General features: G+C 62.0%; 399 protein-coding genes, 4 tRNA genes and 8 pseudogenes (1 of these 411 running past the window's edge). 209 read left to right on the top strand and 202 right to left on the bottom strand.

Going from position 1 to position 405311, the window contains the following annotated elements; translation table 11 throughout:
* Positions 1 to 168 precede the first annotated feature (168 nt).
* Entirely contained in the window at positions 169 to 408 is a 240-nt protein-coding gene (locus ATY77_RS16970) for an ankyrin repeat domain-containing protein (protein WP_245314350.1), read from the top strand.
* A gap of 35 nt (positions 409 to 443) precedes the next feature.
* Here ATY77_RS16970 and ATY77_RS16965 read toward each other — a convergent pair whose 3' ends face one another.
* On the bottom strand, positions 444 to 833 hold the full coding sequence (locus ATY77_RS16965; RefSeq protein WP_088688224.1) for a hypothetical protein: 390 nt from the start codon (positions 831 to 833) through the stop codon (positions 444 to 446).
* 218 nt (positions 834 to 1051) lie between these two features.
* Here ATY77_RS16965 and ATY77_RS16960 point away from each other — a divergent pair, with 218 nt between their 5' ends.
* Positions 1052 to 1960: a DUF1499 domain-containing protein gene (locus ATY77_RS16960; RefSeq protein ID WP_088688223.1), complete on the top strand. Its 909-nt coding sequence runs from the start codon at positions 1052 to 1054 to the stop codon at positions 1958 to 1960.
* Positions 1961 to 2115: 155 nt separating this feature from the next.
* On the opposite strand, the gene ATY77_RS16955 is transcribed toward ATY77_RS16960, so the two are convergent.
* Positions 2116 to 2796 (bottom strand): redoxin domain-containing protein, encoded by a 681-nt coding sequence (locus ATY77_RS16955; RefSeq protein ID WP_088688222.1) that lies wholly within the window; start codon positions 2794 to 2796, stop codon positions 2116 to 2118.
* Between the two features lie 176 nt (positions 2797 to 2972).
* On the opposite strand from ATY77_RS16955, the gene ATY77_RS16950 reads away from it, so the two are divergent.
* A complete protein-coding gene (locus ATY77_RS16950) occupies positions 2973 to 3395 on the top strand; it encodes a hypothetical protein (RefSeq protein ID WP_088688221.1) in 423 nt (140 codons plus the stop codon).
* A gap of 141 nt (positions 3396 to 3536) precedes the next feature.
* Here the strand turns inward: ATY77_RS16950 and ATY77_RS16945 are convergent, their stop codons facing one another.
* Genes ATY77_RS16945 through ATY77_RS16935 form a run of 3 tightly spaced genes read right to left on the bottom strand, consistent with a single transcriptional unit; the run spans position 3537 to position 6634 of the window.
* Complete coding sequence (locus ATY77_RS16945) at positions 3537 to 5258, bottom strand: DUF4166 domain-containing protein (protein ID WP_088688220.1); 1722 nt, start codon at positions 5256 to 5258, stop codon at positions 3537 to 3539.
* The gene (locus tag ATY77_RS16940) at positions 5255 to 5704 is read right to left on the bottom strand and encodes a DCC1-like thiol-disulfide oxidoreductase family protein (protein WP_088688219.1); all 450 of its coding nucleotides are present in this window, start codon (positions 5702 to 5704) and stop codon (positions 5255 to 5257) included. The genes ATY77_RS16945 and ATY77_RS16940 overlap by 4 nt, the downstream gene beginning before the upstream one ends.
* Positions 5705 to 5725: 21 nt before the next feature.
* On the bottom strand, positions 5726 to 6634 hold the full coding sequence (locus tag ATY77_RS16935; RefSeq protein ID WP_088688254.1) for an MBL fold metallo-hydrolase: 909 nt from the start codon (positions 6632 to 6634) through the stop codon (positions 5726 to 5728).
* A 165-nt stretch (positions 6635 to 6799) separates the two neighbouring features.
* Here ATY77_RS16935 and ATY77_RS16930 point away from each other — a divergent pair.
* Positions 6800 to 6874 (top strand) — tRNA-Gln (locus ATY77_RS16930).
* Between the two features lie 244 nt (positions 6875 to 7118).
* Here the strand turns inward: ATY77_RS16930 and ATY77_RS16925 are convergent.
* Both ATY77_RS16925 and ATY77_RS16920 read right to left on the bottom strand, forming a co-directional pair.
* Positions 7119 to 7898, bottom strand: coding sequence for an SDR family NAD(P)-dependent oxidoreductase (locus tag ATY77_RS16925; RefSeq protein WP_088688218.1), 780 nt, complete (start codon positions 7896 to 7898; stop codon positions 7119 to 7121).
* Between the two features lie 121 nt (positions 7899 to 8019).
* Positions 8020 to 8637, bottom strand: a complete 618-nt coding sequence (locus ATY77_RS16920; protein ID WP_088688217.1) for a TetR-like C-terminal domain-containing protein — start codon at positions 8635 to 8637, stop codon at positions 8020 to 8022.
* A 111-nt stretch (positions 8638 to 8748) separates the two neighbouring features.
* Between ATY77_RS16920 and ATY77_RS16915 the strand changes: the two genes are divergently transcribed.
* The 3 genes from ATY77_RS16915 to ATY77_RS16905 all read left to right on the top strand — a co-directional run bounded on the left by ATY77_RS16915 (position 8749) and on the right by ATY77_RS16905 (position 13250).
* The gene (locus tag ATY77_RS16915; protein WP_088688216.1) at positions 8749 to 9435 is read left to right on the top strand and encodes a PspA/IM30 family protein; all 687 of its coding nucleotides are present in this window, start codon (positions 8749 to 8751) and stop codon (positions 9433 to 9435) included.
* A gap of 43 nt (positions 9436 to 9478) precedes the next feature.
* A complete protein-coding gene (locus ATY77_RS16910) occupies positions 9479 to 9760 on the top strand; it encodes a YiaA/YiaB family inner membrane protein (protein WP_071087443.1) in 282 nt (93 codons plus the stop codon).
* 94 nt (positions 9761 to 9854) lie between these two features.
* Positions 9855 to 13250 carry an acyl-[ACP]--phospholipid O-acyltransferase gene (locus ATY77_RS16905; RefSeq protein WP_088688215.1) on the top strand — a complete coding sequence of 1132 codons (3396 nt, stop codon included), beginning with the start codon at positions 9855 to 9857 and terminating at the stop codon, positions 13248 to 13250.
* A gap of 81 nt (positions 13251 to 13331) precedes the next feature.
* Here ATY77_RS16905 and ATY77_RS16900 read toward each other — a convergent pair whose 3' ends face one another.
* Positions 13332 to 13739: a hypothetical protein gene (locus tag ATY77_RS16900; protein ID WP_088678388.1), complete on the bottom strand. Its 408-nt coding sequence runs from the start codon at positions 13737 to 13739 to the stop codon at positions 13332 to 13334.
* A gap of 263 nt (positions 13740 to 14002) precedes the next feature.
* Between ATY77_RS16900 and ATY77_RS16895 the strand changes: the two genes are divergently transcribed.
* Together ATY77_RS16895 and ATY77_RS16890 are read left to right on the top strand one after the other, a co-directional pair.
* Positions 14003 to 14079: transfer RNA gene (locus tag ATY77_RS16895), tRNA-Pro, on the top strand.
* A 201-nt stretch (positions 14080 to 14280) separates the two neighbouring features.
* Positions 14281 to 14466, top strand: a complete 186-nt coding sequence (locus ATY77_RS16890) for a hypothetical protein (protein ID WP_088678387.1) — start codon at positions 14281 to 14283, stop codon at positions 14464 to 14466.
* A 222-nt stretch (positions 14467 to 14688) separates the two neighbouring features.
* Here the strand turns inward: ATY77_RS16890 and ATY77_RS16885 are convergent, their stop codons facing one another.
* The gene (locus tag ATY77_RS16885) at positions 14689 to 14889 is read right to left on the bottom strand and encodes a hypothetical protein (RefSeq protein ID WP_088688214.1); all 201 of its coding nucleotides are present in this window, start codon (positions 14887 to 14889) and stop codon (positions 14689 to 14691) included.
* 425 nt (positions 14890 to 15314) lie between these two features.
* Positions 15315 to 16817, bottom strand: a complete 1503-nt coding sequence (locus ATY77_RS16880; RefSeq protein WP_088688213.1) for a DegQ family serine endoprotease — start codon at positions 16815 to 16817, stop codon at positions 15315 to 15317.
* Between the two features lie 552 nt (positions 16818 to 17369).
* On the opposite strand from ATY77_RS16880, the gene ATY77_RS16875 reads away from it, so the two are divergent.
* Both ATY77_RS16875 and ATY77_RS16870 read left to right on the top strand, forming a co-directional pair.
* The gene (locus ATY77_RS16875) at positions 17370 to 18407 is read left to right on the top strand and encodes a LacI family DNA-binding transcriptional regulator (RefSeq protein ID WP_088688212.1); all 1038 of its coding nucleotides are present in this window, start codon (positions 17370 to 17372) and stop codon (positions 18405 to 18407) included.
* A 102-nt stretch (positions 18408 to 18509) separates the two neighbouring features.
* Entirely contained in the window at positions 18510 to 19430 is a 921-nt protein-coding gene (locus tag ATY77_RS16870; protein ID WP_088688211.1) for a LysR family transcriptional regulator, read from the top strand.
* A 39-nt stretch (positions 19431 to 19469) separates the two neighbouring features.
* Here the strand turns inward: ATY77_RS16870 and ATY77_RS16865 are convergent, their stop codons facing one another.
* The 6 genes from ATY77_RS16865 to ATY77_RS16840 all read right to left on the bottom strand — a co-directional run bounded on the left by ATY77_RS16865 (position 19470) and on the right by ATY77_RS16840 (position 27369).
* Positions 19470 to 20423 carry an NmrA/HSCARG family protein gene (locus ATY77_RS16865; RefSeq protein ID WP_088688253.1) on the bottom strand — a complete coding sequence of 318 codons (954 nt, stop codon included), beginning with the start codon at positions 20421 to 20423 and terminating at the stop codon, positions 19470 to 19472.
* Between the two features lie 321 nt (positions 20424 to 20744).
* Positions 20745 to 23042 (bottom strand): PBP1A family penicillin-binding protein, encoded by a 2298-nt coding sequence (locus ATY77_RS16860; RefSeq protein ID WP_088688210.1) that lies wholly within the window; start codon positions 23040 to 23042, stop codon positions 20745 to 20747.
* A 103-nt stretch (positions 23043 to 23145) separates the two neighbouring features.
* Positions 23146 to 23787: a peroxiredoxin-like family protein gene (locus tag ATY77_RS16855; RefSeq protein ID WP_088688209.1), complete on the bottom strand. Its 642-nt coding sequence runs from the start codon at positions 23785 to 23787 to the stop codon at positions 23146 to 23148.
* A gap of 381 nt (positions 23788 to 24168) precedes the next feature.
* Positions 24169 to 25653 carry a sulfate adenylyltransferase subunit CysN gene (cysN, locus tag ATY77_RS16850; protein ID WP_088688208.1) on the bottom strand — a complete coding sequence of 495 codons (1485 nt, stop codon included), beginning with the start codon at positions 25651 to 25653 and terminating at the stop codon, positions 24169 to 24171.
* A 1-nt stretch (position 25654) separates the two neighbouring features.
* Positions 25655 to 26608, bottom strand: a complete 954-nt coding sequence (cysD, locus tag ATY77_RS16845) for a sulfate adenylyltransferase subunit CysD (protein WP_088688207.1) — start codon at positions 26606 to 26608, stop codon at positions 25655 to 25657.
* A gap of 17 nt (positions 26609 to 26625) precedes the next feature.
* On the bottom strand, positions 26626 to 27369 hold the full coding sequence (locus tag ATY77_RS16840) for a phosphoadenylyl-sulfate reductase (protein ID WP_088678378.1): 744 nt from the start codon (positions 27367 to 27369) through the stop codon (positions 26626 to 26628).
* A gap of 419 nt (positions 27370 to 27788) precedes the next feature.
* Between ATY77_RS16840 and ATY77_RS16835 the strand changes: the two genes are divergently transcribed.
* The 3 genes from ATY77_RS16835 (at position 27789) to ATY77_RS16825 (ending at position 29202) form a co-directional block, all read left to right on the top strand.
* Positions 27789 to 28235 carry an Rrf2 family transcriptional regulator gene (locus ATY77_RS16835; RefSeq protein WP_088678377.1) on the top strand — a complete coding sequence of 149 codons (447 nt, stop codon included), beginning with the start codon at positions 27789 to 27791 and terminating at the stop codon, positions 28233 to 28235.
* Positions 28236 to 28335: 100 nt separating this feature from the next.
* On the top strand, positions 28336 to 28722 hold the full coding sequence (locus ATY77_RS16830) for a DUF6152 family protein (protein ID WP_088688206.1): 387 nt from the start codon (positions 28336 to 28338) through the stop codon (positions 28720 to 28722).
* A 9-nt stretch (positions 28723 to 28731) separates the two neighbouring features.
* On the top strand, positions 28732 to 29202 hold the full coding sequence (locus ATY77_RS16825) for a DUF6644 family protein (RefSeq protein ID WP_088688205.1): 471 nt from the start codon (positions 28732 to 28734) through the stop codon (positions 29200 to 29202).
* Positions 29203 to 29214: 12 nt separating this feature from the next.
* On the opposite strand, the gene betA is transcribed toward ATY77_RS16825, so the two are convergent.
* The 3 genes from betA to betI form a co-directional block, all read right to left on the bottom strand.
* Complete coding sequence (gene betA, locus ATY77_RS16820) at positions 29215 to 30864, bottom strand: choline dehydrogenase (RefSeq protein ID WP_088688252.1); 1650 nt, start codon at positions 30862 to 30864, stop codon at positions 29215 to 29217.
* Between the two features lie 212 nt (positions 30865 to 31076).
* Positions 31077 to 32540, bottom strand: a complete 1464-nt coding sequence (betB, locus tag ATY77_RS16815; RefSeq protein ID WP_088688204.1) for a betaine-aldehyde dehydrogenase — start codon at positions 32538 to 32540, stop codon at positions 31077 to 31079.
* The gene (gene betI / locus ATY77_RS16810; RefSeq protein ID WP_088688203.1) at positions 32537 to 33163 is read right to left on the bottom strand and encodes a transcriptional regulator BetI; all 627 of its coding nucleotides are present in this window, start codon (positions 33161 to 33163) and stop codon (positions 32537 to 32539) included. The genes betB and betI overlap by 4 nt, the downstream gene beginning before the upstream one ends.
* 155 nt (positions 33164 to 33318) lie before the next feature.
* Here betI and ATY77_RS16805 point away from each other — a divergent pair, with 155 nt between their 5' ends.
* The 4 genes from ATY77_RS16805 (at position 33319) to ATY77_RS16790 (ending at position 37380) form a co-directional block, all read left to right on the top strand.
* A complete protein-coding gene (locus ATY77_RS16805; RefSeq protein WP_088688202.1) occupies positions 33319 to 33867 on the top strand; it encodes an HdeD family acid-resistance protein in 549 nt (182 codons plus the stop codon).
* 222 nt (positions 33868 to 34089) lie between these two features.
* Positions 34090 to 34332 (top strand): type II toxin-antitoxin system ParD family antitoxin, encoded by a 243-nt coding sequence (locus ATY77_RS16800; RefSeq protein ID WP_088688201.1) that lies wholly within the window; start codon positions 34090 to 34092, stop codon positions 34330 to 34332.
* Between the two features lie 112 nt (positions 34333 to 34444).
* Positions 34445 to 36304, top strand: coding sequence for an EAL domain-containing protein (locus ATY77_RS16795; RefSeq protein ID WP_141103938.1), 1860 nt, complete (start codon positions 34445 to 34447; stop codon positions 36302 to 36304).
* A 77-nt stretch (positions 36305 to 36381) separates the two neighbouring features.
* The gene (locus ATY77_RS16790) at positions 36382 to 37380 is read left to right on the top strand and encodes an NAD(P)H-quinone oxidoreductase (protein WP_088688199.1); all 999 of its coding nucleotides are present in this window, start codon (positions 36382 to 36384) and stop codon (positions 37378 to 37380) included.
* 43 nt (positions 37381 to 37423) lie between these two features.
* Here the strand turns inward: ATY77_RS16790 and ATY77_RS16785 are convergent, their stop codons facing one another.
* Entirely contained in the window at positions 37424 to 38848 is a 1425-nt protein-coding gene (locus ATY77_RS16785; protein WP_088688198.1) for an MFS transporter, read from the bottom strand.
* 101 nt (positions 38849 to 38949) lie between these two features.
* On the opposite strand from ATY77_RS16785, the gene ATY77_RS16780 reads away from it, so the two are divergent.
* Positions 38950 to 39573, top strand: coding sequence for a MarR family transcriptional regulator (locus ATY77_RS16780; RefSeq protein WP_088688197.1), 624 nt, complete (start codon positions 38950 to 38952; stop codon positions 39571 to 39573).
* Between the two features lie 29 nt (positions 39574 to 39602).
* On the opposite strand, the gene ATY77_RS16775 is transcribed toward ATY77_RS16780, so the two are convergent.
* Positions 39603 to 40814, bottom strand: coding sequence for an MFS transporter (locus ATY77_RS16775; protein ID WP_088688196.1), 1212 nt, complete (start codon positions 40812 to 40814; stop codon positions 39603 to 39605).
* Positions 40815 to 40911: 97 nt separating this feature from the next.
* Positions 40912 to 41211, bottom strand: a complete 300-nt coding sequence (locus ATY77_RS16770) for a hypothetical protein (protein ID WP_245314348.1) — start codon at positions 41209 to 41211, stop codon at positions 40912 to 40914.
* 128 nt (positions 41212 to 41339) lie between these two features.
* Here ATY77_RS16770 and ATY77_RS16765 point away from each other — a divergent pair, with 128 nt between their 5' ends.
* Positions 41340 to 42347 (top strand): asparaginase, encoded by a 1008-nt coding sequence (locus ATY77_RS16765; protein ID WP_088688195.1) that lies wholly within the window; start codon positions 41340 to 41342, stop codon positions 42345 to 42347.
* Here ATY77_RS16765 and ATY77_RS16760 read toward each other — a convergent pair whose 3' ends face one another.
* Positions 42348 to 43103: a DeoR/GlpR family DNA-binding transcription regulator gene (locus tag ATY77_RS16760; protein ID WP_088688194.1), complete on the bottom strand. Its 756-nt coding sequence runs from the start codon at positions 43101 to 43103 to the stop codon at positions 42348 to 42350.
* Between the two features lie 128 nt (positions 43104 to 43231).
* On the opposite strand from ATY77_RS16760, the gene ATY77_RS16755 reads away from it, so the two are divergent.
* Together ATY77_RS16755 and ATY77_RS16750 are read left to right on the top strand one after the other, a co-directional pair.
* Positions 43232 to 43588 (top strand): DUF4406 domain-containing protein, encoded by a 357-nt coding sequence (locus ATY77_RS16755; protein ID WP_088688250.1) that lies wholly within the window; start codon positions 43232 to 43234, stop codon positions 43586 to 43588.
* Between the two features lie 182 nt (positions 43589 to 43770).
* Entirely contained in the window at positions 43771 to 44391 is a 621-nt protein-coding gene (locus tag ATY77_RS16750; protein ID WP_088688193.1) for a glutathione S-transferase family protein, read from the top strand.
* On the opposite strand, the pseudogene ATY77_RS16745 reads toward ATY77_RS16750, so the two are convergent.
* Positions 44382 to 44740, bottom strand: a pseudogene (locus tag ATY77_RS16745) (hypothetical protein). The gene ATY77_RS16750 and the pseudogene ATY77_RS16745 sit on opposite strands and share 10 nt — an antisense overlap.
* A 39-nt stretch (positions 44741 to 44779) precedes the next feature.
* Positions 44780 to 44977, bottom strand: a complete 198-nt coding sequence (locus ATY77_RS16740; protein ID WP_088688192.1) for a hypothetical protein — start codon at positions 44975 to 44977, stop codon at positions 44780 to 44782.
* Positions 44978 to 45109: 132 nt separating this feature from the next.
* Here ATY77_RS16740 and ATY77_RS16735 point away from each other — a divergent pair, with 132 nt between their 5' ends.
* On the top strand, positions 45110 to 46006 hold the full coding sequence (locus ATY77_RS16735) for a LysR substrate-binding domain-containing protein (protein ID WP_088688191.1): 897 nt from the start codon (positions 45110 to 45112) through the stop codon (positions 46004 to 46006).
* Position 46007: 1 nt separating this feature from the next.
* Here the strand turns inward: ATY77_RS16735 and ATY77_RS16730 are convergent, their stop codons facing one another.
* On the bottom strand, positions 46008 to 46673 hold the full coding sequence (locus ATY77_RS16730; RefSeq protein WP_088688190.1) for a glutathione S-transferase family protein: 666 nt from the start codon (positions 46671 to 46673) through the stop codon (positions 46008 to 46010).
* Positions 46674 to 46887: 214 nt separating this feature from the next.
* Here ATY77_RS16730 and ATY77_RS16725 point away from each other — a divergent pair, with 214 nt between their 5' ends.
* Positions 46888 to 47127 carry a hypothetical protein gene (locus ATY77_RS16725; RefSeq protein ID WP_088688189.1) on the top strand — a complete coding sequence of 80 codons (240 nt, stop codon included), beginning with the start codon at positions 46888 to 46890 and terminating at the stop codon, positions 47125 to 47127.
* Between the two features lie 38 nt (positions 47128 to 47165).
* Here the strand turns inward: ATY77_RS16725 and ATY77_RS16720 are convergent, their stop codons facing one another.
* Positions 47166 to 48536, bottom strand: a complete 1371-nt coding sequence (locus ATY77_RS16720) for a TIGR03808 family TAT-translocated repetitive protein (RefSeq protein ID WP_088688249.1) — start codon at positions 48534 to 48536, stop codon at positions 47166 to 47168.
* On the opposite strand from ATY77_RS16720, the gene ATY77_RS32895 reads away from it, so the two are divergent.
* Both ATY77_RS32895 and ATY77_RS16715 read left to right on the top strand, forming a co-directional pair.
* Positions 48517 to 48792, top strand: a complete 276-nt coding sequence (locus ATY77_RS32895) for a hypothetical protein (RefSeq protein WP_190237645.1) — start codon at positions 48517 to 48519, stop codon at positions 48790 to 48792. The genes ATY77_RS16720 and ATY77_RS32895 overlap by 20 nt on opposite strands.
* On the top strand, positions 48785 to 51085 hold the full coding sequence (locus tag ATY77_RS16715; RefSeq protein ID WP_088688188.1) for an EAL domain-containing protein: 2301 nt from the start codon (positions 48785 to 48787) through the stop codon (positions 51083 to 51085). The genes ATY77_RS32895 and ATY77_RS16715 overlap by 8 nt, the downstream gene beginning before the upstream one ends.
* A 3-nt stretch (positions 51086 to 51088) precedes the next feature.
* Here ATY77_RS16715 and ATY77_RS16710 read toward each other — a convergent pair whose 3' ends face one another.
* Positions 51089 to 52060 (bottom strand): glycerophosphodiester phosphodiesterase family protein, encoded by a 972-nt coding sequence (locus tag ATY77_RS16710; protein ID WP_088688187.1) that lies wholly within the window; start codon positions 52058 to 52060, stop codon positions 51089 to 51091.
* Between the two features lie 121 nt (positions 52061 to 52181).
* On the opposite strand from ATY77_RS16710, the gene ATY77_RS16705 reads away from it, so the two are divergent.
* The 10 genes from ATY77_RS16705 to ATY77_RS16660 all read left to right on the top strand — a co-directional run bounded on the left by ATY77_RS16705 (position 52182) and on the right by ATY77_RS16660 (position 60506).
* Entirely contained in the window at positions 52182 to 52988 is an 807-nt protein-coding gene (locus ATY77_RS16705; protein WP_088688186.1) for an alpha/beta hydrolase, read from the top strand.
* Between the two features lie 46 nt (positions 52989 to 53034).
* Entirely contained in the window at positions 53035 to 54045 is a 1011-nt protein-coding gene (locus ATY77_RS16700) for a ligase-associated DNA damage response exonuclease (RefSeq protein WP_088688185.1), read from the top strand.
* Between the two features lie 201 nt (positions 54046 to 54246).
* On the top strand, positions 54247 to 55872 hold the full coding sequence (locus tag ATY77_RS16695) for a cisplatin damage response ATP-dependent DNA ligase (RefSeq protein WP_088688184.1): 1626 nt from the start codon (positions 54247 to 54249) through the stop codon (positions 55870 to 55872).
* Between the two features lie 119 nt (positions 55873 to 55991).
* Positions 55992 to 56918: an alpha/beta fold hydrolase gene (locus ATY77_RS16690; RefSeq protein WP_088688183.1), complete on the top strand. Its 927-nt coding sequence runs from the start codon at positions 55992 to 55994 to the stop codon at positions 56916 to 56918.
* Between the two features lie 163 nt (positions 56919 to 57081).
* Positions 57082 to 57888 (top strand): L,D-transpeptidase, encoded by an 807-nt coding sequence (locus tag ATY77_RS16685; RefSeq protein WP_088688248.1) that lies wholly within the window; start codon positions 57082 to 57084, stop codon positions 57886 to 57888.
* Positions 57889 to 58063: 175 nt separating this feature from the next.
* Complete coding sequence (locus ATY77_RS16680; RefSeq protein WP_088688182.1) at positions 58064 to 58798, top strand: L,D-transpeptidase; 735 nt, start codon at positions 58064 to 58066, stop codon at positions 58796 to 58798.
* 241 nt (positions 58799 to 59039) lie between these two features.
* Positions 59040 to 59249 carry a cold-shock protein gene (locus tag ATY77_RS16675; RefSeq protein WP_011424508.1) on the top strand — a complete coding sequence of 70 codons (210 nt, stop codon included), beginning with the start codon at positions 59040 to 59042 and terminating at the stop codon, positions 59247 to 59249.
* A 226-nt stretch (positions 59250 to 59475) separates the two neighbouring features.
* A complete protein-coding gene (locus ATY77_RS16670) occupies positions 59476 to 59763 on the top strand; it encodes a cold-shock protein (protein WP_088674399.1) in 288 nt (95 codons plus the stop codon).
* Positions 59764 to 59818: 55 nt separating this feature from the next.
* Positions 59819 to 60055 (top strand): 30S ribosomal protein S21, encoded by a 237-nt coding sequence (gene rpsU / locus ATY77_RS16665; protein WP_088674400.1) that lies wholly within the window; start codon positions 59819 to 59821, stop codon positions 60053 to 60055.
* 217 nt (positions 60056 to 60272) lie between these two features.
* Positions 60273 to 60506 (top strand): hypothetical protein, encoded by a 234-nt coding sequence (locus ATY77_RS16660; protein WP_088688181.1) that lies wholly within the window; start codon positions 60273 to 60275, stop codon positions 60504 to 60506.
* A 31-nt stretch (positions 60507 to 60537) separates the two neighbouring features.
* Here ATY77_RS16660 and ATY77_RS16655 read toward each other — a convergent pair whose 3' ends face one another.
* Positions 60538 to 61029, bottom strand: coding sequence for a MarR family transcriptional regulator (locus tag ATY77_RS16655; RefSeq protein WP_088688180.1), 492 nt, complete (start codon positions 61027 to 61029; stop codon positions 60538 to 60540).
* Positions 61030 to 61154: 125 nt separating this feature from the next.
* Between ATY77_RS16655 and ATY77_RS16650 the strand changes: the two genes are divergently transcribed.
* Positions 61155 to 61577 carry an organic hydroperoxide resistance protein gene (locus tag ATY77_RS16650; RefSeq protein WP_088688179.1) on the top strand — a complete coding sequence of 141 codons (423 nt, stop codon included), beginning with the start codon at positions 61155 to 61157 and terminating at the stop codon, positions 61575 to 61577.
* Positions 61578 to 61852: 275 nt separating this feature from the next.
* Here ATY77_RS16650 and ATY77_RS16645 read toward each other — a convergent pair whose 3' ends face one another.
* The gene (locus tag ATY77_RS16645; RefSeq protein ID WP_088688247.1) at positions 61853 to 62359 is read right to left on the bottom strand and encodes a MarR family transcriptional regulator; all 507 of its coding nucleotides are present in this window, start codon (positions 62357 to 62359) and stop codon (positions 61853 to 61855) included.
* Between the two features lie 86 nt (positions 62360 to 62445).
* Between ATY77_RS16645 and ATY77_RS16640 the strand changes: the two genes are divergently transcribed.
* From ATY77_RS16640 to ATY77_RS16630, 3 genes are all read left to right on the top strand, one after another.
* On the top strand, positions 62446 to 63174 hold the full coding sequence (locus ATY77_RS16640; RefSeq protein WP_088688178.1) for a thioredoxin family protein: 729 nt from the start codon (positions 62446 to 62448) through the stop codon (positions 63172 to 63174).
* Between the two features lie 92 nt (positions 63175 to 63266).
* Positions 63267 to 63734, top strand: a complete 468-nt coding sequence (locus ATY77_RS16635) for a DUF1579 domain-containing protein (protein ID WP_088688177.1) — start codon at positions 63267 to 63269, stop codon at positions 63732 to 63734.
* Between the two features lie 36 nt (positions 63735 to 63770).
* Complete coding sequence (locus ATY77_RS16630) at positions 63771 to 64550, top strand: VOC family protein (protein WP_088688176.1); 780 nt, start codon at positions 63771 to 63773, stop codon at positions 64548 to 64550.
* Positions 64551 to 64730: 180 nt separating this feature from the next.
* On the opposite strand, the gene ATY77_RS16625 is transcribed toward ATY77_RS16630, so the two are convergent.
* The gene (locus ATY77_RS16625; protein WP_088688175.1) at positions 64731 to 66251 is read right to left on the bottom strand and encodes an ABC-F family ATP-binding cassette domain-containing protein; all 1521 of its coding nucleotides are present in this window, start codon (positions 66249 to 66251) and stop codon (positions 64731 to 64733) included.
* Positions 66252 to 66632: 381 nt separating this feature from the next.
* On the opposite strand from ATY77_RS16625, the gene ATY77_RS16620 reads away from it, so the two are divergent.
* Positions 66633 to 67130 carry a metal-dependent hydrolase gene (locus ATY77_RS16620; protein ID WP_088688174.1) on the top strand — a complete coding sequence of 166 codons (498 nt, stop codon included), beginning with the start codon at positions 66633 to 66635 and terminating at the stop codon, positions 67128 to 67130.
* A gap of 7 nt (positions 67131 to 67137) precedes the next feature.
* On the opposite strand, the gene ATY77_RS16615 is transcribed toward ATY77_RS16620, so the two are convergent.
* From ATY77_RS16615 to ATY77_RS16600, 4 genes are all read right to left on the bottom strand, one after another.
* Positions 67138 to 68733 carry an ABC-F family ATP-binding cassette domain-containing protein gene (locus ATY77_RS16615; RefSeq protein ID WP_088688173.1) on the bottom strand — a complete coding sequence of 532 codons (1596 nt, stop codon included), beginning with the start codon at positions 68731 to 68733 and terminating at the stop codon, positions 67138 to 67140.
* Between the two features lie 206 nt (positions 68734 to 68939).
* Positions 68940 to 69269 carry an XRE family transcriptional regulator gene (locus ATY77_RS16610; RefSeq protein WP_088688172.1) on the bottom strand — a complete coding sequence of 110 codons (330 nt, stop codon included), beginning with the start codon at positions 69267 to 69269 and terminating at the stop codon, positions 68940 to 68942.
* A gap of 35 nt (positions 69270 to 69304) precedes the next feature.
* Positions 69305 to 69607: a type II toxin-antitoxin system RelE/ParE family toxin gene (locus ATY77_RS16605; protein ID WP_245314347.1), complete on the bottom strand. Its 303-nt coding sequence runs from the start codon at positions 69605 to 69607 to the stop codon at positions 69305 to 69307.
* Between the two features lie 145 nt (positions 69608 to 69752).
* Complete coding sequence (locus ATY77_RS16600) at positions 69753 to 71318, bottom strand: helicase HerA-like C-terminal domain-containing protein (protein WP_088688171.1); 1566 nt, start codon at positions 71316 to 71318, stop codon at positions 69753 to 69755.
* A 226-nt stretch (positions 71319 to 71544) separates the two neighbouring features.
* Between ATY77_RS16600 and ATY77_RS16595 the strand changes: the two genes are divergently transcribed.
* The 3 genes from ATY77_RS16595 (at position 71545) to ATY77_RS16585 (ending at position 73001) form a co-directional block, all read left to right on the top strand.
* Positions 71545 to 71937 (top strand): hypothetical protein, encoded by a 393-nt coding sequence (locus ATY77_RS16595; protein ID WP_088674413.1) that lies wholly within the window; start codon positions 71545 to 71547, stop codon positions 71935 to 71937.
* 153 nt (positions 71938 to 72090) lie between these two features.
* Positions 72091 to 72546 (top strand): NUDIX domain-containing protein, encoded by a 456-nt coding sequence (locus ATY77_RS16590; protein WP_088688170.1) that lies wholly within the window; start codon positions 72091 to 72093, stop codon positions 72544 to 72546.
* Between the two features lie 131 nt (positions 72547 to 72677).
* On the top strand, positions 72678 to 73001 hold the full coding sequence (locus tag ATY77_RS16585; protein WP_088688169.1) for a hypothetical protein: 324 nt from the start codon (positions 72678 to 72680) through the stop codon (positions 72999 to 73001).
* A 22-nt stretch (positions 73002 to 73023) separates the two neighbouring features.
* Here the strand turns inward: ATY77_RS16585 and zwf are convergent, their stop codons facing one another.
* The 5 genes from zwf to ATY77_RS16560 all read right to left on the bottom strand — a co-directional run bounded on the left by zwf (position 73024) and on the right by ATY77_RS16560 (position 78757).
* Positions 73024 to 74541 carry a glucose-6-phosphate dehydrogenase gene (gene zwf, locus ATY77_RS16580; RefSeq protein ID WP_088688168.1) on the bottom strand — a complete coding sequence of 506 codons (1518 nt, stop codon included), beginning with the start codon at positions 74539 to 74541 and terminating at the stop codon, positions 73024 to 73026.
* Between the two features lie 114 nt (positions 74542 to 74655).
* Positions 74656 to 75426: a trans-aconitate 2-methyltransferase gene (gene tam / locus ATY77_RS16575; protein ID WP_088688167.1), complete on the bottom strand. Its 771-nt coding sequence runs from the start codon at positions 75424 to 75426 to the stop codon at positions 74656 to 74658.
* A 103-nt stretch (positions 75427 to 75529) separates the two neighbouring features.
* On the bottom strand, positions 75530 to 76804 hold the full coding sequence (locus ATY77_RS16570; protein ID WP_088674420.1) for a hemolysin family protein: 1275 nt from the start codon (positions 76802 to 76804) through the stop codon (positions 75530 to 75532).
* A gap of 177 nt (positions 76805 to 76981) precedes the next feature.
* Positions 76982 to 77461: a cupin domain-containing protein gene (locus ATY77_RS16565; RefSeq protein WP_088688166.1), complete on the bottom strand. Its 480-nt coding sequence runs from the start codon at positions 77459 to 77461 to the stop codon at positions 76982 to 76984.
* A gap of 252 nt (positions 77462 to 77713) precedes the next feature.
* Complete coding sequence (locus tag ATY77_RS16560; RefSeq protein WP_088688165.1) at positions 77714 to 78757, bottom strand: zinc-dependent alcohol dehydrogenase family protein; 1044 nt, start codon at positions 78755 to 78757, stop codon at positions 77714 to 77716.
* Positions 78758 to 79007: 250 nt separating this feature from the next.
* On the opposite strand from ATY77_RS16560, the gene ATY77_RS16555 reads away from it, so the two are divergent.
* Positions 79008 to 79895, top strand: coding sequence for a branched-chain amino acid aminotransferase (locus tag ATY77_RS16555; RefSeq protein ID WP_088688246.1), 888 nt, complete (start codon positions 79008 to 79010; stop codon positions 79893 to 79895).
* Between the two features lie 260 nt (positions 79896 to 80155).
* Here ATY77_RS16555 and ATY77_RS16550 read toward each other — a convergent pair whose 3' ends face one another.
* On the bottom strand, positions 80156 to 81058 hold the full coding sequence (locus tag ATY77_RS16550; protein ID WP_088688164.1) for a LysR family transcriptional regulator: 903 nt from the start codon (positions 81056 to 81058) through the stop codon (positions 80156 to 80158).
* Positions 81059 to 81193: 135 nt separating this feature from the next.
* Here ATY77_RS16550 and ATY77_RS16545 point away from each other — a divergent pair, with 135 nt between their 5' ends.
* From ATY77_RS16545 to nadE, 4 genes are all read left to right on the top strand, one after another.
* Entirely contained in the window at positions 81194 to 82384 is a 1191-nt protein-coding gene (locus tag ATY77_RS16545; RefSeq protein WP_088688163.1) for an HlyD family secretion protein, read from the top strand.
* 75 nt (positions 82385 to 82459) lie between these two features.
* Positions 82460 to 84076, top strand: a complete 1617-nt coding sequence (locus tag ATY77_RS16540) for an MDR family MFS transporter (RefSeq protein WP_088688162.1) — start codon at positions 82460 to 82462, stop codon at positions 84074 to 84076.
* Between the two features lie 27 nt (positions 84077 to 84103).
* Positions 84104 to 85309 carry an adenylate/guanylate cyclase domain-containing protein gene (locus tag ATY77_RS16535; protein ID WP_088688161.1) on the top strand — a complete coding sequence of 402 codons (1206 nt, stop codon included), beginning with the start codon at positions 84104 to 84106 and terminating at the stop codon, positions 85307 to 85309.
* A gap of 125 nt (positions 85310 to 85434) precedes the next feature.
* Positions 85435 to 86268: an ammonia-dependent NAD(+) synthetase gene (nadE, locus tag ATY77_RS16530; protein WP_088688160.1), complete on the top strand. Its 834-nt coding sequence runs from the start codon at positions 85435 to 85437 to the stop codon at positions 86266 to 86268.
* Positions 86269 to 86280: 12 nt separating this feature from the next.
* Here nadE and ATY77_RS16525 read toward each other — a convergent pair whose 3' ends face one another.
* Complete coding sequence (locus ATY77_RS16525; RefSeq protein ID WP_088674564.1) at positions 86281 to 86964, bottom strand: glutathione binding-like protein; 684 nt, start codon at positions 86962 to 86964, stop codon at positions 86281 to 86283.
* Positions 86965 to 87080: 116 nt separating this feature from the next.
* Between ATY77_RS16525 and ATY77_RS16520 the strand changes: the two genes are divergently transcribed.
* Complete coding sequence (locus ATY77_RS16520; protein WP_088688159.1) at positions 87081 to 87701, top strand: TetR/AcrR family transcriptional regulator; 621 nt, start codon at positions 87081 to 87083, stop codon at positions 87699 to 87701.
* Between the two features lie 13 nt (positions 87702 to 87714).
* On the opposite strand, the gene ATY77_RS16515 is transcribed toward ATY77_RS16520, so the two are convergent.
* Positions 87715 to 88947 carry a multidrug efflux MFS transporter gene (locus tag ATY77_RS16515; protein WP_088688158.1) on the bottom strand — a complete coding sequence of 411 codons (1233 nt, stop codon included), beginning with the start codon at positions 88945 to 88947 and terminating at the stop codon, positions 87715 to 87717.
* Positions 88948 to 89064: 117 nt separating this feature from the next.
* Between ATY77_RS16515 and ATY77_RS16510 the strand changes: the two genes are divergently transcribed.
* A complete protein-coding gene (locus ATY77_RS16510) occupies positions 89065 to 89409 on the top strand; it encodes a nuclear transport factor 2 family protein (protein ID WP_088688157.1) in 345 nt (114 codons plus the stop codon).
* Positions 89410 to 89430: 21 nt separating this feature from the next.
* On the opposite strand, the gene ATY77_RS16505 is transcribed toward ATY77_RS16510, so the two are convergent.
* The 3 genes from ATY77_RS16505 to ATY77_RS16495 form a co-directional block, all read right to left on the bottom strand.
* Complete coding sequence (locus ATY77_RS16505; RefSeq protein WP_088688156.1) at positions 89431 to 90162, bottom strand: sulfite exporter TauE/SafE family protein; 732 nt, start codon at positions 90160 to 90162, stop codon at positions 89431 to 89433.
* Positions 90163 to 90223: 61 nt separating this feature from the next.
* Positions 90224 to 90877: a class I SAM-dependent methyltransferase gene (locus tag ATY77_RS16500; protein ID WP_088688155.1), complete on the bottom strand. Its 654-nt coding sequence runs from the start codon at positions 90875 to 90877 to the stop codon at positions 90224 to 90226.
* A gap of 197 nt (positions 90878 to 91074) precedes the next feature.
* Complete coding sequence (locus ATY77_RS16495) at positions 91075 to 91401, bottom strand: hypothetical protein (protein WP_088688154.1); 327 nt, start codon at positions 91399 to 91401, stop codon at positions 91075 to 91077.
* Between the two features lie 210 nt (positions 91402 to 91611).
* Here ATY77_RS16495 and ATY77_RS16490 point away from each other — a divergent pair, with 210 nt between their 5' ends.
* Entirely contained in the window at positions 91612 to 92214 is a 603-nt protein-coding gene (locus ATY77_RS16490; protein WP_003569477.1) for a superoxide dismutase, read from the top strand.
* 106 nt (positions 92215 to 92320) lie between these two features.
* Complete coding sequence (locus ATY77_RS16485; RefSeq protein ID WP_088688153.1) at positions 92321 to 93166, top strand: metallophosphoesterase; 846 nt, start codon at positions 92321 to 92323, stop codon at positions 93164 to 93166.
* Between the two features lie 109 nt (positions 93167 to 93275).
* Here ATY77_RS16485 and ATY77_RS16480 read toward each other — a convergent pair whose 3' ends face one another.
* Positions 93276 to 93971, bottom strand: coding sequence for a YafY family protein (locus tag ATY77_RS16480; RefSeq protein ID WP_088688152.1), 696 nt, complete (start codon positions 93969 to 93971; stop codon positions 93276 to 93278).
* 129 nt (positions 93972 to 94100) lie between these two features.
* Between ATY77_RS16480 and ATY77_RS16475 the strand changes: the two genes are divergently transcribed.
* The 3 genes from ATY77_RS16475 to ATY77_RS16465 all read left to right on the top strand — a co-directional run bounded on the left by ATY77_RS16475 (position 94101) and on the right by ATY77_RS16465 (position 96423).
* Positions 94101 to 94736 (top strand): LysE family translocator, encoded by a 636-nt coding sequence (locus tag ATY77_RS16475; protein WP_088688151.1) that lies wholly within the window; start codon positions 94101 to 94103, stop codon positions 94734 to 94736.
* Between the two features lie 186 nt (positions 94737 to 94922).
* Positions 94923 to 95363: a cytochrome c gene (locus ATY77_RS16470; RefSeq protein WP_088688150.1), complete on the top strand. Its 441-nt coding sequence runs from the start codon at positions 94923 to 94925 to the stop codon at positions 95361 to 95363.
* A gap of 145 nt (positions 95364 to 95508) precedes the next feature.
* Entirely contained in the window at positions 95509 to 96423 is a 915-nt protein-coding gene (locus ATY77_RS16465; RefSeq protein WP_088688149.1) for a cytochrome c, read from the top strand.
* Positions 96424 to 96491: 68 nt separating this feature from the next.
* On the opposite strand, the gene ATY77_RS16460 is transcribed toward ATY77_RS16465, so the two are convergent.
* Together ATY77_RS16460 and ATY77_RS16455 are read right to left on the bottom strand one after the other, a co-directional pair.
* Entirely contained in the window at positions 96492 to 97121 is a 630-nt protein-coding gene (locus ATY77_RS16460; protein WP_088688148.1) for a glutathione S-transferase family protein, read from the bottom strand.
* Between the two features lie 168 nt (positions 97122 to 97289).
* Positions 97290 to 97784 carry a GNAT family N-acetyltransferase gene (locus tag ATY77_RS16455; RefSeq protein WP_088688147.1) on the bottom strand — a complete coding sequence of 165 codons (495 nt, stop codon included), beginning with the start codon at positions 97782 to 97784 and terminating at the stop codon, positions 97290 to 97292.
* Between the two features lie 262 nt (positions 97785 to 98046).
* Between ATY77_RS16455 and dmeR the strand changes: the two genes are divergently transcribed.
* The 3 genes from dmeR (at position 98047) to bla (ending at position 100338) form a co-directional block, all read left to right on the top strand.
* Positions 98047 to 98319 carry a Ni(II)/Co(II)-sensing transcriptional repressor DmeR gene (dmeR, locus tag ATY77_RS16450; RefSeq protein WP_088688146.1) on the top strand — a complete coding sequence of 91 codons (273 nt, stop codon included), beginning with the start codon at positions 98047 to 98049 and terminating at the stop codon, positions 98317 to 98319.
* A 25-nt stretch (positions 98320 to 98344) separates the two neighbouring features.
* The gene (dmeF, locus tag ATY77_RS16445) at positions 98345 to 99337 is read left to right on the top strand and encodes a CDF family Co(II)/Ni(II) efflux transporter DmeF (RefSeq protein WP_088688145.1); all 993 of its coding nucleotides are present in this window, start codon (positions 98345 to 98347) and stop codon (positions 99335 to 99337) included.
* A gap of 110 nt (positions 99338 to 99447) precedes the next feature.
* Positions 99448 to 100338, top strand: coding sequence for a class A beta-lactamase (bla, locus tag ATY77_RS16440; protein ID WP_088688144.1), 891 nt, complete (start codon positions 99448 to 99450; stop codon positions 100336 to 100338).
* A 58-nt stretch (positions 100339 to 100396) separates the two neighbouring features.
* Here the strand turns inward: bla and ATY77_RS16435 are convergent, their stop codons facing one another.
* The 3 genes from ATY77_RS16435 to ATY77_RS16425 all read right to left on the bottom strand — a co-directional run bounded on the left by ATY77_RS16435 (position 100397) and on the right by ATY77_RS16425 (position 104913).
* Positions 100397 to 100861, bottom strand: coding sequence for a hypothetical protein (locus ATY77_RS16435; protein ID WP_088674446.1), 465 nt, complete (start codon positions 100859 to 100861; stop codon positions 100397 to 100399).
* Positions 100862 to 100928: 67 nt separating this feature from the next.
* Positions 100929 to 103268, bottom strand: a complete 2340-nt coding sequence (locus tag ATY77_RS16430) for a glucose/quinate/shikimate family membrane-bound PQQ-dependent dehydrogenase (RefSeq protein WP_088688143.1) — start codon at positions 103266 to 103268, stop codon at positions 100929 to 100931.
* 142 nt (positions 103269 to 103410) lie between these two features.
* The gene (locus tag ATY77_RS16425) at positions 103411 to 104913 is read right to left on the bottom strand and encodes a protein adenylyltransferase SelO (RefSeq protein WP_088688142.1); all 1503 of its coding nucleotides are present in this window, start codon (positions 104911 to 104913) and stop codon (positions 103411 to 103413) included.
* Between the two features lie 255 nt (positions 104914 to 105168).
* Here ATY77_RS16425 and ATY77_RS16420 point away from each other — a divergent pair, with 255 nt between their 5' ends.
* Positions 105169 to 106623 (top strand): MFS transporter, encoded by a 1455-nt coding sequence (locus tag ATY77_RS16420; protein ID WP_088688141.1) that lies wholly within the window; start codon positions 105169 to 105171, stop codon positions 106621 to 106623.
* Positions 106624 to 106640: 17 nt separating this feature from the next.
* On the opposite strand, the gene ATY77_RS16415 is transcribed toward ATY77_RS16420, so the two are convergent.
* Entirely contained in the window at positions 106641 to 106865 is a 225-nt protein-coding gene (locus ATY77_RS16415) for a hypothetical protein (protein WP_088688140.1), read from the bottom strand.
* 22 nt (positions 106866 to 106887) lie between these two features.
* Positions 106888 to 107835, bottom strand: coding sequence for a homocysteine S-methyltransferase family protein (locus ATY77_RS16410; protein WP_088688139.1), 948 nt, complete (start codon positions 107833 to 107835; stop codon positions 106888 to 106890).
* 216 nt (positions 107836 to 108051) lie between these two features.
* Between ATY77_RS16410 and ATY77_RS16405 the strand changes: the two genes are divergently transcribed.
* Positions 108052 to 108729, top strand: a complete 678-nt coding sequence (locus ATY77_RS16405) for a TetR/AcrR family transcriptional regulator (RefSeq protein ID WP_088688138.1) — start codon at positions 108052 to 108054, stop codon at positions 108727 to 108729.
* Here ATY77_RS16405 and ATY77_RS16400 read toward each other — a convergent pair.
* Together ATY77_RS16400 and ATY77_RS16395 are read right to left on the bottom strand one after the other, a co-directional pair.
* On the bottom strand, positions 108726 to 109247 hold the full coding sequence (locus ATY77_RS16400) for a DUF1697 domain-containing protein (RefSeq protein WP_088688137.1): 522 nt from the start codon (positions 109245 to 109247) through the stop codon (positions 108726 to 108728). The two genes, ATY77_RS16405 and ATY77_RS16400, sit on opposite strands and share 4 nt — an antisense overlap.
* A 45-nt stretch (positions 109248 to 109292) precedes the next feature.
* On the bottom strand, positions 109293 to 111401 hold the full coding sequence (locus ATY77_RS16395; protein ID WP_088688136.1) for a S9 family peptidase: 2109 nt from the start codon (positions 111399 to 111401) through the stop codon (positions 109293 to 109295).
* Between the two features lie 252 nt (positions 111402 to 111653).
* On the opposite strand from ATY77_RS16395, the gene ATY77_RS16390 reads away from it, so the two are divergent.
* Complete coding sequence (locus ATY77_RS16390) at positions 111654 to 112043, top strand: DUF930 domain-containing protein (RefSeq protein WP_088674454.1); 390 nt, start codon at positions 111654 to 111656, stop codon at positions 112041 to 112043.
* A gap of 97 nt (positions 112044 to 112140) precedes the next feature.
* On the top strand, positions 112141 to 112938 hold the full coding sequence (locus ATY77_RS16385; protein WP_088688135.1) for a polysaccharide deacetylase family protein: 798 nt from the start codon (positions 112141 to 112143) through the stop codon (positions 112936 to 112938).
* Positions 112939 to 112982: 44 nt separating this feature from the next.
* Here ATY77_RS16385 and ATY77_RS16380 read toward each other — a convergent pair whose 3' ends face one another.
* From ATY77_RS16380 to ATY77_RS16370, 3 genes are all read right to left on the bottom strand, one after another.
* Positions 112983 to 114275, bottom strand: a complete 1293-nt coding sequence (locus ATY77_RS16380) for an FAD-dependent oxidoreductase (protein WP_088688134.1) — start codon at positions 114273 to 114275, stop codon at positions 112983 to 112985.
* 18 nt (positions 114276 to 114293) lie between these two features.
* Positions 114294 to 115460: an AI-2E family transporter gene (locus ATY77_RS16375; RefSeq protein ID WP_088688133.1), complete on the bottom strand. Its 1167-nt coding sequence runs from the start codon at positions 115458 to 115460 to the stop codon at positions 114294 to 114296.
* Positions 115461 to 115603: 143 nt separating this feature from the next.
* Positions 115604 to 116464 (bottom strand): VOC family protein, encoded by an 861-nt coding sequence (locus ATY77_RS16370; protein ID WP_088688132.1) that lies wholly within the window; start codon positions 116462 to 116464, stop codon positions 115604 to 115606.
* Positions 116465 to 116758: 294 nt separating this feature from the next.
* On the opposite strand from ATY77_RS16370, the gene ATY77_RS16365 reads away from it, so the two are divergent.
* The 4 genes from ATY77_RS16365 to ATY77_RS16350 all read left to right on the top strand — a co-directional run bounded on the left by ATY77_RS16365 (position 116759) and on the right by ATY77_RS16350 (position 119490).
* Positions 116759 to 117178, top strand: coding sequence for a universal stress protein (locus tag ATY77_RS16365; protein ID WP_088674459.1), 420 nt, complete (start codon positions 116759 to 116761; stop codon positions 117176 to 117178).
* 172 nt (positions 117179 to 117350) lie between these two features.
* Positions 117351 to 118019 carry a hemolysin III family protein gene (locus ATY77_RS16360; RefSeq protein WP_088688131.1) on the top strand — a complete coding sequence of 223 codons (669 nt, stop codon included), beginning with the start codon at positions 117351 to 117353 and terminating at the stop codon, positions 118017 to 118019.
* A gap of 80 nt (positions 118020 to 118099) precedes the next feature.
* The gene (locus ATY77_RS16355; RefSeq protein ID WP_088688130.1) at positions 118100 to 118615 is read left to right on the top strand and encodes a GNAT family N-acetyltransferase; all 516 of its coding nucleotides are present in this window, start codon (positions 118100 to 118102) and stop codon (positions 118613 to 118615) included.
* A 173-nt stretch (positions 118616 to 118788) separates the two neighbouring features.
* Complete coding sequence (locus ATY77_RS16350) at positions 118789 to 119490, top strand: pentapeptide repeat-containing protein (protein ID WP_088688245.1); 702 nt, start codon at positions 118789 to 118791, stop codon at positions 119488 to 119490.
* Between the two features lie 61 nt (positions 119491 to 119551).
* Here ATY77_RS16350 and msrB read toward each other — a convergent pair whose 3' ends face one another.
* Complete coding sequence (gene msrB, locus ATY77_RS16345; RefSeq protein ID WP_088688129.1) at positions 119552 to 119965, bottom strand: peptide-methionine (R)-S-oxide reductase MsrB; 414 nt, start codon at positions 119963 to 119965, stop codon at positions 119552 to 119554.
* 189 nt (positions 119966 to 120154) lie between these two features.
* On the opposite strand from msrB, the gene ATY77_RS16340 reads away from it, so the two are divergent.
* From ATY77_RS16340 to ATY77_RS16300, 9 genes are all read left to right on the top strand, one after another.
* Positions 120155 to 120370 (top strand): hypothetical protein, encoded by a 216-nt coding sequence (locus tag ATY77_RS16340; protein ID WP_088688128.1) that lies wholly within the window; start codon positions 120155 to 120157, stop codon positions 120368 to 120370.
* 128 nt (positions 120371 to 120498) lie between these two features.
* A complete protein-coding gene (locus ATY77_RS16335; protein WP_088688127.1) occupies positions 120499 to 122865 on the top strand; it encodes a putative monovalent cation/H+ antiporter subunit A in 2367 nt (788 codons plus the stop codon).
* Between the two features lie 4 nt (positions 122866 to 122869).
* The gene (locus ATY77_RS16330) at positions 122870 to 123289 is read left to right on the top strand and encodes a Na(+)/H(+) antiporter subunit B (RefSeq protein ID WP_088688126.1); all 420 of its coding nucleotides are present in this window, start codon (positions 122870 to 122872) and stop codon (positions 123287 to 123289) included.
* Complete coding sequence (locus ATY77_RS16325; protein ID WP_088674467.1) at positions 123289 to 123666, top strand: Na+/H+ antiporter subunit C; 378 nt, start codon at positions 123289 to 123291, stop codon at positions 123664 to 123666. The genes ATY77_RS16330 and ATY77_RS16325 overlap by 1 nt, the downstream gene beginning before the upstream one ends.
* A gap of 156 nt (positions 123667 to 123822) precedes the next feature.
* Positions 123823 to 125376: a Na+/H+ antiporter subunit D gene (locus ATY77_RS16320; protein ID WP_088688125.1), complete on the top strand. Its 1554-nt coding sequence runs from the start codon at positions 123823 to 123825 to the stop codon at positions 125374 to 125376.
* Positions 125373 to 125846, top strand: coding sequence for a Na+/H+ antiporter subunit E (locus ATY77_RS16315; protein ID WP_088688124.1), 474 nt, complete (start codon positions 125373 to 125375; stop codon positions 125844 to 125846). Before ATY77_RS16320 ends, ATY77_RS16315 begins: the two co-directional genes overlap by 4 nt.
* On the top strand, positions 125843 to 126196 hold the full coding sequence (locus ATY77_RS16310; RefSeq protein WP_088688123.1) for a cation:proton antiporter: 354 nt from the start codon (positions 125843 to 125845) through the stop codon (positions 126194 to 126196). Before ATY77_RS16315 ends, ATY77_RS16310 begins: the two co-directional genes overlap by 4 nt.
* Entirely contained in the window at positions 126193 to 126528 is a 336-nt protein-coding gene (gene mnhG / locus ATY77_RS16305; protein WP_088674471.1) for a monovalent cation/H(+) antiporter subunit G, read from the top strand. Before ATY77_RS16310 ends, mnhG begins: the two co-directional genes overlap by 4 nt.
* Before the next feature lie 440 nt (positions 126529 to 126968).
* The gene (locus ATY77_RS16300; RefSeq protein WP_008528845.1) at positions 126969 to 127400 is read left to right on the top strand and encodes a MucR family transcriptional regulator; all 432 of its coding nucleotides are present in this window, start codon (positions 126969 to 126971) and stop codon (positions 127398 to 127400) included.
* A gap of 269 nt (positions 127401 to 127669) precedes the next feature.
* On the opposite strand, the gene ATY77_RS16295 is transcribed toward ATY77_RS16300, so the two are convergent.
* Positions 127670 to 128092 (bottom strand): SufE family protein, encoded by a 423-nt coding sequence (locus ATY77_RS16295; RefSeq protein WP_088674472.1) that lies wholly within the window; start codon positions 128090 to 128092, stop codon positions 127670 to 127672.
* A 265-nt stretch (positions 128093 to 128357) separates the two neighbouring features.
* Complete coding sequence (locus tag ATY77_RS16290; protein WP_088688122.1) at positions 128358 to 128846, bottom strand: DUF5330 domain-containing protein; 489 nt, start codon at positions 128844 to 128846, stop codon at positions 128358 to 128360.
* Between the two features lie 452 nt (positions 128847 to 129298).
* On the opposite strand from ATY77_RS16290, the gene ATY77_RS16285 reads away from it, so the two are divergent.
* From ATY77_RS16285 to ATY77_RS16270, 4 genes are all read left to right on the top strand, one after another.
* Entirely contained in the window at positions 129299 to 130834 is a 1536-nt protein-coding gene (locus tag ATY77_RS16285; protein ID WP_088688121.1) for a HAMP domain-containing sensor histidine kinase, read from the top strand.
* Positions 130806 to 131726, top strand: a complete 921-nt coding sequence (locus ATY77_RS16280; protein WP_088688120.1) for a peptidoglycan-binding domain-containing protein — start codon at positions 130806 to 130808, stop codon at positions 131724 to 131726. The genes ATY77_RS16285 and ATY77_RS16280 overlap by 29 nt, the downstream gene beginning before the upstream one ends.
* Positions 131727 to 131849: 123 nt before the next feature.
* Positions 131850 to 133298: a methyl-accepting chemotaxis protein gene (locus ATY77_RS16275; RefSeq protein ID WP_088688119.1), complete on the top strand. Its 1449-nt coding sequence runs from the start codon at positions 131850 to 131852 to the stop codon at positions 133296 to 133298.
* A gap of 62 nt (positions 133299 to 133360) precedes the next feature.
* On the top strand, positions 133361 to 133708 hold the full coding sequence (locus ATY77_RS16270; protein WP_088688244.1) for a DUF1491 family protein: 348 nt from the start codon (positions 133361 to 133363) through the stop codon (positions 133706 to 133708).
* Positions 133709 to 133729: 21 nt separating this feature from the next.
* Here ATY77_RS16270 and ATY77_RS16265 read toward each other — a convergent pair whose 3' ends face one another.
* The 5 genes from ATY77_RS16265 to ATY77_RS16245 all read right to left on the bottom strand — a co-directional run bounded on the left by ATY77_RS16265 (position 133730) and on the right by ATY77_RS16245 (position 139428).
* Positions 133730 to 134779 (bottom strand): hypothetical protein, encoded by a 1050-nt coding sequence (locus ATY77_RS16265; RefSeq protein WP_088688118.1) that lies wholly within the window; start codon positions 134777 to 134779, stop codon positions 133730 to 133732.
* A 248-nt stretch (positions 134780 to 135027) separates the two neighbouring features.
* Positions 135028 to 135234: a hypothetical protein gene (locus ATY77_RS16260; protein ID WP_088688117.1), complete on the bottom strand. Its 207-nt coding sequence runs from the start codon at positions 135232 to 135234 to the stop codon at positions 135028 to 135030.
* Positions 135235 to 135952: 718 nt separating this feature from the next.
* Positions 135953 to 136501 (bottom strand): DUF1254 domain-containing protein, encoded by a 549-nt coding sequence (locus tag ATY77_RS16255; protein WP_088688116.1) that lies wholly within the window; start codon positions 136499 to 136501, stop codon positions 135953 to 135955.
* Positions 136494 to 137081, bottom strand: a complete 588-nt coding sequence (locus ATY77_RS16250) for a DUF1214 domain-containing protein (protein WP_088688115.1) — start codon at positions 137079 to 137081, stop codon at positions 136494 to 136496. The genes ATY77_RS16255 and ATY77_RS16250 overlap by 8 nt, the downstream gene beginning before the upstream one ends.
* A 172-nt stretch (positions 137082 to 137253) precedes the next feature.
* Positions 137254 to 139428, bottom strand: a complete 2175-nt coding sequence (locus tag ATY77_RS16245; RefSeq protein WP_190237643.1) for a transglycosylase domain-containing protein — start codon at positions 139426 to 139428, stop codon at positions 137254 to 137256.
* A gap of 205 nt (positions 139429 to 139633) precedes the next feature.
* Here ATY77_RS16245 and ATY77_RS16240 point away from each other — a divergent pair, with 205 nt between their 5' ends.
* The 4 genes from ATY77_RS16240 (at position 139634) to ATY77_RS16225 (ending at position 142329) form a co-directional block, all read left to right on the top strand.
* Complete coding sequence (locus ATY77_RS16240) at positions 139634 to 140113, top strand: YcgN family cysteine cluster protein (protein WP_088688114.1); 480 nt, start codon at positions 139634 to 139636, stop codon at positions 140111 to 140113.
* Positions 140114 to 140348: 235 nt separating this feature from the next.
* Positions 140349 to 141344: a TerC family protein gene (locus ATY77_RS16235; RefSeq protein ID WP_088688113.1), complete on the top strand. Its 996-nt coding sequence runs from the start codon at positions 140349 to 140351 to the stop codon at positions 141342 to 141344.
* Between the two features lie 29 nt (positions 141345 to 141373).
* Complete coding sequence (locus ATY77_RS16230) at positions 141374 to 141676, top strand: hypothetical protein (RefSeq protein WP_088688112.1); 303 nt, start codon at positions 141374 to 141376, stop codon at positions 141674 to 141676.
* 65 nt (positions 141677 to 141741) lie between these two features.
* Positions 141742 to 142329 (top strand): exopolysaccharide biosynthesis protein, encoded by a 588-nt coding sequence (locus tag ATY77_RS16225; protein ID WP_245314346.1) that lies wholly within the window; start codon positions 141742 to 141744, stop codon positions 142327 to 142329.
* 15 nt (positions 142330 to 142344) lie between these two features.
* Here the strand turns inward: ATY77_RS16225 and ATY77_RS16220 are convergent, their stop codons facing one another.
* Complete coding sequence (locus ATY77_RS16220) at positions 142345 to 142905, bottom strand: TetR family transcriptional regulator (protein WP_088688110.1); 561 nt, start codon at positions 142903 to 142905, stop codon at positions 142345 to 142347.
* Between the two features lie 107 nt (positions 142906 to 143012).
* On the opposite strand from ATY77_RS16220, the gene ATY77_RS16215 reads away from it, so the two are divergent.
* Positions 143013 to 143927 carry an SDR family oxidoreductase gene (locus tag ATY77_RS16215; protein WP_088688109.1) on the top strand — a complete coding sequence of 305 codons (915 nt, stop codon included), beginning with the start codon at positions 143013 to 143015 and terminating at the stop codon, positions 143925 to 143927.
* 94 nt (positions 143928 to 144021) lie between these two features.
* Here ATY77_RS16215 and ATY77_RS32890 read toward each other — a convergent pair whose 3' ends face one another.
* The 3 genes and pseudogenes from ATY77_RS32890 to ATY77_RS16205 form a co-directional block, all read right to left on the bottom strand.
* The gene (locus ATY77_RS32890; RefSeq protein ID WP_190233623.1) at positions 144022 to 144168 is read right to left on the bottom strand and encodes a hypothetical protein; all 147 of its coding nucleotides are present in this window, start codon (positions 144166 to 144168) and stop codon (positions 144022 to 144024) included.
* 183 nt (positions 144169 to 144351) lie between these two features.
* A pseudogene (locus ATY77_RS16210) lies at positions 144352 to 144727 on the bottom strand (hypothetical protein).
* A gap of 94 nt (positions 144728 to 144821) precedes the next feature.
* Positions 144822 to 146222, bottom strand: coding sequence for an MFS transporter (locus ATY77_RS16205; RefSeq protein WP_088688107.1), 1401 nt, complete (start codon positions 146220 to 146222; stop codon positions 144822 to 144824).
* Positions 146223 to 146346: 124 nt separating this feature from the next.
* On the opposite strand from ATY77_RS16205, the gene ATY77_RS16200 reads away from it, so the two are divergent.
* On the top strand, positions 146347 to 147309 hold the full coding sequence (locus ATY77_RS16200; protein ID WP_088688106.1) for a LysR family transcriptional regulator: 963 nt from the start codon (positions 146347 to 146349) through the stop codon (positions 147307 to 147309).
* A 7-nt stretch (positions 147310 to 147316) separates the two neighbouring features.
* On the opposite strand, the gene ATY77_RS16195 is transcribed toward ATY77_RS16200, so the two are convergent.
* A complete protein-coding gene (locus tag ATY77_RS16195) occupies positions 147317 to 147697 on the bottom strand; it encodes a VOC family protein (protein WP_088688105.1) in 381 nt (126 codons plus the stop codon).
* Here ATY77_RS16195 and ATY77_RS16190 point away from each other — a divergent pair.
* Positions 147696 to 147944: a hypothetical protein gene (locus ATY77_RS16190; protein ID WP_088688104.1), complete on the top strand. Its 249-nt coding sequence runs from the start codon at positions 147696 to 147698 to the stop codon at positions 147942 to 147944. The genes ATY77_RS16195 and ATY77_RS16190 overlap by 2 nt on opposite strands.
* A 29-nt stretch (positions 147945 to 147973) precedes the next feature.
* Here ATY77_RS16190 and ATY77_RS16185 read toward each other — a convergent pair whose 3' ends face one another.
* Positions 147974 to 148879 (bottom strand): S1C family serine protease, encoded by a 906-nt coding sequence (locus ATY77_RS16185; protein ID WP_088674489.1) that lies wholly within the window; start codon positions 148877 to 148879, stop codon positions 147974 to 147976.
* Between the two features lie 200 nt (positions 148880 to 149079).
* On the opposite strand from ATY77_RS16185, the gene ATY77_RS16180 reads away from it, so the two are divergent.
* Both ATY77_RS16180 and ATY77_RS16175 read left to right on the top strand, forming a co-directional pair.
* Positions 149080 to 150483, top strand: coding sequence for a PLP-dependent aminotransferase family protein (locus tag ATY77_RS16180; protein ID WP_088688103.1), 1404 nt, complete (start codon positions 149080 to 149082; stop codon positions 150481 to 150483).
* A 219-nt stretch (positions 150484 to 150702) separates the two neighbouring features.
* Positions 150703 to 151071 (top strand): DUF983 domain-containing protein, encoded by a 369-nt coding sequence (locus ATY77_RS16175; RefSeq protein WP_088674491.1) that lies wholly within the window; start codon positions 150703 to 150705, stop codon positions 151069 to 151071.
* A 2-nt stretch (positions 151072 to 151073) separates the two neighbouring features.
* Here ATY77_RS16175 and ATY77_RS16170 read toward each other — a convergent pair whose 3' ends face one another.
* Complete coding sequence (locus ATY77_RS16170; RefSeq protein ID WP_088688102.1) at positions 151074 to 151967, bottom strand: LysR family transcriptional regulator; 894 nt, start codon at positions 151965 to 151967, stop codon at positions 151074 to 151076.
* Positions 151968 to 152105: 138 nt separating this feature from the next.
* Here ATY77_RS16170 and ATY77_RS16165 point away from each other — a divergent pair, with 138 nt between their 5' ends.
* From ATY77_RS16165 to ATY77_RS16150, 4 genes are all read left to right on the top strand, one after another.
* The gene (locus ATY77_RS16165; RefSeq protein WP_088688101.1) at positions 152106 to 152717 is read left to right on the top strand and encodes a glutathione S-transferase; all 612 of its coding nucleotides are present in this window, start codon (positions 152106 to 152108) and stop codon (positions 152715 to 152717) included.
* 53 nt (positions 152718 to 152770) lie between these two features.
* Positions 152771 to 153700, top strand: a complete 930-nt coding sequence (locus ATY77_RS16160; RefSeq protein ID WP_088688242.1) for a pyridoxamine 5'-phosphate oxidase family protein — start codon at positions 152771 to 152773, stop codon at positions 153698 to 153700.
* A 74-nt stretch (positions 153701 to 153774) separates the two neighbouring features.
* The gene (locus ATY77_RS16155; RefSeq protein ID WP_088688100.1) at positions 153775 to 154236 is read left to right on the top strand and encodes a nuclear transport factor 2 family protein; all 462 of its coding nucleotides are present in this window, start codon (positions 153775 to 153777) and stop codon (positions 154234 to 154236) included.
* Positions 154237 to 154247: 11 nt separating this feature from the next.
* Positions 154248 to 154808: a TetR/AcrR family transcriptional regulator gene (locus tag ATY77_RS16150; protein ID WP_088688099.1), complete on the top strand. Its 561-nt coding sequence runs from the start codon at positions 154248 to 154250 to the stop codon at positions 154806 to 154808.
* 163 nt (positions 154809 to 154971) lie between these two features.
* On the opposite strand, the gene ATY77_RS32885 is transcribed toward ATY77_RS16150, so the two are convergent.
* On the bottom strand, positions 154972 to 155112 hold the full coding sequence (locus ATY77_RS32885; protein ID WP_190237642.1) for a hypothetical protein: 141 nt from the start codon (positions 155110 to 155112) through the stop codon (positions 154972 to 154974).
* 157 nt (positions 155113 to 155269) lie between these two features.
* On the opposite strand from ATY77_RS32885, the pseudogene ATY77_RS16145 reads away from it, so the two are divergent.
* Both ATY77_RS16145 and ATY77_RS16140 read left to right on the top strand, forming a co-directional pair.
* Positions 155270 to 155961, top strand: a pseudogene (locus ATY77_RS16145) (hypothetical protein).
* Between the two features lie 13 nt (positions 155962 to 155974).
* Positions 155975 to 156280: a Dabb family protein gene (locus ATY77_RS16140; protein WP_088688098.1), complete on the top strand. Its 306-nt coding sequence runs from the start codon at positions 155975 to 155977 to the stop codon at positions 156278 to 156280.
* A gap of 155 nt (positions 156281 to 156435) precedes the next feature.
* Here ATY77_RS16140 and ATY77_RS16135 read toward each other — a convergent pair whose 3' ends face one another.
* Positions 156436 to 157668, bottom strand: a complete 1233-nt coding sequence (locus ATY77_RS16135) for an MFS transporter (protein WP_088688097.1) — start codon at positions 157666 to 157668, stop codon at positions 156436 to 156438.
* A gap of 501 nt (positions 157669 to 158169) precedes the next feature.
* Here ATY77_RS16135 and ATY77_RS16130 point away from each other — a divergent pair.
* The 12 genes and pseudogenes from ATY77_RS16130 to ATY77_RS16075 all read left to right on the top strand — a co-directional run bounded on the left by ATY77_RS16130 (position 158170) and on the right by ATY77_RS16075 (position 172331).
* Positions 158170 to 158418 carry a hypothetical protein gene (locus tag ATY77_RS16130; RefSeq protein WP_088674499.1) on the top strand — a complete coding sequence of 83 codons (249 nt, stop codon included), beginning with the start codon at positions 158170 to 158172 and terminating at the stop codon, positions 158416 to 158418.
* Positions 158419 to 158472: 54 nt separating this feature from the next.
* Positions 158473 to 159144, top strand: a complete 672-nt coding sequence (locus ATY77_RS16125) for a response regulator transcription factor (RefSeq protein WP_088688096.1) — start codon at positions 158473 to 158475, stop codon at positions 159142 to 159144.
* Entirely contained in the window at positions 159134 to 160537 is a 1404-nt protein-coding gene (locus ATY77_RS16120) for a HAMP domain-containing sensor histidine kinase (protein ID WP_088688095.1), read from the top strand. The genes ATY77_RS16125 and ATY77_RS16120 overlap by 11 nt, the downstream gene beginning before the upstream one ends.
* A 118-nt stretch (positions 160538 to 160655) precedes the next feature.
* Positions 160656 to 161081 carry a hypothetical protein gene (locus tag ATY77_RS16115; RefSeq protein ID WP_088688094.1) on the top strand — a complete coding sequence of 142 codons (426 nt, stop codon included), beginning with the start codon at positions 160656 to 160658 and terminating at the stop codon, positions 161079 to 161081.
* Positions 161082 to 161148: 67 nt separating this feature from the next.
* A pseudogene (ccmI, locus tag ATY77_RS16110) lies at positions 161149 to 162313 on the top strand (c-type cytochrome biogenesis protein CcmI).
* The gene (ccmE, locus tag ATY77_RS16105) at positions 162310 to 162792 is read left to right on the top strand and encodes a cytochrome c maturation protein CcmE (RefSeq protein ID WP_088688092.1); all 483 of its coding nucleotides are present in this window, start codon (positions 162310 to 162312) and stop codon (positions 162790 to 162792) included. The pseudogene ccmI and the gene ccmE overlap by 4 nt, the downstream one beginning before the upstream one ends.
* Positions 162789 to 164783, top strand: coding sequence for a heme lyase CcmF/NrfE family subunit (locus tag ATY77_RS16100; RefSeq protein WP_088688091.1), 1995 nt, complete (start codon positions 162789 to 162791; stop codon positions 164781 to 164783). The genes ccmE and ATY77_RS16100 overlap by 4 nt, the downstream gene beginning before the upstream one ends.
* A complete protein-coding gene (locus ATY77_RS16095; RefSeq protein WP_088688090.1) occupies positions 164780 to 165250 on the top strand; it encodes a cytochrome c-type biogenesis protein in 471 nt (156 codons plus the stop codon). The genes ATY77_RS16100 and ATY77_RS16095 overlap by 4 nt, the downstream gene beginning before the upstream one ends.
* 176 nt (positions 165251 to 165426) lie before the next feature.
* Complete coding sequence (locus ATY77_RS16090; protein WP_088688089.1) at positions 165427 to 167004, top strand: Do family serine endopeptidase; 1578 nt, start codon at positions 165427 to 165429, stop codon at positions 167002 to 167004.
* A gap of 76 nt (positions 167005 to 167080) precedes the next feature.
* Positions 167081 to 167827, top strand: a complete 747-nt coding sequence (locus ATY77_RS16085) for a response regulator transcription factor (protein WP_088688088.1) — start codon at positions 167081 to 167083, stop codon at positions 167825 to 167827.
* Positions 167824 to 169236: a HAMP domain-containing sensor histidine kinase gene (locus ATY77_RS16080; protein ID WP_088688087.1), complete on the top strand. Its 1413-nt coding sequence runs from the start codon at positions 167824 to 167826 to the stop codon at positions 169234 to 169236. Before ATY77_RS16085 ends, ATY77_RS16080 begins: the two co-directional genes overlap by 4 nt.
* Positions 169237 to 169373: 137 nt before the next feature.
* Entirely contained in the window at positions 169374 to 172331 is a 2958-nt protein-coding gene (locus tag ATY77_RS16075) for a bifunctional [glutamine synthetase] adenylyltransferase/[glutamine synthetase]-adenylyl-L-tyrosine phosphorylase (protein ID WP_088688086.1), read from the top strand.
* On the opposite strand, the gene ATY77_RS16070 is transcribed toward ATY77_RS16075, so the two are convergent.
* From ATY77_RS16070 to ATY77_RS33385, 3 genes are all read right to left on the bottom strand, one after another.
* Entirely contained in the window at positions 172328 to 174637 is a 2310-nt protein-coding gene (locus ATY77_RS16070) for an ATP-binding protein (protein WP_088674510.1), read from the bottom strand. The two genes, ATY77_RS16075 and ATY77_RS16070, sit on opposite strands and share 4 nt — an antisense overlap.
* Before the next feature lie 192 nt (positions 174638 to 174829).
* A complete protein-coding gene (gene pepN, locus ATY77_RS16065) occupies positions 174830 to 177478 on the bottom strand; it encodes an aminopeptidase N (protein ID WP_088688085.1) in 2649 nt (882 codons plus the stop codon).
* 186 nt (positions 177479 to 177664) lie between these two features.
* Positions 177665 to 178771: a methyl-accepting chemotaxis protein gene (locus ATY77_RS33385; RefSeq protein WP_088688084.1), complete on the bottom strand. Its 1107-nt coding sequence runs from the start codon at positions 178769 to 178771 to the stop codon at positions 177665 to 177667.
* A gap of 331 nt (positions 178772 to 179102) precedes the next feature.
* Here ATY77_RS33385 and ATY77_RS16055 point away from each other — a divergent pair, with 331 nt between their 5' ends.
* Both ATY77_RS16055 and ATY77_RS16050 read left to right on the top strand, forming a co-directional pair.
* Positions 179103 to 180041, top strand: a complete 939-nt coding sequence (locus ATY77_RS16055; RefSeq protein WP_088688083.1) for a DMT family transporter — start codon at positions 179103 to 179105, stop codon at positions 180039 to 180041.
* Between the two features lie 247 nt (positions 180042 to 180288).
* Positions 180289 to 181188: a hypothetical protein gene (locus ATY77_RS16050; protein ID WP_088688082.1), complete on the top strand. Its 900-nt coding sequence runs from the start codon at positions 180289 to 180291 to the stop codon at positions 181186 to 181188.
* A gap of 31 nt (positions 181189 to 181219) precedes the next feature.
* Here the strand turns inward: ATY77_RS16050 and ATY77_RS32880 are convergent, their stop codons facing one another.
* The 6 genes from ATY77_RS32880 to ATY77_RS16025 all read right to left on the bottom strand — a co-directional run bounded on the left by ATY77_RS32880 (position 181220) and on the right by ATY77_RS16025 (position 188607).
* Complete coding sequence (locus tag ATY77_RS32880) at positions 181220 to 181360, bottom strand: hypothetical protein (protein ID WP_190237641.1); 141 nt, start codon at positions 181358 to 181360, stop codon at positions 181220 to 181222.
* Between the two features lie 44 nt (positions 181361 to 181404).
* Positions 181405 to 181596 carry a hypothetical protein gene (locus ATY77_RS16045; protein WP_088674515.1) on the bottom strand — a complete coding sequence of 64 codons (192 nt, stop codon included), beginning with the start codon at positions 181594 to 181596 and terminating at the stop codon, positions 181405 to 181407.
* A gap of 132 nt (positions 181597 to 181728) precedes the next feature.
* Complete coding sequence (locus ATY77_RS16040) at positions 181729 to 182622, bottom strand: uracil-DNA glycosylase (RefSeq protein ID WP_088688081.1); 894 nt, start codon at positions 182620 to 182622, stop codon at positions 181729 to 181731.
* Between the two features lie 68 nt (positions 182623 to 182690).
* Positions 182691 to 183983: an Hsp70 family protein gene (locus ATY77_RS16035; protein WP_088688080.1), complete on the bottom strand. Its 1293-nt coding sequence runs from the start codon at positions 183981 to 183983 to the stop codon at positions 182691 to 182693.
* 221 nt (positions 183984 to 184204) lie between these two features.
* Positions 184205 to 187321, bottom strand: coding sequence for an efflux RND transporter permease subunit (locus ATY77_RS16030; protein WP_088688079.1), 3117 nt, complete (start codon positions 187319 to 187321; stop codon positions 184205 to 184207).
* On the bottom strand, positions 187318 to 188607 hold the full coding sequence (locus ATY77_RS16025; protein WP_088688078.1) for an efflux RND transporter periplasmic adaptor subunit: 1290 nt from the start codon (positions 188605 to 188607) through the stop codon (positions 187318 to 187320). The genes ATY77_RS16030 and ATY77_RS16025 overlap by 4 nt, the downstream gene beginning before the upstream one ends.
* A gap of 277 nt (positions 188608 to 188884) precedes the next feature.
* On the opposite strand from ATY77_RS16025, the gene ATY77_RS16020 reads away from it, so the two are divergent.
* Entirely contained in the window at positions 188885 to 189763 is an 879-nt protein-coding gene (locus ATY77_RS16020; protein WP_088688077.1) for an aminoglycoside phosphotransferase family protein, read from the top strand.
* A gap of 8 nt (positions 189764 to 189771) precedes the next feature.
* Here ATY77_RS16020 and ATY77_RS16015 read toward each other — a convergent pair whose 3' ends face one another.
* Positions 189772 to 190560: an SDR family oxidoreductase gene (locus tag ATY77_RS16015; RefSeq protein WP_088688076.1), complete on the bottom strand. Its 789-nt coding sequence runs from the start codon at positions 190558 to 190560 to the stop codon at positions 189772 to 189774.
* A 247-nt stretch (positions 190561 to 190807) separates the two neighbouring features.
* Between ATY77_RS16015 and ATY77_RS16010 the strand changes: the two genes are divergently transcribed.
* Both ATY77_RS16010 and ATY77_RS16005 read left to right on the top strand, forming a co-directional pair.
* Complete coding sequence (locus tag ATY77_RS16010; RefSeq protein WP_088688075.1) at positions 190808 to 192472, top strand: electron transfer flavoprotein-ubiquinone oxidoreductase; 1665 nt, start codon at positions 190808 to 190810, stop codon at positions 192470 to 192472.
* 135 nt (positions 192473 to 192607) lie between these two features.
* Positions 192608 to 193222 (top strand): L,D-transpeptidase, encoded by a 615-nt coding sequence (locus ATY77_RS16005; protein WP_088688074.1) that lies wholly within the window; start codon positions 192608 to 192610, stop codon positions 193220 to 193222.
* 79 nt (positions 193223 to 193301) lie between these two features.
* Here ATY77_RS16005 and ATY77_RS16000 read toward each other — a convergent pair whose 3' ends face one another.
* Positions 193302 to 194207, bottom strand: coding sequence for a DMT family transporter (locus tag ATY77_RS16000; protein ID WP_088688073.1), 906 nt, complete (start codon positions 194205 to 194207; stop codon positions 193302 to 193304).
* 97 nt (positions 194208 to 194304) lie between these two features.
* On the opposite strand from ATY77_RS16000, the gene ATY77_RS15995 reads away from it, so the two are divergent.
* Positions 194305 to 194826, top strand: a complete 522-nt coding sequence (locus ATY77_RS15995; protein WP_190237640.1) for an Lrp/AsnC family transcriptional regulator — start codon at positions 194305 to 194307, stop codon at positions 194824 to 194826.
* A 164-nt stretch (positions 194827 to 194990) separates the two neighbouring features.
* Here ATY77_RS15995 and mgtE read toward each other — a convergent pair whose 3' ends face one another.
* Both mgtE and ATY77_RS15985 read right to left on the bottom strand, forming a co-directional pair.
* A complete protein-coding gene (gene mgtE / locus ATY77_RS15990; protein WP_088688072.1) occupies positions 194991 to 196364 on the bottom strand; it encodes a magnesium transporter in 1374 nt (457 codons plus the stop codon).
* A gap of 253 nt (positions 196365 to 196617) precedes the next feature.
* Positions 196618 to 197853: an MFS transporter gene (locus ATY77_RS15985; RefSeq protein WP_088688071.1), complete on the bottom strand. Its 1236-nt coding sequence runs from the start codon at positions 197851 to 197853 to the stop codon at positions 196618 to 196620.
* A gap of 300 nt (positions 197854 to 198153) precedes the next feature.
* On the opposite strand from ATY77_RS15985, the gene ATY77_RS15980 reads away from it, so the two are divergent.
* Complete coding sequence (locus ATY77_RS15980) at positions 198154 to 199098, top strand: diacylglycerol kinase family protein (RefSeq protein ID WP_088674527.1); 945 nt, start codon at positions 198154 to 198156, stop codon at positions 199096 to 199098.
* Between the two features lie 3 nt (positions 199099 to 199101).
* On the opposite strand, the gene ATY77_RS15975 is transcribed toward ATY77_RS15980, so the two are convergent.
* Entirely contained in the window at positions 199102 to 200454 is a 1353-nt protein-coding gene (locus ATY77_RS15975; RefSeq protein ID WP_088688070.1) for a glutamine synthetase family protein, read from the bottom strand.
* Between the two features lie 83 nt (positions 200455 to 200537).
* Between ATY77_RS15975 and ATY77_RS15970 the strand changes: the two genes are divergently transcribed.
* Positions 200538 to 201905, top strand: a complete 1368-nt coding sequence (locus tag ATY77_RS15970) for an aspartate aminotransferase family protein (RefSeq protein WP_088688069.1) — start codon at positions 200538 to 200540, stop codon at positions 201903 to 201905.
* Positions 201906 to 201911: 6 nt separating this feature from the next.
* Here ATY77_RS15970 and ATY77_RS15965 read toward each other — a convergent pair whose 3' ends face one another.
* From ATY77_RS15965 to ATY77_RS15950, 4 genes are all read right to left on the bottom strand, one after another.
* Entirely contained in the window at positions 201912 to 203399 is a 1488-nt protein-coding gene (locus ATY77_RS15965) for a glycosyltransferase family 39 protein (protein WP_088688068.1), read from the bottom strand.
* Positions 203396 to 204898, bottom strand: a complete 1503-nt coding sequence (locus ATY77_RS15960) for a glycosyltransferase family 39 protein (protein WP_088688067.1) — start codon at positions 204896 to 204898, stop codon at positions 203396 to 203398. The genes ATY77_RS15965 and ATY77_RS15960 overlap by 4 nt, the downstream gene beginning before the upstream one ends.
* Before the next feature lie 12 nt (positions 204899 to 204910).
* Positions 204911 to 205927 carry a glycosyltransferase family 2 protein gene (locus tag ATY77_RS15955; RefSeq protein ID WP_088688066.1) on the bottom strand — a complete coding sequence of 339 codons (1017 nt, stop codon included), beginning with the start codon at positions 205925 to 205927 and terminating at the stop codon, positions 204911 to 204913.
* Between the two features lie 138 nt (positions 205928 to 206065).
* Positions 206066 to 207559 carry a glycosyltransferase family 39 protein gene (locus ATY77_RS15950; protein ID WP_088688065.1) on the bottom strand — a complete coding sequence of 498 codons (1494 nt, stop codon included), beginning with the start codon at positions 207557 to 207559 and terminating at the stop codon, positions 206066 to 206068.
* Positions 207560 to 207742: 183 nt separating this feature from the next.
* On the opposite strand from ATY77_RS15950, the gene ATY77_RS15945 reads away from it, so the two are divergent.
* Entirely contained in the window at positions 207743 to 208705 is a 963-nt protein-coding gene (locus ATY77_RS15945) for a lysylphosphatidylglycerol synthase domain-containing protein (RefSeq protein WP_088688064.1), read from the top strand.
* On the opposite strand, the gene ATY77_RS15940 is transcribed toward ATY77_RS15945, so the two are convergent.
* From ATY77_RS15940 to ATY77_RS15925, 4 genes are read right to left on the bottom strand one after another with little or no spacing between them, the layout of a single operon-like run.
* Positions 208673 to 209914, bottom strand: a complete 1242-nt coding sequence (locus ATY77_RS15940) for an RNA polymerase sigma factor (RefSeq protein ID WP_088688063.1) — start codon at positions 209912 to 209914, stop codon at positions 208673 to 208675. The two genes, ATY77_RS15945 and ATY77_RS15940, sit on opposite strands and share 33 nt — an antisense overlap.
* A gap of 10 nt (positions 209915 to 209924) precedes the next feature.
* Positions 209925 to 210284 carry a YciI family protein gene (locus ATY77_RS15935; protein ID WP_088688062.1) on the bottom strand — a complete coding sequence of 120 codons (360 nt, stop codon included), beginning with the start codon at positions 210282 to 210284 and terminating at the stop codon, positions 209925 to 209927.
* 2 nt (positions 210285 to 210286) lie between these two features.
* Positions 210287 to 210646 (bottom strand): YciI family protein, encoded by a 360-nt coding sequence (locus tag ATY77_RS15930; protein ID WP_088688061.1) that lies wholly within the window; start codon positions 210644 to 210646, stop codon positions 210287 to 210289.
* A gap of 10 nt (positions 210647 to 210656) precedes the next feature.
* Positions 210657 to 211013: a YciI family protein gene (locus tag ATY77_RS15925; RefSeq protein WP_088688060.1), complete on the bottom strand. Its 357-nt coding sequence runs from the start codon at positions 211011 to 211013 to the stop codon at positions 210657 to 210659.
* A gap of 155 nt (positions 211014 to 211168) precedes the next feature.
* On the opposite strand from ATY77_RS15925, the gene ATY77_RS15920 reads away from it, so the two are divergent.
* Entirely contained in the window at positions 211169 to 211384 is a 216-nt protein-coding gene (locus tag ATY77_RS15920) for a hypothetical protein (protein WP_088688059.1), read from the top strand.
* 9 nt (positions 211385 to 211393) lie between these two features.
* Here the strand turns inward: ATY77_RS15920 and ATY77_RS15915 are convergent, their stop codons facing one another.
* From ATY77_RS15915 to ATY77_RS15905, 3 genes are all read right to left on the bottom strand, one after another.
* Positions 211394 to 212896: an AMP nucleosidase gene (locus ATY77_RS15915; protein ID WP_088688058.1), complete on the bottom strand. Its 1503-nt coding sequence runs from the start codon at positions 212894 to 212896 to the stop codon at positions 211394 to 211396.
* Positions 212897 to 212984: 88 nt separating this feature from the next.
* Positions 212985 to 213164, bottom strand: a complete 180-nt coding sequence (locus tag ATY77_RS15910) for a hypothetical protein (RefSeq protein ID WP_088674541.1) — start codon at positions 213162 to 213164, stop codon at positions 212985 to 212987.
* Between the two features lie 215 nt (positions 213165 to 213379).
* Complete coding sequence (locus tag ATY77_RS15905) at positions 213380 to 213718, bottom strand: DUF2147 domain-containing protein (protein WP_088688057.1); 339 nt, start codon at positions 213716 to 213718, stop codon at positions 213380 to 213382.
* A gap of 441 nt (positions 213719 to 214159) precedes the next feature.
* Here ATY77_RS15905 and ATY77_RS15900 point away from each other — a divergent pair, with 441 nt between their 5' ends.
* Entirely contained in the window at positions 214160 to 214429 is a 270-nt protein-coding gene (locus ATY77_RS15900) for a sel1 repeat family protein (protein WP_088674545.1), read from the top strand.
* Between the two features lie 178 nt (positions 214430 to 214607).
* On the opposite strand, the gene ATY77_RS15895 is transcribed toward ATY77_RS15900, so the two are convergent.
* From ATY77_RS15895 to ATY77_RS15885, 3 genes are all read right to left on the bottom strand, one after another.
* Positions 214608 to 215723, bottom strand: coding sequence for a pyridoxal phosphate-dependent aminotransferase (locus ATY77_RS15895; RefSeq protein WP_088688056.1), 1116 nt, complete (start codon positions 215721 to 215723; stop codon positions 214608 to 214610).
* A gap of 72 nt (positions 215724 to 215795) precedes the next feature.
* Complete coding sequence (locus tag ATY77_RS15890) at positions 215796 to 216227, bottom strand: pilus assembly protein PilZ (RefSeq protein WP_088674547.1); 432 nt, start codon at positions 216225 to 216227, stop codon at positions 215796 to 215798.
* 234 nt (positions 216228 to 216461) lie between these two features.
* Positions 216462 to 216863, bottom strand: a complete 402-nt coding sequence (locus ATY77_RS15885; protein WP_088688055.1) for a DUF2177 family protein — start codon at positions 216861 to 216863, stop codon at positions 216462 to 216464.
* 162 nt (positions 216864 to 217025) lie between these two features.
* On the opposite strand from ATY77_RS15885, the gene ATY77_RS15880 reads away from it, so the two are divergent.
* Positions 217026 to 217472, top strand: a complete 447-nt coding sequence (locus tag ATY77_RS15880) for a host attachment family protein (protein ID WP_088688054.1) — start codon at positions 217026 to 217028, stop codon at positions 217470 to 217472.
* Between the two features lie 62 nt (positions 217473 to 217534).
* Here the strand turns inward: ATY77_RS15880 and ATY77_RS15875 are convergent, their stop codons facing one another.
* Positions 217535 to 218401 (bottom strand): LysR family transcriptional regulator, encoded by an 867-nt coding sequence (locus ATY77_RS15875; protein WP_088688053.1) that lies wholly within the window; start codon positions 218399 to 218401, stop codon positions 217535 to 217537.
* Between the two features lie 91 nt (positions 218402 to 218492).
* On the opposite strand from ATY77_RS15875, the gene ATY77_RS33185 reads away from it, so the two are divergent.
* Positions 218493 to 218744 (top strand): hypothetical protein, encoded by a 252-nt coding sequence (locus tag ATY77_RS33185; RefSeq protein WP_088688052.1) that lies wholly within the window; start codon positions 218493 to 218495, stop codon positions 218742 to 218744.
* Here ATY77_RS33185 and ATY77_RS15865 read toward each other — a convergent pair.
* Complete coding sequence (locus ATY77_RS15865) at positions 218695 to 219027, bottom strand: hypothetical protein (RefSeq protein WP_088674552.1); 333 nt, start codon at positions 219025 to 219027, stop codon at positions 218695 to 218697. The genes ATY77_RS33185 and ATY77_RS15865 overlap by 50 nt on opposite strands.
* A gap of 352 nt (positions 219028 to 219379) precedes the next feature.
* Between ATY77_RS15865 and ATY77_RS15860 the strand changes: the two genes are divergently transcribed.
* Entirely contained in the window at positions 219380 to 219820 is a 441-nt protein-coding gene (locus ATY77_RS15860; protein ID WP_088688051.1) for a glyoxalase superfamily protein, read from the top strand.
* A gap of 278 nt (positions 219821 to 220098) precedes the next feature.
* Here ATY77_RS15860 and iolB read toward each other — a convergent pair whose 3' ends face one another.
* From iolB to ATY77_RS15835, 5 genes are all read right to left on the bottom strand, one after another.
* The gene (gene iolB, locus ATY77_RS15855; RefSeq protein ID WP_088688050.1) at positions 220099 to 220896 is read right to left on the bottom strand and encodes a 5-deoxy-glucuronate isomerase; all 798 of its coding nucleotides are present in this window, start codon (positions 220894 to 220896) and stop codon (positions 220099 to 220101) included.
* Positions 220897 to 221090: 194 nt separating this feature from the next.
* On the bottom strand, positions 221091 to 222008 hold the full coding sequence (iolE, locus tag ATY77_RS15850) for a myo-inosose-2 dehydratase (protein WP_008522567.1): 918 nt from the start codon (positions 222006 to 222008) through the stop codon (positions 221091 to 221093).
* A 67-nt stretch (positions 222009 to 222075) separates the two neighbouring features.
* Complete coding sequence (gene iolD, locus ATY77_RS15845; RefSeq protein WP_088688049.1) at positions 222076 to 223926, bottom strand: 3D-(3,5/4)-trihydroxycyclohexane-1,2-dione acylhydrolase (decyclizing); 1851 nt, start codon at positions 223924 to 223926, stop codon at positions 222076 to 222078.
* A gap of 199 nt (positions 223927 to 224125) precedes the next feature.
* Positions 224126 to 226060, bottom strand: coding sequence for a 5-dehydro-2-deoxygluconokinase (gene iolC / locus ATY77_RS15840; RefSeq protein ID WP_088688048.1), 1935 nt, complete (start codon positions 226058 to 226060; stop codon positions 224126 to 224128).
* 94 nt (positions 226061 to 226154) lie between these two features.
* Complete coding sequence (locus ATY77_RS15835; RefSeq protein WP_088688047.1) at positions 226155 to 227030, bottom strand: MurR/RpiR family transcriptional regulator; 876 nt, start codon at positions 227028 to 227030, stop codon at positions 226155 to 226157.
* A gap of 208 nt (positions 227031 to 227238) precedes the next feature.
* On the opposite strand from ATY77_RS15835, the gene ATY77_RS15830 reads away from it, so the two are divergent.
* From ATY77_RS15830 to ATY77_RS15815, 4 genes are all read left to right on the top strand, one after another.
* A complete protein-coding gene (locus ATY77_RS15830; protein WP_088688046.1) occupies positions 227239 to 228354 on the top strand; it encodes a Gfo/Idh/MocA family oxidoreductase in 1116 nt (371 codons plus the stop codon).
* A gap of 87 nt (positions 228355 to 228441) precedes the next feature.
* A complete protein-coding gene (locus tag ATY77_RS15825) occupies positions 228442 to 229659 on the top strand; it encodes an FAD-dependent oxidoreductase (RefSeq protein ID WP_088688045.1) in 1218 nt (405 codons plus the stop codon).
* 108 nt (positions 229660 to 229767) lie between these two features.
* A tRNA-Ser gene (locus ATY77_RS15820) sits at positions 229768 to 229858 on the top strand.
* Positions 229859 to 230424: 566 nt separating this feature from the next.
* The gene (locus tag ATY77_RS15815; protein ID WP_088688044.1) at positions 230425 to 231447 is read left to right on the top strand and encodes a porin; all 1023 of its coding nucleotides are present in this window, start codon (positions 230425 to 230427) and stop codon (positions 231445 to 231447) included.
* A gap of 100 nt (positions 231448 to 231547) precedes the next feature.
* Here ATY77_RS15815 and ATY77_RS15810 read toward each other — a convergent pair whose 3' ends face one another.
* Together ATY77_RS15810 and ATY77_RS15805 are read right to left on the bottom strand one after the other, a co-directional pair.
* The gene (locus tag ATY77_RS15810; protein ID WP_088688043.1) at positions 231548 to 232444 is read right to left on the bottom strand and encodes an alpha/beta hydrolase; all 897 of its coding nucleotides are present in this window, start codon (positions 232442 to 232444) and stop codon (positions 231548 to 231550) included.
* Positions 232445 to 232507: 63 nt separating this feature from the next.
* Positions 232508 to 234583, bottom strand: a complete 2076-nt coding sequence (locus ATY77_RS15805; RefSeq protein WP_088688042.1) for a lytic transglycosylase domain-containing protein — start codon at positions 234581 to 234583, stop codon at positions 232508 to 232510.
* A gap of 214 nt (positions 234584 to 234797) precedes the next feature.
* On the opposite strand from ATY77_RS15805, the gene dapA reads away from it, so the two are divergent.
* Both dapA and smpB read left to right on the top strand, forming a co-directional pair.
* The gene (gene dapA / locus ATY77_RS15800) at positions 234798 to 235682 is read left to right on the top strand and encodes a 4-hydroxy-tetrahydrodipicolinate synthase (RefSeq protein ID WP_088688041.1); all 885 of its coding nucleotides are present in this window, start codon (positions 234798 to 234800) and stop codon (positions 235680 to 235682) included.
* Between the two features lie 97 nt (positions 235683 to 235779).
* A complete protein-coding gene (smpB, locus tag ATY77_RS15795; RefSeq protein ID WP_064706753.1) occupies positions 235780 to 236259 on the top strand; it encodes an SsrA-binding protein SmpB in 480 nt (159 codons plus the stop codon).
* Between the two features lie 39 nt (positions 236260 to 236298).
* Here the strand turns inward: smpB and ATY77_RS15790 are convergent, their stop codons facing one another.
* The gene (locus ATY77_RS15790; RefSeq protein ID WP_003546927.1) at positions 236299 to 236880 is read right to left on the bottom strand and encodes an NYN domain-containing protein; all 582 of its coding nucleotides are present in this window, start codon (positions 236878 to 236880) and stop codon (positions 236299 to 236301) included.
* A gap of 298 nt (positions 236881 to 237178) precedes the next feature.
* Here ATY77_RS15790 and rpoZ point away from each other — a divergent pair, with 298 nt between their 5' ends.
* From rpoZ to ATY77_RS15730, 12 genes and pseudogenes are all read left to right on the top strand, one after another.
* Entirely contained in the window at positions 237179 to 237583 is a 405-nt protein-coding gene (gene rpoZ / locus ATY77_RS15785) for a DNA-directed RNA polymerase subunit omega (protein ID WP_088676305.1), read from the top strand.
* 124 nt (positions 237584 to 237707) lie between these two features.
* Positions 237708 to 239942 carry a bifunctional (p)ppGpp synthetase/guanosine-3',5'-bis(diphosphate) 3'-pyrophosphohydrolase gene (locus ATY77_RS15780; RefSeq protein WP_088688040.1) on the top strand — a complete coding sequence of 745 codons (2235 nt, stop codon included), beginning with the start codon at positions 237708 to 237710 and terminating at the stop codon, positions 239940 to 239942.
* Positions 239943 to 240136: 194 nt separating this feature from the next.
* On the top strand, positions 240137 to 240286 hold the full coding sequence (locus ATY77_RS15775; protein WP_088676307.1) for a DUF3563 family protein: 150 nt from the start codon (positions 240137 to 240139) through the stop codon (positions 240284 to 240286).
* Positions 240287 to 240445: 159 nt separating this feature from the next.
* A complete protein-coding gene (locus tag ATY77_RS15770) occupies positions 240446 to 241036 on the top strand; it encodes a DUF2062 domain-containing protein (protein ID WP_088688039.1) in 591 nt (196 codons plus the stop codon).
* A 38-nt stretch (positions 241037 to 241074) separates the two neighbouring features.
* Complete coding sequence (acpS, locus tag ATY77_RS15765) at positions 241075 to 241479, top strand: holo-ACP synthase (protein WP_088676309.1); 405 nt, start codon at positions 241075 to 241077, stop codon at positions 241477 to 241479.
* Positions 241480 to 241591: 112 nt separating this feature from the next.
* Positions 241592 to 242335, top strand: coding sequence for a signal peptidase I (gene lepB / locus ATY77_RS15760; RefSeq protein ID WP_088688038.1), 744 nt, complete (start codon positions 241592 to 241594; stop codon positions 242333 to 242335).
* Positions 242332 to 243051, top strand: a complete 720-nt coding sequence (gene rnc / locus ATY77_RS15755) for a ribonuclease III (protein ID WP_088676311.1) — start codon at positions 242332 to 242334, stop codon at positions 243049 to 243051. Before lepB ends, rnc begins: the two co-directional genes overlap by 4 nt.
* A gap of 7 nt (positions 243052 to 243058) precedes the next feature.
* The gene (era, locus tag ATY77_RS15750) at positions 243059 to 244000 is read left to right on the top strand and encodes a GTPase Era (protein ID WP_088676312.1); all 942 of its coding nucleotides are present in this window, start codon (positions 243059 to 243061) and stop codon (positions 243998 to 244000) included.
* A 150-nt stretch (positions 244001 to 244150) separates the two neighbouring features.
* The gene (locus ATY77_RS15745) at positions 244151 to 244903 is read left to right on the top strand and encodes a Crp/Fnr family transcriptional regulator (protein WP_088688037.1); all 753 of its coding nucleotides are present in this window, start codon (positions 244151 to 244153) and stop codon (positions 244901 to 244903) included.
* Positions 244904 to 245115: 212 nt separating this feature from the next.
* Positions 245116 to 245582 (top strand): annotated as a pseudogene (locus ATY77_RS15740) (hypothetical protein).
* Positions 245583 to 245647: 65 nt separating this feature from the next.
* Positions 245648 to 246418, top strand: coding sequence for a DNA repair protein RecO (recO, locus tag ATY77_RS15735; protein WP_088688036.1), 771 nt, complete (start codon positions 245648 to 245650; stop codon positions 246416 to 246418).
* A 98-nt stretch (positions 246419 to 246516) separates the two neighbouring features.
* The gene (locus ATY77_RS15730; RefSeq protein ID WP_088688035.1) at positions 246517 to 247512 is read left to right on the top strand and encodes an aldo/keto reductase; all 996 of its coding nucleotides are present in this window, start codon (positions 246517 to 246519) and stop codon (positions 247510 to 247512) included.
* Positions 247513 to 247515: 3 nt separating this feature from the next.
* Here the strand turns inward: ATY77_RS15730 and ATY77_RS15725 are convergent, their stop codons facing one another.
* The 3 genes from ATY77_RS15725 to ATY77_RS15715 all read right to left on the bottom strand — a co-directional run bounded on the left by ATY77_RS15725 (position 247516) and on the right by ATY77_RS15715 (position 251076).
* Positions 247516 to 248373: an MOSC domain-containing protein gene (locus ATY77_RS15725; RefSeq protein ID WP_088688034.1), complete on the bottom strand. Its 858-nt coding sequence runs from the start codon at positions 248371 to 248373 to the stop codon at positions 247516 to 247518.
* Between the two features lie 23 nt (positions 248374 to 248396).
* Positions 248397 to 249041, bottom strand: a complete 645-nt coding sequence (locus tag ATY77_RS15720; protein ID WP_088688033.1) for an HD domain-containing protein — start codon at positions 249039 to 249041, stop codon at positions 248397 to 248399.
* A 160-nt stretch (positions 249042 to 249201) separates the two neighbouring features.
* Entirely contained in the window at positions 249202 to 251076 is a 1875-nt protein-coding gene (locus ATY77_RS15715) for an EAL domain-containing protein (protein WP_088688032.1), read from the bottom strand.
* Positions 251077 to 251513: 437 nt separating this feature from the next.
* Here ATY77_RS15715 and ATY77_RS15710 point away from each other — a divergent pair, with 437 nt between their 5' ends.
* Together ATY77_RS15710 and ATY77_RS15705 are read left to right on the top strand one after the other, a co-directional pair.
* Positions 251514 to 251867: a hypothetical protein gene (locus ATY77_RS15710; protein ID WP_190237638.1), complete on the top strand. Its 354-nt coding sequence runs from the start codon at positions 251514 to 251516 to the stop codon at positions 251865 to 251867.
* Positions 251868 to 251993: 126 nt separating this feature from the next.
* Positions 251994 to 252509: a superoxide dismutase family protein gene (locus ATY77_RS15705; RefSeq protein WP_088688030.1), complete on the top strand. Its 516-nt coding sequence runs from the start codon at positions 251994 to 251996 to the stop codon at positions 252507 to 252509.
* Between the two features lie 31 nt (positions 252510 to 252540).
* Here ATY77_RS15705 and ATY77_RS15700 read toward each other — a convergent pair whose 3' ends face one another.
* From ATY77_RS15700 to ATY77_RS15665, 8 genes are all read right to left on the bottom strand, one after another.
* Positions 252541 to 253419 carry a mechanosensitive ion channel domain-containing protein gene (locus ATY77_RS15700; RefSeq protein WP_088688029.1) on the bottom strand — a complete coding sequence of 293 codons (879 nt, stop codon included), beginning with the start codon at positions 253417 to 253419 and terminating at the stop codon, positions 252541 to 252543.
* Positions 253420 to 253477: 58 nt separating this feature from the next.
* Positions 253478 to 254008, bottom strand: coding sequence for a tyrosine phosphatase family protein (locus ATY77_RS15695; RefSeq protein WP_088688028.1), 531 nt, complete (start codon positions 254006 to 254008; stop codon positions 253478 to 253480).
* Entirely contained in the window at positions 254005 to 254613 is a 609-nt protein-coding gene (locus tag ATY77_RS15690; protein ID WP_088688027.1) for an HD family hydrolase, read from the bottom strand. Before ATY77_RS15690 ends, ATY77_RS15695 begins: the two co-directional genes overlap by 4 nt.
* The gene (locus ATY77_RS15685; protein WP_088688026.1) at positions 254610 to 255473 is read right to left on the bottom strand and encodes a folate-binding protein YgfZ; all 864 of its coding nucleotides are present in this window, start codon (positions 255471 to 255473) and stop codon (positions 254610 to 254612) included. The genes ATY77_RS15690 and ATY77_RS15685 overlap by 4 nt, the downstream gene beginning before the upstream one ends.
* 96 nt (positions 255474 to 255569) lie before the next feature.
* A complete protein-coding gene (locus ATY77_RS15680; protein ID WP_088688025.1) occupies positions 255570 to 256325 on the bottom strand; it encodes a hypothetical protein in 756 nt (251 codons plus the stop codon).
* An 18-nt stretch (positions 256326 to 256343) separates the two neighbouring features.
* On the bottom strand, positions 256344 to 256601 hold the full coding sequence (locus ATY77_RS15675) for a hypothetical protein (protein ID WP_003578293.1): 258 nt from the start codon (positions 256599 to 256601) through the stop codon (positions 256344 to 256346).
* 103 nt (positions 256602 to 256704) lie between these two features.
* Positions 256705 to 257154 carry a TIGR02301 family protein gene (locus tag ATY77_RS15670; protein ID WP_190237647.1) on the bottom strand — a complete coding sequence of 150 codons (450 nt, stop codon included), beginning with the start codon at positions 257152 to 257154 and terminating at the stop codon, positions 256705 to 256707.
* Positions 257155 to 257278: 124 nt separating this feature from the next.
* A complete protein-coding gene (locus tag ATY77_RS15665; protein ID WP_088688239.1) occupies positions 257279 to 257713 on the bottom strand; it encodes an NUDIX domain-containing protein in 435 nt (144 codons plus the stop codon).
* A 116-nt stretch (positions 257714 to 257829) separates the two neighbouring features.
* Between ATY77_RS15665 and ATY77_RS15660 the strand changes: the two genes are divergently transcribed.
* Together ATY77_RS15660 and ATY77_RS15655 are read left to right on the top strand one after the other, a co-directional pair.
* The gene (locus ATY77_RS15660) at positions 257830 to 258150 is read left to right on the top strand and encodes a YnfA family protein (RefSeq protein WP_088688024.1); all 321 of its coding nucleotides are present in this window, start codon (positions 257830 to 257832) and stop codon (positions 258148 to 258150) included.
* 71 nt (positions 258151 to 258221) lie between these two features.
* Positions 258222 to 258985 (top strand): annotated as a pseudogene (locus ATY77_RS15655) (SOS response-associated peptidase).
* A gap of 94 nt (positions 258986 to 259079) precedes the next feature.
* On the opposite strand, the gene ATY77_RS32875 reads toward ATY77_RS15655, so the two are convergent.
* From ATY77_RS32875 to ATY77_RS15635, 5 genes are all read right to left on the bottom strand, one after another.
* Positions 259080 to 259226 (bottom strand): hypothetical protein, encoded by a 147-nt coding sequence (locus ATY77_RS32875; RefSeq protein ID WP_190233715.1) that lies wholly within the window; start codon positions 259224 to 259226, stop codon positions 259080 to 259082.
* Between the two features lie 277 nt (positions 259227 to 259503).
* A complete protein-coding gene (gene pssA / locus ATY77_RS15650) occupies positions 259504 to 260349 on the bottom strand; it encodes a CDP-diacylglycerol--serine O-phosphatidyltransferase (RefSeq protein WP_088677002.1) in 846 nt (281 codons plus the stop codon).
* Between the two features lie 17 nt (positions 260350 to 260366).
* Positions 260367 to 261065, bottom strand: coding sequence for a phosphatidylserine decarboxylase (locus ATY77_RS15645; RefSeq protein ID WP_088688023.1), 699 nt, complete (start codon positions 261063 to 261065; stop codon positions 260367 to 260369).
* Positions 261066 to 261202: 137 nt separating this feature from the next.
* The gene (locus ATY77_RS15640; protein ID WP_088688022.1) at positions 261203 to 263080 is read right to left on the bottom strand and encodes an ABC transporter ATP-binding protein/permease; all 1878 of its coding nucleotides are present in this window, start codon (positions 263078 to 263080) and stop codon (positions 261203 to 261205) included.
* Positions 263081 to 263292: 212 nt separating this feature from the next.
* Entirely contained in the window at positions 263293 to 265329 is a 2037-nt protein-coding gene (locus ATY77_RS15635) for a LysM peptidoglycan-binding domain-containing protein (protein WP_088688021.1), read from the bottom strand.
* Between the two features lie 155 nt (positions 265330 to 265484).
* On the opposite strand from ATY77_RS15635, the gene ATY77_RS15630 reads away from it, so the two are divergent.
* Positions 265485 to 266108 carry a TIGR00730 family Rossman fold protein gene (locus ATY77_RS15630; RefSeq protein WP_088677006.1) on the top strand — a complete coding sequence of 208 codons (624 nt, stop codon included), beginning with the start codon at positions 265485 to 265487 and terminating at the stop codon, positions 266106 to 266108.
* A gap of 43 nt (positions 266109 to 266151) precedes the next feature.
* Here ATY77_RS15630 and ATY77_RS15625 read toward each other — a convergent pair whose 3' ends face one another.
* On the bottom strand, positions 266152 to 267087 hold the full coding sequence (locus ATY77_RS15625) for a LysR family transcriptional regulator (RefSeq protein WP_088688020.1): 936 nt from the start codon (positions 267085 to 267087) through the stop codon (positions 266152 to 266154).
* Positions 267088 to 267174: 87 nt separating this feature from the next.
* Between ATY77_RS15625 and ATY77_RS15620 the strand changes: the two genes are divergently transcribed.
* The 3 genes from ATY77_RS15620 to ATY77_RS15610 all read left to right on the top strand — a co-directional run bounded on the left by ATY77_RS15620 (position 267175) and on the right by ATY77_RS15610 (position 270095).
* A complete protein-coding gene (locus ATY77_RS15620; RefSeq protein ID WP_088688019.1) occupies positions 267175 to 268068 on the top strand; it encodes an MBL fold metallo-hydrolase in 894 nt (297 codons plus the stop codon).
* Positions 268061 to 269068: an alpha/beta hydrolase gene (locus ATY77_RS15615; RefSeq protein ID WP_088688018.1), complete on the top strand. Its 1008-nt coding sequence runs from the start codon at positions 268061 to 268063 to the stop codon at positions 269066 to 269068. Before ATY77_RS15620 ends, ATY77_RS15615 begins: the two co-directional genes overlap by 8 nt.
* A 94-nt stretch (positions 269069 to 269162) precedes the next feature.
* Positions 269163 to 270095: a hypothetical protein gene (locus ATY77_RS15610; RefSeq protein WP_088688017.1), complete on the top strand. Its 933-nt coding sequence runs from the start codon at positions 269163 to 269165 to the stop codon at positions 270093 to 270095.
* Positions 270096 to 270128: 33 nt separating this feature from the next.
* On the opposite strand, the gene rarD is transcribed toward ATY77_RS15610, so the two are convergent.
* From rarD to cysS, 8 genes are all read right to left on the bottom strand, one after another.
* Entirely contained in the window at positions 270129 to 271046 is a 918-nt protein-coding gene (gene rarD, locus ATY77_RS15605; protein WP_088688016.1) for an EamA family transporter RarD, read from the bottom strand.
* Between the two features lie 181 nt (positions 271047 to 271227).
* On the bottom strand, positions 271228 to 272841 hold the full coding sequence (gene cimA, locus ATY77_RS15600) for a citramalate synthase (protein WP_088688015.1): 1614 nt from the start codon (positions 272839 to 272841) through the stop codon (positions 271228 to 271230).
* 166 nt (positions 272842 to 273007) lie between these two features.
* The gene (gene pip, locus ATY77_RS15595; RefSeq protein WP_088688014.1) at positions 273008 to 273967 is read right to left on the bottom strand and encodes a prolyl aminopeptidase; all 960 of its coding nucleotides are present in this window, start codon (positions 273965 to 273967) and stop codon (positions 273008 to 273010) included.
* Positions 273964 to 274440, bottom strand: coding sequence for a GFA family protein (locus ATY77_RS15590; protein ID WP_088688013.1), 477 nt, complete (start codon positions 274438 to 274440; stop codon positions 273964 to 273966). The genes pip and ATY77_RS15590 overlap by 4 nt, the downstream gene beginning before the upstream one ends.
* Positions 274437 to 274925 (bottom strand): GFA family protein, encoded by a 489-nt coding sequence (locus ATY77_RS15585; protein ID WP_088688012.1) that lies wholly within the window; start codon positions 274923 to 274925, stop codon positions 274437 to 274439. Before ATY77_RS15585 ends, ATY77_RS15590 begins: the two co-directional genes overlap by 4 nt.
* Positions 274922 to 275398: a GFA family protein gene (locus ATY77_RS15580; RefSeq protein WP_088688011.1), complete on the bottom strand. Its 477-nt coding sequence runs from the start codon at positions 275396 to 275398 to the stop codon at positions 274922 to 274924. The genes ATY77_RS15585 and ATY77_RS15580 overlap by 4 nt, the downstream gene beginning before the upstream one ends.
* Positions 275395 to 275763, bottom strand: a complete 369-nt coding sequence (locus ATY77_RS15575) for a DUF559 domain-containing protein (protein ID WP_081284230.1) — start codon at positions 275761 to 275763, stop codon at positions 275395 to 275397. Before ATY77_RS15575 ends, ATY77_RS15580 begins: the two co-directional genes overlap by 4 nt.
* A gap of 231 nt (positions 275764 to 275994) precedes the next feature.
* Positions 275995 to 277386, bottom strand: coding sequence for a cysteine--tRNA ligase (cysS, locus tag ATY77_RS15565; RefSeq protein ID WP_088688010.1), 1392 nt, complete (start codon positions 277384 to 277386; stop codon positions 275995 to 275997).
* A gap of 216 nt (positions 277387 to 277602) precedes the next feature.
* On the opposite strand from cysS, the pseudogene ATY77_RS15560 reads away from it, so the two are divergent.
* Positions 277603 to 277746: pseudogene (locus ATY77_RS15560) on the top strand (glycosyl hydrolase); the annotation flags it as partial.
* 9 nt (positions 277747 to 277755) lie between these two features.
* Here the strand turns inward: ATY77_RS15560 and ATY77_RS15555 are convergent.
* The 4 genes from ATY77_RS15555 to radA form a co-directional block, all read right to left on the bottom strand.
* A complete protein-coding gene (locus tag ATY77_RS15555; RefSeq protein ID WP_088688009.1) occupies positions 277756 to 278496 on the bottom strand; it encodes an SDR family NAD(P)-dependent oxidoreductase in 741 nt (246 codons plus the stop codon).
* Between the two features lie 78 nt (positions 278497 to 278574).
* Complete coding sequence (gene purF / locus ATY77_RS15550; protein ID WP_088688008.1) at positions 278575 to 280065, bottom strand: amidophosphoribosyltransferase; 1491 nt, start codon at positions 280063 to 280065, stop codon at positions 278575 to 278577.
* 232 nt (positions 280066 to 280297) lie between these two features.
* The gene (locus tag ATY77_RS15545) at positions 280298 to 280924 is read right to left on the bottom strand and encodes a CvpA family protein (protein WP_088688007.1); all 627 of its coding nucleotides are present in this window, start codon (positions 280922 to 280924) and stop codon (positions 280298 to 280300) included.
* 90 nt (positions 280925 to 281014) lie between these two features.
* On the bottom strand, positions 281015 to 282415 hold the full coding sequence (radA, locus tag ATY77_RS15540; RefSeq protein WP_088688006.1) for a DNA repair protein RadA: 1401 nt from the start codon (positions 282413 to 282415) through the stop codon (positions 281015 to 281017).
* A 164-nt stretch (positions 282416 to 282579) separates the two neighbouring features.
* Here radA and ATY77_RS15535 point away from each other — a divergent pair, with 164 nt between their 5' ends.
* Positions 282580 to 283215: a LysE family translocator gene (locus ATY77_RS15535; RefSeq protein WP_088688005.1), complete on the top strand. Its 636-nt coding sequence runs from the start codon at positions 282580 to 282582 to the stop codon at positions 283213 to 283215.
* A 9-nt stretch (positions 283216 to 283224) separates the two neighbouring features.
* Here the strand turns inward: ATY77_RS15535 and alr are convergent, their stop codons facing one another.
* Positions 283225 to 284388: an alanine racemase gene (gene alr, locus ATY77_RS15530; RefSeq protein ID WP_088688004.1), complete on the bottom strand. Its 1164-nt coding sequence runs from the start codon at positions 284386 to 284388 to the stop codon at positions 283225 to 283227.
* Between the two features lie 194 nt (positions 284389 to 284582).
* On the opposite strand from alr, the gene ATY77_RS15525 reads away from it, so the two are divergent.
* The 3 genes from ATY77_RS15525 to ATY77_RS15515 all read left to right on the top strand — a co-directional run bounded on the left by ATY77_RS15525 (position 284583) and on the right by ATY77_RS15515 (position 286475).
* Complete coding sequence (locus ATY77_RS15525) at positions 284583 to 285404, top strand: AraC family transcriptional regulator (RefSeq protein ID WP_088677355.1); 822 nt, start codon at positions 284583 to 284585, stop codon at positions 285402 to 285404.
* Between the two features lie 67 nt (positions 285405 to 285471).
* On the top strand, positions 285472 to 286176 hold the full coding sequence (locus ATY77_RS15520) for an AzlC family ABC transporter permease (RefSeq protein WP_088688003.1): 705 nt from the start codon (positions 285472 to 285474) through the stop codon (positions 286174 to 286176).
* Positions 286173 to 286475: an AzlD domain-containing protein gene (locus tag ATY77_RS15515; protein WP_088688002.1), complete on the top strand. Its 303-nt coding sequence runs from the start codon at positions 286173 to 286175 to the stop codon at positions 286473 to 286475. Before ATY77_RS15520 ends, ATY77_RS15515 begins: the two co-directional genes overlap by 4 nt.
* Before the next feature lie 22 nt (positions 286476 to 286497).
* Here the strand turns inward: ATY77_RS15515 and ATY77_RS15510 are convergent, their stop codons facing one another.
* From ATY77_RS15510 to ATY77_RS15485, 6 genes are all read right to left on the bottom strand, one after another.
* On the bottom strand, positions 286498 to 287994 hold the full coding sequence (locus ATY77_RS15510; protein WP_064692681.1) for a replicative DNA helicase: 1497 nt from the start codon (positions 287992 to 287994) through the stop codon (positions 286498 to 286500).
* A 383-nt stretch (positions 287995 to 288377) separates the two neighbouring features.
* A complete protein-coding gene (rplI, locus tag ATY77_RS15505) occupies positions 288378 to 288956 on the bottom strand; it encodes a 50S ribosomal protein L9 (protein ID WP_088677025.1) in 579 nt (192 codons plus the stop codon).
* A 21-nt stretch (positions 288957 to 288977) separates the two neighbouring features.
* Positions 288978 to 289964: a DUF2232 domain-containing protein gene (locus tag ATY77_RS15500; protein ID WP_088688001.1), complete on the bottom strand. Its 987-nt coding sequence runs from the start codon at positions 289962 to 289964 to the stop codon at positions 288978 to 288980.
* Between the two features lie 155 nt (positions 289965 to 290119).
* Positions 290120 to 290368, bottom strand: a complete 249-nt coding sequence (gene rpsR, locus ATY77_RS15495) for a 30S ribosomal protein S18 (RefSeq protein ID WP_004680498.1) — start codon at positions 290366 to 290368, stop codon at positions 290120 to 290122.
* Positions 290369 to 290380: 12 nt separating this feature from the next.
* Positions 290381 to 290839 carry a 30S ribosomal protein S6 gene (gene rpsF / locus ATY77_RS15490; protein ID WP_011424774.1) on the bottom strand — a complete coding sequence of 153 codons (459 nt, stop codon included), beginning with the start codon at positions 290837 to 290839 and terminating at the stop codon, positions 290381 to 290383.
* A gap of 304 nt (positions 290840 to 291143) precedes the next feature.
* Entirely contained in the window at positions 291144 to 292187 is a 1044-nt protein-coding gene (locus ATY77_RS15485) for an aldo/keto reductase (RefSeq protein WP_088688000.1), read from the bottom strand.
* A 208-nt stretch (positions 292188 to 292395) separates the two neighbouring features.
* On the opposite strand from ATY77_RS15485, the gene fabD reads away from it, so the two are divergent.
* From fabD to gmk, 7 genes are all read left to right on the top strand, one after another.
* Positions 292396 to 293340 carry an ACP S-malonyltransferase gene (fabD, locus tag ATY77_RS15480; protein WP_088687999.1) on the top strand — a complete coding sequence of 315 codons (945 nt, stop codon included), beginning with the start codon at positions 292396 to 292398 and terminating at the stop codon, positions 293338 to 293340.
* A 31-nt stretch (positions 293341 to 293371) separates the two neighbouring features.
* Positions 293372 to 294109 carry a 3-oxoacyl-[acyl-carrier-protein] reductase gene (fabG, locus tag ATY77_RS15475; protein WP_088687998.1) on the top strand — a complete coding sequence of 246 codons (738 nt, stop codon included), beginning with the start codon at positions 293372 to 293374 and terminating at the stop codon, positions 294107 to 294109.
* 285 nt (positions 294110 to 294394) lie between these two features.
* A complete protein-coding gene (locus tag ATY77_RS15470; RefSeq protein WP_003547058.1) occupies positions 294395 to 294631 on the top strand; it encodes an acyl carrier protein in 237 nt (78 codons plus the stop codon).
* A 93-nt stretch (positions 294632 to 294724) separates the two neighbouring features.
* Positions 294725 to 295984, top strand: coding sequence for a beta-ketoacyl-ACP synthase II (gene fabF, locus ATY77_RS15465; RefSeq protein ID WP_088687997.1), 1260 nt, complete (start codon positions 294725 to 294727; stop codon positions 295982 to 295984).
* A 168-nt stretch (positions 295985 to 296152) separates the two neighbouring features.
* The gene (mltG, locus tag ATY77_RS15460; protein WP_088688238.1) at positions 296153 to 297391 is read left to right on the top strand and encodes an endolytic transglycosylase MltG; all 1239 of its coding nucleotides are present in this window, start codon (positions 296153 to 296155) and stop codon (positions 297389 to 297391) included.
* 19 nt (positions 297392 to 297410) lie between these two features.
* Entirely contained in the window at positions 297411 to 298298 is an 888-nt protein-coding gene (locus ATY77_RS15455; protein WP_088677031.1) for a YicC/YloC family endoribonuclease, read from the top strand.
* Positions 298299 to 298301: 3 nt separating this feature from the next.
* A complete protein-coding gene (gene gmk / locus ATY77_RS15450; RefSeq protein ID WP_064682104.1) occupies positions 298302 to 298964 on the top strand; it encodes a guanylate kinase in 663 nt (220 codons plus the stop codon).
* On the opposite strand, the gene rsmA is transcribed toward gmk, so the two are convergent.
* From rsmA to ATY77_RS15415, 7 genes are all read right to left on the bottom strand, one after another.
* Entirely contained in the window at positions 298961 to 299788 is an 828-nt protein-coding gene (gene rsmA / locus ATY77_RS15445) for a 16S rRNA (adenine(1518)-N(6)/adenine(1519)-N(6))-dimethyltransferase RsmA (protein WP_088687996.1), read from the bottom strand. The genes gmk and rsmA overlap by 4 nt on opposite strands.
* Positions 299788 to 300816, bottom strand: coding sequence for a 4-hydroxythreonine-4-phosphate dehydrogenase PdxA (gene pdxA / locus ATY77_RS15440; protein ID WP_088687995.1), 1029 nt, complete (start codon positions 300814 to 300816; stop codon positions 299788 to 299790). Before pdxA ends, rsmA begins: the two co-directional genes overlap by 1 nt.
* Positions 300817 to 300822: 6 nt before the next feature.
* Entirely contained in the window at positions 300823 to 301764 is a 942-nt protein-coding gene (locus ATY77_RS15435) for a peptidylprolyl isomerase (protein ID WP_088677034.1), read from the bottom strand.
* 176 nt (positions 301765 to 301940) lie between these two features.
* Positions 301941 to 304268, bottom strand: coding sequence for an LPS-assembly protein LptD (locus ATY77_RS15430; RefSeq protein WP_088687994.1), 2328 nt, complete (start codon positions 304266 to 304268; stop codon positions 301941 to 301943).
* The gene (gene lptG / locus ATY77_RS15425) at positions 304268 to 305356 is read right to left on the bottom strand and encodes an LPS export ABC transporter permease LptG (RefSeq protein ID WP_088687993.1); all 1089 of its coding nucleotides are present in this window, start codon (positions 305354 to 305356) and stop codon (positions 304268 to 304270) included. Before lptG ends, ATY77_RS15430 begins: the two co-directional genes overlap by 1 nt.
* Positions 305353 to 306534 (bottom strand): LPS export ABC transporter permease LptF, encoded by a 1182-nt coding sequence (gene lptF / locus ATY77_RS15420; protein ID WP_088687992.1) that lies wholly within the window; start codon positions 306532 to 306534, stop codon positions 305353 to 305355. The genes lptG and lptF overlap by 4 nt, the downstream gene beginning before the upstream one ends.
* 100 nt (positions 306535 to 306634) lie before the next feature.
* A complete protein-coding gene (locus ATY77_RS15415) occupies positions 306635 to 307408 on the bottom strand; it encodes a phosphatase PAP2 family protein (RefSeq protein ID WP_088687991.1) in 774 nt (257 codons plus the stop codon).
* 144 nt (positions 307409 to 307552) lie between these two features.
* Between ATY77_RS15415 and ATY77_RS15410 the strand changes: the two genes are divergently transcribed.
* Together ATY77_RS15410 and ATY77_RS15405 are read left to right on the top strand one after the other, a co-directional pair.
* On the top strand, positions 307553 to 309043 hold the full coding sequence (locus tag ATY77_RS15410; protein WP_088687990.1) for a leucyl aminopeptidase: 1491 nt from the start codon (positions 307553 to 307555) through the stop codon (positions 309041 to 309043).
* On the top strand, positions 309043 to 309492 hold the full coding sequence (locus ATY77_RS15405) for a DNA polymerase III subunit chi (RefSeq protein WP_088677039.1): 450 nt from the start codon (positions 309043 to 309045) through the stop codon (positions 309490 to 309492). Before ATY77_RS15410 ends, ATY77_RS15405 begins: the two co-directional genes overlap by 1 nt.
* Positions 309493 to 309548: 56 nt before the next feature.
* Here the strand turns inward: ATY77_RS15405 and ATY77_RS15400 are convergent, their stop codons facing one another.
* The 6 genes from ATY77_RS15400 to ATY77_RS15375 all read right to left on the bottom strand — a co-directional run bounded on the left by ATY77_RS15400 (position 309549) and on the right by ATY77_RS15375 (position 317502).
* The gene (locus ATY77_RS15400; RefSeq protein WP_088687989.1) at positions 309549 to 310472 is read right to left on the bottom strand and encodes a Gfo/Idh/MocA family oxidoreductase; all 924 of its coding nucleotides are present in this window, start codon (positions 310470 to 310472) and stop codon (positions 309549 to 309551) included.
* 200 nt (positions 310473 to 310672) lie between these two features.
* Positions 310673 to 312712: a prolyl oligopeptidase family serine peptidase gene (locus ATY77_RS15395; RefSeq protein ID WP_088688237.1), complete on the bottom strand. Its 2040-nt coding sequence runs from the start codon at positions 312710 to 312712 to the stop codon at positions 310673 to 310675.
* 188 nt (positions 312713 to 312900) lie between these two features.
* The gene (locus ATY77_RS15390; RefSeq protein WP_088687988.1) at positions 312901 to 313749 is read right to left on the bottom strand and encodes a polysaccharide deacetylase family protein; all 849 of its coding nucleotides are present in this window, start codon (positions 313747 to 313749) and stop codon (positions 312901 to 312903) included.
* A gap of 126 nt (positions 313750 to 313875) precedes the next feature.
* Positions 313876 to 315759: an ABC-F family ATP-binding cassette domain-containing protein gene (locus tag ATY77_RS15385; RefSeq protein ID WP_088687987.1), complete on the bottom strand. Its 1884-nt coding sequence runs from the start codon at positions 315757 to 315759 to the stop codon at positions 313876 to 313878.
* A 43-nt stretch (positions 315760 to 315802) separates the two neighbouring features.
* The gene (locus ATY77_RS15380; protein WP_088687986.1) at positions 315803 to 316852 is read right to left on the bottom strand and encodes a GGDEF domain-containing protein; all 1050 of its coding nucleotides are present in this window, start codon (positions 316850 to 316852) and stop codon (positions 315803 to 315805) included.
* Between the two features lie 140 nt (positions 316853 to 316992).
* Positions 316993 to 317502: a DinB family protein gene (locus ATY77_RS15375; protein ID WP_088687985.1), complete on the bottom strand. Its 510-nt coding sequence runs from the start codon at positions 317500 to 317502 to the stop codon at positions 316993 to 316995.
* Positions 317503 to 317641: 139 nt separating this feature from the next.
* Here ATY77_RS15375 and ATY77_RS15370 point away from each other — a divergent pair, with 139 nt between their 5' ends.
* Entirely contained in the window at positions 317642 to 318331 is a 690-nt protein-coding gene (locus ATY77_RS15370) for a glutathione S-transferase family protein (protein ID WP_088687984.1), read from the top strand.
* Positions 318332 to 318412: 81 nt separating this feature from the next.
* Positions 318413 to 318835, top strand: coding sequence for a nucleoside-diphosphate kinase (gene ndk / locus ATY77_RS15365; protein WP_004680549.1), 423 nt, complete (start codon positions 318413 to 318415; stop codon positions 318833 to 318835).
* A gap of 72 nt (positions 318836 to 318907) precedes the next feature.
* Here ndk and ATY77_RS15360 read toward each other — a convergent pair whose 3' ends face one another.
* Positions 318908 to 319411: a hypothetical protein gene (locus ATY77_RS15360; RefSeq protein WP_088687983.1), complete on the bottom strand. Its 504-nt coding sequence runs from the start codon at positions 319409 to 319411 to the stop codon at positions 318908 to 318910.
* Entirely contained in the window at positions 319408 to 319953 is a 546-nt protein-coding gene (locus ATY77_RS15355) for a CGNR zinc finger domain-containing protein (protein ID WP_088687982.1), read from the bottom strand. Before ATY77_RS15355 ends, ATY77_RS15360 begins: the two co-directional genes overlap by 4 nt.
* Positions 319954 to 320018: 65 nt before the next feature.
* Between ATY77_RS15355 and ATY77_RS15350 the strand changes: the two genes are divergently transcribed.
* On the top strand, positions 320019 to 320915 hold the full coding sequence (locus ATY77_RS15350; protein ID WP_088687981.1) for a branched-chain amino acid ABC transporter permease: 897 nt from the start codon (positions 320019 to 320021) through the stop codon (positions 320913 to 320915).
* A 10-nt stretch (positions 320916 to 320925) separates the two neighbouring features.
* Here the strand turns inward: ATY77_RS15350 and ATY77_RS15345 are convergent, their stop codons facing one another.
* The 5 genes from ATY77_RS15345 to ATY77_RS15325 all read right to left on the bottom strand — a co-directional run bounded on the left by ATY77_RS15345 (position 320926) and on the right by ATY77_RS15325 (position 325438).
* Complete coding sequence (locus ATY77_RS15345; RefSeq protein ID WP_088688236.1) at positions 320926 to 321387, bottom strand: molybdenum cofactor biosynthesis protein MoaE; 462 nt, start codon at positions 321385 to 321387, stop codon at positions 320926 to 320928.
* 242 nt (positions 321388 to 321629) lie between these two features.
* Complete coding sequence (gene moaD, locus ATY77_RS15340; protein WP_088687980.1) at positions 321630 to 321884, bottom strand: molybdopterin converting factor subunit 1; 255 nt, start codon at positions 321882 to 321884, stop codon at positions 321630 to 321632.
* Complete coding sequence (gene pgsA, locus ATY77_RS15335) at positions 321881 to 322471, bottom strand: CDP-diacylglycerol--glycerol-3-phosphate 3-phosphatidyltransferase (protein ID WP_088687979.1); 591 nt, start codon at positions 322469 to 322471, stop codon at positions 321881 to 321883. Before pgsA ends, moaD begins: the two co-directional genes overlap by 4 nt.
* 163 nt (positions 322472 to 322634) lie before the next feature.
* On the bottom strand, positions 322635 to 324674 hold the full coding sequence (uvrC, locus tag ATY77_RS15330) for an excinuclease ABC subunit UvrC (protein WP_088687978.1): 2040 nt from the start codon (positions 324672 to 324674) through the stop codon (positions 322635 to 322637).
* Positions 324671 to 325438 (bottom strand): SDR family oxidoreductase, encoded by a 768-nt coding sequence (locus ATY77_RS15325; RefSeq protein WP_088687977.1) that lies wholly within the window; start codon positions 325436 to 325438, stop codon positions 324671 to 324673. The genes uvrC and ATY77_RS15325 overlap by 4 nt, the downstream gene beginning before the upstream one ends.
* Before the next feature lie 365 nt (positions 325439 to 325803).
* On the opposite strand from ATY77_RS15325, the gene ATY77_RS15320 reads away from it, so the two are divergent.
* On the top strand, positions 325804 to 326439 hold the full coding sequence (locus tag ATY77_RS15320; RefSeq protein WP_088677055.1) for an outer membrane protein: 636 nt from the start codon (positions 325804 to 325806) through the stop codon (positions 326437 to 326439).
* Between the two features lie 95 nt (positions 326440 to 326534).
* Here the strand turns inward: ATY77_RS15320 and ATY77_RS15315 are convergent, their stop codons facing one another.
* Both ATY77_RS15315 and ATY77_RS15310 read right to left on the bottom strand, forming a co-directional pair.
* Complete coding sequence (locus ATY77_RS15315) at positions 326535 to 327131, bottom strand: glutathione S-transferase (protein ID WP_088687976.1); 597 nt, start codon at positions 327129 to 327131, stop codon at positions 326535 to 326537.
* An 89-nt stretch (positions 327132 to 327220) separates the two neighbouring features.
* On the bottom strand, positions 327221 to 328090 hold the full coding sequence (locus ATY77_RS15310; protein ID WP_088687975.1) for a 23S rRNA (adenine(2030)-N(6))-methyltransferase RlmJ: 870 nt from the start codon (positions 328088 to 328090) through the stop codon (positions 327221 to 327223).
* Between the two features lie 16 nt (positions 328091 to 328106).
* Here ATY77_RS15310 and ATY77_RS15305 point away from each other — a divergent pair, with 16 nt between their 5' ends.
* The 5 genes from ATY77_RS15305 (at position 328107) to ATY77_RS32870 (ending at position 333826) form a co-directional block, all read left to right on the top strand.
* Positions 328107 to 330311 carry a molybdopterin oxidoreductase family protein gene (locus tag ATY77_RS15305; protein ID WP_088687974.1) on the top strand — a complete coding sequence of 735 codons (2205 nt, stop codon included), beginning with the start codon at positions 328107 to 328109 and terminating at the stop codon, positions 330309 to 330311.
* Positions 330308 to 330898, top strand: a complete 591-nt coding sequence (locus ATY77_RS15300; RefSeq protein WP_088687973.1) for an NUDIX domain-containing protein — start codon at positions 330308 to 330310, stop codon at positions 330896 to 330898. Before ATY77_RS15305 ends, ATY77_RS15300 begins: the two co-directional genes overlap by 4 nt.
* Before the next feature lie 150 nt (positions 330899 to 331048).
* The gene (locus ATY77_RS15295; protein WP_088687972.1) at positions 331049 to 332218 is read left to right on the top strand and encodes an alpha-D-ribose 1-methylphosphonate 5-triphosphate diphosphatase; all 1170 of its coding nucleotides are present in this window, start codon (positions 331049 to 331051) and stop codon (positions 332216 to 332218) included.
* 247 nt (positions 332219 to 332465) lie between these two features.
* On the top strand, positions 332466 to 333182 hold the full coding sequence (locus ATY77_RS15290; RefSeq protein ID WP_088687971.1) for a hypothetical protein: 717 nt from the start codon (positions 332466 to 332468) through the stop codon (positions 333180 to 333182).
* A 179-nt stretch (positions 333183 to 333361) separates the two neighbouring features.
* Positions 333362 to 333826, top strand: a complete 465-nt coding sequence (locus ATY77_RS32870; protein ID WP_190237637.1) for a hypothetical protein — start codon at positions 333362 to 333364, stop codon at positions 333824 to 333826.
* Between the two features lie 354 nt (positions 333827 to 334180).
* Here ATY77_RS32870 and purN read toward each other — a convergent pair whose 3' ends face one another.
* Positions 334181 to 334852 carry a phosphoribosylglycinamide formyltransferase gene (purN, locus tag ATY77_RS15280; RefSeq protein WP_088687970.1) on the bottom strand — a complete coding sequence of 224 codons (672 nt, stop codon included), beginning with the start codon at positions 334850 to 334852 and terminating at the stop codon, positions 334181 to 334183.
* Complete coding sequence (gene purM / locus ATY77_RS15275; protein ID WP_088687969.1) at positions 334849 to 335922, bottom strand: phosphoribosylformylglycinamidine cyclo-ligase; 1074 nt, start codon at positions 335920 to 335922, stop codon at positions 334849 to 334851. The genes purN and purM overlap by 4 nt, the downstream gene beginning before the upstream one ends.
* A 246-nt stretch (positions 335923 to 336168) precedes the next feature.
* Between purM and ATY77_RS15270 the strand changes: the two genes are divergently transcribed.
* The 4 genes from ATY77_RS15270 (at position 336169) to ppx (ending at position 341802) form a co-directional block, all read left to right on the top strand.
* The gene (locus tag ATY77_RS15270) at positions 336169 to 337293 is read left to right on the top strand and encodes an AI-2E family transporter (protein WP_088677064.1); all 1125 of its coding nucleotides are present in this window, start codon (positions 336169 to 336171) and stop codon (positions 337291 to 337293) included.
* Positions 337286 to 337999 (top strand): DnaA regulatory inactivator HdaA, encoded by a 714-nt coding sequence (gene hdaA / locus ATY77_RS15265; RefSeq protein ID WP_088687968.1) that lies wholly within the window; start codon positions 337286 to 337288, stop codon positions 337997 to 337999. Before ATY77_RS15270 ends, hdaA begins: the two co-directional genes overlap by 8 nt.
* A 65-nt stretch (positions 338000 to 338064) precedes the next feature.
* Positions 338065 to 340269, top strand: coding sequence for an RNA degradosome polyphosphate kinase (locus ATY77_RS15260; protein ID WP_088677066.1), 2205 nt, complete (start codon positions 338065 to 338067; stop codon positions 340267 to 340269).
* Positions 340270 to 340281: 12 nt separating this feature from the next.
* Entirely contained in the window at positions 340282 to 341802 is a 1521-nt protein-coding gene (ppx, locus tag ATY77_RS15255) for an exopolyphosphatase (RefSeq protein WP_088687967.1), read from the top strand.
* A gap of 110 nt (positions 341803 to 341912) precedes the next feature.
* On the opposite strand, the gene ATY77_RS15250 is transcribed toward ppx, so the two are convergent.
* From ATY77_RS15250 to ATY77_RS15235, 4 genes are all read right to left on the bottom strand, one after another.
* Positions 341913 to 343271 carry an esterase-like activity of phytase family protein gene (locus ATY77_RS15250; protein WP_088687966.1) on the bottom strand — a complete coding sequence of 453 codons (1359 nt, stop codon included), beginning with the start codon at positions 343269 to 343271 and terminating at the stop codon, positions 341913 to 341915.
* A 105-nt stretch (positions 343272 to 343376) separates the two neighbouring features.
* Entirely contained in the window at positions 343377 to 344438 is a 1062-nt protein-coding gene (locus tag ATY77_RS15245; protein ID WP_088687965.1) for an adenylate/guanylate cyclase domain-containing protein, read from the bottom strand.
* A 75-nt stretch (positions 344439 to 344513) separates the two neighbouring features.
* The gene (rnd, locus tag ATY77_RS15240) at positions 344514 to 345659 is read right to left on the bottom strand and encodes a ribonuclease D (protein WP_088687964.1); all 1146 of its coding nucleotides are present in this window, start codon (positions 345657 to 345659) and stop codon (positions 344514 to 344516) included.
* A gap of 129 nt (positions 345660 to 345788) precedes the next feature.
* On the bottom strand, positions 345789 to 347180 hold the full coding sequence (locus ATY77_RS15235) for a multicopper oxidase family protein (RefSeq protein ID WP_088687963.1): 1392 nt from the start codon (positions 347178 to 347180) through the stop codon (positions 345789 to 345791).
* A gap of 250 nt (positions 347181 to 347430) precedes the next feature.
* Here ATY77_RS15235 and aspS point away from each other — a divergent pair, with 250 nt between their 5' ends.
* Positions 347431 to 349221 carry an aspartate--tRNA ligase gene (aspS, locus tag ATY77_RS15230; protein ID WP_088687962.1) on the top strand — a complete coding sequence of 597 codons (1791 nt, stop codon included), beginning with the start codon at positions 347431 to 347433 and terminating at the stop codon, positions 349219 to 349221.
* A gap of 67 nt (positions 349222 to 349288) precedes the next feature.
* Here the strand turns inward: aspS and ATY77_RS15225 are convergent, their stop codons facing one another.
* Positions 349289 to 350458, bottom strand: a complete 1170-nt coding sequence (locus tag ATY77_RS15225; protein ID WP_088687961.1) for a serine hydrolase domain-containing protein — start codon at positions 350456 to 350458, stop codon at positions 349289 to 349291.
* Between the two features lie 66 nt (positions 350459 to 350524).
* On the opposite strand from ATY77_RS15225, the gene ATY77_RS15220 reads away from it, so the two are divergent.
* Entirely contained in the window at positions 350525 to 351166 is a 642-nt protein-coding gene (locus tag ATY77_RS15220; RefSeq protein ID WP_088677074.1) for a TetR/AcrR family transcriptional regulator, read from the top strand.
* Positions 351167 to 351254: 88 nt separating this feature from the next.
* Here the strand turns inward: ATY77_RS15220 and ATY77_RS15215 are convergent, their stop codons facing one another.
* Complete coding sequence (locus ATY77_RS15215) at positions 351255 to 352442, bottom strand: hypothetical protein (protein WP_088677075.1); 1188 nt, start codon at positions 352440 to 352442, stop codon at positions 351255 to 351257.
* Between the two features lie 234 nt (positions 352443 to 352676).
* Here ATY77_RS15215 and parC point away from each other — a divergent pair, with 234 nt between their 5' ends.
* On the top strand, positions 352677 to 354932 hold the full coding sequence (parC, locus tag ATY77_RS15210) for a DNA topoisomerase IV subunit A (protein ID WP_088677076.1): 2256 nt from the start codon (positions 352677 to 352679) through the stop codon (positions 354930 to 354932).
* A 216-nt stretch (positions 354933 to 355148) separates the two neighbouring features.
* Positions 355149 to 355607, top strand: a complete 459-nt coding sequence (locus ATY77_RS15205; protein ID WP_088677077.1) for an SRPBCC domain-containing protein — start codon at positions 355149 to 355151, stop codon at positions 355605 to 355607.
* Here ATY77_RS15205 and ATY77_RS15200 read toward each other — a convergent pair.
* The 6 genes from ATY77_RS15200 to hemB all read right to left on the bottom strand — a co-directional run bounded on the left by ATY77_RS15200 (position 355597) and on the right by hemB (position 359656).
* Positions 355597 to 355989, bottom strand: coding sequence for a type II toxin-antitoxin system death-on-curing family toxin (locus tag ATY77_RS15200; protein WP_088677078.1), 393 nt, complete (start codon positions 355987 to 355989; stop codon positions 355597 to 355599). The two genes, ATY77_RS15205 and ATY77_RS15200, sit on opposite strands and share 11 nt — an antisense overlap.
* Positions 355986 to 356207, bottom strand: coding sequence for an AbrB/MazE/SpoVT family DNA-binding domain-containing protein (locus ATY77_RS15195; protein ID WP_088677079.1), 222 nt, complete (start codon positions 356205 to 356207; stop codon positions 355986 to 355988). Before ATY77_RS15195 ends, ATY77_RS15200 begins: the two co-directional genes overlap by 4 nt.
* Before the next feature lie 58 nt (positions 356208 to 356265).
* Positions 356266 to 357153: a DMT family transporter gene (locus tag ATY77_RS15190; RefSeq protein WP_088677080.1), complete on the bottom strand. Its 888-nt coding sequence runs from the start codon at positions 357151 to 357153 to the stop codon at positions 356266 to 356268.
* The gene (locus ATY77_RS15185; protein WP_088677081.1) at positions 357154 to 357930 is read right to left on the bottom strand and encodes an arginyltransferase; all 777 of its coding nucleotides are present in this window, start codon (positions 357928 to 357930) and stop codon (positions 357154 to 357156) included.
* A 180-nt stretch (positions 357931 to 358110) separates the two neighbouring features.
* Positions 358111 to 358569, bottom strand: a complete 459-nt coding sequence (locus tag ATY77_RS15180) for an RDD family protein (protein ID WP_088677082.1) — start codon at positions 358567 to 358569, stop codon at positions 358111 to 358113.
* Between the two features lie 73 nt (positions 358570 to 358642).
* Positions 358643 to 359656, bottom strand: coding sequence for a porphobilinogen synthase (gene hemB / locus ATY77_RS15175; protein WP_088677083.1), 1014 nt, complete (start codon positions 359654 to 359656; stop codon positions 358643 to 358645).
* Positions 359657 to 359787: 131 nt separating this feature from the next.
* On the opposite strand from hemB, the gene ATY77_RS15170 reads away from it, so the two are divergent.
* The 9 genes from ATY77_RS15170 (at position 359788) to ATY77_RS15130 (ending at position 368838) form a co-directional block, all read left to right on the top strand.
* On the top strand, positions 359788 to 360225 hold the full coding sequence (locus ATY77_RS15170; RefSeq protein WP_088677084.1) for a DUF6163 family protein: 438 nt from the start codon (positions 359788 to 359790) through the stop codon (positions 360223 to 360225).
* Between the two features lie 129 nt (positions 360226 to 360354).
* Positions 360355 to 360870 carry a MarR family winged helix-turn-helix transcriptional regulator gene (locus tag ATY77_RS15165; protein WP_008522155.1) on the top strand — a complete coding sequence of 172 codons (516 nt, stop codon included), beginning with the start codon at positions 360355 to 360357 and terminating at the stop codon, positions 360868 to 360870.
* A 441-nt stretch (positions 360871 to 361311) separates the two neighbouring features.
* A complete protein-coding gene (locus ATY77_RS15160) occupies positions 361312 to 362310 on the top strand; it encodes a P-loop NTPase fold protein (protein WP_088687960.1) in 999 nt (332 codons plus the stop codon).
* 122 nt (positions 362311 to 362432) lie between these two features.
* Positions 362433 to 363011, top strand: coding sequence for a hypothetical protein (locus ATY77_RS15155; RefSeq protein WP_088687959.1), 579 nt, complete (start codon positions 362433 to 362435; stop codon positions 363009 to 363011).
* A 566-nt stretch (positions 363012 to 363577) separates the two neighbouring features.
* Positions 363578 to 364879 (top strand): L,D-transpeptidase family protein, encoded by a 1302-nt coding sequence (locus ATY77_RS15150; RefSeq protein ID WP_088687958.1) that lies wholly within the window; start codon positions 363578 to 363580, stop codon positions 364877 to 364879.
* Positions 364880 to 365095: 216 nt separating this feature from the next.
* A complete protein-coding gene (gene glyA, locus ATY77_RS15145) occupies positions 365096 to 366394 on the top strand; it encodes a serine hydroxymethyltransferase (protein WP_088677087.1) in 1299 nt (432 codons plus the stop codon).
* 9 nt (positions 366395 to 366403) lie between these two features.
* Positions 366404 to 366880 (top strand): transcriptional regulator NrdR, encoded by a 477-nt coding sequence (gene nrdR / locus ATY77_RS15140; RefSeq protein ID WP_088677088.1) that lies wholly within the window; start codon positions 366404 to 366406, stop codon positions 366878 to 366880.
* A gap of 3 nt (positions 366881 to 366883) precedes the next feature.
* Complete coding sequence (ribD, locus tag ATY77_RS15135) at positions 366884 to 368227, top strand: bifunctional diaminohydroxyphosphoribosylaminopyrimidine deaminase/5-amino-6-(5-phosphoribosylamino)uracil reductase RibD (RefSeq protein ID WP_088687957.1); 1344 nt, start codon at positions 366884 to 366886, stop codon at positions 368225 to 368227.
* Positions 368227 to 368838, top strand: a complete 612-nt coding sequence (locus ATY77_RS15130) for a riboflavin synthase (protein ID WP_088677090.1) — start codon at positions 368227 to 368229, stop codon at positions 368836 to 368838. Before ribD ends, ATY77_RS15130 begins: the two co-directional genes overlap by 1 nt.
* 50 nt (positions 368839 to 368888) lie before the next feature.
* Here the strand turns inward: ATY77_RS15130 and rfbA are convergent, their stop codons facing one another.
* The 9 genes and pseudogenes from rfbA to ATY77_RS15080 form a co-directional block, all read right to left on the bottom strand.
* Positions 368889 to 369758, bottom strand: coding sequence for a glucose-1-phosphate thymidylyltransferase RfbA (gene rfbA / locus ATY77_RS15125; protein WP_088687956.1), 870 nt, complete (start codon positions 369756 to 369758; stop codon positions 368889 to 368891).
* A gap of 9 nt (positions 369759 to 369767) precedes the next feature.
* Complete coding sequence (gene rfbD, locus ATY77_RS15120) at positions 369768 to 370655, bottom strand: dTDP-4-dehydrorhamnose reductase (protein WP_088687955.1); 888 nt, start codon at positions 370653 to 370655, stop codon at positions 369768 to 369770.
* A 3-nt stretch (positions 370656 to 370658) separates the two neighbouring features.
* On the bottom strand, positions 370659 to 371714 hold the full coding sequence (gene rfbB, locus ATY77_RS15115) for a dTDP-glucose 4,6-dehydratase (protein WP_088687954.1): 1056 nt from the start codon (positions 371712 to 371714) through the stop codon (positions 370659 to 370661).
* A 6-nt stretch (positions 371715 to 371720) separates the two neighbouring features.
* On the bottom strand, positions 371721 to 372299 hold the full coding sequence (gene rfbC, locus ATY77_RS15110; protein WP_088687953.1) for a dTDP-4-dehydrorhamnose 3,5-epimerase: 579 nt from the start codon (positions 372297 to 372299) through the stop codon (positions 371721 to 371723).
* Positions 372289 to 374297, bottom strand: a pseudogene (locus tag ATY77_RS15105) (glycosyltransferase family 1 protein). The gene rfbC and the pseudogene ATY77_RS15105 overlap by 11 nt, the downstream one beginning before the upstream one ends.
* Positions 374298 to 374551: 254 nt before the next feature.
* On the bottom strand, positions 374552 to 375358 hold the full coding sequence (locus ATY77_RS15100; RefSeq protein WP_088687952.1) for a hypothetical protein: 807 nt from the start codon (positions 375356 to 375358) through the stop codon (positions 374552 to 374554).
* Positions 375359 to 375706: 348 nt separating this feature from the next.
* A complete protein-coding gene (locus ATY77_RS15090) occupies positions 375707 to 376222 on the bottom strand; it encodes a GNAT family N-acetyltransferase (protein WP_088687950.1) in 516 nt (171 codons plus the stop codon).
* A 26-nt stretch (positions 376223 to 376248) separates the two neighbouring features.
* Positions 376249 to 376752, bottom strand: coding sequence for a cupin domain-containing protein (locus ATY77_RS15085; RefSeq protein ID WP_088687949.1), 504 nt, complete (start codon positions 376750 to 376752; stop codon positions 376249 to 376251).
* Positions 376753 to 376863: 111 nt separating this feature from the next.
* Positions 376864 to 377223: a hypothetical protein gene (locus tag ATY77_RS15080; RefSeq protein ID WP_088688234.1), complete on the bottom strand. Its 360-nt coding sequence runs from the start codon at positions 377221 to 377223 to the stop codon at positions 376864 to 376866.
* Between the two features lie 132 nt (positions 377224 to 377355).
* Here ATY77_RS15080 and ATY77_RS32865 point away from each other — a divergent pair, with 132 nt between their 5' ends.
* The 4 genes from ATY77_RS32865 to ATY77_RS15065 all read left to right on the top strand — a co-directional run bounded on the left by ATY77_RS32865 (position 377356) and on the right by ATY77_RS15065 (position 380847).
* Positions 377356 to 377523: a hypothetical protein gene (locus tag ATY77_RS32865; RefSeq protein ID WP_190237636.1), complete on the top strand. Its 168-nt coding sequence runs from the start codon at positions 377356 to 377358 to the stop codon at positions 377521 to 377523.
* A 46-nt stretch (positions 377524 to 377569) separates the two neighbouring features.
* Entirely contained in the window at positions 377570 to 378025 is a 456-nt protein-coding gene (locus ATY77_RS15075; RefSeq protein WP_088677104.1) for a 6,7-dimethyl-8-ribityllumazine synthase, read from the top strand.
* 3 nt (positions 378026 to 378028) lie between these two features.
* Positions 378029 to 378511: a transcription antitermination factor NusB gene (gene nusB, locus ATY77_RS15070; RefSeq protein WP_088687948.1), complete on the top strand. Its 483-nt coding sequence runs from the start codon at positions 378029 to 378031 to the stop codon at positions 378509 to 378511.
* Between the two features lie 197 nt (positions 378512 to 378708).
* On the top strand, positions 378709 to 380847 hold the full coding sequence (locus ATY77_RS15065; RefSeq protein WP_088677106.1) for a sodium-translocating pyrophosphatase: 2139 nt from the start codon (positions 378709 to 378711) through the stop codon (positions 380845 to 380847).
* A 97-nt stretch (positions 380848 to 380944) separates the two neighbouring features.
* On the opposite strand, the gene ATY77_RS15060 is transcribed toward ATY77_RS15065, so the two are convergent.
* A complete protein-coding gene (locus ATY77_RS15060) occupies positions 380945 to 381478 on the bottom strand; it encodes an outer membrane protein assembly factor BamE (protein ID WP_088677107.1) in 534 nt (177 codons plus the stop codon).
* 186 nt (positions 381479 to 381664) lie between these two features.
* Between ATY77_RS15060 and ATY77_RS15055 the strand changes: the two genes are divergently transcribed.
* From ATY77_RS15055 to ATY77_RS15030, 6 genes are all read left to right on the top strand, one after another.
* Positions 381665 to 382255, top strand: coding sequence for a ubiquinol-cytochrome C chaperone family protein (locus ATY77_RS15055; RefSeq protein WP_088687947.1), 591 nt, complete (start codon positions 381665 to 381667; stop codon positions 382253 to 382255).
* Between the two features lie 11 nt (positions 382256 to 382266).
* On the top strand, positions 382267 to 382821 hold the full coding sequence (locus ATY77_RS15050) for a DUF177 domain-containing protein (protein WP_088687946.1): 555 nt from the start codon (positions 382267 to 382269) through the stop codon (positions 382819 to 382821).
* Positions 382822 to 382919: 98 nt separating this feature from the next.
* The gene (gene plsX / locus ATY77_RS15045) at positions 382920 to 383966 is read left to right on the top strand and encodes a phosphate acyltransferase PlsX (protein ID WP_088687945.1); all 1047 of its coding nucleotides are present in this window, start codon (positions 382920 to 382922) and stop codon (positions 383964 to 383966) included.
* A gap of 20 nt (positions 383967 to 383986) precedes the next feature.
* On the top strand, positions 383987 to 384958 hold the full coding sequence (locus ATY77_RS15040; RefSeq protein ID WP_088677362.1) for a beta-ketoacyl-ACP synthase III: 972 nt from the start codon (positions 383987 to 383989) through the stop codon (positions 384956 to 384958).
* Positions 384959 to 385064: 106 nt separating this feature from the next.
* The gene (locus tag ATY77_RS15035; RefSeq protein WP_088677111.1) at positions 385065 to 385403 is read left to right on the top strand and encodes an integration host factor subunit alpha; all 339 of its coding nucleotides are present in this window, start codon (positions 385065 to 385067) and stop codon (positions 385401 to 385403) included.
* Positions 385404 to 385552: 149 nt separating this feature from the next.
* Positions 385553 to 386095, top strand: a complete 543-nt coding sequence (locus ATY77_RS15030; RefSeq protein ID WP_088677112.1) for a MerR family transcriptional regulator — start codon at positions 385553 to 385555, stop codon at positions 386093 to 386095.
* Between the two features lie 9 nt (positions 386096 to 386104).
* Here the strand turns inward: ATY77_RS15030 and ATY77_RS15025 are convergent, their stop codons facing one another.
* Complete coding sequence (locus tag ATY77_RS15025) at positions 386105 to 386449, bottom strand: response regulator (protein WP_088677113.1); 345 nt, start codon at positions 386447 to 386449, stop codon at positions 386105 to 386107.
* A gap of 165 nt (positions 386450 to 386614) precedes the next feature.
* Here ATY77_RS15025 and ATY77_RS15020 point away from each other — a divergent pair, with 165 nt between their 5' ends.
* Positions 386615 to 388258: an ATP-binding protein gene (locus tag ATY77_RS15020; protein ID WP_088687944.1), complete on the top strand. Its 1644-nt coding sequence runs from the start codon at positions 386615 to 386617 to the stop codon at positions 388256 to 388258.
* 40 nt (positions 388259 to 388298) lie between these two features.
* On the opposite strand, the gene ATY77_RS15015 is transcribed toward ATY77_RS15020, so the two are convergent.
* A complete protein-coding gene (locus tag ATY77_RS15015; RefSeq protein WP_088677115.1) occupies positions 388299 to 388616 on the bottom strand; it encodes a DUF1236 domain-containing protein in 318 nt (105 codons plus the stop codon).
* 366 nt (positions 388617 to 388982) lie between these two features.
* Here ATY77_RS15015 and bcsN point away from each other — a divergent pair, with 366 nt between their 5' ends.
* The 8 genes from bcsN to ATY77_RS14975 all read left to right on the top strand — a co-directional run bounded on the left by bcsN (position 388983) and on the right by ATY77_RS14975 (position 399399).
* On the top strand, positions 388983 to 389963 hold the full coding sequence (gene bcsN, locus ATY77_RS15010) for a cellulose biosynthesis protein BcsN (protein WP_088687943.1): 981 nt from the start codon (positions 388983 to 388985) through the stop codon (positions 389961 to 389963).
* A gap of 58 nt (positions 389964 to 390021) precedes the next feature.
* On the top strand, positions 390022 to 392214 hold the full coding sequence (gene bcsA / locus ATY77_RS15005; protein WP_088687942.1) for a UDP-forming cellulose synthase catalytic subunit: 2193 nt from the start codon (positions 390022 to 390024) through the stop codon (positions 392212 to 392214).
* Entirely contained in the window at positions 392211 to 394625 is a 2415-nt protein-coding gene (locus ATY77_RS15000) for a cellulose biosynthesis cyclic di-GMP-binding regulatory protein BcsB (protein ID WP_088687941.1), read from the top strand. Before bcsA ends, ATY77_RS15000 begins: the two co-directional genes overlap by 4 nt.
* Positions 394622 to 395668 (top strand): glycosyl hydrolase family 8, encoded by a 1047-nt coding sequence (locus ATY77_RS14995; RefSeq protein WP_088687940.1) that lies wholly within the window; start codon positions 394622 to 394624, stop codon positions 395666 to 395668. Before ATY77_RS15000 ends, ATY77_RS14995 begins: the two co-directional genes overlap by 4 nt.
* Positions 395665 to 398022: a cellulose synthase gene (locus ATY77_RS14990; protein ID WP_088687939.1), complete on the top strand. Its 2358-nt coding sequence runs from the start codon at positions 395665 to 395667 to the stop codon at positions 398020 to 398022. The genes ATY77_RS14995 and ATY77_RS14990 overlap by 4 nt, the downstream gene beginning before the upstream one ends.
* A gap of 77 nt (positions 398023 to 398099) precedes the next feature.
* On the top strand, positions 398100 to 398768 hold the full coding sequence (locus tag ATY77_RS14985) for an HAD family hydrolase (RefSeq protein WP_088687938.1): 669 nt from the start codon (positions 398100 to 398102) through the stop codon (positions 398766 to 398768).
* 98 nt (positions 398769 to 398866) lie between these two features.
* Positions 398867 to 398943, top strand: a tRNA-Pro gene (locus tag ATY77_RS14980).
* Positions 398944 to 399183: 240 nt separating this feature from the next.
* The gene (locus tag ATY77_RS14975; RefSeq protein WP_088687937.1) at positions 399184 to 399399 is read left to right on the top strand and encodes a hypothetical protein; all 216 of its coding nucleotides are present in this window, start codon (positions 399184 to 399186) and stop codon (positions 399397 to 399399) included.
* Between the two features lie 99 nt (positions 399400 to 399498).
* Here ATY77_RS14975 and ATY77_RS14970 read toward each other — a convergent pair whose 3' ends face one another.
* Positions 399499 to 399732: a DUF982 domain-containing protein gene (locus tag ATY77_RS14970; protein ID WP_088687936.1), complete on the bottom strand. Its 234-nt coding sequence runs from the start codon at positions 399730 to 399732 to the stop codon at positions 399499 to 399501.
* A gap of 185 nt (positions 399733 to 399917) precedes the next feature.
* Here ATY77_RS14970 and ATY77_RS14965 point away from each other — a divergent pair, with 185 nt between their 5' ends.
* Positions 399918 to 400130, top strand: a complete 213-nt coding sequence (locus ATY77_RS14965) for a hypothetical protein (protein ID WP_088677193.1) — start codon at positions 399918 to 399920, stop codon at positions 400128 to 400130.
* A gap of 13 nt (positions 400131 to 400143) precedes the next feature.
* Here the strand turns inward: ATY77_RS14965 and ATY77_RS14960 are convergent, their stop codons facing one another.
* Together ATY77_RS14960 and ATY77_RS14955 are read right to left on the bottom strand one after the other, a co-directional pair.
* On the bottom strand, positions 400144 to 400437 hold the full coding sequence (locus tag ATY77_RS14960; RefSeq protein ID WP_088677194.1) for a helix-turn-helix domain-containing protein: 294 nt from the start codon (positions 400435 to 400437) through the stop codon (positions 400144 to 400146).
* Between the two features lie 73 nt (positions 400438 to 400510).
* Positions 400511 to 401692, bottom strand: a complete 1182-nt coding sequence (locus ATY77_RS14955; RefSeq protein WP_088687935.1) for an ROK family transcriptional regulator — start codon at positions 401690 to 401692, stop codon at positions 400511 to 400513.
* A gap of 313 nt (positions 401693 to 402005) precedes the next feature.
* Here ATY77_RS14955 and ATY77_RS14950 point away from each other — a divergent pair, with 313 nt between their 5' ends.
* A complete protein-coding gene (locus ATY77_RS14950) occupies positions 402006 to 403763 on the top strand; it encodes a glycogen debranching protein (protein WP_088687934.1) in 1758 nt (585 codons plus the stop codon).
* Positions 403764 to 403777: 14 nt separating this feature from the next.
* Here the strand turns inward: ATY77_RS14950 and ATY77_RS14945 are convergent, their stop codons facing one another.
* Positions 403778 to 404398 carry a GNAT family N-acetyltransferase gene (locus ATY77_RS14945; RefSeq protein WP_088687933.1) on the bottom strand — a complete coding sequence of 207 codons (621 nt, stop codon included), beginning with the start codon at positions 404396 to 404398 and terminating at the stop codon, positions 403778 to 403780.
* Between the two features lie 176 nt (positions 404399 to 404574).
* Between ATY77_RS14945 and ATY77_RS14940 the strand changes: the two genes are divergently transcribed.
* A protein-coding gene (locus ATY77_RS14940; protein WP_088687932.1) for an extracellular solute-binding protein crosses the window boundary here: on the top strand, positions 404575 to 405311 show its 5' portion. 598 nt of this gene lie beyond the right edge of the window; only the first 737 of its 1335 coding nucleotides appear in the window; its start codon is at positions 404575 to 404577; its stop codon lies off the right edge, out of view.

Raw genomic sequence — 405311 nt, 5'->3', positions numbered from 1 at the left:
AACCCAAACGTCTGGCCCTCACCGCCCTCATGCGCAAGATCATCACCATCGCAAACGCCCGCGTCAGAGACGCCTTGCGACAGAAAAACGAAATAATGCCAATCTCTGCATAACTGACTTGGTGACGAGGGGATCACCATTCTCCATATCGTCACAGACCCTGAGGCGGTGAATATCCTCATAGAAAAGGGGGCTGACATTGAGGCTCGCGACAATCGCGGCCGAACCCCTCTGATCGTCCAGTTAGATAACCGGCAGAATGGGCCTGATGTTGTCGCCGCTCTTCTGGAGAATGGCGCAAATCCCAATGCCAAGGACGAGAGCGGCATGACAGCCCTTGATATCGCCCGGCAAACCGGCGACGCGGACCTTGTCGCCCTCATCACGGCAAGCGGGACCAGGAATTGATGCCGGAGGATCCAGCGACCGCCGGGTCCCGAATCTCAGATCCGCTCTAGCAGCTCGATGAAGGCATCGGCGAAGCGCACCAGATGCGCCGTCTCTTGGTCAGGCGCCTGCATGCGGATTTCCGTGCCGTTTGCGTCGAGCAGCGCCAGCACGACCCGCATCTCGCTTCCGCCGTTGGGAATGCGCATCACCGCAATGCGCCGGCAATCCTCGATGAGGCCGCCGGCCGGAAGGTCAAACAGCAGTTCGCCGCCGGAACGCCCGGCTGCCAGGCGCACGGTCTCGCAGAAGCCGGCATCACCGCCGGCATAACCTTCGAGCGAAAGTTCGAGCTCGACGAGCTCCATCGGCAGCATCGGTTCGGACTGGTCGATACCGCCAAGCGCAGACGCCTGCGGCCTTGCTGCTATCTCGGGTGAAATCATCCCGTCTCTCCTATCCTGCAATCGGAGATGAAACCGCGGCAAAATGGCCTTTTTTTGACATATCAGCAAGGGCTTATGGAATGAGCGGCGCCTTCGTCGTGGATTCCGCCCGATATGCTTGAGACAACAGTTTCAATTTAGCCGAATCTTGCACTAAACAGGTTCATGGCGATTTGCGTGGTCCATGGCGCGGCGCTGACGAGCAACCGGTAAGTTTGATGGCCATCCGCTTCGACCGTCCCGTTTCCAGCGCCGCACGCGTTTCGCGGCTGCTCGGGGCATTTTCGCTGGTTCTGGCGCTGGCGGTGATGATCGCCCATCGCTTCGGCGGTCTCGCCACGCCCTATCTGGTACTGCTTCTCATCGCCGCTGTCGGCTGCGCGCTTCTGGCCGCCCTGCTTGCCGCCGTCGGCCTGCGCAGCCTCTGGATGACAGGCGCCGAAGGCGGGCTGGCCGCACTCGCCGCCCTGATCTATGCCGCTTTTCCCTTGGCCCTCGGCGCCTCGGCCGTCGAGCGCTACATGACGCTGCCTGATATCTACGACGTTTCCACCGATCCGGTCTCCGTCCCGGACTGGCTTTCGCCGCCAAAGGCCGACCAGATCTGGCTGAAGCGCAACCCTGAGGTGACGCCGGAAGATCGTGAAAAACAGATGGCCGCCTATCCCGAACTGACCGGCCGGCGCTACGAAGGCGCGCTCGACCGAGTGCTGGAGGCGGTACGCAAGGTCGCCAAGCAAAGCGGCTTCACGATCACGAGAAGCAGTGGCGATACCGAGCCCGGCCGCGATCTCGAGGATAAGTCTCTCAAGCCGCAGCCGGGCGACGATGCGGTTGCCGATGCACCCGATATCGTTCCGGTGCCGACACCGCGCCCCTATGACGACGATGTCGCCAAGCTCATCCGCGGCGCCAACGGCGTAACGCTGCAGGCCACCACCCGCACGCTGATCCTCGGCCTGCGCTTCGATATCCTGATCCGCCTGCGCGAAGAGGCCGAAACCACCTTCGTCGACATCCGCGTCGCCTCCCGCTACGGCCAGCACGACCTCGGCTTCAGCGCCGCGATTGCCGATGATTATCTAAAGGCGCTGGATGCCGAGCTCCTGGGGATCGCGGGTGGGTGAGCAACGGTGGCGCAAAGCGCCAGCAATCGATCCAGTGAATCGATTGCAGTTGCGAACGCCCTGAGCCTAAGCGAAGGGCCGGGATACGCCGCGGCAAACGCAACCCCTTTTCCGGTGGCGCCAGAGGCGGCGCCAATCACCCGATAACGATGCGATCAGTGTCCAAGGTCGTTCGCGGCCGCGACGATCTCCGCTGCATTCGGGAAGATGCAAAGGCTGTTCGGTCCGCCCAACGCCTCAATTTGCGTCCACGCGACGGTGCCGTTCGCATCGACCAGGAAGTGCCCGACGAGCTGGCTGGCATGGTTCGCGAAGATCGCCATATCGGCTTCATCGAGCTCGAAGCGGTCCTTGGCGTTGAGTATCGTATTGGCTTCCATCGGCTGAACTGGTTCGGGCAACTCGCCCGTGGGGTTGATGCGCGCCGCCTGGAACTGCGCCACCGTCGCGCTATAAGGCCATTCGGGCTGCTTGCTGCTCCCATCGGGCAGGAACTCGGCACGGGGCACGCCATAGGCCCGATGTGTATGGCAGTCGGGATCGCATAGCAGCGTGACCGGCGTCGGACGGTGGCGGAAATACAGGCGAGCGCGTTCCACCGGCGTGTTGATAACGGCCACGGTCTCCACCCCGGAGGCGCGCAGAGTGGGCTGTATGCCGGCAAGCTGTTCGACCTGGCGCCGGCAGAACGGGCAGTGCAGCCCGCGGAAGAAGCCGATCAGGAACGGGCGACCGCTCAAGTCGGCGAAAGAGACCGTTCCGTCGAAATTGGCCGCGGCCAGCGCGAAGGCGGGCGCAGCATCTCCAGGCTGCAGCGGGTGCTTTTGGTCTCCCATGGAATAATTCCTTTCTCGTATCGTTTCAGTTTAAACGACCGAAATTCAACTATATCACTTGTCGCAAGAACCGCCGCGCGATGTTGAGATCGCCGAGGCCAGACACGCCTCGGGGAAGGAATGACGGGAGGGGCGCGGTAAACGCGACATTCTAACGGCGCGCTAAAGGAGCAGTCATGGGAAGCAAGGGCGATTTTCTGACCGTGACTGAGCAGGACACCCTTGATGAATTCGGTTTCGTCAAAACCGTCTCAGGTGAGATCTATCTAAAATTTGTCAGCGGCTGCCACTTTTTGGAGTTTCCCAGAGGAACGATCTTTTCTCTCCATGTCCCGAATGATTTCTTGGAGTTTGATCGGGTTGTGAAATGCGCATTGCAGATCCGGCCTGATCTTAAAAATTCAGTCATCCATACATTCGCCGTCAGAAAGCAGGGAGGTGTGAGCGTAGCTGCAGAGAAGAGGCCGGATGATCTCTACATCTACGTTCCCGAGAAATGTGAGATCGATGTTAAGTTATTAAGCCGTGTGACGATTTCAATTCTCTCGATTGAATACACGACTGAGCCTCACCCCTTGAACAAGCTCTATGTTGGTTGACCAACCTAAAGGCCTCTCTTCTCTCCGAACGTTCGGCAAGGTCCTCACGTGGCAAGACCGGTGGCCAGCTCTGTCCTTCGAGAATTCGCCCTGTGGGCTGCCCTCTGGATGAGGTCGGAGAGAGCGTGTCGCCTCGTCCCCTCACTCCACCACCAACCACCCCGTATACCGCACCACCAGCCCGGTCAGTGGCCCGCCGATCTCGACGTGGAAGTGGAATCGCCCATCGCGCTCCTCTTCATAAGTCTCCCCGCCCGGCGCCAGAAACAGCGGCAGCGGAATCCCTAAAAACCGCCAGCCCCGCACGACCAGCCGCAGCCTCTCGCCTTCCGGCACCAAAGCGATCAGCACCCGGAACGGCCCGAAGACTTCGGCGAGCAGATGCCGGTCGCGGCCGTTGCCCTCCATCAGAATGCTGCGGAAGCTCTTATCTCCGAAGGTCCGCGTCCAGATCTCCCTGTCGCCCTCGGCGGCAAAGCGCACCGTCACCGGCACATCCTTGCCCGCCTTGGGAAAGCCGATCAGCCGCGCCACCACCCGCGCAAGCCATCCGCCGCCGCGCTCGATACGCGCCCGGCCGGAGGCGGTGCGCGCCCCGCCGGCGTGGATGGCGGCAACGGCCGGCGGCAGCCGGTCGAAGGTGATGCCGAGAATCTGCCGGTAGAGCGGCTGGGCTTCCGCCTCGCATTCCCTGCGCATGCCCGTGGTGATCGAAAAGCGCCGGAAGGCCGCCTCGAAATCTGCAAGCCGCAATTCCCCGGCCGCGGCCCGCGCGCCGGGCGCGGGCCGCTCACCGGCAAGCAGCCGGCGCACCAACACCTCGGCTGCGATCGCAGGAATGAACGGCCCGTCGTCACCCTCGGCGATCAGATGCCAGCCCGCCGTCAACCGCTTGCCGGCAGCATCTATGCCGCTCGCTTGCACGAACATGCCGCCGCGATGTTCGCCTCGCGCAAACGCATGGCTGGCGCGCTGCATCAGCCGCGAAAACGGCGCCAGCGATGGCAGGAGCCGCCAGCGGACGAGCTGCGCGAAGAGGGCGAGCACGCTCTGCAGCGGCAGCGGCTCGGTTCCCACACCGGTGAAGGTGGATTGCAGGCCGGCAAAGCGTGCCGGCAGCAGCGCCAGATCCGGCGCATCCACCAGCAGGAATTTGCGGCTGCGCAGCGGCACGGCACCCGGCGGCGCCACCGTCACCCGCATTGTATCGATCAGCCCGCGCCCGCGCGTAGCCTTCCCGTCGCGGAGCCGCGGCACATCTTTGCCGGCATAGCTGGCGATGGCGCCGACGACATTGCGGCCGATCTTCACATGCGAGGAGGGGGCAATGCCCGCCGCCACGCTCTCGATCCGGGCAAATTGCGGCGCCACGACATCGAGTGCGGCGAAGGACAGCGCCGGCAGGCTGCTGAGCCCGGAGAGCGCGAAAATGCCTTGCTCTCTGGCCTCGGCATCGAGCCCGCCAATCGCGGCGACAAATCCGGTGCTGTCGGCGAGATCGGCATAATCGATGCCGAGATTGATGCAGGCGCGCACGACCTTGTAAGGCTCTTCCCCGAAGCTCTGAAACGGCCCGGAGGCATCGATGACGAGATCGGGCTGCAGCCGCGTCAGCTGTTCGATGAGATCGCCGTCACGATCGAAGGCCACCGCCTGCAGCCTCGCCCCGAGATTGGTGCTTCCCAGGCCCTCGGAGCCATCTTTCGGGGATCTGAGATCGGCAAGGAAATCATCGGCCTTTGCAAGCGAGCGCCCGGCGATCAACAATCTCAGCCGCGGTTCATCGCCAAGCAGCCGCGCCAGCCGGCCGCCGAAGGTGCCGTAGCCGCCGATGATCAGCAGCGAGAGCCGCTCGCCGCTCATGCGATGAAACGGCTGCGCTGCTCCGCCGTCGGCACCATGCAGCTCTGCCGGCCGGCGATCTTCAGCCGGTTGCGGGCGATGAATTCATAGAGTGCATCGGCCATGCGGCGCGGCAGGATCCGGAAGAGTTTCACCAGCGAATAGGGAAAGCCGAGGCCGGCCACCATGCGAATCGACCCATCGGACTTGAAAAAGGCGCGGCCATTCTCGATGAGGATATTGGTCTCATAGTCGCGCTCGTTCAGCCCGTAATGCCGGTATAGCGCGGCGCCGAGCGGCGTCTGGGCGGCGAGGAAGCGGTATCGCCGCCGCCTGTCGTGCTTCAGCGCGAATTTCACCCAGCCGGAGCAGAAGACGCATTCGCCATCGAAGACGATCAGCGGCTGGTCATCGGCAAAAGCCGGCACATCGGCATCATCGCGATAGCTGTAAGCGGCACGCGCCATGGTAATCTCCCCATCTCACGCTTACAACAGCCGGTAGGTGGCGGCAAGAGAAGGCGGCCCATCCGCGGCGATCTCGCCGCGCTCGACGAGATCCTCGATATGGGCGAGCACGGAAAGCGCGGCCGCGCCATGCAGCTTCGGATCGGTATCGCGATAGATCGCCTTCACCATCTCGGCAATCGCGCGGTCGCCCGCCCGGATGCGCTCGAGGATCGCCCGCTCGCGCCCCAGCCGGTGCGCCTTCAGGCCCTGCAGGAAGGCGCCAGGCTGCGTGACCGGCCCGCCATGACCGGGCAGCAGCAGGCCGTCCTGGCGCTCCATCAGCCGCTCGAGCGAGGCCATGTAATCGGCCATCGAACCATCCGGCGGCGCGACGATCGAGGTCGACCAGGCCATGACATGATCGCCCGAGAACAGAATGTCGCGGCCTTCGAGCGCGAAGGCGGCATGATTGGCCGTGTGCCCCGGCGTCGGCACCGAGGTCAGCGACCAGCCATCGCCGGATAGGGTCTGACCGTCACTGAGCGCGATATCGGGCACGAAGGCGAGATCCGAGCTTTCGGAAAAGGGATTGATCTCGCCATCCCGGAGCGGCCGTGCCGGCCGATGCGGCCCCTGGCCCACCGTCACCGCCCCCGTTTCCGCCTGCAGCCGGCGGGAAAGCGGCGAGTGGTCGCGATGCGTGTGGCTGACGAAGATATGCGTCACCTCGCGGCCGGCAAGCGCTGCCATCAGCGCCTGAAAATGCGCCTCGTCCTCCGGCCCGGGATCGATGACCGCGACCGAGGAAGTGCCGACGATATAGCTGTTGGTGCCGTAAAAGGTGAAAGGCCCGGGATTCTCCGCCGTGATCCGCTCGACCCCTGAAACCACCGGCACGGCGCGCCCATAGGCCGGCTCGAAAGCAAGGTCGAATGCGGGGCTTTCCATGAAGGCGATGATCTCGCGGCCGATGACGTCGCCCATTCCTAGCACGGCCCTTGGCACTCTGCAGCGCATAAATCTGCGCGAGGCGCAACTTAGTCATTGTGACAGACGGAGAGCTTTGCTAATCAGGCGTCGATTTGAGCCGGCGCTGAGCGCCGAAAGCTCTGGTGGGGCGTAGCCAAGCGGTAAGGCAGCGGTTTTTGGTACCGCCATCCCCTGGTTCGAATCCAGGCGCCCCAGCCAATCCGTGTTTTTCACGTAAAATCAGCTGGTTATGGTGTCCTGGGAGATCGAAGCGGAACAGTTTTCTGCAGATGATTTCGGACTAGTGCCAACCCATTCACCAAATTTTAGACCAGCGTTTAAATGCGGCCACATCTGCTTTTGTCAGCTTGAACCATTCGCCCCGTGTCCGCTTCGCGGCCAGTGTTAAAGGACGACGGTGATGCGTTTAAGCGCCGCGCGATAACCCACCGAGCTTTGGCCTTTACCCGCGCTCGTGAAACAGCCGTATACCAGTCAACCCGGCAAGCCTCCTCACCAACGCATCCTGAAACCCGACATCGCCAACCGCCGCCGCCGCCTCCCGCTGCTGCCGATGATACCAATACCCGCCGCTGACCCTGGCCGCGCCATCATCGCTCGTCGCCAGCCAAGTCTGCGTAAGATGCCCCATCTCCAGATCATCCGGCGCGCCGGCGCCGCCCATTTTGGTCGGTACCCAGCCAGGGTCGACGGCGTTGCTGAGGACGTCCGGCCAGTGGCGGGCGAGGGCGGTGGCGAGGGTGGCGATGTAGAGCTTGCTTTCCGAATAGGCCTGGCTGGCGTTCCATGGCCGCCGCTTCCAGTCGATATCGTCGAGGCTGCCGCCGCCGCTGCGGTGCATGCCGCTCGTGAGGTAGATCAGGCGATCGGGGCGGGTGATCCAGGCGGTGAGGAGATAGGGGGCGAGCAGGTTGACCGCCAGCGTCTTGGCGTGGCCTTCAGGCGTTTCGCCGCGGCTGCGTTCGAGGTAGATGCCGGCATTGTGGATGCCGGCGTCCATGCGGCCGATGGCGTTAACCTGTTCGGCGATGGAGCGCGTCTCGGCGGCGCTGGCGAGATCGCCGATGACGAGGCCGAGGGCGGCGGTTGAGGTGTCTGATATGGCGGCGGCGCGCTCGCGGGAGCGGGCGTGGAGGACGACGTCATGGCCCTGGTTCATGAGGGTGCGGGCGGCGGCGAGGCCGAGGCCATCGGTGGAACCGGTGATGAAGATGCGGCTCATGGGGGTTCCTTTCGGCGTGCGGCGTGGTGGGCCTAGAGTGCTGGGCCATGGGTCCTCGGGTCAAGCCCGAGGACGACGGAGGGTGGGGGAGCGTTGCTGCCAAGCCACCCGCCGGCCGCACTCACGCCTTCGCCTCCCTTCGCCGCTCCGCTCCCGCCGCGATCGTCACCACCAGCTCGTCCACCTCCCTTGCCAGCCGCTCCAGCGGCAATCCCACGAAGCGGCCCTCCAGGCTGATGCTGACGACGCCGTGGACGGCGCCGAAGAGGGTGCGGGCGCGGATGGCGCGGTCTTCGGGGGGCATGTCGGGCTGCAGTTCGGCAAGCGGTTCGGCGATCACGTCCATCAGGAAGAGGTGTTCGTCGAGGTGCCATTGCGGCGTCGGGCTGGTGTCGGGCGGGAAGTGGTCGAACAGCGCCTTCCAGAGGTTGCGGTGCTCGACGGCGAAGGCGAGGTAGCCCTGGGCGAGGTTGCGCAGGCGGTCGGTCGGGCTTTTGTCCCGGGCTTGGGGGAGCGTCAGCCTAGCTTCCAGCGCCTTCAGCGTCGACGAGTTGACGTGGATGACGAGCTCGGCGAGGTCGGAGAACACGGTGTAGAGGCCGCCCAGCGCGCAGCCGGCGTCCTGGGTGATGTCGCGGGCGCGCAGGCTGGTCAGCCCGTCGCGGGCGATGCGCTCGCGCGCCGCCTCGATCAGCCGGGCCTTCAGGTCCTCGCGTTTTTCTTCTCGTCTGCCGGCCATTAACCATTCCACTTCGATTTTCTGAACGACGTTCAAAATTTATCTTGAACGTCGTTCATGATTCTGCCATAACGACTCTCGTGAACAGCGTTCATAAACCGGAGGCGAGAAATGTTCAAACTGATTTCCACATTATTGCGGGGCAGGGCGCATGATGCCGAGCAGGCTTTTGCCGATCGCAACGCCGTGCCGCTGCTCAACCAGCAGATCCGCGATGCCGCCCAGTCGATCCAGTCGGCACGCCGCAGTGTCGCCGTCGCCGTCGCCCAGAACGAGCAGGAGCGGGCGCAGCATCAGACGATCGTCAGCCGCATCGCCGATCTGGAGAGCCGCGCCATCGCGGCGCTCAGCAAGGGCAATGACGGGCTGGCGCGGGAAGCGGCCGAGGCGATCGCCTTTCTCGAAGCCGAGCGCGATGCGTCGGAGAAGGCACAAGCGCAATTCACCACTGCGATCGCCAAGCTGAAGGGCATCGTCCGGGCCGCCGAGGTGCGGCTGCAGGAGCTGCAGCGCGGCGAGCGGCTGGCGCGGGCGACCGAAGAGGCGCAGAAGCTCGATATCGCGGTCGCCGGCCCCGGCCTGGCGACCCTCGACGAAGCCGAGGAGACGCTGGCCCGCCTTCGCCTGCGCCAGAGCCAGAACGAGCTGACGGCGGCCGCCCTGAAGGACATGGAAAGCACGACGCGGCCGGCCGGCATCATCGAAAAGCTTGCCAATGCCGGCTGCGGCGCGCCGCTCACCTCGTCAGCCGATGACGTGCTCGCTCGGCTGAAGAGCCGCATCACGCCGGCCGCCTGATCTCATCCAACCATTCACCCCTAAAAATTGAAGGGCCACTGCAATGAACGACAGTTTCCAGAAACACTCCGCCAGCTGGGTCAGCTTCTCCTACATCTCCTTTGGTGCCGCCGCCTTCATGCTGGTGCTCGGCCTCTACATGATGCCGCTCGATCTCTGGGGCAAAGGCTATCTCGCCATGGGCATTTTGATGCTGGTGCAGACCACGGTGAACATCACCAAGACGCTGCGCGACAATGCCGAATCCGAGAAGCTGATCCGCAAGGTCGAGGACGCCCGCACGGAAAAACTGCTCGTCAAATTCAATCGTAGCGATGAAGATTGATCTTCCTTAACCACAGCGCAGAGTTGTTGCCGCATTCAACCAATGGGTAACAACTCTGTGGCCTTCTCTGTGAGCCTAAAGAAGGACTCCCGCCGTGCAACACAATCTGATGACGTCTAGAAAATTCGCGCCGCTGTTCTGGACCCAGTTCCTCACGGCCTTCAACGACAATTTTCTGAAGAACACGCTGGTGTTCCTCATTCTCTTCAAGATGTCGGCGAGCGAAGGGGCTGCCCTGGTGACGCTGGCCGGCGTCATCCTCATCGTGCCCTTCCTGCTGCTCTCGGCACTCGGCGGCGAACTGGCCGACAAGCACGACAAGGCGAAAATCGCCGAACTGCTGAAACGCTGCGAGATCGGCATTGCCGCACTCGCCGTCGTCGGCCTCGGCTTTTCCTCGATTTTTGTGCTGATGGCCGCGCTCTTCGGCTTCGGCACCGTCTCGGCGCTGTTCGGGCCGATCAAATACGGCATCCTGCCCGATCACCTCGATCGCCGCGACCTGCCGAAGGCCAATGCCTGGATCGAGGGCGGCACCTTCATCGCCATCCTCGCCGGCACGATCATCGCCGCCCTCGCTTTCTCCAGCGGCGACAATGTGCTGCTGTTCGGCTCGATGATGATGGGCCTGTCGCTGCTCTGCTGGCTGGCGAGCCGGATGATCCCGCCCACCGGCTCCAAGGCGCCGGATCTTCAGATCGACCGCAATGTCATCCGCTCCAGCTACACGCTGGTTATGGAAATCCGTAGGGATAAGCGGCTGTGGCGTTCGGCGCTGATGAATTGCTGGTTCTGGCTGGTCGGCGCCTTCGTACTGTCGATCCTGCCGACCATGGTGACCGAGCTGCTCGGCGGCTCCGAGCTCGTCGTTCCGGCCTATCTCACCGTCTTCGCCATCGCCGTCGCTGTCGGCTCCGGCATTGCCGCCTGGATGTCGTCGGGCCGCATCGTGCTGCTGCCGGCCCCTGTCGGCACGGCGCTGCTCGGCCTCTTCAGCCTCGATCTCGCCTGGAACCTCTGGGGCCTGGCCTCGGCTTCCCACGCGACGACGATCCTCGATTTCTTCGCCGGCGAAAATACCATCCGCGTCGCCATCGATCTCGCCGGCATGGCGATCGCGGGCGCCTTCATCGCCGTGCCGACTTTCGCCGCGCTGCAGACCTGGGCGCATGAGGATCGCCGCGCCCGCGTCATCGGTGCCGCCAACGTGCTCTCGGCGCTGTTCATCACCGTCGGCCTCGGCCTCGTCGCCGTCATCCAGGCGCTCGGCGCGTCCATTCCTGAGATTCTGATCGGCCTCGGCATCCTCAATTTTGCTGTCGCCTGGCTGATGCTGAAGACGCTGCCGACCAATCCCTTCCGCGATTTCATCTCGATCCTGTTCCGCGCCTTCATGCGCCTCGAGGTCGAGGGGCTGGAGAATATCAAGAAGGCCGGCCGGGCGCCGATCATTGCGCTCAACCATGTCAGCCTGCTCGATGGCGCCCTGGCGCTCGCCATTACCGAGGAGGAGCCGACCTTCGCCGTCGATTACAAGATCGCCCAGGCCTGGTGGGTGCGGCCCTTCCTGAAAATGTGCAAATTCCTGCCTCTTGACCCCACCAAGCCGATGGCGACGCGCTCGCTGATCAAGGTGGTGCAGGAGGGCAGCCCGATCGGCATCTTCCCCGAGGGCCGCCTGACGGTGACGGGAACGCTGATGAAGGTCTATGACGGGGCCGCCATGGTCGCCGACAAAACCGGCTCGATGGTGGTGCCGGTCAAGATCGACGGGCTGGAGAAGAGCTATCTCTCCTATCTCGATAACGGCAAGATTCGCCGCCGGCTGTTCCCCAAGGTCAAGGTCACCATTCTCGAGCCGGTGAAGCTCGAAGTGCCGGCCGAGCTCAAGGGCCGCAAGCGCCGCACGGCGGCGGGGGCAGCGCTTTATCAGGTGATGTCGAACCTGTTGTTCGAGACCGCCGATACCTCGTCGACCGTGCTCGGCCGCGTCATTCAGGCGGCCCAGGAATTCGGCATGAAAAAGCTTGCCGTCGAGGATCCGGTCACCGGCAGCCTCACCTATGGCAAGCTGCTCACCGGTGCCGCCGTGCTCGGCGCCAAGTTCCGTGCCCGCTTCCCGGAGGCAAATATCGGCGTCATGCTGCCGAATGCCAATGGCGCCGCCGCCACCATTCTCGGCGTCATGAGCGCCGGCAAGGTGCCGGCCATGCTGAACTTCACCGCGGGTGCGGCCAATATCCTCTCCGCCTGCAAGGCCGCCGAGGTGAAACATGTGCTGACCTCGCGCGCCTTCGTGACCCAGGCCAAGCTCGGCCCCGTCGTCGAGGAACTGCAAAAGCAGGTGACGATCGTTTGGCTCGATGATGTGAGAGCCGAGATCGGCGCGTTCGACAAGATCCGCGGGCTGCTGCGCAAGGGGCGGCCGCTGGTGAAGCGCCAGCCGGATGATCCGGCCGTCATCCTCTTCACCTCCGGCTCGGAGGGCACGCCGAAGGGCGTGGTGCTGAGCCACCGCAACATTCTGTCGAACGCCGCCCAGGCCGCCGCCCGCATCGATTTCCACAGCGGCGACAAGGTGTTCAACATCCTGCCAGTCTTCCATTCCTTCGGGCTGACGGCCGGCACCGTGCTGCCGCTGATCTCGGGCGTGCCGGTTTATTTCTATCCCTCGCCGCTGCATTACCGCATCGTGCCGGAGCTGATCTATGTCTCCAACGCCACGATCATCTTCGGCACCGATACCTTCCTCAACGGTTATGCCCGGACCGCGCATCCCTACGACTTCCGCTCGATCCGCTATATCTTCTCCGGCGCCGAGCCGGTGAAGGCCTCGACCCGCAACACCTATATGGAAAAATTCGGCCTGCGCATCCTGGAAGGCTACGGCGTCACCGAGACCGCGCCGGTCATTTCCATCAACACGCCGATGTACAACCGCTCCGGCACCGTCGGCAAAATCCTGCCGGGCATGGAATGGAAGCTCGAACCGGTCCCCGGCATCGACGAGGGCGGCCGGCTGCATGTGCGCGGCGCCAATGTCATGGCCGGGTATCTTCGCGCCGAAAAGCCCGGCGTGCTCGAGCCGCTGGCCGATGGTTGGCACGACACCGGCGACATCGTCACCATCGACGAGGACGGCTTCGTCAAGATCCGCGGCCGCGCCAAACGCTTCGCCAAGATCGGCGGCGAAATGATTTCGCTCGCCGCCGTCGAAACACTGGCCGCCGAACTCTGGCCCGGCGCACTCTCGGTCGTCTCGTCGCTGCCCGACCCCAAGAAGGGCGAGCGCCTGGTGCTGCTGACCGACGCCCCGACCGCCACCCGCGCCGAATTCCTCGCCTTCGCCAAGTCGAAGGGCGCGATGGACATGATGGTGCCGGCCGAGGTCAATATCGGCAAGGTGCCGGTGCTGGGTTCGGGCAAGGTCGATTTCGTCGCGGCGCGGAAGCTGGCGGAAAGTGCGCTGCAGGCGGGGGAGGCTGCCTGACTTTTGATCGCTGCGGTCGATTGCCAAAACAAAACAGGCGGCTCTCGGGCCGCCTGTTTCGTATTTCGGACGAACCGCCCGTTATTTCTGTTCCGGCGCCAGGAACTCCGCGCAATAGGACGGGCCGTTGACGCCGGGAATGTCGGCGACGGTGCGGATGTCGCGGATCGTGTAGTCGGAATTGGTGGTGATTTCGGCCTGGCAGCGCAGATAGGCGGTGCGGGCGGCGGAGATCTGCTTGCCGCGCTTGCCGTCGGCGCCTTCGGCATATTTCGCGGGAATGCGCACGGTCTTGTAGCCGCCGCGCCAGGTATAGATGGTGGACGAACCTTCCTCGCGGTCGCTGATCGGCGGGCCGAAGGCGGCAAAGAAGATGCCGGCCGACTTGCCGACCCAGCGGGCCTCGATCGGATTGCCGGCGGAAGGAATGGTCGTGCATCCGGCAAGCGCAATAGCAAGCCCGGCCGCGGTCATAATGCGGAGTTTCATCGTGTCGTCCCTGATCTCAAGCGCAGTGGCTGCGAAGCCGCCGTCGCGGCGGTTTCGCCTGTCCCGCCGAGCCCTTTAGCGCGGAACCCAGCAAAAGAAAATTGCCCGTTCGGCACTTCCGCTCAATTTGCGCCGGGTGTGTCTTTTTGCAGCAGTAGCCACCCTTCGTGGCCTGTCACGCCCTTGTCAAAAATTCCATCGAATTTTTGGAATTAGGTGCTTGTGCAACCAGATAGGCTGTTCTATAGAAGCGCCGCTGGTCACGGAGTGTAGCGCAGTCTGGTAGCGCACCACGTTCGGGACGTGGGGGTCGAGTGTTCGAATCACTCCACTCCGACCAGCTAGAAACCCCGCTTCGGCGGGGTTTTTCGTTTCCGCTGGAAATTGGCAGTGAAACGGGCTGGCGTCGACGCTTGATGCCGTTTCTCGGTATTGAAGGCATCTTCTTCTTCGCCCGAACTGAAACACCGGGTCTTAAATTTTAGACATCGCTAACGAACAAATCGGCGGCCTGATGGTTCTCCTTCCAGGAGGAATAGCCATGAAGACCATGAACAATCGTCAAGTTCGTATTCCCGGCCCACGCGAGCACGATGTTGCGGAGCATTGCCGCAAGTTCGGGATCGGTCCGGCGGAAGAGAAGAAGCTGAAGAAACTGCTGGGCCATCGGGCGCCGCTTCATGAGATTCAGGCCAATGCTCCGCCGCGGCAACCAAGGTGGCGTTAGGTTGAGCGGTGTCTCGGGGGCAGCGCGGCTTGCGAGCACTGTGGGCGACTGCCCGAATGGTGTCGTCCTTGGTCTCTCGACTGAAACTCCGGCTGCATTTGGCGTTTGAGCCGCCGGATCGCGTGACAGGTTTCCTCTCCTGTGCCACTGCTTGCCCCCGCAGCGCGCCGCGCGGTCTTCCAATGCCTCATCGCAGCGTGGAGATGCGGGCTGGAATGCGCATCAGTGGCGTGGCTGACGCGACAGCATGAGAATGTAGTCGTCGGCGATATCGGCAACCACCATGGCCGCTTCTGCAGGCGAATACCCCTCGCTGACGGCGTCGCTGACGATCTTCATCACGGCTGCTTCAAGCGCTTCCCGGCAATCGGACGGAGTGTCGGCTTGCGGGCGTTTAGCGCGAAATTCCAATACGTTGTTCATGGCATACCCTCCGTTTGAATTGCTGAGCCATGCGCAGAAGCTCGCCTTCTCGGGAAGGTTCGAGCGGTGGTCCCGGTGGCGTTGCGCTCTTGAGGACCAGAATGATTATCGCAAGGCTACGATGGCACAGGGGGCGCGGTATTCAAGCGGATGCTGATATTAAGGTAAGCTGGTAGGGTTAATTCAGCCAGAGATTGTGCAGCGACGTTTGGGTGAGGATGTCAGGCAACGGTGCAACGCCTGTTCCTCTGTCATTTTCTTGGACAGAAGCGCACTCTTTCTGCACCGAGGCTGGACATTCCGCACTCCGACGGCGGGCATGACATTAACGCTTGCCGCCGGCGGAAAAGCCCGCTTCCGCAGGCTTTTCCTTATCCAGGATCATGCGGTCTAACGCGCGTCGCGATCTTTCAGATCCCTACGCTCTAGCTTGCCGCGAACGGCACGGCGACGAAGGTCTTGTTGCCGTCGCGTTCGATGAGCAGCAGCACGGACTTGCGGCCGGCCTTGCCGGCTTCCGCGACCGCGGCCTTGACGTCGCGGGCGTTGTGGACCGATTTGTCGTTCACGGAGACGATGACGTCGCCCGACTGGATGCCGGCGGCGGCGGCCGCCTTGTCGGGATTGACGTTGGCGACCACTGCGCCGCTGACGGAGCGCGGCAGGTCGAGCTGCTGGCGCACATCGGGCGTCAGGTCGGCGAGACCGATGCCGAGGCTCGGCTGGCCGGCGCTCTGGCTCTCGCTGCCGGGGCTCTCGGCTGCGGCCTGTTTCTGGGTGTTCTCATTGCCGCCGACGGTGACGGCGAGATCGATCGTCTTGCCGTCGCGCCAGACACTGACGGATTCCTTGGCGCCCGGCGAAAGGTCGGCGACGAGGCGCGACAGGTCTTTCGGCGTCTTCACCGTTTCGCTGCCGACGGCGGTTATGATGTCGCCGGACTTCAGGCCGGCCCGTGCCGCCGGTGTATCGGCGGTGACGGCGGCAACCAGCGCGCCGCCGATCTTGGCGAGGCCGACGGCATCGGCGACATCCTTCGTCACCGGCTGGATCTGCACGCCGAGATAGCCGTGATCGATCGAGCCGTCCTTCTGCAGCTTGGCGACGATCGCCTTGGCCTCGTCGGAAGGAATGGCGAAGCCGACGCCGACGCTGCCGCCGTTCGGCGAGTAGATGGCGGTGTTGATGCCGACGACATTGCCCTCGCGATCGACGAGCGGTCCGCCTGAGTTGCCATGGTTGATCGGCGCGTCGATCTGGATGAAATCGTCATAGGGTCCGCTATGCAGGTCGCGGCCACGTGCGGAGACGATGCCGGCCGTAACCGTGGTGCCGATGCCGAAGGGGTTGCCGATCGCAAGGATCTGGTCGCCGAGCTTCAGCTTGTCGGAATCGCCCCAGGCAATGGTTTGAAGCGGCTTGCCCGCCTGGATCTTCAACACGGCGATGTCGGATTTCGGGTCGGTGCCGATGAGTTTGGCCGGAAGCTCCGTGCCGTCGTCCAGCGTCACCTTGATGTCGACGGCATTGTCGATGACATGATTGTTGGTGACGATCACCCCGTCGGAGCTGATGATGAAGCCGGAGCCGAGCGCCATCGCATGTTCTGAACCTCGGTGTTGCGGCGCCGGGTGCGGCAGCGGGATGCCCTGGTCTTCGAAGAACTGGCGGAACTGCTCGTCCATCGGCGATTCCTGATCGGCGCTGACATCGGTCGCCTTCATCGTCGTGGTGACGGTGACGACGGCAGGCTTGTCCGCGTCGACGATGGAGGCGAAGGAACCGCTGGCGGCAAGAATCCCGCCGGTATCCGAAGGCGCGGCAAAGGCGCTGGACGAGTTGATGGCGAAAGGCAGGCATGCCGCGCCGGCGATGACGGCGGCGCCGACAAGCGCTGCGGCGCGATGTTTGCTGAGAATATGTGACATGGTGAGGGTCCCTTGCGAGAGCGTTGGCTTTTTATGGCGTCGTGGTTCCATGTCATGGACCTGGCGTCGGATGGCGTATGGGCGCCAATTCCTCTGTTCGGAACGCGCTGTCGTCGAGGCGGTGTGGCGACGGGGAGGGAATAGAAGAATTCGCGCTGAAGATTCATATGATCCCGTCAGGATGATTTGCAAATTAAATATTGATCATGTTTATATTGCCGATTTGTAAGACATTACTGGAGTTTAATCTTTCTTCCCGATGCTTCTGGTTCGGTCGCTCAGGCACGGAATCTCCCGACGCAGTTTGCGCCTGAATCGCGATCCCGGCGGTTTCTTCCAAAAATAAAACGGACTTACGCCTTGGGCGGTGATCCGATCGTCTCAAGCTCGCGTAATTTTCCGACGGACGGAACGGCTGCTCTTGATGAAAGTTATATTTCCCGACGGCGGTGCGAATATAAAATGTTAGTAGACTCTAAATTATTTCTTCTTCAGAAAGTAAGGGACTGCGAATCGAGGGCAGGCGAGTCTCGCGGCGGCTTATGAGGCGTGATGGTAAAGGCAGGTGAGCCGGGGCGTAAGCCCAGGCGCGGGGCGCATGTGAAGCTCAGCGATGTGGCGAAGAAGGTGGGCGTCAGTCCCATCACCATTTCGCGCGCGCTTCGCAATCCTGAAATCGTTTCCGAGGATCTGCGCGAGGTCATCCTGCGCACGGTGGAGGAGATGGGTTATATCCCCAATCTCGCCGCCCGGGCACTCGCTGGCCGCCACAACGGCATCGTCGGCGTCATCACGCCCGCCTTGCACCAGTATGGCTTCACCGGCCTGATGGTCGGTATCGAGGACCGCTTCCGCAACACCGAGTTCACGGTGCAATATTCCAGTACGCTACACCACGTCGAGGGAGAGGCTGGCCTGCTGAAATCCTTCCTGACGCAGAAGCCGGCCGGCGTTATCATCGCCGGCGCCGAATCCTATCGGGACCTTCTCTCGCTGATTGACAGCGCCGCCTGTCCCATCGCCCATATCACCGATCTCAGCCAGGAGCCGCAAAGCCTGGTCGTCGGCCTCGATCATTATACGGCAGGCGCCGAACCCACCCGTTTTCTGCTGTCGAGGGGCTATAGGAAGATCGCCTTCATGGGCCGCGGCGCCGATGTCCGCTCGCGACGTCGCATTGAAGGCTATGAGGCCGTAATGCGGGAAGCCGGATGTTTCGATCCCGACCTCGTCATCGGCGGGGATGCCGCGAGCCGCACCGGCCTCGGCAGGGAGCTGTTTTCCCGCCTGTTGGAGCGTGTGCCTGAGATCGATGCCGTCTTTGCCCAGAGCGACGAACTGGCGCTCGGCGTCCTCATCGAATGCAAGGAGCGCGGCATCCGCGTGCCGGAGGATATCGGCATCTGCGGCTTCAACGACCTGGAATTCTCGCCCTTCGTCGAGCCATCTCTGACCTCTGTGCATATCCCGCGCTACGATATCGGCTACCGCGTCGCCGACATGCTGCTGCACGCCATCCGCGAGGAGCCGCTGGACGCAGACAAGGCCGACTTAGGCTTTACCATTATTCCGCGGGGTTCGACGCGGTAATTGGCCAGACATCGCGGCAACAGACGTGGAGCCGAGCCTTGTTGCTAGGCACGGTCAGGATTATTCCGTATATGAGCGCAATGAAGATCGCCGTGCTGAACAATGGATAAGACGGGACTGTTTTTCGACAGGATGCGCACCTTCGTTCGCGTCGCCGAGCGCGGCAACCTGTCAATGGTTGCAAAGGAACTGGGCATCGGCCAATCCACCGTGACGCGGCACCTCAATGAACTCGAGGAGACTGTCGGCGTGGCCCTCCTCAGCCGCACCACGCGCCGCGTCACCCTGACGGAAGAAGGCAGTCGCTATTATACCAACTGCCTTCAGATATTGCGCCTGGTCGAACAGGCGGCTGAAGAAGCCAGAGCTGCACGTCAGGCGCCGGCTGGCGCGGTTCGCCTTTCCTGCACGGCAGCGCTTGGCGTCATGCATGTCACGCGCATGATCTTTGACTTCCAGGACAGGCATCCGGATATCCGCGTCGACCTCAATCTGACGGACGAGCGTATCGACCTGGTTCGCGAAGGCGTTGACGTGGCGCTGCGTCTTGGACCGCTCGCCGACAGCTCGATGAAACTTCATGCAGTCGGCGAGAGCCAGCGGCTGCTGGTCGGCGCTCCGGCTTATCTGTCCGTCCGGGGACGGCCGGAGCGTCCGGCCGATCTGTCACGCTACGAAACCATCGTGATGTCCAATGTGGCAGGCAGCAATCAACTCCTTCTTTCCGCTTCCGATGGCACAAGTCTGGTCGTTCCGGTCAGCGGCCGGCTGCGCGTCGACCACGGGCTTGCGGCGCGCGAAGCCCTTGCCGCCGGACGCGGCATCGGCTCGACCCATCTCTGGCTGGTTCACGATCTTCTGGATGATGGCCGGCTCGAGGTGGTGCTCGGGGACTATCGGCCTTCGCCGGTTCCGGTGAGCTTGCTGATCGTGCCGGAGCGTGCCGCCATTGCCCGCGTTCGCCTCCTCGTCGACTTTCTTGCCGCCGAGGTCGCCAAGCTGCCGGGAATCCGGCCATCGTAAGTCTCTGTTTTCAATCATGCCGCTATTGCGAGACGGGCTTTAGCCTCCGAAAGACCGCTTGTCGCCGCGCCAGCCCGACGTCCGCAGAAACTGCTCCCAGTTGAACGTCTCCGGCGCCAGGCGACGGCTCCATTCGAGATCGTGCTCCTTGCCGAAATAGCCGTACTCGACAGCATATTCGACCATCCCGAGAAGCTCTCGAACGAAGAGTTCGTTGGCGGCAAACTCCGGAAAATAGGCGAGCAGCCCGTCCCTGGTGAAAGCATTCCGATATTCGGCCTTGCGGCCGGTCACGCGTTGAAATGTTTCGACCATCTGCCGCGGCGAAATGATATCGCCGACCACCGGCAGCGTTTTGCCGTTATAGCGCTCGGGGTGTGAGAAGATCTCCAGGACAACAGGCCCGGTCGCGGTCAGCGGATCGACGAAAGGTGCGGCGAAATCTTCAGGAAGATAAATCGGCAGGAGCAGGGTGTCGCCTTCCATGCGCGGGGCATAATATTCGAGAAGATTGGTGTAGAAGAATGCCAGCATGATGAAGGAATGCGAGACCGGCAGGCCGCGAATGTAATCTGCAACCCGTGCCTTGTCGGTGAAGTGCGGCGCATATTTCGTCCCGCCGGTGATCTTGTCGACATTCTCAAGCGTGCTGAAAACAATGTGCTTGACGCCGGCTTCCACGGCCGCATCCGCCAATTGCCGCCCGAGAGGCGCCTCGATTGTCTCCGGCGGGACGATTGGCGGCGTCATCAAAAACGCGCCGTCCGCGCCCTTGAAGGCAGCAACGAGATCGTTCTGACGGCCGAGTTCGAGCGGGATCGTCACGATCTCGGCGCCGAGCTTCTCGAGACGCAAGGCTTCTGGCGAATCCTTTCTGCGGGTGAAGGCACGGACTCGGAATCGCTGGCTTCCAAGAAGTGACGCAACGACGCTGCGCCCCTGTTTGCTCGTTGCACCTGTTACCGCGATCAACGGCTTGTTGTCTTTAGACATGGCTTTCATCCTTTCCCTGTCGCTAGCCGCCGACCGGAGCGGCAGGCGTCTTTACAAAGCAGGGCGAGGGGTTCCATGCCGATCGCCCTGCTTCGACAGCGGGCACTCTATCGAAACAGGATTTATGGCTGTAGGTGACCAAAATGCATAAGATAATGCCACTTTATGGATAAGTGGCATTCGGCCGTCGCTCCGGTTCAAGTCGGCAGCCGATGGCGATCCGACCGCCAAACGCGTGCGAATTGAGGGCTAGCGGCCGAACAGGCGTTCGACGGCATTGCTATCGTGAGGGTGGCGGGCGCTCGATCTGCGCCGACCACATCACTTCTCGCAGAGCCGTCGGCCGCCGGAATAGGGCTGATAGGTACAATCGGATGGCCGGAAGGAGCGGTAACTGCGCGAGCAGGCGGTGATGTTGCAGGACTGCGGTGCGCCTTGATCATCATCTGCGGCTTCGGCCGATCGCACGCCGTTCAGCGTTGCTTCGCCCGTCGCCTCGCGCATGAAGTCCCGCCAGATATGCGCTGGCAGGGTGCCGCCCGTCACTCCCTTCATCGGCGCGTCGTCATCATTGCCAACCCAGACGCCGACGACGAGCGTGTCCGTGAAGCCGACGAACCAGGCATCACGATTGTCCTGGCTCGTCCCGGTCTTTCCGGCCGCAAACGTGCCGGGATCCGCGCCCCGTCCGGTGCCACGCTCGATCACCAACTGCAGGAGGCCGAGGAGATCGGACTGATAGGGTGAAAGGTCGACATTCGGCTTTGACTGTGCGCCGACGCGAAACGTCTTGGGCTGCCCCCCGGCCTGGAAGTCGATGATGCCCCAGGGCTTGACGGGTGCCCTGCCGAGTTGGACGGAGGCATAGGCGCTGGTGAGGTTGAGCAGATTGACCTCGGAGGTGCCGAGCGCCAGGGACGGCGTGTTGGCCATGGGCGCATCGATGCCGAGTTCACGCGCTGCGGCAATCACATTGTCCAGGCCGACCTCTTGGGCAAGCGCCACGGACGCGGCATTGAGCGATCGCGCGAACGCCTCGGCAAGTGTGACCCAACCGCGATAGCTGCCACCGGAATTTTCCGGCGACCAGCCGTCGATGTCGATCGGTGCGTCCAGAACCCGGTCGGACAGAGTGAGCCCAGCCTTCAAGGCTGCGTAATAGACGAACAGCTTAAAGGTGGAACCCGGCTGGCGCATCGCAGTGACGGCGCGGTTGAACTGGCTGGCCTTATAGTCGCGCCCGCCAACCATCGCGACGACCGCGCCATCGGGTGTCATCGCAACCAACGCGGCCTGCGATGCGCCGACCGTCTTTCCCTCACCGTCCAGGGCTTTTTTCACGATCCGTTCGGCGCTCTGCTGCAACTGCGGCACCAGCGTGGTGCGCACCGTCGTCGAACCCGGCGAGGAGCCGGCGATTTCGCTTGCCTGCGACGAAATCCAGTCGGCAAACCAGCTTCCGGAGCGCGGCGTGGGCGTCGTCGGGTGCAGCCTGGCAAAGCTCGTCTTGGCCTCCGCCGCCTCCGGCGCGGTGATCTTGCCATTGGCCGCCATCGCGTCGAGAACGACCATGGTGCGCTGCCGCGCGCCTTCGAAATTGTCGATGGGATTCCATTGGCTCGGCGCCCGCAGCAATCCCGCCAGCATCGCCGACTCCGGCAGGTTGAGGGCGCCGATATCCTTGTTGAAATAGATGCGCGCGGCGGCAGGCATGCCGGTGGCGCCCGCGCCAAGATAGACGCTGTTGAGATAGCGCGTCAGGATTTCCGCCTTGCCGAGCTTCCACTCCAGCCAGAATGCGATCACGACCTCCTGGATCTTTCGTTTTATGGTTCGGTCGCTGTCGAGATATTGCAGCTTGATCAGTTGCTGGGTGATCGTGCTGCCACCCTCCACCACCGAGCCAGCCTCCAGGTTGCGCAGAAGCGCCCTGCCGATGCCCCTGGGGTCGATGCCGAAATGATCCATGAACCGGCGATCCTCGATGGAAAGGACGGCATCGATCAGATGCGGCGGAAACTGCTCGTAACGAGCATATGGTCCTTGATAAGGTCCCTGTCTTACCAGCGGCGCGCCGTCGGCGGTTTCCAGCACGACGACCGGCTTCAACGTTCCATCCCGGATCTCACTCCAGGGCACGTCTTTCAGCGCCCACACCAGTACGCTCCCGACGATGAGGCAGACAAGAAAGACGAATCCCAAAGCGAATTTCCGCCATCCGGCAATGAATGATGCGCTCTGTCGACTTTCACGCGGCTTTGAACGCCGATCGCGAATACGGCGCGCCGCCCGGGCCAAAGCAGTCGCCACCCCTGTCAGCGGAGCCGACGCCATTCCAGGTCGTATCGACCTTCTGAGCTTCGTCCCGCAAAACAACGCGGCCGTCTTGATCTTTGCTACGGCAGAGCTTGCCTGCACATCCTGGCGTATCGCACGCAATAGAGTTCTGGCGGCCTGCCTGGTCTGGCCGAAGGCGCCATTCGGCGGCTGCGGCCCGTCCCGTTGGGTCGTTCTCGGCGAAGCCGAGGCGGCCGCCGGCGCTGTCGAATCCGGGCGCTGATTGCGATCCGAACTCGAACCGCTAATGCTATCACCTGAGGATTCGGGAGAATTGGGCATGGATTACCGCTAAAATGGCCACGCTGCATGAGCTTTATAGCCGGGTGATGTCGCGTGTTCTACCGCAAAAGCCCCGACGGACTGCGTCCATGACAATGACAGCTTAAAGTGCGATTTGGGAAGCGACCGACATCAATTCCTGGGAGTTCGGTGCCTTGTATGTCTGGAGCCCGGCCTCCAGAACTTCAGTGAAGCTCCAGCGCACGATGCCCTCCCGGTCTATCAGGAACTGACCGACAAGCTGCCCGTGGTCGGCAGTCATCATCTGCTGATCGGCCTCCGTAATTTGATATCCTTCCTTCTTGTTAATGAATTCGTCCATTGCCATCGGGTTCATGGGTTCGGGCAACTCGCCCGGAAGATCGATCCGTATCGCCATGACCGCGTCGATCCCGACCTCGCGTAATCCGAAAGCCTGGTGCGAAGCCTTCACCGGGTCGGAAGCAGCAAGAAGATCGGGTATTGGATGGTAACGGAAATAGAGGCGCGCGCGTTCGACCGGCGTGTTTACAACAGCCAGGGATTGGACGCCTTTCTCACGCAGCATCGGGTTGAGATATGCCATGGCCGCGACATGGCGCCGGCAGAACGGACAATGCAGGCCTCGAAACAAACCGATCAACAACGGACTGCGGCCACGAAAATCATCAAGTGCGATCTTCCCCTCGCACGAGATTGCATCGAACTCAACGTTCGGCACCCGGTCGCCCGGTTGTAGCGGATGGTCGACATAGCGCGTGGACATGGACAACCTCCTCGCTCGGGATCAGTCGAGAAAAGGCGCCACGTCAGTGCTTCGAGGTCGAGATTGAGCGTTGCAGGCCTGACCTCTCGTCTAACCGCACCGCCAGGATCCAATCTAAAATGGGCTCATATTGGCCCGCGGGCAAGCGGCAACAGCGAATCGTGAACTGAAGAAGCCCGTTTTCTGCAAACTCTGATATTTTTAGCGGCCGTAGAGGTCGGCACAGAAAATTGAGCTGAGTGACCCGCCAATTCGCGTCAAGCAGCATGGCAAGGTCCCAGGTTCCGATCGCCTCCCGTCGCTCGAAGGAGCCCGCTAGCCCTGCAGCCGGCGGGTTCGGCCTCGCATAAGAGGCCAGCCTTGCTGGCCCCTTATCTCTTATCAGATATCGCTTGCAGCGCTCGACCAGAGTTCGGCGGCCTCGGCTGCCGTCATGCGGCGCACCTCGGCCTCATGGCTGCGGCTGGCGAAGAGTTCGCTGGCCATGATCTGTTCGGCAAGATCGGCCGGCAGCGAGAGGATGACGCGGCCTTCGCCGTTGTGCAGCCCGCCGAGTTCCGTGCGCTTGCCGGTCACCATGCCGCCGGCGATGGTGTTATTTGTCTCAGGATCGATCAGGATGAACGAGCCGGTGGCGCGGTTCTGTTCGTAGGGATCGAAGATCGCGGCTTCGTCGAAAACGAGGCGCACCTTGCCGATGGCGTTCATGTAAAGCCGCTGGGCGGAATTCCACGTGCCTGTCTTCAGCTCGAGCTGGCTGACGGGCTCCACCTGAACGCGCTGGCGGCGCGAACCGCTCTTCAGCCAGTAACGCTTGCCGGCTTCGATGCCTTCCGGCTGCAGGGCGACGACCTGCGCGTCGAAGGCGAGGCCGGTCTGCGGCTGGCTGTCGATCGAAACGATCATGTCGCCGCGCGCCACATCCACCTGACGGTCGAGCACGAGCGTGATCGCATCGCCGGCAACGGCGGCATTGCGCACCAGGTCGAAGGTGACGATCTTGGTGACGTTTGCGACCATGCCCGACGGCAGGATCATGACACTGTCGCCCGGCTTTACCGAGCCGCCGGCAACCGTGCCCTGATAGCCGCGGAAGCTTTCGCCCGGACGCGAGACGCGCTGGACGGAGAGGCGGAAGCCGGTCGTCTGGCCGGAGCGGACGGTCGCATGCTCGAGCGTCTCGACCAGCGTCGGGCCGTTATACCAGGGCATGGCGGCCTGGCCGGAATAGACGACGTTTTCGCCCTTCAGCGCCGACATCGGGATCGCGGTGATCTGCTTGACGCCGAGCGACAGCGCGAATTCCTTGAACTCGTGGGTGATCTTGTCGAAACCGGCGCGGTCGTAATTCGTCAGGTCGATCTTGTTGACCGCGAGCACGAACTGCTTGATGCCGAGCAGCGAGGCGATCGTCGCATGACGGCGCGTCTGCTCGAGGATGCCGGCGCGGGCATCGACCAGGAGCACGGCGAGATCGGCGGTGGAAGCTCCGGTCGCCATGTTACGGGTGTATTGTTCGTGGCCGGGCGTGTCGGCGACGATGAAGGAGCGCTTGTCGGTCGAGAAGTAGCGATAGGCGACATCGATGGTGATGCCCTGTTCGCGCTCGGCCTGCAGGCCGTCGAGCAGCAGCGCGAAGTCGGGAAGGCCGAGATCGTTCTGCTTGCCGGTGGAGTCGCGGCGAAGCGTCGCCGCCTGATCTTCCTTGACTGCCTTGGTGTCCCAGAGCAGGCGGCCGATCAGCGTGGACTTGCCGTCATCGACGCTGCCGCAGGTGATGAGGCGCAACGGGCGCGAGTCGCGCTGGGCCTTCAGGGGCTCGGCGGCGGGCACGGCGACGACGTTTGCGGGAACGGCTGCAGTCATCTCAGAAATATCCTTCACGCTTCTTCTTTTCCATGGAACCGGACTGGTCGCGGTCGATGGCGCGGCCCTGGCGCTCGGAAACCGTAGCGATTTCCAGCTCCGCGATGATGTCTTCAAGAGTGGTGGCGGTCGAGCGGATGGCGCCCGTCAGGGGGAAGCAGCCGAGCGTGCGGAAGCGGATGGAATCTTCCTGCTTGGTTTCGCCGGGCAAGAGCTCGAGGCGTGGGTCGGAGGCCGCGATCATCATGCCGTCGCGCTCGACATAGGGGCGCTTGGCCGCGAAATAGAGCGGCACGATCGGGATCTCTTCGGCCTGGATGTAGCGCCAGATATCAACTTCGGTCCAGTTCGACAGCGGGAAGACGCGCACGCTTTCGCCCTTGCGGATCTGGCCGTTATAGACGTTCCACAGCTCGGGGCGCTGGTTGCGCGGATCCCAGCGATGGTCGGGCGTGCGGAAGGAATAGATGCGTTCCTTGGCGCGGGAGGCTTCCTCGTCGCGCCGCGCGCCGCCGAAGGCCGCGTCATACTGGCCGGCATCGAGCGCATTGCGCAGCGCTTCCGTCTTCATGATGTCGGTGTAGCGTGCCGAGCCGTAGGTGAACGGCGTGATGTTTTCGGCCGCGCCGCGCGGATTGATGTGCTCGATCAGATCGAGATCGTATTTCTTCACGATCTCGTCGCGGAAGGTGATCATTTCCGCGAACTTCCAGCCGGTGTTGACGTGAAGCAGGGGGAAAGGCACGCGGCCGGGATAGAAGGCCTTGCGCGCGAGATGCAGCAGCACGGAGGAATCCTTGCCGATCGAATAGAGCATCACCGGACGCTCGAATTCGGCGGCAACTTCGCGGAAGATGTGGATCGCTTCGTTTTCCAGCGCCTTCAGATGCGGGTCGAGCGGCGGCTTGGCGCTCTGCGGATTGGTCAGTTCCGTATCCTGACGGGTATCGGGCATTTTAAACTCCAGACGTGTCATTGCTGTGCGGCGACTGCCGCGGCCTCTTCGGCGACATGCAGGCCGCATTCGCGCTTTTCGTCCTGCTCCCACCACCAGCGGCCGGCGCGTTCAGGCTCGCCCGGCTTGATGGCGCGCGTGCAAGGCTCGCAGCCGATCGAGGGGTAGCCGCGGGCGTGCATAGGGTTGATTGGGACGCTGTTGTCGGCAACGAAGGCATTGATCCTGTCGATATCCCAGTCGGCGAGCGGGTTGACCTTCAGAAGGTGGCGCTCGGCGTCATATTCGGCGAAAGGCGTCTCGGCGCGATTGGCCGACTGGCCGCGGCGCAGCCCGGTGATCCAGATCGTGGCACCCGTCAGCGCCCGCGCAAGCGGCTTCAGCTTGCGCACGCCACAACAGGCATGCCTGGCTTCGACACTTTCGTAGAAACCGTTCATGCCGTATTTCGCCGCATAGGCATCGATATCGGCCTGCTCCGGCTCGTAGCGAATGATATGGATATCGTACTGGCTTTCCGTCTCATCGATCAGCGAAAGCGTCTCGGGAAACAGCCGGCCGGTCTGCAGCGTGGCGACATCGATCGGCAGGCGGTGCGTGCCGATTTCGGCAGTGATGACCTGGTCTTCGATGCCGAGAGAGGTGGTGAACACCACGCGGCCGCCGAGGCCGGCAACCAGCGACAGACGTCCGGCGAGGTCGAGGCCTGCCAGCTTGTCGTTCAGCGCCTCGGCTTCTGCAGTTGGATTTGTAACAGTCATGAGAATCCTGTCCTTAGTTGACCGGAGTATCGCAGCTCAAGCATGGATCGGACAGAAAAAGGGATTTCGAAAGCTGCGGCCGGAAGAGCAAATATCTCTCCGAAGCTGCCGCAATGCAGAAAAGCAGCCGCCCGCGGACCAAATCCGCGCCAGCCGCCTTAATGTCTACAGAAATAGTAGAGTTACACGCGGCCTGTCAATCGGAAATCTGAATTGATGCCGAAAAACGTGCAGAACGCCCGGTTTTGGCATAAATTACTTGAGCTTGGCCAAGAGCGAAAAACAAGGCCAAAACGCTTGTCTCTCAAGGCTTTCTCCGGCGCGTTCAAATTCCGTTCATGCTGGCTGTGCAATAGAGATGAAAGTATTCCTGAAGTGGTGCGAAGATTCGCGCCGCCTGTGTGTGTTGACGGTCGAAGATGATTACGCAAAAGGCGAAATATGCGCTGCGTGCGCTCACGGTCTTGGCTGATGCCGATGCCGACGAACCAGTGATGATTTCCGATATCGCGGCGCAGCAAAAGATCCCGAAGAAGTTTCTCGAACAGATCCTCCTCGACCTGAAACATCACGGCATCGTCGTCAGCCGTCGCGGCAAGCAGGGTGGCTATCTTCTTCTGAAGCCTGCCGATGCCATCACCTTCGGGGAAATCCTGCGCATCATCGACGGCCCGATCGCTCCGCTTCCCTGCCTGTCGATTACCGCTTATCGAAAGTGCGACGATTGCGACGGCGAACAGAGCTGCCAGATCCGTCACGTCTTCGCCAAGGTGGCCGATGCCACCCGCAAGGTGCTGTTTTCGACGACCATCGCCGACGCCGCCCGGCCGGCCCGCACCGCCGAGGTCACGCGGCTGCTGGCCTGAGCGGCAGCCTCACGCCCTTTTCCTTCAAGATTTGGTGAAACGCCTTTTCTTGGCCCCGTGATGCTCCACCTGCCTGTCCATTCGGGAAGGGAGAACATCAATGTCCACACATTCAATGAAACGTTTGTTCGCGGCAGCCGGGATGACCGTTGCGCTTGCGACGGGTGCGGCCGCTCATCACGGCTGGTCGTGGGCCGAGGCGGATCAGATCGAGCTTCGCGGCACCATCCAGACGATAACCATGGGCGGGCCGCATCCCACACTCGATGTCGCGACCGCAGATGACGGCGTGTGGCGGGTCGAACTCGGCAATCCGCGCCAGACCGAACGCTCCGGTTTCGTAGAGGGCGTCGCAAAGCCTGGCGACCAGGTCGTGGCGCTCGGAAACCGTTCGCAGGATCCGAAGGAGAAGCGGATGAAGGCCGTGCGCATTACCATCGGCGAGAAACGCTATGATATCTATCCGGACCGCGTCCGGACGAACTGACCGGCCGATATGGACGCTCTCGAATGGCTGCAGGCAACGGCACTTGCAGTGGCGCTCCGCCGCTCCGCGACGTTCTACATGTTCGTCAATGCCGCGCATATTCTGGCGATCGGCCTTCTCGTCGGCGCCATTCTGCCGCTCGATCTCAGGCTTGCCGGCTTCTTTCGCAAGGTGCCGGTTGAAATCATCGCCCCGTTCCTGTCCCGCGCCGCCGGCATCGGTCTCGCCGCGGCCATTTTGACGGGCTTCTGCCTCTTCAGCGTGCGAGCGGTGGAATATGTCCAAAACCCGGCCTTCCTCGCCAAGCTTGGCCTGATCGGACTGGGGCTGCTCAACCTATTGACGGTTCACCTCGGGCGAGGGTGGAAAACGGCGATCTCGATTGGAATCGTCCGCCCGGGCCTGCGTCTTGCTGCGGCGCTTTCGGCGGCGATCTGGATCGCCGCCGTGGTCGCCGGACGCTGGATCGGATTCCTCTGAAGCCCCGATCACTTACCGATCGCTGACCGCCGCGCGCGGATTGATCCATGGCTCCTGGTTCGAGCGCGCCAGCGGCTGCTTGCCGAGGATATGATCGGCCGCTTTCTCGCCTGTCATGATCGAGGGACCGTTCAGGTTGCCGTAGGTGACGTGCGGGAAGATCGAGCTGTCGGCGACGCGCAAAGCCTCGACGCCGATCACCCGCGTCTGCGGATCGACCACGGCCATCGGATCGTCCTTGGCGCCCATCTTGCAGGTGCCGCAAGGGTGATAGGCGCTTTCCAGATGCTCACGCAGGAAGGCGTCGATTTGTTCGTCGCTTTGTACGCCTTCTCCCGGCTGGATTTCCGGCCCGCGATAATTGTCGAAGGCGCTCTGCCCGAAGATCTCGCGGGTCAGCCGCACGCAGTGGCGGAATTTCTCCCAGTCTTCTGGATGGCTCATATAGTTGAAGCGCAGCACCGGCTCGGCCTTCGGATCGGGCGAGCGCAGCGTCACGCTGCCGCGCGATTTCGACAGATTGTAGCCGACATGGACCTGGAAGCCGTGGCTTTTGGCCGCCGCCTTGCCGTCATAGCTGATTGCCACCGGCAGGAAATGATACTGGATATCGGGCTGCTTCAGCCCCGGTGCCGAGCGCAGGAAGGCGCAGGCCTCGAACTGGTTGGAGGCGCCGAGCCCGCCCTTCGAGAGCAGCCATTGTGCGCCCGCCACCCCCTGCCAGAACCACGGCAGCCAGGAATAGAGCGACACCGGTTTGGTGCTGATCTGCTGGAAATAGAATTCCATATGGTCCTGCAGATTGGCCCCGACACCCGGCCGGTCGGCCTTAACCTCGATGCCCATCTCCTTCAGATGCTCGGCCGGCCCGATGCCCGAGAGCATCAAAAGCTTCGGCGAATTGAACGAGGAGGCTGAAACGATCACCTCGCGGTTCGCCTTCACCACCTCGATCCTGCCGCCGCGGTCGATCTCGACGCCCGTCGCCCGGCCGTTCTCGATCATCACCTTGCGCGCGAAGCCGTAGACGATCTCTACATTCTTCCGCTTCAACGCCGGTTTCAGATAGGCGTTGGCGGCAGACCAGCGGCGGCCGGAAAAGATGGTCTGCTCCATCAGCCCGAAGCCTTCCTGCTTGCTGCCGTTATAATCCTCCGTCGTCTCGAAACCCGCCTGCTTGCCGGCCTCGATGAAGGCGCGAAACAGCGGATTGGTGAAGCCGCCGCGCTGGACATGCAGCGGCCCCTCGGTGCCGCGCCAGCCTTCCTCGCCGCCATGCGAATGTTCCATCCGCTTGAAATAGGGGAGAACGTCGGCATAGGCCCAGCCGCTGGCCCCGAGCTCCTCCCAGCGGTTGAAGTCCTCCGCATGGCCGCGCACATAGACCATGCCGTTGATCGAGGAGGAGCCGCCGATCACCTTGCCGCGCGGCGCGGTGATGCGCCGATCGTTCAGGTGGGGTTCCGGCTCGGAGAGATAACCCCAATTATAGCGCTTCATGCTCATCGGCCAGGCAAGGGCCGCCGGCATCTGAATGAACGGCCCGAAGTCGCTGCCGCCCGCCTCGATGACGATGACGGAGTTCTTGCCGTCTTCGGAGAGGCGGTAGGCGAGGGCGGAGCCCGCCGAGCCCGAGCCGATGATGACGAAATCTGCTTGCATGGTCATGTCTTTCTCGATTTGCCCTTCGGTCGGCTGTTTGTTCGCCGCGCCTGCCCCTCATCCGGCTGCCGCCACCTTCTCCCCGTTCTGACGGGGAGAAGGGAACTTGCCGCAACCTCTCCGTCCCCCCCCAGGCCTTTCGTCTGGCACGTCCCGTCTCCCCGCGTGCGGGGAGAGGGTTAGGGTGAGGGGCAGGCCCCGGATGTTGTTACTCAATAAGGCGCCTGTACCGGCCCCATGCCGACGTAGACCGTCTTCAGCTCGGAATAATGCTCCAGTGCGGCCAGCGAATTCTCGCGGCCGAAGCCGGATTGTTTCGAGCCGCCGAAGGGGATTTCCACCGGGGCGAGGTTGTAGCTGTTGATCCACAGCGTGCCCGCCTCCAGCCGGTCGACGACGCGGTGGGCGCGGGTGAGGTCGGCGGTGAAGACGCCGCCGGAGAGGCCGAATTCGCTGGCATTGGCGCGGGTGATGACCTCGTCCTCATCGTCGAAATCGAGCACCGACATCACGGGCCCGAAAATCTCTTCCCGGGCGATGGTCATGTCGTCGGTGACGTCGGCAAAGACCGTTGGCTGCACGTAGTAGCCTTCGCCGGAGACGTTGTTCGGAATGCCGCCGCCGGCAATCAGCGTGGCCCCCTCGGCCTTGCCCTTCTCGATATAGGCGATCACCTTCTCGCGCTGCGCCCAGGAGACCATCGGGCCGATCTGCGTCGCCTCATCCAGCGGGTCGCCGATCAGCATCGCCTCGGTGCGCGCCTTCAGCCGCTTGAGGAACTCGGCCTTGATCCCCTTCTGCACGAAGACGCGGGTGCCGTTCGAGCAGACCTGGCCGGTGGAATAGAAATTGCCGAGCATGGCGCCGCCGACCGCCGAATCGAGATCGGCATCGTCGAAAACGATGAGCGGCGACTTGCCGCCGAGCTCCATCGTCACGTGCTTGAGGCTGCCGGCCGCAGCCGCCGCCACCCTCCGCCCGGTCGGCACCGAGCCGGTCAGCGACACCTTGGCGACATCGGGATGGTTGACGAGCAGCGGCCCGGTATCGCGGTCGCCCTGGATGACGTTGAAGAGCCCCTTCGGCAGGCCCGCTTCATGCAGGATCTCGGCGATGGCAAGGGCGCCGAGCGGCGTGTTTTCCGAGGGCTTGAACACCATGGCGTTGCCTGCGATCAGCGCCGGGGCGCCCTTCCAGCAGGCGATCTGCTGCGGATAGTTCCAGGCACCGATGCCGACGCAGACGCCGAGCGGCACGCGCTTGGTATAGGCGAAATCCTGACCGAGCGGGATATGGGCGCCGTTGAGCCCGGCCGGTGCGACGCCGCCGAAGAATTCGAAGGCATCGGCGCCGGAGGTCGGATCGGCGACGATCGTCTCCTGGATCGGCTTGCCGGTATCGAGCGTTTCCAGTTCGGACAGTTCGCGGTTCCTCTCGCGCATGATCTCGGCGGCGCGTTTGAGGATGCGCCCGCGCGCCATCGGGCTCATCGCCGCCCATTCCGGCTGGGCGCGTTTGGCCGCCGCGATCGCCTTCTCGACGATCGCAGGCGTTGCCGCGTGCAGCCGGGCGATCACCTCGCCGGTGGCGGGATAGAGGCTCTCGATGACGGTGCCGTCGGTATCCTCGACATAGTCGCCGTCGATGAAGTGCGAGGCTGTCGGCTGGGCTTTCATGTCATTTGTCCTTGGATGGTGCGAAGTGGTTTTCCCTTCTCCCTCGGGGGAGACGGGGACGTGGAGGCCAGAAGCGCATTCAGATAATCCTCCGTCAGCGCGATCGAGGCTTCGATGCCGATCGGCGCTGATTTCAAACTCTGCCTGATATAGAGCCCGTCGATCATCGCCGCAGCGCCCTCGGCGATGCGTTCTGCGGCGTCGGCCGGCAGCAGCACCTTGAGATCGGCAAGCAGGTTGGAGCGCAGCCGGCGGGCATAGATCACCAGGAAGCGGCGTGTCTCCTCCGAACGCTGCGCTTCGGCATAAAAGGCAAGCCAGGCGGCAATCGTCTCCGGCGCGAACTGGTCGGCGTGGAAGCTGACGCGCACGATGGCCGAAAGCCGCTCACGCGGCGTCCGCGCCTGCTTGAGCGCCACGACCGCGTCGCAGCGCAACTGCCGCAGAAGCGAGCGGATCGTCTCGATCAGCAATTGCTCCTTGCTGCCGAAATAATGATGCGCAAGGGCTGGGGACACGCCGGCCTGGCGGGCGATATCGGACATGGTGACGGCAAGCGAGCCGTGATCGCCGATCACCCGCAGCGCCGCATCGACAAGCGCCTTGCGGCGCACCGGCTCCATTCCGACTTTGGGCAAGGCCACATCTCCTTGATAAGGGCGCCATGTTAATTTTGATTGACTGATCAATCAATAAAAATCTTTCGCGTTTGGCATCGGTTCGGATCTTTTCCCAGAGCTTTGCTGCAACATATTCAAAATCACCCGGGAGGTGCGTTATGACAGATGTCTTTGACGGAATGCCGACATCCGAGTTGCGGTCGAAATGGATCTGGTTCGTCGGCCTCGGCGTGCTGCTGTTCATCTGCGGCTTGATCGCGCTCGGCAATCTGATGCTCGCCACCGTCGTCTCGGTCTATTATGTCGGCATGCTCATGCTGTTCGGTGGCGTGATCTATCTCATCCACGCCTTCCAGGTGCGCGGTTGGGATCATGTGCTCTTCTGGGCGCTGAGCGGCTTGCTTTATGTGCTTGCCGGCATCTGCGCCTTCATCAATCCGATCCTGACATCGGCGGCATTGACGCTGTTTCTCGCCATCGCCCTTCTCATCGCCGGCGTTTTCCGTACTTGCGTCGGCAGGCGGATGAAGCCGGCCAAGGGCTGGGGCTGGATCGTCGCAAGCGGCGTCATCACGGCGCTCGCCGGCTTTGTCATCGCCCTCGGCTGGCCGGTGAACAGCCTATGGATCCTTGGCCTTTTCCTGGCCGCAGATCTCATCCTCCAGGGCTGGACGATGATCGCCTTCGGCTTCGGCATCCGCAGTTGAAACAGTGGAGAGCGATGTCCCGGCGCCGCCTTCCAGCCGTTTCTTTTTTGACAAGGGCATGGCAGGGGATTAGACTTTAAGGGTTAAGTCCATTCGACACGCGAAACGCCAGCGCGTGCGAGTGCAACAAGGCATCGGCGAGATATCGTCGGAAATGCCGAAAATGGTCATGCGTCCCCCATGAGGCAGGATTCTGCCTGATCAAAAATAGGGAGGAAGTCCATGCCGATGGTCACCGTTTCCATCTCTCCGCAACAAGCAGCGGGCATTCGTGCCGCCGTCGATAATGGCGGTTATGCCTCGAGCAGCGAGGTCGTCCGCGAGGCGCTCCGCCTCTGGGACACCGCTCGCAAGATGGGCGAATTTCGCGGCGATGTTCTCGATGACGAGGACGTCCCTTCCAGCGGCAGATGCGTCGCCGACATGTTTGCCGATCACGAAGCGGAACGCCGCCGCTCCGCCTGAGCAAGCTTTTGATTGCATTGTAAAATCCGATAATCGTGGAACGCGTGGGCGCGCCTCGCGCGTTTCATAAAACTTTCATATTGGCGAAAGAGTTCATTGATCCTTCTGCGGCATGTTCCAGGCGAAAAAGAACAAGTCACAGTGGAGATCGGCCCACATGAAGACTGGAATGTCCCTGGCCACCGTCGAGCCGGGTGTTTTGCGCCGCTATGCCAGCGATCAGATCGTAACGCTTGCCAAGCTTGTCATCGAGAACGCCTTCCAGCCGATCGTCGAGGCCGGCACCGGCACGGTTTTCGGTTACGAATCCCTCATGCGCGGGCAGGAGCGCATCGGCTTCGGCACGCCGATGGAAATTCTCGACGAAGCCCACCAGGCCGGCCAGCTGCTGCAGCTCGAACAGATGGTGGCGAGCCGCGCGCTTGCGAAATTCGCAACGCTGTCGAACTTCTCCACCTCGACGCTTTTCCTCAATCTCGATGTCCGGCTCATTCCGCATGGCGAACGCCTGGTCGAGAACCTGCTGCAGCATCTGAGGCAGGCCAATATTCCGCCATCCTCCGTCTGCTTCGAATTCTCGGAACGTTTCGACAATACCAGCGTGCCGGAGTTTTCCGCCCTCGTTTCGAAACTGCGCAAGGCCAGCTTCAAGCTGGCGATCGACGACTTCGGCGTCGGCCACGGCGAGATGAAGCTGCTCTGCGATCATCCCGTCGATTACCTGAAGATCGACCGTCACTTCGTTGCCGATATCGATCGCAGCCCGCGCAAGCGCCACCTGCTGAAAAGCATCGTCAACATTGCCCATGTGCTCGGCACGCGCGTCATCGCCGAAGGCATCGAAACCGAGGCTGAATTCATCGCCTGCCGCGAATATGGCGTCGATCTTGTCCAAGGCTGGTTCATCTCCCGCCCGACGACGCATGTTTCCGAACTGGCGCCGTGCTTTCCGCATCTGCAGGAGCTCGACAAGAGCAAGCGCAACAACCAGTCGCTCGACGAGATCCTCATCCGCAAGCAGATCGAGCTTCTGCCGGCGGTTTACGAGAACGACAGCATCGACAGCGTCTTCGAACTGTTCCGCCGCAATCCGCGCCAGGCCTTCTTTCCCGTTCTCAACGCCAATAGCGAGCCGCGCGGCATCATCCACGAGCACCATCTCAAGGAATATATCTATCAGCCCTTCGGCCGCGATCTCCTGAAGAACAAGATGTATGAGCGCAGCATTTCGCATTTCGTCGAGATGGCGCCGATCGTCGGTCTCGACAGCGACGCCGAGCAGCTGATGGCGATCTTCGCCAATATGGAAGGCAGCAATTGCCTGATCCTGACCGACAATATGCGCTATGCCGGTGTCGTTTCCGCCGCCTCGCTGATCAAGGTCATCAACGAGAAGCAGCTGAAGACGGCGCAGGACCAGAACCCACTGACCGGCCTGCCCGGCAACCGCGCCATCCGCGATTTCATGCGTCAGTCCGGCCGCGACGGTGATGAGGTCCGCCACTTCTGCTATTGCGACTTCGACAATTTCAAGCCCTTCAACGATGCCTACGGCTTCCATCTCGGCGACCACGCGATCTCGCTGTTTGCCGCGCTGATGCGCCGCTATTTCTTCGCCGAACGTCATTTCCTTGGCCATGTCGGCGGCGACGATTTCTTCATCGGCGTCGTCGGCTGGATCAAGGGGGAACTAACGGAAATCCTCGACCGGCTGATCAGTGATTTCCACGACGACGTGCTCGATTTCTATTCCGACGAACACCGCGCCGCCGGCCGCATCCTCGGCCACGATCGCGCCGGCGTGGAAGCCCTGTTCCCGCTGATGCGCTGCTCGATCGGCGTCATCGAGCTGCCGGAAGGTCTCGTCATCGACGATATCAACCGCGTCAGCGCCGAGATCGCCGTCATCAAATCGGCTGCCAAGGAGAGCGAGGAAGGTCTCGTCTTCCATCTCCTGGGCGAGGCGAATTGACGCCTTTGTCACTTCCTGCCTTCCCAAGCCCCAGGGGCTGATTTATCTCCCTGTTTCGGATCAGGGAGGATCGCGCCATGCCATTGCCTCAGGAAATGCGTTTCGTCGATCTCAACTCCTTCGGCGGGCCGGAGGTAATGACGATCGGCATGCGTCCGCTGCCGGTGCCCGAAGAGGGGCAGGTTTTGGTGCGCGCCGAGGCGATCGGCGTCAATCGTCCCGATATTGCCCAGCGGCAGGGCAGCTACCCGCCGCCCAAGGACGCAAGTCCGATCCTCGGGCTGGAGCTTGCAGGTGAAATCGTCGCCGTAGGGCCTGGGGTCAGCGGCCATGCGGTTGGTGACAAGGTCTGCGGCCTGGCCAATGGCGGCGCCTATGCCGAATATTGCCTGCTGCCGGCAGGCCAGATCCTGCCGTTTCCGAAGGGCTATGACGCCGTGAGGGCGGCGGCTCTTCCCGAAACCTTCTTCACCGTCTGGGCCAATCTCTTCCAGATGGCAGGGCTGACGGAAGGCGAGACGGTGCTGATCCACGGCGGCTCCAGCGGTATCGGCACGACGGCGATCCAGCTTGCCCGCGCCTTCGGGGCCGAGGTCTACGCGACGGCAGGATCGAAAGAGAAATGCGACGCCTGCGAAAGGCTCGGCGCCAGGCGCGCGATCAACTACCAGAGCGAAGATTTCGCCGAGGTGATCAAGGCCGAGACCGGCCAGGGCGTCGACATCATCCTCGACATGATCGGCGCTGCCTATTTCGAGCGCAACATCGCCTCGCTGGCAAAGGACGGCTGCCTGTCGATCATCGCCTTCCTTGGCGGCGCCGTCGCCGAAAAGGTCAATCTCTCGCCGATCATGATCAAGCGGCTGACGGTCACCGGCTCCACCATGCGCCCGCGCACGGCGGAGGAAAAACGCGCCATCCGCGACGATCTCCTCTCCGAGGTCTGGCCGCTGCTGGAAGCCGGCACCGTCGCTCCCGTCATCCACAAGGTCTTCGCCTTCGAAGAGGTCGTCGAGGCGCACCGGCTGATGGAAGAGGGCAGCCATGTCGGCAAGGTCATGCTGCGTCTGGGTTAGCGCATGATGCCGGAAAGTGTGCAGCGGTTTTGGGAATCGAGTTTCATGCGACGCGCTTTAGCGTGAGCGAGACGCCGACCGCCAGCACGCCGGGCAGCGCCATCAGCAGATAAAGCCAGTGTGCCGCCGACAGTGCGCCCGATATGCCGCCCGGCTCGACGAGGCCAGCGCTGTTGGCGATGACGCCGGCAAATGCCGCACCGAAGGCGCCGCCGAGTGAACTCATGGTCGGAATTGCCGCCGACGCCTTGTCCTGTTCGTTGCTGGCAACGAGTTTCAGCACCATGGCGACGAGATGGGCCCAGCCGAGGCCGATGCCAAAGCCCATCATGAACATGGCGATCGCCGCCGGCACGAGAAGCAGCATATGCGCCTGCGGATTGTCCCTGGCGAGGAACACCGTGAGCGAAGCGGTCGCGGCCGCCTCGATGAGCGCGCCGCCGACGATGACCAGATAGGCCCGTCTGCCGGTCAGCGAACTGCTGAGGAAGGCGGCGAACGTCCAGCCGACGGCGACCAGCGCAACGAGATAGCCCGACACCAGCGGCGTCACCCCATGCAGGGTCTGCAGGAAATAAGGAATGAAGACGTCGCTGACGAGCACGATGGTCATCGCAAGCATGGCTAGGTAGACGCGGGAAATCGGTTTGGAAAAGGTCACGGCGCCGGATGGCAGCAGCCGATTCCGGCTTCGCCGCTCGATGAGAAACATGGCCGATACCGCGATGGCCGAGGCGGCGATCAGCGCGACTTTCACACCTATCGTCTCGCTGGCGCCGGCCGCGCTGATCAACAGGACGGCGGCAAGAAGCAGCCCGATCTGCGCCACCGGGGTCTTCACCTGATCGCGGTCGTCCTTGACGTCAGGCAATAGCCGCGGCGCCAGCGCCGCCATCAGCAGGCCGAGCGGCACCAGCACGATGAAGGCGTAGCGCCAGCTGCTGCCCGATGAAAAGAAGCCGCCGAGCGTCGGCCCGATGACCGTGGAAATACCCCAGATCGCCGCATAGAGCGTCGAGGCCTTCGGCCACAGCGGCTCGGGATAGACGAAGCGGATGAAGGCATAGCCGAGCGCTGCCAGCGCGCCTGTTCCAAGGCCCTGCACGGCGCGGCCGATCAGCACCACCGGCATCGAGGGTGCGACTGCCGCAATCAGGCTGCCCACGCCGAAGACCAGAGCGGCGATCACATAGACGGCGCGAAGCCCGATCCCGCGCGGCCGCATGGCGACGAAGATGGAGCCGAGTATGGCGGCGGCCACGAAAAGGCTCGTGACCCAGGAAAACAGAGCCAGGCCGCCGATATCGCGGACGATCGAGGGCGCGATGGTGGCGGTGATGTAACTCTCGACCGCATAAAGCGTGACACCGCCGGCAAGCATCATCGTTGCTGCCAAATGCTCGGGTAGGAAGAGCCGGAAGAGCGAACTGGCGTTCGGAAGGGCGATGGTCTGATCGATATCGGACATGGAATGGTCCTCGATGTTTTGCTGGCGAGCGATTATTTTCCAAGTTATAAATTGGAAATTATACGTCGAAGCGATTAAAACAAGACATGACTTGGAAAAATATGCGCCAGTCTCCAGCCAACCGGATTCTGATCCTGATAAAGACCGAAGGACCGCAGCTTGCGGCCGCGATCGGCGATGCGCTCGGCATTTCGGGTGAGGCTGCCCGCCAGCAGCTGGCGAAGATGGCGGAGGAGGGGTTGGTCGAACCGGTCACCATTGCCGGCACGGGAAGAGGCCGGCCGCGCCAGCTCTGGCACCTGACTGCCGCCGGCAATCGCCAGTTTCCGGACGGTCATGCCGAGCTGACGGCCAACCTGCTCGGCACGCTGGTCGAACAGCTCGGTCCCGCTGCGCTCGATGCCGTCATCTCCGCCCGCGAGTCCGAGACGCTGAAGCGTTATCGGGAAGACCTGGAAAAATTCGGCGATCTATCAGCCCGTGTCGAAGGCCTTGCCGCCATCCGCACCCGCGAGGGCTACATGGCCGACAGCTGGAGGCAGGCGGACGGTTCGTTCATGCTGGTCGAGAACCACTGCCCGATCTGCGCGGCAGCGGCCGCCTGCGCCGGCTTCTGCCGCTCCGAACTCGAAACCTTCCGTGCCGCTCTCGGCGCCGAGGTCGAGCGCAGCGAACACATCCTCGCCGGCGCCCGCCGATGCGCCTACCGCATCACGCCGCATTGACGGATATCCGCGCGCAAGCAGCGCGCGCATCACGCCGGCTGTCGCGCCTGGCGTCTGCTGCTTTCGAGATAGAGCAAGGCTCCGATCGCCGCGAGGCCCGCGGCCGCGCCGACGAAGGCCGTGCCGGAATAGTCGGTGAGCGATGTGCCGAAGGCGAAGAGCCCGGCGGCGATGCCGGTGCCGATGAAACTGTTGAGCGAGATCAGCGAGCTTCCGAGCCCCGGCCGGTCTGCGATCAGGTCTTGCAGATAGGTGATCGGCACGCTGAGGATCGCCGCCGCCCCGCAGGCGTTGAGAAGCAGCAGCGCATAGACGTGCCAGCGCGCCGAGGCAAAGCCGAGCAGCATCAGATAGCTGCAATAGATCAGCGCGCCGAAGGCGAGCACATGCGCGGTCCGGAAGCGCCGCTGCGCCATGCCCCACATCACCATGAACGGCATTTCGAGGAAGGCCGTCAGTCCGGCCATGAAGCCGACATCGACCACGGTGCCGCCGGCCGCATGGGTGATGATCAGCGGCGAGAGCATGCCGTTCAGCCGCTGCAGTCCGAAGAGCAGCGATATGACGACGACGCGCGCCAGCACATAAGGCATGAAGATCCGTTTCAGCGAAGCGAAGAAGCCGGTTTGATCGGCGGCGGGGCCGGCGGTCCCGTTTCCGGGCGCGAAGAAGAAATAGAGGCAGAAGCAGATGAGGCTTGCGACGGCCGCGATCCCATAGGCCGGCGTCATCGACGGCGAATTGACGAGATAAAGTCCGATAAGCCCCGGCGCCAGCGCCCAGGAGCCGGAAAACAGCGCCCGCACGGTCGCGGTGATTGCCGCCGCCCGGCCGCGGTCCATCTGGTTGGTCCTGGCGCGCAGGCTGGCGAAAAGCAGCGAATAGGTGGAATTGCTCATCGGCACCAGCAGAAGCGTCGAGAAGATGAAGACGGCGGGGCTGTGGATGACCGCAATCGAGCCGAAGCCGATAATACCGGCGACCGACAGCGCCAGCACCAGCGGCCGCCGCTCCTTCAGCCTGTCCGACCAGATGCCGAGCGTCAGGCTCGTGGTGACGTTGACGATCGCCGACAAGAACACCAGGGCCGAATAGGTGCCGTTGCTCAAGCCCAGTTCGTTGATGCCGATGATCGACTGATAGGGCACGGTCGAGGCATAGGTGAAGGCGAGCGCGACGAGCGTCACGGTGGGAATGCGGATCCTCTTGTCGCTGAGGATCAAGGCAAAACTGGATGACATGGGGCGGTTCCTGACCAACCACCTTTAGCCGGATCGGCATATCAGAGAAACGATAGTTTTCGATCGTTTCGGTCAATTCCTGTGATGATTGTTCGCTTCAGATTTGCGTCGTCAGATTGGCGAGCCAGAAATCGATCTGCCCAAGGGGAAGAACGTTTCCGAGGAAACCGGTGAGAGCTGAGGCAATTGATATCAACAACAATCCCAGAAGCGCTCCCAGGATGATCCCAACGCTTGCCTTTTGGGGCTTGCGCGCCAGCCAGCACGCCAGGATGAGAGAGACGACCGTGAAAAAGACCCACAATATGGATTGTGAAATGGATAGGCCTGATTGCAAGATAATTCCCTGGAATGTGAACGCTGCTGCAGGATAGCGTCTCGATGCGTCCGATCTCAAGGCCTTTCGCCCGAGGTGGATAAAGCCGGGCTCGATCCGAGCACGCGCCGTTCTTCATCAGCCGAGTTGGCTTTCGCGCCCCGACGCGGTATGCCTGCCGCATCCCGCCAGCATCCGGATGAGAACCCATGACCAATCCCGTCACCGTCGAAGTTACCCGCGGCCTGCTCGTCGAAAGCCGCCATCGCGGCTCGGTTGCCGTCGTCGATGGTGATGGCAAGCTGGTCTTCTCGGCCGGAGATATCGAAGCTGCCGTCTTTCCGCGTTCCGCCTGCAAGGCGATGCAGGCGCTGCCGCTGATCGAAAGCGGTGCAGCAGATGCTTACGGCTTCGGCGATAAGGAGCTGGCGCTCGCCTGCGCCTCGCACAATGGCGAGGACGAGCATGTGGCGCTCGCCGCCTCGATGCTGGCGCGCGCCGGCCGCGATGCTGGAGCGCTGGAATGCGGCGCTCATTGGTCGATGAGCCAGAAGGTTCTGATCCATCAGGCCCGCACACTCGATGCGCCGACCGCGCTGCACAACAATTGCTCGGGAAAACATGCCGGCTTCATCTGCGCCTGCTGCCATCAGGACGTCGATTCGAAGGGCTACGTTGGCTATGAGCACCCGCTGCAGGCCGAAATCCGGGCGGCGATGGAAAGCCTGACCGGCGCCGTGCTCGGCGCGGAGAGCTGCGGCACCGACGGCTGCTCCATTCCGACCTATGCCGTGCCGCTCAGGAGCCTTGCCCACGGCTTTGCCAAAATGGCGACCGGGACCGGCCTGGAGCCCTTGCGCGCCAAGGCATCCCGCCGCCTGATCGAAGCCTGCATGGCCGAACCCTTTTACGTTGCCGGGACCGGGCGTGCCTGCACGGCGCTGATGCAGATCGCCCCCAACCGCATCTTCGTCAAGACAGGCGCCGAGGGCGTCTTCTGCGCCGCGATCCCGGAAAAGGGCATCGCCATCGCGCTGAAATGTGAGGATGGCGCGACGCGCGCCGCCGAAGCCATGGTGGCTGCCACACTCGCCCGCTTCTTCGAAACGGAAGAGAAGGTGCATGCCGCCCTGACGGCCTTTGCCGCGACGTCCATGCGCAACTGGAACGGCATCCATGTCGGCGATATCAGGGCCACGTCCGCGCTCGCCGAATGACTATGCCGTGGCGATCGTACCGTTGAGATCGCGATAGGGTTTCAGCCGCTCGGCCGCCATCTCCGCCGGCACGATCAGCCCGGCCACCTCGGAAACTGCAAGCACCGGGCAGGGCGAGACCAAGTCGAACTTTTCCTCGGTCAGCAGGACGTGGGTCTCGGCTGAGCATCGGGCGATATGGCGCTTGATCGCCGCCTCCTCGAAATCGCCGGTGGAAAGCCCGTGCACTGGATGCGCCGCCGTAACGCCGAGGAAGAACAGATCGGGGCGCAGCTGTGAGATCGCCGCCATCGCCGCTGCTCCGACCGCTACCATTGAATGTTTGTAGATCCGTCCGCCGGTCAGGATCACCTCAGCCGTCGGGTGGTGCTCCAGTTCGGCGGCGATCGTCGGGCTGTGGGTCGCAACCGTCAGCGGCATGTCGCGGGGCAATTGCCGGGCGATCTCGGCGGTCGTCGTGCCGCCGTCGAGGAAGATCATCTGGCCGGGTTTGACCATCGCCGCCGCCTTCGCGCCGAGCCGTGCCTTGATCTCTGACGAGACACTGCGCCGCGCGGTGAAATCGGGCAATTCCGGCGCCAGCGGCATTGCCCCGCCATGTACGCGCTTCAGCAGCCCCTCCGCCGCCATTTCCCTGAGGTCGCGCCGGATCGTGTCTTCTGAAAGTGCGAATTCCTCGGCCACGCGCTTGGCGATCACCTGGCCGTCGCGACGCAGGATGTCGAGGATGAGGCTCTTGCGTTGTGTCGTCAGCATTATCTCTCCGCACGAAATTGAACGAGATGGCATGATGTTGCACGAATAGACTCGACATTCAAGAAATATCGTGCATTTTCATGATATCCCGTGCATGAGGCCGGGAATGCTCAGCGATGGAGTGGATCATGCTGATTTTGATTGCCGGCCCGTATCGGTCCGGAACGGGGGACGACCCGAAGAAGATGGCTGCCAACTTGAAGCGGCTGGAAGAGCCTTCGCACAAACTGTTTGCCGCAGGCCACGTGCCGATGATCGGTGAATGGGTGGCGCTGCCGATCTGGCATGCCGCCGGCGGTCGGTCGGCCGGCGACGCGCTCTACGAAGAGATCTTCCACCCGGTCGCCGGCCGGCTGCTGCAGCTTTGCGAGGGCGTGCTGCGTCTGCCGGGCGATTCCAAGGGTGCCGACAACGACGTGCGCATCGCCAGGGAACGCGGCATCCCCGTCTGGTACCGGCTTGAGGATGTGCCGGGCTGCGGCTGAGACATGTCGGGCGAAATGCGCATCGGTTTTGCGACAGCGATATGTGAGCGCAACCCGCCAATCTGAAAGATCGCGAGGCGTTTGCGCGCAACGGAGGGGCCGGAATGCCGGCTCCTCCTCATCTCGCTGGTTACGGCTCATCTCTTCTTGGTATAAGAGCTGCCGAAAGGGAGTCGAGAACTATGCTGACATTGTATTACGCGTCGGGAACCTGCGCGCTTGCAAGCCTGATCGCCCTGGAAGAATCCGGTCTCGCCTTTGAAACGAAGAAGCTCAGCTTCGCCAATGGCGAGCAGCGTTCGCCGGATTATCTGAAGATCAACCCCAAAGGACGCGTGCCGGCGCTGGTCACCGAGCGCGGCGTGCTGACGGAAACGCCGGCGATCCTCGGCTTTATCGCTGAAAGCGCGCCGGCTGCCAAACTGGCGCCGCTCGGCGATGTTTTCGAGATGGCGCGGCTGCAGTCCTTCAACAGCTATCTCTGCTCGACCGTGCATGTGAACCATGCCCATCGCCCGCGCGGCTCCCGCTGGTCCGACGATCCCGCGGCAATCGAGGCGATGAAGGCGAAGGTGCCGCAGAATATGGCCGATTGTTTCACCCTGATTGAAGAGACGATGTTCAAAAGCCCGTGGGTGATGGGCGAGACCTATTCGCTCGCTGACCCTTATCTCTTCGTCATGACCGACTGGCTGCCGGCCGACGGCGTCGATCCCGCCCGCTTCGAAAAGGCGAGCGACCACCACGCCCGCATGCTGCAGCGCCCCGCCGTCCAGCGGGCGCTGGCCTACGATCAGGCCTGATCTCCGAAACGTGCCGCAAGTTCTTCGGCGCCCGGAAAAGCCAGGCGCCGATCAGCCGGAACCGCAATTCCTCGTCGCCAATCATCGCGGCCCGCAGGGGGAGATACGGCCAGCCGACATAGTGATCGGTCTGGAAATAGATCTCGGGCGCCATTTCGAGCAGGTGATCCTTGTCGTCGAGACCAATTGAAATCACGATCGTCTCGGCATTCTTCACGGCGACGAAACTCTTGCCTCCTATCTTCAGCGCCGGATTGCCATAGGAGGTGCTTTCTTCGACGCCGGGCAGGCCGGCTTCCGCCGCCAGCCGCTTCAGCCGTTCGAAGATCGCATCGACATCGCCGGCCATTGCTTCGCCCCTCTTCTCGGGGCGAAGCCTAGCATATTCTCACGCGCGTTTCGCCAAGGGCGGATTGGCCTCGGCAGCAACGTCCGCCTGAATGCTAAGCGGCAGATCGGCGATTTCGCGCATCGACATGCGCTCGACCTCCGGATGCTGAAGCGGATCGCTCCTCCATGGGGGATCTGCAATGTCGGTATTGGCGAAGTTAAGGGCGGGCCTCAAGAAAAACTTCAGAAATGACATGGCATGCCTCGCTTTCTTCAACGGGATTTTGATCGCCTGTGGCCGGTGCCATCGAGCATGCATGTCGCAATATCGGCCGGGGTGGCGCGTTTTTCAATTGAGATTGACGCGGTGGCGTTATAGAAAAACTATATGAAGAACTTGAACTCCGTCCATCTCAACGGCCTGCGTGCGCTGGAAGCCGTCGGGCGCCTCGGCTCGCTGCAGGCGGCCGCCGAAGAGCTCGGCGTTTCGGTCGGCGCCGTCAGTCAGCAGGTCATCAAGGCGGAGGCGCAGCTCGGCCAGGTGATCTTTGAGCGCACCGCGAGGGGAATGATCGTGACCGAAGCGGCCCGGCCCGTGCTCTTCGCGCTCGACGAGGGTTTTGCCCGTCTTTCGGCCGCCGTCTCGATCGCCCAGCGTAAGGACGATACGATCCTGACAATCTCCGTGGCGCCGGTTTTTGCCGCGCGCTGGCTCGTCTGCCGGCTCGATCGCTTTGCCGAACGTCATCCCGATATCAAACTGAGATTGGATGCGACGCACAATCTCGTCAATCCTGCGCTCTGCGATGTCGATATCGGCATTCGCGTCGGCGTCGGCAAATGGCCGGATGTGCGGGCGGAGCTGCTGCTGGAACAGGAGGTTTTTCCCGTCTGCTCTCCCGAGATGGCGGCGAGATTGAAGGAGCCTGCCGATATCCTGGCACTGCCCGCCGTCATCGACGGCCGCGCCATGTTCAGCTGGGAAGTCTGGATGCGCGAGGCGGGCCTGTCAGGCGCCACGCTTGCAACCCGCCACGTCTTCAACGATGCCTCGCTCTGCCTCGATGCTGCCATCGCCGGGCAGGGCGTCATGCTCGCCTGGCAGACCCTTGCCGCATTTTCGCTTGCCGAAGGCCGGCTGGTCGCTCCCTTCGGGATTCGCGCGCGAACCGGCTTCGGCCATTACTTCGTCACGGCGGAAGGCACGCGCGAGCCGAAGAAGGTGCGGGATTTCAAGGCGTGGATCCGTGAGGAAATGGCCGGCACCGTCGCCTTGTTTGAATAATTCAGACTTCGATCGGCTCCTTGCCGCGTTTCGCCTGCATCGCCTTATAGGCCGGACGGGACTGGCAGCGTTCGATCCAGGCCTTGACGTTCGGATGGGCGTCGAAAAGGGTTTCTTCGCTCTGGGCGTAGCGCAGCACCTCGGCGATGTTGAGATCGGCAACGGTGAAGCGGTCGCCGACGATCCACTGCCTGCCGGCAAGGTGGCTTTCGAGCGCCGCAAGCGGTCTGCGCAGGGAGCGGCAGGCCACCGCGATCGTCTGCTTGCCGCCCTCGCTGTTTTCGAGCCCGTTATCATAGGTGAGCACGATCCTCACGGTCTCGGGTTCGACCTGCGATGCCGCCCAGACCGTCCACATCGTCAGCAATCCGTCTTCTTCGACGGTTTTTCCGGAAAGCGGTCCGCCATGTTTGCGCGCGAGGTAGAGATTGATCGCCAGCGACTCGTGCATCACGACGTCGCCATCCTTGATGCTGGGGATCTGTCCCATCGGGTTCACGGCGAGAAAATCCGGCGAGTAGGTGTTGACAGGCGCCTCGTCAGAAAGCGGGTTCGCCAGCCGTCTTGCCTGCAGCACCGGCACCGATTGGAACTGGAGCCCGAGCTCCTCCGCCATCCAGTAGACGCGTGATGCGCGCGATCGATAGACTCCGTAAATCGTCAGCATGGCAAGATCCCCGATGTTTCGGAGAAACCGTAAACGCCAGCTCGTCCTCGGAAAAGTCCTCGCCGCTGATGGGACGATGAAAGCTTTTGATGCTGTGGCGGTGTTCGGGGAACAATGGCGACGCCGGCAGGTTCGGCCAGGAGACCGGAGCCATCGAGGCTCCAAGGCGACCAGCCGTGCGCGAAGCACAGGTACTAGGGAAAGGAAGAATATCATGGCGGGGAAGAAGACGCATGAACAGCAGCTTCGCGTGATGGAAAAGCGCGAAAAAACCGCAAATGCCGATGAGTCTTTCGACGCTTCGGCCGATCTGCACCGGAACGAACAGGCGAGGGAAGCGCACCGAAAAGGAAGCGACTTGAAGGCCGGCCCGGACACTGGAAACGAAGATCGCAACATGGTGCGCGGCGTCAATCAGGAAAGCGAGCATAGGAAGGGAAGCGGTCGTCCCTGATCGCCCGCAGCGCAATCCAAGGCTTCCGGCGCTGCTTGTCAGGAGATGCGGTTTCTCTCGACGGTGAGCTGCGCATAGGGCGAGCCGCCGCCCGCCATTTCGCCGGAAACTTTCTTCTCCCATTGAAAGCCGAGAACCGCACCCTCTGGGGTCTCCTGAAACACATTGTCGGTGATGACGGCGGTTCCCGCGCCATCGGCGACCGAGACCGCGCAGCCGATCGGCGCCTTGCGCACCACATTGCCGTTGACGATGACGTTGCGGAGATAGGGACCCCATCCGATCTGCAGGCCCCAGCGCGGCGCACCCTCGATTACGTTGCCTGAGATCAGCGTGTCGGCCTCCGCCGCAATGCCGATGCCGAAGCCGACTTCATGCTGGTATGGGCCTTTCAGCGTAAGGTTGCGCACGATATTGCCGGTGACGCTCGCGAGCCGCCCGCCTTCGTCGAAATTGGCGATCGAAATGCCGTTCGCAGCTCCATCGATCAGATTGGCGGAAACGACCGCGCCCTCGAAAGCGAATTCGACATAGATTGCCGTCTCGCCGGAGCGTCGGCACTGGTTGCTGCTGATCTGGATGTCCGAGGCCGAATTGGCGCGGATCGCCGTGAAAGCGCAGTCGGATATGTGGTTGTTCACCACCATCACGCCGTCGGCGCGGAAGATATTGATGCCGTTGCCGTTCTGGCCGGTGCCGCCATCATTGGCGCGGATGTTGGAAATGCGGTTTCCTGAAACGACCGTGCCGTCCTCCGCCTTCTTCCAGCGATGCACGAGGATGCCGCCATTGCCGCAATCCGAGACCGTATTCGCAACGATCGAAAGACTGGCGGAATCGACCGCGTAAAGCCCGGATTGCGCAGCGCCGGAAATGCGGCTGCGCTCGATCCGCCCGCCGCAGCGCTCCAGTTGCAGGCCGTGCTTGCGGCTGCCGCCGATCTCGCAATTGTCGATCAGCACCTCGTCGACGCCGGTAAATTGAACGAGCCCGCCGGCATAGTCGCCAAGCCAGCGGTTGCCGCCGTCGATGACGAGATTGGAAAGCTCGATGCGCCGCACGTTTTCGGCCGCAAAGAGGTGGCCCTCGCCGGTATAGACGATCCGCGAGGCGCCGGGCACGCCAGTGATGCGCGTATTGTCGGGCAGGGTGAGATTGGAGATCCGGTAGGTGCCGGGCGGCAGGAAAACAGGCACGTTCTCGCGCGCCGCCTGTTCGATCATCTGCTGCAGGTTGCGGGTCTTGCGATCGCCGCTTTCGGGAATGACGCGGTATTCGACGGCGTCGATCGCGCCGCGCAGATCCGGCTCGGCGGCCGCCGTCAGCGGCGAGGCGAGGGCGCGCGGCGGCGTCCATCCGGCCACTGCCGAGGCGGCGAGAAGCAGAAGCATGTCACGGCGTGAAGGCATCCCGATATCTCTTTTCATGGCAGGCCCGAAGCAGGAAATATGCCAGCCCGGCATGTATCCTTTTGGCACAGGCGGCCGGTATTACAGTTGCCGCCGCAGACAAAGGCAGGAAATCGCCGCGGATATTGGCGTCTCATTCACCCTTTCATTTAAGCAAGCCGAAGGAAATGCCGAATACTCTGAAACGAAGAGTTTCGCTGATGGATATTGCGGGGATACGGCCTTCGGCCGCCGGGGAGAATGGGGTCATGCCTGAAGTGAGTGCCAGGCGATGGGAATCAGCCGATGCCCTGACCACTGAAACGCGCCGTATCGTCGCCGCGACGGAGGCAATGATGGCATCGACCGCCCACCATCTCTCCGAAGGCATCGAGAACCTGCGCCTTAAGGCGATCGTCCACGAACTTCCCGACTTTCTCTACGTCAAGGACCGCGATAGCCGCTTCGTCTTCGCCAACGCCGTCACGGCGAGCTGCCTCGGCCTGGAAAGTGCTGAAAAGCTGACCGGCAAGCGTGATTTTGACCTGTTCGACTTTGAGACGGCCCGCCGCCACTTCGACATCGAACAGCAGATCATGGCGACCGGGCAAGCCCGCATCGATATGGAAGAAACGGTCGTGCTGCCCGGCGGCGGCAAGCCGATCGTCCGGCTGACCTCGAAGATACCGCTGCGCAACGATCGCGGCGAGATCATCGGTCTGATCGGCGTTTCCCGCGATATCACCGAACGCAAGCTGCAGGAGGATCTCTATCGCGGCCAGGCGAACCTGCTCGAGATGATCGCCCGCAACGAGCCCTTGCCGATGATCCTCGAGGCGCTGGTGCTGATGATCGAGGCGCAGCTGACCGGCATCGACGGCTCCGTCCTGCTGCTCGACAGCGAGGGCACCCGGCTCTATCACGGCGCGGCTCCCAACCTGCCCGGCGGCTACAGCCGTTTGATCGATGGCGTCTCGATCGGCCCGAAAGTCGGCTCCTGCGGCACCGCCGCCTGGCGCGGTCAGACCGTGATCGTCGAGGACGTGATGAGCGACCCGCTCTGGGAGGACTTCCGCGCGCTGGTTGCCCCGTTCGGTTTTCGCTCCTGCTGGTCAACGCCGATCGCCACCTCGCAGAACAATGTGCTCGGCACTTTCGCGCTCTATTCCCGGGAGGTGCGCAGGCCGACCGAACGCGAGATGAAGCTGGTGGCGCTCGCCACCCACATCGCCGGCATCGCCATCGAACGCAAGCGTGTCGATGACCGCATCCATTTCATGGCTCATCATGACGATCTGACGGGCCTGCCCAACCGTGCCTTCCTGAAGGAACGGCTGGCCAATATCCTCGACCAGGCCCGGCGCAACAATCGCAAGGTCACCGTCGCCTATATCGATCTCGACAATTTCAAGGACATTAACGACGGGCGCGGCCATGCCGCCGGCGACGAAGTGCTGAAGGAAATCGCCGTCCGCATGGTCAACAGCGTGCGGGCTTCGGATATGGTGGTGCGTCTCGGCGGAGACGAATTCCTCGTGGTTCTCGTCCACCAGTCGAGCCATGATGCCGGCATCATGCGCCGCCTGCGCGAATTGCAGAAGGCGATCAACCGGCCGGTCCGCGACGAGGACGGCGAGTTCGCCGTCACCTCGAGCATCGGCGTCGCCTCCTTCCCCTTCGATGGCGCGACGTCGGAAGAGCTTCTCGCCAATGCCGATCGCGCCATGTACCGTGCCAAGGAACTCGGCCGCAGCACGCTGCAGTATCACGATGGCGTCGGCAGCACGCCCGTCGGAATGCCGCTCAGCGAACGCGAGGAATTGCATCAGGCGATCGTCGGCGATCAGCTTTTCCTGGAGTACCAGCCGCAGGTCGATGTCGCGACCGGCCGCATCACCGGCCTCGAGGCCCTGGTGCGCTGGAGCCATCCGGCAAAAGGCAGGGTGCCGCCGGTCAATTTCATTCCGCTCGCCGAAGAGACCGGCCTCATCGTTCACCTCGGCCTCTGGGTATTGAACGAGGCATGCCGCCGGGCCCGCCACTGGCAGGACATGGGCCTGACCCCGATGACGATCGCCGTCAACGTCTCCGCCAAGCAGTTCGCCGATCCGGATTTCGCAAAACATGTCGCCGAAGCGCTCGAACGCCACGACCTGAAGTCCCATTGGCTGGAGTTGGAAGTCACCGAGAGTGTGGTGATGCAGGATGCCGAACGCGCGCTCGCCATGATGGAATCGCTGCGTGCGCTTGGGGTGCGCCTGTCGATCGACGATTTCGGCTCCGGCTATTCCAGCCTCGCGGCGCTGAAGACCTTCCCCTTCGACCGCCTGAAGATGGACCGTTCGCTGGTCGAAGCCCTGCCGGGCGACAAAACCGCCGTCGCCATCGTCTCGGCCGTCATTTCGCTGGCGCGGACGCTGAAGCTGTCGGTTCTCGCCGAGGGCGTGGAAACCGACGCCCAGCTGGATTTCCTGCGCCAGGCCGGCTGCGACGAGGCGCAGGGTTACTGCTTCTCGAAGCCGGTCTCTCCCGACGGGATTGCCGCATTGCTGCAGGCAGGCAGCCTCTGAGCTTCATTCCACGAGCTTGCCGATCGCCTCGATCTCGTTCGTCCATATGCCCGCTGCATAGTTCTGCGGCAGACGCGCCAGCTGCGTGGGATCGTCGATGCCGGTGGAAAAATCGCCGCCGCGATAGGGGCCGAGCACGAAGACGTCGGTGCCGGCATCCTTCATCCGATTGAGGAAACGGTCCGGCCAGCCCCAGAGCCACGGCGCGATATTGACTGGCACCAGCATCATCCCATGCTTGCAGGCATCCGGCAGCAGATCGGTCCAGCCATAGGCGATATAGCCGGTGAGGCAGCCCTTCAGGCTCTTGCGCGATGCGGTCCTGATATCGGGCGCGAGCCGGCGTAGGACGTCGATCGGCTCGTCCCCGCCATAGACGATGATCTCTGCCCGGCGCTCGGCGGAAAGCCCGTTGAGCACGGCGGCGAGCTTTTCGCCTTCGGAAGGGTCGCGGCTCTTGACGTTGATGAGGAAGCGCCGATCCGGAAAGGTCGAAAGCACTTGCGCCAGCGTCGGCATCATGCCGATGCCACGGCCGCGGAAAGGAAAGCTCTTGCCGCCATCGGCGGTGTAACCATACCCGATGTCGAGCTTCTTCATTTCCGCCATCGAATGTTCGCGCGTCACACCGCGCCCGTCGGTGCGGCAGTCGAGCGTCCAGTCGTGAAAGACGGCGAACTCGCCGTCGGTCGTCGGATGCACGTCGATCTCGACGATATCGGCGCCGGCTGCAAAACCTGCCTGCATCGACGGAATGGTGTTTTCCAGATAGTCGTGTTTGGGCGGCAGCATGCGGCTCGCCGTGCAGGTGTCATTTTTCAGATCGGTCTCGTCGAAGCGCTGGGCGATGCCGCGATGGGCAAGCAGCACCGGCTTTCCCGGCCGATGTTCGGCAAGCAGGTTTGTATTGTTGAGATAGATGCCAACAGCGGCGAGCGCGATCGCCGCCGCGCCATAGAAAAGCTTCCTGCCCATCCTGCTCTCCCTGATTGCATCGAACGAGGCAACAGCTAGAAAGCGATTCTGGTTGTTCTTGGGCTGTTTTCCGGCTTTTCTATGCGCGCAGTTTATTCCCCGGAAAAGGAGCGGCATCGCCATGGAAGCACAGGACGACGAACTCATCCGTTTCGAAGAACAGGGCGCCGCGCCGTTGCCGCCGGCCGCCGTCGAGGGCCATATCGGACGCGCTGGCGCGCGCATCTGGTATGCGAGCTATGGGAATGGCCCTGCCGTCATTCTGCTGCATGGCGGCCTCGGCCATAGCGGCAATTGGGGCTATCAGGTCGCGTCGCTGCTCGACAGCGGCCGCCGTGTCGTGCTGATCGACAGCCGCGGCCATGGCCGCAGCACCCGCGATTCCCGTCCCTATACTTATGAGCTGATGGCATCAGACGTGCTCGCGGTCATGGATGAACTGCGCCTGGAAAAAGCGGCCGTCGTCGGCTGGAGCGACGGCGCCTGTATCGCTCTTGTCCTTGCGATGACGGTGCCCTCGCGCATCGAGGGCGTCTTCTTCTTCGCCTGCAACATGGATCCGAGCGGCACGCTGGAATTCGTTCCGACGCCGGTCATCGACCGCTGTTTCGGCAGGCACGGCAAGGACTATGCGGCATTGTCGGCGACACCAGACGATTTCAAAGGCTTCGTCGATGCGGTCAGCCTGATGATGAGGACCGAACCGAACTATGATGCCGCCGATCTCGCTGAGATCCGTGTGCCGGTGGCGATCGTGCTCGGTGAGCATGACGAGTTCATCAAGCCCGATCATGCCGAATATCTCGCCGCCAGCATTCCCGGTGCGCAGATGATCTATCTCAATGGCGTCAGCCATTTTGCGCCGCTGCAGCGGCCGACCGAGTTCAACGCCGCAGTGTTGTCCTTCCTCGACGGGCTCCCGTCTTGAATCGCTCCCTCTAGCCTCGCGTTCATTTCTCGCTATCTCTAGTTTCATGAGAGCTGATGCGCTGCTTTATCCCGCCCCGGAGGGGCTCTACTGCCCGGAAGGCGGCTTTTATGTCGACCCTGTGCGTCCCGTCGAGCGGGCGCTCATCACCCACGGTCATTCGGATCATGCCCGGCCGGGCCATGTGAACGTGCTCGCCACTCGCCAGACGTTGGATATCATGCGGCTGCGCTATGGCGACGGTTTCTGCGCTAGCGAGCAGGCTGTTTCCTTCGCCGAGGAACTGTGGGTGAACGGCGTCAAGGTGAGCTTCCATCCCGCCGGCCATGTGCTCGGTTCGGCCCAGATCGCCATCGAAAAGAACGGCACGCGCATCGTCGTCTCCGGGGATTACAAGCGCCGCCCCGACCCGACCTGCGCGGCCTATGTGCCGGTCCCCTGCGACGTGTTCATCACCGAGGCGACCTTTGGGCTGCCGGTTTTCCATCATCCCGATCCGATGGATGAGACCGGCAAGCTGCTGGCCTCGCTCCGGCAGTTTCCCGAGCGCACCCATCTCGTCGGCGCCTATGCGCTCGGCAAGGCCCAGCGCGTCATCCGGCTGCTGCGCGATGCCGGTTATGCCGAACCGATCTATATCCACGGCGCCATGGAGAAGCTCTGCGACTATTATATCGGGCAGGGCGTCGATCTCGGCGAACTGCTGCCGGCCACGATCGAAAGCCGCGACAAATCCGCCTTCAAGGGCGCCGTCGTCATCGGTCCGTCATCGGCCTTTGCCGACCGCTGGGCCCGCCGCTTCAACGAGCCGCTGCCGTCCTTCGCCTCCGGCTGGATGATGGTGCGCCAGCGCGCAAAACAGCTCGGCGTCGAATTGCCGCTCGTCATCTCCGACCATTGCGACTGGCCGGAGCTGACGGAAACGATCCGGGAGTTGCATCCGGCAGAGGTGTGGGTGACGCATGGCCGCGAGGAAGCCCTGGTACGCTGGTGCCAGTTGCAGGGCATCAAAGCGAAGCCGCTGCATCTCGTGGGCTATGAGGATGAGGGGGATTGAGATGAGCTGCGTGCTGCAGGAAAACCCCTCCCCAACCCCTCCCCACAAGGGGGAGGGGCTTAACCTGCCGCATCGCCTGGCCAAAGGACCGTCGCCAAGAACGCCGAGGTCGAAGGACGGCAGGGCAGTGCCGCGGGTTAGCCCCTCCCACCTGTGGGGAGGGGTTGGGGAGGTGTCTTTCCCTAGCATGGGGAGGCGCCCATGAAAGCCTTCGCCGATCTCCTCGACCGCCTGGTGCTGACCCCTAGCCGTAACGGCAAGCTGAAGCTGCTCACCGACTATTTCCGCGATACGCCCGATCCGGATCGCGGCTATGGCCTCGCTGCCATCGCCGGAACGCTGGAGGTGCGCAACGTCAAGCCCGCCATGCTGCGCGAGCTGGTGCTGGAGCGCATGGACGAGGTGCTGTTTCGCTATTCCTACGACTATGTCGGCGATCTCGCCGAAACCATTTCGCTCGTCTGGGACAATGAGAGGGATATCGATCGCTCGGCGCTTGCTCAGCCACGTCTCGGCGAGGTCGTCAGCCGCATGAACGCGCTCGGCCGCACCGAAGTGCGCGGCTACGTCCGCGACCTGCTCGACCGGCTGGATTCCTCCGGCCGTTTTGCCTTCATCAAGCTTGCGACCGGCGCCATGCGTATCGGCGTTTCGGCGCGCCTCGCCAAGCAGGCGCTCGCCGATCTCGGGGCCAAGGACGTCACCGAGATCGAAACCCTGTGGCACGGGCTGCAGCCGCCTTACGAGACATTGTTCGAATGGCTGGCGGGCGGCGGGGAAAAACCGGTGCTGGCGACGCCGGCGATCTTCCATTCCGTCATGCTGGCCAATGCGGTGGAGGAGGGCGATCTCGACGGTCTCGATCCGGCCGACTATGCCGCCGAATGGAAATGGGATGGCATCCGTGTCCAGCTCTCCCGCTCCGGCGACAGGCGCAAGATCTATTCCCGTTCCGGCGACGACATTTCAGGCGCCTTTCCCGATATTCTCGAAGCGATCGATTTTTCCGGCGTCATCGATGGCGAACTTTTGGTCGGCGGCACAGCGCGCTCCAACAGCCCGACCCGCACCTTCTCCGATCTGCAACAGCGCCTGAACCGCAAGACGGTGACGGCGAAGATGCTCGACGACTACCCGGCCTTCATCCGCGCCTACGACGTGCTCTTCGATGGTGAGGAGGACATCCGCGGCCGCACCTATGTCGATCGCCGCGACCGCTTGGGCGAGATCATCGAGCATGCCCCCCACGACCGTTTCGATTTGTCGCCGCTTGTCTCATTTTCATCCTGGGCAGAGCTCGACGATCTGCGCGCCGCCCCGCCCGATCCTGTGATCGAGGGGGTGATGATCAAGCGTCGCGACAGCATCTATCAGGCCGGCCGCATGAAGGGGCCTTGGTTCAAGTGGAAGCGCAATCCTTACAATGTCGATGCGGTGCTGATGTATGCCCAGCGCGGGCACGGCAAGCGCTCCAGCTATTATTCCGATTTCACCTTCGGAGTCTGGGCCGATGATGAGGACGGCGAACAACTGGTTCCCGTCGGCAAGGCCTATTTCGGTTTCACCGATGCCGAACTCGAGGTGCTCGACAAGTTCGTGCGCAACAACACCACCGATCGCTTCGGCCCGGTGCGCGCAGTACGCGCCGACAAGGATTTCGGCTTCGTCGTCGAGGTGGCCTTCGAGGGCATCAACCGCTCGACGCGGCACAAATCCGGCGTGGCGATGCGCTTTCCACGCATTGCCCGCCTTCGCCCCGACAAGCCTTCCTATGAGGCCGACAGGCTGCGTACGCTGATCGCCATGATCGACGCGAAGGTGGAGTAAATTTCAGTTCCCTGCGCAACAATGACGCAGGACGATATTTTCAACACGATGTGTATTGGCGGCAACGCGGTTTCCGGTGCAAATCTTGTGTGCCGGGGAATTGATTTGGGTGTTGCGTCATGAGTTCGCATGAACAAAAAAATTCTTTTTTCCGCCACCGCCGCGCCGTGCTGGCGGGGCTCGCCGGTGCGCTTGTCCTGCCGCGCATGGCCGCCGCCTTCGACGTTCCGGACGAGCCGCGCCTTGCCAAGCACGACTATGCCGCCGTCCGCCGCCATTTCCGCACGAAACTGCTGAAAAAGGGTCCGGCGCCCGATAAATACGAACCGCTGAACGCGCCTGCCGACGCCGACAAGATCTTCTATCGCTCCGGCTATGGCGGCGAGCTGGAACTCGCGGCCTGGGTTTCGAAATACAAGCGCGAGCATACCGCCAAGCCCGCCGTGCTTTTCCTCCACGGCGGCAATGCCATGGGCATTGGCCACTGGCAGCTGATGAAGCCCTATATGGATGCCGGTTACGTCGTGATGATGCCGTCGCTGCGCGGCGAAAACGGACAGATGGGCAATTTCTCCGGCTTCTACGACGAGGTGGACGACGTCCTTGCCGCAACCGAACGCCTGGCCCACTTGCCGGGCGTCGATTCCCAGCGCCTTTTTATCGCCGGCCACAGCATCGGCGGCACGCTCACCATGCTGACCGCAATGAGCACGCATAAATTCCGCGCCGCCGCGCCGATCTCGGGCAATCCCAATGCCTTCCGCTTCTTCAGCCGCTATCCTCAGGATATCCGCTTCGACGACAGCAATGCGCATGAATTCGAGGTGCGCTCGGCCCTGTGCTACGCCCACAGCTTCAAATGCCCGGTTCGGGTCGTCCATGGCACGGAAGAGTCCCATTTCAACGACCGCGCCGATCTGCTCGCCCGCCGCGCACGTGCCGCCGGCACGCACATCGAGACGGATACCGTCACCGGCAATCATACCTCGGCGCTGCCCGCCGAGATCGAGCAGAGCATACGCTTCTTTCACGGCGTGGCGGCTTGAGTTTGCAGCGGCCGGCAACACCGGCCGCCGTCGCCGATAGCGACGGCGGATTCACCGTTTTGCGAGTTTGATCTTCCACCCTGACGCCAGCTTCGCGCCAGCCGCGAATGCCATCGTTCAAGCAGATGTCACTGTCTTGCCGATCGTTGATAAGGGCGGTTCCATGAATTTTCTGCGCCGGGTTTTCCCGATTGCCGGGCTTGTAACGGCCGCCGCGTCGCTGAGTGGCTGCAACATCCTCATTCCCGACGTTGCCGCCGATTCGCCGGCCCGCTTCGTGCAGGAAACCTCGCCGGTCTTCTATCAGCCGCCTGGCGTCGATCCGCGCCGGGTGCGGCCCATCCCCGATCAGCCGGTGCCCCAGACGCGCGAACTCTACAGGACACAGTTCAACCAGACCTACGGCCTGCCGGTCAGCAATCCGGTGAATATGACGATGTACGGCGAACTGCGTGACGAGGATTTCACCCTGCCGTCGATCCCGGTCAGCCGCATCCAGCCGCAATTTCTGCGCCAGGAAGTTGAATATCAGACGCTCGAGCGTCCCGGCACCGTTGTCATCGATACCAAGTCGCGCTTTCTCTATTTCGTCGAGGGCAACGGCAAGGCGATGCGCTACGGCGTCGGCCTCGGCCGCGACGGCTATGCCTGGTCGGGCCGCGGCGTCATTCAATGGAAGCAGAAATGGCCGCGTTGGACGCCGCCGGTCGAAATGGTCTCCCGCCAGCCTGAGGTTCGCCCCTTTGCCGCGGAAAACGGCGGCATGAATCCGGGCCTTCAGAACCCGCTCGGCGCCCGCGCCATGTATATCTTCAAGGACGGGCAGGATACGCTCTACCGCATCCACGGCACGCCGGACTGGCAGTCGATCGGCAAGGCCACCTCTTCGGGCTGCGTGCGCATGCTCAACCAGGATGTGATCGACCTCTACAGCCGCGTCCCCGCAAAGGCCGAGATCGTTGTGATGTAGCGCTGCAACAGCGCTACCCATTCGTCCGCTCGCGGCCGGACACGTCTGCGTGAAGCTATGGTTTATTTGGCACAAGCCGATAGATTTTCTCATGTCGTTATCGGCAATGGACGAATCATCGGTTATCAGGTGCCTCGTTCGGCTTCCCGCATCAAAAGGAACTCAGTCCCGCGTCATGAGCTTCGATAGACATCTTTCCCGCCGCAGCTTTCTTTCCTTATCGGCACTGACCGCAGCTTCTGCGCTTACCGGTTGCGCCTCCTCGGCCAACACGGTGACGGCAGGCGATACGAGGATCATCTACCGTTCGCCCGTTCGCCTGTTCCAGTCCATGGGAACGTCGAGCGTGCCGAGCGACGCCGAGCTTGCCGTCATGTATGGTCCCATCGAGGACGGCGGCTTCCTCATTCCCGCCGTGCCCTACGAGCAGATCGATCCGCGCTACTACCGCCAGCGCGTCGTCGATCCCACGGGGCAGCCGCCCGGCACCATCGTCGTCGATACGCCGTCGCGCTTCCTTTATCTGGTCCAGGCTGACGGCATGGCGATGCGTTACGGCGTCGGCATCGGCCGCGAAGGTTTCGCCTGGCAGGGCTCGGGCGTCATTCAGTGGCGTCAGAAATGGCCGCGCTGGAAGCCGCCGAACGAGATGGTCGCCCGCCAGCCGGAACTCGTCAAATATTCGATCGAGAACGGCGGCATGGAGCCGGGCCTGAAGAACCCGCTCGGCGCCCGCGCCCTCTATATTTTCTCGAATGGCGAGGATACGCTCTATCGCCTGCACGGCAATCCCGATTGGCGCTCGATCGGCAAGGCCGTTTCGTCAGGCTGCGTAAGGCTGATGAACCAAGACATTATCGATCTCTACGATCGCGTTCCGACAAAGGCGCCGATCGTCGTTTGGCAGTAATGCGCCGGGCGGCCGTCATCCGGCCGCCCCCGCTTTCCGGCCGGCTTTGACCCGCCCGGAAAGGTTTTATTTTCGATTTAGCATTGCTTAATTCGATAAAAAGCCTACATGGTGTCTATCGAATATTGCTTGTGACCTTTGTCCATGCGCGCCCGCGCTTCGTCAGATCTCCTCTCAGCATCGATATTGCCCGCGGATATCCTTCCCCGGGTGCACTCAAACGGTTGAAAAGGAAATCGTTATGAATTCAGGCGTGGTTAAGTGGTTCAATGGCACCAAGGGTTTTGGTTTCATTCAGCCGGATGATGGTTCCACGGACGTTTTCGTCCATATTTCGGCAGTCGAACGCGCTGGCATGCGCGAACTGACCGAAGGTCAGAAGGTTCGCTACGATCTCGTCCGCGACAAGCGTTCGGGCAAGAATTCGGCCGACAATCTTCAGGCCGCATGATTTGTCATTCGCCCCGCAGCGCCGCGCGTCTTCTTAGACGGGTGAATGACGCTGTGGCATCCTGACTGGCCATGAATGGGACAGCGCGTTGACCACGGATGTACTGGCAGCGCGCTGATCGAACTGGCAGCGGAAGGGCTGAGTGACAGGAAGAGGTCGGGTTCGTGCCCGGCCTTTTTGCTTTGATCGACCTATTGAACAGCCGAAGAGTTGAAGGGACACTGCGATGGGCAGACCAAACTACAAAGTCGGCGATGTGATCGTGCTGAAATCCGGCCTTACCCGCACCGCGGCGGCCGAGAAGCGATGCAGGATCGCCGGCATCCTGCCCAACGACCACGGTCATGTGCAATATCGCGTCCAGTTCGACGCGGAGAATTTCGAGCGCCGGATTACCGAGGCCGACATCGATACCGGGAGATCGCCATGCGAGGCTTCCCCCGAAGCGGTCGCCAAATTATCGGACGGCGCCGGGTCCTGGCTGAAGCCTTCGAGCATCAGGGTTGGGAAGTAATCGCAGGTTTTATTGTGGACAGTGCGGCCTTGCCGCCGAAGAAAGGATATCGTCTTTGCAGGTACTCGTCAGGGATAACAATGTCGACCAGGCACTGCGCGTGCTCAAGAAAAAGATGCAGCGGGAAGGCCTGTTCCGGGAAATGAAAGCGCGTAGCGCCTTCGAGAAGCCCTCTGAGAAGCGCGCCCGCGAGAAGGCCGAGGCTATTCGCCGTCAGCGCAAGCTCGCGCGCAAAAAACTGCAGCGCGAAGGCCTGCTGCCGGCGCCGAAGAAGCTTCTGCGCACCCGCTAGAACAGGATGATTTTAGGCCCGGTTGGCCTAAAACTGAATCCCGTTCTAAATTAAAGAATTAGAGCATGATATCGTCCGAAAACCGCTCACACTTTCGGCATCATGCTCTAGTCCGGCTGCGGAAACGGGGCCACCGCGGGATCGCGGTTCCCCACGGCATCATGGCTTGCACTGTGGAGCCGCGCTCCAACACCGTCATCACCTGAGAGAGGGGCACATGACCGCCACCAAGGGAGAATTCTTCAATCCCGCCAAGCTTTCGCCTCGCGACAAGGCGGAAGCCACCGATCACACGGCGCGCGCCATCATCGAGGCTGAAGCCTCGGCCCGCGAGAAGAAGACCGAGAAGCTCAGGGCGCTGCGCCTGCAACAGGCTGCCAAAGCCGAACCCGAGGCGGCGCCTGCAAAGAAGCGCCGGTCCCCGGTCAAATCCGCTTCGCGGCGAGGCTGATCGCCGACAGATTTCTCTTCGGCGCCTGCGTTCAGTCGCCGTCGCCTAAGCCGGCCCGCCCAAGATTATCCCGCAGCCGGTGCAGCATGTCGCGCATCTCGGCCATTTCCTCCAGCGTACAGCCCACGGCTTGCCCGATCGCCGTCATGATCGTGTCGATTTCTCCCTTCATCGCCTGACCTTTCGGTGTCAGCGACACGATCACCTGCCGTTCGTCGCGCAGGTCGCGCATGCGCTTGATGAGCCCGCTTTGCTCCAGCCGTTTGAGGAGCGGCGACAGCGTGCCGGAATCGAGGTCCAACTGCTCGCCGATCGTCTTCACCGGCAGTTCGCTGCGTTCCCACAGCACCAGCATCACAAGATATTGCGGATAGGTAAGGCCGACCCTCTCCAGAATTGGCTTATAGGCGCGGGTGAAAGCATGCGCCGTGGCATAGACTGCAAAGCACAACTGCTTCTCCAGCCGCTTCTCCTCCTGCGGTATCTCCATCGTCTTCGTCGTCTGCGCTTTCATATCCATCATCCCTGAGGCGCCGATTGTCCTCTTTTCGAATTCCGAATGCAATTTGCAAAATTCACTTGCGTACAATTTAATTGTGCGATATCAAAAATCCAACCCGATCGAAGGGCCAATCAAAGGAGATCGTCATGCCTATTCTCTATACGACCAATGCCTCTGCTACCGGCGGCCGCGCGGGCCGCGCCGTTTCCGACAACGGCGTTCTGGACGTAACGCTGACCGTTCCGAAGGAACTCGGCGGCGACGGCGCGACCGGCACCAATCCCGAGCAGCTCTTCGCGGCCGGCTATTCCGCCTGCTTCCTTGGTGCCCTGAAATTTGTCGCGGGCCAGCAGAAGGTCAAGATTCCCGAGGACACGACGGTTTCCGCCAAGGTCGGCATCGGCCCGCGCGAGGACGGCACCGGCTTCGGCATCGAAGTGGCGCTGACGGTCAATATTCCGGGTCTCGACCGCGAAACGGCTGAAAAGCTTGCAGCCGCAGCCCACATCGTCTGCCCCTACAGCCACGCCATGCGCACCTCGACCGAAGTTCCGGTCACGGTTGCCTGATCAGGCGCGTTCAGCAAGCTGCGGGCGACTGCCTTCGGTTTCGGTCGGGGGCCGTCGCCTGTTTTGCTGCCGACATGAACGCAGTGCTTATCGCATGGTCCTCGGGTCAAGCCCGGGGACGACGGAGCAAGGGGAGGCCTCTCGCCTCCAGCCGATCCTGTTCCTCAATCTCCGTCGTGCTCGGGCTTGACCCGTGCACCCACACTCCGGTCGCATCGCTGGAAACAAATCGATTTCTCGAATCCAGGACATGCTCAGTTAACTCTACTCGGCCATCACCCGCGCTGTAGCTCCGCCGGCGCGGCGAGCGCCCTATTCGGCGTCTCATCCGTCATCCCCGACACCGTCTGCAGATCCTGCCGCAGCCGCGCGGAACTTCCATCCGGAAGCTTTTGGTCGAGCGCCGCATGCGTCTCTTTCCAGATCGGTAGCGCTCTTGCCAGTACTGCCTTGCCTTCGCCGGTCAGGGCAAGCAGGCGGCCGCGCCGGTCCTTCGGATTTTCCATCACGCTCACCCAGCCCTTGCGTTGCAGTGGCTTCAGGGCCGCCGTCAGCGTCGTCTGGTCCATGGCGAGCAGGCTTGCGACCGGCCCCATCGGCGGCGGCTCCGGCCGGTTCAGTGACATCATCAGCGAAAACTGTCCGTTGGTCAGCCCCGCGGGCCGCAATGCGTCATCGAACAGGCGGGCGAGTGCCCGTGCCGCTCGTTGCGCATGCAGGCAGAGGCAGGTGTCGCGCACCAGCAGCGTTGTAGAGAAGGGAATTTCAACCGAATTTGACATGACCATTTTATATTGATATCAATCTTTTTAGTCAAGGAGAAGGAGATGGGCCGGCTCGCCGGCAGCGCCGGAGGAGGGCGCATCCGATGCAGAACGAGGTTGTTTCCCGCGAGCAATGGCTCGAGGCCCGGCGTGCCCTGCTCTTGAAGGAAAAGGAGGCGACGAAGCTGCGCGACAGCATCAATGCCGAGCGTCTGGCGCTGCCCTGGGTGAAAGTGGACAAGGATTATGTCTTCGAAACGCTGGAGGGCAGGAAGTCGCTCGCCGATCTCTTCGACGGCCGCAGCCAGTTGCTGATCTACCATTTCATGCTCGGTCCGGATTGGGATGCCGGCTGCACCGGTTGCTCCTTCCTGGCGGATCATGTGGATGGGGCCTTGCCGCATCTCAACCATCACGACGTCACCTGGGTCGCCGTTTCACGCGCGCCGCTCGATAAGATCACCGCCTATAAAAGGCGCATGGAATGGAAATTTCCCTGGGTCTCCTCCTTCGGAAGCGATTTTAATTTCGATTATCACGTTTCTTTCAGCCCCGAGGATCTTGCCAAAGACAAGGTCTTCTACAATTTCACTGCCATGGAGCCGGCCGACGCTCATGACGAGCTGCCGGGCCTCAGCGCTTTCTACCGCAATGAAAAGGGCGAGGTCTTCCATACCTATTCGAGTTATGCCCGCGGGCCGGAAGAGCTGATCGGCACGCTGATGATCCTCGACCGCGCGCCGAAGGGCCGCAACGAGGATAGCACGATGAACTTCGTTCGCCGTCATGACGAATATCCGGAGGCTCCGAAGGCGCCATCCTGCTGTCACTGAGCCGGAGCATGATGCCGAATAATATGCAGCAGTTTGCATCGTGCTCTTCGCAATGCGGAAGAACCAATGCCAACATCACCCAAGGGAGAAGGATGATGAAGACTGCGGAAGTGCTGAAGGAACATTCCTTCCTGGAAAGACTCGTCGGCAAGTGGAACGTCACCGCACCCGAGATGGGTGGCAGCGACGATTGGACGGAGAGCGTCCGTTCATTGCACGGCATCTGGTTCGTTGCGGAAGGGACCGGCCGCATGCCCGATGGCAAGGAGGCCACTACCGTCATGACGCTCGGCTACAACGCCGAGAAAGGCAAGTATGTCGGCAGCTGGATCGGCAGCATGATGGACTTTATGTGGGTCTATGAAGGCGAGGTCGATGCATCGGGCAACGTGCTCGACCTTTATACCACCGGCCCCGATTTCAACGGCGAAGGGCTTGCCGATTACCGCGAGCGCATCACCTTCGTCGATGCCGATCACCGTACGTTTACCTCCAGCGCCAAACAGCCCGATGGCTCGTGGAAGCAGTTCATGGAAGCACATTACGCCCGCAAGACCTGACATTGTCGCGCCAAACGTCGAAAAAGGGAGAGTTTGATGTCTGAGACGCATGGAAAATTTATCTGGTGCGAGCTGATGACCCCCGACACATCAGCCGCCGCGAAATTCTATAGCTCGGTCGTCGGCTGGACGACCTCCGAAATGACCGTTGAAGGCATGCCCACCTATACGGTTTTCGAGGCCAACGGCATTGGCGTCGCCGGGCTGATGGAATTTCCGGCCGAACTGGAAGGGCAGGGCATTCCGCCGAACTGGACGGGTTATGTCGGCGTCGACGACGTCGACCAATCGGCGAAGGATTTCGCCGCCAATGGCGGTTCGGTCCGCCGCCCGCCGGATGACATCCCGACCATCGGCCGCTTCGCCGTCGTCGCAGATCCGCATGGCGCAGTGCTCTGCATCATGACGCCGGCGCCGATGGAGCAAACATGGCCGGAACTGGCCTTCGACGCGCCCGGCAATATCGGCTGGCGGGAACTCTACGCCGGCAATGGCGAAGAGGCGATGGCCTTTTACTCCAAGCTGTTCGGCTGGAAGAAGGACAGCGATTTCGACATGGGCCCGATGGGCGTCTACCATCTCTTCTCGCATGGCGGCCGGCAGATCGGCGGCATGATGACCAAGCCCGCCGACATGCCGATGACCTTCTGGTGCTACTATTTCATCGTACCGGCCATCGACGCCGCCATCGAACGCGTCACCTCAGGCGGCGGCAAGGTGGTCAATGGCCCGATGGAAGTCCCCGGCGGCAGCTGGATCATCCAGGCCACCGACCCCCAGGGCGCCTTCTTCTGCCTGGTGGCACCGAAGCGGTAGTTTGGCTGTTTTTGACGTGGGCCGCCGGCACCTTCTCCCTGAGGGGAGAAGAGACTCGCGGCGACGTCTCGATTCCCCCTTCTCCCCCTCGGGTCCGAAGGACGGGTCGAGACCCGTGGCTCGACCCAGGCAAAGGTGCCCGTAGGGCGGATGAGGGGGCTGCACGGCACCCCCTCACGATCACCCCGCCACCGACGCAAAGAACCCTTCCGGGCTCTCCACCTCCACCAGCCGCTTCTTTTCAATCAGCCAGAAGCGGTTTCCCACCGCCCGCACGAAGCTGCGGTCGTGCGAGACCAGCAGGCAGCTCGCCTCCTGCGCCATCAGCTCGCTTTCGAGCGCTTCCTGGCCCTCGATATCGAGATGGTTGGTCGGCTCGTCGAGCAGATAGAAGTTTGGTTCCGTCAACCTGAGCACCAGCATGCCGAGCCGCGCCTTCTGCCCGCCGGAAAGCTGGCCGATCGGTTTTGCCTGCATGTCGATCGTCATGCCGGCGCCGGCAAGCAGAGCCCGCGCCCGCTGATCGCCGACATCGAAGCGGCGGATGATCGTGCCGATCGGCGTATCCTTGTCGGCGAGATCAGCGAGCGCCTGGTCGCCATAACCGAGAACGACAGAAGGTGTCGCCTTAATGCCGTCGGCTCCTGCATCCGATTTTTCGATCGCCTGCTTTAGCTTTGAGACCAGCCGCGATTTGCCGGCGCCGTTGAGGCCGAGGAGCACGATGCGGTCGCCCTGGCAGATGAACTGCCGGCCGGTGCGGAAGAGCAGGGTCCCATCCGGTGTCGTCACTGCCGCATCTTCCAGCGTCACCAGCACCTTGGCATGCGTGCCGCGGTTGGAAAGCCGGATGGCGCCGGCCGAGCGTTCCAGATGCGCGGGCTTTGCCGCGTCTTCCAGCTTCTCCGCCCGCTGCTTCAGCTGCTTCGTCTTGACGACCAGCAGATCGCTGCCGGAATTGATGCCGATATTGTTGAGCTTGGCCGCCTGCCTGCGCAACTGTTCCGCGGTCTTCATGTCGCGCTCGTAGCGCCGGGCCTCTGAGGCGTCGGCCTCGTCGAGCGCGGCACGCGCCCTGGTGTAGGGGAGCGCGAAGACCGGCGATTGCTCCGGCCGTAAAAACAGCGTCCGGTTTGTCGTCGCATCGAGGAAGGCGCGGTCATGGCTGGAGAGGATGACCGGCACGTCCCGCGGCAGCCCATTCAGCCAGCTTTCGAGTCGCGCGATCTTTTCGAGGTCAAGATGGTTGGTCGGCTCGTCGAGCAGAAGCACGTCGGGCTCGCAGACCCAGGTGCGGGCCAGCAAGGCCAGGCGCTGCCACCCGCCGCTCAGCTGCTTGAGCGGCCGGCGGCGCATCTCCTCCGGCACTTCGAGCGATTCCAGTGCGACATCGACGCGCCAGGCTTCAGTTTCGGCTTGATCGGCCGGCAGCGCCTGCAGCACGGCATCGTAGAATGGCGTGTCGAAAAGTGCTGCCGGCACATTCTGGGCGACATGGCCGACGGTGAGCCCGCGCGCCTTAGTGATCTCGCCTTCGCTCGGTTCCAATGCGCCGGTGATGCAGGCAAGCAGCGTCGACTTCCCCCGACCGTTGGCGGCGACAAGGCCGATGCGGTCGCCGGCATCGATGACGAGATTGAGTTTGGAAAACAGCCGATGGCCCAGCGTCATGCCGAGATTGCGGATATTGATAAGGGTCATGATCGTTCTCTGGTCTTGACCGGGGAATGCGGATCCGGGGCATTCAGCCATCACGGAATTACGCGTATCGGACCCGGGAAGTTACAGGAATGGGCGCGAACCTTGGGATACGGCGCCGCATTGGCCACGAAGGGCAGACCAGGAAGAGATGTCGAGAAACAGTCTCCGGTCAGCCCTGCAAACGCATCTGCAGGGCGTTGACGGGACCACGCTGGCGATGATGCCGGAAATAATATTGCATAGCGTGATCCTCCTTTCTCGAACGGTTGCAGAATTGAGATAGCATTGCTCGTAAAAAGAGGCAAGGAGCCGGAAGCAGCCGATTTCTAGCCATAAATCGTTCCTAGAGGATTCTCGGGGTCATCGGGAGGACCAGACAGGATGCTCATCGCTCATTTGCCGGCAGGCTACCTCCTGGGAAGCGCTGCGCGGCAGCGATCCGCCGCACCCGGCATCATGGCCGCGGCGCTGATCGGCAGCGTGCTGCCGGATTTCGACATGGTCTATTTCTTCCTGACCGGCGGAAGGGTTCACCATCACGACTTCATCTCCCACTGGCCGCTGTTCTGGCTGGCGCTCGCCGCTGTGGTTCTGCCCGCGATCGGCCGGCTGGCGCCGGGACGGTTTCTGATGGCCGCCATCTTTTTCGCAGCCGTCATGCTCCATATGGTCATGGATACCGTCGCTGCGCCGATGCTCTGGCTGGCGCCATTCGAATGGTCCAAATTCGAGCTGACCACGGTGCCGGCAACCTACAGCAATTGGGTGGTAAGCTTCATGCTGCACTGGACCTTCGGTCTGGAACTCCTGATCTGCGCCGCGGCGCTGGCGGTCGCCGTCTGCCGGGCCCGCAGCCTTCGCAGTCGCCAGCAGGCGTGAGCCTGATCTATATGCCCGCGCCGACGGCGGTCAGTTCTAGTCGTCGCCTTATCCCGATGTTTTCGAGAAATGTTTCGTCGTGGCTGACGACGAGCAGCGCCCCGTCATAGGCGCGCAGTCCCGCCTCGACCGCTGATATCGAGTCGATATCGAGATGGTTGGTCGGCTCGTCGAGGATCAGCAGCGGTGGCGGCGCCGAGCCCAGAACGCAGGCAAGGCCGGCGCGCAACAATTGCCCGCCGCTCAGCGTCGAAACGGTCTGCAGCGCCGCATCGGCCCGGAACATGAAGCGGGCAAGCGCGGCGCGGCAGCTATTCTCGTCGGCTTGCGGATTGATCCGGCGGAAATTATCTCGGATCGAGTCCGACGGATGGAGAAGGCTCACCGTCTGATCGAGCATTGCAAAAGCGGTCATGACGCCGACCGTGCCGGTCCAAGGCTTCAACGCGCCAGTGATAAGCGACAGCAGCGTCGTCTTGCCGGAGCCGTTCGGCCCGGTGACGGCGATGCGTTCCGGTCCTGTCATCTCGAAGCAGAGATCGCGGATGACGGGATCGCCCGGCCGATAGCCAACTGTGACACCATCGATCCTCAGCACGATCTTGGTGGCGGGCAGTCCCGTCGCGGGCAAAGTGACCGACAGCGGCTGAAGAATCTCGATCTTTTCGCGCGCTGCCTTTGCGTCTTCGGCCGCCTGGGTCCGCCGGCGCTCGGCAAGACGGGCATTGTCACCGCCCGTCGTTTCGCTGCGTTCTTTCATGCCGCCGAGCAGGATACGCGGGATGCCGCCCTTGGCAGCCATCTTCCGGCCGGCGCTGTCCCTCTGCGCCTGCCGCTCCACTGTCGCCTGGGCTTTTCTGGCAACCTCGGCAACCCGCTTCTCGGCATCGGCGAGATCGTGTCGGGCGGCGGCAAGCTCGAGAGCCTTACGCTCGCGATAGTGGCTCCAGTTGCCGCCGTAGCGGGTGGCGCCGAGCGAGGTCAGTTCCACGATCGCATCCATGCTTTCGAGCAGCTCCCGGTCGTGGCTGATGACGATCGCGCCGGCCCGCCAGCCCGACAATAGCGCGATCACGGCTTCGCGGCCGTCGCGGTCGAGATTGTTGGTCGGCTCGTCGAGCAGCAGGAAATCTGGTTCGCCGAAGACCAGTGCGGCCAGCCCCGCACGCGTGCGCTGCCCGCCGGAAAGCACGGCAAGCGGCGTCTGCGGTTCTGCCTCGAGCCCGGTGCGATTGAGCGCCGCGGCGATGCGCGTCTCCAGCATCCAGTCGGCGGATGCGAGCTCCTCGGCACTCGCTTCGCCGGCCTCCGCAAGGCGGAGAACGGCAAGCGCCTCGGCCACGCCGAAGAGATCGGCGATGGTTTCGCCAGCCGTGATCTGCACGCTTTGGCGCAGCACGCCGAGACTGCCGCTGACGGAGATCGTTCCCGATTGCGGCCGGATATCACCGGAGACGAGCTTCAGCAGCGTCGTCTTGCCGACGCCGTTGCGGCCGACAAGACCGGTGCGTTCCGCGCCGAAACTCAGGTCGAGATCGGAAAAAAGCGGCCGTCCGTCAGGCGCGGCCCAGGAGATGTGAGAAAGGGTGATGGATGCAGGCATGGGTCTGGATTTCCCCGTTGGCAAGGCGAATTGGCGTTGCGATCGAGTTGAAATCCATTGCTGCACACATCCTGTTGAAACGGTCGATGGCAAGGAATTTAGGGAATGAATGCTTGCGGTTCAAGGCAGAGAACGATCTGCCCTAACGTTTCGAGCTTCGAATATCCGCGCACCAGAAGCAGCGCTACCCATCCGAGTGCCTGCCGCTAGACGATCTGCTTCACATAAATCTCAGGATTAAAGTCGACGCGCCTCGCTTTCCCGTCGGGTGTTTTCAAGACAAGCTCGACCCCGCCTCCGAGCGAATGCATATACCGCACAACGGACGATAGCAGGACATCGTCGGCGCTTTCGATTTTCGAAACAGTGTTCTGCGTCATCGCGGCGCGCGTAGCGACATCCTGCTGCGTTGCCTGCATCGCCTTGCGGACTTCCGCCAAAGCCTTGCCCAGACGGCGCTCTTGCCGTTTAATGTCGAGCCGAGTGCGAACATCTTCTGGAAGTTCGGCGCGTAACGTCTTCCACTCAGTACTCATTTTTCTTCTCCATCAGCCAAGCACCGAACCGCGTGTCAGCTTTGTTGATAAAAAAGCGCTTCATTTATGCCTTGCTTGTCGCCTCCACAAAGAACGATGGCTCTTTGAGCAGGATCGAAGGCGAAGGCAAAACGCCACACCTGCTTTCCAAACCTGACTCTGATCTCCTTCATATTCGCATAATCGGAACCGGAAAGCGTATCGACGTCAGGGCGACCTAAGGAGGGACCATCGTCTTCGAGGTGGTCGAGCACCTCACCGACCAATTCCTTCAATCCCATCTCCAGTGCTTTCCATTCGGGAACGAAATCAGGATGAAACTGCACCTTATAGGTCATCGGCTACCTTAAAATATATATTTAAAGATATTAAAATCAAGGCCGGCGTGATGGCGAGATGGCACTCCGCTTAAGGTCCCGGTCAACCGACCGGGCCTAGCCAAGTCGCGCGCCATCCTTCTGATCCCCGAGAGCAGGAAGAATCCTACCGCTTCAAGCTCCCCAGGATGCCGCGCACCAGCGCCCGGCCGACTTGGGTGGCAACGGTGCGCGCCACGCTCTTCATCGCGGCTTCCATCACCGTCTCGCGCTGATAGCCGGAAGCCCGGCCGCGGGATTGTCCGCGGCCCTGCTTGCCGTCGTCATCACCGCCGAAGCCCGGTATTGTCCAGCCTGAATTCGTGCTGCCCGGCTGCTCCTGTGCCGCCTCTTCCTGCGCCCGCTTGGCGGCATCGGCTTCCGCCGCCTTCTTCGCCCGTGCCGCCAGCATCTCGAAGGCGGATTCGCGGTCGACGTCTTCGTCGTAGACGCCGAGAACCGGGCTCCTATCCATCACCTGCTGACGCTCGGCATCCGTCAGCGGGCCGACGCGGCCGGACGGCGGGCGGATCAACGTGCGCTCGACGATCGAGGGCGCGCCCTTGGCTTCCAACGTCGAGACCAGCGCCTCGCCGGTGCCGAGATTGGTAATGACGGTGGCGCAATCGAAGGCCGGGTTCGGGCGGAAGGTGTCGGCGGCCGTCTTCACGGCCTTCTGCTCGCGCGGCGAATAGGCGCGCAGCGCGTGCTGGGCGCGGTTGCCGAGTTGGGCGAGCACCGTTTCCGGCACGTCGAGCGGGTTCTGCGTCACGAAATAGACGCCCACACCTTTGGAGCGGATCAGCCGCACCACCTGCTCGACGCGTTCGACCAGCACCTTCGGCGCGTCGTTGAAGAGTAGATGCGCTTCGTCAAAGAAGAAGACGAGCTTTGGTTTTTCTGGGTCGCCAACTTCCGGCAATTCTTCGAAGAGCTCGGACAGCAGCCAGAGCAGGAAGGTGGCGTAGAGGCGCGGGTTCATCATCAGCTTGTCGGCGGCAAGCACCGAGATCTGGCCGTAACCGTTATTGCTGGTGCGCATGATGTCGGTGATCTTCAGCGCCGGCTCGCCGAAGAAGTGTTCCGCGCCCTGCTGTTCGAGAACGAGCAGCGCCCGCTGGATCGAGCCGACCGAAGCCTTGGAGATCAGGCCGTATTGGTTGGAAAGCTCGCTGGCGTTTTCGCCCATATAGTTGAGGAGCGAAGTGAAATCCTTGAGATCGAGCAGCGGCAGGCCGGCCTGGTCGGCGATCTTGAAGGCGATGTTGATGACGCCTTCCTGCGGCTCGGAAGCATCCATCAGCCGGGCGAGCAGCAACGGCCCCATCTCGGCGACGGTGGTGCGCACCCGATGGCCCTTTTGGCCGAACAGATCCCAGAAGATGACCGGAAACTGGTCGAATTCATAGTCGGCAAAGCCGATCTGCTCGGCCCGCTTGGTCAGGAAATCCTTGGCCTCGCCCTTGGCGGCGATGCCGGAAAGATCGCCCTTGATGTCGGCCGCAAAGACCGGAACGCCGGCGCGTGAGAAGCCTTCGGCCAGGACCTGCAGCGTCACCGTCTTGCCGGTGCCGGTGGCGCCGGTGACGAGGCCGTGACGGTTGCCGAACTTCAGGTCGAGATATTCCGGCTTGTTGATGCTGTCATCGGGATTGCGGCTTGCGCCGATGAAAATCTTACCTTCCTCGAGCATTCGGAGTATCTCCCTTCGGCGTGGCGCCGTTTGTGTCGGAAGGCATGGGTTCTCCCGCCGCCTTCATCGAACCATCGTTTCCCTGTTATAAGCAGGGAGGAGGATGCGAACAACTGGTTGCATTGAAAGCGAAACCGGACAAAGTGCCGGCAGGGGAGGGCCGCTTGAGTTGCGGCCGAATTTCGATTAACGTTGACGTTAACGTCAAAAAAATAGGAGGCTGACGATGAATGAAGTTGTGACCCAGATCGCCGATCGCGTGGGTATTGCGCCGGATCTGGCGGAAAAGGCGCTCGGCATGATGCTTGGCTTCCTGCAGCGCGAGGCCGCCGATGGTCCGGTCGCCCGGATGATCGAAGCGATCCCCGGCGGCGCCGATCTCGTCGCCCAGTTCAACGGTGCCGGCGCCGGCGGCGGTGGCCTGCTCGGCGGGCTGATGAGCTCGCTCGGCGGCGGCGGCATCATGGGCCTCGGCCAGCAGCTGATGGGCGAGGGCCTCGGCATGGGCGAAATCACCACGCTCGCCAAGGAAACCATCGCGGTCGCCAAGCAATATGCCGGCGAAGAAGTCGTCGACGAGGTCGTCGCCTCCGTCCCCGGCCTCAGCCAGTTCGTCTGAGCGACGCGTAAAACAGAGGAGCCTCGCGGTATTCGCTGCGGGGCTTTTTTGCGCGTTAACGGCTGATAAGCGGAACGTGCGCGCAAGCGGACTCTCGCCGCCGCCTCTTGCAAACTGTGCTCATTGAATAAGCTGTCCGGAAAGGAAAACCGCATGACCGTCTGGCGCCCATCGCAACAGATCAGAGTGAAAGTGATCGGCCTTGCCTGGCGAGGGGACCGGCTGCTCGCCGCGGAAGTGGAAGATGACAGCGGGCGCGTCAAGGGCGTCCGGCCGCTCGGCGGCTCGATCGAATTCGGTGAAACGCGTGAAGAGGCGCTGCATCGCGAAATCAGGGAGGAGCTGGAGACGGAAATCCGCATCGTCGGCCCATGGCACCTTTTCGAAAACATCTTCGAGCATCACGGCGCCATCGGTCACGAGTTCATTTTCGCTGCCGAGATAGAGCTGGTCGATTCAGCGCTCTATCAGCGTGATGAAATCCACTATTCCGAGCAGGACGAGACGGCGGCGACGGCATGCTGGTTCGGCCGCGACATGCTGCGGGATGCCGGCATGGAGCTCTATCCAACTGGTCTCGAAAAGATGTTGTCACGATGGGATTGCTGAGCCGCAAGAATCACTCTCGCAAGGCTCATATTCTGATCGCCAAACTTTGATCGTCGACCCCGTTCAAGCGGAACAAGGACGATCGAATTTCTGTTATTATCGGCATCGCTCAAACCAGAAGGAACAGCATCATGCGCAGGTTTATTGCAGCAACTTCGATCGCTTTCCTCAGCCTCGCCGCCCCGGTTCTTGCCCAGTCGAACATGGGCATGGACGCCAGCGGCCGGTTCGATGGCACGCCGCCGCTCGGCACTGCGCCGGGAGCCGAGACGCAAAGCGGACTGACGATCCCGCTCGACTCGATCGAAACGGGCAGCATCGACAATGGCGTCCCGAGCGGTCCCGTGGATTGGGCGCGATGCCCGCCACGCAAACCGCGCGGCGCGCTCGCCACTGAGGGCGGCAATAGCGGTGCCTCCACCAACCCTGCCTGCCGCGACAACAGCGGAAACTAAATGGAAGCACGGGAGGACGGCGCTATTTGCCGTTCTTCCCGTCCGGGTGCATCAGGACGCCAAGTTCATGCCATTGCCGCCCGTCGCGCTCGATGAGGCGGTCGGCGCATGCAGGTCCCATGCTTCCCGGCGCGTAGGCATCCGGCACGCTCTCGTCTCCAGCCCAAAGATCAAGGAAGGGCTGCACCGCCGCCCAGCCGGCCTCGATGCCGTCGGCGCGCTGGAACAGCGTCTGATCGCCGATGAAGAGATCGTAGAGCAGCGATTCATAACCCGTCGTCTTGCTGATATCGAACTTGTCGGCATAGCGGAAATCGAGTGAGACGGGCGTGGTATCGACCGAAAGCCCCGGCGACTTGATCGAGATTTCCATGCTCATGCCCTCGTCCGGCTGCACCTGGATCACCAGCCGGTTCGGCGGCAGGCGGCGGTTGACCTCCGTCTCGCGGAACTGCGCGAAGGGCACCGGCTGGAAGGTGATGACGATTTCGGTATCGCGCGCCGTCAGCGCCTTGCCGGTTCTCAAGTAGAAGGGCACGCCGGCCCAACGCCAGGTATCGGCATAGAGCTTCAGCGCCACGAAGGTTTCCGTCCTGCTGTCGGGCGAGACGTCCTTGGTATCGCGATAGGCCGGAAGCTCGGCGCCGTTGAGCGGGCCTGCCGCGTATGCGCCGCGTACGCCGCGCGTCTTCGCCTCTTCGGGCGTGTAGATGCGCAGCGCCTTCAGCACCTTGCTCTTCTCGTTGCGGATCGCTTCGGCGTCGAAGCTGTTCGGAGGCTCCATGGCGATCATCGCGAGCAGTTGGAAGAGATGGTTCGGCACCATGTCGCGCAGCGCGCCTGTCGCATCGTAGAATTTGCCGCGGCTGCCGACATCGACGATTTCGGCAGCGGTGATCTGCACATGGTCGATGTAGCGGCTGTTCCATAAGGACTCGATGATCATATTGGCGAAACGCGCCGTCATCAGGTTCTGCACCGTCTCCTTGCCGAGGAAATGGTCGAGCCGGTAGACTTGGCTTTCGTCGATCTGGGCGAGGATCTGCGCATTGAGCGCCCGCGCCGAGGCGAGATCGGTGCCGAACGGCTTCTCGATCGCGACGCGGCGGAAGGTGCCGTCCTTTTCATCGGTCAGCCCATGGGCCGCGAGCTTTTCGACGATCGTGCCGAAGAAGGATGGCGGCACCGCGAGATAGAAGGCGGCATTGGCATCCGGCCCCAGCCGCCTGCCGATTTCGAGGAAGATATCCTCCTTGGTGAAATCGCCCGCCATATAGGAAATGCGCCGGCGCAGGCTCTCCCAGGCTTCGTCCTCCACCGCCTGCTCCTCGCCGTGCAGATGGTGCAGGAACTCGTCGAGCCGCTTGCGCAGGAATTCGTCGTCGCCCGGTTCGATGCCGACACCGAGAATGTGGAGATCCTCGCCGACGAGACGACTGCGGGTGAGATTGATGATCGCCGGCACCAGCAGGCGGCGCGTCAGGTCTCCCGTGGCGCCGAAGATGACGAGGGTGACCGGCGGGGTAGGGGCAGTGTCCATGGTGTCATCTCCCTGAGATTTTCCGGCCGACTATAATGCCCGCCGGTTTTGCCGCAACATATGGGGCGAGGGATAACAGGCATTTGACAGCATGTGGAACGTCTTGGGTGCCGCTTACCCCTTCACCGCCACCATGAAAATCCTGGGGAAGCGCAGCAGCACCCGCCCGTCCGACATCTTCGGATAAGCCTTTTCCACCCGTGCGAGATAATCTGCCAGAAATGCCTCGCGATGCTCTTCACCGGCATGGGTGAGATAGGGCATCAGCCCGGTGCCCTTCACCCATTCGACGATACCAGCCGCATCCGCCATCGGATGGTTGTAGATCGTGTGCCAGATATCGACTCGCGAGGCCTTGGCGATCAGTCTGGAGTAGTACGTCGAGGGCGCCGGCAGTCCCTTGCGGCGCACGCTCTTTTCCTCGAAGGCGGCTTTCCAGGGGCCGGCATGCGCCGTCTCCTCCATCAGCAGATGGGTGGGCTCGCCGAGATTGTCCGGCATTTGCACCGCCAGCGCTCCGCCTGGGGAAAGCCCGTCCATCAGCCGGTCGAATATGTCGAGATGATCCGGCAGCCATTGGAACACCGCATTGGCAAAGAGCAGGTCGACCGGTTCCCGAGGCTGCCAGCTGGCGAGATCGGCCTCGACGAAAGCGGTGCCGGGAAGCCGCTTTCGGGCCGCCTCCAGCATGTTCAAATCGCTGTCTAGGCCCGAGACGCCCTCTGCCCCGTAGCGGTCGATGATGAGTTCGGTCGAATTGCCCGGCCCGCAGCCGAGATCGACGGCGCGGCGGATGCTCTGCAGCGGCACCTGCGCCAGAAGATCGCGGGCCGGCCGCGTGCGCTCGTCCTCGAATTTCACATATTGGTGGGCGGACCATGCCATGGCGTTCACTCCTGCTGTCGGACCACATCTTCCATGTGGCGGATTCGGATCTTGTCGGTCTTGCCGCTGCCGCGCCTGACGGACGAGGAACGCACCCGCAGGTTCACTCGGCAGACACGAGTATTTTGTCCACGCGCCTGCCGTCGAGATCGATGACTTCGAAGCGCCATCCGTCTCTCGTGAAGCTCTCGCCCAGTTCCGGCAGATGTTTCAGCTCTTCCAGTACCAGGCCGGCTACGGTCTGATATTCGAGGTCGTCATCGAGCTTGAGATTTAAGAACTCGGCGAATTCGTCGATCGGCGTCCAGCCGGACACCAGGTAGGACCCGTCGTCCCTGCGAACGATCGCCTGTTCGTCGACCGGTCCCTCCTGGAGAGCCCCCATGATCGCTTCGAGAATGTCGCCCGACGAAACAATCCCCTCGAAATGGCCGTACTCGTCAAAGACCAGCACCATGTGGACCGGCGATTTTCTGATTGCTTCAATCACATGAATGGCGGTTGAAAGGTCTGAAACAACCGGCACGTCCTGCGTCAGGGCCTGGATATCGGCGCTGCCGTGTTCGGACATCGAATCGTAGAAATCCTTGACCGGAAGAATGCCGATCACCTCGTCCGAACTGCCTTTGCGGACGGGCAGCCGGGACCGCTTCGTCCGGTGCAGCTGAGCTCGAATTTCATCGAGGCTATCGTCGATATCGATGATTTCGACGTCCCGCCGCGGCGTCATAAGCGCTCGGGCGGTGCGGTCCGCCAGCCGCATGACGCCTGATATCATCGCGGACTCTTCGCTTTCGATCACGCCGGCCGACTGCGCCTCGGCCAGAACGGTTTTGATTTCTTCGTCGGAGACGTTATCGCCGCCTTTTCCTGTCTGGCCCAGCAGCTTGAGCACAAGATTTCCGGAGGCGTTCAGAAGCCATACGAGAGGCAGCGCAATTTTCGAAAGCACTGCCATGGCGGGGGCGACCTTCGCCGCGACTGCTTCCGGTTCTCGCAAAGCGATCTGCTTTGGAACAAGCTCGCCGACGATGAGGGAGAGATAGGTGATTGCGACGACGACCGAACCGACGCCGACGGCGTCAGCGGCCGTCGACGACATTCCTTGTGTTTCCAGCCACCCGGCCAAGCGGCCCCCGAGTGTGGCCCCTGAGAAGGCGCCCGAGAGGACGCCGACCAGCGTGATGCCGATCTGAACCGTGGAGAGAAAGCGGCCGGGGTTTTCGGCAAGTCTGATTGCCTGAGCCGCACCCTTGCTCCCATTGTCGGAGAGAACCTTCAGGCGGGCTGTCCGAGAAGACACGACGGCCAACTCCGACATGGCGAGCACACCATTGAGGATGGTGAGAAGCGCCACAATTCCAATTTCCAGAAACACAGGGACCCTATTCGTTGAGGTTTTGATGCTGCGTCGAGTGGTGACGCGAAGCGTTCGAAGAGACGCTATATAAACGCATCATCCATCGTCTTTCCATCATCGTCTTAACATCAGCGTAGGTTCCATCAGCCTTCGGAATTTCTGAGGCGGCAAGACCGCCCCAGGCGGAGGGGCGCATCAGGCCGCGAGGATCGTAATCCCGTAGGCATTGGCGGCCGCGGTCATGCGGGCGATGGTCTCCGGCGAGGGGCTGGCCTTGGGCGGCTCCGTCGCGCCTTCCGCTTCGATGAATTGGGCCATGTCGCGGCCGATGATCGCCGAAAACACCGCAGGGACGGTGCCGCGATTGGCGTAGCCGTGCACCATGAAGGGCGCGATGCTGACGATGTCGCCGGCGCCCGCCTCGATCTCTTCGGGGCCGCTGTCGGTAAGGCGCCAGATTGTCAGGCGACCCTCCAGAATGCGGAATACCTCCGGGCTCGCATGCGCATGTCTAGGCGTCCGGCTGCCTGATGGTACGGTGATGTCAAAGATATTGAGCCAGTTCCCGCGGATGCGAAGCCGCCGCTCGATCCGCTCGCCGAGGACGAAGAAGCGTTTCGTCCTATCACCGGTTTCGTCACCGGCATGCGTGTTCACAAATGAGTTGGACATCATGTCTCTTTCTTTTTCTTGCAGGCTTTTCTTGTTGGCCTTTCTTCGGCCGCAGCCGTTAGACCCTTGCGCCATCTTTGGCAACCACCGCGATCCAGGCGGTGGTAAGCCGATGGCCCCGATATCGGTGCGGCGGACAGGTTTCGCAAGGCCTGTCCGGCTGCGGCAAATGTGCGCCGGCCGCACCGTGTCGGAAGGCTCTGCGCCTATAATACGTTGGCGTGGCTGGATAAGGCCGGCGGCCGTGCCGCTGCCTTATGAAAACCGTGTGATCACGCTGATGCCCGTCGCTTCCGCCTTGTCGAGCGCCATCAGCGCCGGCACGGCTTCTTCCAGGCTGACGCGGCGTCCGATCAGCTTCTGCGGAGCGATCTTGCCGGCGGCAAGCATCGACAGCATGGCGTCGTAGCGCCAGGCCTGCATGCCGTGGCTGCCGTAGATCTCCAGCTCGTGGCCGATCACCTGCGCCATCGGGATTTGCGGCGCGGCATGTTCGCCGAGCATCAGCCCCACCTGCACATGCCGGCCGCGCCGGCGCAGATTCTTGATCGAATTGAAGCAGGTGGCGGGATGGCCGAGCGCATCGATCGAAACATGCGCGCCGCCCTTGGTGATCTCGCGGACTGCCTCCGCCACGTCGGCGACACCGGATGCGTTGACCGTCGCCACCGCCCCGCATTCGCGCGCGAAGGCGAGCTTCTCCTCCGAGATGTCGATGCCGATCGCATTGGCCCCGAGTGCGGTGGCGATCATGATTGCCGAAAGGCCGACGCCGCCGCAGCCATGCACTGCGATCCATTCGCCGGGCTTGGTGCGCGCCTGGTCGGCGACGGCGCGGAACGAAGTGGCGAAGCGGCAGCCGAGGCTTGCCGCCGTCGCATCGTCGATCGTATCGGGCAGGTGCACCAGATTGGTGTCGGCATAATCGATCGCCACATATTCGGCGAAGGAGCCCCAATGGGTGAAACCCGGCTGGAACTGGTTGGGGCAGACCTGCTGATTGCCGGAATGGCATTCGCCGCAATGGCCGCAGCCGGAAACGAAGGGCACGGTCACCCGGTCGCCCACCTTGAAACGCATCACGCCGCGGCCGGTGGCGACGACCCGCCCGGCGAGTTCGTGGCCCGGCACATGCGGCAGGCGGATATCGGGATCATGTCCCATCCAGCCGTGCCAGTCGCTACGGCAGAGCCCGCTGGCGCCGACCGCAATGACGACACCGTCCTCGGCTGGCGTGGGGTCGGGCAGGGTGCGAATCTCGGGCGCCTTTTCGAAGGCTTCGTAATACATGGCTCTCATCGGTGTTTTCCCTTGCTGCTCCCTGCGACTGCCCCATGATGGCATGCGGCCGGCCGCCGTTCCAACCATCCATTCCATCACTTTTGCTGATGCACCCATCGCTTCAGCGCGTGCTGCTGCGCAGGAATATTGCGGCCTGACGCCGTCCTCCGGCATTTTCTTGCTTCCGCATTTTGTGGCCGGATTTCTTCTTGACCCGGCTTGCCGCGGCGGTTTTGCTTTTTCCGGCTTTAAAAAAAGGGAGGGCAACATGGCCGTCGATACATCACCCCGCTCAACCACCTGGACGCATGTCGACGGAGAGTGGCTTCCCGGCAATCCGCCGCTGATCGGGCCGACGTCGCATGCCATGTGGCTGGGCTCCTCGGTCTTCGACGGAGCCCGCTGGTTCGACGGCATCGCGCCGGACCTCGAGCTGCACTGCCAGCGTGTCAACCGCTCGGCGCTTGCCATGGGCTTGAAACCGGTGAAATCGGCCGAGGAGATCGCAGCGCTCGCCTGGGAAGGCGTTGAGAAATTCGATGGCGCGACGGCAATCTACATCAAGCCGATGTATTGGGGCGAGCACGGTTCGCCGGGCAGCGTCGTCTCCGTCGACGCCGAATCGACCCGCTTTGCGCTGTGCCTGTTCGAGGCGCCGATGGGTGGCCATGGCGGCACCAGCCTCACCGTCTCGCCCTATCGCCGGCCATCGCCGGAAACCGCAATGACCGAGGCGAAGACCGGCTCGCTCTATCCGAACAGCGGACGCATGATCGCCGAGGCTCGCAGCCGCGGCTTCGACAATGCGCTGGTGCGCGATTTGAACGGCAATGTCGTCGAGACTGCCTCGTCCAACGTCTTCCTGGTGCGCGACGGCGTGGTGATGACGCCCGCCGCCAACCGCACCTTCCTTGCCGGCATCACCCGCGCCCGGATCATCGGCCTCTTGCGGAAGGCCGGTTTCGATGTCGTCGAGACGACGCTCTCCGTCGAGGATTTCATGCAGGCCGACGAGATCTTCACCACCGGCAACTATTCCAAGGTCGTCGGCGTCACCCGCCTCGACGGCCGCGACTTTCAGGAAGGCCCGGTCACCCGCAAGGCGCTGGACCTGTACATGGACTGGGCCCACGGCAGAAGCGAGAGCGAGGAGTGAGGAATGGTCCCGCAGAGCGGGAGCAATCGATCCAGTGAATCGATTGCAATGACGAACGCCCGGAGCGCGAGCGAAGGGCTGGCGCTTTGCCCTGCCGGGCATCTCCCCTACAAGGAGGGATATCGGATGGGCGCGATGGCTTCCCCAAACAACGGGCCGTCACATGAACCGTAATTCGGGGCGAGGGATGGCTTCCTGCCAATCCCCCTTGTGGGTGAGATGCCCGGCAGGGCAGGAGGGCAATCCCCACCCGCACCCCGTCACGTCATCCACTTGCGATGCTCCGCAAATCTCTCCGCCAGGAGATCAATGAACAAACGCACCTTGGTCGCCAGATGGCTGCGGTTGGGATAGACGGCGTTGATGTTGAATTCGACCGGCCTGTAGTCCGGCATGATCTTCACCAGCCGTCCTTCGGCGATGTCGTCGAAGACCACGAAGCTCGGCGCCAGGAAGATGCCCTGGCCATTCAGCGTCAGGAAACGCAGCATTTCCGCGCTGTTGGAGACGACGTTGCCGCCGATCTTGACGCTTTCCTGCCGGCCTTCGCAATCCTCGAAGCGCCATTCCTCGCCATACGGGTAATAGGCATATTGCAGGCAATTGTGATCGGCGACCTCGGCCGGCCTTTGCGGCATCGGGTGGCTGTCGAAATAGGCCGGCGAGCAGACGAGCATATGGCGCCAGGGTGTCAGCTTGCGCGCGACAAGCGAGGAATCCGGCGGCGGCACAGTTCGGATCACCAGATCGTAGCCGTCCTCGATCATGTCGACCATTCGTTCGCCGACGCTGAAATCAAGCGCGATCGATGGATAGAGTTCCATATATTCGCTGACGACGGGCAGCAGGAAACGCACGATGGCGCTGCTGGTGTAGACCTTCAGCGTGCCGCGCGGCGTGGTGCTCAGCGCCCCCGCCGTCCGGTCGGCCTCTTCGAGCTCGGCAAGGATCTGCGAGGAGCGTTCATAATAATATTTGCCGGTTTCCGTCAGGCTCACCTTGCGCGTGGTGCGGTTGAGCAGCCTGACGCCGAGCCGATCTTCCAGCGATTGCACGTGATTGCCGACCATGGTGACGGACATGTTGAGCCGGCGCGCGGCGGCGGAGAAGCCGCCGCATTCCACCACGCGGCCAAAGACTGTGAGGCTTGTCAGCCGATCCATATTGCCCTCGGATTATCCGCTGAGAGTTGATGATCCTTCCCGATATAAGCAGATTATCACGGTGAACGGCAGGGTGCATTTTCTTCGCAACGAACAGGACCTCGTACCGAGGGGCTGGATTGAAGGAGAAGCACGATGGTTGAGTTACCGCGCAAGGATGTTTTCGACACCGCCCGGCAGGCCGATGCCGCGCCTGCTGCCGAGGCGCCTGTCGTCGAAGCTCCGGCTGTGGAAGCGCCGAAGAGAGCCGGCCGCAGAGCCGTGAAGCGTGCGGTCATCGCCGCTGCGCTGCTTGCCGGCGTCGCCTTGTCAGGCGATTTCGGCTATCGCTACTGGACGGTTGGCCGCTTCATCGAATCGACGGACAACGCCTATGTGAAGGCCGATTACACGACGGTGGCCCCGAAGGTCGCCGGGTATATCAAGGACGTGCTCGTCAACGACAACGACCCGGTCAAGGCTGGTCAGGTTCTCGCCCGCATCGACGACCGCGACTTCCAGGCCGCCCTTTCGCAGGCACGAGCCGATGTGAAGGCGGCTGAAGCCGCCGTTTCCAATATAGATGCCCAGATCGCCCTGCAGCAGTCGGTCATCGGACAGGCCAAGGCGACGATCGAGGCCTCGCAGGCCTCGCTGGATTTTGCCGTTTCCGATGCGGCGCGCTCGGCCCGGCTGATCACCAGCGGCGCCGGCACGCAGTCCCGCGCCGAACAAAGCCAGTCGGCCCGCGACCAGGCCGCAGCCGCCGTCGAGCGCGACCGGGCGGCTCTCGTCGCGGCTGAGAACAAAGTGCCTGTGCTTGAGACGGAGCGCCAGCAGGCGGTTGCGGAGCGCGACCGGGCGGCGGCTGCCGCGCGTCAGGCTGAGCTTAATCTGTCCTATACCGATATCGTCGCCGCCGTCGACGGCACGGTCGGCGCCCGTTCGATCCGCGTCGGCCAATATGTCACTTCCGGTACGCAGCTGATGGCCGTCGTGCCGCTGCATGCCGTTTATGTCGTCGCCAATTTCAAGGAAACGCAGCTGACCTACGTTCGCCCCGGCCAGCCGGTCGAGATCAAGGTCGACAGCTTTCCCGGCGCGACGATCAAGGGCCATGTCGACAGCGTTTCGCCGGCAAGCGGCCTCGAATTCTCGCTGCTGCCGCCTGACAACGCCACCGGCAACTTTACCAAGATCGTCCAGCGCATTCCGGTCAAGATCGTCATCGACGACGAGGCTCTGCGCGGCCTGTTGCGCTCGGGCATGTCGGTCGAGCCTGAAATCGATACCAAAGCCGCGCAGACCTCTGCGGCCGACGAGGGATTACTCAGCTCGGCTGGATAATCCCGATCCTTCCCCGAATGCCGCCCGAACCCCGTCATGAGAAGGTTTTCTGCGAGAACCGGAAAGAGATCAGCCATGGCCACTCTTCAGATCGCCGCAAACAGCAATTCGCTCACGCATCCCGCCGCGGTGCCCGCCCAACCCGCTGCCATCAGCCCGCTCCGCATGTGGATGGCCGTCGTCGGCTCCACGCTCGGCGCCTTCATGGCGGTCCTCAACATCCAGATCGTCAACGCCTCGCTTGCCGATATCCAGGGTGCCATCGGCGCCGGCACGGATGACGGCGGCTGGATTTCGACCTCCTACCTGATCGCCGAGATCGTCGTCATTCCTTTGAGCGGCTGGCTGACGCGGGTCTTCTCATTGCGCAACTATCTGCTCGTCAATGCCATCCTCTTCCTGATCTTCTCCATCGCCTGCGCCTTTGCGGCCAATCTGCAGCAGATGATCATCCTGCGGGCTATTCAGGGCTTTTCCGGCGGCGTGCTGATCCCGATGGCCTTCACCATCATCATCACGCTGCTGCCCAAGGCGAGGCAGCCGGTGGGTCTCGCGCTGTTTGCCCTTTCGGCCACCTTCGCACCGGCCATCGGCCCGACGATCGGCGGTTATCTCACCGAGAACTGGGGCTGGGAATATATTTTCTACGTCAACCTGGTCCCTGGCGCGCTGATGATCGGCCTGCTCTTTGCTTCGCTGGAGCGGGCGCCGATGAACCTGAAGCTGCTCGCCAGGGGTGACTGGCCGGGCATCGTCACCATGGCGATCGGGCTGGCGGCCCTGCAGACCGTGCTGGAAGAGGGCAACAAGGAAGACTGGTTCGGCTCCGATTTCATCCTCCGCCTGGCTGTTGTCGCCGCCGTCTCGCTGACGCTGTTCATCGTCATCGAGCTGAAGACCGCCCATCCGCTCCTGAACCTGCGTCTTCTGTTGCGGCGCAATTTCGGCTTCGGCATCGTCGCCAACTTCCTGCTCGGCATCGCGCTTTATGGTTCGGTTTTCGTGCTGCCGATCTATCTCGCCCGTATCCAGGGCTATAATTCCGAACAGATCGGTATGGTCCTCGCATGGACCGGCATCCCGCAACTGCTGCTGATTCCGCTGGTGCCGCGCCTGATGAAGCGTTTCGATGTCCGGCTGCTGATCGTCGTCGGCTTTGCCCTCTTTGCCGCCTCGAACTTCATGAACGTTCACATGACCGGCGATTATGCGAGCGACCAGCTCTTCTGGCCGAACATCGTGCGCGCCATAGGCCAGGCGCTCGTCTTTACCCCGCTGTCGGCCATCGCCACATCAGGTATCGAGCAGGAGAATGCCGGAACGGCATCGTCGCTCTTTAACATGATGCGCAATCTCGGCGGCGCGGTCGGCATTGCCTCGCTGCAGACCTTCCTGTCGAAGCGCGAGCAGTTCCACTCGAACATCCTGACCAACTCGGTCTCGGTCTTCGAGGAAGCCACGCGCGATCGCGTTGCAAGGCTGACAGCCTATTTCATGAACCACGGCGTCAGCGATCAGGCTCTCGCCGGCAACAAGGCCGTCGTCGCCATCGCGCTCAAAATACGCAGGCAGGCCAATATCATGGCCTTCAGCGACACCTTCTTTCTGCTCGGTGTCGCGCTCGTCGTCGCCCTGCTGGCAAGTCTGCTGCTCAGCAGGCCCGGTCAACTCTCCGGCGGCGGCGCTCACTAGCACCGTGCCCTCAAGGAGGAGAAAGCCATGACATCAGCGATCCATGCTCCCGATCTCGACCGGTCTCCGCCGAAGGCCACCGGCAATGCCGTCAGCACGGGCGCGCTGCTCTCGATCATCGAATGGCTCTCCGGCGACGAATGCCACGCGCTCGACGAAGCGGGCCTCGTCTCCGGCCTCGGCCGCAGGCTTCAGGCGCTTGGCCTGCCGGTCGACCGGCTGACCCTGCATCTGATGACGCTGCATCCTGAGTTCATCGGCCGCACCATCGCCTGGGCGCCGGGCGAGCCGGTCGAGATCCACGACCGCGAACACGGCGCCCGCGTTGCGATTGCCAATACACCGCTGCGCAAGGTCATGGACACCCGCGAACCGCTGGTCGTCGGCCTTGGCGAAAGCGTCCACGGCCGCTGGCAGCATATCGATATCTTTGCCGATCGCGGCTTGATGCAGCTCGTCATCGCGCCGCTCTGCAATGGCGAAGGTCCGGTCAGCGCCGCCGTTTTCGGCACCAGGCGGCCGGGCGGCTTCACCGCTTCCGAGCGGCAGCTGATCGAACGCATCCTGCCGGCGCTGCGAAACACCAGCGAGTTGCGCACTCTTCGCCAGGTCGAACTCAGCCTCCTCGACACCTATATTGGCCCGCTGACGGCCAGCCGGATCCTGGCCGGCCGCATCCGCCAGGGCGAGATCGAATCCATGCAGGCCGCCCTGCTGCTCTGCGATCTGCGCGGCTTTACCGAGCTGTCGAACCGGCTGCCCGGCAGCACCGTGCTCGGTCTGCTCAATGCCTATTTCGACAGGATCGTGCCGGCGATCACCCGCGAGGGCGGCGAATTGCTGAAATTCATGGGTGACGCTGTCCTCGCCTTCTTCCCGGGTTACGATGCCGCCCAATCCTGCGGTGCCGCCCTGGCATCGGCCGGCGCCATCCTCGATGAGATCGATGATTTCCGATACGAAGGCGTCGGCGTGAAGGCCGGCATCGCGCTTCATTACGGCGAGGTCAGCTATGGCAATGTCGGCTCCGGCCGCCGCCTCGATTTCACCCTTATCGGCCGCGACGTCAATCTGGTCAGCCGCATCCAGACCGCCTGCAGCGAGCTCGGAGAGGTCTTGTTGATGTCGAACCCATTCAGCCAGGAGGCGGGGGAGGGAAACGCGGTCTCTGTCGGGGCACATCAGCTGAAGGGTTTTGCAGAGCCGGTGGAGCTGTTTACGATTGTGCGGTAGGCGTGCTGCGGACCGGCCTGCCGACAGAAGATAGACGGGTTGCCCGATGAAGAGGGTACAACACGTCTTTGTTTCCCCTATCTTCGCCGGGGTTATCCATAGACTTCACAATGAGGAAAAGACCCATGACCGTGCTGTCCGACGAACAAGGCGAGATCATCCGTAAACTGGGCGTTGCCGCCGAGATCGATCCTGAGCACGAGATCGACCGCCGCACCGCTTTCCTCAAGGACTACCTCGTTGCGTCGGGCATGCGCAGTTATGTCCTCGGCATCAGCGGCGGTGTCGATTCGCTGACGGCGGCCCTGCTGGCCCAGAAGGCCGTGCGCGAGCTGCGTGACAGCGGCCATACGGCGGAATTCATCGCGGTGCGGCTTCCCTACGGTGTCCAGGCGGATGAGGCCGATGCGGAGAGGGCTCTGGAAACGATCGGCGCGGACCGCAATATGGTGGTGAATATTAAGGCGGCCGCCGATGCGATGCTTGCCGCCGCTCAGGGCGGCGGCCTTGCCTTTGCCGATGCCGGCCGGCAGGATTTCATCCTCGGCAACATCAAGGCCCGCCAGCGCATGATCGCCCAGTTCGCCCTTGCCGGCGCGCTTGGCGGCCTCGTCATCGGCACGGATCATGCGGCCGAGGCGGTCATGGGCTTCTTCACCAAGTTCGGCGACGGTGCGGCCGATATCCTGCCGCTCGCCGGCCTCAACAAGCGCCGCGTCCGCCTCTTGGCAAAGCGACTTGGCGCACCTGACGAGCTGGTCTTCAAAGTCCCGACCGCCGATCTCGAGGATCAGCGGCCGCTGCGCCCCGACGAGGAGGCCTATGGCGTCACCTATGACGAGATCGACGATTTCCTCGAAGGCAAGCCGGTCGGCGAGATCTCCCGCCGCCGGATTCTTGCCGCCTATCGCGCGACTGCTCACAAGCGGGCGCTGCCGGTCGCCGTGAACGCTCTCTGATGACCGCCGCCGTCACGGCCGCACCGGTGAGCCGCTGCGTCCGGCCGAGGCGAGATAGGCATGCGGTGCGAAATAGACGCCATCGGCATCGAAGGCCTCCAGCTCTTCTATCTGCAGCGCCTGACGCACCTTTGGGCGCGCCGCAACACGGGCCATGAAGCCGTGCAGCGTCGGCCACTGCTTGAGATCGATGCCGGTCCAGGGCGACCAGTTCAGGCAGACAAAGAGATAGGCATCCGCTACCGTGAAGGCATCGCCGGTGAGATAAGGGCCGGCAAGACGGCCGTTCAGCCAGGCGAGCCGCTTCGATATCAGCCGGCGGATCTCCTCATGCACGCTCGAATAAAGCGGATTGAAGAGCAGCACCATCGGCTTGTGCAGCTCGGCGGTGATGAAGTTGAGATAGGATTGGATTTCGTTGCGGCGGAAGTCGCCGGCCGGCGGCAGCATGGCTGCTCCATCGGGCGTGCTGTCGGCAAGGAACTGCGCGATCGCCGGTCCTTCCGTCAGCACCTTGCCGTCGTCGAGCACCAGCGCCGGCACATAACCGTTGCCGTTGATGGCGAGAAAATCCTGGCCGTCGCTCGTTCTATGGGTTTCCCGATTGACCTGCACCAGTTCGATATCGAGCCCCAGTTCGCGGCAGATGATGTGCGGCGAAAGCGAGCAGGCTGCGGCGTGCATATAAAGTTTCATGGCGGATCTCCTCTCCGATGCAGGCGCTTCATGCCGCCCGCCGATAGCGTTGAACATTTGTACTGTTTCGCATAAAATGACCTTCGTCAAGAATTTAATGCGAAACGGTACAGAATATGAAGGATGAGAAAAAGCGCGGCCGGCCGAGAGGTTTCGACGCGAAGACAGCGATCGCCAAGGCCCGGGAGGTCTTTTGGGACCGGGGCTTTGCGGCCGCTTCGCTCGATAATCTCAGTGCGGCGACCAACTTGAACCGCCCGAGCCTTTACGGCGCTTTCGGCGACAAGGAGGATCTCTATCTCGATACGCTGGAGGCCTATCGGCAGGACGGCATGGACGTGCTTGCCGAAGCGCTCGACCCGTCATTGCCGCTCTGCGACAATCTTGCCCGCGTCTATAGCGGCGCGCTTGATATCTATCTGCACGGGGAAATCGCCGCCCGCGGCTGTTTCCTGATCGGCACGGCGACGGCCGAGGCGATCCAGCATGAGCGCGTTCGCGAGGTGCTCGGCCGCAGCCTCAACGATTTCGACGGCGAGATCGAAAATCGCATGCATCTGGCTGTGGAAAGGGGCGAGCTGCCCGGGGACGCCGATCCGCAGACGCTCGCAAGGCTTGCCTCCGCCATCATGCATTCGCTCGCCGTCCGCGCTCGCGCCGGCGACAGCCGCGAGACGCTGGAAGCGATCGCCCGCTCAGGCGTCGAGCTGATCTGCGCGAGCGCCGAGCGACGCTGATAAGACATCGTCCTCAGGCGGCTGCGGTTTCCGTTTCCCTCGGTCGCACCAGCCACGCATAGGCGGCGCCGGCGAGAAGCAGCACGGAGGTGCCGAGGAAGACCGCCTGCATGCCAATATGCCCGCCGATGAAGCCGCCGAGGATGGGGCCGGCCACCTGGCCGACATATTGCGAGGAGATGGAAAGACCGAGAATACTGCCGGCGGCGCTATCGGGCACGCTGTGGCGGATGACGGCCGCGATGCAGGGCAGGAGCCCGCCGAGCGCTGCGCCCATCAGGAAACGCAGGAGAATGAGCTGCCAGGAGCTGGTGACGAAGGCCTGGGGGATCAGCAGCAGTCCGGCGACGGCGAGTGCGCCTGCGATGACAGGCCAATGGCCGATCCGGTCGGCAAGCTTTCCGAGCCACGAGGCGGAAAGGATGCTGCCGAGCGCGGCAGCCGACATGACGAGGCCTGAAATCATCGTCACTCGGCTTTGCTCGGGCACGATCTGCGCGACATAGACGGTGATGATCGGCTCGATCGACATGTTGGCGAACATTAGGAGCATGCCGGTCGCCAGCATGGCGATGACAGGCCGCCTGTCGGCAACGGATTTCCAGCCGCCGCTCGCTTTCGCCGCCTGCTTGCGGGCCGGGGACTTTTCCTCCTTGATCAGAAAGGCCGTCGCGAGAAAGGCGAGGAAGATCATGCCGCCGGCGGCGAGAAATGTGCCGCGGATGCCGATGATGGGCGGTAGCGCCCCGCCGACCAGAGGGCCGACGAGATTGCCGGCCATGATGCCGGAAGAGAGAACGCCGAGCGCCCAGGCCGAACGATCCTTCGGCGTCTGCGTCGCCACCAGCACCATCGAGCCGGAGGCATAGCCGCCGGCAAGCCCGACGAAGAGGCGCAGCGCCACCAGCTGCCAGACATTGCCGGCCATGCCCATCAGCGAGATCGCCAGCGTCATGCCGAGGCTTGCGCGCATCAGCATCAGCTTGCGGCCGTAGATATCGCCGAGCCGCCCCCAGAGCGGCGCGACGAGAGCTGCGGCGAAGAAGGTGGCGCCATAGGCGATGCCCGACCATTGCACGATCGCCGCATGGTCGCTGACGCCGAGTTCCTCGACATAGAGCGGCAGGAAGGGCAGCAGCAGCGTCATCGCCACGATCGTGGTGAAGGAGCCGATCAGCGAGATGGCGAGATTGCGCTTCCAGTAGATCGAACCGGGCCTTGCGGCGTCCCATTGCTTGTCTGTCATTCCCTGCCTCGGCATCAAACTTGCAGCGCAGTTGCACCGCAACCTGGATCATCTCAAATAAAAGTGCTAGGACATAACCGATTGCGAGACGCAATCGGTTAATCGGAGGACATCGCCTTGGACGCCATGGACTCATCCCGCGAGCGGACCGTCCGCGATCTTTACGCCGCCTATCTCGGCGACCGCAAGGATCTCGTCGGCGCCATGCTGACCGAGGACTTTACTTTCTCCAGTCCGCGCGACGACCATATCGACCGGGCTGCTTATTTCGACCGTTGCTGGCCGAAGGAACCGCTCTTCCGCGATATCGTGATAGAGTTCCTGGCGGTTGGCGGTGATGAGGCGGTGGTCCGCTACCGCGCCGAGAAACTCGAGGGTGGCAGTTTCCACAACATGGAGAGCTTTCGCTTCCGCGGCGAGAAGATCGCGTCCGTCGAGGTCTATTTCGGCCGGAATCTGTAACCCTGCCAAGGCGGCCACGCGTTACAGAAGCCGGAGCGCCGACGTCGCGATGATGATCATCGAAACCGCCACCATCAGCGGCCGCACCGGCAGCCGTTTGACGAGGATGGCGCCGAAAGGGGCGGCGATGACGCCGCCGATGATGAGGCCGATCGCCGAATTAAGCTCCGACCAGCCGAGGGTCACGACGAAGGTCACGGAAATCGTCAGCGTCACAGCAAACTCGGTGAAATTGGTCGAGCCGATCACCCGCTTGAGGTCGTGGCCGCGGCCGACGAGCGTGCTGGTGACGATCGGGCCCCATCCGCCGCCGCCGATCGCATCGAGCACGCCGCCGCAAAGCCCGACCGGCGGCACGGCCCAGTCACGCACCTCGCGCTGCAGCGGCGGGCGGAAGGCCTTGTAGAGGATCAGCAGTCCGATCGCGACCAGGTATGCCGACACGTAGGGTTCGATCGTCTTGCCGTCGATATTGACAAGCAGATAGGCGCCGATCGCCCCGCCGATCATGCCGGCCGGCGCAAGCCGCGCCACCAAACGCCAGTCGATGTTGCGATGATAGGCATGCGAGAGCCCTGACGCGGCGGTCGTGAACATTTCCGTCACATGCGTCATGGCGCTGGCATTGGCCGCCGGCACACCGAAGGCGAGAAGACTCGTCGTGGAAAGCACGCCGAAGGCCATGCCCAGTGCGCCGTCGACGATCTGTGCGCAGAAACCCACGACGATGAAGAAGAAGAAATCCGATGTCATGCAGTCCCCTCGGACGAACGGTAGCATCAGAACATGCGACGCGGGAAGAGAAGTTTCCGTCTCAGGCGGCAAATCCGCGCTGCCTCAGCCGGACGATCTTGAAGAAGCCGTTCGGAAAGACCGGCAGGATATCGGTAGCAGCAAAATCGCCGCGGCGTTCGGCCCACCCAAGGATGCGGTGGATGCGAAAGGCGGAGGACCAGCCGATATGGCGCACCAGCGGCGCCACCGCCGCCTCGATCCTGCCCTGCAGGCCGGCGCCGTCGCCGAGCTTGCTTGCAAGAATGATCTCGCCGCCCGGCCGCAGCACCCTTGCGCATTCGTCCAGCGCCCGCTCGGGGTCGGGGATGAGGGTGATGACGAAAGGCAGGCAGACCGCATCGAAGGACCGGTCGGCAAAGGCGAGCGCATGTGCGTCCATCACCTCCAGCGCCTGCACATGCTGCAGGTTTTCACGCCTGGCTTTTTCGCGGGCGCGCGCGATCATGTGTTCGGAAATGTCGATGCCGGTCACCCTGCAGCGGCTGGGATAGTGCCCGAGCGTCAGGCCGGTGCCGACGCCGATCTCCAATATGTCGGTGCCGGCATCAGCGGCGAGTGCGGCAAGCTTGCGGTGGCCGTCGCGCAATATGCCGCGATAGACGCGGTCATAGACAGGTGCCCAGCGCTGATAGATTTTCTGCTGATCTTCCGCACTGCTGCGAAGCTCTGACATCCGGAACCTCCCTGCTGCATAACCCCGAAAGTCCGAATCGGTGTCTCGAAAGATTACGCGCCATTTCAAACAAATTAGAGCGCCTCGTGTATCCCGCCACAACGTCCGGCGCTCTAAAGCCCAATCTTCAACTCCTAAGAGTGGGTTTCGGTTCCGTCAGTACATCACGCAACGGCATCAAACCGGTGCGGCGGCTGCTATTTTGCCGGCGTGAGCCCGAGCTTCCCGGCGTCCAGCTCGCTGCCGATCTCGACGGTCTTCTTTTGCTTGTCGTAGACACAGATCTGGGCGATCAGCCCCTTGGCGCCTTTCGGCTTGCCGGTCAGCAGGGCGAGCCCGTAATGGGACGTGCCGAAAGGATCGACGGCAGCGACGGGTTTCTCGATTGCGACCGCCGCCTTCTTGCATTTGGCTTCCACATCGGCGGCAAGCTGCTGCCAGGCCTCGACGGAGGAGGCGTGTGCGGCGCCGGCAGCGGAAAGAAGCGCGGCCGCGGCCAGAAGCTGGATTATATTCCTGTTCATCTCGGTTCTCCGTTGCTGTGACTGCTGGAAAGCCATTTTCGCGGCGGGTATGTCAGCGATTTGCAGGCGCAATTCCAGCCTTGCAACTGAGGCAAATTTTCCTCCGGTTGATCGTTTTTTGATATTTCGCCGGTTGCCTCTCCCACGTTCCCCTCCTATGTTCCGGCTCACCTGCCGATGACGCAATCTATTGCCAAGAGGAGATCTGACATGGCTTTCGAATTGCCTGAACTTCCCTATGATTACGAAGCGCTTGCTCCCTTCATGTCGAAGGAAACGCTGGAGTTTCACCACGACAAGCACCATAAGGCCTATGTCGACAACGGTAACAAGCTCGCCGCCGAAGCCGGCCTTTCGGATCTCTCGCTCGAAGATGTCGTGAAGAAGTCTTTCGGCACCAATGCCGGCCTCTTCAACAATGCCGCCCAGCACTACAACCACATCCATTTCTGGAAGTGGATGAAGAAGGGCGGCGGCGGCAACAAGCTGCCCGGCAAGCTCGAAGCAGCCTTCGCCTCCGATCTCGGCGGCTATGACAAGTTCAAGGCCGATTTCGCCAACGCCGGCGCCACCCAGTTCGGCTCCGGCTGGGCCTGGGTTTCCGTCAAGAACGGCAAGCTCGAAATCTCCAAGACCCCGAACGGCGAAAACCCGCTCGTTCATGGCGCCACCCCGATCCTCGGCGTCGACGTCTGGGAACACTCCTATTACATCGACTATCGCAACGCCCGCCCGAAATATCTCGAGGCCTTCGTCGATAGCCTGATCAACTGGGACTACGTCCTGGAACGCTACGAAGAAGCCACGAAGTAAGCGGCATCTGCTTTTGAATTCTGCACCCGGCGCCCAAACGCCGGGTGTTTCGTTTTCGCGGGAAAGCCGTCACATCCCTGTCACCGGCCGCTCCTAATCACGCTCCATGTCTTCTTCCGCTCTCCCCCTGTTCCGTTTCGGCATCATCGCCGACCCGCAATATGCGGCAATCCCCCCGCATGCGGCCATGGACCGCCATTACGCCAACAGCCTCGCCAAGGTCGCCGAAGCGATCGAGGTCTTCAACGGCTGCGAATTGAGTTTCGTCATGACGCTCGGCGATGTCATCGACCGCAGCTTCGCAAGCTTTGACGATATTCTTCCGGTCTATGGAAAACTGAGGCACGAGGCGCTGTTCCTGCTCGGCAACCACGATTTCTCGGTTTCCGCAGGGCATCTCTCCGAAGTCTCCGCGCGCTTGGGCATGCCGTCGCCCTATTACAGTTTCTCGCGTCATGGCTGGCGCTTCGTCGTGCTCGACGGCAACGAGGTCAGCATTTTCGCGCCGGCCGAAGGCCATCACCACCGCGTCCTTGCCGCGCAGATGCTGGCGGAGCTGCAGGTCAGGGGCGCCCGCAATGCCCACCGCTGGAACGCGGCGCTGAGCGACGAGCAGTTCGCCTGGCTCGGCGATCAAATCGCAAGCGCGGCGGCGGCCGGCGAAAAGGTGATCGTCATGAATCACTATCCGGTCCATCCGCCCGGCGAGCATGGCATGTGGGACAGCGAGCGCATCGTCGCGCTGCTCGCTTCACAAGGCAATGTCGTCGCCTATCTCAACGGCCATGACCATGTCGGCAATTATGACAAGGCTGGCGCCTGTCACTTCGTCAATTTCAAGGGCGTGGTCGACACCGAGACGCAAAACGCCTTCGCGATCGTCGAAGTCCATGCCGACCGCATCGAAATCCGCGGCTTCGGCCGTGAGGAGAGCCGGACACTGCCTTATTAAAGCGTGTCGCGCAAAAGTGTGCGCGGTTTTGCGATAACGACACGCTTAAAAACAAAGACTTAGAGCGCGGCCAGCGAAGCTGAAAGATCGCGACGTGCTTTAAGCCGCATCACGCAGGCACGGCCTTTTCCGTCCAGCCTCTGGTCCAGAGTTCCCGCAGCCTGTCGCCGTCGCCTTTGAAGAAATCCTCGGCTGCCGCGCAACGCTCCACCCGGTCGCTGCGGAAATTGCGGATCGCCTGGCGCAGCTCGCACCAGGCGACGATGTTGGCGGTCTCAGAATAGTAGATCAGCGCGATCGGTCGGATCGTCCTTTCGGTCGCACGGCCGAGTTCGTCACGGTAGCCGAGCTCGAGCTTGCGTTCGTCGCGGATCGCGCGCCGCACGATTGCAAGATCGAGCCCGACAGGCGGCTGGGCGATCGTGCCCCAGGCATAGAGCGCTTTGTTGTCCATCGCCTGGCGCAGCGGTGCCGGCACGGCCCCGGCGATCTTTTGATTGACGCGGCGGGCTGCCTGCTTGAGTTCTTCGTCGGCCGTCCGCTCAAGCAGCGCCAGCGCCAGTACGATCGCCTCCATCTCCTCGATCGAAAACATCAGCGGCGGCAGGTCGAAGCCTGGCCGCATGATGTAGCCGATGCCGCGCCCGCCTTCGATCGGAACCCGCATCGCCTGAAGTGCGGCGATATCGCGGTAGATCGAGCGGACGGTTACCTCCAGCGCCTCGGCCATCGCTGCCGCCGTCATAGGCTTTCTCGCCAGCCTGAGGATCTGAATGATCTCGAAAAGCCGTGAGGCCTTGCGCATTTTCCTGCCTCCGCTCCCAACGCTCCTGACAATACACTGTCAGTTGGGTTTCGCTATAGAGCCGCCTATCGAATTGAAATCAATCACAGTCTTTCAAAAATCCCGAAAGACGCAGGGCGGACAACTGACATGAACTACCATGAAAATCTCTGGCTCTTCTTCACCCTTCTCTTCGGCATCATCATCGTGCCTGGAATGGACATGCTCTTCGTGCTCGCCAATTCGTTGACCGGCGGCATCAAACGCGGCCTAGCTGCGACCGGCGGCATCATGGCGGGCGGCGCCGTGCATTCGGCCTATGGCGCGGCCGGCGTCGGCATGCTCGTCACCATGCTGCCGCAGCTTTTCAACGTTCTGCTTTTTGCCGGCGTCGCCTACATGATCTGGATCGGCATTTCGCTGATCCGCAGCTCGATCACCGTCGAAGCGGTCGGCCCGGGAACGGCGCATTCCAGCTGGCGCGCCTTCCGCCAGGGCGCGGTCACCTGTCTCGTCAATCCGAAGGCTTATATTTTCATGTTCGCGGTTTACCCGCAGTTCCTGAGGCCGGAATACGGCCCGATCTGGATGCAGGGCCTGATCATGGGCGCCATGACCGTGACCACCCAGTTCGCCATCTACGGCACGCTGGCAATGACGGCCGGGCACAGCCGTGACCTCTTGGTCGCAAATCCCGACGCCACGGCCTTTGTCGGGCGTTGCGCCGGATTGCTGCTGGTTGCAGTCTCCGCGCTTAGCCTCTGGCAGGGCTGGAAGAGCGCCTGAGCCTTGATGCCTGTCATCCAAAAGCGCGTCGCATGAAGCAAATTCGACGCGGCGCACTTTCGCTGCTTATCACATTGTTTTTATGGTCATCCGGCAAAACGTGACCACCTGGATGCATGGATTTTGTCATGCTCCCGGTGCAGATTGGCCACCGGCCGTCCCGGCCGAGGAAAATGGAGAGGAAATATGAATTGGAAAGCAGTAGCTGCCGCCGCAGCGATGGCCGGCATAGCCTTGGGTGCGGTGAACGCCGCCGACGGCACCCATGATTCGCGTGTGGCGCTGATGAAGCAGATCGGCGGCTCGACCGGTGCGCTTGCAGCGATCGCAAAAGGCGAAAAGCCCTACGACGCCGAGGCGGTGAAAGTGGCGCTGACGAAGATTGCCGCTACATCCAAAGTCTTCCCCGACCAATTCAAGCCGGATAGCGACAAGAGCGATCCCGGTGTGAGCCCGAAGATCTGGGAAAACATGGACGACTTCAAGGCTCGCGCTGAAAAGCTCTCCACCGATGCCGAAACCGCGCTTGCCCAACTCCCGGCGGATTCCGCTGCCGTCGGCGCCACCCTTAATACGCTCGGCGCGAATTGCGGCGGCTGTCACAAGGCCTATCGTCTCAGCAAATGAGCGATAGGCCGTCCGGGCAATTCCAGCGGAAATGCTGCGGATAATCGATCCGCGCCGGCCTTGCCGCCGGCGCGGTTCACTTTATCTCCGCGTACGTGTCGCGGAATTGATCGGCGGGAATTGTCATTAAAGGGGGAGGCGGTGCATGGTCCGCAGGTTCATCCGAGTTCTGCTCTGTCTGATTGGCGTCGCTGTCCTCGGCGGTGGCGCCTTCTATCTCGTCACGGCTCCCGATCCCCTGCCGGAGAGCCATTGGGCGGATCTCGGCACGCCGGACACGGCAAATGGCGAGATGGTCTTCTGGGCGGGCGGCTGCGTCAGCTGCCATGCCGCGCCCGGCTCGGAAGGTGATGCCAAGCTGACGCTCTCAGGCGGTCTCGCGCTGAAGAGCCCCTTCGGCACCTTCCACGTGCCGAACATCTCGCCGGATGAGAAGGCAGGCATTGGCGCCTGGACGCTTGCCCAGTTCGGCAATGCGATGAAGCGCGGCGTCGGCCCCGATGGCCAGCATCTCTACCCGTCTTTTCCCTATGGTTCCTATGCCCGCATGAGCGACAAGGACGTCAACGATCTCTTCGCCTTCATGAAAACCCTGCCGAAGAGCGCGAACGTCGCGCCGCCGCATGAACTGCCGTTCCCCTTCAACATCCGGCTTGCACTCGGCGGCTGGAAGTTCCTCTATTTCAACGATCAGCCGCGCGTGGCGCTGGCAAAGAGCGACGACAAGGTCAAACGCGGGCAATATCTCGTCGAAGGCCCGGGCCATTGCGGCGAATGCCATACGCCGCGTGATCCACTCGGCGGCTTCGAGACCAATATGTGGCTCGCCGGCGCGCCGAATCCGGAAGGCGAGGGCCGCATACCCGACATCACCCCGGCCTCCAAGAGCATCGGCAGCTGGAGCGAAGCCGATATCGCGAGCTACCTCGAAACTGGCTTCACGCCGGATTTCGATAGCGTCGGCGGCTCGATGGTCGACGTGCAACAGAACATCGCCCATCTGCCGGCCGCCGACCGCGAGGCGATCGCGGCCTATCTGAAGGCTGTGCCGGGGAAGTAAGGCTTGTCGCGGCAAATTGTGCAGCGGTTCTGCGGCCGCTTCATTCCGGAAGTCGATCTCGATCCTGTTTAGAGGGACGTGGGACCAGGCATGAGATCATAGGGGTGGCGCCAGCCGGGCATGCTGCTGATACGATCTTTCCAGGCTGCGATAGCCGGAAAGGCGCTGTGATCAATTCCGGTATCCTCCGGCATGAAGACGTAGCCCGCCAAAGAGAGATCTGCGATCGTCAGCCGGTCGCCGACCATAAAGGCCCGATGGGCTAGATGTTCATCAACAATCGCATAGGCAGCTTTGGCTCTCATCCTCAAAAACTCGACGACGGGCGTCTCGCCGCTCTTCTGGAGGCCATACATGAACCGCAGCGTCGCGTAATAGCTGGTGAATTTATGATTGTCGAAGAGGATCCAACGCATGATGTCGCGTCGTTCTTCGGCTGTCTGCGCCCCAAAATGGCCTGTCACCTCTGACAGATAATCCAAGATAATCCCCGATTGGCTGATCTTCGTTTGCCCATGTTCGAGCACCGGCGCTTCGCCCTGTTCGTTGACAGTTTTTCGCCATTCTTCATTTCGCGTTTCGCCGCCTAGATAATCGACGAAGATGCTTTCCCATTCGATGCCGGCAAGTGCAAAAAAGAGCGCGACCTTGTAACAGTTTCCAGAGAGAGCGAAGCAATGAAGTTTGAAATCAGGCATGAAAGCTCCTTAGGCGATTGAATAAAGTGTCAGCAGTACCGAAGCGAGCTCAGGCCGACTCGATCGGAACCGTAGAAATCTGAATAGATATGCCGCGCGTGAGCTGGCAAGGATAACAGACAGCTCCCCCTATCGAGCTAGGCAAGCAGACCTTCGATGCATTCAACCCTAAGCGATCGGCTGCATGTAACGCATGCCCGTCACGGGGCGCGGCGTGAAATCCATTTGTTCGTAGAATCGATGTGCCAGCACGTTTCCGGTCGCTGCGCTGACGGAAAGGTAGCCGCAGCCGGCATTGCGCGCGGTCTCGCGGGCGCGGTCGACGAGCAGCTGGCCGGTGCCGTGGCCGCGATGGCCGTCGCGCACGAAGAGATGATGTAGGTCCATGCCGCGCTTGCCTTCCTGCGCCCTGTAGAGCGGCACGAGAATGGCGTAGCCGATCAGCCCTTCGCTGGTTTCCGCGACCAGCGCATGGATCCAGGGCAGGGGGCCGAACAGGTCGCGCTCCAATTGCTCCGGTGTCGTGCCTGAGGGGTCGCCGTGATGGGCGGCCAGCAGGGCGATCATCTCGTTAAGCTCGGGCAGGTCGCGCGGCTTGGCGGCACGGATCGTCACCACCGAGGGGCGCATCAGTGAAATTTCGCTGTCTTCGATTTCGGTCATGGTCTTCGCGTCCTTTGATATTCTGCCGTCAGGACGCTGCCGATACAACAAAGCCGCCTGACGGCGGCTTGTTGACAATATGATCTGTCCGGCCGCCCTTTACAGGTACAGCCAAAAATACGAGCGGCTCTGGTGCGCGTTCTTGATCATGGCGCATCAATCGCCGCAAACGCGGCGTTTGTCAATGGCGGATCGGCATGCAAGGGCATTGCCTGGATTTTTCCGCTTGATAATATACCCCCCTATCCTTAGGAAATCGGCCATGTCTCACACCACCCTTCAGAAAAAGAAGCTCATCGCCCGTATCAGCCGCCTCAAAGGGCAGATGGAAGCGGTCGAGCGCGCACTCGAGGCCGAGCGCCCGTGCGGCGAAATCCTGCAGCTTCTCGCATCGGTGCGCGGCGCCCTGACGGGGCTGACCGGCGAGGTGCTGGACGACCACCTGCGCGAACATGTGCTGAATGCCGAAAACGATGCGGCTAGGGCGGAAGCGGTCGAGGAAATATCGGAAGTGCTGAGAACCTATATCCGCTGAGTGTTTCGCGTAGAAGGAGCCTGCAATGAGTGCCGGGATCGAGAAGGCTGGAATGGAAGCCCTGGAACATGATCATGTTTTCCTCGGCGCCGATCACGCGGCGAACGAGCGGCGTATCTGGCTGGTGATCGCCCTGACGGCTGCGATGATGGTGGCCGAAATTGCCGCCGGCACCGTCTACGGCTCCATGGCGCTCGTCGCCGACGGCTGGCATATGTCGACCCATGCCAGCGCGCTGTTGATTTCGGCGCTCGCCTATCTCTTCGCCCGGAAGCAGGCGCGCAATCCGCGTTTCACCTTCGGCACCGGCAAACTCGGCGATCTCGCCGGCTTCGCCAGCGCCATCGTTCTGGCGTTGATTGCCTTGTTGATGGCCTGGGAAAGCGTGCTCCGCCTGACAAATCCCGTGCCGATCGGTTTTGCCCAGGCGATCGCCGTGGCGGTCATCGGCCTTGCCGTCAATCTTGCCAGCGCCTGGCTGCTCGGCGGCGGTGGCCACGCCCGTGGTCATCATGCGCATCACCAAGGCCACCACCATCACGCTCATAGCGGCCACGATCACCACGGCCACAGCCACGAGCACCACGGAAAGACCGGCGACAACAATATCCGCGCCGCCTACCTGCACGTCATCGCCGATGCTTTGACCTCCGTCTTCGCTATCGCGGCACTGACGCTTGGGAGCCTCTATGGCTGGCTGTGGCTCGATCCCCTCATGGGAATCGTCGGCGGTTTGGTGATCGCCAATTGGTCCTGGAGCCTGATGAAAGCTTCGGGCGGCGTCCTTCTCGACGTCATGCCCGAAGGGGAGACTCTTCCGGGAGAAATCCGGGAGGCGATCGAGACGGAGCATGACCGGATTACCGATCTGCATGTCTGGCAGGTCGGCCCCGGCCATCATGCCGCCATCGTCGCGGTCGTCACCTCGCAGCCGCGCGACCCGGCCTTCTACAAGGGCAGGCTGTCGGCGCTTGAAGAATTGTCGCATGTGACGGTCGAGGTCACGCGCGCCGCATAAGAGGTGCGGCGGACGACGGGCTTGCCGCGTCCGGATGATATGATCCCGTGTGGACGAGATCCCGCCGCAATCGCGCCTTAGCTCTGTCCGCCTCACCGCCGGAGGATTTCATGGATCTCAACCTTACTCGCCGCATGCTGATCGGCTCGGCCTTTTGCCTGCCTGCGCTTGCCCTTCCCGTCAGGGCTCAGGAAACGAGCGGGGAGGGTGACGACAACGTCGAGCGCCGCCTTGCCGCGCTGGAGAAGCGCACCGGCGGCCGCCTCGGCGTATCGGTCCTCGACACCCAGACGAGCATCACCTTCGGCTATCGCGGCAGCGAGGCCTTTCCGATGTGCAGCACCTTCAAGGCGCTGGCCGCGGGCTTTGTCCTTGCCCGCGTCGACAAGGGCGATGAGAGCCTTGATCGGAGAGTGAGCTACGGCAAGGAGAAGCTCGTCGACTATTCTCCGATCAGCGAAAAACATGCAGGCGCGGACGGCATGACGATCGCCGAACTCTGCGAGGCAGCCGTGACGGTCAGCGACAACACGGCCGGCAACCTGCTCCTCGAAAGCTTCGGCGGACCGCCTGGTTTGACCGACTGGCTGCGCTCGATCGGTGACGGCACGACGCGTCTCGACCGCACCGAGCCCACTTTGAACGAGGGCAGGAAAGGCGACCCACGCGATACGACGACACCGGATGCCATGCTCGACACGCTCGGCAATCTGACGCTCGGCTCGGTCCTCACGGAAACCTCCTGCAGCAGGTTGATCGCCTGGCTGGTGGCAAGCACCACAGGCAAGGAGCGGCTCAGGGCCGGTCTGCCTCAGGATTGGAAAGTCGGCGACAAGACCGGCACTGGCCAGAACGGCTCGCTCGGCGATATCGCCGTCATCTGGCCGCCCGACCGCGGCCCGATCGTCGCCGCCGTCTATATCACCGAAGCGACCGTGCCGGCGAAGGATCTCAATCCGATCTTCGCCGAGGTTGGGCGGATGATTGTCGAGATGGTTTGAATACAAAAAATGCGGCGGAGAGAGCCTTCCGCCGCATGTGAAGTTCGGTTTCTCCCGATCAGGTCGCGGGAACGTCCTCTGCCGTCTCGGTGCCGTCATCTTCGACACCTGCCATCTCGCGCTTGATCTGCTCGGCGATTTCTTTCTCGATCGCAGCGCGCTGATCGGCGGGCATTGCGGCGAGATCGGCTTCGGTGAGATCGTGCTGCTCGAGATAGCGGGCGCGGATATATTCCGCCGGCGTCATGTTGCCCCATTTGGAGAATTCGTCGACCAGTGAGTCGTGAGCAGCCTTCGCTGCCGCTTCTTCGTCCGAAGGCGGATTGATGTAAGGGCCTTCGCTGCTTTGAAGGGCCCAGATGGTATTGGCGATCGACGGCGGCGTGCTGCTCGGTTCGAGCGCCGGTCCGCCACCCCGCGCCGTCGAGGCGAATTCGGTGGTCTGCTGATTCCTGGATTTGGCCGGCTGATCGAAAAGACCGCCCACTCCGTAATAGTTGCGAAGACTGCTGCTGATTTCCATGAAAAATCTCCCCGAAAACGGGGAGATCATGGCGCGGCAACCCTGCCTAGAACTTGTGGGATGCCTTTCAAGGAAGCGTATAGGCGATCACATAATCGCCGGGCTTCGTGCCGACCGACCCGTGGCCGCCGGCGACCATGACGACATATTGCTTGTTGTCATCGGTCGTATAGGTCATCGGCGTCGCCTGGCCGCCGGCGGGAAGCCGTGCTTCCCAGAGCTGCCGGCCATTCGTCACATCGTAAGCGCGCAGGTAATTATCGACCGCGGCTCCGAGGAAGGCGACGCCGCCCTTGGTCAGCATCGGCCCGCCGATGCCGGGCACGCCGACTTTGAAGGGCAGGGGCAATGGCGTCATGTCGCGCACGGTGCCGTTCTTGTGCATATAGGCGATCTTGCCGGTGCGCAGGTCGACGCCGGCGACATAGCCCCATGGCGGCGCCTGGCAGGGGATCTTGAGCAGCCCGAGGAACGGCCCCATGAAGACGCCGTAGGGTGCGCCGTCATTGCGGTTGAGCCCCTGTTCGCTGCCCTTCTCGTCCTGGCCCTTGGGCGGGATCTCGGCGGCGGGCACCAGGCGGGAGGTGAAGGCGAGGTAGGTCGGCATGCCGAACATGATCTGCCGCTCCGGATCGACCGCGACGCTGCCCCAGTTGAAGGTGCCGAAATTGCCGGGAAAGACGATGGTCCCTTCAAGCGAAGGCGGCGTGTAGCGGCCCTCGTAACGGTAACGATGGAAATCGATGCGGCAGGCGAGCTGATCGAACAGCGACACGCCCCACATGTCCTTCTCCTTGAGCGGCTCGGGCGAGAAGGTCAGATCCGAGATCGGCTGCGTCGGCGAAGTATGATCGCCGGAGATCGCTCCGCCGGGTGCTGCGATTTCCTTGACCGGAATGATCGGCTCGCCGGTGCGCCGGTCAAGCACATAAATATCGCCCTGCTTGGTCGGGCCGACGAGGGCGGGGACGACGGTGCCGTCCTGCTTCGTCAGGTCGATGAGCGCCGGCTGGGCCGGAACGTCCATGTCCCAGAGATCGTGATGCACTGTCTGGCGCACCCAGCGCAGCTGACCGGTGGCGATATCGAGCGCGACGATCGAGGACGAGAACTTCTCGACATTTTCGCTGCGGTTGATCCCGAGCTGGTCGGGCACCTGGTTGCCGAGCGGGATGTAGACCATGCCGAGGCTCTCGTCGACGCTGAGGACCGACCAGCTGTTCGGCGAGTTGGTCGTATAGGTTTGGCCCTCGGCAAGCGGCGTCGTCACATCAGGATTGCCGGAATCCCAGTTCCAGATCAGCGCGCCGCTATTGATATCGAAGGCGCGTATGACGCCGGACTGCTCCTCAGTCGAATAATTGTCGTTCACCGCCCCGCCGATGACGATCTTGCCGGCCACCGCGACCGGCGGCGAGGTGGAATAATAATAGCCGGCCGGATTGTAGCGCATGCCGGCTTCGAGATGCAGCACCCCTTGGTCGGCAAAGCCGGTGCAGACCTTCCCGTCCGCCGCATCGAGGGCGATCAGCCGGGCGTCGGAGGTCGGCAGATAGATGCGCTCGGCGCAGGGCTGGCCGGGTGTGGCCGCAGGATCGGCATAGTAGGTGACCCCGCGGCAGGTCTGGTGCTGCCGGTTGGGGTTCATCCCGGAATTGGAATCATATTTCCATTTCTCCTTGCCGGTCTTGGCATCGAGCGCGATGGCCCAGTTGTGCGGCGTGCAGAGATAGAGCGTGTCCTTCACCTTGAGCGGCGTCACCTGATAAGTGGTCTCGCTGATATCCTCCGGCCGCTTGACGTCGCCGGTCTGGTATCGCCACGCCTCCTTGAGGGTTGAGACGTTACCGACGTTGATCTGGTCGAGCGGCGAATAGCGTTGACCAAAGGGCGTGCGGCCATACTGATGCCATTCGCCATCGGGCACGCTGCCGCCGAAGCCGGGATTGGTCGCGACCTGATCCTTCGGCAGTTCGCCGGCAAGATCGTGGGGGTCTGTCGTCATCGAATAGAGAGCGACGAGGATGGCGAGGATCACGGGCAGGGCGAGCGGCCAGGGATTGGCGCCATAGGTGATGCCCGTCGGGCTGCGAAAGCCGAGGGGCCGGCGGATCCATGGTGTCAGCAGCCAGATCCCGAGCAGAATGATCACACCGCCGCGCGGACCAAGCTGCCACCAGTCGAAACCGACCTCCCACACCGCCCAGGCAAGCGCTGCGACCACGAGCACCGCATAGACCCACAGCGCCACCGCCTTGCGCATCAGCAGCAGTCCGGCAGTGATGAGGAACATCAGGCCTGCGAACAGATAAAAGAAGCTGCCGCCGAGCGTGACGAGCCAGAGCCCGCCGCCACCGAGCGTGAGCCCGATGATGATGAAGAAGATCGAGGTGATGACGATCGCCATATGGCTGTCTCCCGAAAGGTTTAGCCGGGGTGAGGGATCGGCGGAAAAGCACCGCCGATCAGCCAGATAGCGCGAGAGAAATGCCTTTCAACGGCTGCATTTGCCGCAGGCGGATGTCACGGTACGGTTGTATTGGAGCGACTCACGTCCCGCAGAAGGTCGCAAGCACCCGTTCGTGCGGTTTTGGCGGTTCGCCATAGGCGGCGAAATCCGGCTGGTCGTCATACGGCTTGGCGAGGACTTTGAGCAGCGCCTCGAACAGCGAGAAATCGCCGCTTTCGACCGCAGCCTCGATCGCCTGTTCGACCCGGTGATTGCGCGGGATGAAGGCCGGATTGACGCTGCGCATCGCGGCGGCGCGCTCAGTCGCCGTTTGCGGGTCGCGTGACAGCCTCTCCCGCCACCGCGCCAGCCATTCGCCGGAGGTTTCCGGCTCCCGGAAGCTTGCCGCAAACGCGGGTTCAGCGGCGTCATCACCCGCGAGATCCGACAGCCGTCGGAAGGTCAGCGTGAAATCCGCTGCTTGCGCCTGCATCAGTGCCAGCAGCGCCTGCACCAGTTCGAGATCGCCGTCCTCTTCGCCGGCAAGCCCGATCTTTGCGCGCATACCCTTCAGCCAATGCGCCTGAAACCGCTCGCCATAGGCACGGATCACGGCATTCGCCTTATCGACCGCGCCGCCCTGGTCGGCATCGATCAGCGCCAGCAGCGTTTCGCCGAGCCTTGCGAGGTTCCATTGGCCGATTGCGGGCTGATTGGCATAGGCATAGCGCCCATGCTGGTCGATCGACGAGAAGACGGTGGCGGGATTGTAGGTGTCCATGAAGGCGCAGGGGCCGAAATCGATCGTCTCGCCGGAGACGGTCATATTGTCGGTGTTCATGACGCCATGGATGAAGCCGACATGCAGCCAGCGGGCAATCAACGCCGCCTGACGCTCCGAGACGGCTTCGAACAGCGCGAGATAGGGGTTTTCCGCTTCCTTCAGTTCTGGATAATGCCGATCGATCACATAGTCGGCCAGAGCGCGCACGCCGTCGGTATCGCCTCGTGCCGCAAAGAACTGGAAGGTGCCGACCCTGATATGGCTTGCCGCCACGCGGGTGAAGACGGCGCCCGGCAGGACCTCTTCGCGATAGACCGGCTCGCCCGTCGTCACGGCCGCCAGAGCCCGCGTTGCCGGAATACCGAGCGCAAACATTGCCTCGCTGATGATATATTCCCGCAGCACCGGCCCGAGCGCTGCCCGCCCATCGCCGCGGCGGGAAAACGGCGTCTGCCCGGCGCCCTTCAGCTGAATATCGTAGCGCCTGCCGTTGCGGTCGACGACCTCGCCGAGCAGGATCGCTCGCCCGTCGCCGAGCACCGGCGAAAAGCCGCCGAACTGGTGCCCCGCATAAGCCATGGCCAGCGGCTCGGCTCCTTCGGGAATGAGATTGCCGGAGAAGATCGCCGCCCCGTCGCGGCGCAATGCTTCGACGTTGAGCCCGAGCTCTTCCGCGAGCGGCTCATTGAGCTTGATCAGCCAGGGTTCGGTAACCGGCGTCGGCGTTTGCGGCGCAAAGAAGCGCTGGGGCAGGCCGGCATAGCTGTTGTCGAACGGAAAGGCCGCGCCGGGCCGGTTTTTCTCAAGGGCGGAGGTCATGGTTCATAGGTAGGGCCGGGGTGGCTGCGGTGCAAGCCGGTTCTGCCCGAGGGGAAACCTTCACGAAGATCGGGCCGATGCAAGGAATCGTGATCTGCCTTTCCCTCTCGTCAAAGCTGCTTTGCCATAAAGGACATAGCGCCGCCACGATCGCAGGCGTATAGCAGATCGTCTCCCTTTGGCCTTGCGCCATGTCATCCCCGCGGCCTTGCTGCCTTCTGTGCTCCGCCGCGCCACCGCGAGTGATCCCGGACGATGTCGGATCAGATTTACCAGGCGCCGATGGTTCGGCGCGCCGCGCCCAATTTCCGGGTGATCGCGATGATTATCGCGAGCGCGATGCTGATGGAAAACATCGACGCCACAGTGCTGGCGACCGCGCTGCCCACCATGGCGCGCGATTTCGGGGTCAGCGCCCCGGCGATGTCGATCGCGCTGACCTCCTATCTCCTCAGTCTTGCGATCTTCATTCCGGCAAGCGGCCGGATGGCCGACAGTTTCGGCTCGCGAACCGTTTTCCGCGCGGCCATCGCGGTCTTCGTCGCCGGCTCCGTCCTCTGTGCGCTCGCGCCGACGCTGTCGTTCCTGGTGCTGGCGCGGCTGCTTCAGGGCTTGGGCGGCGCGATGATGATGCCGGTCGGGCGCCTCGTGCTGATGCGCAGCGTCGCCCGCAAGGATATGGTCAGCGCCATGTCCTGGCTGCTCGTGCCGGCCTTGATCGGTCCCATCATCGGGCCGCCGCTCGGCGGCTTCATCGTGACCTATCTCGACTGGCGCTGGATCTTCTACATCAACGTGCCGATCGGCATCATCGGCATGATCTTCGTCTCGATCTATATCGAAGAGGTGAAGGGCAAGGCGAGCGGCCCGTTCGATACGATCGGCTTCATCCTGTCGGGCATCTCGCTCGGTTCTCTGCTCTTCGGCTTCGAAATGTCGAGCCATGAAGGCGAGGCCGCCTTCTCGATCTTCCTCATCGCTCTCGGCCTGATCTTCGGTATCGGCTACCTCAGACATGCCCGAAAGCACCCGTCGCCGATCATGGATTTCTCGCTGATGAAGGTGCCGAGCTTCGGCACCTCGGTCATCGCCGGTTCGCTGACGCGCATCACCCAGGGCGCGCAGCCCTTCCTGCTGCCTCTGCTCTTCCAGATCGGCTTCGGGCTGTCGGCCGCCGCGGCCGGCCAGATCGTCATCGCAACCGCGCTTGGCGCTCTCGCCATGAAGCCGATGGCGAAATTCGTCTTCAGCAGATTGGGTTTCCGCCGCAGCCTGGTCCTCAACGGCATTCTCGGCACCGCCGGTTATGGCCTCTGCGCCGCCTTCCGGCCGGACTGGCCGATGCCGCTCATCTTCGTAGTCCTGGTGCTCAGCGCCTTCTTCCTGTCGTTCCAGTTCACGGCCTACAACACCATCGCCTATGACGAGATCGACAAGGAGGGGATGAGCTCGGCGACGAGCTTCTACACGACCTTCCAGCAGCTCATGCTGTCGCTCGGCATCTGCATCGGGGCCTTGGCGCTGCACGGCTCCATGGCCTTGTCAGGTGCGCAAACGCCGTCGCTCGACGATTTCTCCGCCGCCTTTGCCGTCGTCACCATCATTTCGATCACCGCGACCGTCTGGAACCTGCGCTTCTCGCCGACCGCCGGCGAGGAGATCAGCGGCTACAAGGCCAAACGGACGAAAGGCGCCGCCGCCGAAGGCTGACGCCGCCCTTCCTCTCGTCAGAAGCCGACAGGCCCCCGCGGCGGCTTGCGTCGCAATCGCCTGCCCTCATGCCGGTCGGCCTCGAGCCCGTAGGCGGCCGGCCCGCCGAAGGCCGCAAGATCGATATCCCGCAACGCGACCTCCACCATCGCCTCGGGCTCGGCGCGTCCGCGCTGCCCCGTGATCGCAAGCCACAGACCGCGCCAGCCTCGCCGGCGCGCCATCGCCCCCACTATCGTCATCGTCCCGTCCTCCCTTTTGGGCTCATGCCACCTGCGGCAGGCACGCCTCGCAGATCGCCGCGACGTGGCGATGGTCGGTGCCGCAGCAGCCGCCGAGCACCCGCAGTTCGGGCATGCGATCGAGAAGCTTGCGGTATCGCCGTCCGAGATCTTCGGGATCGCCGGCATCGAGCGTCTCGCTGTTATCGAGCTGCTCGTGGCTCATGGTCGAGGCATTGGCGCGGATGCCGGAAATGCGCTTCACCCATGGGCTGCCATGATCGAGTGCCGTCTCGAAATGCGTCGGATGCGCGCAGTTGATCATGTAGTAGACCGGTGCTCCGCCGGTTGCCATGTCGGTCGTCTCGATGGCGTCCTGAATGCTGCGACCCGTCACCAGCCTGCCGTCCGTCTCCAGCGTGAAGGAGATGGCGCAGGGCATGGCGAACGACTTCGCCGCGCGCGCCACGCCGATCGCCTCGTCGATATTCGTCAGCGTGAAGGCGCTCACCATATCCGCTTCGGTGCCGGCGAAGGCCTCGATCTGGAAGGCGTGGTAATCCTCCGCTTCGTTGGCGCTCATCATGCCCGCCTTGTAGCCGTCGCCGCGCGGGCCGATCGCGCCGCTGATGACGATCGGCTGCCCCGGCTGCTCATAGCTGCTGCGCAAGCCGGCCAGCAATTCGACGGCTTCTTCGTTTGCCGCCTTCAGCGCTTCGCTGGTGTAACCGAGCTTTCGCCCCCAATCGGGATTGGCCCGCCATGTGGCCGTGTCGAGCACGAAGCCCGTGCCGTGCCGCCGTGCGATATCGAGATAGCGGCGATAGTAATTCCGCGTGCGGTTCCGGCCGTCTTCGGAAGCCAGCAATACGAAAGCGGCGAAATGCGGAAGCGCGATCCCTTCCTGGAAGATCATCGTCGTTTCCATGCCACCATCGGTCAGGAAGGTGTCGCCTTTGAGTTGCGGCAAATCATGTCTGTACTTTGCCATTGTTGTGGTCTCTCCCGGCGCCTGAAATGGCGGCCGTCGATGAGTAATGTTCTGCCGCTTAATCGGCTGCCAAACTAGGCGACTTGCGGTATACTGGCGGAAGTTTCGATTTTAGCGGATTGAAATCAATCGCTTGGCATCAGCCGATGCTCCGCGAGCCCAAGCGGGTGCGAACCTTCGGCGTTCGAAACTGTACCGCCGGTACAGGAGGGGGAGATGCGAAAGGGAGAGGAAACGCGGACCCGCATTCTCGATGTGGCCGAAGCGGCGGTATTGCAGAAGGGTTTCGGCGGCACCTCCATCGAGGAGCTGATCGCCGAGACCGGCATCACCAAGAGCGGTTTCTTCTATCACTTCAAGGATAAGAACGAGCTCGCCAAGGCGCTGCTCAATCGCTACATCGAAAACGACGAGCGCATTTATGACGAGATATTCAGCCGCGCGCGCGACCTCATGGACGATCCGCTGCAATCCTTCCTGCTCGGCCTGAAGCTGCTTTCCGAACTTCTCTCCGACCTGCCCAACGGCCATCCCGGCTGCCTCGTGGCGACCGTCTGCTATTATGAGCGGCTGTTCGACCGGGAGATACAGGAGACCAACCGGAATGCGGTGCTTGCCTGGCGTCGCCGCTTCGGCCGCATGCTGAGAGAAATCATGGAAGTCTATCCGCCGCGCGAACCTGTCGATGTCGATCAGCTCGCCGATATGGTTTCCTCGGTCCTCGAAGGCGGCATCGTCCTGTCGAAGACGCTGAAGGAACCGAACACGCTGGCCGAGCAGGTGCTGATGCTGCGGACTTTCGTGCGCCTGCTCTTTCTGCCGGCTGTCGAACAGCCGCTTGCCGTCGTCAGACAACACCAGGTCTTTGGCGCCGCCGCTGGCGGCCAGCCTTAGCCGGCCTCGATGTCGGCCGCCATTTCGGCGAGCTTGCGCACGGTGTTGAGGTTGCGGGACGTTCCGGGCTTCAGCGCCGGCAGCTTCAGCTTCGACCGGCCGGAGCCATTGGGATAGTGCACATAGATTTCCCGCCCGGCGAGCTTCGCTTCCTCGCCGTCGGGCGCCACCATCTTCTCCAGCGCATCGCCGGGCGCCTTTTCGGGCAGAAAGTAGACGAGCAGGAAGTTCGGCTTGGCGTCGGGGAAGGGGGCGCTGGCGACGATGTCGCTGAGTTCCTTGCAGGTCCTTACCATCACGCCCGGCCGCTTGCCCATCTTTTGCCCGAGTGCTTCGTCGAGCTTCTCCTCGACCGCTTTTTCGGATTCATCCGCGCGGAAAAGCACGTTGCCGCTCTGGATGTAGGTCTTCACATCCGTAAAGCCGAGGCCTTCGCAGATCGTCTTCAGCTCGGCCATCGGCAGCGAACCGGTGCCGCCGACGTTCACGGCGCGGAGGAGGGCGATGTAGACGGGCATTTTTCTCTCTCTTAGGGGTGTGCCGTATGGCCTCCCCTAAAGATTTCACATCTTCCCCGCCACCTTGATCGCGAATGCATATTCGAACGCGATTTCCTCCAGCCGCTGGAAGCGGCCGGAGGCGCCGCCGTGGCCGGCGTCCATGTTCGTCTTGAGCAGGATCGGAGCGCTGCCGGTCGTCTTGTCGCGCAGCTTCGCCACCCATTTGGCGGGTTCCCAATAGGTGACCCGCGGGTCGGTCAAGCCGCCGAGCGCCAGGATCGGCGGGTAGGCCTTGGCGCCGACATTGTCATAGGGCGAGTAGGAGGCGATCTGCTCGTATTCTTCCTTGCTTTCGATCGGGTTGCCCCATTCCGGCCATTCCGGCGGGGTCAGCGGCAGCGTGTCGTCGAGCATGGTGTTCAGCACATCGACGAAGGGAACGGCGGCGATGAGGCCGGCGAATTTTTCCGGCGCCATGTTGGCCACGGCGCCCATCAGCATGCCGCCAGCCGATCCGCCCTCGGCGATGATCTTCGCGTAAGAGGTGAACTTCTGTTGATTCAGATAGTCGGCCGCGGCGATGAAGTCACTGAAGGTATTTGTCTTCTTCTCCATCTTGCCGTCTTCGTACCAGGCGAAGCCCTTGTCCTTGCCGCCGCGGATATGGGCGATGGCATAGACGAAGCCGCGGTCGGCAAGAGACAGGCAGTTGGTATTGAAGCCGGCCGGAATGGTGATGCCGTAGGCGCCGTAGCCGTAAAGCAGGCAGGGTGCCGAGCCGTCGAGCGGTGTATCCTTGCGATAGAGCAGGGTGACCGGCACCGTCTCGCCGTCCCATGCCGGGGCGAAAACGCGGCGGGTGACGTAGTCGTCGGGATTGTGGCCCGACGGCACCTCCTGGGTCTTCAGCAGAGTGCGTTCACGCGTCACCATGTTGTAGTCATAGAGCTGCGACGGCGTCGTCATCGAGGAATAGGAAAAGCGGATGACATCCGTGTCATATTCCGCCGCGCCCGAAAGCCCGAGCGAATAGGCTTCCTCGGCAAAGGCGATCGCATGTTCCTCGCCGGTCCGTCGGTCGCGGATCATGATCCGCGGCAGCCCGTCCTTGCGCTCCAGCCATAGGAGATGGCGGGCATAGGCCATGTGGCTGATAATAAGCGTGCCCGGCTTGTGCGGCACGACTTCGCGCCAGTTTTCCTTGCCCGGTCTGTCAACCGGCGTTTCCATGATCTTGAAATCCTTGGCGCCGCCGTCATTGGTGAGGATGTAGAAGACGTCGCCGCCCTCGGTCAGCGAATATTCGATGCCTTCCTCGCGCTGTGCCACCAGTTTCGGCTCGGCGGTGAGGTCCTTGGTCGACAGCAGCCGGTATTCGCTCGTCTCATGGTCGTGAATGTCGATGTAGATGAAATCGTCGAGCAATGAGCCGCCGACGCCCATGAAGAAGCCGGCATCCTCCTCCTCATAGACCAGCCGGTCTTCGGACTGCGGCTGGCCGAGAATATGATGAAACACCTTCGAGGGCCGGTGGTTCTCGTCGAGCGCCGAATAGAAGAAGCTCTTGCCGTCGGGCGCCCAGACGCCACCACCACCGGTATTCTCGATCCGGTCATCGAGGTCTTCCCCGGTCGAGAGGTCGCGCACCTTCAGCGTGAAGAATTCCGATCCCTTGTCGTCGTAGCCCCAGATGCCGCGGCTGTGGTCGGTCGTGTGATCGAGGCCGGCGAGACGGAAATAGGCCTTGCCGGATGCCTCCTTGTCGCCGTCGAGCAGCACGCTGCGGATCGTCTCGTCGGCGACGTTGCCGTCGCGCGGAATGCGAAAGTAACGCGGCTGTTCGCCGCCGGTCACATAAAATGTGCCGTAGGCGTAGGCGCCGTCCTTCATCGGCACGGAACTGTCGTCTTCTTTGATGCGGCCGCGCATCTCGGCAAACAGCACCTTCTGCAGCGGCTTGGTATCCTCCATCGCCGCGTTCATATAGGTGTTTTCGGCTTCGAGATGCCGGCGGATCTCCGGATCGAGGATCGACGGATCCTTGAACATCGCCTGCCAATTGTCGGCGCGCAGCCAGGCATAGTCGTCCGTTCGGGTAATGCCATGGCGCGTATTGGAGATCGGCTTTTTCGGTGCGGCGGGCGGTGTCGGCAGGCTCTTGAAGACGGACAAGGAATGGCTCCGGGTCGATAGGTCGGGATAGGAAGAGATAGAGGCGCGCCGACGCCGGATCAAGCGGCAAGGCTGCGCCAAAGGCCGAGATGACCTTCCACAGACAAGGAGGCGGCTGTGTCCGCGCTGCCTTGATGTCACCACAATGTTTAAGAAAGTCCGCTATCTCCGCGAATTTGCACGTTGCCAAGCCTCCGGCAAGCTGCCGGCGGCAGAGTGAAGATTGCATAGCAGTAAGGGATTTTCTTCGACATGCCGAAACGTCTGCTCCTGTTTGTATCCCTCGCCGGCCTCGCTGCCCCCGCCTTTGCCGTCGATCCCGCCATCAAGAAGCAGCTGGAAAAACTCGACCCCTCGACCCGCCTGGAGCAGAGCTGCGATACCGAGGCAATGAGCCGCATCAACAGCGACAGCACCGGCTTCAAGCCCGACAAGGTCATCGCCTATACATTCAAGGATCCGATCCCGGGCGACAACTCGCTGAAGGCGCCGGGCGCCGTCTTCCGCAGCAAGGGCGATTGGTATCATCTCTCCTACACCTGCATCACCGGCCCGCAGCACATCAACGTGCGCCAGCTCGACTATCAGATCGGCGAAAAGGTGCCACGCGAGAAGTGGGACAAGTATTATCTCTATGATTGATGCCTTTGTCTGCGCAGTTGCGGTGACATCCGGCCACATGGCGCCGGACGACCGCCATCGGTAGAATCCACGGATCGAAACATAGAATTCGCGCGAGATGAAACGCATCCTGCTCGCTTCGGCGCTCCTTTTGACCGTCACCGTCAACGCATTCGCGACTGACGCGCCGTCAGCATCGGCAGTGCCGCCCATGGCCGCCGTCGCTCCGACTCCAAAGACACCAAAGCTCGTCGAACCGCATCTCCATATCGCCCGCTCCAACGTTGCCGGCCATGCGCGTATCGCGTTGACCTTCGACGCCTGCATGGGGCAGGCGGACGAGCGCATCCTTTCCACCCTGGTGCGGGAGCGCATTCCGGCGACGATCTTCGTCACCGCCCGCTGGCTGAAGCGCAATCCCGCCGCGGTTGCCGTATTCCTGCAGCATCCGGATCTCTTCGAGCTCGAAAACCACGGCGAGAACCATATCCCGGCCGTCGACACGCCGGCGCTGATCTATGGCATCGCCTCGGCCGGTTCGCCGCAGGCGGTCAGGCAGGAGGTCGAAGGCGGTGCCGCCGCCATGGTCGCGGCCGGCATCCCGGCGCCCCATTGGTTTCGCGGCTCGACCGCCAAATATGATCTCTCCGCCATCGGCGAGATCCGTGCCATGGGCTATCGCATCGCCGGTTATTCGGTGAATGGTGACGGCGGCTCGCTGCTGGGGGCGGTTATCACCGAAAAGCGCATCGCCTCCGCCAAGGACGGCGATGTCGTCATCTCCCACATCAACCAGCCGACCCATGCGGCGGGCGAGGGGGTGGCGAAGGCGCTGGTCGATCTGAAGGCCAAGGGTGTCGAATTCGTGCGCCTGGAGGACGTCGAGGATACGGGCGATGAAAAGACGACGGAGTAGTTTGTATGACGTGCCGTTTACGGCACGACAGCCAATGCGACGGCTTACCTCAACTCCTCGCCAGCCCGCAGCACATCCTCTCTAAAGTTCCGCACCCCCGGTCCTTCCCGATCGAGCGCGAAATCCTCGAACCAGTCGCGATGGATCCCGGCGATCATCGCGCCGATCATCTGCGCTGCCAGATAGGAAAACGTGATGCCGTTGCCGCCATAGCCATAGGCGGCGAGCACATGCGGCATGCCGGGCACCGGGCCGATAAGCGGTAGGCCGTCAACGGTCTCGCCGAAGGTGCCGCACCAGGCATGGGCGACACGCGTATCCGCCTTCGGCCATAGGCGTTTCATCTTTTCCAGGATCGTGGCTGTTTTCGCCGGCAGCTTCCGGTCACGCGCTTCGGCATCGATCGTCTCATCGTCCTCGCCGCCGACAACGATGCGATTGTCCGGTGTCGTGCGCATGTAGAGATAGGGGTGGCTGGCTTCCCAGATCAGCGCCCTGTCACGCCACAACTGCGCCGGATTCTGGATCACGGTTGCAAGCGCCCAGCTGGAAGTCGTCCGGTGCAATTTCGGCATGTCGATGCCAGGCATCGAATAGCCCGTCGCCAGCACCGCATGCCGGGCCTCGGCGACCCGGCCATTGGCCATCTCCGCCGACACGTGATTGCCTTCGACATGAAGCGCAGTCACGGAAGCGCTGACCAGCCGCGCGCCGCGCCGGACGGCCATCGCGATCAATACCCAGGTCAGCAGCAGAGGGTCGGCCTCGGCCGAACCCGGCGAATAGATCGCGCCGTCCCGGTCGAGCTCGAATTGGGTGAAGAGATCCGGATGTTCCAGATAGACGCCGGGCAGGCCGGCCCGGCGACGAAGCTGCCGCTCCTCCATGAGATCGCGCGCGCCTTCGCGATTGGCGGCGAGGTAGAGCGTGTTGCGCGGCCGGAAGCCGCAGGCAATGCCGTTTGCCGCGATCAGCTTGGACAGGCCGGCGACCGAGGCGGCGCTGCGGCGATAGATGCCGGCGGCGCGCTCGAAACCGTAATAGGCTTCAAGCTCGCCGAGCGTGCTGTCGATTTCCCATTGGAGCATGGCCGTGCTGGCTGCGGTGCTTCCGAAGCCCGGCTCTTCCCTGTCGACGATCGCCGCGGAAAAGCCGCGCGCCGTGAGATGTTCCGCAACCAGCGCGCCGGTAATGCCGCCGCCGATGACGATGACATCTGTGGAGAAGCTCTGCTCGATCGGCTGCCACGCGGGTCTTATGCCGCTTTTCCCCCAGAGCGAACGGCCGCTTGTCATCTGGCCGTGATCGGATTCGCCAAGGTCGAGATCGGATGCCACGAGCGTCTCCCGTTCTGTCTATTTCGGCAATTGCGGCTGCGGTTTTTCCTCGATCAGCAATTCCTCGATAACAGTCATGACGATCAGCGAAAGCGGCAGCGCCAGCATCGCGCCGACCGCGCCCCACATCCACGTCCAGAACAGGATGGCGAGGAAGACGATGAAGGGATTGATTTCCAGCCGCCGTCCCATCACCGCCGGGAAGATCAGGTTCTCCATGACGAGATGCACGGTGAAGAAGGCAACTGCCGGCATCAGGCCGACGACGAGGCCGTCATGCGTCAGGATGCCGGCGATCGCGACAGAAAGCGTCATCAGCGTGATGCCGAGATAGGGGATGAAGCTCGACACGAAGGCGAAGAAGCCCCAGAGCACCGGTGCGGCCAGCCCACCCGCATAGGCGATGACTGTCATGACGACGCCGAGCCCGACATAGATCAGCGAGGCCGTGGCAAAATAGAAGCCGAGCACCTGCTCGACCGCATTGATGACGCGGATCGCAGCCAGACGCTGCGTGCGGGTGCGGAAGGTCATGATGACCGTCTTGCGCAGGTTCACTCGGCTGGCGAGGAAGAGCAGCAGGGCTGCGAAGAAAATCAGCCCCTGGACCAGCGCCGGCGTCAGGTTTGTTGTCACCACGTGCAGCACGTTACCGGTGTTTTCGAGCAGCGCGCCGATCGACATCGGCCCGCTTTCGAATGTCGCCGGCGTGATATGCAGCCACTCGATGCGTTCGAGATAGGGCATGATGCGGTTGATGCTTCGCTCGATGAAAGCCGGAGCCTCGTTGACAAGCACCATCAGCGGGTCGGCGAGCGAGTTGACCAGCAGGAAGATCACCAGCGCCACGGCACTCGACAGGAGGACGGCATTGGCCAGCCGCGGCACGCCCATCTTGCTCAGATTTTCCGCAACCATGCCAAGGATCATACCGACGACGACGGCAAGCGTGATGGGGATGAGGATCAGCGACATCATATAGACGGCGGCGAGGCCGAGTATGGCGAAGATGCCGATGATCGCCCAGGCCATGCTGATATCGAGCCCGTCCTTCTCCAGCCGATGGAGCGGCGGAGGCGGCAGCTCTTCCGCCGCTTCCCGCAGCGTTTGCGCCCAGGCGCTGGTGCGGCGTTCGCCGATCACGATCTTCTTTGCTTGTTTGCGAATGCCGTTGGCGATGCCCATGCGGAGGAGGTCCCCGAAGCCCCATTGCTTCGCGACGGAAACGCACTGGCGCGGTTCCGGTTCCCTTGGGACCTAGCGACTTGGAAGAGACCGTCCGATAAGGCGTCACCAGGGCGGTTTCGCGCGCATCGCCCGGCGGAAAATTACGCCGAAAGCGTCAGGCCGATGCCCCACGGATCCTTCAGAAAGACGCCGCCGTCGCGCTTCTCGCTCTTGATTTCGAGGTCGTCGAGCTTGGCGACGGCCGTGCTCAGCGTTTCGGCGTCGTTAAAACGGATCGTATAGTCGGAGAGCCCGGTCATATTCTCGGCGCGCGCGGCAGCGCCCCGGCTGTTCCAGATATTGGCGCCGAGATGGTGATGGTAGCCGCCGCTCGCGAAGAAGCTGGCGCCGGGATAACGCGCCATCAGCTTGAGGCCGAGCACGTCGCGGTAAAAGGCGTCGGCCTGGGGGATGTCGCCGACCTGTAGATGCAGGTGGCCGATCGCCGTCCCGTCAGCCATCCCGCCCCAGCGGTCTTCGGGGGAGCTGTCATAGAGCGCCTGCAGGTCGAGTCGCTGCGTCGCCATCTGCACCATGCCGTCCGGCTGGAACTTCCATTGCTCGTGCGGCCTGTCGGCATAGATCTCGATGCCGTTGCCTTCGGGATCGGAGAGATAGATCGCCTCGCTGACCAGGTGGTCCGAAGCGCCGTCGAGCACGACATTGTTGTGAGCGGCATGGCGCAGCCAGCGCGCCAGTTCGGTGCGGTCGGGCATCAGGAAGGCGGTGTGGAAAAGGCCGGCGGCATTGCGCGGCGCGACGCGGGCATTGCTGGCTGTCGTCAGCGTCAGCAATGGCAGATCGCCCGCACCCAGCACTTCGCCGCTTGCCGTCTTCTCGATAACCTTCAGACCGAGCATCGATTGATAGAAGCCGGAAACGAGACCGAGATCGGTGACGATGAGATGCGAACGGTCGATATAGGCGGGCCGCGTCAGCGCATAGGAAGTTTCGGTTGTCACGGATTGTTCTCCTGCCTCTGAATTGGCCCTTGAAAGGGAAGGTGTACCGACGGTGGCGCCAAGGATGCCGCCTGTGGCAAGTCCGAGAAAGTTTCGCCGGTTCATCGCCTCTGATGTCCTCTCGGCTGCTGTACTTGATCGCTATATGGCGGATTCCGATTGTTCACAGAAGATCTGTTTTTGAGGATGAAGCGTTGAGCAGACGTTGACGATCTCTTGCGTCCACTTGATCGCGGTCAATGCGCTCATATCTTCTTTCAAGGAACTTACGCATGCATCGTCATGGAGGGCAGCATGTATAGGAAAATCATAGTAGCGATCGCGCTCGGCGGCATCGACAAGGGTGAATTAATCCTGCGCAAGGCGGCGTCCCTGCTGGACGAGGGCGGTGAGATCGTCACGCTCAACGTCATCGAGGACGTGCCGACCTATGTCGCGGTCGAGCTGCCGGCCAATATCGTCGAGGACGCGATGAAGGAGGGCCGCGACAAGTTGGGAGCCTTGGTCGCCCGAACCGGCATTCCGGCAACGATCGAGATCCGCAACGGGCCACCCGCCAAAGCCATCATCTCGACCGCCGAAAGCCTGGGCGCCGACCTCATTATCGTCGCTTCGCACATCCCGGACTTTTCCAACTACTTCATCGGCGCCACGGCCGACCGCGTCGTGCGCCATGCCAAATGCTCGGTGCTGGTCGACCGGCAGAAGGTTTGATGTCGCGCAGTTGGTTTTTCGGACTGCCGCCGGTTTCATGCCGGCCCGCTGTCGAAGGCGCGCCGGCTTGCGGCCTGTCACGAAGATTTACCGCCCGCGCGGTTCGCCGCAGTTGCGCCTCTCACCGTTCGATGAGACGATCTCCATCGAATTGTGAGACGGATGGGCGTGCATGGGCGAGTTCAACGGCATTCGCTGGGCTTACGATAGATATGAACTGATCGCCGACGGTATCGTCCACTGCGTCGGCCTCGTGCTGGCGCTCATTGGCGCGACCGCGCTGATCTTCTACGCGACCGTCTGGAGCTCCCAAGGTGCGCTCGCCGCTGCCTGGATCTACAGCGTCGGGCTGGTGCTGACGCTTGCCATTTCCTTTTCCTACAATGCCTGGCCTGTCTCGCGCACGAAATGGTATCTGCGCCGTCTCGATCATTCGGCGATCTTCATCCTGATCGCCGCCACCTATACGCCGTTCCTCGAACGCGGGGCGGACGATCCGCTGCTGATGTTCATGCTGGTGGCGATCTGGCTCTTCGCCGCCGCCGGCATCTTCGTCAAATGCGTCTTTCCCGGGCGCTATGACCGTCTCGCCATTCTGCTCTATCTCGCCATGGGCTGGAGCGGCGTGCTGGTTGCCGAGCCGGTGGCTTCGCGCATTCCCTTCGCCTCGATGTTGCTGATCGTTATCGGCGGCATCATCTATTCCCTCGGCGTCGTCTTCCATGTCTGGGAGAAACTGCGCTTCCAGAACGCCATCTGGCATGGCTTTGTCGTGACCGCAGCGGCGGTGCATTATTCGGCGGTCTTCACCTGTTTCAGCTCCCCCGCACCTGGTCTCTGAGCTCGTTTTTCACATCCGACGTTTACATCTTTCGAGGCGGGGCGTATGCCGCCTTCGCAGACAATACGAGCCGGGCAATCATGACAGACGCCGTCCTCCTCCGCGACGCCACGGAAGCCGACCTATCCGCTATCCGCGATATCTACAATCACGCCGTCGAGCACACGACGGCGATCTGGAACGATACGCTGGTCGATCTCGACAACCGGCTGGAATGGTTTGCGGCGCGTAAAGCGCGCGCCTTTCCCGTCATCGTCGCGGAAATGTCGGGCAAGGTCGCGGGCTATGCCTCCTATGGCGACTGGCGCGCCTTCGACGGCTACCGCCACACGGTCGAGCATTCCGTCTATGTCGACAAGGACTGCCGGGGTGGGGGCATCGGCGAACGCCTGATGCGGGAGCTGATCGCGCGGGCCGCCGCCGGCAATATCCATGTGATGATCGCCGGCATCGAGGCGGAAAACACGGCCTCGATCAGGCTTCACGAAAAGCTCGGTTTCCGCGTCGCCGGTAGATTTTCCGAGGTCGGCACCAAATTCGGTCGCTGGCTGGACCTCACCTGTATGGAGCTTCGCCTGCCGGTCAAGGCGGAGTAACCGCCTGCCCGGGCAACGCGGATGAACCGCCTGCCCGGGGTAAGATGTTGCTCCGGCAAATCCATTCCGAACGGGCGCTCGCCATCTTTTTATTGTATTCTGCGCTGTGTAGAAAAGTGAGGCAGCCTGCTTCGCAGATGCGGCCTGAGAGCATCATGGAGGTGAACATATCAATGGCAATGCACAGATCGCCGCTCGGCCTCCTTGCCTTCGCCTTTCTCGCCTTTGCCCCGATCTCCACGCGTGCCGCCGATTGCGGCAGCACGGCCTCGCCAAAGCTCGACTGGCAGGAATGCACCAAAAAGAACCTGATGCTGCAAGGCAGCGACCTTGAAGGCGCCAATCTCTTCGGCACCGATTTTTCGCTGACTGATCTCGCCGGCGCCAACGTCAAGTCCGCCAATCTCGAGAAGGCGACGCTGGTGCGCGCCTCGCTCGAAGGCGCCCAAGCCGGCGGCGCCAATTTCGCGAAGATCGAGGCCTACCGCTCCAGCTTTGCCAAGATCGTTGCCGAGGGCGCGTCCTTTGCCGGGGCCGAGTTGCAGCGCGCCAATTTTGCCGGCGCCAAGCTGACCGGCGCGAGCTTCGAGAAGGCCGAACTCGGCCGCGCCGATTTCGACGAGGCGGTGCTGACCGGAACGAAATTCTCTTTCGCCAACCTCTCCCGCGCCGATCTCTCCAACGCCACCTTCGAAGGCCCGGCGATGTTCGACCGCGCCTTCATGTTCCTCACCCGCATCGAAGGTCTGGATCTTTCGGCCGCCACCGGGCTCGAGCAGGCGCAGATCGACCTTGCCTGCGGCGATGCCTCGACCAAACTGCCGTCAGGCCTCGCCGCGCCGGCAACGTGGCCATGCCCGGCCGAGCAAGAGTGATCGCGCCAACGGCGTATCGTCGAGTTGCAGGCCTGGGTTTATTGCAACAGCTGCAGCGGACTTACTTCCCGGGCTCGAACACCATGGCGTGGCCATTGATGCAGTAGCGCAGGCCAGTCGGCGGCGGGCCGTCGGGAAAAACGTGGCCCAGATGGGCTTCACAGGTGCCGCAGCGGATTTCGGTGCGCACCATGCCGTAGGTCGTATCGCGATGTTCGGTCACGGCATCGGGCGACACCGCTTCGAAATAGCTCGGCCAGCCGCAGCCGGCGTCGAATTTCGTGTCCGAGCGGAAAAGCGGCGCGTTGCAACCGACGCAGCGGTAAAGCCCGGTCTCGAAAGAATCCCAGTAGGGGCCGGTAAAGGCGCGCTCCGTGCCGTGCTGGCGCGTGATGCGATATTGCTCGGGAGTGAGCTGCTCCTTCCATTCGTCATCGGTCTTGTGGATCCTGGCGGTGGTTGCAGTTTCGGACATGACGTGCTCCTTTTGCCGAGGGGCGGTTCCGTTTCGCAAGAAAATGTGGTGCCTCGTCCTGGCTTCATCAAGTCTGCGGCGCCGCGCCAGGAGATTCGCGGCATACCGCAATTGGGGGAAGACGCTTGGTTTTACATCCGTTAAGAATTTTCCGTTAGGGTTAATGTTACGTGCATTGAGGAATCACTGGTGTTTGAAGCCGCAATCTTCCTGCTCTATGGCCTGGTGGCCGCGGCCGCCATGGCGGTCACGATGTTGGAAGGCTGGGCCAACCACGACGGTTTGACGCTGCATCGTCTCGCCGGGCTTCTCGCCTGCCTGGTCTGGCCGCTGACACTCCTGCTCTTCATCCTGCACGGCTCTCTCGCGCGTCTGCTGACGCGCCTATCCCGATCAATGGCCTGACGGCCGCGGATATACCGACGCAATTTCACCTTGTGCTCGAAATTGCTTGAGAGGCCCTACCATTTCGCCTAAGTCAGAGGACGGGCCGGTTTCATCGGCCTTCGTCTATTGCCGGTAGAGGAGGAGACATGGCCGATGTCACGGCTCTGACATTTCTGGCCTTGTGTCTGCCGCTCGCCGGCGCTCTTGCTGCTCCCTTCGTCATTCGCATCTTCGGCGCAAACGGTGCCTGGCTGCTGGCGATCGCTCCCTTGCTCGCCTTCCTGCATTTCCTGCGTTTCGTGCCTGTCGTCGCGCGCGGCGAGGTTGTCATCGGCGGCTATTCCTGGGTGCCGAGCTACCATCTTTCCTTCTCCTGGTTCCTCGACGGTCTATCGCTGGCTTTCGCGCTTCTGATCACCGGCATCGGCACCCTGATCGTGCTCTATGCAGGCGGCTACCTGAGAGGCCACAGGGATCAGGGACGATTCTTTTCCTTCATCTTCCTGTTCATGGGGGCGATGCTCGGCGTCGTCGTGTCCGACAGCTTCCTGATGTTCTTCATCTTCTGGGAGCTGACATCGATCACCTCCTTCCTGCTGATCGGCTTCGACCATGAGCGCGAGGCGGCTCGTCGCGCCGCCCTGCAGGCGCTTGTTGTCACCGGCGGGGGAGGGCTCTGCCTGCTGGCCGGTCTGCTGCTCCTCTGGAATATCTCGGGCGTCACGGAGATGTCGCAGCTGATCCGCTTCGGCGATGCCGTGCGCGAAAGCCCGCTCTATCTCGCGGCTCTCATCCTGGTGCTGGGCGGCGCCTTCACCAAGTCCGCGCAGTTTCCCTTTCACTTCTGGCTGCCGAATGCCATGGAGGCGCCGACGCCTGTCTCTGCCTATCTGCATTCGGCCACCATGGTGAAAGCAGGCGTCTATCTGCTGATGCGGCTCAATCCGGTCATGGGGGAAACGCCTGCCTGGGAAATCCTTCTGCCCTTTTTCGGCGGGCTGACGCTTGTCGCCGGCACCGCGCTCGCCATCCGCCAGACGGATCTGAAGCTAAAACTCGCCTACACCACCGTCTCTTCGCTCGGCCTGCTCGTCATGCTGATCGGCTTCGGCGCGGATTATGCGGTGGAGGCGGCGGCGCTGTACCTTGTGGCGCATTCCCTGTTCAAGGGCGCTCTCTTCATGGTCGCCGGCATCATCGATCACGAGACCGGCACGCGCGATATCACCAGGCTCCGCGGCCTGCGGCGGGCGATGCCGCTGACCTGGATCACAGCGCTTGCGGCGGCGTTTTCGATGGCCGGCTTGCCGCCGTTCTTCGGATTTCTCGCCAAGGAGGAGATCTATACGGCGCTTGCCGGCGGCGATATCCGCGCGCTCACCTTTGTTTCGATCGCCGTGTTCGGCAACGCGCTGATGTTCGCCATCGCCTTTGCGGTGGCGCTGAAACCCTTCCTCGGCCGGCCGATGGAAACGCCGAAACATCCGCATGAGGCCTCCGCGCTGCTTTGGCTCGGTCCCGCCATTCTCGCCGGCCTCGGCCTGCTCGCGGCGCTCTTTTCGGCCTACACCCACGCCACCATATCCTCGCCGATATCAGCCGCCATCCGCCAGTCACCTGTCCATATCGACATTTCGCTGACGCCACATATCGGCGTGCCTTTGGCGCTTTCCATCCTGACCGTGCTGCTCGGCATCGGCGTCTATTGGCAGCTGGACCGCGCCCGCTTCCTGATGGCCGCTTTCCTGCGTGCGGCCGGTCCCGGCCCGGATCATGGCTTCGATGCCGCCATATCGGGCTTGGTCCGCTTCGCCGGCCGCGCGATGCGTATCCTTCAGCCGGGGCGGCTCGATATCTATATCACCTGCACCTTCCTCTGCGTCGCCGCCATCCTCATCGTTCCGCTTGTCCTTTATGATGAACTGCCGAGTCTTCCCGCTTGGCCGGCCGATGTCAGGCTGCATGAATGGGCGGTCTTCCTGATCGCCGTCCTGGGCCTTGCCGCCGTGCTCTTTGCCCGCGACCGGCTGACGGCAGTGGTCTCGCTCGGCATCCAGGGTTTCGCCGTCGCCGTCATCTTCCTGTTGTTCGGCGCCCCGGATCTCTCCTTCACCCAATTCATGGTCGAGACCCTGTCGGTCGTCATCCTCGCTCTCGTCATGACAAGGCTTCGGCTTTCTCCCGCCGACCGGCGCCCGCGCAAAGGGCGGCTGTTCGACGGCGCGCTTGCGCTTGCCTGCGGCCTCGGTTTCACGCTTTTGCTGATGCGGGCGACGCAGGCGCCGTTCAACGACGCGTTGACGGCTTTCTTCAATGCCTATTCCAAATCGATTGCCCATGGCGCCAACGTCGTCAACGTGATCATCGTCGATTTCCGCGGCACCGACACGCTCGGCGAAATCGCCGTCGTCGCGGTCACCGGCCTTGCCATCCTGGCGCTGATCCGCATCCGCGCCGGCACCGAGCGCAAGCTCGCCGCCAATAATCCCGATGCAATGGAAGCGGAGGGCTGATCGCGTGAACACCCTCATCTTCCGCACCGTTGCCCCGTTCCTCACCGCGCTGATGCTGCTCTTTTCGGTCTTCGTGCTGCTGCGCGGCCATAACGAGCCGGGCGGCGGCTTCATCGGCGGCCTGATCGCCGCCTCGGGGCTGGCGATTTACGGCATTGCCCGCGGTGTTACCGCCGTTCGCCGCGCCCTGTTCTTTCATCCACTGACGATCGCCGGCGCCGGCTTGCTGCTGTCGACGGTGGCGGGCCTTCTTTCCATCCTCTTTGCCGTTCCCTTCATGACCGGCCTCTGGATCTATCCGAGCCTTTTGGGCACGGAGGTGCCGCTCTCGAGCGTGCTGCTCTTTGATATCGGCGTCTATCTCGTCGTGCTCGGAGCCATCACCTCGATCGCGCTGGCCTTGGAAGAAAAGGAGGTGAAATAATGGAGCAGCTTCTGGCGATCCTCGTCGGCCTGTTCTTCGCCGCCGCCATCTATCTGATGCTGTCGAAATTCTCGATCCGCATCATGCTCGGCATCGCCATCCTCGGCAACGCCGTCAACCTGCTGCTCTTCACCGGCGGCCGGCTGACGCGCGAGGTGCCGCCGATCATCCCGGCGGGTCTCGACGCCTTGCCGCCGGGCACGGCGAACCCGTTGCCGCAGGCGCTTATCCTCACGGCGATCGTCATTTCCTTCTCCTTCCTCGCCTTCCTGCTGGTGCTGACCTATCGCGCCTATCAGGACCTCGGCACCGACGACACCAGCGAAATGCGCGCCGCCGAGCCCGACGACCGGCCGCTGCCGCCCCTGGGGTATTGACGCTGATGTCGCTGCGGATGCGGATGTTGACTCCCCTCTGCCCTGCCGGGCATCTCCCCCACAAGGGGGGAGATCGGCTGGAGGCGCCCGGCATTTCCTTCTCCCCGCTGGGGAGAAGAGGAACGCCGCATCCCGGAATGCTGGAGGCCACGCCTGATGGCTGCTCCCACCGCCACAGTCGATCTTTCCGCCGCCCTGATCACCGCCCCGGTGCCTGTCGAGAATTGGCTCGTCGTCCTGCCGGTCGCCCATTGCATCACGCTCGGCGCCGTCCTGCTGATGGTACGGGCACATCTGTGTCTGCAGGCCTGGCTTGCCATATCAGGTCTGCTGCTTCTGGCCCTCATGGACGCAGCGCTGCTTGCGAAAGTTGCGACCGAGGGGCCGTTGACCATGGTCATGGGGCGCTGGCTGCCGCCGTTCGGAATCGCCTTTACGGTCGATCTCCTCGGCGCACTGATGGCGTTTACGGCAGCCCTCGCCGCGCTCGCCGGCGGCCTCTATGCGCTGGCCGATATCGGCGAAAGCGGCCGGCGATACGGTTTCTTCCCGCTGCTCCTGCTGCTGATGGCGGGCGTCACCGGCGCCTTTCTCACCGGCGACATCTTCAATCTCTATGTCTGGTTCGAGGTGCTGCTGATCTCCTCATTCGGGCTGATCATTCTCGGCTCCGAGCGCGAACAGATCGACGGGGCGCTGAGATATGCGGTGCTCAATCTCATCGCGACGACGCTGTTCCTCATCGGCGTCGGCATTCTCTATGCCGTCTTCGGCACGCTCAACATGGCCGATATTGCGGCGAACGTCGCGGACTTGCGCGGCGCGGCGCCGCTGATGACGTTGGCGAGCTTGTTTCTTCTCGCCTTCGGCATGAAGGCTGCGGCCTTTCCGGTCAATTTCTGGCTGCCCGCCGCCTATCATACGCCGCGCATCGTCGTCTCGGCGCTGTTTGCCGGTCTGCTCACCAAGGTCGGCATTTATGCTCTGATCCGGGTGATGATCATGCTGTTGCCGGTGGAGCGCGAAGAACTGAGCCTCGTGATCGCGCTTGCCGCCATCGCAACCATTCTGGTCGGCGCCTTCGGCGCGCTCGCCGAAAACGATATCCGCAGGCTGTTCGGCTATGTCGTCATATCGGGCATCGGCAATATGCTGGCCGGCGTCGCGCTCGGCAGCCCCGGCGGCATCAGCGGCGCGGTCTTCTATGCGCTTCATTCCATCGTGCTGATGACCGCGCTCTACCTTGCCGCCGGGGAGATCGCCCGGCGGGGCGGCGGTTTTTCGCTTTCGGGCCTCGGCGGGCTCTACCGGCAAAGCGGCGGTTTTGCCGCGCTTTCCCTCGTGCTCTTCCTGGCTGCCTGCGGCCTTCCGCCCTTTGCCGGATTCTGGCCGAAGGTCATGCTCGTCAAAGCCTCGCTCGATGCCGGCGCCTGGTGGCTGGCGGCTTCGATCCTCGCGGGAGGGTTTCTGATGACGATCGCCTTCGGCCGCCTCTTCTTGCTCGCCTATTGGCGTCCCGCACCGATGGCGCTCCTCCCGTCGAAAGCATGCTGGCGCACCGGCCTGTCGCTTGCCGCACTGACGGCGCTCACCATCGGCTTCGGCATCCTGCCGGAACAATTGCTGAAACTGTCGCAATCGGCCGCTGCCGGCATTGCCGATCCGCAGGCCTATCTTCATTCGGTTTTCCCGGAGGCAGGCCCGCCGTGACCGTCTTTCTTTTCAACCTGCTGCTTGCCATTGCCTGGGTTGCCGTCACCGGCAGCGCCTCGCTGCTCAATCTCGTCTTCGGTTTCCTGCTGGGCACCCTGGCGCTCATCATCATCCGTGAACCTTTCGGCAGCACAGGATATCTGCGTCGCGCCCGACGCGTGCTGTCGCTTGCGGCTTTATTCCTGAAGGAATTGTCGCTGTCGGCCTGGAAGGTCACGGTCACCGTCCTTTCGCCTGACATGAAGCTGAAGCCCGGCATTTTCGCCTTTCCGCTGACGGTAACGACCGATTTCGAGATCACCTTGCTGGCAAACCTCATCACCCTGACGCCGGGAACGCTTTCGGTCGATGTCTCGCCCGATCGCCGCACGCTCTATGTCCATGCGCTCGACTGCTCCGATCCGGAAGCGACGAAGCGGGACATCGCCAACGGGTTCGAACGCAAGATCATGGAGGCCTTCCGGTGATTACGCCCGCCGCCATCATCGCGGCCGCATCTTCGACCGCGCTCGTCATCCTCGGTCTGGCGCTGCTTCTGACCGTCTGGCGCGTCGTCGTAGGGCCGACCTTGCCGGACCGCATTCTTGCTCTCGACATGCTGACCGGGATCGCCATCGGTTTCATCGCCGTCATTGCGGTCAAAACGGGCTTTTCGCTCTATATCGATATCGCCATTGCGCTCGGCCTCGTCGGCTTCCTCGCGACCGTCGCCTTCGCCCGCTTCATGCTGGCGCGCGGCAGCATCAAATCTGCGCCTTCTCCAACTGCGGCAAAAGCTGGCGCGAAGATCCGCCGGGCAGGGAGGAAGCGCAAATGATCGATTCCATCGTCGCTGCCATCACCGCTTTGCTGCTGATATCAGGCGCGCTTTTTGCTCTTTCGGCGGCGATCGGCCTGATCAGGCTGCCCGATCTTTATACGCGCATGCACTCCGCCTCGAAGGCGGGCACTGTCGGCTCCGGCCTGCTGCTCTTTGCCGCCGGCCTCTATTCGCAGGATCCGGCGATTCTGCTCCGCGCCATTGCCGGCTTCGTCTTCTTCCTGCTGACGGCGCCTGTTTCCGCCCATCTGCTCGCGCGCGCCGCTCACCGCTCGGGATATGATCTCGGCGGTGTCTCGGTACGGGACGATATGCGCGATGGCGGCTGAAAATATATCCTCTTCGGCGCCTTCATCAGTTTTACGCGAACTTATGCACAGGATGGAACGAGTAAACCTTGCCGCAGGCCTCTTCAATTCTTCATTGGCCATTTTTTCTCAAGAAAAACGACAAATAATAATTGGCGTTTCGGCCAAACGATGGTATTTGAAAATGTAAGTAGAGTTCTGATTGTGAATGACAATCGTACTGCTTCCAAGTCCCTCAGTTTTGATTTTTCATGTCTAACTGGGGCCATCGCCTGGGGCATGACGTAGTGGTTTTCCGTCAGGCAGTATAAGAACAGGTCTCGCTCTTCGGAATCTAGGGGTGGATTTCGCGTTTTTCGGAACAGAAGGTCGCTTCCTGTGCTTTTGCTGTTCGCTTCTACGAGGCGGGTCTTTGACGAGTCAGTCATAGACCGTTTGTGCATGCTAACAGGAGAAAGAGTATGACGGATATAGCGACCGGCAATGGGCCGGAGCTGCTTGTGGAACTGACGGCCGACATCGTCGCGGCTTATGTCAGCAACCATGTTGTGCCGGTCAGCGACCTGGCCAACCTGATTTCCGACGTCCATTCGGCATTGAGCAACACGTCCGTACCGCAGCCCGCTGCGGCGATCGTCGAAAAGCAGAAGCCTGCAGTTTCTGTCCGCAAGTCCGTGCAGGACGAGCAGATCACGTGCCTGGAATGCGGCGGCAATTTCAAATCCCTCAAGCGTCACCTGATGACCCACCACAGCCTCTCGCCGGAAGAGTACCGCGAGAAGTGGGACCTGCCGACCGATTACCCGATGGTAGCGCCCGCTTATGCCGAAGCGCGTTCGCGCCTCGCAAAGGAGATGGGCCTCGGGCAGCGCCGCAAGCGCGGCCGCGGCTGAGCTTTTCCGAAAGCAACCAACGACAAAAGCCGGGTCCTGTGCCCGGCTTTTTTGTATGCATTCAGGACGAGGAAAATAATCTCTCCAGTATTTCGAGCCCTTCGCAGATGATTCGTCTGGACGGCGAGATATTATGAGTAGCGCCAGCCTTATGCTTTCGTGAAGGGCGTAGAATGTATTCCCATACTATCAGCAAGTGTTAATATACTGGATTCGCGGCTGCATTTCCGAATCGATGGGTCTGTAAATGCTTGCGAAATCAGTCGCGTTCAGGCCGCAGCCCGAACCCTTGCCTCTTCCCGGATTCTGTTCACCATCGACCGCAGCCCGTTCGAACGCTGCGACGATAGGTTCTCGACCAGGCCGATCCTCGAGAATATCTCGAAGGCATCGAGGCCGGCAATTTCGGATGCCGCCTTGCCGGAATAGGTGGCAAGCACGATGGCGACGAGCCCGCGCACGATATGGGCGTCCGAATCACCCTCGAAACTCATGATGGGATTGTCGGGATCACCCGCCGTATGCGTGACCAGCCAGACCTGGCTGGCGCAGCCCATCACCTTGTTCTCCGAGGTGCGCTTTTCCTCGGCCAGTTCAGGCAGCGCCTTGCCCAGCTCGATGACATAGCGGTAGCGGTCTTCCCAATCATCCAGGAAGGTGAAGTCGTCGATGATCTGGTCGAGGGATGCCATGCGAGAGCCTTTCACTATTAAGAGTGCATATAGGTGAAAGACCGGCGAATTTGAACCGTTAAAAAGAAACGCCGTGAGGGATGGGCATCCTCACGGCGCAGCAATATGCTGAATTGAAACAGGGCAGGCACGTCAGGCATGGGGCATTTCCGCGTCATGCGGACCACCGATGCAAGCTCGAACAATTCCGGCAATGGCGTGAAGCGGTTTGGGCTCGGAATTGTGTAAAAAAGAAATGCTGTGCGGAAGACCCGCGGAAATTTCGTCAGATCGCCGGCTTCGGCGTCGGCAGCGGGATCGCGCCGGTCACCACCGTCTCTGCCGTCTCATCATTCTCGACCGGCGGGCGGTAAGGCATCGGCTGGTTGAGCGCGGCCTTCGCCTCGCGCACCTTTTCCTGGAGCGAGGGCGAGGCGAGGGAGGGCAGGGCCGCCGGGGCTGTCGGTTCGGCAAGCTTTGCGGTCGCCGGCGCCTCGTCCTGGAACTGGCTGTCCAGCAGTTCATAGGCAACGCGGGCGCCTTCGCGGGCCCGGTAGCCGAGTGCGGTGAAGGTCTCGGCGCCCTTGACGCAGACCTCGGGCTTTTCCGAGCACATGCCTGTGAGATAGTCATAGGCGCCGCTGGCCGCCGTAAACGCGTCGGAAAGTTGCAGTTGCGGGCCGCCGGCGTGCTTATCGGAACCTTCCGTGCTGAAGACGGAAAGAAGCACGAGCACAAGGCCAAACCAGAAGGATCCTTTGATCAGAAACCACATTGTCGTTGCCCATCCTGTTTGTCCCCGTTCGGTCTTGTTGCCGAATCAGGCCGGTTGTCCGGTGTGTTTTCACCCTACCGGCAAGTTGCGAACGCCGCTTTTCGAAACTCACGCGCATTTGCGGCAAATTTAGTTCAAATTTTAGCGACCGGTATTTGAGCCGCATTTTAGTCGAATGCGAGCAATCGGCGTTAAGTATCAGGGCAGCACCTCCTTGCAATTGCAGGGCTTTTGCGAGCTCGCCTTGCCACAGGAGTTAACGCTATGCTGAAATATGAGGAAAATCCGTCGCTTACCTGCTATTAACCACAAAAGGCAAAGAGCCTGCCAGATGCCTCAAAACGGGATTTTCGGCTCTTTCCAGCTGTGAAGAGGGCTTTTGCCTTATCCTTTCTTTAAGCCGCCAAGGCCTATTGTCCGGATCAACAGACAGCCTTTTCGGCGGGTATTGCGTGCGTGTATTGGGTGACATTGGCGGCTGGATAACGGCCCTCGTAGACCGGGCGGCGACAAGCTGGCTTTCCCGGACGGGAGGCGGCGAAGCCGTGCGCCAACGCGAGCTCGTAATCCTGCGCCGCCTCGTCCTGCTCTCTTCGGCCGCCCTCGTCGCCGCTCCGATCGGCCTTTCGACCGTCACCAGCCCGGCCGTCGCCCTGCCGGCGGGCGTCGCCATGGTTTGCGCCGCTTTTCTCTTTTCCGCCGTCGGCAGCATCGCGCTCGCCCGTCAGGGTTCGCCGGCTGGCATTGCCAATCAGTCGGCCGAGGATTTCTTCCTCGCGGTTACACCAGGCCTCGTCTTCTTCCTCGACGCGCACGGCAGCGTGGCGACCGTCGGTGGCCGCGACCGCTGCGATTTCCTCGCCTGGATGCGCGATCCCAAGGGCAGAGGCTTCATTGAACAGGTGCATGTCTCCGACCGCATCCTTTTCCTGCAGGCGCTCGATGAGCTGCGCCGGGGCGAGGAGACGGCGAGCGTCGATCTGCGGCTCGACCGGCCCCCGGTCGGGCGCGGCCAACGCCAGTTCGCGCATCTGAGGATGGATATGACCGCTCGGCGCGACGCCGACGGCGAACTTGCCGCCGTCATCGCCCAGTTGCGCGATGTCTCCGTCGAGCAGCAGCTGCGTGACGAAGCCCAGAACCGCGCGGCCGATGCCGAATCCGCAAACGACGCCAAATCGCGCTTCCTTGCCGCGGTCAGCCATGAGCTGCGCACGCCGCTGAACGCCATCCTCGGTTTTTCCGACATCCTGATCGGCGAATATTTCGGCAAGTTCGAAAACGATCGCCAGCGTGAATATGTCGGCCTGGTCCGCGAATCCGGCGCGCATCTGCTGTCGGTCGTCAACACCATGCTCGACATGAGCAAGATCGAAGCCGGCCGCTACGAGCTGATCCTGGAACCCTTCGATATAGGGGGCTCCGTCAAATCCTGCGAATCGATGCTGGCATTGCAGGCCAAGACCAAGGGCGTCACCCTGACGAGCCGCATCCAGCGCGGCATCGGCGAGATCGTTGCCGATCAGCGCGCCATCCAGCAGATCCTCATCAACCTTGTCGGCAATGCCGTGAAGTTCACGGAAGCCGGCGGCGTCGTCTCCCTCGATGCGGCGGTGCGTGACGGCATCCTGAAGCTGACGGTCAGCGATACCGGCATCGGCATCCCGGCCGACAAGCTGGCAATGCTCGGCCAACCCTTCGTCCAGATTCAGAACGATTACACCCGCCGGTTCGAAGGCACCGGCCTCGGCCTTTCGCTGGTCAAGGGACTGGTGTCGCTGCATGGCGGAAACTTTGCCATCGCCAGCCAGCCGGGCGAGGGCACGATCATCACCATCGAGATCGCAGCCGACGGCTCGGGCGCCACGTGCACCGACGATGCCGGCCATGGCGCAACTGTCGAGTTTCCGCCGCGGCTGAAGGGCGTGGTCAATACCGGCGTAGAAGAGGGGCATTTCGATGGCCGCGCGCAAGCGAAAATCGCCTAAGGGAAAGAGGGGACGGCAGCAGCCGGGCCTTTTGATGACGGGTGCGGCTGCCCTCGGCGGCCTCAGCCTACAGGGCGCGTCCGTGCTCGGCGGCGTCATCGGCCGCAATCCGTCCGTTGCCGGCGGCACCATCGCCTTCGTCGTCATCTTCTCCTTTGTCGCCGCCAATGCGCTCTGGTATCAGCCGGGCCTGCATCCGCACCCGATTTTCCGCACCCGCGATCCGCAATCTCCGAATGTGCTCGGCGCCCGCCGCCCGGCCGAGGAGCAGCAGGGCGACGTGACCACCTTCCGGATCGAACGGCCTGAGGATGCAACCGCCACCAACGCGACGCCGGCTGCGGCCGCAGCCGGTCAGCAGCCGAGCCAGCTCGTTATGGATATCCAGCAGCAGCTGGTTCGCCGGGGCCTCTATAACGGCACGCCCGACGGCATCATCGGGCCTCGCACCAGCGCGGCCATCCTTTTCTTCGAAGAAACCGTCGGCATGGCCCAGAGCGGCGATGCGACGCCGGAGGTTCTTGCGGCGCTGAAGACCGACGCCGCCGGCCCTTCGACCGTGCCCGCGGAAAAGCCGCTCGAGGATGTGAGCTCGAAAGCCTCGTCGGAAGATCCGGTCGCAGCGGCGATCCGCAGCGCCGAGAAGACGATCAAAACGGCTCCCGCTGCCGCAAAGCAGGTTCCATCAAGCGAAATCTCCAATGTCGATCTGGTGCTGAAAATCCAGAAAGGCCTTTCCAACATGGCCTACGCCAATGTCGGCGTTGACGGCGTTGCCGGCGAGCAGACCCGTGCGGCCATCCGCCATTTCCAGAAGCACTATAATCTGCCAGAGAACGGCGAGCCCAACGAGGCAGTGCTGAAGAAGCTCAGGGAAATCGGCGCGATCTAAGCGAAGTGTGCGCCGTTGCGCTTTGTGTTGTCCTGCAACCTTAGTCTAAGGCGCAGGCACCGTTTGCAACTTATTAACCATGTTGCCTGAAGCTTTTCTGATTGGGGCGGGGGAGCGTCGGTTATGCATGCGCTGAGGGCGGTAGACGATCTGGCCGGTGACGCGCCGGTCGAAGCGGAGGGGCTTGATCGCGAGGCCCTGCGCCATATCCTGCGGCGTCTTGCCGAAGAGGCCTCCACTCTTGGCATCGATCTTGTCGACATTGCCGGCGCGATCCAGGACATGGCGGCAATGTCGGCCCGGCATGCTTCCGCCTTCGATCATGTCACCCGCACCGCACTTTCGATTGCCGAGACCAACCGCGCAGTCGCCGTCTCGTTGCGGGACACCGACCGCACGGCGGCCGAGGCCCGCCACATGCTGAAGGAATCGGCCGACCGCCTGTCCGGTTCGGTCGCCGAGATCGGTCACATGGTCCAGTCCTCCAACGAGATCGGCACCGAAATCGCCGGTTTTTCGAAATCGCTTGCCGATGTCGACAAGATCGCCGAGGAGATCAGCACCATTGCCCGCCAGACGAACCTGCTGGCGCTGAATGCCGCGATCGAGGCCGCGCGCGCCGGCGATGCCGGCAAGGGTTTTGCGGTGGTCGCCGCCGAAGTGCGCGCGCTCTCGCTGCAGACGTCGAAGGCGACGAACTCCATCCAGGACACGCTGGATGAGCTGCGCGTGAAGATCGACCGGCTTTCGGTCGTCGGCAGCGATGCGCGCAATAGCGCCGCCGGTGTGCGCGACAAGTCGGAGGCGATGCGCGGAGCCTTCGACAGCATGGAAAATGTCATCACCCGCATTCTCGACAGTTCGACGGTCATGGCAAACACCACCGAGGCTGTCGATCAGCAATGCGCCGGCTTCGTCGAGAAACTCAGCGAGATGTCGTCCGAGGTCGCCGGCTCGAATGTCAGGCTGCAGCAGGCTGCCAAACGTGTCGACAGTGTCGTCGGCCTCTCCGAAACCCTGATCCAGCTGACGGCAAGCGCCGGCGTCAAGACAGCAGACAGCCATTGGATCGAGGAAGCGCAATCGGTGGCAAGGCAGATCTCCGGCGCCTTCGAACGCGCCGTCGCCGAGGGACAGATCGGGCTCGACGCTCTCTTCGACCGGCGCTATCGCCCGGTTGCAGGCAGCGATCCGGCACAGATGATGGCCGCCTTCACCGAACTCACAGACCGCCTGCTGCCGCCGATCCAGGAACCGATCGTCGCGTCCGACGAGCGCATCGCCTTCTGCGCGGCGATCGACGAGAACGGTTATCTCCCGACCCACAACCGAAAATTCTCCCAGCCGCAGCGCCCCGGCGATACCGTCTGGAACACCGCCAATTGCCGCAACCGCCGCATCTTCGCCGACCGCGTCGGCCTTGCCGCCGGCCGCAGCACCGCGCCCTTTCTCGTCCAAACCTACAGGCGCGATATGGGCGGCGGCAATTTCGTGATGATGAAGGATATTTCGGCCCCGATCACCGTCCGGGGGCGGCATTGGGGAGGGTTGCGGCTGGCTGTCAAGGTCTGAATTCGACAGTCGAGATTTCACCCCGCATTGCCGCCGCCCGCGCGCCGGTCTATATCGCGCCGATGAGATTGCGCGCCGACATTTTCGTTTCCGCCCTCCTGCGCCGTGTATTTGCCAGCGGCGATTTCGCCGCTGTGGAGAAGAAGGGCGCGGAGGAGGCGGGCGCGATCTTCATCCGCCAGCACTTCCGCGATGGCCTAGAGACGCTTTACGCGCCTGCGCCGCAGACCGCCTTCGATGACGGGCAGGCCGGCGATCGCCTGTTCGAGATCCGCCTGTCGCGCCGCGACCCGGAAGCGGTGCGCGCGATGCTGGAGCGCGAACGCAGGTTCGACTCCGATCTCTGGATTATCGAGCTGGAGATGGAGGAACTGGGCGACCTGATCCCGCTTGCGCGGGATGGCGGCTGACCGCCGAAGGCGCTCGTCACTTCAGCGAGAGCGCCGCCCCATGACGCGCATGTCTCGCTGTTGCGGCGCCTGGCGCATGAAGCGGTAGCCGGATGTCTCCTGAAGCGCCGGGGCAGTGGGCGCCTCGGGCTTGTAGGTATAGCGATCGGCGCGCCGCCAGGCTTCCACGCGGTCGTGGCATTCCTCCGGGTCGAGCGCATCGAGCACCATCCAGGCGCGGGTGACGCTGTGCTGCTGTTCGGCAAGGTGCGGATAGAGTTTTTCGAGCACGAAGACGGCATCGAGAAAGCCCATGCCGAGGCTCGTCAGCGTCGTGGCGAGCTGCTGGCCGGACAGATCGAGCATGATGCGCTCGGCAAGCCAGCGGCTGGCGGAAAGCGCATCGGCCAGCGCGGTCGCGAACTGTGTCGCTTCGCGCGAGCGGGCGAAGCGCACAAGCAGCGCCTCCTGAATGTCGGTGAGCGTGCGCAGGCCGAGCCGGTCCTCATCGCTGCGGCCGAGATGGCCGGCAAGGCCGAGGATGCGCTCGCGCAATGCCTCTTCATTGGCAATCCGCTGTTCCTCCAGCGCATCCGCCTCGGTGGTCTCCACCGGTATCGGTGCAAGCGGCACGGTGGGCGGCTCGATGTGCTGAGCCACCGTGGCCGCCGCCCGCGGACCGGCCTGGCGCAATGCCACCAATGCGTCGATGACCTTGGGCGAGAGGCAATCGCGGCTGACGATCGCCTTGACGTGATCCTTCCCCTGGGTGCGGGCGATGATGATCAGCGTTTCGTCGGCGATCGCCTTGGAGGCCGCGATAAAAGGCGCGGCGATATCGATCGGCTGGCTGCCGATGAACAGCGCCACGGCTGCCGGTATGTGATCGCATTGAGATAGGGCGGCGACCGCCTGGCGCTTGGCCTCTTCGGAGGAAGCCTGGAACAGCGGCATGAAAAGCTCGGCGAACTGGCGCAGCTCGGATCGTGTCGGATGCGACAGATTCTCGAAACTGCTGACGGTCGCCATCAATACCACGTCCTTTTTCCTGACGGCCAACGGGCCTTCTAGGTCTCGAAACCGGTCACGCACACGAACACCCTGAAAACGCACGACAAGGGGAACCGCGGGTCGATATGCGCTGGCGGAACGCATGTCAGGCCATACGGTTATGAACAAATCCTACACCGGTACGGTTAATGCATGCTGAAGATTTTATTAAAATGAGACACAAATTTACACGCCTAACGTGCTGCGGATGGCTGGTCCGCAGTTTGAATGCGTTTGTCCGGAAAGGGGATGATGACGGCTTTCCGTCGGCTGCCTAACGGTGGAAACTGTTAGGCGGCCCTGTGATCACGCAGCGCGTGCAGCAGCTTTTCGCGGCTGTCGCAGCCGACCTGATAGAGATCGAGCGCCGTGGACGCCGCAGACTGGGCCTCGACGCTGACGATGTCGATATGCCGCTCGGCGCACCATGCGTCCAGTGCGCTGCACAGCACGTCGAAATCCTGGGATGAGAAAGACGCATTCACGAGCAAAGACACCGTCTGCCCTCCGCATTTCCGGCAGGAGCGTGGATGATCCCCGATCGATGGAGCCGGAAACGTTTGATCGACATGGCGAACATACGCTCATCCACTTGGGCCGCAATGAATATTTTCGTGACGTATATTTGCAACATCTGCCCTTGGCGGGCGCGTTGGCTGCCGCATTATAGCCAACTATATGAATCTCTTCTAATTTTATGCTTCACCTCTGCACCGCATTTTAGCGCGGGCGGCGTGAAACCAAAACAACTATCAGGACGTTACAAGCAAATGACGTGAACTGTGTTTGGCCTCGGCCGAATATTAGGAATCTGTTAACTGTCATGTGTCTCAATTCGGATAGGAACGACGCGATTTGAGTATCTGGATCGTTGAAACTCCGCATCACGGTATTTCAGTCAGGTGCCGTGGGAAAGGCGCGAATGCCCTCGGTCCGGTCATCCCGGCGCCGCAGGACGCGCCGGCCCGCAGATTGGCGGGCAGGGTGAAATCCTTCGCAAGTTCATCCGTCTCGGGCAGTGCATGGAGACGAGAATGGCAATAGTAGTCGCATTGGCGGATCGGCGGCCGCGGGCGCCGCGTCGCCTGGATAAGGAACCCCGCGAAGCCAAGATCCTTTGGTTTACCGGCGTCCGCTATGAGCGGCTCGCCGAGAGCCCGAAACGGCGTCCGGCGCCTGCGCCGCGCGTCAATAAAAAGTAACGCGCTTTCAACTTCAGCGCGTGGCGAACTGTTCGCAGCCAGCTTCCGTCAGGAAGTTGCGCGCAGCTTCATCGAAACTCGCCTGCGGCGCTAGCGTGCGCAGCACGGCATAACCGTCCGGTCGCGCCATCTCCACCAGGATCGTCTGCTGTAGCTCCTGCGGCAGGTTCTTGCGCAGGTCCGTCAGCTGGATCGGGCCGCCCGCCAGCACGTCGAGCGCGCCGCCGACCGATGTCCGGTCGTTCATGCTGAAGACCTCGTTGGAGGCGCTGTCATAGATCGCGATCGACCAGAAGGGCACGTTGCCTCTCGCCGTAAAGTGCACCGGCGCATCCTCGACGTCGAAGGAGCAGACGGCGGTGCGCAGGAAGGGGTCGCCACTGGCAAGGCCTGCCTCGTCATACTGATCGTTCAGCAGGTAGAAATTGTTGAGGTCGCCTTCGGCCGCGACGCGGGTCGCCGCATCCCGGCCGGTGAAGTGCGGCAGCGACAGGATGATGACGAGGTGCAGCAGCGCTGCGCCGAAAAGGCCGGTGAGAACGGCGAATATTATTCTAAGCATTGCCGCATCCGGTCTTGGTGAGCTTCGGCATGGCGAGATCGATCACCCCGGAACTGCCGGCCGTCGGCGTATCGAACAGCGTCAGCACGAGCCGGAAGGTGCCGGCCTGCGGCAGCGCCAGCCAGTTGCCCGGTTGCGCGACGGCGGAGATTTCGATCGAAAAGCTGCTGTCGGGCTGGCGCAGCACCGTCCAGGAATTCAGCGCCGAGGGAAGCCCGTTCTTCACTGCCGCCGGGTTGCCGCCATTGTCGGCGGTAAAGAGGGTCCAGAGGCGGGCGGGCGGCGTCTGCCCGCTGATTCGGTAGCGGCAGCCGGCATTCAGCCGCGCGCCCTCGTCGTCGACGCTCGCCGTGAAGGTCAGGCCCTCGGCGCTGCCATAGAGCAGCTTGCCGGCGCGCGCCCGGTGCGACTTGGCGTAAGGGTCGGCGTCAACCGTCTGCAATGCCGGAAAGGCTTCCCAGGCGCCGAGCTTGATGGCGCCGAAACCCTGTGTCGCATCCAGCGCGTAGAGCGTGATCATGATGCCGCCGCCGAAGGCGACGATCAGCGTGATCAGGATGAAAAGGGGAAACCGAAACACGTCATGACCCTGGAAACCACATTGGATGAAAGGGTTACCACTGATTCTGGCAGGGTGGAATGCCGCGCCGTGACACGAGAGGCGATCTATCCACGGTTCATACCGCATTCGCAGCGGTAAACCGGACCGGGCGCTCTATTGATGTCAGGATGTCGGCATGATCGCGGCCGAACTACTCGGCACTCGCCACCTTTTGCGGCGCCAGCGGCGCGGCGTCTTTCAGCTTCTCGCCGAGATCCTTGAGGATGCCGGTCGATTGAACCGAGAGCATGCGCGGCCGGATGAGCTGCGGCAATCCGTCCTGCGGCTTGGCGGCGGCGGTCTTGGCGACGTCCTCTGCCGAGGGCAGGGGGTTTTCGATGCCGGGAATGGCGCGCAGCGTCACGCCCTGGTGGGCGTAGTCCATGGCGCGCTTGAAGGTCATCGCCGGCAGCGAGCCGCCGGTCATGTTGTTCGTCGATGTGTAGTCGTCATTGCCGAACCAGACGGCGCAGGTGTAGTTGCCGGTGAAGCCGACGAACCAGGCGTCGCGATAGGCCTGGGTCGTGCCGGTCTTGCCTGCCGTGACGATGCCGTTGTCGAGTGCTGCCTTGCGCGCCGTGCCGACATAGGGGACGCGCGACAGCATCTGGTTCATGTAGGCGTCTGCCTGTTGGGACAGCACGCGTTTGGCCGCCGGCTCGTCGCGGTCGAAATCGTAGAGCACGTCGCCGTCGTAGTCGAGGATCTGGGTAATGCCGTGGCGGCGCGACTGGTAGCCACCGGCCGGGAAGGTGGCATAGGCGGTCGCCTGGTCGAGCACCGTCACCTCCGACGTGCCGATCGGAATGGTGACGTCGTCGCGGATCGGCGTCTCGACACCGAGGTTCTTCGCCATCGCCCGGATCGGCTGTATGCCGAGCTTCTCCTTGGCGAGCCGCACCGGGATCGTATTGATCGACTGGGCGATCGCGGTCTCGAGCGTTATGCGACCGACATAGCGGTTTGCATAATTGTGCGGGCTCCAGTTGCCCCAGTAGATCGGTGCGTCGACGACCGTCGTCTGCGGCGTCATCCCGCTCTCCATCGCCACCGCATAGGTGTAGACCTTGAAGGAGGAGCCCGGCTGGCGCAGCGCCTTGGTGGCGCGGTTGAACTGGCTTTCGCCGTAATCCCGCCCGCCGACCATGGCGCGCACGGCGCCGCCGTTTTCGATCATGACAAGGGCGCCCTGCTTGGCGTGATAGGCCTCGCCATATTCGCGCAGCGAGGTCTCGACCGAATCCTCGGCCGCCTTCTGGATCCCCATATCGATCGTCGTGCGCACGATCAGCGAATGCTGGTGGAAGCGCGGCGAAAGCCGCTGCACCTCGTCGAAAGCCCAATCGAGAAAGAAATCAGGCGCTTCCATCTCGTTGCGGTCGACGACGGTCGCCGGGCTGCGCCTGGCGGCGATCACCTGGCCTTCGGTCATCAGCCCGCTTTGCACGAGATTGGTCAGCACCTCATTGGCGCGCGCACGTGCGGCCGGCAGGTTAACATGCGGCGCATATTTCGCCGGCGCCTTGAAGAGGCCGGCCAGCATGGCGGATTCGGCAAGGTTCACATCGGCAATGTTCTTGCCGAAATAGAACTGGGCGGCCGCCGCGGCGCCGAAAGTGCCGCCGCCCATATAGGCGCGGTCGAGATAGGTGGAGAGGATTTCCTTCTTCGAAAGGTTCGCCTCGAGCCACAGGGCCAGGAAAGCTTCGGTGACCTTGCGGTCGATCGAGCGCTCGTTGGAAAGGAAGAGGTTCTTGGCGAGCTGCTGGGTCAGCGTCGAGCCGCCTTGGACGACTTCGCCGGCGCGCGCATTCTCGCTCATGGCGCGGAAGAGGCCGATGAAATCGATGCCGAAGTGCTCGAAGAAGCGGCGGTCTTCCGTGGCGAGCACCGATTTGATCAGGGAATCGGGCAGCTCGTCGATCGGCACGGAATTCTGGTGAATGACGCCGCGATGGCCGATGACATTGCCATAGCGGTCGGTGAAAGTGACGGCGAAATCGCCGCGATTGCGCCAGTCTTCCTTGGTTGCCTCGAAGGCCGGCTGGGCAAGCACGAGCATCAGCACGGAACCGGCCGCGCCGAGCGTCAGCCCTTCGCCGGCAAGTTCGAAGACCATGCGTTTCCAGCCGCGCACGCGGAAGCGGCGGAAGAAGATGGTGGTGTCTTCCCAGATCTCAGCGGCGCGGAAGCCGGCGTTCCAGACGGTCGAATCGATCCAAGAATCAATGCGCAGAAGGATGTGACGTCTCTTCGCCGGCCGCTTGCCTGGCGCGTCCCCTGTCTCTTTTCCTGGCCCGTTTTCTGGCTTGTCCGGATCCTGCACGTCTTGTATTCCCGCCTGATCGCGCATCGGTCGTTCCGGCGGCCGGAAGGTGACGAAAGCGCGAGGCCCGCATGGGGCCGAAAAGCTCTCCGGTATCTCCGATACCAGGAGTATGCTGAAGAATTGATTGATTTCTCAGTCGATAACAAGAGAGATACGTCGACGGTCACGTGAATTTGCGGGCGGCTGTTGCAAGAAACGAACGATGGACGATCTACCCTTCTGGAAGAGCAAGACTCTTGCCGAAATGACCGCCGCCGAGTGGGAAAGCCTCTGTGACGGCTGCGGCCTCTGTTGCCTCAACAAGATCGAGGAATGGGATAGCGGCGATATCTATTTCACCTCGGTCAGCTGCAAGCTGCTCGACGGCGAAAGCTGTCGTTGCTCCAGCTATCGGAACCGCTGGGATTTCGTGCCCGACTGTGTGCAGCTGACGAAAGAGAACGTGCCTGATATCGCCTGGCTACCGCCCACATGCGGCTACCGGCTGGTCAACGAGGGGCGCGATCTCTATTGGTGGCATCCCCTGGTTTCCGGCGATCCCGAAACCGTCCATGCCGCCGGTATTTCCGCGCGGGGCCGCACGATCAACGAAAATGAGATCGATATCGACGATCTCGAGGACTACGTCGTCGACTGGCCGCTGACCGTTGGCGAGGATAAGGACGATCCCCAAGACCGATAGGGCGACGGTCTGCATGCGTCGCAAGCCGGCTTTCCCACGGGGGAGCGAGGCGTTCGGGCTGGCGACACTCAAAGTCCCGCCACATGCAAAATTGGTGTCGGCCGCTGCTTGAAACCTAAAAAGCGAGATCCCATCTGGGGTGCGACCCGCTGGTCCGGGCCCCTCTGGCGAGAGCTTCGGCACTCTTGCGATGTCGGACCTTTTTCCGACAACCCGTGCCGATAGGGGACCATCTTTGGATTTCTCTTTTTTGTTCGTCGAGTGGCTGGGAACGCCGCTCTGGATGTGGTCGAGCTTTTTCGCCCTCGTCATTGCCATCCTGTCGTTCGACCTTGGTATTCTTCATAAGCAGAACAAGGAAATCGGCGTCCGGGAAAGCGTCAAGCTTTCCGCTCTCTATATCACGCTCGGCCTCGCCTTCGGCGGCTGGGTGTGGTGGTATCTCGGCTCGGAGCCCGGCCTTGCCTATCTGACGGGCTTTGTCGTCGAAAAGACGCTCGCCCTCGACAACGTCTTCGTCATCGCCCTGATCTTCTCCTTCTTTGCCGTGCCGCGCATCTATCAGCACCGCGTGCTCTTCTGGGGCATTCTCGGCGTCATCGTGCTGCGCGCCATCATGATCGGCGTCGGCGCGACGCTGGTCGCCGAATTCGCCTGGGTTCTTTATATCTTCGCCGCCTTCCTGATCGCGACCGGTATCAAGATGCTTGTCGTCAAGGAAGCTGAGCCCGATGTCTCGAAGAACGTGCTCGTTCGCTTCATGCGCAACCGCTTCAACGTCACCGAGGAGCATCACGGCGAGCGGTTTTTCGTCAAAAAGGCGCATCCGGCGACGGGCAAGACGACCTGGTTCATCACGCCGCTCTTCATGGCGCTGGTGATGGTCGAAGTGGCCGATGTCATCTTTGCCGTGGATTCGGTCCCCGCGATCTTCGCGATCACCACCGATCCGTTCATCGTCTACACTTCGAACATCTTCGCGATCCTCGGTCTTCGCGCTCTCTATTTCGCGCTCGCGGCGATGATCCATCGCTTCCGCTACCTGAAGCCCGCACTTGCCATCGTGCTGGTGTTCATCGGCTCGAAGATCTTCCTCGCCGATCTGCTGGGCCTGGAAAAATTCCCGGCTGCTCTCTCGCTTGGGATCACCTTCGCGATCATTGCCTCGGGCGTGGTCTGGAGTCTCATCAAGACGAGGGATCCGCAGCAGCCGTCTGAGCAGACGCTGTAGAGAAACGTTAGCGAAGGAAGGAAACAGATATGATTTCGGATTTCATCGGCTGGATTTTTGCCCTCTTCGTCGTCGATCCCTTGCACGCCCAGATACAGGAACAGGTTGAGCGTGCCCGGCTTCCCACCGAGATCGTCAGCCAGTCCCAGGCCTGCCTGACATCTCAGGGGCCGCAGCTCATCAAGCGCGCAGCTGACGATTATGGCTGGGCGACAGCCACCGTCGTCAGCATGGCGATCGGCCACACCTCGCCGGCCGAGCTTCTCGATGCCAGCGATCCGCACTGTGCAACCCTGATCGGCGTCTTGAAGGGGGCCGCTGGAGATGCGTGAAGGATACCAGCTGGAATGGGCTTTTAATGTCTGATCGAAACGGAAGTGCACGGCCATCCCAAGGGATGGCCACCGCGCGGCTCCGGGAGATGCTGGAGCTCGCCCGGGAGAAAGGCGGCCTCTCCATCGGCGAGGCGCTGGAAACGATGGGCAGGACCAGCATCGCCTTCACCATTCTCTTCCTGGCAATCCCGGCGCTGACGCCGATTCCCGGTCCGTTCGGAATGGTGTTCGGCACCGCGCTTGCGCTGGTCTCCCTCCAGATCGTTGCGGGCGGCCGGAAGGTGTGGCTGCCCGCCGTCATCAGGAATCGCCAGGTCTCCCTGACAGCGCTCGATCTTGTCGTGCGTCACGCGGTTCCCGTCATTGCCCGGGTGGAGAAGGTGGTCCGCGCCGGCCGGCTGAAAGCGCTCACAGGCCCGACGGTGCAGGTGCTTCTCGGCATTCCTGTCTTCCTGCTCGCCGTGGTGATCGCGCTGCCGATCCCCTTCGGCAATATCCTGCCTGTATTCTCGCTGGTGGTCCTGGCCGTCGCCTTGATGGAGCGTGACGGGCTCGTCACCCTGATTGGACTGCTGCTGACAACGGTGACGATCGGCGTGACCGCCGCTCTGCTTTATTTTATCCAGGCCATGATCGTCACGGCCTATTAGGCGTAGCACGGCAGTTCAGGGTTTCACCGCGGCGAGGAAGCGCCGCAGCTCCGTCTCCACATAGGCGTCCACTGGTCCTTCCGAGCCGAAACCCCACCAGGTGAGAGAGCCCTGCCACTGCGACAGCATCAGCCGGGCGATGGTCTCCGGCGCCTTCGCCGATCCGAAACAGCGCGCAATCGCCGCCGTCAGAGCCAATCCCCAGGCCGCACCCCGCGCACGCAGCACCGGATCGCGAAAATCCTCGCGAAGCACCAGCAGTCCCTCGCCATAGGCGGCGGCATTGTCGCCGTAATCCTGCGACAGGCCGACGAGCAGCGCGATGGCGCCCTCCGGGGTCTTCGGAACGGCCTCGGCAAGCCGTGCCGTTTCCGCGTCCAGCCTGTCCCAGGCATGGAGCAATGCCGCGCGCAGCATCGCTGCCTTCGTCGAAAACCGCTGCACCAGCGTCGAGCCGGAAAGGCCGCTGGCTTTCGCCACCGCCGCAAAGGTCGCCGCATCCGGCCCCTCGGCGTGTATCAGCGCCAGCACCATGGCGAGAAGCTGCTCATCGGAAAGCGTGCGGCGGCGCGGCATGAAATTCCTCTTGCATTCGTGATGAATATGAACGAACGTTCGTTTATATTCAATAGGGCGTCAGTCATCCTGGCCCTTCCAGCCGTTCTAGCGTGGAGGATAAAGAAGTGACAGCAGACTTGCGGGATAAAGTGGCGTTGGTCGCAGGCGCGACGCGCGGCGCGGGCCGCGGCATTGCGGTGGAGCTCGGCGCGGCCGGCGCGACCGTTTACGTCACGGGGCGCACGACACGCGCCCGTCAATCCGAATATCAGCGACCGGAGACGATCGAGGAGACCGCCGAACTGGTCACATCGGCGGGCGGCAGGGGCATTGCGGTGCGCGTGGATCACCTTGTCAAGCAGGAGGTCGAAGCGCTGGTGGCTCGCATTCGCCGCGAGGCCGGCCGGCTCGATATCCTCGTCAACGACATCTGGGGCTGCGAGAAACTGTTCGAATGGGACAAGCCCGTCTGGGAGCATTCGCTGGACAAGGGCCTGCGCATGCTGCAGCTCGGCATCGAAACGCATCTGATCACCGCCCACTATGCCCTGCCGCTGATGATCGAACGGCCGGGCGGCCTGCTGGTGGAGGTGACAGACGGCACTGCCGAATACAACGCCACCCATTACCGGCTTTCGCCTTTCTATGATCTCGTCAAGACGAGCGTCACCCGCATGGCCTGGGCGCATGCGCAGGATTTGGCGAAACACGGCGCCACCGCCGTTTCGATCACGCCCGGCTGGCTGCGCTCGGAAATGATGCTGGAAGCTTATGGTGTACGCGAGGACAACTGGCGCGACGCGACCAAGGCACAGCCGCACTTCGCCATTTCCGAAACGCCGCGCTTCGTCGGCCGCGCCGTCGCGGCGATCGCCGCTGATCCCGATCGCGCCCGCTGGAACGGTCAGTCGCTGTCGAGCGGCGCAATGGCCAAGGCCTATGGCTTCGACGACGTCGACGGTTCGCGGCCGGATTGCTGGCGCTACCTGACCGAGGTCCAGGAGGCGGGCAAGCCGGCCGATGTGACGGGTTATCGATGACACAGCCGCTTGCGCGTGTCGCCCCAAAGGCGATTTTGGGGCGACATGCAAGACCGAGGCTTAAACTGCTTCGATGATCAGGTTCGGAATCCCGCTATTTCTTCGGCGCACTGCTTCCGTGCGGAGCGGTTTCGGCCGCCGTCTTCATCTGGCTTGCGAATGTTCCTGCCGTCTTCGGCGCCAGCTTGTCTTTCTTCGGTTTCCGAACCTCGCGATTGCTTCTCAGCTGTCCTTTGGCCATGGATCGATCTCCTCTGTTCAGACGAAATTATGAGCTGCGGTCTGCGCCGTGTTCGCTCATTGGTCCGCAGCGCAATTCTTGCCGCCGAACAGCGCGCCGGCTCTTTGTTTTAACGCATGTCGTTGCGGCAAAAGCGCTTCGCTTTGCCCGGGAAAACCGCTGCACACTTTTGCGCGACATGCTTTAGCTGGCGGCGCGCCTTTCGCGTGGCAATCCCTGTATCGCATATCGGTCGTAAACGGGCGTTGTCGGCTTCGGCGGCTTCTTCAGCTTGCCGAAGTGGTGTTCGAGTGCAAGCGAAAGCATCTCTGGAGACGTTACACCCTCCTGGAAGAGCTTGATCAGCAGCGTCGCTGCCACATTGAAGCTCGCTCCGTCGTCGATCACGATCTTGGCTTGGTAACCGGCGTCATCGAGCACGGACTGGAGCATGTCGAGATCGGATGACGTAAGATATGGCTTTTCGGAGGTGGAAGACATCGGTCCTCCTTTCGTCGGGGCTAGGGCATCAAACCCTCATCGGCAGCGCCCGTGGTATAGCTGCCGAAGGCGGGATCATGCGCCTTTCGTCCCGGCAACACAACGGGATTCTTGCCGCCGATCACCCGCGCCATCATGGAGGCCCGCACCTATCGGATGCGGGCCGATTGCCGTCATTCCGCCGGCTGGTAGGCTGCGGGTCTGGCGGTCGATTTGCGGGGACCGGCAGCCGCGAGCAGGGTGATCGCAAGCGCAAGCAAGCCTACGAAGGCGATGCCGGCGAAGTAGGGATCCCAGCCGAAATGCGGCGATGCGCCGAAGACGGCGGAGGCGGCCGCAAGCACGATGCCGCCGCCGATCTGGAAGGACGCGAAGAGCAGCCCGGAGGCGAGTCCCGACTTGTCATCCTCCACGTCGGAAAGGGCAGCGACCTGCACCGAAGGGTAGGTCATGGCGTAGCCGAGGCCGAGCGGGATCTGCGAGAAGATGACGAGCAGGATCGGATCCACATGTCCGAGCGCGGCGACCCAGAAGATGTAACTGAACGCTTGCAGGCCGACACCTGCCGCCATCAGTCCGGTGGCGCCGCGGTTCTGCGCGACGCTCGCAAAGCGTGGCGCCAGGAACATCACGAAGACGCCGCCAAGCGCGAAGCAGAAACCGGTCGTGAAGGCCGACCACCCGAGGACGTTCTGATAATAGAGCGTCGCCAGGAACTGGAAGCCGACATAAGCGCCCTGGAACAGGGCGGCAATCGCATTGGCATGCCGGAGCTTGGCCCTGCGGAACATGCCGAGCGGCACCATCGGATCGGCATGGCGCGCTTCGACTGCGAGGAACAGCAGCATCAGCACCAGCGACGCCAGCAGCGAAGCCCAGGTCGGGAAAGCCTGCCAGCCGGCGGCTGCGGCATTGGTGATGCCGAAGACGAAGAGCAGCAGCCCTGGCGTGATCGTCAGGGCGCCGGCCCAATCGAAGGCGGGCCGCGGTCCCGTCCGTTTCGGATCGGCCGGCAGCGCCAGCGGCGCAAGAACGAGCGTCAGGATGGCGACGGGCGCGCCCATGACAAGCGTTGCCCGCCAGCTGAACACCGTCGCCGCACCGCCGATCACCATGCCGAGCACGAAGCCGGTGGCGCCGGTGGAGGCGAAGACGCCGAGCGCTTTCGCCCGCGCGGCCCTTTCGCCGAACACGGAGAGCAGCAGGGCGAGTGCTGCCGGCGCCGTGAAGGCGGCGGCAATGCCCTTGATCAGGCGGGCTGCGATCAGCGTCGGCCCACTGTCGACGAAGCCGCCGGCGATGCTGGCGGCGGCAAAGATTGCCAGCGACCAGAGGAAGACGCGGCGGTGGCCGAAGACATCGGCGACCCGGCCGCCGAGCAGCAGGAAGCCGCCATAACCGAGCATATAGGCGCTGACGGCCCATTGCAGCGATGTCGCCTCCATGCCGAGTTCGGCCTGGATGGCGGGGAGCGCGACACCAATGGTGGAGACGTCCATGGCGTCGAGGAAATTGGCGGTGCAGAGCAGCAGCAATGCCAGCCATGCGCCATTTTGCGATTTGGAAAGAGTCATCGAAATCGTTCCTTGTTGGCTGCCGCCTCATCGGGGGAGGGTGCCGCAGCGGCAGGGAACGAGAAAATGTACAGCTTCCGATCCTATTGCAAATTGATAGTAGCCATGTCAGGTATTACTCATAATGATGAATGACGCCACGCTCCGCAAAATCGATCTGAACCTCCTGCTGGCCTTTTCCGTGCTGATGCAGGAGCGCAATGTCAGCCGCGCCGCCGAGCGCCTGCTGCTGGGGCAGCCGGGTCTGTCGGCGGCTTTGCGGCGCCTGCGCGAGGCGCTGGATGACGAATTGTTCGTGCGTGTCGGCCGCGGCCTGCAGCCGACGCCGCGCGCCCTTTCCATCGCTCCGGCGATCGAGGATGCCCTGTCGGGCATCGAGCGCGCCATTCGCCCGCAGGCCGAATTCGATCCGGCGAGCTGGCAGGGCGAGTTCCGCATCGGCATGTGCGACAATCTCGAATCGGCCTTCTTCGGCCCGCTTGCCGCACGGTTGCTCCAGCTTTCGCCGGGCGCCCGGCTGATCGGCATTGCCTCGGAAAAGCGCGATGCCGCGCGCCGGCTGGACGAGGGCGTTTTCGACTTCAGCGTCTCCGTGCACGACGAGCCGGCCTCCTGGCATATCCGCGCGCCGCTGTTCAACCAGGCCTCGATCTGCATTTACGACGACGCCCAGCTGCGGCTGAAGGCGCCGTTGAGCCTGCAGGATTTTGCCGAAGCTGCGCATGTCACCGTCTCGTTCGAAGGCAATGCTTCGACCGGCATCGATATCGCGCTCTCCCGCACCGGCCGCAGCCGCCGGGTAGTAGCGACCGTGCCGCGCTTTTCGGCCCTGCCGACGGCGCTGAGGGCGATGCCGGCCATCGCCACCGTGCCGGAATCGATTGGCCGCTGCATGGCGCAATTGCATGGGCTGACCATTTGCGCGCCGCCGCTTTCGCTGCCGGCCGATCCCGTCACCATGCTCTACCGCCGGGTCGACCAGGCGGACGGCCGGGCGCGCTGGTTCCGCCGTCTGTTCATCGACGTCGCCGGCGAGGCGCTCGAAGCCTCCGGCTGCCGCGTCTCGATATCGAGAGCTGCGGCCTGAAGGTCCGTTACAACTCGCCTTTGTGGAAATAGGCTTCGAGACGGTAGCCATCGGGATCGATGACGAAGGCAGCGTAGTAGAACCGTCCGTAATCCGGCCGGATGCCCGGTTCGCCATTATCCGTGCCGCCGGATGCGACGGCCGCGGCATGAAAGGCGTCGACGGCGGCTTCGTTCGGGGCGACGAAGCAGAAATGCAGCCCTGAGCGCATGTCTGCGACAATGGGATGCGCGACCTGCATCACCCACAACCCGACGCTTTCCGGGCCATAACCGATCATGCCGTCGGAGTTGGACAAGCGCTCATATCCGAGCGGTGCCAGCGCCGCATCGTAGAAGCGGCGGGCTCTTTCGAGGTCTTTCACACCGATGGAGACATGATCGAACATGGACTGCGAACTCCTCTTCGCCGCTTCATGCCTGGAACGGATACCCCAGGGAGATGGCGCGACCATATCCTCTTTCAACCGCTGTCTCAGGTCAACGAAGATGCACGCCCATCAGAGGATCGGGAAATTGGCGTTCCAGGCCGGCGATACTGTCAATCACCCTGAAGAAGAAATCGGGCGCACCGACATTGCCGCTCCTCAATCCGAGACCGAGCGGTCCGGACCAGTCGGCAACGAGAACACCTGAAAATCGTTGAGGCGGAGTAAGGCAATGCCCTACTGCAACTGCGGTTTTCTGAGAAAGCTGTTGCGATCGGCGGACTTGATGCGCAGCCATGCTTCCCGGCCGTTGCGCAGGATCCGCATGGGAATTTCGGCGCCGGCGGGGCCGCTGCTCCATACCTTGCGATAAAAATCGGCCAAGCCATCGACCTCTTCATCCCGGATTTCGGAGATGATGTCGCCCTGGCGCAAGCCTGCCTGCGCGGCGGGACTGCCTTCGGCGACACTCATGACCACCACGCCGCCATTGCTCTCGGCGGAGAATGCGCCGAGCCAGGGGCGCGGCGGCTTGTTGACCTGGCCGCGATTCAAGAGGTCGTCGAGGATCGGCAGCAGCAGGTCGATCGGCACGGCCATGTTGATATCGGCGGTCTCGCTGCCCTGGCTCATCTGAAGACGAAGCGAACCGATGCCGAGGAGCTTGCCGTCCGAGTCGATCAGCGCCGCACCGCCCCATGCCGGATGGGCCGGTGCCGTGAAAATCGCCTCATCGAGCAGATATTCCCAGTAACCGGCGAATTCCTGCCTGGCGACGATATTCGCCTCGACGAATTCGCCCATGCCGTCGACAAGCACGACGGGATCGCCCGGCTTGGCTCCCGGTGCATCGCCGAAGGGCACTGCCGGAGCGCCGAGCGTGCCGAGCGCCTGCACCAGGCCGAAGCCGCTTTCCTGATCATAGGCAAGGGGATGAGCGGGAACCACGCGCCCGTCGCGGGTCGTCAGCCATACCTCGTCGGCCTCGGTGATGAGATAACCGATCGTCAGCACCAGTCCGTTGTCCCTGATGACCACACCGCTGCCTTCCCGAACGGTGCCCAGCGTCTCGGCGGTGAAGGCATCTTCCGGAATTGAGGAGCGCACGGCCACGACAGACCGCAGGATCGGATCGATGTTCATACTTTCATCCCAATGGAGCGCCGGCGCGGAAGCTGGAAGCCGCGCATCCCGCTTGAATAGGTAAGAAGATGGACGGGCGGAGGCAAGGCTTGGCGAACGGATTTTCAATGCCGCGTGACGCGTCATATTTTTGATGACAGGAACTTTATGCAACAATATACAGTCAATCCTATCAGCAATCAGCCTGGCATGGATCCGAAATGAAGGATTGGCATCCCGACCTCAGCCGCAGCAGCAGCCCCCGCTACATGGCGATTGCCGATCTGATCGAAATGGATCTGCGCAGCGGGCATCTGGCGGCAGGCGACCGGCTGCCGCCGCAACGCGAACTCGCCAAACGGCTGAATGTCGACTTCACCACCGTGGCAAGAGGCTATGTCGAGGCGCAAAAGCGCGGCCTTGTCGATTCCCATGTTGGCCGGGGAACCTTCGTGACCGGCAGTGGCGATAGGGAGCGCCGTGGTTTCGCGCTGGACGCCGCGTCCGATCCGCGTCGGGCATCCGTCGTCGATTTTTCGATGAACATGCCGCCGGAACCGGATGATCCGGAACTGCTCGCGTGCATGCGTGAAGGCATGTCTGCGGTGGCGGCAAATCTCGTTCCGCTGCTGCGCTACCAGGGTTTCGGCGGCTCCGGCATGGACAAGGAAGCAGCCGCCGCCTGGCTTGGCCGCCGCGGACTGAAGCCATCGCAGGAGCGGGTCTTCGTTACGCCAGGCGCCCATCCGGCGCTGCTTGCGATCTTCGGCCTGCTCGCAAAACCCGGCGAGGCCGTGCTTTCGGAAATCATCACCTACCCCGGCATGCGCTCGATCGCCGCCCAGCTGCGGCTCAATCTCGCCGGCCTGCCGATGGATGAGGACGGTATCCTGCCGGACGCCTTTGCCAAGGCCTGTGAGAGCCTGAAGCCGAAAGCGCTCTATCTCAATCCGACGCTGCAGAACCCGATGACGCTGACGATCCCCGCCGGGCGCCGCGAGAAGATCGCAGCCGTTGCCCGCAAATATCAGGTGCCGATCGTCGAGGACGATGCCTATGGCTTCATTCCCTTGGAGGGGCCGTCGCCGCTTGCGGCAATAGCGCCTGATCTGACCTGGCATATCGGCGGGCTGGCGAAATGCATCGGCGCGGGCCTGCGTCTTGCCTATGTCGTCGCGCCGGACACCAAGGCCATCTGGCCTTTCGTCAGCGCCATGCGCGCCAATAATGTAATGGCCTCGCCGCTGAACGTGGCGCTCGTCACTCGCTGGATCGAGGATGGCACGGCCGATGCGATCCTGCGGTTCATCCGCGCAGAGGCTGCCGCGCGCCAGCAGATGGTCGCTGAAGTCCTGCCTGCCGGCAGCTATCGCGCCGATCCGCTGAGTTTCAACATCTGGCTGCCCTTGGTAAACGGCTGGACCCGCTCCACATTCGGCAGCCACATGCGCGCCTCCGGCATCGGTGTGGTGGCAAGCGATGCCTTCACCGTCGAGGGCGCCGCCCCGGAGGCTGTGCGGGTCTGCCTCGGCGGTCCGATCACGCGGGAGAAACTGCAGGGCGCACTGGAATTCATGGCTCATGCCCTCGAAGGCCCGCCGGAGATGGCCGCGTCGTTCTTCTGACGAGCGAGCGCTGAAATCACCAATCGCCAGAGCTTTCCCACCGCCACGCAAGCGGTTTCCATGTTGTGCCTGAGCGCAGCAACCAGCTGCCTTAGCCATCACGGATCTGCGTCATTCTGACAAATTGATTGGTGAAAACCCTTTAATGTAATTATATTGAATGCATACATTTAACGGTATTGATTGCATCAATGCCTTGCGGATCGAAAGCGAGACGTCATGGACACCGAATATCCTCCACTTCCTCCGATGCAGACCGGCATCAGAGGGCGTTGCCCGCGCTGCGGCCAGGGCCATATGTTCAAAGGCTTCCTGACATTGCGGCCGGAATGCGAGGTCTGCGGCCTCGATTATTCGTTCGCCGATCCGGCCGACGGTCCGGCCTTCTTCGTCATCTGCTTTGCCTGCATCCCGAGCGTGCTGCTCGGCGTCTGGCTGGAGGTGGCCTTTTCGGCACCGATCTGGGCGCAGTTCCTGTTCACCGGCCCGTTCATGCTCGCCACCTGCATTCCGCCGCTCCGGCCGCTCAAGGGTTGGCTGGTCGCCAGCCAATATTTCTACAAGGCGGAGGAGGGCAGGATCGCCTGAGCCTATTTCAGCGTCGCGCGCAGGCGCGGCGTCGCGAAATCCATCAGCGCGCGCAGTTTCAACGGCACCAGACCCTGTGAGGGGTAGACGAGATGCACCGGCGCCGGCGGTGGCTCGAAATCGGCAAGGAGCGGCACCAGCAGGCCAATCTTCTCGGCGCGCGCCGCCTGATAGGAGAGAACGCGGGTGATCCCGAGACCGGCGACGGCGGCATCGACCGCGGCTTCGGCCGTGTTGACGGCAAGCCGAGAGCGAATCGGCACGAGCACATCGTGCTTCCCGTCGACGAATGTCCAGTTTCGGGTCGAGGCCATGCCCTCGAAGGTGATGCAGTCGTGGTTCGAAAGATCGCGCGGATGTTTGGGTATTATATGCCGCTCGAGGTAATCCGGACTGGCATAGACAGCGCGGCGGATCGCACCGAGCCTTGTGGCGATCAGATTGCTGTCCGGCAGGTTGCCGATCCTGAGCGCCAGATCGATATGATCCTCGACGAGATTGGACACCCGGTCGCCGAGCATCAGCCGCAGATTGATCTCGGGGTAGGCCTTCAGAAAATCCACCACGACCGGCAGGACATGCAGCCGCCCGAAGACGATCGGCGCCGTCATCGTCAGTTCGCCCTTCGGCGCGCTGTATTCGCCGGCGGCCGCCCGTTCCGCCTCCTCCACCCGACCGAGAATCTCACGCGCCGCCTCCACATAGGAGCGGCCGGCTTCGGTCAGTGCGACCTTCCGGTTCGTCCTTTGCAGGAGCCGGGCGTTGAGATGTGCTTCAAGATCCGAAACCTTGCGGCTGACGGTGGCAAGCGGCAAGCGCAGATGCCGTGAAGCGGCCGACAGGCTGCCCTGTTCGACGACGGCGAGAAGCACGGTCATGGCGTCGAGGCGGTCCATTTCAGCCTTCCATAAAATGATAGAACGGCTTCCAGATTAGCATTCTAGTGGCGCTGGATGGAAGGCAATAGATTTGCGTGCAGATGGCGCAACCGACCATCGTCGAACGCGTAAGCTTGCCTTCAAGAGGACCCCGTCATGAAGCTTTATTATCACCCGCTCTCCGGCCACGCGCACCGGGTTCACCTGTTTCTATCGCTGCTTGGCGTGCCCTATGAGCTGATCGAAGTCAATTTGGCGGCGGGCGCTCATAAGGCGCCGGAATTTCTGAAGCTCAATTCCTTCGGCCAGGTGCCAGTGCTCGACGACGACGGCACGGTGATTGCCGATTCCTCTGCCATCCTCGTCTATCTCGCGCGCAAATATGGCCGCACCGACTGGCTGCCGGAAGAAGCGGTTGCGGCTGCGCGGGTGCAAAAGTGGCTTTCGGTTGCCGCAGGCGAAATCGCCTATGGGCCATGTGCGGCCCGCCTGGTCACCGTTTTCGGCGCCGATTTCCGCATCGAGGAGGTGATCGCCCGGGCGCATCGCATCCTCTCATTGATCGAGGCAGAGTTGGATGGCCGCCGCTTCCTGCTCGGCAGCGATCCTGTCATCGCTGACATCGCACTCTACAGCTACATCGCCAATGCGCCGGAGGGCAATGTCGATATTTCGGCCTACCCCCACGTCCGTGATTGGCTGGCGCGCATCGAGGCGCTGCCGGGTTTCGTCGGCTTCCGCAAGACGAAGATCGGCCTTGCTGCCTGAAAAACCGCTGGGGCGGCTTGCCGCTCCAGCTTCCGATAATCCCTGAGGAGACCGTGATGGACCAGACGAGACAGGATGCCCCATCGCCGTGGCATGAAGGCGAACTCGCAATGCAGCGCAGCGTCGGCGTCGTCGAGCGCATGGACGGGCCCGGACGGAATTTCGTCCGCCGGGCCATGCCGGAACAGCACCGCGCCTTCTTTCCGATGCTGCCCTTCGTCGTGCTCGGCGCTGTCGATGCGAAGGGTGACGTCTGGGCGACGGTGCGGGCCGGACGGCCGGGTTTCATGTCTTCGCCTGACCCGGAGGCTCTTGATGTCCGCTTGCCGCGTGACCCGGCCGATCCTGCCAACTTTGGCATGGAGGATGGCGACGCGATCGCGATGCTCGGAATTCAGCTGGAAACGCGGCGGCGCAATCGGCTGAACGGCGTGATCCGCAGGATGGATTCCGAGGCTTTCAGCGTGGGCGTCGGCCAGAGCTTCGGCAACTGTCCGCAATATATCCAGCTTCGCTCTTCTGCCTATATCCGCGATCCCGATGTGCCGACAACAGTGCCGCCGCTTCACTCCGTTCAGCTCGATGATCGGGCGCGGCGGCTCGTCGAGCAGGCCGACACGTTTTTTGTCGCCTCCTATGTCGATCGCGAGAACGGCGAACGGGAGGTGGATGTGTCCCATCGCGGCGGTTATGCCGGCTTCGTGCGTGTCGGCGCCGACGGGGCGCTGACCGTTCCCGATTTTCCCGGCAATCGGTTCTTCAACACGCTCGGCAATTTCCTGGTCAACCCGAAGGCCGGGCTGGTCTTCGTCGATTTCGAAACCGGTGACCTGCTGCAGATGACGGGAAGGGCAGAGGTGCTGCTCTCTTCGCCTGATATCGCAACCTTCCAGCGGGCGGAACGGCTGTGGCGCTTCACGCCCAAACACATCGTATTTCGCCCGGACGCTCTGCCGCTGCGATGGAGCTCGGGGCCCGTCTGAAATCCAGTCCAAAGGCGCCTTGCCAATCTCTGTACCGATAGGTACAGTATGCACTGGTAAGTACAGGAGATCCGATGTCCAGCCTCATTCCGCCCTTCACCCCGGAAACCGCCACCCAGAAAGTCCGCCTTGCCGAGGATGGCTGGAACAGCCGCGATCCCGAGCGCGTTTCGCTCGTCTATACGCCCGACAGCCGCTGGCGGAACCGCGCCGAATTCATCACCGGCCGCGCCGAGATCGTCGCCTTCCTCACCCGCAAATGGGCAAAGGAGTTGGATTATCGGCTGATCAAGGAGATCTGGGCCTTCACCGATCATCGTATCGCGGTGCGCTTTGCCTATGAATGGCGCGATGACAGCGGCAACTGGTTCCGTTCCTACGGCAATGAGAACTGGGAATTCGATGCCGCCGGCCTGATGCAGCGCCGCTTCGCCTCGATCAACGACCTGCCCATCAAAGAATCGGAGCGCAAATATCACTGGCCGCTCGGCCGGCGGCCGGACGATCATCCCGGTCTCACCGAACTCGGCCTCTGAAGGCCGTCCGGGTGAAGACCGTCTATGAACGCACTGACGTTGTGCCGCTGCTGGCGGAAATCTTCCGCGAGCTCGGCTACGAGGGCACTTCGCTCAGCCGGATCACCGAACGCACCGGCATTGGCAAGGGCAGCCTTTATCACTTCTTCCCCGGCGGCAAGGAAGAGATGGCAAGCGCCGTCATTGCCGAGATCGACGCCTGGTTCGAGCACGCGATCTATCGGCCGCTGAGAAACGATGATGCCGGCAAGGCGATCGCGGCGATGTGGACCAATGTGAACGATTATTTTCGCTCCGGCGGCCGCATCTGCCTCGTCGGGGCTTTCGCGCTCGATGACACCAGGGAACGGTTCTCAGCAGCGATCGGCGATTACTTTATCCGTTGGATCGACGCCTTGTGTTCGGCGCTGATGCGGGCGGGCTGCACAGGGGAAAAGGCGCAAGCGCTCGCCGAGGAGTGCGTCTCGGGCATCCAGGGCGCTCTGGTGCTGTCTCGCGCGCTAGGTGACAAAACGGTTTTCACCCGGTCGCTGGAAACGCTGGCGAAACGGCTTGACGCTGCGGTGCGATGAGATCTCGGGCGAAGAGAAATAAAAAACCGGCCATTATCGACTGGCCGGGCATTGGGCGGGCGTTGGCGGCACTCGAGCTAAGATGTGGAAAAGCGATGGAAAGAGCAGGCAAACGGCTCTAGCAAGCGCTATCCTTACATCGGCGCGGCTTCCAGTATATGTCTCAGCGCTGCTGCTGAGGCTGCTGAGGCTGCTGGGCCGGGCGGGGATTTTCCCGTTCAAGGCGAATCTGGCGCCACTCATTTTCCATCTGGTCGACCACGTGCTGGGGAATGGTGGTTTGCGTATTGGCGGGCGTCTGCATCGGAAGTCTCCTCTTGCGGGGTCTAGGCTTCAGGGCAGGCAGATGCATTGCACAAGACAAAAGGCGTGTAAATCAGGGGGTTAAACACTTTAAACGATTAAGTTGATTTTAATCGATTAAGGTGATCTTAACCGTGATGTCACGGGGAAAACGCGGGATGGTTGTCCACATAGATAGGGTACTCTTTTTTGACGCGGTGCGGGGTGCACTCTTCAAAGGGGAAATCACTCAGCCTCAGGTAGTGGGCATGAACGCGATTCTCGACGCTTGGGAAGGGCGGTTTGCTCATGCGGACCGTCGGTGGCTCGCCTATATCCTGGCAACCGCCTTTCACGAAACGGTCTATACCATGCAGCCCGTGCGAGAGACTTTGGCGGAAAGCGATGCGCGCGCGATCGAGATCCTGGAAGCGGCCTTTGCGGGAGGCAAACTGTCCTGGGTGAGGGCGCCATACTGGCGGCCGGACGAGGATGGCCGCAGCTGGCTGGGGCGCGGCCTGGTGCAGCTCACCCATAAGCGGAACTATGAGGCGATGAGCGTGCTGACCGGTATCGACCTCGTTGCCGAGCCTGACCGGGCGATGGAAATGGAAGTGGCGGTGACGATCCTGATCGAAGGCATGCTGCAAGGCAGTTTCACCGGCCACAAGCTCGAAGATCATTTGAATCCGACGACTGAGGACTGGTTGAACGCGCGCCGCATCGTCAACGGCACCGATCGGGCGGAGAAGCTGGCGGCCTATGCCATGGTCTTCGATGCGGCGATACGTCCCGATGCCGCATCTGACCGCTTGCGCGGTTGAAGGCCTGGGGCTTGCGTGTTATCGCCCGGCTGACCTCTGAAATCTGACAGGAGCTTCCGCGTGATCCGCCACATCGTCTTCTTCACCGTGCCGGAGGAACATCTGGAGGAGGTGAGGGCCGGGCTTTCAATCCTCACCGGAATTCCGCATGCGCGGCTGCTCGAGATCGGCACCAATGTGAAGACCGATCAACTGGGCACCGAGATCGATCTGGTGGTCTATGGCGAATTTGACGACGAGGCGGCCCTTGCCGCCTATAAGGCACATCCGGATTACCAGCTCTCGATCGAGCGCGTGCGGCCGCTCCGGGAAAAGCGCATCGCCGCCGATTACAACAGCCGCACGGCGGTGAAGCAGGCGCTCTGAATTTCGCAGGTCTCGCGGCGTTTCATTAAGATTCAAATCGATGAATGATTTGCTGGATTCAAATCGCTCGAAGTTGATTCAACATTTGAGCCACCGGATTCAACGTTCGAAAAAGCAGCGGCAAGCGATTCAAAAGATTCGCGATTGATGCCTGGTCAAAGCTCCCGAGGCACGACCGGGCTCGGCTGCGAAGCACGGGCGCCGCGCACCAGCGCCATCAGCATGATCACGAAGACCAGCGACAAGGCTGCCAGAACCGCGGCCGTTGCGAGCGCCAGGCCGGTGCCGGCGCGGTCGAGGATGGCGGTGAAGATGACGGGGGCGATGGCATTGGCGAGGTTTTGCGGCAGCGACAGCCGCGCCGATTGCAGGCCGAATTCGCGCGGTGAGAACAGCGCGAGCGGCAATAGCGCGCGGGCGACGGTCATGACGCCGGCGCCGAACCCATAGAGCAGGATGAAAGAGATCAGCAGCGGCATCGACGGACCGGTGGCCAGCATGATCAGAAAACTGCTCGCCATCATGCCGATGCCCATTGCGGCGCTGAGCATGGGGTTGCCGCGTCGGCCAAGCAGCATGTCGAGGAAACGCGCCGAGATGCCAAGGATGCCGCGGGCCGAGCCGAGCTGCAGCGCAAAGGCCGGCGAGGCGCCGGACTTTCGGAAGATTTCGAGCAGCGACGGCGAGATGCCGAAGGTAATGAAGGTCGTGATCGTTGTGGCGGCTGCAATCAGCAGGAAGGCTTTGCGCTGCGCCGTCTTCGACAGCGGCACCGGGGCGATTTCCGCCGCGACGCCTTCGACATGTGTCGCGCTCGGCTTCGGCAGGGCAAAAAGATGCAGCGGCAGGCAGATGAAGAATTGCAGCGCCGCACAGACGACGAAGGTAAGGCGCCAGCCGATCGCTTCGTTGAGCAGGCTAAGGATCGGCCAGAAGATGGCGCTCGAAAGCCCGGTGAACAGCATCAGCATGGCGATGACGCGTTTGCCGTTCAGCCCTTCACGCTCGACGACGGCCGTATAGGCCGGCGCCGATAGGCCGAGCGCGCCGCCAAGGCCGATGACGATCCAGCCGGCGGCATAGAGCACGATGCCGCTTGCGGCGGCAAGCAGAAGCAGGCCGAGCGCGAAGATCAGCGAGGCGGCCGAAAGCACCCGAGCGGCGCCATAGCGGCCGAGCCAGCGGCCGGTCGCGGGACCGGCGATGGCGCTGACCGTCATCATGATCGTCAGGCCGGCAAACGCCACCTCGTTCGGCAGGCCGAGATCGGGCGCGACGATGCGGCCCATGACGCCGAGCATGTCGAACGTCGTGCCCCAGCCGATCAGCTGGGTAACGGCGAGGACGATGACCGTCTGCGCCGAGCGGTGGCGGAAGAATTTTGGCATCGGTGCTGAGAAGGCGTGAAATGCGGGAGTTGCGCGAGCGTAGCAGTTTCAATCGGCCGGTGAAAGCCGCCAAACCAGCTTCGCGCTCCGGCCTGCGCTTGTTCTCGCCAGGAGGAAAATAGAAGCGATGGCATGATTGACATGAAAGATCGGTACAATTCCTGGACGATTGAGGCACTGAGATGTGTCGGCGCCGCCCGTGACCATGATGGGCTGCGGCGCAGCCGATTCGGGACTGTGGCCGCGCGTGGTTTCTCGCCGGCTGCCCGTTCTCTTGGGGAGGCATGCAAGCCCCTTGACCATATCGGGCGAAGGGCATCGTTTCGAGGTGTGGGCATTGGCGCCGAGGCTTGCCGCGGCGGCGGTTTCAGCGGCTGAAATCGGCGATCGCCAAAAGGCGAGAACGGTTCTAAATACCCTGCATTACAGCGCATTCATTTGCCATTCAGGTCGCGTGAGTACATATTCGCAGCAAGTTGGATTACCTTGAAAGCATAGCACATGGCCTTTCCTCTGAGCGTCGCAGCATTGGCCGCCGGACTGGTGGTATCGGCGCCCTCACCGGACGCCGCGGAAACATTTGTCGTGCGGGTGGCGGGCGATTGCAGCGCCGCCGCAGCCCAGGTCGTAGAGCAGACGGGCGGCCAGCTTCTGTCTGTGCAACCGGTGGGCGATACCTGCATCATCACCGTTCTCGTGCAGGGGAACGGCCAGCGTCCACGCAAAGTGACGGTAAAGGTTCCGATGTAAGCGGAATCGGCTTATTCAGGACATGATCGATTTGAAGCGGACGAAGGCGGACCGATGCGCATTCTGGTAGTCGAAGACGACGTCAATCTGAACCGGCAGCTTGCCGACACGCTGAAGGAGGCGGGCTATGTCGTCGACCAGGCGTTCGACGGCGAAGAGGGCCATTACCTCGGCGATACCGAACCCTATGACGCCATCATCCTCGATATCGGCTTGCCCGAGATGGACGGTGTGACGGTGCTCGAAAAATGGCGCGGCGCCGGCCGCGGCATGCCGGTGCTGATCCTGACGGCGCGCGACCGCTGGAGCGACAAGGTCGCCGGCATCGACGCCGGCGCCGACGATTACGTCACCAAGCCGTTCCACGTCGAGGAAGTGCTGGCGCGCATCCGGGCGCTGATCCGGCGTGCGGCCGGGCATGCCTCGTCCGAGATCGTCTGCGGCCCTGTCCGGCTCGACACCAAGTCCTCCAAGGCAACGGTCAACGGCACGGCGCTGAAATTGACCTCGCATGAATATCGCCTGCTTGCCTATCTCATGCATCACATGGGCGAGGTGGTCTCGCGCACGGAACTGGTCGAACACATGTACGACCAGGATTTCGACCGCGATTCCAACACGATCGAGGTCTTCGTCGGCCGCCTGCGCAAGAAAATGGGCGTCGATCTGATCGAAACGGTGCGCGGTCTCGGCTACCGTATCCAAGCGCCGAAACATGCGAATTAAGTCGCTCACCGCACGTGTGCTGCTGCTGACCACGGTCTGGTCGACGGTGGCGCTTGTGGTGATCGGCCTGCTGATCTCCACGCTATATCGCAAGAGCGCGGAGCGCGGCTTTCAGGACCTGCTGCGGGCGCAGCTCTATAATGTCATCAATTCGGTGACGATCGGCGACCAGGGCGCGCTGAGCGGCAGTCCGCAGCTCGGCGACTTGCGCTTCGCCCAGCCGAAAACCGGCTGGTATTGGGTGGTGGAACCGCTCGGCACCTATACGACCGCGCCGCTGGTATCGCCCTCGCTCGGTTCGGCGCTCATTCCGGTTCCCTCCGTCGTCGAGGCGCCCTTCGACAAGAATTACGAGCGCTACTATCAGGTAACCGATGCCTCCGGAAACCGCGTGCAGGTGGCCGAAACCGAAGTGGTGCTCGATACCGACGGTCGCGCGGCGCGCTTCCGCGTCACCGGCAATGTCGATGTCGTCGAGGACGACGTGCGCACCTTTTCCCACAGTCTCTATCTGGCGCTTGCCGGCTTCGGCGTCGGCAGCCTGATCGTCAATGCGCTGGCGATTCTCTATGGCCTCAAGCCGCTCGACAAGGCGCGCGCTGCCTTGGAGCGCATCCGCGCCGGCGAGAGCGAGCAGCTGAAGGGCGATTTCCCGCGGGAAATCCTGCCGCTGGCAAACGAGGTGAACGCACTGATCGACAGCAACCGCCGCATCGTCGAGCGGGCGCGCATGCAGGTCGGCAATCTCGCCCATTCGCTGAAGACGCCGATCGCCGTTCTGCTGAACGAAGCGCGGGTGCTGGAAAAATCCCATGGCGAGCTGGTGCGCAGCCAGGCGGAATCCATGCAGGGCCAGGTGCAGTCCTATCTCAACCGGGCGCGCATCGCCGCGCAACGCGAATCCGTGCTCGCCCGCACCGATGCCGAGCCGGCGCTGGAGCGGCTGGTGCGTGTCATGCGACGGCTGAACGTCGACACCCAATTCGATCTTACGGTCTCGCCGCCGCATCTTGCCGTCGCCATGGAGCAGCAGGATCTGGAGGAGACCGTCGGCAATCTCCTGGAAAATGCAGCGCGTTTCGCCAAGAGCCGCGTACGGCTTTCCGCCGTCGAGGCCGGCGAGGATGTGAAAGGGACGGAGGCGAGCGCGCGCCGCCACTGGGTGGAACTCGCCGTCGAAGATGACGGGCCGGGCCTGGAGCCGGATCAGATCCGGGAAGCGCTGAAGCGCGGCCGCAGGCTCGATGAAAGCAAGCCCGGAACCGGCCTCGGCCTGTCGATCGTTACCGAGATTTCCAACGAATATCAGGGGCGGCTCGAGCTTTCCCGCGGCGAGTGGGGCGGGCTGAAGGCGAAGCTTATCCTGCCCGGCGTCACAAAGGATGTTGCATGAGCAACTGCTTGATGTCACAAAGATAGTGGCGATTGCATAGCATGCTTTGCCTTAATGCTGACACGGGGACGCTGCACTTCGATCGGCTGATTTTGACCTCTGATCGTGGTTCGACGCAATGATTTTACGCTCGCAAGGCATGATCGTTTCAGCCCTTTTCGTCGCCGTTGCGCTATCCGGCTGCACGACGACGAAGGGCGCCGCTTCGCGCGGCATTTTTTCGGGCAAGCCTCCGGCTTCGGCCACTTTCATTACTGCGCTCCAGGGCGGCATCGTCGGCCGCAGCGGCGTGAGCCTGAGCGACAGCGACAAGCAGCGGGCGCTCGAGGCGGAATATCGGGCGCTGGAAGGTGCGGCCGTGGGCCAGCCCGTCCTCTGGACCGGCAAGGGCGTCAGCGGCAAGGTCGTTGCGGCAGCACCCTATCAGGTCGGTTCGCAGAACTGCCGGCAATATACCCACACGGTCACCGCCGACGGCAAGGAAACGGTAGCGCGGGGCGCTGCCTGCCGCAATGAAGACGGCACATGGTCGCCGCTTGGCTGAGGTGGCTTTCAGTCCATATTGCGGCGAATAGCCTCAAATCTTCGTCATTCCGGCTTTGGCAGTTGGAATAGCGGCGCGCTTCACGTATTTGGGCCGATATGCTGTTCTGGATTCTCGTTGCCGTTCTGACGGCAGTCGTCGCCGCCATCCTGATCTACCCCCTTCTGCGCGGAGCGAAGGCGGCGGAGGATAGCCGCGCGGGCGAGGCGGCGGTCTATCGCGACCAGCTGCGCGAACTCGATCGGGATGTCGACAGCGGCCTGATCACCCCTGAAGAAGCCGATTATGCCAGAGCGGAAATCGGCCGGCGGCTGATCGCCGTTTCTGCCGATGAGCCCGCTGAGAAGCCGAAGCCTGCACGGCATCACCGTTTCACGGAAGTCTTCGTTCTTTTGCTCCTGCCCGTTCTCGGGCTCTGTCTTTATTTGACGACGGGCAGGCCGGACCTGCCGTCGCAGCCGCTGGAAGCGCGGCTGGAAAATCCCGGCAGCGATGTGGCGATGCTGATCGCCAAGGCGGAGCGGCATCTCGTACAAAATCCCGATGACGGCAAGGGCTGGGACGTGCTGGCGCCGATCTATTTGCGCACGATGCGGGTCGATGACGCGCAGGCTGCCTACCGCAATGCCATCCGCCTTCTTGGCCCGAGCCCTATCCGGCTCGACGGTCTGGCCGAAACGCTGATGGCGGTCTCCGACGGTGTGGTGACGGAGGAGGCGCGCCAGGTCCTCGAACAGTCGCTGACGCTGGAACCGAACAATCCGCGGGCGCGCTTCTATATTGCGCTGAGCCTGGAACAGGCTGGACGGCGCGATGAGGCGCGCCAGGCCTTTGAGGTGCTGGCAAAGCAATCGCCACCCGACGCTCCCTGGCTGCCGCTCGTCAGCGAACATATTGCCATGAACGGTGGTGCGCCCGGCGCCGATCCGGCTGCTCCCGGCAACCCAACTGGGGAAGATGTGGCGGCGGCCGAAGGCATGAGCGCCGGCGACCGGCAGCAGATGATCCGCGGCATGGTCGAAAGCCTCGATGCCAAACTCAGCCAGGATCCGAGCAATTTCGAGGGATGGATGCGGCTTGTCCGCTCTTACGCCGTTTTGAACGACAGGGATCGCGCAGCCGGCGCGCTGAAGCGCGGGCTTGCAGCATTTCCGCCGGCCGGTGAACAGGGCAGGCAGTTGCTGGCGCTTGCCAGGGAGCTCGGCATAGCCACGGAAGGAATGACGGAATGACCCGCAAGCAGAAGCGCCTAGCCGTGATTGGTGGCGGGATGGGTTTCATCCTTGCCGCGGTTCTGTTGGTCATGTTCGCCTTCAGCCAGTCCGTAGCCTATTTCTATATGCCGGCGGATCTGGCGAAGACGCCGGTGGCGCCGGAGACCCGCATCCGGCTCGGCGGGCTGGTCGGGACGGGCAGCGTCGTGCGCGGCGCCGGCTCGACGGTGGAATTTGCTGTCACCGACGGCAGCGCCAATGCGGTGAAGGTCAAATATACCGGCATCCTTCCCGATCTCTTCCGCGAAGGCCAAGGTGTGGTCACCGAGGGCATGTTTTCATCGGGAACGAATGTTTTCGTCGCCGATACCGTGCTCGCCAAGCATGACGAGACCTATATGCCCAAGGACGTGGCCGACAGGCTGAAGCAGCAGGGGCTGTGGAAGGAAGGCGAGGGAGCAGAAGGCCAGGGGCAGGAGGCGAAAGCGACGCAATGATCATCGAGATCGGCCATTACGCGCTGGTGCTGGCGCTGGCAACCGCGCTCATCCTGTCGATCGTGCCTGTCATCGGTGCGCGCCGTCATGACCGGGCGATGATGGATGTGGCGACCGTCGGCTCGCTGGCGATGTTCCTGCTCGTGTGCTTCGCCTTCGCGGTTTTGACCTACGCCCATGTCGTCTCCGATTTTTCGGTCGAGAACGTTTGGGAGAATTCGCATTCGCTGGTGCCGTTGATCTACAAATATTCCGGCGTCTGGGGCAATCACGAGGGATCGATGATGCTCTGGCTTCTGATCCTGACGCTGTTCAGCGCGCTGGTCGCCATCTTCGGCCGCAACCTGCCGGAGACGCTGAAAGCCAATGTGCTCGCTGTGCAGGCCTGGATCTCGGTCGCCTTCACCCTCTTCATCCTGCTGACCTCCAATCCCTTCCTGCGGCTTGATCCGGCGCCGGCCGAGGGCCGCGACCTCAATCCGGTGCTGCAGGATATCGGCCTCGCCATCCATCCGCCGCTGCTCTATCTTGGCTATGTCGGCTTCTCCGTCTGTTTCTCCTTTGCGGTCGCAGCCCTTTTGGAAGGGCGTATTGACGCCGCCTGGGCGCGCTGGGTCAGGCCCTGGACGCTCGCCGCTTGGACCTTCCTGACGCTCGGCATCGCCATGGGCTCCTATTGGGCCTATTACGAGCTCGGCTGGGGCGGCTGGTGGTTCTGGGATCCGGTGGAAAACGCCTCCTTCATGCCGTGGCTCGCCGGCACGGCGCTGCTGCATTCGGCGCTCGTCATGGAAAAGCGCGAGGCGCTCAAGATCTGGACGGTGCTGCTTGCCATTCTCACCTTCTCGCTGTCGTTGATGGGCACCTTCCTGGTGCGCTCCGGCGTGCTGACCTCGGTGCATGCCTTCGCCAGCGATCCCTCCCGCGGCGTCTTCATCCTTTGCATCCTGTTGCTCTTCATCGGCGGCGCGCTGTCGCTCTTCGCCTTCCGCGCGCCGCGGCTCTCGGCCGGCGGGCTGTTTGCGCCGATCTCGCGCGAGGGTGCGCTGGTTCTCAACAATCTGATTCTGACGGTTGCCTGCGGCACGGTGCTGACCGGCACGCTCTATCCGCTGCTTCTGGAGACGATCACCGGCGACAAGATCTCCGTCGGCCCGCCCTTCTTCAACATGACCTTCGGCCTGTTGATGGCGCCGCTGATCGTCATCGTGCCCTTTGGACCGCTGCTCGCCTGGAAGCGCGGCGATCTGCTCGGCGCCCTGCAGCGGCTCTATGTCGTGGCGGGGCTGGCCTTTGCGGCGGCTGTGATCCTCTTCTACATCGAACATGGCGGGCCGGTGCTCTCCGTGCTCGGGCTGGCGGCCGGGCTGTTCCTGGTCCTCGGCGCTGCGGCCGATCTCTGGTATCGCGCCGGCATCGGCAAGGTCGCCATCGGCGTTGCCTGGCGCCGTCTTTCCGGCCTGCCGCGCTCGGCTTTCGGGACGGCATTTGCCCATGCCGGGCTCGGCGTCACCGTGCTCGGGATCGTTGCGGTCACGACGTTCCAGAGCGAGCACGTCATCGAGATGAAGCCGGGGCAGACGGCGGAAGCCGGCGGCTACAGCCTGCATTTCGACGGCATGCAGGCGGGCAGGGGGCCGAACTATAGCGAGGAACGCGGCCACTTCACCATTCGGCGGGCCGGTGTGGCGGTTGCCGACACCTGGTCGGCCAAGCGCCTCTATATGGCTCGGCAGATGCCGACGACCGAGGCCGGCATCGTGACCTTCGGCCTCAGCCAGCTCTACGTCTCGCTCGGTGACGCCACCCATGGCGGCGGTATCGTCGTGCGCATCTGGTGGAAGCCGTTCATCCTCTGCATCTGGGGTGGAACCCTTTTCATGGCCCTCGGCGGTTTCATCTCGCTGTCCGACCGGCGCCTGCGCGTCGGCGCGCCGCGCAGAAAGGCCAACGCGAAGCCAGCAGCTCCCGCGATGGAGCCGGCGGAATGACGCGCTCACGGCTTCCTTCGCGTCTCCTCGTCGCTCTGTTCATCCTCTGCGCGCCAGTTTCCGCCTTCGCCGTCAATCCAGACGAGGTGCTGGCCGATCCTGCCCTTGAAGCACGCGCCCGGACACTTTCGGCGGAATTGCGCTGCATGGTCTGCCAGAACCAGTCGATCGATGATTCCAATGCCGATCTCGCCAAGGATCTGCGCCTCTTGGTGCGCGAGCGCATCAAAGACGGCGACAGCGACGATCAGGTGTTGAACTATATCGTCTCGCGCTACGGCGAATTCGTGCTGCTGAAGCCGCGCTTCAATAACAAGACGGTGCTGCTCTGGGGGGCGCCGGTGCTGCTGGTCATTGCCGGCGGCTTGTCGCTGCTGGTCTTTGCCCGCAAGCGGGTTGGCAAACCGACGGGAAGCAAGCTGACGCCGGAAGAACAGGCGCGGCTGAGCGAGCTTCTGGATAAGTGACGCCGAAGCCGCAATCCTTCGTCGTGATGCTCGGATGCGGGCAAGCAAAGATCTCAAACATTACGAACTTTTCATTGGGCGGACAGTTCGCAGTAAGGTGCGGCGTCCTATATCTTCAGTCATCGACTGATCCGGCGCTGCCGGTCTGAAGATTAAGAACAAGAGAAGGTGCTCCAATGCTCAAGAATTTCAACGGACGTCCGTCCCTCGCCACCGTGCTCAAGGCGTCTACTGTCGCCGGTATCGCGGCCGCTGTGCTCGCAACTGGCGTTCCGCTCGAAATTACCCGGTCCTATGCTGAAGCCGTCAAGGTTCAAGCGCCCGCGGTTCCGAGCTTCGCCAACGTCGTCGATGCCGTTTCGCCGGCTGTTGTTTCCGTTCGCGTCGAAAACCGCGTCAATCCCGTCGCCGACAACAATGACGGCTTTTCCTTCGATTTCAACGGCCGCGGCTTCGACGATCTTCCTGACGATCACCCGCTGAAGCGGTTCTTCCGGCAGTTCGGTCAGGACCCGAACGACCAGCAGGGTCATTCGCGTCGCTTCGGCCAGGGCCCGAATGGTCCCGGCGGCAAGGGTCGTCTGCGTCCGGTCGCCCAGGGCTCCGGCTTCTTCATCTCCGAAGACGGCTATATCGTCACCAACAACCACGTCGTTTCCGATGGCCAGGCCTTCGTCGCCGTCATGAATGACGGCACCGAGCTCGACGCCAAGCTGATCGGCAAGGATCCGCGCACCGACCTCGCCGTGCTGAAGGTCGACGGCAAGGGCAAGAAGTTCACCTACGTCAACTGGGCCGACGATAATAACGTCCGCGTCGGCGACTGGGTCGTCGCCGTCGGCAACCCCTTCGGTCTCGGCGGCACGGTGACGGCCGGCATCGTCTCGGCCCGTGGCCGCGATATCGGCTCCGGTCCCTATGACGATTACCTGCAGGTCGATGCCGCCGTGAACCGCGGCAACTCCGGCGGCCCGACCTTCAACCTCAGCGGCGAAGTCGTCGGCATCAATACCGCGATCTTCTCGCCCTCGGGCGGCAGCGTCGGCATCGCCTTCGCCATTCCGGCCTCCACCGCCAAGGATGTCGTCGCCGACCTGATGAAGGACGGCCAGGTCTCGCGCGGCTGGCTGGGTGTCCAGATCCAGCCGGTGACCAAGGATATCGCCGAATCCATCGGCCTTTCCGAGCCGAGCGGCGCGCTCGTCGTCGCCCCGCAGACAGGGTCCCCCGGCGACAAGGCCGGCATGAAGGCCGGCGACGTCGTGACCGCTCTGAACGGTGAAACGGTCAAGGATGCGCGTGATCTCAGCCGCCGCATCGGCGCGATGCAGCCGGGCAGCAAGGTCGAGCTTTCGGTCTGGCGCGGCGGCAAGGCCCAGTCGCTCACCGTCGAGCTCGGAACGCTGCCGGCCGACCAGAAGGATGCGAGCGCCGATGACGACAACCAGCCGCAGCAGCCCCAGGCACCGGCCTCCGAAAGAGCGCTTGCCGATCTCGGCCTGACGGTCGGTCCTTCCGATGACGGCAAGGGCTTGGCGATCACCGGCATCGATCCGGACTCCGACGCCGCCGACAAGGGCATCAAGGAAGGCGAAAAGATCACCTCGGTCAACAATCAGGAGGTCTCCACCCCCGACGATGTCGTCAAGGTCCTGAACCAGGCGAAGAAGGACGGCCGCACCCGTGCGCTGTTCCAGATCCAGTCCAGCGAAGGAAGCCGCTTCGTAGCGCTTCCGATCAACGGCCAGGGCTGATCTCCCCGGAAAACTGGAGCCGTGCGGACGAAAGTCCGCACGGCTTAATTCATCTGACCTTTGAAGGACGATCTCGATGAGCGCCGCCCCGCAGGAACATGCTTTGAGCCTTGCCGAAACGCAGCCGGCGGGTAATGTCGGCCGCATGAAGATTCTCATCATCGAAGATGATCTCGAAGCCGCGGTCTACCTCACGAAAGCCTTTCGCGAGGCGGGCATCGTCGCCGATCACGCCAGCGACGGCGAGAGCGGCCTGTTCATGGGATCGGAAAATACCTACGACGTCATCGTCATCGACCGCATGCTGCCGCGCCGGGACGGGCTCTCCGTCATCAGCGAATTGCGCCGCAAGGGCATTCATACGCCGGTACTCATCCTCTCCGCGCTCGGCCAGGTCGATGACCGCGTGACCGGTCTTCGCGCCGGCGGCGACGATTACCTGCCGAAGCCCTATGCCTTCAGCGAGCTGCTGGCGCGCGTCGAAGTGCTCGGCCGCCGCAAGGGGACACCTGAGCAGGATGTCGTCTATCGCGTCGGCGATCTCGAACTCGACCGGCTTTCCCATGAGGTGCGCCGCGGCGGCAAGGAAATCCCGCTGCAGCCGCGCGAATTCCGTCTGCTCGAATATCTGATGAAGAATGCCGGCCAGGTGGTGACCCGCACCATGCTGCTCGAAAACGTCTGGGACTACCACTTCGATCCTCAGACCAACGTGATCGACGTGCATGTCTCGCGCCTGCGCTCGAAGATCGAGAAAGACTTCAGCCAGCCGCTCCTGAAAACCATTCGGGGCGCGGGGTACATGATCAAGGATGAGGGATGAGCCGCTTCAGGGTTCTCTTCAAGTCCACTGCAGTCCGCCTTTCGGCACTCTATATCCTGCTTTTCGCCATCTGCGCCGCGACGCTCGTCTTCTATGTGACGGCGATGTCGGAGCGGCTGCTGACGGGCCAGATCCGCGACGCCGTCAAGCAGGAAGTGGAGCAGGTGCAGCGCGCCTATGACGCCGGCGGCATGAACCTTCTCCTGCGCACGATGGAGCGGCGCGCCCGCCAGCCCGGCGCCAATCTCTACATCATCGCCGGCCCCTCCGGGGATATCCTTGCGGGCAACGTCGCATCTGTCCAGCCGGGTGTTTTCGAGGAGATCGGCTGGACGTCGGCTCCCTTCGCCTATCAGCGCTATACCGACGGCGGCGGCGTCGAGCGCCGGCATAAGGCCATCGCCAATATATTCGTGCTCGACAACGGCTTGAGAATCCTGATCGGTCGCGATCTTGGCGATCCGGAGCGATTCCGCCTGCTGGTGCGCCAGGCGCTGATGGTGGCCTTGGCGATCATGGGGCTTGGCGCGATCATCATCTGGTTCGGCATCGGCCGCAACGCCCTGAAACGCATCGATCGCATGTCGGATGCGAGCAAGAAGATCATGGCCGGCGACCTCTCGCAGCGCCTGCCGGTCGGCGGATCCGGCGACGAATTCGACCGGCTGTCGATGTCGCTGAACACCATGCTCGAACGCATCGAGAAGCTGAACGAGGGCCTGCGGCAGGTTTCCGACAATATCGCGCATGATCTCAAGACGCCGCTGACGCGGCTGCGCAACAAGGCGGCCGATGCGCTCGACATGAGCGACGGCGATACCCGGCGCGCAGCGCTGGAAGGCATTATTTCCGAATCGGACCAGCTGATCCGCACTTTCAACGCGCTGCTGATGATCTCCCGGGTCGAGGCCGGATCGGTCGCGGCGGAGATGTCGCCGGTGGAGCTCTCGGCCATCGTCGCCGACAGCGCCGAGCTTTACGAGCCGGCGGCGGAGGAAGCCGGGCTTGGCTTGAGATCCAGCATCGAGCCGGATGTCGAGGTGCTGGGCAATCGCGAGCTGATCGGTCAGGCGATCTTCAATCTGCTCGACAATGCCATCAAATATTCCTCCGACACGGAAGGAGCAGGCGAGGTGACGTTGAAACTCGCCCGCCACCCGGACGGTATCTGCCTTTCGGTGGCCGACCACGGACCGGGCGTTCCGGCCAACAGACGCGACGACGTGGTGAAGCGCTTCGTTCGCCTCGACGAAAGCCGCACCAAGCCCGGCACCGGGCTTGGGCTTTCGTTGGTTGAAGCCGTGATGGAGCTGCACAATGGCCGGCTGGAACTCTCCGATACCGATCCCGGCAAGCCCGAACAGCGCGGCCTGACCGTCAGCATGATCTTCCCCGCCAAGGCTGCCTGATTTTTCCGCCGAAATCCGATCGGTTGAATCGCGTATTGGCGGTTTGCCGCCGGGGCTCTAGTTTATTGGCGATCGAAGGAGGTGCTCCCGCGATTCTGCGTGGACGGGGTCCTTCAGCGGTAAGACAGGGAGAGCGCATGCTGACGAAATCGACGCATGACCTGAAGGATGTGGCCGAAGGGCTGCTGCGTCCGCTGAGCCAGACGGAGCTGAAGCTGGCGCTGGCCGACCTCCAGGAGGCCGGTAAAAGCGAGCCGTCGGTGGCCGCGATGCTGAAGACGGAGGGGCCGCTGCGTGATTTCATCGCGGCCGTGCTGACCCTGTCGCCCTATCTGCGCGAAATCGTCAATCTCGATCCTGCCGTGCTGGCGGGCGCCGTCAGCGAACCGCTGGAGCCGCAGATCGAGGCATTGGTGGCCGAGGCGCGCGGCTGCTGGCAGCCGGACGGGGAGGGAACTGCATCCACCGAATCCGCGGTGATGAGCAGGTTGCGCATCATCAAGCGCAAGGTGGCCTTCCTTGTGGCGCTTGCCGATCTCTCGCGCATCTTCGACGGGCGGGTGACGACAGCCTGGCTGAGCAGGCTCGCCGAGGCTTCGGTCGCTGCCGCCATCGACCATCTGCTGCTCTCCGCGCATGAGGGCGGAAAGCTCAGGCTGCGGAATCCGGCGAAGCCGAGCGAGGGCTCGGGGCTGATCGTGCTCGGCATGGGCAAACTCGGCGCATCCGAACTCAACTATTCCTCCGATATCGACCTCGTCGTCTTCTTCGACGAACAGGCCGGCATCGTTCCCGACCCGGATGATGCGATCGAGATCTTTCCCCGGATGATGCGGCGGCTGGTGCGCATCCTGCAGGAGCGGACGGCGGATGGTTACGTCTTCCGCACGGATCTCCGGCTACGCCCCGATCCCGGTTCGACACCGCTCGCGATTCCCGTCGACGCGGCGATGATCTACTATGAGGGCAGGGGGCAGAATTGGGAGCGGGCAGCCTTCATCAAGGCGCGCGCCGTGGCTGGCGATCTCACGGCAGGCGGCGATTTCCTGCGCGGGCTCGCCCCCTTCGTCTTCCGCAAATATCTCGACTATGCGGCGATCGCCGACATCCATTCGATCAAGCGGCAGATCCATGCGCACAAGGGTCACGGCGCAATCGCGGTGAAGGGCCATAACGTCAAGCTCGGCCGCGGCGGTATCCGCGAGATTGAATTCTTCGTCCAGACCCAGCAGCTGATCGCCGGCGGCCGTATGCCGGCGCTGCGCAGCAGGGGAACGGAAGAAACGCTTGGCGAACTCACCAAAGCGAAATGGATCGACGCGGAAACCCGTGACGAATTGACGGAGGCCTACTGGTTCCTGCGCGATGTCGAGCACCGCATCCAGATGGTCCGCGACGAGCAGACCCACTTGCTGCCGGAAACCGATGCCGATCTGAAGCGCATCGCCTTCATGGCGGGATTCACCGATACGCCGAGCTTCGCCGAGCGGCTGGTCGGCGTATTGAAGACGGTGGAGCGACGTTATGCCCAGCTCTTCGAACAGGAGAGCAAGCTTTCCGCTGAAACCGGAAATCTCGTCTTCACCGGCCAGGGCGACGATCCGGATACGCTGGTGACCCTGAAGAAGCTCGGCTTCGACAGACCCTCCGACATTTCCCGCATCATCCGCACCTGGCACTACGGCCGCTACCGCGCGACGCAATCGGTGGAAGCGCGCGAGAGGCTGACCGAGCTGGCTCCGGAGCTCCTGCGCGTCTTCGGTGAAAGCAAACGCGCCGACGAGGCGCTGCTGCGCTTCGACAGTTTCATCTCCGGCCTTCCCTCCGGCATCCAGCTCTTCTCGCTGCTCGGCAGCAACCAGGCGCTCCTGTCGTTGATCGTCAACATCATGTCCTCAGCGCCGAAGCTGGCCGAGGTGATCGCCGCCAAGCCGCATGTCTTCGATGGCATGCTTGACCCTGGTCTGATGGCCGAACTGCCGACACGCGATTATCTCGGCGAGCGGCTGAAAGGTTCGCTCGTCCAGGCGCGCCACTATGAGGAAGTGCTCGACCGGCTGCGCATCTTCGCCGCCGAACAGCGCTTCCTGATCGGCATCCGCCTGTTGACCGGCGCGATCAACGGCGCGATGGCCGCGCGCGCCTTCACCCATCTGGCAGACCTCATCATCGCGGCGGCGCTCGATGCCGTGGTCAGCGAAATGCGGACCGCGCATGGCGCTTATCCCGGCGGGCGCATTGCCATTGCGGGCATGGGCAAGCTCGGCAGCTTCGAGCTGACGGCGGGTTCCGATATCGATCTGATCCTGCTCTATGATTATGACGGCACCGCCTCCGAATCCGATGGGGTAAAGCCGCTCGATGCGACGCGCTACTTCACCCGCATCACCCAGAGGCTGATCGCCGCCCTGTCGGCGCCGACCGCCGAAGGTGTGCTCTACGAAGTCGACATGCGGCTGCGCCCCTCTGGCAACAAGGGTCCGGTCGCCACCCGCATCAATGCTTTCGGCAAATATCAGCGCGAGGAGGCATGGACCTGGGAGCATATGGCGCTCAGCCGCGCCCGGCTGATCTCAGGCGACGGCAGCCTGATCGCCGAGGCGGAACATATCGTCCGGGAGGTGCTGACTTCAGATCGCGATATCGCCAAGGTGGCGCGTGACGTGGCCGAGATGCGCGATCTGATCGAAAAGGAAAAGCCGCCTTCCGGCCCCTGGGACCTGAAGCTGATGCCCGGAGGCGTCATCGATCTCGAATTCATCGCGCAATATCTGGCGCTGATTGCGCCGACGAGGGGCGTCGGAATCGCCGTAAATGGAATGAGCACCGGCGAGGCCCTGAAGGCGCTCGGTGACAGGCTGATGCCGGCGGCCGATCTCGACATCTGCCTAGAGGCCTTCGCGCTCTACACCAGCCTTTCGCAACTGATCCGCCTCTGCATCGACGGCCTGTTCGACCCGAATGACGCGCCGGCCGGCCTCATCGAGCTCGTCTGCCGCGCCGGTGACTGCCCCGACATCAGGACGCTGGAAGGGGAGGTGAAGCGGCTTTCGAAGGCGGTCAGGAAGATATTCCTGACGACGGTGAAAGCCTAGACGTCATCCGGAATACGCAGCGAGATCACCGTGCCCACCGCTTCGCGGGAGCGGATCTTCATGCGTCCGCCATGCAGCGAGGTCAGCGAGCGGGAGATGGCAAGCCCGAGGCCGGAGCCGCCCTTGCTCTTGGCATACTGGCTCTGTACCTGCTCGAAGGGCTGGCCGATCTTGGAGAGCGCCGAGCGCGGGATGCCGATGCCGGTGTCGGCAATGGTGACGAGGACGGCGCCGTCAATGCGGCGTGTGCGCACCGCGATGCGGCCGCCATTGTCGGTGAACTTCACCGCATTGGAAAGCAGGTTGAGAAGCACCTGTTTCATCGCTCGGCGGTCGGCCGTCAGCGTCAGGCCGGAGGAGATGCGCTGGTCGATGACGATGTTCTTTTCGGCGGCCGGAATGGCGGTGAAGCGCAGGCTTTCCTCGATCAGCGGCACGAGATCGATCCGCTCGCGGTGCAGCTTGAGGTGACCGGCTTCGATCTTCGACATGTCGAGAATGTCGTTGATGACGTTGAGCAGATGTTTGCCGCTGTCGTGGATATCGCGGGCATATTCGTCGTATTTCGCCGAGCCGAGCGGCCCGAACATCTGGTTCTGCAGGATTTCGGAGAAGCCGAGGATGGCGTTGAGCGGCGTGCGCAGCTCGTGCGACATGTTGGCGAGGAATTCCGATTTCGCCTTGTTGGCCGCCTCGGCGCGGTCCTTCTCCGCCTGGTAATTGGCGTTCGCCGTCGAAAGCTCGGATTTCTGGATCTCCAGCGTCTGGCGCGAGGCGGAAAGATCGCCGATCGTCGCCATCAGCCGGCGTTCGGATTCGCGCAGCCGCTCCTGATGGCGTTTCATCAGCGTGATGTCGGTGCCGACCGAAACCCTGCCGCCGTCGCGGGTGCGTCGTTCGTTGATCTGCAGCCAGCGCTCGTCGGCAAGCTGCACTTCCGTCGTGCGCGAATAGCCGGAGCCATCGGCATCGGCGATCCGCCGCTCGATCACAGGGCGGGCGGCGGCGGCATTGACGATCGAGCGCTCGGTGCCGGGCACCAGCACACTGTCCGGCAGGCCGTAAGCTTGCTGGAAGTGCGTATTGCACATGACCAGCCGATCATTCTTGTCCCAGAGCACGAAGGCCTCGGAGGTGCATTCGATGGCGTCGGCGAGCCGCTGGTCGGCTTCCGCATAACGCTGGGCGAGCCGATGCTGCTCGGTCACGTCCATGGCGATGCCGATCAGGTGCATGCGGCCGGAATTGCTGCGGATCACCTGGGCGCGGGCGCGCATCCACACATAGTGGCCGCCGGCATGGCGCATGCGGAAGATCTGATCGACCTGGCCGGAGTGGCCATTGGCGATGGCACGCGCGATCTCGTAGAGCCCGCCATCATCGGGGTGCATCAGCCGCGCGGCCTCGCCGAAGCCCATCGTCTTGTCGGAGCCCGGCAGGCCGAGCATGTCGTACATCGAGCGAGACCAGAAGAATTCGCGGTTCTCAAAATCGAAATCCCAAAGGCCGCAGCGGCCGCGCGACAACGCCGTCTCGACGCGCAGGTTCGATTCCAGGAAGATGTCGTCGGCGTCGCGTGCGCGCTTCACCTGCGTGTAATAGGCATAGAGGATGACGAGCAGGATCGAGGAAATGCCGGCAAACAGCGTCACATTGAGCGCCAGCTCCTCGCGCCAGAGCCGGCCGACCTCCTCGAGCGAGGTGGCGGCGACGATATAGCCGCCGGCATTGCCCACCAGCGTGATCTCGGCATAGTGCGGCACGCCGCCGATCGTCGTTTCGATGACGCCGGCCCGATCGCCGAAACGGCGGATCGCCGAAACCTCAGGAAAGAAATCGCCGACGTTGTTGCCGACATGCGGGAGCCCGGCGGTCGTCGCCGCAAAAACCTTGCCGCTTGCCTGCACGAGCAGCACGAAAGCGCCGTTGTCCAGCCGGTCCTGAGGCAGGTACTTGGCGAGGCGGGCCTGCGCCTTGCCGATATCGCCGCTGTCGAATATCTCTGCCGCATCGTCAAACACGGCGGCGGCGGTCGCTGCCGAAAGTGCCGTGGCATGGCGAGCCGAGGATTCCAGACGCGTGTATTCGCTCATCATGCCGAAGAAATGCGAAGCGGCGACGACGGAGAGGAAGGCGACGATCAGAGCCGGAATGGCGCGCTTCAAGGCAAGCTCGGCCTTCGGCAGGTGACGAAGAAGCGGCTCCGATTTTGCCTGACCGGAAAGGCTGTCGCGCCAGGCTTTCAGCCCGCCAAAATCGACACGCAGCCGTCCTCCGGCCACGGTTGCCCGCCGCACGTCCATCATCTCTTCGCCTTGTCCCTCGTGTGATTCGCGCGCCGCTCGCTCGAACCTGACCTAGAGAATCATGGGTGATTCGCCTTGTCCAGAGGCAAAGGTAAAAATCCGTTAACTATTTATATTCTCGTGTTTTTCGGGTGATTCGAATCACTGGCCGACCAGCCGCCGCACTTCAGCGTCGCGGCTGGTCGAATGAAACTACCCTTTAAGCGTGCGTTCGACGATATCGCGCACGTCGGTTGAAAGAGCAGTAGATCGCTCGATCTCGGTGAGTGCGGCGCGCGCATGATCGGCGCGCACCGGTTCCAGCGCGCGCCAGGAACGCATGGAGGTGAGAATGCGTGCGGCAAGCTGCGGGTTGCGCCCGTCGATATCGAGAATCTGGCCGGCGAGGAAACGGTAACCTTCGCCGTCGGCGCGGCCGAAACCGGTCGGATTGGCAAAGGCGAAGGTGCCGACTAGCGAACGCATGCGGTTGGGATTGGTCCGCTTGAAGAGCGGATTGTCCATGAGGGCGCGGACCCGCTCCAGGGTTTTCGCACCCGGAATCCCGGCCTGGATCGCAAACCACTTGTCGATGACGAGCGCATTCTCCGCAAAACGCTGACGGAAGGCGGCCAGCGCTTCGTTCGTCTCCGCGCTGTCGGGGAAACGATGGGCGAGGATCGTCAGCGCATGGCTGAGATCAGTCATGTTGTCGGCCGCGTCGAAAGCGGCCTTGGCGCGGGCCGGCGTCTGTTCGGCATACGAAAGATAGGTCAGCGCGCTGTTGCGAAGCGCGCGCAGGCCGGCGCTCTTGGCGTCCGGGCTGAAACCGCCGGATGCCGTCGTCTCTGTATGGAGCGCGGCAAAAACGTCCTTTCCGGCATCGGCGATCTGCTTCAGGATCGCCTGACGGCCGGCATGGATGGCGTCGGGATCGTTGTTGCCGCCGAGTTCGCGGGCGATGTCGGATTCGCTCGGCAGCGCCAGTGCCTGAGCCCGGAAGGCAGGCTCGAGGCTCTCGTCGGCGGCGGCCGCGATCAATGTTTCGATGAAGGTCGCCTCGCAGACGACAGGCTTGCCCTCGCGAGCGTCGCGGGCCGCTTTCAGCAGGTTCGGCAGCGCCAGATCGGTCAGCGCCTGCCAGCGGGCAAAATGATCCGTCTCATGGCGGGCGAGATGAGCGAGATCGGCCGGGCTCTGGTCGAAGTGGAGGTTGATCGGCGCCGAAAAGCTGCGGTTGATCGAAACGACCGGCCGTGAGCCGATGCCGTGGAACACCACCGCCTGCTTGCGGCCGGTCAGATGCAGCACGTCGTCGGCATATTCGGCGCCCTCGACCGAGGTCGGCTCGATCTTGCCGCCGTTTTCGCCGAAGAACGCGAGGCTCAGCGGAATATGCATCGGCTCCTTGTTCGCCTGGCCGGGAGTGGCGGGCGTCATCTGCTCGAGCGACAGGGTGAAGCTGCCGGCTGTCGCATCATAGCTGCCCGATGCGGTGACGAGCGGGGTGCCGGCCTGGTGATACCAGAGCGAGAATTGTTTCAGGTCGCGACCGCTTGAATCCTCGAAGCATTTCACGAAATCCTCGATCGTCACGGCCTGGCCGTCGTGACGGTCGAAATAGAGGTCCATGCCCTTCTTGAAGCCATCCTTGCCGAGCAGCGTCGCGATCATGCGCGTGACTTCGCTGCCCTTCTCGTAGACGGTCGTCGTGTAGAAATTGTTGATTTCGCGATACTTCGTCGGCCGAACCGGGTGGGCGAGGGGACCGCTGTCCTCGGGAAACTGCTCCGATTTCAGATGGCGCACCTCGGCGATGCGCTTGACCGGACGCGAGCGCTGGTCGGACGAGAACTCGTGGTCGCGGTAAACTGTGAGACCTTCCTTGAGGCACAGCTGGAACCAGTCGCGGCAAGTGATGCGGTTGCCGGTCCAGTTGTGGAAATATTCATGCGCGATGATCGCCTCGATATTGGCATAGTCGGCGTCGGTTGCGGTCTCGGGATCGGCAAGGACGTATTTATCGTTGAAGATATTGAGGCCCTTGTTCTCCATCGCGCCCATGTTGAAGTCGGAGACGGCGACGATCATGAAGATGTCGAGATCGTATTCGCGCCCGAACCGCTCTTCGTCCCACTTCATCGAGCGTTTCAGCGCGTCCATGGCATAGGCCGCGCGCGGCTCCTTGCCGTGCTCGACATAGATCTTCAGCACCACCTCGCGGCCGGACATGGTCGTGAACGTGTCTTCGACGACGCCGAGATCGCCGGCGACGAGGGCGAAAAGATAGCTTGGCTTCGGATGCGGATCGAACCAGGCGGCGAAATGTTTGCCGGGGCCGTAGCCGGCGCCGCCGAGGAAGTTGCCGTTCGACAGGAGCAGTGGGTTGGCGTCCTTGTCGGCGATGATGTTGACGGTGAACGGCGCAAGCACATCGGGGCGATCAGGGAAATAGGTGATACGGCGGAAGCCTTCCGCCTCGCACTGGGTGCAGTAGATGCCGCCGGTGCGGTAGAGGCCCATCAGCTGCGTATTGGCCTCGGGGTTGATGATCGTGGTGATCGTCAGCTCGAAGGGGGCGCTCTCCGGCAGATCGCGCACGGTCAGGCTTTCCGGTGTCGCGTCGTAGCGTGAAGGATCCAGTTCCACCTGGTCGAACAGCAGCCCCGACAGCGTCAGTTCATCGCCGTCGAGAACGATCGGCGCCAAGGGGTCGGCGCCGGGGCGGCGGTGAAAGATGAGACGTGCCTCGACCTTCGTCTCCGTCGGGTCGAGTTCGAAAGTCAGGTCCACGCGTTCCAGCACGAAGTCGGTGGGACGGTAATCTGCCAGATGAATGACCTGGCCGGTATCTGTTCGCATGGTGTTTCCTGAAGACCGTTATTGGACACTGCGGAATACAGAGGCGGGCGCACTCTGCCATAAATTGCCGGGCATGATTACATTAAAGTCTGAACTAAAGTTAAAGCAAATTGCCCGCGAACACGAAGTTCGCGGGCAAAATATCTTATTTCGAACTGATGAAGGCAACGGCCCGAAAAAGGGCCGCTATTTCAGATTGAGGGCCGCCTTGATCTCCGTGTCGCTGTCCGTCCGTTGCACGACCACGCCGTACCAGCCGAGCCCGTCATAATCCTCGTAGCCGAGGGTGCGCGCGAAGGCGACGATGGAGCCGTTATTGTCATAGTAGCTGCCTTTTGCCTGGCCGGAGGGATTGGCGAGCGCAAAATGGGAAAAGAGCAGGGCGGGATTGGTGGTGGCGATGACCCTGCTCTTGCCGTCGAGCAGCATGACCGTCGTCTTTTCCGCCAGCTGCGGCGGCAGGTTCGCCTCCTTCTCGACGATCGCCTGGCCCTGGTTCTGCCAGTCGAAATAGACGCCAAGCGTGCCGATCAGCTTTCCGTTCAGTTTGCCGCCTTCGCGGATGCCTGTGGCATAGACGAGCGCATGCCTGTTGTTATGCAGCGGGCTCGCCTTGACCTCGTCGACGATATAGGCGTCGCCGGAGGCGCAGGCCGAAGCGGCGCGGAACCACGGATCGCCGGCAAGGCTCGTGCCGGCGATCTTGCGCTGGAAATCGGGATTTGCGGATGCGATGACCTTGCCCGAGAGGTCGGTCATCACGAGATCGAGATAGACGGTATAGAAGCGGTTGATGGCGCCGAGCCGCTCCGCCGCAAACGCGACTGTGTCTCGGCCGGGCTCCTGCAGCGCATGCCAGAGCGCCGGATCCGTCGCCCACCAGCGTACGTCGGCGGTGCGCTCGAAGAGATTGCGGACGATGAGCTGCACCAGCGTCTGAGCAAGATCGGTGAGGCGAACGCCCTCCATCTCCTCGACCAGCGAATCGGCCATGGCGCGACTGAGGCCGATGCGGCCGAGCACGTTGCTCTCGAACCTGCCGGTGATGTCGGTGGCGATCTGCGCCAGCCGCTGCACCTCATTGGCAACGACCGCGAATCCCTTTCCGGTCTCGCCGGCTCTTGCCGCTTCGATCAGCGCGTTGATCGCCAGCAGTTTGATCTGCTTGACGATATGGGTGTTGTCGGCGCTGAACCGCTCGAGATCGATGCTGATGCCGTCGGTGACGATGCGCATGGAGCGCGGCGTCGCGTTCTGCGACTGGGCAATGGTTTCTGCGCTGAGCGGCTTCATCAGATGATCCTGGACGGTCGGGCAATCGTTTGGCGGTGAAGAAAATTTCTAGATAAGCGTGGGAAAACGATGCTTGGCTATGGTTTTCAATTGGTTAACGAGGCGCGCCGAGTGCTGAACATTTTAGGGGGAAATAGCCCAAGGGAGAGAATTTCAGCGCCATAGGCGCGGCCGGGCTTGCGGCGGGAGGCGATTTTACGATTCTCCCTCACTGCCTGCGGTTTTTTCGCCCATTAGGATTTTCTTTCGTTACGATGGAAGGCGTTCCGCAGCGTTCCCGAGTCGAACGCGTCTCCCCATTCTGTTCAAGTCAGCATCAAGAGCCAGGATCATGCACTCGGTTCTCAAAAACCCGATGAGAGGCATTGCGCTGAAAGTCTCGTCGGTCGTGGTCTTCCTGGCCATGCAGACCTTCATCAAGCTGGCCGGCTCGGACATCCCGCCGGGGCAGGTCACCTTCTGCAGGTCCTTTTTCGCGCTTTTTCCCATCATGGCCTATCTTGCCTATATCGGGCAGCTGCGCGCCGCCTTTTATACCGCCAATCCCATCGGCCATCTGAAGCGGGGCACGATCGGCATCCTGTCGATGGCTTTCGGCTTTTACGGTCTCCTGCATCTGCCGCTGCCGGAAGCGATCGCGCTCGGTTACGCCTTGCCGCTCGTCGCCGTCATCTTCGCTGCGGTTTTCCTCGGCGAGACCGTGCGCGTCTATCGCTGGAGCGCCGTTCTGATCGGCATCGTCGGCGTCGCCATCGTCTCCTGGCCGAAACTCACGCTGTTTCGTGATGGCGGCATGGAGGCCGAACAGGCCATCGGCGCGCTCGCGGTACTGCTTTCGGCCGTTCTCGGCGGCATGGCGATGATCCAGGTGCGCCGCCTCGTCGAAGAGGAAAAGACGGCGACGATCGTGCTTTATTTCTCGCTCACCGCATCGGTTTTTTCGCTGGCCTCCCTGCCTTTCGGCTGGCTCGTCCTGCCATGGCCGTCGGCGCTCTATCTGATCGCCGCCGGCTTTTGCGGCGGCGTCGCGCAGATCCTGCTGACGGAAAGCTATCGCCATGCCGATGTCTCCACGGTTGCGCCGTTCGAATACACCTCGATCCTGCTCGGCAGTATCGTCGCCTATTTCGTCTTCGGCGACGTCCCGAGCGTCACCATGCTGATCGGAACAGCCATCATCGTCGCCGCCGGCATCTTCATCATCTACCGCGAGCACCAGCTGGGCATCGAGCAGCGAGAGGCCCGCAAGGCCTCGACGCCGCAGGCCTGATCGGTGTGTAAGCTTATGATATCGAAGGTATTTAACGTAGAGATTGTGGTTGTTTGAAATTTGCGCGTACAGAGCGAAAACGGTGGCGAATTCTTGTGATATCGCTCGGCGCAGAATATGATTGTTGAAGATGAGCGAATATCATTTATTCGAAGCTGCGCATGTCTGAATGGCCGCTGATGCCGGAGAAGCTTTCGGTTTCATTGCTCCGAACGCTGGCCTGCGAGCGGCGGTGGAGAGAAGCATAATGGCGTTCACGGCGGAGCAATTGGTAAGGAATCCTTCCTTTCTGATGAGCATCCGCTTTTTGGCTGGGCAGTTGCGCGGCATGTTCGATGCCGGTCCGCGGCTGGCGCGGTTGCTCGCTTCCCAGCAGCGCTGGCTTCTGACCCAGACCGCCTTTGCCCTCAATCTGGAATATGATCCGAGCGATCCGACGTCGGGCTTGACCGCCGTGCGCCTGACCGGGCGCATCACCACACACAAGGTGGCAAGCCGCAACACGGTGCTTGCCTTCATCGAAGAGCTCCATACCTACCGCTTCATCACCCACACGCCTGGCGACGAGCGGCGGCGGCCGCGTCATTTCGAACCGGCCGAAGTCAGTTGCCAGGCGATGTTTGCCTGGATCCACTCCAATCTCGCTGCGCTCGACCTGCTCGATGGCGGTGAAAGGGCCGCCGTTTTCCAGGCAAATCCATCCCTGATGAAGCTCATCCAGCCGCGTATCGCCCGCCATTGCCTGGAAGATGCCGCCTGGCGCGAACCGCCGGAGCAGGTGGCGCTGTTCCTCTGGACGGAGGCCGGCGGCCTCGTCGTCGACCACCTCATGGCCCGGATGGATATCGAAAACGCCGAGCCCGACAGGTTCCCGGTCGGCCGCGTCGAAACCCGCGCGCTCGCCGCCGATTTCATGATGTCGCGCACCCATCTGCAGCGCTTGTTGGCAAAGGCCGCGCAGCGCGGCTGCCTCGGCTGGCAAGACGAAACACGCAAGACGCATCTTTGGGTATCGCGGGATTTCGTCGAGCAATATCGCAGCTGGCAGGCGGTCAAATTCGCCTATGTCGACGAAGCTTTCGAGTGGGCTACCGCATCGATCGGAAAACCGGAATCGATATCAGGAAAGCACGATGCGAGGACTTAGAGGAAGCCCGGATCGATGGGATGGCTTCTGATCAGAGAACGATGGCCGCGACGCTGCCGGCATCGGCCGGCTCGACCGAAAGCTCGCGCTCGTATTCCCGCGCCGCACAGACCGCGACGCGAATATGTTCGAAGGTCTCGATGTTGCGCAGGAGCGATATCAGAATCGTCATCTTGTTACTCTTACAGGTAAAAGGCAGGCAGAAGCGCCTGCCGCTCAATATTGCTGGAAGTCGGAGAAAATGGCGGTCGGGCGCGCCGTGCGGCTGTTGATGCCGGTGCCGCGGGCAATCATCTGTTCGTTCGTGGCAAAGCCGAGACGGCTGTAGCCCTGAGTGGAGCGAACTGGATCGCTGGCTAGGCGAAGGGTTTCAAACCCGCAATGGATAGGACGAAATCTCTTGTTCATGGCCTTGGTTCCTGTGATTCCTCCCAAGACACAGGCCTATATTGCAACGCAACATAGATTCCGCAATGCATCATGGCGCGATGCAGCCATGCGAAAAACGCATGGATAGATTCACAAATTGTTCAATTTAGGCTAATTTCTAAGCAGAGAGAGGGACTTAAGCTTTGCCTGAAAAGCCAGCAGGTCGTTCCAAGCGAGCCGCTTGTTGACGGGTGCGGTTAACAGATCCTGAGGATGCAGGCTGGCGATCGCGGGAGTGACGCGGTCGGCGACCGCGATTTCCTTCCAGCGGCCGCGGAGCCCGTGAATAGTATCGTTTTCGCCGAAGAAGAAGCGCGCCGAAAAATTGCCGAGCAGCAGGATGACCTGGGGTTCGGCGAGCGCGATCTGCCGTTCGATGAAGGGGCGGCAAATGTCCATTTCGGCAGCCGAGGCTGCGCGGTTGCCCGGCGGACGCCAGGGGATAACCTGCGTCAGGAGAACGCTCGAGCGGTTCAGCCCGATCGCCGCCAGCATCTTGTCGAACAGCTGGCCGGATTTTCCGGAGAAGGGCGCGCCTTCGCGATCGTCTTCGGCGCTCGGTGCCGAGCCGATAACCATGATGCCGCTTTCGGCGTCGCCGTCGGCAAAGATGGTCGAGCGGGCGCTATGTTTGAGATTGCAGCCGTTGAAGCCTTCGAGTGCGGTCTTGAGTTCGCTGAGCGAGCGCGCGCTTTCGGCCACGAAGCGCGCCTGCTGCACCGCCTCGCCATCCGGTATTGCAGGTTGCGGGCCGGAGGCCGGTGCCGGACGTGCCGCTGCGCTCGGACGCGGCGTTGCCTGGCGCTCCCGGGGAGAGGGGCGTTCTCCAGCGACCGGGTGCTGTTGCTGCGCCTGCGCCGCCGGGCGGCGGGCGGCCTTCATCGCCTCGAATTCGGCGAAGCGGTCGATCGCCTCTTCCTCCAGCAGCCACTCCACGCCTGCATCCGCATGGAAATGCAGAAGCGCTGCAAGCTCGGCGGGGGAAAGGTCGTTGGCGGAGATCATGCGGCAAGTCTAGCGGAGAGAAATCGGCATTGAAAGGGCGGGCGACAGATTGCCCGCTCCTGCCTGTTCTATTGCACAGTCCATTGCGCGATGTCGTCGCGTTCGCCGATCAGCGCCAGGCCATGGGCGATCGACAGCAGCTCGCCGCCGCTTTCGATCCGGTCGCGTTCGAAGCGCTCGGTGAAGATGCGGCGCACGGCCGGCACGAAGGACGTGCCGCCGGTCAGGAACACCTTGTCGATCTCCGACGCCTTCGTCTCGGTCTTGTCGAGCACCTCGTCGAGCGCGCCTTCGATACGGGCAAGATCCTCGGCGATCCAGCCCTCGAAGTCGCTGCGCCGGATGCTGCGATGTCCGCCACGCCCGAGCGGCGCGAAATCGAAAGGCGCTTCTTCATAGGCCGAGAGCGCCATCTTCGTCGCCGAGACCGCCTGATAGAGCGGATAGCCCTCGTCGTGGTCGATCAGGTCGATGAAGATTTCGAGCTTTTCCGGCTCCAGGCTGGTGCGCACCAGCTTCTTCAGATCCTCGAATTCGCGTGTGGTCTTGAAGATCGACAGCTGGTTCCAGCGGCCGAAGCTGGAATAATAGTTGGACGGGACTTCAAGGATCTTGTCGAAGCTTTTGAAATGGCTGCCCTTGCCGATCTGCGGCGCGACGATGTTGTCGATCATCCTGTAGTCGAAATGATCGCCGGCGACGCCGACGCCGGAATGGCCGATCGGTGTTGCCGTCAGCCTGCCGGCGATGGTCTCGAAGCGGATCAGCGAATAGTCGGTCGTGCCGCCGCCGAAATCGGCGACCAGCACGGTCGCATCCTGCTTCAGGTTCTGCGCGAAGTAGAAGGCGGCGGCGACCGGCTCGTAGACATAGTGGATTTCGGGAAAGCCGAAACGCGCCAGCGCCTCGTTGTAGCGTTCGGTCGCAAGCACGGGATCGGGATTGGCGCCGGCGAAATGCACCGGCCGGCCGGTGACGATGCGGCTGACGTCGGAGGGCCAGCTGTCGCCGGCATAGTTGCGCAGGCGCCGCACGAAGACCTCCATCAGGTCCTCGAAGTTATGCCGTTTGGCGAAGATCAGCGTTCCCTGGAACAGCGCGCTCGCCGCAAAGGTCTTGATCGACTGCAAAAACCGGCATTCGCCGGGATTGTCGATGAACTGGCGGATCGCCGCATGGCCTGCCTCCACCTTCAGCGCCGACGCGCCGAGCTGGGCATCCTTCATGAAGGAAAGCGCCGTGCGCATGCTGTCGGCCGTTCCCGCCGTGCTGGTGAACGCCATCGAGCGCGTTGCTCCGCCATCCGCCATGGCGAGAACCGTATTGGTCGTGCCGAAGTCCAAACCCAGCGCCTGAGCCATGCCCGCACCTCTTTCATGCCGATTGTTATTGGAGACGGAGCGTTGCTCCGCGAAAGGGCGTGTCAGCGCCCGGATCAAGGAGGGCGGGTGATGCCACAGAGGCGTGACATATTCAAGAGGATCGAAAGCGGAGGTGGTCGCTGGCGCACTTCTTCTCCCGGGCAGGGAAAAGAAGTGCGCCGCAAGGGCTGATGGCTGATGCCGAACTCAGAGGGCCGTCATCATTCGGCAGCCATTGCCCTTGCCTCCCGTACCACCGGTTCCTCCACCTTTTTTCCGCCCATCAGGCGGCCGAGGAGGTTTCCGAAGCGGTCCATCTCGACGAAGATGACTGGGGTGATGAACAGCGTCAGCATCTGCGAGACGATCAGGCCGCCGACGACGGCGATGCCGAGCGGCTGCCGCAGCTCCGAGCTTGCGCCGGTGCCGAGTGCGATCGGCAGGGCGCCGAGCAGGGCGCAGAAGGTCGTCATCATGATCGGCCGGAAGCGCCGCACGCAGGCCTCGTGGATTGCCGCCGTCGCCTTCTCTCCCGTGGTGCGCATGGTCTCCACCGCCACGTCGATCATCATGATCGCGTTCTTCTTGACGATGCCGATCAGCATCAGCAGCCCGATCAGGGCGATGATCGACAGGTCGAAGCCCATGATCTTCAAGGCCAGCAGCGCACCGAAGGCCGCCGCCGGCAGGCCGGAAAGAATGGTCAACGGGTGGATGAAGCTTTCATAGAGCACGCCGAGCACGACATAGATGGTCAGCACCGCCGCCAGGATCAGATAGGGTGTATTGCCCTGCGACTGCTGGAAGATCTCCGCCGTGCCGCCATAGGAGGTGAAGACGTCGGTCGGCATGCCGATGTCTTTCTTGATCTGGTCGATCGCCGCCGTCGCGTCGCTGAGCGAGACGCCCTCCGGCAGGTTGAAGGAAACGGTGGTCGAGACGAGCTGGCCGGTCTGGTTGATGGTGACCGGGCCGGTGGTGCGCTGGACATGCGCGAAGTTCGAAAGCGGCACTAGGCTGCCGTTGGACGAGGCAACGCGGATCTCCGACAGCTTCTGGTCGTCCCAGGGCGTGCTCGTGTCGTATTCGACGATGACATCGTAGCTGTCGCCGGTCGACTGGATTTCCGCAGCCGCATATCCGCTGAAGGATTCCTGCAGCGTCGTGCGCAGCGTGTCGTTGTCGATCCCGTAGGCGGCCGCCCGCTCGGTATCGATGACAATATTGGCCTGCAAGGCGTTGTTCTGGGCATCCGAGGTGACGTCGGTGAACAGCCGCTCCTTGCGCATCGCCGCCTGGACCTTGCCGGCCCAGAGGTTGGTCTGGTCGGCGCTCAGCGCCTGGATGACCAGCTGATACTGGCTGGCAGTCTGGCGGCCGCCGAAGCGCAGGCTCTGGTTCGGTGTCACGAAGGCCTGTATGCCCGGGATCTTGTTGATTGCCGTGCGCAGTTCGCGCAACGTCTGATCGAGCGGCGGGCGCTCCTTCTTGTCCTTGAGCTCGACGAACATCGAGCCGTTGTTCTGCGGCTTGTTCGGGTTGCCACCGATCGTCGACATCACGTGGTTGACGGCCGGGTTCGCCTTCACGGCTGCCGCCGCCTGTTTCTGCAGCGCCTCCATGGCGGAATAGGAAATATCCTGCCGGGCCTGAGTGCTGATCGTCAGGCGGCCGATATCCTCCTGCGGGAAGAAGCTCGTCGGCAGCGTCATGAAGAAATAGATCGTCAGCGCCACCGAGCCGATGAACACGCCGAGGATCGTGCCGCGATGGCGAAGGCACCAGCCGACCGCCCTGTCATAGCCGTTGAGCGTCCGCTCGAAGCCGGCGTCGAAGAGACGGATGAGAAGCGGCGGGCGGCTGTGATTGTTGGAGAGGCGCGAGCCGAGCATCGGCGTCACGGTCAGCGAAACGATCGCCGAGGAGATGATGGCGATGGCGACTACCATGCCGAACTCGTTGAAGACGCGGCCGACGACGCCGCCCATCAGAAGGATCGGGATGAAGACTGCGATCAGCGAAACCGACATGGAAATGATGGTGTAGCTGACTTCGCCGGCCCCCTTGATCGCCGCCTCCCGCACCGGCATGCCTTCCTCGACATGGCGCAGGATGTTTTCCAGCATGACGATCGCGTCGTCGACCACTAGACCCACCGCGAGCGTCAGCCCGAGCAGGGAGATGTTGTCGATACTGTAGCCGAGCACATACATCATGCCGAAGGTCGCGATCAGCGACAGCGGAACGGCAAGGCCCGGAATGATCGTTGCGGTCGCATGGCCGGTGAAGAGGTAGATGACGAGGACGACGAGGCCGATCGTCAGCAGCAGCGTGAACTTCACGTCTGCGATAGCCGCGCGGATCGGCTTTGCGGCATCGTTCATGACGACAGTTGTGACCGATGACGGGATTTCGGCATGAAGCTGCGGCAGCTTGGCGTTGATCGCATCGACGACATCGACCGTGTTGGCGTCCGGCTGGCGCTGGATGGCGAGGATAATGCCGCGCTGGCCGTCATACCAGCTGCCGGTATATTGGTTCTCGACGCTGTCCTGCACATCGGCGACATCGCCGAGATGGATCGGCGCGCCGTTCGGATTGGCGATAACAAGCGAGCGGAACTGGTCGGCATTGGTGCGCTGGGTGTTCGCGGTGATGGTCATGCTCTGCGAATTGTTCTGCAGCGTTCCCACAGGCTGCTGGCTGTTGGCCGCAGCCAGCGCCTTGTTGACGGTGTCTATGCCGATGCCGCGGGTCAAAAGCTTGTTCGGATCGACCTCGACGCGCACGGCATAGGTCTGCGCGCCGTAGACGCTGACCTGAGCGACGCCGGGAAGCGTGGAAAGCGACGGCGAGATGATGTCTTCGGCGATTTCGTCGAGCTTGCTGCGCGGCATGGTGTTGCTCTGCACGGAGAGCAGCATGACCGGCGCATCGGCCGGGTTGGTCTTGCGGTAGCTCGGCGGCGTCGTCAGGTTGTCGGGCAGCTGCCGGGTCGCATGCGAGATCGCGGCCTGCACGTCGGCCGCCGCCGCGTCGATATCGCGGTTGAGGTCGAACTGCAGCACGATGCTGGTGCTGCCGAGCGAGCTAGACGCGCTGATTTCGCTGATCCCGGGGATAGTCTCGAACTGCTTGATCAGCGGCGTGGCGACCGAGGTCGCCATGGTCTGAGGCGAAGCGCCGCTCAGCTGCGCCGAAACGTTGATGGTGGGAAAATCGACCTGCGGCAAGGCTGCGACCGGCACGAGCTGATAACCGGCAAGGCCGGCCAGAATGACGCCGATGGCAAGCAGCGTCGTCGCGACGGGGCGCTGAATGCAGAAATTGGGGATCATGGCTGACCTCCCACCACGATCGTCTGGGACGGTTGCTGCCGGGGCTCATCGGCGGAAGCGACATCGAGCGTCTTGTCGTCGAACTGCTCCTTGATCGCCTGCTGGTCGCTGAGCTGGCCCTGACCCTCGACGACCACATGGTCGCCTTCCGAAAGGCCCGATTCTATCGCGGTAAAGCCGCCATTGGCCCGGGCGATGGTGACGGGGGTCAGATGCGATTTGCCGTCCTTGGCGACGAAGGCGAAGAAACCGTCCGGGCCGGGGCTGACGGCAACCGTCGGCACGACCACCTGCTGTTCGGCATTGTCGAAATGCACGACGATGTTGACCGACTGGCCGGGCCAGAGCGCGCCGGAGGCATTCTCGAATTTCGCCTTGGCGAGGATCGTGCCGGAGGCGGTGTCGACCGTGTTGTCGTAGAAGCTGATCTCGCCCTTGCGGACCTGCCCCTTGCTGGAGGAGGGAACCGTGCTGACCTCGACCGGGCCGGCTGCGAGCGCGTTCTTCAGCTCGCGCAGATAGCGTTCCTGCAGGTGGAATTTCACGTAGATCGGATCGTATTTCGCGATGGTGACGATTGCCGAGCCGGCATTGACGAAAGCCCCCTTGCTGATGGCGATGTCGCCGAGCCGGCCGTCGAAGGGCGCGCGAATGTCGGTATTTTCGAGAATGATCTGATCCGAGGCAAGCGTCGCCTTGTCCGCATCGACCGTGGCCGCGGCGGTGTCGCGGGCGGCTCTCGCCTGATCGAGGCTCTGCTGGGTGCCGGCCTTCTGGTCGAATAGGTCCTGCGCCCGCACCAGCGCCGTTTCGGACTCGGAAAGGGTCGCGGTGTCGCGCACGATCATCGCATTGTCCTTGTCGACGGCGGCCTTGGCCGTCCGGTCGTCCAGCTTGGCGATCAGGTCGCCGGCTTTGACGGTCGCCCCATCCTGGCCGTTGATGCTGACGATCAGGCCCTGCTCCTGCGCCGCGATGGTCGTGTTGTCGTCGGCATCGGCCCATCCGGACGCCGTCACATCGGTCGGCAGCGCCGTTTTCACCGCTGCGACCGTTTTGACGACCGTCGGGCCGCCGCCACCGCGCCGGCGGCCGCCGCCCTGATGTTGCCCGCCGTCCACTCCCTGATCGGCCTGTGCCTGCTCTCCGCCGGTACTGCCCGCCGGCTGTTTGATCAGCTTCGAGAGGTATGGCACCTGGGCGGCATAGGGAATAAAATTGCCGAATTGCCAGAGGCCGACGGTGGCAACAGCGACAACGCTGACGGTGATCCAAAATTTCTTCATGGGCGAGACCGGTCTTGGGCAAGGTTGCGAAAATTTATGCCCTGATTGAGCCGCTTATATTGCGGCGCAAAAAAGACATAATTGCCCGGTCGCGATCACTAAGTGGTTATAAGGGCTTAAATTTTTGTAATGAATATTCCGTAATATTCAAACTATACTAATATAGGAGCAGTGTAACCGCGTGCGGTTCGACGGGTGATTTCGCAAGAAAGACGGCGTCGATCCACAGCCCGTCGATTGCTTGGCAAGAGGCGGTAAAAGAGAAGGTAGGGTCGTCATGGCTGAGTTGGACGCCAGCGAATTTCGCTCTCTCATAACAAGCGTGTTTCCTCATCTCACCGGCGCGGTCTTCCGGCTGACGGCAAAGAGCTGGGATTCGATGGCGGTCGATGTGGACGACACACTGATCTTCAAGTTTCCCCGCCATCTCGGCGCTGAAAGAGCGCTGGTGAAGGAAGCTGCCGTACTCGACATCATCAGGCCGTCGCTATCGATGGCAGTTCCCGATATGCGCATTCATGACGGGCCGCCGATCTTCTCCAGCCATGCGAAGCTCGAGGGCGAACATCTCATCGCCGAGGATTATGATGCGCTCGGCGAAGGCAATCGTCAGCATCTCGCGGATGACCTCGCGCGTTTTTATGCCGAGCTGCACGAGCTCGATGCCGATCGGCTGCGATCGGCTGGCGCCGGTGCGATACAGCCATGGAAATCGCCGGAGGCGGTGCGAACCAAGGCCCTGCCGCTGCTTGCGCCTGACATCCAGAACTTCGCGCAGGCCGTTGTTGCGGACTTCGAAGCCTTGCCGCCGGATCCTTACGGCAATGTCTACGGCTTCTTCGACGGTCACGGCTGGAACATGGCCTTCGACTATGCGCAGGGCAGGCTCAATGGGATCTACGATTTCGCCGATTCCGGTTTCGGCCCGCTGCACCAGGAGTTCATCTATTCGAATTTCATCTCGCCCGATCTGACCTCGCGCATCGTCTCGGCCTATGAGGGGCTGACCGGACGCAAACTCGACCGGCGGCGCATCGCGATCCTCACAGGCTTCCATCGGCTTTCCGAACTCGCGGAACTGGCAGACGATCCTCTGAATGTCGAACAGATGACCCGGAGCGTGGCGGCATGGGCCGCCGCCTCCCGCCTCGGCTGAAAGCGCCTTCAGACGGATCGCGCCGCGCCGCCATCGCAGCGGATGAGCGAGCCGGTGATGTAACTTGCCGGCTGGCTGCACAGGAAGGCGGCCGTGGCGGCAAATTCCTCGACCTTGCCGTAGCGGCCGACCGGGATGCGCGCCTCCTTGTCGGTGCGGATTTCCTCCAGGCTCTTGCCCGTCCGCTTGGCGGCGGCGCCGTCGAGATCGTCGAGCCGCCTCGTCAGGATGCTGCCCGGCAGCAGCAGGTTGGTGGTGATGCCGAAACCTGCCACTTCGGAGGCAAGCGTCTTGCTCCAGCCGGCGAGCGCCGGGCGCAGCGTATTGGACAGCGCCAGATTGGGGATCGGTTCGATCACGCCTGAGGAGGCGACCGTCAGGATGCGGCCCCAGCCCTGCGCCTTCATGCCGGGCAGCAGCGCATTGGTGAGCGTGATCACGCGGGCGACCATCGAGAGGAAATAGGTTTCGAGCTTTTCGGCCGTCATGTCCTCGGTCGTGCCGGGTGCCGGGCCGCCGGTATTGTTGACGAGAATATCGAGCCCGCCGAACTTCTCCTTCACCGCCGTCGTTGCCGTCTGCACGAAGCCTTCATCACCGAGATCGGCCCAGATCCAGTCGGCCTTGCCCTTGCCTTCGGCATTGATCGTCTTGCAATTGGCCTCCAGCTGTTCGCCGCTGCGCCCTGAGAGCAGCACGTTCGCTCCTTCCCGCGCCAGGGCCGTGGCAATGCCGAGGCCGAGACCGCGTGAGGAGGCGAGAACGAGCGCGCGTTTGCTGTTGATGCCGAGATCCATGACTTTGCTCCGATATCTACGAGCGATGTATGCGCAAGCGACGGAAAAGGAAAGGGAGCCAGGCCGGCTTGCAACCGTTTGATAATTGACGTTAACGTAAACGTTATATAATCCTGCTTTGGGGATGAAGATCATTGGGGGAATTGGAGGATCGGCTGTCGTATCTCGGCTCGACAATCCAATTTCGTTTTGACAAGAAGTGCCCATGAGGGATGACGGCCGCCTGCGGCCAAGCGGAGACGAATGGATGAGCGAGATGACAGATCTGCCCGAACGCGAGAGCATGGAATTCGACGTGGTGATCGTCGGCGCCGGCCCGGCCGGTCTTTCGGCGGCGATCCGGCTGAAGCAGGTCAATCCGGAGCTTTCGGTCGTCGTCCTGGAGAAGGGGGCCGAGGTCGGCGCCCATATCCTCTCCGGCGCGGTGGTCGATCCGATCGGCATCGACCGGCTGCTGCCCGGCTGGCGCGAGGATGCCGATCATCCCTTCAAGACCGAAGTGACCGACGACCAGTTCCTGTTACTCGGGCCCGCCGGCTCGATCCGCCTGCCGAATGTCATGATGCCGCCGTTGATGAACAACCATGGCAATTACATCGTCTCGCTTGGGCTCGTCTGTCGCTGGCTGGCGACGAAGGCGGAGGAACTCGGCGTCGAGATCTATCCGGGCTTTGCCGCCGCCGAAGTGCTCTACGACGACAAGGGTGCGGTGATCGGTGTCGCCACCGGCGACATGGGCATCGAGAAGAACGGCGAGCCGGGACCGAACTATACCCGCGGCATGGAGCTGCGCGGCAAATATACGCTGATCGGCGAAGGCGTGCGCGGCTCGCTCGCCAAGCAGCTGATCGCCAAGTTCGACCTGCAGAAGGATCGCGAGCCGCAGAAGTTCGGCATCGGCATCAAGGAACTCTGGCAGGTCAAGCCGGAGAACCACAAACAGGGCCTGGTGCAGCACTCCTTCGGCTGGCCATTGGGGATGAAGACCGGCGGCGGCTCCTTCCTCTATCACCTCGAAGACAATCTGGTGGCGGTCGGCTTCGTCGTCCACCTCAATTACAAGAACCCCTATCTCTATCCCTTCGAGGAATTCCAGCGCTTTAAGACCCATCCTGCCATTCGAGGCACCTTCGAGGGCGGCAAGCGGCTTTCCTATGGCGCGCGCGCCATCACCGAGGGCGGCTATCAGTCGGTGCCGAAGCTGACCTTCCCCGGCGGCGCGCTGATCGGCTGTTCGGCCGGTCTCGTCAACGTGCCGCGCATCAAGGGCAGCCACAATGCGGTACTGTCGGGCATGCTGGCGGCCGAGAAGCTGGCGGCTGCCATCGCGGCCGGCCGCAGCCATGACGAGGTGGTCGAGATCGAGAGGGAATGGCGGGCGACCGACATCGGCAAGGATCTGAAGCGCGTCAGGAACGTCAAGCCGCTGTGGTCGAGGTTCGGCACGGCGATCGGCGTGGCGCTCGGCGGTCTCGACATGTGGACGAACCAGCTCTTCGGCCTGTCGCTCTTCGGGACGCTGAAGCACGGCAAGACCGATGCGGAAAGCCTGGAGCCGGCCTCCCAGCACAAGCCGATCGCCTATCCGAAACCGGATGGCGTCCTGACCTTCGACCGCCTGTCCTCGGTGTTCCTGTCGAACACCAATCACGAGGAGGACCAGCCGGTGCATCTTCAGGTCAAGGACATGAGCCTGCAGAAGGCCTCCGAACTTGGCATCTATGCCGGCCCGTCGACGCGCTACTGTCCGGCCGGCGTCTATGAATGGGTGGAGAAGGACGGCGACAAGCTCTTCGTCATCAACGCCCAGAACTGCGTCCACTGCAAGACCTGCGACATCAAAGACCCCAACCAGAACATCAACTGGGTGCCGCCGCAGGGCGGCGAGGGGCCGGTCTATCCGAATATGTAAGGCGGATCAGCATCGCGGCCGACAATTTCACGTGCTGACGCCTTCGTGATCGGCTGTTGGTGGCCGGTCTTAGCCATTCGTTAACCATAAATTCCTTAGGTTGCGACATCTTATTGACGCACTAAGGACACATTCATGACGATCTCCCGCCGGGGCTTTCTGATTGCTCTGCCTCTTGTTGTGGCTGGCTGCTCTTCGACCGGCCTGAACAGTCAGACGAATTACGCAGCGCTTCCCGATGAAAAGTTTCCGCTGAAGCAGGTGCCGATCGACAAGATCAAGCCTGAGCTTCGCCGTCAAGAAGTCTCCTACGACACCGCGCATGCGGCAGGCACGATCGTCGTCGATACGCCGGCGCGTCGCGCCTATTATGTGCTTGGGAACGGCCGGGCGATGCGCTACGGCGTGGGTGTCGGTCGCGAGGGGCTGGCATTTGCCGGTGGTGCCTATGTCGGGCGCAAGGCGGAATGGCCGAGCTGGACTCCCACCGAAAATATGCAGCGCCGCGAAGAGCGCTACCGCAGGCTTGCCGGTGGCATGCCGGGCGGCCCGAACAATCCGCTCGGTGCACGGGCGATGTATCTTTATCGCGGCGGCAACGATACGCATTTCCGTATTCATGGCACGAACCAGCCGGAATCGATCGGTTTGGCCATGTCGAGCGGCTGTATCCGCATGATGAACCACGACGTGATCGACCTCTATAGCCGCGTGGATGTCGGCGCCAGGGTAGTCGTCATCCAGGCTTGAGCGGTAAGCGGCCTCATTGAAAAAGCCGCCGCAGCGATGGCTGCCGGCGGCTTTTGGCCTGGTGGCTGGCGATGGCGCGTCAGTGACGGCGTGCGGCAATCCCGGTCGAGAGCGCCACGCCGATGCCAGTGATCACGGCGGCGCTGATTTCGGCGGTGCCAGTCGTTTCACCGAGCAGGAAGCCGCCGCCGAGCGTGGCCAGCACCGGCGTCAGCGCGGTAAAGGCGGCGGCCTGCGTGCCGCCGAGGGTGCGGACGGCCGTGCCGTAGGCGACCATGGCGACGAGACCGGAAAGAATGCCCTGGCTCAGCACCTGCAGGCCAATTTCCGAAAGCGGGGCTTGCGGCAGCGAGATGCCGAAGACGAGGGCGAGCACGGCCATGATCAGGAAGGACCAGGCGGCAATCAGCGCACTCGCCTGAATGGCTGTCAGGCCCGAGCGGCGGAAGGCATGGGTATAGCTTGCCCAAAGCACGGCGCCGGCGGGCAGCAGGACGAAGCTCGTCCAGGGCAGCGAGGCATCGGCCAGGCTGCGGGCGAGCAGGACGAGAACACCGCCGACGATCGCCAGCAGCCCGGCGATGCGCGTGACATCGGGCCGCTCCCGAAACAGCAGAATGCCGATCAACGCCGTGGCAAGCGGCATCGAGCCGCCGAGCAGGATGCCCGAAGAGGCGGCCGGTGTGGAGTGAATGGCAAGCGTCGTTACCAGGAAGAAGATCGCGCCGCAGCCGGCGACCATGATCGCCAGAAGATGAAGCGGCAGGCCCTTTGGCAGCAGGCCGATCCGAAGCCAGACGGGCGAAAGCGCGAGTGCCGGAATGCCGAAGCGGATGAGGCCGATATCGATTGGGCCGAGCGAGGTCGCGGCGCTGTGGCGGGTCGCCAGAAACCAGCTCGCCCAGATCAGCACAGTAATGGTGCCGGCGGCATAACCGAGGGACTGCGAAGGCGATTTGTCGTTTGAAAATGCGATCGTGCTCATCGTCCTAATCCTTTCCTCCGTCCGGATCCTGTCCGGCTGAAGTGAAGATTAGCGCTAGATGCTGGGGCATGTCCTTGCTATCTGTGGCTAGAAAATCATGCTATACGCAATCTTCTGCCAAATGACGCCGATGGATATTATGAAAATGCCAAATCTCGATAAATTCGATATCGCCATCCTGAAGTGCCTGCAGGAAGATGCCCGGGCCACCAATGTCGAGATCGCCGAGAAGGTAAACCTTTCGCCGTCGCCCTGCCTGCGCCGCATCCGCAATCTCGAGCGAACCGGCATTATCCGCGGATACACAGCCGATATCGATCGCAAGGAAGTCGGCCTCGGACTGACTGTCTTTGTTGAGTTCAAGGTCGTCCACCACAGCCGCGAGAATTCGGAGGCCCAGCAGAAGGCGCTGCTGGCCATCCCCGAGATCGTCTCCTGCTTCCTGATCTCGGGCACGGCCGATTTCCTCGCCGAAGTGGTGGTGGAGGATCTCGCCGCCTATGAGCGGCTTCTCACCGAGACGCTGCTGACCCTGCCCAATGTCAGCGACATCCGCTCGAACTTCGCCATCCGCAGCATCAAGACCCATGGGCCGTTGAAGCTGCCCGAGGGAAGGTAAGTTCCCAATAGTTTTTCTCGCTAATAAAAATCCCTCCCCACAAGGGGGAGGGACTCATCTGGGGCACCGTCTCGCTTTCCATCAAGGGTCAATATTTGGGATGCGGGTGCGGCGGTTTAAGCCCCTCCCTCTTGTGGGGAGGGGTTGGGGAGGGGTCTTGGGTGCTATAGCAGCGTCCCGCTGAGGATGAGCAGCGCCACCGAGAAGTAGATGACGAGCCCGGTGACGTCGACCAGGGTGGCAACGAAGGGGGCCGAGGCGCTGGCCGGATCGAGGCGCAGCTTCTGCAGCAGGAAGGGCAGCATCGAGCCGCAGATCGAGCCGAAGGTGACGATCCCGATCAGGGCGGCAAACACCGTGATGGCGACCATCTGCCAGTGCGGGCCGTAATCGTAGAGCCCTGCCGTCTGCCAGAAGACGATACGGACGAAGCCGACGAGGCCGAGGATCGCGCCGAGCACGATGCCAGTCGGCAACTCGCGGAAGAGCACCTTCCACCAGTCCGAAAGCTTCAGTTCGCCGAGCGCCAGGGCCCGGATGATCAGCGACGTCGCCTGCGAACCGGAATTGCCGCCCGAGCTCATGATCAACGGGATGAACAGCGTCAGCACGACCGCCTTTTCCAGCTCGCCTTCGAAATGCTGCATGGCGCTTGCCGTCAGCATCTCGCCGAGGAAGAGCGCGGCGAGCCAGCCGGCGCGCTTGCGGATCATGCCGGCGAAGCTGATCTTCATATAGGGCTGGCCGAGCGCTTCCATGCCGCCGAATTTCTGGGCCGCTTCCGTCGTATCGGCGATCATCGTATCGATCACGTCGTCGACGGTGACGATGCCGAGCATCTGGCCATGTTCGTCGGTCACTGGCAAAGCGAGCAGGTCGTGCTTGCGGATCAGCCGGGCGACATCCTCCTGCTTCATCAAGGGATCGGCCGAAACGGGCGCGCCCTTCTGAGCCACCGTCAGGATGGAGGCGTTGGGTTCCCCAGTGATAAGGCGGCGCAGCGTCACCACATGCATCAGCGCATGGCTGACCTCGTCGAGCACATAGATGGCATAGACGGTCTCGCGCGAGCGTTCGACCTGGCGCACATGGTCGAGCGTCTGGGCGACGGTCCAGCTGCCCGGCACGCTGACGAATTCCGTCGTCATGATGCCGCCGGCCGTGCGCGGCGGATAGCCCATCAGGTGCTGGATCGCGATGCGAACCGGCTCGTCCAGGCTGGCAAACAGCCGGGCGCGGGTCTCGCCGTCGAGTTCGAGCAGCACGTCGGCGACACGGTCGTTGGACATGCCGTGCAGCAGCCGTGCGGCATCCTCTGCACTCAGCAGTGCGAGGATCTCGGCGGCGTTGCGAAGCTCCGGCCGGTCGAGGATGTTGACGGCATAATCGAGCGGCATGCCTGATAGCACGCGTCCGGCATCCTGCACGGTGAGCGCGTTCAAGGCTTCGACGCGTTCTGCGATCGTTGCGCCGCGGCTGTTGTTGATAAAGGCACGGGCGGCATGGCCTGCCCGGAGTGGGAAGCGATTGATGTTCATTGAGGCTCGCCTTTCCGTCGATCCGCCGTAGCGTCCGACGAGCGAGCCGACAGGAGTCGGTCAGCGCACGAGGGCCGCGTACGGCAAAGGCAATCGACTGCTACTGTCGCTTGGCATCTGAGTGATGGCTCCGTTGAAATCCGTGGACGACGAGTGTCATCCACGTGTCATGCTAGGTGGTCCCGAACGCGGAATAAGTCAAGCGGGGTAAACGCTTAACGCCAGAATGTCGCACCCCGGGCGGACCGCATTATCAGGCTGAGGCGCCCTGCCGGCTGCGACCGCGTCGCTCCAGGCGCGCCGAGGCTGCAAAAACGAAGAGCCCAAGGAAGGACAGCGCCGCGCCGACATAACCGGTTGCGGCAAAACCGTAGCCCCAGGCAATGACGAGGCCGCCGAGCCAGGCGCCGATCGCGTTGGCGATGTTGAAGGCGGAATGGTTGGAGGCGGCCGCAAGCGTCTGCGCATCGGCGGCGACATCCATCAGCCGCGTCTGCAGCGCCGGGCCGGCGGCAAAACCGCAGCCCACCAGGAAGACCGAGAGGCCGAGCATATAGGGATTGGCGGCGGTCAGCGAGAAGGTGGTCAGCACGACGATATTGTAGACAAGCGAGCCGCCGATCGTGCCGAGCAGCGACTTGTCGGCAAGCCACGAGCCGATGAAATTGCCTGCATTCATGCCGACGCCGAAAAGCACCAGCATGATCGCAACCGCGCTTTCCGGCAGCATCGCGACTTCGGTCGTCGTCGAGGCGATATAGCTGAACATCGCGAACATGCCGCCATAGCCGACGGCGGCAATGCCGAGCGTCAGCCACACCTGCGGCCGGCGGAAGGCGCCGAGTTCGCGCAGGAAGCTCGCTTCTTCGGAAACCCTGTCCTTCGGAACGTAAATCCAGATCAATGCCACCGTCAGCAGGCCGACGATGCCGACCGACCAAAACGCCACCTGCCAGTCGAGCGACTGGCCGAAAAACGTCGTCAGCGGCGTGCCGAGAAGCGTCGCGACGGTGAGCCCGAGCATAACGCGTCCGACGGCGCGTGCCCGCCGATAAACCGGCACCGTCGAGGCGGCGACGAGGGCGGCGACGCCGAAATAGGCGCCGTGCGGCAGGCCGGTGACGAAGCGCAGAAACGTGAAGGATTCGAAGGTCGGCGCCACGGCGCTTAATATATTGCCGATGGCAAAGACCAGCATCAGCGTCAAAAGCAGCGTACGGCGCGCCATCTTCGCGGCGAGCACGGCAATGACGGGCGCCCCGACGACGACGCCGAGCGCATAGGCGCTGATGACGTAGCCGGCCTGTGGCGTCGTGACGGAGAAAGTCTCGGCGACATTGGGCAGCAGTCCCATGATCGCGAATTCGCCGGTGCCGATGCCGAAGCCGCCGCAGGCGAGCGCCAGTTGAGCCAAGGCTACGGACGTTGCCGACGGCAGCTCGTCCTCCGGCTGGGTTCCGATGGAATCATAGATGGCGATCTCACTCATGAGAGCTCCTCGGGACGGTTCTGCTTGGCAATGGCCCCAGGCGCAAGCGCGGCCGCGAGGCGATCGTGATACATGGCGGGAAGGGGAGACGATCTCTCCGATATCTGATCTATCCATGATATACGGGCGGGCGTCGAGTGCATTTTTCGCAGTGCAGCGTCCTGCTATGTGCATATGTCCGTTGCAATATTTGCATTTCTGCTATTCTTGCGGAAAAGCGGCTGTGCTTGAAATCTCCAATGCCGCAACCATCTCAGAGGCAAAGGCAGGAGCAGTTCCGCGCCAGGGACGGGAGCCCGTATGAAGCTTGTAGGCTTTTTCAATCGCGACGGCGGCACCTTCAGGACAACCGACATGGCGGCCTACGAAAAGAGGGCGGAGGCGGCCTTTCGCGATGCCGGGCATGATTTCGATGCCATTGTCTTTTCGGGCAAGGAAATCATTCCCGCGATGGAACGGGCGGCCAAGCGCGACGATATCGACGGCATCGTCGCCGGCGGCGGCGACGGGACGATTTCGGCGGCGGCGTCGATCGCCTGGAAAAACGGCATCGCGCTCGGCGTCGTGCCGGCCGGCACCATGAACCTTTTCGCCCGCTCGTTACGCGTACCGCTCGATATCTGGCAGGCGCTCGACGTATTGGCGTCCGGGGAGGTCGATAATGTCGATATCGCCAGCGCCAACGGCCGGCCCTTCATTCATCAGTTTTCGGCCGGCCTGCATGCCCGCATGGTGCGCTACCGCAACGCCTACAGCTACCGCTCGCGGCTCGGCAAGATACGGGCAAGCACCAAGGCCGCTCTCGGCGTGATCTTCAATCCGCCTGAGTTCGAGGTGGAGTTCGAGGCGGCCGGCATGCGGGAGCGCCGCTGGGTCTCGGCAATCTCCGTTTCCAACAATCCCTTCGGCGAAAATGCGCTGCTCTATGCCGATAATCTCACAAGCGGCGAACTCGGCTTTTATACGGCAAACCCGCTGAAGCCGCTCGGCGTCGCCCGCCTCGCGATCGACATGCTGCGCGGCAAGGTGCGCGAGAATGCCGATGTCATGGTGATGCATCCGGCCGAGGTACACTTGCATTTCCCGAAACTACGCCGCAAGGCCAATTGCGTCATGGACGGCGAATTATTGCCGCTCCAACGCGATGTTTCGATCCGGCTGCATCCGGGCGAGCTGAAGGTCCTCGTCAAGCAGGGGCTCGCAGCCCAGGTGGAGGAAGGCGAACGCCGTGAGCCCGCTGCGTGAGCTTCAGAGCCGCGGCAGATAGGTGCGGTAGTCGAAATCCGATACTGTCCGCAGATGCGTGAGCGCTTCCTTGCGCTTGCTATCGCCGTAGAGTGCCTGGTAGCGCGCGCCGAAGATATCGGCGATGAATGGCGAGGCGCGGAAGATCTCGACCGCGCTCAGGAAATCATGCGTCAACCGCGTCGTATTTGCCGGCGTGTACGACGGCGTCGTCTCCTCGCCGGGATCGAGTTCGCCGTCGAGGCCGTTGAGCATGCCGCCGAGGATCGCCGCAAGCAGCAGATAGGGATTGGCGTCGGCGCCGGCGACCCGATGCTCGATGCGCGCGGCTGGCCCGTCCTTGTCAGGTATGCGGATCGCGGTGCCGCGGTGGCCGGTGCCCCAGGTGAGATCGACGGGTGCGAAGGAGCCCGGCTGGAAGCGCCGGTAGGAATTGGCGAAGGGGGCGAAGACTAACTGCGCCTCGCGCATGGTCGAAAGCAGTCCGGCCGCGACCGATTTCAAAAGCTTCGGGTCGCCGCCCTTGGCATCAAGGATATTGCGGCCTTGCTCGTCGACGATGCTCGCATGCACATGCAAGCCGGAGCCGGCATGTTCGGAATAGGGCTTTGCCATACAGGTCGACTTCAGCCCGTGGTGGCGCGCCGCCTGCTCGGCGATACGCTTGAGATAAAGGCAATCGTCGGCCGCAGCCAGCGCAGCGGGGCGGTGCAGGAGGTTGACCTCGAACTGGCCGGGGCCGAACTCCGCCGTTGTTGCATCCACCGGCAGTCCCTGCGCTTTGGCATAGGCTCTCAGCGTCCCAAGATAATCGTCGAGCGTATCGACGGCACTCATGTCGTAGAGCTGGAAACCGTTCGGTTCGTCGCGATAGGTAAGGCTTTCCGGCGGGGAGGGGCGTCCGGTCTCGCGCCAGTCCCCGGCCATGACGTAGAATTCCAACTCGGTCGCCACGACGGGTGTCAGCCCGCGCGCGGCATAGCGCTCCAGCACCGAAGCGAGGATGCCGCGCGGATCCATGAAGCTCGGGCTGCCGTCGAATTCGTGCATGGTGGCGAGCACCTGCATCGAGCCCTCCGGCGCCCAGGGCATCGGCGCGAGGCTGCGCCGATCTGGGATGACCTTGCCGTCGGGATCGCCGATCGTCAGCGACAGGCCGGTAATGTCGTCATTGTCATCGCCCCAGATGTCGAGCGATTGCGTCGACGTCGGCAAGCGGATCTCGCCGGCCCAGACCTTGCCTTCGGCGCCTGATGGAAGCTGCTTGCCGCGCAGCTCGCCGTTCATGCCGACGATCAGGATCTCGAAACGCGGATCGCCGCCCTCGGCCTTGCCGTCCATCCTGTCGCTCGCCATGGCCTTGAAAATCCTCCGGGACAAGGCCAAGCTCCTATCCCATCGACAACAGCCTTTCAATCCGCGAGGGTTTTTTAACAGTCATGCCCGATACTTACCCGCCCTCGAACCTTGCGGCCATCGACGCCGCGCATCACCTGCATCCCTTCTCCGACATGAAGAAGCTGAATGCCGATGGCACCCGCATCATCCAGCGCGGCGAGGGCGTTTACATCTTCGACGATCACGGCAGGAAATATCTCGACGGCTTCGCCGGCCTCTGGTGCGTCAATATCGGCTACGGCCGCCGGGAGATCGCCGAGGCCGTCGCACGGCAGATGAACGAACTGCCTTATTACAACACCTTCTTCGGCACCAGCTCGACGCCGACGGTGCTACTGGCGCAGAAGGTCACCTCCCATGCCGGCGATCGGTTCAACCATATCTTCTTCACCGGTTCCGGCTCGGAGGCGAACGACACCTGGTTCCGCATGGCCCGCGTCTATTGGAGCGCCGTCGGCAAGCCGTCGAAGAAGATCGTCATCGCCAGGAAGAACGGTTATCACGGCTCGACCGTCGCCGGCGCCAGCCTCGGCGGCATGAAATACATGCACGAGCAGGGCGACTTGCCGATCCCTGGCATCGTCCATATCGGCCAGCCCTACTGGTACGGCGAGGGCGGCGATCTCTCACCTGCCGAATTCGGTCTCAAGGTCGCTCGCGAGCTCGAAGCGAAGATCGACGAGCTCGGCGAGGAAAATGTCGCGGCCTTCGTCGCCGAGCCGGTGCAGGGCGCCGCCGGCGTCATCATCCCGCCCGAGACCTATTGGCCTGAGATCGACCGCATCTGCAAGGCACGCAATATCCTGCTGGTGACCGACGAGGTGATCTGCGGTTTCGGCCGTCTCGGTGCCTGGTTCGGCCATCAGCATTTCGGCGTCGAGCCGGATCTGGCGCCGATCGCCAAAGGTCTCTCCTCCGGTTATCTGCCGATCGGCGGCGTGCTCGTCAGCGATAGGATCGCCCAAGTGCTGATCAACGAGGTTGGCGATTTCAATCACGGCTTCACCTATTCCGGCCACCCGGTCTGTGCGGCGGCCGCACTCGAAAACCTGCGCATCATCCAGGAGGAAAGGCTGGTCGAACGTGTGCGCGACGATATCGGCCCCTATTTTGCCAAGGCCTGGGCGGCTCTGGCCGACCATGATCTCGTCGGCGAGGCTCAGAGTATCGGCCTGATGGGCGGCCTGCAGCTGGCCGCGGAGAAGAGCACGCGCACCCGTTATGACAAGCCTGATCGGATCGGCGCGTTGGTGCGCAACCATGCGCTCGCAAACGGCCTCGTGCTGCGCGCCACCGGCGACCGCATGCTGGCCTCGCCGCCGCTTGTCATCACTCACGCGGAGGTGGACGAGATGGCAAAGATTACCAAGCTGGCGCTGGATTTGGCCTGGAAGGAGCTGAAAACGTGATTCTGCTCAGCCGGGTTGATTGATCCAGGCATAGCCGAAGCGATAGCTATCGTTGCCGCGTCCGTAGAGATAAGGCACGTCGATGACCGACGCCTCAGGTGCGGTTAAGCCGAGATTGGTTTGGAGCCATTGTGCCATAGCCGGCGGGAGAGCTTCGCTGCCCGCCTTCGGCGGCACGAGCCACACGAGAAGAAGCGGCCGGCGGCCTGAGATATCCGGCTTGAAGCCGGGATAATCCACGGAAAGGACCGGCACGTCAGGAATATCCTGCCTGAGATTGCCGGCGAGCAGGCTGTCGCCGGCAAGGATCGCTGCCGGTTCGGCCTGTTTGCGCAAGGTTGCGAGCATCTCGGCATAAGGCCTGTTCAAGCGTTCGTAATGACCTGAGAAGCGCGCGCTCGCCACGCTGCCGTAAAGGGCGACCGGCACGCCGATCATGATGACGGCGACGACGGGCATGAAGCGCCGGAAAGCCTTGTCGGTTTCGACGGCTGCCGCTTCGACCTTCAGGCAGAGATAGAGCGGTAGGATGAAGAGCATCGGCACCAGCCAGCGATCCTTGATGCCAGCCGCGCCGCCGAAGACGATCAACAGCAGAATGCCGATGACGAAGACGAGCATCATCCGTTCGAGGAGCCGCGTCCATTCCGTTTGGGCGGCGAACGCCAGGCGAAAATTCCTGCCGAAGACGACAGCGAATACCGCCACGGTCAATCCGGCGAAACTGAGGATGGCGAGAACGAGCGAACTGACACCCATGGCCACCTGCATGGGATAGCTCGCATTGTCGCTCGCGGTCATCTTCTCCAGGGTGCGGGCTGTGGCGAAGTCGAGATTGTCCTTCAGCCAGAAGAGATGCGGCAGGGTGATGATAAGTGCCACGACAGCGGTCACGGCCAGCCGCCTATCGAAGATCCGCGCTCGCCAGCGCGCATCCGCCAGCGCGGCGATTAAGGCCGCGGCCGGCAGGATGGCGAAATTATACTTGGCGAGCAGTCCGAAACCGATGCCGATGCCTGTTATCAGATAGGAGGCGAGGCTTGGCTGCTTCAGGCTGCGGACGAAACCGTGGAAGAAGATGCTGGCCGAGAAGAAGACCGCGACCGTGTGCGTCAGGTCGCGCTGCATCTCGAAAACCATCTGCGGGATCGTCAGCAGGCCGAGTGTCGCGATCGCGACCAGCGCCTTGTCGCGCAGGATGAGCCGCGCCGTCAGGCCGTACAGCAGGTAGGAGATGAAGAGCAGAAGGTTTTTGACGACGGACAGGGCGACAAGCGAGACGCCGGCAAACTGGAAGACGGCATATTGAAGCCAGTTGTAAAACGGCGGCTGCGGACCGTAGCCGGCGGCGAGCCATTGCGAGCGAAACGCCTGTTCGGCCTCGTCGAGATCGAGCGAATGCGAGGTGGCAAGCCGCACGCCGACCTGAAGCACGAAATAGGCGGCCAGCAGCAGAAAAATCCAACGCATGTCGCGAAGGCTGGTCTCGGTCATCTACTTGCTCCCGGCTGAACCCAGGCGTAGCCCAGCGCGAAATTATCGCCCTGGCGGCCGAAATAATAGGGAAGCGACAAGGCGCCGATCTCCTGCGGCGCAATGCCCGCTGCCGCGAGCGCCGATGAAAACCGTTCCGGCATGACGGCATCTGCGGCCGTCGCCGTCTTCTTGCCGCGCCAGACGATCAGCACCGGTCCGTCGGATGTCGCATAGGCGGGGATGCCGGCAACCGGGAAGTCAGGGATAACGATGGGCACATCGGGAAGCTGCAGGCGCATGTTTCCGCCGATATAGGTATCCGAGGCAATCACCAGCGCGGGCTTGGCCTGCCGCGTCACTTCGCGCACGAGATCGGCCATCGGCACGTTCGGCCGGCTATAGGTGCCGATCAGCCCGGCGCCGACGACGCGGAAGCCGAGCGCGATCAGCACGCAGCCCATCAATACCGGCACGACGGGCCGGAAGCGGCGCAGTCCGGCGGAAAGGTCGAGCCCGGCCGCCTGCATCTTCGCCAGGAAATAGATCGGCAGGACCAATAGGAACGGGTCGAGCCAGCGTTCACGCACCATGGTGGAGCCGGTGAACAGCACGATCAGGAGAATTCCCGCGAGGCTCGCGAGCATCATCCGTTCCATCATCCCAGTCCAGCGGTTTCTGGATGATAGAGCCCGGAAGAAATCCCGGCGGAAGGCGGCGGCAAAAATCGCGACCGGCAGCGCCGCGAAGGCGATGATGGCGACGAGAAAGGCAAGGATGCCCTTGCCGATCCGCTGGGCGCCGGCCGGTTCGTTGCCGGCGGCCATCTTGACCAGAGTATCGGAGGAGGCGAAGTCGAGATTGCTCCGCAGCCAGATCGCGTGCGGCAGAACGATGACGAGCGCGACGGCGATCGCGATAAGCAAGCGCCAGTCGAGCACCCTGCGCCGCCATTGAGCGTCGGGCAGGATGGCGATCAGCGCGACGGCGGGCATCAGCGCGAAATTATACTTCGCAATCAGTCCGATGCCGGTCGCAAGCCCGAGCAGCAGATAGCTGCCGATGCCGGGCCGGTCGAGCGTGCGGAAGAAGCCGTAGAGGAAGAGCGAGCTGGCAAAGAGCAGGGCCGTCGTGTGGGTCAGGTCCTGCTGGGCCATGTAGGAGACCTGGGGCAGGGTGATCAGCGCCAGCATCCCGACCGCGGCCAGCACCTGGTTCTTCAGCGCCTCGCGCCCGGCGAGGCCGTAGAAGAGGTAGCACAGGAAGAGCAGGATATTTTTCGGGACGATCAGCGCGCCGATCGACATGCCGGTCACCGAAACGACGGCATATTGCATCCAGTTGTAGAAGGGCGGCTGCGGGCCGTAGCCCGCCAGCAGATATTGCGAGAAGAAGGATTGCTCGGCCTCGTCGAGCTCCAGAGAGTGCGGCAGCACGAGCCGCAGTGCGATGTTCAGCACGAAATAGGCTGCAAGCAGCAAGGCCGCGGTTCTGATCGTCCTCGTCGCGCGTTCCAGCATCGTGCTGCCGGTTTACGCTTGGCTTTGATCGTCGAAGATCTGCCGTACGATGTAGTTCGGAGAGGCGTCGTCACGATAGTAGGTGCGCGCGATCATTTCCGCCAGGATGCCGGTGGTGATCATCTGCACCGACGAAAGAAGGAGCACGACGCCGACCATCAGCATGGGCCTCGTGCCGATATCGTTGCCCAGAATGAATTTGTCGAAGCCGAGGTAAAGCAGGATCAACATGGCGACGGCGCCGAGGCCGAGACCCAGCGAACCGAAGAAATGCCCCGGCCGCGCCTTGTAGCGCATGAAGAACATGACGGAGAGCAGGTCGAGGATGACGCGGAAGGTACGCGAGATCCCATATTTCGAAACGCCGTGTTCGCGGGCATGGTGGGTGACGGCCATCTCGCCGATGCGCGAGCTCGGCACGACACCGGCGACCCAGGCCGGGATGAAGCGGTGCATTTCGCCCATCAGCTTGACCTGCTTTATGATCGAGGCACGGTAGATCTTCAGACTGCAGCCGTAATCGTGCAGCTTGACGCCGGTGATGCGGCCGATCAGGTAGTTGGCGCACCATGAGGGGATCTTGCGCAGGAACAGACCGTCCTTGCGGTTTTTGCGCCAGCCGACCAGAAGGTCGAGTTGCCGCCGTTCCAGCTCGGAGACCATCTGAGGAATATCCTTCGGATCGTTCTGCAGATCGCCGTCCATCGTCGCGATCAACCGGCCCCGGGCGGTGTCGATGCCGGCCTGCATGGCGGCGGTCTGGCCGAAATTGCGCTGCAATTCGACGATTCTCAGCGCCAGCCCCTCGCGCCCGACGTACTTGCGGGCGTTGACGAGCGTCGCATCGGTGCTGCCGTCGTCGACGAGGATCAGCTCCCAGCGATGGGGATATTGAGCCATTGCCGCGACGATGCGTTCGACCAGCGGGCCGACGCTTTCCTCTTCGTTGAAAACGGGCACGACCAGCGACAGCTCGAGCGATTGTACCGGATCATTCGTCCCGCGAATGGGCTCTACCGTTGTCTGCAACTTTCATCTCCAAAAGGCCGGGCGGCATGGCAGTTCTTACTGCCGCCACCGCGTTTGCGGAAGCCTACTACATGAACTGTCCGTCCGTTGCCAGCGGCCAATGCCGGTTTCCCCGCAATCGGTCGACTTGCCGCAGCGCTATTTCGCGCCTCCCTCCACCCAGGAGTAGCCAATGGAGAAGGTATGTTTGCCGTCACCGAAAAGATAGGGCAGCGTCAGGGTATTTATCTCTTTCAGCTGAATACCCGATTTGACGAGATCGTTGGCGAAGCCGGGAGAAATGGTCGGATCATTTGCGGTTTCGCCGCGCCAGACAACCAGCACCGGCCCCTTCGCCGTCGCATATTCGGGAACCCCGGGACCGGGGAAGAACGGGATCACGACGGGAACGTCGGGAAATTCCAGCTTCATGTTGCCCGCCACGAACTTGGTCCCGGCCACGATGAGAACCGGTTTGCGGGTCGCGGTCAGTTCCGTCACGTAGTTCGCGAAGGGTACGTTCGTTCTCGTATAGGTGCCGACATATTGAATGGCGACAATGCGCAGCAGCAGGATCGACAGGATGACGATCATGAAGACAGGCACTACGGGCCGGAAGCGGGCAAGGCCGGCGGAGAGATCGAAGCCTGCCGTTTCCAGTTTCAGGAACAGATAGATCAGCAGGACGAGCAGGCACGGGTCGAGCCAGCGCTCGTGGATGTCGCTCGCGCCGGCAAAGACGACGATGCCGGCGAAGGCGAGCAGGCTGACAACCATCATCCGCTCGATCACCCGGATCATCGGACTGGACGAGTAGAGCGCCCGGAAGAAATCCCGCCGGAAAGCGGCCGCGAGGATAACGATCGGCAATGCGACGAAGCCGAGTACGGCGATGACGAGGGACAACAGCCCCTGCCCGATGCGGGGAAGGCCGGCAGCGGCCTCGTGCTCGGCGGTCATCCGCTCCAATGTCGGGGCCGAGGCGCTGGCGAGATTATCGGGCAGCCAGAGCGCATGCGGCAGCACGATCAGAATGCCGATGACGACGGCCGGCAGCAGACGCCAGTCGAACAGACGGCTGCGCCATTCCCGATCCGGCAGGACCGCGATGAAGGCGGCAAACGGCAGGATCGCGAAATTATACTTGGAGATGACGCCTATGCCGGTGGCGATGCCGATGACGAGATAGCTGCCGATCGTCGGCTGACGCAGCGTGCGGAAAAAGCCGAAGAGGAAGAGCGAGGTCGCAAACAGCAGAGCAACCGTATGGGTGAGCTCGCGCTGCGCCATCAGGCCGACCTGCGGCAGGGTAATCAGGCTCAGCATGGCGATGGGCGGGAGAAGACGGCTCTTCAGCACCTCGCGGGCGGCCAGACCGTAGAAAAGATAGCAGCCGAAGAGAATGATGTTCTTCGGAACCGAGAGCGCCCACATCGTGATGCCGGTCACCGAGACGATGGCGTACTGGATCCAGTTGTAGAAGGGCGGCTGCGGGCCGTAACCGGCCAGAAGATATTGCGAATAGAATGATTGCTCCGCCTCGTCGAGATCGAGCGTGTGAGGCAAGGCGATGCGGAGCGCGATGTTCAGCAGGAAATAGACTGCCAGAAAAATGCTGGCGCTCTTGATGCTTTTGGTAATGCGCTCCAACATCGATCTCCAAGTCAAGCCGGCAAGGCCTCGCCATCTTTCGGTCTGCCGCGCGGATCGCCGGCTCGAGGCGGTCCCCGCCGTCGCCGCCATCAACTCCGCCGTTGTGCGCAACCTTCATTTCTCCTAAAACGCCGGGGACGGAGCCGAGGCCCATGCCGACGCCAAGCGAGGAATGCCTACTACATGAAGAGTTCGATCGTTGAAAGCCAGCAGTCCTGGTTTATGCGCAATCGCATGACGGCGCTGACGGTCGTAATTGTCGCAGCCTATGCGCTCTTCGTGCAGTGGTTCTGGGGCTGGCCCGTCATCATCAGCCAATGGGCCGATGTCGGGGCAGGTCCGGTGATCGCCGCGCTCGTGGCGCTGACGGGCACCTATTTCCTGCGCACCTGGCGCATCTACGACTATTTTCCGCAGGAGACCGCGGGCCGGTTCGCGACGCTCTTCCGCGTGACGCAGATCCACAATCTCCTGAACATCATGCTGCCTTTCCGGACCGGCGAAACCAGCTTTCCCCTGTTGATGCGCACCGAATTCGGCATTCCGCTGACGCGTGCAACCTCGGCGCTCCTCGTCATGCGGCTGCTCGACCTGCACGCTCTTCTGGCTGCTGCCGGCATCGGCTTTGCGCTCGCCGCGACCGATGCGCTCGTCGCTTGGTCGCTTTGGGCAGTCTTCCTGCTGCTGCCGGTCGCAGCCTTCGCCGCGCGCAAGCCGCTGTTGCGCATCGCTGCCAGGCTGCTGCCGGCAAAGGCGCAGAAATTCGTCGTCGAGATCGAAAACGGCTTGCCGCTGAATGCCGTCGCCTTTGCGCGCGCCTGGGCAATGACCATCGTCAACTGGCTGGTCAAGGTGCTCGTGCTCGCATGGGCGCTCGGCCTGATGGGTGTGTTTCCGATGGCGGCAAGCTTCGGCGGTGCCCTCGGCGGCGAGCTCTCCTCCGTCCTGCCGGTGCATGCGCCGGGCGGAGTCGGCACCTATCCGGCGGGCATCACCGCCGGCGCGATTGCGCTCGGAGCCTCGAGCGAGCGGGCGGCGCTCGCTGTGCTGGCGCAGGCGAGCGTCAACGCCCATCTGCTGATCATCGTCTCGGCGCTGACGGGAACGGCGATCTCACTGCCGCTCGGGCGCCGCGGCAAGCTCTGAAATCCTTTTGCGAAGAAAAGCCTGCTCCGGCTCCTGCCGGCAGAGCGACAGCGCCGTTTCATAGGCTGCGATCGCCTCTTCTTTGCGGCCGAGACGGCGCAGGAAATCGGCGCGGGCCGAATGGGCGAGATGATAGGCCTGCAGCTCCCGGCGTCTCAGAATGGCATCGATCAGTTCCAGACCTGTCGCCGGCCCTTCCGCCATCGCGATCGCCACGGCGCGGTTGAGTTCGACGACCGGCGAGGGCTGGGCCGCCAGAAGCAGGTCGTAATAGAAGGCGATGCGCCGCCAGTCGGTTTCCTCGGCGCTCGGCACCTTCGCATGTTCGGCGGCGATTGCCGCCTGCACCGTATAGGCGCCGACTTCTCCTGTCCGCATCGCCTCCGCAAGGAGCGTCAGGCCTTCCGTAATCTTCGCGCCGTCCCAGAGCGAGCGATCCTGATCGGCCAGCAGTACCAGCGATCCTTGCTCGCCTTGACGAGCGCTGCGGCGGGAATCCTGCAGCAGCATCAGAGCGAGAAGTCCGGAAACATCGGGATGCGGCAGCAGCGTCAGAAGCAGCCGCGCCAGCCGGATGGCCTCTCCGGTCAGGTCGGCGCGGACGATCTCGTCTCCCGAAGAGGCGGAATAGCCTTCATTGAAGACGAGATAGATGACGTGCAGCACCCGGTCGAGCCGCTCAGGCAGCGCCTCGCGGTCCGGCACCTCATAGGGGATGTTCGCGGTCCGGATCCTGCCCTTGGCGCGCACGATCCGCTGGGCGACCGTCGGCGCGGGAACGAGAAAGGCATGGGCGATTTCTTCGGTGGTCAAGCCGCAGATTTCCCGAAGCGCCATCGCCATCTGCGCATCCGCGGGAAGAGCGGGGTGGCAGCAGGTGAAGATCAGCCGCAGCATGTCGTCCTCGATCGGTTCCATCTCGCCGATCTCCGTTTCGTCGATCGTGTAGAGACTGTCCTCGATGTGCTGCTGCGAGGCATCGAAGCGCGCCCGCCGCCGTAGCGTATCGATTGCCTTGAAGCGGCCCGTCGAAACGAGCCAGGCGAAAGGGTTGCCGGGAATACCATCCGCTGGCCAGGTTCGGGTGGCCGCGGCAAAGGCGTCATGCAGCGCTTCCTCGGCACGGTCGAAATCGCCGAGCAGCCGGATCAGCGTTGCCAGCACCCGGCGCGATTGCGATCGGTAGATTTCCTCGATCACGCTTTCCAACGGGCGATCCTCACTCTGGCAGGGTGAGGAGCCTCACCGGACGCAATTCGATCGATCCGACGCGGACGCTTGGAATGCCCGCGACGACCTTGCGCGCCTCTTCGAGATCGGCTGCCTCGAGGATGTAGATGCCAGCCAGATGTTCCTTGGTCTCGACGTAAGGGCCGTCGGTCGAAGACAGAATGCCATGGCGCACTCTCAGGACCGAGGCGCTGTCGGGACCTTCCAATGCATCGGAATGGATCATGATGCCTTTGCGCTGAAGCTCCTCGTCATACTGGAAATGCGCCCTCACGAGCTCGTCGCCCTCGGCCTGACTGAGCGTGCCATCCATATCGGCGGGATTATAGATGAGGCAGACGAAGCGCATTGCTATCTCCCATCCTGGATGGAATAGGCCGGGCGGACCTCGATCGAGCTATATCTAAGGATTGGAAAACTGGACGCGATGGTCTTTGCCTCCTCGATATTCTCGGCCTCGATCAGCACGAAACCGCCGAGATGCTCTTTGATTTCGGCAAACGGGCCATCGGTCGCGGCGACTTCGCCGTTGCGCAGGCGGACCGTGATCGCCATCGATGGATCATGCAAGGCGAACGCCGCCTGCAAATGACCGCTGTCGCGCCAGCGGTTGTCGCTAACGATGCACTCCTGTGTGAGCGCATCCCATTCGCTCTGGGGAACCAGCTTGCTTTTTTCCGTGTCGAACCAGATCTGGCATAGGAATTTCATCGGTCTCTCCTCATTGAACTGCGAATTCGTGGACGGGCCGCACCTCGATCGCGCCTAGCCTGGCGAGAGGGATGCCGGCAGCAATGCGGATCGCATCGTTGAGATCCTTTGCCTCGATCAGGATGAAGCCGCCGAGCGCCTCCTTCGTCTCGGCGAAAGGACCGTCCGTCACCGACATTTCGCCGCCGCGCACCCGGACCGTCACCGCCGATTGCGGCGGCTGCAGCGCCTGGGCGACGATCATATTCCCGCTATTGGCGAGGTCCTTGTCATAGTTCAGCGAATTCGCATCGAGCTCGGCCTTCTCCTCTTTGGTCATGGCGTCGAGTATCGCGCCATCGAACCAGACCTGGCAGAGATATTTCATTGCAGGCAGCCTCCTTCGCCGTGTTCCATATCCCTGGACGAATGATCCCCAAGCATTTCGACAGCGGCGGGAAAAATATTTTGTGCCGGTCATGTGTCGAAAGCGCAAGACAGCACTCGACAAGGCTTCATCGAAACCTGTCGAGGAGAACGGCAATGACTATTCTTGAAATCGCACTCGCAAGCCAGATCTGGGCGCGCCGACATGAACAGCACCGGCTGGAGTTCACCGAAAGCGACGGGCTGAAGGTTCTCTTCCGCACCGCCTTCGGTTTCGTCGCCTTCACCCTGCTGATCGCAGGGCTGAACCTTGCTACCGACCGACCGCAGATGCTTGCGCAGCATCCGACACCTGTCGTGGCGGAACGATGAGGAAACGGCCTATTGGAAGGCCGTTTCGAAGAAGCTGCGCAGCTTGCGTGAATGCAGGGCTTCCGGCGGCATGGCGGCAAGCTTCTGCACGGCGCGGATGCCGATCTGCAGATGCTGGTTGACCTGCGTGCGGTAGAAGGCCGTCGCCATGCCCGGCAGCTTCAATTCGCCGTGCAGCGGCTTGTCGGAGACGCAGAGCAGCGTGCCGTAGGGAACGCGGAAACGGAAGCCGTTGGCAGCGATCGTGGCTGATTCCATGTCGAGCGCGATCGCACGCGCCTGGGAAAGCCGCTTCACCGGCCCGCGCTGGTCGCGCAGTTCCCAGTTTCGGTTGTCGATCGTGCCGACGGTGCCGGTGCGCATGATGCGTTTCAGCTCGAAACCTTCGTAGCCGGTGATTTCGGCGACGGCGGCCTCCAGCGCCACCTGCACTTCGGCAAGCGCCGGGATCGGCACCCAGACCGGCAGGTCGTCGTCGAGCACGTGGTCCTCGCGCATATAGGCGTGGGCGAGAACATAGTCGCCGAGCCGCTGGCTATTGCGAAGGCCGGCACAATGGCCGAGCATCAGCCAGGCATGCGGGCGCAGCACGGCGACATGGTCGGTGATCGTCTTGGCGTTGGAGGGGCCGACGCCGATATTGATCATCGTGATGCCGGCATGGCCCTTCTTCTTCAGATGGTAGGCCGGCATCTGCGGCAGGCGGGTGAGTGTGGCATCCGTTTCCGGCACGCTTGAGCCTGGCAGGGTGACGATGTTGCCCGGTTCGACGAAGGCTGTATAGCCGTCGCCGCCCTCCGCCATCAGCTTGCGCGCCCAGCTGCAGAATTCGTCGATATAGAACTGGTAGTTCGTGAACAACACGAAATTCTGGAAATGCTCGGCATGCGTCGCCGTATAATGCGACAGGCGGGCGAGCGAATAATCGATGCGCTGCGCGGTGAATGGCGCAAGCGGCGAAGGCTCTCCCGGCGGCGGGATATATTCGCCGTTGGCGATCTCGTCATCGGTGGTGTTGAGATCGGGCGTATCGAAGATGTCGCGCATCGGAACGTCGACGAATGCGGAGGCCGATGCTTCCACATGCGCGCCCTCGCCGAAGGCGAAGTGCAGGGGGATCGGCGTCGTCGATTCCGAGACGACGACCGGCACATTGTGGCTCTTCATCAGCAGCGCCAGCTGCTCCTTCAGGTAATGCTTGAAGAGCTTCGGCCGCGTGACCGTCGTCGTGTAGATGCCGGGCGCCGTGACATGGCCGTAGGAAAGACGCGAATCGATATGGCCGAAACTGGTCGTCTCGATGCTGACCTGCGGATAGAAGGCGCGGTAGCGCGAGGTGATCTCGGCACCCTGCGCAAGTTCGGTGAAACTCCGGATCAGGAACGCCGTATTGCGCTCATAAAGCGCCGTCAGGGTCTCGACCGCCTTGGCGGGATCATCGAAACTCTCAGGCTGGAAAGGAGGTGGAGAGGATACGTCGAGTGGCGATAAAGGGGAGATTCGTTTGCTCATGACGCATTATAGAGAGTTGTTCTTGACAAGCAAACGACGCGCCTCGGCGGAGGCAGGATTATTTTATCGGCTGGCGTGTCCGGGCCGGTTACTGCACCGATGGCGCGCAGAAGCTGCCTTTGGTCTCCAGGCAGGTATAGGTCGCCCCGAAATGCGATTGCGTGCCGCCGCCGCCATTGTGCACGACAGCCGCCGAAAATGTGATCGCGAAGATCGCTGCAAACAGTGTGACGATGCTAAGGCGTCTTGCCAGAATATAGAGGTTCATTGCCTTGCCCCCGATACGCAACTTTATCGTGACAAGAGTTTTGCCATGCCGCGGCTGAACGAGTGCTGAGATGCCGGTTCATCCGCCGTTCAGCTTACCGGGCGGGTTTGAGGTGCGCTGTGGAGAGGTAGGATAAGGATCAAGAGCTGCGAACATGCCGATATCTCGGCATGCTCCTGCTTTCCTGGCTGAGAGTTGAGCGGGCGATTTATGGCTTAAAGCCGCGTCCAGGTCTGCGTCTTGCAGAGGATCTTCAATACGCAGCCCTGCATCTTCAGCGAGTTGCCGGAAATCTTGCCCGAGCCGCTATAGGTCTTGTCGGCGGCCGGATCGGTGATCTCACCGGCATAGCTGCCGCCGGTTCCTGCAAGCGTGCCGATCTTGCGGCCGCTATACTTGCCTGTCTTCAGCGTCACGCAATAACCGCCCCCGCAGGGCGCGATCACGGCGGTTTCACCGGATGCCGTCTTCCAGTTGCCGACGATCGGCTCCTCGGCATGAGCCATGCCGGCAATCATGGCGATGGCGGCTGTCAGAACAAAGCTGCGGATCATCTTTTCCTCCCTGATGTCCTTAATCGGCTGCGAAAATAACTGACGCGAACGTAAGGTAAATACGCGTGGTGGTCATCTTTGCTGCCGGAAATTCAGGGACAGACATGCGTTTGAAGGGCGAACAAAGATATCGCCTGCTGATTTCATGATGAACGATCCCTTTATTTCCAATTCTGAATCTTTCGTAAAATCCAAGCGAAAATCCTTAAAGCCCAGGGAATCCGATGTTTAACAAAAATCCAATTTTACCAAGCGTTTGCACTTTGTTTGTCTCAAATTAATCATGCATTTTAGGCGTTTTTTGAAAGCCGTTTGGCATAGTGAACCCATCAAACGAGCGGGGCAAACCCGCCGGACCGGAAGGGCTCCAAGCCGCGATAGACGGCAAGGCCCGAAGGTAAAACAGGGTAAGTCGTAAACAGGCTAACAGGGATAAAACCGATGGCACGCTTTGAAATGCACAATGCTGAAACGGCCACCATGGGTGGCGACAACAACAGCGCCGATGTCTTCTGCGAAATGGGTCTGATGTATGCGACCGGCCGCGGCTGCGATGTCGATCTCGTTGCCGCCCATAAGTGGCTGAACATCGCCGCGATCAAGGGCAACGACCGCGCCGCCGAGCTTCGCGCCGATTTGGCCGCCACAATGAACAAGATGCAACTCGCAGCAGCGCTGCGTGCCGCCCGCGAATGGATGACGGTTCACTGAGACCGTCTCCGGACGGCATTCGACAGGAATAACAACCTCGAAAGAGGGGGCTGGCGGGTCGCTTTGGACGGGCCGCGCCGGGAGAAGAGAACCGCGGCCGGATCCTCCACCGGCCGCGGTTTCCGTTAAATTGTCAGCACGATGCCGTCCGAAAACTGCTGATACTTTTCGGCACGCCTTATCCGCCGATCTTTTTCAGCACCTGCGGCAGCGCTTCCTCGAAGAGCGCCATATCGGCCTCGGGCCCGACGCTGACGCGGATGCAGCGGTTGAGGGGCGCGACACCTGGCATGCGGATGAAAACGCCGTGCTCCATCAGGCCGTCGACGATGGCCCGGGCGTGGACCCCGTCGCGGCCGGTGTCGATCGCCACGAAATTCGTCGCCGACGGCAGCGGCTGGAGGCCGTTTGCCCTGGCGATGGCGCCGATCCGCTCCCGCGCCGCATGGATTTTTCCGACGACCTCGATGAGATAGGCTTGGTCCTTCAGCGCTGCGAGCGCGGCGGCCGTCGCCAGCCGGTTCATGCCGAAATGATTGCGGATCTTGTCGAAGGCCTGCGCCGTGCCGGGCGTCGAGATGACATAGCCGGTGCGTGAGCCGGCAAGGCCATAGGCCTTGGAGAAGGTGCGCGTGCGAATGACGTTCGGCAGTTCGATGAGCGAGGCGATCGATGCCAGTGAATCGGCCGGTCCGGTCTCGCTATAGGCCTCGTCGAGCACCATCAGCGTTGTCTCCGGCAGTGCCCGGGCGAAGGCGATAATGCTGTCTGCGTCCCACCAGCTTCCCATCGGATTGTCGGGATTGGCGAAATAGACGAGCGGCGCGTTTTCGCGCTTGACGGCATCGAGCAGCCCGTCGAGATCCTCACGGTCCTTGGCGTAGGGAACCGTCACCAGCCGGCCGCCGAAGCCTGCGACATGGAAATTGAAGGTCGGATAGGCGCCGAGCGAGGTGACGACGGGCGCACCCGGCTCGCTAACCAGCCGGACGATCTGACCGAGCAATTCGTCGATGCCGCCGCCAATGGCAATATTGGCGGCCGTCACGCCGAGATGGGCGCCAAGCGCTTCTCTCAGCGCGAAATTCTCCGGATCATTGTATTTCCAGATATTGCCGGCCTCCTCGCGCATCGCCGCCAACACCGAGGGGGCCGGGCCGAACCCGTTCTCATTGGCGCCGATGCGTGCGAGCACGGCACGTCCCCGCTGGCGCTCGATGGCCTCGGGACCGACGAAGGGAACTGTGGAGGGCAGGGCGCTGACAAGCGGCGTGAAGCGCGAAAAAGCGGACATGCGGAGGTGGGTTCCCGGGCAGATTGACGGTCGGCGCAACAATAGGCCCGGGTGCCGCCAAGGCAAGCAAGATTATTTCTGCAGCTCGAGGGTTGCCGGCGTTGAGGCGCGGAAGATCGGCGCGCGCTTGGCTTCGAGCGCCTCCATGTTGCCGATGAGGAAATCCGCACGGACGACTCGGCGCAGAACTTCGGGGTCCATGATGTTGATGAACCGCACGCCGATACGTTCCTTGTGCCGATAGACTTCGGCGCAGCCGATGCGATAGGCAAGGCCGAGGATGTTGAGATAATAGTGTTTCGGCAGGCCGACGGCGGTCGAGACGATCAGCGTCGCGCCGCCCTGCGAGATGTCGATGATCTCGGCGCTTCGCATGGAGACGCCGGTCAGGCACGGCCGGACGGCGACGATCCGGGCTGGGCGCTTGACGTGGAACTCTTCCCAGCGCAGGTCGTAAACGGCGGATTTGACCGTGGCCAGGTGTGTAGCGCGGAGCATAGTCATTCACATTCTCCGTCAGTCAGGACGCATGGGGTTCTTGATTTCAAGCGGGGCCTTGAATCCAAGCAAGTTGGTCTTGATCCGATCAAGCGTCATCTCGATCTCAGCCAAGGTCACACGAATGTTTTGCGCATTCGTCAAAGATAAAATGACAATTTTAACGAGTTCGAACTTTGTGCTTTAGCGGGACGCCCGATGTGCGTTATCGGGACGGGGCTTTCATCTCCGCTGCTCGTTTCAGCCGATGATCCTGACAACGAAATAACCGGCGGCCGAGGTCAGCGCCGTCAGAACCGTGCCCCAGGCCATATCCACCAGGCTGAGCGTCAGCGGCCAGTTGCGAAGCGTGGCAAGGTTGGTGATGTCGTAGGTACCGTAGGCCGCCAGTCCCAGAATGGCACCGTAGAGAAGGGCTGCTGTAACCGACCCTGCCGACAGCGCCGGCAGCACGGCCAGGATCGCCACCGCGGCGGCGAAGAACAGGTAGAACAGCGCTGCGACCGCCAGATTGGGCGAAGGCAGCATCAACTGTCCCAGCTGATCGCGATAGAAATTGCGAGCGACGAGGCCAAGCCATATCCCGTCGCAGACGAGGAGCGTGAACAAGACGCCGGCATAAGCAAGAAGCGTTGTCTTCATTATCGATCTCCCGAACATCTCCTTCTACGCAGCAATGAGCGGCCGGATCGCCGCCCGATCGATTTCGGCGCGATTTTTCGAACCCTTTCAACGGCCGGGCGTTCTGCCCTGATCGATGACGCGGGGCGCGCGCTTCGAACGACGACAGTGAGGAATCAAAAAATGACCGACGTCAGAGTCCCTCGGGAATCATGGGTGGTCGTCTGCAACGGAGCCAAGGCTCTGATCATGCAGAACGCCGGCGATAACAAGCAGATCAACCTGAAGGTGCTGGAAACCCTGAAGCAGCCGAGCGAGCCGGATCGCGAGATCGGCACCGACAAGCCCGGCCGCAGCCACGCCGCCCACGGTCTCGGCGGTAGCGCCGTCGAGGAAACCCATTGGCAGGATCAAGCCGAAGCGCAGTTTCTTAAGCACGTGGCGGAGAGGCTGGACGAACTGGTGCATGAAAAGGATGCCCACCGCATCATCCTCATTGCGCCGCCCAAGGCGCTCGGTGTGCTGCGGCCCGCGCTCAAGGCCGATACGCAGGCGGCGATTTCGGCGGAACTGGCGAAGGACTATACCAACATGCCGGTCGACGAGATCGAGCGGCATCTTGCCGCCTGAGGCGGTCGTTAAGGTGATTCAGGAACGCGGGCTGAACGGCCCGCGTTTTTCATGTTCCCATGTCACGCCGACGGCGTCTTTCCGGCAAACAGGTCTTCGTGATCGGCAAACAGCGTCGCCAGGCGGTCGATGACGGTTCTGACCTCCGGCCGTTGCCGCTCGTCGTCGTGCGCGACGATCCACATCTCATAGGTCAGGTCGTCGATGACAGGTCCGGCGCGCACCAGCTTGCGCTCCTGATCGCCGATGAAGCAGGGAAGGACGCCGCGGCCGGCGCCTCCGCGGATGAGGTAAAAGAGCATATGCGGCGTGTTCGTCCAGCTGGTGATCCAATAATCCGGCTGTTCGAAAGTCCACTTGTCCGCCGGCGTAATGGCGATATCGGTGCCGAGCGAGATCCAGTTGCAGTTGGCCTCGTCATAAGCGGCCGCCTGATAAACCGCATGCGCCACCCTGACCGAACGGCGGATCGCGACGTTGCCACTCTCCGGCCGGCCGTGGCGGATGGCGATATGCGCTTCGCGATAGGTGAAATCCGCGCCCGCGTCACAGGTCTTGTAACACATGCGGAAATTGTCCTTCGGCGTCCAGACGCTGGCCAGATGGTCGGCGATGAAGCGCGAGGTCCAGCTGTCCACGACCGTCGATACGATCGGTAGCGTCAATACCTCGCCGCGCCAGTCGGAGATGGCGCGTGCCGCATCCTGCATCAGCCGGACGCGATCGAGCAGCTCCTGTCCGTCCTTCGCCAGCAGATAGCCGGTAGGGCCGCGGGTGAACAGCGAGCGGCCCGTCACCCGTTCGAGCGCCAGCATGCGCCGGCCGATCGTCGGTGCGCTGAGACCGGTGCGCGCCGCGGCGGCCGAAAGCCCGCCGCTGGTCGCAACATGGAAGAAGAGTTGGAGATCGTCCCAGCTTGCGTCTTTCATGGATGAAAACCCCCTTTCCCCAGCGCCTCTACATCGCAAGGGTGCGAAGCCTTAGCTCAAGTGCTCCAGCAAATAGATGGAGGACGAAGCAATGCTTCTCAACTGGGTTGTTCTTTCCAATGAATTGCAGATCCATAATCGCCGGGTGCGGCGCGATCCCTTCGCCGATCCGCTTGAGGCGCCGGAATGGCGGGAATTTCTCTGGCTCGTCCCCCTTCTCGCGCGCCTGGCCGCAAGGCCGTACGCCGAAACGAAGGCGCCGTGCCGCGATGAACCGCGGATCGAAAAGAGCTTCAGGTTTCGAAGCTCAGCCGCAATACGTGGTGCAGGAATTCCGGATTGAGCAGCATGTTGAAGCTGACCGTCACGAATTCGCCTTCGCGCTTGACCACGGTCGCGCCGATCTCGTCGTGGATGCCGAGGATTTCGAGGAAGAAATGGCTCGGCATCTCCAGGTTTGGGCTCACTTCGAGCAGCGCGCCGGCGAGTGTGATCGTGCGGATCAGGCAGCGGACCTGCGTTCCGGTGCTGAGGTGATGGCCGACGAAGATGATGTTGCCGGGCCTGTCGAGATTGAATTCCCGGTAAGCGCGTTCCGGCTTGGGATGTTCTGTGTCGAGGTGCATCTGAAAGGCCCTTTTAGCCTCCGCTTGTCGTCTGATAAAATTAGCAGGAGAATACTGACGGCTGGTGAATAATATCACTAAGATTGCAGACTTTTCAGCAGATTGCGGAAAAAACGCACCGATTTTGGCCAGATTTGCCCCAAATTTGCTCATTCCATGCGCGCGCATGCGTCATTCTTGACATGCTGGCGGCCTTCGCGCATAGAAAGGCCGGTTGGAGGCGCCGGCCGCTCGCGGATGAAAATCCATGGTGAAGCCCTCGCGATCATGGTCACGGCCCTTGTGCATGCTGACTGGCGGCAATGCGAGCACCCATCCACAGTCGAAGAGCATGCCTCCAAAGGCTCACTCCATGACGACCACCTATCCTGACATTGAAGAACTGAAAACCCAGGCCAAGCGCCTGCGCCAGGCGATGAACGATCGCGGCACCGCGCTGACTCATACTGCGGCTCTGGAACTGATTGCCCGCCAGCACGGCGCGCGTGACTGGAATACGCTGGCAGCGCTTGCCGCAAAGCCCAATGCCAGTCCGAAGACGCAGCTCTTCGTCGGTGCGCATATTCGCGGGCGCTATCTCAATCAGCCCTTCACCGGTGAGATTTTGGCGCTTTCGGCCTTACCGGGCGGCGATCTCCACAAGATCACTATCCATTTCGACGAGCCCGTGGATGTCGTCACCTTCGAGAGCTTTTCTGCCTTCCGTCAGCGTGTGTCCGCGCAGATCGATGCCGATGGCGTCTCGCCGAGGAAAACCTCGAACGGACTGCCGCACCTGGTGCTTGATCTCTAGACTGCTCGTGTCTCTTTGATGCTTTCCGCCGCTGCGGGCAAAAAAGCCGCCGGTGAACGACTTCGAAGTCGCGCGTCGATCTTCGAGAGCAGTTCACCGGCGGCTTTGGCGCCTATTCTTTGACGGCCGCCACTGCTAATGTCGCGGCTTCGGCTCGTGCGGGCCGGTATCAGGAATCGAGCTGTCAATGGTAAGCCTCCATCCTGGTTTGAATGGAGGCAATGAACCATCAGCGGCGGCTCTGCGCTGTCAGATTATTTAGCGATTCGACGCGGCCTTCACGCCTTCAGCAGCCATTCGTGCTCGGCGGCATTGTGGAACTTCCAGATCCGCTTCGGCCCGGCCATGACATTGAGATAATAAAGGTCGTAGCCGTGCGTTGCCGCGCAAGGATGATAGCCCTTCGGCACCAGCGTCACGTCGCCGTCTTCGATCGCCATGGCTTCATCGAGCGAGCGATCGTCGGTATAGACGCGCTGGAAACCGAAGCCCTGCGGCGGGTTGAGGCGATGGTAATAGGTCTCTTCCAGGAAGCTCTCGTTCGGCAGGTCGTCCCGGTCGTGCTTGTGCGGCGGATAGGAGGAGGTGTGACCGCCGGGCGTGATCACCTCGACGACGAGCAGCGAGTGCGCCGAGCTGTCGTCCTCAGGCATGATATTGTTGACGTAGCGGACATTCGTGCCCTTGCCGCGCGTCACCTGCGGATGCGTGCCGGGCGGAATCGCCTTGGCCTCATAGGTGCCGCCGCCGGGCGCCGAGCAGACTGCCAGCTCCAGATCGGTCTCGGCCGTCACCGACCACGTCGATTCCAGCGGGATATAGAGCGCGTGCGGAGCGCCGTCGAAGGGGCTCATGCGGCCGCCGAGCGTGCCGAAATCCTTGGTGCCGGCGGATGCCTTGCCCTTGCCCGTGACCCAGACGAGGCAGACTTCCCGATCGCCGGTCTCCCCCGAAACCGTTTCGCCCGGCTTCAGCCGATGCAGATCGAAGCCGACATAGGTCCAGCCGGCATTCTCAGGGGTGACATGCGTGACGCGGCCATGCGTGCCGGACGGTTTCACTTTGAGGTTTGCCATTGGTGTTTCTCCTCGTACGTTACAAAATCCCCGCCCCAACCCCCTCCCCACAAGGGGGAGGGGCTTAATCCGTGGCGCTGTCTCGCTCATGTTGCGACGTTCCTTGTGCAAGGTGGCGTTGTCTGGAGCAGGCGGTGCCTCAAGTTAAGTCCCTCCCCCTTGTGGGGAGGGGTTGGGGAGGGGTTTTATTTTCGTTATCCCTTCGGGAAACCTTCGGTTTCCACCGTATAACCCGCTGCCGTCATCACGCGCATCAGTTCGGCATGGCCGATCTCGGCCATTTTCTGCGGCGGCGCCTTGCGCGGATCCTGTTCGGCTTCGACGACGAACCAGCCCTCATAGCCGTGGTCGGCGAAGCGCTGGACGATGGCGCCGAAATCGAGCGAGCCGTCGCCCGGCACCGTGAAGGCGCCAAGCGCCACCGCATCCAGGAAGGACTGGCGGCTGCGGTCGAGACCGTCGACTACGGACTTGCGGATGTCCTTGACGTGAACGTGGTTGATGCGGGCGTGGTGATTGTCGATGGCGCGCAAGACGTCGCCGCCGGCAAAGGCCAGGTGCCCGGCATCGAGCAGCAGCGGAATGCCTTCGCCCGAATTACGCATGAAAGCATCGAGTTCCGGCTCAGTTTCGACGACGGCCGCCATGTGGTGATGATAGGAGAGCGGCATGCCCTGTTCGGCGCACCATTCGCCGAATTCCGTGACGCGGCGTGCATAGGCCTTCATCTCGTCGTCGGAAAGGCGCGGCTTGGTGGCAAGCGGCTTGGAGCGGTCGCCCTGGATGGAGCGGCCGACTTCGCCGTAGACGATGCAGGGCGCGTTGACCGCCTTGAACAGCTCGATCATCGGTGCGATGCGGTCCTTGTTGGCCGCAAGCTCTTCATTGACGAGCGTGCCGGAGAACCAGCCACCGCACAGCGTCACGTCGGCGGCGCGCAGAATGGGCAGCATTTCTTCCGGGTTGCTGGGGAAGCGGCGGCCTTGCTCCATGCCGGTGAAGCCGGCGCCGCGCGATTGCCGCAGGCATTCCTCCAGGGACACGTCGTCGCTGAGTTCGGGAAGATCGTCGTTCCACCAGGCGATGGGCGACATGCCGAGTTTGGCCTTCATCAACATTCTCCTTAAAAGTAGTGCGGAAGAGCGGGACCGCTCTTCCGAAAAAATGACAACAGTCGAATCAGCCGATACGCTGGGCGGCGCGCGCTTCGACGTAACCCTTGCGCGCTTCGTTGACCTCACCGCGCGGGCTGACCTCCGGCACCGCGACATCCCACCAGTGGCCGCCGGCTTCCGTTGTGATCAGCGGATCGGTGTCGATGAGGAAGACCGAGGTGCGGTCGTTCTTCTTCGAATCGGTGATCGCCTGCTCCAGCTCGGCGATCGAGCTGACCTTGACGGCGATGGCCCCCATGCTTTCTGCATGCGCACGGAAATCGATTTCCGGCATCACCTCGTGATAGGAGTCCTTGAGCAGATTGTTGAAGTTGGCACCGCCGGTTCCCATCTGCAATCGGTTGATGCAGCCATAGCCGCGATTGTCGAGCACGACGATGTTGAGCTTGAGGCCGAGCATGACCGAGGTGGCGATCTCCGAATTCATCATCATGTAGGAACCGTCGCCGACCATGACGACGACCTCGCGTTCGGGATGCGCCATCTTGGCGCCGAGCCCGCCGGCGATCTCGTAGCCCATGCAGGAAAAACCATATTCCATGTGATAGCTGCCCGGCGCCGTCGCCGGCCAGAGCTTGTGCAATTCGCCGGGAAGGCCGCCGGCGGCGCAAAGCACCGTCGTATTCTCGCCACCGATGGTGCGCGCCACCGCGCCGATCACCTGGGCATCGGAGGGCAGTGCGGCATTGGTCGTCGCCGTAGCCTTGGCGGCGGCTTCCATCCAGACCTTCTTCTCGGCCGCGGCCTTCTCGGCCAGTGCTGCCGGTGCCTTCCAGCCGGAAAGGCCTGCCGTAAGCGCCTTCAGCCCTTCGCGGGCATCGGCCACAACAGGATGGCTGTCATGCTTCACCGCGTCATAAGCGGCGATGTTGAGGCCGATCATCTTGAGGCTGTCGTTCTTGAACAGCGCCCAGGAGCCGGTGGTGAAATCCTGGCAGCGCGTGCCGACGGCGATGACGAGATCCGTCTCTTCAGCGATCGCGTTCGCTGCCGACGTGCCGGTGACGCCAACCGAGCCGAGCGCCAGCGGATGGGTCTCGTCGATCGACGACTTGCCGGCCTGGGTTACGACGACGGGAATGGCGTGGGCCTCCGCAAAAGCGGTCAGTTCCTTCGTCGCCTGCGAATACAGCACGCCGCCGCCGGCAACGATCACCGGTTTCTGCGACGCCTTAATCAGCGCGATGGCATTGGCGAGTTCATCCGCATCCGGCTGCGGCCGGCGGGTCGCCCAGACTTTTTCCTCGAACAGGCTTTCCGGATAGTCATAGGCCTCAGCCTGGACGTCCTGGCAGAGCGACAAGGTCACCGGGCCGCAATCGAGCGGATCGGTCAGCACCTGCATGGCGCGCTTCAGCGCCGAAATGATTTGCTCAGGCCGGGTGATGCGGTCGAAATAGCGCGAAACCGGGCGGAAGGCGTCATTGGCCGAAACCGTGCCATCGCCGAAATCCTCGATCTGCTGCAGCACCGGATCGGGCGCACGGTTGGCGAAGACGTCGCCCGGCAGGAAGAGAACAGGGATGCGGTTGACATGCGCGACGCCGGCGGCCGTCACCATGTTCAGCGCGCCGGGACCGATCGAGGTGGTGCAGGCCATGAAACGCGTGCGAAAATTCGCCTTGGCATAAGCGATCGCGGCATGCGCCATGCCCTGTTCGTTGTGGGCGCGATAGGTCGTCAGTTCGCCACGTACCTGATAAAGCGCCTCGCCGATGCCGGCGACGTTGCCGTGGCCGAAGATCGCCCAGACGCCGCCGAAGATCGGCACCTTCCTGCCGTTAATGATCGTCATCTGCTTCTTGAGGAAATGCGCGACGGCCTGCGCCATCGTCAACCGTATCGTCTTGCCCATCGGGGCCTCCCGAACCTTTAGCTCTCTGTCTGTTTTCCCCTCCCCAACCCCTCCCCACAAGGGGGAGGGGCTAACCCGTTCGGCTCTTTCCATTCACACCGCGAGGTTTCATCCGCAGGACGCTTGCTAACGGGGTGAGGTAATGCCTCAAGTTAAGTCCCTCCCCCTTGTGGGGAGGGGTTGGGGAGGGGTCTTGTTCTTAATGCTGCCCGCGCGTCTTCAGCCACGCCTCTGTCAGCTGCCGGAAGCGGCCGGCCATGTCGGCGATCGCTTCCTCATCGTTCATGCTGCCCGAAAGCCAGGCGCGCGCTGCATCGGCAAAGATCGTCCGGCCAACGGCAAATCCCTTCACGGAAGGGGCGGCCAGCGTCGCTTCGAAGCAGGAGATAAGCTCGTCGGCGGGCGCCTCGAGCCCGAGCAGGACGATGCCACGGCACAGGGGATCATTTTTGGCGATCACCGCATCGATCTTCTTCCAGGCTTCGCTCGATGCCTGCGGCTCCAGCTTCCACCAGTCCGGCTTGATGCCGAGCGCATAGAGCTCTTCCAGCGCGGTCGCGATCGTATCGTCGGTAAGCGGCCCGTTCTTGCCGGCGATGATCTCCACCAGCAGCTCTCGCCCGACCTTGCGGGCCGCCTCGAACAGCGTGCGCAGTTTCTCCTGCTGCTCGCTCTTCAATTCGGCCGGATCATCGGGATGATAGAAGCACAGGCACTTGATGCAATGGCCGAGTGGCCATTCCACCAGTTGGGAGCCGATATCCTGGCTGAATTCGAAGCGCAGCGGCTTCGAGCCCGGCAGTTCCACCGGCCGGCCGATCCAAGAGAAGTTTTTCGTCGCCGCATCGAAGAAAGCGTCGCGGCCGAAACGTTCGTCGATCAGCATGCCGTAACCGTCGCGGCCGTCCGAAACCCGCGCTGCCGCCGAGACCGCCAGCCGCTTGAAGGCGACGATCTTGTCATGGCCGACGCCGAGCTCGTCGGCGACGCTGACGAGCTGCGAGCGATGGTCGATCGCCAGCGCCATCAGCAGCGGAATTTCGCCGCGCCGGGTCGATGCCCAGTGGATATGGTTGATCGCCTCGTCCTTGCGCAGCGCCCGATGCTGGCTGCCGGTCTTCATGAAGAAATCGAGTTCCGCCCAGGTCGGATATTCCGGCGAGCAGAGCAGACGGGAAACGGCGAAGGCGCCGCAGGCATTGGCCCAGGTGGCGCAGGTCTTCAGCGGCTCGTCCCGCAGGAAGCCGCGCAGGAAACCGGACATGAAGGCATCGCCGGCGCCGAGCACGTTGAAGACTTCGATCGGGAAACCCTCGCCGACGATGCCGGCCTCGAGGTCGTCGGCGATCGGGCCGTCATAGACGATGCAGCCCATGGCGCCGCGCTTGAGCACGATCGTCGCCGGCGACAGGCGGCGAATCTCCTTCAGCGCGCCGAGCACGTCGTCGGCGCCTGATGCGATCAGGATTTCCTCTTCGGTGCCGACGATGAGATCGCAATCCGGCAGCGTCTCCTTCATCTTCGAGGAGACCCGGTCGGATTTCACGTAGCGCTCGAAACCTTCCGCATGGCCGGCAAGGCCCCAGAGGTTCGGCCGGTAATCGATGTCGAAGATCACCTTGCGGCCGTTCGCCTTGGCGATCCGGATCGCCTTGCGTTGCGCGGCCTCGGTGTTCGGCCGGGAGAAATGCGTGCCGGACACCAGGACGGCGCGCGACGACTTAATGAAATTCTCGTCGATATCGCCTTCGTCGAGCGCCATGTCGGCGCAGTCGGAGCGATAGAAGATCATCGGCGACACACCCTCGGCTTCGACGGCCAGCAGTACCAGCGCCGTCAGACGCTCCTTGTCGGTGATGATGCCATCCGTCGCCACCCCTTCGCGCGCCGACTGCTCGCGGATGAAGCGCCCCATCTGCTCGTCGCCGACGCGGGTGATGAGACCGGATTTGAGGCCGAGCCGCGCCGTGCCGATGGCGATATTGGCCGGGCAGCCGCCGACGGATTTGGCGAAGGAGCCGATATCCTCCAGCCGCGAACCGATCTGCTGACCGTAAAGATCGACCGAGGAGCGGCCGATGGTGATTACATCTAGCGCCGGCTCCGGCCGTGAACCCGGATTCGATTGTACCATGATGTCCTCCCGCTAGATTTTTGCGCGGCTTCCAGTGCCTGCGAATTTGTGAATAATGAAACATCGGTTCCGATATTTTGTCAATTCGGAATGTTTATTCCATTTTCGCTTTCCCAGCATTTGAGTGCTGGCGCTTGCGCCGCCGCTCGGCGATGGCGACCGGCAGCGCCATGGTGAGCGCCATCGAGGCCGAAAGCGAACGAAAGCCGGCGAAATCGGCCTCGGCCACCTCGAACCAGTGTGTGGCGCAGGCGGCAAGCGGCGAGAAGGCCGAATCGGTGATGGCGATGACGGGGACGCCGCGGTCGGCAAGCTCCTGGCTCTGGTTGAGGCTGTCGGCCGCATAAGGCGAGAAGCTTGCGGCGATCGCCGCATCCTTCGGTGTCGCGAACTGAACCATCTCCGGGTCGACGCCATTCGGCGAGGCGACGATCTGGTGGCGGATGTTGAGCTTGGAAAAAGCGTAGGTCATATGCGCCGTCAGCGGATAGGAGCGCCGTTTGGCGATCAGATAGATCGTCTCGGCGGCGGCAAGAATATCCACCGCTTTGGTGAATGTGTCGCTCTGCACCGTCGCCGCCAGCCGGTTGACCGACTGGCTGGCCGCGGCGATGAAGCCAGACAGTAGATTGGCGTCCTCGTCGTCGCCGCTCGCCCGCTCCAGCGTGACCAGCCGCTCTTCATAGCTCAGCGTCCGGTCGCGCAATCTTTCGCGGAAGATGCTCTGCAGGTCGGAAAAGCCTTCGTAACCGAGATGGTGCGCCAGGCGCACCAGCGTCGAAGGCTGGACCTCGGAGGCGGCCGCGATGCTCGCCGTCGTGCCGAAGGCGATCTCGTCGGGATTGCCGAGCGCAAAGGCGGCGACCTGCGCCAGCCGCTTCGGCATGCTCGCCTTGCGCTCGATGATGGTGCTGCGCAGACTTTCGAAATCGCGCGGCACACGCGCCTGCCTCTGGGGGTCGTTATCCATGCTTGCGGCTCACGAGATGAAACAAATATTCCATATTGCGGAGCATAGACGATTTCAAACTGCGCGCCTAATTGTTTTTAATTGCCTGTAATTCAACGGATTTAAACAGCTCTCGTAAAAAATGGTGCCGATGCCCGTGAATGGGTCTCTTGTCAAAATGATCCAAATATTCCAAAAATCGCGCCGCAGCTCTGGAGGAGACGGAAAAATGAAGCCACTCGGCATCGGTTTGATCGGCACAGGCTATATGGGCAAGTGCCATGCGCTGGCGTGGAATGCGGTGAAGACGGTGTTCGGCGATGTCGAACGTCCGCGCCTCGTACATCTGGCGGAAGCCAATGCCGGACTTGCTGAGGCGCGCGCCGGTGAATTCGGCTTCGAGAAGGCGACGGCCGACTGGCGGGTGCTGATCGCCGATCCCGAGGTCGACGTCGTCTCCGTCACCACGCCCAATCAGTTTCACGCGGAAATGGCCATCGCCGCTCTTGAAGCCGGCAAGCATGTCTGGTGCGAAAAGCCGATGGCGCCGGCCTATGCCGATGCCGAGCGCATGCTGGAAACGGCGAAGAGATCCGGCAAGGTCGCCGTGCTCGGCTACAATTACATCCAGAATCCCGTCATGCGGCACATCAAGGCGCTCATCGGTGAGGGCGCCATCGGCACGGTCACGCACATCCGCGTCGAGATGGACGAGGATTTCATGGCCGATCCCGATGCACCTTTTTATTGGAAGAGCGAGCTTTCCTCCGGCTATGGCGCGCTCGATGATTTCGCCGTGCACCCCTTGTCGCTGCTCTGGTATCTTTTCGGCCACGTCGAGGCCGTCATAACGGATATGGTGAAGCCCTATTCCGACAGACCGCTGAGCGAGGGCGGCCGCCGCGCCGTCGAAAATCATGATGGCGTCAGCGTGCTGATGCGGATCGGTGGCGGGATCTCCGCCGTACTGATGGCGAATCGAGCCGCCTGGGGCCGCAAGGGCCGCATCGCCCTGCAGATTTTCGGCTCGAAGGGCTCGATCGCCTACGACCAGGAGCGCATGAACGAATTCGAACTCTATCAGGCCGAAGGGCGCGGCTCCGAACAGGGCTTCCGCAAGATACTGGCGGCGCCCGCTCATCGGCCTTATGATCGCTTCATCCCGGCGCCTGGCCACGGTCTCGGTTTCAACGATCTGAAGATCATCGAATGCCGCGAGCTGATCCGGGCAATTTCAGGTGAGCCGTCGTCGATCGTGACATTTAAAGACGGTCTCAGGATAGAGAAGTCGGTGCATGCCATGGCACAGTCTTTCCATGAGCGTCGCTGGATCGAGATCGGCTGAATGTAAGAGGCCGCTTTCCGTTGACGGCGCATAGGGCAGGGGATAGGCCTTGGCATGAGTGTCGGGCCTAGTTTCAGGAGTGAGATCGTGACGGATAGACTGGTGATCATCGGCGCTGGACAGGCCGGTTTCGCATTGGCGGCCAAGCTGCGTGCGTTGAAGGATACGCGCCCGATCACGCTCATCGGCGCCGAGGACGTGGCTCCCTATCAGCGCCCGCCGCTTTCGAAGAAATACCTGCTCGGCGAAATGAGTTTCGACCGCCTGCTCTTCCGCCCGGAGCACTGGTATCCGGACAATGACGTGGATCTTCGCCTTTCGACCTGGGCCGAACAGATCAATCGGGACACCAAGCAGGTCCTGCTGCAGGACGGTTCCGTTCTCGATTACGACACGCTGGTGCTCGCCACCGGCTCGACGCCGCGCCGGCTGCCCGCCGCCATCGGTGGCGACCTCGAAGGCGTCTATGTCGCCCGCGACAAGCGCGATGCCGATCTGCTCGCCGACGAGATGCGTCCCGGTCGCCGTGTCCTCATCATCGGCGGCGGTTATATCGGTCTCGAGGCTGCCGCCGTCGCCCGTCACCGCGGCCTGGAGGTCACCGTCATCGAAATGGCTGACCGTATCCTGCAGCGCGTTGCGGCGAAAGAGACCGCCGACATCATGCGCGGGATCCATCAGGGTCATGACGTGGTAATTCGCGAGAAGACCGGGCTCAAGCACTTGGTCGGCAAGGACGGCCGTGTCGTTGGCGCGGCCCTTTCCGACGGATCGACCATCGATGTCGATTTCGTCGTCGTCGGCATCGGCGTCGTGCCCAACGACCAGCTCGCCAAGGAAGCCGGTCTCGATGTCGCCAATGGCATTGTCGTCGATGAATTTGCCCGCACCTCCGACCCGTTGATCTTTGCGGCCGGCGATTGCGCTGCGTTGCCCTGGCAGGACGGCCGTATCAGGCTCGAATCCGTGCAGAACGCGGTCGACCAGGCCGAAGCCGCGGCAGCCGTCATTGCCGGCGGCAGCGAACCTTACGAGCCGAAGCCTTGGTTCTGGTCCGACCAATATGACGTCAAGCTGCAGATCGCCGGCTTCAATCTCGGTTATGATGAGACGCTGCAGCGTCCCGGCGTCCGCGAAGGCGCCCATTCGATCTGGTATTTCAAAGAGGGCTCGTTGATCGCCGTCGATGCGATCAACGACGCGAAGGCCTATGTGACGGGCAAGAAGCTGCTGGAATCCGGCGTCAACCCCGACAAATCGATTCTCGCCGATCCCTCTGCCGATCTGAAGAGCCTATTGAGCTGAGGCCCGGCAGGTTCGAGGCAAGACGCGCGCCATCTCTTCCTTGCCTACATGTATAAGGGAGAAAAAGCGCTTGCTTCACCTGCCGAATGGCTCTATCAGGCTCCCACCGGAGAGGTGGCCGAGTGGTCGAAGGCGCTCCCCTGCTAAGGGAGTATACGTCAAAAGCGTATCGTGGGTTCGAATCCCATCTTCTCCGCCATCCAATTTCCCAGCATAATTAGGTCCCTGGTTTCTGGCAGCGAACGGCGTTCGCATAGCCGGCTATATCTACTGCCGGCCGGCGGGAAATCTTTCCTGTTCCGAACGAGAGAATCGCCTGCGGGAATCACCTGCTGCGACTCATGCCCAGCAGGATGACGGAAGCGGCTTCGGTGACCGTTCGGTTACGCTTCTGGCGGCCGTCATCTTTCTTCCAAGGATCGAATCCCGTCAGAAAAGTGTTGTGAATGTGTCCCCGAGAGCGTGTCCAATCCTTTGGGGATCCCGGCTAAGCCGCCGCAAAATCAGGATTTTCTTAACAAAGGATAAAGGAAATCGGGGCCGGTTGCCCGACTTGTGTCCTTTCAGCAACAGGATTGCGGGAAGGCTCTTTCAAACCCCCTATTCGAGTAAGTTGGTGATTGCGTGACGGCCCCCGTCTTGTATTTTCACCCTCGGAAGCAAGGGCGGCTGACCGTCCACTTCTTGAAACGCGGGGATGGGGCAGGGAACGCTGCTCAGCGAAAGATCCCAAACCCGATTGAAACTTTGAATTGGAGGTCATTTATGAACATCAAGAGCCTTCTTCTCGGCTCCGCTGCTGCTCTCGCAGTAGTATCCGGCGCTCAGGCTGCTGACGCTATCGTCGCTGCTGAGCCGGAACCGGTTGAATATGTTCGCGTCTGCGACGCTTACGGCACCGGCTACTTCTACATCCCGGGCACCGAAACCTGCCTCAAGATCAACGGTTACATCCGTTTCCAGGTTAACGTTGGCGAAGACGTCGGCGGCGACTCTGACTGGGATGCAGTTACCCGCGGTCAGGTTCAGTTCACGGCCAAGAGCGACACCGAATATGGTCCGCTGACCGGCGTCATCGTCATGCAGTTCAATGCTGACAATGCCTCCGACCAGGAAGCTCACCTCGACTCCGCTTACCTCGACGTCGCTGGCTTCCGCGCCGGTCTGTTCTACAGCTGGTGGGACGATGGCCTTTCGGGCGAAACCGATGATATCGGTTCTGTCGAAACGCTGCACAACTCCATCCGTTATCAGTACGAAACCGGCGACTTCTACGCTGGCATCAGCGTCGACGAACTGGAAGACGGCGTCTACAAGCTCGGCGAAGAAGCCAATAACGTTGGTGTTGCCGTTGGTCTCGGTGGCAAGGCTGGCGCATTCAGCTACCAGCTCACGGCCGGCTACGACGTCGACAACGAAGACGGCGCTATCCGTGCAATGGGTACGGTTGACATCGGCCCCGGCACGCTCGGCCTCGCCGGCGTATACTCCACCGGCCCGAACTCCTACTACTCTACAGCTGAATGGGCTGTTGCTGCCGAATACGCCATCAAGGCAACTGACAAGCTGAAGATCACCCCGGCTGTTCAGTACTACGGCAACTACTTCGGCGGCGCCAAGGTTGTTCCGGATGACTTCGACGGTCTTGGCGATGCCTGGAAGGTCGGTCTGACGGTTGACTATCAGATCGTCGACAACTTCTACGCCAAGGTTTCGGTTCAGTACCTCGATCCGGATGATGCTGACGACTCCACCTCGGGCTACTTCCGCCTGCAGCGTGCATTCTAATCTGATCTGACTTCGGTCAATCAGGAAAGCCCGGCTCTCGAGCCGGGCTTTTTGTATTTTGGGGATGGCGTAATCTCGCGGTCGGCCGGCTTGGATAAGATTACCGGCAATCGGCGAGAAAGGCTTGAACGGCTGCGGGGATGGCGCCGAGATGGAGAAAGGGCGCGTGTCCTTGCTCTTCTGCGATATGCAGAATTAAGCCCGAATGGCGCCGCGCCATTTCATCCGCGATCTCTTTTGAGAGCAGCGGCGAGTTTGCGCCGCGGATCAGCAGGAGGGGCAGCCGACTCAGCCTGTCGAACTGCGCCCAGAGATCGGGCAGCGGCTGGTTGAAGTCGACGGATTTGAGCGCCTCCGCAATCGCGGGATCAAAATCGGCGACCGGCCGTCCGCTACTGTCGCGATAAAGGGCAAGCGCCATTTCGTGCCAATCCTGCTCTTTGAGCGCGGCAAACGAGGCGCCATGAATTTCCTTCAGTATAGCGGCTGCCTCCTTCCAGTCCGCCGGCTTCCTGTTGCCGTTGAGGTAATCGCGGATTTGCATCAAGCCCTGAACTTCGATCGCAGGACCGATATCGTTGAGAATGACGGCTTCGAGAAGATCGGGCCTCGCCGCCGCGATTAGATGCAGGATCAGCCCGCCCCGGGACGTGCCGATGAAGATTGCCCGCTCGACGCCGAGCTCGACACAGGCGGCGATGACGTCACCGGCCTCTGCGGCGAGGTTGTAGTTGGCCTTGTTCTCATCCCAAGCGGAGTTTCCCCGCCCGCGCGAATCGAGTGCGATTACCCTGCGCGGCGCGGTCCTGTCCCGGGACAGAAGCAGCGCGAGCGGATGGAAATCCCGCGTGTTGCGCGTAAGGCCCGGCAGACAGACCACCGGCAGCCGTCCGGCCGTTGCCGCCGCATCGGGCCGGTAATCACGGGCATAGAGCCTGAGCCCGTCGGAGGAAATGTAAAATCGTTCCTGGAAATCGCTCGTATTCGTATCCGGCATCGTATCCTCGGGACCTGTTGACCTCGAAGATGTAGCTTGCTTTTCCAGCCACGCCAAATGGTGTCAGGAGGCGCTGCGTCCGCCGATGAGGTCGCGCTCGATATCGGTTGGTTGACCGAGGCGGGCCTTATAGACCTCGTAATTTTCCATCACCCGCTGCACGTAATTGCGTGTTTCGGGGAAGGGGATACGCTCGATCCAATCGACGATCTCGTCGATCGATCTGCCGCGCGGATCGCCGTAGCGGCCGATCCATTCCGGCACCCGCTTCGGCCCCGCATTGTAGGCGATGAAGGTGAGGATATAGGAACCGCCGAAGGCTTCGATCTGTTCGCCGAGATAATGCGCACCGAGTGTCGCGTTGTAGCCGGCATCGGCCGTCAGCTTATCTTTGGAATAGGCGATGTTATGGCGCTTGGCCACCGCCTGAGCCGTTCCCGGCAGCAGCTGCAGCAGGCCCCGCGCATTCGCCGCCGAGACCGCGGCGGGGTTGAAGGCGCTTTCCTGCCGGGCGATGGCATAGGCGAGCGCCTTGCCGGACCCGGATATATTGGCGTTCGCCGGGATCACCCCAACCGGGAAGGCGAGGGCCGCAACATCGATGCCGCGCCCATAGGCGACTTTGCCGATCTGCAGCGAGAGATGATGATTGCCGGATTGTTCAGCCTGTGCGGCAAGGATTGCCAGTTCCCCGGGGCTCTGCAACTGATCGGCGAGCGCGAGATAGAGCATGTCAGCCCGCCATCCGTGGCCTGCCGTCTCCAGCCGGGCGATCGCCTGCACGGCTTCACGGGCCTGGAAGTTCTGCCGGTCAGCCGTGCTCGGCGAGGGATAGGCAACGTTCAGCGTCTTTCGGCCCAATCTTTCAGCCGCGAGCTGGCCGTAGAAAGTGCCGGGAAAATTCGCAGCCTTCGCATAGAATTCGCTGGATTTGCCGGGTCCCCCGGCCTCCGCCGCCCGCCCGAGCCAATACCAGGCGCGCGAAACCGAGATCGGTCCATTGGAAGTCTGAAGGATTTTGCGGAAATGCGTTTCCGCGGCCGTGGGGTCCCGCAGGCCGCGAAGCGCATACCAGCCGGCATGGAACTCGGCCTCGACAATATCCGCCGGGCTCGTTGCCGCATAGTTTGCAACGATGCGATAGGCCGGCTTGAACTGTCCCTTGTCGACGAGACCGCGGCTGACGATGCGTTGCTCGTTCCACCATTCGCCGGAATTGACGAGTTCGGCGCGCTCCCGCGGCATCTGTTCCAGAAGTGCTGCCGCCTCGGCATATTTGTCCTGCTTGCGCAGATATTCGATCCGGGCAAACAGCAGCCCGGCATCGCTCCGCCATCTCGCATCGACGGCGTTGAGCAGCGCGCCGGCATTGGCGGCTTTGCCGTCGACAGCGGCCCAGGCCTTGTAGAGCGATTGCGCCTGGCCCATGTCTCCGAAGCGTTTGGCCTGCGCCACCCGGCCCCGATACATCAGATACTCCATCCGCGCCTTGTGGTCGGCCGGCGTCAGCAGGGCGGAAAACTCGAGGAGGATCTTATCCTCGGTCGCCTTGTCGAGCGCCTCTGCGCGCCAGACCTTGCGGATATATTTGGCAGCCTGCGCCTGTTTGCCTGAGGCAACCAGCGCCCTGCCGAGGATGACGGCGCCCTGTACCGTCTCAGGTGCAGTGTCACCGAAAGCGGCGAGCACGGCTGAAGGAGCGGGATTTTCATCATAGAGCGCGCGCTCGGAATAGGCGCGCAGCCGCGAAAGACCCGGCCAGCCCTTGAGTTCCTGCGAGGCGTTGGCGATTTCGTAGGAGGGAACGCCCTTCAATCCGGAAACGGCGATCGCCCAGGTTAGGATATGGCGGTCGAGCGCGCCGCCGCGCATGCCGTTGCGGATCGAAAGCGCCAGCTGCGGATCCTTATTCGAAAGCGCGTCGAGGCCGGTCCTCAGGTCGCTGTTGACGGGAGCGATCGCCGGATTGCGCGGAATGGCGCCTGTGGTGATCGATTCCGGCACGGATGTCTCGGGAATAAAGCCGAGCGGCTTGACGGCGGGCATGGGAACGCCTTCGCCGGGAAGGGGCGACGCAATGCTACCCCACGCAGCGGCGATAAGGCCAAAGGCGGAGAGGATCAAGACAGCTTTCTTCATCCGGGATCTCGCAACGAAAACACGCACTGCCATTTGGCTAGAGGCATCTTAACGAAACCTTACCGTACCAGGTAAAATTCATTCACATCTGCTATCGGATTTTGCCCTAAACCCAACTCTGTGTGCTTGTCGCAACGATTTCGTCGCTCTATGGTGCGCAACTCATATTCATGGAATGCGGCCGAAGCAAGGATTTGGTCGTGAGGAGCTTTGCATGTTCAATGGGTCCATCCCCGCCCTCGTCACCCCCTTCACGGATGCCGGCCTGATCGACGAAGACAGCTTCGCCGCGCATGTCGACTGGCAGATCAGGGAAGGCAGCAGTGGTCTCGTTCCCGTCGGCACGACGGGCGAATCGCCGACGCTGTCGCATGCCGAGCACAAACGGGTCGTGGAGCTCTGCATCGAGGTCGCCGCAAAGCGCGTTCCCGTCATGGCCGGTGCCGGTTCGAACAATACGCGCGAGGCCGTCGAGCTTGCCCAGCATGCCGAGAAGGTCGGCGCAAATGCGGTGCTTGTTGTCACGCCCTATTACAACAAGCCGACGCAGAAAGGTCTGATCGCGCATTTTTCGGCGATCGCCGAGGCCGTCGATCTGCCGATTTATATCTACAACATTCCCGGCAGGTCGGTGATCGACATGACGCCGGAAACGATGGGTGCGCTCGCCAAGGCGCACAAGAACATCGTCGGCGTCAAGGACGCGACCGGCAAGATCGAGCGCGTCTCCGAACAGCGAATCACCTGCGGCAAGGATTTCAGGCAATTGTCCGGTGAGGATGCAACCGCGCTCGGCTTCAACGCTCATGGCGGCGTCGGCTGCATTTCGGTCACGGCCAATGTCGCGCCGCGCCTCTGCGCCGATTTCCAGGCGGCGACGCTGGCGGGCGATTATGGCCGCGCGCTGGAATATCAGGATCAGCTGATGCCGCTGCATAAGGCGATCTTCATGGAGCCAGGTCTCTGCGGCGCCAAATATGGGCTTTCCAGGCTTGGCCGTATGAGCCGCAACGTCCGCTCACCCCTGCTTTCGACGCTGGAGCCGGCGACGGAGGCGGCGATTGAGGCGGCCATGCGTCATGCCGGCCTGCTGAACTGACGCCGCGGTCGCCTTCACAAGGCAGCATCGCTCCCTTACATAAGGGACAAGAAATGGGGGCGCGGCTTCTTGCGCCCCGAAGCAATGGAATGTCGTCATGGCCCCCAAAGGCAGCCAGCGCGTAGTCAACAAGATCGTGGCCGAAAACCGCAAGGCCCGCTTCAACTACGAGATTATCGATACCTATGAGGCGGGCCTCGTGCTGAAGGGCACGGAGGTCAAGTCGTTGCGCGAGGGCAAGGCCAATATCGCCGAATCCTATGCATCGGATGAGGACGGCGAGATCTGGCTGATCAATTCCTATCTTCCGGAATATCTACAGGCGAACCGCTTCAACCACGAACCGCGCCGGCGCCGCAAGCTGCTGCTGTCGGGCCGTGAAATCAATCGCCTGCGCTCGGCTGTCAACCGCGAAGGCATGACGTTGGTGCCGCTGAAGATCTATTTCAACGATCGCGGCCGGGCGAAGATGGAACTGGCGCTCGCCAAGGGCAAGAAACTTCACGACAAGCGCGAATCCGAGAAGGAACGCGATTGGAACCGGCAAAAGAGCCGTCTACTGAAGGATAACGGCTGACGCAGCAGATATGCTGCTGGCTCTGCGGCTTTGAGCGGATCAGTCCTCGAAGTCGCTGGCGGGGGCGACTTCGGCCGGGCGCGGCGCCCGCTCCGAGGGATCGCGGCCGATTTCGGCCTTCAGAGACAAGAGATCGATAAAGTGGTCGGCCTGCCGGCGCAGGTCGTCGGCGATCATCGGCGGCTGCGTCGCCATGGTCGAGATCACCGAGACCTTGCGGCCTCTGCGTTGCAGCGCCTCTACCAGATTGGTAAAGTCGCCGTCGCCGGAGAAGATGACCAGGTGGTCGACCGTCTCGGACTGTTCCATGGCATCGATCGCAAGCTCGATATCCATATTGCCCTTGATCTTCCGCCGGCCCATGGAGTCGGTAAACTCCTTGGCCGGCTTAGTGACGACTTTGTAGCCGTTGTAGTCGAGCCAGTCGATCAGCGGACGGATGGAGGAATATTCCTGATCCTCGATCAGGGCAGTGTAATAGTAAGCGCGCAGGAGGTAGCCGCGTTTCTGAAATGCTTTCAACAGCTTGCGGTAATCTATGTCAAAACCGAGGCTCTTGGATGCAGCGTAGAGGTTGGCACCGTCAATAAAGAGTGCAATTTTTTCGCGTGGGTCAAACATCGCTTACCAATTCCAATTGAGAGAAATCGAAATTCGCACGGTATCAAATTTCAAAAAATACAATGATTTACTGCGTTCGTTGATTTGATCCTTACTTTAATAAGTGTTCATATAAGAGAGATTTAGGGCACGATTCGGCATATTCCAAGCAACCTTCGGTAGAATTGTGACATTCTCCATGGAAATTTAGCTCAGTCGCCGATAAAGAGGAGTGAGCTGGAATGAAAAACTTGTATTTGCCCGGTTTTAATTGTATCGGGCGTGCTAATCCCGAAATGACGACCGTAAAGGACAGGCAATGGCCCGTGTCACAGTTGAAGATTGCATTGACAAGGTGGAGAACCGCTTCGAGCTGGTTCTGCTCGCGAGCCACCGCGCTCGGCTGATTTCCCAGGGCGCCTCGATCACCATCGATCGCGACAACGACAAGAACCCTGTCGTGGCGCTGCGCGAAATTGCCGACGAGACGCTTTCCCCCGATGACCTCAAGGAAGACCTGATCCATTCGCTGCAGAAGCACGTCGAAGTCGACGAGCCCGAGCCCGATCCGGCAAGCATGATCGCCGCCAACGGCGCTGTCGCAGCCGACAGCGAAGAGCAAGACGATCTGCCGGAGACGATTACTTTCGACCAGATGTCGGAAGAAGAGCTCCTGGCCGGCATCGAAGGCCTCGTGCCGCCGGAAAAGAGCGACGACTACTAAGCGCGAAAACGAACGACGATTACCAATCGTCAATCTTGCGCCTTTATTGCTTAGGCATATTATTGCCCATGTGTGCGCCAATCGTTGATTGGCGCGCTTTTATTTTTATCGGAGTGGCTTTGGAATGATGCGGCAGTACGAGCTCGTGGAGCGGGTTCAGCAATACAAGCCCGATGCCAATGAAGCACTGCTGAACAAAGCCTACGTCTACGCCATGCAGAAACATGGCCAGCAAAAGCGCGCGAGCGGGGATCCCTACATCTCCCATCCGCTCGAGGTCGCTGCCATCCTGACCGACATGCATCTCGACGAATCGACGATCGCGGTCGCCCTGCTGCACGACACGATCGAGGATACGACGGCGACGCGGGCCGAGATCGACGAACTTTTCGGCGAGGATATCGGCCGCCTCGTCGAGGGCCTGACGAAGATCAAGAAGCTCGATCTCGTCACCAAGAAGGCCAAGCAGGCGGAAAACCTGCGCAAGCTGCTGCTCGCCATATCGGACGATGTGCGCGTGCTGCTCGTCAAGCTCGCCGACCGCCTACACAATATGCGCACCCTCGATCACATGTCGGCCGACAAACGCGCCCGCATTTCCGAGGAGACGATGGAAATCTATGCGCCGCTCGCCGGCCGCATGGGTATGCAGGACATGCGTGAAGAGCTGGAAGAGCTCTCCTTCCGCCATATGAACCCGGAGGCTTACGAGACCGTCACCAAGCGGCTGGAGGAGCTTTCGAAGCGCAATGAGGGCATCGTCAAGAAGATCGAGGCGGAACTGCGCGACCTGCTCGTCGCAAGCGGCCTGACGAGCGCCTATGTCAAGGGCCGGCAGAAAAAGCCCTATTCCGTCTTTCGCAAGATGCAGTCGAAGTCGCTGTCCTTCGAGCAGCTTTCCGATGTTTACGGCTTCCGTCTCATCGTCGAAGACATTCCTTCCTGCTACCGGGCACTCGGTATCGTACACACGCGCTGGCGCGTCGTGCCCGGACGCTTCAAAGATTATATCTCGACGCCGAAGCAGAACGATTACCGCTCGCTGCACACGACCATCGTCGGTCCTTCCAGCCAGCGCATCGAACTGCAGATCCGCACCAAGCGCATGCATGAAATCGCCGAATTCGGCATCGCGGCCCACACGCTGTACAAGGACGGCGCCACCAATGCCGACGGCGACATCCTTTCGCGTGAATCCAATGCCTATTCCTGGCTGCGCCACACGATCGAGGCGCTCGCCGAGGGCGATAGCCCGGAAGAATTCCTCGAACACACCAAGCTCGAGCTCTTCCAGGACCAGGTCTTCTGTTTTACGCCGAAGGGCAAGCTGATCGCCCTGCCGCGCGGCGCCACGCCGATCGACTTCGCCTATGCCGTTCACACCAATATCGGCGACACCACGGTCGGCGCCAAGATCAATGGCCGCATCATGCCGCTGGTGACGCGGCTTGCAAATGGCGATGAAGTTGAGATCATCCGCTCCGGCGTGCAGGTTCCGCCCGCCGCCTGGGAGGAAATCGTCGTCACCGGCAAGGCCCGCGCCGCCATCCGCCGCGCCACCCGCATGGCAATCCGCAAGCAATATGCCGGTCTCGGTCACCGCATTCTGGAGCGCACCTTCGACAGGGCGGGGAAGATCTTCTCGCGCGAGGCGATGAGACCGGCGCTGCACCGTCTTGGCCAGAAGGATGTCGAGGATGCGATTGCCGCCGTCGGCCGCGGCGAAATGTCTTCTCTCGACGTGCTCCGCGCTGTCTATCCCGACCATCAAGACGAGCGCGTCACGGTGAAACCCTCCGGCGACGACGGCTGGTTCAACGTGCGAAGCGCGGCCGGCATGATCTTCAAGATTCCCGGCAAGACCAAGGCAGGCGCCGAAGGCGGGCATTCCGAACTCGACGCCGACGTCGATATCGGCCCGATCCGCGGCCTGTCCGGCAATGTCGATGTCAAGTTCGCCTCGACAGGCGCGGTGCCTGGCGACCGTATCGTCGGCATCATGGATCAGGGCAAGGGCATCACCATCTATCCGATCCAGTCGCCGAGCCTGCAGCGCTTCGACGATCAGCCCGACCGCTGGATCGATGTGCGCTGGGATCTCGACGAGGCCAACAAGTCGCGCTTCATGGCCCGCATCATGGTGAACGCGTTGAATGAGCCCGGCACGCTCGCCAAGGTCGCTCAGACGGTTGCCGGGCTCGACGTCAATATCCGCCTGCTGAACACGGTGCGGGTGGCGGCCGATTTCACCGAGATGATGCTTGAAGTCGAGGTCTGGGATCTGCGCCAGCTCAACCAGTTGCTCGCCCAGATGAAGGAACTGGATTGCATTGCCACGGTCCGGCGGCTCTACGAGTAAGCCTTTGTTAATCCAGTCACGGCCTTGAGCCGAAAATTGCACATTTTATGATCGATTCCCGATCCTTGAAGGGCATGAAAAAGGCTACCAATGCATTGGGTGCATAGCTGTTGCCATTTTGCGGCTGTGGTAATTAACCTTTGTCGGGCCTATCTTCTGCTCATCGAAACGCAAACAGAAGATGAGACAAGGTAATGTTTGACCCTATCAAGAAAATCGCTCGCGCCTTTCGCGCTCCCACCACGCAGGAACGTGAAATGGCCTATCTCAACGGCTCGCTCGATCGTATCGATCTCGAGTTTCGTCAGCGCCAGGTCGACCGCGGTCTGTTCCGCAATCGCTGATACCAGACTTTATACTTGAGCTGAGGTGAGGGACGTTATGCATAACGAACGCCCCTCGTGAAGAAGCTTCTCGGTACAAAGAGAAGTGGCGGCCTGTTTTCCGGACGGTACCATTTGCCGCTCTTGTCATGGTCGCGTGCGCTGCAGTAAATACCGGCCATGTTGTTTCGCCGTCGCCAGCCAGCGGGCTTCAAGGAAAAGATGCGGGAGCTTCTGTGGCCGCGCAAGGGTTTCCTTCGCCCGATCCGTTATCTGACAATGCGCATCCTGCGCTTGAGCGCTTCGCCGCACGCGGTTGCGGCCGGGGTCGCTGCCGGTGTCTTCGTCTCGTGGACGCCTTTCGTCGGCGTGCATTTCATCATGGCCTTCGTCATCACCTATTTCCTGTCCGGCAATATGGTGGCTGCCGCGCTCGGTTGCGCGGCCTTTGGCAATCCGCTGACCTATCCCTTCATCTGGGGCATCACCTGGGAAATCGGCCATCTGCTGCTGAGCCGGGAAGATCATCTCGCCGGTCAGGCGGTGGATCTCGCCGCCCTCTTTCACAAGCTGAATTTTGCCGAGCTATGGAAGCCGGTGCTGGAGCCGATGCTGATCGGCGCCATCCCGCCGGCGGCGGTGACCTCGGTTGCGCTCTATGCGCTGACGTTCTACACCGTGAAGGGTTTTCAGACGCGCCGCCGTACGCGGTTGATGGAGCGGGCGCGCCTGCGTCTTGCCGGTCCGGCCGCCGACATGCCGAGCGTATGAAGCCGATACAGAATACTTGAGCGACGGAAGGTTTCGGCATGATCATCGGCATTGGCAGCGATTTGATCGACATCCGCCGGGTCGAGAAATCCATCGAGCGCTTCGGCGAGCGCTTCACCCATCGCTGCTTCACCGAGATTGAGCGGGCGCGTTCCGACCGGCGCGCAAACCGCGCCGCATCCTACGCCAAGCGTTTCGCCGCCAAGGAAGCCTGTTCCAAGGCGCTCGGCACCGGCATAGCGCAGGGCGTCTTCTGGAAGGACATGGGCGTCGTCAACCTGCCGAGCGGCAAGCCGACCATGCAGTTGACCGGTACTGCCGCCGTGCTCCTGGAGGCGATGCTGCCCGCGGGCCATAGGCCCGCCATTCATTTGACAATAACGGATGATTATCCCTTGGCGCAGGCCTTCGTGATCATCGAGGCGTTGCCCGAGAGCCTTTGACGTGGCGTCTCGTCGCTTTTGGTGTTGTCACCATTGCCGCAACCGGCCGAAGCCGTTAGAGAGAACGACAGAAAGAATTGCGCCTCGCGGCGTCTTGAAGGAATAAGACTGCGTGTCCGAAAAAGTCGAAGCCAAGCCGAACGCCCTCTGGGAAAATATCAAAGTCATCATCCAGGCGCTGATTTTGGCGATGGTGATCCGAACTGTGCTGTTTCAGCCCTTTACCATCCCGTCCGGTTCGATGATGCCGACACTGCTGGTCGGCGATTACATCTTCGTCAATAAATTCGCCTACGGCTATTCGAAATATTCGCTGCCGTTCTCGCCTGATGTTTTCAGCGGCCGCATTTTCGGCTCCGATCCGAAGCGCGGCGATATCGTCGTTTTCCGCTTCCCGCCGAATCCCGACATCGATTACATCAAGCGCTGCATCGGCCTGCCGGGCGACCGCATTCAGGTGAAGGAAGGCGTTCTTTACGTCAACGGCAAGGCGGTTCCGAAGGTGCCGGACGGTGCCTTCACCTCGGATTACAAGCTCGATCCGGGCGAGGATGTGCCGGTCTTCCGCGAAACGCTAGACGACGGCAAAACATACGACACGCTCGACCAGTCCCCGGTATCGCGCGGCGATAACACCCGCGAGTTCATCGTGCCGGAAGGCCATTATTTCATGATGGGCGACAACCGCGACAACTCGCTGGATAGCCGCTTCGATGTCGGCTTCGTGCCTGCGGAAAACCTCGTCGGCCGCGCCAGCGTCATCTTCTTCTCGCTCGGCAACGACACCTCCTTCCGCGAAATCTGGAAGTGGCCGACGAACATGCGTTGGGACCGGCTCTTCAAGGTCGTTGAATGAGTAAGGCGCAGACGCTTTCTGCGGCCGACCGCGCAAAGCTCGAAGCCCTGATCGGTCATGACTTTGCCGAGAAGGAACGCCTGGATCGGGCGCTGACCCATGCCAGCGCCCGCACGGAAAAGGGCGGCAATTACGAACGGCTGGAATTCCTCGGCGACAGAGTCCTCGGGCTCTGCATCGCCGAACTGCTGTTTCGCACGTTCGGCACGGCGGGGGAAGGCGAGCTCTCGGTTCGTTTGAACCAGCTCGTCAGCGCCGAAACCTGCGCTGCGGTCGCCGACGAACTCAATCTTCACCTCTATATCCGCACCGGCGCGGACGTGAAGAAATTGACCGGAAAGCGCATGATGAACGTGCGCGCCGATGTCGTCGAAAGCCTGATCGCGGCGATCTATCTCGACGGCGGCCTCGAAGTCGCCCGTCGCTTCATCCTGCGCTATTGGCAGGGCAGGGCGGCAAGGGCCGATGGCGCCAAGCGCGACGCCAAGACTGAGCTGCAGGAATGGTCGCACGCGAAATTCGGCGTCACGCCCATCTACCGGGTTGATGAACGCAGCGGGCCGGATCATGATCCGCGCTTCAAGGTGACGGTGGAAGTTGCTGGCATAAAGCCGGAAACCGGCGTAGAGCGGTCGAAGCGCGCCGCCGAACAGGTGGCAGCGACGAAGATGCTCGAGCGCGAAGGCATTTGGCAGCAATCGCCTGCCGGAAACTGACGGGACAATGACACAAGAAGAAGATATCGCGGCCGAAGCTGCCGTAGAAGCCAGTGGCCCGACGCATTCGGGCTTCGTCGCCTTGATCGGGCCGACCAATGCCGGCAAGTCGACGCTGGTCAATCGCCTTGTCGGCGCCAAGGTCTCAATCGTCAGCCACAAGGTGCAGACGACGCGCGCCATCGTTCGTGGCATCGCGATCCACGACAATGCCCAGATCGTCTTCATGGATACGCCTGGTATCTTCAAGCCGCGCCGGCGGCTCGATCGCGCCATGGTCACCTCGGCCTGGGGTGGCGCCAAGGATGCCGATCTGATCATGCTTCTGATCGACAGCGAGCGCGGCCTGCGCGGCGATGCCGAAGCTATTCTGGAAGGTCTCAAGGAAGTCCGGCAGCCGAAAATCCTGGTGCTCAACAAGATCGACCGCGTCAACCGCGAGGATCTGCTTGCGCTGGCCGCTGCTGCCAACGAGAAGATCGCCTTCGACCGCACCTTCATGATCTCCGCCGAAAACGGCTCCGGCTGCGAAGACGTCATGGATTATCTGGCGAGCACGCTTCCCGAGGGTCCCTGGTACTATCCGGAAGACCAGATTTCCGATCTGCCGATGCGCCAGCTCGCAGCCGAGATCACCCGCGAAAAGCTGTTTCTGCGCCTGCATCAGGAGCTTCCCTATTCCTCACACGTCGAAACGGAGAAATGGGAAGAGCGCAAGGACGGCTCGGTGCGCATCGAGCAGGTGATCTATGTCGAACGCGACAGCCAGAAGAAGATCGCGCTCGGCAAGGGTGGCGAGACCATCAAAGCGATCTCGACGGCCTCCCGAAAGGAGCTCTCCGAGATCCTCGAGCAGCCCGTCCACCTCTTCCTGTTCGTCAAGGTCCGCGAAAATTGGGGCGATGATCCCGAGCGGTTCCGCGAAATGGGCCTCGACTTCCCGAAATAGAGGTGACAAGGATTTCGCCGGATAGACGCCAGTCCCTTGTTTCCTTGGAAAAAATCGGCGTCGTTCCGGAACGAATCCAGCCTTCGCGCATTTCTTGCTCGAGGGCGCGCCGATGAGGGGCCGCCGGTTTGCGTGACCGCAAGAGCAGGTATGGCAACGTCGAGACGCATCCATTCTTTCAAGACCCCTTGCGAGCTATGTCCCTTGCGGCCCCTGCCGCATTTCAGGGAGTTCAGCCACGAGGAGCTGGAATTCGTCGCCCGTTTCAAGAGGGGCGAACTCGCCATCGATGCCGGCTCTACCATCCTTGTCGAAGGCGCACACAGCGCCCATCTTTTTACCGTGCTGGCTGGTTGGGGCTTCCGCTATAAGATGCTCGAAGACGGGCGGCGTCAGATCCTGAATTATATCATGCCAGGCGATCTGGTCGGCCTGCAGGGAACGATCGCCGGCGAGATGCAGCATTCCGTCGAAGCGCTTTCCCCGGTTTCGCTGTGCGTCTTCGAGCGTGACAGGCTGATGACGCTCTACAACAAGCACGCTTCGCTTGCCTTCGACATCACCTGGATCGCGGCGCGCGAGGAGCGCATTCTGGACGAGCATCTGCTCAGCATCGGCCGCCGCACGGCGCTGGAACGAGCGGCCTATCTGATCGCCTTCCTTTACGAGCGTGGCCGGCAGCTTAATCTCTTCAACGGCCGTAAATTCATTCCCATCACCCAGCAGCACATTGCCGATACGCTGGGCCTTTCCATCGTCCACACCAACAAGACTTTGAAAAAGCTCAGCGAACGCGGCTTAATCCGCTGGCAGGAGCGCGGCTGCGAGGTGCTGAACGGCGAGGAGTTGATGGCGATCTCGGGCTGGGAAGGGCTCGGGGAGAATAAACGCCCCTTTATTTAAGCGCGTCGCGATCTTTCAGATTCGCTCCTTTCGCTTGGGTCTTTATTTGTTCACATGTCGCCGCCGCAAAACCGCTGCACGCTTTTGCGCGGTGCGCTTTAGCCAACCGGCTTGTTATGTCTTTTTTAAATGCGGATTAGCAGTTGGGAAAATAAGGTCGTCACCATCTTCCCTCCGATTTGATTCTTATCGACTGGGCAGAAAAATGTTTTATTCAGGACGTGGTGGCGGAATTCACCGATAGCGTGCCATGCGGGGCACCGGAGGCAATGATGTTGGCGGAACGACTGGGGCGGCCCGGCGAAGGCATGGAATCATGAGCGCAATCCGTGTTCTGGTTCTTGAGGACAGTTTGATCATCGCGATGGAGGCGGAAGATATTCTGCGCCTCTCCGGCGTCCAGAGCATCGATATCGTCGGCAGCCTGGAGCAGGCGAGGGCGGCCATCGCTGCGCAGAGATATGATTTTGCTCTTCTCGACGTCAATCTCGGCGAGGGAATGAGCTTCGGATTTGCCCGCCATCTTCTCGATGTCGGCATTCCTTTCGGCTTCGTCAGCGGCTATTCCGATCCGCGCGATTTTCCGCCCGACCTGCAGCATATCCCGCTTCTGGTAAAGCCTTTCGACGAGAGGGCGATGCGGGAATTCCTGCAGAGGCTTTTCCCGGCTGCGGCCTGAAGGCTTTCATGACATAAGCCGGCCCTTGCATTAGGATGATTCGTCGTCCGTAAAGGCTTCTTTCGATGCAGTGGCAAGACCATGCGATCATTCTGGGCGTCAAACGCCACGGCGAGACGAGCGTCATCGCCGAGGTGATGACGCGTGATCGCGGCCGCCATCTCGGCATGGTGCGTTCCGGCCGCTCTCGGGCGATGCAGCCGGTGCTGCAGCCGGGCAATGCGGTGGAGATCATCTGGCGTGCCAGGCTTGACGAGCATCTCGGCGAATTCCGCGTCGAGCCGGTGACGCTGCGTGCCGCCCGGCTGATGGAAACGGCGACCGCCGTCTACGGCGTCCAGGCGATGGGCGCGCTGCTCAGGCTGCTGCCGGAGCGTGACCCGCATCCGCATCTCTTCGATGCGCTGGAGGTCATCCTCGATCATCTGCACAATCCGGCCGATGCCGGCGAGCTGTTCGTGCGTTTCGAGCTTGCGGTGCTGAACGATCTCGGCTTCGGCCTCGATCTCGCCGAATGCGCCGCCACCGGCGTCCGTTCCGATCTTGCCTATGTTTCGCCGAAGTCCGGCCGCGCCGTCAGCCGCAGCGCAGGCGCCCCCTGGGCCGACAAGATGCTGCTCCTGCCGCCATTCCTCGGCGCCGAAGGCAGTTACGCCGCCGATTTCGACAGTCTGGCCGCCGCATTCCGGCTGACCGGGTTCTTTCTGCACCGCCATGTTTACGAACCGCGCGGCATCGAGGCCGGGGCGGCCCGCGATGGCTTCGTCCAGGCTGCGCTCAAGGCGCTGAACCCGGCTTTGAGCGCGCTGTCCGGTCCGAACGGTATTTCGGCCTGACATCGTTTTTTACTGCTGCAAAACATCCTCCGGATTTGGCGGTTTACCCGCCCATGCACGCTTCCTATGTCTTGGGGCAGCCAGCCAAGGAGGATGTCATGCTGACCAAGCCCACACCATCGACGACGATCACGCTCTGGAACGGCCGCGAGATTCCGCGCCTCGGCATGGGATGCTGGGCGATCGGCGGCCCCTTCTTTGCCGGCGAGACGCCGCTCGGCTGGGGGGAGGTCGACGACGAGGAGTCGGTCGCTGCCATCGACCGCGCCATCGAGCTCGGCATACGTTTCTTCGACACCGCCTCGAACTACGGCGCCGGTCACTCGGAAGAGGTTCTCGGCCGCGCGATCGGCAATCGCGATGATATCGTCATCGCCACCAAATTCGGCTTCGCTACTGATCCTGAAACGAAGCAGGCGATCGGCGCCTTTGCCGATGAAGTCTTCATCCGCCGCTCTGTCGAGACCTCGCTGCGCCGTCTGAAGCGCGATCGCCTCGACCTTCTGCAATTCCACCTCAATGATTTTCCGCCGGAGCAATCGGATGCCGTCTTCGACGTGCTGGAAGCGCTGCGCAGCGAAGGCAAGATCGATGCGTTCGGCTGGAGCACCGATTATCCGGATCGGGCCGGGCGTCATGCCCGCCGCCAAGGATATGTCTCGGTCCAGCATACGATGAACGTCTTCGAGCCGGTGCCGAAGATGATCGCGGTGATCGAGAGCGAGAACCTGATTTCCATCAATCGCGGTCCGCTGGCCATGGGGCTGCTCACCGGAAAATTTACCGCCGACAAGGCTGTCGGCGCCAAGGATGTGCGGGGTGCCGCCCTCGACTGGATGGTCTATTTCAAGGATGGGCGTATGGCCCCGGAATTCGCCGCACGGCTCGATGCCGTCCGCGATCTCCTAACATCGGGCGGCCGTTCGCTGACGCAAGGGGCGCTTGCCTGGCTTTGGGCGCGCTCGCCGCGCAACCTTCCCATTCCGGGCTTTCGGACCGTCGCCCAGGTCGAGGAAAATGCCGGCGCCCTGGAAAAGGGCCCGCTGCCGGCCGATGTTATGGCGGGGATCGACGAAGCGCTCGCCCGCGTTTGACGATCAGGCTGCGGCGCGGCGCTTGAGCGCCCAGCCTTCGGGTCTCTCTTCGAGGATGCGGACGGCGTCTCCGATCGAGATCCGGCCGCTGCCGCGCGGCGTGGCGTTCCAGCCGAAGAGCGGGCCGGGCACACGCCGGTCAGCCGACATGCGAATGCGGCCCATGGCGGGCATCGGGTTTGCCACGTCGCGCGAACCGGTCTGCTGGTCCTGCGTCGTCATGATGCAGCGCGAGCAGGGTTTGACGAGATCGAAACGGATGCCGGCGATCTCGATCGCCGCCCAGCGGTCCTCCGGCCAGGCCTCGTCGGTGTCGATGACGATGTTCGGGCGGAAGCGTTCCATGCCGACGCTTCCCTCCCCATGGGCGGCGAGATCGGCATTCAACGCTTTCAGCGAGCCGGTCGTCGTCACCAGGATTTGATAGCCGTCGGTGAAGCTGACGGGCGTGCCTTCCCCGGCCCATTCGACGTTTGCCGTGCGCCGCGCTTGCCCGTCGAAGAAGACCAGCCGCACCTCGCGGCCGAGCCATTCGGACAGCTGGTGGTTGCTTTCCGGGTCGGCAACAGCGGCGCTGACGGTCGATTTCCACACGGTCACATCCATGCGGCTTTCAGGCTGAGGCGGCGGTACTGCTATGTCCTGCCTTCCCTGCATCAGCAGCCGGAAGGCGCCCGATTCGGATCGCACGTTGATGCGTGCGAGGTCCGGCAATTCGCGCTGAGTGATGAAGTGGCCCTGCGCATCGGTAATCATCGCCCGCCGGTCGCCGGGAAGCCCGTAGGCGTCGATCTCGGCGGCGGGCAGCGCAATGCCGCGAGCGCTCTTGAGAGGGTAGATGAAGAGGTCGCTGACACGCATGCCGTTCTCCTGGGTTTCGTCCCCTAAATTTCGTCCATGAAGGCCGAGAGAAAGTCGCGCAGGCTCTTGTCGCGCGCCGCCGCCAGCCTGCGGCCGGTCTCGGTCTGGAATCCTTCCGCCAGTTTGAACAGCTTCGTCTGGAAGTGGTCAATGGCATAGCGCTTGTCGTCGAGCGGCCGGTTGGCCCCAGCCGGATCGAATGGATCGTAAAGCCCTGACCCCAAGCGCCCGCCGATATAGAAGCAGCGTGCCGCGCCGACCATGCCGATCGCGTCCAGACGGTCGGCATCCTGCAGGATCTTTGCCTCCATCGTCTGCGGCGCGACGCCGGCCGAGAAGCTGTGGGCGGTGATGGCATGGGCCACGGCGTCGATATCTTCTCTGCTCCAGCCGAGTTCTGCCAGGATCGAAGATGCCTTCTCGGCCGCCAGCGCCGATGCCCTTGCCCTCAGCGGTGAATTCTTCTCGACCGCAACGCAGTCGTGCAGAAGTACGGAGGCGGCAAGAACGCGCCCGTCTCCGCCTTCCCCGGCATGGATGCGCATGGCGTTCTTGAAGACGCGCAGGATATGGGCGAGGTCGTGCGAGCCGTCGTCGCCTTCAGCCGCATGCGGGACCAGTGCTGCTGCAAGCGTTTCATGAGGAGAGAAGGCCTCGGCCATGAACATTGCGTCACCTGTCGTTGAGAAAATCGGGCTGTCGATGGAAGACCGGCCGAAGCCGGAAGCAGGCGGGCAGACACGGGTTTCGCAGCGAGATCTGCAGAGCCTAAGTTCTAGTACCGGCTTGCCGCGCGAGTCGCAATCGAGGCGGCTTCGGAATAACTCCTCATGCTGCCGTCTTCGGCGGCAGCGAGAGAAGATGGGGAATGTCGCGCGCCGGCCTCGGCTGACTGATGTAGTAGCCCTGGATCTCGTCGCATTCCTCGCATTCGAGCAGCGCCACTTGCGCGGCGGTTTCGACGCCCTCGACGGTGACGCGCATGCCGAGCGCATCGCCGAGCAGGATGATGGCGCGCATGATCGCATGAGCCTCCTTGTTGTCGGCAATGTCGTTGACGAAGGATTTGTCGATCTTGATCTTGTCGAAGGGGAAGCTCGAGAGGTAGCTCAGCGACGAATAGCCGGTGCCGAAATCGTCCATCGAGATGCGGATGCCGCGCTCCTTCAGCGCATGCAGGATCGGCAGCACCTCGGAGAGATTTTCCATCAGCACGCTCTCCGTGATCTCCAGTTCAAGCCGCGATGGCGACAGCGAGGCGGCGGCAAGGGCCTCACTGACATCCTGCGGCAGGTCGGTGCCGCTGAACTGGATCGCCGAAACGTTGACGGCAACCTTGATCTCCTCCGGCCATTGCGCCGCATCGCTGCAGGCCTGGCGCAAAACCCAGCGGCCGATATCGACGATGAGGCCGAGTTCCTCCGCAAGGGGGATGAAATCCATCGGCGAAACGCGGCCCCGGATCGGGTGGTTCCAGCGGATGAGAGCCTCGAAGCCGCAGATGCGCCGCTGCGAAAGATCGTAGAGCGGCTGGTAATGCAGCTCGAATTCTTCCTTCTGCATGGCGGCTCTGAGGTCGGCCTCCAGCGCATGGCGCAGTTGCATCTGCGCCTCCATCTCGTCGGTGAAGAAGCGCTCGCGCTTGCGTCCGTCCGCCTTGGCGTGCGAGAGGGCCACGCCGGCATGTTTCAGCAGCACATCGGTTTCCTCGCCATCCCCAGGCGCGACCGCGATGCCCATGGAGACGCTGAGTTCCATCTGTTTTTCGCCGCGGAGGAACGGTTCGGATAGTTCCCGGCGGATCTGGTCGGCAAGCGCCGTGACGTTCCACGGCTGCTGCCTGCCGGTCTGGAGAATGGCGAATTCGTCCGAACCGAGCCGCGCTAGGATGTTTCCCCCGGCCGAGGCGCGGATACGATCGGCAACCTGCTGCAGGATCTTGTCGCCGGCCGAAGCACCCATCGTGTTGTTGATCGATTTGAACCGGTCGAGATTGAGATGCACGAGCGCGATCTGCTCGTCCGGCCTGCGCTCGGCGAGTGCTGCATCGACCTGCTCGCGGAAATGGATGCGGTTCGGAAGGCCGGTCAGCGGGTCGTGGTGCGCGAGATAGGTGATGCGCTCGGCTGCCTTTCGATCGTCGGTAATATCGGCATGGATTGCGATACTGCTGCCGTCCGCAAGGATGGTCACCATGCTCTGGATGATGCGGCCATCGTCCATTCGCCATTCACGCCGGCGAAGGCTGTCGTTTCTTGCGGTCGCGGTGGAATGCTTTCTGCTCCGCTGGTCGGGCCTCGCGCCGGCGCTCTCCGTGCCGCGGATTCTGCCGATGAGATCGGCAATCGTCGCACCCGCATCGACATCTTCTCGCTTGAGGCCGAAGAGCTGACGGAAGCGGGTGTTGGAAAAGCTCAGCCGCTGATCGGCGTCGAAGACGCTGAGGCCGAGCGGCAGGTTGTCGAGAATGACTTCGAAGAGCTCTTTCTGTTCCTCGAATGCCTGCGTGACCGAGGCAACCTCGCCTTTCAGCGCTCGGGTTTCCCTCAGCAGCGTTTCGACACTTCTCTCGATTTCGCCATAGTCGCTTTCGTGGCTGCGATAGGTTGCTATAACGAGATCCATCAGACGCTGCGCGTCGATCGAGCCATCCGCTGTGACGGCCTGCGCACATTGCTGCCAGAAGAGCGTCTCGGCTTTCATGTGGGTGCGTCTTGCAGGGAGGTGGTGACGGCAACGGCGGAACGCGTCTTCCTCTGATGGACGTACCTCATCGCGCCGGACATGGAAACTTTCCCCAATGGTGCTCAGAAATTGATTTTCTGCAGGATAAACGGTCTGGTAGTGATTTGCGCCTCTCACTTTGTATGGTCCGAATTAATATTCGGTTGCATTGCAGCAGAGATATGCATCCGCTCATGCATTTGTTTTATATGTGAAAAACCTCTGAAATACGGGGTATGCGGCCGGCTGGAGAGGGCCGAAAGCTCTTACCCGGTGCTCCTTTAGGTTTTGTCAATCATCGTTAAGCAGAGGTTAACAACTTATTGACGCACTGCGCAAATCAGTTTAACCACCACTTCAACACCTGATTTCTCACCTTCGTATTGCGTACAAACACCACCGGCAGAAGGCGGTGAATGGAGGTTTGTATGACCCGCACCACATCCGTTTCAGACACTTCATATGCATATCTGGCGACGCTGTCCCGGCTCGATGCCAATGGCGACGGCGTGCTCAGCCGCGGCGAACGCGCTGCGGACGAGAAGCCCGGCATCATCAAGGAAATCCTGGAAGAGGACCAGGCAAGCGATGCGCAGCCGAAGTTCTCCGGCAGCCTCGTCGCGCTGATGATGGATACGCGTCACAGCGACGTGGCCAACAGCATCGCTGTTCCCTATCCGTTGCAGCAGACCGCGCCTTCCACCGGCGATCAGTCCGACGCTCTCTATCGCAACACCTACGGCCAGTTCGATTTCAACGCCGTGGCCTGAGTGGCGTGTCAACCTGACGATCTGCAAGCCGGCCGTTTGGCCGGCTTTTCTCATTCCGGGCCTTGCATCAGGAACACCTTCCGGGCTGACACGTTCAAAAAGACAACCGGACGGAAGGAAATCTCCATGAAAGCCATGTGCACCATTGCCGCCCTGAGCTTGCTTGCTGTTGCATTTCCGGCAGGCGCCCAGGAGAAGCAGACGGCGGTCGCCAATTTCGTCGATAAGGACGGCAAGGAGGACGGCCGCGCGCAGTTGACGGCCGCCGCCAATGGCGGCGTCCTGATCGAAGTCGAGATATCAGGACTGCCCGTGAACAAATGGGTGGCCTTCCATGTTCACGAGACCGGCCGTTGCGACGCCGCGACCCATCATGAATCGGCGGGCGGCCATTTCAACCCCGAGACGGCGGAGCACGGCATTCTGGCCGCCAAGGGGCCGCACCCCGGCGACATGCCCAATCAATATGTCGGACAGGACGGCGTGCTGAGGGCGCAGATCTTCAACACAATGGTTACCCTCGACGGCAAGACCGACGGTATTCGCGGTCGGGCATTGATGGTGCACGACAATTCGGATGATTATCGCAGCCAGCCTTCCGGCGACGCCGGGGAAAGACTTTCCTGCGGCGTCGTCCAATAAAGCCGACGAGCCGCTTCCGCGCTAAAATATTTCACTGCCGCGTTGGCTTTTCGGCCGTCGCGGTGCCGTTGGACCTTTTTCCGGGCGCCGGATCGTCCGACATAGCGGCCGGATCGTCCTTTTCGTCGAAGGCAAGCTTTACCCGCTTCACCATGTCCCGGCTCACCTGCCACCAGTCACCCGTCTTTGCCCAGTAGCGCAGCGTGACCGATATTGTGCTGTCACCAAGGCTGTCGATGAAAACGCTGGGTGCCGGTGACGTCAGCACCTTGGGATTGCGTTTGGCAGTGCCCATCAACGTCTCCATCGCCAGATCAAGGTCGTCCTCACGAGAAATGTTGATCTTCAGGTCGTTCTGCCGCGTCGGTTCGCGGCTGAAGTTGGTAATCGGCGTGTTCCAGAGCGTCGAATTCGGCGCCAGCCGATAGAGCCCGTCGCCGGTCCTGAGTTCTGTCGCAAACAATCCGATCTCGCGCACCGTGCCGGCCACGCTGCTGGTCTCGATATATTCGCCGACGCGAAACGGCCTGAGGACCAAGAGCATGATGCCGGCTGCGATATTCTGCAGCGTCCCCTGGAGCGCCAGACCGATCGCCAGGCCCGCCGCGCCGAGCGTCGCGATGATCGAAGCAGTCTGGACGCCGAACTGGCCGAGCACGGTAATGAACACAAGGATGAGCAGCGCATAGCGCACCACATTGGTGAAGAAGCGCGCCAGCGTTTCGTCGATGCCATGGATGCGCGACAGGCCTTCATAGGCCCAGCGGCTGATGAAGCCGGCCAGCGTCCAGCCGACGACGAGCAGGATCACTGCCCCGAGAATGGAGAAGGAATATTGTACGGCGAGCGCGCTTGCCTGGCTCAGCGCTGTGCGCGTGGCGAGGAGGACATCGTTTGCCTGTTGTTCCATAGATTCTGGCCCTGCTGATCATGCGTCGTGGGGCTAGATGGAGCAGGGCGCGGTAGCGTCAACCGCTGGCGGTGTCTTTGATCGCGAGCAGGAAAGGCGCGTTGCCGTCAGCATCGGCGCCACGGCCGATTGCCCGCACGGCCGTAACCAGCCGGCCGCCGCGGTTAAGCAGGGCATCGCCGATTTCGATCAGCCGGGCATTCGGCGTGGCGAAAGGCGAGGCGGTCCGCAGCCTGTTTGCAAGCTCTTCCTCGCTCTGATCGGGTGCCAGCGACAGGGCAGCGATCAGCGCGGCCGCCGGAGAGCGGGATACGCCCATCCAGCAATGGATGAGCAGTGGTGTCTCCTGACGCCATGAGGCGGCAAAGTCGATCAGGGCTCGAACGTGCGTCTCGTCAGGCGCCACGAGATCGCCGGTGCCCTTGAAGCTGATGTCGTTCATGCCGAGTGTCAGATGACGCTCGGCCGCAATCACTGCCGGCCGATGAAAGGCCTGCTCCTTGGCGATCAGGCTGATCATGTCGCGCGCCTTGTGGCGCACCGCCATTTCCGCGATGCGAGACAGCGGCGAAACGACGATGAAGCTCACGATGCCATCCCCCGCTCGGCCTCGATTGCCGCGAAGCGCTCGCAGAACAGCCGCTGCGCGGCGAGAGCCGGCAGCGGCTCGATCATTAGCATGTCCCTGCTGATGCCGCGCGGCTGACCGAAGAATTTCTGTGCTTCGGCGGGCGTGAAGCCTGCGAGCACCGTCGCCTCGAAATAGGCGGCGATCGTATCGGCCTTTTTGATCCGCTCCTTGAGGTCGCGCGAGGGATGCGGGGGGAGGCCGAAGCGCAGATGCACGGCGGCTTCCAGCCGCGTTTCCACCGCCTTATACCCGCCGCCGACCACCGATTTGAACGGCGAGATCATGTCGCCGATCACATATTCAGGTGCGTCATGCAGCAGCGCCATCAGGCATTCCTCCGGCCTGGCATCGTTGAAGCGCCGGAAGATATCTTCGACGAGGAGGCTGTGCTGCGCCACCGAAAAGGCATAATCGCCCGAAGTCTGGCCATTCCAGCGGGCAACGCGCGCAAGTCCATGGGCGATGTCGATGAGTTCGACGTCGAGAGGCGAGGGGTCGAGCAGATCGAGCCTGCGTCCGGACAGCATGCGTTGCCAGGCACGCGGAGCTTTCGCCATTGTCACGCGCTGGCCTCGTCGGCGCTCGTGGGGAAGACAAGGCCGGACCATTCCGGCAGCGCGAGAGAAACCGTCGTTTCGCCGGCGAGCAGCGGCGTGCCCGCCGCTATCGCGGCGCCGGCGCGATCGATGCGCACGATCGCCAGTCCCTTGCCGCCTTCGACCGAACCGAGCGTGCCGACGGGTTTGCCGGCCGCGGTGATCTCCGCCCCCGTTTCCGGCAAGGCGGTCGCGGCGGAAACCGTGACGACGCGTCGGCGGGCGGTACCGCGGTGCTGCATGCGTGAGACGACCTCCTGGCCGACATAGCAACCCTTCTTGAAGGAAAGACCGCCATTCAGGTCCATCAGCACGTCATGCGGGAAGGCGTCCTGCAGGGCGAAATCCGCTCCCGAGGTGACAATGCCGTCGCTGATGCGCAGTGCGTCGTACAGGGCCTCCGCGTCGTCGCCATGCCGTCCTGCCCGGCGAACCAGGGTGACACCCGCCTTGGCGAAGCGGCTGTCTCGGACGCCCTGGCTGTCCCGGACGCCCGGGACGCCATCGGCATCGTCACTCCAGGAAACGGTGACGCCTTCTTCGGCATGCGCCGCAAGCGTAACGGCGGCGCGCAGCTTGTACATCGTCAGTCGCTTCAGCAGTCCGTCGCGCTGGCCGGCATCCGTTTCGAGCATATATCCGTCGCCCTCCCGCCAGATCATGAAATCGAACAGGATCTTGCCTTGCGGCGTCAGCAGTGCCCCCGGCCGCGCCTCGTCGACGCCCAGCGAAACGATATCGGTGGTGATCAGGTTCTGCAGGAAGGATTGGGCTTCCGCACCGCTGACGAAGAGCAGTGCACGGTCTTTCAGGAATACGTCTGGCATGGCGGAACCCGTCGCGTTGGTCTTCGCTCAGAGGTATGTCTTTGCAGGATGGATCGCAAGCGTCATGCAAGGCGCCACAGCGCGAAGCGCGGCGCGTCAGTCGCCCGCGGTGAAGAATTTCCATTTGCCGGCAGGCGTGATGCCGAGCCGGTAGAAATTATATCCGCCGAACTCCTGCATGTCGGAAAGATCGCCAGCGGTGACGATGCGCAGCAGCTCGACGCGCTCCGGCGGCGTCAGCGACTTCAGGTCCTTCTCGGCAAAATAGGGCCAGACATACATTTCGTCGGGCGTGCCTGCGCCGACATGCACGAAGCCGGTCGAGATGATATCGAGCATGATGGCGAGGATCTCGTCTCCATCCGGATCGCCCGAAAGGTCCTTCAGCGTGCTGATCGGGTCGTCGGTCGGCTCGCCGACCGTGACCTGCGTCTGGTCGGCGCCGGCGCCCATCAGCGGCCGCAGCCGCTCGAGATCGCCGGAGGCGGCCGCCTCGACGATCTGTTCGCGCAGCTTGCGAACCGGCTCGGGCGCCTTGCTGATATCGTAGATCACCTCGGCGGGCTTGGAAGCATCCTGTGCACCCGGCGTTTTGTCGACACCCTGATTGTTCTGGCTGCTGACCAGCGGATCGGCCATGGGAACGCCGGGAGTGGCCCTGCCCTGGGGCTGGCTCTGCCCTTGACCGCTTCCCTGCGCGGACGGCGCTTCATTGGCGGCCTGGCCGGGGATTTTGTGCAGTTCGGAAAGGGCGTAAGCTGCCGGCGCCAGGAAAATATTGCCGGTCAGGCTGAACGCAAGCAGCACCGGCGCGAGCGGGATTCGCGAAACTTTCTCTTTACCGGTGCGCATCAAACTCTCTGATATCGGTTATTGCAGGGTGCGGTTTGCGGAGAATTCGCCGGCCAGCATGCGCTCGCGCAACGAATCCAGCAGGGCTTCGGCGCTGCTTTCCCCGTGCAATCTGATCGTCTCGCGCAGTGCATGCGCAATGGCGGCGTCGGCGATGATTTCAGGCTCGATTCCGTCGGCCATGCCGTCGGCCCAAGCCTCGTTCTGGTACTCCAGAGCCGCCTGCATCTTCTCGTGGACGATCATGTCGTCGATTTCGTTGAGGCTTGCTTCCATTGTCTTTTCCTCAGAACTTCTCATGTCTTACTGCACCGTTAACAACACTAACAGCCTTTTCCCAAAACGACACGTCCGCATGCGAAAACAGGTTAATTAAACGTCAATTTCCAAAGCGCGAAGTAATTTCTGTGGCGAGTGTTGCACCTTCGTTACGGTAGCGCTCTTCTGCCACGATGGCCGCCGCGGTGCAATCCGTGTAGACCGAAGCGAAGGCGCGATAGCCGCGATTGAAGGCTGCAGTGAGCCTTTCCTTGCGCTGCGGCTCGCCGCCCGCTTCTGAATCGAGCAGCCGCTGCATGCCCCTTCGCCACTCGTCGCCGCCCGCCGCCTTGCAGAGCGTCCTGAGGTAATGCACGGAGCCCAGAACCTCGGCGAACCGCGCCAGCTTGTCGTCATAGGGCACGATTAGAGGCGCCGGCGGCGCAGTTTCCTGCACTGGTGGAGGCGGCGGCGTGTTCTTGCCCTGCGCCAGCGTGGGGCCGGCCAGGAGGAGCAGGAACAGAAAGACGCGCCGAAGAGGAATCATGCGATCAGTTGATACGTTGAGCATGACGGCAACAAGGCGGGCCGGATAATTTCCACTTCTATTCGCCGCGGAGCATGATGCCGAAAAGTGTGAGCGGTTTTCGGACCACATCATGCTCTAACTTTCAATTCAGAACAGGATTCAGATTTCAGGGCGAGTCGGCCTGAAATCTGTCCTGTTCCAGTCGCTCGGCGCATTCGAGCACGCTCTGCGGCACAGGCAGCTGCCGGATTTCCTCCACCGTGTACCAGCCGAGTGCGGCTGCATCGTCGGCCGCTTCAGCCACGGCATCGGGATCCGCATCCACTCGAAAGACCGAGAGCAGGAAATGGCTGCTGACGCTGCCGTCGGCAGCATGGGTTTTGAGGTCATAGCTCGAAAACAGCCGTGGATTGCGGGCCGAGATGCCGGTTTCCTCATGAAATTCCCGAAGCGCCGTCTGCTCCGGCGTTTCGCCCGGCTCGGCCCGTCCGCCGGGAAAGGCATACATGTCGGCGGAAGGCGGATTGCGCCGTAACACCAGAAGGAATCGTCCGTCGCGTTCAAGAATGGCGGAAGAGGCGGCTTTGGCGGTGGAAATCATCGGCTGCTCGTGGCTCGGATGACCCATCCTATCTCATGAGCCGACATTTGCACCTCGTCCCTTCTTGGCTTCCCCACTTTTCGCGGGGATAGTCGTGGCGGATCGAAAGGGCTTCCATGACTTACATCATTTACGGCTTTGCCGCCGTCTTCGAAATCGCCGGCTGTTTCGCCTTCTGGGCATGGCTGAAGCTCGGCAAGCCCATCTGGTGGCTGGTCCCGGGCATGGTCTCTCTGGCGCTTTTCGCTTGGCTGTTGACGCTGGTGCCGAGCGAGGCGGCCGGCCGCACCTACGCCGCCTATGGCGGCATCTATATCCTTGCTTCGCTGCTCTGGCTCTGGCTGATCGAAAGCCGCGTGCCGGATCGCTACGACATTTCAGGGGCGCTGATCTGCCTTGGCGGGGCGAGTATCATCCTCTTTGGTCCGAGAGGCTGAAGCCTGCCGTGTGAAACTGAGCAGCGCTTTGGGCGGCTTGACCTGACACGGGCAGGGTGCAAAGACAGGGCGTGTGTGGACGTTTCGCCCTGACAAGCTCCAGCGCCGACCTGCGCGATATCTTCTCCGGTCTCGATCTCGACGACTTTCCGGCGCGCTACAACATCGCGCCGACCCAGCCGATCCTCGTCGTCATAGAGGGCGAGGGCAGGGAGCGGAGCAGCAACCTGGCCGACCGTCGCGCCGTGCTCGTGCGCTGGGGCCTCACGCCCGCCTGGGTCAAGGATCCGAAGGAATTCCCGCTGCTGATCAATGCCCGCGCCGAGACCGCGATCGGCAAGGCCTCCTTCCGCGCCGCCATGCGCCATCGCCGGGTACTGATTCCGGCGACCGGCTTCTATGAATGGCATCGTCCATCCAAGGAAAGCGGCGAGAAGCCGCAGGCCTATTGGATCAGGCCGCAACGGGGGGCGTCATCGCTTTTGCCGGATTGATGGAGACGTGGTCCTCGGCAGACGGATCCGAGGTTGATACCGGCGCGATCCTGACGACTGCGGCCAATTCCGGCATATCCGCGATCCACGACCGCATGCCTGTCGTCATCAAGCCTGAGGATTTCTCCCGCTGGCTGGATTGCAAGACGCGGGAGCCGCGCGAGGTGGTCGACTTGATGAGGCCCGTTCAGGAGGATTTCTTCGAGGCCATACCAGTCTCGGACAAGGTCAACAAGGTCGCCAATATGGGACCTGACCTGCAGGAGCCTGTTGCCATCGAAAAGCCGGCCCAAGCGCCTGAGAAGCAGAAGCCGGACGACGCCCAGCTCAGTTTCTTCTGAAACGGCATCCGCCGCTTCTTGCCTGGCTTCGCATCCGCTTCGCTCGTCTTGCCCGACTTGCGTCAGCAGGCGATCGCCTCTTCGATCCTACGCTTTATGCGGATTTTTTGACGCCGGCCGGCTTATTTTTCGCCATCAGCGATGCTGCGGCAACGGCCTTCAGTCCGACCGGACGGTAGTTGGCGGCGAGATCCGGCTTGGCGGCCTGCGGTTCGCCGGTACTGTTCTTCTTCGAAGTCACGATACTCTCCTTACGTGGTTCGTCCCTGGCTGTTTATAGTTTCCTGTTTGGTCAAAAATAGCGACAAAACGGCGACGTCGCTTATCAGGAATTGTAAACACGCACCATAATTCGCGAGGCTTAACTGAAGCCTACGTTGGTTAATACTTACTGAAAGGGGTGGTTCCAATAAAAGCGCGCGGAGGCTTTTCCGGAAAAAAAGCCCATGGCACTCCCCGCCGGGAATGAGGGGAGAGGACTATTTCCGCGACCTGGAGAAATCGGGAGTGCTTTAGAGTCAGATGTGCCGGCCGATGTCGTCGTCGCCGACGCCGGGTTCCTCGATCGTCAGCGTCCCGTATTTCCGGCGCCATTTCCGCGCGCCGAAGGGTAGCGATACGAGGTAGGCCGCGACGGTGAAGACCATCACCTCCCAGGTGTAGCTCATCAGCAGCGCCACGTAGAGCACGACGCCGAGCATCATCGGCAGCACCAGATCGCGCCGCAGCCGGTTGCCTTCCGATTTCCCGGACCAGACCGGCAGCCGGCTGATCAGCAGGAAGGCGATGCACACGGTATAGATCGACGAGATATAGGCGAAGGTGCGGTCGGTCGCGAGCCCGAGGAAACCGAGATAGACCGGCAGCAGCACCAGCATGGCTCCGGCAGGCGCCGGCACCCCGACAAAATATTCCGACTGCCAGGTCGCCTTGTTTTCGCGTTCGGCCATGACATTGAAACGGGCAAGCCGAAGCCCGGCGGCGATTGCATAGATCAGCGCGGCGATCCAGCCGAGCGAGCGGGCCTGGTCGAGCGCGAAGACATAGACGACGAGCGCGGGCGCGACCCCGAAATTGACGATATCGGCAAGCGAATCCATCTGCGCGCCGAACTTGGAGGTCGCCTTCATCAGCCGCGCCACGCGCCCATCGATACCATCGAGGAAGGCGGCGAGCAGCACCATGGCGACGGCAAGCTCGTAACGGTTTTCGAACGCCAGCCGGATGCCGGTCAAGCCGGCACAGATCGCCAGGATGGTGATGAGGTTCGGAAAGACGAGCCGAAACGGGATTTCGCGCAGACGCGGACCGCGTGCAGAATCATCGGGTCCGTTGGGTTCGAAAGGCGGAAAAGGCGTTTCCATATCGCGTTCCAATCTTCCTAGCTGCGGCGGCTGATGATGGGGCCCTTGGCGGAGGCAAATTCGGCGATGACGGTTTCCCCCGCAATTGCCGTCTGGCCGAGCGACACGCGCGGCGCAGCGCCTGCGGGCAGGAAGACGTCGAGCCGCGAGCCGAAACGGATCAGCCCGAAGCGCTCGCCGGCATCCACCGGCTCGTTGGGGTTCGCCCAGCAGAGGATCCGTCGGGCGACGAGGCCGGCGATCTGAACGACGCCGATCTGGCCGTGAGCCGTTTCGATCACCAGTCCGTTGCGTTCATTGTCCTCGCTCGCCTTGTCGAGTTCGGCGTTGACGAAGCTGCCGGAGCGGTAGTTGATGCTGGCGATCCGCCCGCGCATCGGCGCCCGGTTCACATGGCAGTTGAAAACGTTCATGAAGACCGAGATGCGCAGCATCGGCTCGGAGCCGAGGTTAAGCTCTGCCGGCGGCGTCACCATCTGGATCGCCGAGACCTTGCCGTCGGCCGGAGAGATCACCAGATCGTCGTCCTGGGGCGTCAAGCGCTCGGGGTCACGGAAGAAATAGGCGCACCACAGCGTCAAGATCATGCCGATCCAGAAGAGCGGCTTGAAGATCCAGCCGAGCACCAGTGAGGCGACGAAGAAGGCTGCGACGAAGGGATACCCCTCCTTGTGCACGGGGACGATCGTGTTGCGAACCGTGTCGAACAGGCTCATGGCTGCCGGTCTCCTTGCGTTGTCGTTTTTTGCTGGTTAGCGAAAAACCGCCTTCTCGGCAATGCTGCGGGCTCAACCCCGGCTCGCATGCCAAGGTTCTGAACAACAAAAGCCGGCGGCGGCATTCGGGTTCCCGATTAGTTTGCCGGGGCAAGCCGCGTGACGACGCCCATGTCGTCGCTTTCGCGCACCTGCTTCAGATGTTCCTCGGCCTGCGTCGCCTCGCGCTGGCGGTTCCACATCGAGGCATAGAGGCCGTTCTTTTCGAGGAGGGCGGCATGGGTTCCGCGTTCGGCGATCTCGCCGCTTTTGAGCACGATGATCTCGTCAGCGCCGATGACGGTCGAAAGCCGGTGGGCGATGACCAGTGTCGTCCGGTTCTTCGAAACGACATCGAGCGCCGTCTGGATTTCGCGTTCCGTCGTCGTGTCGAGCGCCGATGTCGCCTCGTCGAGGATGAGGATCGGCGGCGCCTTCAGGATGGTGCGGGCGATCGCCACCCGCTGCTTCTCGCCGCCCGAAAGCTTGAGTCCGCGCTCGCCGACCTTGGTCTCGAAACCCTCCGGCAGCATCTCGATGAAATGGGCGATCTGCGCCACCTCGGCCGCCGCATACACTTCGCCTTCGCTGGCTGACGTGCGGCCGTAGCGGATATTGTAGGCGACCGTGTCGTTGAAGAGCACCGTATCCTGCGGCACCATGCCGATATGAGAGCGCAAGCTCTTCTGCGTCACGGAGCGGATATCCTGGCCGTCGACGGTGATCGTGCCGCTCTGGATATCGTAGAAACGATAGAGCAGGCGCGACAGCGTCGATTTGCCGGCGCCCGACGGGCCGACGACGGCGACCGTCTTGCCGGCCGGCACCTCGAAGGAAATGCCCTTCAGTATGGGACGTGCCGGATCATAGGCGAAATGCACGTCCTTGAAGGAGATCGCGCCCTGACCGATGCGAAGCTCGGCCGCACCGGGCGCGTCGACGACCTCGGCTTCCACTTCCAGAAGCTCGAACATCTGCTCGATGTCGGTCAGCCCCTGGCGGATTTCGCGATAGACGAAGCCGATGAAATTGAGCGGTGCGGCAAGCTGCAGCAGCATCGAATTGACGAAGACGAAATCGCCGACCGTCTGCTCGCCGCGCTGCACCGCCAGCGCCGACAGCACCAGCATGATCGTGGTGCCGATGCCGAAGATGACGCCCTGGCCGAAGTTCAACCAGCCGAGCGAGGTCCAGACATCGGTCGCTGCCTTCTCGTAGCGCTCCATCGACTTGTCGAAGCGTTTCGCCTCCATCTCCTCATTGCCGAAATATTTGACGGTTTCGAAATTGAGGAGGGAGTCGATCGCTTTGGTGTTGGCGTCGGTATCGCTATCGTTCATCGACCGGCGGATGGCGATGCGCCAGTCGGATGCGCGGATCGTGAACCAAATATAGGCCCAGACCGTAAAGGCGGTGACGGCGAGATAGGAGAAGCCGTAACCCCACCAGAAGATCGCCGCCGTCAGCAGGAACTCGATGACCGTTGGCACCGAATTGAGGATCGTGAAGCGCACGATCGTCTCGATGCCCTTGGTGCCGCGCTCGATGATGCGCGAGAGCCCGCCGGTCTTGCGCTCCAGATGAAAGCGCAGCGACAGCTCGTGCATGTGCACGAAGGTTCTGTAGGCGAGCTGGCGCACCGCATGCTGCCCGACACTGGCAAACAGCGCGTCGCGCAACTGGTTGAGGCCAAGCTGGATCAGCCGGGTGACGTTATAGGCGATGACAAGCGCGATGGCGCCGGCAAGCAGCGGCGGCACGGTGCCGGCGAGATCCATCCTGCCGTTCAGCGCATCGGTCGACCATTTGAAGAAATAGGGGACGAGCAGCAGGACGAACTTGGAGATCAGCAGGTAGACCGAGGCCCAGACGACGCGCATCTTCAGATCGGCCCGGCCGGCCGGCCACATATAGGGCCAGAGGTTGAGAAGCGTCCTGAGGAGATGGGATTCCGAGACTGTTTTGCCGTTTGCCATGCCTGTCTCCAGTCCGGATGGGACTTGCCGCGATGGCGGCGCTTCGATGCCCGGCAAAGCCCGGACCGTGGGACATATCTGAAAGCGTTCCCGTGACCCGGAGCCGCCATCGCCAGATAGGGTGCCGGCCGGACGAATGCAACGAGGCGGGGTTCTGGAAAAGGTAAGCCGGGCGGTTACCCGCCCGGCTCGTCCAGATGGTTTTGCTGGCCTTAGAGGTGCTCGCGGGAAAGGCGTTTGCGGTGCAGTTCTTCGGCGTTCGGCAGGGCGTCCTTCGGCAGGCCGAAGATCTGGCCGGGGCGGATGCGATCGGGATTGATGATCTTGTCCTCGTTGGCCATGTAGATCGTCGTGTAACGCACGCCCAGCCCATAGGTGCGGCGCGAGATCTGCCAGAGCGTATCGCCGCGGCGGATGATGACCGCGGCATTGTTTGCCGTCAGCGGCGCCTGCTCGATCGTCTTAGGCTCGTTGCTCGCTGCATCGTTGGAGGCGGGTGCAGCCGGTGCGGCCGGCGCGGGCGCGGCGTTGAGTTCGGCGATCAGCGCGCCGAGCCGGTCGATAGAGGCCCCGACCGATTTCGCATCCTTCGGCAGGCCCTGAAGCAGGGTCAGCGCAGTGGAGGCCGTCTGCGAGGCGGCGCCGGATGCCCGCTTGAACGTGTCGGGCGCGTCCGCTTCGGGGCGGAAATCCACGACCGAGCGCAGGGCAAATTCCGTTGCCGAGCGGGCGGCCGCAAGCTGTTCGGCGCCAGGCTGCTTGCCATCGGCAAACAGGCCCTTCAGCAGGCCGAAGGCCTTGCCGGCCTCGGCCTTGCGCTTGCCGAGCTCGCCCTCGTCGAGGGGGACGAGCGAAGAGGCGCCGTTCGCATCGACCGGAGCCGATTGCGCTGCGACCCTGACCTGATCGCCCGCCGGGCGGTTAAAAGTCACGGCGGCGCGCACGATCACTTTGCCGGCAGGATCGACGACATCGACGCGGATCTTGTGGTCGCCGACCGAGAGTGCCGCCACGCCGTCAATGACGAAATGGCCGTCAGAGCCGGCCGTATCCTGGCCGATGAGGCTGTCGTCGGCATAGCCGAGGACCTTGGCATTGGCGCGCGTCGTGCCGGCGATGAAGATTTTGTTGCCCTCGATCTCGACGGCATTGACCATCACATCAGGCACGGCTGCCTTGTCGGGTTCCGCCGTGCCTGGCACGGCGGGCGCGCTATTGGCGCTGCCGGAGGAGGCGTCGGGCAAGCCCGGCGTCTGCAGCGCCAGCTCGCCTGTTGGAGCGGGGGTCGCAGCGGGCGCCTCAGAGGAAGCCGCAGTGCCTGCAGCCGGTGCATTGGAGGCATCGGCAACCTCGGTTCCAGCTTTCGGCGCGGTGATGATGCGGCTCGCCGCACCGGGTTTGGAAACCATGGCAAGCAGGTTGGCGCCGTTGCCGTCCTTCGGCACGGAAATGGTCGCGACCTCTTCGGAAAGCGTGCTTTTGCCATCCTTGCCGGTTGCCTTCAGCACCAGCTGGTGATCGCCCGCCGAAAGCGGGTTATCCAGGACGGCGGCAAAATCGCCGCTCCCATCGACGTCGGCCGTCGTCACCACCTTTTCGCCGTCGAGCACCTCGAGCTTGCTGTTCGGTTCGGCCGAGCCGGCAATGACGGTCGAGCCATCGGGCTCGACGCGCAGGACGTCGAAGGCCGGAAGCTTCGGGCCGGTATTCTGCGCTGCCGTATTGGCCGCAGGCTCGGGCGCACCGGTCAGCGCCGCCTCGGCCTTGGCGATGGCGGCAAGCGCATCGGCGGCATTCTCCGGAAGCGCCTGAACGATGGCGAGCGCCTTCGCGCCGCCGTCCTTGGCCTTGGCGGCCACGGCCTGCGTCGCGGGATCGGCGCCGTCGGGAGCCGCAAAATTGGCAAGTGCGGTCAGCGCGTTGACGGCCTTGGTCTTGGCGGCGGTGAAGACATCGATGGCCGGCCCCTTGCCGTCGGCAAACAGTGTCCTAAGTTCGCTAAGCGAAGTGCCGGCGTCGGCGGAAAGGCGGCCCACCTGTTCGGCGACGGCAGCCGAATCGGCCACGGCGGAACGGGAAGTCTTTGCCGCCTCGTTAACCGTGTTCTTGAGGTCCGTGCTCGCTTGGTTGATTGTGTCGCCGATCTTGGTTGCATCGCCGCCGATGCGCGGCATCACGAAAAACACCATCAGTAAGATTGCGATTACGAGCACTGCAAGGGCCAGCAAGCCGGCACGGTTTTTCATCATTATGTCTCCCAAGGCGGCAATTTGCCGTAGTACCTAAAATTGCTAGCGATTCCCGTTGCTTTTCACAAGCATTCAAAGCAATTAGGCAAGCTAGGCACGCTGCTTTTCAGTCAATTTTCTTGACTGCATTGAAATGGAATAGTTGTTTCGCCTCTATGACCGAGCAATCTGTATCGATTCGATCCATCTGCGTTTACTGCGGCTCCAGGCCGGGACGCGATCCCTCACACATGGCGGCCGGGCGTGCTCTCGGAAGAGAGATCGCCGAATACGGCCTGCGCCTCGTCTACGGCGGAGGCACCAAAGGCATCATGGGCGCGGTTGCAAGCGGCGTGCTTTCAGGCGGCGGTCAGGTCACCGGCATTATTCCGGAGTTCCTGATCGATATGGAAGCGACGCGCCACTCGCTCGGTCAGCTCAACGAACTCATTGTAACCCCTGACATGCATGCGCGCAAACATACGATGTTCGAGCGCTCGGACGCCTTCGTCGCGCTGCCGGGCGGCATCGGCACGCTGGAAGAGATCGTCGAGATCATGACCTGGGCGCAGCTCGGGCGTCACGAGAAGCCGATGGTCTTTGCCAACATCAACGGCTTCTGGGATCCGATGATGGAACTGCTGCGCCACATGACCGGGGAAGGCTTCCTGCACACGGCCCACCGGGTGCAGCCGCTGATCGTCGACGATGTCTCCGGCATCATTCCGGCGATCATGGCCCAGGCAGCCCAGCTCGCCGCCGATCGCGACGGCGAGGACGAGGTGATCTCGAAGATGTAGGTGGGCAAGAGCCCCGGATTGCCCAGCCTTGTGGCCGGCATATTCAGCTGTAGGCCGAAACAAGCCGGGTCACCTGAGATCGCATCCATTGATTGGCGGGATCATTGTCACTTGCCGCCGACCAGACCATCGATATCGGGCTCACCGTTAAATCAAGGGGAACCTCAGCGGTCGCCAAGCCGAAAAGGCCGGCATACCGCTTCACGATCCTGGTCGGCAGGGTCGCGATCAGGGGCGCTTCCAGGACGGCGGTAAGCACGGTCAGGAATTCCGGCGCTGCCACCGACACGTCCAGTCGCACGTTGATCCGCTTCAACGCGTCATCGATGCAGCCTTCGATGGCGTCCTTCTGGGAAACGAGTGCATGCCTCAGCCCGACATAGCTGTCCCGGTCCAAAGTTTCGGGAAGATCGAGAAGCTGAGGATTGTAGCAACACATTAGCGATTGCTCGAACAGCAGGGTCCGCCGGTGTCTGTTGTTGCCGTCATCGTAGCAACCGACGCCGAGGTCGATAACATTGTCGTCCAGAAGCTTGTGGACCAGTGCCGGGTCGACCGCTCGCGCAAGCACTTTAATACCGGGGGCTGTCTCGTTCAACATAGCGGCGAGGCGCGGCACGAGCAGCACCTCAAGCTCGCTGGAAAAGCCGATGCGGAATATCTGCTCGGCCTGATCGGGCTCGAAGATTGCCGGCGTTACGATCGCCTGCTGCGTGCGGCTGAGTATCTGCTCTACGGCTTCGGCGAAACGCAGCGCCCGATGAGTTGGCTGCATGACCTGGCCGACACGCACAAACAGCTCATCTTGCAGCAATGTCCGGAGAGTGCCGAGATTGTGGCTCATCGCGGGCTGCTGGATTTTCAGGCGAATAGCAGCTTTCGTCACGCTCCGCTCCTTCATGAGCGCATCGAACGCGACCAGCAGATTGAGGTCGAAAGACCACAAATTGAAATGATCAATGGAGACAATTTCATTCATCGATTTGATCGTTGCATGAATCCTTCTTACTGTCCATAGCCATCAGACAGCGCTGTCCCGGTTCCAGTTCAACTCGAAAGGAATTCCATGAGCGATCTTGGAAAGGAATATCGTATTGCCGGCGTGACAGTGAGAAAGGTGCAGGAGCAGTACCTTCACGACGTTCCGCCCTCATTCCTCTACCCGACTGCCGGATCTGAGGAGATCAAGGCGGTCGAGCCGCGGCTTTCCGCCGTCGATATGGAAGAGGGCCGCGATGCCCTTGTAGTGAGCATTCATAGCTGGCTTGTCATCACGCCCGACCACGTCATCCTCATCGACACGGGCTCGGGGAACGACAAGGAGAGACCGCGCAATTCCGGCTTCCATCGTCAGACCATTCCGTTTCTCGATAGGCTGCGTCAGGCGGGTGTCGAGCCCGAAGATGTCGACTTCGTCATCAATACCCATCTCCACGTCGATCATTCCGGCTGGAATACCGTGCTTCAGGACGGACGATGGATCCCGACTTTCAAAAACGCCCGCTACGTCTTCCCACGCGCCGAGCAGGAATATTACGCGTCGACGGCGAGTCACAACGACGTCAACATTCCCAGCCTCGGCGTCTATGAAGACAGCGTAAGGCCGGTGATCGAGGCGGGGCTTGCCGATTTCATCGACAGCGCAGGCGGTCCTTTCCTCGATCGATTCATCTTCTTGCCGACGCCTGGGCACAGCATCGGCCATATGTCCGTTATGCTGGAGGCGGACAATGAAGCGGCAATCTTCGCCGGCGATGTCATGCACCATCCGATCCAGGTGGAACGGCCCGACCTCAACACGGTCTTCTGCGAATTCCTGGATCAGGCTGCCCAGTCCAGACAGCGCGTCCTCGAACTCGCAGCTGATAATTGCGCCATGTACTTCTCCACGCATTTCCCCGGTTCGTCTGCTGGTTATGTCACCCGCGACGGCGAAAAATTCAGGTGGTCCTATGTCTAACAACGAGCTCGCATCCTCAGCTTTTGACGCCAGTCAGATCTTATTCGACGAGCATTATGTCGACTGCGGAACCGAGGGCATCAAGCTCTATCTGCGCAATAAGCGAAGGAAGGACCACAAAGTCTTTCTTGCGGAGAAAACAATCGTGATGGTGCATGGAGCGACCTTCTCGTCCGGAAGTCTTTACGACGTTCCCTTCAATGGAATGTCCTTCATCGACTTCCTCGCGCATCATGGGTTCGACGTCTTTGCCGTCGATGTCCGGGGCTACGGAAAATCGACCCGTCCACCGGAAATGCAGGCGCAGCCCGATCTCAACCCGCCCCTTGTTTCCACCGACACGGGCGTCACCGACTTCGCAACGGCTGTCGAGTTCGTGCTTCGACTTCGGGGCCTGAAGGCTGTCAACGTGTTCGCAATGTCGTGGGGCGGTACCGTAGCCGGCGCATATGCTGCTCGCAACGCCGACAAGGTCGTCAAGCTCGCGCTGCTCGCGCCACAATGGCTGAGTGACGTTCCCATTCCCATCGACCAGGGCGGTTCCCTCGGCTCCTACAGGCTTGTTCCCGTCAAAGCGGCCCTGGCGCGTTGGCTGGGCACCGCACCTGAATACGCGCGTGAACGTCTTGTGCCCGAGGGCTGGTTCGATCTCTGGTCGGAATTGACCCTCTCGGAGGAGACGTCGCAAGACGATAGGGAGCAAGGCAAACTTCGCGCCACCAACGGGCCGATCCAAGACATCCGCACCTACTGGAGAGCTGGAACCCCATATTATCAACCGAGCGAGATTCGCGCGCCGGTGCTGCTGTTGCACGGCGAATGGGACATCGACGTTCCGCTTGATCTGGCGCGGGCCTATTTCGAGCAGCTGACCGGCGCCTCCTACAGGCGATGGGTGGAAATCGGGGAGGCGACACATCTGGCCCTGATGGAGAGCCACCGCATGCAGGCCTATGCCGAGGTCGTCCGCTTCTTCGATGAAGCTTTCAAACCGGAATAGAGTCTGAACGACCAGGCTCCGGCATCGAATCCGGAGCCTGCTTCCTCCATCAAGCCGGCCGCGCGTTCACCCGGCCATCGAGCCATTCGTTTCCATGACAATTCTGATAACCGCCATCCTGGATGCCGGGCGAAGTGCCGTCGACATCGCGATATTCACCTTTCTGCCTCTCATGATCGTGACATTTTCGCTGATGCGCTACCTCGAGAGCGTGAGCGCGTTGCGATCAATCGCCGGCAAGGTAAACCCGCTGTTCAGACCTTTCGGTCTGGACGGTTTTGGGGTTTTGGCAATCATCCAGCTCAGCCTCGTGAGTTCGGCTGCCCCGGTCGCTGCCCTGACGCTGATGGCGCATAAAAGAACGTCGGAGAAATTTATGGCCGCGGCCTTTGCCGCGGTGCTTGCGGCGGCGCCGGCGAATGCCAGTTTTCCGCTCGCAAACCTCGGTGTCGATCCGGGCTCGATCATAATGAACGGCATTTGCGGGGCGCTCGCTGCGTCCACTCTCGCCGGTTGGATCGTCGGCCGCCGTTCCTTGCCTGGAAAGATCTGTTCCTGCGACAGGGCGGATGACCACGACGTCGTCAGGCGCGATCTGCTGGCCGCGATCAATCGCGGTGGCGCAGATGCCATTGGCGTCATTGCTGCGATCCTGCCGGTGCTCGTGATCTCACTTGCCCTGGTAAGGCTGACCCAAAGTACAGGCGCACTTTCGGCTTTCACGTCCGTTGCGCAGCCATTGCTTCAGCTGCTCGGCGCCTCGCAGCAGGATGTGCTGTTCTTCCTCACAAAGTGCCTGGCAGGATCGAGCGCAACGGTCACGCTGTTACTCGACGCCCACAAGGAACTGAGTCTTACGCCAGAGAAAATCATTCACGGATCCGCATTTCTGCTAAACCCTCTTGACCTTCCTGGCCTCTCCATTCTTATCGCTTCGGTGCCGGCGCTCCGCTCGGTAGCAGGCGTCGCAGTCTTCAGCGCACTGGCCGGAATCCTGGTCCGCACAGCTCTGCTGTCCTGGCTTTGAGCCAAGTCGGTCGGGTCGAGACGAGCGCAACGGCTACATCCTTCCGCGGCTCCCTTTGAGCATCGACCAGCTGTAGAAGAACAGCCCCGCCCAGATCAACGGGAAGGCGGTCATGCGCGCCGTGCCGAGCGGCTCTTCAAAGGCGAACACGGCGATCAGGAAGATCATCGTCGGCGCGATATATTGCATGATGCCGATCGTCGAGAGCTTCAGGAGCTTGGCGCCGTTCGCATAGATCATCAGCGGCACGGCGGTCACGACGCCGCAGCCGAGCAGCAGGGCTGTGTCGGCAAGACTGGTGCGGTAAAAATGCCCCAGGCCGCTGCTGAATTCGAGATAGAGTATATAGAGTAGGGCCGGCCCGCTGAGGATCAGCACCTCGAGGAAGAACCCCTGGTTCGGCCCGAGTGGCAGTGTCTTGCGCAGCAAAGCATAAAAACCCCAGCTGACAGCCAGCGTCAGCGCCACCCATGGAATGCCGCCGCTATCGAAGGCGAGAATGGCGACGGCGAGCCCCGCAAGCGCGATCGCCGCGATCTGCAGCGGCTGCAGCTTCTCCTTGAGGAGCACCGCGCCGAGGAAGATGCTGAACAGCGGATTGATGAAATAGCCAAGTGCTGCATCGAGCGAATGGCCGGCGCCGATCGCCCAGACATAGGTGCCCCAGTTGACGGTGATCAGCGAGGCCGTCAACGCCCCCATCGCCAGCATGCGCGGCGAGCGCAGCGCCGCACGAATATCCCCGGTGCGCCCGAGCAGGATCAGCACGATGCCTGCCAGCGGCAGCGACCAGATGATGCGATGCGCGATCACCTCGGATGGCGGAATATGCGCTACCGCCTTCATGTAAAACGGCAGGAAGCCCCAGAGCAGATAGGCCGTCAGCGCGAAGGCAAAACCGCGTGGACTATCTTCGTTCTTGATCAGCGGAACGGATGCGTCGGTGGACATCGGGTGTTTCCATCTTTGTTCTTCTTCTGATCCGGCCTAGCTTAAGCGCCGTGAATAGGCCAATTCATTTCGTTGAATGAACGGTGAGAGGATTTGAAGCGCAAGACGCGGCGATGGACCAAACGCGGCTTGCGATTTCCGGGTGCAGATTCGGATATTCTCGCCGAACCGGCGGAAAATCTTATTCCGCCGCTATCTTGCCGGCCAGCTGCCGGTTCTTCATCAGCTTGTAGATGACCGAATCCATCAGTGCCTGGAAGGAGGCGTCGATGATATTTTCCGAGACGCCGACCGTCCACCAGCGCACGCCGTCGCTGTCGGTGGATTCGATCAGCACGCGGGTAATCGCCTCCGTGCCGCCATTGAGGATACGCACCTTGAAATCGGCGAGCACCAGATCGTCGATCTCGTGTTGATACTTGCCGAAATCCTTGCGCAGCGCCAGGTCGAGCGCGTTGACCGGGCCTTCGGCATCGGCAACCGACATCAGCGTCTGTCCATCGATGGTGATCTTGACCACCGCTTCCGAGACGATTTTCACGCGGCCGAGACTGTCGAAGCGGCGCTCGATCATCACTCGGAAGCCTTCGATGGTGAAGAATTCCGGGATGGTGCCGAGCGTGCGATGCGCCAGGAGCTCGAAGCTTGCATCGGCGCCCTCATAGGCATAGCCGATGGATTCTCGTTCCTTGACGATCGAGATCAGGAGGTCGAGCTTCGGGTCGTCCTTGGCGACGATGATGCCGCGCCGCTTCAGCGCGTTGATGAAATTCGCCTTGCCGCCCTGATCGGAGACCATCACCTTTCGGAAATTGCCGACGCTTTCTGGCGGCACGTGTTCGTATGTGCGCGGATCTTTCAACAGAGCCGAAGCATGGATGCCGGCCTTGGTGGCGAAGGCGGAAGCGCCGACATAAGGCATCTGGTGATCCGGCGAGCGGTTGAGAAGCTCGTCGAAGGCGTGCGACAGCCGGGTGAGATTCAGCAGCCGCTCCTCGTCGATCGCCGTTTCGAAACGTGTGTTGTAGGCGCTCTTCAGCGCCAGGGTCGGGATCAGCGTCACCAGATTGGCATTGCCGCAGCGCTCGCCGATGCCGTTCAAGGTGCCCTGGATCTGTCGGACGCCGGCTTCGACCGCGGCCAATGAATTGGCGACGGCCTGGCCGGTGTCGTTATGGGCATGGATGCCGAGACAGCGGCCGGGCACGCCTGAAGCGATCACCGCCTCGACGATGGCGCGGACCTCCGGCGGCTGCGTGCCGCCATTGGTGTCGCAGAGCACCACCCAGCGGGCGCCGCTCTCATAGGCGGTCTTGGCGCAGGCGAGCGCATAGGCCGGATTGGCCGTGAAACCGTCGAAGAAATGCTCGCAATCGACGATCGCCTCCTTGCCAGCGCCGACCGCAGCCTTGACGCTTTCGCCGATGCATTCGAGGTTCTCCTCATTGGTGCATCCAAGCGCCACGGCGACATGATAGTCCCAGCTCTTGGCGACGAAGCAGATGGCGTCGCTTTTCGACTGCAGCAGCCCGGCAAGGCCCGGATCGTTGGAGACCGAAACGCCCGCCCGCTTCGTCATCCCGAAGGCGACGAAGGTGGCTTGGCTGGTGCGCTTCTCGCTGAAGAAGGCGGTATCCGTCGGATTGGCGCCGGGATACCCGCCCTCGACGTAGTCCAGGCCGAACTCATCCAGCATGGCGGCGATCGCAATCTTGTCCTCGACGGAAAAATCGATGCCGGGCGTCTGCTGCCCGTCCCGGAGTGTCGTGTCGAAGAGGTAGATGCGTTCTTTCATGTCGTTTCCTCCCGCCAGGCGGGTGTTGTTTTCTGTTGTGCGGAAGCCCCCTGATCCGCCCTTCGGGCACCTTCTCCCCGAGGGGAGAAGGGGTAGCTGCCTTGCGCGCCTTGTCCCCTCTCCCCTCGGGGAGAGGGCTAGGGTGAGGGGGCTTCACGGCACCAGGTTATATCTTCCCGGCAAACTTATCGGTCGCCCGGATCAACCGGTCGAGAATGCCCGGCTCCGAATAGGCATGGCCGGCGCCCTCGATCACGTGGAACTCCGCCTTCGGCCAGGCCTCGTGCAGCAGCCAGGCATATTTGGCCGGGCAGGGCATGTCGTAACGGCCGTGCACGATAACGCCTGGAATATCTTTCAGCTTGCCGGCGTCGCGGATCAACTGCCCTTCATCCATCCAGCCGGCATTGACGAAGAAATGGTTCTCGATGCGGGCGAATGCATAGGCGAAGTCCGGCTCCTCGAACTTGCCGCTCGTCGAAGGCTCCGGCAGAAGCGTGATCGTTTCGCCTTCCCAGATGCTCCAGGCCTGCGCTGCCTGAAGGCGCACATTCCTGTCCGCATGCGTCAGGCGGCGATGATAGGCATGCATCATCTCATGGCGTTCTTCCGCCGGGATCGGAGCGATGAAGTGTTCCCACTTCTCGGGGAACATTTCCGACACGCCGAACTGATAGTACCAGTCGAGCTCGGCCTTGGTCAGCGTATAGATGCCGCGCAGGATGAGCTCGGAGACGCGTTCCGGATGCTTTTCGGCATAGGCGAGCGCCAGTGTCGAGCCCCAGGAGCCGCCGAACACCTGCCATTTGTCGACGCCGGCCATCTCGCGCAGCCGCTCGATATCGGCAACGAGGTGCCAGGTCGTGTTGGCGTCGAGTTCGGCATGCGGCGTCGACTTGCCGCAGCCGCGCTGATCGAACAGCATGACGTCATAGAGAGCGGGATCGAAAAGCCGGCGATGGGCTGGCGAGAAGCCGCCGCCCGGGCCGCCATGCAGGAAGACGGCGGGCTTGGCGCCCGGGGTTCCCGAGCGCTCCCAATAGATCACATGACCATCGCCGACATCGAGATGGCCGGAAGCATAGGCTTCGATTTCGGGATAGAGGGTGCGCAGTGTCTCGGTCATATTTTCACGCCTTTCGCGGGCCAGACTTCAGTATCCTGATCGGGGTGCTGGAAGGAGATGATTGCTTCCTGCCGCGCGTAAAAATCCTGATCCTTCAGCACCGGCGCGTCGAAGATCTGCTCGACCCAGGGCAGGCGGGCATCGTAATTGACCTGGATCTGCGGCGCGAGATCGCTGCGGTCGTCGAAAGTGCCGATCGCAAGCTCGAGGCCGCCGGGATGGCGATAGGTCATCGGCGTACCGCAATTGCTGCAGAAGCCGCGGTCGATATTGACCGAGGACTGGAAGTAGCTCGGCTCGCCGCGCGTCCACTCCATCCCTTCCTCCGGCGCGGTGACGAGCGCGGAGAAGAAGCCGCCGAACTGCTTCTGGCACATGCGGCAATGGCAGATCGAGGGTCGCCCCAGCTTGCCCGAGATGCGGAAGCGCACGGCGCCGCACTGGCATCCGCCTGTCTTGATCGTGTCCGTCATGGCGTTTCTCCGAGGGGCCAGCTTTTCGTGTCGTGGTCGGGATGCTGATGGTTGCTTGCCGCGATCGCGTTCTCGCGGTCGGGCGTTTCAGGCTCGGCTTCCACAGGCAGCCCGTCGAGGGCGTGAAACCAGGACATCCTGCGGCCGGTGTTGGATTGCATCACGGGCCGAACCGCATCGGGATCATCGAGTGAGCCGAGCGCGATGTTGATGAAGTCCGCTTCCGGAATATCGTAGAAGAGCGGCGTGCCGCAATCGCCGCAGAAGCCGCGCCGCACGAGATCGGAAGAGCGGAACCATTTCGGCTCGCCACGGATCAAGTCGAAATCCTGACGCTTTGCCGCAGCGAGCGGCAGGAAATAGTTGCCGGCCGCCTTCTGGCACATGCGGCAATGGCAGACATGGGGATAGCCGAGTTCGCCGTGCGCGCGGTAACGCACCGCGCCGCACTGGCATCCGCCGGCATACGTCGTGACTTCGCTCAAGCGCGATCCTCCGGCGGCCAGACCGACGTATCATGGTCGGGATGTTGATAGGAAACGAGTTCATGCAGGAAGGAGCCTGCCGTCAAATCGGCCTCGGTTCTTTCTCCCGGCAGTTCATGCAGATGATCGACGAAGGCAATCTTGCCTTCCACGCCCCACTGGATGGTCGGCGGCAGCAGCGAGGGCTCGTCGAACGCACCGGCGGCAACCGCCATTCCGTCGGGCGCCTCATAGGTCAGCGGCGTGCCGCAATTGCCGCAGAAGCCGCGCTCGACGAAATTGGAGGAGCGGAATTTCTTGCGCGCTCCCCGCGTCCATTCGAACGCGGCGGCGCGCACCGAAACCAGCGGCGCATAATAGGCCCCGAACGCCTTCTGGCACATGCGGCAATGACAGATCGACGAATCCTTCAGTTCGCCGCTGACGCGAAAACGCACCGCACCGCACTGGCATCCGCCGGTATAGGTGGTCATGGCAGGTCCTTCCCGATGGTACGGATGATGTGGCTGCACACGTTGTCGATATCCTGGAGGATATCGTCATTCCAGAAACGAAGAACAATCCAGCCGTCTGCTTGAAGGCGCTGGGTCCTGTTGTCGTCGTAAGAAGCGTTCGCGCTATGACCGTGCTGCGAGCCGTCTATTTCGACGATCAGGCGGTGAGTGGGGCAGGCGAAATCGACGATATAACCTGCGATCGGCATCTGCCTGCGAAAACTAAGGCCCATCAGGCGATGGGCGCGAACTTCGTTCCAGAGCTTCAGTTCAGCATCGGTCATAGCCTTGCGCATGCGCCGGGCATTTGCCCGTCGTTGCGACGGAACTGGTGTGTGCGACATGTCCGGTCTCTCGCGCTGGGCTATACCCCCCTCTGCCCTGCCGGGCATCTCCCCCACAAGGGGGGAGATCGGATAGCAGCGGCCTCTCGACTCGTTTAAATGCCTCAGATGGCGGAAGCCGCCTAGTGCCGGGCTGATGCCCTGGCGAGCGGGCGCCCCCAGCCGATCTCCCTCCTTGTGGGGGAGATGCCTGGCAGGGCAGAGGGGGGTATCTCTTGCCGCCCAACCCATCTACCGCTTCATCTCCCACGTCGTCACCCGCTCGCCCGTCGCCGGATCCTTGCCGTCCTTCAGCTGGATGCCCTTGGCCATCAGTTCGTCGCGAATCTTGTCGGCCTCGGCGAAATTCTTCGCCTTCAGCATTTCCAGGCGCATGGCAACAAGCGCATCGACCGCCGCTGCGACGGCTTCGTCGATTTCGGCTTTCTTCGGCAATACGCCGAGAAGGGCAGCCGTTGCGGCAAAGCTGGCGCCTGCGGCGGGATCGCTATGGGCGGCCTGCGCCAGCGCATGCAATGCCTGCACTGCCGCAACCGTGTTGAGGTCGTCCGCGAGTGCGTTCAGCACGGTCTCATCAGGCTCGGCATCGCCGGGCTCCGTTGCCGGCCATTTGGCGAGCAGGCGTTCGGCCTCCTCCAGCCGCTTGATCGAGAAATCGATCGGCTCGCGGTAATGCGTCATCAGCATGGCAAGACGCAGCACCTCGCCCGGCCACTTGCGGCCGCCGAAAATCTGCGTGTGCAGCAGATCGTGGATGGTGACGAAATTGCCTTCGGACTTCGACATCTTGCGGCCTTCGACCTGCACGAAGCCGTTATGCATCCAGACATTCGCCATCACCTCGGTGCCGTGGGCGCAGCGCGACTGGGCGATCTCGTTTTCATGATGCGGGAAGATCAGGTCCAGCCCGCCGCCGTGAATGTCGAAGATATCGCCGAGATAGCGCCGGCTCATTGCCGAGCACTCGATGTGCCAGCCGGGCCGGCCGCGGCCCCAGGGACTCTCCCAGCCGGGTTCGTTATGGCTCGACAGTTTCCAGAGCACGAAATCGCCGGGGTTCTTCTTATGCGCATCGACGGCGACGCGGGCGCCAGCCTGCTGCTCGTCGAGGGGACGCTTCGAAAGCTGACCGTAATCGGCCATGGACCTGGTGTCGAACAGCACTTCGCCTGCCGCCACATAGGCATGGCCATTGGAGATCAGCTTCCCGATGATCTCGATCATTTCTTCGATATTGTCGGTGGCGCGCGGCTCGACGTTCGGCTCCAGGCAGCCGAGCTCGGCGACATCGGCGTGAAACTGCGTCTCGGTCTTTTCCGTGACCGCGCGGATCGCGTCGTTCAGCGGCAGGCCGGGATGGTCTCTCAGCGCCCGCGCATTGATCTTGTCGTCGACGTCGGTGATGTTGCGGGCATAGGTGACGTGGCTTTCGCCATAGACGTGCCGCAGCAGCCGGAACAGCACGTCGAAGACGATGACCGGCCGCGCGTTGCCGATATGGGCGAAATCATAGACGGTCGGGCCGCAGACATACATGCGGACATTCTCGGCATCGATCGGCTTGAAGGCCGATTTCTCCCGCGTCAGCGTGTTGTACAGTTTCAGTTCCGGCGTGCCGCCCATTTCACTCTCCCAAAACGCACGTTCAGAAAATATCGCAACCGGCGGGCCGGGGCGTTTCGCATCTTGACTATTTGGGAGACGAAAACGGCCGGGCCAGCGCTTGCGCTAGCGAATAATCTTTCCGCAGATAATGCAGATAACCGTTTTCATGCCGCGTTTTATGGCGCGGGAAAGACATTTGGTCAAGAGGGCGAAAATACGATGAAAGCGTGGGTGCAAGAAGGCTGCGGTCGTTGGTTGATCCGGCAATTTGCCGATAACGGCACGGTGGACCGCATTCAGGGAGCAGTGGATCTCAATGCGCTTTGGCCGTCGGGAACGGGTTTCGCTCACCTGTTCCCGGCTGTTGCAGCCAATTGAGTCGCGAGCCTATTCCGGCAGCCGGTAGTCCGCGAGCTTGTTCTCGCGGACAATGAACAGCTTACCCGTCTCCGTCACGCCGGGACCGAGCAGCGGCAGGATCGCCCTGGCGACCTCGGAAGGATGCGGCAGCGTCTCCGGATCTTCGCCCGGCACGGCCTGGGCGCGCATCGCCGTGCGGGTTGCGCCCGGATCGACGCTGGTGATGCGCAGCGGCGTCGATTGCGTCTCGCCGGCCCAGGTGCGGGCTAAGGCCTCGACGGCAGCCTTGGAGGCGGAGTAGGCGCCCCAGAAGGGACGGCATTTGTGGGCTGCTCCCGAGGACAGGATGACGGCGCGGCCGGCATCCGAGCGCGCGAGCAGCGGATCGACCGAACGGATCAGCCGCCATGTCGCGGTGACGTTGATGTTCATCACCTTTTCGAAGACCTTCGCCTCGATATGGCCGATCGGCGAGATCACGCCGAGCACACCGGCATTGGCGACGAGGATATCGAGTTTGCCCCAGCGCTCGAAGATGGAGCCGCCGAGCGCATCGATCGCATTCATGTCGGCGAGATCGAACGGCACGAGTGTGGCGCTGCCGCCGACGGCCTTGATCGCGTCGTCAAGATCTTCCAGCCCGCCGACCGTGCGGGCGCAGGCGATCACATGGGCGCCGGCTTTGGCAAGCTCCAGTGCCGTGAAGTAGCCGATGCCGCGCGATGCGCCTGTGACCAGCGCGATCCTGCCTTCAAGATTGATGTTCATCTGCCCGGGTTCCGGATGTGCTTGGAAAGGTGAGGGGCGCAATAGGCCCCTCCAACGGGAAAGTCAAAACGGAAGGGCTCAGCCGTTGCTCGCAAGCATGGAAATCTTGTTGCCCATGGACTCGCCGTTCTTGTCGAGCAGGCGGGTCGGATAGTCACCGGTGAAATAGTGATCGGTGAATTGCGGGCGGGCCGGGTTGCGGTCCTCGCCGCCGACGGCGCGATAGAGGCCGTTGATCGACAGGAAGGCCAGCGAATCCGCGCCGATATATTTGGCCATGGCTTCGACATCGGCATACTGGTTGGCGAGCAGCTTATCGGCGTCGGGCGTATCGATGCCGTAGAAGTCGGGGAAGAAGATCATCGGGCTGGCAACGCGGATATGGACCTCGCGGGCGCCGGCTTCGCGGATCATCTGCACGATTTTCAGCGAAGTCGTACCGCGCACAATGGAATCGTCGACCAGTACGACGCGCTTGCCTTCTATCATCGCCCGGTTGGCCGAATGCTTCAGCTTCACGCCGAAGGCGCGAATCTGCTGCGTCGGCTCGATGAAGGTGCGGCCGACATAGTGGTTGCGGATGATGCCGTATTCGAAGGGGATGCCGCTTTCCTGCGCATAGCCGAGCGCTGCAGGGGTGCCGCCATCGGGCACCGGCACGACGACGTCGGCCTCGACCGGCGCTTCCTTGGCGAGGTTCATGCCCATGTTCTTGCGCGTCGTATAGACGTTGCGGCCGCCGACCACCGAATCCGGCCGGGCGAAATAGACATATTCGAACAGGCAGAGGCGTTCCGGCTGCGGCTTGCTGGGCTTGCGGGCATCGATGCTGATCGAGCCGTCGGGCTGGATTTCGCAGATGATGACTTCGCCGTTTTCCACGTCGCGGATGAACTTGGCGCCGATAATGTCGAGTGCGCAGGTTTCGGAACAAAAGATCGGCTTGCCGTCCAGCTCGCCCATCACGAGCGGGCGGATGCCGGTCGGGTCGCGCGCGGCGATCAGCTTGGTACGCGTCATGGCGAGCATCGAATAGCCGCCTTCCATCTGGCGGATGGCGTCGATGAAGCGGTCGGACGTGGAAGCGTGGCGGGAGCGGGCGATGAGGTGGAGGACGACTTCGGTATCGGAAGTCGACTGACAGATGGCGCCGGTGGCGATGATCTGGCGGCGCAGCGTCAGGCCGTTGGTGAAATTGCCGTTATGGGCAATGGCGATGCCGCCTTCCTCGAGTTCGGCAAAGAGCGGCTGCACGTTGCGCATCGCCACTTCGCCCGTTGTGGAATAGCGCGTATGGCCGATCGACATGCCGCCCGGCAGGCGGGCGAGCGTCATGGGATTGGTATAATGGTCGCCGACGAGGCCCATATGGCGCTCCTGATAGAAGCGCTTGCCGTCGAAGGAGACGATGCCGGCCGCTTCCTGTCCGCGATGCTGCAGGGCGTGCAGGCCGAGAGCCGTAAGGGTCGCGGCGTCAGGATGTCCCAGAATTCCGAAAACGCCGCATTCCTCATGCAGCGTATCTCCGTCGAGCGGATCGTCGGTCGGGAAGGAATGGGACTGGTTCATTTCTGCGGGCCTCTGCTCTCACAAGAATGGATCGGCATTACCAATAGCATGATACCGGACATCGCGCAGATTTCCGATAACTTCATCTTGAACGACATCCGCTTTCAAATCCCGTTTTCCGGCTCTGAAACGGCTTGGGTCCGGCGGAGCTGGAATGCCCGGCCGGACCCTTATTTCACGTCCCGCTCAAATGGCAATTGCCGAAAGGCGAGTCAAGCTGCTGAACACTGTGTCAATTCGCCGGCTGCTGAGCGCCGTCTGCGGGCGCCGCCGGTGCGTCTTCCGCCGGGGCTTGCTCGCCGGCCGGCGGATTGGCGCCCTCGGTACCTTGTGCCTGCGGCTGCAGCTTATCACGGATGCTTTCCGGTATCATCTGGGCAAATTGCTCCGGCAGAACCGCCTTCAGCTTCACGACCATCGAATCCAGGAACGGCTTCGACTTGGCTTCATTGACCCAGGCCGGGCGGTGGTCGACATCGACAAGCCAGTTCCAGAAGGCGACGGCGACGACCAGGAGCAGCACGCCGCGCGCGGCGCCGAACAGGAAGCCCAGCGTGCGGTCGAGCGCGCCGATGCGGCTGTCGATGATGAAATCGGCGATCTTCATCGTGATGAAGGAAATGACGATGAGCGCGATGAGGAAGACGACTGCTGCCGAGCCGACGATCGCGATACGGTCGTCATCGGTGTATTTCTTCGCGTAGGGCAACAGATAGGGGTAGAGGTAGTAGGCGGCGGCGGCAGAGCCGCCCCAGCTTGCGATCGAGAGGATCTCGCGCGAGAAGCCGCGGACCATCGCCAGCACGGCGGAGAAGAGCACGACGCCGATGACAATACCGTCGAAAATCGTAATGGGCATGTAAATTCAACTCCAGGACTGCCGCTTGGCGGCCGTGTCGCGCCTTATCGTGTGCCTCCTATATCATCACCAATCTTGGCAATGAAAGGATCAAACCTCGTCTTCCACACGCAGCGCCCCCTTCGAGCCGGCGATGCGCGCGACCAGATCCGGCAGGCTTTCCACCTCGCTCCAGCGCCCGCCCGAATTCTTCGGCAGTTCGGCGGAGGCGGACGGAAGCAATGCTGCGGAAAAACCCAGCTTCTCGGCTTCCTTGAGGCGCTGGGCGGTGTGCGCAACCGGCCGGATGGCGCCCGACAGGCTGACTTCGCCGAAATAGACGCAATCGGCAGGAAGGGCAATACCGGCAAGCGAGGAAACCAGCGCCGAGGCGACGGCGAGATCCGCCGCCGGTTCGGAGATGCGGTAACCGCCGGCGACGTTGAGATAGACGTCGTGCTGGCCGAGCCTGACGCCGCAATGGGCTTCGAGTACGGCCAGAATCATCGACAGCCGGGCCGAATCCCAGCCGACGACGGCGCGCCGCGGCGTGCCGAGCGAGGTCGGCGCCACCAGCGCCTGCACTTCGACGAGCACGGGACGCGTGCCCTCCATGCCGGCAAAGACGGCCGCACCCGGCGATTTTTCGTTGCGCTCGCCGAGAAAGAGTTCGGATGGGTTGGCGACTTCGCGCAAACCTCTGTCGGACATTTCGAAGACGCCGATCTCGTCGGTCGGGCCGAAGCGGTTCTTGACCGTGCGCAGGATGCGGTAGTGATGGCCGCGATCGCCTTCGAAATAGAGCACGGCATCGACCATGTGCTCGACCACGCGCGGGCCGGCGATCTGCCCGTCCTTGGTCACATGCCCGACGAGCACCATGGCCGCACCCGTCTGCTTGGCGAAACGGATCATCGACTGTACGCCGGTGCGCACCTGCGTCACCGTTCCTGGCGCGGATTCGGCCAGTTCGCTCCACAGCGTCTGGATGGAATCGATGATGACGAGGTCCGGTCTTTTGCCTTCGGCAAGCGTCGCCAGAATATCCTCTACATTGGTTTCGGCTGCCAGCATCACGTCGGTATCGGCCGCGGCAAGACGCTGCGCCCTGAGGCGGACCTGCGCCACCGCTTCTTCGCCGGAGACGTAAATGATCTTGTGGCCGCGCCGCGCAAGCGCGGCAGCCGCCTGCATCAGCAGCGTCGACTTGCCGATGCCCGGATCGCCGCCGATCAGCACCGCCGAACCTCGCACGAAGCCACCGCCGAGTGCCCGGTCGAGTTCCGACATGGCGGTATGAATGCGCGGAGCCTCCTCGATCTCGCCGGAGAGTGCGGTCAGCGCGACAGGGCGGCCCTTCTTCGGCGTCTTGCCGGGGCCGGAGCCGATCCCGCCCATTGGATCTTCTTCGACGATTGTGTTCCACTCGCCGCAACCATCGCATTTGCCGGCCCAGCGGTTATGGACCGCGCCGCAATTCTGGCAGATGAACTGTGTCCTGGCCTTCGCCATCAATCGCTCTTTCAGTCGAGTTATCAAGATGAAGCGTCGCGTGCTTCATCGAATCATTGTCGTGCTTGAGATAATGGCTATCGCGACGGATCAAAACTAATGATTTCCCCATCAGTGGTCGCCGTGCCTATGTTTCCCGCTCTGCTTATCCAGGATGGTGGAAGATGTTCGATTATTCGCTGACTCATTGGCTTGCATTTCTGTCGGCGGCGGTTTTGCTCAACCTCTCGCCAGGCCCCGACATCGCCTTCATCCTCGGCCACACGATGCGCGGCGGGAAGCGCGCCGGCTTCTCCGCGCTGTTCGGCGTTTGGTCGGGTGCCTGCCTGCATGTTCTGATAGCGGCGCTCGGCCTGTCCGCCGTGCTCGCCGCCTCGGCTTTCGCTTTCTCCACGGTCAAATGGATCGGAGCTGCCTATCTCGTCTGGTTAGGCATCCAGGCTTTGCGCGCCGGTGGCGGCAGCGGCCTGATGAAGGCAGCGGATGAAAAACTGCCGGCGGCAAGGATCTATCGGCAGGGAACCCTGGTGTCGCTGCTCAATCCGAAAGTGGCGATATTCTTCTTGGCGTTCCTGCCGCAATTCGTCGTCGAAGGGGCAGGGCCCACCTGGGCTCAGCTCATGCTGCATGGCGGGCTCATCATCGCCGTCGCGGCCTTCATCGAACCGCCGCTCGTCCTTCTCGGCGGGCGCCTTGCAGATGCGTTGAGGCACAACGAAAAAATCGGACGGTGGCTCGATCGCGGTCTCGGTGCGCTTTTCGTGGCGCTCGGCGTCCGTCTCGCGCTCAGCAGCCGCTGACAGCAAGCTCTACTCCTCGGCCACATAGCGCCGTTCGTGGCGCAGCCCCATGCTGGTCAGGATCTCGTATCCGATGGTGCCTGCTGCCCGCGCCACCTCGTCGAGCGACATGTTCTTTCCGAACAGCTCGACATAATCGCCGGCGCGTACGGCATTGTCCGGCAGGTCGGTGATGTCGAAGATCGTCAGATCCATGGTGATCCGGCCCGCGACGGGCACCTTGTGTCCGGCGATGAAGCCTTGCCCGCCCTGCGGCACGGCCTGGCGCAGGGGCACGCCGCCGCTCGACTGGCTGCGCAGATAGCCGTCGGCATAACCGGCCGAGATGATCGCCAGCCGGCTGTCGCGGTGAAGCTGCAGCGCCCGCCCGTAGCTGACGGTCTCGCCGGCTTCGACCGTCCGTACCTGGATGACGCGTGCTTCCGCGGTGGCGACCGGGCGCATCGGGTTCGCCATGCCGCTGACCGCTTCGCCTCCATAGAGCGAGATGCCGGGACGGGTCAGGTCGAAGTGATAGTCTTCGCCGAGAAAAATTCCGGCGGAGGCGGCAAGACTTGAATCGATGCCTTCATAGGCCGCGCTAACCCTGCGGAATGATTCGAGCTGGCGCCGGTTCATCGCATGGCCGGGATCGTCGCCGCAGGCGAGGTGGCTCATGACGAGCACCGGCGCAAAGCTTGCCGGCCGCGAGACGTCGTCGGCAAGCGCCAGCGCATCGTCGATGTGCAGCCCCAGCCGGTTGAAGCCTGTATCGACATGCAGCGCGCAAGGGTAATCGCCATAATCGGCAAGCACAGCCATCCAGAAGGCAAGCTGCTCGTCGGAGGAGATCACCGGCACCAGATCGTTCTCGAAGAAGCGCCGTTCGGTGCCCGGCCATATGCCCGAGAGCACGAAGATGCGCGCCTCGGGCGCATAGAGGCGAAGCGTTACCCCTTCATCGACGGTCGCGACGAAAAAATCCCGGGCGCCCGCGAGGTAGAGCGCTTCGCCGGCATCCTCGATGCCCATGCCGTAGGCGTCCGCCTTGACGACGGCTGCGGCGCGCGCAGCGCCGGAGCGCCGCGCCATGTCGCGCCAGTTCTCGGTGAGCGCAGTCAGATCGACGGTCAGCCGCAGGCCCGCGGAAGCGAAAAGATCGTCATCTTCGAAGGGGATGGGAAAATCTGTCATGAATCGCCGTGAAGTAATGAAAGGAAATCGCTTTAGCCAGTCTAGTTTAAAGAGCATGATCGCCAAGGGAAAGCGCAGGCGGTGACATAACACCCTTTGCCTGCCCCACGATCACTTTTGTTCAAGACGCGTGCGCGCTTCCGCGATAATCTTGGTGGATGCAGAACGTATCGCAAAAAGAGGCGGCCGAAGCCATGCCGCTTGCGAACGTGGAATCGGCCCGCTTCTGGCGGGATAGCCGCTTCCGCGACATGGAGTGTTTGAGCGCCACCTTCCTGACGCATGAATATGCGCCGCATGCGCATGATACCTTCAGCATCGGCGCGATAGAAAGCGGTAGCCAGATCGCCACTCTGAGCGGCAGGCGGGAAGAAACCGGCCCGGGCGACCTTTATCTCATCGATCCCGGTGTGATCCATGACGGCGCTCCTGGCGGCGAGGGCTATCGCTACCGGATGATCTATCCCGACATGAAGCTGTTCGTTGATATCCTCGAAGATGTCACCGGCAAGGCCTTTCATGCGACGCCGTCTTTCCCCGGCGGGCTTCCGCGCGATCCACAGCTTGCCAATGCCTTTCACGCCGCCCATCGAACGCTCGAGAGCGGCGCCGGCGCGCTGGAGTCCGATGAGGGAATGTTTTCGGTGCTGGCGGCGATCTTTGCGCGCCACGGCAGCGCGATCATCGTTCCCGTCGATACGAAGGAACGAAGCGCGGTCGCCCGCGCCCGCGAATACCTCGTCGAGAACTTCGACAGCGACGTCGGCCTCGAGGAACTGGCTGGCGTGGCGGGTCTGAGCCGCGCCCACCTCATCCGCGCCTTCCGCAAGGAATATCACATCACCCCCCACGCTTTTCTGACGGACCGGCGCGTGCAGGTGGCCCGCCGGCTGCTGCGGCAGGGACGCATGCCGGCCGATATCGCGCTCGAATGCGGTTTTGCCGATCAGGCGCATTTCACCCGGCACTTCAAGGCGCGCACGGGTGTGACGCCCGGCCAATTCCGCACGGGCTGATCACTTTCGTTCAATACAGCCATGGCCGCCTGGGTTAACCCTCCGCGATCTTGATCAGGAGGTTGCCATGTTGCAGCACAGCCGGCCATCCGGCGAATTTCTTGCCGGAATGCGCGCCATTTTTCCGCTTGTTGTCGCCGTCTTGCCGATCGGACTCGTTTTCGGCGCGGTCGCGGCCACCAAGGGGCTTTCGCCGCTGGAAACGGCGCTGATGAGCGCGCTTGTCTTTGCAGGCGGTTCGCAATTCGTGGCCATGGATATCTGGACGCATCCGGCAAGGTGGATCGGCGTCGGCTTCGCAACCCTCTTGGTCAATATCCGCCATGTGCTGATGAGCGCGTCGATCGGCACGAAGATGCAGTCTTTCTCCGGCGTCAAACGTTATGCCGCCATGCTCTTCCTCGCCGACGAGCTCTGGGCCATGGCGGAATTCCGCGCCGGCAGCATGCGGCTGACGCCGGCCTGGTATGCCGGCATCGTCGCGCCTTTCTACCTCACCTGGGTCGGCTCTTCGCTGGCGGGCGCACTGCTCGGCGCCTTTCTCGGCAATCCAGCGGTCACCGGCCTCGACTTCGCCTTTCCGGCCGTCTTCATCGTGCTCGTCATGGGTTTCTGGAAAGGGCCGGAAACCGGCGCCGTCCTTGCTGCGAGCGGCGCCGCATCCGTCGCGGTCCATCACTTCGTGCCGGGGGTCTGGTACATCGCCGCCGGCGCTCTGGCCGGGCTGGCAACGGCGCTCTGGCAGGGCAGGGCACGGGAGCAGGCGGCATGACGCTCGACCTCAACACCATGATCGCCATCCTCGCGATGGCCGCCGCAACGGTCTTCACCCGCATCAGCGGCCTCGTCCTGATCCGTCATGTCGAGATGGATGAACGGCGCAGAACGGCGATCGAGGCCATCCCGCCAGCCGTGCTGATGGCGGTCATTGCCCCGACCGCTTTTGCGGCCGGGTGGGCAGAGACCTTGGCTTGCGCGGCAACGGCGATCGCCGCGCGCCGTCTCCCCATGCTTGTCAGCGTCGCAATTGGCGTCGCAACGGTTGCCTTGTTACGGGTCGCCGGGTTCTAAGGAAATCGACGCGGGAACCGCGTCAATGTTCCTCGTACTGTATGAAGGAAGGATCGGCGAGATCGGCGAAACGGGTGAACTCCGCCTGGAAGGCGAGCTTCACCGTGCCGGTCGGCCCGTGACGCTGCTTGGCGATGATGACGTCGGCCGTGCCCTTCACCTTGTCGAACAGCGCTTCCCATTCCGGATATTTCGGATCGTGGGGATCACGCGGCTCCTGGTTCTTGACGTAATATTCCTCGCGGAACACGAAGAGCACGACGTCGGCGTCCTGTTCGATCGAGCCGGATTCGCGAAGGTCGGAAAGCTGCGGGCGCTTGTCATCGCGGCTTTCGACCTGGCGGGATAGCTGAGACAGCGCGATGATCGGGACGTTGAGTTCCTTGCCGAGCGCCTTCAGGCCGGTGGTGATCTGGGTGATTTCCTGGACGCGGTTGTCGCTCGATTTGCCCGAGCCGGTCATCAGCTGCACGTAGTCGACCACGAGCACGTCGAGGCCGCGCTGACGCTTGAGGCGGCGCGCGCGCGCCGAAAGCTGGGCGATCGAGATACCGCCCGTCTGGTCGATATAGAGCGGCACCTTCTGCATCATCATCGAACAGGCGACGAGCTTTTCGAAATCCGCATCGTTGATGTCGCCGCGGCGGATCTTCGAGGAGGAGACTTCCGTCTGCTCGGAGATGATACGGGTAGCGAGCTGTTCAGACGACATTTCGAGCGAATAGAAGCCGACGACGCCGCCGTTCTTGGCCTTCATGCTGCCGTCCGACTGCACCTCACCCTCATAGGCGGCGGCGATGTTATAGGCGATGTTGGTTGCGAGCGAGGTCTTGCCCATACCGGGGCGCCCGGCCAGGATGATCAAGTCCGAACGCTGCAGGCCGCCCATCTTGGCATCCAGTGAATGGATGCCGGTGGAGATGCCCGAGAGCCCGCCGTCGCGTTCCTTGGCGACGGCCGCCATGTCGATGGCGAGCGCCACGGCATCGTTGAAGGACTGGAAGCCGCCGTCGTAGCGGCCGTTTTCGGCGAGTTCGAAGAGACGGCGTTCGGTATCTTCGATCTGCGACTGCGGCGGCATGTCGAGCGGCGCGTCATAAGCGATGTTGACGACGTCCTCGCCGATGGTGATCAGCGCCCGGCGCAGCGCGAGATCATAGATCGCCCGGCCATAGTCCTCGGCATTGATGACGGTGACCGCGTTGCTGACGAGGCTTGCCAGATATTGCGAGACGGTCATGTCGCCGACCTTCTCGTCGGCTTTCAGGAAGGTCTTGATCGTCACCGGATTGGCGATCTTGCCCATGCGGATGATGTCGCCGGCAACCTCGAAGATCTTCCGATGCAGCGGCTCGTAGAGATGGATCGGCTTGAGGAAATCCGACACTCGGTAATAGGCGTCGTTGTTCATCAGGATGGCACCCAGAAGCGCCTGCTCGGCTTCGATGTTGTTGGGTGCTTCGCGATAGTGCTGCTCCGAAGGAGCAACGGCTGCAATCTTTCGAGCGGCGTCGTTCATCATCATCCGTTCTGTCTTTTTCCAACTCCGGATTTGCAATTCCGGATGGAGAAATCAAGAGGCTGCGATCGGAGCGGGGCTGGTCTCGCCTAAATCCTGAACGCCTGTGCCCATTGTTCGACTTCTCCACAGTCCGGGGTGCCACAAACGCCACAAAAGAGAAATACTGGCAGTGTCACCCTGAGGACACGGTACGGAGCCGACTCAGCTCATCCGTTCCGGAGAAGGAGATGTTAGCGCCATGACATCGGGCACGCAGCAAAAACATCGAGACAATCCCCTGGTAAAAAATGATCCAGCGGCTGCCTGAGCACCAAACGAACGGAAACGAAAAAGCCCGGCGCGGTGGCCGGGCTTCCCTCACGCGGATCGCTCCGGCGATATTATGCTTCGTCTTCGTCGACGCCATCGGCTTCCGGATCGAAGAAGTCTTCCGGACGCAGCGCGTCTTCGTCAACGCCGTAGATCGCGTCAACCGAGGTGAGTTCTTCGCCCTTGGCCTGGCGTTCTGCCTCTTCGGCGGAACGGGCAACGTTCAGCTCGACGTTGATTTCGACTTCGGCATGCAGCTGCAGCTCGACCTTGTGCAGGCCGATCGACTTGATCGGCGTGTTGAGGTGAACCTGGTTGCGGCCGATGTTGAAGCCTTCGGCGGCGAGAATCTCGACGACGTCACGGGCAGCGACCGAGCCGTAGAGCTGGCCGGTTTCGCCGGCCGAACGCACAACGATGAAGGACTTGCCGTCGAGAACGTCGGCGACCTTCTGGGCTTCCGACTTGCGCTCGAGGTTGCGGGCTTCGAGCGTCGCGCGCTCGGCTTCGAAGCGGGTCTTGTTGGCGGCGTTGGCGCGCAGCGCCTTGCCGAGCGGCAGCAGGTAGTTACGGGCAAAGCCGTCGCGAACCTTTACGGTTTCGCCCATCTGGCCGAGCTTGGAGATGCGTTCGAGAAGGATGACTTCCATTTTCTTTTCCTTTCTTGTGTCTCAGATTTTCGTATCGGATTGTTTGGGGGCATCGGCATCTTTCGTCGGCGTCAGCGCGATCGCCTTGCGCGTATCGCTAAGACCCACGACCAGGATGAGGAGAGCGGGCAGAAGCATGAGCATCGAAGCCAGGTAGCAGAGGATGAGGGCCGGTATGCGCCAGTCCTTCCCACGCGTGCGGAAATGCAGCGAGGCGAAGCCGGAGAGCATGAAACCGGCGCCGAAGGCACCGATCACGGTCGCCCCGAGCAGCGCCGGGATGCCGCCGAAGAAGCAGGCCGCAAGCCCGGCCAGGAAGATGAAGATCGAATTGCGGTTCATGCGCAGCGATGAGGGAATGTCCTCGCGCGGACGAAGACCCCGGCCTGATGCCGCGACGATGCGCACGGCGAAATAATAGGCTGCGAACAGCATGCTGACCCACATGCCGCCTTGCACCGCCGGCAGCATCAGCAGGATCAGCGATTTGGTCTGCGCGGTCGCCGTCGGATCGGGCATGAATTCCGGTTGCTGCTGTTTGACCGAGGTGATCAGCAGATCGACGATCGGATCGGTGACCTCGGGCCCATAGCCGATCATCACGCCGATGACGATGACGGCCATCGTCACCAGGCCGCAGAGATGCAGCAGGATATCGGAGAGCGGGTACCAGGCAAGCAGATGGTCAGGGCCGCCGAGCTCGGAGGCGGGACGTGCGAGATTGGCGAGATGGCTGAGCCAGCCGGCCGGCAGCAGCGTCACCAGCGTCATGATGAGCGCGAAGGAGGGGGAGATCATGACCGCGCCGAGTGCGGCTGCGGTGACGACGGCCGAAATCGCGGCGGCATTGCCCCAGCCGAGCCCGACGATAAGGATCGGAAGCGCCGAGGCCGTGTAGAGGATCGCGCTGAAAAACGACGGCTGCATGCTCGCGCCCAGCACCAGCAGGGCGGCGGTCAATCCGGCGAGTGCGCCGATCAGCAGCGTTCTAAGGTTCGGTCGTTTCAAGGTCGCTGTCCTGCTTCATCAAGCAGTTAGAGGTGTTGCTGAATCGAATTCAGAAACGTCTCAACATGGGTTTTAAGAATTCCGATCCACGCCCATCGCGGAAGGGAGAAGGGAAGGCACGAATGCCTTCCCTCGATTGTGATAGCGTCAGCCGATCAGGCGACGACGTAGGGCAGCAGGCCGAGGAAACGGGCGCGCTTGATCGCCTGGGCGAGTTCGCGCTGCTTCTTCTGGGAAACGGCCGTGATGCGGGACGGAACGATCTTGCCGCGCTCGGAAATGTAGCGCTGCAGCAGGCGTACGTCCTTGTAGTCGATCCGCGGTGCGTTTGCGCCGGAGAACGGGCAGGTCTTGCGGCGGCGATGGAACGGGCGGCGGACCGGTGCGGAGGAAGCTTCAGACATTCTTATATCTCCTTATGCACGGTCTTCGCGGGGAGCGCGATCCGGACGCGGGCCACGCTGGAAGTCGCCGTCACGGCGCGGCGGACGGTCGCCGAATTCGCGGCGCGGGCCACGATCGCCGCCTTCACGCGGGCCGCGGTCGTCGCGGTCGCGCTTCTGCAGCATGGCAGACGGGCCTTCTTCGTGCTTTTCGACGGCGATAGTCATGTAGCGAAGAACGTCTTCGCTGATGCGCATCTGGCGTTCCATTTCCTGGATCGCAGCCGGCGGTGCATCGATGTCCATCAGCGCGTAGTGCGCCTTGCGGTTCTTCTTGATGCGATAGGTGAGGGACTTGAGGCCCCAGTTCTCGATGCGCCCGACCTTACCGCCGTTAGCTTCGATCACGCCCTTGTACTGTTCTACGAGGGCATCGACCTGCTGAGCGGAAATATCCTGCCGGGCAAGGAATACATGTTCATAAAGAGCCATGACAGCTTTGCCTTTCTTGCGTTTGGTTCAACCCGATATTCGGCGGCTAAGCCTCAACGACTGCTCCTGATTGGGCGGACCCAGGCAAGAAAAGCGTTTCCGAGACGGTCGAGAGCGGAGACACGGGAGGCTGGAACGCTTCCGTTCCGAACGATTTCCACGAGGAAACCGGCCCTCCGTTCAGCCACCAGCCAGAAGACCGGGTTAACGAACAGGGCGGCTTATACGGATTTTTCAGCTAAAGGCAACCCCAATCGGACAGTCGAGTCCGACGGAGACCAATCGGCGGCGCCGGGCTTCGTCATCACAGCGTCAGCGGATACTGTCGGTGAACCTTGGCGATTTCCGCCAGCACCTCGTCCGACAGCCTCACCTCGGCCGCGCCGATATCGACCTTCAACTGCTCCATGGAGGTCGCTCCGATGATGGCCGAGGCCATGAAGGGCCTGGACAGGCAGAAGGCGAGCGCCATTGCCGCCGGGTCGAGCCCGTATCGGGCTGCGATCTCCAAGTAGGCCTTGGTCGCCGGCTCCTGCAGCGGCTGCAGGCGGCCGCCGATATCGTGGTTGATCGAGCCGCGCGAGCCCTTCGGCCTGACGCCGCCGACATATTTGCCGATGAGGATGCCGCCGGCGAGCGGCGAATAGGCGAGCAGACCGACATCCTCATGATGCGAGAGTTCGGCGAGGTCGAGATCGAAATGGCGGTAGAGCAGATTGTATTCGTTCTGGACGCTGGCGACGCGCGGCAGGCCCTTCTGTTCTGCGAGCGTCAGATATTTCTGGATGCCCCAGGTGGTTTCGTTGGAAAGGCCGATTGCGCGGATCTTGCCTTCATTGACCAGCGCGCCGAGCGTTTCCAGGATGTCGAGCATGTTGGCGACGGCCTGTTCGCGGTCCTGGTTGAAGGGATTGTAGCCCCAGTTCTGGCGGAAGTGGAAATGGCCGCGGTTCGGCCAGTGGATCTGATAGAGATCGACGTAATCGGTCCTCAGCCGCTTCAGGCTGGCCTCCAGGGCCAGGCGGATGTTCTTTGAATCCGCGCCTTCGCCGCCGCGCAAGTAATCGCGACCGCGGCCGGCGACCTTGGTGGCGAGGACGATATCGCTGCGCTTACCTGATTTGCTGAACCAGCTGCCGATATAGTCTTCGGTCCAGCCCTGTGTTTCCGCCGAGACCGGGGTGGTCGGATAAAGCTCGGCGGTATCGAAGAAATTGACGCCCTTCTCGACGGCATAATCCATCTGCGCATGAGCGTCGGTTTCGCTATTCTGCGAACCCCACGTCATGGTGCCGAGGCAAATTTCTGAAACGGCGATGCCGGTGCGGCCGAGCGAATTATAGTTCATGGGAAAAACCTTGGGAGCGATCTTGAGGTGGAAGCCTTGGGAAGTGCCCGCGCAAATCTAGGCCGGATTTGACGGAGCGCAAGAGCAAAACCGGGCTTTTGTGCCGGTGCGAAAGGCTTTGCAGAGAGCGGGCCGCCACTTGACTCTCCGGGAAAGAATGTCAATTGGAGGCAAAATAGCCTCGAGGGGCGCAACCAGGGATACGAGAATGACCATCGCTTTCACTTTTCCCGGCCAGGGCAGCCAGGCCGTCGGCATGGGCAAGGATCTCGCCGAGAATTTCGCGGAAGCGCGCGCCGTTTTCCAAGAGGTCGACGAGGCGCTCGGTGAAAAGCTTTCGGACGTCATGTTCAACGGTCCCGAGGACACGTTGACCTTGACGGCGAATGCCCAGCCGGCCCTGATGGCCGTGTCGATCGCCGTCGTCCGCATTCTCGAGGCCAAGGGACTGGATCTGAAGTCCAAGGTCGCCTATGTCGCCGGCCACTCGCTCGGCGAATATTCCGCACTCTGTGCTGCCGGCACTTTTTCTCTCGCCGACACCGCGCGGCTGCTGCGCATCCGCGGCAATGCCATGCAGGCGGCCGTTCCCGTCGGCGTCGGCGCCATGGCCGCGATCATCGGCCTCGAACATGCCGACGTCGTTGCCGTCTGCGAGGCGGCCGCAGCCACCGGCGCCTGCCAGATCGCCAACGACAATGGCGGCGGCCAGATCGTCATCTCGGGTGAAAAAGCGGCCGTCGAAAAGGCGGCCGGCCATGCGACCGAGAAGGGCGCCAAGCGCGCCATCCTGCTGCCGGTTTCCGCTCCCTTCCATTCCAAGCTGATGGCGCCCGCCGCCGACGCCATGCGCGAGGCCTTGGCAACGGTTGCCAAATCCGACCCCGTCGTCCCGCTGATCGCCAATGTCCGCGCAGCCCCCGTCACGGGCGCCGACGAGATCGCGAGTCTCTTGGTCGAGCAGGTGACCGGTCAGGTCCGCTGGCGTGAGACGGTGGAATGGTTCGCCGGCAACGGCGTCACGACGCTTTATGAACTCGGCTCCGGCAAGGTGCTGACCGGTCTTGCCCGCCGCATCGACAAAACGATCAACGGCGTCTCGGTCAATGGTCCTGCCGACATCGATGCGGCCGTCGCCGCCCTCATGGCCTGATTGCTATCTCCAGACAATAAGGAACGTTTCCATGTTCGATCTTTCCGGCCGCAAGGCTCTCGTCACCGGCGCATCGGGCGGTATCGGCGAAGAAATCGTCCGCCTTCTTCATAAGCAGGGGGCGATCGTCGGCCTCCACGGCACCCGCGTCGAGAAGCTGGAAGCGCTGGCAGCCGAGCTCGGCGAGCGCGTCAAGATCTTCCCGGCCAACCTGTCGGACCGCGACGAGGTCAAGGCGCTCGGCCAGAAGGCGGAAGCCGATCTCGAAGGCGTCGATATTCTGGTCAACAATGCCGGCATCACCAAGGACGGTCTCTTCGTGCGCATGAGCGACGAGGACTGGGACGCCGTTCTCGAAGTAAACCTGACCGCGACCTTCCGCCTGACGCGCGAATTAACGCATCCGATGATGCGCCGCCGCTATGGCCGCATCATCAACATCACCTCCGTCGTCGGCGTCACCGGCAATCCAGGCCAGGCCAATTACTGCGCCTCCAAGGCCGGCATGATCGGCTTCACCAAATCGCTGGCGCAGGAGATCGCCACCCGCAACGTGACGGTCAATTGCGTCGCGCCCGGCTTCATCGAAAGCGCCATGACCGGCAAGCTGAACGACAAGCAGAAGGAAGCGATCATGGGGGCGATCCCGATGCGGCGCATGGGTACGGGCGGCGAAGTCGCTTCCGCCGTCGCCTATCTCGCCTCCTCGGAGGCCGCTTACATGACTGGCCAGACGCTGCATGTAAACGGTGGCATGGCGATGATCTGAAACGACAAACCATCGCCACGGGAATAATTCCCGCAATAGCATGTTGAGCAATCACGAAGCGTTGATTTTCTGGCTTTGCGGCAGACATAAAGCATGTTAAGCGGGCCATGACTGTGAACAGTCGTCCCGAGAAAGCAGACGGACCGGCGGGCTTTTCGCAAGCCTGGGACATCTCTGAAGCCGGGTAAACGAGTTTGCCGAGGATGTCTGAAAACATCGCAGGCTGAAACAGGTAGGGATGCCGTAACGGCATGCCGATCAGGACATAAGGTCGAGGAAACCGACATGAGCGATATCGCAGAACGCGTAAAGAAAATTGTTATTGATCATCTTGGCGTCGATGCCGACAAGGTCGTCGAGAGCGCCAGCTTTATCGACGATCTGGGCGCTGACTCGCTCGACACTGTCGAACTTGTCATGGCTTTCGAAGAAGAATTCGGCGTTGAAATTCCCGACGACGCCGCTGACTCGATCCTGACGGTCGGCGATGCTGTGAAGTTTATTGAGAAGGCCCAGGCCTGATCCAGTGCATTTGAGAAAGGGCGGGCCGGGAGTCCGCCCTTTTCTTATCGGCATATTTCTCCATAGAACATAAGAGACGGGGGAAAGCACGCGATGAGACGTGTCGTCATAACCGGTACCGGCATGGTATCACCCTTGGGATGCGGAACAGAGGTCACGTGGTCGCGCTTGCTTGCCGGCCAGAACGGCGCCCGTCTGGTCACCGAATTCGAGGTTGACGACCTTCCCGCCAAGATCGCTTGCCGTATCCCGCTCGGTGACGGTGCCGACGGCACCTTCAATGTCGATCAGTGGATGGAGCCGAAGGAGCAGCGCAAGGTCGATCCCTTCATCATCTACGGCATGGCCGCCGCCGACATGGCGCTTGCCGATGCCGACTGGCATCCCCAGACCGACGAGGACCAGATCGCCACCGGCGTGCTGATCGGCTCCGGCATCGGCGGCATCGAAGGCATCGTCGAGGCGGGCTACACCCTGCGCGACAAGGGCCCGCGCCGCATCTCCCCCTTCTTTATTCCCGGCCGGTTGATCAACCTCGTTTCAGGCCAAGTGTCGATCCGCCACAAGCTGCGCGGACCCAATCATTCGGTCGTTACCGCCTGCTCGACGGGCGCGCATGCGATCGGCGATGCCGCGCGGCTGATCGCGCTTGGCGATGCCGACGTCATGGTCGCCGGCGGCACGGAATCTCCCGTCAGCCGCATTTCGTTGGCAGGCTTTGCCGCCTGCAAGGCGCTGTCGACCCAGCACAATGACGATCCGCAGAAGGCTTCGCGCCCCTATGACCGCGACCGCGACGGCTTCGTCATGGGCGAGGGCGCCGGCATCGTCGTGCTCGAGGAGCTGGAGCACGCCAAGGCGCGCGGCGCGAAGATTTACGCCGAAGTCGTCGGCTACGGCCTGTCGGGCGATGCCTATCACATCACCGCGCCGTCCGAAGACGGCGAGGGTGCCGGCCGCTGCATGGCGATGGCGCTGAAGCGCGCCGGGCTGACGCCGGCCGACATCGACTACATCAACGCCCACGGCACATCGACCATGGCCGACACGATCGAACTCGGCGCCGTCGAGCGGCTGGTCGGCAACGCAGCGTCGAAGATCTCCATGTCCTCGACCAAGTCGGCGACGGGCCACCTTCTCGGCGCGGCCGGCGCCATCGAGACGATCTTCGCCACGCTCGCCATCCGCGACAATGTCGCGCCGCCGACGCTTAATCTCGACAATCCCGAACGCGAGACGGCGATCGATCTTGTTCCGCACAAGGCGCGTGAGCGAGAAATCAACGTGGCGCTGTCCAATTCGTTCGGATTTGGCGGCACGAACGCATCGCTCGTGCTGCGCCGTTACGCCTAGCGGATACCCACGGGTATCCCGACGCCGTCGATAAGGCCGTCCTGCACGCGCATGGCAGGGCGTGCGAAAGCACAGCAGTGACCGGCGTCATTGAGCGGCGGTAGACCTGCTTTTGCCGCATTGCTTCGCGAAATAGCGAAGTGAAGGCCAAGTTTTAGAGGATTGCCGGTGAGCGATACGACGAACCAGAGCAACGATACCCCGCAGGGCGAGAACGGCCGGCAAGCGCAGAAGGGACCGATCATCCCCAAATCGCCGAACGAGGCCCTGCGCCCGGAGCGCGTTCCGGAGCCGCCGAAGCGGTCCAAGAATGCCCGCAGCCAGGTTGTTCTTTTCCTGAACTTCATTATGACGATGGCAGTCCTGGTCTGCATCGTTGCCGTCATCGGCTTCTACTACGCCAAATCGACCTATCAGAGCCCCGGTCCGCTGCAGACCAACACCAATTTCATCGTTCGCAACGGCGCTGGCCTGGCCGAAATCGCCTCGAACCTCGAGCGCAACGCCATCATCACCGATGCCCGCATCTTCCGTTATCTCACAGCCACGCATCTGTCGGCCGGAGAGAGCCTGAAGGCCGGAGAATATGAGATCAAGGCGAAGGCTTCCATGAGCGATATCATGGAGCTTTTGAAATCGGGCAAGTCCATCCTTTATTCCGTATCCTTCCCCGAGGGCCTGACGGTCCGCCAGATGTTCGACCGCATGCTGGCCGATCCGGTGCTGGAAGGCGACTTACCGGCCGCGCTGCCGGCCGAGGGCAGCCTGCGTCCGGATACCTACAAATTCTCGCGCGGCACCAAGCGTTCGGAGATCATCCAGCAGATGGCGGCGGCACAGCAAAAGCTCGTCGACCAGATCTGGGATAAGCGTGACGCGTCGCTATCTCTACGGTCCAAAGAAGAATTCGTGACGCTCGCTTCGATCGTCGAAAAGGAAACCGGCGTTCCCGACGAGCGCGCCCATGTCGCCTCCGTCTTCCTCAACCGGCTGGGCAAGGGCATGCGCCTGCAGTCCGACCCGACTATCATCTACGGCCTCTTCGGCGGCGAGGGAAAACCTGCCGACCGGCCGATCTACCAGTCGGACCTGAAGCGGGACACGCCCTACAATACCTATGTCATCAAGGGCTTGCCGCCGACGCCGATCGCCAATCCCGGCAAGGATGCGCTGGAAGCCGTCGCCAATCCCTGGAAGACGCAGGATCTCTATTTCGTTGCCGACGGCACTGGCGGCCACGTCTTCGCGGCCACGCTCGAGGAGCATAACGCCAACGTCAAACGCTGGCGTAAGCTCGAGGCCGACAAGGGTTCGGATCCGAACATAGCGGTTGACGGCCAGCCGGAGGAGCCGCCGGCAGATAATGGCGCGGCCGTCGTTCCGCCGAAGAAAAAGAAAATCAACTGACAGATTTCGGGAGGCTCGCATGGCTCTGCAGTCCATGACCGGTTTTGCGCGGCGCGAGGGAACGAGCGGTCGCTGGCGCTGGGCATGGGAGCTGCGCTCGGTCAACGGCAAGGGCCTTGACCTGCGCTTGCGCCTGCCGCCCGGGCTTGAACGGATGGAGGCGGAGGTTCGCCGCCTTGCCGGCGAAAGCTTCAGCCGCGGCAACCTGCAGGCATCGCTGTCGGTCACCGCTGACGAGAACCGTTTCGAGGCGGTGCTGAACAGGCAAGCGCTTGCCGCCGTGCTTGCCATGCGCGAGCAATTGGAAGGCATGATCGACCCCGCGCCGCTGAAGCTCGACACGCTGCTTCTCGTGCGCGGCATCGTGGAATTCCGCGAAGGCGAGGATAGCGAGGAGGCGCTCGCCACCCGTGACGCCGATATCGCCGCCGGTCTGCTGGCCGCTCTTTCCGATCTGAGGGCAATGCGCGAACAGGAGGGATCGGCGCTCGTCCGCATTCTTCTCGACCATGTCGCCACGATCGAAGGCTTGACGCGTGTGATCGAGAGCGATCCCTCGCGCTCGCCGCAGGAGATCGCGGCGCGGCTTACCGCACAGGTGACTTTGTTGATGGACGGCATGGCTGCCCTCGACCGCGACAGGCTACACGCCGAAGCCGCGCTGTTGGCAACCAAGGCGGATCTGCGCGAGGAGATTGATCGGCTCAAGGCGCATATTGCCGCTGCACGCGATCTTCTGGTGAAAGGCGGCCCCGCCGGCCGCCGGCTGGACTTCCTTGCACAGGAATTTAACCGCGAATCGAATACCATCTGTTCGAAGTCGAATGCTTCGGCGGTCACCGCCGCCGGCATCGAGCTGAAAGTCGTGATCGACCAGTTCCGCGAGCAGGTCCAGAATTTGGAGTAGGACATGAAACCGGCGAAATCCTCGCCCGTCCAGATCGCCCGCCGCGGTCTGATGCTTGTTATCTCGTCGCCGTCGGGCGCCGGCAAGTCCACCATCGCGCGCACGCTGCTGGAGCAGGACAGGCAAATCGGCCTCTCCGTCAGCGTCACCACGCGCCAGCGCCGCCCGAGCGAAGTCGAGGATGTGCATTACCACTTCAAGAGCGTGCGCGAGTTCGAGCGGCTGCGCGATAGCGATGCGCTGCTCGAATGGGCCGAGGTGCATGGCAATTTCTACGGCACGCCGCGCGAGCCGGTGGAGCAAGCCATGGCCGAGGGCCGCGACATGCTCTTCGACATCGATTGGCAGGGCGCCCAGCAATTGCAGGAGAAGATGTCGGCCGACGTCGTCTCTATCTTCGTGCTGCCGCCGACCATGACCGAGCTGCAGTCGCGGTTGCACCGCCGCGCCGAGGATTCGGAAGAGGTCATCCAGACGCGGCTGGCCAACAGTCGCGCCGAGATCGCCCACTGGCGCGAATATGACTACGTCATCGTCAACGACGACCTCAACGCCGCCTTCGATGCCGTTCAGTCGATCGTCAAGGCTGAGCGCCTGCGCCGCGACCGCCGCCATGGCATGTTCGATTTCGTCCGTGGATTGCTGGAAGAGACGCCGTCGCTTTAAAGGGAATTCGCAAGCAGGCAGAATTCCTCGACGGACAAGGTCTCCGCCCGGCGCGCCGGGTCGATCCCTGCCTTGACGAGCAGGCTCTCGCCGCCGAGCGGCTTCAAGCTTTGACGCAGCATCTTGCGGCGCTGGCCGAAGGCGGCTTGCGTCACCTTTTCCAGATTGCCGACAGCGCAGGGAATAGGGTTTTCCCGGGGAAGCAACTGCACGACGGTCGACGTTACCTTCGGCGGCGGCGTAAAGGCTTGCGGCGGAACATCGAAGGCCATGCGAGCTTCCGTCCGCCAGCCGCAGAGAACGCCAAGACGGCCGTAATGATCGTCATCCTCACTGGCAACGATACGCTCGCCGACTTCCTTCTGAAACATCAGCGTCAGCGACTGCCAGAACGGCGGCCAGGCCTTCGGCAGCAGCCAGTTGACCAGCAGCTGCGTGCCGACATTATAGGGCAGGTTGGCAATGATCTTGACCGGACCTTCCGGCGCCAGGGCCTCGAAATCGGTCTTGAGCGCGTCGCCTTCGATCACCTCCAGCCGGCCGGGATAATGACCGGCGATTTCGGCGAGCGCCGGCAGGCAGCGCGCGTCGCGTTCGACGGCGATCACCTTCTTGGCGCCGAGCGCCAGGATCGCGCGCGTCAGCCCGCCGGGGCCGGGGCCGACCTCGAAGACGGTGGCTTCCTCGAGAGGACCGGCCGTGCGGGCGATCTTCTGGGTGAGGTTGAGGTCGAGCAGGAAGTTCTGGCCGAGCGCCTTGCGCGCATCGAGGCCATGACGCTGGATAACGTCGCGAAGCGGCGGCAGACCGTCAAGTGCTGCCATCAGTGGCGGCTTTCCATGCTGCGGCCGAGCTGCGCGGCAAGCTTCAGCGCCACGACGAGGCTCTGCTCGCGTGCCAAGCCTTTGCCGGCGATGCCGAAAGCGGTGCCGTGGTCCGGCGAGGTGCGGACGAAGGGAAGCCCGAGCGTCACGTTGACGCTGTCGTCGAAGCCGAGTGTCTTGGCCGGGATCAGTGCCTGATCGTGATACATGCAGACGGCGACGTCGTATCGCGCCCGCGCCTCGTCATGGAACATCGTATCGGCGGGCAGGGGGCCGATCGCATCGATGCCCTCGTCGCGAAGGCGCTCGATTGCCGGACGGATGATGGTCTCATCCTCCTTGCCCATTGCCCCGCCTTCGCCGGCATGCGGGTTGAGACCGGCAACGGCAAGCCGCGGCGCCTCGATGCCGAAGCGCTGCCTCAGGTCTTCATGGGCGATGCGGCAGGTTTCCATGATCAGTTCGCTCGTCAGCGCCTGCGGCACGTCCCGAACCGGAATGTGGATGGTGACGGGAATAGCCTTGAGCTTCGGTCCTGATAACATCATCACAGGCGTGACCGGCCGGCCTGTCGCCTTCGCGGCGAGATCCGCCAGAAACTCGGTATGACCGGGAAAGCGGAAGCCTGCTTCATAGAGCACACTTTTGGAGATCGGGTTGGTGACGACGCCAAGCGCCTCGCCATCGATCACCAGTGATACGGCTTTCTCGATCGCCGCGATCGTGCCTTTCGCCGTTGCCTCGTGCGGCTCGCCGGCCACCACCTCGATGCCGGCCGGCACAGTCATGACGGGCAGTGCATCGGCAAAGATACCGGCAGCCTCGCTGGCGCCATCGCTCTCGCGGATCGAAACCGTCAGATTGAGCTGGCGGGCTCTTAACGCCAGGACATCGGGGTCGCCGATCAGGAAGAAAGGCGGCAACCCGAGTTCACGCCGCCGGAGCCACGCCATCAGGGTGATGTCCGGCCCGATGCCGGCGGGATCGCCCTGAGTGAGCGCAAGCGGTCGTGAGAACGGTATTGCCATCGTCTGTCAGCGATAGGCGATCTGCGCCTTCTTGCGCAGTTCTTCCAGGTATTTCTTGGCGTTCTCGTTTTCCGGCGGACCGCTCTTGTCGGCCTTGGATTTGTCGAGATCTTCCTGGCGGAAGACCATTTCGGCGGCCTGGTCGTCGGAAACCTGACGCTGACTGCAGATTGCCAGGTATTCTACCCCCTTGTCGGTGACGCGGGTGCCTGTGGTGTTGCCCTTGGCCTGTTCGACCAGCGGCTTCCAATCCGGCGGGATCTCCGGGGCGAGCATGCGGCCGAGGTCGCGCACGGAAACGTCGCGCATCGTCGCGGCAAAAACCTTTGACTGGTCGCAGCCGGGGAATTTCGAGCGCGATGCCTCCGCCTCGCTCTTGCGCTTGCCGGTGATGGCGCCGCGCTTGGCTTGCGGAACGACGAAGATGATCTGCTGCAGCATATATTCCGTCGTCACCGGCTTCTGCTTGTTGTTCTGCATCATCCGGGACACGAGGTCGTAATTCGACAGCCGAGACGTTGAACCGTAGCGCGCATTGACGACGCGCGGCCAGCTCATCTGCACGGCAATGAAACCCTTGAAATGGTCGACACCGACGCCGGCGCGATCGAGGATCTGCGACATCTGCTCGACGGAAAGCTTGTTGCCGCTCGAGAAGCGCGCGAACGAGGCATCGACGTCCTGCTGCGAAACCGACATACGAACGCGGGCGACCTCCTGCCGCTTGAGCGTCTCGTCGATCAGTTGCTCTTCGGCAGTCTTGGCGTCCGCCTTCGTATGCTGCAGCCGCAAGAAGGCCTGGCGCTTGGCGACGTCGCCGCTGGTGATGGCGGTGCCGTTCACCACGGCTTTGACTTCGCTTGCGGCAAATGCCGGAGCCGCAAAGCCAGCCAGCGTAATCGTTGCCCCCGTGATGAAGGCTGTTATGGCTTTTTTCGCGTCAATCATCTGTTGACCTCCCGATGGCGCCGCGAGACGTGTTCGCGGCGTTCTTACCACAGTGCGAGACAAGCGGAAATCGCTTCCATCATGGCGCGAGACCGCTATGCCTCAGATATCGACTGGCGGCAATGTCCTGCACAGGCTTACGGCGAAAGAATGACTGAAGGTCATGTCCCTGTCCGTCATTCGACGCTATCGGTGCCGATCTTGATATCGCCGAGCGTGCGGAAGGTCAGCCGAGCGCCGATCGTCCAGTCACTTCCCGACTCATCGTCGGCGTCCCTCGTATCGGTATAGGCGATCGTAAAGATCGTGCATTCGTCCTCGTAGCTGAGGCCGAGCGTGCGGCGGCTGAGCACCTCATTGTTCAGATCCCAGGCAATACCGCCGAAGATTGACCAGTAATCCTTGAACTTGACGCGGCTGCTGGTCTGGATCTCGTCGTTGTCGTCAGCGAAGCCATATGCCGGTTGCGCGCTGAGGTGGGTGTAAGTCACCTGCGTGGAGAAGGTGTCGTTCTGGTAAGCCGTCGTCAGGTCGCCGCGGCGGAAATCGAAATCCTTCTCGTCGAGGCGGTAGGAGGCTGTCACGGAAACGCCGAACGGCGTTTCGATGCCCCCGAGACCCACATAGTCGGAGCGAGCGGTTTCCAGGCCCGAATCCGCACCCACATTGACAAGGTCATCGGTGGCGAACGAGTTCTGTCCCGCGATCTGGTAGGACTGGCCGAAGAGGCCGTGCAGCTTGTAGCCGCTGTCGAACGTGCCGGTATACTGAATGCCGACATTGGCGCGGGTGCCGCCTTCGATGCGGTCGTAGCCCGAGAATTTGTCGCGGTCGAACAGCGAGGTGGCGTCGAAGACGAAGCTCTGCGCATCCTCGTTCGGCAGCCGGCCGGCGAGCTGCTCGTCCGGGCGGGCATAGATCTGGGCGATCGGCTCGAGGATGTGGGTGCTGTTGTCAGTCGTCATCAGGATCGGATAACGAATCTCCAGCCCGGCAGTGAACATCGAACGGGTGGCGGAATTGCCGTCATAATAGTTGCCGCCATAGCCGGTCGGATCGTCCATGTTCAGCGCGAAGGCGTCACCGCGCGCAGCCAGCAGCGGCGTGATCACCAGGCCGGTCGGCGTGACGTAGGTGCGTTTCCACTGCAGCTCCGCGGTCAGGCGCGAGGTCTGTCCCTTCAGGCCGCGGAAGCGGTCGAAGCCGTCGACGGTATAGAAGTCGTCATGGGTGCGCGAAATATTCGTCAGGTTGACATCGGCCGACAGTTCGCCGCCTGCAAGCGGCTGCGGCGCCACATAATGATAGTCGAGCGAGGGATAGACGATCGCCTGCTGCTTTTCGGCCGTGTTCGTCCGGTCGGCATCCTGGACGTCGAAATAGAACGCCCGCATGTCGAAGTAATTCCGCTTGCCCAATCCCGTCAGGTAGATCTGGTTGGTGCGATCTGTGCTGCTGAGCCCGCGCAGCTTATAGGTTTTCGAGAAGTTGTTGTCGCTCTGGACCATGACGTCCCAGCCGAACGTCCAACGCGGATTGATGCGGAACTCTGCCTTCGACGCCACCATGCCGCGCCGCTCGGCTTCGGCATCGCTGGTGCCGGAGCTGAAATTGCCCGGGGTTGCCTGGTCTATGCCGGCGACGCGCAGGATATGCGTGCCATTTTCAAAACGCTGGCGGAACTCGCCTTCGACAAGAAAGCCCTGGGCCGTGTAGCCGGTGGCGGTGACCGTCGCATCCATGCTCGGCGAGATCACGTAATAATAAGGAATGGAAAGACCGAAACCGAGATTCTGCGACAGGCTCATCGTCGGGAAGAGAAAGCCCGACTTGCGCTTCACCGTGTTATCGGGAACCTCGATGAACGGCAGGAAGGCAATCGGATGGCCGAGCAGCTCGAATCGCGCCCGCTCCAGCCGGACCGTGTGCGTTTCGCCATTCTGGATGACACGCTGCGCCTTCACCTGCCAGAAGGGCGCCCGCTTGGGATCTTCGGCGCAGGGAAGGCAGGCGGTATAGACGCCCTTGTTGAGAATCATCAGCGTGCCGCCGACCCGCTCGCCGCTTTCGGCGACGATACGTGTGTTGTCGGAGGTTTCGATGCGCAGCGAGTTCAGGAACCCGTCGGCGAAATTGTCGGTCACATCAAGATTGTCGGCGTAGATGCGGTTGCCGTCGGGGCTGACCAGCTCGACATTGCCGATCGCCGTCATCCGGCCGGTCTTCTGATTATATTCGACCTTCTGAGCGACCATTTTGTAGCCGCCATAGTTGATCTGCACGCCGCCGATCGCCGACACCATGTCCGCATCGCGATTATAGACGAGTTCATTGGCCGACAGGAGAAGTTTGGCTCCTTCGGGGATCTTCTGCTGGATATTTTGTTCGGGCGTCGTGACCTGGCCGAAAGAGGCCGGAACGCTGCTGAAATAGGAACATAGAGTCGCGCCGGCAAGCAGGGCAACCAACTGTTTACTAAAGTACTTGCGGTCGCCTGCCGCCACTAGCCGTCCTCCTGATGAAGCAGAATAGTCGCGCCCAACGCCAACGCGACGACCACCGGTATCCACGTCGCCACGAAAGGAGGCACGACTCCACTGCTTCCGAATGCTTTAACAAGCACGGTGATGACATAAAGCACGAAGCCCGCGAGGATGCCACCCAGAATCACGGAGCGGGATTGGTTGAACCGGCTAAATTTTAGGGACACTGTTGCAGCAATGAGAGTCATCGCCACCAGCAGCAACGGCTGGGACAACAGCGAGTTGAATTGCGTCTCCAGCGCCTTGGTTGAGATGCCGAAGGATTTGGCCGCTGCAATGCGGTTCGAAAGGTCAAAGAAACCAATTGTTTCCGGCGCCGTCAGCCGCTCCTGGACGAAATCCTGTTTCAGATTGGTGCGAAGTTGAACCGAAGCTTTGCGCACGGGGATTTCGCCAGGCTTGCGCTCGACGACGGTGTTAAGCTGCCAGTAACCATCTTCTAACTTTGCTGTCGCGGCGTCCTGTCTCAGAATGACCTGACCGCTTGAATCGAAATGGATCAGCACGGCGTCGATCAGCTTTGTCCCGTTTTCCTGAACGGTCTGGGCGCCGATGATGACATCGTCCCGGCCGCTGATCTGGCGCAGCCACGGAATCTGCGGCGCCTTGCGCAGGACCGCATTTTCGCCGCGCCAGTCGGATTCGACGAGAAGAGCCTGACGCTGTCCCCAGGCGGCAAGCGGGTTGAGCGCCGTCATCGTCAGCACGCCGATGGCCAGGGATCCGACGATGAAGGGAAACATGAATTGCCAGACGGAAATGCCGGCTGCCCGCGTCACGACGAGCTCATATTTGCGGTTGAGACCGATCAGCACCGTCATGCCGACGAACAGCGTGATGAACGGCACCGTCTGCTGCAGGATGAGCGGCAGGCGAACGGCGGTCATCAGGATGCCGCCGCCGATCGTGTAGCCGGGCAGGCCGGACATGCGGCCCGCCGTCTCGCTGAAATCGAGGAGGAAACTAATCGCCGACACGCCGATCAGGAACCAGCCCGTCGTCGCCAGATAACGACGAAAAAAATAACGCGACAATGTACCGAACATCATTGGGTAGCGCCCCCGCCGGTCCTGCCTGCAGCGGCAAGCAGTCTCTCCTGCATCCGTCTCCAGAACGACGAGATCCGATCCCGGATGAACGAAGGCATGACCAGTCGCTTGTGCAGGCCCAGGAAGACGATCGAAATGATGCTACTGACGATCGGGATCGCGTAGAGGACGGCGATATATTCAGGATCGGTGTCGATCTGATTGGCCGCGTAGAAGGCCGCCCAGCGAAGCGTGAAGGCGTAGGCGAGGGCGCTAATCATCGGATGCAGCCGGGCCTCGCGGTGCGAGCGCGCATCGCCGGCGATCGCCAGCGAAAACAGCGCGAAGACGACGGGCAGGATCCAGTCCGTCAGCCGCCGGTGCAGCTCGGCGCGGTAGCTCTGCGGCCGGATCGTATAGTCCTTGTCGGCCGGGTCGGGATTGAACAGGAACCACAGGTCACGGTCGCTGGCGCGCAACGTCGCCTGACCGCGATTTTCCGTCATGTCCGAGAGGTCGAAGGAATAGGAATCGAATTTGATGACCGAAACGTTGCCATCCGGCGTTTTGCGGTGGACCTCGCCGTCATGCATGATCAGCGTCGTGCCTTTGTCGTCGACGGCGCCTTCCTTGGCGTAATAGATCAGCTCGTAGGCCGGATCGCGCTCGTCTGCGACGAAGAGACCTTTCAGCGTGCGGCCCGCCATGCGCTTGGAGATCTGCACATAGAGGCCTTCGTCGAGCTTGCGGAAGGTCTTCTCCTCGATCACTGACGAGAGCAGGTCGGCATAGGTCTCCGCGATCATTTGGCGGACTACGGTCTTTGCCCGCGGTTCGACGATGTTGTCGACGAAGAAGGAAAAGACGCTGATGACGGCGGCAAGCAGCAGGATCGGACGAATCAATATGCTGCGCCGCGCGCCTGCCGCATCGATGACGGTGAGCTCGGAATCGTTGTTCATCGTCGTCAATGTCTGCGTGATGGCGATGACGAGCGCGAAGGGCAGCACGACGGGAATGATCGACGGCAGGATCATCGTCGCCAGCTTGGCGAACGAACCGATCGACTGGCCGCTGTCGGTGACGAGGTTGATGCGCTGCAGAACCTGTGTCGTCCAAATGATCGCCAGCACGGGCAGCAGCGCCACGAGAAACATCTGGCCGACGCGCCGTAATATGTATGTCTCGAGTAGTTTCATGCCGGCCCTTGAAAGCACCCTGCACGCCCAAGCGGCTTGCAGGAGAATCCCTCTACGCTCTTTGTCGCGCTTTTGCGACAAGCTGGTGTCAAAAATTCATTCAAATTTCAGAATTTTTTTGGCCCTGTTGCGACTCAGTTAATGCCAGCAGCGCGGCGAAGATGACGATCGAAGAAAGCCATCCGAGCAGGACATCGGAAAGGTAATGCGCACCGAAGGATAGCCGCATCGCCGGCGTGAGGATCGAGATCACCACCACGGGCGGCACGATCGCGTAACGCAGCGATTTCGGAACGAAGAACAGAAGGCAGAGCAGCCAGCCGGCGCTCGCCGCCTCGCCGGAGACGAAGGAGCAGTTCGACACGCATTTGCCGGCGAGCGAACCTGCCTCGGCGAAATGCAGAGGGCCGCCGAAAATGTCCGTCTGCAGCGGCCGCGGCCGCCCCCAATGTTCCTTCAGGATGACATTGACGAGCAGCACCGGCCCGATCAGCAGCGTTCCCAATGCGACTTTGAGCTTGCGCGCCCTCTCGGCATTGAAAGTCGCGCCATGCTGCTGATAGCATTCGATGAATTTCCACGCCATAACGATCGCCACCACATAGGGCAGGCGGAGGAAGATGGTGCGCAGCAGGTCGAAATTCCCCGAGTCGCGATAGGGAAAGCCTCCGCAGATGCTGCCGGCCGCAGCCGTCGCGTCGCAATCTACAGCCACGAAAAAAAGCCGGGAAAAATAGATGTCTATTTCGGGGAAGGCGCGGAACACAGCAAGCAACGCCCACCACGTCCAGAACAGCAGCACGAATGCACCGAAAGTCGTTTTCGGCAGGCGGATTGCCGAGCCGTGCCACCGATTTTTCGAAAAAATTGTCAACGCGAATATCTACGGAACTGACGAGAACAGAGAGGCCCTGATGGCCCTGGGCGACCATAACAATTGTCGCAAGCCATTGACAGACCCGCCAAACACGAAATTATCCGCCAGGAACGGATCCCGAAGAATCCCAGCGGAGAAGACATGTCAGCAAAGTTCGAAATTTCATTCTCAAAGTCGGCAAAGCTCAATGGCGGCCTGGCAATCCTGCTGAAGACGACCGAGGCCGAGAGCGCTGCGGGCGTCGAAACGGTCGATCCGGCCGGCGTGGTCGCCAAGGCCGCGAGGATCGGCCGATTCTCCGCAAGGTCCATGGCCGCTCTCGATATCGTCGCTCCCGAAGCCGCGCCCGTCGAGCGCATCGTCGTCATCGGGCTCGGCAAGGCTGCCGAGCTCACCGCCCATGACTGGCTGAGGGCCGGGGGTGCCGCTGCATCGAAAATCAAGAATACCGACAAGGCAGCAATCTTCATCGATGTTCCCGGCCTCGAGACGACGGCCCGGGCAGCCGCCGATTTCGCGCTCGGTTTGCTGCTGCGCGCCTATAGCTTCGATACCTACAAGACGAAGAAGAACGACGAGGAGGAAAAGCCGGCGAAATCCGTGAAGGTGACGATCGTCACTGCTGATCCTGCCGGCGCCAAGAAGGCCTTTTCCGATTCCGAAGCCATCGCCGGCGGCGTCAATCTTGCCCGTGACCTCGTCAACGAGCCGCCGAACGTGCTTGGCCCTGTCGAGTTTGCGGCCAAGGCGAAGGAGCTGGAAAAGCTCGGCGTCGAAGTCGAGATCCTGACCGAGAAGGAGATGCGCCGTCTCGGCATGGGCGCCCTTCTCGGCGTTGCCCAGGGCTCCGTGCGCCCGCCGCGTCTTGCGATCATGCAGTGGAAAGGCGGCAAACCCAAGGATCGTCCCGTCGCCTTCGTCGGCAAGGGCGTCGTCTTCGATACCGGCGGCATTTCGATCAAGCCGGCCGCCGGTATGGAGGACATGAAGGGCGATATGGGCGGCGCTGCAGCCGTCACCGGCCTCATGCATGCGCTTGCCTCCCGCAAAGCCGCCGTCAACGCCGTCGGCATCATTGGCCTGGTCGAGAACATGCCTGACGGCAACGCCCAGCGTCCCGGTGATATCGTCACCTCCATGTCAGGCCAGACGATCGAGGTGATCAATACCGATGCCGAAGGCCGCCTCGTGCTCTGCGATGCGCTCTGGTATTGCAACGATCGTTTCAAGCCGCAGTTCATGATCAATCTCGCCACGCTGACCGGCGCGATCGTCGTCGCACTCGGCAACGTGCATGCGGGCCTGTTCTCCAATGACGACAAGCTTTCGGCCCAACTCACGGCAGCCGGCCTCTCGACCAACGAGAAGCTCTGGCGCATGCCGCTCGGCAAGGATTACGACAAGCTGATCGACAGCAAATTCGCCGACATGAAGAATACCGGCGGCCGGCAGGCGGGCTCGATCACGGCGGCGCATTTCCTCAAGCGCTTTGTGCAGGAGACGCCCTGGGCCCATCTCGACATTGCCGGCACGGCGATGGGCTCGCCGCAGGACGAGATCAACCAGTCGTGGGGGTCCGGTTTCGGCGTGCGCCTGCTCGACGAGCTCGTCCGCGCCCATTATGAAGCCTGATGACCGACGTTCTCTTCTATCATCTGACCGAAACCAGGCTGGAGGATGCGCTTCCGCCGCTCATCGACAAAAGCGTCGAGCGCGGCTGGCGCGTCGCCGTCCAGACGCGGGAACCGGCGCGACGCGACGCGCTCGACACGCATCTTTGGACTTTTCGTGAGGAGAGTTTTCTGCCGCACGGCACCGATGAGACGGATTTCGCCGAGAGCCAGCCCGTGCTTTTGACGGTGACATCGGACAATGCCAACGCAGCCACCGTGCGCTTCATCGTCGACGGCGCCGAACCGCCGCCGGTCGCAGCCTACGAGCGCGTCGTCTTCATGTTCGACGGTCACGACCAGGAGCAACTGGACGCCGCACGCGCGCAATGGAAGAGGCTGAAAGGCGAGGGGCATAACCTCACCTACTGGCAGCAGACGCCGGAAGGGCGGTGGGAGAAGAAGGCTTAAACGTGCCGTCGGGATGGTCCTTGCCGTCGGGCCGACAGGCAAGGACCGCCAATCACTCAGTCGTGGAAGGCTTCGACGAACTTCCGCTTGCCGAGCATGAAGGCGTCGGCGACGTGGCGCAGCGGCGCGAGATCGACATCCGATTTGCCGGCCTTGATGATTTCGGCGAAGCGGCGGTAGAGCGAGGGGTATTCCTGCTCCGGCTCGGCGAATGCCAGCGTGCCGTTGATCGAAAGTTTGGCGCCGCCCTCGGAGAGAACCATCTGGCCGGCGGCCGTTTCCGCGACGATGTCCCAGCTCTGCTTGCCGGTCTGGCGCCAGTCGAATTCGGCGTGAATCGGCAGGCCCTCCGCATTCTGGAAGCGAATGTCGGCAGCGATCGGCGCATCGCGGTTTTCAGGAAATTCGAGCACGGCCCCGGTGATGAAGATCGGCCGCAGGATATGGGTGACGATCGACAGCGCATTGATGCCGGGATCGAAAACACCAAGGCCGCCGGCCTGCCAGATCCATTCCTGGTTCGGATGCCAGTGGCGGACATCTTCTTTCCAGATCACATGCACGCTGCTGATCGTGGTCGAGGCAAGAAACGCCTTGGCGGCCTCGACGGCCGGCGCATAGCGCGAATGCCAGCTGGCAAAAAGCGACGCGCCTTGTCTTGCGGCGAGCGCCTCAAGATCGGCGACTTCGCTGAGCGTTGCGCCAGGCGGCTTTTCCAGGAAGACGTGCTTGCCGGCGAGGAGAGCCTTATAGGCTGCCTCGTAGCGATATTGCGGCGGCATGCAGAGCGAAACGGCATCGATCGAGGGCTCGGCATCAAGCATCGCGTCGATCGTCGTATAGGCGTTGATGCCTTCGACCGTGCCGTGGCGGCTTGCCGTGGCGACGAGCTTGAAGTCCGGGTTCTTGGCGATGGAGGGAAGGTGCTGGTCGCGGACGATCTTGCCGACGCCGACGATGGCGAGGTTGATAGGAGACATGGTGTTTCGCTCGAGCCTGTGAAAAGTATGATTTATTGAGCTTCTTGTAGCAGAAAGAGGAGCGCCGACAAGCTCTCCTCATGCATTCTATCGCATCCTGAAGCGCATCGCGATCTTTCAGATTCGCTGATTCCGCCCTAGGTCTTTGTTTTTACCCATGTCATTGCAGCAAAGCCGCTGCACAGTTTCACGCGTATGCGTTAGCGCATGATGGTCTGGCGAAGGAAGCTGTAACCCATCGCCACGCGGGCCGCGCGCTCCTCGGAATTGCCGTCGCCGCCATGCCCGCCCGAACCGAATTCATGGAAGAGCGGCCGATGCCCTGCCTCCTCGAGCCGCGCCGCAAAGCGGCGCGCATGCGAGGGATGCACGCGGTCGTCATTGGCCGAGCTTTCGATGTAGATCGGCGGATAGGCGATCTCGGCTGCGGGCCTGACATTGTGAAGCGGCGAATAGCCGAGCATGAAATCCCGGTCCGCCGGCGTATCCGGGTCACCATATTCGTCCATCCAGGCTTTTCCTGCGCTGAACAGATGGAAGCGCGTCATGTCGAGCACCGGCACCTGGCACCAGACGGCGCCGAAATCCTGCGGATAGCGCGTCAGCATGACGCCCGTCAGCAGGCCGCCATTGCTGCCGCCCTGGCAGGCGATCCGTGACGGCACGGTGTAGCCGCGGGCGACGAGATCGCGCGCAATGGCGACGAAATCGGCAAAGGCTTTGTCTCGTCCCTGCCGTTTGGCGCTGCGATACCAGTCGGGTCCGAATTCGCCGCCGCCGCGGATATAGGCCTGCACAAAGGCGCCGCCTTGCTCCAGCCAGCGTCCCGTTACGCCGGAATAGCTCGGGGAGAGCGCAACATCGAAGCCGCCATAGCCATAAAGCAGCACCGGCAGTTCTCCCTTGGTCCACTGCCTCGGCAACACCAGCCGGTATGTAACCCTCGTTCCGTCTTCCGAGACAGCTTCCAGCAGTTCGGACGACATATCCGTTGCATCGAAATAACTTGGTGCGGCCGCGACGAAAACCGGCTCGGCCTCTCTGCTGCGATCCGAGAGTTCCAGGCGGTAGCAGGCCGGAGGCTGCAGAAAACCCTGGCCGACGATATGAACCGTATCGTCACCGAGATGCAGATCCGCGTAGAGCGGTCTGAAATGGGCCGTCTGCATGTCCGCGGGCAGCGGGATCTCGCGCTGTTCGGCATCCAGCCTTGTCAGATCGAGCACCATCAGACGCGGACGCAGCCGGTCGGAGATAATGAAGACGCACCATTCGCGCATCAGCATCAGCTGTGAGATGGACTGGCCTTCGCCGGGCTGGAACAGGATCCGCTCCGGCCCGAGCACGCTCTCAGATGTCGGGTCGAAGCGCTGCAGCACGAGGCTGCCGGTGGGAACGCGCTCATCGGTCTTCGCTCGCCAGAGGCAATGATCGCGATTGAACTGGAAGTCGGCTTCCGCAGGCAGATCGATGCGCTGCCGCTTACCATCGTCGTCGATGAGAAAAGCGCTTGCGACGCCGATCTCATGACCGGCGACAAAAATGCTGATCAATCCGGCATCCCGCGAGCCACCGGACAGGGCGGGGTCGATGACGAGATTGGAGCCGTAGACATCTTCGTCCGCAGCCTCGAACATGACGGCGGCATCTTCCGGCCGCTGCCCGCGCTTCAGCCGCCGCCCGACGCGCGGCCATCCGGAGCGGGTCGCCGAAAACCGGTCGATGGAACCGAAATAACAGATTTCGTCACGGCTCAGCCAATTGGCGTGCGACCGCACGGCGGGAGTGTCGAAGCCGCCCTCGACGACTTGTCTGGTTTCGGCATCGAATTCGAGCAACCGGAGAAGGTCGGAGCCGCCGTCTGACAGAAGGAGCAGCACACGCGTCGGCTCCCAGGGGCAGGTCACGGCGCCGCGCCAGTTCCAGCGCTTGCCCTCGCTGACGCAGAAGGCGTCGAGATCGAATACCGGCTCCCACTCGGCATCAGGCGACGGGTTCTGGCCGGCGGGCAGGCGAAGCCAGATGCCGAGCGGATTGTCCTTGGTCTGACGGAAGTCGAACAGCCAGCTGCCCCGCCGCATTGGGATGATCAGCCTGTCCTGCCGCTCGATCAGCGCCTTGATCGCATCGCGATCCGCGGCGAACTCAGCCGTTCTAAGCGCCGTGTCCGAGTGCGCGTTGTGCTCGTCGATGAACTGGCGGGTGCGGAGATCGTCGTCCGTTTCGAGGTGAAGATTCATGTCGGACCTATCGGCTTTCATTGCGATCGCACTGGTTTAGAGCCTTTCCTGGTCAGATTGAAGCATTCTGTTGGCTCAAAAGGAGTCGGATGATCGACCGGCCCGTTTCAGCCAACCTGCTCCGGCAGAATGCTTCAATCTGACCAGGAAAGGCTCGAGGACAGCCGGTCCCGCCTTTGCAACCCGCCTTAGCGGGTCGTGGTGAGATCGGCTGAGGCGACGAGATTGCTCGGGGCGCGAGTCCCCTTGAATTTCAGCGTCACCACCTTGTAGCCTTCGGCCTCGAGTTTCGACAGCAGGGTCGGCAGCATCGTCGCGGTCCGCTTGTGGATGTCGTGCATCAGGACGATGCCGTGGCCGCGTCTGTGCAGCAGGTCCATGGTCCGCTGGGTCACCGAGGCCGGCGTTCCGGTGAAATAGTCCTTGCTGTCGATATCGACATCCATGACCACCATGTCGCGCATGGCGATTGCGGCGCGCAGCTTATGGCTCTCGGCAAGGTAGGGGAAGCGGAAGAAGGAGACATCCGTTCCGGTCGCCTTGGTCACCGCCATTTCGCCCTTCATGACTTCGGCCATCGCCGCTTCGAAGCTCAGCGCATTCAGGTTGGCGTGCCGGTAGGTGTGGCTGCCGATCGTATTGCCGTCCATCGCCACCTTGCGGGCGAGCTTCGGGTGCATCTCGGCCATCTGGCCGACCATCATGAAGGCGCCTTTGACGCCGAACTGGTCGAGCGTTGCCAGCACCTTGTCCGTCCGCCCGGGCACCGGACCGTCGTCGAAACTCAGGATCACTTCCTTGTTGTCGAGCTTGAGATCGGCAAGCGAGCCGACCTCCAGCGTTCGTCCGGCCAGATGATGCGGGCCGGCCGGAAGGAGCGGTGTGGCATCGCCATCGGCCATATCGGCAGGCTTTTGCCCTTCGGGGGCAATCACCGAGGAGGTTTTGATCGATGTGTCAGGAGCTTGTCTGGTCGTGCTGCAAGCGGTGAGAACGGCTGTCAGGGCGATGCAGGACAGAACGAGAAAGCGGTGCATGAAAGGGCTCAACAAATCAGTAATGAATGTTGAGGCAACCTTTCGAATTATGGTTAACGATCGGTTGAGATCGGCCGGAATTGTGCCGAAACGCGGCGCTTCGCCGAGTTTCATTGATGGCTGTGGCTATCCTGCCATCGCCTCTTCGTATTCGGCCGACAGCATCAGCCAATCTTCTTCGGCGGCGGCGAGTTTTGCCGCGGCCTCGCCGCGCTGCTTTGCCTTCTCGGCGGCCTTGGCGGGCGTTTTCTCGTAGAGGGCGGGGTCTGCAAGTTCTGCGTCAAGCGCCTGAATCTGTTTCTCCAGCTTGGCCGTCAAGGATTCGATTTCGTTGATCTTTTTCCTGAGCGGCGTCAGCGAGGCGCGCTTTTCCGCATTGAGCTTGCGCTGGTCGGCCTTCGATGTCGTCTCGTCGGCGGCCTGCGGCTTTTCTTCTTTTTTTCTGCCGGAGCTGACGATCAGGTCCCGGTATTCGTCCATGTCGCCTTCGAAACTGGTGACGGTGCCGCCATTGACCAGCCAGAGGCGGTCGACCGTCGCCTCGATCAGGTGGCGATCGTGCGAGATCAGGATGACTGCGCCGTCGTAGTCGTTCAGCGCTTCGATCAACGCGCGGCGGCTGTCGATGTCGAGATGGTTGGTCGGTTCGTCGAGGATGAGCAGGTTCGGCGCATGGAAGGCGGCAAGCCCCATCAGCAGGCGGGCCTTTTCGCCGCCGGAAAGGTCTTTGGCAGCCGTTGCCATCTTCTCCGTCGCCAGTCCCATCTGCGCGACGCGGGCGCGCACCTTGGCCTCCGGCTCGGCGGGCATCAGCCGGCGCACATGCTCCACCGCCGACTGCTCCGGGATGAGGTCGTCGAGCTGGTGCTGGGCGAAGAAGCCGATCTTCAGGCCCGGGGCGAGCTTGAGCTCGCCGCTTTCCGGCGCGAGCCGGCCGGAGATGAATTTGGCGAAGGTCGATTTGCCGTTGCCGTTCGACCCGAGCAGGGCGATGCGGTCGTCATTGTCGATGCGCAGGCTGAGGTTCTTCAGGATCGGCTTGCCGGGCGCATAGCCGACGGCGCCGCCCTGGATTGCCACGATCGGCGAGGCCGGCTGCTTCTCCGGCTCGGGGAAGGTGATCGGCTGTACATGGTCCTCGATGACGGCAGCAACCGTTCCCATGCGCTCGAGCGCCTTGACGCGCGATTGCGCCTGGCGCGCCTTCGAGGCCTTGGCCTTGAAGCGGTCGATGAAGCTCTGCAGATGCTTGCGCGCCGCCTCGTTCTTCGCCTTGGCTTTCGTCTGCAATTCGTCGGCTTCCGCCTTCTGCCGCTCGAACTGGTCGTAATTGCCGCGGTAGAAGGTGAGCTTCCTCTGGTCGAGATGCACGATGGAATTGACCGCGTTGTTCAGGAGGTCGCGGTCGTGGCTGATGATGATGACGGTGTGCGGATAGCGGCGGATATAGTCCTCCAGCCACATCGTACCTTCGAGATCGAGATAGTTGGTCGGCTCGTCGAGCAGAAGCAGATCCGGCTCGGCAAACAGCACGGCCGCAAGGGCGACGCGCATGCGCCAGCCGCCCGAGAAGGAGGAGGCGGGGCGGGCTTGCGCCGCCTGGTCGAAGCCGAGGCCGGCCAGAATGCTTGCTGCGCGCGCTTCGGCCGAATGCGCGTCGATATCGACGAGGCGCATTTGAATTTCGGCAATGCGGTGCGGGTCGCTCGCCGTTTCCGCTTCGGCGATCAGCGCCGCGCGTTCCTTGTCGGCGGCAAGCACGATCTCGATCAGCGAATCCTCGGTTCCGGGCGCCTCCTGCGCCACCTGACCGATGCGCGCGCCCTTGGGGATCGAGACTGATCCGGTTTCCGCGCTGAGGTCGCCGGTGATGACGCGAAACAGCGTGGATTTGCCCGCGCCGTTACGCCCGACGAGGCCGGCCTTCGTGCCCGAAGGCAGCGACACGGCGGCATTGTCGAGAAGCAGGCGGCCGGCGATGCGGGCGGAAATGTCTGTGATTGTGATCATGGCCGGCGTTTTGGCCGAAAGCGCCCGTCAAGGCAAGAGTGCTTCAGCGGCCGAAGGCCTGCACCGGCAGGCGGCGGTTCGACTGCGCGGCGAGAAGCGCCACCCGCGCATTGGCCTGTAGCTGTCCCGGGCTTGCCGCATCGGCGCTCAGCGCCACGCCGATCGAAACGGTGACCCTGCCGGGATCTGATGTGTCGGAGGTCGAGAAGACGAGATTGTCCTCGACGGAGGTGCGCAGGCGCTCGGCGATCGCCATTGCATCCTGCATGCCGACATTGGAAAACAGGAAGGCGAATTCATCGGCTTCGGTGCGGGCGACGAAATCGTTCTTCTTGATCGATTTGCGGAAAAGGCTGGCGAGCTTCTTCAGGAGCTTGTTGCCGGCCTGCGTTCCGTATCGGCCGTTGAGATCGGTGAAATTGTCGATATCGACCATGATCAATGCGCTGCCGGCCGCTCCCTCCTCGCGCTCATAAAGCTCGGCCATCGTCCGGTTGAGTGCAATACGGTTCGCAAGTCCGGTGATCTTGTCGGCCACGGCGGCCGATTGCATCGCCGAAATTCCGCGCTCCAGCACTTCCAGCGCCTTGATGTCTTCCTGCAGCTTGGCTGCCGTTTCCATTTCCGCCGAGAGCACCGTTGCGAGCGAGGCGGAGAGATAGTCGAGTTCGCCGATGAAAGCGGCAAGGCTCTGGTCTTCGTGGCCCGATACGGATTTCAGGATGGTGCCGCAGGCGCGCGCAAAGGCGTTCTTGTGCTTGAGGTCTTCGGCAAGCCGCTCGGCGACGTCGCGCAGCATCCGGCTCGCCTCGTTCCGTGACGTTTCGCCTGCCAGCCCGCAATGGCCGACCAGGCGGTATTTCAGTCCGAGTTCGTCGAGCATCGCCTGTTGCGGTTGGGGGCCGAGCGCGGCGATATCCTGGGCGAGGCCGGGATTGAGCCCAATGATCGCCTCGTGGAAGAGTTCGTAATTGCGCGGCAGCGCGGCGACGTTGAGCCGCGCCATATGCTGGGCGATCCTCTGAATGTCGGCCGTCGGCGACGGGCGCGCGGCCTCGCGCGGCACCAGTGCATTTGCGCTTGCATTCTGCATGACGATCCCTCGCGGCCCGGCCTGATCTCTGATGTTCCGCTATGCCGACAAGCTTTTAAAAGAGGCTGAATTTGCAAGGGGAAACGCCGGATAGGCGAGGAGAACCGGCAAAGGCGGTTAATTCAGTCTTGATGTCTGCCTCACATCCACTCGCGTCCCTCGTTGCGCAGGAAGTGGATCAGGTCCAGCTGCAGGCTCGGCTTGCCGAGCGCCGTCAATGTCATGTGGCACTGGCCGCGATGGTGGGTCTGGTGGTTGAAGAGATGCGCAAGCGCCGTCCAGAGCGGCTGGGTGATCCCGACCGGGCGCGTCACCATCCGGTATGTGAAGTCGGCCGCAAGGCTCGCCTCATCGAGCGTGCCGGCCCAGGCGACGATGCGCTCGTCCTCTGCCTGGCGCGCTGCTGTCAGCATCTCTAGCTCCTCGTAGAGCACGGCATCGAGGGTGGACGGCGCTTCGCCGGTGCCGGTGAAGCGCTTCATCCAGATCCGGTCGGCGACGAGCAGGTGATTGAGCGTTCGGTGGAGCGAGCCGAAGAAAGCGCCGCAGTCGCTGCGAAACTCCGCATCGCTGAGCTCTGCCGCGGCCGCGTAGACGAGCGCGTTGGCCCAGCGGTTATAGGCGGCGAACATCCTGTATTGCCTGAGCATCCGGTCCCTCCCATTCTCGTCGCGGCAGTCTAACCGGTTTGCTCGAAAATCGCAGTGATGCGCCCATAAAATTTCCTGATTTGATCGCCGGCGCCTTCTGTCATCGAATGGAGAAAGCTGTGATCGCGAAAGGACTGATATGACCAGAGTTCTCTATTCCCTGTGCGGCGCCGACGAGCGGCGCTTCTTCTCTCCTCATTGCTGGAAGGCGGTGATGGCGCTGGCGCATAAGGGGCTCGATTTCGAGGAGATTCCGACGACTTATACCCGCATCCGCGCGATCGGCGGCGGCGTTTCCCCGACCGTTCCCGTGCTCGACGACAACGGCCGGCTGATCCCCGATAGTTTCGCCATCGCCCTCTACCTGGAGGAGGCCTATCCCGAGCGGCCGTCGCTCTTCAACGGCGAGGGCGGCAAGGCGCTCTCACGCATGGTGGAGGGCTACTCGCAGATGATCATCCATCCGGCGATAATGCGGATCGCGCTTCTCGATATCCATGCCAACCTCGATGAAGGCGACAAGCCCTATTTTCGCGAAAGCCGCGAAGCCCGGTTCGGAAAGCCGCTGGAAATCGTCGCCGCAGACAGCGAAGCGGAGAAGGCCGCCTTCGGCGCCAAGCTGGAGCCGCTCCGGCATATGCTGAAATTCCAGCCCTTCATCGGCGGTCAGGCGCCGCTCTTTGCCGACTATATCGTCTTCGGCGCGCTGCAATGGCTGCGCGTCTGTGCCGGCCTGACGATGCTGGCCGCCGACGATCCAGTCATGCTCTGGTTCGAACGCTGCCTCGATCTCCATGAAAGCCGCGGTAGGACTGTGACAGCGGCGTGAAATTGCCGCCGGCCTCTTGTTTTCGGGCGTTGGGGCGGGTAAAGACCGCCCACTTTTCCCGAGAAAACAGAGGATTTGACTATGGCGATTGAACGCACCTTCTCGATGATCAAGCCGGATGCAACCAAGCGCAACCTGACGGGCGCCATCACCAAGATGCTCGAAGACGCCGGCCTGCGCGTCGTCGCCTCCAAGCGCGTCTGGATGAGCCGTCGCGAAGCCGAAGGCTTCTACGCCGTTCACAAGGACCGTCCCTTCTTCGGCGAACTCGTCGAAGGCATGACCTCCGGCCCGACCGTCGTTCAGGTCCTGGAAGGCGAAGGCGCGATCCTCAAGAACCGCGAAATCATGGGCGCGACCAACCCGGCAAACGCTGACGAAGGCACGATCCGCAAGGTTCACGCCCTTTCGATCGGCGAAAACTCCGTTCACGGCTCCGACGCTCCGGAAACCGCCGCCCAGGAAATCAAGTACTGGTTCTCCGACACCGAAATCGTCGGCTGAGGCCACACTTCGGCATTGTCTGGCAATGCCTTGAATTGACTCTCGAAAGCCGGGGCTCCGCTCCGGCTTTTTCTATGCCGGGCACTTGTCGGTATTCGAGAAATCGACGCTGCCGTCCGGCCTGAAGACCTCAGGGTTCTTGTCATAAAGCGCACCGACGACGAGCGGCTTGCTCGGCAGCACGGTCTGGTCGAGGTCGGACCGGAACTGCGTCTTCAGTTCCTGCAGCACCTTCCCGTCCTTGTCGACCAGCCGGACGTTGACTGTATAGGGTCGGTCCTTGCGCACGCAGTGCAGGTTTTCGCTTTGCAGTGCGATCTTGTCGTCGATCGGGTAGATTTTCTGGTTCAGCACCAGCGGATCGCCGCCTTGAGGATTTTCGAATTCGGCGATGATGACTGAGCCGTCGGGAATGGGACCTGTCTTTTTCAACGTCAGCAGATAGGTGGCGCTCGCGACCCGATAGTTGAAGACGAAGAGATGGCCGGTCACCTCGACCAGATTTTCGGCCTGGCGCTGGCAGGCGGACAGCAGAAGGCCGGCGGCTGCCGCCATTATGATCAGCTGTTTCCTCATGGCATTTCCTCCTTCTTGCGGCGGTAGTGCCGGTTCGCCTTGGCGCGGTTGCCGCAGACAGCCATGTCGCACCAGGCGCGGCTCCTGTTCTTGCTACGGTCGATGAACAGCCAGCCGCAATTGCTGCAGATCTTCATGCGCTCCGGATCGGGCATGGCGATCAGCCGCAGCACCGAATGGGCGGTGGCCGCGGCGAGACCCCCGGGGCTCGCGTTGCGCAAGGTCTTTGCCAGCGCCTCCAGCAGGTCGGCCAGCAGCCGGTCGTCGCCGCCATCCAGTATACGCCTGCGGAAATAGAGGTCGATCGCTTCGCGGAGCGCAATGAAATCCGTCTCTTCTTCCCGAGCCACCGGTGCGATGTCGCCGAAGAGAGCGCGTTCGGCGCAGAATTCGGCGGCAGCGCTGGGAAAGCTCAGCATTTGGTCCCGGACTGCGAAGCGGTCGATCCGCCGATTGGTGTCGTGGCGCAGCACGACGCTGTTGGCGACATCGAGCGCCAATGCGCCGCCCGCAAAGCGGTGAGGGGTCCAAGAGAAGCTCATGCCAAAATTATAACTGGTGAAATAGGTTTTACTAGTTATAATTTTGTCGACGCGGAGTGTCTGGAATGGCCTATCTTCTGCAGCAGTTAGCGAATGCGGTTCCGCTCGCCGCTCTTTATGCAGCGCTCGCTTTCGGTTATGCGGTCGCCTTCGGCGTGACCAAGCGCGCCGACATCACCTATGGGGCGATCTTCGCCTTTTCGGGCCAGATCCTGCTGCTCTTCACGGAACTGGCCTTCAACCGCTTCTGGCTCGTGCTGCCTGCGGCTTTGGCCGTCGGCGCCTGCGCCTCCATCCTTTATTCGCTCGGGACGGGCCTATGGATTGGCCGTTCGATCATGCTGCCGCTGGTCAGGACGTCGCCGAACACGGTCATCGTCGCCGCCCTCGGCATGATGATCGTGCTGATGGAAACCGCCCGGCTTGCCTCCGACACCCGGGCCATCTGGCTGCCGCCGTTCCTGAACGATGTCGTCATCTTCTGGAGCGACGGGCTGTTTAAGGTGACGCTCACCTATATTCAACTGATCGATACGGTGCTGATGTGGGCCATCGTGGCGATCGGTGCTCTCATTCTAAAGCGCACGGCCTGGGGCCGCGTCTGGCGCGCCGTCACCGACGATCCGCTAGCGGCCGAGCTTTGCGGCACCAGCGCCGATCGCGTCTTTCTCGTTGCTTATGCGGCGGCGAGCCTTGTCGCCACGATCTGCGGCATCCTCGCGACCTTCTATTACGGCTCGATGGATTTCGGCGCCGGGCTGATGTTCGGGCTGAAGGTGCTGCTGATATCAGCCGTCGGCGGCTATTCCGATCCACTGCGTTCGGCGGGTGGCGCCGCCGCGCTAGCGGTGGTCGAAACCATGTGGGGCGCCTACGGCCCCTTCGTCTGGCGCGATCTCGTCATCTTCTCGCTGCTCGTCCTGCTCCTGGTCATGAGCCGCAGGGAGCGCGTGATTCTTTAGAAAAAGCCGGTCACTTCCACTTGTCGCGCGCCGCATCGTCGGCGTCCTTCGCCGCGACCCAGTCGCCGGCGGCGCCGTCCTTGCCGTGCTCCTTCTTCCAGAAGGGGGCGGCGGTTTTCAGGAAATCCATGACGAAATTAGCGCCGTCGAATGCCGCCTGCCGGTGCGGCGCGGCCGCGACGACGAGCACGATATTCTCACCCACGACGATCTTGCCGTAGCGATGGATCGCAGTCAGGCCGAGCAGCCCGAAACGCTCGACGGCAAGTTTGCCGATGCGAGCCATCTCGGCTTCGGCCATGCCGGGATAATGCTCGAGTTCCAGCGCCGCCAGCACACCACCGTCATCGCGGCAGAGACCGGAGAAAGTGACGACCGCGCCGATGCCGGGCTTGCCCTTGGAAAGCAGGTCGACCTCGGCCTGCAGATCGAAGTCTTCGCGCTGGACGCGGATGGTGGGGGTGATGGTCACAGCGAAATCCTCCGCTGCTTTGATGCGCTGCCGCAACCTCCCTCATTCCTGTGCTTGTCACAGGAATCCAACCACCGCGCGTCGGCGCGGTGAACGACTCTTTCCTTTTGGCAAGTGCTTCTCCCGCGCCCAAGGACTTGGGCGCACTGGATTCCTGTGACAAGCACAGGAATGAGGGAGCAGAGAGGGAAGTGCGCAGTCCTACCCATTGTAAGCTTTCTAAAGCCCAGACGGACCGGGTTTCATCCCCCCGTCATCGGCGGAAAAATTCCGATTTCCTTCGCACCGGAGATCGGCTCGTCATGCTCGACATGCTCCATATCGAGCGCCACGCGGATCACGTCGGGATATTGAAGTGCGGCCTCATATTCTTCGCCCAGCGTCTTCAAATGATTCAGAAGATCGGCGACGGTGACGACCGAGGAGGGGAGGTCGATCTCCTCCTCGCCCTTGCCGATGCGTTCGCGCACCCAGGCGAAATAGACAAGCCGCGTCATTCCTCGTCATCCACGATATGTTTCAGCCCGGCGCGGAAATAATCGTAGCCGGTATAGATGGTCAGCAGCGCTGCGATCCATAAGAGCGCGATGCCCGTCTGCGTCGTATAGGGGAAAATCTCGTCGCCGGCGGGTCCGGCGAGCAGGAAGGCGATGGCGACGAGCTGCAGTGTCGTCTTCCACTTGGCGATCCGTGTCACCGGCACGCTGACCTTCAGCGCCGCCAGATATTCGCGCAGGCCGGAAACCAGGATCTCGCGGCAGAGAATGGTGATCGCCGCCCAGATCGACCAGCCGGCGATGGTCTGGTCGGCCGCGACCAAGAGAAGGATCGAGGCGACCAGCAGCTTGTCGGCGATCGGATCGAGCATGCGGCCGATATTCGACGTCTGGTTCCAGATGCGGGCGAGATAGCCGTCGAGGAAATCGGTGATCGAGGCGATGACGAAGATCCAGAGCGCCACCCAGCGCGCCGTATTGCTGATCGATAATCTGCCTTCGATGAAGAAGCAGAGGACAATCACCGGCACGGCGAGGATACGGCCGTAGGTCAAAAGATTGGGAATGCTGTACGCACGCGATGCCATGGGATCGTTCTCTGAATTGATGCGCCGCGACAGCGCCGCGCGTCTTTACGAAAATCGATTCCGATTTTCGGGCCGATGCGGTAGATGACGGCTTTGACCGCGGACCGTCAACATTCTTTCTGTCTTTTCGCCGCCTTTGCGTGGAATTTGCGACGGAGGCCGGTTATTTCGCGGCGTCGTCGTGGAAATGGTTATAGACCTGCCTGGCGACGGCCTCCGATATGCCCTCCACAGTCATCAGGTCGGAAAGAGCAGCGCGCGAAACCGCCTTTGCTGTACCGAAATGCTGAAGCAGCGCGCGCTTGCGCGACGGACCGATGCCGCCGATCTCGTCGAGCGGGTTCTTGACCATTTCCTTCTTCCGCCGCGCCCGGTGCGAGCCGATCGCAAAACGGTGGGCCTCGTCGCGCATGCGCTGAATGAAATAGAGCACCGGATCGCGCGGCGGCAGCGTGAAGCTTTCGCGCCCGGGCGGGAAGAAGCGTTCGCGTCCGGCATCGCGGTCGACGCCCTTGGCGACGCCGATCGCCGTCACGCTGTCGGTGATCCCGAGCTCTGCCAGGATGGCGCGCACGGCGGTCATCTGCCCCTGGCCGCCATCGATCAGGATCACGTCGGGCCAGGCGGGGAAGGGCATGTCGGCGGCATCGGCAGCGGTTGCCTGTGCCGTCCGGTCGGGAATGCCTTCCTCCTTGATCAGCCGCGAGAAGCGCCGCGTCATCACCTCGCGCATCATGCCGAAGTCATCGCCAGGGGTGATGTCGGTCGATTTGATGTTGAACTTGCGGTATTGGTTCTTCACGAAGCCTTCCGGCCCCGCCACGACCATGCCGCCGACGGCATTGGTGCCCATGATGTGCGAGTTGTCGTAGATCTCGATGCGCTGCGGCGCATAGGCAAGCCCGAAGGTCTCCCTGAAGCCTTCCAGCAGCCGCGATTGCGAAGCCGTTTCGGCAAGCTTTCGCCCATGCGCTTCGCGCGCATTGCCGATGACGTGCTCGACGAGATCGCGCTTCTCGCCGCGCTGCGGCACGAGGATGGAAACCTTGTGTCCGGCCTTTTCACTGAGCGCCGCCGCGAGCAGTTCCAGTTCCTCGACCGTTTCCGACAGCATGATCTGTTTCGGCACCGGCTTGTCGTCATAGAATTGCGCGAGGAAGGCATTCAGCACCTCGGCGCTGGAAAGCTGCGGGTCGGCCTTCGGGAAATAGGCGCGGTTGCCCCAGTTCTGGCCGGTGCGGAAGAAGAACACCTGGATGCAGGAGACGCCGCCTTCGTGATGAATGGCGAAAACATCCGCCTCCTCGACGCCGGCCGGGTTGATGCCCTGATGGCTCTGCACGTGCGAAAGTGCGGCCAAACGGTCGCGATAGATCGCCGCCCGCTCGAAATCGAGGTCCTCGGCCGCCTGGTTCATGGCCTCGGCCATATGCGACTTCACCTTCTGGCTCTTACCGGAGAGAAAGTCCTTCGCCTCCTGCACCAGTTCGGCGTAACCCTCGTCGCTGACCTCGTGCGTGCACGGTCCGGAACAGCGCTTGATCTGGTAAAGCAGGCAGGGCCGGGTACGCGTCTCGAAGACGCTGTCGGTGCAGGTGCGGATCAGGAAGGCGCGCTGCAGCGAGTTGATCGTGCGCCCGACCGCGCCGGCCGAAGCGAAGGGCCCGAAATAGTCACCCTTGCGCGCCCTTGCGCCGCGATGCTTGAAAATGGCGGGCGCCCGGTGGTCGCCGGTGATGAGAATATAGGGAAAGGACTTGTCGTCGCGCAGCAGCACGTTGAAACGCGGCCGCAAGCGCTTGATCAGGTTCGCTTCCAGCAGCAGTGCTTCGGTTTCCGTGCGCGTCGTCACGAATTCCATGTTCGCCGTCTGCCGCACCATCTGGGCGATGCGGTTGGAGTGCACGCGGCCGACGGCGTAATTGCCGACGCGCTTCTTCAGGCTGCGCGCCTTGCCGACATAAAGCACGTCGCCCTCGGCATTGAACATGCGGTAGACGCCCGGGCTGTTCGGCAGGCGCTTGACGAATTCGCCGATCAGATCCGCGCCGATCAGGCCGGTCTCGTTGAGGCTGCCTGCATTCCAGTCGACGGGTGCCGCGAGCGGCGAGGCGGAAACATCGCCTTCCACCTCGATATCGTCTTCATTCTCATCCGTTTCGTCGTAGAGAACGCCGCCATCCGGCAGCTTTCGTCCGTTCATTCCGTAATCTCCGCCACATCGGGCGTCTGCCAGGCAAGGTGCTGGCCGCCGTCGAGGGCAATCATCTGGCCGGTGATCGAGGGCGTGTCGTAAAGGAAGCGAATCGTTTGTCCGAATTCCTCCAGGGCCGGCCCTCGCTGCAAGATAAGGGCTGAGACCTGCGCTTGGAAGTCCTCCAGCGCCTGCCGCTCGCTCGGCATCGATGGACCGGGGCCGATGGCGTTGACGCGGATGCGTGGCGCCAATGCCTGGGCGAGCGTCTGTGTCGCCGTCCACAGCGCGGACTTGGAGAGCGTATAGGAATAGAAGCTGGGCCTCAGCGCCCAGACCCGCTGGTCGATGATGTTGACGATCAGCCCCACTGCCTCGGCGGGCATCTGCTGCGCGAAGGCGGCCGCCAGGATCGAAGGCGCACGCACATGCAGGTCGAAGTGCAGGGCCCATGTGGCGGCATTGAAACTGCGGGCGGAATCATGCTGGAAGACCGACGCATTGTTAACGAGCAGATCGAGCGGTCCAATGGCTTCGGAGGCCTTTGCAATGAGCTCGCCGGTTTGGCCGATATCGGTGAGGTCGGCCTGCAGCGCGATCGCTCCTTGCCCCTTTCGCCGCAATTCCGCCGCCAGCTCCTCGGCCTCGCCGACGGAGCCGTTGGCGTGGATCGCAACGGAAAAGCCATTTGCAGCAAGATCTTCGGCGATTGCCCGGCCTATTCTCTTGGCAGCCCCTGTTATGAGGGCTGAGCGAAGTCTTTTGTGGTTCAAAATCCTGCCTTCTGATCCCGCGAGTCTGTGTGCAACCTATATAAGGGCCGGCGGAGATTATATAAATAGGCGGTCTTGGTTGCGTCGTTGGCCGGGATATTCTATGTATTATTTAATAATGTGATTTCTTAAAATAAGTAATTTAAGTTTAACCCTTCAGTAGGGTTAATGAAGTGTATGTTGCTTCAAAGCAACATCGAATTTCGGCCATGTGGCGGCCACAATGATATCACAATTTGGCTCTTTCAAATCCGCAATTCAGTTCCAATTTCAGTCTCGATCCGGAAGGGACATCTGGCAAATTTCCCGCCAATGCTTCGCTGAGAGACAGTGATCAAGTGGTGCGGGACTGAAAGGAGAAAAGTATGCGTGTACTCATTGCTGGCCTCATGGCCTCCGCTTTTGCAATTGCGGGCATTTCGGCAGCTCAGGCGGCTGATGCCGTCGATCAGGTTCCGGAAGCACCGGTTGCCCAGGACGCCCCGGTCACGCCGGCCGGCAACTGGGAGGGCTTCTACCTCGGCGGCGCCGGCACCTACAACATGGGTGACTTCGGTTCCGATCGCCACACCTACGGCTTCGGCGGCCAGGTCTTCACTGGCTACAACTGGCAGCAGGGCCAGATCGTTTACGGCGTTGAATCCGATCTCGGCTACAGCGGCGACGACGTCTCTTCGGGCGGCGTTGAGAACAAGTATGGCTGGAACGGCTCCGTCCGTGGCCGCGTCGGCTACGACATGAACCCCTTCCTGCTCTACGGCACGGCTGGTCTTGCCATCGGCGACGTCAAGGTTTCCGACGACACCTCGTCCGAAAGCAAGACGAACTTCGGCTACACGGTCGGCGCCGGTGTCGAAGCCTTCGTGACCAACAACATCACGACGCGCTTGGAATATCGCTACACCGATTACCAGAGCAAGGACTACGACCTCGACTCCGGCAGCTTCTCGCGCGGTTACGACGAGAACAGCGTCAAGCTCGGTATCGGCGTCAAGTTCTAAGCCGACAGCATATCCAGAAATAAAGAAGCCGGGCACGTTGCCCGGCTTTTTGCTGTTTGGTCGTCAGTCGCAGGCGCCCTGTGCCGAGGCGCGGATCAGGCGCTTGCCTTGAGTTCGCGATGGGCGGGGAATTTCTTTTCGAACTGCGCCAGCCAGTCGATCAGCGGCGCATGATCGGCTTCCCACTGGTCCTTGAAGCGCAGGTCGAGATAATCGAGCGTGGCGGCCAGCGCGAAATGTCCGCCGTTTAGTTTCTTGCCTAGCTTCGGCGGGTTGGCGCCGAGATGAGCAAGCCCCGCCGTCGCCTTCTTCCATTGCCGGTCGATCCAGGGCTGGTGAACCTTTTCTTCGTCGCGGAAGCGCCGCTCGTAGACGATCGCGAGCAGACAATCGCAGATGCCGTCGCAGAGCGCTTCGAGAACTTCGGCATCCGTGCGCTTGCCCTTCTTGGAAGGGTAGAGCCCGTCCTTCGTCAGCCGATCGAAATAATGCATGATCGCTACGCTGTCGAAGATCGAGGCGCCGTCATCGGTCAGAAGCGTGGGAATTTTGCCGAGCGGATTGTTGTCCACCAGGATCGCCGGCCCGGTATTGGTATCGACCCGGATGGCGTCCAGCTCGATGTCAAGATAATGCGCCGCCATCCTGACTTTGCTGGAATAGGGCGAGGCGGGTGAACAAAGCAGCTTCATGAGACACCTGATGAAATTTGTAGATCTGTAGGCGGGACTGTTCCCGAAACTAGCGCAATAAGCCCAAAATCGGAATCGATTCTGAAAGATCAATCGTCCTTGATCGCCTTGTTCTCGCCGCGCAGCCAGAAGGCGCGGTGCGAGGCGAAGCGGTCCTGCGCCAGGTGGTCCTTCAAGGCCGGCAGCATCTGATGCAACTCGTCCTTCAGCGTGAAGGGCGGATTGACGATGACGAGGCCGGAGCCCGTCAATCCTGTCATCCCGCGGTCGCTGCGAACGATAAGTTCCGCACAAAGCATCTTGGTGATGTCAAGCGCCTGCAGCGTCTCGTGGAATTCCTTGATCGGCGCGCCCTTCTTCAGCGGGTACCATAGGCAGTAAGTGCCGCCGGGAAAGCGGCGATAGGCCTTTTCCAATCCCCTGGCCAGGCGGTCATATTCATCCTCTTCCTCGAACGGCGGATCGACGAGCACGATACCGCGCTTCTCCTTCGGCGGCAGATGCGCGCCGAGCGCCAGCCAGCCGTCGAGTTCCGTGACGCGCGCGTGGTGATCGCCTTCGAACAGCCGGTGTAGGCGGGCGAAGTCTTCGGGATGCAGTTCCATCGCCGACAGCCGGTCCTGCGGGCGGAACAGCATGCGCGCGAGCTTCGGTGACCCGGGATAAAAGCGGATGCCGCCCTCCGGATTGAGCTCGCGGATCGCCGAGAGGTAGGGCTCCAGCAGTTCGGAAACCTGGGCCCCGAGGTCTGCCTCCATCAATTTTCCGATGCCATCCTGCCACTCTCCGGTCTTTTGCGCTTCTTCGGAGGAGAGGTCGTAGAGCCCGATGCCGGCATGGGTGTCGAGCACCCGGAAGGCGCCCTCCTTCTTCTGCATGTAGCGGATCAGCCGCGCCAGAACGGCGTGCTTGAGCACATCGGCAAAATTGCCCGCGTGGTAGATGTGGCGGTAGTTCATTTTCGCTGATGTCCGTATGAATTCGCGTCATGGGGAGCTTTTGTGGCTTTTGGCCATTCAAGGCTTGGCATATACAAATGCCATGAACATTGCGACCCCCATCCACGCCAAATCCCCCAAGCTGGACAGCAAGGTCGGCCACACGGCCTGTCCGCACGACTGTCCCTCCACATGCGCGCTCGAGGTCGAGATATCAGAGGATGGCCGCATCGGCCGCGTGCGCGGCGCGGGCGATCACTCCTATACATCAGGCGTCATCTGCGCCAAAGTCGCTCGCTATGCCGAGCGGCTCTATCATCCCGACCGCCTGATGCATCCGCTGCGCCGCGCCGGCGTCAAGGGGGCAGGGCAGTGGCAGCAGATATCCTGGGAAGATGCGCTGGATGAGATCGCCGAAGCCTTCGTGAGGGCCGAGGCCAAAGACGGCAGCGAGGCGATCTGGCCCTATTTCTACGCCGGCACCATGGGCTGGGTGCAGCGTGACTCGATCGATCGTCTGCGCCACGCGAAGCGCTACTCCGGCTTCTTCTCCTCGATCTGCACCAATCCCGCCTGGACCGGCTTCACCATGGCGACCGGCGTGCTGCGTGGTCCCGACCCACGCGAGATGGGCCGCACCGATTGCGTCGTCATCTGGGGCACCAATGCGGTGTCCACCCAAGTCAACGTGATGACCCACGCGATCAAGTCGCGCAAGGAGCGTGGCGCCAAGATCGTCGTCATCGACATCTATGACAATCCGACGATGAAGCAGGCCGACATGGCTTTGATCGTCAGGCCGGGCACCGACGCGGCACTTGCCTGCGCCGTCATGCACATCGCCTTCCGCGACGGCTATGCCGATCGCCAATACATGGCTAGATATGCCGACGATCCGGCCGGTCTCGAAGCGCATCTGAAGACCAAGACGCCGCAATGGGCGGCCGATATCACCGGACTTTCCGTCGAGGAGATCGAAGCCTTCGCCCGCCTCGTCGGTACGACGAAAAAGACCTTCTTCCGGCTGGGCTACGGCTTCACCCGTCAGCGCAACGGCGCGGTCGCCATGCATGCGGCCGCCTCGGTCGCCACCGTTCTCGGCTCCTGGCAATATGAGGGCGGCGGTGCCTTCCATTCGAACAGCGATATCTTCCGCATGAACAATGCGGAGCTGACTGGCCGGTCGATGAAAGACGCGGATATTCGCATGCTCGATCAGTCGCAGATCGGCCGCGTGCTGACTGGCGATCCGGTGGCCCTGCGCCATCGCGGCCCGGTGACGGCCATGCTGATCCAGAACACCAATCCCGCCAACATCGCCCCAGAACAGCGCCTCGTCAGACGCGGTTTTGCCCGCGACGACCTGTTCGTCGCCGTGCACGAGCAGTTCATGACCGAGACGGCGGAGATCGCCGACATCGTGCTGCCTGCGACGATGTTCGTCGAGCATGACGACATCTACCGGGCCGGCGGCCAGAACCACATCCTGCTGGGGCCGAAGCTGGTCGAGCCGCCGCCGACCGTGCGCACCAATCTCTTCGTCATCGAGGAACTGGCAAAACGCCTCGGCGTCGCCGATCGCCCGGGTTTCGGTTTCACCGCCCGCGAAATGATCGACCGCATCCTGAAATCGAGCGACCTGCCGGATTACGACCATTTCCTCGAACACAAATGGTTCGATCGCCAGCCGGCTTTCGAGGAGGCGCATTTCCTGAACGGCTTCGCCCATCCGGACGGCAAGTTTCATTTCCGGCCGGACTGGATCAACCAGCCGGCGCCGAACAAGCCGCCGGCCGCGATCGGCGTGCTTGGGCCGCATGCCGAGCTGCCCGCTTTTCCCGATCAGGTCGATGTCATCGAAGTGGCCGATCCCGAGCATCCCTTCCGTCTCGCCACATCGCCCGCGCGCAATTTCTTGAATTCGAGCTTCTCCGAGACCAAGACCTCGCGCCAGAAGGAAGGCCGTCCCGAGGTGATGATCAATCCTGTCGATGCCGAAGCTAATGGCATCGCTCATGGTGATCTCGTCCGCATCGGCAACGGCCGCGGCGCTCTGCGCATCCACGCCCGCATCACGACCGAAGTGAAGCCGGGCGTGCTGATCGCCGAGGGTCTCTGGCCGAACAAGGCGCATATCGACGGCGAGGGCATCAACGTCCTGACCGGCGCCGATCCGGTTGCGCCTTATGGCGGGGCGGCCATGCACGACAACAAGGTCTGGCTTCGCAAGGACACGGTATGATGCAGCCAAAATCACGGGTGAAGATCGTCGGCGAGGAAGTCCTGTCGAATGGGTGGACGCGGCTGAGCAGCTATCTGCTCGACTATATCGACCGCAAGGGCGCGACCCAGCGGCTGAAGCGGGAGGTCTATCATCGCACGCCCGCCGCCTGCATCCTGCTCTATGATCCGAAACGCGATCTCGTCGTTCTCGTGCGCCAGTTCCGTCTCGCCGTTCATCTGAACGGCGATTCCGCCTGGATGATCGAGGTGCCGGCCGGCCTTCTTGACGACGACCATCCCGAACAGGCGATCCGTCGCGAGGCGATGGAGGAGACCGGTTATCTGCTGCGCGAGGCCCGGTTCCTCTTCAAATCCTATACCGCGCCCGGCGCCATCACCGAAGTCGTCCATTTTTTCGCAGCGCTCATCGACACTGCCGATCGCGTCGCCGAAGGCGGGGGCCTGGATGAGGAGCACGAGGATATCGAGGTTCTGGAGATTCCGCTGGACGAGGCGACCCGGATGATTGAAACCGGCGAGATCTTCGACACCAAGACGATCGTGCTGCTGCAATGGGCAGCCTTGAACAGGCACAAAATCGGATAGCGGGCGGGTGAGGGGCTTCAGGGACTTGCAGGGTACGTCCATGACGTTTTCCGCATTGAGATAATAGCGCTTACTTTTTTCATACGAATGTCATGGAGCGGTTCTATCCGCTGCGGCTTGTCAATCATCGGATCGGTCAGGAGAAAGCCCATGTGGCTCAGCAATTTCACCCTCGTTCTGCCAAACGAGGTGGTGGGGAGAGGTTCCGTGCGTGTCGAGGATGGCGCCATCGCCGAGATCCGGCCGGAACCGGTCGCCGGTGCGGCCATCGATGGTGGCGGGCGGCTGCTGATGCCGGGTTTCGTCGATTTGCACGGCGACATGATCGAGCGTGAGATCGCGCCGCGGCCGAATGCGACGATGCCGATCGATTTCGGCATTCACGAACTCGACAAGAAGCTTGCTGCCGCCGGTGTCACGACGGCATTTGCCGCCGTCTCCTTCGCGACCGAAAGCGTCTACGGCCATGTCCGCTCGCTGGAGACGACATCGGCGGTGATCGAGGGCATCAACCGGCTGCGCGACAATCTCCTGATCGACCACCGCGTCCACGCCCGTTACGAAATCACCAATATCGGCGCCGCCGCCGTGCTGGAGCGTCTGCTGAACGCCGGTGAGATCGACATGGTTTCGCTGACCGATCACACGCCGGGCCAGGGCCAGTACAACAACCTGCAGAGCTACATCCTCAGCATTTCCGAGCGCCGCGCCATCTCCGAGGAAATGGCGGCCGAGATCGTCGCCAAGCGCATCGCAATGCGTAACAATCCCGAAATCGAGGCGAAGCTGAAGGAGATCGTCGCGCTGTCGCTGAAGCACAAGCTGTCGCTGGCCTCCCATGATGACGACAGCGTCGAGAAGGTTGCCGAAATGCACGATCTCGGCGTCACCATCAGCGAGTTTCCGGTGACCGCGCCCGCCGCCGAAGAGGCGCGCCGCCGCGGCCTCTGGACGCTGATGGGCGCGCCGAACGCGCTGCGCGGCCAGTCGATGTCGGGCAATCTCAGCGCGCTCGATGCCGCTAGGGCCGGCCTGCTCAGCGTCATCGCCGCCGATTATCATCCGGCCGCCTTCGTGCCCGGCATCTTCAAGCTTGCGGAGATGGTGGAAGGCGGCCTGCCGGCCGCCGTCGCCATGGCGACCGGCAATGCCGCCCGTTCGGCCGGCCTCGTGGATCGCGGCGAAATCGCCATCGGCCAGCGCGCCGATCTGGTAGTGGTCGAGCCCGGCGACATCAACCGCATCCGCGCCACCTTCCGCGGCGGCCGCTTCGTCTACAGCGACGGCACGCTGCATCCGTTGCGGGCGCTGGCGGCTTAGTTTCAAGGCAGCTTGACTGTTGCTGGGGTGAGCGGCGTGCAAACGATAGCGAACCGATAGTTCGAATTGATTCAAGGCGATCACTTCAGCCGAGCAGCAATTTGTTGTGGCGTACGCCGAGTGTATGCCGTGCGCTAGCCAGCCTCTATGCGCTCCGAACTCGATAAAATCGTCCATGCTGGGTTAGTGGATACTTCAACTTCTTCGTGCATCGTTCGCCGATTTCAAGATCACGAGGCTGTACTTAATGACCATTTTTGGCCAATCCCGACTGACACGCATCACCTATGCCGTGCTGCTTCTGCTCATGTTCTGCTTCGACTTTGCAAAGGACCCGATCCAGCGCCTTGTTGTGGCCGAACACGATCAGGCGGCGCGCGAGCTAATGGCGCCGCGCCCGGCAGGCAGCACAGGGACCGCCGTCGGAGGAGAGGTCAGCGGCAAAAACATGCCCCTGATGTTCAAAGGACAAGAAGAGTTAGTGAAGCAGATTGCAGCCTCCGGCCGCAAGCCGACGGCAGAGGATATGCAAAATCTACGCGCCATGGCCGTTAAAGGGGCAACACAGATGGCGGTGGGCGTCGGAGCGAGCGACGCTGAAACTGCCAAGCTCGTCGCCCGCCGCTCGTTCTTCGAAACGCTATATGTGGTTGCCGCGATAGCAATGACAGCGATCACCATTGTAGGCCTGCTCTACATTGTATCGAGTCGCCTTCGCGATATCGGCTGGCCTCAATATCTGCTTTGGGTACTGCTTGCGCCCGTCTTCTTGCCGAGGTTTCTCGCAATTCCCCTGCCGGCACTTGCGATCCAGGGGGTTGCCTTTTTCTTCTATGGCGTCCTTCTTGTTCTTGCCTTCATTCCTGGTGAGGGCTCCAACCCGCCAACTCAATACAAGTTGGCCCAGTCGCCGACTCCGGCCAAACGTCGGCCGGGTCAGTTCGGACGGCTTGGCACGCAGTAGATGTAGCGGCTCGCTAAGCAGTATTTAGATTGACCTGCCGAAGCGGTTTAGGGGCTGTCGGAAAGCGGCCGCTTGTTGCTTCCATGCAGTTGACGCGTCGGTCGTCGATGTCGTTGGCTACCCCCGGCCAGGTCAGAAGAGGCATCGCAGTCATAAGGGGATCGATGGAGAGGCGACAAATGCCGATCATAAAGTGTAGCGGCAGCATTCCGGAGTCGTTCACGACCAGAAGAGGGCTACTTACGTCGTTCGGAGCGTTGGCATTGGTCGGTTGCCAGGGTGAAACTACGTCGGTTCGTTTCAAGGTCATCGCATCTGCGACGGTTGACGGCCGACCGGTGGAAAGCTCGTCAGTGATGGAAATCACCTATTCTAAAGTGACGCACAGCCTCATCGGAAACGGTGGCGCGACACGGCTCTATGGCGAGGCTTTGATTTTTGATCTTGGCGGCAAAGGTACAATTTACATCCTGCCGATCCAGCATGATCCGAACAATAGCCTCACCCAAGTTTACGAGGATGGGGTTCTTACAACCTTGGACATAAAGAATAGCATAGGCTCGCTGTCTGAAGCAGATTTTGCGGCCTGCGCAGTGCAAAGGGGCGGTATCCCTTCAAGTCGAAAACGAGCCGGCTGCCGGTGATTGTGTCGTTCAAGAACGAGAATGATCCAAAAACTATATTTGAGATTCAGCCGGGCGAGATTGGCCGATATTTTCCAGGTGTTCAGTTTACGGGCCTCGATATAGAGATCGCGACCGACCGGATAACCTGTAGATTGCAAACACGGCTTCCCTGGCTCGATACCACAATAGCACCGCGAAAAATTTTTCCGCGCGATCCTCCAGGGATCTCGCGGCCCCGAGATGCCTTGCCCTTTAGCTATATGATTACACCGGCCAGGTTCTTTGGAGATGGGAGCCGATGATAGCGAGGGTTCTGCTCCAAAGCATCGACTGCGGTAAAACATTGAGAAGGCCGCTTTGTGGCTCTGTACCCTAAGCGCGATCGCCGATCAGCGAAATCAGTTTGGCCCTGGTCGCGGTGGTCGTAGCCCCTATGCCCACGGCCTTGCCGCCTTCCATCATCACGCGGCCTTCAGCGAAGAGCCGCAGCGCCTGCGGATAGATCTGATGTTCGACGGTGAGAACCCGCGCGGCAAGGCTTTCGGCGGTGTCGCCGGAAAGGACCGGTACGGCGGCCTGGCCGATCACCGGCCCCTCGTCCATGCCTTCGGTGACGAAATGCACCGTGCAGCCGGCGATGCGCATGCCGGCGTCGATGGCGCGCTGATGGGTGTGCAGGCCAGGAAACAGCGGCAGCAGGGAAGGGTGGATGTTGAGCATGCGGCCTTCATAACGCTGGATGAAGGTCGCCGTCAGCAGCCGCATGTAGCCCGCCAGGCAGAGGATGTCGGGCGAAAGCTCGTCTAGCGCGGCAAAGATCGCCGCCTCATGCGCTTCCTTGCTGGCATAGTCTTTGCGGGGGAAGGCGAAGGTGGCGATGCCTTCGGCGGCCGCCTTGGCAAGTCCGCCGGCCTCCTCCTTGTCTGATATCACGCCGACGATTTCAGCCGGATAGTCGGCCGCTTTCGCTGCGGCGACCAGCGCCATCATGTTGGAGCCGCCGCCGGATATGAGGACGACGACGCGTTTGCGCGGCGCGCTCATATGGCAAGCGTGCCCTTATAGACTGTGCCGGCAGCGCCTTCGGCGCGGGCAATCATCCGGCCGAGCGTTATGACCTTTTCGCCTTCGGCTTCGAGCGCCTGCGATACCGCGGCGGCATTCTCTTCGGCGACGACCACGATCATGCCGACGCCGCAGTTGAAGGTGCGCAGCATTTCCTTGGCTTCGACGCCGCCCATCTTGGCGAGCCACGAAAACACCGGCGGGACCTTGACGGCGGCAAGATCGATCTCGGCCGCCAGGTGCTTCGGCAGCACGCGCGGAATATTTTCCGGGAAACCGCCCCCGGTAATGTGGGCGAGCGCCTTCAGCGCACCCGTCTCGCGGATCGCTTTCAGAAGCGGCTTCACATAGATGCGGGTCGGCTCCAGCAGCGCTTCGCCGAGCTTCTTGCCTTCGGCAAACGGCGCCGGCGCATCCCAGCCGAGGCCGGACAGTTCCACGATCTTGCGCACCAGCGAGAAGCCGTTGGAATGAACGCCTGAGGAGGCGAGGCCGAGGATCACGTCGCCCTCGGCAATGTCGCCGGAGGGCAGCAGCTTGCCGCGTTCGGCAGCGCCGACGGCAAAGCCGGCAAGATCGTAATCGCCGGAGGAATACATGCCCGGCATTTCGGCTGTCTCGCCGCCGATCAGCGCGCAGCCCGCCTCGCGGCAGCCGGCGGCAATGCCGCCGACGATCGCGGCACCCTGGTCGGGGTCGAGCTTGCCGGTCGCGAAGTAATCGAGGAAGAACAGCGGCTCGGCGCCCTGGACGACGAGGTCGTTGACGCACATGGCGACGAGGTCGATGCCGACGGTGTCGTGATAGTCCGCGTCGATCGCGATCTTCAGCTTGGTGCCGACGCCGTCATTGGCGGCGACGAGAACCGGATCGGTAAAGCCCGCTGCCTTGAGGTCGAAGAGCCCGCCGAAGCCGCCGATTTCGCCGTCGGCGCCGGGACGGCGCGTCGAGCGCACCGCCGGCTTGATCTTCTCGACGAGGAGGTTGCCGGCATCGATGTCGACGCCTGCGTCGCTGTAGGTCAGGCCGTTTTTCCCAGACTGGCTCATGCTGGTCTCCGATGGCTGTTTTTCAGGCGGCCAACATGCCGCGTCGTCTGCCGGTCGCAATTGCATGACAGGGGCGTTTATGCAAGCGCTGCATGGGAAAAGCCCCCAATTTCCCGCGTCTTCGGCCGGCATTTTCCGGAATTGCCGCGACAGGGTTGACCATCTTTGCGCCTGCATCCTATGTGCTGATGACCGCGTCGCAGAAGACGCGGCGTTTAGCGGCGGCGAGCGATCAGCGGGGAAGCGATGCCACAGCAAGTCAGCGGCAACAGTTTGAAGCGCCAGATCTTCTTCTGGCTGGCCGTGCTCGTCTTCTTCATCGCCTTTCTTTATGTCTTCAGCTCGATCCTGCTGCCTTTCATCGCCGGCATGGCGATCGCCTATTTCCTCGATCCGGTGGCAGACAGGCTGCAGCGGCTGGGTCTCAGCCGGATGATGGCGACGATCGTCATCCTGATCGCCTTCGTCATCACCTTCACCCTGGCGCTGATGATCCTCATTCCCGTGCTCGTCAGCCAGTTCAACGATTTCGCCGAACGGCTGCCGGGTTATATCAGCCAGCTGCAGCAGTTCATCGACAATTCGAAGAACTCGCTGCTGCCGGAATGGGTCAGGAGCCAGGCCGGCGCGATCAAGGATAATTTCTCCGGCATCCTCTCGGAGGGCATGGGCTTCTTGACCGGGCTCTTCGCGCAGATCTGGAATTCCGGCAAGGCAATCGTCGACGTCATATCGCTGCTCGTCGTCACCCCGGTCGTCGCCTTTTACATCCTGCTCGACTGGGACCGCATGGTCTCCAAAGTCGATCAGTGGATCCCGCGCGACTACGTCGCCGATGTCCGCCAGATCGCCAAGGAGATCGATCAGGCGATCGCCGGTTTCATTCGCGGCCAGGGCTCGCTCTGCCTCATCCTCGGCATCTATTATGCCGCCGGGCTCTCCCTCGTCGGCCTGAATTTCGGCCTGCTGATCGGTCTCTTTGCCGGCATGATCAGTTTCATTCCTTATGTCGGCTCGCTGGTCGGCCTCGTTCTGTCCGTCGGCGTGGCGCTCGTGCAGTTCTGGCCGGATTATCCCTGGATCGGCCTGGTGCTCGTCGTCTTCTTCAGCGGCCAGTTCCTGGAAGGCAATATCCTGCAGCCGAAGCTCGTCGGCTCCAGCGTCGGCCTGCATCCGGTCTGGCTGATGTTTGCGCTTTTCGCCTTCGGCGCGCTTTTCGGCTTCGTCGGTCTTCTGGTCGCCGTGCCGGCTGCCGCCGCGGTCGGCGTTCTTGTCCGTTTCGCGCTTTCACGCTACCTTCAGAGCGATCTTTATTTTGGCGGGTCGCCTGGCACTCGCGCCCGGAAGACGAAATCAGTTCCCAATGAATGACGTGAAGAATGCTGCGCTGAAGCGCAAGGCCGCAGAGCAGTTGTCGCTGCTTTTTTCGCACGATGCCGCTAGCGGCCGTGACGATCTCCTGATCTCGGAGCGTCTTGCCGCCGCCGTTTCCATCGTCGATGCCTGGCCGGAATGGCCGTCGCCGGTCGTGGTGCTCGCCGGCCCCGTCGGCTCGGGAAAATCCCATCTCGCCCGCATCTGGAGCGAGTTGAGCGGCGCCGTCAGCATCCATCCCGAGCTTGGCTCGGACGCCGCGGTTGCCGCAGCCGCCGGCCCGGTGCTGTTCGAGGATGCCGACCGCCAGGGCTTTGACGACAACGCGCTCTTCCACGTCATCAACAGCGTGCGCGAAAACGGCACCAGCCTGTTGATAACAAGCCGTCTCTGGCCGATGTCCTGGCCGGTTCAGCTGCCCGATCTGCGCTCTCGCCTCAAGGCTGCGACCGTCGTCGAAATCGGCGAGCCCGATGAGGCGCTGCTGTCGCAGGTGATCGTCAAGCTCTTCGCCGACCGGCAGCTTTATATAGATGACAAACTCGTGCTCTATATCGTCAACCGGATGGAACGGTCGCTCAACGCGGCCCAGACGATCGTCGAAAGGCTGGACCGGCTGGCCCTGTCTCGGGGCACGAAAATCACCCGGTCTCTTGCTGCCGAAGTATTGAATGAATTGGGAAATTCGGAACCGGCCGATTGACTGTCACAGTTCCGTCGTGAAACTGATATATTCGCCGTCGCGATTGGAAACGGGGGAAGCGGATCATGGACAGCGCAGTCGCAGAAAATCAGGAAGCCTTCCCTCAGACCAACGACAACATCCCCCCGCTGGAAGAGCTGCTCACGAGCCCCGAGCGCTTCATCAACCGCGAATTCTCCTGGCTGCAGTTCAACCGCCGCGTCCTCGAAGAGACGCTGAATACCGAGCATCCGCTGCTCGAGCGGGTTCGCTTCCTGTCGATCTCGGCCGCAAACCTCGATGAGTTCTTCATGGTGCGTGTTGCCGGCCTCGAGGGCCAGGTGCGCCAGAACATCGCCATACGCAGCCCCGACGGCAAGACGCCGGCCGAACAGCTCGACTCGATCCTGCAGGAGATCGACCATCTGCAGATGGAGCAGCAGGCCTCGCTCGCCGTGCTGCAGCAATATCTCGCCAAGGAAGACATTCTGATCGTGCGGCCCGGCGCCCTGAGCGAGGCCGATCGCCAGTGGCTGGCAAACGAGTTCGAACAGTCGATCTTCCCGGTTCTGACGCCTTTGTCGATCGATCCGGCCCATCCCTTCCCGTTCATTCCGAATCTCGGTTTCTCGATCGGCCTGCAGCTCGTCAGCAAGAGCGGCCGCGAGCCGATGACGGCGCTGCTGCGCCTGCCGCCGGCGCTCGATCGCTTTGTCCGTCTGCCGGATGACGCAGGCACCATTCGCTACATCACGCTCGAAGATGTCGCCAATATCTTCATCCACCGGCTCTATCCGGGTTACGAGGTGCAGGGTTCCGGTACGTTCCGCGTCATCCGAGACAGCGATATCGAAGTCGAGGAAGAGGCCGAAGATCTCGTCCGCTTCTTCGAGACGGCGCTGAAGCGCCGTCGCCGCGGCAAGGTGATCCGTATCGAGACCGACTCCGAAATGCCGGCCTCGCTGCGCCAGTTCGTCGTTCAGGCGCTGAGCATTCCCGACAATCGCGTCGCCGTTCTGCCGGGCCTTCTGGCGCTGAACACCCTTTCCGAGATCACCAAGGCGCCGCGCGACGATCTCAGGTTCCAGCCCTACAATGCGCGATTTCCCGAGCGCGTCCGCGAACATGCCGGCGACTGCTTCGCCGCCATCCGCGAAAAGGACATGGTTGTCCACCACCCCTACGAATCCTTCGACGTGGTGGTCCAGTTTCTTCTCCAGGCTGCGCGCGATCCTGATGTCCTGGCGATAAAGCAGACGCTCTACCGCACCTCCAACGACAGCCCGATCGTCCGCGCGCTGATCGACGCGGCCGAAGCCGGCAAGTCGGTGACGGCGCTGGTCGAGCTCAAGGCCCGCTTCGACGAAGAGGCGAATATCCGCTGGGCGCGCGATCTCGAGCGCGCCGGTGTGCAGGTCGTCTTCGGCTTCATCGAGCTCAAGACCCACGCCAAGATGTCGATGGTCGTCCGCCGCGAGGAAGGCAAGCTCAGGACATATTGCCACCTGGGAACCGGCAACTACCACCCGATCACCGCCAAGATCTATACCGATCTCTCCTATTTCACCTGCAATCCCGTCATCGCCCACGACATGGCGAACATCTTCAATTTCATCACCGGCTACGGCGAGCCTGAAGAAGGCATGCAGCTGGCCATCTCGCCCTATACGATGCGTCCGCGCATCCTGCGCCACATCGAGGAAGAGATTCAGCACGCCAGGAACGGCGCGCCGGCCGCGATCTGGATGAAGATGAACGCGCTCGTCGATCCCGACATCATCGACGCGCTCTATCGCGCCAGCCATGCTGGCGTCGAGATCGATCTCGTCGTGCGCGGCATCTGCTGCCTGCGTCCGCAGGTGCCGGGCCTTTCCGAAAAGATCCGCGTCAAGTCGATCGTCGGCCGCTTCCTCGAGCATAGCCGCATCTTCTGCTTCGGCAATGGCCATGGCCTGCCGTCCGACAAGGCGCTGGTTTACATCGGCTCGGCCGACATGATGCCGCGAAATCTCGACCGCCGCGTGGAAACCATGGTTCCGCTGACAAACCCGACCGTTCACGAGCAGGTCTTGTCACAGATTATGCTCGGCAACGTGATTGACAATCAGCAAAGCTACGAGATATTGCCCGACGGTACGTCGCGGCGCATGGAAGTGCGCAGAGGCGAGGAACCGTTTAATGCGCAGCAGTATTTCATGACGAATCCGAGCCTCTCAGGCCGTGGTGAAGCCTTGAAGTCCAGTGCGCCGAAGCTGATCGCCGGCCTGCTCGAAGGCCGCAACAACAAGTAAAACTGGACCTAAATGGTTGAATCTGAAGCCCAGGGGCGCCTTCCGGGGATTGCCCCGGTCTCCGTGGTCGACATTGGATCGAATTCGATTCGTCTCGTTGTCTACGAAGGCCTGTCCCGCTCGCCGACCATCCTCTTCAACGAAAAGGTCCTCTGCGGCCTCGGCAAGGGCATCGCCCTCACCGGGAAGATGGATGAGGAAAGCGTTGCGCGGGCGCTTCAGGCTCTTCATCGGTTCAAGGCTTTGTCCGATCAGGCTCGCGCCGCCACCATGTATGTGCTTGCGACCGCCGCCGCGCGCGAGGCGAGCAACGGACCGGATTTCATCCATCAGGCCGAGACGATCCTGCAGCGCCATGTTCGCGTGCTGTCGGGAGAGGAGGAAGCTCGCTTCGCCTCGCTCGGGATCATCAGCGGCTTCTTCAATCCGGATGGCATTGCCGGTGACCTCGGCGGCGGTTCCCTTGAACTGATCGATATCAGGGGCAAGGACGTCAGCAACGGCGTGACGCTGCCGCTCGGCGGCCTGCGGCTGTCCGAATATGCCGGCGGCTCGCTCTCCAAAGCGCGCACCTTTGCCCGCAAGCAGGTCAAGATGGCCAAGCTTCTCTCCAGGGGGGAGGGGCGCACATTTTATGCTGTCGGCGGCACGTGGCGAAACATTGCCAAGCTGCACATGGAGATCACCCGCTATCCACTGCATATGATGCAGGGCTACGAAGTCTCCCTCGGCGCGATGATACAGTTCCTCGATCAGGTCGTGGCCGCCAAGGATTCCAAGGAGCCCGCCTTTCAGGCTGTATCCAAGCATCGCCGCTCGCTGCTACCCTTCGGCGCCATCGCCATGCAGGAAGTGCTGACTGCAATGAAGCCTTCGGTGATTTCCTTCTCGGCGCAGGGCGTGCGCGAGGGCTATCTCTATTCCTTGCTGTCCGAATCCGAACGCAGGGCCGATCCGCTGCTGGCTGCTGCCCGTGAGCTCGCCATTCTGCGTGCCCGCTCACCGGAGCATGCCCGCGAGCTGGCGGAATGGACCGGGCGCATGATGCCCTTCTTCGACGTCCAGGAAAGCGAAGAGGAAAGCCGCTATCGCCAGGCTGCCTGTCTGCTTGCCGATATCAGCTGGCGCGCCCATCCCGATTATCGCGGTCTGCAGGCGCTGAACGTCATCGCCCACTCCTCCTTCGTCGGTATCAGCCATCCCGGCCGCGCCTTCATCGCGCTCAGCAATTATTACCGTTTCGAAGGTCTGCACGACGACGGCGCCACCGGTCCGCTGGCGCAGATCGCAACACCCCAGTTCATCGACCGCGCCAAGCTCCTTGGCGGCATGCTGCGCGTCGTCTATCTCTTCTCCGCTTCGATGCCGGGGATCGTCAAGAACCTGACCTTCCGCAAGTCGTCGAACCCGGACCTCGATCTCGAATTCGTCGTGCCTCCCGAATACCGGGACTTCGCCGGCGAACGCCTGGACGGCCGCCTGCAGCAGCTGTCGCGGCTGACGAACAAGCGGCTGGCGTTCCGGTTCGAGTAGGGCAAGTGCAACGGTCGTTGTGCCGTGCCAGAGGGGTGCCGCACGGCATGCCCTAAAAAAAGGGCGGCACCTTCGCGTCGCCCTCCATATTTCGTACCAAGAATCGCGAATTACTTCGCGTTCAAAAACTCGCCGACCTCAAGCAGGCTGAATTCGTTGTTATCGGCCTTGTCGACGGCGCGGCCGGCCGAGAAGGGCAGGTTGTTGTCGTTGCCGATGATGATGTGGGTGGCGTCGACGCGATCGACGTTTTCGATGGTCACGAACGGCATGTCGTAGACGCCGTCCTTGCTTCCAGCCTTCTTCTTGTTGTCGGGATCCTGGATGTTCAGGAGATCGATATAGCCGATCTTGCGGACGGCCTTGCCGGCATTGGCGTCGTTGAACTCGATCTTGTAGACGCGCTTCAGCATGGCCGGAGCTTCGAAGCAGTCCGGTTTCGGCTGCTTCGGGTCGGCGCAGGCCTTGTCGGCAGTGCCGGCGCCGCTGTCGCGCTCGATGACGAGGGCGGTGGTGTCGTCGAGCATGTTGAAGTCGCCGATCGACAGGCCCTTGTCCTCGAACGGATAGAGCCAGCTGCGGCCGGTCCACTTCTTGGCGGCGACGTCGAACTCGATGACGCGGATGGCGGTGTGGCCGTCGACCGATTCCATCTCGCCGTCATCCTTGTAGATGGCGCCTTCGAGCAGGCCGTAGAGCTTGGAGCCGTCCTTCGACATGGCGAGGCCTTCGAAGCCGCCGGAGCGCTTCAGGTTGAAGACCGGCATCTTTGCGACCGGATTGCCCGGGAGCTGGATCAGCGGATTGTCGGGCGAAAGCACCGGCTTGCCGTCGAGCGTGGTCGGGATCACGTCGGTCAGGCGGCCTTCCCTGTCGACCTTCAGGAGGTAGGGACCGAATTCGTCGCCGAGCCAGAAGCCGTCGGCAACCGGCTGGATCGATTCGATGTCGAAGTCGGCGCCTGTGAGGTAGCGGGTATCCGTGCCTTCGAGCACGATCGGGAAGGGGGCGATCTTGTTGGGATCGGAAAGGAAGAGGTTCCTGACAACCTCGGCCTTGTTGGCGGTCCAGTCGAACTTCATTTGGTGCAGGAACAGCATGGAGTCCGAAGAATTGGCTTTCGAGCCGAAACCGTTGTCCGAGAGCGTCCAGAAAGTGCCGTCCGTCGTCGTCTTGACGCCCGAGAAGCCCTGGATCGGCTGACCGTCGAAAGGAAGCTTCAGGTCGGTGACGCGGGCGCCGTCCTTGCCGGGGACGGTGCCGAGCGCCTCGGTGCGCTTGCGGTCCGCCGTCGTGAACTTGCCGGAATGCTTGAGGAACTCAGGAGCGTCGGCCGGAGCCGGAACCATCGTGTTGGCAGGCAGGATTGCCTGGCCGGCGAGCTTGGCCGGAAATTCCTGCTGGTCGGCCAAAGCGGAGCCGGCAATCAGAATGAAAAGCGATACGGAAGCAAAAAGGACGTTCTTCATAATATCCCCTGGGAACGGATGCCAATGCCTCCGCTTAACAGGGCTTCCGTGTCAGCGAATTGACGGTTGGGTGAAGCTTTGGTGACGTGAGGCCAAGCCCGTTGCTCAGCCGTGCAGAATGACTGCGGGTGTTTTCAGCACAGTCACCGCGCGTGAGGAAAGCGCCATGACACCGAGTGCCTGGCCACGTCCCTTCACCGCATGGATCCCGAGGTCTTCGCAGGAGATATCGTCGGGAAAGTGAATACGCCGGGCAAGCTCGGACGAGATCAGGACATGCCGGTTCAGGCTGCGGCAGAGCGTTTCCAGCCGGGCGGTCGTGTTCACGGTGTCGCCGAAATAGCTGATCTTGTGATGATCGACGCCGACTTCCGCGGTGATGATCTCGCCGCCGTGAAGGGCGGCGCGCAGCTTCGGCACCTGTCCGTAGCTCTTCCGCCAGCCGGCGGCATTGGCCTCGATGTCCGCAAGGATGTCGAAGATGCAGCGAACGCAGCGCGCATCCTTGATGCCGCGGGCAAGCGGCCAGGTGATGATCGCGGCATCGCCGACATAGTCGTTGATCATGCCTTTGTGGCGCCGGACGGGCTCGGCGAAGGTCGCAAACAATGAGCTCAGCAGCTGCTGCGCCCGGAGGTCGCCGTGCTTTTCCGCAAAAGCCGTCGAATCGACGAGGTCGATGAACAGGAAGACGCGTTCTTCCTTGCGCGGATTGCGATAGCGGCTGATGAGCATGCTGATGAATACTTCGCGGCCGAGCAACTCCCGCACGCGCAGGATGAAGATCAGCGCCGAGCAGACGGCAAGCGCATAGAGGAAGACATTGAAGGGCATGATGATGAGGTCGAGGAGCGACGTCGGCTTCAGCATGCCGAGCGCCCAGAGCAGCAGGCCGGCGCAGGCAAAGCCGATGCTCATCAGGATTTCGTAGATCACCAGCTCGGTGATGATGAAAACGAAAGTCGGCAGCCTCTGGATGCGCCTGTAGATCGTGCGAAACAGCACCTTGCGCTCGAAAGCCAGGATCGGCATGCCGATGAAGAGCGCGAAGATCGCTCCGATGACGGGCGTCTGATTGGAGTAGAACATCAGATCGTAGACGACGCCGCTGGCGGCCAGCACCAGCGCGATCAAGATCCAGTTTTGCGTCGGAGATATTTCCCGCATGCCGACTCTTCGTCCGAAGTTTTCCCAGTCATTGTTTCAGCTGGGAAAAAAGCGTCAAGCGAATTCGATTTGGTTTCAGAGGCTGACGGTCTCGACCTTACGGCCGGCGAACCGCAACCCGATCTGGCCCTGGATCAGCTGCAATGCCGGTTCGCCGAAGAGATCGCGCCGCCAGCCATGCAGGGCGGCGACGTCGGCCTTTTCACCGTCGGCGGCGATCTTGTCGAGATCCTCGCTGTTGGCGATCACCTTCGGCGCGACGCCGTGCTTTTCGGAGATCAGCTTCAGAAGCACCTTCAACAGTTCGACGGCGGCGGCCGCACCTTCGGGCGCCTGCGTCTGGCGCGGCACATGCGGCATCTCGGTCTTCGGAAGAGCGAGCGCCGCATTGACGGCTTCGACGACCGCGCCGCCGGCGGCCGAGCGTTCCCAGCCTTTCGGAATCGTGCGCAGGCGGCCGAGCGCCTCGGCGTCCTTCGGCTGCTGCTGGGCGATCTCATAGATCGCATCATCCTTCAGCACGCGCGAACGCGGCACGTTGCGGGCCCGCGCCTCGCGCTCGCGCCAGGCAGCGACATATTTCAGCACCGCCAGCTCCTGCGGCTTGCGCAACCGCATCTTCAGCCGCTGCCAGGCATCGTCGGGATGCATGTCGTAGGTTTCGCGCGCTTCGAGAATGTCCATCTCTTCGCGAAGCCACGACGTGCGGCCTTCGCGGTCGAGCTGCGCGTTCAGTGACAGGTAGACGTCGCGCAGGTGGGTGACGTCGGCCAGCGCATATTCCAGTTGCTTGTCGGAGAGCGGCCGGCGGCTCCAGTCGGTGAAGCGCGACGACTTGTCGATGTGGACGTTTTTGATGCGGCTCACCAGCTGGTCATAGGAGACGCTGTCGCCGAAGCCGCAGACCATGGCCGCGACCTGCGTGTCGAAGATCGGGTGCGGAATGAGGTTGCCGCGATTGAAGATGATTTCGATGTCCTGCCGCGCGGCATGAAAGACCTTCAGCACCTTCGTGTCGGCCATCAGCTCGAAAAAGGGAGCGAGATCGATGCCCTTGGCCAGCGGATCGACGAGAACTTCCATTGTTGGGCTTGCCATCTGGATCAGGCAGAGCTCCGGCCAGAAGGTCGTTTCGCGCAGGAATTCGGTGTCGATGGTAATGAAGTCGGACTTGGCCAGCTCTTTGCAGGCGGCCGCCAAATCGGCGGTGGTTTCGATCATATCATTTCATTCGCAAGGAAAAGGTCGGTTGAACCTTCCTTCTCCTTTCGGTTCGATATGTCAATACAACAGCATAAGCTTCCCGCACCGTTGGCGAAGAATCACGTCCAAACTGTGGCAAACCGAACCTCAGCTCACTCTGAGATAGCTCGTCATGCCCGTCTTCTGGTGCTCGATGATATGGCAATGCAGCAGCCAGTCGCCGGGATTGTCGGCGACGAAGGCGAGCTGCACCTTTTCGTCCGGCTGAATGAGATAGGTATCCGAGACCAGCGGCATCACCGCCCGCGTCGAGGAGGAGATCACCGTGAAGCTCATTCCGTGCAGATGGATCGGATGCGCATGCGGCGTGGTGTTCTCCAGATTGAAGATATAGCTCTTGCCGAGCTTCAATTCCGCAAGCGGTGCGGTCGGATCCGGCGTGTCGCCCGGCCACGGCACCTTGTTGATTGCCCAGAAGCTGTAGCCGAGCGTGCCGCAGATGCTCTCGACGGCGGCATTCTCCGCGGTGGCGCTCAGAACCAGCGGGATCTGCTCGGCGGCGGAAAGATCGGCCTTCGGCACGGGATTTTCGGCGAGCAGAGCGAGATCGCCGATATTGCGTTTCAGCGACTGTCCGATGGCGCGCAGGCTGGCGATCGTCTTCGGCGTCGTGCCGCGGATATCCTCGAGCGTCGCGACGGCGCCTTCGCCGTCAGGCATGCGCACGGCAAGGTCGAGCCGCTGGCCCGGTCCGATCTGCAGCAGGTCGAGCGGGAAGCGCTTCGGCACCGGATTGCCGTCGATCGCGATAACAGTCGCATCGGCGCCTTCCATCTTCAGCGAGAAGATGCGCGTCACGTCGGTGACGGCGATGCGCAGCCGCACCAGCCCGCCGGCCGGCGCGTCATATTGCGGCTCCCGGTGCCAGTTGGCGGTGCGCACCGTGCCGTAGGTGCCGGTCTTGGCGGCGTCACGCGGCCGGAAGGGCGCAATGAACTGGCCGTCGCCGCCGATCCGCCAGTCGCGCAGGTTCAGCACCACCTCCGCGTCGAAGGCTGGATCGGCCGGATCCTCGACGACGATGACGCCGGTCATGCCGTGCCCCATCTGCGTCAGCGTATTGCAATGCGGATGATACCAGAAGGTGCCGGCATCGGGCGGCGTGAAGGCATAGTCGAAGCTGTCGCCGGTATAGACGTAGGGCTGGGTCATGAAAGGCACGCCGTCCATGCCGTTGTCGATGCGAAGCCCGTGCCAGTGGACTGTCGTCGGTTCGTCGAGCTTGTTGATCAGCCGCGCCGCATAGGGGCGTCCCCTGGTCATCCTGAGGGTCGGCGGCATGCCGTCCTGGCCCCAGCTCATGATATCCCGGGTCGGTCCCGTCTCGGTCAGCATCGCCTCGGTCTTCAATGCCGTCAGCACCTGCGGCTCCGGCGCTGCCTCGGCAAGCCCGAATTTACCGGCAATGCCGATACCGGCGCCATAGGCGCCCGCAACGGCGGATGCCTTCAGCAGGTTGCGGCGGGTCAGCAGAGGCATGGGGCGCTCCAAGATGAGAATGCGTCCTTTTAAAGTTGACCAGCATTTTCATCAATATGGAAGGCGCGGGCCAAACTGCCGCAGCGTTGACGCCGCAGCCTCGCCATAAACCCGTGCCAAACACCCGGCTGCGCGCGCCAAGCCTTGACAAATCGGACCGTCCATGCGCTTTTCCGCCCGATTTTCTTGTCGGCGCTTGAGGGTCTTTGAGCCCTTGCAGCCGTCTCACCACATGCCAGGATTTGAGATCATGCATCGCTACCGCAGCCACACATGCGCCGCCCTCCGCAAGTCGGATGTCGGCTCGACCGTCCGCATCGCCGGCTGGGTCCACCGCGTTCGCGACCATGGCGGCGTTCTCTTCATCGACCTTCGCGACCATTACGGCATCACCCAGGTCGTCGCCGATCCCGACAGCCCGGCCTTCAAGATGGCCGAAACCGTGCGCGGCGAATGGGTCATCCGCATCGACGGCCTCGTCAAGGCCCGCACCGAAGATACCGTCAACAAGACCATGGCGACCGGCGAGATCGAGCTCTACGCCCAGGAGATCGAAGTCCTCTCCGCCGCCAAGGAACTGCCGCTGCCGGTGTTCGGCGAGCCGGAATATCCGGAGGACGTCCGCCTCAAGTATCGCTTTCTCGATCTTCGCCGCGAGACCCTGCACAAGAACATCGTCAAGCGCACCCAGGTGATTTCGGCCATGCGCCGCGAAATGGGCGGCGCGGGCTTCACCGAATATACGACGCCGATCCTGACGGCCTCCTCGCCGGAAGGCGCGCGCGACTTCCTCGTGCCGAGCCGCATCCATCCCGGCACCTTCTACGCCCTGCCGCAGGCGCCGCAGCAGTACAAGCAGCTCTTGATGGTCGCGGGCTTCGACCGCTATTTCCAGATCGCGCCGTGCTTCCGTGACGAAGATCCGCGCGCCGACCGCCTGCCGGGCGAATTCTATCAGCTCGACCTCGAAATGAGCTTCGTGACCCAGGAAGATGTCTGGAACACGATGGGCCCGCTGATCACCAAGGTGTTCGAGGAGTTTGCCGAGGGCAAGCCGGTTACCAAGGAATGGCCGCGCATCCCCTATGACGAGGCAATCCGCAAATACGGCTCCGACAAGCCGGATCTGCGCAACCCGATCGTCATGGAAGCCGTCACCGAGCATTTCGCCGGCTCCGGCTTCAAGGTCTTCGCCGGCATGATCGCCTCCAACCCGAAGGTCCAGGTCTGGGCGATCCCGGCAAAGACAGGCGGCTCGCGCGCCTTCTGCGACCGTATGAACGCCTGGGCGCAGAGCCAGGGCCAGCCGGGCCTCGGCTATATCTTCTGGCGCAAGGAAGGCGACAAGCTCGAAGGCGCCGGACCGCTTGCCAAGAACATCGGCGAGGAGCGCACGGACGCGATCCGTACCCAGCTCGGCCTCGATGACGGCGACGCCTGCTTCTTCGTGGCCGGCGAACCGGAAAAATTCTACAAGTTTGCGGGCGAGGCTCGCACCAAGGCCGGCGAAGAACTCAACCTCGTCGACCGCGACCGCTTCGAGCTGTGCTGGATCGTCGACTTCCCCTTCTTCGAATGGAGCGAAGAGGAGAAGAAGGTCGACTTCGCCCACAACCCGTTCTCGATGCCGCAGGGCGGCCTCGAAGCGCTGCAGAACCAGGATCCCTTGACGATCAAGGCTTTCCAGTATGACGCCGTCTGCAACGGCTTCGAAATCGCTTCCGGTTCGATCCGTAACCAGTCGCCGGAAACGATGGTTGCCGCCTTCGAGAAGGTGGGGCTCAGCCAGCAGGACGTCGAGGACCGTTTCGGCGGCCTCTACCGCGCCTTCCAGTACGGCGCGCCCCCGCATGGCGGCGCTGCCTTCGGTATCGACCGCATCATCATGCTGCTCGTCGGCGCCAAGAACCTGCGCGAAATCTCGCTCTTCCCGATGAACCAGCAGGCGCAGGACCTGCTGATGGGCGCGCCGAGCCCGGCAACGCCGACGCAGCTGCGCGAACTTGCGATCCGGCCGATCCCGCCGGTGAAAAAGGACTGATGGTTCTCTCAGCCTGAATGCAAAAGCCCGGCGATGGTTGTCGCTGGGCTTTGGCTATTTCGGTCGCTCACAATGCCGCGTAGATCGCCTCGCGAAGATCGACTGTGAACTTGCCCCACATGCCTTCGAGCGTCGTGTTCGTCAGCGCAACGACCGTCAGTCCGTTGACCGGGTCGATGAACCAGCTATGGCCGTAGACACCGCCCCATTTCAGCGTGCCGGCGGGGAAGGGGACGCCTGCTTCGGCCGGGTCTGTGATGACGGACCAGCCGAAGCCAAAGCCGGAGCCGGGTTCGTATTGCTGGCGGTGGCCGCCGGCCTGGTCCGTCATCATCATCCGGACGGTTTCGCTCGAGAGCAGCGGTGCGCCGCCCTTGCGGATGGTTTCGAGGATGGTCAGCACGTCACTCGCCGTTCCCGCCATGCCGGCGCCGCCGGAATGATAGGAGGCGGGATCGAAGATACGGTTCGGCGCAAACCGGATGGGACCTATCAGCGACATGACTACGGCATCCTCGCCCATGAGCGCCGGTTCCGGCGAAGCGTTCATATAGGCGGCCGCAAGCCTGCTTCGGTCAAGAACCGAAAAGGCGGTATCCGCGATCCCAAGTGGCCCCGTCACCAGTTCGGCAACGCTTTCGTTCAATGGCCGGCCGGTTTCCGCTTCGATGATGCCGCCCAGAACGTCGATGGCAAGGGAATATTGCCAGTCGCTGCCCGGCGCGAAACGCAGCGGCACGCTGGCGATCCGCCTGAGATTTTCGGCGAGCGGCAGTCCCGGTTGGTCGAGGCCGTCTGAAATGCCGGCACTGATATAGGGTCCGCCGTCCTCTTCGGAGAAACTGTAGCCGAGCCCTGATGTATGGGTCAGCAAATGGCGGATGCGGATGGTTGCGTCGCTGCCGTCAGGCAGCCTCGGCCGGAAATCCGGCAGCCATCGCGTCACTGTGTCGTCGAGCCCGATCCTGCCTTCCTCGACGAGCCGCATCGCGGCGATGGTGACGATCGGCTTGGTGATGGAGGCAAGCCTGAAGATGGTGTCCTCGCGCATCGCCAGACCCTTCTCGCGATCGGCAAGACCGGCGGCGCGGCGGTGGACGATCTCTCCGTCGCGGGCGACGACCACTACCGCTCCGACCAGCCGCTTTTCGTCGAGCGCATTTGTGATTGCCGCGTCAACAGCCGCGCCAAGGGATGAATGCCGGTTGGTATCTGCCTTTTCGAGGGGAAGACTCATCAGATTAAACCTTCTATAATCACAATGACCGTTCCTGAATATAGCAAGCCGTCTCGAAATTCTAGAGTGATCATTGTGAAAAATAGTGCCGACGTGAAAAACACTCCCGCCCGCCGCCGCGGCCGCCCGCCGGCTTTCGACCGCGAGACGGTTCTGTCCGCCGCCCGCGAAACCTTCTGGGCGCACGGATATGAGGGCGCGTCGATCGCCGATCTCACGGCTGCCATGGGCATCACGCCGCAAAGCCTTTATGCCGCCTTCAATTCGAAGGCCGATCTTTATCGCGAGGCGCTGCAGCAATACCGAGGGCTCGGCGCGAGCACTTTTTCAGCGCTTGCCGAGCCGATCGACACTGTCTCCGCCTTCGAGCGTATCTTGCGGGGATCGGCCGCGATCTTTTCCGCGCCGGAACATCCGAAGGGCTGCATGATCTCGACGGCGGTGCTGAACTGCGCCAGCGAGAACGACGCCATTGCCGATCATGTTGCGGCGCTGCGCCGCCAGTCGCTGAGTGCCTTTACGGTGAGAATCGAGCGCGGCATGCGCGACGGCGATATCAAGGCCGGAACCAATGCCCGCGCCCTGGCGCGATTCCTCGCCGCTATCGTCCAGGGAATGTCGGTGCAGGCGAGGGACGGCGCGTCCTATGAGGAATTGCTCGACATAGCAGCCCTCGCCATCGCCGAGATCGCCCGCCACCGTGCCTGAAAACGAAAAGGGCCTGACGGTCGTGACTGACACCAGCTGCTGGGGTCAGTCACACGCTGCCAGGCCCTTCAATAGTGAAACCAGTCGATCAGTCGTTCGCCGAAACCTTGACGCCGAGCACCTGCGGCAGCGTGTTCGGAGCGCCCATGGCAGCGCCGACGATCGTGGGGAACGGTACCGGCTTTTCAGGAGCGGCCTTCACCGTCAGGCTCTTCGGGTCGTCGAGGAAGGTGTTGACGGCAGCCGACACGGCGTTCTGCAGCTCCGGCACATTGAACTGCGCCAGCATGATCGGGGTCATCGCCTTCAGCGAGTCCGCCATCTGCTGGCCCGAAATGTTCTGCTGTGCGCCGGCATAATCGAGCGCGCGCTTGGTGATCGAGGCATCTTCGAAGCGTACCTGTGCGCCCTCGAAGGAGAGCTGCTGCATCAAGCCGAGCATGGCGAGACCGAGCGCTTGCTGCGCCTGTTCCTTGTTCGGATTGGTCTCGGATTCCTTCATCGCATCCTGCAGCGACTTCACGAAGGCCATCGTATAGCCAGAGATCTTGAAGCCGAGATTGAGCTTGCCGATATTGTTGAAGTCCAGGGCGAATTCCGAAATGTCGATCGTGCCCGGCGCGAGTTCCCAGGCGCCCTTCATGGTAATGTCACCCTGAACGTGCTGAAGGGCGAGCTTCTCGATCGCATCCTTGCTCTGCGGGTCCTCGGCCTTACTGAGATCGGCCTTCATGCTTTTGAAGGCGCCATCGAAATCGAAGCCGGATTCGTCTTCGCGCAGCGTCAGATTCATATCGCTTTCGAGCACGGAGAAGACTTCCGCACCATCCTTGACCACCTTCAGCGGACCGGTATGAGCGTTCTCGTAGAGCATCATGGTATCGAGCGAGTCACCGCCCGGCGTTGCCGGAACCGAGATGCCGCCGAGCGTCAGCTCCTGCGCCGTCACCGTGACGCCTTCCTTCGTCGTGTTGATGTCAGGGAAGGCGGCTTCTTCGATGTAATAACCGCCGTCTTCGTCTTCTTCCACGCCGGAAAGGGTGACTTCGCCGATGGCGAGACTTTCGCCGCCGGTCGGCTTGACGCTGACATTCTTCAAAATCACGGTCGTGCCGTCGATATCCACGCCGTCAGCCGAAATCGTTCCGCCCTGTTCGGCATAGGCGGCATTGAGCTTCTTCAGCAAGTCGGCGCCGTCGAGAGCGAAAGCCGAGCCGGCGAGCGAGAAAAAGGCTGCGCTCGACAGCATCAGCCGCGTTGTCCGGTAAAAGTTCATGGGGTGATTCCTCTGGTGGCGTGTGGCGGTTTGGAAATCTGCAGTTACGCTACTACGGATTAGGCCGGCTTTATATTGCAGCCCACTAATTTTTTGTTGAAGGGAAGGGCAAACGAAATCGAAATTGCGGCGAACAGCTTGTCTCATCCTTCAACGTTGGCCGGAAGACTTCATCCACAGCTGCAATAGGCTGGATTCCTTGCCCCCCGGGCTCTTCTGAGCTAGTCAAGGCCTATGGGACAAGAGATTTTGCCGCCTTCCGGCGGAGACGACGACAACATTCAACCGGTCGACCTCAAGGCGGCGCTCGAGCAGCGCTATCTCGCCTATGCGCTGTCGACCATCATGCATCGCGCCCTGCCTGACGTGCGCGACGGACTGAAGCCCGTTCATCGCCGCATTGTCTATGCGATGAACGAAATGGGGCTGCGGCCGACTTCGGCCTTCAGGAAATGCGCCAAGATCGTCGGCGAAGTGATGGGTAACTACCATCCGCACGGCGACCAGTCGATCTACGATGCGCTTGCCCGTCTCGCCCAGGATTTCTCGCAGCGCTACACGCTGGTCAACGGCCAGGGCAATTTCGGCAATATCGACGGCGACAGCCCCGCCGCCATGCGTTACACCGAATCGAAGATGACGGCGGTCTCGGAACTGCTGCTCGAAGGCATCGATCAGGATGCCGTTGATTTCCGTGACACCTACGACGAATCGAATTCCGAGCCGGTCGTCCTTCCCGGCGCCTTCCCGAACCTGCTCGCCAACGGCTCTTCCGGCATCGCCGTCGGCATGGCGACCTCGATCCCCTCACACAATGCCCACGAGCTTTGCGACGCCGCCCTGCACCTGATCAAGCATCCCGATGCGACCGTCGAGAAGCTCATCGAGTTCATTCCCGGCCCGGATTTCCCGACCGGCGGCATCATCATCGACAGCCGCGAGAGCATCATCGAGAGCTACCGCACCGGCCGCGGTGGTTTCCGCGTCAGGGCGAAATGGCAGACCGAGGATCTCGGCCGCGGCGGTTACCAGATCGTCATCACCGAAATTCCCTTCCAGGTGCAGAAGTCGCGGCTGATCGAAAAGATCGCAGAGCTGCTGATCGCCCGCAAGCTGCCGCTCTTGGAAGACATCCGCGATGAATCGGCCGAGGACATCCGCGTCGTCCTGGTGCCGAAGAGCCGCAGCGTCGATCCGACGATCCTGATGGAATCGATGTTCAAGCTGACGGAGCTGGAAAGCCGCTTCCCGCTGAACATGAACGTCTTGTCCATGGGCCGTATTCCCAGGGTCATGGCGCTGAACGAGGTGCTGAAGGAATGGCTGGATCACCGCCGCGAAGTGCTGCAGCGCCGTTCGCGCTTCCGCCTGGCGGCGATCGAAAAACGTCTCGAAATCCTTGGCGGTTTGCTGATCGCCTATCTCAATATCGACGAGGTGATCAGGATCATCCGCGAGGAGGATGAGCCGAAGCCGGTCATGGTGGCGCGCTGGGATCTCACCGACAATCAGGTCGAGGCGATCCTCAACATGCGGCTGCGCTCTCTGCGCAAGCTCGAAGAGTTCGAGATCCGCAAGGAGTTCGACGAACTCACCAAGGAAAAGGGCGAGATCGAAGCGCTGCTTGCCTCCGACGACAAGCAGTGGCAGACGGTCGCCTGGGAAATCGGCGAGGTGAAGAAGAAGTTCGCCAAGGCGACCGAGGTCGGCCGCCGCCGCACCCAGTTTGCCGATGCGCCCGAAGCCGACGAGGAGGCGATCCAACAGGCGATGATCGAGAAGGAGCCGATCACCGTCGTCATTTCCGAAAAGGGCTGGATCCGCGCGCTGAAGGGCCACATCGCCGATACGGCGACGCTGACCTTCAAGGAAGGCGACGGCTTGAAGGTGGCCTTCCCCGCGCAGACGACCGACAAGATCCTGATCGTCACGACCGGCGGCAAGGCCTTCACCCTTGGCGGCGACAAGCTGCCGGGCGGCCGCGGCCACGGTGAGCCGCTGCGCATCATGGTCGACATGGATAACGACCAGGCGGTGCTGACCGCTTTCGTGCACGATCCCTCGCGCAAGCAGCTAATCGTTTCGACCGCCGGCAACGGCTTCGTCGTGCCGGAAGCCGAACTCGTCGCGAACACCCGCAAGGGCAAGCAGATCATGAACGTCGCGCTGCCCGAGGAAACACAGCTGCTCGTGCCCGTCACCGGCGACCATGTCGCTGTCGTCGGCGAAAACCGCAAGCTCTTGGTCTTCCCGCTGGTGCAGGTGCCGGAAATGTCGCGCGGCAAGGGTGTGCGCCTGCAGCGTTACAAGGATGGCGGCATCTCCGACGTTCGCTGCTTCGCGATCGCAGATGGCCTCGTCTGGGAGGACAGCGCCGGCCGCACCTTCACGAAGAACAAGGACGAGCTTGCCGAATGGCTGGCCGATCGCGCCACCGCCGGACGCACCGTGCCGAAGGGCTTTCCGCGCAGCGGCAAGTTCGCCGGCTGAGTTCGCAGCCGCTCGTCTCTTACAGAGACAAGCGCGCCGTAACACCTAGATTTGCTGCATAAGTAAATTCCGCGCTCCGCTCTTGGCGGGCGCGGGAACTTCTCTATCTCACTCCTGTTATCAAAAATAAGAGAAGGCCGGTTCCGTGGGCGGACGGTGCGGCTGTGACCCGTGCGCTTCGGGAAAGGCGCGCGTGCCCTTAAAGGAGGAAAATCGATGCCCGCCGCGACCATCAAATTGCATGTCAGCCACACCTACAAGGCGCCGCCCGCTGCCGTTTACGACGCTTGGCTCAATCCCGAAATTGCCCGCCGTTTTCTGTTTGCGACTGATGACGGCCATGTCATCCGTGCCGAGATCGATCCGCGCGTCGGCGGCCGTTTCTTCATCGTCGATCGTCGCCCGACCGGCGATGCCTTCCATCAGGGTGTTTTTCTGGAGCTGAAACGCCCTCGGCACATGGCCTTCAGTTTCTCGGTCGAGGAGCACGACCATAATTGCGACCGCGTCGAGATCGACATCGAACCTCTCGGCGGCGGCAGCCGCCTGACGCTGACCCACGAAATGTGCGCCGAATGGGCCGAACACGAGGAAAAGACCCGCCGAGGCTGGGCGCATGTCGTCGAAGGTCTTGGCAGGGAGCTGGAGGAGCAGCAGCTGAAGGCTACGGGGTGAGCGGTACGCTGAAATCCCGAAGGAAGCGGGTCGCGCCTTCCTCATCGATCTCGCCGGCGGCGACGTCTAGCACAAATGCGATAACCTGCGCGTTATCGGCATCGATGATGTAACCGTTGACATAGAGAAAAGTAAACGCGGCGAGATAGCCGGTGCGTTTGTTTCCATCCACGAAGGGATGGTTTCTCACAATGCCGTAAAGATAGGCTGCGGCGAGTACGAAGATGTCGGTTTCGCCATAGGCAGCTTTATTGAGTGGGCGTGCCAAGCTTGTCTCCAATGCATTTGCATCCCGTAGGCCCGACAAACCGCCATGTTCGGCAATCTGCTCAGCATGCATATTTTCGACCGCTTGGCGACTGAGCCATTTCAGCCGTATCATTTCGCGAGTTCGCGGAGCGCTACCCGATATTTTTCCATGCCGATGCGGGCCGCCCGCATTTGTTCAGCCAGATCTGCTGATTCCGGCACGAGGTGGATATTGCCCTCGATCTCCTGCAGTTCAAGGCTGTCACCACTGCTAAGGCCCAATCGCTGCAACACCTCCTTGGGGATGATGACACCCTCGGAGTTTCCGATTTTGCGGATCGTGACGTTCATCGCTCTATCCTCTGCGTGGTAACGGCGTTATAACATGGGCGCGGAAACCCGGCAACACCTATTCCGGGGCCTGCCTGACGTTCTTCCCTCGCACCATCCAGACCGAATGCCCGGCGATCGCCGTCACCAGGATACCACCGCCAACCAGTGTCATTGTCGCCGGCGTTTCCGCAAAGATCAGCCAGACCCAGATCGGGGCGAGAACGGTTTCGAGCAGATAGAACATGCCGACCTCGGGCGCGGAAAGATAACGTGGCCCGGTCGCGAGGCACCAGAAGGCGACCGGCATCATGATGGCGCCGTTGAAAAGGATCCAGCCGGGATGGTCGATGGAAAGCCCCGAGGGCAGAGCTTGCGCGAGCCCGAGCGCGGTCGGCAGGATGGCGGCAAGCAGTGGCACGAAGCCCATTTCCCGGCGTGAAGCTCGCCCGATGGTGATGGCTGCGGCAAGAATGAGCGCGCTGAGTAGCGCCATGGCGTCGCCAAAGAAATGGCCGCTGGAAAGCCCTTCGCGCACGATCAGTCCGACGCCGAAGATCATGAAGAGCATGGCGATCAGCGTCGCGGCCTGTGGCTTCTCCTTGAGGAAAATCCAGGAGAGAAGCGCCCCGAACATCGGGTTGAAGGCGACGATGAAAACGACATTGGCTGTGGTCGTGTTGAAGACGGCGAGCACGAAGGTCAGCGACGAAATACCGTAGAGCAGACCCGTCATCAGGCCGGGCCGCCCGGGAACGAGGACCGGCCATCTGCCCGAGGCAAGGCGCATTGCCGCGAGGATGACGAGCGTGGCGACAACGGTGGCCGCACTTCGCACCCCCAGGACCGACCAGATGTCGCCCTCGCCGAGGCGGACGAGCGGAATATCCATTGAAAGCGCCAGGCCGCCGATCGCCGTCAGCAGCAGGCCCTTCCGGTGGTCGGAAAGAGCGGTGGGAAAAGACATTCAGTCGTGGGTGCTTTCGGGCATCGTGGAGGGATCGAAACGCTCCCAGCCGCGCGGCGTCAGATGCTCCTGCGGCTGGAAACGTGTTTTATAGTCCATCTTTCGTGACCCTTGCACCCAATAGCCGAGGTAGACATGCGGCAGGCCGAGCGCCTTGGTGCGCCTGACATGGTCGAGAATCATGAAAGTGCCGAGCGAACGCCGTTCGAGCGCCGGGTTGAAATAGGAATAGACCATCGAAAGCCCGTCGCTCATCGTATCGGTCAGCGCAGCGGCGAGCAGTTCGCCCTTCGGCCGCTCCTCCAGCCCCGAGCCTTCCTCGCGCCGGCGGTATTCGATGATTCGCGTGTTCACATGCGTATCTTCCACCATGATCGCATAGTCGAGCACCGTCATGTCGGACATGCCGCCCTGCTGGTGGCGGAAATCGAGGTAGCGCCGGAAAAGCGAATATTGCTCGCTGGAAGGCTGGGCAGCGAACTCGGTGGTGATGACGTCGGAATTGGCGGCGAGCACCCGCTTCATCGATTTCGTCGGCTCGAATTCCTGGGCGAGAATTCGCACGGAAACACAGGCGCGGCAGGACTCGCAGGCCGGTCGATAAGCAATGTTCTGCGAGCGGCGGAAGCCGCCCTGCGTCAGGATGTCGTTCATCTCGGCGGCGCGCGGGCCGACGAGATGGGTGAACACCTTGCGCTCCATCTCATGCGGCAGATACGGACATGCAGCCGGTGCCGTCAGATAAAACTGCGGGGATGGCGTCGTCTGCGTATTCATTTGTCGCGGAAGTTTCCTTGTCGAGACAGTGCCGTTTTCTGACAGCATGACCTAAGAATAGAAAACGTCAACAGCGGGGCGGTTTCCGCCCTTCATTTCAGTCTTCTAATTTTAGATATGGAGCCCTGCAACACCCGGCAAAGGGAAGGCGGAGACTTTATTTCGTCTCCGCCGCGGGTTTCAGGCGGTGCGCACCGTCACTGTGCCGACCAGCAGATCATGGATGAGGCGGCTGCGCTCGGTAAACAGGCCGACAAGCAGGATGAGCGGCGTCAGCACCGAATTGAGGATCCAGAACAGCGCCAGATGTACGACGGCCGTCAGGAAATCCAGCGGCCGTCCATCGACGCGCATCATCGCGATCCCCATCGCACGCATGCCGAGCGAGGCCTGGCTCGATCCGCCGACCGTCAGGCCGAAGTAAATGCCGGCGACGATGACGAAGAGGGCAGGGTAGAGAAAAAAGCCAAGCCCGAGCGTGAGGATCGACAGGAAGAACAGCACGACCGCTGCGGGAATCCAGAGCAGCGCCACGATGATATAATCGAGGATGAAGGCGAAGACACGGCGGCTCAACACGCCGCTATAGGCGCGCCAGTCCTCCGGTGCGGCATAAAGCGGGTTGGGGTTGTAGCTCATCTCAATCTCCTCAGGAAAAGCGATGCCGCTGATATGGTGTCAGCAAGACGAAATACAATCATCCCCATCCCAATCAGCGTTTGCTGAGGATTTTCGCCACCTCGACCGCGAAATAGGTGAGGATGCCGTCGCAGCCCGACCGTTTGAACGACAGCAGCGTTTCCAGCATCGCCCGCTCGCCGTCGATCCAGCCGTTCATCGCCGCCGCCTTGATCTGGCTGTATTCGCCGGACACCTGATAGGCAAAAGTCGGCAGGCCGAAGGCCTCCTTCATGCGCCAGCAGATGTCGAGATAGGGCAGGCCGGGCTTGACCATCAGCATGTCGGCGCCTTCCTCGACGTCGAGGGCGGCGTCGCGGATCGCTTCGGTGCCGTTTGCGGGGTCTATATAATAAGTCTTCTTGTCGCCCTTCAGCAGTCCGCCGGTCGAGATCGCCTCGCGATAGGGTCCGTAAAACGCGGAGGCGAATTTTGTCGCATAGCTCATGATGCCGACGTTCTGGTGGCCGGCCGCATCGAGCGCCATGCGGATCACGCCGATGCGTCCGTCCATCATTTCCGACGGCGCGATGATGTCGGCGCCGGCATCGGCCTGCATCACGGCGGCGCGCGCCACCTGATCGACCGTCTCGTCATTGACGATCTCGCCGCCTCTCAGGATGCCGTCATGGCCGTGGCTGGTGAAAGGATCGAGCGCGACGTCGGTGATAACGCCGATATTGGGCACCGCCTTCTTGATCGCCGCCGTCGCCTGGTTGATCAGGTTGTTGGCTTCGAGGCTGTTCGAGCCCGTCTCGTCGCGCAGCTCCATCTCGATATTCGGGAAGGTCGCAAGCGCCGGAATGCCGAGATCGGCCGCTTCGCGCGCGGCTTCGACGGCCGTGTCGATGCTCATGCGGTTGACGCCGGGCATGGCCGGGATCGGATCGATAATGCCGGAGCCCGGCACGATAAAGATCGGCCAGATCAGATCGTCGACCGTCAGCCGGTTCTCCTGCACCAGGCGGCGCGTCCAATCCGCCTTGCGGTTGCGCCGCATGCGGCGATGGCCGGTGATTTCGTCGACGAGATGCGTCCTGTCCTGCATGATATCTGTCCCTGGCCCATTCCATTTATCGGAGCGCTCATTATCATGGCGCCCGGAAAATCCAAACCGGACGATTGGCCGCGGCGGAAAACCGCTCGTAACGATAGAACCCCGAAACCGAAGTTTGCGCTATGGAAACCGACTCTCCGACGATACCGAAACGCACGCTGGCGGATCTTCTCTTCATTCTCTTCCTCCGGCTGGTGGCGGTATCCTGCTTCTGGTTCGGCCTGCAGTATTGGGCGATGCTCGTCGGCTATTCGCTGGTCGGCAGCGGCCGCTTCGATCTTTTGAGCCTGCCGTGGAAGGTGGCGAGCACCAGCCTTGCCGTGCTGTTCCCCGTCGCTTCCCTCGGCCTCTGGCTGACCGTCTCATGGGGTCCCGTCATCTGGGTGCTGGCGGCCGGTGGCCAGATCGTCATGCATGGGCTGCTGCCCGAGATCTTCGGCTCCAACCAGCTGATCATCCTGCTGCATGCCATGGTCGCCGTCGTCTATTGGATTTTCCGCCTGCTGCTCTGGCTGGAAAAGCGCCGGCACCGCCGCCAGGTAAGCGTTGATTTACCCTGAGACAACGTGGGGTTTCCAGTAAGGCTCCGTTAAGCCTGCGGTTTAAGTCGAATTTTATATGTATTCGATAGGGTCTCACTCAAGGCGGGAAGAAAACGACACCGCCAAACAAACAGTGAGGCAGTCAATATGAATACGAAAATCAAGCCGCAGGCGGTATCTAACTTCCGTGACCAGCAGGATCAGGGCATCCGTGATCTTTACATGGAATCCCTTCATCTTGTCGAACGTCTTCACCGCCGTCTTCTCGACGTCATCAAGGACGAGTTCGACCGTCAGGGCCGCAGCGACGTCAACGCCATCCAGGCGCTGCTCCTTTTCAACATCGGCAACTCCGAGCTGACCGCCGGCGAGCTGCGCTCGCGTGGCTACTATCTCGGCTCCAACGTTTCCTACAACGTCAAGAAGCTGGTCGATCTCGGCTTCATCAACCACCAGCGCTCTCGCATCGACCGCCGCTCGGTCCGCATCAGCCTGACCGAAACCGGCCAGGACATCGCCGAAACCGTCGCCAAGCTCTACGAACGCCACATCGCCTCGATCGACAAGGTCGGCGGCATCGGCACCGACGAGTTCACCCAGATGAACAAGCTGCTGCAGCGTCTCGACCGCTTCTGGAATGACCAGATCCTATATCGCCTGTAATCTGCTAAGCCCTTTTCCCTGAGGGCTTATTAGACCTCCTAACTGGCGCGACGAGGCGCAACGGTGCTTGAGAAGGCGTGCCGTTGCGCCTGTTTACGCGTGTGTTAGTTATTTAAAGGATTTCCCTATGCCGTTGCTAGGCCGATCACCGAAGAGAGCAGTCTAGTTCGACCTCCGAAATACGTGGTCCCCCTCCCGCAAATCATCGCACAGAGTATTACTTGGGGCTCGGGATGGCGGAATGGTAAGCACGAGCTTGCCTCCGCGTCACAACCATCCTCCTTATACATGACATTCATCGCCTCACGCCAATTCTCGACCAGATCGGACAAAGTGACGAGCAGGCTGCCCACTAAATTACTCACGCTCTAAAGATGTCTCACCCCTCGAATGTTGGCAGTGATTTCTGCTATGGGTTGTGGTCTCGATCCGGAGTTGCCTATGTCAGTCAAGAATGTCCGTAGTGCCATAGAGACCTTTCTGTCCACCTCCGACCCGCAGGTTCTTTGCATCAGCGGCGCCTGGGGCACGGGCAAGACATTTAATTGGAAAAGCACGGTGCGGGCGCTACGCGATAAGCCGGGGGCGATTGCGCTCAATGAGTACGCCTATGTTTCGCTGTTCGGCCTGAACAGTATCGCTGAGGTCAAGACGCAGATCCTGCAGAGCATGGTGGTTCGTGCCCAGATCGGAGACACTCCGGACCTGACGACCTTCAGCAACATGCTCAGCACCGCCGAGAGTGGTTTGAAAAAGGGTATCGTGAAATCCGTCACCGGCGTGTTGGGAACACGCGGGGAAGCGCTTGTCTCGGCCATGGGGTTCCTCACCAATCGCATGATCATCTGCCTCGATGATTTCGAACGTAAGGGCGAGAAACTTCGAGCCTCTGATGTAATGGGGTTGATGACGTATCTTAAGGAGGAGCGCAGCTGTAAAATCGTTCTCCTGCTAAACGACAGTCAGTTAGAAGACCGCAAGACATACGATTCGTACCTTGAGAAGGTGGTCGATATCCATCTTCGCTTCGAGCCTACGGCCGAGGAAATCGGATTCATCGCTCTTCCCGATGACGATGAACTGAGCAAGATGGTCCGTGAACGTGCCATGTTCTTGGGAATCAGCAATGTCCGGGTGATCCGGAAAGTGCATGGGCTGGTGAAGGGTTTGGCGCCGCTGCTGAAGGACTACGCTCCCATCGTTACCGAAAATGCCGTGAGCACAGTAGTCCTTATGGGATGGAGTTACTTTGAACCGGAAGTAGGACCCGACCTTGAGTATCTAAAACGAGCCAATACTTACGATTCCGACAAGGAAGACACAGACCTTGATCTCAAGTGGCGAGATCTGCTGAGGGGCTATCGGTTCGGCCATGCCGATAAGTTCGATCTTTCCCTTCTAAGAGGGTCCAGCGCGGTTATTTCATCGCCAGCGAATTAGAAGAGCATGCCACGCTTCTCCATCATGCAGATATACGCAGCAAGGTCGAGGCTCGGCTGAGGGATGCATGGAACCAATTCAATTACTCTTTTCAAACGAGCGCAGACGAAGCCCTTGATCAATTGTTTAGAGTTGTCGAGGAGAACATCGCGAACCTTATTCTGACCGAGATCTATGGGGTCGCGAAGCTTTTTCACGACTTAGAAGACGATCGCTACCTCACGATCGTCAAAATGTACATCTCGGAAAAAAAGGCCGTTGAGGGAGCCTTCGATGTAAGCGATATCGCGCGCTACTACGAGAAAATCCCGGAAGATATCTGGCAGCTTATTGACGATGCGAGCCAGTCTCAGAAACCCAAGATGGGGCGGGATGATATCTTCGCCGCCTTGGTAGATCGGGCGTTCGACCGTGAGGTGACCCAGCGACTCGCTGCGCTACCGATGGAAGAGTACTTGCGTGTATTTAAGGAAAACGAGGGAGAGCGTCTAAGCAACATCATCCACGCAATTCGCCAGTATCTTACCGTGGCGAACCCTAGTGAGGACCTTTCTGAAATTATGGATAGGGCTGGGAACGCTCTGCGAGAAGTCGCCAAGGAAAGTAAGGTGAACGAGCTGCGGGCGATGCGCTACGGCTTGATCCAACGCTTGCTCGATATCGAGCGGCAGCAGCGGTTGATTTCCACGAGAGGTGAGTAAAGCCATTGAAAATTGTCTGTGGGCTTTCGTTAGGCAGCCAACAGAACGGCAAGCGGCGTCAACCGTGAGAAAAGCCGCTGCATTACTTATAATTTTCATTGGGCAACAATTCTGACCTGTTACCGTCTGTAAGACCTCTAACTCCTTTTAGGGTTGAAGAAAACCGGATGCATTCCCTGCGCCTCCGGTTTCGCCGTTTGCCGCGTGGCATCTTTGCAACGCACGGCAGGCAAGCGTTGTCGCCCATATCCAAGCCGTTTTTTAGCCGTTATTAACCGGCACGATTTACCCCGTCATATGGTTCGTTGTGTCGTGTTCCCGGAGCCGGCGGCTTGTCTTCCCACCCGGCAACACGAATTGGCCATATTGGTGTGGCAGCGGAATGCTTAACAACCGGCGCTTTCAATGGACCAGGAACGTTCAGGCTTTCGCATCGCGGTTTTGTGATGCGGCGGGCGGGATTTTCTGATGCGCCGGGAGAACGAATGGATAGGGATCTGCGTTAGCGCGCAGTGATATCGCAAAGGGCCGCGCTTCCTTCATAGCGGCATTCAGTGGTTGGGACTATGTCGAAGAAAAACGGAAATGAAGCTCTCTCGCGCCGCGCTTTCCTTGCGTCCGCGGCCACGATTGGCGCCAGCGCGATTGCCGCTCCGGCGCTTGCGCAATCGGCGCTCGATACGCTGATCAATGCGCCGCGCCGCGGCAACTGGGACGATCAGTTCGACGCCAAGGCGGCTTCGCGCACGGCAACCGCCGTCGTTTCCAACACGCCGATTCTCGGCCCCCAATCGGTCGCCAGCGCGCAGCAGGCGATCATGCAGTATCAGCAAATTGCAGCCGCCGGCGGCTGGCCTGAAGTCAACCCCGGTGATCAGCGCCTGCAGCTCGGCGTCAGCCATCCCTCGGTCCAGGCGCTGCGCCAGCGCCTCGCGATCACCGGCGACCTGCCGCGCGAAGCCGGCCTGTCGAACGCTTTCGATTCCTATGTCGATGGTGCGGTCAAGCGCTTCCAGGCTCGTCACGGCCTTCCGGCCGATGGCGTTCTCGGCGAATTCACGCTGAAGGCGATGAACATCCCGGCCGATGTCCGCCTGCAGCAGCTCAACACCAATGTCATTCGCCTGCAGACCTTCCCCGAAGACCTTGGCCGCCGCCACCTGATGGTCAACATCCCGGCCGCCTACGTCGAAGCTGTCGAAGACGGCAGCGTCGCGACGCGTCATACCGCGGTCGTCGGCCGCTTGAGCCGCCCGACGCATATCGTCAACTCGAAGGTCTATGAGGTTATCCTCAACCCCTATTGGACCGCGCCGCGCTCGATCGTCGAGAAGGACATCATGCCGCTGATGCGCAAGGACCCGACCTATCTCGAAAAGAACGCCATCCGCCTGATCGACGGCAAGGGCAACGAGGTTGCGCCTGAAACCGTCGATTGGAACGGCGAGGCGCCGAACCTGATGTTCCGCCAGGACCCGGGCAAGATCAACGCCATGGCGTCGACGAAGATCAACTTCTACAACAAGAACGGCGAGTACATGCACGACACGCCGCAGCAGGGCCTGTTCAACAAGCTGATGCGCTTCGAATCCTCGGGCTGCGTCCGCGTGCAGAACGTCCGCGACCTGACGAACTGGCTGTTGCGCGAGACGCCGGGCTGGAACCGCCAGCAGATGGAGCAGGTGATCGCAAGCGGCGTCAACACGCCGGTCAAGCTGGCCACGGAAGTTCCCGTCTATTTCGTCTACATCTCCGCCTGGGGCATGCCCGACGGCATCGTCCAGTTCCGCGACGACATCTATCAGATGGACGGCAATGCCGAGCTCGCGCTCGATACCACGGCCGGCATGGAACAGCCGGTTCAGTAAGCGGCGACCTCTGCATCGCATCTTCAAACCGCGCCCTCCCGGCGCGGTTTTTTTATGCCGGGGAGGGCGCGCGGTAACGTGACCGCCGGTTCTTCGCTTTGCGCTGTCGCAAAATGACTGGAGCGCGCGCTTTGCCCAGCAAATGTCGTTCTTCGTATTGCCCTTGCCACGGCGGAAGGCTAATACCTCAGCGCATTCCAGTTGAGGAGCCCGCCCATGACCAATGCTTCCACCGAATCCTTCTTCAATCGCTCGCTTGCGGACGTCGATCCCGAGATTTTCGGCGCGATCGGAAAGGAACTCGGTCGCCAACGGCACGAGATCGAACTGATCGCTTCCGAGAACATCGTCTCCCGCGCCGTGCTGGAAGCCCAGGGCTCCATCATGACCAACAAATATGCCGAGGGTTACCCCGGCAAGCGCTACTACGGCGGCTGCCAGTTCGTCGATATCGCCGAGGAACTGGCCATCGAGCGCGCCAAGAAGCTGTTCGGCGTCAATTTCGCCAACGTCCAGCCGAATTCCGGCTCGCAGATGAACCAGGCCGTGTTCCTGGCGCTGCTGCAGCCCGGCGACACCTTCATGGGTCTCGATCTGAATTCGGGCGGCCACCTCACGCACGGTTCGCCGGTCAACATGTCCGGCAAGTGGTTCAACGTCGTGTCCTATGGCGTGCGCGAAGGTGACAATCTGCTCGACATGGATGAGGTTGCCCGCAAGGCCGAAGAGCACAAGCCGAAGCTCATCATCGCCGGCGGCACCGCCTATTCCCGCATCTGGGACTGGAAGCGCTTCCGCGAGATCGCTGACTCGGTCGGCGCCTATCTGATGGTCGACATGGCCCATATCGCCGGCCTCGTCGCCGGCGGCCAGCATCCGTCGCCGTTCCCCCACTGCCATGTCGCCACGACCACGACCCACAAGTCGCTGCGCGGCCCGCGCGGCGGCGTTATCCTCACCAATGAGGAGGATCTGGCCAAGAAGTTCAACTCGGCCGTCTTCCCGGGCCTGCAGGGCGGTCCGCTGATGCACATCATCGCCGCCAAGGCGGTTGCCTTCGGCGAAGCGCTGCAGCCTGAGTTCAAGGAATACGCCGCTCAGATCGTCAAGAACGCCAAGGCGCTTGCCGAAACGCTGATCGCGGGTGGCCTCGACGTCGTTTCTGGCGGCACCGACAATCACCTGATGCTGGTCGACCTGCGCAAGAAGAACGCCACCGGCAAGCGCGCCGAGGCGGCGCTCGGCCGTGCCTACATCACCTGCAACAAGAACGGCATTCCCTTCGATCCGGAAAAGCCCTTCGTCACCTCCGGCGTGCGCCTCGGCGCCCCCGCCGGCACGACGCGCGGCTTCAAGGAAGCTGAATTCCGCGAAATCGGCAATCTCATCGTCGAGGTTCTCGATGGCCTGAAGGCCGCCAATTCCGATGAAGGCAACGCCGCCGTCGAAGCCGCCGTGCGCGGCAAGGTGGTCAACCTCACAGACCGCTTCCCAATGTATGACTACATGGGATAAGGAGTAGCGATGCGCTGCCCCTATTGCGGTTCGGAAGATACTCAGGTTAAAGATTCGCGCCCGGCGGAGGACAACACGTCCATCCGCCGGCGGCGTATCTGTCCGGATTGCGGCGGCCGCTTCACCACCTTCGAGCGCGTGCAGTTGCGCGAGCTGATGGTGACCAAGAAAACCGGCCGCAAAGTACCCTTCGACCGCGAAAAACTGGTGCGCTCCTTCGAAGTGGCGTTGCGCAAACGGCCCGTCGAGCGGGACCGCATCGAGCGCGCCGTCTCCGGCATCGTCCGCCGGCTTGAAAGCTCCGGCGAGACCGAAATCTCTTCCGAGCAGATCGGTCTTCAGGTGCTCGAGGCGATGAAGAGCCTCGATGATGTCGGCTTCGTGCGCTACGCCTCGGTCTATCGGGATTTCTCGCTGGCCGAGGATTTCGAGAAAGTCATTTCGGAAATCAACGCCAAGATCGCCCGCGACCCGCTGGACGGATGAGCCATGAGCATCACGCCGCATGACGAACGTTTCATGGCGGCGGCGATCCGCCTGTCGCGCGCGCATCTCGGCCGTACCGGCAGCAATCCTTCCGTCGGCTGCCTGATCGTCAAGGATGGCGTCATCGTCGGCCAGGCGGTCACCGCTCTCGGCGGCCGCCCGCATGCCGAGCCCCAGGCGCTCGCAGAGGCCGGCGAACGCGCCCGGGGCGCCACGGCCTATGTCACGCTCGAACCCTGCTCGCATCACGGCAAGACGCCACCCTGCGCCGAGGCCCTGATCGCCTATGGCGTTGCCCGCGTCGTCATCAGCGTCACCGATCCCGATCCCCGCGTCTCCGGCGGCGGCATTTCCATGCTGCGCGACGCGGGCATCGAGGTGGATGCCGGCGTGCTGGAGGCCGACGGCCGGCGCGCTCTTGCTGCCTATCTCACCCGCCAGACGAAGAACCGCCCCTATGTGACTCTCAAGCTTGCCGTTTCCGCCGATGGCATGATCGGCCGCCAGGGGCAGGGCCAAGTGGCGATAACGGGACCGGAGGCCCGCGCCGAGGTTCAGGCGCTGCGCGCCGAAACCGATGCCATCCTGGTCGGCATCGGCACCGCGATATCGGATGATCCGCTGTTGACGGTGCGCACGCCGGGTCTGGAGGCGCAGTCGCCGATCCGTATTGTGCTCGATCCGTCGTTGGCCTTGCCGCTGACGAGCAAGCTGGTTGCGACGGCGCGGGACGTGCCGGTCATTGTAGTTGCGAGTGAAGATGTTTCGCCGTTGGGATCAGAGGAAGGGGCACCCCCCTCTGTCCTGCCGGACTACCGGGGTCGAGCCACGGGTCTCGACCCGTCCTTCGTCCCCCCCACAAGGGGGGAGATCGGCAAGGGGCACCCTCCGAATTCCCAACCTGACTCATCGTCGTCTGGAACAAAAAATGTAGGGCAGGGAGCTATCTCCCAGCCAATCTCCCCCCTTGTGGGGGAGATGCCCGGCAGGGCAGAGGGGGGCAACGCACCCGCTGACGCTAACGACATTGGCTCCCGCCGCGCCGCCCTCGAAGCCGCCGGTGTCGAGATCGTCTATTGCAATCCCTATCACCCCGAAGTCCTGCTGCCGGCCTTGGCAACACGCGGCATTTCCTCTCTTCTGGTCGAAGGCGGCGCGAAGACCGCGAAGCTTTTCCTCGAAGCAGGCCTTGTCGACCGCATTCAGCTCTACCAGGCGCCGATCGTCATCGGCGAGGGCGGTATTGAATCCCCGATACAGACAACCGACATACCATCCGGTTTCGCCCATAGGGGCACGCATATGTTCGGCGCTGATCGCCTGGATGAATATGAAAGAGAGAATTGATGTTCACCGGAATTGTCACTGATGTCGGTACGATCGAATCCGTTTCGTCGCTGAAGGAGGGCATCAAGCTCCGCGTCGCGACGAGTTACGATCCGGCGACCATCGATATGGGCGCCTCCATCTCCCATTCCGGCATCTGCCTCACCGTCACCGGCCTGCCGCAGGAGGGCAGCAACGGCCGCTGGTTCGAGGTCGAGGCCTGGGAAGAGGCGCTGCGGCTGACGACGATCGGCACCTGGCGGGAAGGCAGCCGTATCAATCTCGAGCGCTCCCTGAAGATCGGCGATGAGCTCGGCGGCCACATAGTTTCCGGCCATGTCGACGGCAAGGCAGAAATTCTCTCGGTGACATCGGAGGGCGACGCCACGCGCTACCGCCTGCGCGCACCCGAACATCTGGCAAAATTCGTCGCCCCCAAGGGTTCGATCGCCCTCGACGGCACCTCCCTGACCGTCAACGCGGTCGACGGCACCGATTTCGACGTCCTGCTCATCCGCCACACCCTCGAAGTGACCACCTGGGGTGACCGCAAGGCGGGCGATTTCGTCAATTTCGAAGTCGACACCATGGCGCGTTACGCCGCTCGGCTGGCGGAGTTCCCGAGCGCCTGAATCGAAAACCTGTGGGGTTTCCCGCTGGAGCGTCTGGCTGGCCAGATAGATCACCAATCCGGGGACAGCTTCGTCAGATATTGGCCGTAGGCACTCTTGCCGAGTTTCTCCGCGAGCTTGGCGAGGTCGTCCTGCGAGATGTAGCCCATGCGCCAGGCGACTTCTTCAGGGCAGGCGATCTTGAAGCCCTGGCGTTTCTCCAGCGTGCTGACGAAACCCGCAGCATCATGCAGACTATCTGGTGTGCCGGTGTCGAGCCAGGCATAGCCCCGGCCCATCAGTTCCACGAAAAGCTGGCCGCGCTCGAGATACGTGCGGTTGACATCGGTGATTTCCAATTCGCCGCGCGGTGACGGTTTCAGGTTGGCGGCGATATCGACCACCTGCTGGTCGTAGAAATAGAGGCCGGTCACCGCCCAGTTCGATTTGGGCTTCTTCGGCTTCTCCTCGATCGACAGCGCATTCATCTTTTCGTCAAAGCCGACAACGCCATAGCGTTCCGGATCGGTGACGTGATAGGCGAACACTGTCGCGCCTTCCTGCCGGCTCGTACCGGATTTCATGATTTCCGGCAATCCGTGCCCGTAGAAGATGTTGTCGCCGAGAACGAGGGCGGAGCTATTGCCGTGCACGAAGTCGGCGCCGATGATGAAGGCCTGGGCGAGGCCATCCGGGCTCGGCTGCACGGCATAGGTCAGTGAAATTCCCCATTGCGAGCCATCGCCGAGAAGGCGCTTGAAGGCTTCGACGTCGTGAGGCGTGGTGATGATCAGCAGCTCCCTGATGCCGGCGAGCATGAGCGTCGTCAGCGGATAGTAGATCATCGGCTTGTCGTAGACCGGCATCAATTGTTTCGAGACGGCCTGCGTGATCGGATGCAGACGTGTGCCTGTGCCGCCGGCGAGAATAATTCCCTTCATGCTTTCTCCTTAAAGACCTTTGTTCAGAAGGTCTTGCATGACGATCGTCATGGACTGCTTCCACTCCGGGAGCCGGATTCCATAGGTTGTGGCGAGCTTGTCGCCGTTGAGGCATGAATTGGCGGGACGCTTGGCCGGTGTCGGATAGTCCGCCGTTGGGATGCGCTCGACGCCGACATTTTTGCCGCCGGATTTAAGAAGCGCCGCGAATATCGCTTCGGCGAAATCAGCCCAGCTTGCTTCGCCGCTGCCGGTCAGGTGAAAGGTGCCGCGGAGCGATGGCGCGGGGTCCGCTACAACACGGGTCGCGATCGCAAGAATCGCGTCGGCGATGTCGAGTGCCGAGGTCGGGCATCCTGTCTGATCGGCGACGACGCGAAGATGATCGCGCGTCTCGGAAAGCCGCAGCATCGTTTTCAGGAAATTGGCGCCAAAGGGCGAATAGACCCAGGCGGTGCGCAAGATGACGTGGTTCGGGCTCGCCGCCGCGACGGCCTTCTCGCCCGCGAGCTTCGAACGCCCATAGACGGAGATCGGCGCCGTCACGTCCTCTTCGCAATAGGCGGAGGCCTTGTCGCCACTGAAGACGTAGTCGGTCGAAATATGGATGACCGGGACCCCGAGCCGTGCGGCAGCCTCGGCAACCGCCTCGGCGCCTGCCGCATTTATGGAAAAAGCAAGCTCGGGTTCGCTCTCGGCCTTGTCGACTGCCGTATAGGCGGCTGCCGAGACGATCACATCCGGGCGCAGAGCCGAGAAGGCGGCTGCAATGCTTGCAGGATCTGCAAGGTCCATTTCCGGGCGCCCGACCGGGCTGATTTCGACGCCCGTTTCGGTGCCGCGTCTGAGCAGCGACTGAACGACCTGGCCCTGTTTACCGGTGACGGCAACGCGCATTGTTTATGGTCCCTTGAAAACGCCGAGGCGTTCGCCGGAGTAGACGTTTTCGCGCAGCGGCCTCCACCACCATTCGTTTTCCAAGTACCAGTGCACGGTCTTCTCGATGCCGGTTTCGAAGGTCTCTTGCGCCTTCCAGCCAAGTTCGCCTTCCAGTTTCGAGGCATCGATCGCATAGCGTGCGTCGTGTCCGGGGCGGTCCGTGACGTTGGTGATCAGGCGCGCATGCGGTGCCTTGTCACTGTAGACGCCGTCGAGAATGGCGCAGATGCGATGAACGACATCGATGTTCATGCGCTCATTGCGGCCGCCCACATTGTATTTTTCGCCGGGCCGTCCTCTCGATGCGATCGTGAGGAGCGCGCGGGCATGGTCTTCGACATAGAGCCAGTCGCGGACATTCGCGCCATTGCCGTAAACCGGAAGAGGCTTGCCCTCCAGTGCGTTCAGGATCATCAGCGGAATGAGCTTTTCCGGGAAGTGGAACGGTCCGTAGTTGTTGGAGCAATTGGAGACCACGACGGGCAGGCCGTAAGTGCGGTGCCAGGCGAGCGCCAGATGGTCGCTTGCGGCCTTGGAGGCGGAGTAGGGCGAGGAAGGATCGTAAGGCGTCGTCTCTTCGAAGAGACCCTCGTCGCCGAGCGAGCCGTAGACCTCGTCCGTCGAGACATGCAGAAAGCGAAAGGCGCTCTTGCTGCGAGCGTCAAGCCCATCCCAATAGTGCCGTGCGGCATCCAGCAGGCTGAATGTGCCGACGATGTTGGTCTGAATGAAATCAGCCGCGCCCGAGATCGAGCGGTCGACATGGCTCTCCGCCGCGAGATGCATGACGATATCGGGGCGGAAGGAGGCGAATGCTTCCTGCATCCTGGCGTGATCGCAGATGTCGGCGCGCAGGAATTGATAGTTCGGCGCCGCTTCGACGGATTTCAATGATGCCAGATTGCCGGCATAGGTCAGCGTGTCGACATTCAGTACCTCGGCACCGATCTCGCTGACGAGATGGCGCACCAATGCCGATCCAATGAAGCCCGCTCCGCCCGTGACCAGGATGCGCATGGTGAATCAATCCTTGGGTTGCTGTGCTGAATAGAAGAAATGGCTCGGCAGATCGGCAAGCCGAGGCAGCGTCTTGTCCTTGTCGGACGATACCATGTCTTTCTCATCGAATGGCCAGCGAATGCCGATCGCCGGATCGTTCCAGGCGATGCCCCGATCATGCTGCGGGCTGTAGGGTGCGGTTACCTTGTAGCTGATGACGCTGTTCGGCTCGATCGTTACGAACCCATGTGCGAAACCGGTTGGTACCCAGAGCTGCTTGCCGGTTTCCGGCGAGAGTTCCTGAGAGAGCCATTTGCCGAAACTCGGTGATCCCACGCGGATATCGACGACGACATCCATGATCCGGCCGGCAAGGCAACGCACCAGCTTGCCCTGTGCGAAGGGCGGCATCTGGAAATGCAGCCCCCGGACGGTTCCGGCCTGCGCCGAAAGCGATTCATTGTCCTGGATGAACGTGACGTCGGCCACATTTTGCCGGAACCAGGCGTCCTTGAATACCTCGGAGAAGTAACCGCGGTGATCGCCGAAGCGTGGCGGCGTGATTGCAACAATGCCCTCGATAGCCGCGGTCTCAATGCGCATGATTTACCTTTTCTGCGGCCTTCATCAGGCGCTCGCCCTCATGACGCTCATCAGCATGTCCGCCTGCGAGCGGCTCCGCATGGCCGCAAGGCCTTTCGCGGCAAGGGCATCGCGCTCGTCGGCATCTGCGATCAGCTTGCAGCAGCGCTCGATTATGTGGTCATAGGGCTCGATTGCCAAGCCGCCGATGAAGGGCTGCAGGTCTGGATCGCGGATGTCGCCTTCCGTCAGCACGCAAACGCGATTGGCGAGCAGATAGGAAATGCGCACGATCTCGAAGACGCCGCTCGCATAATGATGGATGTTTATGACGATCTTGGCGCGGGCAATCGCCGCATCGCGCTCCGCACCGTAGACGTTGAAGAGATGCGCGACCTTGAGCCCGCGGTCTGTCAACGTCTTCAGAATATGGTGGCGGCGTTCGTTCATCGAGCCATAGAAGAGCACGTCGATGTCTTTGACCGGGGCGTGCTGGATCTGGCTCAGGCAACCGCTGTAACCGATTTCGAGCACACCGGCGTGCTCGATACCCTTGGCGGCGAGGTTTTCGCGGTTGCGCGGGCTGTAGTCGAGCACCGGCATCGCCCTCAGGACCGACACATAGCGTGAGTTGATCCAGGTGCTTTCTTCGGACACCTGCTCGAGGTTGATGAGAACGCTGTCCTTTGGTAGTTGGCCGACAATTTCGGGGGCCAGAAGATTACCGCCGTAGATAATCGGCGCACGACCCGCGAATTCATTCATGTCCCTGACAATCGGTGCCGAGCCGCCCAGTTCACGGAAGGCGCCCTGCAGGCCGAGTGCAACCTCGTCGAAGGCGTGGCTGTGGTTGTAATTGGGAGGGGTCACGATCCAGATGCAATGGCGATCCTTGTGAGCCTGCCATCCGCCGGCAAAGGGCTGCAAGGTATTGGGAAGCGACTGCTCGATCTTCGGCGCGGCTGGTATAGCGGGCCTTTCCGTTCGTACCGGCTGCGGGCCTGGAGAGACGCCTGGAGTCTGCTGAGCATAGGCACGCATCAGTTCGCGGCCGCCCGTGAACTGGCCGCGCGGCATCCAGGCCGGCGGATCATCGGCGAACCAGATCAGGTGCGGCTGCTTGATGAGTGGTTGGCGGCCTTCCTGCCACTTTGTCAGGAGAGCCTCCTCACGGCTTCGCAAAAAGGCTTCCTTGGCGGTGAAGAGACCATGCAGCAAGCGACCGAGGCGGACGCCGAACTTCCACTCGAAATCGGCAGGCGCCGGCACGAAGGCGGCGACCTTCAAACCTGCCGCAACGGCCTGCTGGACATAGAGCCCGAGCAGACGCTCGATCACGAAGGGGCGCATCGTCGCGTTGGCGTCGCGTGCATAGTGAGCCGTGCCGGCATAGGCAATGCCCGCCGGCGTGCCGCGACGCGCTTCATTTTCCAGCGATTCCAGAATGTGTTCACAGAAGGCGAAATAACCGGACCAGAATTTTCCGTTGCCGCAGAAATAGTTGCAGAACATGAAGGCGGTTTTGTCTTGCGGCGGCGCGATCGGATAGCCGAGCTCCTGAATATGCAGGAAGATCGGCTCCATGCCGGGATGACCGCCAAGCAGCGAATGCTCCCAGACGTTGCTGTAGATGGCGGCGTGGCCGATCAGCGGATTGTAGAGATAGGCGTCCGCACCTTCCGCCCTGGCCTTTTCCGCCTCGGTGACGAAGGATGGGAAGCTCGTGACGGATTTTACCTCGAATTTGCTGGACAGCAGTCCCCAAAACACGTCTTCGCCAAGACCGATTGCCTCATGATGCGCATGCAGGATGCGGAAAAGCTCGTATTCGCGGGTCGCAGCCTGCGTGTTGAACGAGATGTCGAGCGGCACGGCAGCCGCGTCGAGCTGGCTGCGCTGCGAAGGATCGAGATAAGGCTGATAGATGATGACGGGCCCGGTGCGGGCGGCCTTTTCCGTCAGAAGCGCCAGATCAGGAAGGCCGGCTGGCGAGGAAGAAATGGGCTGATTTATTGTCAAGGTATCGTCCTTCACGAATGGCTTCCGTCTGCTTGGCGATCCGCAGAACGGCAATTCGAGCCTGTTTGGTGCCTACTATTGGAGGTGAAGCTTACGCCACGCTGTTTGCGGAATTTTCGCTGGTCAGCCTGGAAAGATTGCGGCAGCTCGGCTTATCCGTGGCCAGTTTCTCCAGCTGGCTTGATCGGCTCAGTGGCTTCTGCTGCCAGTATCGCAAGGTTCGCGATGTTGCGTTCGCAGTGGCGTCGCCTCGTTCATACGCCGCTTCTATAGACCCCATCATTCGACACGGTCACGATATCGCCGAACAAGGATCCGGGCAGGCTATTGCCATAGAGTTCGGCTAACCGTTTGATGAGAAGATAGCTTCCCAGGCGCTCTTGGCAAAATGAGATCGCGCGTTTCTGCACCGGATCTTCGGCCTGAAATGGTTGATATCGTTTGGCAAATTCAAAGGACGGCGCCACAAGGCGGACAAAAGTATCGAGCCACCAGTCCGTTGGATATGTGCCGAGTTCAATGCCTCCAGGAACAAAAGTGCTGGAATTGAAAAATTGCAAAGCTTCGGCTTGCGTTAAAGCGTTTGTTTCGATTGCGGATGCCGTATATCGAAGGAAGTCGACGATATTGTGGAAACGTGCATAGTGTTGGGAAATGTTCTGTAGATTCAAAGGGCGAGGCAAAAAGAAGTTTTCTAAGAAAAACGCCGGATCCTCCGCTCTTGTAATTTTCGTTTCTTCTGACGTTGCGGTATTCATCCCTGGATATTCGGGATTCGGTGATCCGATTCTTTGTCTCGTTAAAAATTTGCGATATTGCCAGATGGAAATGTTGCGGGGCTTTGTCGGCTCTTCTGAAACGATTTTTGCGATTACTATCGTCCCCAGTGACCCTGACAATTTCGCGTGAAGCTCCTCTGGCTCGCTGAAAAAATCATAACCAGCGATAACGTCCATTCCCCTATTGTCCAAAGGAGGTTTGGAATTGAGCCATATGATTTTCGAGCCTTCCGGAGCAGGGTAGCTCGGCAAATCCTGATGGCAAACAATGAAAATGGTCATATCTGTGATCGGCCTCTTATGGACGGGGGAGTTTCTGCCGGCTGCAATTACCACGCGGCTCGCCCTCAATGCTTACCTGTGTCAAGGTGGCGAACGCGAACGTCAGTATTTCCAAGCGTTTCTGCCTCCTGTCAGCGTGAAGGGGGTGCGAAGGTATCTGCCTTGGAGAGGGCTCTAAAGCGCTTTCCTTGCGCGTAGCAGGAGCTAAGTTCGGCCGTGCCGCAAGCTGAAGGTCGTCGACATGCTTTTGCTTAAGTTTGCTGTGGCTGATATCGGCTCGTGTCAGCAAGGCCTCAATAGCGATTGGCCTTACGAACGGGCGCTACACAACCCCGCTTGGCCAAATGCCTACCGCGAAAACTGAATGACTTCGCCACTATACTGCGCGCGCGCCGTCTCGCGAAAGCCCAGCTTGGCCGCGACCCTCAGCGAAGCCCCGTTCTCGGGGCTGATGATGCAGCTCATCGGCTTTCCCGGAAAATGCGCTTTCCCCCAGCCGATCAGGGCGGTCAGCGCCTCGGTAGCGTAACCGCGGCCGTGTGCCGAGGGCATCAGCGCCCAGCCGACTTCCATCGTGCCCTCGATCGAGGGCTTCATCTCGCGGCGGGCTTCCAGAAAACCCGCTTCGCCGATGAAGTGGCCACTCTCTTTTTCCACGATGGCGAGAAAACCGAAGCCCATATGGTGCCACATGCCGGCGATGCGCAGCATGCGGCTCCAGCTCTGCTCTCGGGTTGACGGCGCGCCGGTGATGAAGCGAACGACATCCTCGTCCGCCCACAGCGCCGCATGTGCGTCGAAATCGTCTAGGCGGTGAGGGCGAAGCGTCAGCCGCGTCGTTTCGAGTGTCGGAATGGTGGTCATGCTTGAATCCCTGGGAAATTATGCTCTCAAGCGCCGGGCTCGCCGTCCCAATAGTCGAGGTCGCTTTCCGGCCGCCCGATATGGCGGAAGCGCCCGGGCTTCGCCCCGTCCCAGTTGGTCTTGGCGAGGAACTTTCCGGAATCGGGATATTCGACGATCTCGGTTTTCGCCATCGTCGAAATGCCGAGATAGACCAGCGTCGCCGTGCCTGAATTGATGATCTGATGCGCCGTTTCCGGTCCGCCGGCCGGCGCGCCGAGCACGTCGCCTGCTTTGATCGCATGGCGCTCGTCGCCGAAGCGGTATTCGCCGGCGCCTGAAATCACATAGAAGAGTTCGTCTTCGACGTGATGATTGTGGAAGGGACAGCTCGATTTGCCCGGCGGCACTTCGTTATAGCTGATGCCAAGGCCGGCCAGGCCAAGAAGCGCACCGAACGAGGTGTCGGCGCTTTCGTAGAACTTGCCTTGTTTCCAGTGGTCGAGCTTGAGATCGGCGGTGTTGATCACCGCTTTCGGTTCTGTCGCCATGAGGTCCTCCTGTTGCAGAAAGAGAAACCATCATCGCGTCGAAAAATTCAATGATTTTCTGGGAGAGCCCGGCATGGGCGGAGAGGAGACCGCCGCCCACGCGGGAAGCCGTCAGCGGACGTAGAAGGTCAGGCTTCCATCGGCCGCCTGTTCGGCATTGACGATGTTGCGAACGTCGACGCCCTCGTTGTTAAGCCGATGGGCGAGTGACCTGTTGGCGTCGATCGAGGCCTGGATGTCGCGAACGGCCTGGCCGGACCGCTCAGGCGCCGAGTGCGGGCCGGTCCATTCGTCGTCGAGGTTGCGCCAGTTATGGACCTGCTCGACGTTGAAATCATTGCCCTGGAAGCTCCTGAGCGTCTGCTCGATGCCCCGGTCCGTGTTCATTCCAAGACTTTCGGCCCGGCTGACGCCGGCAAATGCCAAGGAGGAGAGCGCTGCAGCGAGGGTGACGGTGACAATACGGTTCATGATCATATCCTTTCATCTGCTTTGACGGTCGGCTGTCGTTGCAGGGGATCGTCGGTGTCACGACATGGAATTGGCGCTCGCCCTTTCGCGATTCAATGGCTTAAGCCACTGAAAATCCATTAAAAATTGTTCATGAAAACTGCCTTCGAATTGCCGTTTTCAAGGCATCCTGCAAAACAGGTTTTCAAGGCCTGTCCTGTTGCGCGCGGATCCTCCGGCTATCCCTTTGCGGATATTTCCTCTTTCCACGTTGCGGCATCGGGCGAAATTGCTTGCCATTCCGATGAAGGCATGTTTTGACCGCGGGCTGCCGAGTGGAAAATGTCCCGCGAAACGAAGGTGAACCATGTCGAGAGAGACCGCTCCCCATATTTTGATCGTTGAAGCCCGCTTCTACGACGACATGGCCGACGCGCTGCTCGAAGGCGCGACCTTCGCGCTCAAGGAAGCCGGCGCCACCTATGAGGTGGTCACCGTTCCCGGCGCCCTGGAAATTCCGGCGGCGATTGCCATGTCGCTCGATGGGGACGACAATGGCGGCACGCATTATGATGGCTATGTCGCCCTCGGCATGGTCATTCGCGGCGAGACCTATCACTTCGATATCGTATCGAACGAATCCTCGCGCGCTTTGATGGATCTCGCGGTCAGCGAGTCGCTTGCCATCGGCAACGGCATCCTGACCGTGGAAAATGATGAACAGGCCTGGGCGCGTGCACGCCGCTCGGAAAAGGACAAGGGCGGCTTTGCCGCCCGCGCGGCTCTGACGATGATCGAGCTGAAGCAGAAACTGGGTGCTTAAAGAATGAACGACGACAAGACGGAACGGCCGGTCAAGACTGCGAACCAGCGGGGCGCTGCTCGTCTTGCTGCCGTGCAGGCGCTTTATCAGATGGATGTCGGCGGCACGGGCGTTCTGGAAATCGTGGCCGAATACGAAGCGCACCGCCTCGGGCAGGAGCTCGACGGCGCAACCTATTTGAAGGCCGACGCGGGCTGGTTCCGCTCCATCGTCTCCGGCGTCGTGCGCGATCAGATCCGTCTCGATCCGCTGATTGCCGCGGCCCTGCAGGATGATTGGGCTTTGTCCCGCCTCGACAGCACCGTGCGCGCTATCCTGCGCGCGGGCGTTTTCGAGCTGACCGACCGCAAGGACGTTCCGGTGGCGGTCATCGTCACCGAATATGTCGAGATCGCGCAGGCCTTTTTCGAGGACGACGAGCCAAAGCTCGTCAACGCCGTGCTCGACCGCATCGCCAAGCAGGTTCGCGGCGAGGCGAAGAAGTAAGTTCTTAGCCGCCGAACAATCTCCCTACGTCTTTCTTCGTACCGCAATGGTTTTCGCCCGTTGCGGTCTTGACGCCACGTGATCGACCACGCAATCTCCGCACCGCTTAGCTGTGCATTTCTGTGGAGAGGAAGGCGAGTCGGCGGCGTATCTGCCGGAGGAGGAGTGAACTCCGGCCTATGGGAGGAAAGAGCGAAATGACCATTCTTTTATGCGTAATTGCATGCGGTCTGCTCTCGGTGGTGTATGCCGCCTGGGCAACCCGGTCGGTGCTTGCCGCCGATCAGGGCAACAGCCGCATGCAGGAGATCGCGGGTTATATCCGCGAAGGCGCTCAGGCCTATCTGACCCGCCAGTACAAGGCCATTGCCCTTGTCGGCGTTGTTGTTTTCATCGCGGCATGGCTTCTCCTTTCCGCCACGGCCGCCATCGGCTTCCTGATCGGCGCCGTACTGTCAGGCGCTGCCGGCTTCATCGGCATGCACGTCTCCGTCCGCGCCAATGTGCGCACCGCCCAGGCGGCTTCCGCCAGCCTCTCCGCCGGCCTCGACATCGCCTTCAAATCGGGCGCGATTACCGGCATGCTGGTGGCAGGCCTCGCGCTGCTCGGCGTCTCCATCTACTACACCATATTGACGGTCGGACTTGGCCATGAAAGCGGCTCGCGTGAAGTCATCGATGCGCTGGTCGCGCTCGGCTTCGGCGCCTCGCTGATCTCGATCTTCGCCCGTCTCGGCGGCGGCATTTTCACCAAGGGCGCCGATGTCGGCGGCGACCTCGTCGGCAAGGTCGAAGCCGGCATTCCCGAGGACGATCCGCGCAACCCGGCGACGATTGCCGATAACGTCGGCGACAATGTCGGAGATTGCGCCGGCATGGCCGCTGACCTTTTCGAGACCTATGCGGTCTCCGTCGTCGCCACCATGGTTCTCGCCGCGATCTTCTTTGCCGGTGCGCCGGTCCTCCAGTCGGCGATGATCTATCCGCTGGCGATCTGCGGCGCGTGCATCATCACCTCGATCATCGGCACCTTCTTCGTCAAGCTCGGCTCGAACGGCTCGATCATGGGCGCGCTCTACAAGGGCCTCATCGTCACCGGCCTCTTGTCCATCATCGGTCTCGGCGCCGCCACGTCGCTGACGGTCGGCTGGGGCTCGCTCGGAACCGTCGCCGGCGCCGACGTTACCGGCACGAACCTCTTCATCTGCGGTCTCGTCGGCCTCGTCGTCACCGCCCTGATCGTGGTTATCACCGAATATTACACCGGCACCGGCAAACGCCCCGTCGTTTCGATCGCCCAGTCGTCGGTGACCGGCCACGGCACCAACGTCATCCAGGGCCTTGCCGTCTCGCTGGAATCGACGGCTCTGCCGGCTATCGTCATCGTCGGCGGCATTCTCGCCACCTATCAGCTTGGCGGCCTCTTCGGCACCGGCATCGCAGTTACCGCCATGCTCGGCCTTGCCGGCATGATCGTTGCGCTCGATGCCTTCGGCCCGGTCACCGACAATGCCGGCGGTATCGCCGAGATGTCGCATCTGCCGCCGGAGGTGCGCAAGTCGACCGATGCGCTCGACGCCGTCGGCAACACGACCAAGGCGGTCACCAAGGGCTATGCGATCGGTTCGGCCGGTCTCGGCGCGCTGGTGCTCTTCGCCGCCTACGCCAACGACCTGCAATATTTCGCGGCCCATGGCGACCAATATCCTTACTTCGCCAATATCGGGACGATCTCCTTCGAACTGTCGAACCCCTATGTGGTCGCCGGCCTGCTTTTCGGCGGCCTGATCCCTTATCTGTTCGGCGGCATCGCCATGACCGCCGTCGGCCGGGCCGCCGGCTCGATCGTCGAGGAGGTGCGCCGTCAGTTCAAGGCCAAGCCCGGCATCATGCAGGGCACGGAAAAGCCGGACTACGGCAAGGCCGTCGACCTTCTAACCAAGGCCGCGATCCGCGAGATGATCGTGCCGTCGCTGCTGCCGGTGCTGGCGCCGATCGTCGTTTATTTCGGCGTGCTCCTGATCTCGGGCTCCAAGGCCTCGGCCTTCGCGGCCCTCGGCGCATCGCTTCTCGGCGTCATCATCAATGGTCTGTTCGTGGCCATCTCGATGACATCGGGCGGCGGCGCCTGGGACAATGCCAAGAAGAGCTTCGAGGATGGTTTCGTCGATAAGGACGGCGTGCGTCACATGAAGGGCTCGGAAGCGCACAAGGCCTCCGTGACCGGCGATACCGTCGGCGATCCCTACAAGGACACGGCCGGCCCCGCCGTCAACCCGGCGATCAAGATCACCAATATCGTGGCACTTCTGCTGCTCGCCGTTCTCGCCGGTTAATGCTTCCAGGCACCGTGCTTCGCCGCGGTGCCATACCCAACCATGAAAAAACCCGCTGGAGCGATCCGGCGGGTTTTTTCGTTTGAAACTTGTCCGATCAGCGCAGGCTGCTCGGGTTCTGCGGCGTGCCGCCGGCGCCGCCGCCGAACAGGCTGCGGGCCGCACTTGCGGCGCTGCCGCCGGAGAGCATCTGCTGCAGGAAGGTGAGTTCCTTGCCGCCGGTCGGCGTGACGCGTCCGATCGTGTCGAACACCTTGCCGTCCTGCAGCGTATAATTGGCGCGGCGGTTAACGACGCCGTCCTTGTCGAAATAGATCGCCAGAACGCTCTGATCGACGACCTTCAGCTTCTGGAAGGCGACCGAACGCGTGCGCCGCTGCGAGATGTAATAAAAGACTTCGCCGTCAAAGGTCGCCGTCGTCGACGGGGTGCCGAGCGAAAGCAGCGCCTGCTCGCGGCTCGAACCTTCTGGAACGAGGTTCAGCGACTGCTGGTCGGCGACGTATCCGCCATTGAGCACGGTGCCGGTCTGGCAGCCCGAAAGAGCAGTGGTGGAGGCGATTATGAAGGCAATGGCCGCGCTGCTGAAGAATTTCATGTCAGACTTGAAATACCGTTTCTTCAACGACATCTACTCCCTTGAGTGTCGATAGCAGCCATTTGGGGCCTTACACGCTTCCTCCTGCAAAACCATTGTGGCCATTCCGGGTCGAATTTCCCGATTTTGTTTCGCTGACACCTTGAAGGCGCCGTCCCGAAACTGGCCACGATCGGCATTGCAATTCGCGCCTGCTTCGGTAAACCAGCTTTCGAAATCATGCAACAAGGCCAGACGCCAGCCGGCGCGAAGAATGAGGCATTTCCGGAAAAAACAATGATCTTCGGGCTCTTCCGCAAGAAAAACAACAATCAGGCGATCGTCGATCGGCAATATGCGACGCTGACGGCCGCCGCGCGAATGCCCGAGCTTTACGAAGGCCTCAATGTGCCGGACACGGTCATGGGGCGTTTCGAAATGCTGTCGATCGCCATGATTCTGTTTTTCCGCCGCACGCGCGGTTCCACCACCAGCGGCCAGGAGATCGCCCAGGAGATCGTCGACGCCTTCTTCCAGGATATCGACTATTCGATCCGCGAACTCGGCATCGGCGACAATAGCGTGCCGAAACGCATGAAAAAGCTCGCCGGCATGTTCTACGGCCGGCTCGAAGCCTATTCGAAGGCGATGGATGCGGGCGATACCGAAGCGCTCGCTCTCGCGCTTGAGCGCAACATCTACCCGGAGCCCGCGACGCCGGCCGACATGTCCGGCCTCGCGGCATGGATGATAGCAGCCGAAGCCCATCTGTCCGCCGTTCCGGAAGAGCTGATCGCCACCGGTTCGGCAACGCTGCCGCCGGCCCCCTGAAAGAGGAAACGATGAAACACGATCGGGACGATGTTCCCTTCTCCTATCACGTCAAGGTCGGCCACATCTCGGCCAATCCCGTCGAGGTCCATATCGAGGCGGATGCCAGCGAATTGAAGGCGCTTGCCGAGACCTGGAGCGTGGTCTCCGTCGATGATTTGCGCGCCGATCTGCAGATCGCCCGCTGGAAACGCGACGGCGTGCGCGTCAAGGGCCGCGTGCAGGCGAAGATCGTTCAGTCCTGCGTCGTAACGCTGGAACCGGTCGACGCCGCCATCGACGAGAGTTTCGAGCAGATTTTTGTGCCCGACGGTTCGAAGCTTGCCCGCCAGCCCGGCAACGACGCCGGTGAGATGCTGCTCGACCCCGATGGCCCGGATCTGCCGGAAACCTTTGTCGGCGACACGATCGATGCCGGCGAGGTGGTTGCAGAATTCGCCGCGCTTGCGATCGATCCCTATCCGCGCAAGCACGGCGTCGAGTTCACTGGCCATATCGAGGATAGCGGCGAGAACGACAAAAAGCCCTCCGCTTTCGCGGTCCTCAAGGATTGGAAAAAGGACTGAAGCGCCTCTGGCATTTGATATAATTCAGTTGTAAGGGACGCCAAAACCGGTATTTTGGCCGAAATTTCGCCCTCGGCGGAAAGAAGGATCAGGGACGCGTGATCAGAATATCTCTCGACCTCATGGGTGGCGACTTTGGTCCCCAGGTTGTCATCCCCGGCGCCGCCAAGGCGCTGGAAAGGCATCCGGATATTTCCTTCGTTTTCTACGGCATCAAGGAACATTGCGAACCGGTTCTCGCCAAGTTCCAGAAACTCAAGGAAAAATCGGTCTTTCACGATTGCGAGCTGGCGGTCAGCATGGAGGAGAAGCCGAGCCAGGCGCTGCGCCGCGGCCGCTATATCTCCACCATGTGGCGTTCGATCGAGGCGGTGAAGACGGGTGATGCCGACGTCGCGGTTTCTGCCGGCAATACCGGCGCTCTGATGGCGATGGCGAAGTTCTGTCTTCGCACCATGGCCAACATCGAGCGCCCGGCGATCGCGGCAATCTGGCCGACGCTGAAGGGCGAGAGCATCGTGCTCGATGTCGGCGCGACGATCGGCGCCGATGCGCAGCAACTGATGGATTTCGCCCTGATGGGCGGCGCCATGGCACGCGCGCTTTTCGAGATCGAGCGCCCGACGATCGGCCTTCTGAACGTCGGCGTCGAGGAAGTGAAGGGCCAGGAAGAGGTCAAGGAAGCCGGCCGGCTTCTGCGCGAGGCGAACATCGATTCGCTCGAATATTCCGGCTTCGTTGAGGGTAACGACCTCGGCAAGGGCACGGTCGACGTCGTCGTCACCGAAGGCTTTTCCGGCAATATCGCGCTGAAGACCGCCGAAGGCACGGCCAAACAGATCGCCGAATATCTGCGTGCGGCAATGTCGCGCACGCTGCTTGCCCGCATCGGCTACCTCTTTGCCAAGAGCGCCTTCGACATGCTTCGCGAGAAGCTCGATCCGAGCAAGGTCAATGGCGGCGTGTTTCTCGGCCTGAACGGCATCGTCATCAAGAGTCATGGCGGAGCGAATGCCGAAGGCATCGCCGCCGCCATCGAAGTCGGCTACGACATGGCTAAGAACGGCCTCAATCAGAAAATAGAAAACGATCTTAAGAAATATCATGCCAAGCGGCTGCCTCCCATAGGCCCGGAAGCGGCATGAGCTACGGGGTTCAATCGAATATGATCCGTTCAGTGGTTCGCGGATTCGGAGCCGCGCTTCCGAAGCGCGTGATGACCAATCGTGACATGGAGGCCATCGTCGATACATCGGACGAATGGATTGTCCAGCGCACCGGCATCCGCCAGCGTTACGTTGCCGGCGATGACGAGACGACGGCTTCGCTGGGCGAAGCTGCCGCACGCGCAGCCCTTGCCAATGGCGGGCTGACGCCGGCGGATATCGATCTCATCATCTGCGCCACCTCGACGCCCGACAACACCTTTCCGGCGACGTCGGTCAACATCCAGAACCGTCTCGGCATGAGCCACGGCTTCGCCTTCGACGTTCAGGCCGTCTGCACCGGTTTCGTCTATGCGGTCACGACTGCGGACGCCTATATCCGCGGCGGCCTTGCAAAGCGCGTTCTGGTCATCGGTGCCGAAACTTTTTCGCGTATCCTCGACTGGAACGACCGCACCACTTGCGTGCTCTTCGGCGATGGCGCCGGCGCGATCGTGCTTGAAGCGGCCGAAGGCGAGGGCACGTCTGCCGATCGCGGCGTGCTGACGGCGCATCTGCGCTCCGATGGCTCGCACAAGGACAAGCTTTATGTCGATGGCGGACCGTCGAGCACGGGAACCGTCGGCAAGCTGCGGATGGAGGGCCGCGAGGTCTTCAAATACGCCGTCGGCATGATCACCGATGTCATCCAGGCTGCTTTCGATTCGACCGGCACGACCGCCGACGACCTCGACTGGCTGGTGCCGCATCAGGCCAACCGGCGCATTATCGACGGCTCTGCGAAGAAGCTGAACATCGCCGCGGAGAAGGTCGTCGTCACCGTCGACCTGCATGGTAATACGTCGGCCGCGTCGATCCCGCTCGCCCTTGCGACCGCTGCCGGCGACGGCCGCATCAAGAAAGGCGATCTCGTGATGCTCGAAGCCATGGGCGGCGGTTTCACCTGGGGCGCAGTTTTGCTGCGCTGGTAGGCAAGAATCCTAAAAAACTGGCGGCGAACAAGAGCTTGACCGTAAGGCGCAAGACAAATACTCTTCGTTCGCTTTCACAAAATATTTTGTAATGGGCGGGGAAACCATGACGGGAAAAACAGTGACGCGAGCAGACCTGGCGGAATCCGTTTTCCGAAAGGTAGGGCTTTCCCGGACCGAATCCGCCGAATTGGTCGAAACCGTCATCGATGAAATTTGCAACGCCATCGTGCGTGGCGAAACCGTGAAACTTTCCTCCTTCGCGACCTTCCAGGTGCGTGACAAGAACGAGCGGATCGGTCGTAACCCGAAGACCGGCGAAGAGGTTCCGATTTCTCCCCGCCGCGTAATGACCTTCAAGGCCTCGAACGTCCTGAAGACGCGCATCCTCAAGGCGCATGTCGCCCGCAAGGTCAAGCTGAAGCCGCAAAACCCGGCCTCCTGATCGCCGCTTCCCGTTTCCCAACGGCAGTTTTTTCCTCTCGCGCTGTCCTTGGTTGTGCGCAACGTCAAGACATGACTTGAATTGTCGGCGCCAAACCTTTGAAATATGATGAGTCGCCGTTGGATTGAGCCGCGAGGTCACGTAGCAGTATGACGTTGGACAAGAGCCCCGATGCCTTTCGCACCATCAGCGAAGTTGCAGACGATCTTGATCTGCCGCAGCATGTGCTGCGCTTCTGGGAAACGCGCTTTCCCCAGATCAAGCCGATGAAGCGCGGCGGCGGCCGTCGTTATTATCGGCCGGAGGACGTGGATCTCCTCAAGGGCATCCGGCATCTCCTCTATGATCACGGCTATACGATCAAGGGTGTGCAGAAGCTTCTGAAGACCAACGGCAACAAGTTCGTCGTCGCCGTTGGCCATGGCGATCTCGCCAGTGTCGAGGCACTTGCGTCGGGCGTGCAGGATGCGGGCGCCGGCGAACCGAGAGTAGGCATGGCCGAGGAAGATCAGATCGTCGGGCGCGCCAAGCCGCCGATCACCCGCCGCTTCTTCAACTTCGTCGCCGGAGACGACGATCAGCCTGAGGTTTCGATCGGCAAGTCGAGCGTCGGCAAGGAAGACAGGGCGCTGCTGCAGGAGGCGCTTTACGATCTCCTGGAATGCAAGCGTCTGCTCGATCAGGTGCGCTGAGCAGGAAGTTTAGGCTGCGGTCAGCCGCTTCATCGCCTCTTCGAGCTCGCTGAGCTGGAAGGGTTTACGCAAGACGGGCAGCGTGCCTGCGCTGCCTTCCGGCGCACTGCCATACCCGGTTGCGAAGAGATAGGGTTTGCCGCGTTCGTCGAGCAGCTTTGCGACGGGCAGTGAGCTGTGGCCGGCAAGGGAGACGTCCAGGATCGCGGCATCGAATTCCGAGTCTTTGGCGGTTGCCAGCGCCCGTTCCAGATCAGGGGCGCTCGCGCAGACCCGGTAGCCAAGGTCGCCGAGCATATCCTCGAGCAGCATGGCGATCAGAGCATCGTCTTCGACGATGAATATGTCTTTCATGATTCCCGTCCACCCATTTCCCTTGCCGGGCATGGAGATATGTGGACTGCTTGTGCGGCTCGTCAAGACGTCCGGCCCGGCAGTGCGAGAAACTGCATATTGCCGGGCGAAATTCGATGTGTAAAAGCTGGAATGCCGGTGTCGAAGCGGAGGGAAGAGTCTGGAATGGATTTGCTGAGTGCCACGGACTGGTTGCGTCAGAGGCCCGCTTTTACATATCCGCTGGCTTTCGCCGCGGTTGGATTGACGTTTCTTCTGAGGCTCGCCGCCAGCGATTATCTTTCCGGTTTTCCTTTCCTGAGTTTCCTTCCGGCGATCTTGTTCGCGAGCTTCATCGGCGGCGCGGGCCCCGGCCTTGTCGCGGCCATGCTCGCCTGTTTCATCGTCCAGCAATTCTTCGTCGAGCCGCACGATGTCTTCTGGCCCGTCAGTGCCGGGCAATGGGTCGGCCTTTCGACCTATCTCATCAATGCTGTTATCATCATCGGCCTGATGGAAATGATCATCGTCTCTCATTCCAGGCAGAGCCGCCTTCGCGACGAACTCAATACGTTCAACGAACGCCTGGAAGAGACTGTGGCACAGCGTACCGCTGAGCTCAGGCATGAAATGGAAGAGAATGCCGCCGCTCAGGCACAGGTGCGCCAGCTGCAGAAGATGGAGACGATCGGCCAGCTGACGGGCGGCGTTGCCCATGATTTCAACAACATGCTGGCGATCATCATCGGCAATCTCGATCTCGCCCAGCGGCGCTTGACCGGAAACGAGGATCCGCGCTTGCTGAATTCCATCCAGAATGCAAAGGACGGGGCGCAGCGGGCGGCGGTGTTGACCGCGCGTCTTCTCGCCTTCTCGCGCCAGCAACCGCTGGCTCCTGAGGTCATCGATGTCAACAAGCTGGTCGGCGGCATGTCGGAATTGCTGCGGCGGACGCTCGGCGAGCATATCCGTATCGAGACCGTGCTTGCCGGCGGTCTCTGGCCAAGCTTTGCCGATCTCAGCCAGCTTGAAAACGCCATGCTGAATCTTGCCGTCAACGCCCGCGACGCCATGCCGGGCGGCGGTCATCTGACGATCGAAACCGCCAACACCGAACTCGACGAGCGATATGCGCGCATGCATTCGGAGGTGGACGCCGGCCAATATGTGATGGTTAGCATCACCGACACAGGCACCGGCATGTCGCCTGATGTGATCGATCGCGCCTTCGATCCGTTCTACACGACCAAAGGGCCGGGCAAGGGGACCGGCCTCGGCCTCAGCCAAGTCTATGGCTACATCAAGCAGAGCAGGGGCCACATCAAGATCTACTCGGAGATCGACAGAGGCACGACGGTCAAGATCTACCTACCGAGGCATGTCGGTGCGGCCGACGCCCGGTCGACCGGCGGCTCTCAACCGATCCCTCAGGGCAGCGCGAATGATACTATTCTGGTGGTGGAGGACGACGAACACGTCCGCACCATGACTGCCGAAAGCCTGCACGAGCTGGGCTATACCGTTTTGCAGGCGGGAAGCGGCACGGAGGCGCTTCTCATTCTTGAGAAAAATGCGGCGGTGGACCTGATATTCACGGATATCGTCATGCCCGAGATGAGCGGACGGCAGCTTGCCGATATCGTCGAGGAAAGATGGCCGGCGATCCGCATCCTCTATACGACCGGCTACACGCGCAATGCCATTGTCCATAATGGCGTGCTCGATCACGGTGTTTCCCTGCTCGCCAAGCCCTTCAGCCTGGAGCAACTGGCCCACAAGATCCGCGACATCTTGAACGTGCCAGGGGGAACGCAAGGCGAGCGGGCGTGAGGCCGCAACAGAGCCGCACCCCCGCTCCCTTCAGATCGTGTTATTCCAGAACCTGGATCACGCGATGCGTCTGCGGCTCGACGATGACGCGCCGGTCGTTGACGACGGTATAGGCGTAGCCGTCGACATTCGGCACGGTATGCACTTCGATCGTATCAGGCAGTGTCGTGCCGACCACGACATCGCCTTCATAGACGACGGACGGCGTATTTTGCTCCATCACGTAAGTGCGCACCTCGCCGGGCAGTACGACAGTCGAGCTGGTCGGTGCGGGATCGGTGACGATGACGCTGCTCTGCGCGAACGCGGAAGAGCAGATGGTCAGCATGGCGGCCGCAGCAAGCATGGTCTTGCGCATGGGTGTTCTCCTTTTCCTATCCCAGACAGGTAGGCAACGCCGGCCATGCATCATGGTTCCCCATGTCCCCGCGGCAGCGTTCCGATGCTCGCTTTTGTGCACGCGTTTCCACCATCGCCGCGGAGACAAAGACCGGGAAAGACCGATTAAGTTGTTGGCGAATCATTTTGCTCATCATAGGGTTGAGTTGTCCGAACAACATCCAGCATGGGTTCGTCTGGCGACGCCAAGGCGCGGTTGGTTACTCTTCGTTAACCATGTTGGCGGTTTATGTGCGGTAGGCGACCCGTGGGTCGTTGATTCGAAGATCCGTCGCGTTTCGACCTGCGAATGGATGTCTGGAAAACGATTGCGGCGGCTCGAGATATGCACTTGCGGAAAACGATATCGCTGGTGGCCGTGGCGGGCGCAATAGCCGGCTGCACATCGACAGGCGGTGTACGCGAGCCGTCCGGACCAGAGACCGTTGCGCCCGAGAAGGCGCTGGTCCTGCCGCCGCCGGGTGGCCCCTCGATCGTCAGTGTCGTGGAGCGCAAGCGCGGCAACGGTGTCGAGCAGACGATCTCGCTGTTTACCTCATCCTCCGTGCCCGGCCAAAATTTCCTCAAGGTCCAGTTCTTCGGCGCCTCCGGCGCCAATCCAGGCACCGGCAACGCCGGTTACAAGATGATTAATGAGGGTGCGATTGGCCGCGAAGTGGCCCGCTCGGCGCCCGGTGTGCCGATGGCGACCTCGGCGACCTTCCTGCAGAACAGCTACGGCCCCTTCGGTTATGCCGCCGGCCAAAGCCGCACCGGCGACACCTGCATCTATGCCTGGCAGCAGATCCGCTCGAGCGCATCAGCCAACACGCAGGCGCGCAATTTCGGCATGATCCAGCTGCGCCTGCGGCTCTGCGACGCCAGGGCGAGCGAGCGCCAGTTGCTCGGCATCGTCTATGGCTACACCGTCACTGGCACCTTCGACGGTGAGATATGGAACCCGTACGGCAATCCGCCGCCCGCCGACGCTGCGCTCGGACGCACCGGTCAGCCGATCTATCCCGACGAGGGCGGTTATCGCGCCAGCCCGATGTCGATCGGCTACGAGCCGGCGCCCGCCGTAGTCAGCCGGCCGCGCACGGCACCTGTTCGCAGCGCCCCGGCTTCGCAGCCGGCTCGGAACATCGCGCCGCTGCCGGCGCCCATCGGTCCGCGCGTGCCGCTGCCGGGCGAGGCGCCGCAGGCGAGCGCGAAACCGGCCCCGGCGGCTGCGCCTGTCGAACAATCCGCAAGGGCGATCGGCGTTAGCGTGCCGTCGCCGGACTGCATAGGCGATGCGGCCATGACGGCCGCCTGCCGGAAATAATGAGCATGCCTGGAGCGCCCGATGGTGCCCCCGGTTGAGCAATTTCGAAGGAAGGTCGATGCGCAAAGCCCGCAGTGTCGTCATATGGGCCGTGGTTTCGCTCTGCATGATCGTGCTGATCACGCTTCCGGTCAATTTGCAGACCCAGCTTATCACCAGCATCACGGTGGTGACCGTCATGGCGCTGATCAAGATCCTGAAAGGCGAGGGCACCTGGCGCCTGGTGGCGCTCGCCTTCGGCACGTCGATCGTGCTGCGCTATGTCTACTGGCGCACCACCAACACACTACCGCCGTTGAACCAGCCGGAAAATTTCATTCCCGGCCTGCTGCTCTATCTTGCCGAGATGTACAGCGTTGCGATGCTGGCGCTCAGCCTCTTCATCGTCGCAACACCGCTGCCGCCGCGCCCCTCGCGCGCCGCCAATCCCGGACGGCTGCCCCATGTTGATGTCTTCGTGCCGTCTTACAACGAGGATGCCGGCCTTCTCGGCAACACGCTGGCCGCCGCCAAGGCCATGGATTATCCGGCCGACAAGCTGCATGTCTGGCTGCTTGATGATGGCGGCACCTTGCAGAAGCGCAACTCCGGCAAGCTGCTCGAGGCCCAGGCGGCGGCCGCCCGCCATGCCGAACTCAAGCAGCTCTGTGAGGATCTCGACGTCAACTACCTCACGCGCGACCGCAACGAGCACGCCAAGGCCGGCAATCTCAACAACGGCATGAAACATTCGAGCGGCGAACTCATCGCCGTCTTCGACGCGGACCATGCACCGACTCGCGATTTCCTGCTCGAGACCGTCGGCTATTTCGAAGACGATCCGAAGCTTTTCCTCGTCCAGACGCCGCACTTCTTCATCAATCCCGATCCGCTGGAGCGCAATCTGCGCACCTTCGACAAGATGCCGAGCGAGAACGAAATGTTCTACGGCATCATCCAGCGCGGCCTCGATAAATGGAACGCTGCCTTCTTCTGCGGTTCGGCCGCGGTTCTGAGCCGCAAGGCGCTCGAATCCCAGAACGGCTTTTCCGGCATCAGCATTACGGAGGATTGCGAGACCGCATTGGCGCTGCATGGCAGCGGCTGGAACAGCATCTATGTCGACAAGCCGCTCATCGCCGGCCTGCAGCCGGCCACCTTCGCGAGTTTCATCGGCCAGCGCAGCCGCTGGGCGCAGGGCATGATGCAGATCCTGCGCTTCCGGTTCCCGCTTCTGAAGCGCGGACTGTCGATCCCGCAGCGGCTTTGCTACATGTCTTCCACGCTTTTCTGGCTCTTCCCGTTCCCGCGCACGATCTTCCTGTTCGCGCCGCTCTTCTATCTGTTCTTCGATCTGGAAATCTTCACGGCCTCCGGCGGCGAGTTCCTCGCCTATACGCTGGCCTACCTGCTCGTGAATCTGATGATGCAGAACTATCTCTATGGCTCGTTCCGCTGGCCGTGGATTTCCGAGCTCTACGAATATGTGCAGACCGTTCATCTGCTGCCGGCCGTCGTCTCGGTCATGCTCAATCCGCGCAAGCCCACCTTCAAGGTTACCGCCAAGGACGAATCGATTTCCGTCAGCCGCTTGTCGGAGATCAGCCGTCCGTTCTTCGTCATCTTCGCGGTGCAGATCGTCGCGCTCGTCATCACCATCTACAAGATCTATGCCGAGCCTTATAAGGCCGATGTGACGCTCGTCGTCGGCGGCTGGAACGTCATCAACCTGATCATGGCCGGCTGCGCGCTCGGTGTCGTGTCGGAGCGCGGCGAGCGCGCTCTGTCCCGCCGCGTCCGCGTCAACCGGCGCTGCGAATTCTCCGCCAACGGCAAGTGGTACACGGCTTCGATCGAGGACGTCTCCGTCCACGGCGCAAGGCTCCATATCTTCAACAAACATCTCGACGAGATGCTGGTCGGTGCGCCCGGCGAAATCCGTTTCCGGCCCTATAGCGGCGCGGAGCTGGCAACCTTGCCGCTGATCGTCCGCAACATCGAGCCGTCGGGCGACATCAGCAATGTCGGCTGCCAGTACGTGCCGAAAAGCGCGCTCGACCATCGCCTGATCGCCGACCTGATGTTTGCCAATTCCGACCAGTGGACCCAGTTCCAGGAGTCACGCCGCCGCAATCCGGGCATCATTCGCGGCACCATCTGGTTCCTCGGCCTGTCGCTCTATCAGACGAGCCGCGGCCTGATCTATTTCTTCCGCAGCATGCGGCCGGAGAAGGAAGCCCAGCAGCGGACGGCAAAGGTCAATGCCGGATGAGAACAGTCGTCGCCGCGTCGCTCCTTTTGCTCCATGCTTCCGCCTTCGCCCAGGCGCAGACGGCGCCCTTCGACATGTCCGGCGAGCGGCCGCCTGGTGCGCCAATCGCCCCGAGATTGGCGCCTGCCGCTCCCCCTGCGGCGTCGGTTCCCGTCGCGCCCGCTCCGGCTGCCGTTCCTCCACCGATCGCTACCGAGCCGCAGCCGGCGGCGTCTGCGCCCCAACCTGCCACAGCGGCAAATCCGGCTTCGCCGCCCCGCTCCGCCGATGTCCGCCGTTATGTCTTGCCGTTTTCGAAACTGGCTCTTGCCGGGGAATATGACCGCCGGTCATGGTCAGTCTATCTGACGCCGGAGCAGGCGGCGGCCAAGGCAAGCTTTACCTTCGCCTACCAGAATTCGATCGTCGCCGCGCCCGAGGCGTCTGCGTTGACCATCTACCTCAACAACCGTCCGATCGGTCAGCAACGCATCAGTTCGCCGGATGGCCCGTCCGCAGTCACCTTCCAAATTCCCTCCGGTTTGCTGCAGCCTGGCGCCAACCTCGTCACCTTTGAAGCCGATCAGCGCCATCGCACCGATTGCAGCATCCAGTCCACCTATGAACTGTGGTCGAACATCGATCCGGCCGGAACCTATATCAGCTTCGCCGGCCGGGATGCCGCAGAATTATCGAGCGCAGACGCCATCCGTGCCATCGGCGTCGACAGCGCCGGCAAGACCGAGTTTGACATCGTTGTCCCGGCGCTGGAACAGCCGGGAACGACCAAGCCGCTGCTGCGGCTGGCACAGGGACTGTCGGTGCTGAGCAGCATGCCGAACCAGGTCTTCGCTTTCGGCACCGGCTCGCTTCCGGCCGCCGGGCCCGGCAAGCTGAGCGTGCTGGTCGGCACCGCGGCAGAACTGCGGCCGTTCTTTCCGAGCCTTCCGCCTGCGGCCGAAAGTGCTGCGCTTGCCGCCTTCGTTACCGATCCGCGCAGCGGCTCGCCGGTGCTGCTGATCAGCGGCCCCTCCTGGCAGGCGGTCTCCTCGGCGATCGACACCATCGTCGCTCCGACGGACAGATCTCCGGATATTCGCCGCGACGTGCTGACGACGGAACGCTGGAGCGCGCCGAATGCGCCGCTGATCTTCTCCGATACGAACATCGCTTTGTCACAGCTCGGCGTGAAGACCACCGAATTCTCGGGGCGGCGGTTCCGGACCGATTTCAACATCGCCGTGCCGGCCGATTTCTACGCCAATGCCTATGGCGAGGCGAAGGTGCTGCTCGACGCCGCCTATACCGACAATGTGCTGCCCGGCAGCCATATCGATATCTACGTCAATGGCAACATCGCCTCTACCGTGGCGATCACAGCGACATCAGGCGGCATTCTCCGTCATCTGCCGATCCGCATGACGATGCGTCACTTCAAGCCCGGCCTCAATTCGATCGCCATCGAAGCGATCCTGATGACCAAGGACGATGCAGCCTGCACGCCGGGCGCCAATGCCGGCGCCAACCCGCGTTTTGCCCTGTTCGATACGTCGGAATTGCACATTCCCGATTTTGCCCGCGTCGGTCAGCGGCCGAACCTCGCCGCGGTCGCCGGCACAGCCTATCCCTATGGCCGCGACCTTGAGCCCGTGCCGCTCTTCATCGACCGCGTCGATCCCGATACGCTTTCGGCCGCTGCCACGCTTCTTGGCCAGATGGCGATCATGGCCGGCCATCCGATCCCGGTCGAAACCGTCGCCTCGCCGAATACGATCGGCGATCGCGATGCGATCTTTATCGGCTCGATCTCGCAAATGCCGGCGACCGTGCTGACGCAGACCAATGTCTCCACCGCCAGCCAGGCGTCGTGGCGGCCCGTTGTCGATACGCAGACTGCGGTCGTCGATACTGGCGCTGCCTTCGAACAGTGGAATTCCAAAGTCAGCGGCGGTGTGTTTCGCAGCCGGATCACCGCCTTCCGCGAGTGGCTGTGGCGCAATTTCGATATTTCCCGCAGCTCGTTGCAATTCGTCCCCGGCGCCGAGGAGATTTTCACCCCGTCCAATGCCGCCACGCTTCTGGTGGCTCAGGGCTCCAGCCCTGCGGGAGGCGGCTCATGGACCGTGGTGACGGCGCCTTCCGCGAAGGATTTGCGCGAAGGGCTCGAGGCCGTGACCGAGCAGTTGAACTGGTCGCAGATATCGGGCCACATCACCACCTATTCGAGCAAGACAGGCAAGGTCGACACGGTGCCGGTCACCCGGTTCGATTTCGTGCCGTCCACGCCCTGGTCGATCGGCAACTACCGCCTGATTGCCGCCAATTGGCTGTCGACGAACATCCTGTCCTATGCCTTCCTGCTCGTCGTCTTCGTATTGTTAATCGGCTTCGCTACGTCGAGCATGCTGAGAAGGCTGGGTCGGTCGAAATGAGAGGGTGGAGCAAGCTTCTGTTTGCGGCAACGGTCGCACTCGCGCCCGTGGGCCCGCCCGCTCTCGCGCAGCAGGCGATGATCAATGCAGGGGCGTGGTCGGCCTATAAGGCGAAATTTCTCGATGCGTCCGGCCGCATCGTCGACAATGGCAACGGCAATATCAGCCATAGCGAAGGGCAGGGCTATGGCATGCTGCTCGCCTATCTTTCGGCAAGCCCCGCCGATTTCGAACAGATCTGGTATTTTACCCGCACGGAACTGCTGCTGCGCGACGATGGTCTGGCCGTGTGGAAGTGGGATCCGAATGTCAAACCGCATGTCACCGACACCAACAACGCCACCGATGGAGACATGCTGATCGCCTATGCGCTGGCGCTTGCCGGTACGGCATGGAAACGCAACGACTATATCCTCGCCGCCTCCCGTATGGCACAGTCGCTGCTTGCCGAGACCGTGGTGCGCACAGACGGCCGGACGCTGTTGATGCCGGGAGCGGAAGGCTTTAAAGCCGCCGATCGCGATGATGGTCCCGTCGTCAACCCGTCCTACTGGATTTACGAGGCGATCCCGGTGATGGCCGTGCTCGCTCCCTCGGATGACTGGGAAAAGCTGTCGGAAGACGGCGTGGCGCTGTTGAAGACGATGCAGTTCGGTCCGCGCAAGCTTCCGGCCGAGTGGGTGAGCCTGCGCGGCCAGCCGCGGCCGGCGAAGGGGTTCGATGCCGAATTCGCCTATAATGCCATTCGCATACCACTCTATCTCGCGCGTGGCGGCGTGACGGACAAGGCGCTGTTGACCCGCCTGCAGCAGGGCATGTCCCCGGACGGCCTTCCGGCCACCATCGATCTGACCACCGGCCGCCCGAAGACCGTGCTGTCGGACCCCGGTTATCGAATTGTTAACGATGTTCTGGCCTGTGTAATCGACGGGACCAAGCTGCCGGCTTCGGCTCTGCAATTTGCGCCCGCGCTCTATTATCCGTCCACGCTTCAGCTGCTGGGGCTGGCCTATATTGGGGAGAAGCATCCGGAGTGTCTGTGAAGACTTCTCTCGTGGCGATTTCTGCGGCAGCCGTGGTGGCGACCCTCGTCACCGGGCTGAAGGACCGTGTCGCGCTGCAGGAAAAGTTCGGCCTTGGACCCTCGGCCAAGCCGGCGCCGGAATTGATGATGATGGGCCGGATCAAGCCGAGCGATGCTCCGGCGGTCGATCCCGAATACGTGCAGAGTGTCACCGATAAGATCGAGGCGATTACCTCTCCGCCGCCGTCGGCACCGGCTGCACCCGAGGCGCAAACGGAAGCGCCGCAGCCGGCGGCACCGCAACCCGCTTCTCCGCAGACGACCGCAGAGCCGGCGCCGGTTCCGCCTCCCATCGTTTCGGCGCCGCCACCACCACCGCAGCAGCCCGCCGCGCAGCCTGCCGTCGATGAAAGCGCGCTGCGTTATTTTGCCAGCCGCGGCGATAAGGTGCGCCTGCAGGCCGAAATCTCTCGCCTTCAGGCGCTCTACCCGAACTGGGTTCCGCCGGCCGATCCGCTCGCCGTGCCGCAGAATGGCGACAAACAGCTTGAGACCATGTGGCGGCTTTATTCCGACGGCCGCTATGCCGAGCTGCGCAGAGCGATCGCCGACCGTCAGGCCGCGGATGCCGCATGGCAGCCGCCCGTCGATCTTCTTGAGCGGCTTGACGTTGCCGAGGCGCGTGCTCGCCTCGTCAACGCTTCGGACCTCAAGCAATATGCGACGGTGGTCGACATCGCTGCCGTCACGCCGAGCCTGCTGACCTGCAGCGAGGTCGATGTGCTCTGGCGCGTCGCCGAAGCCTTCGTCCAGACGAAGAGGGCGCAGCGCGGGCAGGATGCCTATACCTATATCCTGAAGAATTGCACCGATCCCGCAGAGCGGCAGGCGACGGTCGAAAAGGCCTCGACCTTGCTGGGCTACCAGCCGATGCAGGCGCTGCTGGCGCTGGAAAAGCCGGCCGCCGGCGGCAGCAGGGAATTTGATGCGATCCGCGATAATCTTGCCCGGCGTTTTGTCGCTGAAGGCAATGAGACCCCAAATCTCGCCATCGCACCCGACTATATCACCCGCCTCGAAAAGCTCGCTGAAACCGAGGGCCTGGCCTCGGATGCACTGCTGCTCGGCTGGTATCAGCTTCGCCGCAACAACGATGCCGATGCCGAGAAGTGGTTCCGCGCCGCCCGTGCCAAGCAGGATTCGGCCGACGCTTCGCAGGGGCTGGCGCTGGCGCTGATTGCCCGCAAGGCGCCTCAGGAAGCCGAGGATGTGATGTTCCGCTGGCGCGCCGATTCCGACGAAGCGACCGCCACTTATCTCGCCGCCACCGCCAACCTCATGGCGTTGCAGCCGCCGGCCGATCTGGCCGAAGACGTGCTGCACCGCATTGCCGCGGAAATCATCGCCCGGAAATATGCGCCGACGGCGCAGCAGTTCGGCTGGTATGCCCGCTCTCTCAATCAGTTCCAGACCGCCGCGCGCTGGTTCGAGACGGCGCTCGCCTGGAAACCCGATGACGAACCCTCCGCCTATGGCCTCGTCATTACCCGCGAACAGCTGAATGACCGCAAGGCTGTGGCGGACCTCCAGCGCGCCTGGGCCGGCCGTTCGGCCCGGATCGCCAATCTCGAAGACACGGCCGCTCTGACGCCGGGTGCGGTCATGCCGCCGGAGAGGGCTACGCTCGCCCCGCAGCAGCAAGCTCCGCAGCAGCCGCCGCAGCGCCCTGCCGCCGTCGAGCCGCTTCCGGCCGAACGCGGCATCGCGCAGCAGCCGGAGCCGGAAGCGGCCGTTCGCGCGGCAAGGCCCGCAATGCAGACAGTGACTGTCCGGCGCGGTCCGCGCCAGACGCGCGGCTGCTCGACGACCGTCGACGCTGCGCAGCTGAGCCCGAACGATGCGCTGTCGCGCGGCTGGTGCCTGATGGACATCAATCGCCCGATGGAGGCAATCTCCGCCTTCGAGGCGGCATTGCAGAGCCCCGTGCGTAGGGTTCGCGAGGATGCAGCCTATGGCCAGAGCCTTGCCTATCTGCGTGCCGGCCTTTCCAGCAACGCTGCTGTCGCAGCCACCAAGGCGCCGCAGAATCGCCAGCGCGCCGCCGAACTCCAGGTGGCGATCCTCGCCGATCGCGCCCTTTCGGCCTTCGATGCCGGGCGTTATCGCGAGACCCTCATCTATCTCGATCAGCGCGCCCAGTTGCAGCAGGAACGCATCGACCTGATGGTGCTGCGCGGTTATTGCTATCTCAATTTGAAAATGTACGACGATGCCGGCCGCATCTTCCAAGCCGCTGCGGCGACCGGCAGCCGCGATGCCGCCCGCGGCCTTGCCGATCTGCGCAACGCGACCCACCCCGACGTCAATAACTGACGTTGACGTCGTGACCGCTCTCCGCTACTCGCCTGCTTCAGGGCCGTCCGTGCCTTATCACCCGCAAGGAAACGCCCGTGTCCGCTCTCCACAACATCCTCGATAGGTCTTACGACGCCTTCCTCTTCGATATGGACGGCACGCTCCTGAATTCCATTGCCGTCGTCGAGCGCGTCTGGAGCGAATGGGCAAGACGCCACGGCTTCGAGCCGGAGGTCTTCCTGAAGACGATCCACGGCATCCGCGCCTCCGACGTCATCCGCGGGCTCGGTCTGCCCGATGTCGATCCCGCCCATGAAGCGGATCTGCTGCTTGCCGAGGAGATGGAGGATGTCGCCGGCATCGTCGAAATCCCCGGCGCGATCCGCTTCCTCGGTGCCATCGCCGATGGCAAATGGGCGATCGTCACCTCCGCGCCGATCGAACTCGCCAGGCGCCGCATGGCCGCTGCCGGCATTCCGATGCCGAAGGTCATCGTCAGCGGCGGGGAGGTCAAGTCAGGCAAGCCCAGCCCCGAGGGATATCTGCTCGGCGCGAGCCGCCTCGGCGTCGATCCGTCGAAATGCCTGGTCTTCGAAGATGCGGTGGCCGGCATCCTCGCCGGCGAAGCAGCCGGCGCCGACGTCGCCGTCATCACCGAAACCCACGCGGCGCCCTTCGCAACACCGCATTTTTCGATTCCCAACTACCAAGCCTGGCAGCCTCGCCAGACCGCCGAAGGCCGGCTGATGCTGACTGCGATCTGACCATCGCCGTTCGGTCCCTCCTTTTTCTGCGAAGCAGGCTTTTTCCTCTTGCATTGCACGCGCTGAAAAACTAAACGAAGCAAGCCGTTTCGGCAGGTCGGGGCGTAGCGCAGCCCGGTAGCGCACTTGACTGGGGGTCAAGGGGTCGCTGGTTCGAGTCCAGTCGCCCCGACCATTTAAAATAAATAACGCGACGAAATACTCCCCCAGAGTGCAGTCGCACACAAATCCTGTAGTTCTTTTTGGGACTCCTCTAGTTTGAGGGTCAGGTATTTGTTGTATTTCGTTAAGGCTATACCCGGTTCTTGCCTGAATAACCCAGTTCTGGACTGAAAAAGATCTGAAACCTCTTCGCATTCTCGCGAATAGGTGTAGATTAAGATCACCCCAGTCCCAGACGGCCCAGTGCGAGCGCATGGCGGATATAAAGCAGAATCTAACTTGCAGGCAGGCCCTCGCCAGCGCGTTTCAGGCTCTGTCGGATGAGGCTGTCAAAGCCGGCTGGCCAGAGGGCGAAGTGGCGCTCGCGCTTGCGGAACTCGCCGAGGAGCAGGTGATCGAGATCACCGCCAAGGTGATCATGGAAGGGTCCGTTCACCCTCAGCTCGCCGCCAGCAGCCGCAACAGCTAGGCGAGATCGCGCCAAACTACGCAACCATTTGGCAATGTCGACATCTTGAAAATCAAGGGCTCGACGCGTGGCGGGCAGATTTGAAACTCGCCGCACCTTTCATATCAGCAATCCGGCCCTCTTCGCGGCTGTGACGAAGGAAGCCTGCGCTGCCCTCGGGCTGCGCAGCCCATCCAGCGCGTCCAGGCAGTGTTGGAGAGCCACGCGATAATCGCGCCCGCGCTTGGCCGGCCATCGTTTGAGATATTCGACGGCATCCCAGGCGGTGGAAACGATCAGGCTGCTGTTTGGAGAAAGGACCCGGACGGGGGAGGGAAAGCGCTTTTCGCTCACGTCTGCACTCACTGATACTCTTTAAAACCCCGCGGTAACGCACGGGGCAAAATATCGTTCCATCGAAAATTTGCGCAGTTGCTAAAGTTCGGACCCTCGCGCATAATGATGATATTGTCGGTTGCGGAGGGCGTCCGGCGATGCAAGCGTCAGGTGCGTTTGCCCTCGGAGGGAACTGTGGCGTGATGTTACGATCGTCAATTCACCCCCATGATTTGCCGCTTTTTTCGGAAGACCTCGATCTCCTCTCACAGGTGCTCGACAAGGTCTGCGATGAACGCGGTCTCAACAAGACGACGCCGGAGGCCGAGCGGATCGGCGCGGTGATCATTCAGCTCTACAGGCAGGGCGTGAAGGACGGCGGCAAACTCGCCGACCTCGCCAAGACCTATCTCTGATTGTTCGGTTCTGTCAGTCGTCGTTGGCGGCGTTGAGGTTTTCCGGCCGGATGCCGTCATCGCTTGAGGTGCGCGCGCGCAGCCGGATGCCGGGGCCGCCTTCGTCCTGATTGCCGCTGGACAGGAAGATGATGCCCTGTGCCTCGAGCGTTGCCCGTACGTCGAGTAACGCATGCGGCTCACCCATCCATTCGCCTTTTTCCAGCGCTGCAACGGTTTCAGGCGTGAGACCGCTTGCGGCGGCGAGCTCTTCGAGGCTCATCCCGATCATGGCGCGTGCGCCGCGTATCTGCGTTGCCGTTATCATGACGGAAAATCTAGCGCATCGAACACAGTTCTCAAGTGGCGCGCCAGCCTCTCTTCAACTGCCGGTGCATTCTTCAGATTTCCCTGAATTTTACGCCAAACAGATCGTCATGCATGCGCTCGACCGCGATCCCCACGCCTCCGATGAGGGAGGCTCGGTTCCCGAATCGGCTGATCTCGATGCGCGGCGGGTAGGGCGTGCAGCGCGGCAGGAAACGCCGGATGGCGTCTGCCAACTCCGGTCTGGCGCCGATGCTGCCGCCGACGATCACCATCTCGGGGTCGAGAGTCGCTCCGATCGCGGCTATGGCGACCGCCACCAGTCTGGCCGTCTCTTCGATCGCGGCCACGGCGCTTGTTTCTCCTGCGTTGAACGCGGCGAAGAGATCGGCGACGGTGGAGGCGTTGCGTCCGCCGAACCCGGTGTAGCGGCGCAGCATCGCGACACTGCCGACCGCGCTCTCAAAAGTGCCGAGCGTAAACCCGCCGGGATCGAAAGCATCTCCGCCGATCGGAAGATAGGCGATTTCGCCGGCCGCTCCTCGCGCGCCGCGCATCAGAGCACCGTTTGCGATGATGCCCATGCCGACGCCCGTTCCGAGAGCAATGAAAGCAAAATTGCCCGTTTCGACACCATGTCCCCGCCAGCGCTCCCCTTGCGCGGCCAGGTTGACGTCATTTTCGACGATGACGGGTATGCCCATTCTGTCGCTGAAGACCTGCTTCAGGTTTATGGCGTCGATGCCGGGGATGTTCGGCGCCACGTTGATGTGTCCGGTCACCGGATCGAGCACGCCGGGGCTGCCCAGAACCACGAGGCGGAGTTTGTCAGCGGTCGTCCCGGCCGCAAGCGCAAGCTCGGCGATGAGATCGCTGAACTGATTGACGAGATGCATTCCGCCGCGCGGGTCGGTCGGTACCTTGGTTTCGGCAACGACATTTCCCAAGAGATCGCAAACAGCCGCCGCGATCTTGGTGCCCCCGAGATCGATGGAGACCGCCAGGCCCGCTCTGGCATTGATCTCGTAGGTGATGGCATTCCGGCCCGGACGGCCGTCTGTCTGCCCGACGGGCTTCAGCCATCCGTCATTTTCGAGGTCGCGCACGACATCGGAAATCGTCTGTTTCGACAAGCCGGTCAGCTTGGCGATATCGGCGCGGGAGATTGACCCGTTCGCCAGAACGGTTCGGATCACCGCATTCGTGGAAATTTTTCGTGCGATGGGAGTCTGAGTGACAGGAGATGTCTTTGCCATCCGGATAGCCCGTTCCAATTAGTTCGGAGCGCATACTTAATGAGGGCCATATTGGGTTGCAATTATCGCGACAACCCGGACTTTGGTACACCGTCTCCGACAATTTGTCTATGTCCTTGACAAATGCGGGTCGGCCTGTAGGTTGGAATGAACGTGCGATGATGTGCACGGCGTAGAGGGTCAAGGAAAACTATGAGCCATACGTATCGTCCGGTTAGCCGCGCTCCCGTCGAGATCGCCCGAAGAGGACTATCTGGCCGCTTCCTCTTTCGCGTCCTGATATCTCCTTGATTTTCCTGCCGGGGATCTGCTCATGATAAAGCCCTCGACTGATGGACAGCTTTCTTCCGATGAAACCGTTCTGCTGCCGGTCATGGCGCCGCGTCTTCAGGCGGACGTTCATCCGGAGGGATATGCCGATCTTGCTTTGTGGGGCGCCGGCAGCCTGGGGCGCGTGAGATTTTCTCAAATCGGCGGCCCTTTTACCTATGCGCCGAACCGCATCCTGTCGAAACATGGCGGCGTATTCGTTGCGCAGTCGCTGCCGGTGATGCTGATCAGAGGAGTGCGCCTTCAGGGCGTATATCCGGCGCGTCGTTGTGCCTGGTGGCACGAGCCGGACCGGGAAGGCGCTCGGGCAAGCGTCACGCGCGACGGTGACCGGCAGACGTTCGAAATGGCCTGGGGTGTGCTGATCGTGGAGGTCTCGGCCTCCGATCTGCGGATTGCCGTCGGCGCCTCGCGAGACGAAGCCGAGAAGGCTTTGGGGCTTACGGGTGAAGCCATCATTGCGGAGGCCGCTGAATATGCGGCGCGTTGCGATATGGCGCCGCAAGCCGACCCGCTGATGCGCAGCATGGTCAGCCAGGGCGTGCACGCCGCCCTTTCCAGCATAAGGCGCGATGAAAACGGCACCTTCGCCGGTCTCGCTGCCGGGCAGGCCTATAGCGCCCCGGCGCGGACCTATTACCGCGACGGCTATTGGACGATGCAGCCTCTGCTGACGCTTGCGCCGGAGGCGGTGCGCGATGAAATCCGGCTGCTCGCCAAGGGGGTGCAGCCGGATGGAGAAGCTCCGAGCGGCGTGATCCTGACGGGGCCGGCGCAGTCAGAGGCATGGCAGCGCTTTGTCGCCGACAGCAAGGCCAACCCCAAAATTCACAAAAAGGCAGTTCCGGAGTACCACAACCGTCCGCAGGACTGGTGGAGCGATCACTTTGACAGCCCGCTTTTCTTCATTCTCTTTCTGAGCGATTATTTCGACGCGACCAAAGACGCGGCGGAGGTAGAGCGGTATTGGCCGGTCGTTAAGGCAATCACGGATCGTTATCTCAGCCTGGCCGGGCCGGACAGCGTTCTGCCGCTCAAACCGCGCAACGACCGTGACTGGGCCGACAACGTCTATCGGGAGGGCCTCGTCTCCTACGATCTAGGCCTTTTCGTCGGCGCCATGGAGGCGGTGGCGAGGCTCGGCGAGGGCCACGATCCGGCTCTTGCCGAACGTGCAGGCAAGTCCGCCAATCTTGCCCGCCAGGAAATCGAGGACAAGCTCTTCGTGCCGGCAACGGGCGGATATGTGGACTATGGAACGCCCGGCGCCTTCGTCGAGGATCATCTGGCGCTCGACAGCCTGACCTTGTCCCGGTTTGGCGCGATCTCCAAGCAGAAGGCCGTCGGCCTGCTCAAGGCTTTTGAAAGCAAGCTGGAAACGCGCAACAATCAAGCGCAGCCCTATGGCAATTGGGGGGTCATGTGCGTCTATCCGCCGTTCAAGCGGCCGAGTGATTTGCGATCCAAGACAGCATTTCCCTACCGCTACCACAACGGCTCGGACTGGCCCTATTGGGATGGCGCCTATGCCGAAGAACGCCTTCGCCATGGACTTGGAGGCGCACGCTACGCCTTGACGCGCTGGTGGGAAACCTGCCTCGACAATGGCTGGATCGGAGCGGTGGAATATTTCTCCCCGCCTTATGGGCGCGGTTCCCTGCTTCAGGGCTGGAGCGCCATGCCGGCCGCGGTCGTCCTGAAATACGGGTTGGACGCAGCCAATGCGGAGGCGATGTCATGACCGTTGCGGCGCCGTCAGCTTTGGCCAGATCTTCCATCGATCCGCATGGCAAAGGCTACCGCGTCATCCTGCTCGAGCTCGGAGAACCCGAGATGGCGGTAGAATCCCCTCGCGGCTTCGTTCTTGGGGTCGACACCGAGATGCACCGCCCTGACCCCGTGCTGCCTCAGCGCCTCCAGCTCGGCGTTGATCATTTTGCGTCCCCAACCACTCGCCTGCCGACCGGGCAGGATGTTGATATGGAGGTGCGCGGGATATTCGTCTTGAAGCCACGGCGTTCCGCTGCGCGGATTATGAATCCGCTCTATCACGTCGGCGTCGCGCGGACGGGCGGGCGTAAGACCAGCGATCTGCCGGCGCACGAGCGGCCACCAGTTCGTCTCCAGGTCTCTGTCGAACCGGCTGGTATCCGGCACGCCGACGACATAGCCGACCGTACGGCCGTCCTGAACCAGGACGAAAGCAAAGTCCTTGGCGAACTTGAGATAAGGCACCGACCAGATGTAGCCCGGCAGATGCGGGTCGCTGTAAAGGGCGCTGGCATCCTTGCCGCCGTCCGCGGTCTTCAGGCAGATTTCGAAAAGCGCCTCGCTGTCCGCGTCTGTTGCCGGGCGGATGAAACAGTTGCTGTCCATCACTTTGCCACCTCCTGCGTGGCGTTTTGTCATTTCTGGTTGCGAGGGAGGCTCATGCATTGACGATTACCTCAGATTCGCCGGCCCGGCAAAGCTCTGGGGAAGAAAACGTTCGGCCGCTGCTTGGCGCGAGGCCTGAACGGGGAGTGGAGAATAAACCAAATAAGGTGGAACCCATGAAAAGAAGAGCGAAATCGATCAACATACTGTCGGCATGCCAATTGAGAGCAGCCGTCGCGCTTGCCGGCGCGGCGCTTGTAAGTTTCAGCCTTTCCGCCGCGCGCGCGGCCGATCTGCCGGTATGGGACGACCAGACCTATGAAGGTCAGAGCGCGGTCATCGAGCAGCTGAACAAGGACTTCGAAGCTGCCCATCCCGGCGTCACGATCAAACGCACCGCCCGCACCTTCGACGACATGAAGCTGACGCTGAAGCTTGCCGTTTCGGCAGGCGACGGCCCGGTCGTCACCAAGGTCAACCAGGGCGCAGGCGACATGGGCGCGATGGTCAAGGAAGGCCTGCTGTTGCCGGTTGACGACTACATCAAGAAATACAGCTGGGATAAGCGCCAGTCGGATTCCGTCCTTGCCCGAGACCGCTGGGAGGATGGAAAATTCGGGGTCGGCAAGACCTACGGCATATCGGGCCTCGGCGAGATCGTCGGCCTCTACTATAACAAGAAGATCCTCGCCGACGCGGGAGTCGAGGTGCCGAAAACCTTCGAGGAACTCTTGGCCGGGCTTGATAAGCTGAAGGAAAAAGGCGTTGCGCCCTTCATGATGGGCTCCGCGAAGCAGCATCTGGCGCTCCATATGATCGGCGCCATCGAGCAGGCGCATATCGATGCCAGCAATCGCGCCGAACTTGATGATCTGATCTACGGCAGGGGCGGCTCCTGGAACACCAAGGGGAA

Origin of the sequence: Rhizobium sp. R634 (genome assembly GCF_002211305.1) — a bacterium.
GTDB lineage: Bacteria > Pseudomonadota > Alphaproteobacteria > Rhizobiales > Rhizobiaceae > Rhizobium.
Note: the sequence above shows the minus strand (reverse complement) of the source record. Positions and strands in the feature narration are given on the sequence as shown.

Bases quoted from the DNA above. Each gene is read 5' to 3' on its own strand.
- ATY77_RS15350 (WP_088687981.1), top strand. From the start codon at position 320,019: ATGGCCTATCTTCTGCAGCAGTTAGCGAATGCGGTTCCGCTCGCCGCT.
- bcsA (WP_088687942.1), top strand. From the start codon at position 390,022: ATGCGCAAAGCCCGCAGTGTCGTCATATGGGCCGTGGTTTCGCTCTGC.
- ATY77_RS15305 (WP_088687974.1), top strand. From the start codon at position 328,107: ATGAATTCGCGTCATGGGGAGCTTTTGTGGCTTTTGGCCATTCAAGGC.
- ATY77_RS16275 (WP_088688119.1), top strand. From the start codon at position 131,850: ATGCATGCGCTGAGGGCGGTAGACGATCTGGCCGGTGACGCGCCGGTC.
- fabG (WP_088687998.1), top strand. From the start codon at position 293,372: ATGTTCGATCTTTCCGGCCGCAAGGCTCTCGTCACCGGCGCATCGGGC.
- ATY77_RS16535 (WP_088688161.1), top strand. From the start codon at position 84,104: ATGACATCAGCGATCCATGCTCCCGATCTCGACCGGTCTCCGCCGAAG.
- ATY77_RS16675 (WP_011424508.1), top strand. From the start codon at position 59,040: ATGAATTCAGGCGTGGTTAAGTGGTTCAATGGCACCAAGGGTTTTGGT.
- ATY77_RS33185 (WP_088688052.1), top strand. From the start codon at position 218,493: ATGCTTCTCAACTGGGTTGTTCTTTCCAATGAATTGCAGATCCATAAT.
- ATY77_RS16555 (WP_088688246.1), top strand. From the start codon at position 79,008: ATGGCCGTCGATACATCACCCCGCTCAACCACCTGGACGCATGTCGAC.
- ATY77_RS14965 (WP_088677193.1), top strand. From the start codon at position 399,918: ATGTTACGATCGTCAATTCACCCCCATGATTTGCCGCTTTTTTCGGAA.
- dmeR (WP_088688146.1), top strand. From the start codon at position 98,047: ATGTCTCACACCACCCTTCAGAAAAAGAAGCTCATCGCCCGTATCAGC.
- ATY77_RS15720 (WP_088688033.1), bottom strand. From the start codon at position 249,041: ATGTTCATGGCCGAGGCCTTCTCTCCTCATGAAACGCTTGCAGCAGCA.
- ATY77_RS15725 (WP_088688034.1), bottom strand. From the start codon at position 248,373: ATGCGTGTCAGCGACCTCTTCATCTACCCTCTCAAGAGCGCTCGCGGC.
- ATY77_RS16070 (WP_088674510.1), bottom strand. From the start codon at position 174,637: ATGATGGACGTGCGGCGGGCAACCGTGGCCGGAGGACGGCTGCGTGTC.
- ATY77_RS16775 (WP_088688196.1), bottom strand. From the start codon at position 40,814: ATGTCATCCAGTTTTGCCTTGATCCTCAGCGACAAGAGGATCCGCATT.
- ATY77_RS16790 (WP_088688199.1), top strand. From the start codon at position 36,382: ATGCCATTGCCTCAGGAAATGCGTTTCGTCGATCTCAACTCCTTCGGC.
- ATY77_RS16230 (WP_088688112.1), top strand. From the start codon at position 141,374: ATGATTTCGGATTTCATCGGCTGGATTTTTGCCCTCTTCGTCGTCGAT.
- ATY77_RS15015 (WP_088677115.1), bottom strand. From the start codon at position 388,616: ATGCGCAAGACCATGCTTGCTGCGGCCGCCATGCTGACCATCTGCTCT.
- ATY77_RS16605 (WP_245314347.1), bottom strand. From the start codon at position 69,607: ATGACCTATAAGGTGCAGTTTCATCCTGATTTCGTTCCCGAATGGAAA.
- ATY77_RS15085 (WP_088687949.1), bottom strand. From the start codon at position 376,752: ATGGCGACAGAACCGAAAGCGGTGATCAACACCGCCGATCTCAAGCTC.
- ATY77_RS16760 (WP_088688194.1), bottom strand. From the start codon at position 43,103: ATGCTGACGACACAACGCAAGAGCCTCATCCTCGACATCCTGCGTCGC.
- ATY77_RS15645 (WP_088688023.1), bottom strand. From the start codon at position 261,065: ATGAGCCTGTTCGACACGGTTCGCAACACGATCGTCCCCGTGCACAAG.
- ATY77_RS15225 (WP_088687961.1), bottom strand. From the start codon at position 350,458: ATGAGTCTTCCCCTCGAAAAGGCAGATACCAACCGGCATTCATCCCTT.
- nadE (WP_088688160.1), top strand. From the start codon at position 85,435: ATGACCGTGCTGTCCGACGAACAAGGCGAGATCATCCGTAAACTGGGC.
- pepN (WP_088688085.1), bottom strand. From the start codon at position 177,478: ATGCGAACAGATACCGGCCAGGTCATTCATCTGGCAGATTACCGTCCC.
- rfbA (WP_088687956.1), bottom strand. From the start codon at position 369,758: ATGAAGGGAATTATTCTCGCCGGCGGCACAGGCACACGTCTGCATCCG.
- ATY77_RS16255 (WP_088688116.1), bottom strand. From the start codon at position 136,501: ATGCTTAGAATAATATTCGCCGTTCTCACCGGCCTTTTCGGCGCAGCG.
- ATY77_RS15250 (WP_088687966.1), bottom strand. From the start codon at position 343,271: ATGAAGAACGTCCTTTTTGCTTCCGTATCGCTTTTCATTCTGATTGCC.
- betA (WP_088688252.1), bottom strand. From the start codon at position 30,864: ATGCAAGCAGATTTCGTCATCATCGGCTCGGGCTCGGCGGGCTCCGCC.
- ATY77_RS16200 (WP_088688106.1), top strand. From the start codon at position 146,347: ATGATGAATGACGCCACGCTCCGCAAAATCGATCTGAACCTCCTGCTG.
- ATY77_RS16325 (WP_088674467.1), top strand. From the start codon at position 123,289: ATGGAGCAGCTTCTGGCGATCCTCGTCGGCCTGTTCTTCGCCGCCGCC.
- ATY77_RS16030 (WP_088688079.1), bottom strand. From the start codon at position 187,321: ATGATCCCCAATTTCTGCATTCAGCGCCCCGTCGCGACGACGCTGCTT.
- ATY77_RS16610 (WP_088688172.1), bottom strand. From the start codon at position 69,269: ATGAGTACTGAGTGGAAGACGTTACGCGCCGAACTTCCAGAAGATGTT.
- radA (WP_088688006.1), bottom strand. From the start codon at position 282,415: ATGGCGAAGGCCAGGACACAGTTCATCTGCCAGAATTGCGGCGCGGTC.
- ATY77_RS16685 (WP_088688248.1), top strand. From the start codon at position 57,082: ATGAATTTTCTGCGCCGGGTTTTCCCGATTGCCGGGCTTGTAACGGCC.
- ATY77_RS16595 (WP_088674413.1), top strand. From the start codon at position 71,545: ATGAATGAAGTTGTGACCCAGATCGCCGATCGCGTGGGTATTGCGCCG.
- ATY77_RS16725 (WP_088688189.1), top strand. From the start codon at position 46,888: ATGGCGGGGAAGAAGACGCATGAACAGCAGCTTCGCGTGATGGAAAAG.
- rpoZ (WP_088676305.1), top strand. From the start codon at position 237,179: ATGGCCCGTGTCACAGTTGAAGATTGCATTGACAAGGTGGAGAACCGC.
- ATY77_RS15390 (WP_088687988.1), bottom strand. From the start codon at position 313,749: ATGCACCGCTTTCTCGTTCTGTCCTGCATCGCCCTGACAGCCGTTCTC.
- ATY77_RS15040 (WP_088677362.1), top strand. From the start codon at position 383,987: ATGATCCGTTCAGTGGTTCGCGGATTCGGAGCCGCGCTTCCGAAGCGC.
- alr (WP_088688004.1), bottom strand. From the start codon at position 284,388: ATGACAGATTTTCCCATCCCCTTCGAAGATGACGATCTTTTCGCTTCC.
- ATY77_RS16020 (WP_088688077.1), top strand. From the start codon at position 188,885: ATGGCTGAGTTGGACGCCAGCGAATTTCGCTCTCTCATAACAAGCGTG.
- iolD (WP_088688049.1), bottom strand. From the start codon at position 223,926: ATGGGCAAGACGATACGGTTGACGATGGCGCAGGCCGTCGCGCATTTC.
- ATY77_RS16400 (WP_088688137.1), bottom strand. From the start codon at position 109,247: ATGCCCGTCTACATCGCCCTCCTCCGCGCCGTGAACGTCGGCGGCACC.
- ATY77_RS15065 (WP_088677106.1), top strand. From the start codon at position 378,709: ATGACCATTCTTTTATGCGTAATTGCATGCGGTCTGCTCTCGGTGGTG.
- ATY77_RS16505 (WP_088688156.1), bottom strand. From the start codon at position 90,162: ATGACATCGGATTTCTTCTTCTTCATCGTCGTGGGTTTCTGCGCACAG.
- ribD (WP_088687957.1), top strand. From the start codon at position 366,884: ATGAGCATCACGCCGCATGACGAACGTTTCATGGCGGCGGCGATCCGC.
- mgtE (WP_088688072.1), bottom strand. From the start codon at position 196,364: ATGAACATCAATCGCTTCCCACTCCGGGCAGGCCATGCCGCCCGTGCC.
- betB (WP_088688204.1), bottom strand. From the start codon at position 32,540: ATGAAAGCCCAGCCGACAGCCTCGCACTTCATCGACGGCGACTATGTC.
- pdxA (WP_088687995.1), bottom strand. From the start codon at position 300,816: ATGGCAATACCGTTCTCACGACCGCTTGCGCTCACTCAGGGCGATCCC.
- ATY77_RS16050 (WP_088688082.1), top strand. From the start codon at position 180,289: ATGGCGTTCACGGCGGAGCAATTGGTAAGGAATCCTTCCTTTCTGATG.
- ATY77_RS15185 (WP_088677081.1), bottom strand. From the start codon at position 357,930: ATGAATACGCAGACGACGCCATCCCCGCAGTTTTATCTGACGGCACCG.
- ATY77_RS16460 (WP_088688148.1), bottom strand. From the start codon at position 97,121: ATGCCTGATTTCAAACTTCATTGCTTCGCTCTCTCTGGAAACTGTTAC.
- ATY77_RS16875 (WP_088688212.1), top strand. From the start codon at position 17,370: ATGGTAAAGGCAGGTGAGCCGGGGCGTAAGCCCAGGCGCGGGGCGCAT.
- ATY77_RS16280 (WP_088688120.1), top strand. From the start codon at position 130,806: ATGGCCGCGCGCAAGCGAAAATCGCCTAAGGGAAAGAGGGGACGGCAG.
- ATY77_RS15675 (WP_003578293.1), bottom strand. From the start codon at position 256,601: ATGGAAGCAAGCCTCAACGAAATCGACGACATGATCGTCCACGAGAAG.
- ATY77_RS16620 (WP_088688174.1), top strand. From the start codon at position 66,633: ATGCTCATCGCTCATTTGCCGGCAGGCTACCTCCTGGGAAGCGCTGCG.
- ndk (WP_004680549.1), top strand. From the start codon at position 318,413: ATGGCGATTGAACGCACCTTCTCGATGATCAAGCCGGATGCAACCAAG.
- ATY77_RS32890 (WP_190233623.1), bottom strand. From the start codon at position 144,168: ATGGCCAAAGGACAGCTGAGAAGCAATCGCGAGGTTCGGAAACCGAAG.
- ATY77_RS16565 (WP_088688166.1), bottom strand. From the start codon at position 77,461: ATGATGTCCAACTCATTTGTGAACACGCATGCCGGTGACGAAACCGGT.
- ATY77_RS15890 (WP_088674547.1), bottom strand. From the start codon at position 216,227: ATGACTATGCTCCGCGCTACACACCTGGCCACGGTCAAATCCGCCGTT.
- ATY77_RS16430 (WP_088688143.1), bottom strand. From the start codon at position 103,268: ATGGCGATCGTCATCACCTCGATCTTCTTCATCATCATCGGGCTCACG.
- ATY77_RS15410 (WP_088687990.1), top strand. From the start codon at position 307,553: ATGTCAGCAAAGTTCGAAATTTCATTCTCAAAGTCGGCAAAGCTCAAT.
- ATY77_RS15195 (WP_088677079.1), bottom strand. From the start codon at position 356,207: ATGAACGTCACGATCCGCAAAATCGGAAACTCCGAGGGTGTCATCATC.
- ATY77_RS16830 (WP_088688206.1), top strand. From the start codon at position 28,336: ATGTCCACACATTCAATGAAACGTTTGTTCGCGGCAGCCGGGATGACC.
- ATY77_RS15055 (WP_088687947.1), top strand. From the start codon at position 381,665: ATGCAACAAGGCCAGACGCCAGCCGGCGCGAAGAATGAGGCATTTCCG.
- ATY77_RS16175 (WP_088674491.1), top strand. From the start codon at position 150,703: ATGGACACCGAATATCCTCCACTTCCTCCGATGCAGACCGGCATCAGA.
- ATY77_RS16795 (WP_141103938.1), top strand. From the start codon at position 34,445: ATGTTCCAGGCGAAAAAGAACAAGTCACAGTGGAGATCGGCCCACATG.
- ATY77_RS16475 (WP_088688151.1), top strand. From the start codon at position 94,101: ATGAACTACCATGAAAATCTCTGGCTCTTCTTCACCCTTCTCTTCGGC.
- ATY77_RS15435 (WP_088677034.1), bottom strand. From the start codon at position 301,764: ATGATTGACGCGAAAAAAGCCATAACAGCCTTCATCACGGGGGCAACG.
- ATY77_RS15150 (WP_088687958.1), top strand. From the start codon at position 363,578: ATGTCGAAGAAAAACGGAAATGAAGCTCTCTCGCGCCGCGCTTTCCTT.
- ATY77_RS16695 (WP_088688184.1), top strand. From the start codon at position 54,247: ATGAAAGCCTTCGCCGATCTCCTCGACCGCCTGGTGCTGACCCCTAGC.
- ATY77_RS16415 (WP_088688140.1), bottom strand. From the start codon at position 106,865: ATGACGATAGTGGGGGCGATGGCGCGCCGGCGAGGCTGGCGCGGTCTG.
- ATY77_RS15790 (WP_003546927.1), bottom strand. From the start codon at position 236,880: ATGTTTGACCCACGCGAAAAAATTGCACTCTTTATTGACGGTGCCAAC.
- ATY77_RS16520 (WP_088688159.1), top strand. From the start codon at position 87,081: ATGAAGGATGAGAAAAAGCGCGGCCGGCCGAGAGGTTTCGACGCGAAG.
- ATY77_RS16170 (WP_088688102.1), bottom strand. From the start codon at position 151,967: ATGGACCGCCTCGACGCCATGACCGTGCTTCTCGCCGTCGTCGAACAG.
- ATY77_RS15680 (WP_088688025.1), bottom strand. From the start codon at position 256,325: ATGCGCACCGGTAAAGAGAAAGTTTCGCGAATCCCGCTCGCGCCGGTG.
- ATY77_RS14950 (WP_088687934.1), top strand. From the start codon at position 402,006: ATGATAAAGCCCTCGACTGATGGACAGCTTTCTTCCGATGAAACCGTT.
- ATY77_RS16740 (WP_088688192.1), bottom strand. From the start codon at position 44,977: ATGTCATTTCTGAAGTTTTTCTTGAGGCCCGCCCTTAACTTCGCCAAT.
- ATY77_RS16300 (WP_008528845.1), top strand. From the start codon at position 126,969: ATGACGGATATAGCGACCGGCAATGGGCCGGAGCTGCTTGTGGAACTG.
- ATY77_RS16455 (WP_088688147.1), bottom strand. From the start codon at position 97,784: ATGACCGAAATCGAAGACAGCGAAATTTCACTGATGCGCCCCTCGGTG.
- ATY77_RS15915 (WP_088688058.1), bottom strand. From the start codon at position 212,896: ATGAGCAAACGAATCTCCCCTTTATCGCCACTCGACGTATCCTCTCCA.
- ATY77_RS15900 (WP_088674545.1), top strand. From the start codon at position 214,160: ATGGCACGCTTTGAAATGCACAATGCTGAAACGGCCACCATGGGTGGC.
- mnhG (WP_088674471.1), top strand. From the start codon at position 126,193: ATGATCGATTCCATCGTCGCTGCCATCACCGCTTTGCTGCTGATATCA.
- ATY77_RS16365 (WP_088674459.1), top strand. From the start codon at position 116,759: ATGTATAGGAAAATCATAGTAGCGATCGCGCTCGGCGGCATCGACAAG.
- ATY77_RS15455 (WP_088677031.1), top strand. From the start codon at position 297,411: ATGGCTCTGCAGTCCATGACCGGTTTTGCGCGGCGCGAGGGAACGAGC.
- ATY77_RS15300 (WP_088687973.1), top strand. From the start codon at position 330,308: ATGATGCAGCCAAAATCACGGGTGAAGATCGTCGGCGAGGAAGTCCTG.
- lptF (WP_088687992.1), bottom strand. From the start codon at position 306,534: ATGAAACTACTCGAGACATACATATTACGGCGCGTCGGCCAGATGTTT.
- ATY77_RS15745 (WP_088688037.1), top strand. From the start codon at position 244,151: ATGGCAACGTCGAGACGCATCCATTCTTTCAAGACCCCTTGCGAGCTA.
- ATY77_RS15995 (WP_190237640.1), top strand. From the start codon at position 194,305: ATGCTATACGCAATCTTCTGCCAAATGACGCCGATGGATATTATGAAA.
- ATY77_RS32895 (WP_190237645.1), top strand. From the start codon at position 48,517: ATGTCACGGCGTGAAGGCATCCCGATATCTCTTTTCATGGCAGGCCCG.
- ATY77_RS16865 (WP_088688253.1), bottom strand. From the start codon at position 20,423: ATGTCTAAAGACAACAAGCCGTTGATCGCGGTAACAGGTGCAACGAGC.
- ATY77_RS15405 (WP_088677039.1), top strand. From the start codon at position 309,043: ATGACCGACGTTCTCTTCTATCATCTGACCGAAACCAGGCTGGAGGAT.
- ATY77_RS16125 (WP_088688096.1), top strand. From the start codon at position 158,473: ATGCGCATTCTGGTAGTCGAAGACGACGTCAATCTGAACCGGCAGCTT.
- iolC (WP_088688048.1), bottom strand. From the start codon at position 226,060: ATGGTACAATCGAATCCGGGTTCACGGCCGGAGCCGGCGCTAGATGTA.
- ATY77_RS16135 (WP_088688097.1), bottom strand. From the start codon at position 157,668: ATGCCAAAATTCTTCCGCCACCGCTCGGCGCAGACGGTCATCGTCCTC.
- ATY77_RS16525 (WP_088674564.1), bottom strand. From the start codon at position 86,964: ATGAAACTTTATATGCACGCCGCAGCCTGCTCGCTTTCGCCGCACATC.
- ATY77_RS15245 (WP_088687965.1), bottom strand. From the start codon at position 344,438: ATGCGGGAAATATCTCCGACGCAAAACTGGATCTTGATCGCGCTGGTG.
- ATY77_RS16750 (WP_088688193.1), top strand. From the start codon at position 43,771: ATGCTGACATTGTATTACGCGTCGGGAACCTGCGCGCTTGCAAGCCTG.
- ATY77_RS15535 (WP_088688005.1), top strand. From the start codon at position 282,580: ATGTTCGATTATTCGCTGACTCATTGGCTTGCATTTCTGTCGGCGGCG.
- ATY77_RS16835 (WP_088678377.1), top strand. From the start codon at position 27,789: ATGATTACGCAAAAGGCGAAATATGCGCTGCGTGCGCTCACGGTCTTG.
- rsmA (WP_088687996.1), bottom strand. From the start codon at position 299,788: ATGGCAGCACTTGACGGTCTGCCGCCGCTTCGCGACGTTATCCAGCGT.
- ATY77_RS16490 (WP_003569477.1), top strand. From the start codon at position 91,612: ATGGCTTTCGAATTGCCTGAACTTCCCTATGATTACGAAGCGCTTGCT.
- ATY77_RS16705 (WP_088688186.1), top strand. From the start codon at position 52,182: ATGGAAGCACAGGACGACGAACTCATCCGTTTCGAAGAACAGGGCGCC.
- ATY77_RS15020 (WP_088687944.1), top strand. From the start codon at position 386,615: ATGGATTTGCTGAGTGCCACGGACTGGTTGCGTCAGAGGCCCGCTTTT.
- pip (WP_088688014.1), bottom strand. From the start codon at position 273,967: ATGACCGAGACACTGCGCACCCTCTATCCCGAAATCGAAGCCTATGCT.
- rpsF (WP_011424774.1), bottom strand. From the start codon at position 290,839: ATGGCTCTTTATGAACATGTATTCCTTGCCCGGCAGGATATTTCCGCT.
- ATY77_RS15375 (WP_088687985.1), bottom strand. From the start codon at position 317,502: ATGCTCAGGCAATACAGGATGTTCGCCGCCTATAACCGCTGGGCCAAC.
- ATY77_RS15590 (WP_088688013.1), bottom strand. From the start codon at position 274,440: ATGACGGACACGATCAAGACAGGCGGATGCCAGTGCGGCGCCGTGCGC.
- ATY77_RS16800 (WP_088688201.1), top strand. From the start codon at position 34,090: ATGCCGATGGTCACCGTTTCCATCTCTCCGCAACAAGCAGCGGGCATT.
- zwf (WP_088688168.1), bottom strand. From the start codon at position 74,541: ATGGACACTGCCCCTACCCCGCCGGTCACCCTCGTCATCTTCGGCGCC.
- ATY77_RS16655 (WP_088688180.1), bottom strand. From the start codon at position 61,029: ATGATGGATATGAAAGCGCAGACGACGAAGACGATGGAGATACCGCAG.
- ATY77_RS16350 (WP_088688245.1), top strand. From the start codon at position 118,789: ATGGCAATGCACAGATCGCCGCTCGGCCTCCTTGCCTTCGCCTTTCTC.
- ATY77_RS16355 (WP_088688130.1), top strand. From the start codon at position 118,100: ATGACAGACGCCGTCCTCCTCCGCGACGCCACGGAAGCCGACCTATCC.
- ATY77_RS16500 (WP_088688155.1), bottom strand. From the start codon at position 90,877: ATGTCAGAGCTTCGCAGCAGTGCGGAAGATCAGCAGAAAATCTATCAG.
- ATY77_RS16270 (WP_088688244.1), top strand. From the start codon at position 133,361: ATGAGATTGCGCGCCGACATTTTCGTTTCCGCCCTCCTGCGCCGTGTA.
- ATY77_RS16660 (WP_088688181.1), top strand. From the start codon at position 60,273: ATGACCGCCACCAAGGGAGAATTCTTCAATCCCGCCAAGCTTTCGCCT.
- ATY77_RS15215 (WP_088677075.1), bottom strand. From the start codon at position 352,442: ATGAACTTTTACCGGACAACGCGGCTGATGCTGTCGAGCGCAGCCTTT.
- ATY77_RS32870 (WP_190237637.1), top strand. From the start codon at position 333,362: ATGCCGATCATAAAGTGTAGCGGCAGCATTCCGGAGTCGTTCACGACC.
- ATY77_RS15270 (WP_088677064.1), top strand. From the start codon at position 336,169: ATGCCACAGCAAGTCAGCGGCAACAGTTTGAAGCGCCAGATCTTCTTC.
- ATY77_RS15925 (WP_088688060.1), bottom strand. From the start codon at position 211,013: ATGAAATATCTCTGCCAGGTCTGGTTCGATGGCGCGATACTCGACGCC.
- ATY77_RS15000 (WP_088687941.1), top strand. From the start codon at position 392,211: ATGAGAACAGTCGTCGCCGCGTCGCTCCTTTTGCTCCATGCTTCCGCC.
- ATY77_RS16295 (WP_088674472.1), bottom strand. From the start codon at position 128,092: ATGGCATCCCTCGACCAGATCATCGACGACTTCACCTTCCTGGATGAT.
- ATY77_RS16180 (WP_088688103.1), top strand. From the start codon at position 149,080: ATGAAGGATTGGCATCCCGACCTCAGCCGCAGCAGCAGCCCCCGCTAC.
- ATY77_RS16935 (WP_088688254.1), bottom strand. From the start codon at position 6,634: ATGGAAAGCCCCGCATTCGACCTTGCTTTCGAGCCGGCCTATGGGCGC.
- ATY77_RS15100 (WP_088687952.1), bottom strand. From the start codon at position 375,358: ATGACCATTTTCATTGTTTGCCATCAGGATTTGCCGAGCTACCCTGCT.
- ATY77_RS16090 (WP_088688089.1), top strand. From the start codon at position 165,427: ATGCTCAAGAATTTCAACGGACGTCCGTCCCTCGCCACCGTGCTCAAG.
- ATY77_RS16615 (WP_088688173.1), bottom strand. From the start codon at position 68,733: ATGCCTGCATCCATCACCCTTTCTCACATCTCCTGGGCCGCGCCTGAC.
- ATY77_RS16585 (WP_088688169.1), top strand. From the start codon at position 72,678: ATGCGCAGGTTTATTGCAGCAACTTCGATCGCTTTCCTCAGCCTCGCC.
- ATY77_RS15665 (WP_088688239.1), bottom strand. From the start codon at position 257,713: ATGATTTCCACCGCCAAAGCCGCCTCTTCCGCCATTCTTGAACGCGAC.
- ATY77_RS15770 (WP_088688039.1), top strand. From the start codon at position 240,446: ATGTTGTTTCGCCGTCGCCAGCCAGCGGGCTTCAAGGAAAAGATGCGG.
- hdaA (WP_088687968.1), top strand. From the start codon at position 337,286: ATGAATGACGTGAAGAATGCTGCGCTGAAGCGCAAGGCCGCAGAGCAG.
- ATY77_RS16960 (WP_088688223.1), top strand. From the start codon at position 1,052: ATGGCCATCCGCTTCGACCGTCCCGTTTCCAGCGCCGCACGCGTTTCG.
- purN (WP_088687970.1), bottom strand. From the start codon at position 334,852: ATGAGCGCGCCGCGCAAACGCGTCGTCGTCCTCATATCCGGCGGCGGC.
- ATY77_RS16690 (WP_088688183.1), top strand. From the start codon at position 55,992: ATGAGTTCGCATGAACAAAAAAATTCTTTTTTCCGCCACCGCCGCGCC.
- ATY77_RS16025 (WP_088688078.1), bottom strand. From the start codon at position 188,607: ATGAAGAAATTTTGGATCACCGTCAGCGTTGTCGCTGTTGCCACCGTC.
- ATY77_RS16910 (WP_071087443.1), top strand. From the start codon at position 9,479: ATGAACGACAGTTTCCAGAAACACTCCGCCAGCTGGGTCAGCTTCTCC.
- dapA (WP_088688041.1), top strand. From the start codon at position 234,798: ATGTTCAATGGGTCCATCCCCGCCCTCGTCACCCCCTTCACGGATGCC.
- ATY77_RS16085 (WP_088688088.1), top strand. From the start codon at position 167,081: ATGAGCGCCGCCCCGCAGGAACATGCTTTGAGCCTTGCCGAAACGCAG.
- pssA (WP_088677002.1), bottom strand. From the start codon at position 260,349: ATGGAAACGCCTTTTCCGCCTTTCGAACCCAACGGACCCGATGATTCT.
- ATY77_RS16095 (WP_088688090.1), top strand. From the start codon at position 164,780: ATGACGCGCTCACGGCTTCCTTCGCGTCTCCTCGTCGCTCTGTTCATC.
- ATY77_RS15310 (WP_088687975.1), bottom strand. From the start codon at position 328,090: ATGAACTACCGCCACATCTACCACGCGGGCAATTTTGCCGATGTGCTC.
- ATY77_RS15860 (WP_088688051.1), top strand. From the start codon at position 219,380: ATGACGACCACCTATCCTGACATTGAAGAACTGAAAACCCAGGCCAAG.
- ATY77_RS14955 (WP_088687935.1), bottom strand. From the start codon at position 401,692: ATGGCAAAGACATCTCCTGTCACTCAGACTCCCATCGCACGAAAAATT.
- ATY77_RS16385 (WP_088688135.1), top strand. From the start codon at position 112,141: ATGAAACGCATCCTGCTCGCTTCGGCGCTCCTTTTGACCGTCACCGTC.
- ATY77_RS15615 (WP_088688018.1), top strand. From the start codon at position 268,061: ATGTCTAACAACGAGCTCGCATCCTCAGCTTTTGACGCCAGTCAGATC.
- ATY77_RS15985 (WP_088688071.1), bottom strand. From the start codon at position 197,853: ATGAGTGAGATCGCCATCTATGATTCCATCGGAACCCAGCCGGAGGAC.
- ATY77_RS16640 (WP_088688178.1), top strand. From the start codon at position 62,446: ATGCAGAACGAGGTTGTTTCCCGCGAGCAATGGCTCGAGGCCCGGCGT.
- ATY77_RS15975 (WP_088688070.1), bottom strand. From the start codon at position 200,454: ATGGCGAGCGACAGGATGGACGGCAAGGCCGAGGGCGGCGATCCGCGT.
- ATY77_RS15315 (WP_088687976.1), bottom strand. From the start codon at position 327,131: ATGAAGCTGCTTTGTTCACCCGCCTCGCCCTATTCCAGCAAAGTCAGG.
- ATY77_RS15180 (WP_088677082.1), bottom strand. From the start codon at position 358,569: ATGAGCTACAACCCCAACCCGCTTTATGCCGCACCGGAGGACTGGCGC.
- ATY77_RS16130 (WP_088674499.1), top strand. From the start codon at position 158,170: ATGGCCTTTCCTCTGAGCGTCGCAGCATTGGCCGCCGGACTGGTGGTA.
- ATY77_RS15370 (WP_088687984.1), top strand. From the start codon at position 317,642: ATGACCAGAGTTCTCTATTCCCTGTGCGGCGCCGACGAGCGGCGCTTC.
- ATY77_RS15640 (WP_088688022.1), bottom strand. From the start codon at position 263,080: ATGGCAAACGGCAAAACAGTCTCGGAATCCCATCTCCTCAGGACGCTT.
- ATY77_RS16240 (WP_088688114.1), top strand. From the start codon at position 139,634: ATGGACGATCTACCCTTCTGGAAGAGCAAGACTCTTGCCGAAATGACC.
- ATY77_RS15080 (WP_088688234.1), bottom strand. From the start codon at position 377,223: ATGAACCGTATTGTCACCGTCACCCTCGCTGCAGCGCTCTCCTCCTTG.
- ATY77_RS15470 (WP_003547058.1), top strand. From the start codon at position 294,395: ATGAGCGATATCGCAGAACGCGTAAAGAAAATTGTTATTGATCATCTT.
- ATY77_RS16225 (WP_245314346.1), top strand. From the start codon at position 141,742: ATGGCCACCGCGCGGCTCCGGGAGATGCTGGAGCTCGCCCGGGAGAAA.
- ATY77_RS14945 (WP_088687933.1), bottom strand. From the start codon at position 404,398: ATGGACAGCAACTGTTTCATCCGCCCGGCAACAGACGCGGACAGCGAG.
- fabD (WP_088687999.1), top strand. From the start codon at position 292,396: ATGACCATCGCTTTCACTTTTCCCGGCCAGGGCAGCCAGGCCGTCGGC.
- hemB (WP_088677083.1), bottom strand. From the start codon at position 359,656: ATGCAGGACAGGACGCATCTCGTCGACGAAATCACCGGCCATCGCCGC.
- ATY77_RS16075 (WP_088688086.1), top strand. From the start codon at position 169,374: ATGCTGACGAAATCGACGCATGACCTGAAGGATGTGGCCGAAGGGCTG.
- ATY77_RS15660 (WP_088688024.1), top strand. From the start codon at position 257,830: ATGACTTACATCATTTACGGCTTTGCCGCCGTCTTCGAAATCGCCGGC.
- ATY77_RS33385 (WP_088688084.1), bottom strand. From the start codon at position 178,771: ATGAAGCCGCTCAGCGCAGAAACCATTGCCCAGTCGCAGAACGCGACG.
- ATY77_RS16465 (WP_088688149.1), top strand. From the start codon at position 95,509: ATGGTCCGCAGGTTCATCCGAGTTCTGCTCTGTCTGATTGGCGTCGCT.
- aspS (WP_088687962.1), top strand. From the start codon at position 347,431: ATGCATCGCTACCGCAGCCACACATGCGCCGCCCTCCGCAAGTCGGAT.
- ATY77_RS15980 (WP_088674527.1), top strand. From the start codon at position 198,154: ATGAAGCTTGTAGGCTTTTTCAATCGCGACGGCGGCACCTTCAGGACA.
- ATY77_RS16965 (WP_088688224.1), bottom strand. From the start codon at position 833: ATGATTTCACCCGAGATAGCAGCAAGGCCGCAGGCGTCTGCGCTTGGC.
- ATY77_RS16805 (WP_088688202.1), top strand. From the start codon at position 33,319: ATGACAGATGTCTTTGACGGAATGCCGACATCCGAGTTGCGGTCGAAA.
- cimA (WP_088688015.1), bottom strand. From the start codon at position 272,841: ATGAAAGAACGCATCTACCTCTTCGACACGACACTCCGGGACGGGCAG.
- ATY77_RS16735 (WP_088688191.1), top strand. From the start codon at position 45,110: ATGAAGAACTTGAACTCCGTCCATCTCAACGGCCTGCGTGCGCTGGAA.
- ATY77_RS16780 (WP_088688197.1), top strand. From the start codon at position 38,950: ATGCGCCAGTCTCCAGCCAACCGGATTCTGATCCTGATAAAGACCGAA.
- ATY77_RS16650 (WP_088688179.1), top strand. From the start codon at position 61,155: ATGCCTATTCTCTATACGACCAATGCCTCTGCTACCGGCGGCCGCGCG.
- ATY77_RS16425 (WP_088688142.1), bottom strand. From the start codon at position 104,913: ATGACCTCCGCCCTTGAGAAAAACCGGCCCGGCGCGGCCTTTCCGTTC.
- ATY77_RS15160 (WP_088687960.1), top strand. From the start codon at position 361,312: ATGTCAGTCAAGAATGTCCGTAGTGCCATAGAGACCTTTCTGTCCACC.
- ATY77_RS15970 (WP_088688069.1), top strand. From the start codon at position 200,538: ATGCCCGATACTTACCCGCCCTCGAACCTTGCGGCCATCGACGCCGCG.
- ATY77_RS14995 (WP_088687940.1), top strand. From the start codon at position 394,622: ATGAGAGGGTGGAGCAAGCTTCTGTTTGCGGCAACGGTCGCACTCGCG.
- purF (WP_088688008.1), bottom strand. From the start codon at position 280,065: ATGAACCAGTCCCATTCCTTCCCGACCGACGATCCGCTCGACGGAGAT.
- ATY77_RS15710 (WP_190237638.1), top strand. From the start codon at position 251,514: ATGGAGGTTTGTATGACCCGCACCACATCCGTTTCAGACACTTCATAT.
- ATY77_RS16080 (WP_088688087.1), top strand. From the start codon at position 167,824: ATGAGCCGCTTCAGGGTTCTCTTCAAGTCCACTGCAGTCCGCCTTTCG.
- ATY77_RS16195 (WP_088688105.1), bottom strand. From the start codon at position 147,697: ATGTTCGATCATGTCTCCATCGGTGTGAAAGACCTCGAAAGAGCCCGC.
- ATY77_RS15515 (WP_088688002.1), top strand. From the start codon at position 286,173: ATGACGCTCGACCTCAACACCATGATCGCCATCCTCGCGATGGCCGCC.
- ATY77_RS16360 (WP_088688131.1), top strand. From the start codon at position 117,351: ATGGGCGAGTTCAACGGCATTCGCTGGGCTTACGATAGATATGAACTG.
- bcsN (WP_088687943.1), top strand. From the start codon at position 388,983: ATGCACTTGCGGAAAACGATATCGCTGGTGGCCGTGGCGGGCGCAATA.
- nrdR (WP_088677088.1), top strand. From the start codon at position 366,404: ATGCGCTGCCCCTATTGCGGTTCGGAAGATACTCAGGTTAAAGATTCG.
- ATY77_RS16885 (WP_088688214.1), bottom strand. From the start codon at position 14,889: ATGAACAACGTATTGGAATTTCGCGCTAAACGCCCGCAAGCCGACACT.
- recO (WP_088688036.1), top strand. From the start codon at position 245,648: ATGCAGTGGCAAGACCATGCGATCATTCTGGGCGTCAAACGCCACGGC.
- parC (WP_088677076.1), top strand. From the start codon at position 352,677: ATGGGACAAGAGATTTTGCCGCCTTCCGGCGGAGACGACGACAACATT.
- ATY77_RS15815 (WP_088688044.1), top strand. From the start codon at position 230,425: ATGAACATCAAGAGCCTTCTTCTCGGCTCCGCTGCTGCTCTCGCAGTA.
- ATY77_RS16000 (WP_088688073.1), bottom strand. From the start codon at position 194,207: ATGAGCACGATCGCATTTTCAAACGACAAATCGCCTTCGCAGTCCCTC.
- ATY77_RS16730 (WP_088688190.1), bottom strand. From the start codon at position 46,673: ATGCTGACGATTTACGGAGTCTATCGATCGCGCGCATCACGCGTCTAC.
- ATY77_RS16855 (WP_088688209.1), bottom strand. From the start codon at position 23,787: ATGTCCACGCGCTATGTCGACCATCCGCTACAACCGGGCGACCGGGTG.
- nusB (WP_088687948.1), top strand. From the start codon at position 378,029: ATGAACGACGACAAGACGGAACGGCCGGTCAAGACTGCGAACCAGCGG.
- cysD (WP_088688207.1), bottom strand. From the start codon at position 26,608: ATGCCCGATACCCGTCAGGATACGGAACTGACCAATCCGCAGAGCGCC.
- ATY77_RS16860 (WP_088688210.1), bottom strand. From the start codon at position 23,042: ATGCCCAATTCTCCCGAATCCTCAGGTGATAGCATTAGCGGTTCGAGT.
- ATY77_RS16045 (WP_088674515.1), bottom strand. From the start codon at position 181,596: ATGAACAAGAGATTTCGTCCTATCCATTGCGGGTTTGAAACCCTTCGC.
- ATY77_RS16545 (WP_088688163.1), top strand. From the start codon at position 81,194: ATGGTTGAGTTACCGCGCAAGGATGTTTTCGACACCGCCCGGCAGGCC.
- ATY77_RS15780 (WP_088688040.1), top strand. From the start codon at position 237,708: ATGATGCGGCAGTACGAGCTCGTGGAGCGGGTTCAGCAATACAAGCCC.
- glyA (WP_088677087.1), top strand. From the start codon at position 365,096: ATGACCAATGCTTCCACCGAATCCTTCTTCAATCGCTCGCTTGCGGAC.
- tam (WP_088688167.1), bottom strand. From the start codon at position 75,426: ATGGCATGGTCCGCCCACCAATATGTGAAATTCGAGGACGAGCGCACG.
- ATY77_RS16785 (WP_088688198.1), bottom strand. From the start codon at position 38,848: ATGTCCGATATCGATCAGACCATCGCCCTTCCGAACGCCAGTTCGCTC.
- ATY77_RS16155 (WP_088688100.1), top strand. From the start codon at position 153,775: ATGTCCAGCCTCATTCCGCCCTTCACCCCGGAAACCGCCACCCAGAAA.
- rarD (WP_088688016.1), bottom strand. From the start codon at position 271,046: ATGTCCACCGACGCATCCGTTCCGCTGATCAAGAACGAAGATAGTCCA.
- ATY77_RS15715 (WP_088688032.1), bottom strand. From the start codon at position 251,076: ATGAAAGCCGAGACGCTCTTCTGGCAGCAATGTGCGCAGGCCGTCACA.
- ATY77_RS15730 (WP_088688035.1), top strand. From the start codon at position 246,517: ATGCTGACCAAGCCCACACCATCGACGACGATCACGCTCTGGAACGGC.
- uvrC (WP_088687978.1), bottom strand. From the start codon at position 324,674: ATGAACGGACGAAAGCTGCCGGATGGCGGCGTTCTCTACGACGAAACG.
- iolE (WP_008522567.1), bottom strand. From the start codon at position 222,008: ATGAAGGCCAAACTCGGCATGTCGCCCATCGCCTGGTGGAACGACGAT.
- fabF (WP_088687997.1), top strand. From the start codon at position 294,725: ATGAGACGTGTCGTCATAACCGGTACCGGCATGGTATCACCCTTGGGA.
- ATY77_RS15830 (WP_088688046.1), top strand. From the start codon at position 227,239: ATGAAGCCACTCGGCATCGGTTTGATCGGCACAGGCTATATGGGCAAG.
- cysS (WP_088688010.1), bottom strand. From the start codon at position 277,386: ATGGGCGGCACGCCGGAACTGAAACTGTACAACACGCTGACGCGGGAG.
- ATY77_RS15700 (WP_088688029.1), bottom strand. From the start codon at position 253,419: ATGGAACAACAGGCAAACGATGTCCTCCTCGCCACGCGCACAGCGCTG.
- ATY77_RS16625 (WP_088688175.1), bottom strand. From the start codon at position 66,251: ATGACCCTTATCAATATCCGCAATCTCGGCATGACGCTGGGCCATCGG.
- ATY77_RS16680 (WP_088688182.1), top strand. From the start codon at position 58,064: ATGAGCTTCGATAGACATCTTTCCCGCCGCAGCTTTCTTTCCTTATCG.
- ATY77_RS16560 (WP_088688165.1), bottom strand. From the start codon at position 78,757: ATGAGAGCCATGTATTACGAAGCCTTCGAAAAGGCGCCCGAGATTCGC.
- ATY77_RS15030 (WP_088677112.1), top strand. From the start codon at position 385,553: ATGACGTTGGACAAGAGCCCCGATGCCTTTCGCACCATCAGCGAAGTT.
- ATY77_RS15920 (WP_088688059.1), top strand. From the start codon at position 211,169: ATGACTATTCTTGAAATCGCACTCGCAAGCCAGATCTGGGCGCGCCGA.
- ATY77_RS15805 (WP_088688042.1), bottom strand. From the start codon at position 234,583: ATGAAGAAAGCTGTCTTGATCCTCTCCGCCTTTGGCCTTATCGCCGCT.
- ATY77_RS16755 (WP_088688250.1), top strand. From the start codon at position 43,232: ATGCTGATTTTGATTGCCGGCCCGTATCGGTCCGGAACGGGGGACGAC.
- ATY77_RS15895 (WP_088688056.1), bottom strand. From the start codon at position 215,723: ATGTCCGCTTTTTCGCGCTTCACGCCGCTTGTCAGCGCCCTGCCCTCC.
- ATY77_RS15930 (WP_088688061.1), bottom strand. From the start codon at position 210,646: ATGAAATTCCTATGCCAGATCTGGTTCGACACGGAAAAAAGCAAGCTG.
- ATY77_RS16485 (WP_088688153.1), top strand. From the start codon at position 92,321: ATGTCTTCTTCCGCTCTCCCCCTGTTCCGTTTCGGCATCATCGCCGAC.
- ATY77_RS32885 (WP_190237642.1), bottom strand. From the start codon at position 155,112: ATGCAGACGCCCGCCAATACGCAAACCACCATTCCCCAGCACGTGGTC.
- ATY77_RS15545 (WP_088688007.1), bottom strand. From the start codon at position 280,924: ATGCCCATTACGATTTTCGACGGTATTGTCATCGGCGTCGTGCTCTTC.
- ATY77_RS15960 (WP_088688067.1), bottom strand. From the start codon at position 204,898: ATGCTGGAACGCGCGACGAGGACGATCAGAACCGCGGCCTTGCTGCTT.
- ATY77_RS32865 (WP_190237636.1), top strand. From the start codon at position 377,356: ATGAAAACTGCCTTCGAATTGCCGTTTTCAAGGCATCCTGCAAAACAG.
- ATY77_RS15060 (WP_088677107.1), bottom strand. From the start codon at position 381,478: ATGTCGTTGAAGAAACGGTATTTCAAGTCTGACATGAAATTCTTCAGC.
- ATY77_RS16915 (WP_088688216.1), top strand. From the start codon at position 8,749: ATGTTCAAACTGATTTCCACATTATTGCGGGGCAGGGCGCATGATGCC.
- ATY77_RS16710 (WP_088688187.1), bottom strand. From the start codon at position 52,060: ATGGGCAGGAAGCTTTTCTATGGCGCGGCGGCGATCGCGCTCGCCGCT.
- ATY77_RS16925 (WP_088688218.1), bottom strand. From the start codon at position 7,898: ATGAGCCGCATCTTCATCACCGGTTCCACCGATGGCCTCGGCCTCGCC.
- ATY77_RS16120 (WP_088688095.1), top strand. From the start codon at position 159,134: ATGCGAATTAAGTCGCTCACCGCACGTGTGCTGCTGCTGACCACGGTC.
- ATY77_RS15205 (WP_088677077.1), top strand. From the start codon at position 355,149: ATGCCCGCCGCGACCATCAAATTGCATGTCAGCCACACCTACAAGGCG.
- ATY77_RS16290 (WP_088688122.1), bottom strand. From the start codon at position 128,846: ATGTGGTTTCTGATCAAAGGATCCTTCTGGTTTGGCCTTGTGCTCGTG.
- ATY77_RS15295 (WP_088687972.1), top strand. From the start codon at position 331,049: ATGTGGCTCAGCAATTTCACCCTCGTTCTGCCAAACGAGGTGGTGGGG.
- ATY77_RS15290 (WP_088687971.1), top strand. From the start codon at position 332,466: ATGACCATTTTTGGCCAATCCCGACTGACACGCATCACCTATGCCGTG.
- dmeF (WP_088688145.1), top strand. From the start codon at position 98,345: ATGAGTGCCGGGATCGAGAAGGCTGGAATGGAAGCCCTGGAACATGAT.
- ATY77_RS15035 (WP_088677111.1), top strand. From the start codon at position 385,065: ATGACGGGAAAAACAGTGACGCGAGCAGACCTGGCGGAATCCGTTTTC.
- ATY77_RS15935 (WP_088688062.1), bottom strand. From the start codon at position 210,284: ATGCGCTTCGTCTGCCTCATCTATAATCCCGCCGATATGGATGGCACG.
- ccmE (WP_088688092.1), top strand. From the start codon at position 162,310: ATGACCCGCAAGCAGAAGCGCCTAGCCGTGATTGGTGGCGGGATGGGT.
- ATY77_RS15260 (WP_088677066.1), top strand. From the start codon at position 338,065: ATGGACAGCGCAGTCGCAGAAAATCAGGAAGCCTTCCCTCAGACCAAC.
- ATY77_RS15705 (WP_088688030.1), top strand. From the start codon at position 251,994: ATGAAAGCCATGTGCACCATTGCCGCCCTGAGCTTGCTTGCTGTTGCA.
- ATY77_RS16950 (WP_088688221.1), top strand. From the start codon at position 2,973: ATGGGAAGCAAGGGCGATTTTCTGACCGTGACTGAGCAGGACACCCTT.
- ATY77_RS15170 (WP_088677084.1), top strand. From the start codon at position 359,788: ATGGAAACCGACTCTCCGACGATACCGAAACGCACGCTGGCGGATCTT.
- ATY77_RS15520 (WP_088688003.1), top strand. From the start codon at position 285,472: ATGTTGCAGCACAGCCGGCCATCCGGCGAATTTCTTGCCGGAATGCGC.
- ATY77_RS15910 (WP_088674541.1), bottom strand. From the start codon at position 213,164: ATGAACCTCTATATTCTGGCAAGACGCCTTAGCATCGTCACACTGTTT.
- ATY77_RS16470 (WP_088688150.1), top strand. From the start codon at position 94,923: ATGAATTGGAAAGCAGTAGCTGCCGCCGCAGCGATGGCCGGCATAGCC.
- ATY77_RS16410 (WP_088688139.1), bottom strand. From the start codon at position 107,835: ATGGCAAAGTACAGACATGATTTGCCGCAACTCAAAGGCGACACCTTC.
- ATY77_RS16765 (WP_088688195.1), top strand. From the start codon at position 41,340: ATGACCAATCCCGTCACCGTCGAAGTTACCCGCGGCCTGCTCGTCGAA.
- ATY77_RS15905 (WP_088688057.1), bottom strand. From the start codon at position 213,718: ATGATCCGCAGCTTTGTTCTGACAGCCGCCATCGCCATGATTGCCGGC.
- ATY77_RS15810 (WP_088688043.1), bottom strand. From the start codon at position 232,444: ATGCCGGATACGAATACGAGCGATTTCCAGGAACGATTTTACATTTCC.
- ATY77_RS15575 (WP_081284230.1), bottom strand. From the start codon at position 275,763: ATGTCGCACACACCAGTTCCGTCGCAACGACGGGCAAATGCCCGGCGC.
- ATY77_RS15555 (WP_088688009.1), bottom strand. From the start codon at position 278,496: ATGAACATCAATCTTGAAGGCAGGATCGCGCTGGTCACAGGCGCATCG.
- ATY77_RS15320 (WP_088677055.1), top strand. From the start codon at position 325,804: ATGCGTGTACTCATTGCTGGCCTCATGGCCTCCGCTTTTGCAATTGCG.
- ATY77_RS16420 (WP_088688141.1), top strand. From the start codon at position 105,169: ATGTCGGATCAGATTTACCAGGCGCCGATGGTTCGGCGCGCCGCGCCC.
- rpsR (WP_004680498.1), bottom strand. From the start codon at position 290,368: ATGTCTGAAGCTTCCTCCGCACCGGTCCGCCGCCCGTTCCATCGCCGC.
- ATY77_RS15610 (WP_088688017.1), top strand. From the start codon at position 269,163: ATGACAATTCTGATAACCGCCATCCTGGATGCCGGGCGAAGTGCCGTC.
- cysN (WP_088688208.1), bottom strand. From the start codon at position 25,653: ATGACTGCAGCCGTTCCCGCAAACGTCGTCGCCGTGCCCGCCGCCGAG.
- betI (WP_088688203.1), bottom strand. From the start codon at position 33,163: ATGGAGCCGGTGCGCCGCAAGGCGCTTGTCGATGCGGCGCTGCGGGTG.
- ATY77_RS16955 (WP_088688222.1), bottom strand. From the start codon at position 2,796: ATGGGAGACCAAAAGCACCCGCTGCAGCCTGGAGATGCTGCGCCCGCC.
- ATY77_RS16185 (WP_088674489.1), bottom strand. From the start codon at position 148,879: ATGAACATCGATCCGATCCTGCGGTCTGTCGTGGCCGTGCGCTCCTCA.
- ATY77_RS16840 (WP_088678378.1), bottom strand. From the start codon at position 27,369: ATGACTGTTACAAATCCAACTGCAGAAGCCGAGGCGCTGAACGACAAG.
- ATY77_RS15885 (WP_088688055.1), bottom strand. From the start codon at position 216,863: ATGAAGACAACGCTTCTTGCTTATGCCGGCGTCTTGTTCACGCTCCTC.
- ATY77_RS15945 (WP_088688064.1), top strand. From the start codon at position 207,743: ATGAAGAGTTCGATCGTTGAAAGCCAGCAGTCCTGGTTTATGCGCAAT.
- ATY77_RS16320 (WP_088688125.1), top strand. From the start codon at position 123,823: ATGGCTGCTCCCACCGCCACAGTCGATCTTTCCGCCGCCCTGATCACC.
- lptG (WP_088687993.1), bottom strand. From the start codon at position 305,356: ATGATGTTCGGTACATTGTCGCGTTATTTTTTTCGTCGTTATCTGGCG.
- ATY77_RS16900 (WP_088678388.1), bottom strand. From the start codon at position 13,739: ATGAAACTCCGCATTATGACCGCGGCCGGGCTTGCTATTGCGCTTGCC.
- ATY77_RS15580 (WP_088688011.1), bottom strand. From the start codon at position 275,398: ATGACCACCTATACCGGCGGATGCCAGTGCGGTGCGGTGCGTTTTCGC.
- ATY77_RS16825 (WP_088688205.1), top strand. From the start codon at position 28,732: ATGGACGCTCTCGAATGGCTGCAGGCAACGGCACTTGCAGTGGCGCTC.
- ATY77_RS15355 (WP_088687982.1), bottom strand. From the start codon at position 319,953: ATGAGCTTCTCTTGGACCCCTCACCGCTTTGCGGGCGGCGCATTGGCG.
- ATY77_RS16870 (WP_088688211.1), top strand. From the start codon at position 18,510: ATGGATAAGACGGGACTGTTTTTCGACAGGATGCGCACCTTCGTTCGC.
- ATY77_RS16940 (WP_088688219.1), bottom strand. From the start codon at position 5,704: ATGGCGCGTGCCGCTTACAGCTATCGCGATGATGCCGATGTGCCGGCT.
- pgsA (WP_088687979.1), bottom strand. From the start codon at position 322,471: ATGGCATCGCGTGCGTACAGCATTCCCAATCTTTTGACCTACGGCCGT.
- ATY77_RS15025 (WP_088677113.1), bottom strand. From the start codon at position 386,449: ATGAAAGACATATTCATCGTCGAAGACGATGCTCTGATCGCCATGCTG.
- ATY77_RS15510 (WP_064692681.1), bottom strand. From the start codon at position 287,994: ATGAACGACGCCGCTCGAAAGATTGCAGCCGTTGCTCCTTCGGAGCAG.
- ATY77_RS15965 (WP_088688068.1), bottom strand. From the start codon at position 203,399: ATGACCGAGACCAGCCTTCGCGACATGCGTTGGATTTTTCTGCTGCTG.
- ppx (WP_088687967.1), top strand. From the start codon at position 340,282: ATGGTTGAATCTGAAGCCCAGGGGCGCCTTCCGGGGATTGCCCCGGTC.
- purM (WP_088687969.1), bottom strand. From the start codon at position 335,922: ATGAGCCAGTCTGGGAAAAACGGCCTGACCTACAGCGACGCAGGCGTC.
- ATY77_RS15200 (WP_088677078.1), bottom strand. From the start codon at position 355,989: ATGATACGGCTGAAATGGCTCAGTCGCCAAGCGGTCGAAAATATGCAT.
- ATY77_RS14975 (WP_088687937.1), top strand. From the start codon at position 399,184: ATGGCGGATATAAAGCAGAATCTAACTTGCAGGCAGGCCCTCGCCAGC.
- ATY77_RS15670 (WP_190237647.1), bottom strand. From the start codon at position 257,154: ATGCTCAACGTATCAACTGATCGCATGATTCCTCTTCGGCGCGTCTTT.
- moaD (WP_088687980.1), bottom strand. From the start codon at position 321,884: ATGACGCGGCTTGTCTATTTCGCCTGGGTGCGCGAACGCATCGGCAAG.
- rplI (WP_088677025.1), bottom strand. From the start codon at position 288,956: ATGGAAGTCATCCTTCTCGAACGCATCTCCAAGCTCGGCCAGATGGGC.
- ATY77_RS16005 (WP_088688074.1), top strand. From the start codon at position 192,608: ATGACGATCTCCCGCCGGGGCTTTCTGATTGCTCTGCCTCTTGTTGTG.
- ATY77_RS16220 (WP_088688110.1), bottom strand. From the start codon at position 142,905: ATGCCGCGCCGCCGCACGCTTTCCGATGAGCAGCTTCTCGCCATGGTG.
- ATY77_RS16435 (WP_088674446.1), bottom strand. From the start codon at position 100,861: ATGGAAATCAGCAGCAGTCTTCGCAACTATTACGGAGTGGGCGGTCTT.
- ATY77_RS16115 (WP_088688094.1), top strand. From the start codon at position 160,656: ATGATTTTACGCTCGCAAGGCATGATCGTTTCAGCCCTTTTCGTCGCC.
- ATY77_RS16040 (WP_088688081.1), bottom strand. From the start codon at position 182,622: ATGATCTCCGCCAACGACCTTTCCCCCGCCGAGCTTGCAGCGCTTCTG.
- ATY77_RS16480 (WP_088688152.1), bottom strand. From the start codon at position 93,971: ATGCGCAAGGCCTCACGGCTTTTCGAGATCATTCAGATCCTCAGGCTG.
- msrB (WP_088688129.1), bottom strand. From the start codon at position 119,965: ATGTCCGAAACTGCAACCACCGCCAGGATCCACAAGACCGATGACGAA.
- ATY77_RS15875 (WP_088688053.1), bottom strand. From the start codon at position 218,401: ATGAAAGACGCAAGCTGGGACGATCTCCAACTCTTCTTCCATGTTGCG.
- ATY77_RS15625 (WP_088688020.1), bottom strand. From the start codon at position 267,087: ATGAATGAAATTGTCTCCATTGATCATTTCAATTTGTGGTCTTTCGAC.
- ATY77_RS16920 (WP_088688217.1), bottom strand. From the start codon at position 8,637: ATGGCCGGCAGACGAGAAGAAAAACGCGAGGACCTGAAGGCCCGGCTG.
- ATY77_RS15485 (WP_088688000.1), bottom strand. From the start codon at position 292,187: ATGAACTATAATTCGCTCGGCCGCACCGGCATCGCCGTTTCAGAAATT.
- ATY77_RS15620 (WP_088688019.1), top strand. From the start codon at position 267,175: ATGAGCGATCTTGGAAAGGAATATCGTATTGCCGGCGTGACAGTGAGA.
- ATY77_RS16190 (WP_088688104.1), top strand. From the start codon at position 147,696: ATGGACTGCGAACTCCTCTTCGCCGCTTCATGCCTGGAACGGATACCC.
- ATY77_RS16630 (WP_088688176.1), top strand. From the start codon at position 63,771: ATGTCTGAGACGCATGGAAAATTTATCTGGTGCGAGCTGATGACCCCC.
- ATY77_RS15090 (WP_088687950.1), bottom strand. From the start codon at position 376,222: ATGACCACCATTCCGACACTCGAAACGACGCGGCTGACGCTTCGCCCT.
- ATY77_RS16100 (WP_088688091.1), top strand. From the start codon at position 162,789: ATGATCATCGAGATCGGCCATTACGCGCTGGTGCTGGCGCTGGCAACC.
- ATY77_RS15630 (WP_088677006.1), top strand. From the start codon at position 265,485: ATGACCGAGCAATCTGTATCGATTCGATCCATCTGCGTTTACTGCGGC.
- acpS (WP_088676309.1), top strand. From the start codon at position 241,075: ATGATCATCGGCATTGGCAGCGATTTGATCGACATCCGCCGGGTCGAG.
- ATY77_RS15075 (WP_088677104.1), top strand. From the start codon at position 377,570: ATGTCGAGAGAGACCGCTCCCCATATTTTGATCGTTGAAGCCCGCTTC.
- ATY77_RS15635 (WP_088688021.1), bottom strand. From the start codon at position 265,329: ATGATGAAAAACCGTGCCGGCTTGCTGGCCCTTGCAGTGCTCGTAATC.
- ATY77_RS16205 (WP_088688107.1), bottom strand. From the start codon at position 146,222: ATGACTCTTTCCAAATCGCAAAATGGCGCATGGCTGGCATTGCTGCTG.
- rfbC (WP_088687953.1), bottom strand. From the start codon at position 372,299: ATGCGCATTGAGACCGCGGCTATCGAGGGCATTGTTGCAATCACGCCG.
- ATY77_RS16515 (WP_088688158.1), bottom strand. From the start codon at position 88,947: ATGACAGACAAGCAATGGGACGCCGCAAGGCCCGGTTCGATCTACTGG.
- rnc (WP_088676311.1), top strand. From the start codon at position 242,332: ATGAGTAAGGCGCAGACGCTTTCTGCGGCCGACCGCGCAAAGCTCGAA.
- ATY77_RS16670 (WP_088674399.1), top strand. From the start codon at position 59,476: ATGGGCAGACCAAACTACAAAGTCGGCGATGTGATCGTGCTGAAATCC.
- ATY77_RS15190 (WP_088677080.1), bottom strand. From the start codon at position 357,153: ATGTCTTTTCCCACCGCTCTTTCCGACCACCGGAAGGGCCTGCTGCTG.
- ATY77_RS16880 (WP_088688213.1), bottom strand. From the start codon at position 16,817: ATGTCACATATTCTCAGCAAACATCGCGCCGCAGCGCTTGTCGGCGCC.
- bla (WP_088688144.1), top strand. From the start codon at position 99,448: ATGGATCTCAACCTTACTCGCCGCATGCTGATCGGCTCGGCCTTTTGC.
- ATY77_RS15525 (WP_088677355.1), top strand. From the start codon at position 284,583: ATGCCGCTTGCGAACGTGGAATCGGCCCGCTTCTGGCGGGATAGCCGC.
- ATY77_RS16335 (WP_088688127.1), top strand. From the start codon at position 120,499: ATGGCCGATGTCACGGCTCTGACATTTCTGGCCTTGTGTCTGCCGCTC.
- ATY77_RS16540 (WP_088688162.1), top strand. From the start codon at position 82,460: ATGGCCACTCTTCAGATCGCCGCAAACAGCAATTCGCTCACGCATCCC.
- ATY77_RS32880 (WP_190237641.1), bottom strand. From the start codon at position 181,360: ATGACGATTCTGATATCGCTCCTGCGCAACATCGAGACCTTCGAACAT.
- ATY77_RS15360 (WP_088687983.1), bottom strand. From the start codon at position 319,411: ATGAGGAAACAGCTGATCATAATGGCGGCAGCCGCCGGCCTTCTGCTG.
- ATY77_RS16645 (WP_088688247.1), bottom strand. From the start codon at position 62,359: ATGTCAAATTCGGTTGAAATTCCCTTCTCTACAACGCTGCTGGTGCGC.
- ATY77_RS15685 (WP_088688026.1), bottom strand. From the start codon at position 255,473: ATGCCAGACGTATTCCTGAAAGACCGTGCACTGCTCTTCGTCAGCGGT.
- rfbD (WP_088687955.1), bottom strand. From the start codon at position 370,655: ATGCGCGTTGCCGTCACCGGTAAACAGGGCCAGGTCGTTCAGTCGCTG.
- ATY77_RS16375 (WP_088688133.1), bottom strand. From the start codon at position 115,460: ATGGGCATCGCCAACGGCATTCGCAAACAAGCAAAGAAGATCGTGATC.
- era (WP_088676312.1), top strand. From the start codon at position 243,059: ATGACACAAGAAGAAGATATCGCGGCCGAAGCTGCCGTAGAAGCCAGT.
- ATY77_RS15130 (WP_088677090.1), top strand. From the start codon at position 368,227: ATGTTCACCGGAATTGTCACTGATGTCGGTACGATCGAATCCGTTTCG.
- ATY77_RS16635 (WP_088688177.1), top strand. From the start codon at position 63,267: ATGATGAAGACTGCGGAAGTGCTGAAGGAACATTCCTTCCTGGAAAGA.
- ATY77_RS15385 (WP_088687987.1), bottom strand. From the start codon at position 315,759: ATGATCACAATCACAGACATTTCCGCCCGCATCGCCGGCCGCCTGCTT.
- rnd (WP_088687964.1), bottom strand. From the start codon at position 345,659: ATGATCGAAACCACCGCCGATTTGGCGGCCGCCTGCAAAGAGCTGGCC.
- smpB (WP_064706753.1), top strand. From the start codon at position 235,780: ATGGCCCCCAAAGGCAGCCAGCGCGTAGTCAACAAGATCGTGGCCGAA.
- ATY77_RS16590 (WP_088688170.1), top strand. From the start codon at position 72,091: ATGACCGTCTGGCGCCCATCGCAACAGATCAGAGTGAAAGTGATCGGC.
- ATY77_RS16890 (WP_088678387.1), top strand. From the start codon at position 14,281: ATGAAGACCATGAACAATCGTCAAGTTCGTATTCCCGGCCCACGCGAG.
- ATY77_RS16055 (WP_088688083.1), top strand. From the start codon at position 179,103: ATGCACTCGGTTCTCAAAAACCCGATGAGAGGCATTGCGCTGAAAGTC.
- gmk (WP_064682104.1), top strand. From the start codon at position 298,302: ATGAAACCGGCGAAATCCTCGCCCGTCCAGATCGCCCGCCGCGGTCTG.
- ATY77_RS16550 (WP_088688164.1), bottom strand. From the start codon at position 81,058: ATGGATCGGCTGACAAGCCTCACAGTCTTTGGCCGCGTGGTGGAATGC.
- ATY77_RS15235 (WP_088687963.1), bottom strand. From the start codon at position 347,180: ATGCCTCTGCTGACCCGCCGCAACCTGCTGAAGGCATCCGCCGTTGCG.
- ATY77_RS16720 (WP_088688249.1), bottom strand. From the start codon at position 48,536: ATGCCTTCACGCCGTGACATGCTTCTGCTTCTCGCCGCCTCGGCAGTG.
- ATY77_RS15050 (WP_088687946.1), top strand. From the start codon at position 382,267: ATGAAACACGATCGGGACGATGTTCCCTTCTCCTATCACGTCAAGGTC.
- ATY77_RS16700 (WP_088688185.1), top strand. From the start codon at position 53,035: ATGAGAGCTGATGCGCTGCTTTATCCCGCCCCGGAGGGGCTCTACTGC.
- ATY77_RS15835 (WP_088688047.1), bottom strand. From the start codon at position 227,030: ATGGATAACGACCCCCAGAGGCAGGCGCGTGTGCCGCGCGATTTCGAA.
- ATY77_RS15380 (WP_088687986.1), bottom strand. From the start codon at position 316,852: ATGCAGAATGCAAGCGCAAATGCACTGGTGCCGCGCGAGGCCGCGCGC.
- iolB (WP_088688050.1), bottom strand. From the start codon at position 220,896: ATGGCAAACCTCAAAGTGAAACCGTCCGGCACGCATGGCCGCGTCACG.
- ATY77_RS16015 (WP_088688076.1), bottom strand. From the start codon at position 190,560: ATGGATCTCGGCATCAACAGCAAACGCGCGCTCGTTCTCGCCTCCTCA.
- ATY77_RS16715 (WP_088688188.1), top strand. From the start codon at position 48,785: ATGCCTGAAGTGAGTGCCAGGCGATGGGAATCAGCCGATGCCCTGACC.
- ATY77_RS14960 (WP_088677194.1), bottom strand. From the start codon at position 400,437: ATGATAACGGCAACGCAGATACGCGGCGCACGCGCCATGATCGGGATG.
- ATY77_RS15865 (WP_088674552.1), bottom strand. From the start codon at position 219,027: ATGCACCTCGACACAGAACATCCCAAGCCGGAACGCGCTTACCGGGAA.
- ATY77_RS16165 (WP_088688101.1), top strand. From the start codon at position 152,106: ATGAAGCTTTATTATCACCCGCTCTCCGGCCACGCGCACCGGGTTCAC.
- ATY77_RS16495 (WP_088688154.1), bottom strand. From the start codon at position 91,401: ATGAACAGGAATATAATCCAGCTTCTGGCCGCGGCCGCGCTTCTTTCC.
- ATY77_RS16390 (WP_088674454.1), top strand. From the start codon at position 111,654: ATGCCGAAACGTCTGCTCCTGTTTGTATCCCTCGCCGGCCTCGCTGCC.
- ATY77_RS16600 (WP_088688171.1), bottom strand. From the start codon at position 71,318: ATGCTCGAGGAAGGTAAGATTTTCATCGGCGCAAGCCGCAATCCCGAT.
- rfbB (WP_088687954.1), bottom strand. From the start codon at position 371,714: ATGCGCATCCTGGTCACGGGCGGAGCGGGCTTCATTGGATCGGCATTG.
- ATY77_RS15165 (WP_008522155.1), top strand. From the start codon at position 360,355: ATGAATACGAAAATCAAGCCGCAGGCGGTATCTAACTTCCGTGACCAG.
- ATY77_RS15880 (WP_088688054.1), top strand. From the start codon at position 217,026: ATGACCGACGTCAGAGTCCCTCGGGAATCATGGGTGGTCGTCTGCAAC.
- ATY77_RS15950 (WP_088688065.1), bottom strand. From the start codon at position 207,559: ATGTTGGAGCGCATTACCAAAAGCATCAAGAGCGCCAGCATTTTTCTG.
- ATY77_RS16035 (WP_088688080.1), bottom strand. From the start codon at position 183,983: ATGGCTCAGGCGCTGGGTTTGGACTTCGGCACGACCAATACGGTTCTC.
- ATY77_RS16010 (WP_088688075.1), top strand. From the start codon at position 190,808: ATGAGCGAGATGACAGATCTGCCCGAACGCGAGAGCATGGAATTCGAC.
- ATY77_RS15775 (WP_088676307.1), top strand. From the start codon at position 240,137: ATGTTTGACCCTATCAAGAAAATCGCTCGCGCCTTTCGCGCTCCCACC.
- ATY77_RS16945 (WP_088688220.1), bottom strand. From the start codon at position 5,258: ATGAGCGGCGAGCGGCTCTCGCTGCTGATCATCGGCGGCTACGGCACC.
- ATY77_RS15395 (WP_088688237.1), bottom strand. From the start codon at position 312,712: ATGAATCTTCACCTCGAAACGGACGACGATCTCCGCACCCGCCAGTTC.
- ATY77_RS15400 (WP_088687989.1), bottom strand. From the start codon at position 310,472: ATGTCTCCTATCAACCTCGCCATCGTCGGCGTCGGCAAGATCGTCCGC.
- ATY77_RS16405 (WP_088688138.1), top strand. From the start codon at position 108,052: ATGCGAAAGGGAGAGGAAACGCGGACCCGCATTCTCGATGTGGCCGAA.